This is a genomic window from Sphingomonas phyllosphaerae 5.2 (assembly GCF_000419605.1).
GTDB classification, from domain to species: domain Bacteria; phylum Pseudomonadota; class Alphaproteobacteria; order Sphingomonadales; family Sphingomonadaceae; genus Sphingomonas; species Sphingomonas phyllosphaerae_B.
Genome location: NZ_ATTI01000001.1, coordinates 1580172 through 2032864 on the forward strand (window position 1 = coordinate 1580172; position 452693 = coordinate 2032864).

The window sequence follows — 452693 nt, forward strand, 5'->3', positions numbered from 1 at the left end:
CGAGGTGGAGGCGGAAATCCTGCCGACCACGCGTGCGCTCGGCATCGGCTTCGTCGCCTACAGCCCGCTCGGGCGCGGCTTCCTTGCCGGCGCGGGTCCGACCGAGGAGAACGACCGCAGGCGCATCCACCCGCGCTTCGAAGCCGAGGCCGTAGCCGCGAACAGCCGCCGACGTCGAACGATCGAGGATGTGGCGGAACGGCTGCATGTATCGCCCGCGCAGGTCAGCCTCGCCTGGGTACTCGCCAAGGGTGTCGTGCCGATCCCGGGCACGCGGACGGTCCGACATCTCGAGGAAAATTGGGCGGCGAACCGTATCGAGTTGGACGCGGCGACGATCGAGGAACTGGAAACCGCGTTTCCGCACGGCACCACGACCGGCGATCGCTACCCGGCGGAGCAGATGAAGGTCGTGCCGGCAGCGCCTGCGGCTGCGCTGGCCTGATGCCTGGCGTCGCCTCCCGCTGGCCCAGGGGCTCGCTTGGGCTGGCGAGCATCGTGGCCGTGTCGCTTGCGCTGCTGGTGCTGTTTGCGCCGGCGCGCCGCGCGACGGCCGGCAGGGAAGGACTGGCGCTGAGCGCGCCGTTACCGGATCGCGTGCCGCCGGGTGTCGTGTTGCGGGTCGGCGATCCCGTCACCCGCTGGGTGTTCGAACGCAACGGCTGGGACAAGCAATTGCCCTTCCGGATCGAATGGGCGGAGATCACCGGTGGACCCGACGTGACGGAGGCGTTCCATGCGGGCGTGCTCGACGTCGGCTTCGGCGCCAGCGTGCCGCCGATCCATGCCGTGTGGATGGGCATTCCGGCGCGCATCATCGCCTTCCGCGAATATGCGGATCGCGATCGTCGGCAGGCTTGGGTGTTCGGCATCGCGCCCAAGTCTAAGATTCGCGTCTTGAGCGACCTGCGCGGCAAGCGGATCGCTTTCAGCCCCAGCCAGGTGCAGGGGCAGGTGGTGATCGAAACGCTGAATGCGATCGGCATCGGGCGCGACGAAGTGACGCTGGTCGAACTGCCATCCAGCATCGGCGGCGACGTCTATACCAACGCGCTGGCGTCCGGCGCGATCGACGCCGCGCCGATCCGCAACGACCTGGTGGCGCAGCGCTACCTGCGCGATTACGGCCCGGACGGCGCGCACACTCTTCCGCATCCGCCGTTTCGCGACGACGGCACGAACGTCTATGTTCCCGAGGCGACGCTGACGGATCGCGGCAAGGCGGCAGCGCTGCGGGTCTTCGTGCGCTACTGGGGCCTCGCGCAGGCGTGGGCCAATGCGCATCCCGACGAACTGGCGCGCGGTTACTTCGCCGCGAAGCGTGGCCTGCCCGCCGCCGACGCGCTCGTTTCGGCACGCTACATCACCAACGTCTCGGTACCGCGCGATTGGACGGGGGCGACCGCCTACGAACAGGCGACGATCGACACGCTCGCTCCCGAAACGAAACGGCCGCACCTCGACGCAGCAACGCTGTTCGATCGCCGGTTCGAGAGGATCGCCGGCGACGCCGCCGCCCCACCAGGAGGAACGCGCTCATGAACGCTTACCCCGAGGACCTTCACGTGCGGCTGCGCCCCGCCGGCGTGGTGCGTGTCCGAACCGTGTCGACGCCAGCGGCGCAACCGGGCCTCGGCCCGGGCAAGCCGCTGCGCTACGGTACGTTGCTCGGGCCTGTGCTGCTGCTCGTCTACTGGACGGTGCTGTCGGCGACCGGTTGGCTTGATCCGCGGATGCTGCCCGCGCCCTGGACGGCGTTGACGACGGCGGCCGAATTGATCCGCGACGGGCGCTTGCAGGAAAATCTCGCGGTCTCGACTTGGCGGGCGATGGCAGGGCTGGGGCTCGGCGTCGCGATCGGCGCGACGCTCGCCATATTGTCCGGGCTGTCGCTGCTGGGTGGCTACGTGATCGACGGATTGGTGCAGATCAAGCGCGGTATCCCGACGCTGGCGCTGATCCCGTTCATGATCCTGTGGCTGGGCATCGGCGAGACGATGAAGGTGACGCTGATCGCCACGGCGGTGTTCTTCCCGGTCTACATCAACACGCACAATGCGCTGCGGGCGATCGACATCCGTCATGTCGAGCTTGCCGAGACGGTGCGGCTCAGCCGCTGGCAGTTTCTGCGGCACGTCGTCGTGCCCGGCTCGCTGCCGGGCTTCCTCACCGGACTGCGCTTCGGCGTCACGTCATCGTGGCTGGCGCTCGTGGTCGTGGAGCAACTGAACGCAACGAGCGGGATCGGCTACATGGTCATGCTTGCGCGCAATTACGCGCAAAGTGACGTGATGCTGGTCGGCCTCGTCGTCTATGCGCTGCTGGGCTTCGGGTCGGATGCGCTGGTGCGCCAGATCGAAAGGCGCGCGCTCGGCTGGCGCCGGACGCTCGGTCGATGAGCGCTTTGGCAGAAGCGCCCGCGGTGCGGGTTCGCAATCTCGTCCGTACCTTCACGACCAAGGGCGTGCTGGACGGTCTGGATCTCGATATCGCGCCGGGCGAGTTCGTCGCGCTGCTGGGCCGCAGCGGCTCGGGAAAGAGCACGTTGCTGCGCGCGCTCGCCGGGATCGACCACGAGGCGGAGGGCAGCGGCGAGATCATCCTGCCGGAGCGCCTGTCCGTCATTTTCCAGGATGCGCGACTGCTGCCGTGGATGCGGGTGCTCGACAACGTGCTGCTCGGCATGCCGGGCCGGTACGAACGCGGTCGCGAGGCACTGGCGGAGGTCGGGCTGGCGGGGCGGGAACAGGCGTGGCCGCATGAGCTTTCGGGCGGAGAGCAGCAACGCGTTGCGCTTGCCCGCGCGCTGGTGCGTGAACCGGAATTGCTGCTGGCGGACGAACCGTTCGGTGCGCTGGACGCGCTCACCCGCATCCAGATGCACGCACTGCTGCGTCGGCTCTCGGAACTTCATGATCCCGCAGTGCTGCTGGTGACGCACGACATCGACGAGGCGATCCTGCTCGCCGACCGCATCGTCCTGCTCGGCGAGGGCCGGCTGCTCGCCGACCTTGCCGTGGCACTGCCGTCCGGTGCCGCTGCCCGTCGCGAGCGGATCGCGGAGTTGCGGGCACTGCTTCGCAAGCTCCTCGGAGTTGAGGATCCGCCCGTCGATCTGGATGAGCGAGCGGTGCCCGTCGCAGCAGTCGGCGGCCGTCATGCGTGATGCGCGTCCCGCCCCCGTGCCCGACGTGGCGGCTGGCGAGGTGCGCTTCCAGGACCGCTACCGCGATGCGCTCGACCAACCCTCCGAGTGGAACGAGACCCTCGACACGCTGCTGTCGCACCGGTCGGTACGCGCGTATCTGCCCGATCCAGTGCCGGCGGGGACGGTCGAACTGCTCGTCGCCGCGGCGCAGTCGGCGGCGAGCTCGTCCAATCTTCAGCCGTGGAGCGTTATCGCCGTCGAGGACCCCGCGCGCAAGGCGCGGCTGGCGACGCTCGCGGGTGGGCAGCGTCAAATCCTTCAGGCGCCCTTGCTTCTCCTGTGGATCGTCGATCATCACCGGCTCGCCCGCAACGGAGAGCGGCTGGATACACCGGCTAGTGGGTTGCACTTTCTGGAGAGCTTCCTGCTCGGCGCGGTGGATACCTCGCTCGCGGCACAGAATGCGGTGGTCGCGCTGGAATCAATCGGGCTGGGCAGCTGTTACATCGGCGGCATCCGCAATCGACCGGCCGAAGTGGCCGCCGAACTCGGACTGCCGCGACGCACCTTCGCCTTGTTCGGGCTGACAGTGGGCTATCCCGATCCGGCGACGCCGGCAGCGGTGAAGCCCAGGCTGCCGCAAGAAGCGGTGCTGTTCCGCGAGCGCTATGACACGGACGACAGCGCCGCGGCGGTCGCCGCCTACGATCGGCGGCTGCGCAGCTTTCAACGCGAACAGCGCATGGTCGAGCGCGACTGGAGCGAGCAGGCCAGCCAGCGCGTGCGCGGCGCCGAGGCACTCGCCGGCCGCGACCGGCTGCGCGCGACGCTCAACCACCTCGGTTTCCGGCTCGATTAGCCATCCTTCCCGACCCCACCAGCACGGAGTTCCCATGTCGAACGCATCCGAATATCTCTGGTATATCCCCAACCAGCTCGAGGGCGGCCATCGCGGCGACGTCTCCGAAGGCGACCCCGCCAGCCTGGACACGCTGACCCGACATGCGCTGTCGCTGGAGCGACACGGCTGGGACGGGGCGCTGATCGGAACGAGCTGGGGTCGGCCCGACACGTTCACCGTGGCGACTGCGCTCGCGGCGCGGACGAGCAGCTTCGAGCCGCTGATCGCGATCCGTCCGGGTTACTGGCGACCGGCGAATTTCGCCTCTGCCGCTGCGACGCTCGACCAGTTGAGCGGCGGGCGCGTGCGCATCAACATCGTGTCCGGGCAGGACAATCTTGCCGCTTATGGTGACAGCGAGGGTGACCAGGCGCATCGCTACGGCCGGACGAAGGAGTTCATGCGGCTGGTGCGCCGGCTCTGGACCGAGACGGACGTGACGTTCGACGGCGAACACTTCCAGGTCGCAGGATCGACGGTGACGCCGCGGATCACGCCGCGGCAGACGGCGCAGGGCACAAGGCTTCATCCGCGCCTGTACTTCGGCGGCGCCTCGCCAGCTGCGGAGCGTGTAGCGGCGACGGAGGCGGACGTGCAGCTGTTCTGGGGCGAACCGCTCGACGGTGTCGCGGAGCGGATCGCGCGGCTCAAGCGGCTTAGCCGCGATCTCGACCGCGATCTGCCGCCGCTCGAATTCGGCCTGCGGATTACCACGCTGGTTCGCGACACCAACGAGCAAGCGTGGGCCGATGCCGAGGCGAAAGTGGATGCGATGGCCGCCGCACAGGGCGTCGTCGACGAGCATCGCCGTGCCAAGGCGGTCGGGCAGCAACGCCTGCTGGACCTGCACAGCCGCGGCGAGGTACTCGACGACAATCTCTACACCGCCCCGGGTCGCTACGGCGGAGGCGGCGCGGGGACGACCTGGCTGGTGGGGTCGGCCGAGGATGTCGCACGTTCGCTGCGCAAGTACCGCGAGCTCGGGGTCACCACCTTCGTGCTTTCCGACACTCCTTACCTTGCCGAGATCGGGCGGCAGGGCGATCAGTTGCTCCCGCTGCTGCGGGATCGTCCCGTCAAAACCGGTCAGCCGCACGAAACCCTGTCGGTGGCGTGATCCCGGCATAGGAGACCGCGGCGACGGAGCCTCCGGATCGAACGAGCTCGCCGCGCGTCGGGACGCCGGGCCGTGGCGGGTTCGTGGGCCTCGAGCGCGGACGCTCAAAGCCCTATGGAGCGCGTCGTACTGCAAAGATCCAAGGAGACTGACTATGAAGACCGCGATTGTCACCGGCGCCACCTCCGGGATCGGCCAGGCGACCACGAAGGCGCTGGTGGATGCGGGCTGGCAAGTGATCGCCACCGGCCGACGTGCCGACAGGCTCACCGCGTTGGTAGAGGAATATGGCGATCGCGTGCACGCCGCCGTCTTCGACATCCGCGACGATGCGGCACGCGACGCCGCGCTCGACGTGTTGCCGACGTCGTTTCGCGGCATCGACCTGCTGGTCAACAACGCCGGTCTCGCGCTGGGCACCAGCGCGGCGCAGAGCGCTGATCTCGACCAATGGCGCACGATGATCGACACCAACGTCACCGCCCTCGTCTCGATCACGCACCGGCTGCTGCCCGGGCTTATCGAGCGCAAGGGTGGGATCGTGAACATCGCGTCGGTTGCGGGCACCTACCCCTATCCGGGCGGCAACGTATATGGCGGCACCAAAGCCTTTGTGCAGCAGTTCACGCTGAACCTGCGCTCGGACCTCCACGGCACGGGCGTCCGTGTCAGCGCGATCGATCCGGGAATGGTGGAGACCGAGTTCACGCTTGTACGTACCAGCGGCGACGAGAGCGCTTCCGACACGCTCTACGCCGGTGCGGAGCCGATGACCGCCGAGGACATCGCGGCGACCGTGCTGTGGATCGCGACGCTGCCGCCGCACCTTAATATCAATCGCCTCGAGCTGATGCCGGTTACGCAGTCGTTCTCCGGATTCCAGGTCGCGAGGAAGAGCTGAACGTTGCTGGGCCGCCATCGCCACCGGCGGCCCACTGCGCTTAGTGACAAGATGCCGGCGCGCGTCAGCATTGACGGCCGGTGACGAGATCGAACCTGCGATCCGAAGGATTGCCACCCGTCGCAAGCGGAGTTGTTAAGGAACACCCTCTCGGGAGCCAAGCATGTCGAGCGTGATGACCCATCGTGGCCTTGACGTCGGACATTTTCGATGTGCCTTATAAGTACAGGGCAGTCAGCCTTCCATTCGATACGTGCAAATATTGCGTCAGCCCGTCAGCCCTGACAAGAGCCGCGGGCACCACCGCCGCTGGACGAAGATCATGTCCAGGCGGATCGTGAACTGATTGCACGTCGTCGTCCCGATCTGGCCAGTGCCGATCGCCTTTCGCGCGGTCCGTTTCCTCTGCTGCGCCAGTCATATTCGCGAGGTAGCAAATAAACCCTGAGTGACACCGCCCCGTCATTGGAGTCTTTCTATAATATTCCGGCGCATGAGCGATTTTCAGGGGTCAGGGCATGAAGAACCTACGTATTGGTAAAAAGCTGGCATTGTGCTTTGCGCTTTTATTTGCGGGGGTTCTGGCGATTGGCGGGGTCGCTCTGTATAATCAGGCCCGTCTGAGCAGCGTCGCCACCGACCTCGGTGTCGATCGTCGTGCCAAGCTGGAGGCCCTCGCTGCCATCAGCACGGCTATGTCTGACTATCGAATAGCCGAGGCAAGCAGCATTCTCGCCATCGATCCGGCGAAGCTGCGGCAAGCCGAAGTATCGTTAACGGCACAGCGCGCGGTGATCGCCAAAAAGCTAACCTTCCTCGATACGCGCATCAACAAGCCCGCGACGCGCGCCATCGTCGTTAAGTTCAAGTCGGAGTGGGCCGACTACCAGCGGAAGTCCGACGCGATGTTGGTCGATGCGCAACAGAACCGAAAAGCTCCTGCCGCGGCGCTTTATCAAGCCAACGAGGCCGCGTACGAGCATACCAACGCACTTGCAGTCAAGGCACGGCAGGTACAGTCGGATACCATGGCTGGCATCGCCGGCGATGCAGCGGTGCTCGATCGCTGGAGTCGCCTGCTGATGATCGCCGTCGTCTTCATCGTCGCTGCCTTGTTGCTGGCCGTGCTGAACGCGCTGGTTCGGGGCATTGCCCGGCCGCTGACCGAAATGACGGGCGCGCTCGGGCAGCTGGCGGCGGGCCGCATGGACGTGCAGGTGCCCGTCGAGGAACGCGACGACGAAGTAGGCGATCTTGCGGCGGCGATGACGGGGCTGCGCAATCAGTTGGTCGCTGCCGAGCGGTCGAAGCAGGAACAGGCCGCGCTGATCGTCGACAGCATCGGCAGCGGGTTGGATGCACTATCCCATGGTGACCTGACTGCGCGCGTCGATGCCGATCTTGCCGGGCCGTTCGCCAAGCTGAAGCACGACTTTAACGACGCGATGGCAGCGGTATCGACTGCGATGGGCGCGGTATCGGTCAGCGCGTTGGGCATTACGAACGGGGCTGGCGATATTCGTCAGGCCTCGGATGACCTGTCGCATCGCACCGAGCAGCAGGCCGCCTCGCTCGAAGAGACCGCCGCTGCGATGGAAGAGATCACCTCCAATGTGAAGCAGAGTGCCGAAAGCGCCGCGCGGACCAACGTCATGGTCGTGGAAACCCGCCGCGATGCGGAGCAATCGGGTGAGGTGGTGCAGAAGGCAATGGACGCGATGAGCGGCATCGAGCGCTCATCCAACGAGATCAGCGAAATCATCGCGGTGATCGACGGAATCGCCTTTCAGACGAACCTGCTCGCACTCAACGCCGGCGTCGAAGCGGCGCGGGCCGGCGATGCCGGCAGAGGCTTCGCCGTCGTCGCCTCCGAAGTCCGCGCCCTGGCGCAGCGCTCCGCCGACGCCGCCAAGGACGTGAAGACCCGCATCAACGCATCCTCCGAGCAGGTGCGGCTGGGCGTTTCACTCGTCGGCGAAACGGGCAAGTCGCTGACCCGCATCATCGGCCGGATCGGTGAGATCGACGGTTTGATATCGGAGATCGCAGGCGCTGCGGAGCAGCAGGCGACCGGCCTGCAACAGGTAAACACCGCCGTCTCGGAAATGGACGGCGTGACCCAGCAGAACGCCGCGATGGTAGAACAGGCGACCGCCGCCGCGCGCAGTCTGGCAGACGAGGCGAACACCCTCGCCAGCGAAGTGGCGCGCTTCACGCTCGACGCGGGTGTCGCACAAACAGTCGCCGCGTCGCCGGTCCACAAGTTACAGGCCAGGGCCGCAGAAGCCGGTCGCATCGGGTTCCGTCCCGCCCGCCGTTTCGTGAAAGCGATGCCGCCGATCACGCAAGGCAATCTCGCCATCGCTACCGATGATTGGTCGGCGCTTTGACGCACGATCCGGGAGCGCGCGAGAGACATGGCCGCGCGTCAAGTCATCGCCTTCCGGTTTGGCGCTCGTTGCCCGGGGTTTATAGCATCGCCGTTCACGAGCTCGCGCATGGACCTTCGGCACTCGGCTTCCCAGCGTCCCGGCGTCTATGAAAGGCGTGGTCAATCTGCGCGGGATCGTGCTGCCGTTTCCGGACCTGCGCCACCGCCCGACCGGGGAAGCCCGACCGCCCCGCATGACATGTCATCATCGTCGTTCAGGTGACGCAGCAGCAGGGCCTGACCGTCGAGGCGGTCAACGACATCGTCACAATCGGTCTGGAAATGTACAGTCGCTACCTGAAGACACCGGCGAGCGGCCGAAGTTCCTGACGGGCCTTGCAAGCCACGGCGGCGTGATGGTGCTGATGCCGTCGCTCCAAGCCGCGGCGGCCGGTCGTCGGATTGCGAAAATCGGCGTGAAGCGGTTGCGACTGGCTGTGCGTGAATCCATGGCGACGACGGAAACGGGGCAAGCCGGCGCTTCTCGGTGCTCGTCGCGGCGTTGAGCCAGCCGCGGTGACATCAGCTTGGCCGTGCGTCACGGCCGAGCTGATTGCTCGCAAAGGAGTACCCGGCGGGCCGAGGCACTCCGTAGGATCAGGCCGTTTCCGAATGACGCACGATCGCTTCGCAAATCTCGTGCGTTGCCAGGATCGATGCGGCGTCCACGGGTCTGCGCTGGCCTGCCGCATGCAAGAAGTCGTCGCACATCGCCTCGAAGCCACGTTGCCGTCCAACCGGGATCCAGTCGCCACGGCGGTGGACGTTTTTCATCGCGCGCGCTTCGATGCGGTCGGCGAGGTTCAGGACGGTGTGGCGAGCGCCTCCGCCAATTACATCCAGACGTTCCTCGCCAAGCCCGCTATCACGATGCATCGTGCCGATCGCGCTGAACCCGTCGCCCGCCAGCATCAGAGTGATCGCGTGAAGCAGGCCGTCCACGACATGCGTTTCGATCACGCGTCGGCGGATTGGGGCCGGGGCCAGGAACAGCAACGTATCCACCACGTGAATGAAGTCGTCATAGACCACCCGCCGCGCCACGTCGGGCTGGCGATCGCGATGCTTTTCCATGACGATGAGGCTGGCATCCACGCCGCGCAGGGCGACATAGTCCGGTGCGAAACGACGGTTGAAGCCGACCGCCAGCGGCGTTCCGCGGTCCATCGCCAGTTCAACCAGCGCTTCGGCGTCGCCGAGATTGTCCGCGAGCGGCTTGTCGACGAAGGTCGGGACATTCTGTTCTAATAGGAGCCTGACGAGTTCGGCATGCGCCGTCGTTGCGGCGTGCACAAAAGCGGCGTCGAAGGTCGTGGTGGCAAGCGCCTGCGTGGCGCTGTTGTATCGATGTGCGACACGAAAGCGACTGCCGACTTCGTCGAGCACCGCCTGATCTCGCGTCGCCAAGTGGATTTCCAAATCAGGCCGCGTGTACAAAACCGGGAGGTAGGCCTTGCGGGCGATGTCACCCAACCCGATCAGGAGGACGCGCATTCTATATCCCTTCGTCAGGCGTACGCGCCCGTCATTTTCGAGCAGAGGTGCCTTGCGGCCGACGTGCCCAGATCAAGGTGCCCGCCATCTGGTCGACGCCGAAGACGCCTTGGTGCGGGGGAGAGCGATGGCGCCCTGAGGTCAACGCCAGCTGGTCGCTCGCCGGATAGCTCCGTCGACGGGCACGTCGTGCAATTGCCGGTAGCGCGCCTCGACGAGGCTGAACAAGCCGAACGCCAGCAATCCCATGCCGACGATCAGGTCGAACGGGCTGGTCAGCCACGAAAGCACGCGTTGCATGCCGCCCGCCTCGGCCGCTTGTTCTTCGATGCCGGCCCTTGCGAGAAGGTAGCCGCTGATGAGGAACACCAGGCCGCGTGCCGCATATCCTGCACGCCCGCTCCACTGCACCCACGGCTGCTTCGCTACAGCGGGTTCGAGGTAGCGCAGGAACGAGCCTTTCGCGGCCTTGGCGAGCTGAACCGCGCCAAGCGCGGCCAGCACCAGTGCACCGAGGAGGACCAACGCCCAGCCGCCCGGTAACTGCATGGCCGTCCGCGCTCCCTCCTGGGTTCCGTCGCCGGAGGAAGCCACGCCGCGCATCAACTGGACCGCCTGCCACGCGAGCAACAGGTGGATAGCGCCACTTACGCCCGCGCCTGCCCGTTCCATCGCGCCTTTGCGATCGGAGCCGTGACGCTCGATGTCGAGGGTGGCGTCGGCGAGTCGCCATATGCCGTACGCGGTCAGTCCGGTGGCGATCACACCCAGCAGCACTTGGCCGCCGCCCTGGCCGAGATATTCGATCGCGCCACTGGGATCTTCCGCTCTGCCGGTCCGGAGGATGAGCAAGGCAATGACGAGGTAGAGCAAGCCCCGCGTGGCGAAGCCGATCCGCGTAAGGGCCGTCAGGCGCGAGCTGGCGTTCATGCAATCTCCTTTAGCCGACCAAAACAAGAGCTAAGCGATCTCGTTCCAGCATTGGAACGGCATGCTTGATCTGCGACGGCCGCAAGCCTGTGTGAGCGGGCGTGCTCCACCTGCGCTGGCTGCAATCCTGGATGCTAACCGCAGGCGTCCACCGCATGTCGGACGAGGCAACAGAACAATGGCCGGGGCTGCCGTTGGCGGCCCCGACCATCGTCTAGCTCAGCGCGCCGTCAGAACGACGAGACGCGGGAACGCCGCGAATTGTGGCCGCCGTTGCGGTACAGGATGTCGGCCACTGTCTGCGACGAGAGTTCGTCGGTGTTGGAGTTCACCGTGACGAGCACGCCGCCCTGGCCGAGACGATCACCATAATAATCGGCATCCTCCCGATCGACGCCGTGCTTGCCCAGCGTCTCGTTCAACGTGCCTGCCGCGGCCCCGGCAGCGGCGCCGATCGCCATCGCCCCGGGTACGGCCGACGCCGCGATCGCGCCTGCCGCGATCAGCGGGCCGACGCCCGGGATCGCCAGCGCCGCCACGCCGAGCCCCGCACCCAACGCGCCCCCGCCAAGGATACCGCGGGCGATGCTGCCATGTTCTTCGTCGGTGACCTCACCGTCTGCGTCCGCTGTGGTCGTCACGCTTCCGCGCTGGGTGACGACGGACAGCGCATGATCGGGAACGCCTGCGTTGCGGAGATCGGCGACGGCGCGCTGCGCCTCTGCCTGGGTATCGAAGATGGCCGAAGCCGTTTGCGTGTTCATGCTCGTCACTCCCTGGCTTAACGAACCGCACCGCGGCGAAACAGGTTGATGATGGCGAGCAACACGATCGCGCCGAGCAGTGATACGACGACCGACTGGATGCTGATTTCACCGCTGGTGATCGGCGCGCCACCGATCAACGGGGTGACGATGAAGCCGGCGAGCAGCGCGCCGACGATACCGACGACGATGTTGAGCAGGATGCCCTGCTGGCCGTCCGTGCGCATGATCATACTGGCTACCCAGCCGATCAGCCCGCCGACGATAAGGAGAATGATGAAGCCCATGATCGGTCTTTCCGTCTGTTGAATGATGCGGCTTAAACGAGGCGGGGAGGGCGCGCGTTCAATATGCCCAATCCGTCCGGGGCGACGCGCTAGTGTCACAGCACTATCACGAGTGGTGCAGACCAAGGGAACGGCGGTGCCCTGTGCCGGGTTGAGCAGCGATGAAATCGCCCCCGACCTCGCCCGACCGGCAGCCCAATCTGCGCCATCTGGAACAGTTGATGGCGCAATTGCTGGACGGCGTGATCCTGCTGGATCCTACCGGCGTCATCCTCAGCGCCAACGCTGCTGCCCTTGCCATGCATGGTGTCGACGCGGTCGAGGCGCTCGGCGCTACCGCAGAGGATTATGCTGCGCGTTTCACCTTGTGGACGGCAGATCATCGGCAATTGCCGCACCGCGACTATCCGATCTTCAAGGTCCTTGCCGGCCAGAGCATCCCGGACATGGTCGTGGAAGTCGCCCCGGCCGGAGAGGACGAGGCGCGCTGGGTCCATCAGGCGCGCGACGTGACGATGGACGTGGACGGCGGCGAGCCGGACTATCTGGCGGTCGTGCTGAGCGATGTGTCGAGCCGGTACGATGCGGAGGCACGGTTCAATGCGATGTTTCGCGCGAATCCCGCGCCGGCGATCATCGTCCGGCAGCGGGATATGAAGCTCATCGCCGCCAATCCCGGCTTCCTGGCGCTCACCGGCTTTCAAAAAGACAATCTGGTCGGCCGATCGCTGTTTGGCCTGGACCTGATCGGTGGCTTGCCGGATCGCACCGCCGTGCAGCGGCAGATCGAAGCCGGCGACGTCGTGTCGCAAATGGAGGCCAGGTTGCTGGCAGCGGACGGCTCACGAAGATTGGTGCTCTTCGCCGGCCAGCCGATCGACGTCACGGAAGAGGATGCATTGCTTTTCACCTTCGCCGATCTCCAGCCACGGCACGAAGCCGAGCAGTCGCTCGCTGCCAGCGAGCGGCACCTGCAGGCCGTCTTCGAGATGGCTCCGGTGGCAATGGCGATCACCCGTGCCTCCGACCGCTGCATGACGAGCGTCAACACTGCGTTCTGCGCGCTCACCGGACATGAGGCGAGGTCGATGGTGGGGCGTACGGGAGAGGAGATCGGCCTGTGGAGCAATGCGGAGCAACAGCGAGAAGCCGAGCTGGACCTGTCGAGCGACGGAGCAATACGTGATCGGGAGATACGAATCTTATCGCACTCGGGAATGCCGGCAGACTGCCTCGTGTCCGCAGAAACGATCCATGTCCATGGCGACGCGTGCGTGCTGTGGGTGCTTCAGGACGTAACCGAACGCCGCCGGAGCGATGCCGAACTCGGCGCAGCGATCGACGAGGCGCTGAAGGACGCGAGCTGGCTAAGTCGCTCCATCCTGGACCGGCTGGCCACACTCCGCAGGCCGGCCCCGCATGTGGCACCCGTTGAACTCAGCCCGCGCGAGCGCGAGATACTGGACCTTGTCTGCGACGATCTGAACGACCTGGCCATCGCCGATCGTTTGGCGATCTCGCGCAACACCGTGCGTAACCATGTGGCCAGCATCTATGCAAAGATCGGGACGAACCGGCGGAGTGGCGCAGTGGTCTGGGGGCGCGAGCGTGGCATGGGTTCTAAGCGGGACTGATGTCTCGCGGCCACGGCGGGGTCGCCTGGTGGGTGCCGCGGCCGTCAGGAAAGGACTAAGTGGAGGCGCTGACCGCCTAGGGCTGGAGCGCGCGAGCGGGCATCTACCATCAGCTTCGGGCGTTGGTGCCCGGATGCACCAAAGCTGCTTCGTCGCCCGGCGAGCTCGAACGTGATGGCGAGCGGGTGCTGAGTTGGACGGCGTGTGATCAACTGCGTAAGGAAGTTGCGGATGGGACTGTTGCGAACGTTTTGTCTGATTTCGGTTGTGGTGTCGTTGATCATCGGTGCGGTAGCCTATGTGGATGGCACGCCGATCGGTGCGCTTGTTCCACTGTGTTTCGGCGCAGTGGCATTGGTCGTCGTCCTGCCGTTGCCGGCATATGAGCGCGCCAGAAGGGGCAGAGTGATGGCCGCGTGCCTGTTCTATACCGCCGCTGCCGCGCTTTCCTTCATCATTGCGAATGTTCTGGATACGAGTACCGTCAATCTGTTGCTGTCGGTTCCGCCGTTGAGTGGCGCCGTCCTGTCGGCTTGGGCGCTGAAGACCCGACACCGCAGGAGAGTGGCCGGGTTCTCCAATTATTACGATGCCTAGGAAGCTTGCTATCGATCCCCGGCGCTACCATTGACGGCGAAGCGCGCGCAACGCAGCGACGCTTTCCCGGCGCGCCCGTGCCAGGCGATCATCTTCGCCAGCGATTATCGGGGCCGGAGATACGTCGGGCACTTCGAGGGCAGCCGGTCTCACCCGCGGGAGCGCAAGTGGCACAGCATTTTGGGCCAGATTCGTGGCCTGCACGGCTTCCGGCTTCCGGGCGTTCTGCAGCGCGACCGGATCGATGACCTCGCCGTCCGTCGCCGCAGAAGCAAGTGAGGTGCCGGCTCGCCATGTATCCGGTCGTGACCGCAACCTGAGCGACGCTCGCTTGCTGCCATTCCTTGCACCGACACTGCGCCGGGACGAGGGTGCGGCGATGGCTGATGCCTTGTCAGGTTCAGCATCAACGTTGGCCGCCGGAACGCGATCGGCGAGCGCGTCCCTGCTTGCCAAAACCGGCGATAGCGCAGTAGCCGGCGGCGTTTTTTCGATTGCTCGTTCTGTCTGGGAAGGGAGCAGCAGGAAGGCGGTGGTGCCCAGCATGGCAAGAACGAAGGCCGCACCGATCGTGACGGATGCCTGGGGTGAGCGCAGAACTTTGGTGAACGCAGAACGGCGTCGATCGAGCCGGCTCTCGATCAGGGGTGGCTGCGCATCGTCGCGCAGGCCGAGGATGATCGCGAAATCTGCGTTCAACTGCTCGTCGTCGAAGGCGCGTGGAGGGTTCATCATTGTCTGCCCGTAGGGTGATGGTCCCGCGTCGCGACACCTGATCGCGGCTGTGGTGCGAGGGCGTGGTCGCCTCCGCACGTGTCCACGAACCAGAAATCGTCGCGCTCGATGCCGATCGCGGTGAGTCGGTCGGTGCGGAACGCACCGGTATCGATGCCGATACGGTTCGATCGCACGTCCGGGCCGCCTTCGATGATCGTGTGCCCGTGCACGACCGTCAGGCCATGATCCAGCTCCGATTCAAGGAAGTCGTCGGTGATCCACAACATGTCGCTGGGATCTTGTTGCCTGAGCGGTATCGCGGGCCTGATACCGGCGTGCACGAACACGAAGCTGTCGTGCTGATAGTAGAGCGGCAGCTGGTCGAGCCATGCCAGCGCCTCCGGGCCGACCACCTTGGCGGCGTTGCGCAGGTCGAGCTTGGTGGCGTCGGCGGTGAGCAAAGCCGAATCGACACCCCAGCCGAGCAGCGTTTCACGACCGCCAAATTCGAGCCACGCCCGGTAGGCCTTCAGGTCGCCGCGCAGCGCCTGCACCATCATTTCCTCGTGGTTCCCCTTCAACACCACAAAGCGGTCGCTGGCGGCAGTCAGCTTCATGCATCCTTGCACCATGCTGGCGCCGTCGCCGCCGCGATCGATGATGTCACCCAGCAGAATGATCTTCGTCGCGCGCGGCGGCCGGCTAGCCTGATCACGCCTAATGCAGGAGATGACCATGGTGAACAGATCCATGCGGCCGTGGACGTCACCGATTGCGTAGATCCGCTCGATCGCTTCATCCGTGCCGTCGCGTTCCATATCGGTCAGACGCTCTCATCCTTATCCAGCAGGCGTTACATGCCGCCGCGCGGCCCCAGACCGACCGAAAGTGCCGCCCCGGCCGATAGCGCAGCGGCCCCGCGCGACAGGCCCGTGGTGACAAAGCCCGTCAGGCGCATTTGCGTTCCCGCGATCCTTTGCGAGGCACCCGCGAACAATTCGTGAGCCGCCGATACCTGTCGGGTCGCGGCGCTCGAATAATGGTACGACGCTACGAGGAAGGCTTCGTGTCCGAGCGAGAACGATGCTCCCGTCGAGGCCGCGGGTCCGTCGCGCAGCGCGAAGGCGTTCGTATCGCCCAGGAACCGGTACGTGAACGAGGCGAAGGGCGTGACCGACCCGAGAGGCACGGACACGTCGGCGCCCACCGCGTAATCGTTCGCACCGCTGGAAAGGCCGCTGCTGGCGCTCGCCGTATTGATCTTGGCGCGTCCCGATAGCTCGACCTCGACCGGCGAGCCCGCCGGCGCGATCGTATAGGCAGCCCCGAGCGTCAGGTCGCCAAACCCCTCAACCGTCCTCTTCGCGGCCGAGGTATTTGGCGCGATAAGCACCGGGGTGGCATCGATGCCGGTGAACACCGTCGACCGGCTGCGAATCTGCATCCACGGCAACGAGGCGGAGAGCGTCAGGTTGTCGACGTGAACGCGGGCGCTGAGCGCGGAACTCCAGATCGTTGTGGTGGAGTTGGTGCCGAACTTGCCCGCCGCGTACAAAGTGCCGAGCGACAGGTCGACGTTCGTGCCGTCGCCGCCAAGTCGCTCCATGGCCTGCGGCACGCTGCTCGCCGATACGGTCGCCGTGGCACTGGACGGAGAAATCGCGCTACCGGCGTCGAGGCTGACCTTCTGCCACGCAGGGCGATCATTGGACGGTCGGTCCTGCGCGAACGCCGGAACGGCAATGACCGCCGCTAGCGAGGCCGCCCCATGCAACACGTTGATCTTCATGCCATCTCCTCGTCGCGGTGTTAGCGCCACAATCGCGATCGCATGGCTGCTTCCGCTTCATCGTGACGTCGAGAGCGCGCCGGGCGCGTCTGCATGGAAGTGGGACTCGTTGGACCTGCCGAAGTTCCAGGCCGATCATTGCCCCGCCGACGGACTGGAACGGCTTCCGCCCGATTCATCCAAGCCGCTGCGCCCCGATATCGTGGGAACTTCGGAATCCGCCCTCGCTTTTGAGAGAACGGAAGTTAGGCGAGGGCGGGCGTGGGCCGTGCCGTTCCACTCGCGAGGAGTGCGTACCGACCGTCTGGCGAACGAATGTTGAATGCTTATGCCCTTGTCGTGGCGAGATGGTGCAGCACGATACCCGATGTCGTCGCGACGTTAAGCGAGTCGAAGGCCGCCGCCATGGCGATCCGCAGGCTGAGTGTCCGTCGGAGAAGGTCAGGGGCAAGGCCGGGGCCCTCCGCGCCCAGCAGCATCGCATTGCGTCGTGTCGGACGCCAGTTCGCCAACAGCGTCGTACCCGCAGGACTGAGCGCGACCGGCGCGAACGCGTGGCGCTCCAGCAAGGCGAGCACATCCTCGCCGCGGCTCAGCCGGGCAGTGGGAACCAGCAGCGAGGCGCCGACCGACACGCGGATCGCCTTCCGGTATAGCGGATCGCAGCAGTCCGCGTCGAGCAGCACGGCCGCCATCCCGAATGCAGCGGCATTGCGGAAGATGCCTCCCATGTTGTCGTGGTTGGCGATGCCGGACAGCACTAAGACGTCGCCATCGCCTTGCACGTTGGAAAGAAGCACGTCCGCGTTCGGCACGTCCAACCGTGATCCGACCGCCAGAATACCGCGATGCATTGCAAACCCGGCGATCGTATCGAGCACCTCTTGTGCAGCCACGAAGACGGGCACGTCCTCCGGCAGCATCATCAGGAGCGATTGAAGCCCATCCAGGCGCTTCGCGGCGATCAGCATTGAAAGCGGGCGGTGCAGCGAACTGCCGACCATTTTCTCGACGACCACCTTGCCTTCGGCGATGAACAGCCCAGCCCGCCCGACGAGATCGCGCTCGCGGATGTCGCGATAGCGCTCGATCCTGGGGTCGTCCGGATCGTGTATCTCGATGAGCATCGGCATAATATCGTGGCTCAGGCGAAGGAGAGAGGGGCGCGCCGTGCCTCGTGGAGGGTGACATCTCGCATCACCCGCGGTCCGATCGACAGCATGCTATCCTCGAACCGGGATCGACGGGTTTATTGCTGCGGCGGCGCTTCCTTCTGTGGCGCAGGTGCTGCGCCTTGCGCACGGTTCATGTTTTCGACCTCGGCACTGGTCTTGAAGTCGAGCAGTTCCACCTGGAAGACGAGATCGGAGTTGGCTGGGATGGGTCCCGATGCCTGCGCCCCATATCCCATCGCGGCGGGGATGCAGAAACGTGCGACGCCGGAGCGCGCCATCGTCTGCAATCCCTGCGAAAAGCCCGGAATGACGCCGTCGACCGGCAAAGGCGATCGCATGCCCTGATCGAATACCGCCCCCGTCGCCGCGAGATAGCCGATGTAGTTCACCAGCACGACATCGCCGGTGCCCGGCTTGGCACCGGTGCCGGCCCTCAGCATCGTCGATCCCAAGCCGGACGGCGCCGTTGTGGAACACAGACGCTGGCCGACGGGCACAACCGGGTTCAGCGGCAATGCGATGATCGTATTGTCCGTCTTGACGGGGGCGGGCGCGACGACACGCGGCTTCTGCCGCCGGGGCGGCGCCGCATCGGCCGGCAGAGGCGCGGCGAGCATCGGCACGATCGCGGCGAGGAAGAGGCGGGATGAGCGGTGCGAAAGGATAGGCATGGCCGGGCTATATGAAAGCCTTGCGGCCCGCGCCACTTCGATTGACGCCACCACGCGCTGTGAAATGCGAAGATCGCCGGCGTGGCGGCTGGCCGGGTCGGCGCAACCTATGTGGATTTATGGCTTAACGTATGCATATGGAGAATATCATCGGTACTAAAATTGTCCACACGATCGCCGGAGTGGGTGACGCAGATGACGGTCTTTGTTGTAGACAGTTGATACAATATCATTTGTAGCATCAGAATGTTGGCTGGATCGAGACCTGAGGACGGCTCGTCGAGCAGCAGGATTGGCGTATCCTTCAGAATGGCCCGCGTCAGGCCGATCCGCTGGCGCTCTCCGCCGGACAGCGCCGTGCCGCCTTCCCCGACCATCGTGTCGTAACCGGCCGGTAAGGCGGCAATGAAATCATGCGTGCCCGATGCGCGTGCCGCCTGCTGAACATCTGCGAACGTGGCGTCGCGGCGGCCCAGTGCGATATTGTCCGTAATCGTGCCGGCGAAGAGGTGCACGTCCTGAAAAACGAAGCTGACGAGAGCGTCAAGATCGTCCTCGCGCAGGTCACGAACATCGACACCGCCGATCTCGATCCGCCCGGCGTCCACGTCCCGAAAGCGTGCCATCAGCGCCAGCATGGTGCTCTTGCCGCAACCGGACGGCCCGACGATCCGCACATATTGTCGTTCCGCGATGGTGAAGGACACATTGCGCAGCACCGGGTGCGCCGGATCGTAGGCGAAGCTCACGTCCACGAAGCGGATGTCGAAACCGTCGCCAAGATGTGGACTTCAGAGCCAAATCGGTTCATCGTCCACCCGATCCACCAGATGCCGGGACTAAACACCTCGTGGGCGAGGACCGCGACAAGCGGACCTTCGTTCAGCCAATAGAGCGGCATAAGAACGCTGCTGGTGACGTGCTCCCCGTTTTCAGGCCGCTGATAACTTAGCTTCGGTGTCCATATGCCCCTGGCGGGGGCGTTTCGTAAACTCGGCGGGTGCCATTCCGCCAAGACTGCTGTGCGGACGCACGGTGTTGTAGTCCGTCCGCCATGCCTCGATGATCCGTCTCGCCGCAGCCAGCGAGGGGAACAGGTGTTCGTTCAGACACTCGTCGCGCAAGCGACCATTGAACGATTCCACAAAGCCATTCTGCTGCGGCTTCCCCGGGGCGATGTAGTGCCACTCGACCCCGGTGTCCTGACACCAGGCGAGGACGGGATGACTGGTCAACTCGGTGCCGTTGTCGCTGACCACCACGCACGGCAGCCCGCGACGCTCGGCGATGGCGCTCAACTTGCGAACAACCCGCCGACCCGACAGCGAGGTATCGACGATGCATCTCAGGCATTCCCGGCTGTAGTCGTCGATGACGTTGAGCATACGGAACCGCCGGCCGCAGGCCAACGAGTCTGACACGAAGTCGAGAGACCAGCGCTGATTGGGTTCCTGCGGGATCGCCATCGGCGCCCGCTTTCCCAGCGCGCGCTTGCGGCCACCACGCTTGCCCACCGTCAGTCGCTCCTCGCGATACAGCCGATACACCTTCTTCAGGTTCATGCCTTTCCCCTCGCGCCTGAGCAGGATCGCCAGCCGCCGTTAGCCGAACCGGCGGCGCTCGTTGGCGATCTCACGCATCGGCTCACGGACAGCATCGTCCTTCCCGCGAAGCGGCTCATATTGCCATGCCGACCGGTTGACCCCGATCAGCCTGCAGACGCGACGCTCGGAGAAGCCGTGGTCGGCCATCAGCTTCTCCACCGCAGCGTAGCGATCTCCAGACCGGGTCAGTTTTTTCCCAGCAAATCCTTCAGCGCCGACACGTCCAGCATCGGCTCCGCCAGCAGCTTCTTCAGCCGGCGGTTCTCGTCCTCGAGCGCCCGCAACCGCGCCGCTTCCGACACGGTCATCCCGCCGTACTTCGCCTTCCAGTTGTAGAACGTCGCGTCACTGATCCCGTGCTTCCGGCACAACTCGGCAGTCTTCACGCCGGCCTCATGCTCGCGCAGCACGCCGATGATCTGATCCTCGGTAAATCGGCCTCGCCGCATCACTCGTCTCCATCTGACGAGCTAACTTACCAATGGCATGAATTCTGGGGAGCACGTCACTGGATGGCCGCTGACGTTGTCAGGCGGCCGCCAAAGAGAGCGGACGTGCGTCCACGCGTTCGAGGTGCCAACATTTTTTCACCGATGGTGGTAACCTCCGTGCGTTTGGGGAAATGCACTCGAATATGCTCAAATTTCTTAAGCATGCACAGCTAACCTGACCCGAGCCGCTGTTTGAGCGCAGACGAGGGCTCAGCTTCTTGAACGGAACCGTGTCTAGGTTTCATCCGGGATAATCTTGCCAGAAATTGTTCTGGCGCTTCGCGCCGCTACATCGTGTACTGCGCAGCGCTGTGGCCTAGGGTTTTTCAGATGATTCACGAAATTACAAGGCGGGAAAGCCTGGCGGGCGCACTGGCCGTCCCGATCGCGCCTTATGCGACCGTCTCGTCGGACGAGGCGGGGCTTGATGCTGCGGGGCGACGTAGCGGTTTGCGTTTCGGGTCGGCGTTGTCGGCGTGGGCGCATGGTGCTTCAATGGACAATCCGGCTTATGCCGCGCTGCTGCAGGTCGATTGCGGGCTGCTCGTTGCCGAAAACGAGATGAAGTGGCAGCATCTTAGGCCTGCGCCGGGGCAGTTCGACTTTGCCGCGTTCGATCGCATCATGGCATGGGCGGCACAGCATCGCATGGCGGTGCGTGGCCATAATCTGCTTTGGCAGCGCCGCAAATGGATGCCGACATGGCTGGAAAGATACGACTTCGGTGCGCGTCCGGCAAAGTCTGCGGGCGAAATCCTCGTCAATCATATCACCACGGTCACGCGGCGTTACGGCAAGCGGATCGCCAGTTACGACGTGGTGAACGAAGCGGTAACGCCCGAAACGGGAGCGCTTGAGGAAACTGCGCTGAGCCACGCGCTTGGAGGCACGGAAGCGACGCTCGACCTCGCCTTTCGGACCGCGCACGAACAGGCGCCGCACGCCGAACTCGTCTATAACGATTACATGAGTTGGGAACCGGGCAACGCGGCGCATCGAGCCGGGGTGCTACGGCTGCTGGAAGGATTTCGGCGCCGCGGGGTGCCGGTTCATGGGCTGGGCGTTCAATCGCATATCGTGACCGCCGGGCTCGATACGGGCGGCAGCGCCCGTTCTTATGAGCGCGATTGGCGGCACTTCCTCGATGCTGTGACCGGCATGGGATATCGGCTGCTCATCACCGAGCTGGACGTGCGCGACAACGGTTTGCCGGCCGACATCGTCGTACGTGATCGCGGCGTGGCGGAGTATGCGCGGCGCTATCTCGACGTCATGTTGTCCTATCCTCAGCTTCGGGACGTGGTCGCCTGGGGATTGTGTGATCGTTTCAGCTGGATCGGCCCGGTCGAGCGGCGTGCCGACAAAGCTGCGCGTCGTCCGTGCCCCTATGACGCCGACTATCGGGCCAAGCCGCTACGCGCGGCGATCGCGCAGGCGCTGGCGGCAGCGCCGCCGCGGCCGGCATAAAAAAGGGAGGCAGCGCCGCGACGCTACCTCCCCCCCCCGGAGCGCTGGATCAGTAATTAGCGCGCAGGATGACCGAGAAGCGGCGGTCGTTGGTGAAATACGATCGTGGCGCCAAATCGTCGGAGCCGCTCTTGTACGCTTGCAGCAGCTTCGTCGTCGTATTGGTCAGGTTCACGCCCTGCACACCCAATTTGACGTAGCGGTTGATGTTGATGAAGGCCGACGCGTCGAGCTGCCCGGTCTGGTCGTTGAAGATCGACGTGTACGGGAAGATTACGTCGGCTGCGGTCAGCAGGAAGCGCGAGCGCCAGTTGTACGCGGCGCGTAGCGAGATCGGCCCCTTTTCGTAAAAGGCCGTCGCGTTGAAGTTATGCTTCGACAATCCCTCGAGCGGCAGGTTCCCCTTCGCGATCGTCGAGCCCGACGACGGGGTGCCGCCGTTCAGGAACGAGTTGGGCAGGCCCGAACTGTCGATGAAGGTATAGTTGCCGTTGAAGCCGAGCCCATTGAGGAAGCCCGGCAGAAAATCGAAGGTCTGCTGGTATGCAACCTCGAAGCCCTTGATCTTGCCCTTGCCGCTGAAGTTGGCGGGACCACGCGCCTGGATGTTCTGCGTGATACCGTTGTTGGTGATCGAGCGGTTGACCAGCGATTGGTAAAAGAAGCCGTCGACCGTCTTGTAGAAGGCGTCGATTGACAATTGCCCGACGCGCGCGAAATACCATTCGACGGTTGCGTCGAACTGCCAGGCGGTGGCGGGTTTCAGGTACGGATTGCCGGCGTTGATCGTGACCGTACCCGACCCAGGCTCCAGCGCGTAGGTCACATAAGGACGAATGTTCGCAAAGTCAGGGCGAGTCAGTACCTTCGACCCCGCAAGGCGGACGATGACGTCGCGGGTCACCCCCAGCTTCAGGTTAGCGCTGGGCAAGAAATAACCATAGCTATTGGTGAAGAACGCCGGCTGGGACGCATAACCGTCGGTCGCGAACGTACGGAGCCGCTCATATTCGGTCGCACCCAGATTGCAGACGCCTCCGGGCTGGGTGACCTGCGTCGTTCCGTCCGGCAGCTGCCGCGATGTGGCCACGCAACGAGTGGCGAAGGGATCGACGACGCCCAGTTCGGTGCGATTGGGTACGGCGGTTTCGGTCCGCGAGTTGACGGTGGTGCGGACATAACGCAGCCCGACGTTGCCGGAGACGCGGATGTCCCCGAACAGCGGTTCGCTGCTGCCGAATTGCAGCATCGCATACGCCGCCGTGTCCATCTGGCGCACGTTGGACACTTCGGAGGGCAGGAACGCCGAACCCGGTATTGCGCCGGCGCGCTGCCCGGCCGCCAGGAAGCGGTTGGTTGCGGTGGCACCATTGGTGTTGCGCCAGATATCGTTCTGTGTCTGGAAGAAGCTCGTGGCGGAATTGTAGCCGTTGATGAGGTCGCCGTTGTAATAATAAGCGCTGGGCGGGGCGTTCGTCTGCCCGCGATAGAAGTTGTCGAAGGAGTAGAGCGACGATTTGCTGGTGTCGCCCTGGTTGAAGGTGACCGGTGCGCCGGACCAGATCTCGCTGATTGCGCCCCAGTTATAGGCGGTGTAGCGCACGTCCTGCGAGCGTTCGGCGTACCGGGCGCCGAACTTGACGCGCTGCAGGAAGTCGCCGTCATCGAACTTGTAGGCGAAGTCGCCCTTGACCTGATATTCCTCACCGACGCTGTGCTCGATGTGGTCCATCGCGGCGCGCCAGAACTGGAAGTCCCGGCCTCCGAAATACTGGCTGTCGGTGGCTACCGCCATCGCCGGGTTCGGCGTCGCCCAGTTCGCGGCCAGCGTCAGCGGCTTGTGCGGGATGACGACCGGCAGGTTGCCGGTCAGGTCGAGCTCGGTGTCCGCGAAGGTCGACCCGAACACGCTGAGATCGGTGACGTCGTGCTTGGCATAGGTGTAATCGACGTCGAGGCCGATCGACCAGTGATCGTCCGGGTTGATCTTCAGGTTGAAGCCGGCGTCCTTCACCAGATTCTCGTCATAGACCTGCCGCCGCGACAGCGATTGCTGTGCGCCGCCCGACGGGACCGTCGTCGTCGCCGAACCGCTCGACGCGGTGCGCCAGCCCGCACCAGGCAGCGTGATGAACCCGCTCTGGAACAGCCCGTTGCTGTCGTAGACGTAATTGGGATAGGCCCCGCCGGCCGGATTGTAGGCGTTGCCGCGCTGGTTGTCGCCGAAGGCGAACTGGCCCGACCCGTTCAGCTGGCATTCCGCCCGCGTGGTGGTGTTGCCCGCGCCGTTGAGCGGGCCGTTGCCGTTCTGTTGGCAGCCGGCCGGGTAGGTGCTGTATTCCGACAGGTCAGGCGCGGTTTCGAACGTGTGTTCGCCCCACGCATTGCTGGAATGCGTGCGCAGGAACTGCGCCGTGAAGGTCGTGCGCTCGTCCGTGCTCTGCCATTGTACCGCCAGCGCCTGGCCATCACGCTTGCGGTTGTAGTCCTGGCTGCGGAACTGGCCGCCGATCGGGGCATAAGCGACACCGGTCGGATCCGCGAACCCGTCCGCGCCGGGCACGCCGGCGCTGCCGCAAACGTTGGCGGGATTGGGGAAGGAGGCGTCGCCGACGCCGGTGATGGTGCCGGGTAGCAGGGAGTTCGCATCGGTGCTGCCGGGCAACTGGTTACGGCAGGTGACGGTGGTGTTGGTGCCGGTGCCGGTCGCCGCCTGGACGCCGTCGCGGGTCTGGAAATTGGTGACCTGGATGCCGTCGGCGCGGCTCTTGAGCTGCGAATAGGAGGCGTTGGCGAGGATGCCGAAGCGCCCGATCGGCGTTTCCCATGTATCGGACACGAGCAGCGAGCCGGTCGGCGCCCACTTCTTTGCGAAGTCGCCGTAATTCGCCTCGACACCGCCGCCGATGTGAAAGCCCTTGTTGTCGAACGGCTTGCGCGTGTTGAGATTGACGGTGCCGGCCAGTCCCCCTTCGACCAGGTCGGCGGTGGCGTTCTTGTACACCTCGACCGAGCCGAGCAATTCGGACGGTACGTCGGCAAAGTTGATCGCCTGCCCGCCGATGCCGGCCGAGAAGGTGTCGCGACCGTTGAATTCGGATCGTACGAAGTTCAGGCCGCGTACGTTGACGCCCGACCCCTCGACCGAGAAGTGATCCGGGTCGTTGTTGCCGGCGAAGCGGTTGATCGACACGCCCGGCACGCGTTGCAGCGCCTCGGTGACGGATCGGTCGGGAAGCGCGCCGATATCCTGTGCGGTAATCGCGTCGACGACGGTGTCGGAGTTGCGCTTGATCGTCTGCGCATTGGCGAGGCTCTGCCGGATGCCGGTCACCACAACATCGTCGGAGCCGCCGGCAGCACTGGCGGGGGCGTCGCCGCTCTGCTGCGCGGCCGGATCGGCACCGGGCGTGTTGACGGAGGAGGCGGCGCCCGCGGTGTTCTGCCCCGAAGCGGCGCCGGTCTGCGCATAGGCGGGCATGCTCAGCGCGGACACGCACATCGCGGTGGCGGAAACACCAGCGAGAATGGCCTTGTTGCGAATCCGGGTATGCACCCCACGCGCCACCGGCATCTCGTCAATCATCATGACATCCCCCCTGAATTCAACCTGTAACGATGTCTCATCGCTGATCGCGCGGCATCTTCCATTTCTGGGTACGACCGTCGCGGACCTGACGCAAGATGGTTTGTTTGCGCTACCACAAACTTTTACCGGTTACGGGAATGACGCTTCCCGGCGGCCGGAACTGCGGTATTACGAGCGTCGTCGGAGCACGTACGAGCGTGTCGGCACGGGGGTGGAGCGGATGGAGAAAGCAGCGCGACAGCGCGTGGTGGTCGTCGGTGGGGGCACGTCCGGCTGGATGACCGCGGCCGCGCTCGCCAAGCTGCTGCCGACGCGCTGCTCGGTCGAACTGGTCGAATCGGAAGCCATCGGGATCATCGGTGTCGGCGAGGCGACGCTGCCGCACATCCGCGCCTTCAACGACCGGCTGGGTATCGTCGAGGCCGAATTCATGGCGGCGACTCGCGCCACCTTCAAACTGGGCATTGAGTTCCGCGACTGGGGTCGGATCGGCGACAGCTACATCCACCCTTTCGGCACTTTCGGTCGCGGCAGCGGTGAGGTGCAATTCCACCATTATTACATGCGTATGCTGCATGCCGGTGCATCGTTGCCGCCTATCGAAGCCTTTTCGATGGCCTGCGCGCTGGCCCGGGCGAACCGCTTCGGCACGCCGTCGCGTAATGCGCAGCAGATCGCCTCCACCTTCGGCTACGCCTATCAGTTCGATGCGGTCGCCTTCGCGCCGTACCTGCGCCTGTTCGCCGAGCGACTGGGCGCGCGCCGCACCGAGGGGCGGATCGTCGCAGCGGAACGCGATCTGGAGAGCCGCGACGTAACCGCGATCCTGCTGGACGACGGACGGCGCGTGGAGGGCGACCTGTTCATCGATTGCTCGGGGTTCGCGGCGCTGCTGATCGGCAAGGAGCTGGACGAGCCATTCGAGGATTGGTCGCGCTGGCTGCCGGCCGATCGCGCCGTGGCGATGCCTTGCCGGACCGCGACGTCGGTCACGCCGTTCACCAGCGCGGTGGCGATGCCGTCGGGGTGGCGCTGGCGCATCCCGCTCCAGCATCGCACCGGAAACGGTTACGTCTTCGCCAGCGATTTCCTTTCGGAAACCGCCGCCGCCGATGCGCTGACCGCCGCTGTCGAGGGGACGCCGCTGGTCGCGCCGCGCACCTTGCGATTCAAGGCCGGGCGGCGCACCCGCAGCTGGGTGGGAAACGTCGTCGCGATCGGCCTCGCTTCCGGCTTTCTGGAACCCCTCGAATCGACCAGCCTCTATCTGGTGCAGCAGGCCATCACAGCGCTGGTCGAACTTTTTCCGGAGCGCGCGATCGCGTCCATCGATCGGGACGAGTTCAATGGCCTCGTCAACATGGAATACGACCGCGTCCGCGACTTCCTGATCCTGCATTATCACGCGACCGAGCGCGATGATTCGCCGTTCTGGCACTACGTCCGGACCATGCCGATCCCCGACAGCCTGGCCGAGAAGATGGAGCTGTTCCGCCGTCGCGGGCGCGTGGTGAAGTATCGCGAAGGCGCGTTCCTCGATGCGAGCTGGGTATCGGTCTATCTCGGGCAGCGCGTCCTGCCCCTTGGTGCGGATCCGCGCGCGGAGGGGCCGTCGCTCGACAGCCTCGTCGCCGGGCTGGAGCGGCTGCGCGGCGAGATCGCCGGCGCGGTCGGGGCGATGCCCGATCACGCCGCATTCCTCGCGGATTATTGTCCGATGCCGGCGGCGGCGTGACCACACCGGACGCCCCGATCCGCCGCGTCGCGATCGTCGGCGGCGGGATCGTCGGCTGGTCAGCGGCCGCGGCGCTGCGCCGGCGCGTGCCGGGGCTGGCCGTCGCCATCGTCGCAACGCCCCCCGCGGCGGATGCGCTGGCCGACCGAATGACGCACACCTTGCCGTCGACGATTGGTTTCCACGACGATCTGGGCCTGCGCGAGGAGGATGCAGTGCTGCGCGCCGGCGGCGGGTGGCGGCTGGGCACGCTGTTCGATGACTGGGCGGGGGACCTGCCGTCCTATGTCCATACCTATGGTCCGTGCGGGCAGCCGTTCGGCACCGCCTCCTTCCACCATCACTGGGTGCGCGCCGCGCGCGCCGGCACCGCCGCGCCGTTCGACGCGCATGCTCCGGCGGCGGCGCTGGCGCGCGCCGGACGCATGCCGGTGCCGTCTGCGGCGATCTTCGCGGGTACGCAGCCCGCGCTGGTGCTGGACGTGGCGAGGTATCGCGCGATGCTGGAGGCGTTCGCGCGGCATTTAGGTGTCGAGGTGATCGACGGCGCGATCGCCACGGTGCGGCTGCGCGCGGCGGACGGATTCGTCGAACGATTGTCGCTGGCCGACGGCCGCACGGTGGAGGCCGATCTGTTCGTCGACGCCAGCGGCCCGAGTGCGGTGGTTCGTGGCGCGATCGACGGCGAGCGCGAGGACTGGAGCCGGTGGTTTCGCTGCGACCGGCTGATGACCGCGGAGGGTGCGGCCGAACCGCTATCGCCGCTGGACCGCGTCACCGCCTTGCCGGTCGGATGGCGGTGGCGCAGCGCGGCGGCCGGGCGGACGCTGCACGGGCTGTGTTATGCCGGCGACCTGTTGTCGGATGACGAGGCTTGCCGCGAACTGGCCGTGGCCGGCGGCACGGCGGCGAGCGCCGCGATCTCGTTCCGGCAAGGGACGCGGCGGGCGCCATGGGCGCGCAACTGCGTTGCGATCGGTGATGCCGCGACGGTCATCGAGCCGCTGGACTTCACCAACCTGCATCTGGCGCAGAGCGCGATCGACCGGATCGTGTCGATGCTGCCGGGGCGGTCCTGCCACCCGCTCGAAGTGGCCGATTACAACCGTCAGGCGCAGGCCGAGGTTGAGCGGGTCCGGGACTTCGTGCTCTGTCATTATGCCACCGCGCGGCGGGCCGGGCCGTTCTGGCAGCCACCGGATGGGCTGCCCGACGGTCTGTCGCGGACGCTGGCGCTGTTCGCAGAGCGTGGGCGCCTGCCATTCTTCGAGGAGGAGACGTTCGCGCGCGACGACTGGCTGGCGGTGTTGCTGGGGCAGGGCGTGCTGCCGCGCCGCGTCGATCCGCTGATCGATACGACTGCGGCTGGCGACAGCGATCGTGCGATGGCGGCGTACCGGGCGGCGATCGTGCAGGCGGTGCTGCAATGTCCCAAGATGGACGATTATCACAACCTGCAGCGGGAACGGCTGATCCAATGAACGAGCATACGATCCGGAGCGTCGTCATCCTTGGCGGCGGGACCGCAGGCTGGATGGCGGCCGCGGCGCTGTCGCGGTTCCTGAACAACGGCGTCGCGCGCGTGACGCTGATCGAATCCGAGGACATCGGCACGGTCGGAGTGGGAGAGGCGACGATCCCGCCCTTGCGCACCTTCAACCAGATGCTGGGGATCGACGAACACGATTTCATCCGCGAAACCGGCGGAACGTACAAGCTGGGCATCGAATTCGTCAACTGGGGCGATGTCGGCGAGCGGTACTTTCACCCGTTCGGCGCACATGGGCACGATCTGGGCGGGGTGCATTTCCATCAGTTGTACCTGCGCGAGCGGCAGCGGCGCGTGCTGCCAGACATCTCCGCGTGGTCGATGAGCGCGGTCGCGGCGCAGGCCGGCCGGTTCGCGCCGCCCGCCCCGCATGCGCAGTCGGCGGTGAAGGACCTGTTCTACGCCTATCATTTCGACGCTGCGCGCTACGCCGGCTTCCTGCGTCGCTTTGCCGAGCGCGGCGGCGTCCAGCGCGTCGAGGGCGAGGTCGTCGCCGTCGCGCAGCGTCCAGAGGACGGCCACGTCACCGCGTTGAAGCTCGACGACGGCCGGATCGTCGGCGGTGACCTGTTCATCGATTGCTCGGGTTTTCGCGGCGTGCTCATCGAAGAGGCGCTGGAGACCGGCTACGAGGACTGGCGTCACTGGCTGCCGTGCGACCGTGCCGTCGCCGTGCCGAGTGTCAATCCCGGCGATCCCGACCCGTTCACGCGCGCCACGGCGCGCGGGGCGGGGTGGCAATGGCGAATCCCATTGCAGGAGCGGATGGGCAACGGCCTCGTTTATTGCAGCGAGTTCCAGCAGCAGGGCGCGGCGGAGCGCGAGTTGCTCGCGAACCTGGAGGGCGCACCGCTCGCCGATCCGCGCCACCTGGCCTTCACCACCGGGCGCCGGAAGCTGGCATGGAACCGTAACGTCGTCGCGCTCGGACTGGCATCGGGGTTCATCGAGCCGCTGGAGTCGACGTCGATTCACCTCGTCCAGTCGGGGATCGCCCGGTTGATAGCGCTGTTTCCGGATCGCCGCTTCGACCCTGTGGAGCGCGACGAATATAATGCGCAGATGCACGAGCTTTACGCCGACGTGCGCGATTTCGTGATCCTTCACTACAAGGCCACGCGGCGCACCGACACGCCGTTTTGGGACCGTTGCCGCACGATGGCCATCCCCGACAGTCTGTCACGCAAGATCGACCTGTTCCGCGGCAAGGGGCGCCTGTTCCGCGAGGGCCGCGAGCTGTTCGCGACGACCAGCTGGGTCAGCGTGTGCATAGGGCAGCATATCGTCCCGGAGGACTACGAGCCGGCCGTCGATGCGCTGGACGAGGAGAAAGTAGCGGCCGCGCTCGAACAGATGCGGCGCGACTATCTTGACGTTGCCGCGCAACTGCCCCTGCACGGCGCCTTCCTGCGCCATGTCGCCGGCGCGCCAGCCGTGGCGACACCCGCGCCACCAGCGACCCCCGCGCCGACCTTCTCGTTCGCCTCGGAAAAGCCGTTCGATTTTTCGGCGGACCCACTGTGAGGGCGGACGCGCTTCGCCGGGTCGTGATCGTCGGCGGCGGCACCGCCGGGTGGATGGCGGCGGCGGCGATCGCTCGCGTGCTGGGCGAGATACCGGGGCTGACGATCGAGCTGGTCGAGTCAGAGGCGATCGGCACGGTGGGCGTCGGCGAGGCGACGATCCCGCAGATCGTGCTGTTCAACAAGATGCTCGGCATCGACGAGGCCGAGTTCATGCGCGAGACCCGCGCGACCTACAAGCTGGGGATCGAGTTCGTCGACTGGCTCCACCCCGGGCACCGCTACGTCCATCCGTTCGGTTCCTATGGGCTGGACATGAAGGGGATCGAGTTCCACCACTTCTGGCTGAAAGGGCGGGCGCTTGGCGACGCCACGCCGCTCGATGCCTATTCGCTGGCGATCGTCGCCGGCGTGCAGGGGCGCTTCGCGCATCCCCGCCCGGATCAGCCCGGCTCGCCGCTGTCGAAGCTGGGCTACGCCTTCCAGTTCGATGCGGGGCTTTACGCGCGTTTCCTGCGACGGCTGGCGGAGGCGAACGGGGTCCGGCGTACCGAGGGGCGGATCGTCACGGCCGAGCGCGACGCCGAGAACGGCCATGTCGCCGCCGTGGTGCTCGACAGCGGCACGCGGATCGCGGGCGACCTGTTCATCGACTGCTCGGGCTTTCGCGCGCTGCTGATCGAGGGGGAGATGCAAGCCGGATTCGAAGACTGGAGCGACTGGCTGCCGTGCGACCGCGCGGTGGCGGTGCCCTGTGCGAACGGCGGTGACCGGCAGCCGTTGACCCGCTCCACGGCGCGTGCGGCGGGCTGGCAATGGCGGATCCCGCTCCAGCATCGCATCGGCAATGGTTATGTCTATGCCTCGGCGCACCTGTCCGACGACGAAGCCGCCGCCACGCTGCTCGCTAATCTCGATGGCACGCCGCTCGGCAATCCGCGCTTCCTGCGCTTCGTCGCCGGGCATCGTCGCCGCGCGTGGGTAGGTAACGTCGTCGCGCTGGGGCTGGCGGGCGGCTTTCTCGAACCGCTGGAGTCGACCAGCATCCACCTCGTCCAGACGGCGATTGCGCGGTTGCTCACCTATTGGCCGACACGACGGTTCGACCAGCGCGAAATCGATCGCTTTAACGCCGCGCATGTCGCCGACTATCTCGATATCCGCGATTTCCTGGTGCTCCACTACAAGGCGACGCAACGCCGCGACACTGCGTTCTGGGATTATTGTCGCACGCTCGCGCCGCCGCCGGGACTGGCCGACAAGCTGGCGATCTTCGCCGCGAATGGCCGTGTGTTTCGCGACGGGGAGGAATTGTTCACGGAGACGAGCTGGCTGTCGGTGATGGTCGGGCAGGGGGCCGTGGCGAGCGGCTATCACCCGGCCGCCGACCTGCTGTCGGATGCCGACACGCTGGCGCGGCTCGCGCACATCCGTCACGTGGTCGCGGAAACCGCGGCGCTGCTCCCTGCGCAGGACGATGTGCTGCGCCGGATCGGATGTCACCTACAGGACGCTGCGGCATGATCCCTGCGCCGTTGCCCGAGATCGAGCACGTCGATCGGCGTACCTTCGAAGGGGAAATCCGCCACGCCGCGCGCCCGGTGGTGCTACGTGGCATTGCGCGCGACTGGCCGGCGGTGGCGGCGGCGCGCCGGTCGGCAGAAGAGTGCGTCGCCTATCTCAAGCGGTTCAGCCGCCCTGACGCGGTGCCGGCGATCCTTGGCGAGCCATCGATCGGTGGGCGGTTCTTCTACGGGCCCGATCTAAGCGGGATGAACTTCGTGCGCGGGCAGACGCCGCTCGACCCGTTTCTCGAGCGGCTGCTGCGCGACCGCGACCATGCGCAGCCTTATGCAATGGCGATCCAGTCGGTGCCGCTGCCCGAGTTGTTGCCGGGGTTTGCCGCCGAGAACGCCATCGCGCTGGTGTCGGGCGACGTCGTGCCGCGCATGTGGCTGGGCAATTCGATCCGGGTCGCGACGCACTACGACCTGATGGAGAATATCGGGATCGTGGTGATGGGGCGGCGGCGCTTCACCTTGTTTCCGCCCGAGCAGGTGGCGAATCTTTACATGGGACCGCTGGAGCTGACCCCCGCCGGGACGCCAGTCAGCCTGGTCGATCCCGACGATCCAGATCTCGCGCGGTACCCGCGCTTCGCCGAGGCCGCGCGCTTCGCGCAGGCGGCGACGCTGGAGCCGGGCGACGGCATCTATATCCCGTTTCACTGGTGGCACGCGGTCAACTCGCTCGACCCGGTCAATGCCTTGGTCAATTACTGGTGGAACCCTGCACCCGCCGGGCTGGGCAATCCCTATGATGCCTTGCTGCACGCGCTGATGACGATCGCGCCGCTTCCCGTCGACCAGCGCGACGCCTATCGTGCCGTCTTCGAGCACTTGGTGTTCCGCGGCAACGGCGATCCGTCGGCGCATCTTCCGGACGCGGCGAAGGGGGTGTTGGGACTGATCGACGCGGCGACCGCGGCGCGCATCCGCGAGACGCTGCGGGATAGTCTCTCGCGGTCCTAAGTGCGTCCGCCAAGCAACCGGATCAGGAAGCCGCGTAGTCGCTCGGTCCGCGCGGGGCTGGCCGGGCCGAGGATGCCGCGTGCCGCTTCCGGCAGATGCGCGCCGGCCTGTGCGGCGTCGGCATCGAAGACATAATGGTCGAACCATGTGCGCCACGCCGCGCGCGGCGCCGGTGGCAGGTCACGGATCGCCATCAGCGCATGGACCAGCGCGCCAAAAGGGGACGCCGTTTCCTCATGCGTCCACCAGTAGTTTACCAGCACGTTCAGCCGGTCGAGCGCGGCGACATGGTGCCACCAGATTGCCGGGATGAAGATCGCGTCTCCTGCCTCCAGTTCCGCAACCTGCGCATCGGCAAGCGCAGCGGCGAAGCGCGGGTATCGCGCGAGATCGGGCGCATCGGGATCGACCATGCTCGACGGCGGTCCGGCCAGCGTGTTGTCCAGCGGGCCGATATAGAGGTTGGCGATCTGGTTGGGAGGGAATAGCGTGAAGCGGCGGCGTCCGTGTACGACGCAGGCGATGTTGTTCGACTGGTCGTAATGCGTTGCGACGCGGGTCGCATTGCCGATCCACAGCCGCGCGGGGGCCTTGCCGGTTGGCAGGCCCAGCGCGTTGCTGGCCTCCCAGCCGGGCAGATGGTCGGGCGCGGTCGCGGCATTGGCGTAGAGTGCGTGTGGCGCGGCCGCTTCGTCCTCGGCATAACGAAGCAACTGCCCGAGCAGTTGACCCAGCGCGACCTTTTGTCGGTGGAAGTTGAAGCCGGTGAGATCGTCATTGTAGAAGAAACGGCCGCGGATCTCCGGCGCGCCGATCATCACGTCGAGGGGCTGCCCGCCCCCGAAGCCGGACAGGTAGCCGGCGATCGCACGGTCGCCGTCGCGGCCGGCGCGCACCGCCGCCCAGTCGCGCACCTGCCCGCGCAGGACGACCGGCACATAGCCGCTCGCAACTTCTTCGGCGAAGGTGGCAGGATCGACCGCCGCGCGTTCCGCGACGCGGCCGGGGCGGGACAGCGCGGTCACCGTTCACCTGCCTCGGGTATCAGCGCGGCGCGGATCGGTTCGACCCACCGGTCACGATCGATGTCGTAGACGATGAAGTCGCTGTCGAATTGCCAGTAAGCCCAGGGAAAGCCGTGCGCTTCCGCCTCGCGCCGCACCGTAGCGGTGTAGCCCGCGCGGGCGGCGACCGGGGTGCCGCTTTTCTCATACGCGCCGAATTCGCCCATCAGCACCGGACGGTCATTCGCCTTCGACCAGGCGGCGACCTTGTCGTAGTCGCTGCGGATGCGCGCCTCGTCGGCGACGGTGAAGGGGAAGTTCTTCAAAGCGGCCGCCTCGCCGGCCCATGACGCGCCCTGATGCGTGAAGCGGAACGGTTCGTAGGAGTGGAAGGTGACAAGAATGTTCCGGTCGTTCTTCGGCAGTTGCAGCGTCGGTAGCTCTTCCAGATTGTTCCAGCGCGTCGGGCCGATCACCAGAGTCCGCCGCGGGTTGGTGGCGCGAACTATCGGGATCAGTCGGGCGAGCATCGCGTTCCAGCGGGCAGCGTCGAGTGGCCCATGCGGTTCGTTCAGCAGCTCGAACAGCAGAGTGTCCGGGGCCTCGCGGTAGCGGTCGCCGATCTGACTCCAGAAGGCCAGCAGCTTCGGCTCGCAGGCGTCGGGCGCCTTGGAGCAGACGTCGAAATCATGTTCGTCGAGGATTACGCTCAGTCCGGCCTTCGACGCTTCGCTGACGACCCAGTCGAGCGTTGCTAGCCACTTGGGATCGAGCCGGTTCTCCGCATTCATGTGCCGGAACGATTGCAGCACGACTCGAACGAAATCGAAGCCGCCTTGCCGGATGATCTTGAAGTGGCGAGATTGGAAACGTGCCTTGGATCGATCTTGCCAGATTGGGTCGTAGCCGATGATGTTGACGCCCCGTTTCAGCCGTAAGGCGCTGACCCACGCCGGACCGACCTTGGCGGCGGCAGGCTTATCCGCTGGGAGGGCGAGGGACGCGGCGGCGCTTAGCAGGAGAAAACCTAGGGGCATCAAGCCGATCCTTCACGATCAGAGACCATGAAGGACTGTTACTATCCCCCGGCGCCCTTGTCCTTTATCGTGATTGCGCGGCGTGACGGCGTGCCATCCTGTCCTGCGCCACTCGCCCCTGCCACTGAACGAATGTCCTTTGCCGGGCAGCGCGGCTGGCGTCGTGAATGGCGGGAAGTGGGTCATACTCACCTCGTGCTGCGCGGCTCCTGCTCCTCATCCCGTACCGTTGACGTCAGCACGTGCTCGATCCGATGACCGATATCGACCGCCCCCCTTCGATTCACCGGAGAGCGGACTCTGATTGTGATCTGGATGCCATGCTGCGTGACAACGGGATGCTCCCTCGACCTCGGCCTTCTCCTGAACGGCGGCCTGATGATGCCGCGCCAATGACGATGAACCTACGAGCGAGCGTCGAGGTCGAGACGCAACAGTTGGCTGGATGACGGCGTCCGGCCCGTTCAAACAGTCAGAAGATGGCCGAAGGGCATCAGCCAATTGCGAACCGATGTTCGAGAATGACGTCAAGAAGGTAGAAGGCGCGCCGCGGGTCACCCGCGGAGCCATGATGATCGGCCGAACGGCGCCTGTGTCGGTTGCGCAGGAAGGTCCGGGACGCCTCGATGGCCTTCCAGGGGTTATAACGAATTGTTGTTGCCATCGGCCAGCACGGCGCCGCCGTAAAAGGCAAGGAGTTCAACCTGTCGCGCGACGGACAAGCGGCCCAACTTCGCGCGGCGATAGGTGGGCAGCGACCGCAGGATCGTCATCGCGGGCGGTGCCTTCCCGGCGATCACCGCATCGATCATGGCTGGTAACTGATGCTCGGCCTGGATCAGGCGGCGGATGGCGACGCTCATGGCCGCCAATCGCGGTAAGCCGTACCAATCGGTGGCATAAGCCTTGGCGTCGACATTGCCGGTCCGCGGCGTTGCCATGCGGATTAGGAAGGGATCGGCGCGAAGCTGCGCCGCGATCCGCTGCATTATGGCGGTGCAGCGCTGTATTCGGTCCGAGAGGAAGCGCTGGAGGACGGGGAACGCGGCTGGTGGTCGAACATCGCCGCCGACCGCAACGAGCTGGTCGCGCATTACCGCGCGTCGGAAGCGTTGGAGAAGCGCGACCGTGCCAATGCCAACGTCTACATCGTCGAGGTCATCGCGTTGCCCGCCGAACTGAGCGCCGAACAGCGGCGGCAGGCAGCCAGGCGCCTTTGCCGCGGCCTGCAAAAACGGGGGCTTGCCTATACGGCCAGCATCCACCTGCCCGATGTGGCGGGCTATCAGCGCAATTATCACCTGCACCTGATCTACTCGATGCGCGCGTGTCGGCGGCTGGCAGCCTATGAATGGGACTTCGCCACCGCCAAGCACACAGAGATCAACACGTTCGCCGGGATCATGCAGCGTCGCTGTGGCGTCGTGGTCGCGATCAATGAGACGCTGCGCGACGCCGGGATCGCCAAGCGCTACACGCCGCTCTCCAACCGCGAGCGCGGCATGGCGCCACCCGCACGCGGCAAGGTCGGTCAGGTGGATACCGCGATCGCGCGGCGGCTGGCGGCGCTAGAGGCTCGCGAGGCGCAGCTGGCGGCCCTGCGCGAACATGCCCGGTGGATACGGCGAACGCTGCTCGATGCCGCCGACCGGTTGAGGGCGGCACGGCAGAGGATGATCCGGCGCCTGGCGCAGGCAGCCATCGGCCTTGCCCAGGATGAAGCCGAGCGCATCCAGCCCGCCGAATTACGTGCCGGCGGGGTCAGGGCGGCGCTCGAACACGCCTGTGACGTCGTGGATCGCACCACCGCTACCGCGGATGACCAGTTGGTCGAAGCGCATCGGGCGGTGCGCAGTCGTGTTCGCCTGGTGGCGAGTCAGATGCCGATGCCGCTGGCTGGTGCGGCGCTCGAGGATCGTCGAAACGTCGTGATCCATCGGCTGAAGGCCGCCGCGATGGACGCGAGCGGGACCAGCAGGCGGGTTCAAGCCGATCTCGATCTGGGTCGCAACCGCCTGGCAGCGATCGAGGATGAGGCGGCAAGCGTCGACATCGCGCCCGTTCCTACCAGCACGGTCGAAGAGGAAGCCGCTCTTCGCCCCGGTCATGAAATCACGGTGGCGGAACGGCAAAGGGCCGACGATGCCGCGCGCGAGACCACCGCAAGCCTCGCCAGGAGAGCGATGACTGCTCGAAAGCATGCAACCGGGGCGGTTGCGGAGAGCAACACCCGCTCGCAAACCGCTGATCCGACGCCGGAGAGCCGCGACCCGTCCTTTTCTTCAACCCAAGCGATGCCGTCCGATCGCGAGCGCCCCCTTCATGATCAACGCAGCAACAAGGAAAACCATGATGGATCAGTCCGGACTGCTGGAAATCAAGACCTTCCTCAACCGAAGGCGTTCTGCAAGGCGTTCGGGGCAGTGACGTTTGGGGAGGACCAGCGGCTCATCTCCCGGTGCGAGAAGCATCAGCCGGTCAAGTGAGCGGCGCGCCGAGGGCCGCGACCATGTCGCCGTCGGGCGAGGTCTCGGACGTACCGTCAGCAAAGCGCGGTATTGCAGGCCAAGCCACCGGGATTACGCGATCGGCGGCGTGCAGGAGGTAAAACCCAAGGGCAGGAACACCGACCATGCCAATCCCGCCGTTCCGCGCGGTGAGGACGGGAACGAGCGTGAGCAATACCGCTTTTGTGGGCGATCGCGAGGATGGCCCAGTCGACGGGCTGCAACGACGGAAGGGCGGAAATCCGCTGCAGCGTTTCGAGCCAGGGCAGGGGCTGAAGTCCGGGATCGCCTCGAGCATGGCTTTGCGGTCGCCGAAGTTCTGCAGGTCGGTCCGTTCCGGCGGATTGCCGAAGTCATAGCGGGCACCGGGGTCATGGTCCGTCAGGCCATGGACATGCCGAAATGCGTCCAGTTCGAGCGACGCCAGCTTCTGAGCCATGCCCTGCAGTTGTTGTTCGCTGACGCCGTCGAGATAGGCGTCGACCATGGTCCGAGCCGAGCGGAGCTGCTCGCTGGCAAGGCTGCGACGCGCGGGCGTAAGCTTCTGCTCATAGACGATGGCATGCGGATGATAGCGCTGGCGGGCTTCCTCAGGATCGCGGGTGTCGAGAGTGCGCTTATATTCGCTCGCGCCACCGTCGAAGAACGGGCGGAGTGCGAGCGGAATGACCCGGCGGAAGTGGAAAATGCCGGTGAGGATCTTTGAACGGAGCAGCCATACGGATCACTTTGTACACAAGGATGGGTGAAGCGTCCGTGAAAGCCTCTGGAAACCGCGCTTCTCCGCCACTTGGGCAGATGCTGGTGACCCCTACGGGAATCGAACCCGTGCTTCAGCCGTGAAAGGGCCGCGTCCTAACCGCTAGACGAAGGGGCCGTGCTGCGGTGCCGAGCCGACTAGGCGGATCGATGCGCGGGGTCAAGCGTCTGGCGCGATCAATTTGCCCAGGCGGCATCGTCCAGGTGCAACTCCGCCACGTCGCGCCCGCTCCAGTCGTCACGCTTGGCACGTCCCGCCAGCCACAGGCGCCGTGACGGACCCGCCGCCAGCAATGCCTGGCCGAGCGCGGTGTCGGCTGCGCGGAACGCCATCGCCTTCAGGCTCCGACCGTCGTCGCCCGCCACGATCGCGCGCACGTGGCCGTTGCCGACGATGTCGACCTTGACCGCGCGGACCGGCCCGACCGCGACGCGCGGTGCCGGCCAGCCGGTGCCGTACGGCCCGCCAGCCTCCAGCGCGTCGACCAGCGACGGCGTAACGCCGCCCGGCGCCACGACCGAATCGAACAGCAAGGCACGCGCCGCCATCGCCGCCGCGACCGGCGCGGCCAGTCGCGCGTCGAGCCAGTCGGCGAACGCCGCCACGCGATCCGCCGCGATCGTCAGCCCTGCGGCCATCGCGTGCCCGCCGCCGGCGACCAGCAGGCCCTGTTCGCGGGCCGCCAGCACCGCCGCCCCCAGATCGACCCCGGTGATCGACCGCCCCGAACCCTTGCCGAAGCCGTCCTCGCCCAGCGCGACGACGATCGCGGGTCGTCCGAGCTTTTCCTTCAGCCGTCCCGCGACGATCCCGATCACGCCGGGGTGCCAGCCGGCGCCCGCCACCACGCACACCGCGCGATCGTGGCAGAGCAGCGCCTCGGCGCCCTCCTGCACCATCGCCTCGATCGCGCGACGTTCCTCGTTCAGCCGGTCGAGCTCGGTGGCGATCGCGCGCGCCTCCCCGGGATCCTCGGTGGTCAGGAGCCGCACGCCGAGGTCGGCGCGTCCGACGCGCCCGCCGGCGTTGATGCGCGGCCCGAGCGCGAAGCCGAGGTCGCTGGCGGTCGGGGCGCGGGTCAGCCGCGCCGCTTCGGCCAGCGCGGTCAGCCCGACGTTCCGGCGCTGCGCCATCACCTTCAGGCCCTGCGCGACGAACGCGCGGTTGAGCCCGCGCAACTGCGCGACATCGGCGACCGTGCCCAACGCAACGAGATCGAGCAGATCGAGCAGTCGCGGTTCGGTGCGCGTCGTGAAATAGCCGCGCCCGCGCAACTCGCGCACCAGTGCGGCGCCCAGCAGGAAGCAAACGCCGACCGCGGCGAGATGCCCGTGCGCCGCGCCCTCGGTCTCGTCGCATCGGTTGGGGTTCACCACGGCGACGGCGTGCGGCAATTGCGTCGCGCATTGATGATGGTCGGCGACGATCACGTCGCAGCGCGCCGCCGCCAGCGCCTCGAACGCCTGCGCCCCGCAATCGACGGTGACGATCAGCGTCGCGCCTTCGGCCGCAAGCCGCTCCATGGCCGGCGCGTTGGGACCATAGCCTTCAGCCATCCGGTCGGGGATATAGACGCGCGCGTCATGCCCCAGCGCGCGCAGCAGCAGCACCAGCAGTGCCGACGAGGTCGCGCCGTCGACGTCATAGTCGCCGAAGATCGCGATCGACTCGGCGCGCTCGACCGCGTCCGCCAGCCGCGCGGCGGCTGTGTCCATGTCACGGAAGATCGACGGGTCGGGCATGAAGGCGCGGATCGACGGCAGCTTGTGCGCGTCGAGCGTCTCGCGCGAGGCGCCGCGTGCGAGCAGCAACTGGGTGAGCAGATCGTCCGGCACGAACCCCTCGCGCTGGTCGGCGGCCAGCGCACGCCAGCGCCAGGGCTGGCCGAGGATCGAGCGCTCGACATCGAGGACATGGCGCATCCCGTGCCTCCTAGTCGACGCGGTGCCGCCCGTCACGTGGCAAGGGTCGCCGGTGCGAAATGAGACGTTGTAACATGGGGGCAACTGCCTTATTTGCAGCGACGTGATGACGCGCGACCTCCTTGATGACCGGAAGACCAGTCGGCTGGATCGCTGGGCGATGTGGTTGTCCGCGGCATGCGTGGTGCATTGCCTGGCGACGACGGTGCTGGTCGCGGCGCTGTCGACTGCGGGCGGCATGCTGGGCAGCCCGCTGGTTCATGAAGGCGGACTGTTGGTGGCGATCGTGCTCGGTTGCGTCGCTTTCGGACGCGGCATCGTGGCGCATCGCCGCGTGCTGCCGATCGTGCTCGGTGCGACCGGACTGCTGTTGATGGCGGCGGCGCTGTTCGTTTCGCACGCGGGCGGGCACTTCGTGGAAGCGGCGCTCACCATCCTCGGGGTGGCGGTGCTGGCCGCCGGACATGCGCTCAACCGGCATCGTCATCCGTGAAACTTGCCGTGCGCGTCACGGCTGCCTAAATCCCCCGAATGGCGCGACATCGACATCATGAGCCGCACGGCGACGACCTGCTCGCCGCTGCGCAGGCGACGCTGGAGCGATCCGGCGAACAATGGACGACGATGCGCGCCAGCGTATTCGCCGTGCTATCCGAGTTTGCGAAGCCCGCCTCCGCCTACGACATCGCCGAAGCTGTCTCGCGCAGCGAAGGGCGGCGAATCGCGGCCAACAGCATCTATCGCATCCTCGACCTGTTCGTTGCCGCGAACCTGGCGCTGCGGGTCGAAAGTGCGAACGCCTATGTCGCCAATGCCCATCCCGGATGCCGGCACGACTGCATCTTCCTCGTGTGCGACGGTTGCGGGAACACCACCCATTTCGATGACGATTCGCTGACCGGCGGCCTGCGCGCGGCGGCGGGTGCCGCAGGCTTCGTCGTTGAGCGCCCCGTGGTCGAGGTGCGTGGACGCTGCGCCGCCTGCGCAGCAGCGGGACAGACGCAAAGCGGGTAATCGACACACTGATCCTGCTCAGCTATTCCGGCTGGATGGCCGAAGCCCCGAACACACCCCCGACTACGCCGTTGCTCGACACAGTCGCTACGCCCGCCGACCTCCGCCGCCTCAAGGCGGAGCAGTTACGACAGCTTGCCGACGAGCTGCGGCAGGAGACGATTTCAGCGGTCGGCGTGACCGGCGGCCACCTCGGCTCGGGGCTGGGCGTGGTCGAGCTGACCGTCGCGATCCACTACGTCTTCGACACGCCGCGCGATCGCCTGATCTGGGACGTCGGCCACCAATGCTACCCGCACAAGATCCTGACCGGTCGGCGCGACCGCATCCGCACCTTGCGGCAGGGCGGGGGCCTGTCCGGCTTCACCAAGCGTAGCGAGAGCGAGTACGATCCGTTCGGCGCCGCGCACAGCTCGACCTCGATCAGCGCCGCGCTCGGCTTCGCGACCGCCAGCAAGCTCGCGGGCAAGCCCGGCAAGGGTATTGCGGTGATCGGCGACGGCGCGATGTCGGCGGGCATGGCGTATGAGGCGATGAACAACGCCGAGGCGGCGGGCAACCGGCTGGTCGTGATCCTGAACGACAACGACATGTCGATCGCCCCGCCGGTCGGCGGGTTGTCCGCCTATCTGTCGCGCATGGTGTCGAGCCGCGAGTTCCTGGGCGTGCGCGACGTGATGAAGCGCATCGCCAAGCGCCTGCCGCGCCCGTTCCAGTCCGCAGCGCGCAAGACCGACGAATATGCCCGCGGGATGACGATGGGCGGCACGTTGTTCGAGGAGCTGGGCTTCTACTACGTCGGCCCGATCGATGGTCACAACCTCGATCATCTGATCCCCGTGCTGGAGAACGTCCGCGACGCCGAGGAAGGCCCGATCCTGGTCCATGTCGTGACCAAGAAGGGGAAGGGCTACGCCCCCGCCGAGAAGGCTGCCGACAAATATCACGGCGTGCAGAAGTTCGACGTCATCACCGGCACGCAGGCGAAGGCGCCGCCGGGGCCGCCCGCCTACCAGAACGTCTTCGGCGAGGCGCTGGCCAGTGCCGCGGACACTGACGACCGCATTTGCGCGATCACCGCGGCGATGCCGTCGGGCACCGGGCTGGACAGGTTCGCCGCCGCGCATCCCGATCGCTTCTTCGACGTCGGCATCGCCGAGCAGCATGCGGTCACCTTCGCAGCTGGTCTGGCGGCGCAGGGGATGCGGCCGTTCTGCGCGATCTATTCCACCTTCCTGCAACGCGCTTACGATCAGGTCGTCCACGACGTGGCGATTCAGAATCTGCCGGTGCGGTTCGCGATCGATCGCGCCGGGCTGGTCGGTGCCGACGGCGCGACCCATGCCGGTAGCTTCGACGTCACCTATCTGGCGACGCTCCCCAATTTCGTCGTGATGGCCGCGGCGGACGAGGCCGAGCTGGTCCACATGGTGCAGACCTGTATCGAGCATGACAGCGGGCCGATCGCGGTTCGCTATCCGCGCGGCAACGGCACGGGCGTCGCGCTGCCCGCTGTCGCGAAGGCGCTGGAGATCGGCAAGGGCCGCATCGTGCGCGACGGCAAGAAGGTGGCGATCTTGTCGCTCGGCACGCGCCTTGCCGAGGCGCTGCGCGCTGCCGATACGCTGGATGCCAAGGGTCTGAGCACCACCGTCGCTGACCTGCGCTTCGCCAAGCCGCTGGACGAGGCGCTGATCCGCCGCCTGCTCACCACGCACGAGGTCGCGATCACGATCGAGGAGAATGCGATCGGCGGGCTCGGCGCGCATGTGTTGACGATGGCTTCGGACGAAGGGCTGACGGACGCCGGGCTGCGCATCCGCACGATGCGGCTGCCGGACGTGTTCCAGGATCAGGACAAGCCGGAGGTGCAATATGCCGATGCGCGGCTCGATGCCGATGCGATCGTCGACACCGTCCTGAAGGCGCTGCGCTACAACGAAGCGGGCGTCATCGCGCGCGCGTGACCGGCTGGCAAAAGGTCGCCGCGCTGACGGCGTTGTACGTCGTCGGCATGTTGTGGGTGAACTGGACCATGGTGCGCCGGGTCCGCGGCGCTGTTGCGGAGCGCGCAGCATGGACCGCGGCCGACTTCGACGCGGTGTTCGCCGACGCCGATCCGCGTGTCGCGCCCGCGGTGCGCGCCGCGCTCGCGCAATGGTATGGGGAGGGCGTCGTCCCGCACCCCGAGGACACGTTCAAGCGCTTCTTGAAGATGGACCGCAGCGAGATCGACGATCTGGTCGCCGATGGCGCAGCGCGTCTGGAATTGCCGCCACCCGGCCCGGCTTTGCCCGACCTGCCCGATGTCGCGGCATTGGTGCGCTATCTTGACGATGTTGCCGATCGACCGACCCGACAATAATCTTACGAAAGCGTGCTTGCCTTCGGTCGATACACCGCCTACGTTGAACGTGTTAAACGGAGGGGCAGGTGCTCGGCGTCAGGCTCGATACGGAACTGGAAGAACGGCTCGCCAATGTCGCGCGCACGCAAGGTCGCAGCAAGAGCGACATCGCGCGCGAGGCGGTGCGTCGTTATGTCGAGCTGCACGACGAGGCGTTTCGCCGCGAGGCGCGGCGCCAGTCGCAACGCGCCTCACGCCGCGACACGCATCAGGATTACGCCTTCTGGGAACGCGCCGAGCAGGAGGATTCCGCATGGCGCTGAGCGAACCATCGGCCATCGATACGGTCGAGATCCGCCACGGCGCGATCGTGTTGGTCGCCGCGCCCGATGAGGCGAGCGGCGGACCGCGCCCCTGCGTCGTGGTGCAGGCCGACCTGTTCAACGACAGCCACGCGACCGTCACGCTCTGCCCGCTGACCCCGGTGGTCGGCGGCGAAGTGCTGTTCCGGGTCGCCATCTCGCCACAGGAGCATACCGGGCTCACCGTCGAGTGCGAAGTGCAGGTCGACCGCATCACCAGCGTGCGGCGTCATCGCATCGTCAAGCTCGTAGGCCATGCCTCCGCCACCCGCATGGAGCAGGTCGATCAGGCGCTCCGTCGCTGGCTCGCTTTGTAGAATCACAGGACAGGAAGATATCATGACGCCGATCGTCACATCGATTCTGGAAAAGTACGAAGCCACCAGCCCGGCGGTGAAGGCCAATCTCGCGCGTATCCTGATGCAGGGGAAGCTGGGCGGCACCGGCAAGCTGATCATCCTGCCGGTCGATCAGGGCTTCGAGCATGGCCCGGCGCGCAGCTTCGCGATCAACCCGCCGGCCTACGACCCGCACTACCATTATCAGCTCGCGGTCGATGCCGGCCTGTCGGCATTCGCCGCGCCGCTCGGGATGCTGGAGGCGGGGGCCGACACGTTCGCCGGGCAGATCCCGACGATCCTGAAGCTCAACAGCTCGAACAGCTGGGCGACGGAGATCGCGCAGGCGCAGACCGGCAGCGTCGAGGACGCGCTGCGCCTGGGCTGCGCGGCGATCGGCTTCACGATCTATCCCGGCGCGGACGACATCTTCCTGGCGATGGAGCAGATCCGCGAGCTGCGCGAGGAAGCCGCCGCGGCCGGCCTCGCCACCGTCATCTGGAGCTACCCGCGCGGCGGCAAGCTCAGCAAGGATGGCGAACTGGCGCTCGACGTCGGCGCCTATGCCGCGCACATGGCGGCGCTGCTCGGCGCACACATCATCAAGGTGAAGCTGCCCAGCGCGCATATCGAGCAGGCAGAAGCCAAGAAGAGCTACGAGGGCAGCGACTGGTCGAACCAGGCCGATCGCGTCCGCCATGTCGTGCAGTCGAGCTTCGCCGGTCGCCGCATCGTCGTCTTCTCGGGCGGCGCATCGAAGGGCGTCGATGCGGTCTACCAGGACGCACGCGACATCCTCGCGGGTGGCGGCAACGGCTCGATCATCGGTCGCAACACCTTCCAGCGCGAGCGCGGCGAGGCGCTGGCGATGCTCGACAAGCTGGTGTCGATCTACAAGGGTCAGGAATGAGGGTGGCGGGCGGCTTCGACGGCCGCCCACCGCTGCGCGTGAACAGAACTTTCGCGCACGCGCCGAACCGGCTACGCGGGCCGGATGACTGAAGACCCGCTCGGCCCGCTCGACCCCGATTTCGGTGCCAATTTCAGGCGTGACGACCGCCGCCCGCCCTGCCAGCTGTATCTGGTGTCGCCGCTCGACGTGACCGGCACCTTCCCCGACCGGCTCGCGCGCGCGCTGGATGCCGGTGCGGTCGCCGCGTTCCAGTTCCGCGTGAAGGACGTCGATCAGCATACCGCCGCGCGGCTCGCCGAGCCGCTGCAGCGCATCTGTGCCGATCGCGAGGTGGCGTTCATCGTCAACGATTCCACCAGCTTGGCCAAGCGGCTCGGCGCGGATGGCGTGCATCTGGGGCAGGAGGACGGCGACCCGCGCGAGGCGCGCGCCGCGCTCGGCCCGACCGCTCAGATCGGCGTCACCTGCCACGACAGCCGCCACCTGGCGATGGAGGCCGGCGAAGCGGGGGCGGACTATGTAGCGTTCGGCAGTTTCTACCCCACCACCACCAAGCAGGTGGAGCATCACCCCGATCCGGTGATCCTGTCGTGGTGGCATGCGCTGTTCGAACTGCCGTCGGTCGCGATTGGCGGCATCACACCCGACAATGCCGCGCCGCTGATCGCCGCCGGCGCGGACTTCATCGCCGCGAGCCATGCGGTGTGGGGCGGCGACGAGGCCGCGGCGATCCGCGCCTTCGATGCGGTGCTGAAGGGCTGACGGACCCACGCGGCGCCAACGGCGTTGTTACGGTACCGAAAATACGAGAGGTGCCGTCCTGTGAAGCGTATCGCTGCCGCCATCCTGATCGCCGCAACGGCCCCCGCGCTGGCGCAGGCCCCTGCGCGCCCGACGCTCGACCCGGCCGTGATGCGGATGCAGGTCGTGCTCGACAAGCTTGGCTTCGGCCCCGGCATCATCGACGGGCGCACCGGCCAGTCGCTCACCAACGCGCTCAAGGGCTTTCAGGAAAGTCGCGGGCTACGCGTCACCGGGACGCCCGATGCCGCCACGATCGACGCGCTGCGTCGCTATGGCAACGTCCGCGCGACGATGGCAGTGACGCTCGACGCCGCGGCGATGAGCGGGCCGTATGTCGCGCACATGCCCAAGGATTATGCCGAGCAGGCCAAGCTGCCGTCGATGGCGTACAGTCGCCCGCTCGAAAAGCTCGCCGAGCGCTTCCACACGACGCCTGCGGTACTGGCTGAACTGAACCCCGGCGTGACGACGATCGGCGTCGGTTCGAAGATCAACGTCCCCAATACCTTCCCGACGTCGAGGGCCTATCCCGCCGATGCGACGCCGGCGTGGCGCGCGACGCTCTCCTCGCTCAACGTCGAGGCGGCGGTGCCGAAGGCTGCCCGGATCGTCGTCGACAAATCGGATGGCATCCTGCGCGTGTTGGACGGCAACGGCCGGGTGGTGGCGCAATATACCGCCACGATCGGGTCGTCGCGTGACCCGCTGCCGCTGGGTAACTGGAAGGTGCTGCACGTCTCGCCCAATCCGGACTGGAAGATGAACCCCAAGATCCTGAAAGGGGTCAGCGACGACAAGCAGGCGCAGATCGTCCCGCCGGGACCGAACAACCCGGTCGGCGTGGTCTGGATCGACCTCAGCAAGGAGCATTACGGCATCCACGGGACCAGCGAGCCACAGCAGATCGGCCGTGCGCAATCGAACGGGTGCGTGCGGCTGACCAACTGGGACGCAGCGCGGGTGGCGTTGATGGTGAAGGGCGGAACCCCGGTGCTGTTCCAGGCCTGACATGACGCGGCTCGGCTGGTCGATCCTGGCGGTGATCCTGCTGCTCGGGGCCGGATTCGCATCGGTCGTGTCGATCGGCTCGTCGCCGGTCGTGACGCCGCCGCAAGCCGTCGCACCGACGGCGCAGCCGGACCCACGCGGCGGACGCCTTCCGGTGCCGGTCGCCGGTGTGGCGCGCGACGCGCTGGTCGACACATGGGGGCAGGCGCGGGCCGGTGGCGCGCGCCATCATGATGCGATCGATATCATGGCGCCGCAAGGCACGCCGGTGATCGCGGTGGCGGATGGCCGCGTCGAGAAGCTGTTCGACAGCGTCGACGGCGGACGCACCGTCTATCTGCGCGCATCGGACGGCGGCACCGTCTATTATTACGCGCATCTGGCCGATTATCGCCCTGGTCTGATAGAGGGACAGGCGGTGCGGCGCGGGGAGATGCTGGCCACCGTCGGCGCGACCGGCAATGCCGATGCGTCGGCGCCGCACCTCCATTTTTCGGTGCTGCGCATGGCGCCGGGTGAGGGCTGGTCGGGCGGGCAGGCGGTCGATCCCTATCCGCTTCTTGCCCAAACGCGCGGCAATCGCTAAGCCGCCGCCATCGGCGCCCGCGGATCACCGCCGGCGCCGCGGCTCTTTTTAATCAGGCGAAGCCCCATGAAGATCAGCGGCGTGGACATCCGTCCCGGCAACATCATCGAGTACGAAGGCGGCATCTGGCGCGCGGTCAAGATCCAGCACACGCAGCCCGGGAAGGGCGGCGCGTACATGCAGGTCGAGCTCAAGAACCTGCGCGACGGCCGCAAGAACAACGTCCGCTTCCGCTCCGCCGAAACTGTCGAGCGCGTCCGCCTCGACACCAAGGATTTCCAGTTCCTGTTTGCGGAGGGCGACGGGCTGGTCTTCATGGACAAGGAAACCTACGATCAGGTGACGCTGCCGCGCGACCTGCTCGGCGACGCCGCCGCCTTCCTGCAGGATGGCATGGACGTCGTCATGGAGCTTCATGACGAGGAGCCGATCAGCGTGCAGCTCCCCGACACGATCGAGGCGACGATCGTCGAGGCCGATGCAGTGGTGAAGGGACAGACCGCCTCGTCGAGCTACAAGCCGGCGATCCTCGACAATGGCGTCCGCGTGATGGTGCCGCCGCATATCGCCAGTGGCGTGCGGATCGTCGTCGACGTGTACGAGCAGACCTACGTCCGTCGCGCCGACTGACACGAACAGCGTCCGCTATTCGCGCGGTCGGCCGCCCGGCCGGCGCGTATGGCGCGTCCGACGACGCGGGTTTTGCCCGCGGCGGTTGAGCATCAAAATCCCTCGACCCGGCGGGAAGAGGGGGAGACCCAAAAATGCCATCCCATTCCGGCCTCTTCACGGTCATCGAACGCGCCGCCCGCAAGGCTGCGCCGCGGCTGCGTCGCGACTTCAACGAGGTCCAGCACCTGCAGGTCAGCCGCAAGGGGCCGGCCGATTTCGTCAGCCAGGCCGACCAGCGCTGCGAGCGCACGCTCTACGACGAACTGTCGAAGGCGCGGCCCGACTGGGGCTTCGTGATGGAGGAAGGCGGCACGATCGAGGGCGATCCGAACAAGCCGCGCTTCATCATCGATCCGCTCGACGGCACCTCGAACTTCCTCCACGGCATGCCGCACTTCTGCATTTCGATCGCGGTCGAGGAGCCGATGCCGAACGGCAAGCGCGAGATCACGACCGCGCTCGTCTACCAGCCGCTCACCGACGAGAGCTTCTGGGCCGAGCGGGGCCGCGGCGCGTGGTTGCAGGATCAGCGCTTGCGTGTGTCGTCGCGTCGCGATCCGTCGGAGGCACTGATCGCGACCGGCATCCCGTTCATGGGCCATGGCGACTTCGTGCAATGGACGCGCATCTTCGGCGCGGTCGCGCCGCAGGTCGCGGGCATCCGTCGGCTCGGCGCGGCGGCGCTCGATCTCGCGTGGGTCGCGGCGGGCCGCTTCGACGGCTACTGGGAAAGCGACCTGAAGCTGTGGGATGTCGCGGCGGGGATGCTGCTGGTCAAGGAAGCCGGCGGCTACGTCACCGATTTCCGTGGCGGCGACCGCCCGATCGAGCGCAACGAGTTCCTCGCGGCGAACGACGGCCTGCATAACAAGCTGCACAAGATGGTTGCGCAGGCGCTGCGCTGACCCGCATCGTCATCGCGGGCGTCGCATCGCGGCGCTCGCGATGACCACTATCCGCGCGGCAAGGTGATCCGCGCCACCAGCCCGCCGCCGTCGCGCGCGGTGAGCGCGATCGTCCCGCCCGCCTCCTCGACGATCGCGCGCGCCAGCGCCAGTCCGAGCCCGATCCCGCCCGTATGACGATTGCGCGAGCTTTCGAGGCGAAAGAACGGGTCGAACACCTGATCCAGCCGGTCCGCCGGAATCCCCGGCCCGCGATCCTCCACCACGATCGACGCGCGCCGGTCGTCTGACGCCAGCGACACTTCCGCAGCACCGGCATATTTCACGGCGTTTTCGATCAGGTTGCGCACTGCGCGCCGGATCAGCGACGGGCGCAGCCGCATCCGCAGCCGGTCCGTCTCCTCGAACGTCACCGGCTCGCCCAGATCGCGGAAATCCTCCACGACGGCGTCGACCAGCGCGGCGAGATCGACTTCGGTCTCCGGCTCGCTCGGCCGCCCCAGCCGCGCCAGCGACAGGATGTCGTCCAGCGTGCGGTTCATTTCCGCGATCGTGTCCGCCATCCGCGCGCGGTCCTGCTCGTCCTCGACCGACTCGATACGCACGCGCAGCGCAGCGAGCGGCGTGCGCAGGTCGTGCCCGATCGCGCCGAGCATCCGGTCCTTCTCGTCGAGCATCGCCGTCACGCGCAGCCGCAACGCGTTGAAGGCGGCGGTCACCGCGCGCACGTCGGGCGGGCCGCTTTCCTCCAGCGCCACCGGCGGCACCGCCGGCGAGTAGCCGCGCGCCGCGGCCGCCAATTCGCGCAACGGTCGCGAAATACGGCGTGCCACCCACAACACAGGCAGCAACATAATCGCATACAAGATCAGTGTCTGCGCCAACAACCGCCAGAACAACCGCAGGTCATCGCGTGGCAGGCCGCTGGCCAGCGCCATCCATCGTCCATCGGTGCGCTTCACCGCGACCACGATCGTCTCGCGCGGTCCGTCCTCGCGCGCGCCGCGCGCCGCCATCCGCCGTTCGAAGCGGCTGAGCGGTACGCGATATTCCCCCGGGCGCGCGATCGCGACCTCGACGGTTGCGACGCGCACGTCCATGTCGTTCAATTGGTTGGCCAGTTCGCGCGCTACGGCCGGCTGCGGCACCATCGTGCGCGTGATCGGGTCGCGCGGCACCAACCGCACCCGTCCGCGATCGGCGACCACCGGGCGGCCGGCCGCTTCCTGGTCCAGTGCGTCGGCGATCCGGTATGCCGCGGGACGCGTGATCTGCGCCATCCGTACCGCGCCGCGTTCGCGCAGCAGCAGCGCCAGGTTGATCGCTTGCGCCATGAACAGCGCCAGCGCGACCAGCAACGCCATCTGCCCCGCAAGGCTGCGCGGCCAGGGAAAGCGCCGCCTCACAGCCGCGTGACGTCCGTCGACAGCGCATAGCCGCCGCCCCACACCGTCTTGATGATCTCCGGGTTCTTCGGATCGGGCTCGATCTTGCGGCGCAACCGGCTGACCTGATTGTCGATCGCCCGGTCAAAGGCGGCCGCCTCGCGCCCCTGTGTCAGGTCGAGCAACTGGTCGCGCGTCAGCACCTGGCGCGGCCGCTGCACCAGCGCCAGCAGCAGGTTATACTCGCCGGTCGACAGCGGCACGGACACGCCCTCACGGTCGATCAGCGCGCGTTCGCCGGTTTTCAGCACCCAGCCGGCGAAGGCGTAGGAGCCGCTTTCCGGCGCATGGTGGCGCACCCCGCCACCGGCGGTGCGGCGCAGCACCGTCTTGATGCGCGCTGCCAGCTCGCGGGGGGAAAAGGGCTTCACGACGTAATCGTCTGCGCCCATCTCCAGCCCGACGATCCGGTCGGTCTCCTCGCTCTTCGCGGTCAGCAGGATCACCGGGGTCTCGCCGGTTGCGCGGACATGGCGGCACAGCGACAGTCCGTCCTCGCCCGGCATCATGATGTCGAGCACGATCAGGTCGATCGCATATGCGGCGAGCCGCATCCGCGCCGCCTCCGCATCACCCGCCTGGGTGACGCGAAAGCCCTGCTTAGTCAGATAGATAGCGAGGGGCTCGCGGATCGAGCGCTCGTCATCGACCAACAGGAGGTGTGGGGTTTCGCCCATGGTGATGGCACCTGACACAATCGGCGTGCGGGTTGAAGGGGTCAGCGTGGCTGGCCCGTGCCGCCGTCATCCGTCGGCGGGGGTGGCATGTCACCGCTCCGCGGCGGCCGTGCGTCCCCGCCGGCGCGGCGCGCGCGCATCATGAGCATCATCGCATCGCGCTCGCGCTGGTCGATGCGCCCGTCGCGGTTGGTGTCGATGCGATCGAAGCGGTGCAACTCGCGCGCGCGGAAGTCGGCCTGCGACAGCTCGGCATCGGGTTTGCGCTGATGCCGTTCCGCGCCACCATCGCGTACTTCACCCGGCGGCGGGCCACCGCGCTGCGGCGCGCGGCGCTGCTCGCGCCACGCCCGGCGTTCGTCGCGCGTCAGCTTGCCGTCGTGGTTGGCGTCCATCGCCGCGAAGCGTCGGTCGGCAGCGGCGGCGGCTTCGTCGCGGCTGACCACCCGGTCGCCGTCATTGTCGGCAGCTAGGGGTTGCGCAGGCCGTGACGAAGCCTGTGCCTGCGCGCCGGCACCCGCCAGGCCGCCCAGCGCGGCGGCCCCCAACGCAGCGGCGGTGATCCACGTCCTCATGATATTTTCCTTGCGATCCTGACCCCGGGGCGGAAGACCGCTCCGGCAGCCTGCTTGTGCCGCTCGCTCGTCGCCGGATGGTGTCCGGAAAAGCACGAAAGTGTCGCGACTTGTATCAGCCGAAGATCGCCGCCGCCTGCATATGCTCCGCTACCTTGCACCCGGCCTTGTTCCAGATCGCCATCGCCTGTGACGTCGCGCCGTCGCGGGCGTGGTCGGTACGCGTTTCGACCAGCCACCAGCCATCGTCGGTGGTCGGCGCGGGGTCGAGCAGGTTGATCATCCAGGTCAGCGAGCTGAGCGGCGCCGGCTGTCTCATCAGGCGCATCGCCGCCGGGGGCAGCGCGTCGCCGATCGCGAGCAGCTCGACTGCCGGCACTAACGCGCCGCGCTCCGCCAGCCGTACCCAGCGCCGCCATCCCGTCCCTTCTTCCAGCGGCCGATCGACGGTCTCGAAGCGCTCGGTGAACGCGATCGCCGGCACGCCGCGCAGCACCGCGTCGCCGGCGTGCGGGGCCGGACAGGGTGCCGGCGCGGTGCGATCGTGATCGACTGCGCTCTCCAGCGCGCGCATGAAGACGAAGGTGCAGCGCAGCCCAAGCCCGGCAGCGCCGGCCACGTCTGCCTGCACGAACGCGGCATTGCGTCCACGCCGCAGCACCTGCGCCGTGACGCGCACCGTGCCCGACAGCGGACCGACGAACGCAACCTGTGCAGATCGCAGCGGCGGCAGGTCGGCCACGCCGCGCAGCGTGCAGTCCAGCGCCAGCGCCGTGGTAAGCCCGCCGTAGCCGGTGCGCCCCTGCAACCAGCCGTCGGGGATCGTGGCGCTCCATGCGCCGGCGTCGTCCGCGGGCTGCGCCGCCGCCAGGATCGCGTGAAGCGCGGTCACGCGCGCTCCGCCACCGCCTTGCCGCGCGCCAGCGCACGTATAACCGCCGGCCGTGCCGCGATGTCGGCATGCCAGCGCGCAAGGTTGGGGAATTGCGCAATATCCTGTCCCTGCGCCTCCGGCAGTATCCACGGGAAGCACGCCATGTCGGCGACGGTATAATCCTCTCCGGTCACGAATGAGCGCCCGGCGAGTTGTCGGTCGAGTACACCGTAGAGTCGGGCGGTCTCGCTAAGGTAGCGGTCGATCGCGTAGGGCACCTTCTCGGGTGCGTAGCGTGTGAAATGGTGGTTTTGACCCAACATCGGGCCCAGCCCGCCGACCTGCCACATCAGCCATTGCAGCACGTCGATATGCGCGCGCGGGTCGCGCCCGCCAAACTCACCCGTCTTGTGCGCAAGATAGAGCAGGATCGCGCCGCTTTCGAACACGCTGATCGGTGCGCCTTCATCACGCGGCGCATGGTCGACGATCGCCGGCATGCGGTTGTTGGGCGAGATTGCGAGGAACTCGGGCCTGAACTGCTCGCCGTTCCCTATGTTTACCGGGTGGATTGTGTGCTCCAAGCCTGCCTCTTCAAGGAAGATTAGGACTTTATGGCCGTTGGGGGTCGGCCAGTAATGGAGGTCGATCATCGTATGTGGCTCCTTGGCAGCGGATCACCGCCATGAAATTGTGGCAGAAGCTATAATATACGTTCCGTGATTTCGCCCGGAATGGTTGTGGACGCCCACATCTGCTTGCGGCGACGCAACAAAAGATTATGAAAGAATTGAAGCGGGGTTGCTGGGGGGCGACGTGGGAAACAAGGATCATGGGTCGGGCGGGGTCGACGTCCGCTACGTCCCGGCAGGAGAGCGACTGGCGCGGTATGTCACCGGTTATCATCGCTTCGGTGCGCCCGTTTGCGTCGGGCGCGACATGCACGATGCGTTCTTCCCCAGCGTGGCGACGATCCGCGTCGCGCTGCGCAATACGCCACCTTGGTCGCTGAAGATCGGCAGCCGCCTGTTCGATCCCGTCCCGCCAATCGCGTTGATGGGGCCGAGCAGCTATGCCGGCTACGTTACCTGCGCAGGCGGCGAACTGGTCGGGGTGGGGCTGCGGCCGTTCGGCTGGGCGCAGATCTTCGGCGGCGACGTATCGCGTTTTTCCAATCGCGTCATCGCGCTGCACGATATCGATCCGGGCGCTGAGATGCTGCGCGAGGCGCTGGAGAAGGCGGATTCGTTCGAGGCCGCTTTCGAGACGTGGCTGGAGGCGCGCTTGCAACGCCGTCCGCCTGCCGACCCCCGGATCGAGATCCTGTGCGGGATGCTGCGCGATCCCGAAACCACGCGGATCGAGGCGGTGGCCGAGACGCTCGACATGTCGCCGCGCGCACTGGCGGCGATGACGCGCTACAATTTCGGCTTCACGCCCAAGCTGCTGCTGCGTCGGACGCGCTTTCTCCGCGCCGTCACGGTCGTGCTGACCGATCCCAATGCCGGCCCCGCCGCGCTGGAGAAGGCGGGCTATTGGGATCGCTCGCATTTTCTTCGCGACAGCCACCTGTTCCTCGGCTGTTCGGTGCGCGATTTCACGCGGCGGCGCGGGCCGCACAATCAGGTCGCGATCGAGGCGCGCGTCCAGGCGTTCGGCAGCCCCGTCTGACGTCGCCGCGCGCGTCATCGTTCCAGCGCGCGGTCGTCGAACATTCCGAACATCAACGTCGAGGCATAATGGCGCACCGCGCGGTCGCGTTCCATGGTCCACGCCCATTTGCGCATGTCGAACGCCGCGTTCAGCAACGCCATCATCGCCTGCGCAGCGACCAGACTGTCGACGGTGCGCACCGTGCCTTCCGCGATCCCGTCCATCATCGTACCCGCGAAGCGTCGTGCGATCCGGGTCGATCGGTCGATCATCTGCTGTCGTTCGCCCGCCGGCAGACCGCTTAGCGCGGTGGTGCGGAGCAGCGACTCGCGTTCGGAGAATTGCACGCCGACCAAGGTCGCGACGGTATCGCAAAGCCGTTGCCAGTGCGTGCCGCCGCGCTCGTCGGCGATCCGTTGTGTCGCGGCGATCGTGTCGAAGCTGCGGCGATAGCAGGCGACGACCAGATCGTCCTTGGCGTCGAGATGGTGATAGAAGCTGCCCTTGGTGACGTTCAGTTCCGACGCGATCCGCTGCACCGAGGCGCCGCGATAGCCGAGTTCGTTGATCAGGCGCGTCGCAGCCAGGAGGAACGCCTCGCGACCCGGCACCGCATCGTCGTGCAGCAACGGTACCGCGCCGGGCGCCCAGCGTGCGCCGTCCACGGCGAGTCCGTCGAGGAACAGCGCCATCAGCCGCTCGGCAACGCGCGGATATTGGTCGGCGTCATAGCGCGGCAGCCACACCGGCAGCCAGAAGATGTTCTCCAGCAGCACATGCGCGCGCGCCCCGGCCAGGTCGGTCGCCTCGCGTGACCGGCTCTCGCCCCACAAAGCGCGCGTGCGCCGGAAAACCTCGCGCCAGCGATTCATCAGCGTCGCGCGCATCGGCTCGTCCATGGCCCGCAGGTCCGACAGCACCGCCAGCGCACGCTCCTCGCCGCGCTCGATCCGCGCCAGCCGCTCCACGTTGAGCGTCACCATCCGCTCGACCCGTGCGCGCGGCGTCGCGGCTTGCGACGCGTCGTCCAGCATCGCCATCAGGCTGTCGAGCGTCTGCTCGAAGGCAGCGGCGGCCAGTTCTTCCTTGCGCTTGAAGTAATAGGTCACGCTGGTGGTGTTCAGCCCGACGCGGCGTGCGACGTCGGCGAAGGTCATGCCCTTCGCGCTCTGCTCGTTGATCGCATCGGCCGCGGCGGCCAGGATCGCCTGGCGCTTTTCGCGAAAACGGCGCGTGCTGCCGGCGTCGTCGGTCGTGATATCCCCCATGAACGCAGCGTTAGCATGACGTCGTTCGAAGATGCAGTCCCTTTCTTCGCGGAGTGACGCGCATCGATTCCACGCCTTTACCGAACATACGGTATGGCTTAGGTCTTTTACCGGGGAACGCCGGAGAGGAAGTGCCGTGGATTTCACGTTGAGCGAGCGCGAAACGCATTTCCGGGATCGGGTACGCGATTTCGTCGCCACGGAGATCGCGCCGCGCCGCGGCGAACACGACCGTCAGCATCATGACGGCGATCCGTGGAAGGTGCTGCCCGTGATCGAGGACGTCAAGGCGCGCGCCAGAGCTGCGGGATTGTGGAATTTCTTCATGCCGCCGCATTCCGGGCAGACGCACGTCGACGACACGTTCGCGTTCGAGGGCACGCAACTCAGCAATCTCGAATACGCGCTGTGTGCGGAGGAGATGGGGCGCATCGACTGGGCCAGCGAATGCTTCAACTGTTCCGCGCCGGACACCGGCAACATGGAAGTGCTGCACCGCTACGGCACGCTGGCACAAAAGGAAGAATGGCTTCGTCCGTTGATGGACGGCGAAATCCGTTCCGTCTTCCTGATGACCGAGCCGGCGGTCGCCTCGTCGGACGCCACCAATATCGAGACCCGCATCGTGCGTGATGGCGACGATTACGTCATCAACGGCCGCAAATGGTGGTCGTCGGGAGTGGGCGATCCGCGCTGCCGCATCGGCATTCTGATGGGCAAGACGAATGTGGAGGGCGCGCGCCATCAGCAGCAGAGCATGGTGCTCGTGCCGCTCGACACGCCCGGCGTCCGCGTGGAAAGGATGCTGTCCGTCTACGGCTACGACCACGCGCCGCACGGGCATGGTGAGGTCAGCTTCACCGATGTGCGTGTGCCGGTCGCCAACGTGCTGCTTGGCGAGGGCCGCGGATTCGAGATCGCGCAGGGGCGCCTCGGGCCGGGGCGCATTCATCATTGCATGCGCACGATCGGCGTTGCGGAGGTCGCGATCGCCGCGATGGCGCGGCGGCTCGTCAGCCGCGTCGCCTTCGGGAAGCGCATCGCCGACCACAGCGTCTGGGAAGAACGCATCGCCCGCGCGCGTATCGACATCGAGATGACGCGGCTGCTGTGCCTCAAGGCCGCCGACATGATGGACAAGGCCGGCAACAAGGCCGCGCAGCAGGAGATCGCGATGATCAAGGTGCAGGCGCCCAACATGGCGCTGCGCATTCTGGACGACGCGATCCAGGCGCATGGCGGGGCGGGCGTATCGGGCGACTTCGATCTGGCGCATGCCTGGGCGGCGATGCGCACGCTGCGCTTCGCCGATGGTCCGGATGAAGTCCACGCACGCGCGATCGCCCGCCACGAGTTCGGCAAGCACGCATGAGCGATCTCGATACGGCGCGGCTCGGCGCGTGGTTGACCGCGCAGGTGCCGGAAGCGGGGATGATCACCGGGCAGTTGCGGTTCGAGGGTGGTCAGTCTAACCCGACATATCGTATCGACACGACCAGCGGCAGCTACGTACTGCGCCGCAAGCCGGTCGGCGTCCTGTTGCCATCGGCGCACCAGGTTGATCGCGAGTATCGCGTCATCGCCGCGCTCCATCCGACAGGGTTTCCGGTTCCGCGCCCTTACGGACTGTGCATGGACGACGCGGTGATCGGCTCGGCCTTCTACGTCATGGAGATGGTGGAGGGCCGCACGATCTGGGACGGCACCATGCCCGATCTCGCCCCCGCGCAGCGCCGCGCGCATTATCTGGCGATGATCGACACGCTCGCCGACCTGCACAATACCGATCATGTCGCGATCGGGCTGGAGGATTACGGTCGGCCGGGCAATTACTTCGAACGGCAGGTGGCGCGCTGGACCAGGCAATATCGCGGTGCTGAAACCGAACCGATGCCCGCGATGGAGCGACTGATCGAGTTCCTGCCGCGCACCGTTCCCGCGCAGGATCGCACCAGCATCGTCCATGGCGACTACCGCGTCGACAATCTCCGCTTCGCGTTGGGCACGGAGCCGCGGGTGGCGGCGGTGCTCGACTGGGAATTGTCGACGCTGGGCGATCCGGTCGCTGATCTGACCTATTATCTGATGAGCTGGGTCACGGAGCCCGAGGGGCGCTCCGGCGTGCTCGGTTGCGCCGGCGATGTCACCGGCATCCCGGAATTGTCGGAGATGCTGGAGCGTTATTGCGCGCGCACCGGCCGCGCCGCGCCGATCGCACTCGACTGGTACTTCGCCTTCAATCTCTTCCGTCTCGCCAGCATCGTGCAGGGCATCAAGAAGCGCGTCGCGATCGGCACCGCCGCCAACGCCCGCGCGCATGAAACCGCCGCGCGCGTCCCGATGCTCGCCGACGCTGCGTGGCATTTCGCGCAGCAGGCGGGCGCATGAGGTTCGCGGGCAAGTCGATCGTGGTCACCGGCGCGGGGTCCGGGATCGGGCGCGCCGCCGCGTTGCTCTTCGCGGCCGAGGGCGGGCAGGTGATCGTCGCCGATCGCACCGCGCAGGCCGAGGAAACCGCGCACGCGATCGCCGACGCGGGCGGCGTGGCCACCCCGATCCGCATGGACGCGGGCGACGAGGGCGATGTCGTGCGTGCCGTCGCACTGGCGATCGACCGTTTCGGCGGTCTGGACGTGATGTTTGCGAACGCCGGCATCTCGGGCGGGCTTGCCAACATTTTCGACACCGACGTCGCATTGTTTGGCGAGGTGCTGCGCGTCAACCTGATCGGCCCATGGCTGGCGGTGAAGCATGCCGCGCCGCGGATCGCCGAGCGTGGTGGCGGCGCGATCGTGCTGACCGCCAGCGTCGCCGGCCTGCGCTCAGGTGCCGGCTCACCCGCTTACTCCGCCTCGAAAGCCGGGGTCATCAATCTCGCGATGACCGCCGCGCAGCAACTGTCTGGCGCGAACGTCCGCGTCAATGCGCTATGCCCCGGCCTGACCGAGACCGGCATGACGCAGCCGGTGTTCGATCACGCGCGTGAGGTCGGCAAGCTCGATCGGGTGGGGCGCCTCAACCCGCTGCGGCGCGGCGCACGCCCCGAGGAACTCGCGCGGGTTGCGCTTTTCCTCGCCAGCGACGATGCCAGTTACGTGAACGGGCAGGCGCTCGCTGCCGATGGCGGGTTGTCGTCCAGCCATCCGGTCATGCGCCAGGAATATGGCAAGACCGCGGTGTGAGTACGGGTGGGGGGCTAAGCCGCTGCCAAGCCATCGCATACGGAACGTCCGCCGCTAACCTGGGTTGACCCTGCGATCCCGCAGGAGAGTTGCCCGATGTCCGCTATCGCCCTCGACACGCCCGTTCGCTACACGCCCGCCGTCGAGGAGGTCCAGCCGGACGAAGCCGCCACCATCGCGCAACTCAACGAAACGTTCGACGTCGTCCTCGACACGACCGCCAGGGATTATGGCCATGCCGTTCGCGCGGTGCACGCCAAGGCGCATGCGATCATCGAAGGCACGCTGACCATCGACGCAGACCTGCCACCCGAACTCGCACAAGGGCTGTTCTCCAGCCCCGGCGAACACAAGGTGCTGATGCGCATCTCCACCAACCCGGGTGACATCCTCGACGATGCGATCTCCTTGCCGCGCGGCATGGCGATCAAGGTGTTCGACGTAGATGGCGAGCGACTGCCCGGTGCGGAGGGCCGCACGCAGGATTTCATCATGGTCAACGGCAACGTCTTCCAGGCGAAGAGCGCTGACAAGTTCCTCGGCAACCTGAAGCTGCTCGCAAGCACCACCGACAAGGCTGAGGGCGGCAAGAAGGTGCTTTCCGCGGCGCTGCGGGGCGTCACCAGCGCGCTTGGCGCAGTAGGGGTCGAAAGCGCGACCCTAAACACGCTGGGGGGCGCGCCGAACGTCGATCCCCTTGGCGAGACCTATTACAGCGCCACGCCGTTTCGCTATGGCGATCATATCGCCAAGTTCAGCCTCGTGCCGGTCGCGCCGGGTCTGAAGGAGCGAACGGGCGCGATCATCGACACCGCGGGCGATCGTGACGCGATCCGGCACACCGTCCGCGACGAACTCCGCTCGATCGCCGGGGAGTGGGAATTTCGCGTCCAGCTGGCGCGCGACCTCGAACGGCAGCCGGTCGAGGACGCCACGGTCGAATGGGACGAGGAGGAAGCGCCGTTCATCCGTGTGGCCACGATCCGCGCCGCGCCGCAGGACAGCTGGGACGATGCGCGTGTCGGAGAGGTCAACGAGCATCTGCGCTTCAGCATCTGGACGGGATTGGCGGCACACCAGCCGCTCGGCAACATCAACCGTGCTCGACGTGACACCTATCGTCACTCCGCGGATTATCGTGCCCGCGTGAACGGATGCCCGATCCACGAACCTGCCTGAAACGCGCTTAACCGCCGCGTAAGGGTTTGTCGGCGAAGGAGCTTTCTTGCGGTAGAGAAGGCGTGACGTGCTGCGGGAAGGACCATTGTGGGAAGCGATCAACCGGTCGCAACTGGTGATCGCGTTCGATCCGACCGGCGTGGTCACCTGGGCCAACGAGGCCTTCCTGCGCGCCATGGGCTATGCCGAGCGACAGGTGGTGGCGCGCCACCACCGCATGTTCTGCGACCCCGCCTATGTCGCGAGTGCCGAGTATTCGACCTTCTGGGAGCAACTGGTGCGCGGCGAGCATGAGGGCGGGCGCTTCCGCCGGCTGACGCGCGATCGGCGCGACGTGTGGCTGCGCGCCACCTACACGCCGATCACGGACCACGATGGTCGCGTCACCAGCATCGTGAAGATAGCGAACGACGTCAGCGATGAGGTGCGGCTGGCGCAGGAGGCGGAGCGTCGGCTGGAGGAGAGCCTGAAGCATCGCGCCGATGCCGACGGCTATCGCCGCCGCATGGAGGAACTGGTCTCGCAGCTGGGCGGCGTCGTCGACGCCATCGCCGGTATCGCGGCGCAGACCAACCTGCTCGCACTCAACGCCTCGATCGAAGCCGCCCGCGCCGGGGCTGCGGGTCGCGGCTTCGCGGTGGTCGCGGGCGAGGTGAAGAAGCTGGCCGGCGAAACGCAGGTCGCCACGGTGCGTGCACGGGAGCTGATGGGCGAGTAACGCTAAAGCTGATAACGCCGCGTCCCAAGCGCTCGGGAATGGTACGCCGCTCAGTCCCGCAGCCGCACCAGCCCCTCCTGCGCGACGCTTGCTACCAATCGCCCATCCGCCGCGAATATCCGCCCGCGATTCATGCCGCGACCGTGACCGGCCCAAGGGCTGTCCATCGAGTACAGCAACCACTCGTCGGTGCGCGCCGGTTCGTGCAGCCACAATGCATGATCGAGGCTCGCGGTCTGCATCCCTGGCGTGATCCACGTCACGCCATGCGGCAACATGCAGGTGCCCAGCAGCAGCATGTCGCTGGCGTAGGCCAGCACCGCGCGGTGCATCGCCGGATCGTCGCCGACCGGCGCGACCGCCCGGAACCAGCAATGCTGTATGGGCGGCGCGGGCGACGGCCGGGTCCAGTGACGCGGGGTCACCGGGCGATATTCGATCGGCCGCGGGCGGAGCAACTGGTCGCGGAAGCGCTCCGGGATCTGCTCCGAAACCGCCATCCGCAACGCCTGTTCGCTTTGCAGCGCGTCGGGCGGCGGGACGTCGGGCATGTCGTCCTGGTGCGACAGCCCGTCTTCCGCCCGCTGGAACGAGGCGGCCATGTTCAGGATCGGCGTTCCGCGCTGCATCGCGATCACGCGCCGGGTCGCGAAGCTGCGTCCTTCGAAATCGCGCACCACGCGGTAAATAATCGGGTGCTCCTCGGCACCGGCGCGCATAAAATAGGCGTGAAGTGAGTGCGCGACCTTGTCGGTCTCACCCGCCGAGCGCTGCGCGGCCTGCAATGCCTGTGCGATCACCTGTCCGCCGAAGACGCGCCCGACTCCGCCCGTCGAGCGCCGACCGCGATATAGATCGGTGTCGATCTCCTCGACGTCGAGCAGGTCGACAAGGTCGGCGACGAGCGCGGCGGGGGAGGGCGCGTCGCTCAATAGCCGCGCCCGCGTGCCAGCCGGTCGGCATGGAAGTTCGCGTCGCCGAACATTTCGGCGAGCACGCGCGCGCGCTTCATGAAGAGCCCGATGTCATATTCGTCGGTCATGCCGATTCCACCATGCATCTGAACGCCTTCCTGCACCGAGAGCGTCGTGGCAAGCCCGGACATCGCCTTGGCAAGCGATACCGCCCCGTCGGCCTGGTCGGCACCGGCGTCCAGCAGTTGCTGCGCCTTCAGTACGGCGGCACGCGCCACTTCCATCTCGGCATAAAGATGCGCGGCGCGGTGTTGAAGCGCCTGGAAGGTGCCGATCGCAACCCCGAACTGCTTGCGCTGCCGCAGGTAATCGGTCGTCATGTCCATCGCGCCGCCGCCGACGCCCAGCAGTTCCGCGGACGCCCCGACGCGTCCGGCGTGCAACAATCGCTCGAGCGGCGCGCGCCCGCCATCGACCTCACCAAGCACCGCATCGCCATCCAGCTCGACCCCCTCGAAGGTCAGCCGCGCCGCGATGCTCGTGTCCGCCAGCCGCTCCGGCGTCGAGGTCAGTCCCGCGGCGTCGGCTGGCACCACGAACAACGTCACGCCCTCGGCATCTTCGGTGCTGCCGGCGGTGCGGACAGCAACGATCAGCAGGTCCGCGACATGCCCGTGCGTCACGAATTGCTTGGCGCCGGTCAGGCGAAAGCCGTTACCGGCGCGCTCGGCACGCATCGCCACGCCGCTGCGGTGTTTGGCACCTTCGTCGATCGCCAGCGCCGCGACCGTCTCGCCCGCAAGGATGCCGGGATACCAGCGTTCCGCCTGCGGGCTGCCTTCCAGCGCCGCGACTGCCGCGACCGCCGTGGTCAGGAATGGCGACGGTGAAAGGTTGCGCCCGATCTCCTCCAGTACCACGCCTGCCTCGACATGGCCGAGGCCCAGCCCCCCGGATTCCTCGCCGATCAGGATGCCGGTGAAGCCCAGTTCGGCGAATTGTCTCCACAGACCGCGATCGAAGCCGGTCCCGTCGTGCGTGTCGCGCAAGCGCCGAAGATGCGCGATCGGCGCGTTTTCGCTCACGAAATCGCGTGCGGTTTCGCGTAACATCGTCTGTTCGTCGTTCAGAAAAAGCGGCATCGATCGAACCCCGTCACCCCGGCGATGTCGGGGCCTTGCGCCGCATGGACGCGGTTTGTGAAAGGAGACCCCGGCGCGCACCGGGCTGATGCGGAGATCACCCCGGAAGTTCGAGGATCCGTTTCGCAACGATGTTGAGCTGGATCTCGCTCGTTCCCCCCTCGATCGAGTTCGCCTTCGTGCGCAGCCACGCCCGCGCCGCGCGCCCGCCGCTGGATCGCTCGCTTTCCCACTCTATTGCGTCCGAGCCGCCCGCCGCCATCGCCAGCTCGTGACGCGCCTTGTTAAGCTCGGTACCGTAATATTTCATCATGCTCGGCTGCGCGGGATGCGCACGTCCTGCCTTCAACTCGTCGATGAAGCGCTCGCTTTGCGCTGCGAAGGCGGTGGCGCGTACCTCGTAGAGCGCGATCTGCGCGCGCAGCAGCGGGTCGGCCAGCCGCCCGTCGGCATCCACCCCGACCGTCGCCAGCGCACCTTCGATCAGCGCGTTGCCGCCGCCCGAGAGCCCCATGCCGGAGATCATCTCGCGCTCGTGCCCGAGCAGGTATTTGGCCACGTCCCAGCCCTTGTTCAATTCGCCGACGAGGTTCGCCTTCGGCACCTTAACGTCGTCGAAGAACGTCTCGCAAAACGGCGAATAGCCGCTGATCAGCAGGATCGGCTTTGTCGATACGCCCGGCGAGGCCATGTCGAACAGCACGAAGCTGATCCCGCCCTGCTTGGTCGCTCTGTCGGTGCGCACCAGGCAGAAGATCCAGTCGGCCTGATCGGCATAGCTGGTCCAAACCTTTTGCCCGTTGACCAAGAAGTGATCACCCGCATCCTCCGCGCTGGTGGCGAGGCTGGCGAGATCGGACCCGGCGTTCGGTTCCGAATAGCCCTGGCACCAACGGATATCGCCGCGCGCGATCTTGGGCAGATGCTCAAGCTTCTGCGCTTCGTTGCCGTATTTCAGCAACGCCGGCCCAAGCATCGAAATGCCGAAGCTGTTGAGTGGATTGCGCGCACCGATCCGCGTCATCTCCTCGCGCAACACCTTGGTTTCGGCCGGCGATAACCCGCCGCCGCCATAATCCTCCGGCCAGTCCGGCACGGTCCAGCCGCGTGCCGCCATCCGATCGAGCCAGGTCTTCTGGGGGGGCGTCATCCGGCTCTGGTCGCGTCCGCCCCAAACGACATCCTTCTCGGAGACGACGGGCTTGCGCATCTCGGCCGGGCAATTCTCCTCCAGCCAGGCCCGCGTTTCGGCGCGGAACGTGTCGAGATCGCTCATTTCAGCGCCTCCCCGTTGCGCAACGTCTTCGCGACCGGAAAGCCGTAGCGCTCCAGCCCCGCGACCACCTTGTCCACGCCCTCGGTCTTCGCCCAGAACATCGGCCCGCCGCGGTATACCGGCCAACCATAGCCATAGATCCAGACGACATCGATGTCGGACGCGCGCTGCGCCATGCCTTCCTCAAGGATCAGCGCGCCTTCGTTGACCATGGTATAAAGCGTGCGCGCGACGATCTCCTCATCGCTGATCTCACGCGGGCTCGCGCCTTCCCTCGCGCGGAAGTCGTCGATGATTTCGGCGACGCGCGGCGAAGGAGCGGGCGTTCGGTTCTCATCGTAATCGTAGAAGCCGGCGCCCTTCTTCTGCCCCCAGCGACCTTCGGCGGCCAGCGCGTCGCGGATGTTTTCGATGCGGGTCGGGTCGCGGTGCCACCCTATGTCGACGCCGGCGAGGTCGGCCATCTGGAACGGCCCCATCGGCATCCCGAACGCGACGTGCACTCGGTCGATCTGCTCCGGCGTGGCGCCTTCTATCAGCAGCTTGTTGGCCTCGACCTGGCGCGGCATCAGCATCCGGTTGCCGATGAAGCCGTGGCAGACGCCCGCGACCACCGCCACCTTCCTGATCTTCTTCGCCAGCGCCATGACCGTCGCCAGCACGTCCGGCGACGTCTGTGCGCCGCGAACCACCTCCAGCAATTTCATGACGTTGGCGGGCGAGAAGAAATGCATACCCAGCACGTCGCCGGGGCGCTTCGTCGCCGCGGCGATCTCGTCGATATTCAGGTAGCTCGTATTGCTCGCCAGGATCGCGCCCGGCCGGACGATCGCGTCGAGCTTGCCGAACAGCTCCTTCTTGACGCTCATTTCCTCGTACACCGCCTCGATGACGAGATCGCAGCCGGCGAGCGCGTCAAGCGACAGCGACGGCGTGAGCAGTCCCATCGCCTTATCTGGCGCGTCCGCGGGAATACGGCCCTTCGCCGCGCTCGCTTCGTAATTGCGCCGCATCACGCCAATGCCGCGGTTCAGCGCGTCCTGCTGCATCTCCACGATCGTCACCGCGATACCCGCCGACAGGAAGTTCATGGCGATTCCACCCCCCATCGTGCCCGCGCCGATCACGCCGACGTGGCGAACCGGGCGCAGCGGGGTGGCCGGGTCGACGCCGTCGATCTTCGCCGCCTGCCGTTCGGCAAAGAAGATGTGCCGCTGCGCTGCCGATTGCGTGCCGTTCATCAACGCCATGAACTGCTCGCGCTCGAACGCGACGCCCTCCTCGAAGGGCTTCTCACCCGCCGCCACGACGCAGGCGATGCATGCTCCGGGGGCATCGAAGCCGCGCAGCTTGCGGCCATGCGCCTCGCGGAAGGCATCGACTGCTGCGGGATCGGGTTCAATGTGCCGATCACGCACGCGCGGGATCGGGCGCTTGCCCGCGACTTCGCGGGCGAAGGCGATCGCATCGCCCTCCAGTGTCCCTTCACCGACGACGCGATCGAGCAGCCCGGCCGCCGCCGCTGCCTTCGCTGACACCGGATTGCCCAGTACGATCATCTCCAGCGCAGCTGCGATACCGATGACGCGCGGCAATCGTTGCGTGCCGCCGGCGCCCGGCAGCAGCCCCAGCTTGACCTCCGGCGTGCCCAGTTTCGCCGACGGGACGGCGACCCGGTAATGGCACCCCAGCGCCACTTCGCACCCGCCGCCCAGCGCAGTGCCGTGGATCGCCGCCACCACCGGCGTCGGGCTTGCCTCGATCATGTCGATCAGCGTCGGCAGCGGCACGCCCGTCAATGGCTTGCCGAATTCACCGATATCGGCACCCGCAAAGAACGTGCGCCCGTCGCATCGCAGCACCATCGCGGCGATGCTGGCGTCGGCAGCCCCTTCCTTGATCGCAGCTTCCAACCCGTCGCGCACGGCCGCGCTCAGCGCGTTAACTGGCGGCGAGTCCGATACGATCACCAGGATGTCGCCATGCCGCTCGGTGCGGACGGGCGCGCGATGGTCGGTTGTCTGCGACGTCATGGGCGGCCACTCTCCTCGATGCCAGCCTTCGCGCCGGCATACCGTTGTTTCGAACACGTTTGACATCTATCGCGACCGGGGAGGGTCGCGCAACCGCCGTCGTACGAACCGAAGCAACTATGTCGCGAGCCGCTGGCCCCCCGAGCGGCAGCCGGAGCATCTGGCGCTGCCGACAATTTTTCGGCGAGCACCGACAGCCACATCGCTGCGGCGCGCCGCGCGCGTGCCGCGTCGGGCAGACGATCGGTGGCTTGTTGCGCTCGCGTACAAACCCTAAGCATCGATCAGGGACGTAGTATTTCTGGGGGGCAGGCCATCCGATGCGGGTGACGAAGGACTTTTTGCGTGGGCGCGGCCGGCACGCGATGACCGAGGCCGAGAAGGACGTGCTGGAGCGCGCCGTCGAGCGCGTCGAGCGATTGCCCGCGCGCACCATCGTCACGCGGCGGGGGGAACCGGTGATGTACAGCACCTTGCTGCTCGATGGCGTCATGTGCCGCTATATGGATGCACGCGACGGCTTCCGGCAGTTGGTGGCATTGCAGATCACCGGCGATTTCGTCGACCTGCACGGCTATCCGCTGCGCCGGCTGGACCACGATGTCGGCACGCTTGCCGATTCGACCATCGCGCTGATCCCGCATGCGCGGATCGACCTCATTCTGGCGGAACATCCGCAGCTTGCGCGCCTCATGTGGCGTTCGACGCTGCTCGACGCCGCGCTCCACCGTGAATGGATATTCCGCATCGGGCGCCTCGATGCCGCTGGGCGGCTCGCGCACTTTCTGCTGGAGACCTATCACCGGATGCGCGTCGTGGGCGCGGCGGATGGCGGCACCTTCGCCTTTGCGCTGACGCAGCAGGATCTCGGCGAGGCGCTGGGGCTGACCAGCGTGCACGTCAACCGCATGCTGCGGCGGCTGCGCGAGGCCGGGCTCCTCGACTTCGCGCGTGGCACGGTGCGCATCCTCGACCATGATCGGCTGGCGCGGCTCGGGGAGTTCGACCCCGACTATCTCTACCTCGAGGAAGGTAAGTGGCAGACCGCGCCTTGATCCGGCGCCGCATCGCGGCATGAAGTCGCTTGGCCGCAGCGCGTAAATAGCCTTAGGTGCTGGTCATGTCCGATCAGCTCCCGCCCGCCGAACCGTTCATTCCGGCGCCCACTGCGGCGGGGATCGACCCACCGCTACGCCGTGATCGCCTGCTGGCGGGGCTGACGCTGACCGCCGGGATCGGGCTGATGCTTGGCCTGCCGTTCGCGTTGCAGGCGGGGGCCGAGTTCTTCATGCCGACCTCGATTGCGCTGGTCGTCTCGCTGGCGCTGATCCCGTTGCTCGAGTGGCTCGAGCGACGGCGGCTGCCCTCGGCGATCGCGGCGTTACTCTGCGTCGTGCTGTTCCTGGTGATCGCCAACGTCGCACTGGCCGCGATCGTGGTGCCGGCGACCGAATTCTTCCGGCTGCTGCCGCGTCGCATCCACCGCATCCAGGCGAACCTCGCCCCGATCCTCGATCTTTATTCCAGTCTGGAGCGTTACGCGAACCGGACCTTGCGCCAGATCGCGACCACTCCGGTGCGGCCGTCGCCGGCCACCACGGTCGCGCCGCCGAGTTCGATCGTCGAGCTGGCCGCCACCTCGGCACCCGCGGTCATCATCCAGACCTTCTACGCGATTCTGGTGGCCTTCTTCTTCCTGTCCGGTTGGACTCGGATGCGCGAGAAGATGATCACCGGACGCGCCAGCTTCGGCGGTGCGATGACGACCGCGCGCGTGTTGCAGGAAATGGTCGATGCGGTGTCCTCGTACCTGGGCACCATCACCGCGATCAACATCGCACTGGGCGCGATCGTGGCGGGTGCGCTGCACCTGCTGGGGATGCCGTTCCCCTTGATGTGGGGCGGGATCGTCACCCTGCTCAACTACGTGCCGTATTTCGGGCCGGTGGTCGCGGCGCTGCTGCTGGCGATCGGTGGGCTGATGACCTTTTCCGACGTGTGGACCGCCTTGTCGGCGCCCGCGATCATGTATGGCGCGCACCTGATCGAGGCCAATGTGGTGACGCCGTTGATCGTCGGGCATCGCCTGACGATCAACCCGGTGATGATCCTCATCTCGATCAGCTTCTGGGGCTGGGTATGGGGCACGGTGGGCGCGTTGCTGGCGGTGCCGATCCTCATCATCGTCCAGACGATCCTGTCCGCCGCCGGGCGTCCCGACATCGCCGGCTTCCTGTTCGAGGACGGTACGCTGATGCGCGGGCAGGAGGAGCAGGCGACGGTAATTGAAAAAGTACCCGACAGCCGTTGACAGGGTTCGGCACGCCGCCTAGTTGGCGCGCCTCACGCTTCTCCAAGCGGGTGTAGCTCAGTTGGTTAGAGCGCCGGCCTGTCACGCCGGAGGTCGCGGGTTCGAGCCCCGTCACTCGCGCCACCCTTCGGGATGGTTTTTGGTAGCGGCGTTTTCCGGCAGGAAATGCGCGTGTTAGCGGACGTGATGTCCGTGCAGACGCGCATCCCGCCGATGGAATGCGGGTGTAGCTCAGTTGGTTAGAGCGCCGGCCTGTCACGCCGGAGGTCGCGGGTTCGAGCCCCGTCACTCGCGCCATTCTTCAATGGCTTGTCGTCAGCATCAGCGCCAGCGCCCGGTTTCCATCCAGCGCAGCAGCGGCTTGAGCGGCGTGATCCACACGATCCCGGTGACGAGGTAGAAGGCGAGCTGAACCGCGCCGTGCCAGTGCCCGATGGTGCCGGATAATGATGCGATTCCGACGCACCAGATGAGGATCAGGAGCAGGATAAGCAGCATTCCGACCGGTTTGCGCCACGACGGTGTCATTCGGTGATCCAATCCTGCTCGGTGGCGATTGCATGAAGCGGCATGTCCCATGGATCGGCCGGTATCGCCTCCAGCCGTTGCACGCTCCACGCCACGCCGATCCGCTTCGCGTGCGGGAACGCCTCGAAGGCGCGGTCGTAATGACCCGCACCTTGCCCGATGCGGTTCAGGTGGCGATCGAACGCGACCAGCGGCGTCAGTACGATGTCGGGCGCTACCGCCACGTCTTCGCCCGCTGGCTGTCGCAACCCGAACGGCCCTGCCGTCAGCGCCGTGTCTGGTGCCCAGCGAAGGAACCGCAACGGCGTCGCCCGGTCCACGACGTGCGGGAGCGCCAACGAACACCCCGCGGCCGCCGCAGCCTGCGCCAGCGGCGCCGGATCCGCCTCGCTGCCGATCGGTACATAGCTCGCGACCACCAGCCCGGGGGACAGCAGTGCCATGAACCGGCGGTCAGCGCGGATCGGCGCATGCGCGGACACGACAAACGCGTCGCGCGCGGCTCTGGCTGCGGCGCGCAGGACTCGTTTGTCCGTCATGGCGTCCGATGGAAGAGGCGGGTGGCGGGACCGCCGTGGCCGTGTGCCGGGGTATCCACTGACGCTCGGTACGTCAGGTGGGAATCATGTGCGTCGGACCAGGATCCGGGCAGGGACAACCCCCATGGAAGATGAATAGCCTCAGGGATAGTTCTAGGCTCGTACCGGGCAGAACCCGCCGACACCAACTTAGGCGCTCGGCAGCGTTTGCTCAAGGGCTGCGGCGATCGATTCGAGTCGTTCCGACAATCGGTCGAGCGCCACGCCTTCCGGCGTCTCGGGCGGCGGGGCGTTGCGCGCGTCGATCAGCGCATCGGCCACCATCAGCGCGGCCAGGAGCATCGCGCGGTTCGCGCCCCCCGCACCCGCGGCGCGGCGTGCCACGTCCCAGCGCTCGTCGATCAGCGCCGCCGCCTGCTCCAGCCGCGCTTCGCCACCGTCGCGGCACGCGAGATCGTAGGTCGTATCGCCGATGCGCAGGTTCACGAGCGCCATCAGTCGGCTCCTTGCGCGTCGGCTTCGTTGGCGATGATCGCGTCCAGCGCCGCGATGGCCTGCGCCATCGTCGCCTTCAAGGTGGCGTGCCGGCGTTCGAGCAGGGTGTCGGCGGCGTGCCGCGCGGCGATCGCCTGTTCGACGCGTCCGATGGCGGCGTCGAGCCGGGCGATCGCGGGATTTTCCATAATCCGATCGCGATAGGATCGTGCGCGCCCGCCGACAAGTAGCTTGCGCGGCGGAACGATGCAGCGCGGCGGTTGACGGTTGCGCATCCACCTGCGCAAAAGCCGCCGCATCTGGACGGAACTTGGCGGAGAGTGACGATGACGAAGGTGGCGATCAACGGCTTCGGGCGCATCGGCCGGCTGGTGGCGCGCGCGCTGCTGGAGCGCGGCAGCGAGCTGGAACTGGTGGCGATCAACGATCTGGCCGATACCAAGTCCAATGCCTGGCTGTTCAGCCGCGACAGCGTGCACGGCAAGTACGCCGGGACCGTCGAAGCCGATGGGCAGGACATGGTAATCGACGGCAAGCGCATTCGCGTCACCGCCGAGCGTGATCCCGCCAACCTGCCGCATGCCGAACTGGGCGTCGACATCGTGCTGGAATGCACCGGCTTCTTCACCGACCGCGCCAGCGCGCAGAAGCACATCGATGCCGGCGCGAAAAAGGTGTTGATCTCGGCCCCGGCCAAGGGCGTCGACATCACCGTCGTCTACGGCGTGAACCACGACAAGCTCGAAGCCGGCCACACGATCGTGTCGAACGCGTCGTGCACCACCAACTGCCTGGCGCCGGTCGCCAAGGTGCTGAACGACGCGATCGGGATCGAGCGCGGATTGATGACCACGATCCACGCATACACCAACGACCAGAAAATCCTCGATCAGATCCACCCGGACCTGCGCCGCGCGCGCGCCGCGGCGATGAACATCATCCCGACCACGACCGGCGCGGCACGCGCGGTGGGCGAGGTGCTGCCTGAACTGAAGGGCAAGCTGGACGGCTCGGCAGTACGCGTCCCGGTTCCGGACGGCAGCCTCGTCGACCTGACCTTCACGCCGGCGCGCGACACGACGAAGGAAGAGGTCAACGCGCTGCTGAAGGCGGCTGCGGAAGGCCCGATGAAGGGCGTGCTGGAATTCTCGGACGAACCCTTGGTGTCGATCGACATCGTCCACACGCCGTTCTCCTCGACGGTCGACAGTCTTGAGACTGCGGTGATCGACGGCAAGCTGGTGCGCGTCGTCAGCTGGTACGACAACGAATGGGGGTTTTCGAACCGCATGGTCGACACCGCTTCGGCGATGGCCAAGCTGGGGTGAGCAACCCGCCGTCATGCCGGCAGAAGCCGGCATCTCCCTGTAATGGAGAGACCCCGGCCGCCGTCGGGGTGACGGGCGCGGGGGCGGGTGCATGACCGGCACCTTGCTGGGCATCGCGCGCCACGCGCGCTCGCGCGCGCCGATGCAGTTGGTGGACCGTGTCGAGGTCAGCGTGGATGGCGGCATCCATGGTGACTTCCGCGGCGCGATGCGTGGCAAGCCCTACAAGCGGCAAGTGACGCTGATGGAGCGCGGCGACTGGGTGGCGGCAATGGCCGAGGTCGGCCACACGATCGGCTGGCAGGAGCGCCGTGCGAACCTGCTGGTCGACGGCTTCGACCTGCCGCAAGCGCCGGGCGTGCGGCTGCGGATCGGCGGCGACGTGGTGCTGGAAGTCACGCGTGAATGCGACCCGTGCGACCGCATGGAGGCGCTGGCCGCCGGTTTGCGCGCGGCGCTGACGCCTGACTGGCGCGGCGGTGCGTGCGCGATGGTGGTGGAGGGCGGCTGGATCGCCGCCGGTGATGAAATCAGGATCGAGGAATCATGACCAAGTCCTTCCGAACACTCGACGATATCGGTGACGTCCGCGGCAAGCGCGTGCTGGTGCGCGAAGATTTGAACGTGCCGTTGCACGACGGGCGGGTCAGCGACGACACCCGGCTGCGCGCAACCGTGCCGACGGTGGCCGAACTCGCCGACAAGGGCGCGATCGTGCTGGTGCTGGCGCATTTCGGGCGTCCGAAGGGCGTGCCGTCGCCGGAGACCTCGCTGGCGCAGATCGTAAGGCCGTATGAAACGGTGTTGGGTCGCCCGGTCCGCTACATCGATTGGGAAGGCGCCGCAGCGGCGATCGCGACGATGCAGCCCGGCGACATCGGCGTGCTGGAGAATACGCGCTTCTTCGGCGGCGAGGAAAAGAACGATCCGGCGGTGGTAGAGCGCTTCGCCGCGTTCGGCGACCTCTACGTCAACGACGCCTTCTCGGCGGCGCATCGCGCGCATGCCTCGACGGAGGGTTTGGCGCATCGCCTGCCGTCGTTCGCCGGCCGTGCGATGGAAGCCGAACTCGACGCGTTGGAGAAGGCGCTCGGCAAGCCCGAGCATCCCGTCGCCGCAGTGGTAGGCGGTGCGAAGGTGTCGACCAAGCTGGCAGTACTCAAGCACCTGGTCACGCGCGTCGACCATCTCATCATCGGCGGCGGGATGGCGAACACCTTCCTCGCCGCGCGCGGCGTCGATGTCGGCAAAAGCCTGTGCGAGCACGAGCTGACCGGGACCGCCGAGGAGATTTTCGATGCTGCCGAGCAGGCCGGCTGCACGATCCATCTGCCCTATGACGTGGTGGTCGCCACCGAGTTCAGGCCGAACCCACCGACCCGCACCGTCAACGTCCATGAGGTCGCCGCCGACGAGATGATCCTCGACGTCGGCCCGGCCGCGACCGAATCGCTGGGCGACGTGCTCAAGAACTGCCGGACGCTGGTGTGGAACGGCCCGCTCGGCGCGTTCGAGACGCCGCCGTTCGACACCGCCACGGTCGCTCTGGCGCGTACTGCCGCGGCACTGACCAAGGAAGGCAGCCTCGTCTCGGTCGCGGGCGGCGGTGACACGGTCGCCGCGCTGAACCAGGCTGGCGCGGGCGACTCGTTCACCTTCGTCTCCACCGCCGGCGGCGCCTTCCTGGAGTGGATGGAAGGTCGCGAATTGCCGGGGGTCGCGGCGCTCCAGCGCTGACGCGTGTCAGGCGTGCAGGCGGCGATCGTCGCCGGCACGCTGCGACAGGATCGCACGGGCGTCGCCCGGCGTACGCACCTCGCCATGCGGGCCACCGGCCGCCGTCAACACGCGCTCGAGCAGTTCCAGTCCCTCGGGCCATTGCCCAAGCCCGCTGGCGGCGTTGATGTGACCGTGCGCGCCGTAATCGACGAAATGGCTGCCCCAGTCGACCGCCATGCTGTGCGCGCGCTCGACCGTCACCCACGGGTCGTCGTTCGATGCGACGAGGATCGAGGGGAAGGGCAGCGCCAGCTTCGGCGCGGGCCCGAACGGCGCCAGTTCGCTGGCGATCCCGGCGCGATCGACGTCCGCCGGTGCGACCAGCAGCGCACCCGCCACCGGCCATCCATAAGGCTGCGGGCTCATCGACGCCCACCACGCGATCGCGATGCAGCCAAGGCTATGACCGACGAGGATTACCGGCGCCCGTGCCGAGGACACCGCCTGGTCGATTTTCGTCACCCAGCTGTTGCGATGCGGACGGTCCCACATTCCGAGATCGATGCGCGACGTATCGGGGCGGCTGCGCTCCCACAAAGTTTGCCAGTGCGCCGGACCCGAACCACCCAGGCCGGGGACGGTCAGCACGGTCGGCTGAACCGACAGATCGTAGTTGGCATGTCCCATGACGTACCTCCTGTTCCCGTGTGCAGGCGAGGCCGCGGTTCAGTGTGGGGTCGGGCATACCGCGGCCTCTGATCCGACATGTAATCCCGAGTAGATTGATCGGCAATCGTGCAGCGCAGCAAGTCGTGCAAACGGTGCCCCTGCTGCGACGAGGCGTTGCGCGGCTTGCCGCGACCGGCGCGGCGCGCGATAGCGCCGCAATGTCCGCTAACCCCAAACAGCGTGCCGACCAATTGCTCGTCGATCGCGGCCTTGCCGAGTCGCGCACGCGCGCGCAGTCGCTGATCATGGCCGGGCTCGTCTTTGCCGGTGACCGCAAGATCGAGAAGCCCGGGCAGTCGCTGCCGGGCGATACGCTCCTCGACGTACGCGGGCGCGATCACCCCTGGGTCTCGCGCGGCGGCATCAAGCTGGCGCATGGCCTCGATCATTTCGGCTGGGACGTGGCCGGGGCCGTGGCGATCGACGTCGGCTCCTCGACCGGCGGCTTCACCGACGTGCTGCTCAGTCGCGGCGCGGCGCGCGTGTACGCGGTCGATAGCGGCACGAACCAGCTGGCATGGAAACTGCGGCAGGACGATCGCGTCATCGTCCATGAACAGACCAGCGCACGCATCCTGACCACGGCGCATATCCCCGAGCCGATCGACCTGGTGGTGTGCGACGCCAGCTTCATCGGATTGGCGAAGGTGCTGGAGGTGCCGCTCGGCTTCGTGCGCGCCGGCGGCCGCGCGATGGCGCTGGTTAAGCCGCAGTTCGAGGCCGGGCGCGGCGAGGTGGGGAAGGGCGGAGTGGTGCGCGACCCGGCGATCCACGCGCGCGTCTGCACGGAGGTGGCGGACTGGTTCACCGCCGGTGGCTGGCAGGTGGAAGGCGTGGTCGAAAGCCCGATCACCGGGCCGGAGGGGAACGTGGAATTCCTGCTCGCGGCGCATCGTGGTTGAACCGCGTCACGCGCCGCGCGCTATGCATGATGTCGGCGTAACGATCTGGCGCGCAAGGGGATGAGCATGGGCGAAGTGGCATCGAAGGAGCAGTTGCGGATGTCCTTCGTTCGCTGGGCGGCGGTGGCGGTGCCTGCGGTGCTGTTGCTCGGCTTCCTCTCCGGCCGCACCGTGCCGTCGGGGGAGCAGAATGGCTGGTACGCCGCGCTGACCAAGCCCGACTTCACGCCGCCGGGCTGGGCGTTTCCGGTCGTCTGGTCGTTGCTCTACGTCATGATAGGGGTGGCGCTGGCGCTGGTGTTGAGCGCGCGTGGCGCGCGATTGCGGGGGCTCGGCATCGCGCTGTTCGTCGCCCAGCTCGCCGGCAATCTCGCCTGGACGCCCTTGTTCTTCGGCGCGCACCACGTCGGCGCGGCATTCCTGTTGATCGTCGCGATCCTCGGCCTGTCGATCCTCACCACGATCGTCTTCGCGCAGGTTCGGCGCGTCGCGGCGTGGCTGATGGTGCCGTACATGGCGTGGCTGTGCCTCGCCGGCGCGCTCAATTGGGAGATCGGGCGGCTGAATCCGGACGCGGAACGGGTTGTGAAAGCCGCCGCGGCATCCCAAGTGATCCGCTGACCTTTGCTCTCGCAGGACGAATCGCCATGCAATCCGAAAACCAACTGTTCGGTGACGTCGCCAAATTGTTCAACGGTGCGGCCGGCACGATCGCGGGCATGGGCCGCGAGGCCGAGGCGAACGCCCGCGCGCGTGCGCGTGAGTGGATCGGCGGGCTCGACTTCGTGGCGCGTGACGAGTTCGAGGTCGTGAAGGCGATGGCGATCGCAGCGCGTGACGAGAATGACGCGCTGCGCGCGCGGCTCGAAAAGCTGGAAGCGGCGCTGGCCGACCGCCCGACCACCTGACGTGCTGGCCGCGCGTGTATCCCCGCGGGGATGACGCGCGGCATGGGCCATGCGATAAGATGCCGATGCTCGACGAAGCCGACCAATTTTCCGAACCCGAAGCACCACTCGACATGCTCGAATCCTACTTCCTCGCGCACGGCTGGCCGTGCGAGCGGAACGAGGACGAAATCACCGCGACCGTCAAAGGCAGCTGGACCGAATATGAACTCCGCGCGCTGTGGCGCGAAGAGGACGGAGTGGTGCAATTGCTCGCCTTCCCCGACGTGAAGGTGGCCGAGGGGCGGCGCGGCAAGATCTACGAGACCCTGGGGCTGATCAACGAGCAGCTGTGGCTGGGCCATTTCGAGATGTGGTCGTCCAGCGGCATCCTGCTCTATCGTTGCGCCACCGCGATCGAGACGCGCGAGGGCGAGGCGACGATGTCGCTCCCGACCGCCGAGCTGCTGATCGACTCGGCGATCGACGAGTGCGAGCGTTTCTACCCGGTCTTCCAGTTCGTGCTGTGGGGCGGAAAATCGCCGAGCGAGGCGATCGCTGCTGCGATGGTCGAGACGCAGGGCGAGGCCTGACCAAGATGCGGCTGTGGATGATCGGTTGCGGCAACATGGCCTCGGCGATGCTGCGGCGGTGGCTGGACAGCGGCGTGGTGGCGGCCGACGACGTCGACGTGGTCAACCGGACCGCCCGTGTGCTGCCCGGCGACGTGCGGCAGGCGCGCGCTCTTCCCGACGGTCCGCCCCCCGACGTCGTAGTGCTGGGGATCAAGCCGCAACAACTGGACGAGGTGGCCGCGATCCACCGTGAGCGCGTGCGCGCCGCGCCCTTGCTGGTGTCGATGCTCGCCGGCGCCGACCCCGAACGACTGGCGGCGGCGTTCCCCGGCCCGGTGGCGGTACAGACGATGCCCAACCTGCCGGTCGAGCTAGGCCGCGGTGTCCTCGCCGTTCACGCGCCGGCCGCGCCGGCCGCCGCGCGCGCGACGGTCGATCGCCTGATGGCCCCGCTCGGGCTGGTCGAGTGGTTCGACGATCCCGCGCGCTTCGCCGCTGCGGGTGCGTTGTCCGGCTGCGGGCCGGCGTTCCTCTTCCGCTTCGTCGATGCGCTCGCCGCTGGCGGGATCTCGATCGGGCTCGACCCGGAGCGTGCCGCAGCGGTGGCGCTGGCGACGGTCGAAGGCGCGGCAGCGATGGTGGCTGCCAGCGATCGTACGCCTGCCGCGCTTGCCGACGCGGTCGCCAGCCCCGGCGGCATGACGCGGGCAGGGCTGAATATGCTTGACGAGCCTCACGGGCTTACCCCGCTTCTGCAACGCACGCTGCGCGCGGCGGCGGCGCGGGGTGCGGAGATGGCGAAGGGCTGACTGGCGGGCGGCGCTACCCGCGCAGGCCTTCTACCCGCGCGATCTCGTCATCGGGGATCAAGCCCTCCAGCACCGCCCAGAAACCCGTCACCGCGCCTTGCCCGGCGCGCGAATAGGCTGCCGACAATTTTTCGCGCAGTGCCTCGTACAGGCTCGTCTCCAGTTCGACCCCGGCCGGCGTCAGCCGCAGCAATCGCTGCCGCCGGTCGCGGTCCCCGGCGCGCGTCTCGACCAGTTCACGCTCCATCAGCTCGTTCAGCACCCGGCCGAGCGACTGTTTGGTGATCGCCAGCAGCGCGAGCAGGTCGCTGACCGGCATGTCTGGCTTGCGGGCGATGAAGTATAGCGCGCGGTGGTGCGCGCGCCCCAACCCCTGCCTCGACAATCCCTGGTCGATCGAGCGCGTGATATGCGCGTTGCCGAAATACAGGAGCTCCAGCCCGCGACGAATCTCGGTTTCGCGCAGGAAAAGCGGCGAGGCGGAGTGGGTTGGGGCAGCCATGTTGACCGGCTTTGCCATCCGCCCTAGGCCACCGCAACCCCGGCGCACCGACTTGCCGTCGTACGCCGCTCACGATCCTTGGAGGCCACGCCCCGTGAACTTCGCGTTCGAACCGCATCCGTCCCCCGTTTCCGCCAACGATCGCGCGGCGCGGCTGGTCGATCCCGGGTTCGGGCGCGTCTTCACCGATCACATGGCGGTGCTGCACTATTCCGAAGGCCGCGGCTGGCACGACGGCAGCATCGGGCAGCGCGTGCCGCTGACCATGGACCCGGCGTCGTCGGTGCTCCACTATGCGCAGGAGATTTTCGAGGGGCTCAAGGCGTACAGGCTGGAGGACGGGGGCTTCGCGCTGTTCCGTCCGGAAGCGAATGCACGGCGCTTCAACGCCTCGGCGCGGCGAATGGCGATGCCCGATCTGCCGGAAGAACTCTTCATCGAATCGGTCGAGCAACTGGTGCTGACCGAGCGCGACTGGATGCCGACGGTCGAGGGCGGCTCGCTTTACCTGCGACCGTTCATGATCGCGTCCGAGGCGTTTCTCGGCGTCAAGCCGTCCGCCGAATATCTGTACATCGTGCTCGCTTCGTCGGTCGGCGCCTATTGGAAGGGTGGCGCGCGCGCGATTTCGCTGTGGGTCAGTCATGATTATACGCGTGCCGCGCCCGGCGGAACGGGCGCCGCCAAGTGCGGCGGCAATTACGCCACCAGCCTGATCGCCCAGCAGGAAGCGATCCGCCGCGGTTATGATCAGGTGGTGTTCCTCGACGCGGTCGAGCGCCGCTGGATCGAGGAGCTCGGCGGAATGAACATTTTCTTCGTGTTCGAGGACGGCTCGCTGCGCACGCCGCCGCTGACCGGCACGATCCTGCCCGGCATCACGCGGGACTCGATCCTGCGCATCGCCCGCGACCAGGGTCTGACCGTCAACGAGGAGCCCTATGCACTGGAAGACTGGCGTGCCGACGCCGCCAGCGGCCGGCTGGTCGAGAGCTTCGCATGCGGTACCGCCGCCGTCGTCACGCCGATCGGCCGCGTCGCCGGCCCGGATTACGAATTCACGATCGGCAGCGGCGGCACCGGCCAGCTGACGGCGCACTTCCTCGACCGGCTGACCGCGATCCAGCGTGGCCGCGCGGAAGATTCGCACGGCTGGTTGCATCGTATCGGTTGAGCTTTCCCGCGCGCCCGGTTAAGGCGCGCGGCTCGTTGGGGCGTCGCCAAGCGGTAAGGCACCGGTTTTTGGTACCGGCATTCGCAGGTTCGAATCCTGCCGCCCCAGCCAGTTTTAAAAAAACCAGACTTCGCAGTAACTTGCGGCCCAATTTAGCGGAAGTGTGGGGCAGGTCTGTGGGGCATATGTGCGGGGCGGTCTCAGATTGCTTCATTCGCTAGAGCCCGTCTGCATCTTTCGCTTGGACTTCCCGCCTACACCGCTAGGTTTTTCCCAAAGGGGTGGGGTAAGTCGTGGCAGAGGCGAAGGCGAAGACGCGCAATATCGAAACTTGGGAAGTTGCACTGATTAAGGCGCTCTTGAGGCGGCAGCAGCACACCAAGGACCAGATCATCTCCCTGTTCAGTCGGCCGGATCGCACGGTCAATCCCTACCGGCTGGCCGAGATCGCCAAGGGAGAAGCTTTCGCTGAGGTCGAGGAGGCGGAAGAGCTTCAGGTCACCACGTACCTGAAGGGATTCGGTAGAACTGAAGACCCTCGCCGGGCTTTCCAAGACGCAAGCCCGCTCCATCCAGTTAATCTGCGGCTTTTGCTCACCCTTCGAGCTGGCACGGACGAGTTGATAATCGAGGAAACGGACCGATTCGAATGTAAAGAAAGCCTGAACTTCTCCGGCAAGGCAGCCTACGCCCGCGCGATTGTCGCCTTCGCTAACGCACGGGGAGGCATGCTGCTGTTCGGAGTGCGCGATGCCGACAAGAAGATCGTGGGTATCAATCCGGGAAGGTTGAAGGGGTACGACCCTGCCAAGCTTAATCAGTACCTCATGTCGGCGTTTACCCCTGTGCCCCTATGGCAGAAGGGAGAAGTCGAAATAGCTGGCAAGACAGTGGGTGTCATTTTTGTGCCACAGGCGACCGAAAGGCCGCTAATTTGCACGAAGGATGACGGAGACGACCTCCGAGAGGGCGATATCTACTTCCGCTATCCGGGGGAGAACCGGCGTGTTAAATATGCCGAACTTGCTTCTATCATCAACCAGAAAAGGCAGGAAGCTGGCCGGGCGTGGGGTTCGATCCTGCGTCGTATAGACCGCGCAGGGATAGAGAATGTGGCTCTTCTCAATGTAGAGAGCGGATTAGTTGAGGGTCCCTCTGGTCGCTTCCTCATAGATGAGACGCTCATTCCAAAACTCCAATTCATTTCGCGCGGTCATTTCTCAGAAGAGGAGGGCGCGCCAGCGTTGCGGCTCCTTGGGGACGTCGAGACTATCCAAGGAGCAACCGTAGATGTTGCGGCGGAGGTGGTCGATCACGTTCACGTCAATGACGACCTCCTTATTGAAGCGTTCGTTTCGAGAGCTTCCGTGAGCCATCCTAGGCTCTTCATCGAGCATCTGGCATACACAACCAAGCTCTGGCTGCCTGTGTTTGCCTTTGTCCGAATGGCAGGGATGACCGATGAAGAGGCGGCAGCGCTAGTGGCGGAGCAGCAAGGTGCGAAGCCCAAGATGGTCGAACGTCAGGGAGTGCGGATTGTCTCTCGCGACGTTCCCGTTGGAGCGGCGAAGCCCACATCAGCAGAACCCGCAAGGTCCGCCATTATCGCACAGACGCTGCCAACGCCCGCCACCGAAAAGGATTGCCGCGCCTTTGTGAAGGCCGTGCGAACATTAGAGGCGGGAGAGGTGAAGGCCGACTACCTCCTGCCTCTTCTCGAAAGTTGTTGGCGCACCTTCGATAAACCCGGCGTCCGCGCTTCGACACAGTATGCCATCGCGCATGTTGACGTCATGCTGCACAAGCAGGGAGCAAAGTGAAGGCGACAGGTGGTAGCTCATATCTTTGAGAAAGAAAAAAGCAGGGCCTCCTGTCCCCTCCCTCACACCTACGCCGCCCGTTTTTCCGCGCGCTGGTTAGCCGCACGGCTTACCCCGTACTCCCGCGCCAGCACCACTAATGAAATCCCAGCGGCCCGCCGTGCCTTCATGGCGTCCTGCTGATCCCTGTACAGAGCCGAGGGACGCCCCAGAGCCTTGCCCGCGGCCTTGGCACGGGTCAGGCCTGCTTGGGGCCGCTCGATCAATAGGTCACGCTCGAACTCCGCCACCGCCGATCGGACGCCCATGGTCATCTTCCCGCCGCGCTGGTCAGGTCGACGCTCCCAAGGCGAGGCAGTGAACGCGGACCCCGTCCGCTGCCAGCCGCTCGACAGTGGCGCGCACGTTCATCGCGTTGCGCCCTAGGCGGTCCAGCTTCGTGACAATGTGGACGTATCCCACCTCCAGGCGGTCGACAAGGCGGGCGAACCCGGCCCGCTCCATGGCTGCCACGGACCCAGAGACGGTCTCTTCCACCACGCGCTTGGGCTCAACGGCGACACCGGCGGCGGCAATCTCCCGGAGGGCAGCAGTCCGGCGAACCCGACTGGATCTTCGCGCTTCGAGACCCTGCGATCAGGCGCACTGGACATCGTCGACGATGACGTGAGGCTTGAGGGACATGATTTTGCGGACGTGTTCGGGATCGGCGAGCGACCGCGACGGTTTGCCGATCAAATAGCCCTGGATGGCTGAGCATCCCTCCCTTACGACGATCGCCAGCTGAGCGGCTTCCTCGACCCCTTCCGCGAGCACCGACATGTTTAGCGTGGCGCCAAGCATCGCGACCGACCGCAGGATCGAGACCGCCTGATCGTCATGCTCGATCTCGGCGACGAACGATGCGTCGAGCTTGATGCGGTCGAAGGGGAATGATCGCAGCACATCGAGCGACGAATAGCCGACGCCGAAATCGTCAAGTGCGATCCCGATCCCCATCGCCTTCAGGGCCCGCAACTGTTCGAGTGCGAAACGCCGATCATGAATGATCGCGCTTTCCGTCAACTCGAGCGACAAGCGTTCGGGTGCCAGTCCGCTATCAGCCAGTGCAGAGCGCACGGTTTCGATCAGCAATGGATCGGCCAGGTGGATCGGGGAAAGGTTGACGGCGACGGGGTAGCGGTTCGGCCACGCGGCTGCTTCGAAGCACGCCTGGCGAAGAACCCAGATGCTGAGGGGAACGATGTCACCGCTTTTTTCGGCCAATGGAACAAACATCGCTGGTGGAACCATGCCCCTGGTCGGGTGCCGCCAGCGGATGAGTGCTTCGTAGCCTGTGATCTCGCCAGACGGGACGATCGCCTGTACTTGATAATGAAGCTCGAACGCCGCCGCATCCAGCGCCGTTCGCAGGTCGGCAATCAACTCACGCCGCTCCCGAACCGCATCATCCATCTGCGCGTCATAGTAGCAAGGTTCGGTCGAGTGCGCGGACTTTGCCCGGTACATCGCGAGATCCGCCTTGGCGAGCAGCGCGTCGGCGTCAAACCCGTCATGGTTCGCCAGAGCGACACCGATGTTGGTCCCCACCGACGCCGTGAATCGCTCGAACACGAATGGTGCTTCGAATACAGCGCGGAGCCTGGCGAGAAAATGACGTAGTTCGTCGGGATCGTCGTAGGAGACCACCGCCGCAAATTCATCGCCGCCGAGTCGCGCGATGAACTCTCCGGTCTCCAGTATCGCCGTCAGCCGCGCAGCCAGAGCGACAAGAAGCTGGTCGCCGGCCTGATGCCCATAGGTGTCGTTGACCACCTTGAACCGTGAGAGATCCAGCACGATAACCGCCATGCACGAATAACCGCCATTGATCAGAAAGCGTTGTTCGAGCTCTCCCATGAAGCTGGTTCGGTTCGATAAGTCCGTGAGGCCATCGTGCATTGCCATTCGACTAAGGCGTCGGTACGATTCACTTTGTGTATGTCCGTCGATAAGCGCGCTGATCGCTGCACATCCGACGATGATGCCGGTGGCGACCGTCGTCGTGACGACCAGGGCATCTATCGTTAGATCGGATAGTCCGTTGCCTAGCTTCAGCACCGTGATCTGCATCGCAGCCATGCCGGTGAAGTGCAGCGCTGCCACTGCGAGGCTCAGCAGCCCGACCGCCCGTATGCTAGCAGCGCGGCCTTGCGTTTTCAGGTCCTGAAAGGCGGCGGCCGTCAGGCCGCATGAAAGTGCCACCGATGCTGCAACGTAACGCCAGTCCCATGTGACGATACCGTCTACCCGATATGCCGCCATCCCGATGTAGTGCATCACTGCGATGCCGGCGCCGATGAGACTGCCGCCAGCAACGCCCGCCCATGATTGTTGCCGCGCTGCGATCGCAAGCCCCGGGGCGGCCAGAAGCATGGCAGCAAGCAGCGAACCGAGGGTCAGCATCGGATCAAGTACGACCGGCGTGGCTGCGCGGAAGGCCATCATCGCAACGAAGTGGGTTGCCCAGACCATCGTGCCGGCACTGACGGCCGCCAGGATCACCCAGCCCAGACGGCTGTGACCGGACGAGGCGCGAACGCGGTTAAACAACTGCACCGACGCCGCAGAGCCGATGACGCAGACCAGCAGCGCCAGAGCGACCAGACGCAGGTCGTGCTCGCGGGCGATACAAAGGGCGACGCGCATCATCGCGCGCCGCCCCGGCTAAGCAGCTCCATGCGCCCTTCGAGCGCCTTCGAAACCTGCCGGGCCAAGCTTGAGAGATAAGCCTTCTGATCGGCCGAGGCAGCCTTTCTAACCTTCGTATCCGCGACGCAGAGCGCACCGACGTGGATACCGTCGGTGCGCTGCAAGCTGGCGCCGATGTAGTAGCGCACGTAAGGCTCCCCGGTGACGCCGGGGAGGCGTGAGAATCTGGGATCCGAGAGTGGGTCCACCACCTCGAGCACGTCGGGGCAGTCGAGCGCGAAACCGCAGAACCCGCTCGCGCGCGGGATGCAGTCGATCACCAGGCCATGGCTGGCCTTGAACCACTGCTGATCACCATGGATCAGCGACAACATCGCAAGTGGCGCATCGAAAGCCTGCGCTGCCGCGGCCACAAAGCGATCGAACGTCGGCTCCGGCGCTGATCCGACGACGTTCAAGCCCCTGACTGCGCGGGATCGTTTCCGCTCTTGTAACAGGCTTTTCAGCATCGGCTTCTCGTGCTCGAATATCGGTAAGTTTATCCTCATCGCCTGAACCGCTTAAAGAATCATGCTCGGACTGTCTGCCGAACGTTTCCGGACGTGACGCACCGCGCCTTCACCGAGCCACTCGCCCGGCGAGGATGTCCATTTCGTCGGTCGCAATTCTTGCCTGAGCGACTGACCAAAGTGGGAATGTCGAAGCGTTGGTCGAGCGCTCGCAACCGGCGCCCGCCGTGGCAGACAGCCTGCGCAAGCAGGGTTACGCATCGCCGTCGAGATGATAGAGAACGGCATGCGCAAGCTCGTGCCCCTTCTGGCGTGCCTGATGCTGGTCTTCACCGTCTGGGCCGGGATGGCGCATGCCGCGGAAGTCGGCGGCGGCGAGATGAGCAGGACCGAAATGGCCGCGCATGCGCCAGGTGACGGTGACGAGGTTTCCGCGGACGCCGACAAGAATTATCCGCATCATCATGCGAGCTGCCACGAACACCACGTGGATACGCCTTCTATCCGTTCGACTGCCGCTCCGATCGCCCTCGCATCCGCGAGGCCGCTGCCGCCGCGCAGCCGCGCGTTGAGCGGGCACGACACGGAAGCGGACCTTCGCCCCCCGCAGGCCTGACCCGCCCCGTCGGGCGCGCGACCGTGCGTCCGGGTGACCCCGTCAGGAGCATTTCATGAACCGCATCATCGCGGCCGGGCTGGGCGCAGTCGCCTGCGCATCGTCGCTGCAGGCCCAGACCGACCGGACCGCCGTCCCGGCATCGGTCCTCACGCTTGCCGAGGCTATCGAGAGAGCAGGCGCGTCGTCTCCGTTCCGGGATGCGGGGTCGGCCGGCCTCCGTGCCGCGGAGGCGCAACGTCGCGTCGCCGCGCTTCGCCCCAATCCGTCGATCGTCGGCGAGGCGGAGAACGTCGCCGGCACCGGCATCTATCAGGGGCTGCGATCGTCGGAGACGACGCTCGGCCTCGCGCTGCCGCTGGAACTCGGCGGCAAGCGCGGCGCCCGCATCGCCGTAGCGGAGGCGCAACTCGGCCGCGCCGGTCTCCAGGCCGAGATCGCGCGCGCCGACCTGCGACTGCGGGTGACACAGTCCTACAATGCGGCCGCCGCCGCCCAGCGCTGCGTCGCCATTGCACAGGATCAGGCCGGCATTGCAGCCGAGGTACTTCGCGCCGCCCGCGTGCGGGTACAGGCCGGTCGCGCATCGCCGCTCGAGGAGCAGCGTGCCGCCGTCGCACGCATCCTCGCCGAAGGTGCGCTGGATCGGGCACGCCGGTCGACAGAGGTGGCGTCCGGCAATCTCGCCCGGCTGCTCGGCATGCCGGTCGATCGGCTCGATCTCGCCTGGTTCGATGCAGTGCCCCCAGGCGGCACGCACCGCACATCGTCGGCAGCGGGAACGCTGACGGCCGCCAGCGCTCGTGCCGATCTCGACACGGCGACCGCGCAGGTCCGTCTGGCCCGCAGTCAGCGGGTGCCGGACCTCACCGTCAGCGCCAGCGCGAGGCGGCTGGAGCAGACCAACGACGTCGCCGCGGTGTTCGGGATCTCTATCCCGCTGAACGTCTTCAACAACGGTCGGGCCAGCATCGCCGTTGCCGAGGCGCAGCGGGAACAGTCCGACGCCCGGCGACGGGTCGCGCTGCTTGATGCCGAGCAGGCGGTGGCGACGGTACAGGCCGAGGCAGAGAACGCTGCGACCACGGCGCGCAACGCCAGCGGGCCGGCGCTCGCCGCGGCGGCCGAGGCAGCCCGGATCGCCCGCATCGGCTACCGCGAAGGCAAGTTCGGGCAGCTCGATCTCCTCGATGCCGAACGCACGCTGCTCGAAACCCGCACGACCGCGATCGACGCGCTGGCCGCCCATCACGATGCGCAGGCGCGCCTGGAACGGCTGACCGCCGCCGCGCCGCTCCCCGAGGACGATCGACCATGAACCGCATCATGAAGGCCGCCATGCCCGCCGTCCTGTCGCTCGCCGTCTCCGGCTGCGGCCGGTCGGCAGAGCTTGCGGAAAACCCCGGCGAGGTCGTGGAGACCAGGGAGGCCGCCACCGGCGATCCGATGACCGCGCCGCTCTCTGCGCAGCAGATCGCCGACGCAGGCATCGAGGTCACCCGCCCGACCGTTGGCGGCGTCGCGGGCGCGATCGAGCTTCCTGCGACAATCGAGGGCGACCCGCAGGGCGTGCAGGTGGTCTCGGCCGCCATCGGCGGCCGCCTCGTCTCTCTGACGCGCAATCTAGGCCAGCCGGTCCGGCGCGGCGAGACGTTGGCCGTCATCGAGAGCCGGGAGGCCGCAAGCCTCAACGCCGAGGTGGAAGCCGCGCGCGCGCGCTCCGCGCTGGCCCGGTCGAACCTGCGACGCGAGCAGCGCCTGTTCGCCGAGCGGGTGTCGCCCGAGCAGGACCTCATCGCCGCGCGCACCGCCGCGATCGAGGCCGACATTGCGCTGCGCCTTGCGCGTCAACAGCTGTCGGCCACCGGCGGCGGCGGCGGCGGCGCGCTCAACCGCATCACGGTGCGCTCGCCGATCTCCGGACAGGTGATCGCCCGCTCGGCGACGCTCGGCCAGCAGATCGCCGCCGACGCCGAGATCTTCCGTGTCGCGAACCTCGCCAAGGTGTCGGTGACGATGTCGCTGGTGCCGGCGGATGCCGGTCGGGTCGCCCCGGGCGCACGCGTCGAGGTCACGTCGTCGGGACGGCATCAGGAAGGCCGCGTCACCTTCGTCTCGCCGATCCTCGACGAGACCACCCGGCTCGTGCCGGTGATCGCGACCATCGACAATGCCGGCGGCACATGGCGCGTCGGCGAGAATGTCAGCGTGTCGGTGCTGTTGCCCGCCACCGGTGATCGCAGCGTCGCCGTGCCGTCCGCCGCGGTGCAGATGATCGGCGACAAGCCGCATGTCTTCGTGCGGACCCCCTCGGGCTTCAAGGCGATTGCGGTGACGCTCGGCCGCGCCAACGGCGGCTCGGTCACCGTCACCGCCGGCCTGACCGGTGAGGAGCGCATCGCCTCCACCAACTCGTTCACGCTCAAGGCCGAACTCGGCAAGGGTGAAGCGAAGGATGAGGATTAGGCCATGCTCGCCCGTATCGTGACCCTCGCGGTCGAGAAGCGCTGGCTCGTCCTGCTGCTGACCGTCGCCGCGGCACTCGCCGGAGTGTTCGCCATCCAGCGGCTGCCGATCGACGCCGTGCCCGACATCACCAACAATCAGGTGCAGATCAACGTCGTCGCGCCTGCACTATCGCCCGACCAGATCGAGAAGCAGGTCGCCTTCACCGTCGAAACCGCGCTCGCGGGCATTCCCGGCCTCGAACATACCCGGTCGCTCAGCCGCAACGGTTTCGCCCAGATCACCGCGGTCTTCGATGAGAAGACCGACATCTATTTCGCGAGGTCGCAGGTCGCCGAACGGCTGCGCACCGCCGAGGAGAGCCTGCCCGACGGCGTGAACCCCGAGATGGGACCGATCGCGACGGGCCTGGGCGACATTTTCATGTGGACGGTCGAATATCGTGAGCTCGACCAGGTCAAGCACCGGAACGGCGAACCCGGGCTCCAGAAGGACGGCAGTTACATCACGCCGGAGGGCGACCACCTCTTCGAAGCTGCCGCCAAGGCGACCTACCTGCGCACCGTACAGGACTGGATCGTCACGCCGCAGCTGAAGGGCAGTGCGGGCTTGGCCGGAGTCGACAGCCTCGGCGGCTATACCAAACAATATCTCGTCGTCCCCGACATCCAGCGCATGGCAGCGATGAAGATCACGCTGCAGGATCTCGCCACCGCGCTCGAGCGCAACAACACCAGCGCCGGCGCGGGCGTGGTCAACCGCAACGGCGAGGGGCTGGCCGTCCGTGCGGACGGCCGCGTGCGCAATGCCGACGAACTGGCGCGGACCGTGATCGCCACGCGCGAGGGCGTGCCGATCCTGCTCAGCCAGATCGCCACCGTCCGTGCCGGGCAGGCGCTGCGCATGGGCTCCGCCTCGGAGGACGGTCATGAGGTCGTCGTCGGCACCGCGGTGATGCGGATCGGGGAGAACAGCCGCACCGTTTCCACCGCGGTTGGCGCGCGGCTGCACGATATCGGTCGCGCGTTGCCTGTCGACGTTGTGGTAAAGCCGGTGCTCGATCGCACCGAACTGGTCAACTCGACCATCGCGACCGTCGCCGGCAACCTGGCGGAAGGAGCGCTGCTCGTCATCGTCGTATTGTTCGCGCTGCTCGGCAATCTCCGCGCGGCGTTGATCGCGGCGCTCGTCATCCCGATCACGATGCTCCTGACCAGCATCGGGATGCTGAAAGTGGGCGTTTCGGCCAATCTGATGAGTCTGGGCGCGCTCGATTTCGGCCTGATCGTCGACGGCGCCGTCATCATCGTCGAGAACGCGTTGCGACGGCTCGGCCACGCCCAACATGGCCGCAACGAGCCGCTGCCGCTCCGCCAACGCCTCGATCTGGTTGCGGCGTCGGCGCGCGAGATGATCCGTCCGTCCGTCTACGGTCAGGCGATCATCATCCTCGTCTACGCGCCGTTGCTCACCTTCACCGGCGTGGAGGGCAAGATGTTCGAGCCGATGGCGCTGACCGTCATCATCGCGCTCGTCTTCGCCTTCATCCTGTCGATGACCTTCGTGCCCGCCGCGATCGCCATCTGGCTCAGCCGACCGGTCGACGAGAAAGAAAGCCGGATCGTCGGCTGGCTGCGTCGCCGCTACGAGCCCGGCCTCGGCAAGGCGATGAGGCGGCCGGGCGTCACGCTCGGCGTCGCCGTCGGCGCACTGGCACTCGCCGGCATTGCCTTCACCACCCTGGGACAGGAGTTCCTGCCGCAACTCGACGAGGGCAACATCCTCGTCCAGGCGGTGCGCATTCCCGGAACCTCGGTTGACCAGAGCCAGGCGATGCAATTTCAGGTCGAGAAGATGCTCGCCCGCCAGCCCGAGGTGCGCTTTGCCTTCTCGCGCACCGGCACGTCGGAGATCGCCTCGGACCCGATGCCGCCGAACGCGACCGACACCTTCGTCATCCTGAAGCCGCGCGCCGAGTGGCCCGATCCTGATCTGGGCAAGAAGGAACTGGTGGAGCGGATGGAAAAGAGGCTCTCTACGCTGCCCGGCAACGCCTACGAGATCACCCAGCCGATCCAGATGCGCTTCAACGAACTGATCGCAGGCGTCCGCGGCGACATCGCGGTCAAGGTGTTCGGCGACGACTTCGGCGGCATGAACGACGCGGCCGGCCGCATTGCCGCCATCCTGCGCAAGACACGCGGTGCCGACGACGTGCGGGTCGAGCAGACGGAGGGGCTGCCGATGTTCGACATCCGCCCCAATCGCATGGCGATGTCGCGGATCGGTGTCACCGCCGGCGACGTGCAGGACACCGTCGCTGCCGCGATCGGCGGACGCGAGGCCGGCGTGATCTTCGAGGGCGATCGCCGCTTCCCTGTCGTCATCCGCCTGTCGGAAGCATCGCGTTCGGACCTGACCGAGGTGGCGCAGGTGCCGGTGCCGACCTCCGCCGGCGGTTTCGTGCCGCTGTCGACGGTGGCCGACATCGCCGTCGTCGACGGCCCCAACCAGATCAGCCGTGAAAACGGCAAGCGCCGCGTCGTCGTGCAGGCGAATGTCCGTAATCGCGACGTCGCCGGCGTGGTGGCGGACGCGCGTGCCGCGATCGATGCGCAGGTCAGGATGCCGCCCGGAAGCTACGTCGAATGGGGCGGACAGTTCGAGAATCTGGCATCGGCGCGCGACAGGCTGCTGCTGGTCGTTCCCGTGTGCTTCGCGGTCATCATGCTGCTGCTCTACGGGGCGCTCGGGTCGGTGCGCGACGCCGTCATCGTCTTCACGGGCGTGCCGCTGGCGCTGGTAGGTGGCGTGCTGGCGCTGGCGTTGCGTGGTATGCCGTTTTCGGTTTCGGCGGCCGTGGGCTTCATCGCGCTGTCCGGCATTGCCGTGCTCAACGGCCTCGTCATGGTGGCGTCGATTCACGACTTCATGGCACGCGGCATGGAGCGGGTGAGGGCGGCTCATGACGGGGCGTTGGCGCGACTTCGGCCGGTCGCGATGACGGCGCTGGTGGCATCGCTCGGCTTCGTGCCGATGGCGGTCGGGCACGGGGCCGGCGCCGAGGTGCAGAAACCGCTCGCCACCGTCGTCATCGGCGGTCTGATCTCGGCCACGCTGCTGACCTTGTTCGTCCTGCCGACGCTGTACGCGCGCTTCGGCGGATGGCGAGCGCCTGCCGTGATCGATCCGTCTCCCCAACCTTGAACGCAGGATCTGCATAGGCGGGCACCACGACCGGTAACCATCGCTGCTCCGGATTGTAGCGCGGCGACGTCGACCGCGGCGAATTCAGCAACAATCTGAAACTGATATTGATAGTGACTCGCAGCGGCGCAATCTCTATCGGGGTTCCCGGTTGAAGGGGAAACTCGTGATCTATTTCAGTGCACTACTACTCGGAACGGTATCGATGGGCGGCGCGGCGCCCGGTGCGGATGCGCTCACGGCACCGGTTCCCAACGACGTCGATGGCAATGAGCAAGTTCGCGAGGGCGACATCCTCGTCGTCGGCAAAAGCTACGGGCGGGAGGTCGGGAAAACCGTTACGCCGCTGAAGGACACGCCGAACACCGTCACCGTTATCGATCGCGAACAGATCGAGGGGCAGAACCTGTTCACGCTGGAAGACGCGCTGACCGCCACGACGGGCATCACCGTCAACGGGGTGGGCAGCGAAGACCCGTCGTTCCTCTCGCGCGGGTTCGCGATCAACAATTATCTGATCGACGGTGTGCCCACGTTGTCGGTAAACTTCCCTTCCGCGGTTCCGGACCTGTTCTTCTACGACAGGTTGGAGGTGCTGCGCGGCCCTGCCGGACTGTTCAGCGGATCGGGCAACCCCGCGGGCAGCATCAACCTGGTCCGCAAGCGGCCGCTGGAGAGTGCGCGTTTGCAGGCCAGCGCCGGCTACGGAAGCTATGAGAACGTCCGTCTCGAACTCGATGCCTCGGCGCCGATCGGCAGCACGGCCGGGTTGCGCGCCGGCGTGATGGCGCAGGATCAGGACCAGTTCTTCGATACCGCGCATCGCAACCGGCTGGACGCGTTCGTCGTCGGATCGCTGGAGATCGGCGCGCGGACGACACTCACCGCGGGGGCGAATTACGACCGGTTCCGACCTGCCGTCCAGTCGGGCCTGCCCGGTTACGCCGGCGGCGCCGATGGCAGCGACGGCCGCCTGCTCGACGTGCGCCGCTCCACCTATCTGGGTGCGGACTGGAACCGCTTCGACGCGACAACGTGGTCGGGCTTCGTCGAGGTGGCGCACCGTGTCTCCGATCGCTGGACGCTGCGTGCCACGGGTCTGTACACCGATGTCGATCGCGTCGACGTGTACAGCTACATCGGCGCGCAGCCGGTGACCGCCGCCAATCGCGGCTTGACGAACCAGATCGCCTACCGCGGCGATAGCAGGCAGCAGACGCGCTCGGTCGATTTCAACGGCATCGGTAGCTTCCCGCTGTTCGGACGCGATCAGACGCTGATCCTCGGGGCGGACTATCAGGCGAGTTCCGGCACCTCCTATTTCACACGATTGTCGAACTACGCCCGCATCGACGTGTTCAACCCGGTGTCGCCGGCCGAACCGCCGCTTGATCCCTACGGTCGTTTGCCTCCGTATCCGGTGCAGGGCACGCCCGGCATCTGCACGCCGGTGCAGACGCCCGCGCAATGCGTGACGCAGGTATATGGCGGCTCGACCACGGAGGTGGAGCAATACGGCATCTATGGCCAGATGCGGCTCAGCCCGCTCGCCGGCCTGACGCTGATCGGTGGCGGTCGGCTGACGTGGTACGACACCGGCAGCCAGACCTTGCTGCCAGCGGTGGGGATGCGGTCCGGCTATACGATCGAGAACCGCTTCACCCCCTATGCCGGGATCGTGTGGGACGTGACGCGCGACCTGAACCTGTACGCCAGCTATGCCGACAGCTTCACGCCACAGGCGCAGCCGGTTGGACGGCAGCGCGCCGACGGCGACGGCATCGAACCGATGATCGGCGAGCAGTTCGAGGCTGGCAGCAAGCTGTCGTTGATGAACGACCGGCTGCTGCTGTCGGCCGCCGCCTATCAGATCACGCAGACCAACCGCCTGTTCAACGATCCGGTCGACACGACGCTTTACTATCAGCTCGGCAAGGTGCGCTCGCGCGGGATCGAGGCGGAGCTGAGCGGCGAGATCGTGTCCGGCTGGCGCATCAACGGCGGCTATAGCTACACGCGGACCAAGTTGCTGGCCGACATCAACCCCGCCGTCGAGGGAACGTCGCTGGTGCCGGTCATCCCGCGGCACATGGCCAAGCTGTTCACCAACTATGCGCCGGCCGGCGGCGCGCTGGCGGGGGCGAGCATCGGCGGCGGTCTGACGTTCTTCGGTGAGACGTCTGGCGGCACGCCCTCGTCGGTGGCGGCAAACGGAACGCGGACCGTCTCGACCGTCGTGCGACAGGGCAGCTACGCGGTGCTCGACCTGCGCGCCGGGTACAAGCTGACCGAGCAACTCGGCCTGTCGATCAACGTCAACAACCTCCTCGACCGTAGTTATTACGCACGCATCTTCTCTACGGCACGCGGCAATTACTACGGCAGCCCGCGGACCGTCTTCGCCACCCTCCGCTACACGATCGGCTGACACAATCATTTCGTTCAAAAAGGGAAATACACCATGCGCCTTTCATTGTTCGCTGCCACCCTGCTGATGATACCGTCCACTGCGTATGCGCACGAAATCTGGATCGAGCGTGACGGCACCGGCGCAGCGCGGATCTATCTGGGCGAGCCCGGCGAGGCACCGCCTCCCGGCGGCGATCCCGAATTCGCCAAGCTGCAGAAGCCCAAGTTGCTGGGTGCCGATACCAGTCCGGTCATTCGCCGCGCCGGGTTCCTCGAAGTCGCGGTTCCCCCGGGCGACGTCCGCCTCTCGGATGACGCAGTCTTCGGGCCGTGGGGGCCGAAGGACAAGCGGGAGGGAGTCATCTATTACGCGCGCGCCGGACGTCAGGAAGCGACGGCGGCGCTTCCGTTCGAGCTGGCACCGGTTGCGACGGGCGCGTCGCGCTTCGTTCTGACGCGCGATCGCCAGCCGCTTCCGAATACGGCCGTCGCGATGTTCGCGCCGGATCGGACGAAGACGGAACTGCGGACGGACGCATCCGGTGTCGTCGAAGTGCCGGCCACGCGGGCCGGTCGGTATCTGCTGGTGGCGGCGGCGCGCGACGACCGCTCGGCTACGCTGCCGGGCGGGAAGGTTGACGTGGTGCACCACATCACGACCACGTCGTTCGTCTTGCCCTGACGAGGGCGCCGGCGGTGACCGGCCCTGCCCGCGTCGAGAAGCGGGCAGGGCATGTGTGCAGCAGCGCGCTTTAACGGACGCGGGCTGCCAGGCGGAATACGAAGGCGAGCAGCCCCGAAGCTCGACAGGGCCTACTTACCCGTCGCTTTCTCGATCAGTTCGATGACCCAATCTCCGTCGAGCAGGCGCTCGGCATCGGTTTGTGCGACCTCGATCGCCTGTTCGCCGCGGTAGATCCGCACGATCTGGCTGCCCGCGATATCGCGCGGCAACCTGCCGACCTCCTCTGCTTTCACGGCACGTTCCCGCAGCTCGATCCGGCCACCCCGCGTGACGAGGTCGGTGACATAGTCGGCAACATGCGGACCGGTGGTGCACTGGGCCAGCAGCTGCCCGCCGAAGCTGACCGGATTGACGATGATGCTGGCACCCGCGTCGCGGGCGAGAAGTTCGTTTTCGATGGCGGCGATCGACACCGCGATGCCGGCGTGGGGTGCGAGCCGGCGGCAGGTAAGGATGATCAACACTGCGGTATCGTCACGACCGGGGCAGACGATCACGTTGCTGGCGCTCTCGACCTTCGCGATCTCCAGCACCTTGTTGTGGGTTGCATCGCCTTCGACCGTGGTGACGCCCCATTCCTCGGCCAGCCGCAGACGGCTGCTATCCTCATCGACGACGACGATCCGTCCGGGAGAATGGCCGCGTTCGAGCAGTTCGCTGACTGCGGCGGACCCCGAGCGACCATAGCCGCAGACGATGACATGATCCTTCAACCCGTGTCTGGCGAGGCCCATGCGCCACCGCTCCCATCCTTGCCTCAGCATGAAGCTGTAGGCGCTACCCAGAAAGATCAGGAACACGAAGATCCGGATCGGCGTGACGACGAAGGTATCGAACATGCGCGCCGAGTCGCTGACCGGCACGATGTCGCCATACCCCACCGTCGTCACGGTGATGACGGTGAAATAGACGATGTCGAGGAAGCTTACCGCGCCATCCGTATTGTCCCGCAGCCCGGCGCGATCGATCCAGTGTCCGCCCAGCGCGATACCGACGAGCACCAGCACCGCCACGCCGCGGATCGCCAGCGTCGTCAGCGGGCTGAGCCGTCCCGGACGGTAGAAGCGCGGGCGCATCGCGGCCACGGCCGATCGCGCGGCCAGCCGCCCGGGCGTCAATGCGGGCTGGACCGGTCGACGGTGTCTCACGGACAGGTGACGGGGGCGAAGCGATCCACGCGCGCATCCTTCTGTTAGAGCTGCGCGATCGGCAAGGCCCGGCAGATCGAGCCGCCCGATCTACTTCAGATCCTCGGCAACACATACCGGGACCAGGCAGCCGAGTTCCGCGGTCGGTCTCCGGTCCATGAGCCGGCATCCAGATCATTGAACTAGATCGCATTCCGCTCGTTACGCCGGGCATCCAATATCGTTCGGTTCGTCTCGGCTTCAGCCCGGCGCCCGCGAGGAGCTGACATGGCGGAGCTGATACTTCACGGGCTATCGATTGCGAGGTCGGCTTTCGTCAAGCCGTTGGCGTCATTGGTCGAGGACAACCTGCATGGAATGAGCGACGGTGACCGTTATCGCACCGTCGAGATCGTCATGCCTGGCGTCGTCGTTACTGAAGTCGATCCGAAATCCAACGCATGCCGGCGCGGCAGCGACGCACCCAGGCTACGCGCTTGAGTGCCGACGCGGGAGCATTCCGTTCAGCCGTCGCTATCGCCATCTGTGTTCCCGCCCGCGACGAGGCAGCCCGCCTGCCGCGGCTGTTCGAGGCCGTTGACCGGCTCCAAGTGCCGGCGGGCGCTTCAGTTTCGCTCTGCTTGCTGCTCGACGGCTGTATCGATGGCAGCGCCGCCATCGCTGCCGCTTATGCTCGACGGGCGCGACACGGCGTCCATGTCGGGGCGGTCGAGCATTCGGCGGCGAACGCCGGCGTGGCGCGGCATCGCGCGATGCTGCTGGGTGCGGAAACGCTGAGTGCGCCAGGTGACGTCCTCATGACGACCGACGCCGACAGCTGGCCCAACCCTGCGTGGCTCCACGCGACGGTGGCGGCGCTCGATCGTGCCGATCTCGTCGCCGGCGACGTGATCCGCAGCGGCGCGGGCGCTCACCCCGATCAGGATCGCATCGAGGCGTATTACGCGCGATTATTCTCGCTACGGCGCCTCATCGATCCGGTCGAGTGGGAGGCACCGTTTACGCATCACCACACCAGCGGTGCGAACATGGCGATGCGCGCCGACACGTATGCGGCGCTCGGCGGCTTTCCCGCGCTGGTGAGTGGTGAGGATGCGCGCCTCGTCGACGAAGCCTCGCGGGCGGGTCTGCGCGTCCGGCGCGACGCGGCGAGCGTGGTCCATACGTCGGGCCGCCGCCGCGGGCGGGCGCTGGGCGGACTTGCGGCGACGCTGCACGCACTCGATCACGATGGCGTCGGCAGCGTTCGCGTCGCGCACCCGGCCGATCAACTGTGGCAGTATCGCGCGCACGCGCTGGCCCGCCGCGTCTTCCTTCAACGGGATCTGTCATCGCTCTCCGAAGCGATAGGGCTCGACGCGGATCATCTCGTCGGCGTCGCACGTGATTGTCCGAATGCCGAGGCGTTTGCGATGCGCGTCGTTCCCATCCCGCCGGGTGGCATGCGGCAGGTATCGCTTGCCGCGGCAGAGACCGTGCTCGCGACGCTGACTGCTTCGCTATCGTCGGCGCAGGCGGCATGACCGAACTGCGAAGGCAGCTCGTCGCGCTTGGCGGCGAGTTGAAGAACCTCGGCGATCCTGTCGACGCCGACGCGCTGCTGGAGCTATTGCGGCTGCTCTATCGTGCCGGCCGACAAGACCTCCCGCTCGGCCGCTTGTTCGAGGGACATGTCGATGCCGCGCAGATCGTGGCGCGTTATGGCACAGCGATGCGACGCGCGTGGCTGCGCGACGCGGCGATCGGCGGCGCACTGCTCGGAGTGTGGAACGCCGACTTGCCGGGCGACCCGCTGCGGCTCGTGGATGGGCGGCTGAGCGGCGGGAAGAGCTTCGCGTCGGGCGCCGGGCTGCTCAGCCACGCGCTCGTCACGGTGGACATGCCGGCGGGTCGCCAGCTCCTGTTGCTCGATCTCTCCGCAATGCCGCCCGTCATCGATCGCGGCGTCTGGCGCGTGATGGGGATGCAACGATCGGAAACCCACTCGGTCCGCTGGCACGATGCGATGGTCTCCTCCGACGCTTCGGTGGGGCAGCCCGGTGATTATGTAAGAGAACCCTGGTTCAGCGGCGGCGCCTTACGTTTCGCGGGCGTTCAGGCCGGCGGCATCGCCCGGCTGGTCGACGGCGTTCGCGACCATCTCGTCGCGGCGGGACGATCGGCCGATCCGCATCAGGCGGGCCGGTTGGCGCAGCTGTACGCGCTGGCGCAATCGGCCGCCGGCGCGGTACGACGCGCCTCCGTGGGCTGGTTTACCGACGAGGAAGCGCGCCTGCCGCTCGTCGCCGCAGCACGCGCCGCCGTCTACGCCGCGGGCGGTGACGCGATCATGCTCGCGCAGGAAGCGGTCGGCGTGCAGTCGCTGTTCCTGGATCATCCGCTGGCCGCGGCGATCACCGACCTCTCGATGTACCTGCGTCAGCCCGGGCCGGACGCGCAGCGCATGCAGGTGGGCGCGGCGGTGGCGGCGGGAACGTTGCGGGTGGCGCTGTGATCGTGCCGCCCGGACGCTTGCGCTCGCTGCTGGTCGTCGCGCCGCACCCCGACGACGAGACGATCGCCGCACATGCGCTCATGTCGCGGCTGCGGCGGCGCGGCGTCATCGTGCGTGTGCTGGTCGTGAGCGATGGCGCAGCGTCTCATCCGAACAGCGCGCGTTGGCCGCGCCGCCGGCTCACGCGTGAGCGCCAGCACGAGACGCGACGGGCGATGCGCCGGATCGGAGTGAATGCCGACGCGATCACCTTCCTCGGCCTTCCCGACGGTCGGTTGGCGGATCATGCGTCCAGCGTGTCCCGTCTGGTTGCGCGGGCAGCACGCGCGCTTCCGGTTCCATCGCTGGTGCTCGCCCCATCAGCCGACGACGCCCACCCCGACCATCGTGTCGTGTCCGCCGCGGTGCGGCAACAGGCGGGCGTGCGCTGGTGGAGCTATCCGGTGTGGCCGGCGGGACAACGCCTGCGTGGCGCCAAACCGCTCGCGCTGACCGCACAGGAACGTCTCGCGAAGCGACATGCGCTTCGTGGTTACCGTACGCAGGCCGGCTGCATCACGGACGATCCGAACGGGTTCGCGCTGACAGCGCGCCAGATCCCAGCCTTCTGCGGCCCGCGTGAGCTGTTCGCCGCGGCTGGCGGACGGTGAGGGCGATCACCCTCGACGGGTTCGAGCGGACCTTCGCCGCCGATCCCGATCCGTGGCGGACGTTCGCGAACCGCGACGAAGCGACAAAGCGAACCGCGATTCTCCATGCGATCGGCGCCGGGCCGCACGGTCGTATCCTCGAACTCGCGGCGGGCAATGGTTCGAACAGTCGTGCATTCGCCGCGCGGACGCTCCGGCTCGACGCCACGGAGGCGACCGCGGCGGGCACGCGACTGGTGGCGGCAGCGCTTCCGCCGGGGTCACGGCGCGCGCGGGCGCTGCGGCTGGCGGTGCCGGCGCGCCTGCCGCGATCACGCTATGACGCGATCGTGGTTGCGGAGCTCCTCTATTATCTCTCCCCACGCGCGATGAAGCGGACTGCCCGCGACCTCGCCCGCGCGTTGCGACCGGGCGGCACGCTGGTGCTCGCGCATCATCGCATCGACTTCCACGATTTCGCCCAACATGCCGCGGGCTTGCAGCGCTACTTTCTCGCCCGGACGGGACAGGCCTGGTCCGTCAGGACGGTCAGGCGCACGGGCCGCTGGGTGGTGCTCGCCTGTGTCCCCCGCCGCTCGCCGAGATCGTCGTAGTCGGCGAAGGCGAGGTGGCGACCGTTGTCCGGGTTTATGAAACCGGCACGCCGCCGGTTACCGCGACGACATTGCCGGACATGTAGCTGCCCTCCGCCGATGCGAGCAGCACATAGGCGGGGGCAAGCTCACCCGGCTGTCCCGCACGCCCGATCGGCGTATCCTGCCCCAATGTTTCGAGTTCGTGCGGCGACTTGGCGATCGGCTGGATAGGCGTCCAGATCGGGCCGGGCGCGACGGCGTTCACGCGAATGCCGTCACTCGACAGAAGGTTGGACAACCCTATTGTAAGGCTCGAAATCGCACCCTTGGTGGCGGCATAGACAATCATGTTCTTCCCGGCGACCTTGGCCTGCTCGCTCGTGGTGTTGATGATCGCCGATCCGGGCTTCATGTGCGGCGCCGCCGCCTTGGCCAGACGGATCATGGCGAAGACGTTGGCGGCGAAGGCATCCTGCATCTCGTCGTCGTCGATGCTGTCCAGCCCTTCGTTCATCGTCTGCGCCGCGGCATTGTTGACGAGGACATCCAGCCTGCCGAATTCCGCGACCGTGCGATCGACGATGGCCGCACAATGATCGCGGTCGCGAAGATCGCCTGGCAGCAGAAGGCAGCGCTGTCCCGCCTTCTCTACCCAGTCCTGTGTTTCCTCGGCATCGGCCTGCTCGTCGGCAAGATAGGATATGGCGACGCTCGCCCCTTCACGGGCGTAGGCGATCGCCACCGCGCGGCCGATGCCGGAGTCTCCGCCGGTGATCAGCGCCACCTTTCCGTCGAGCACGCCCTTGCCGACGTAGCTTCCCTCGCCGTGATCGGGCTTGGTTCGCATGTTCGTCGTCAGCCCGGGTCGCGGCTGCTGCGGCTCGTCGGGAAAGCTCGTCGGCTGGCTGGTGCGTGGATCGTCGGTCATGTCGCTTCCTGTCGCTGGATCGAGCAGCAAACGGCCCACAAGCGATAACGTGCCCACCCCCGCCGCCACCGCAAGCACGTATGGCAATGGTCCGCTCGCAGAGAAGAATGAGCGCGGCGGGCGGCGGGAGGGGCAGGCGTTTCCCGTCGGGTCGACCCTGTCCACGCGTTACTGCACGCCGCCTTGAGGACAGGCGGGCGAGAACGTTGACGCTGTCCGGAACAGCCTGCACAGCGGGTAGGGGCAAGCGGAAAAGGGGGCAGCTTCGTGCATGCGGCGGCGAACTTCGAGCTGATCATCGGCATGTTCCTGGTGGTGCTGGGGCTCCACTACCTCGCCCGTCGGCTGGCGTTGCCGCCCGCCGCGGCACTGATCGTCGGCGGTTGCGCCGTGGCCTTTGTGCCGGGCGTGCAGGGGATCGTGATCGACCCCGAGCTGGTCCTCGTCCTGTTTCTGCCACCCCTGTTGATGGATGGCGCATGGTTCACCGCCGTCGCGTCGTTCCGGCGCCACATGGCCGGCATCCTGTCGCTGGCGGTCGGCGCGGTGTTCTTCACCACCGCCGCCGTGGCGATCGTCACGAAACTGCTCATGCCCGGGCTTCCCTGGGCGGCGTGCGTCGCGCTGGGCGCGATCGTGTCTCCTCCGGACGCAGTATCCGCCCGCGCTGTGTTGCAGCGGGTCAAGCTGCCGCGCCGGCTGACGACGCTGCTGGAGGGCGAGAGCCTTTTGAATGATGCCGCCGGTCTGGTCCTGTTCCGGTTCGCCGTCGCGGCGGTACTGACCGGCAGCTTCGATCTGGGCGCCGCGACCGGAACCTTCGTCCTGCTGGTCGTCGGCGGCATCGCCGTCGGCGCGGCGATCGGCGGATTGTGGGTGCTGCTCCTTCGCCGTCTCGGCGACGATACGTTGATGATCGCCGCGACGGTGCTCGTCTGCTGGAGCGCCTATATCGCCGGCGAACTGCTGCACGTCTCGGGCGTCATCGCCGTCGTCACCGCGGGCCTGACCTGCGGCTGGTACCAGCACGTCGTCTTCAACGCGAGCGTGCGCATCCGCGCCATGGCCTTCTGGCAGGTGCTGGTGTTCCTTCTCGAAGCCGCCGTCTTCCTGCTCATCGGCTTGTCGCTACGCGGTTTGCTGGACCGGGTCGGCGGGATCGGCGTGGTGGTGGACACGATGGCGCAGCCTGTCCTGCTGATCGCCGTGGCCGTGATCGTGGCGCGCTTCATCTGGGTCTTCGGGGTGGATGCAACGGTGCGCGCCGCACGCGCGGTCGGATGGGCCCGGCAGCAGCCGCTCGGTGCACGTGCTGCGGTGGTGATCAGCTGGGCGGGGATGCGCGGCGTGGTCACGCTGGCGGTCGCGCTCTCGCTTCCGGAAACGATGCCGGCGCGGGATCTGATGCTCGTCGCCGCCTTTGTCGTGATCCTCGTCACGGTGCTGGTGCAGGGCACGTCGCTCGGGGCCGTCATCCGCTGGGCAAAGCCGCCGGAAGATGCCGGCGCGGGACCGCCGCTCGATCTTCAAGCTGCTGAGACGATGATGTTCCAGGCGCAATTGGTCGCCGTGGAGCGCGCGGCTGTCGATGCCCATGGCAACGTCATCCATCCGCAACTGCTCCGCCGCTATACGACCCGTGCCACCGCGGCAGATGCCTTCGACGGCACAAATGAGGAGCGCAACGCCGCGATCGCCAGCCATTTCGACGTGATCATCGCGGCCGTCACGGCCGGTCGGGCGGAATTGGTCCGGCTGCACCGCGCCGGGCGTATCGATGATGAGACCCTACACGACCTCGAACATGATCTGGACCTGGAGGAGCTTGCTGCCGAGGCAGCGAAGGGTTGAACCCTAGGCCGCTTGCTCGAGCCGTCCCAGTAACCGCTGCAACGCTGCCGCCGGCACCGCTTCCGAGAACAGGAACCCCTGCAATTCGTTGCACCCGGCGTTTTCCAGGAACGCGCGTTGCAGCCCGGTTTCGACACCCTCGGCGGTTACCAGCAATCCCATGGCGTGCCCCAGCCGCACCACCGCATGGATGATCGCTGCCGCATCGTCCGCCTCGCCCAGCCTCTGGATGAAGCTGCGGTCGATCTTGATCTTGTCGACTTCGAACTTGCTGAGATAGCTGAGGCTTGAATAGCCGGTACCGAAGTCGTCGAGCGCGATGCGGAAACCCGCGCGGCGCAGCGCACCCAGTGTCGCGCGCACCACTTCGTCATTGTCGAGCAGGACGCTTTCAGTCACCTCCAGCTCGATCTGCTGCGCGCGTGCGCCGGTTTCGCGCACGATCGCGATCAACTCGGCGGCCAGCGTGCGCGATCGGAACTGGACCGGCGAGATGTTGACCGCCACGGACAGACCCGGCCACGCCACGGCCACCCCGCACGCATCGCGCAGCACGCGGCGGGTAAGCGCCCCGATCAGCCCGCTTTCCTCCGCGACGTTGATGAAGGCGGCGGGTGCCAGCCAGCCGCGGCGCGGATGCTGCCACCGCAACAGCGCCTCGACCCCGATCACGCGGCTGCCGCTGCCATCCATTTGCGGTTGATAGTGGACGAACAGCTCGCTCTCGCGCGCGATCGCCTCGCGCAGATCGTCCTCGATCTCGCGTCGCAGCTTCACGCTCTCGTCCATGTCGGCGATGAAGAAACGATAGCCGTTCCGTCCTTCCGCCTTGGCGCGATACATCGCGATATCGGCGGTCCGCATCAACTCGGTGCGGTCGCCCTGCGCGTCGCGGAAGCAGGCAATCCCGATACTCGCGCCGATATGCACGTTCGCGCCCAGCACGACGAACGGCTCCTGGATCGCGGCCACCATAGCGCCCGCCACCGTTCCGATCGCGGCTTCGTCGGCGCGCGTGCCCAGCAGTACCGCAAACTCGTCGCCGCCCAGCCGCGCCACCAGATCACCCGGCAGCACCAGCGCCTCCAGCCGCATCCCTACTTGCCGGATCAAGTGATCGCCGGCGAGATGTCCCAGCGTGTCGTTCACCTGCTTGAAGCGGTCGAGGTCGATCAGCAGCACCGCGCTCACACCTTCCGGGGCGCCGAGGCCGAGCATGTCGTCGAGCATCGTGAGCAGCCGCGCGCGATTGGCCAGCCCGGTCAGCGTGTCGTGATAGGCGAGACGATGCGCCTGCGCCTCTTTCGCCTGCAATTCGAGATGCGCGACCCGCAACTGGCCGAGCGTGGCGGCGTCCTTGCGCATCAGCCGCCCGACGCCGGCGAGCAGCGCCGCGACCGTGGCCAACAGCCCGGCAAGGACGGCTGCGGCCGTTGGAACCATCGCCTTCCATACCGCCTGCCCGGGCTGGTCCGGTCGCCAGGCGAGCATGCCGATCCGCTTGCCGTCCTCGGCGGTCAGCGCAACGCCGCGCTCCGCCTGGAACGTCCGCCCCACGGTGGCCCGCGCGCCGGCCAGGAGCTGGACCGACGCCAATTGTTGCACGAACGAACGGTCGAGATAGCGGACGCTCAGCAGCAGCGGTGCTGGTCCCGGCGGCGCGTCGCCGTCGCTGCCATCGGGAACGATCCGCATCACGCTGACCGCGGCGAGGCGATCGCCCACCGCCACGGTGCTGGTGGCATGGATTGCGCTCGGTGAGGTACGCACGCTCGCATGGTTGGCGAGCGGCTGGCCGGGCAATCGCTCATGCGGGTTCGCCGCGCGGTGCGTCCGTTCGCGGACGGCGTCGATCAACGGTGCAGCGGCGCGGGTATAAATTCTCGCCGGGCGCCCTGGCGATGCCAGCCGCTCGCCATCCTGCATCATGTAGACCGGCGCGTCGTGCGGCGAGAGGATGATGTCCACATCATGCGCGAAGACGTAGTTCAGCCACGTGCCCGCATTGATGTCGATCCAGCCCCAATTCGGCTGCGATTTGTAGAGTTCGCGTAGTAGCGGGCTCCAGATCGCCACGCCGCTCTGGCTTTGCGCGAGCTCGTCGAGCGCGTCGTCCACGGCGAGTTGGGCTTCATGGCCCTGCCGCTCCGCCGAGACCAGGTCCGCCTGCCTCGCCGCGGTGTGGAGCGCATAGAAGACCGTGGCAGTCAGGCCGAGTGCCAGCAACGCGATCGGCAACGCCACTGCGCTCACGAACCGCCAGCGCCCGTGCGTGGCCGTTTGATACCGAGATATACGCAAGCCGCTGAACTCCCCGCACCATATTGCGGGAAAATCCTCAACGGCCGGTTAATGATCGAGCCTGGCGTCCGACATAGCGATGAACATGAGGGGCAGCTGAAGGCCAAGGCTTCGAAAAGCGCTTGTGGGTCGTTCAGGGGAGCGATCCGACGCGCCGCTACTCGGCGGCCGCATGGGCGACGGCTTCGGACCGTGCATCGCGGATCATCAACCAGCCCGTCAGGATCAACGTCACGCCCGACGCCAGGAAGACATAGTCCCAGATCGAACGTCCGAGACGCTCGTAGACGTGGTGAAGGTTGAGAATGTGGTGATCGATGATCCCCTCGACCAGATTGAACAGGCCGAAGCCAAGCAGGGTCGATCCGAACAACGCCTTGCCGGAGAGGAGCACGCCGGGGCGCTTCACTGCCTTCCACAGCAACACGATGCCCGCGGCTGTCGCGATCCATACCAGCGCGTGGAACAGGCCATCCCAGACCATGTTGGTCTTCGCGCCGACGAGCGTGTCGGTGGGGATACGCGACGACAGCATGTTGTGGAACTGAAGTATCTGGTGAAATACGATGCCGTCCACGAAGCCTCCCATTCCGATCCCGAGCACCATGCCCGCGGAAGTGAGCGGTTTCGTCGTCAATAGGCGCTCCGACATCGTTGCTCCTTCACAGAAGATACTTGCGGGCCGCGCAGGCCACGACGAGCAGCACCGGCGCCGGTGCCGCCAGGGCGGCACAGTTGCTCAGGAAATCCGGACCGAAGATTGCCATGCGGACCTCTTCGGCGGTTCGGCTGTGGCAGAGCGTGCACGCCCATGCCGGCGTGCCGGCGAACAGCAGCGGTAACGGGGAGAGGCGAAGGGCCAGCTTCATGTGACACCCGGACGCAGGGGGCGCCCGCCCGGACGATGCCGGGCGGGCGGAAAGGCTCAGGCGTCTTCGGCCTGCAGATTGACCGACGTTTCCGCCAACTGGGTCATATACTCGTCGCCACCGTAGATTTCCTTGGTGGCCGCGCCGAGCTTCTTCGCGTCGTCCTTCAGCCCGAGCGCCTTGGCGTAGGCGGCCGCCGTGCCGAAACCGGCGATGCCGTAATGCGTCATGCGCTGATATTGCGCGATGATCAGTACGTCGAGGAGCGGCCCCTTTTTCGGTCCTTCCTCCAGGACGTGCTTGGTCGCCTCCGCTACCAGGCCTTCCATGCCCTTGCAGTGCTCCTTGGAAACCTTCTCGTCGTGGCTGGCGATCAGCTCCTTGAGCACATCCGTATGCTTCGTGACGCCCTCGTGCGAGGCGGTCAGCATATCCTTCAGCTTGGCGTCGCTGGCCTTCGTGGTGATCTTCTTCAGCACCTTGAGCATCTGGTCGTTGGCGGACCAAAGATCCTTCATCTCGTCGATGTAAATGTCCTTCAGGTCCTCGGGGGTCGACATGCTCAGGCTCCTTGGCTTGCCGAAGCGCAATGCTCCGATCCGCTGCGAGCGCTTCACTAAGCCGATGAGTTCCCTGGCGATTGTGCGCAGCACGCTATGTAATCGATAACGAACGGCGCGCGGCCACGGGTGGCGATGGGAGGCCAAACCGGGCATCCGTGAACGGGCGTTTGCTTCCGAAGCAAGCGAGCAGGCCGCTGGACGATCCGTTCCACTTGTCCGCCGACCGGCCCGGCCGCTGCGCCGCGAACGGACTGGCGGTGGCGCGACGACGCAAGGCCTTTAACGTTGCTGGAGAAGCGTTAGAAGGTGGGCGGGCTGATAGGTGGAAGGGCGGTCCTTGAAAGAGCACGAGAGGGATATCGCTGCGGTCGCCAGCATCGATGTCGTGCCGACGATCCTTGCCGCCGTCTGCCGCGCGACCGGGATGGGTTTCGCTGCGGTCGCTCGCGTCACCGATGAACGCTGGATCGCGTGCAGCGTCCGCGACGAGATCGACTTCGGCCTGCTGGTTGGCGACGAGCTCAAGCTCGAGACGACGATCTGTCACGAGATCCGCAAAAGCGAGCAACTGGTCGTGATCAGCAACGTGTCGTCGGATCCGACGTATCGCGATCATCACACGCCGGCCCTGTACGGGTTCGAGAGCTACATCTCGGTGCCGATCGTTCTGGCGGATGGCCGGTTCTACGGCACCCTGTGTGCCGTCGATCCTCATCCCCGACCGATCGAGGCGCCTGAGATCATCGCCATGTTCAAGATGTTCGCGAAGATCATCGGGCAGCAACTCGACACTTCCGACCAGCTGACGGCCGCGAACACCACCATCTCCTGGCATGAGAACGAACGCGACCTTCTGTGGGAGAGTTCGCCGGACCTGCTGGTCGAGCTCGATTTTGCCGGAAACATCCTCCGCATCAACCCGGCCTGGACCGCGATCCTGGGCTTCGAGCGCGAAGAGTTGCTCGGACGACAGGTCGACACGCTCGTCGTTCCGGAGGACGTGGAGGTCACGAAGCAAGCGCTTGCCGACGCCGTAGCAGGATCACCGCCGACGATCGAAAACCGGTACCTGCACAAGGACGGCTCCACCCGCTGGTTTTCCTGGGTGGCCGCGCCTACCGAGCGATCCGTTCTGGCGACCGGGCGGCACATCACGGCGCAACGAAGGGCGGAGGCGGCACTCAGGGACGAACAGGATTTCGTGCGCCTGGCGCTGTCCGCGATCGGAGGGGTAGGGGTCTGGACGTACGACATCCCGGCCGATCGTTTCTCCTGCGACACCTCGATCGCCGAGCTGTACGGCCTCGATCCGGCACGCATATCGGCGGGCTTCACGCGTGACGAATTCTTCGCCAACGTCCATCCGGACGATCGCAGGGCGCTGGACAAGGTCCTTGCGAGCGGCCTGAAACGCTGCGGCGAACTCGAACTCGAATACCGGCTCCTGCATCCCGGTGGCGCGGTGCGTTGGGTCCTTTCCCGTGGCCACACGTACATGGACCTTCAGGGCCGCGCCGTCCGTCGCACCGGCATCGGCGTCGACATGACCAGCCAGCGACAGATCGAAGATCAATTGCGGCAGTCGCAGAAGATGGAAGCGCTCGGCCAGCTGACCGGCGGCATCGCGCACGACTTCAACAACCTGCTCACGGTGATCCGCGGTTCTGCCGATCTCCTGCGCCGGGCGAACGTCGACGAAGAGCGGCGTCAGCGCTATCTCGATGCCATCGCCGACACGGCTGATCGTGCCACGAGGCTGACCAGCCAGCTGTTGTCGTTCGCACGACGGCAGGCGCTTACGCCCGAGGTCTTCGACGTCGGCGAAAGCCTGGAGAACGTCGCGAAGATCGTCGAAACGCTCGTCGGGTCGCGCATCGTCCTCGACATCGACGTGAGTCACTGTCCTTGCCTGATCAACGCCGACCGGACGCAGTTCGACACGGCGATCGTCAACATCGCCGCGAACGCGCGCGATGCCATGAACGGCGCGGGCCGACTGACGATCTCGGCGACGCCGGTCGACGGTATCCCTGCCGTACGCGCTCATTCACCCGTCGCGGGCCGGTTCATCGCCGTCACGCTGACCGACACCGGCCCGGGCATTCCGGCGGACCGGCTCGACCACGTGTTCGAGCCTTTTTTCACCACCAAGGGCGTCGGACAGGGTACCGGGCTCGGCCTCTCGCAGGTGTTCGGCTTCGCAAAGCAGTCCGGCGGCGAGGTCATCGCCCGGAACGAAGCCCATGGCGGAGCCAGCTTGACGCTCTATCTTCCGCTGTCGAACCACGTGGCGGCGGTGCCGGGTGAGTCCGTTAATCACGAGATCGCCTTGTCGGGCGAGGGGCTGTGCATCCTCGTGGTGGAAGACAACGAAGAGGTCGGCTCGTTCGCTACCGGCGCCCTCGATGAACTCGGCTACCAGACGAAATGGGTCCTCTCGGCCGCCGCGGCACTGGAAGCGCTCGAGGCGCGCCGCGATTTCGACCTCGTATTTTCCGACGTGGTGATGCCGGGTATGTCGGGCATCGAGCTCGGCCGCGAGATCCAGCGGCTCTACCCGCATCTCCCGGTGATCCTCACCAGCGGTTATAGCGAAGCTATCGTCCAGTCAGGGGCAAGCGGCTTTACGCTGCTGTCCAAGCCCTACACGATCGCCAGCCTGTCGCGCGTGATCCAGCGGGCAAGGCGACGCTCGGGGCGCTGGCGGAGCTGACGCCGGGCGAGGCACTTGCGCTCTCGCCCGGCGATTGAAGGTTCGGGCAGGTGAGGGGGCTCGGCGCCGTCGCCGGTTCGGCGAGGGCGTGTCCGCGCGCTCCGACGATGTGCAAACCCTCTCTCCTGTCAGGCTGGAATGCCGTATCGCGCGCGCCGCTTGCCGCTGCCCCGCCGCCGGCTCAGCGCCCGATCGCGTCAAGCTCGGCCACCGCCTCCTCGGGCAGCGTCAGCGATGCCGCGGCGAGGTTCTCATGAAGATGCGGAAGCGACGAGGTGCCGGGGATCGGCAGGATGTTGGGCGCGCGCTGGAGCAGCCATGCGAGCGCCACCTGCATCGGCGTCGCGCCCAGCCGCGCCGCCACGGCGGATAACGCCGCCGATTGCAGCGGGCTGAAGCCGCCAAGCGGGAAGAAGGGGACATAGGCGACACCTTCCGCCGCCAGCGCGTCGATGAAAGCGTCGTCGCCGCGATACGCCAGATTATACTGGTTCTGGACGCAGGCGATCTCGGCGATGCCGCGTGCTTCCTCGAATTGCGTCGGCGTCACGTTGCTGAGGCCGATATGGCGCACCAGCCCCTGTCGTTGCAGATCCGCCAGCACCTTCAACGGCTCGGCCAGCGATCCTTCGGCGGGGCCGTGGACGTCGAACATCAGGCGGAGATTGACGACGTCCAGCGCGTCCAGGCCGAGGTTCGTCAGATTGTCGTCGATGGCACGCGCCAGTTCGTCCGCCGCGAAGGCCGGCAACCACGACGCATCGTCGCCGCGCCGCGCACCGATCTTGGTCACGATCAGCAGTTCGTCGGGGTAGGGCGACAGCGCCTCGCGGATCAACCGGTTGGTGATGTGCGGGCCGTAGAAGTCGCTGGTATCGATGTGGTTGACGCCCGCCGAGATCGCGGCGCGCAGTACGGCGAGCGCCTCGTCGCGGTCACGCGGCGGGCCGAACACGCCGGGTCCGGCAAGCTGCATCGCGCCATAACCGAGCCGCTTCACGTTGCGTCCGGCGAAAGAATAAGTGCCTGCGTGGTCGATCATTGGCTGTCTCCTGTGCTGGCGGTGAGATACGGCTTGCGCATTCACGGGATAAGCGGGACGTATCCGCACGGGCTGTGCGGAAAATCGAACGATGAAGGCCGACCTTGCCGATCTGAACGCCTTCCTCGCGGTTGCGCAGGCGCGCGGCTTCCGCGACGCGGCCCGCGCCGTGGGCGCGAGCGCCTCGACGTTGAGCGAAGCGGTGCGGCGGCTGGAGGCGCGGCTTGGCGTGCGCTTGCTCCACCGCACCACGCGCAGTGTGACGCCGACCGAGGCGGGGGCGCGGCTGATCGAGCGGCTGGGGCCGGCGCTCGGCGAGGTGGAGGCGGCGCTCGATGTCGTGAACCTGTTCCGCGATCGGCCGGCGGGCACGCTGCGGCTCAACGTGCCGGTCAGCGCGGCGCGGCTGGTGCTGCCGTCGATCCTGCCCGGCTTTCTCGCCGCCTACCCCGACATCCAGGTGGAGATCGTCGCCGAGGACGGCTTCGTCGATATGGTCGCGTCGGGCTGCGATGCCGGCATCCGCTATGACGAGCGGCTGGAGCAGGATATGATCGCGGTTCCGATCGGTCCGCGGGTCCAGCGCTTCGCGACCGCCGCGGCACCGGCCTATCTCGACGCGCGTGGCCGGCCGAGCCATCCGCGCGACTTGCTCGAGCACGCCTGCCTGCGGGGCCGCTTCACCAGCGGTGCGCTCACCAGCCCGTGGGAGTTCGAGCGCGACGGCGAGATCGTGCGGATCGAGCCGCAAGGGCCATTGATCGCGAGCGTTTCCGGCGCCGCGGACCTGCTGGTCGACGTGGCGCTGGCGGGCGGCGGGATTCTTTCGCTGTTCGAGGATTGGCTGCGGCCCGCGCTCGACAGCGGTGCGCTGGAGCCTGTGCTGCCGGATTGGTGGCAATCCTTCTCGGGACCGTTCCTCTACTATTCCGGCCGTCGCCTCGTGCCGCCGCCGCTGCGCGCCTTCGTCGACTTCATCCGCGGCTAGGCGCGATCGACATTCAGCGCTTTCGCGGGTGCCGAACTGCTCGCGAATGAAGATGATGAGCTGTCGGGCGAACCGCGCTGCCACGATCGGGCAGATTTGCTTCCTCCGCTCGCGATGACGGCGCTTCCGGGGAATTCGCCTGAATCTCGATCGGTCCTGAAGCGTCGCGAGCGGCCCGGGCCTGCGTGGTGACGCAGCTTCGCCCTGCCGCGGGTCGGCCTCATCGATGCGGGTACTGGCGTCAACGCCGGAAAGGACGGCGAGCCACCGGAACCCTGCTCTGATCGAATTCGTGGCGGGAACGGTCACGCCGCTCCCGCCACGACAATTCAGGAACGACGATCAGAATGTGACGCCGACACCCCCGGTGACGGTCTCGCCATTGTCCTTGCCGGTGAAGGCACCGGCGCGGTTGTCGGTGTTCCAGTGGATCACGTTGAACTGCAACCGGATCACGCTGTCGAGATACCAGTTCATTCCCGCGGTGACCGCCGAGCCCTTGCCGCCCGTCGCGATCCCGGAGAAATCGAGGTTCTCGTAGCGCGTCAGCACTTCGATGGCGCCCGAACCGCCATCGAACACCGGCTTCAACACGCGCGGTTGCGCGAACGTGCCGAGGCGCGGATTGTACGGCGGCAACTCGCCGGTGACGAACCAGCCACCGGACAGGCTCCATGCCTTGGTGACGAGATCGTCACGCCCGGCGTTGAGCCGCGCATGGCGCTCGCCGGCCTCGCCCATCACCCAGATCGGCCCTGCATAGCCGCCGACCTCGGCACCGTAGCCGGTCGTTCCGGTGCCGCCGACCACCGGGCCGGTCGAAACGCGCAGCAGGCTGTTGAAGCGTCCGCCGATCACCGTGTTGCGGGTCAGCGTGCCCGGGCCGACCGCGAGCTTCTCGTCGAAGCCCCACAGACCCAGGTGAACGATCGAACGATCGGTCTTGAACGGGTTCCAGTGCGTGCGCGCCAATACCGTCCGGCTGTCCGACACGCTCTGGCTGGCATCGACGTTGTCGCCGCTGAGTGTGATCGATGCGTGGCCGGATTTCCAGAACAGCCGCGGCATCAGCGCGATACCGTAGAAGCCGCGTTGCGGGATGATCGAGGTCGCGACGACGTTGCGTTCTAGGAACGGCGGTGCGTCCGATCCGCTCGACCCTTCGAAGCTGCGGTCGTTGAACATGTTGCCGAAGCGGACGTCGTAGGAGATCTGCCCGACATCGTTGCGCCAGCCGACGAACATCGTGCCCACGTCCGACACGTTGTCTGCGAAATCGTTCTCGAACTGGTAGAAGAAGTGCGTGCCGATCGCGCCTTCGATGCCGATGCGCAGCGCGCGGGCACCGGTCGTCGTGATGTTGCGCGCGTCGTACTTCGACCCGAACGTCGAACTCGCGTGGTTGATGATGCGGCCGCGCATCTTGAACGTGTACTTGCCGTCGGCCGAGTGGAAGATCGGCAGGCCGCCCCGCCATTCGGTGGTGACGCCCGACGGGTTCATCGCCGCGGCGCGTGCCTGCGTCACGGTCTGTTCGGCCGGGCTCGCCGCGAGGATCTGCGGCGCGAACGACACGGTTTCGCTGTCGTTGCCGACCGTCGACGACGCGGTCGCGACCTGCCGCGGTGCGCCCGGTACGCTCGGTGCGGTAGAAGCCGCCGCGACCGGCGTTCCATTTGTCTGCGGCTTGCCCTCGACCGCTTCGAGACGCGCCCTCAAGGCGGCGATCTCGCTGGCCTGTGCACGCAGCAGCGCGAGGATCTCGGCCTGATCGGCGGTGTTCTGGGCCTGCACTGGCGTGGCCAGCAAGAGAGCGGACAAGGACACGCCCACATGGAAGAGATGTTTCATGCATCAAGCCAATCAAGGCGAGCACAGGCGTATTATCGCTTGGGATCTATCGCGTCGGCACATCGAAGATGGCAGGTCCCGGCCAGAACCCGCGCACTCCGAAACAACCTGCGACTTGGACCCGCGATATTACGAGGCTTCACCGGGTTTCTGGAGCACTTCGAATAAGTTGGGAGCAGTTAATTAGTCGCTAATCGGAAAGGATCAGCAACAAACGGGAATTAGCGTGCAGGCGCTGCCTACCGGATTGCGCTCGCCCGAGCGCGGTTCGCACGGAAAGCGCGCGAAAGGCTGTGCGCTGGCGAACGGGTCAGGCGTGATTCGGCCCGGGATCGGCGGACACGCGAGCGGGCTGTCGCGATACCCGTGGGGCGTGCTGCGCTATCGTGGATTTCGGACGATGCCGTTGACGATGCACGATGATGCCGAAGCTACGTGCCTTCGCTGCGACGGCGACGGCGACATCACCTCGCTATGTCGGCATTACTCGGCCGAGCGTGTCTGCCGGTAGTGCCTAACGGTCGACTGTTCGTCAGGCGCCGGCAGCGTCCAGCGGCCGCGCTTGTGGTCGCGCGCCGCCGTGGACGTGGATCATCGGCTCGGCGTCCTCGCAAACCCCGGATTGGCAAAGTCGTTGCCCGCACGTGTCGGCGAGGGCCGCTCCGCGTCCCGCGCGCGCGGGGGCGATGCCGCTGACTTGCTTCAGCGCCCGCCGGCTTATGGGTGCGTGCTGAACAGGCTGCGCAACACGCGCTTACCTGCGGTCCGTCGCCATTGGCGCCGCAGCGCTATGCCCGCCCCGCTGCGACCGCGGCATCGCTCGCCAGTCGGTCGGCACGCTCGTTCTCGGGATGGCCGGCATGGCCCTTCACCCATTTCCAGTCGACGCGGTGCGGGCGGGCGGCCTCCAGCAGCGCCTGCCACAGTTCCGCGTTCTTCACCGGCTTCTTGTCGGCGGTCTTCCAGCCGTTCTTCTGCCAGCCGTGGATCCACTTCGTCAGCCCGTCCATGACGTAGCGGCTGTCGGTCGACAGCGTGACCCGACACGGCCGTGTCAGCGCGTTCAGCCCGCGGATCGCCGCCATCAACTCCATGCGGTTGTTGGTGGTCAGTGGCTCGCCGCCGGAGAGTTCCTTCTCGTGCTTGCCGGCCCGGATCACCGCGCCCCAGCCGCCCGGGCCGGGATTGCCCTTGCACGCGCCGTCGGTGAACAGCTCGACCTGCGTCAACTCGGTCATGCGAATGCCCGCGGATTGGCTTCGTACCAGTCGAGCCGCCGCAGGTACGCCAGCGGATCCTTGCGCATCACCAGCGCGTCGGCCGGGGTGTGCAGCCAGTCCCACGCCCGGCTCAGCAGGAAGCGGACGCACGCGCCCTGCGCGAGCAGCGGCAGCGCCGCGCGTTCGGCCGCCGACAATGCGAACGACGTGCCATAACCGTCCAGCAATGCGGCTCCGATTGCCGCATCCGGATCGCGGCCATGCGCGTCGAACGTCCACGCCGAGTGCATCACCGCGACATCGAGCGCGCGCACGTCGGTGCAGGCGAAATAGAAGTCGATCAGCCCCGTAACCTCGTCGCCGCGCATCAGCACGTTGTCCGGGAACAGGTCCGCATGGATCGCGCTGACCGGCAGGCCGAGCGGCCACGCCGCCTCGACGCGCGCCAGTGCGGTGTCGACGCGATCGAACAGGCCGGGCTGGATCGCGTCGAGGTCGCGTCCGCAGCGCTCCAGCAACGGTCGCCACGTCGCGATGCCCATCGAATTGACACGCGTCTGCGCGAAGTCGGCGAGCGCGGCATGCATCTCCCCCATCGCGCGCGCGGCGGCATGCGCCTGGGCGGGCGTGGGATGCGACACCGACACACCCGTCAGAAAACGGATCAGGCACGCTGGCCGGCCCTCCAGCTCCTGGATCACGCCGCCAGCGCGGTCGGCGATCGCCGGCGGCACCGCCAGCCCGCGCGCGGCGAGATGGTCGAGCAACGCCATGAAGAACGGCAGGTCGTCCGCCGCGACGCGCTTCTCATAAAGCGTCAGGATGAAACGCGCGCCGGTGGTGTCGACGAGGTAGTTGGAGTTCTCCACCCCCTCGGCGATCCCCTTCACGGAGACGAGTTCGCCGACATCGTAGCGGCGCAGGAAAGCGCCCAGCGCTTCCGCGGAGACGTGCGTGTAGACGGCCATGCCAGCTTACGCAGCGGCCTCTAGCCCGCGCGGCAGCTTGAACGCGATCGTCTCGCGGGTCGTTTCCTCCTCCCGCTCGGTCACGTCGAAGCGCGTCGACAGCCGGTCGACCAGTTCGCGCACCAGCAACTCGGGGGCGGAAGCGCCCGCGGTGACGCCCAGCGTGCCGACCCCGTCGAGGAACGCCCAGTCGAGATCGGCGGCACGCTGGATCAGCGCGGCGCGGATGCCCTGTCGTTCCGCGACCTCGACCAGCCGCAGCGAGTTGGACGAATTGGGCGCGCCGATCACCAGCACCGCGTCGCATGCACTTGCGATCGCCTTCACCGCCGCCTGCCGGTTGGAGGTGGCGTAGCAGATGTCCTCGCCGTGCGGCGCCTGGATCGTGGGGAAGCGACGGTGCAGCCCGGCGACCATCGCGGCGGTGTCGTCGACCGACAGCGTCGTCTGCGTGAGGAACGCAAGGTTCGCGGGATCGGCGGGCGTCAGCGCCTCGACGTCGGCGACCGTCTCGACCAGCGTCATCGCGCCCTCGGGGACCTGGCCGAACGTGCCGATCACTTCCGGGTGACCGACGTGGCCGATGAACACGATGTGGCGCCCGGCAGCGACCAGCCGTTCGGCCTGCCGATGCACCTTGGAGACGAGCGGGCAGGTGGCATCGAGATAGTCGAGTCCACGGTTCTGCGCCTCGGCCGGCACCGACTTGGGCACACCGTGGGCGGAGAAGACGACGGGCGCGCCATCGGGCACCTCGGTCAATTCCTCGACGAACACCGCGCCCTTCGCCTTCAGCGAATCGACCACGAACTTGTTGTGGACGATTTCGTGCCGGACATAGACCGGTGCGCCGTGCTTCTCGATCGCGAGCTCGACGATCCGGATCGCCCGGTCGACCCCGGCGCAGAAGCCGCGCGGAGCGGCAATCAGCAGTTCCAGCGGGCGGCGCCGCACCGGCCCGGTCCCGGGCATCGTCCCGGGCGCGGCTTCGGGCACGGGCGCGGCAGGGTGGTCGGCGGCGGCGGTCACGTTCGGGATATCGGCCATGCGCCGGCTCTACGCGAATGCTTGCTCCGGCGATAGACGGTTCCTATGCTGGCGACGACCCGGGGCCGTCATGCGGCGCCGTATCGCCTCTTGCCCATTACCCCGGGATTGTGTTCGTGAACGCTCGCTATATCGCTGCTCCGCTGGTCCTCTTGCTCGTGGCCGGTTGCGCGCGCAGCGGGGAGATCGATACCTCCGGGGGGGTCGGCATCACCGCCGTCCGCTCGGCCTGTCCCACGGTCGGTGTGCCCGCCGGCACCGGCGACATTACGATGTTCGATCCGCCCGCCAGCCGCGCCGCCGCCGCGATCGACGTCGTCGCGACGATCAGCAACGTGCGATCCACCTGCGACGATCAGGGTGCCGAGGTGTCGACGCGCGTCACGTTCGACGTGCGCGCGCGCCGTACCCGCACCGACGGTCCACGCGATGTGACCCTGCCGTATTTCATCGTCGTCACGCGCGGCGGCAACGCCGTGGTCGCCAAGCGCGTGTCGCAGGTCGGGCTGCACTTCGACGCCGGGCAGGGGCTGGCCACCACCAGCGCCGAGGCGAGCAGTTCGATCGCGCGCACTGCCGCCACATTGCCACAGGAAGTGCGCGACCGCCTGACCCGCCGTCGCAAGGCCGGCGACGAGGATGCCGCGGTCGATCCGCTCGCCGATCCGAAGATTCGCCAGGCGGTGGCGTCGGCGTCGTTCGAGGCGCTGGTCGGCTTCCAGCTGACGCAGGACCAGTTGCGCTACAACGCCACGCGCTGATCCGTTCGGAGCGAACGGATAGTTTTTTCGGCGGTCACCTTTGCGCAATGTTTGGCGGCGTAGAACGCCCGCTGCCGGTGTCTCGACGATGCGGCCTAAGGATTGATGACGTGACAAGCCTGTCCCCGATTGCCAGCTCGATGTCGGTCGCCAGGCCGGTCGCGCCCGCTGGCGCCACCGTGGTACAGGCACCGACCACGCCGGTCGCCGCCACTGCCAAGGTCGCCGCCCCCGCGCAGGACGCCAGCACGCGCTCGACCGGCAGCCTGATGCGCACCGCCAGCGAGCAGCTCGATCAATTCGACCGCGTCATGGAAAAGCTGCGCTCCAGCATGGCGGCAGGCGCGGTGACTTACGGTGGCGGGCCGTCGATGGGGCAGGGCCAGATCATCGATCGGCTGGCGTAACGCCCACGTCGTCGCGGTGCTCGTCGCAGCACGGGACTTGCCCCGGTGGCGCGCATCGCTACGGAACGAAGCGTGACCGATGAGGACCGCCTGATCTCGCCCGCGCGCCGCGTCGAGGATGTCGACGCCGCGCTGCGCCCGAAGACGCTCGACGATTTCGTCGGGCAGAAGGCCGCGCGCGAGAATCTGCGGGTGTTCATCCAGGCGGCGAAGAGCCGCGGTGAGGCGCTCGATCACGTGCTCTTTTTCGGACCGCCCGGGCTCGGCAAGACCACATTGGCGCAGATCGTCGCGCGCGAGATGGGCGTGGGCTTCCGCGCGACGTCGGGTCCGGTCATCGCCAAGTCGGGCGATCTCGCCGCCTTGCTGACCAATCTCGAGGATGGCGACGTCCTCTTCATCGACGAGATCCATCGCCTGCAACCCGCCGTCGAGGAGGTGCTCTACCCCGCGATGGAGGATCGCGCGCTCGACCTGATGATCGGCGAGGGGCCGTCGGCGCGCAGCGTGCGGATCGACCTGCCACGCTTCACCTTGGTCGGAGCGACGACACGGCAGGGATTGTTGACGACGCCGCTGCGCGACCGTTTCGGCATCCCGGTGCGGCTGCAATTCTACACCGTCGACGAACTGGAACGCGTCGTATTGCGTGCGGCACAGTTGCTCGAACTCGGCATCGCGCGCGACGGCGCGGTCGAGATCGCACGCCGCGCGCGCGGCACGCCGCGCATCGCCGGCCGGCTGCTGCGGCGGGTGCGCGATTTCGCGAACGTCGCGAACGTGGCCGTCGTCGACGCGACCGTCGCGGACCGTGCGCTGGATCGGCTGGAGGTCGACCGGCTCGGGCTTGATGCGATGGACCGTCGCTATCTCATGATGATCGCCGACATCTATCGTGGTGGCCCGGTCGGCGTCGAAACGCTGGCGGCTGGCCTGAGCGAGCCGCGTGACACCGTCGAGGAAGTGATCGAGCCGTATCTGATCCAGCTCGGGCTGGTCGCGCGCACTGCGCGTGGCCGCGTGCTCAACGCGGGCGGGTGGAAGCACCTCGGGCTCAACCCGCCGGCCGGTTCTCAGGACGGGCTGTTCGACCAGTAGGAAGCGGCGGCGTCGTGCCGCTATCCCGGCGGCGGTGATTGTGGGAGAGGTGCGCTCTCGATGACGATACGGGACGAAACGATGCGATCGATGACGGCATTTCGTAGCGCGCTGGTCGCGGCGGCGCTGATGGCGTGCGGGCTCTCCGCGCCTCTGCTGGCGCAGACGCATTTCGAAGGCGCCGGGCAGGAATCGAGCATCGACTGCGACGATGGCGAGGCGCATATCACCGGCGCCAGCAACCGGATCACCGTCGATGGCCCGTGCCGGTTGCTGTCGGTGGAGGGTGCCGGCAATATCGTCAGCGTCGATCTGGCCGAGAAGGCGGCGATCCGCGTTGTCGGCAGCAGCAACCACATCACGTGGCGCGCACCCGGCCAGGCCCGACCGCGCGTCAGCAGCACCGGCGCCGGCAACAGCATCCGCCGCGCGCAATGATCGTGGACGGAGGGGGCTGCGGCGAGGGTGGGGGCGAACCGCTCCCGCCGCGCGATCAGTCCCCGCGCCGGTAACGCGCGTCGAACTCGGCGTCCGACATCACGAGATAGCGGATCGTGTCGATCAGCGCCCATAATCCGGTGAAGAGCAGGCCGACGACCGTGATCGTCAGCACCAGCATCACGATCCCCGATTTGGTCCGGCCGAGATAGAAGCGGTGCACGCCCAGCGTGCCGAGCACGAACGCCAGTGCGGCGGCGACATATTTGTTGCGGTCGTTGCCGTGCCGCACCTGCGGGCCGACCGTGGCCGGCGCGAGTGTCGGCGGCGCGACGAGCGGGAAGATGTTGAGCGCGCGTGCGCCCGAGGTCTCGAAATCGACCGATTGGCCGATCACCGGCTCGCCGCGCTGCGTCCAGTCCTCGGGCAGGAACGTGTAGCGCTGACCATCGTCGCCGGCGACCAGGCCGTGCCCGCTCCGCGCATCCACGCCCAATACCTGACCTCGCATCGTGCCGTTCCTTCGAATTCCTGCGACATGCCTGAACATCGCGGCGGCGATTCTGGCAAGGATCGGTGCGCGAATACACCCGACAAAAATATATTGCTGCGTGGCACCCAGGCCACAGGTCTGATAGCCACGCCGGCATGCCCGTGTCCGCCGCCCGCTCCGCCCGCGATATCCTGGTCAACCTTCACGATGTGATGGCGGCGCGCTCGAACGCGCAGGCCAAGCTGAATTCGGTCGTGGAGATCATCGGCGAGGCGCTCGATAGCGAGGTCTGCTCGATCTACCTGCTGCGCGAGGGCGTGCTGGAGCTGTTCGCGACCCGCGGGCTGGACCCCGCCGCGGTCCACGTCACGAAGCTGGCGCTCGGCGAGGGGCTGGTCGGTATGATCGCGCAGCATAGTGAGGTGCTGAACCTCGACGAAGCCGCCAGCCATCCCGATTTCGCCTACAAGCCGGAGACCGGCGAGGATCGCTATCACAGCTTCGCCGGCGTGCCGATCATCCGTCGCGAACGCGCGGTCGGCGTGCTCGCGGTGCAGCATGCCGATCCGCGCCGCTACGAGGATGTCGAGATCGAGGCGTTGCAGACCGTCGCGATGGTGCTGAGCGAATTGATCGCCAACGCCGGGCTGATCGATCAGGGCGGCCCGCGCGATCGTCCGCAATCGACCGCGCCGACGCGCATCGCCGGGCAGAAGCTGGTGGACGGCATGGCGGCGGGCTGCGCCGTCTTCCACCAGCCGCGGATCCATATCGAGCACACCGTGGCCGAGGATACCGAGGCGGAGCGCCACCGTGTCTACGCGGCGTTCGACAAGATGCGCGAGCAGATCGACCGCATCGCGCGCGAGGCCGAGTTCGGGGTGGGTGACGAGCATCAGGAGGTGATCGCCACCTACAAGATGTTCGCCTATGACGAGGGCTGGGCACGGCGCATCAACGAGGCGATCGACAGCGGGCTGACGGCCGAGGCGGCGATCGAGCGCGTCCAGCAGCGCACGCGGCAGCGGATGCGGCAGATCGACGATCCCTTGCTGGCGGACCGGATGCACGATCTGGAGGATCTATCGAACCGGCTGTTGCGGATCGTCTCCGGTCAGATGGGCACCGCGGCGCAGATGGGCCTCCGGCAGGACACGATCCTGATCGCACGCAACCTCGGTCCGGCGGAGTTGCTGGAATATGACCGCCGCCGCCTGAAGGGGGTGGTGCTGGAGGAGGGCTCCCTGACCGCGCACGTCACGATCGTGGCGCGTGCGATGGGCGTGCCGGTGCTCGGCCGTGTCCGCGACGTCCGCCGGTTGATCGCGGAGGGCGACCTGCTGCTGCTCGACGTGACCGAGGGCACGCTGACGGTGCGCCCGACGACCGGGATGGAAGAGGCGTTCGACGCCAAGCTCGAGACGCGGCAGAAGCGCAAGGCCGCCTATGCCGCACTGCGAGACGTGGCACCGGAGACGAAAGACGGTCATCGCGTCACCGTGATGGTAAATGCGGGTCTGCGCGACGATGTCGCGGCACTGGACGTCACCGGTGCGGACGGAATCGGTCTTTTCCGCACCGAATTCCAGTTTTTGGTTTCTGCCACGCTGCCTCAGCGCGAGCGGCAGCAGCGCCTCTACCGCGAGGTGCTCGACGCGGCTGGCGCACGCCCGGTGATCTTCCGCACGGTCGACATCGGCGGCGATAAGGCATTGCCGTACCTGATTAATGCCGAGGATGAGGAAAATCCGGCGATGGGCTGGCGCGCGCTGCGGCTCGCGCTGGAGCGCGATGGCTTGATGAAGGCGCAGGCGCGCGCGCTGCTGGAGGCGGCGGCTGGCCGCACGCTCAACGTCATGTTCCCCATGGTATCAGAGGCTTGGGAGTTTGACGAAGCGCGCGCGCTGGTTGAGAAGCAGCGTGATTTTCTCGCCGGGCGTGGCAAGCGGCTGCCGCTGGAGGTTCGCTACGGCGCGATGCTGGAGGTGCCGGCGCTCGCCTTCCAGCTCGACCTGCTGCTGCCGAACGTCGACTTTCTTTCCATTGGCACCAACGACTTGACCCAGTTCCTCTTCGCCGCGGACCGCGCCAACCCGAAGCTGGCCGAGCGCTACGACTGGCTGTCGGCGTCGATCCTGCGTTTCTTGCGTCTTGTCGCGATACCCGCTGCGCAGGCCGGGGTGCCACTGGGCGTCTGTGGCGAGATGGGTGGGCGCCCGCTTGAGGCTATGGCGTTGATCGGGATCGGAATCGACCGGCTGTCGATCACCCCGGCGGCGGTCGGACCGGTCAAGGCGATGATCCGCTCGCTCGATCGCGCTGCGATCACCGCGTTCATGGAGCCGTTGCTGGCGAACCCGCCGCGCGACATTCGCGGCGTACTGACGCGCTGGGCCGCGGAGCACGGCGTCGAACTGGCGTAACGATCGGACGGCCCGAAACGGCGGACGCGAGCGGGATCGGTTGACACTCCGGTGCCGCTTTGAAAGACGATGCGAACGAAAAGCGGAAACACGCCCGGGTCGGAGACAGGAATGAGCGAAGGCGAGCAACCCGCACGGGAAACGACCACGGCCGGTGCCGCGATGCCCGGTACGGTGGGCGGTCGACTGCGTGCCGCCCGCGAGGCGCAGGGATTATCGGTGGCGGAAGTCGCCGCGCGCACCCGTGTGACACAGCGCTTCCTCGAGGCGCTGGAGGACGACCGGCTCGATCTGCTGCCGTCGCCGACCTATGCTTCAGGTTTTGCGCGCGCTTATGCCCGCGCGGTCGGGCTCGACCAGGCCGAGATCGGGCGCGGGATCCGCAGCGAACTGGCACGCGGCGCGATGCCGATGCGTCAGCACCATATCGAAGAGATTGCCGATCCTTCCCGAGGGCCGTCGCGCGGGTTGGTCATCGTCGCGGCGGGGATCGCGCTCGCCGTGCTGGTGCTCGGCGTGTTGTGGCTGTCGACCGGCATGTTCCGGGGGACGCAGGAAGCGCCGGAGGCGGCGGGTGCCAGCCCTTCGGTCGTCGCACGCAGCGCGCCAGTCCCGCCGCCAACGCCGACGCCGCAGCTCGGCAAGGTGGTGCTGACCGCGAAGAACGAAGTCTGGATGCGTGTCTATGACGGTGCGAACGCCACATTGTTCACCGGCACGCTTCAGCCCGGCCAGACCTTCGAGGTGCCCGCCGGCGCGGATCGCCCGATGCTCAACATCGGCCGCCCCGACCAGCTGTCGATCACCGTCGACGGCCGCGCACTCCCGCCGCTTGGTGACGGCAAGCGGGCGATGAAGGACGTTGGCGTCAGCGCGCCGGCGCTCGCGACGCGCTTCTCCGCGACCCCGGCGCCCGGCGCGGCGCCGGCCGGCACCTTGACGCCGCCTGCCTCCCAGCCGGCGGCGACCGCCGCACAGTGACGGGCTGCTTCATGCTGGCGACAGCGATGTTCGACGAAGGTAGGTCCGGTGCCGCGACGCATCGGGGAGTGAGATGATGACGAGATATCTGCTGGGCGCCGCCGTCGCCTTGACGCTTGCCAGCCCCGCGCTGGCGCAACGCGATGCGCCGGTCGGAGCACGCGTCGACAAGCTTGAAAGCGAAATGCGCGCGGTGCAGCGTAAGGTGTTTCCGGGCGGCGCAGGGATGATGGTCGAGCCGCAGATCGCACCAAGCGCACCGAACCCGGTAGAGGCGGCAGGCGTTCCCGCCAGCGGTGCGATCACGGATCTTTCGGCGCGGGTCACGTCGCTTGAGCAGCAACTGGCATCGATGACCGGGCAGATCGAGCAGGGCCAGTATCGCTTGCGCCAGCTCGAGGACCAGTTTGCCGAATACCGCAAGGCGACCGACGCGAAGCTCGCTGCGCCACCCGCCGCTACCCCGGTGCAGCCAGTCGGTGGTCCGGACGTGACCGTGCCGGAGGCACCCGAGCCCGCCGGCGACAAGTCGGCGGCGAACTCCGCGAACGTCACCAGGCCAAGCACCGGCGATGGCGCGGAAGACGGCTACCTCTACGGCTTCCGGCTTTGGGAAGCGAAACGCTACGGGGATGCCGTGACTGCGCTGAAAAAGGTCGTTGCCGATTATCCCAAAAGTCGTCGCGCCAGCTATGCGCAGAACCTGATCGGCCGCGCCTATCTCGATGATGGCAAGCCGAGCCTCGCCTCGATTGCTTTCTACGACAATTACAAGAAGTTCCCGGACGGTGAGCGCGCGCCCGACAGCCTGTATTATCTCGGAAGCGCCCTGGTGAAACTCGATAAGGCTGCCGACGCCTGCAAGGTTTATGGCGAGCTGGTCGATGTCTATGGTGCAACAATCTCGGCGAAGATGAAGGCGGACGTGGCCAAGGCGCGCGTCGCCGCCAAGTGCAAGTGAGGTGACGTTGCGCCCGCTGCCGACGTCGGCGGTGGCGCGGTTCCGGACCGACGTCGATCGACTGCTCGCGCGTGCGCTAGGCGAGGGCGAGCTAACGCAGGATGTGCGGCTCGCGCTCGCGGTGTCGGGTGGAGCCGACAGCATGGCCATGCTCCGGCTCGCCGCGGCGGCGTTCCCCGGCGGGGTGATCGCGGCTACGGTCGATCATCAACTTCGCGCAGCTGCCGCCGCAGAGGCCGCCTCGGTCGCACGGACCTGCGCCGAGCTCGGCATCGCGCATCAAACTCTTCGTCCTCTCGCGCCGATAACGGGCAACAGCGTCCAGAGGCGCGCACGCGAGGCGCGCTACGCCGCGCTCGCCGAATGGGCGAGGCGTGAGGGCGTGGCTATCCTGCTCACCGCCCACCACGCCGACGATCAGGCTGAAACGTTGCTGATGCGGTTGCAACGCGCTTCCGGGCTCGCGGGTCTATCGGCAATCCGCGCGATCCGCTTCGATGCGTGTGGCGCCGTCATCCGCCCGCTGCTCGGCTGGCAAAGGAGCGAACTGCGTACATTGGTAAAGGACAGTGAGACGCCGTTCGTCGACGATCCCTCCAACGCCGATCCGCGCCATGATCGTACGAAGGTTCGCGCTTTGCTCGCCGATACCCCCGCGCTGAAGCCGGCGGCGCTTGCCGCCTCGGCTGCGTTTCTCGCCGAGGCGGAGGAAGTGGTGGCGCAGGCCGCCGATACGTTATGGTCCCATTGTTGGCACGGCCACGACCGGCCGTTCGCGGTCGCGACAGCGCCGCGCGAACTGCGCCGCCGCTTGTTGCGGCGGGCGCTCACCGAATCGCGCGCGCAACTCGGCGTGGCATCACCGCTTTTTGACGACTCGACCAATGTCGAGGCGCTGCTCGATGCGCTGGCGGCCGGGCGGGGCGCCACGCAAGCCGGTATCCTGGTGCGCCCGACCCGCACCGGCTGGTTATTTCTTGCAGCGCCGCCGCGTCGATCACTCTGACCGGCGTTGTTCCATTGCCATTAACCCGTCTGCGCCTACATTGCAGCGGACGGAAAGGTGGCCGATGAACGACAACGACAGGCAGCCCGGAAACGGCGGCAACGACAATGGTGGTTCGGGCGGTCCTAGCCCATGGATGAAGAGCCTGCTGATCTGGGTCGGCGTGCTGCTATCGCTTGCGGTGGTGGTCACGCTGTTCGACGGCCGCAGCGGCACTGCGCAAGGAAACACGATTGCTTACTCCACCTTCCTCGACAAGGTCGATGAGGGTACGGTCAAGAATGTGAACGTCAGCCGGGACATGATCTCCGGCGCATTCTCGAGCGGCGACAAGTTCCGAACGTATCCGGTGCAGGATTCGGGCCTGATGGACCGCCTTCGCAAGGCTGGCGTCGAGGTTGCGGGCAAGCCTGAGGAAGGGCCATCGGTCTGGATGGTCCTGCTTTACCAATCGTTGCCGTTCCTGCTGTTTCTGGGCATCGCGTTCTTCGTGCTGCGTCAAATGCAGAAGGGCGGCGGCGCCGGCGGCGCGATGGGCTTCGGCAAGAGCCGCGCCAAGGTGCTGACGCAGAAGGAAGGCAAGGTCACCTTTAACGACGTAGCCGGTATCGACGAGGCCCGTGAGGAACTGGTCGAAATCGTCGATTTCCTGAAGGATCCCACGAAGTTCGCACGGTTGGGCGGCAAGATCCCCAAGGGCGCGCTGCTGGTCGGCTCGCCGGGCACCGGCAAGACGCTGCTGGCACGTGCGATTGCCGGAGAAGCCGGCGTGCCGTTCTTCACCATATCGGGCTCGGATTTCGTCGAGATGTTCGTCGGCGTCGGTGCGAGCCGCGTGCGTGACATGTTCGAACAGGCCAAGAAGAGTGCGCCGTGCATCGTCTTCATCGACGAGATCGACGCTGTTGGCCGGCATCGTGGCGCGGGTCTCGGTAACGGCAACGACGAGCGCGAGCAGACGCTCAACCAGTTGCTGGTCGAGATGGACGGCTTCGAGGCCAACGAAGGCATCATCATCGTCGCGGCCACCAACCGCCCCGACGTGCTCGATCCCGCGCTGCTGCGCCCCGGCCGCTTCGACCGGCAGGTGGTTGTGCCGCGCCCGGACATCGACGGTCGCGTGAAGATCCTCGAAGTCCACATGAAGAAGGTGCCGCTGGCTCCCGACGTCGATGCACGCACGATCGCGCGCGGGACGCCCGGATTCTCTGGCGCCGATCTCGCCAATCTGGTCAACGAAGCGGCACTGACGGCGGCCCGCAAGGGCAAGCGTCTGGTGGCTAACGCCGAGTTCGAAGAGGCCAAGGACAAGGTCATGATGGGTGCCGAGCGCCGCAGCATGGTCATGACCGAGGACGAGAAGCGCATGACCGCCTATCATGAGGCCGGCCACGCCATCGTTGCCCTTCACGAGTCAGCGTCCGACCCGATCCACAAGGCGACGATCATACCCCGTGGTCGTGCGCTGGGCATGGTGATGCGCCTGCCGGAACGCGACAGCTACAGCTATCATCGCGACAAGATGTACGCGAACCTTGCGGTAGCGATGGGCGGCCGCGTAGCCGAGGAAGTCATCTTCGGGTACGACAAGGTCTCGAGCGGGGCCTCGGGCGATATTCAGTACGCAACCGGTCTGGCGCGCGACATGGTTACGAAATGGGGTATGTCGGATCGCGTTGGCCCGGTCGAATACGCACAGCCGGAGGGTGAAAGCTTTTTGGGCTATTCGTCGAGCCAGCCGGTCCGCATGTCGAATGCCACGGCGCAGCTGATCGACGACGAGATCAAGGCGATCGTTGAAGGCGGGCTGCACCGCGCCAAGCACGTGCTGACCGAGCACCTCGATCAGCTTCACTCGCTCGCCGGCGCGCTGCTCGAATATGAGACGCTGAGTGGCGACGAGATCAAGCGATTGATCGCGGGTGAGGAAATCGGCCGGATCGACCAAGGGCCAAAGACATCGTCGATGCCGGCGGTCGGCACGTCGATCCCGAAAACCAAGCGTCCATCTGGGCCGTTCGGAAATCCGTCGCCCGCTGGCGCGTGATCCGGTGATGCACGGCTAAACAAAAGACGAGAAGGGCGGCCGGAAGGTCGCCCTTTTTTTACGGGATGCGCGCAGAGCGAGCGCCTTAGATACTAGGGGCGACATTTAGCGCTTCGCGGGCGCCGGACTGCTCGCCGAGTAAGATAATCCATCCATTCGGGCGAACCGCGCCGCCGCGATCGAACGGATTGCTCGCCCCGCTCGTCATTGCGAACATCGCAAAGCAATCCAGCGTTTCGCACGACCCCCAAACTTGCTTCGCTACGCTCGCGATGATGGCGCGCGCAGGAAACCGGCTGAATGTTGGTCGGCTCTAAGATAGAACGAAATATGGGGTAGACATGGCTATAGTGGCCAACCAGCGTGACCGCGCTCGTCACTCATATAATCCTTTGTCATCCTGAATGACGGCGCACAGGCGTGCCCGCGCGATGACGTGATGGAAGCGTTATTTGCTTCCATCGCCGCTGCTCAGCCGGCTGCAGCCACGATCGCGACCCATCCCGCTTCGTCGACGATGCGGATGCCTAGTTCGGCGGCTTTCTTCGCCTTGGATCCTGCTCCCGGCCCGGCGACCAGCAACTCGGTCTTCTTCGACACCGTGCCCGCGACATGCGCTCCCAACGCCTCGGCCTGCGCCTTCGCCTCGTCACGGCTCAGCGTCTCCAGCGTGCCGGTGAAGACCACCGTCTTTCCTGACACTTCCGAGGCCCGTGTCTCGACCACGAACGGCGGCGGCGTCACTTCGGCGAGCAGGTCGTCCCAGACGGTTCGATTATGCGACTCGTGGAAAAAGTCAGCCAGAGCATGCCCCACCGCCGCGCCGACATTCTCGACCCCAATCAGCTCGGCGATTGCCTTGTCGACGCGCGCGCGACGCTTGTCGTCGCTCTCGCCGATCACCGCGATCATGTCCTCACGGAGTGCGATCACCGCCCCCGCCATGGCGGCGATGGCGGGCAACGTGACATAGCGTTTCAGCAGGTCGCGCGCGGTGACGATCCCGATGTGGCGGATGCCGAGCCCAAACAGCAACCGCGCCGCATCGGGCGAACGTCGCGCCTCGATTGCCTCCAACAGCGCGTCGACCGATCTTGCCTGCCATCCCTCGCGCCCCACCAGTGCCTCGCGGTGCGCGGCCAGCCGGAAGATATCCGCGGGCTCGGCGATCCAGCCGAGCGCGACGAACTCCGTCAGCGTCTTTTCGCCCAGCCCGTCGATGTCCAGCGCGCCCCGACTGACGAAATGCTTCAGCCGCTCAAGCCGTTGTGCCGGGCACACCAGCCCGCCGGTGCAGCGCACGTCGACCTCGCCGTCCGCTGCGATTGCCTCGCTGTGGCAGATCGGGCAATGGTCGGGGAAGGAGAATGGCGGCAGTTCACGATCGCGGGGTAACACCTCGACGATCTGTGGGATCACGTCGCCGGCGCGTTGCAGGATCACGCGGTCACCCTCGCGAACGTCGAGCCGCGCGATCTCGTCGCGATTGTGGAGCGTCGCGTTGGTCACCACCACGCCGCCCACCGTTACGGGGGTCAGGCGCGCGACCGGGGTCAGCTTGCCCGTGCGTCCGACCTGGATGTCGATCCGCTCCAGCGTGGTCTGCGCGCGCTCGGCAGGAAATTTGTGCGCGATCGCCCAGCGCGGCGCGCGCCCGATGCTGCCCAGCCGCGCCTGCCAGTCGAGCCGATCGAGCTTGTAGACGACGCCGTCGATATCGAACGGCAGATCGGCTCGCCGCGTTTCGATCGCGCGGTATACTGCCAACGCTCCCGCCGCATCGTCGCACCGCGCGAAAGCATCGGCGATCGGGAAAGCCCAGTCGCGCAGCGCTGCGACCACTGCCGCCTGCGTCCCGCCCGGCACGGCGCTCGCCTCGCCCCACCCATGTGCGAGGAAGCGCAGCGGCCGCGCATTCGTAACGGAAGCATCCTTCTGGCGCAGCGAACCCGCCGCCGCGTTGCGCGGATTGGCGAATTGTCGCGCGTCCTTGCCCGCCATCGCCGCCTCGTCCGCCAGCCGCCGGTTCAGCGCCGCAAACGCTTCCTTTTCCATATAGACCTCGCCACGCACCTCGAACACGTCGGGCGCGGTAGCGGGCAGCATCTCCGGGATGTCGGCGATCGTCCGCACGTTGGCGGTCACGTCTTCACCCACCGCCCCGTCGCCGCGCGTCAGCGCCTGCATCAATCGGCGGCCTTCGTAGCGCAGCGAGCACGACAGTCCGTCGATCTTGGGTTCCGCGGTCAGTGCCACCGGCTCCTCCGCGGAGAGCTTCAGAAACCGCCGCACCCGCGCGACGAACTCCGCAACGTCCTCGTCGGAGAACGCGTTATCGAGGCTCATCATCGGTCGGGCATGCGCGACCTTGGCAAGGTGTCCGGCAGGCGCAGCGCCGACCTGTCGGCTGGGCGAATCAACTCGGACCAGCGTCGGATAGGCGTGCTCGACCGCGGTGTTGCGGCGGACCAGCGCATCATAGTCGGCGTCACTGATCTCGGGCGCGTCGTCGGTATGATACAATCGGTTATGGCGCGCGATCACGGCGGCCAGCCGCTCGAGCTCGGCAGCGGCTTCGATCTCGTTCTCGGGCAGCGGCGTGTCGGTCATCGCGCCGGGTTAGGCAAGCCGCGCGCGACCGTCCAGAGCGTCAGGCGGCAGCCAGGCTTTCGGCGGTCGCATCGGCGAGGCTGGTGCCGTCGAGGATCCGCGCAGTCTCGTCACGGACGCGCATCATCGCCAGCCGGATCGCGCAATCAGCCTCCGACTTGCAATCCTTGCAGGGACGATACGCGGTTCGGCTGACACACGGAACCAGCGCCAGCGGCCCTTCGATCACGCGGATCACTTCGCCAAGCGAGATCAGGTGCGCCGGCCGTGACAGCACGTAGCCGCCCATCTTGCCACGATAGCTGTGCAGCAGTCCGGCATCGCGCAGGTCAGCGAGGATCAGCTCCAGGAATTTGCGCGGTACGTTCGCCTCCGCGGCGATCCGCGTCATCGGGATCGGTGCCGAACCGGCCGGCGCGCTGGCCAGGAACAGCATCGAGCGAAGTGCATAACGGGAACGCTGGGTAAGCATAGCCGACTATATACAGGGATATTGTGGCACGCAAATGGCGCGATGCCCTTTCCCAGCCGACGCATATGGCCTATATGACGTTCGTCGGGTTCTACCCGGCTATGGCGATAAACTGCGGCGTAGACTAGACGCAGCGGACCCGGGGGCGGTACCCGGCGGCTCCACCACCGCAGCTGCGCTGAGAGGCGAAGCTACGCTGACGGGGCCGAACTAGGATCGACGTGTGTTGAAAGGCGCTGTTTTCGCTCGGAATGGGACCACCGCAACGGCCCATTACACAAGTGCCAACGATAACGAAGCACTCGCGATTGCGGCGTAACTGAGGGCCTAACGGCCTGACGTTACACCAAAATAGCGCGGTTGGACCCCACCGGGCAACAGAAGGGACTCCAGCGGTTCGGGGAGCACCGGGCAACAGAAGCTCCCCACTCACCCTCGTCTGTTCACCAGAACGCGCTGTGCGCCAATAGCATGGCGCGGGCTGTGGTAGGCTGCGGATCGCGGCAGGCGATGTCGATCGCTCGGCGCGTTGCAACCAGCGTCCCGTCGTGGACGGTAATAGCGAGCCAATCGATTCGGTCGTGAGCGAGCCAAGGCTGGCGGGACATGACGCCCGCGCGCCGAAAACCCATCACATTTGATCGGCTTGCTGGCCTTGGCGCAAGAGTCGCATCAGCGTCGCTGGAAAGCCGGTAAGCTGTACCATCGCGATGGCAGCGGCGTGCTCTGCGATCGATCGATCTCGCCGACGTTCGTTACGCCGGTTGGCGCTTGTAGCGAGTAAGTCGAAGCGCGGCGGATGGCCGTTCGGCGGCAACCCGTCTCCATCTGCGCTCTCGTCGTTTACGTCCCATGGGCCCGATTAGATTGTATCTAGGCGACCTTCAGAACTTGCGCGCATCAACCGCGTCGGTCGTCGCGCAGACCCGTGGCACATGGGCCGGACAAGCGGATGTGGTGCAGCGTCACGGCATAGCGCAGCTTGAAAAAAGTCGGCGGCTCGTGGAAGCAGTAGAAGGTTGATCTCCGACGGCTCAGCACACTGCGCCCGTCACCATCGCAAACCGGCAAATTCGCGCGCCCGTGTGGCTGACGGCCGCAAAATAGGGGCGCGCCGATCAACCGGCGCGCCGCCCCATATCAGTCGTCGCCGAGCAGCGAGGATTTGCGTGGGATCGTTTCCTCGCTCGGCTGCCCCTTGTCGAGCGTATCCGATGGGCGGCGTGCGTCGCCGTCACGCTGGTGCTCCGTCGAAAGGTTCGGCCGCTCGGTCTCGGTGGTCGGGCGAATATCGTCCTTGTCCATGCATCGTCTCCTTCGATGTCCCGAACGGATCGAATCGAGACGACGTTCCCGATGCGTCCGGCAGGCCGTGATCGTGCACGAACGAACCGTTCCGAATGGGCGTGACGAGCATTGCCGCTTACCCGTCGATGCTTACCCCCAGCGAAGCGTTGACCAGCCCGCCGTCCACCGCGATCGTCTCGCCGATCACGTAATCGCCCGCGCGGCTCGCCAGATAGATGGCGGTGCCGGCCATATCCTCGTCGAGGCCGATCCGCTTCGCCGGGATCGACTTGGCGACTGCATCGCCGTGATCGCGTGCCGCACGGTTCATCTCGCTGGCGAACGCGCCGGGCGCGATCGAGGTGACGTTGATGCCGTCGCGCACCAGCCGTGCGGCCAGCCGTTTGGTCAGATAGATCAGCGCCGATTTCGACGCGTGATAGCTGTACGTCTCCCACGGGTTCAGCCGCAACCCGTCAACCGAGGTGATATTGATGACCTTGGCGGGCGCGCCGTGCGATGCTCCGGCCTTCAACAGTCCATGCAGCGCCTGCGTCAGAAAGAACGGCGACTTGACGTTCAGGTCCATCACCTTGTCCCAGCCCGCCTCCGGGAACTCCTCGAACGCCACGCCCCATGCCGCGCCGGCATTGTTGACGAGGATGTCCAGCCGCTCCTCACGTTCCGCCACCGCCGCCGCCAGTGCGCGGCACCCATCGACGGTCGCCACGTCCTGCGGCAGCGCGATGCAGTTCGGCCCCAGCGCCGCGGCGGTTTCCTCACACGCCGCGGCCTTGCGGCTGGAGACGTAGACGCGCGCGCCCTGGGCTACGAAGCCCGCCGCGATCATGCGGCCGATCCCGCGGCTGCCGCCGGTGACCAGGGCGACTCGGCCGTCCAGCCGGAACAGGTTGGTCGTATCCATCAGTCTCTCCCTTATCCGCCGCGCTTCAGCGTCTCACGTGCGATGATCAGTTGCTGGATCTGGCTGGTGCCTTCGTAGATGCGGAACAGCCGCACGTCGCGGTACAGCCGCTCGACCCCGTAGTCGGCGATATAGCCGGCACCGCCCAGGATCTGCACCGCGCGATCCGCAACGCGGCCGACCATCTCGCTGGCGAAATATTTGGCGGCGGCGCTTTCCAGTATGACGTCGTCTCCCGCATCCTTCTTCACGGCGGTATCGAGCACCAGCGCGCGCGCGGCGAGTGCCTCCGTCTTCGAATCGGCGATCATCGCCTGGATCAATTGGTGCTCGGCGATCGGCTTGCCGAATTGTCGTCGCTCGGCGGCATAGGCGACCGCGTCGGCGATCAGCCGCTCGGCGACGCCGACGCACACCGCCGCGATGTGCAGTCGCCCGCGATCGAGCACACGCATCGCGATCCGGAAACCTTCACCCTCCGCGCCCAGCCGGTTGGCGGCGGGAACGGGCACGCCGTCGAACACGACGTCGGCGACCTTCGCGCCTTTCTGCCCCATCTTCTTCTCGGGCGGGCCGACCGACACGCCGGGCAGATCGCGCGGCACCAGGAACGCGGAGACGCCGCGCGCGCCGCTCTCCTCGCCGGTGCGCGCCATCACGGTGAACAGGTCCGCGCGGTCGGCATTGGTGATGTAGCGCTTGGTGCCTGACAGCCGATAAACGTCGCCGTCGCGCACTGCGCGGGTGGTGACGCTGCCCGAATCGCTTCCGACATCGGGTTCGGTCAGCGCGAAGCTGGTGATGATCTCGCCGCTGGCGATCCGCGGCAGCCACGCCGCCTTCTGCTCGGGCGTGCCGGCCATCACCAGTCCCTGGCTGCCGATCCCGACATTGGTGCCGAAGGCGGAGCGGAACGCCGGGGTAGTGCGCCCCAGTTCGATCGCGACCCGCGCCTCCTCGTCCATCGTCAGCCCAAGCCCGCCATGCTCCGGGTCGATCGACAGGCCGAACAGCCCCAGTTCCCGCATCTCGGCGACGATCGCGTCGGGCACCGCATCGTCGGCCTCGACCTGCGCTTCCATCGGCCGCAGCCGCTCGGCAACGAAGCGGCGAACGGTGGAGAGCAGGGCATCGAACGTGTCGGGATCGAGGGCCATGGACGACGATGCTTTCGCTGTGAGGGCACGGCAGGGGTTTAGGCGGTGGCAAGCGCGCCTACAACTGGCAAACGATACCCGACGTTCGAACTGCTGTCACACGAGTGAACGGCTCCACATACTGAAGCTCCTAAAACAGCGTGCGCAACCGTGCCGACTCGTGATCGCAACGCGCGTGAGCGCAATATTTACGGGTCGGTAAGACTCCAGGGCAGCATCGCTGCCGAGTTTTGCCGCAATCGTTCGGTTCGTCGTCAGTCATGTGCGGTTCATCTGAAAAGGTTCCCGCGGCGTTTGTTGTTTTAAAACTTCGCGGCTAGCCGAGGGTCATCAATTCTGTTGTTTGACCGGGGGGTCGCCCGTGAACGTCAAGGTGTTGGCAGCGCGTTTTGCGCTGGTGGTTTCGTGCGTCCTGATGACGACTGCGCCGGCGCAGGCGCGCTACCTGCAGTGTGCGCCCTTCGCGCGCGAGGTCTCTGGCATCGACATTCGCGGCAACGCCAACACCTGGTGGGGTCAGGCGGCGGGCCGCTACGATCGCGGCAGCGCGCCGCAGGTCGGCGCCGTGATGGCTTTCAAGTCGACCCGGGCGATGCCGGTCGGGCACGTCGCGATGGTCAGCCACATCGTCAGCGACCGTGAAGTCCTCCTCACCCACGCGAACTGGTCGCATCGCGGCGGGATCGAGCGCGACGTGCGTGCCGTGGATGTCTCCGCTGCCGGCGACTGGAGCGAAGTGCGCGTGTGGTTCGCGGGTGTCGCCGATCTCGGCACCCGCAGCTACCCGCTTGCCGGTTTCATCTATTCGGGCAAGGCGCCGGCAACCGTCGAGCCAGCCGCGCCGCTCGCCCCTCTGACCATCGCCACCACCGCGACCGCACCTATCGCGGGCGTGCTGCCGATCGCAGCCGACTGAAGCGCGATCAGGCCGGGCGGAACGTCATCGCGACGCCGTTCATACAATAACGCTTCCCGGTCGGCTTCGGACCATCGTCGAAGACATGGCCGAGATGTCCGCCGCAGCGGCTGCAATGCGCCTCGGTGCGCACCATCCCCAACGTGGAATCCTGCCGATAGCCGATCGCGCGTGGCAGCGCGGCGTAGAAACTCGGCCAGCCGGTGCCGCTCTCGAACTTTGTCCGCGACGAGAACGCCGGTTGCGCGCAACCCTTGCACGCGAAGGTGCCGGCGCGATGCTCGTCGTTAAGCGGGCTGCTGAACGGCCGTTCGGTCCCTTCATGGCGCAGCACGTCATAGGCGTTCGAGCCAAGCTGCGCCTTCCACTGCGCGTCGCTCTTTGCGACGGGGAAATGTTCCGCGGCCTCCGCCTGCCGCGACCCGCAGGCCAGCAGGGTCGAGGTCAGCAACCCGCCGCCCGCGACGGCGAGGAAGCGGCGGCGATCGAAGGATGGCGTGCTCATGGGGCTCATATAAGAAGCCTTTCGCGGCCCGCCAGGCGGGGGGCAGGGCGCTGTGCGCGGCCGCGCGACCATGCTACGGCGCCGCCATGTCCAATCAAGGCTCGCCCGAAGAAGTGATCCGGCTGATGGCGCAGCGCGCCCGTGCCGCTGCGCGCACGCTTGCCTCGGCCAGCGATGCGGCGAAGGCCGCCGCGCTGCACCGTGCCGCCGGATCGCTGCGCGACGCCGCCCCGCAAATCCTCGCCGCGAATGCCGCCGACCTGACGCGCGGCCGTGACAATGGCCTTTCCGGCGCGATGCTCGATCGGCTCCGCCTAGACGATACGCGATTGGCCGGCATGGCGGACGCGATCGCCGCTGTCGCGGACCTCGCCGACCCGGTGGGGCAAGTCATCGACGCCAGCACGCGTCCCAACGGTCTTGCGCTCACCCGGGTGCGCGTGCCGATCGGCGTGATCGGCATCATCTACGAAAGTCGGCCCAACGTCACCGCCGACGCTGCGGCGCTGTGCGTCCGGTCCGGTAACGCCGTGATCCTGCGTGGTGGATCGGAGGCGGTGGAGAGCAACCGCGCCATCCACGCCGCGCTGGTGGCAGGGCTCGTCGCAGGCGGGCTGCCCGCCGACGCGGTGCAACTGGTGCCGACGACCGACCGGGCTGCGGTCGGCGCGATGCTGGCGGCGGCGGGCGCGATCGACCTCATCATCCCGCGCGGCGGCCGGAGCCTGGTCGAGCGCGTGCAGGCCGACGCGCGCGTTTCGGTGCTCGCACATCTCGACGGCATTAACCACGTCTATGTCGATCGTTCCGCCGTACCCGACATGGCGACCGCGATTGTCGTCGACGCCAAACTGCGCCGCACCGGTGTCTGCGGCGCGATGGAGACGCTGCTGATCGATCGCGACTGGCCGCATGCCGCGACGTTGATCGCGGCGCTGATCGACGCCGGCTGCTCCGTCCGCGGCGACCACGCCGCACTTGCCCTCGCGCCGGGGATCGCCGCAGCCGACGACGCGGATTGGGACACCGAATATCTCGACGCGATCGCCGCCGTCGCCGTGGTCGACGGCGTCGACGGTGCGCTGGCGCATATCGCCGCGCACGCATCGCATCATACCGACGCGATCGTCGCCTCCGATACTGTCGTCGCCGAGCGGTTCTTGCGCGAGGTCGACTCGGCGATCGTACTGTGGAACGCCTCCACGCAATTCGCCGATGGTGGCGAGTTCGGACTGGGCGCGGAGATCGGCATCGCCACGGGCCGACTTCACGCGCGCGGGCCGGTCGCGTTGGAGGGGCTGACGACCTACAAATGGCTGGGGCGTGGCAGCGGTCAGGTTCGCGGTTGAGGACGCGCCGCATCGGCTTGATGGGCGGGTCGTTCAATCCCGCGCATCGTGGCCACCGCCATGTCACGCTGGAGGCGATCCGCGCGCTGGCGCTGGACGAGATGTGGTGGCTGGTGTCGCCCGGCAATCCGTTGAAGCCCCGCGCCGGCATGGCGCCGTTCGCCGCGCGGCTCGCGTCCGCACGCGCGATGGCGAGGCGCGCGCCGATCCGCGTCACCGATCTGGAGGCGCGCTGGCGCACCCGCTACACGATTGACACCGTGCGCGAGGTGGTGCGCCGGTATCCGCGCCACCGCTTCGTCTGGATCATGGGCGCGGACAATCTCGCGCAATTTCATGAATGGGATCAATGGCGTGCCATCGCCCGTACGATCCCGATTGCGGTGTTGACCCGGCCGGGCTATGACGACGATGCTCTCGCGGCTCCCGCGATGGGCTGGCTGCGGCGCTATCGGCGGCCCGCGCGCCAGGCGACGAACTGGGCCGAATGGAGTGTGCCAGCCCTGGTGCTGCTGCGTTTCCGCCCCGACCGGACATCCGCGACGCAATTGCGCGCCGTCGATCCCGACTGGCACGTTCGTTTTGCCAACCCCTTCGCCTTGCCGTCAACCCCCGCCGCGCCCGTGCGGCAACCCCAGGAGTAACCTTGCCCGCCACCGAACCCGCCCGCCGCTCGTCCGATCCGACGGATGTAGAGGCGCTGCATCGTCTGGTCCTGCAATCGCTGGACGACGATCAGGCAGTGGACACGATCTCGATCCCGCTTGCCGGCAAGTCGTCGATCGCAGATTACATGGTAATCGCGAGTGGTCGATCGACGCGGCAGGTCGCGTCGATGGCGCAGAAGCTGGCCGAGCGGATCAAGGCCGAAACCGGCCGCCCGTCGCGGATCGAGGGCTTGCCCAGCGCCGACTGGGTGCTGATCGACGGCGGCGACGTGATCGTGCACCTGTTCCGTCCCGAGGTCCGCAGCTTCTACAATCTGGAGCGGATGTGGTCATTCGGCGATGCACCGGCGGCACCCACCCCGCCGAACTGACCGGATCAACCGATCGCGCGGCTGTTGAGCTGGCGCGCAGCGACGCGAGTGGCCCGATCGCCGCCGGGTTGCCGCGCATGATACATCGACATGACGATATGTCACGTTAGGGTGGCGCCATGTTGCTCCACATCGTCGCGCGTGGCCGGATCGGGCGCTCTCCCGAGGCGGAGCTGGTCGAGCGCTACCTGAAGCGGATCGCCTGGCCGACCCGCGTCAGCGAATTGCCCGACCGCGGCGGTCGCGAGCCCGAGCGCCCGGCACAGGGGCGACGCATCCTGCTCGACGAGAAGGGCGAGATACTGGGTTCCGCGACCTTCGCCGAACGGCTCGGGCGCTGGCGCGACGATGGCGTGCGCGAGGCGCGGTTCCTGATCGGCGCGGCGGATGGTTTTTCAGACCCCGACCGGGCGGAAGCCGACCTGCTGCTGTCGTTCGGCCGCGCGACCTGGCCGCACCTGCTGGCGCGAGCGTTGCTTGCGGAGCAACTGTTCCGTGCGACCAGCATTCTCGCCAACCACCCCTATCATCGCGAGGGGTGATGCGGCGCACGTCGCTCACTGCAATGGGCGCGGCGCTGGCGCTCGGCGGCAGCGCGCTGGCAGCGCCCGCCACGCCCGACACCGTTGCCGCGACGCAGGCGAATCGGCACGCCGCGCAGCTTGAGCGGCGCGCCGACAGCACTGCCGACCCGGCGAGGCGCGCGCGGCTCCGCGAGGCGGCGGTCGCCGCCCGGGTCACCGCTGCCGAGGCCGACATCGCGGTCCTGCGCGCACGCGCCGCCATCATCGGCGAGCGTCTTGCCGCGCAACGACGCGCGTTGGCCGCGCGCGAGGTGCCGGTCGCACGCTTGCTTGCGGCGCTGACCGCGCTTGCGCGTCGCCCGACCGTCGTGGCGATCGCACAGCCCGGCAGCGTCGCCGATCTGGTCCACGTTCGCGCGGTGCTCGACGCCACGCTCCCGACGTTGCGTGCGCGCTCCGCCGACCTGCGTCGGGAGGTCATGCGTGGCCGGATGATGCAGGCCGGGGCGGCGGCGGCCGAGCAACGGCTCCGCGCCGGCCGGGCGCGGCTGGTCGAGGCGCGCGAGCAACTTGCGGCGGTCACCGACGGCGACGACGATCGCGCGCTGGCGATGGAGGAGGCGGTGCGCGACACCGCCGAGCGGCTGGCGACGATCGGCAGCGAGCAGGCGGTGCTCGCCGACGTCCTCGCGCTCCCGCTCTCCACTGCGCGCGCCGTCGCACCGCCCCCGGCGGCCACGGCGTACCGTTTGCCGGTGCCGGGCCGGCTTGTCACCGGCATGGGCGAGGTCTCGGGCAACGGCGTCCGCGCGCGCGGGTTGACGCTCGCGACCACCGCCGCCGCGCCGGTCGCCGCCCCCGCCGCCGGGCGGATCCGCTACGCTGGCCCGTTCCGCAGCTTTGGACGGATCGTGATCATCGATCACGGGGCGGGTTGGACGACGCTCGTCACCGGACTCGGCGTCGTCACCGCGCGTGCTGGTATGTTCGTGACTGCCGGCGCCCCGCTGGGTACCGCACCGGCAATAGAGGGCGCGCGCGTCACCGTGGAGCTGCGCCGTCGCGGTCGCCCGGTCGATATCGCGCAACTCGCTGGATAACCGCGAGCATCGCTCAGCCACCGTTCAGCCGCACGGGCGCTTTGATCGGCCCGGCGTTTCCGCTACACCGCGGGATCGACCCTACGCAGGAGCAGTTTCGCCCGTCATGAAGTCAAAGCTGCTCCCGGCCGTCGCGCTGGTCACCGCCGTCGCCACCGTGCCGGTCGCCACCGGGGCGATGGCCGCATCGGACACCGCCACCTATCGCCAGCTCGACCAGTTCCTGGACGTCTACAATCGCGTAAAGGCCGATTACGTCGACAAGGTTACCGACGACCAGCTCATCAAGGGTGCCATCGACGGGATGCTGGCGGCACTGGATCCGCACAGCAGCTATGTCGACGCTTCGGACTTCGATAACCTGCGCATCCAGACCGAGGGCAATTACGGCGGCCTCGGCCTGACGGTCTCGATGGAAGACGGCGCGGTCAAGGTCATCGCGCCACAGGAGGATACGCCCGCCGGGCGCGCCGGGATCAAGTCCGGCGACTTCATCACCCATATCGATGGCAAGCTGATCTACGGCGGCACGCTGGACGAGGCGACCGCGCAGATGCGCGGCAAGCCCGGCACCAAGGTGACGCTGACGCTGATCCGCCCCGGTCGGGACAAGCCGATCATCGTCACCTTGCAACGCGAGGTGATCGTCCAGCGCCCGGTGAAGTGGGAAGTGAAGGGCGATGTCGGCTACATCAACATCAACACCTTCTCCGAACAGACCGGCGCCGACACGCGCGCGGCGATCATGGCCATCGACAAGTCGCTCGGGCATCGTCCGCTCGGCTATGTCGTCGACCTGCGTGAGAACGGCGGCGGGCTACTGACGCAGGCGATCGAAGTGTCGGACGCCTTCCTCGACCGCGGCGAGATCGTCAGCCAGCGCGGGCGCGAGAAGGACGATATCGAACGCTACTTCGCGCGTCCGGGTGACGATGCGCACGGCCTGCCGGTGATCGTACTTACCGATTCGGGCACCGCTTCGGCCAGCGAGATCGTCGCTGGCGCCTTGCAGGATCATCACCGCGCTCTCGTCATGGGCGAGCGGTCGTTCGGCAAGGGATCGGTGCAGACACTCCTGCAACTCGGGCCGCGCACGGCACTCCGGCTCACCACCGCGCGCTACTTCACGCCGTCGGGGCGCAGCGTACAAGAGGGCGGGATCGAGCCCGACATCAAGGTGCCGCAGCTCTCCGATCCTGACTACAAATCGCGACCGGTGTTCCGGGAAGCCGATCTGCGCCGCCACCTGATCAACGAGATCAAGTCGCCGGACAACGCGGTTCTGGAAGAGGATGTGAAGGACGATCCGCGCTTCGCCACCACGCCGGAATCGTTGAAGAAGCAGGGGATCGAGGATTTCCAGCTCTGGTACGCGCTGAAGACGATTGCACGGATCGGTGGCGCGCAGCAGGTCGCGGCGGTCACGCAGGCGATGACGATCAAGCCGACCGCGGCAGTCGCGCCGACCACGCCGAAGCCGGCCGGGAAGTGACCGCATGACCGCCCGCCTTCCCGCCGGCTTGCGCAACGCGCGCCTGCTCGCGTTGCTGATCCCGGCCGCGCTGCTCGGTGGCGCCTGGGCATTTCAGCTGATCGGCGGGCTCTATCCGTGCGAGATGTGCCATTGGCAGCGCTGGCCGCATTACGGCGCGCTGGCGTTCGCCGTGCTGGCTTTCGTGACCAGCGGGCCGCGCGGCAAGGCGACGCTGATCGCCGGCGGCGCGGCGCTGATCGCGGTGTCGGGGCTGATCGGGATCTTCCACGCCGGCGTCGAATACCACTGGTGGCAGGGCATCACCGCCTGCACGCAGACGACGAACCTGCACGGCCTGTCGACGGACCAGGCCTTGAAGGACCTGCTCGCTGCCCCCATCGTCCGGTGCGACGCGCCGCAATGGTCGCTGCTCGGCGTTTCGCTGGCAGGCTGGAACGCGCTGGTTTCGCTGGTCGGCGCGGTGCTGATCGCGATGCAATTGAGGAAGCGTGGATGACCTGGAAGCCCGGAGACCGGCCCGCCGCGGCGCGATCGATGATCCGCGTGGATCAGGCCGGCGAGTTCGGCGCGACCCGCATCTACGAAGGTCAGCTGGCGATCATGGGGCAACGCTCCGCGATGGCGCGTAAAATCTCCGCGATGGCATTGCAGGAAGAGCGACACCGCGCCTTTTTCGACCGGATGATCGTCGAGCGCGGCGTCCGCCCGACCTTGTTCCAGCCGTTCTGGGACGTCGCCGGCTTTGCGCTGGGCGCGGTCACCGCCGCGATCGGTCCGGAGGCAGCGATGGCGTGCACTGCGGCGGTCGAGACCGAGATCGACAAGCATTACGAGGAGCAGCTCGTCGCGCTTGGGGATAGCGATCCAGAACTGTCGGAGGCGATCCGCGAGTTCCAGGCCGAAGAGCTCGAGCATCGCGACACGGCGCTCGCCAACGGCGCGGAGGATGCGCCGGCCTATCCGTTGATGTCGGCGGTGATCCGGCTCGGCTGCCGCGTCGCAATCGCGACCGCAAAGCGTATCTGAATCAAGAAGGTCAGCCCGATGCGTCGTCTTCCCCTCGTCCTGCTGACACTGTGCGCCGCCCCCGCGCTGGCGCAGAGCGGCCCGCCTGCCAGCACGACGCGCGTACCCAGGACGACCGCGGCCGAGGGCGTTTCGCGCAGCGCGCCCGTCAACGGCGTACTCGTGCTCTACGGCAACGAACGCTGCCCCACCAATACCGATGGGGCGGAGGTCGTGGTGTGCACGCGCCGTCCCGCCGAGGAGCAGTTCCGCATCCCCAAGGAGTTGCGCAATTTCGAGGTGACGCCTGAGAACCAGGCGTGGGCCGCGCGCGCGCAGGCCAACAACGATGTCGGCGCCGTCGGGGTCGGCAGCTGCTCGACGGTCGGCGCAGCCAGCGCGACCGGTTGCATCACCCAGAACGCCAACCGGTGGAAGCAGGAGCGCCGTGCCGCCGCCAAGCGCGACACGCCGGAGCTGCCGTAGCGCTCGGAACCGAGCGCCACGGACCGTTGCTGACCCGATCCTTACGAGATGCCGCAGAGGTTGCCCGCGGATAAGATCGGCGGCAACGGCGGGTAGGGGACTAGGCCTTCGCCTTCATCCCCTTGACGCGGTGCCAGATATAGAAGGCGATCGCTGCGACCAGCACCACCCCGATGACCGCATCGGCGCGGTGGAAGAACGCCTTAAGCCGCGGATCGCTGTTCCATTTGTCGCCCAGCGTCATGCCGACCCACGTGAGCAGCAGGCAGAACGGCCACGATCCGATGAACGTATATACGTGAAACGGGATCAGCTTCATCCGCGCCACGCCCGCCGGAAAGGCGATGAAGGTCCGGATCACCGGCAGCATCCGCCCGATCAGGATCGCCCACGTGCCCCAGCGATTGAAGAAGCGATCGGCCAGATCCAGCTCGCCCGGCCCGATCAGCACGTAGCGGCCAAACTTCTCTGCCATCGGCCGCCCGCCGCGCCGCCCGATCTCATAGGCGACGATCGAGCCGAGATTGCACCCCAATGCACCCGCGGTCGCCGCCCACCACAGGTTCAGCTCGCCGGTCGACACCAGATAGCCCGCGAACGGCATGATGATCTCGGACGGCAGCGGGATGCACGCGCTCTCGATCGCCATCAATAGCGCGATACCCCAGTAACCGCCGGCGGAGATGACGGCGATGGCGAAGCCCGCGAGGGCGGCAAGGATCTTTTCGACCATGCTCCGCGCTTGCGGCACTGCGGCACGAAAGGAAAGCGCGAAAGCGGGAACCGTTGTCGTACAGCAACGGTTCGTCGCACATGACAGACCTGACCCTGAACGATGGACGCCGGATGCCGCAACTCGGCCTCGGCACCTATCAGATCCCCGACGCGCATGTTCCTTCCGTCGTTCGCGCCGGGCTCGACCTCGGCTTTCGGCTGGTCGACACCGCCGCGCTCTATCATAACGAGCGCGGTGTCGGGGAAGGTCTGGGCAGCGACGAGGTGTGGGTGACGACCAAGCTGTGGCACGATCAGCACGGCGACGCCGCCGCGGCTCTCGACGCCAGCCTTGCGCTGCTCGGGCGCGAACACGTTGATCTGTACCTGATCCACTGGCCGCATCCGTCGGGTGGAAAGTATGTCGATGCGTGGCGTTCGCTGGTGGAATTGCGCGAGCAGGGACTGGCGCGCTCGATCGGCGTATCGAACTTCCTGCCCGAGCATCTCGACGTGATCGTCGATACCACGGGTGTCACGCCCGCGGTCAACCAGATCGAGCTGCACCCGACCTTCCAGCAGCGCGACGTGCAGGCCGCCAATGCCGCCCGCGGCATCGTCACGCAGAGCTGGAGCCCACTGGGGCAGGGCGCCACGCTGAAGGACGAGCGCATCGTCGCCATCGCCGCCGCGGCCGGTGCAACTCCGGCGCAGGTGATCATCGCCTGGCATCTGGCGAAAGGCTTTTCGGTAATCCCGAAAGCCGGCGACCTCGATCACCTCGCAAGCAATTGGCAGGCGCAGGACGTGCGGCTTACCGCGGAGCAGATCGCGCAGATCGACGCGATGGACGATCCTGATGGCCGTATGGGTCCCGATCCGCTGGAGGTGTGACGAAGCGCGGGTTCGCGGCAACGCAGGGCGGCGACCGGCGACGGTTGTAAAAGCCGCCGCCCTCCACATGACGGGGCGCCCGTCGGGGGTATCCGCACTTGTAAATCCGGTAGTCTTCATTGCCGCGTAGACTACAATCATGCCGCTGCGTCGGGTCTGGTCGGCAGGCGCACCACGCAGCGACCTCGTCAACACGCTGCTACGACTTCACCCCCGGCTCAGCATCAACTCTGGTCGCGCTTCATTCCGCGCAAGCCAGCAGCGGGTAACCGGGTCAAGGCGCGGGCGGCTCTCGAAGAGCCACGCCGATTACCCCAGCGCCGCATGCGCGAGCCGCAAGTCCTCCACGAACCGCCCGAACTCCGCTTCGCGCGCGCTTTCATCCGGCAATCGCAACAGATGGCTTGGATGCACCGTGATCCAGGCCGCGCCGCCGTCGGGCAGCCGCTGCTCGCGCCCGCGTTCGCGCCCGATCGTCATGACCTTGCCGAACAGACTGCGCGCCGCTGTCGCGCCCAGCGCGACCGTCACTTTCGGCTGCAACAGCATCTGCTCCTGCTCGATCCACCACCGGCACGCTTCGATCTCGCCGGCATCGGGCTTGGCATGAATGCGACGCTTGCCGCGCGGTTCGAATTTGAAGTGCTTCACCGCGTTCGTGACGTAAGTCTCCGCGCGCGTGATCCCCGCCGCGGCCAGTGCGCGATCGAACATCTGCCCCGCCGGTCCGACGAACGGATGCCCCGCCAGATCCTCCTGGTCCCCGGGCTGCTCGCCGACGAACATCATCGGCGCCGACACCGGACCCTCGCCGAACACCGTCTGCGTCGCGTGCTTGTGCAGGTGGCAGCGCGTGCATGCGAGCGCCTCCTCGCGCAGCGCCTCCCACGCACCCTGCACGTTACTGCCGATCTCGGTGCGGTCGCGCGCGCGTTCGATCATCCCACTCTCCCGTGCCTGCGCGCTGGCGAGCAACTGCGGCACCAGCGCCGTCTCCGGCATGTTCTTCCAATACTTTCGCGGCATCTCTTTCAGCATCGCCTTAACCTTGACGCGTGCCGGGTTGAAAATGCTCGAATAGTAGGTCTTCCACACCTCTTCGATCGGGTCGCCTCCCGGCGCATCGCCGCGCGCTGCGCCCGGCCCCTCGTGCAGCGCCGCTCCATCCCAATGCACCGACACCTCCGGGGTCAGGATCGACCAGCGCATGCTCGCGAAGCGGTTGACGAAGAATGCAGCATTGGCGCGCACGATATGATGTTCGGGCTCGAACCACGCGACGTAGCGCTCGCCCGCGCCCACTCCATCGGCAACGCTGCGAAAGCGCAGGAACGCGCGCATCTTGTGGATGTCGCGACGTACCGCCTTCGCCAACCCCTCCAGCCGCCGGACGAGGGGATCGGCATGATCTTCGACCAGCCGCGGTGTTTCTCGCAGTCGCCACAGCAACGCGTAGAGCAAGGCAAAGCGCTCCGGATCCTGATGCAGCACCGCATCACCGGCAAGCGCGATGAACCCGCGCGAGACCCGCAGCGGCGAGGCGGCAGCCGGCGGGGCCGACACCGCCTCCGCCGTCGCCGCGAACAGATCCGACGCCGCCGCGCCGACTTGCCACACGACGCGGTCGGGCGGCACGTCATCGGCGATCAGCGCTCGCGCCGCCTCACGCCACGCATCCATGTCGTCGGGGGCGGGAAGGGTGACGGCGCGCATCTGGACGGGTTACTCGCGCTCGTCGCCACCCGGCGGATTGTCGCGCGCCAGCTCCAGCTCGGCGGGCTTGCGCTCTTCATAGGTCGCGGCAAGCCGCTCCTCGGTCGCGTCGTCGAGCTTCTCCTCGGCGGCAGGGAACATCTCTTCCTCCTCCTCGTCGATGTGGTGCTCGTAGCGATGGCGCATGTGCTGGAACTTCGCCTCCCACGCGTCCGTCCCGAACTCCATGTCGAGCAGTTCGCCGAGCAGGTCGTCGACTTCCTTGTGCTCCGCTACCGAATGCCGCGCCTCGTCACGCAGGTCGGGCTTGCCGAGCATGGTGGCGTAGAGCGACTCTTCCTCGGCCGCGGCGTGGCTCTGCACCTCCAGCCGGAACGCGTCGAACAGCTCGCGGCGTGCGTCGACGGCACCGTCCAGCTCACCCAGCTGCTTGAGCATCCCGCGCTGCTTGTCGTGATCGCGCTTCAGATCGGCGTAGATGTCCGCATGTGCCATGATCGTCTCCTTCGTGGCGCCAGCGCACGAAGCGGTCCGCTCGTTTCACCCGCGATTCATTCTCACGCGCCGAACAATTCCAGCTGCTGGCGCGCAGGCCGCGGCGCGACCAGCGGTTTCAGCTCGGCCTGGTCTGCCAGTACCACCGGTCGCCAGTCCTCCGCGATGATGAACGGCCGGATGCGCGCGATCGACACCGTCAACCGCGCGACATCGTCGAGCCGCAACCGCCGCCAGCGCCGCGCCGCTAGGATGCTCTTGACCGCCTTGGTGCCCAGTCCCGGCACACGCCACAGCATCTCTCGCGACGCCCGGTTTACGTCGACCGGGAAGTGCTCACGAAACTTCAACGCCCACGCCAGCTTGGGATCGATATCCAGCGGCAGCATTCCCGTTGCCGTATCGGTCGCCGCCACCACTTCGCCTGGTTGAAAGCCGTAGAAACGCATCAGCCAGTCCGACTGATACAGTCGATGCTCGCGCATCAACGGCGGACGTTGCAGCGGCAGGACGCTCGATGCATCGGGGATCGGGCTGAACGCCGAGTAATAGACGCGCCGCAAACCGAAGCGATCGTAGAGCGTCGACGCCTTGGTCACGATGTCGCCGTCGGTCGCGGCATCCGCGCCGACGATCATCTGCGTCGATTGCTCCGCGGGTGCGAAGCGTGGCGCGGACTTGTAGCGGGTGCGTGCATCGGCCGTATCGTCGATAGCAGTGCGCATCTCGCCCATCGCGCCCTCGATCCGCGCTTCGCTCTTCTCGGGCGCCAGCCGCTTCAACCCGCCGACCGTCGGCAGCTCGACGTTGATCGAGACGCGGTCGGCATAAAGCCCGGCCTGGTGCACCAGCTCCGGATCGGCATCGGGAATGGTCTTGAGATGGATATAGCCACGGAAGTTGTGATCCTCGCGCAACGATCGCGCGACCTCGACCAGCTGCTCCATCGTGTAATTGGAGGATTTGATGATCCCCGACGACAGGAACAGCCCCTCGATATAATTGCGCCGATAGAAAGCGATCGTGAGGTTTACGACCTCCTGTGCCGTGAAGCGCGCGCGCCGCACGTTCGAGCTCTTGCGGTTGATGCAATAATGGCAGTCGAAGATGCAGCTGTTCGTCAACAGGATCTTCAACAACGAAATGCAGCGGCCATCGGGCGCATAGGCGTGGCAAATGCCCATCCCTTCCGTCGATCCCAGCCCCTTGCCGTCCGCCGAGTTACGCTTCGTGGTGCCCGACGACGCGCAGGACGCATCGTATTTCGCGGCGTCGGCGAGGATCTCCAGCTTCTGTTGTACATCGAGCTGGGCCATCTGTTCCATCTATGTTCGAACTGGCGGCTTGTCGAGAGCGTATCGCTTTGCCAAAGATCAACACCGTGCAAAGGACCATCGATCGGCTTGGCCCCAGCGGCCCGTATCTCGCGCTTGCACTAACGTGCCTGATCGGCTGGGGGTTCAAGGCGCATTGCGGTGCGGGCTGGACGGGCGCCGAACAATATACCACGGGCTGCTACAGCGACGCCGTGCCGTTCTGGGGATTGCGTGGGCTGGCGGCAGGGCAGGTGCCGTACTTCCAGGCGCGGATGGAATATCCGGTGCTGACCGGCGCGCTGATCTGGTTCGAGGCGCTGGTCGCACGCGTGATCGGTGGGCGCGGCGCGGATGCCGCGGACTTCCTGAACGCCGTGACGCTGGGCAACGCAATCCTCGCCTTCGTCGTGCTGGAGTTTTTTCGCAACGCCGGTATCGGCCTGCGTCGTCAATATGGCTGGGCACTCGCGCCGCCTCTGGTGCTGTATCTCGGGCACAATTGGGATCTGCTGGCGGTGACGTTCGCGATTGCCGCGCTGCTCGCGGCGTGGCGCGCAGAGTCGGTAAAGGCGACTGGGCTGGCGGCGCTCGGCGGCGCGGCGAAGCTGTTCCCGATACTGATGCTTCCGCTGCTCGGGCTCGGTGCGTTAACGCACGCGGGGCGCTCGTGGCCGAAACGCATCGCCGGCGCGGCGCTGCTGGTTGCAGTCGCGGTCGGAGCGTGGGGCGCGGTGAACCTGCCGGTCGCCGCGCTCGCCTTCGAGAACTGGCGCGAGTTCTACGCCTTCTCCGGCGAGCGCGCCGGCACCGCCGCCAGCATCTGGGAATTGCTGGCGCAGTTCGGCTGGTGGGCGACCGATATACCGACCCGCAACTTCTGGTCGTTCGTGCTCTTCGCGGGCGGCGCGGCGACGATCGTCGCGGTCGGCTGGCGGCGGCACGGTGCGCGGCCGTGGTTGCTGTTCATGCCGGTGCTCGCGTGGTTCCTGCTGACGAACAAGGTGTATTCTCCGCAGTTCGATCTGTGGCTGTGGCCGATGATCGTGCTGACGGGCACGCGCGTGCGTGCGATGGCGCTGTTCCTGCTCGGTGACATCGCCGCCTATTTCGCCGAATTCTGGATGTTCGCCGGAATGGAGAATGCATGGCCCTCTGCGACGCAGCCCGACATCCTTGCCGCTGCGATCGTGCGCGGTGCCGCGATGCTGTGGCTGATCCACGGCGCGGTGCGCGATCCAGCCCCGGCGTGGGTCACTCGGCCGCGAGCAGCTCCGCAGCCTGAAGATCGACCGATACCAGACGGCTGACGCCTTTCTCGACCATCGTCACCCCGAACAGGCGGTGCATGCGGCTCATCGTCACCGCATTGTGCGTGACGATCAGGTAGCGCGTGTCGGTCTCGCGGGTCATCCGGTCGAGCAGGTCGCAGAACCGCTCGATATTGGCATCGTCCAGCGGCGCGTCGACTTCGTCCAACACGCAGATCGGCGCGGGATTGGTCAGGAATAGCCCGAAGATCAACGCGATCGCGGTCAACGCCTGCTCGCCGCCGGACAAAAGGGTCAGCGATTGCAGCCGCTTGCCCGGTGGCTGCGCCATGATCTCCAGCCCGGCCTCCAGCGGATCATCCGAATCGATCAGCGCCAGGTGCGCCTGTCCGCCGTCGAACAGCGTCGTGAACAGCCGCCGGAAATGTCCGTCGACCGCCTCGAACGCCGCCAGCAGGCGTTGCCGCCCCTCGCGATTGAGCGTCCCGATCGATCCGCGCAGCCGGTTTACGGCCTGGCCCAGCTCGTCGCGCTCGGCCGCGGTCGCAGTGCCGGCGCTCTCCAGCTCGGCCAATTCGCGCTCGGCGACCAAATTGACCGGACCCAGCCGCTCGCGGTCCATCATCAGCCGCTCATGCGCTGCCGATTCGTCGGCCGGCGTCGCGACGGCCGCGCTCTCGAACCCGACCTTCGCCGGCAGCAGCGGGGCCGGACATTCGAACCTCTCCCCGGACACGCGCCCCATCTCGACCCGCCGCAGTTCGTGACCTTCGGCGCGCGCCGCCGCCCCGGCACGCGCCTCGCGCGCGCTCGCCAGCGCCTCGCCGGCGCGCGCCAGCGCTGCGTCGGCGGCACGCAGCGCGAGGTCCGCCTCGCGCTCCGCCGCTTGCGTCGCTTCGGCCGCCGCGCCTGCCGCGTGGTGCCGCGCTGCCAGCGCATCGATCTCCGCCGTCAGCGCCGCCGGCCGCTCGCCCAGTGTCGCGAGTTCGCCGTCGAGCGTCGCGGCTCGCGCGTCCATGTCCGCGATCCGCCGTGCCGCCTCGCCCGCGCGGGTCCGCCAGCCGTCCGCCTCCGCCGCAGCACCAAGCCGGCGTGCGCGCGCGTCGGACAGCGTCCGCTCCTGCGTGCTGCGGTCGGCGCGCGCCAGCGCGACATGCGCGCGCGCCGCCTCCGCTTCGCCGCGCAGCCGCGCCGTCGCGCCCGCCGCCGTCGCTCCGTCGGGCAGCGCCGTCAGCGCGTCCGCCGCGCGTTCCTGCTCGGCCAGCGCGGCCGCAGCCTCGCCCGTCACCCGTGCCGCACGCGCCGCGAGGTCGGTGCGCTGCCCGGCAAGCCGCTCGATCAGCGCCACGGCGCGATCCTCATCGCGCTGGGCATCGCGCGCGTCGCGCTCCGCCTGCGTCAGCAGCGCCCGCGCCGATTGGGCCGCCGCCCGTGCCCGCGCGATCCGCTCGTCCAGCCTTGCGCGCCGCGCCACGGCGGCATCGACTGTTGCCAGCGCCGCCGGCCGCTCCGCCTCCAGCGCCGCCAGCCGGTTGAGCCGCTGCAAGCGCTCCGCCGCCGCGACCCCGCCGGTGTCGCTGAAATAACCGTCCCAGCGCCGCACCCGGCCGTCGCGGGTCACCAGCCGCTGCCCGGCCTGCAGCACCTGTCCGGCATCCGCCTCCACCACGAACACCTGCGACAGCCGCCGCCCCAACGCCGGCGGCGCCGTAACCCGTGCGGCAAGCGGCAGGGTGCCAACCGGGGGAGCCGGGTCCGCTGGATCGACGTCGGCGCCGGTCCACTCGGCCAGCGCCGTTTCCAGCTCGTCGCCCATTGCCGCCGCCAACGCGCGCTCGAACCCCGGCTCGGCGCGCACCGCATCCAGCAAGCGGTCGCCCTCGCGCGCCGTCGCGAGCGTCAACGCGGTGACCTCGCCGTCCAGTGCGGCCAGCGCAGCCAACGCCGCCGCACGCGCCGCCTCGGCGGGGTCACGCTCCTCGCGCGCCTCCGCCTCGCTCGTCTCGCCCCAGTTCAGCGCCGCCTGCGCCTTGCCAGCCTGCGCCTGTGCCGCGGCGATCGCCGTTTGCGCCAGGCCGCGCTGCGCCTCCAGCACCGCCGGGTCGTCGAGCGCCTCGATCGCCGTCGCCAACTGGATCGCCTCATGCCGCGCGCGTTCGTGCCGCGCCGCCGCCGCAGCGTGCGCGGCCGTCGCGACGCGCCGCTCTGCCGCTTCCGCCGCCTCGGCAGACATCGCCTGCGCCAGCGCGACCTCGACATCGCGCGCGCGCCGCTCCGCTTCCGCCAGCGTTGTATCCAGAGCCGGCAGCGCCGCCGTGCCTTCCGCGACGCGCCGGTCGAGTTCCTCGGCCTCCGCCGCCAGTCGCGCCAGCGCCGCCGCCGCGTCATGCGCCAGCGCATCCTCACGCGCGCGATCCTCGTCGATCCGCGCACGCGCCTCCTGCATCTCGCCGAGCCGCCGCTCGACCCCGTGGCGCTGCTCGTGCGCACGCGTCAACCGGTGCGCGACCTCACCCGCCGCATCGCGTGCCGCCAGCGCCGCATCGCGCGCCGCGACATGCCGGGCGGCCTCCGCATGCTGCGCCTCCTGCGCCGCCGCGCTCGCCGCTGTCGCGAGCGCGGCCGCCGCCTCCGCCGCTTCGGCCTCGCCCTTCGCCGCGGTTGCCGCCGCCGCCGCATCGCGCCACCGCGCGAAGATCATTCGCCCCTCGGCGACCCGGATCTGCTCGGAAAACAGGCGATAACGCTCCGCCGCGCGCGCCTGCCGCCGCAGCGCCGCGACCCGCGTCGATTGATCCGCCAGCAGCTCGTCAAGCCGCGCCAGATTGGCTTCGGTCGCCCGCAGCCGCGTCTCGGCATCCTTGCGCCGTACGTGCAGCCCGGCGATCCCTGCCGCTTCCTCCAGCATCGCCCGGCGCTCGGCAGGGCGCGCGGCGATCACCGCACCGATCCGGTTCTGGCTGACCAGGGCGGGGGAATGCGCGCCGGTCGCGGCATCGGCGAACAGGAGCTGCACGTCCTTGGCGCGCACATCGCGGCCATCGATGCGATACGCCGAGCCCGCGCCGCGCTCGATCCGCCGTACGACCTCGCTCTCCTCGGGGCCGTCCGGCCCGTCGCGCTCGGCGAGCAGCGCCACCTCGGCGAAGTCGCGCGGCGGACGTGTCGCGGTGCCCGCGAAGATCACGTCCTCCATCCCGGCGCCGCGCATCGACCGCGCGCTGTTCTCGCCCATCGTCCAGCGCAGCGCTTCGAGGAGGTTCGATTTGCCGCAGCCGTTGGGGCCGACGACGCCGGTCAGTCCGGGTTCGATCCGCAGGTCGGCGGGATCGACGAAGCTCTTGAACCCGGACAGGCGCAGGCGTTTTATCCGCATGGCGTCGTCCGGCTCACGACGGCAGCGCCATCGCACGCAGGCGGTGGGGGCAGGCGCGCATCGCCCCGCCCCCGCTCAGGCGTCCGTGGCGAGGGACGCCCGCCCGCATCACGCGCCCGCGTTCTTCAGCGCACCCTCGACCTGCGCCCACGTCACGCCGTCCACTTTCGCGCCGTTCAGGATGAAGGTCGGCGTGCCGGTGACGCCATTCTTGTCGCTGCCGTCCTGCATCAACTTGGTCAACGCATCGATCGCCTTGGCATCCGTCAGGCACGCGCGCGCCTGCGCCTCGGGGACGCCGCGCTGCTGGATGAACTCGAGGAAGCCCATCTTCTCGGCCCATGCGGTCGCGACCTGGGCCGGCGCGGCATTCTGGGTCTGCTGCAGGAACGCCTGATCCTGCGCAATCTTCATCTGCGTATCCAGGAACTTGGGCTGGTCGATATACATCTGCTCCAGGATCGGGAAGAACGGCTGCGGCCCCGCGCAACGCCCCAGCAACGCCGCGGCGAGATCGGGCGGGCCGTGGACCAGGAAGTCGCGGAACTCGTACGACACCTTGCCGCTCTTGACGTAATTCTCCTCCAGCGGACGCATGCCGGTCTGGCCGAACGCGCCGCATGTCGGGCACGTCCGAGATCCGTATTCGACCAGCTTCAGCGTCGCGTCGGGATTGCCCATCACGTAGCCGCCGGCCGGCGTGACCGACACCACCTGCGTCCAGTCCTGCCCGGCCGGTGCCGCCACCGCCTTCACCGATCCGGCCGGCGCGGTCGGCGTGCTGCTGTTGCCGTCGCCCGCACCGCTGCCGCAGCCGGCGAGCAGCGCCAGCGTCGCGGCGAGGGGGATTGCCATACGCTTCATCCGTGTCACTCCGTCGCTCATTTCGCACCGGCCGCGCGCAATTGCGGCTGCAACTCCGCCCAGCCGACATTCTGGATCAGCCGCCCGTTGATCTCGAAGGCGGGCGTGCCCTGTACCTTGCTGGTCGCTTCCGACACCGCGATCGTCCGCTTCACGGCGGCATCGTTGGCGAAGCACGCTGCGATCGCGGCGGCCGGAGCCCCGGCCTCGCGCGCGATCGCCGGCAACCCGGCGCCCTCGGCGACCGCGGAAAGCTGTGCCAGCTGCGGCCAACTCTTCACGCGCTCGCGATTGCCCTCGGCCCATGCGGCGGCGCGCTCATACCATTGTTCCTGCCGCGCGAAGAACGCGGCATGCACCTTGGGGAAGGCCGCGGCGCCGGCGCAGCGCGCCAGCGTCGCCGCCGCCAGGTCGATCCCGTCATGCACCTGATTGCGGATCTCGACGCTGGTCGATCCCGAACGGACCATCGCGTCCAGCGTCGCGTCTGCTTCCTTCTCGAAATGCGCGCAATGCGGGCACGTGTAGCTGACGTACTCCACCAGCTTCACCCGCGCCTTGGGATTGCCGATCAGGTAGCTGCCGGAGGCGACGGGCGTGGCGACCGCGGTCCACGGACGCGGTGCGGTCGCCGCGACCAGCGCGACGGCGGAGAGCAGGGGGAGCAGGAAGCGCGTCATCGGACCTTCGGCAGCACGGGGCGGGGGGCGGCGACGCCGGAGGCGAGCGCCTCCAGCACGGCCTTCAACTCGGGATCGGCGATGGTGCGCAGGCTCTGCCCCATCTCCGCAGGGGCGGGCACCAGCGACGGCGGCGCGCGGCGCTCCGGCCGTCGCGTCACCTCGCCCTGCCGGATCGCGACGCGCACCACCGCGGCGTAGCCGAAGAAGCGGTTCACGCGCTCGATGATCTCGGCGCTCAGGTGGCTCATCATCGGGGCATGTGCACCGCGCACGGTCAGCGTCAGGACGCCGTCCTGTTTCTTGCCCATCGGAAAACGGATCGATTCGGGGGTGCTGGCCGATGCGAGTCGCTCGCCGACGATCTCCGGCCAGCGCGTCACGATTGCCGATTGTACGAAGCCGAAACGGCGGAACGCCGCGCCGCCGACGCTCGGCAGCAGTTCGGCGACCTGCCGCGAACGGTTGTGGCGCGGGGATTCGGAAGGTGGATCGCCGGCGCGCTTGCTCATTCCACTGCCCATGCCATAGCCGGGGCATGGACGCCAAGCACCGGATCGACATCGCGACGCCGTTGCTGGACTGGTATGACCATCATCGCCGCGACTTGCCGTGGCGCGCGCCGCCCGGCGAGCTGCCCGATCCGTACCGCGTCTGGCTCAGCGAAGTGATGCTCCAGCAGACGACCGTCGCCACCGTCCGCCCGCGTTTTACGGAATGGACGCGCCGCTGGCCGACATTCGCGGATCTCGCCGCCGCCGACGAGGGCGATGTGATGGCCGCCTGGGCGGGCCTCGGTTATTATGCCCGGGCGCGCAATCTGCTCGCCGCCGCACGCACGATCGCCGTGGATCATGCCGGGGAGTTGCCCGATACCGAGTCGGCGCTTCGGGCGCTGCCCGGCTTTGGTGATTATACCGCCGCCGCCGTGGCCGCGATCGCCTTCGGGCGCCGCGCGGTGGTGGTGGATGCCAATGTCGAGCGTGTCGTCGCGCGGCTGTTCGCGATCGGCGTGTCGCTCCCCGCCGCACGCAAGCCGATCCGCGCCGCCGCCGCTTCGATCACGCCCGATGCGCGCGCCGGCGATTTCGCGCAGGCGGTGATGGACCTCGGCTCGGCGATCTGCACGCCGCGCCGTCCGCGCTGTCTGCTGTGCCCGCTGCAGCATGCCTGCGCCGCGCAGGCCGCCGGCCTGGCAGAGGCGTTTCCGGTCAAGAAGCCGAAGGCCGCCCGGCCGCACCGCCACGGCACGATCTTCTGGTTGCAACGCGGCGACGCGGTGCTGCTGGTTCGCCGTCCGGACAAGGGGCTGCTCGGTGGGATGCGGGCGTTCCCGACCGGGGCGTGGACCGACACGCCGCCACTGCTCGCGGATGCGCCCGCCATTGCCGATTGGCGTATGCTGGACGAGCAGGTTGTGCACGGCTTCACGCATTTCACGATCGACCTGGCCGTCGCGGTGGCGCACACAGCGGCCGCGAGCAACGCGGGCGAATGGTGGCCGGTGGCGCGGCTGGACGAGGCCGGTTTGCCGACGGTGTTCGCGAAGGCGGCGGATGTGGTGAGGAGATGCGCATGACGACGAAGCGATGGACGACGGCGACGCTGACGGTCGCGCTGCTGGCGACCGCGGGTGCCCCGGCGCAGCAAGCCGCTCCGCGACCGCAACCCGCCCCCGCGCGCAGCGCCGACGCCGCCCCCACGCGCAGCCCCGACGCCGCCTCTGCCGCGGCGCTGCTGCCGCAGACGCAGGCGCTTTATGACGGGTATGTCCGTGCGAAGAAGATGCCGGGCATCGTCGGCGCGTTCGGGCTGGGCGAGCTGCCGACGGTCTTCGTCGCCGCGGGCGACATCTCGCTTGATCCGGGCGCTGCTGCGGCCGGCCCCGATTCGCTGTGGCGCGTCTACTCGATGACCAAGCCGGTCACCGGGATGGCGGCGATGCTGCTGGTCGAGGACGGCAAGCTCTCGCTCGACGATCCGCTCTCGAAATTCTTTCCGGCGTTCGCGAAGATGCGCGTGCTGACCAGCCCGGACACCTCGCTGGACACGCGCCCCGCGACGAAGCCGATCACGATCCGTGAGCTGATGACCCATACGTCCGGGCTCGGCTACCAGATCAACGCCAAAGGGCCGCTGCTCAAGGAATATGAGCGGCTCGGCCTCGTTCCGTTCACTGCCAACGCGCAGACCGAGGCGCAGGCGCGGCGAACCCGCCCGGCCTCGCTCATCGCCTTCGCCGAACGTGCCGCGCAGGCGCCGCTGGTCGCCGAGCCGGGGACGACCTGGCACTACTCGATGGGCCTCGACGTGCTCGCCGCGGTGGTCGAGAAAGTGAGCGGGATGCTGTTCGAGCGCTTCGTGCAGACGCGGCTGTTCGCGCCGCTCCGGATGACGTCGTCGTTCTGGCAGGTCCCGCGCGCAAACATCGGGCGCTTTGCGAGCAACTATGTCTTCGTGGAGGACACACTTTCGCCGCTCGATCCCGCCGCTCGGTCGCCGTGGCTGGAGGCGCCCAGCTTCCCGTATGGCGGCGCCGGGCTGGTCAGCAGCGCGCGCGATTACGACCGCTTTCTCCACATGCTCCAGAACTACGGCACGCTCGACGGTGTCCGGGTGATGAAGGACGCGACGGCCCGACTGGCGATGTCGAATTTGATGCCGTCCGGCGTCACCTTCGACAACGACGGGCAGCAACGCGGCTTCGGCGCTGGCGGCGTCGTCTACCTGACCGACGATCCCGCCGGCGCCAGCAAGGGCAGCTATGGCTGGGCCGGCGCGGCGGGAACGCTCGCGATCGTCGACCCGGCGAAGCGGTTCCGCAGCACGATCATGGTGAACTACTTCCCGGCCGAGAAGTGGCCGCTTGGCAAGGAAACTTTCGGCGCAATCCGGCGTGATGCGGCGCGGCTGCACGGCGGGCGCTGGTGAGGCACAGGGCGAGAGCAAGCGTGAGGGCAGGGAAGTGATCGAGACCGGCTTCACGGGCGGCACGCTCGACCGCGCCGACGCGCTGCGCCACGATGCACCCGCCGTCGCGGCGCTGCTCGCCGATCCCACATCGCGGCTGTTGCTGCTGCGCGATTTCGAGCCGGTCGTCACCGATGACGGCCGGCTCGCCTGGGGTTCGGTCGCCGACGCGCCCGCCGGCGCCACCTTCGTGCTGCTCGGGTTGGGTGAGGGCCGCGCACATTTCGCCGCGATCGTACCCGGCGAAGCTCCGCCACCGCCGTACCGCTCGCCCTCGCTCTTCGCGCTCCTCGATCGCTTGCGCGGCGGAGAGGCCGCCACCTTCGCGGCGGCGCGCGCGTTGATCGATTGGCACGCGCGCCATCCGTTCTGCGCGCGCTGCGGCCACGGCACAACGCCGTTCCGCGCCGGCTGGGGCCGCGCCTGCCCGAACTGCAAGGCCGAGCACTTCCCGCGGGTCGATCCGGTCGTCATCATGATCGCCGAGCATGACGGCCGCGCACTGGTCGGGCGGCAGCCGTCGTGGCCGGCGGGCCGCTATTCTGCGCTGGCCGGGTTCCTCGAACCCGGCGAGTCGATCGAGGAAGCCGTCGCGCGCGAGATCGGCGAGGAGGCTGGCGTGCCGGTGACGGACGTGCGCTACGTCGCCAGCCAGCCGTGGCCGTTTCCGTCGCAACTGATGATCGCGTGTATCGCGCGCGCCGAGCACGACACGATCACGCTCGACACCAATGAGCTGGAACATGCGATGTGGGTCACCCGCGACGAAGCCCGCGCGGCGCTGGCGGGCGAGCCGGGCGCGTTCGGCGCCCCACCGCCCTACGCGATCGCGCACGCCTTGCTGAAGGCATGGGTGGAGGGCGGGGCGTAGGTCGGTCTGCGTTGTGCCAGCCGGTTGGGTTGGTCCTGCACGTCCTGTATGGGTCGGGGGTGCGCCCGACCTATTCCTGCGACCGGGCTGCAGGAAACCGGTGCTGCACGACTGGATTCACGCAGGGCGCTGTCACCGATATCAACACCCTTGCGAAGGCTACGGGCCAGCTGGAAAAGCGATCGGGACGACGCACTCGCTCAGCCCGCTCGACCCGCTGAATACGAATCGCGATGACCTAGTGCGAGCCTGCTTTGCCTCCGGGCAAGCTTGGCACGAACGGTAATCGACAACGGAACAGGCGGGCGTCCGACCATCCGCCTCTCACACCATCGTCAATCCGGCAAAAACCACCCCGGTCGCCAAAATCACTGTGACGAACCGCTCGCTTGCCTGAACCGGCCCGCCATGGACCCCGATACCGCCTGGATGGCAGGTAGGGCGTGTGGCCGGGAGAACGTCGCGACATTTTTTAGTATCGGCACGCCACGGACGCCCGCCTAAACCCAGGGCGAAGCATCCTCAGATGCTTCGCCCTGAAGCGCCAAGCTCCCGCCGGCCTGACGCCCCGGTCAAACGTCCAGGTTCGCCACGCTTAGCGCATTCTCCTGAATGAACTCGCGCCGCGGCTCCACGACGTCGCCCATCAGTCGCGTGAAGATCTCGTCCGCTACGTCCGCCTGCTCGATTGCGACCCGCAGCATTGTTCGATTGGACGGGTCCAGCGTGGTCTCCCACAATTGATCGGCGTTCATCTCGCCCAGCCCCTTGTAGCGCTGGATCGACAGCCCCTTGCGCCCCGCGGCGAGGATAGCGTCCAGCAACTGCGACGGCCGTGCTACCAATGATTGGCCGCGTCCGACCGTCACCGTCTCCTCACCCTCTTCGTCGGTGGCGATCGCATCGACCGGTGCTTCCACCGCAGAGCCCTTCACCGGCACCAGCTTGGCGGCATGCGCGAACGTGTCGGCCTGTTCGCCGGCCAGCGTGTGGAGCTTGCGCGCCTCGGCCGAGGCGAGGAACGCTGCCTCCACGATGTGATGATCGGTCACCCCGCGCCACAGCCGTTCGAAATGGATGCCGCCCTCCTCGGTGACGCTGGCGCTCCACGTTGCTTCGTTGTCGCCCTGGTCCAGCCGTCGCACCACCTCGGTGACTGCGGCAGCGCGGGCCTCGCGCGTAGCCTCGGGATCGAGCGCTCCGCCCAGCGCCAGACCCTCGATAATCACCGGATCATAACGCCTCGGAACGTAGCGCATCAGTGTACGCATCCGCCGCGCATGTTCCACCAGCGGGCGGAGATGTGCCCCCGTCAAAGCCTCGGCGCCGCGCTCCAGCGCCATCCCGGCGAGCCCAGCGTCGACCAGGTAATTGTCGAGTGCATGATCATCCTTCAGGTACACCTCGGACCGGCCCTTCGTCGCCTTGTAGAGCGGCGGCTGGGCGATGTAGAGGTGTCCGTTCTCGATGATCTCAGGCATCTGTCGATAGAAGAACGTCAGCAACAGCGTGCGGATATGCGCACCGTCGACGTCCGCGTCGGTCATGATGACGATTTTGTGGTAGCGGAGCTTCTCCAGCTTGAAGTCGTCGCGCCCGATCCCTGTCCCCATTGCCTGGATCAGCGTGCCGATTTCCTTGGATCCCAGCATCCGGTCGAAGCGCGCACGCTCCACGTTCAGGATCTTGCCGCGCAGTGGCAGGATCGCCTGGAAGTGCCGGTCGCGGCCCTGCTTGGCCGAACCGCCGGCCGAGTCACCCTCGACCAGGAACAGCTCGGACTTCGACGGGTCGCGCTCCTGGCAGTCGGCGAGCTTGCCGGGCAGGCTGGCGATGTCCATCACGCCCTTGCGCCGCGTCAGTTCGCGCGCGCGCTTGGCCGCCTCGCGCGCCGCGGCGGCGTCGATGATCTTGCCGACGATCGAGCGCGCGTGCTGGGGATTTTCCTCCAGCCATTCCGCCATCTTGTCGGCCATCAGGCTTTCGAGCGGCTGGCGCACCTCGGAACTGACCAGCTTGTCTTTGGTCTGCGAGCTGAACTTCGGATCGGGCAGCTTGACCGAAACGATCGCGGTCAGTCCCTCGCGCATGTCGTCGCCGGTGAGGGAGACCTTCTCCTTCTTGAGCAGCCCGGACTTTTCCGCATAGTTATTGAGCGTGCGGGTCAGCGCGGCGCGAAAAGCGGCGATGTGGGTGCCGCCGTCGCGCTGTGGGATGTTGTTCGTGAACGCCAGCACGTTCTCGTAATAGCTGTCGTTCCATTCCAGCGCGACTTCGATGCCGATCTGGTCGCGCATCCCGCTGACCGAGATCGGATCGGGAAACAGCGGCTGCTTGTTACGATCCAGCCACTTCACGAATGCGGCAATGCCGCCCTCGTAGAACAGTTCGACCGACTTCTGCTCCTCATGCCGTGCATCCGTCAGGAACAGGCGCACGCCCGAATTGAGGAACGCCAGCTCGCGATAGCGATGCTCCAGCTTCTCGAAATCGAACTCGACGATCTTGAACGTTGCAGGAGAGGGGAGGAAGGTGACGCGCGTCCCCTTCTTGCCTTCTACCTTGCCGACCACCTTCAACGGCGCCACCGCGTCCCCGAACGCGAAGCGCATGTAATGCTCCTCGCCATCGCGCCAGATCGTGAGGTCCAGGAACTCAGACAGCGCGTTGACCACCGACACGCCAACGCCGTGCAGCCCGCCCGATACCTTGTAGGCGTTATCGTCGCTGGTGTTCTCGAATTTGCCGCCCGCGTGCAGCTGGGTCATGATGACCTCGGCTGCCGACACGCCTTCCTCGGGATGGATGCCCGTCGGGATGCCGCGGCCGTTGTCGGTAACGCTCACCGATCCGTCGGCGTTCAGCACGATGTCGATGCGGTCGCAATGACCGGCCAGCGCCTCGTCGATTGCGTTGTCGCTCACCTCGAACACCATGTGGTGCAGGCCAGACCCGTCGTCGGTGTCACCGATGTACATGCCGGGACGCTTGCGCACCGCGTCCAGCCCTTTGAGCACCTTGATCGAGGAGGCGCCGTATTCGCTGTTATTCTGCTGTTCTGCCATGCCCATCATATAGGCAGCGCGGACCTGCAACGAAAGTAAAACCTATGCCTCTGCCCGGTCGCGTAACCCGGCGTAGAGCACGGCCGCCACCGTCAGCGCGATGGCCGCGAGCGCCAGTGCGGTGCCGTCGCCGCCGGTCGCATCGTGCAGCGCACCGAAGCCTATGATCCCCGCGCCGCTACCCACCAGCGCGACAACGATCAGCGTGCCGTAGATCTCGCCATACTCGCGCAGGCCGAACAGTCGCGCGGCAAAGAACGGGAACAGGTCGTTTTCCGCGCCATTCATCAGCCCCGCCAGAAACACTCCCGCCGCGAGTGCGGCCAGCCCCAGCCCCGGTACCTGCAGGAACGCGAACCCGCCTGCCGAGACGAGCGCCACCACGGTTGCGATCCGCTGCGGGCTGATCCGGTCGATCAGCGCGCCGAACGCGACCCGCGCCGCGATCTGCGAGGCACCGAACGCGGTCAGCAGCAGCGCCGCCTCCGGCACCGAAAGCCCCCGCGCGATCCCGAACGGCACCAGTTGCGTGACCAGACCGATCGTGCCCAGATTGATGAAGAACCCGGTCAGCCCCAACCGCCAGAAGCGCGGGTCGCGCCGCGCCGTCGCGGCACTTACGCCGGCGGCCGGCGCCGATGCCAGCGGCGCGGCCGCGGTCGCGCCGCGAATTGCCAGCAACGCCACCGGCATCGCGATCAGCGTCGAATAGACCGCCAGCACCACGAATCCGCCGCGCCATCCTCCGTGCGCGATCACGGCGCCCAGGACGATTGGCAGCGTCAATGTCGCGAGCGGCAATCCCGAGGTCGCGATCCCCAACGCGAGCCCGCGATGCAGCACGAACCGCGCCGCGATCAACTTCCCGTACGCCAGTGCGCTCGTCCCCGGAACCGTCATGGCGAGGCACAGCACCAGCAGGTGATATTGCCACAGTGCGCCCGTCATCCCCGCCATCGCGAGATAGGCCGCGCCCAGCAACGTCATGCACGAGACGATCGTCGAGCGCACCCCGACGCGATCGACGATGCGCCCCAGCCACGGCACCGCGAGACTTCCCGCGAAGCCGAGTCCGCTCGCCAGTGAGATCTGCCCGCGGCTCCAGCCGAACTCCGCGATCAAGCCAGGAACGAACAGGCTCGACATGTTCTGGAACAACGCCGGCCCCGCACCGCTGCCCACCACCGCGCCCAGCACGATGGGCCAGCCCCGCCGCCATTCGCTGTGGTTCGTTGAGGGCGCGGTAGCGTGCATGATGCGGGCGCTAGCGAGCGGAAGCGTCGGCGTCATCCGGCGCGCGATCGGGCAGGATCAGAAAGCACGTCGCGGCCAGCAACAAGGCGCCGCACCCCAGCGTCAACGCGGCGCCATATCCGCCGGTCATGTCGTGGAGCCGCCCGAACCCGATAATACCCACCGCAGTGCCCGACAGCGCGATCGGGATAGCGGTGCCGTAGATCTCGGCATAGGCGCGCAGGCCGAACAGCCGGGCGGCGAAGAACGGCAGCAGGTCGTTTTCCGCACCGTTCATCAATCCGGCGAGGAACACCAGCGCCATGATCGTCGCCAGCCCGCTCGGCGCGAACGTCAGGGCGACGAATGCCGCGGCGGAAACGATCGCGAACGTCGCCGCGACGGGTTGCGGCCGCATCCGATCGATCAGCCAGCCGACCACCAGCCGCCCGGCGATCGCGCTGCTGGCAAACCCGGTCAGCAGCAGCGCCGCCTGCGCCGAACTCAGCTTCAGTTCCAGCCCGATCGGCACCAGTTGCGTGACGAACCCCGTCGTTGCCGCGTTGATCAGCCATGCCGACGCGACCATGATCCAGAACCGCCGGTCGCGCCGAGCCGCCGCGGCGCTCGTCCCCGGCAGCGCCGCCGCCGCTGCCGCGCTTGCGGGCAGCGCCGGTGCCGAGCGCAGGCTCAGCACGATCAACGGCAGCGCCAGCACCACGGATCCGCCCGCCAGCGTCGCGAACCCGGCACGCCATCCGTAATGCCCGATGACCGCTCCGAGCACCGGCGCCGCGACGATCGTCGCCACTGCCAATCCGGAGGTGCCCAGCGCCAGCGCCAGCCCGCGATGCGCAACGAATCGCGCCGCGATCAACTTGCCGTAGACAAGGCTGCTGGTCCCCGGCAGCGCCAGCACGAGCATCACGACCCCAAGCTGATAGCGCCAGATCGCGCGTCCGCCGTTGGTCCCCATCGCCGTCAGCCAGAGGTACGCGACCCCGAGCAGCAGCATCGACGCGACGATCACCGGGCGCACCCCGATCCGGTCGGCGGCACGGCCGACCAGCGGCGCCATCACCGCTCCGCCGAGCGCCAGCCCCGCGGCGGTCGCGATGTCGCCGCGCGACCAGCCGAACGTCGCCTCCAGACCCGGCGTGAACAGGCTCGACAGGTTCTGGTAAAGCCCCGGTCCCAGGCCCGCGCCGAGCATTGCCGCCGCCACCACCGGCCAGCCGCCGCGCCATTCGGCAATCGCCTGGTGGCGATGGGGTAGGGGCACATGCTCGGTCAGGCGCGATGGTCCTTGGATCGGGGGAATGTCGTCACAACGCCGTAACGTCGGAAATGGTGTCCGCGAAACGATATCGCTACAATCCGATCCAGGTCGCGGTATCGATCGCCGCGAATAGCGCACGCTCGGTCCCGGTCATCCAAACCTGACCCAGAGGCGACAGTCGTGCGAACAGCGCCGTCCGCCGCGCCGGGTCGAGATGCGCCGCCACCTCATCCAGCAGCAGCACCGGCGCCCGCCCTGCGATTGCCGCCACCAACTCGGCATGTGCCAGCACGATCGCGAGCAGCAGCGCCTTCTGCTCGCCCGTCGAGGCGGTCGCGGCGGGCCGCGCCTTGTCGACATGCGTCACGATCAGGTCGCCGCGATGCGGCCCGCTCAGCGTCCGCCCGGCGGCGGCGTCGCGCGCCCGACCCTGTCGCAGCGCCTCCGCCAGTGTCCCGGCGTCCCCGCTCCATCCTTCCAGCGCGATCCGCGCCCGCGCGATATCGCCCGGCGGCTGTGCCGCGAGCGCGGCGTCCAGCGCCGCAACGGTGCGGCGTCGTGCCGCATCCAGCGCCGCGCCATGCTGCGCCATTTGCGCCTCCAGCGCTGCCAGCCAGTCCGGATCGAGCGCGCCGCGCGCCAGCAACCGGTTGCGGTCGCGCATCGCCGCTTCGTAGCGTGCGCCGTCGCGGGCATGCCCCGGTTCCAGCGCAAGCGTCAGCCGGTCAAGGAATCGTCGCCGTCCGCCCGCCGCCTCGGTGAACAGTCGGTCCATCGCCGGTGTGAGCCACAGTACCGCCAGCCGCTCGGCCAGGGCGGTCGCGGGGGTTGCGGCGCCGTTGACTCGAACCACCCGCCGCTCGGGCGCCGCTGCCAGCGTGCCGGTGCCCAGCGTGACACCATCCTCCAGCGTGGCGGCGATCCCGAACCCGCCCGGACCGTCGCTGCGCGCCACCTCGGTCAGCGCCGAGCGGCGCAGACCGCGACCGGGCGCGAGCAACGACACCGCCTCCAGCACATTGGTCTTCCCTGCGCCGTTCGCCCCGGTCAGCACGACAAAGCCCGCGCCCGGCGCAAGGCTGAGCGCGGCGTGGTTGCGGACATCGGTGAGGACGAGGCGGGACAGCATGACGCGCGACGCTGGTAGGGGCAAAGCGCGGGGGTGGCGACCGTTTCCTGACGGCGCCGACCGGGGTCGGTCTTCGAAGGACCGACCGAAGCCGCTTTCGCAATCCGGGAAGCCGCCCGCAGGATCCCGGTGGTCGGCCGCGCCATCAGCCGCCGGCCACTTCGTTGGCGGCACCTCACCCGTCCCATGTCTGGCGCTCGCCACCCTTGCATCTGTTGCTGCCACCCGCGACAGCGCGCGGCATGACGACCCCCGCGACCCGCAACGGCCTGATCCTCGGAATTGGTGCCTACACCCTTTGGGGCCTGCTTCCGATCTACCTGCATCTGCTGCACGGCGTGCCGGCGCTTCAGGTGCTTGCCCATCGCGTCCTCTGGTCGCTGCTCCTGCTCGCGCTCGTCATCGTCGTGCTCCGCCGCGCGGCCGCGATTCGCGCCGCCGCGCGTGGGCGCACGTTGCTGCTGCTGTGCGCGTCGGCCGCGCTGATCGCGGTCAACTGGATGGTCTACATCTGGTCGGTCCAGAATGGCCACGTGTTGGAGGCGAGCCTCGGCTATTTCATCAATCCGCTCGTCAACGTTGCGCTCGGCACGATCGTGCTCGGCGAACGCATCGGCCGTATGCAGAAGGCGGCGGTAGCGGTCGCGGCGATCGGCGTCATGGTGATGGCCAGCGCGGGCGCCGGCGCGCTGTGGATCCCGCTCACCCTTGCGTTCAGCTTCGGACTGTATGGGCTGATCCGTAAGGTCGCCGCGATCGACGCGCTCGGCGGGCTCACCGTGGAGACCGCGCTTCTCGCTGCGCCCGCATTGGCGGTACTGCTGCTGGGGTCTGAGCCTGTGTTCGGGCGCGGCACGCAGACCGACATGCTGCTCGTGCTGGCTGGTGCGGTCACCGCCGCACCACTGCTGATGTTCGCTGCCGCCGCGCGCCGGCTGCGCTACGCCACGATGGGGCTGTTGCAATATATCGCGCCGACGCTGCAGTTCCTGGAGGCTGTGATCCTCTTTCGGGAGCCGCTGCGCACGATGCACATCGTCACCTTCGCGCTGATCTGGATAGGTTGTGCGCTTTACGCGCTCGGCAGCCGGCCGAAGCGTCTCATTCCCTAGGTTCACGCCGCCCGAGCCATGCGGTGGTCGCGAGGTCCATCGTCACGTTTCCGACGGTGCGAACGATGTCCGGGATCGTCTCGACCGCGACCAGCAATCCCAGCGGCGCCACCGGTGCGCCGATCGTCCCCGCGATCGGCGCGATCGCGCTGACGTAGCTGACCGTCCCTGGCAGGCTGACCGATCCCAACGAAGTAAGCGTCGCCACCACCACGCCGATCGCGAGCGTTGCCGGCGACAGCGCCACGCCGAACCACGTCGCGACATAGATCGCTACCGCCAGGTTCATCGCCGGCCCGGTTGCTCGAAAGATCGCGACCGCCAGCGGTAGCGTGACGCCCGCCGTGCCGACCGGCACCCCCAGTTCGCGTGCGCCTTCCAGCATCGCCGGCACGGAGGCGAGCGAGGACTGCGTGCTGATCGCCACCGCCTGCGACGGCAGCGCGGCGCGCGCGAACCTCGCCAGCGGCACGCCCGCGCCGATCCGTGCGACCGGATAGGCCAGCAGCGTGACGATCACCCCGACGCTGGAGACGACCAGGATGTAATGTACCAACGCTCCGAATGCGCCGGTACCCGCGCGCGCGCCGACGACCAGTGCCAGCGCAAAGACGCCGGCCGGCGCGATCCACAGCACCCAGTCGATCACCACCAGCATCGCGTCGCGCAGCGCAGTGAAGAACCGCACCAGCAGCGCGCGTCCGTCCGCATCGATGCGCGCGATCGCGAACGCGAAAACGAGCGTGAAGATAATGAGCGACAGAAACGAGTCGCTGGCCGCGGCATGGACGATGTTGGTCGGTACGATCCCGGCGAAGAACTCGCCCAGCGGCGGCACCGCCGGCACCTTGCCCGCTCCTACCAGCGCCGCGCGCAGCGCTGCCGCGGATGTAGCCGGCAGCGGCACCAACGCAAGGATCAGCGGCGTGACCAACGCAGCGATCGTCGCGGATAGGAAGAGGAAACCGACGTACAGCGCGATCGCCCGCCCGGCGAGGCGTCCCGCCTTCGCCGCCTCCGCGGTCGCAGCGACGCCGGTGACCAGCAGCGAGACGACGAGCGGCACGATCGTCATCTGCAACCCGTGCAGCCAGGCGGTGCCGACCGGCTCGGCGACCGCGATCGTGCCCGGCACCGTGGCCGGCGCGAACGCCGCCAGCGCAACGCCCGCCGACAGACCGATCAGCAGCGACAGGAGGATGCGGGTGGCTTGCGACATACGGGGATTTCGCCCTTCGGCAGCTTGTGGCTATGGACGTGTCAGGCCAAGCGAACGGAAGGCACGATGGCAAGAAAATATTTCGGCACCGACGGGATTCGCGGGCTGACCAACGCTGGCGCGATGACCGCGGAAATGGCGATGAAGGTCGGGATGGCGGCCGGTCGCCACTTTTTGCGCGGTGACCACCGCCACCGGGTGGTGATCGGAAAGGACACGCGGCTGTCGGGCTATATGCTCGAAAGCGCGTTGCAGGCCGGGTTCACCAGCGTCGGGATGGACGTCACGCTCGTTGGTCCGATGCCGACGCCGGCGGTGGCGATGCTGACCAAGTCGATGCGCGCCGACATGGGGGTGATGATCTCCGCCAGCCACAATCCGTTCTACGACAACGGCATCAAGCTGTTTGGCCCGGACGGTTATAAGTTGTCCGATGAGGACGAACTCGCGATCGAGGCGGCGATCGACGGTGACGTGACGCTTGCGCCCGCCGGCGAGATCGGCCGTGCCAAGCGCATCGACGACGCGCGCGGCCGCTACATCCACTTCGCCAAATCGACCTTCCCCAACGACCTGCGGCTCGACGGGATGAAGGTAGTGGTCGATTGCGCCAACGGTGCCGCTTACCAGGTTGCGCCGGAAGCGCTTTGGGAACTCGGGGCCGACCTTGTCCAGATCGGCGTGCATCCCAACGGCCTCAACATCAACGACCGGATCGGCTCGACTCACCCCGCGGCATTGTCCGCGGCGGTGATCGAGCACGGCGCCGACATCGGCATCGCGCTGGACGGCGACGCCGATCGGCTGATCGTCGTGGACGAGAAGGGCCGCGTGGTCGATGGCGATCAATTGATGGCCACGATCGCTGCCGGCTGGGCGCGCGCCGGGCGGCTGGCCGGGGGTGGGCTGGTCGCCACCGTCATGTCCAACCTCGGGCTGGAGCGACACCTCGCGGCGCAGGGGCTGGGTTTGATCCGCACCGCGGTCGGCGATCGTCACGTGCTGGAGGCGATGCGGCGACGTGGCTACAACGTCGGCGGAGAGCAATCCGGCCACATCATCCTCAGCGATTACGCGACGACGGGCGACGGGCTGGTGGCCGCCTTGCAGGTGCTCGCCGAGGTTTGCCGCGCCGGTGCGCCGGCCAGCGAGGTGCTGCACCGGTTCGAGCCGCTGCCGCAACTTCTCAAGAACGTTCGCTTCGCGGGCGGCAAGCCGCTGGAGACCGACGACGTCAAGGCGGTGATCGCCGCCGCGGAGACCGAACTGGCCGGCAGGGGCCGGCTGGTCATCCGTCCCTCGGGCACCGAGCCGGTGATCCGGGTCATGGCCGAGGGTGACGATCTCGCCCACGTCGAACAGGTCGTGGATCGCATCTGCGACGCGGTTCGCGCCGCCGTGTGAGGGGGGGGGGCTTCCGCCCAGTTGCCGGTCCGCGCGTCGCCCGCCGGTCAGCGCCTTCGGGAAACCCGGCATTGACCGGGCTGTAGTTGCGAAATTTCCGCGGCGACGCTCAGCACACCGTCACGATGTACTGCCCGGGTAGCCCCGACCCGTGCCCGGGCGGCGGGTCGGGGCAAGGCGTCACCGCTCGTTGAGATAATAACGATCCGTTGCGTTCAGCGCCGCGTCGAGTTCGTAGACGATCGGCTGCCCGGTGGGGATCTCCAGCCCGGTGATCTCATCGTCCGAAATCCCCGACAAGTGCTTCACCAGCGCGCGCAGCGAATTGCCGTGCGCGGAGATCAAGACCCGCTGCCCATCCTTCAGCGCGGGCGCGATCCGCCCTTCCCAATACGGCAGCACGCGCGCGATCGTGTCCTTGAGGCTTTCGGTAGTCGGCACGTCGATCCCGGCGTAGCGACGGTCGCCCGACAGGTCGAACTCGCTGCCCGGTTCGATCGGCGGCGGCGGCACGTCGAAGCTGCGCCGCCAGACGTGCACCTGCTCCTCGCCGTGCTTGGCCGCGGTCTCGGCCTTGTCGAGGCCGGTCAGTCCCCCGTAATGCCGCTCGTTCAGCCGCCAGTCCTTTTCGACGGGCAGCCAGAGCCGCCCCATCGCCTCCAGCGCCAGGTTCAGCGTCTTGATGGCGCGCGTCTGAAGCGAGGTGAACGTCTGATCGAAGTCCAGCCCCTTTGCGGCCATCAATTCGCCTGCGGCGCGCGCCTCTGCCGCGCCTTTCTGGGTCACGTCGACGTCCCACCAGCCGGTGAAACGGTTCTCGAGGTTCCAGGCCGACTGGCCATGGCGGATCAGGACGAGCGTGGGCATCAATGTCTCCCTTGAAGGTCGAGCGTCAGGAACTGGTTGTGCGGGCTGGCCGCATAATCACCGAACGGCGCGCAGGTGACGAACCCGGCGCGGGTATAAAGCGATAGCGCAGGCGCATAGGCGGGCGTCACGCCGGTCTCGAGATATAGTCGCGCATAGCCGCGCGCACGTGCTGCGGCCACGATCGCGGCCAGCATCGCGGCGCCGACGCCGCGCCCGCGCCATGCATCGGCGGTGCGCATCGACTTCACTTCTCCACTTTCGGCGTCAAGCGCACGCAGTGCGCCCATGCCGATCGGCGTCTCGCCATTCCAGGCGGTCCAGAAAGTGACGTCGGGCCTGCGCAGTCCGCTCGCGTCGAGTGCAAACGAGAAGCCGGCCGGTGTGTTGGCGCGCTGCTCCGCGACATGCGCCGCGAGCAGCGTCGCGATCGCCGGATTGGCGGGATCGTCGATCCTGATCTCCATTGCGACCCCCTGCTTGCCCGGTGCTAAGCTCCGCTCTAGCGAACGGGACAAGCGACACAACAGGAACAGCGCCATGACGATCCGCCGCCGCACCCTCGTCCACGACGGTCCCGGAGGTCCGTTCGAAGGCGTGTTCGCCTGGGATGACGGCACCGATGTGGCGCGACCCGCGGTGCTGGTCATCCCCAACGTGCTCGGCCAGAAGGAGGCCGACAACCGGAAAGCGGAGGATCTTGCCGCACTCGGCTATGCTGCCTTCGCTTGCGATCTGTTTGGACAGGGGAAGCGAACGCAGCGTGGAGAGGGTTCCAGCCGCTACATGGACGAGCTGAATGCCGACCGTACCCTGCTGCGCGAGCGGTTGCGCGCCACGCTTGCCGCCTGCGCCGCCCAGCCTGAGGTCGACGCGGGCCGGATCGCCGCAATCGGTTTCTGCTTCGGCGGCAAATGCGTGCTCGACATGGCACGCGCCGGGTTGCCGATCCGCGGCGGCGTCAGCCTCCACGGCGTCTACGATCGCCCGGACTACGACAGCGTAGCGCCGATCACCGTGCCGTTGCTGGTCTGCCACGGCTGGGACGATCCGCTCGCCCCGCCCGACGCGCTGGTAGCGTTGGGCCAGGAACTGACCGCAGCGGACGCCGACTGGCAAATCCACGCTTACGGTCACGCTGGCCACGGCTTCACTGATCGCGCGCTCACCGCCGCTGGATCCGGGTTCGGCTACGACGAAGGGGCGGATCGCCGTAGCTGGGCGGCTTTGTGCGCTTTTGTACAAGAAGTCTTTGAGAAATGATCGAAAATACATTCGGATATTTAAGGAAACTGGCCTAATGTAACCCAGATTGGCGCGGGATGTTGATGATTTCGTCCGACGGTCGCGGTAATCCGTGTGAAAAGGTCGGGGGCACTGCGCGATGGGAGTTACTGTATACGCGCCTGCGCCAATGCCGAACGACGAAGCGGCGCGCGAGCGCGCGGTGCTTGCCTCCGGTGTGCTCGACGCGCGCGCCGATCCGGTTCTGGTCGATTTGGTCGATCAGGCGCGGCGTAAGTTCGGTACAGGCATGGCGGCGGTCTCGGTACTGTCCCGCGACTGGGAATATCTGATCGCGGCTGCAGGGGTCACCTCGCGCACCTACAGTCGCCGCATGTCGCTGTGCGGGCACGCGATCATGACTCCTCGCGCGGTCTTCTGCGTGGAGGACGCACGCGCCGACCCACGCTTTGCGGATAACCCGGTGTTGATCGACGGCGGGCAGGTGCGCTTCTACGCCGGTGCGCCGCTCGTCGACGCCGACACGCTGCCGCTCGGCACCTTTTGCGTCTTCGACCGCATCCCGAGAAACGACTTCGGCGCATACGAGCGAATGCAGCTGCAGCAGATGTCCGAAGCGGTGATGATCCGGCTCGCCGAACGACGGCAGGCGTTGTCCTAATCGTTCCCGCACATGATGGCTTCAGTTACTTGCGGTTGAATGAGGGGCAACGTCAGGTGCCCCGATCGGGAACTTTCATTGCCATCCTCTGGTCGCCGCAACTCGAGCCGGGACCCTGCTTTTCCGAGCGGCAACTCTGGCGACGCACAAATTGCCGTTCGATGGGGCTGCCCCGCTCCCGTCGACGCGCTCAGCGGGGCAATTCAGAGCGTTCAGCTACGGCGCCGGAGCATGTGCCGGTACCAGTGCTGCTTGGATTGACGCTCCGCACCCGAACGAATCATACCGCGGCGGCGGCGCGATGGTGGCGGATTACCTCGTCGATGATGAAGCGCAGGAACTTTTCCGAGAATTCCGGGTCCAGCTCGGCGTTCTCGCTCAATTGCCGCAGACGGGCGATCTGAGCCTCCTCGCGCCCCGGGTCGGCGGCCGGAAGCCCGGTGGTCGCCTTGTGCGCGCCGACCGCCTGCGTAATCTTGAACCGCTCCGCCAGCAGGCAGACCAGCGCCGCGTCGATGTTGTCGATGCTCTTGCGATAGCCCTTCAGAACGTCGTCGGTCATCACGCCTTCCCCCGGCCTTAACGGTAGTTTCTCATGCTTGCCCGCAACCCGCAGGACAAGCCTGCGCTTGCGTTGCGCGCACGCCACCCCGTAAGGGCAGGATCAGATGAGCGCTACCTTGCACCGACTTCCCGGCCACACGCCCTCGCTCGATCCGATGATCGCGCGGGTCGCGGGCGACATGGATCACGTCAACGCCGTGATCGTGGCGCGTATGCGATCCGATATCCCGTTGATCCCCGAACTTGCCGGGCATCTGATCGCCGGGGGCGGAAAGCGGATGCGCCCGATGCTGACGCTCGCGGGCGCGCAGCTCGTAGGGTATGCGGGCGATCGTCACCACCTGCTGGCTGCGGCGGTCGAGTTCATCCACACCGCCACGTTGCTGCACGACGACGTGGTTGATGGCTCCGACCTGCGCCGCGGCAAGCGCACTGCCAATATCATCTGGGGAAATCCCGCCAGCGTGCTTGTTGGCGATTTCCTCTTCTCGCGTTCGTTCGAGCTGATGGTGGCCGGTGGCAACATGCGCGCCCTGGAGATTCTCTCGAACGCCTCCGCGGTGATTGCGGAGGGCGAGGTGAACCAATTGACCGCGGCGCGTCGCGTCGACCTCCCGGAGGAGCGTTACCTCGACATCATCCACGCCAAGACGGCGGCGTTGTTCGCCGCCGCCTGCCGGATCGCGGGCGTCGTGGCGGAGCGTCCCGCCGCCGAGGAGCAGGCGCTCGATTCGTACGGCCGCAACCTCGGTATCGCCTTCCAGCTCGTCGACGATGCGATCGACTACACCAGCGATGCGGGCACGATGGGCAAGGACGCCGGCGACGACTTCCGCGAGGGCAAGATGACGCTACCGGTCATCCTCGCCTATGCCCGCGGCGCGGTGGAGGATCGCACCTTCTGGCGCGACGCGGTCGAGGGACGTCGTGCCAGCGACGCCGACTTCGCGCACGCCATCGACCTCGTTCGTCGCACTCGCGCTGTCGATGATACGCTCGCTCGCGCGCGCCACTACGGGCAGCGCGCGATCGAGTCGCTGTCGATCTTCCCCGACAGCGCGATCAAGGATGCGATGGTCGAGGCGGTCGAGTTCGCGGTGGCACGCGCCTACTGACCCGGGTCGACCGCGAACAGGTCCTTGTACTGTCGCGGTTGCGAGCGAAGATACTGGTCCGGCGCCTTCACGCGTCCGCCCAGTGCCGCCGCGGCATGCCATGGCCAGCGCGGATCGTAGAGGATCGTGCGGGCCAGCGCGATCATGTCGGCATCGCCGGTCGCGACGATCGCCTCGGCTTGCTCATAGTCGGTGATGAGCCCAACCGCCACGACCGGGATCGCCACCGCCTGCTTCACCGCACGCGCCAGTGGCACCTGATAGCTTGGCCCGACAGGGATCTGCTGCCGCGGGTCCAGCCCGCCACTCGACACATGGATCGACGCACATCCCCTCGACTCCAGCGCTTTTGCGAAGGCGACGGTCTGCGTGGCATCCCAGCCGCCCGCGACCCAGTCGCTCCCCGACACCCGCACCGTCACCGGCCGGTCCGCGGGAAAGGCCGCGCGCACGGCGTCGAACACTTCCAGCGGGAACCGCATGCGATTTTCGAGCGATCCGCCGTAATCGTCGTCACGATGGTTGGAGAGCGGCGACAGGAATTGGTGAAGCAGATAGCCGTGCGCCGCATGGATCTGCACCGCGTCGATCCCCAGTCGGGCGGCACGGACCGTAGCTGCGGCAAAACCGTCGCGAACCCGTCTCATACCCTCCTGGTCCAGCGCGATCGGGGCGTGATCCGCTGCATCGAATGGCTCAGGGGAGGGGGCAACCGTCCGCCAGCCATTCGGATGATCCGGTGCAAGCTGTGCGCCGCCCGCCCATGGAAGATCTGTCGATGCCTTGCGACCGGCGTGCGCCAGCTGCAAGGCGATCGGCATGTCCGAGTATCTACGGATTGATCCGAGCGTCTGCGCCATCGCAGCCTCGGTCTTGTCGTCCCACAGGCCGACGTCGGCATAACTGATGCGACCCGCGGGCTCCACCGCAGTCGCTTCAATCGTCAGGATGGCGGCGCCGGAAAGCGCGAGTTGACCCAAATGGATCGTGTGCCAATCGGTCATGCACCCATCGACTGCCGAATATTGGCACATCGGCGCGACGACGATTCGGTTGGCGAGCGACAGCCCGGCCAAATCGAGGGGTTCGAACAATTTGGGTCCGCTCATCGGTGACTGGCTCCGGTGTGTGAGCCGTCCCTACGCATCAGCAGAACGTTGGTGCCGCCGGGTGCGGCAAAAGTGAAGTGGTCGGGGAAAGAGGATTCGAACCTCCGGCCCCTGCCTCCCGAAGACAGTGCTCTACCAGGCTGAGCTATTCCCCGACCAGGGTTGTCGACCGGATGTGCCGGCGACAGGGCGCGGCTTATATCAGCGGAAATTCGTAGCGCAAGCGGGTAATCGCGGCTGTTATTCCGCCCCTGCGTCGCTACGCTCATCCGCCATGTCGCCCGTCGAATGGATCGCCACCGCCCTCGGCATCGCCTGCGTCTTGCTCGCTGCACGGCGTAGCATCTGGACGTTCCCGGTCGCGATCGTCTCGGTCATTCTCCTCGGCGTGGTCGTGTTCGAGGCGCGGCTCTATTCCGACGCGTTGCTGCAACTCTTTTTCGTCGCCGCCAACCTTTACGGCTGGCTGACGTGGCGTCGCACGCAGGCGCGCACGGGTGACGTGCCGGTCGGCATGCTGGACGCGGCCGGACGCACGCGCTGGAGTGTTGCGATCCTGTCCGGCTGGCTTGTCTGCGGCGCTGCAATGCACCGCTGGACGGACGCTGCGCTGCCGTGGTTGGATGCCGGGATCGCTGCGGCCAGCATCGCTGCGCAGCTGCTGATGGCGCAGCGGCGGCTCGAGAATTGGTGGCTGTGGGTCGCGGTCGATCTCGCGTCGGTGCCGCTGTACCTCGCCAAGGGCCTGTATCTGTTCGCAGGATTGTACGCCGTTTATCTCGGGCTCGCACTGTGGGGACTGGCGAGCTGGTCGCGGTCCGCGCGTGGAGAGTGGCGGGTCGTGGCGGCATGAGCCTGCGTACCGTTTGTCTCCATGGGCCGGAGAGCACCGGCAAGTCCACGATGGCACCGCGGCTCGCGAGCGCGTTCGACTCGATTTGCGTTGCCGAATTCGGCCGCGCCTATTGCGAGGCGCATGGCACTGACCTTAGCATGTCCGACCTCGTCGCGATCGCGGAGACGCAGGACGCCAACGCGCAGCAGGCGCTCGCCAGCGGCGCTCGCCCCGTCATTCTCGATACGGACCCGCTGATGAGCGCGGTCTGGGCCGACATGATGTTCGGCCGCCGCGATCCGTGGTTCGATCGCTGGACCGCCACCGCCGACCTCTACCTCCTCTTCGACATCGATCTGCCGTGGGTGGACGACGGTACGCGCATGTTCGGCTCCACCGGCGAGCGGCAGCGCTTCTTCGACCTCTCGAGGCGCGAGTTGGAACGACGCGGCGTGCCATGGGTGCTGGTCGATGGCACCGGCCCGCGCCGCTACCGCAACGCGCTCGCCGCCATCCGTGCCGCAATGGGAGCGGCTGGCGTTTGAGGTGGGGCTGGTCTAACGCGGCCCGCTAACGCCTCTTTCTTCGTCCGGACGCCTTTGTGACCACCCCGATCAACACGATCCGTAATTTCTCGATCATCGCGCACATCGATCATGGCAAGTCGACGCTTGCCGACCGCCTGATCCAGGCGACCGGCGGCTTGTCCGACCGTGAGATGAGCGAACAAGTACTCGACAACATGGACATCGAGAAAGAGCGCGGGATCACGATCAAGGCGCAGACCGTGCGCCTGTCGTACAAAGCGCATGACGGCGTTACGTACACGCTGAACCTGATGGACACGCCGGGCCACGTTGATTTCGCCTATGAGGTGTCGCGCTCGCTGGCCGCGTGTGAGGGCGCGCTGCTGGTCGTCGATGCCGCGCAGGGTGTCGAGGCGCAGACGCTGGCGAACGTTTATCAGTCGATCGAGCACGATCACGAGATTGTGCCCGTTATCAATAAGATCGACCTCCCTGCTGCCGAACCGGAGAAGGTTCGAGCGGAGATTGAGGACGTCATCGGGCTCGACGCTTCGGAGGCGGTGCTGGCGAGCGCCAAGTCCGGGATCGGCATTGCCGACATCCTAGAGGCCATCGTGAAGAAGATCCCGGCGCCGAAGGGCGACCCTGATGCACCGTTGAAGGCGATGCTGGTCGACTCTTGGTACGATCCGTACCTGGGCGTGGTGATCCTGATCCGTGTGATCGACGGCACCCTTAAGAAGGGGCAGCAGGTCACCTTCATGCAGGCCGGCACCAACCATCTGGTCGACCGCGTCGGATGTTTCCGTCCGAAGATCGAGCAGTTGACCGATCTCGGGCCGGGCGAGATCGGCTTCATCACCGCGCAGATCAAGGACGTCGCACAGGCGCGTGTCGGGGACACGCTTACCGATACCAAGCGTCCGACCACAAAGGCGCTGCCGGGCTTCAAGGAAGTCCAGCCGGTGGTGTTCTGCGGGCTTTTTCCTATCGATGCCAACGACTTCGAGAAGCTTCGTGAGAGCATTTCGAAGCTGCGGCTGAACGACGCCTCGTTCAGTTTCGAGATGGAGACGTCGGCGGCGCTCGGCTTCGGCTTCCGCTGCGGCTTCCTCGGCCTCCTGCACCTGGAAATCATCCAGGAGCGTCTGACGCGCGAGTACGATCTCGATCTGATCACCACTGCGCCGAGCGTCGTCTACCAGATCGAGCTCAGCCATGGTGCCGGGCACATGGACCTGCACAATCCGGCCGACATGCCGGACCCCAACAAGATCGAGACGATTTCCGAGCCGTGGATCGAAGCCGTGATCTACGTTCCCGACGAATATCTCGGCAGCATCCTGAAACTCTGTCAGGACCGTCGCGGTATCCAGAAGAACCTGACCTACGTCGGCGGGCGCGCGCAGGCGACCTACGAGCTACCGCTCAACGAAGTCGTATTCGACTTCTACGATCGGCTGAAGTCGCTGTCGAAGGGCTATGCCAGCTTCGACTATCGTCAGATCGGGTATCGCGAAGGTGATCTGGTGAAGATGAGCATTCTCGTCAACGAGGAGCCTGTCGACGCGCTGAGCATGATCGTCCACCGCGGCACTGCCGAGACCCGCGGGCGCGGTATGTGCGAGCGATTGAAGGAATTGATCCCGCGCCACCTGTTCAAGATTCCGATTCAAGCAGCGATCGGCGGTAAGGTTATCGCACGTGAGACGATCAGCGCGATGCGCAAGGACGTGACCGCCAAATGCTATGGTGGCGACGCAACACGTAAGCGCAAGCTGCTGGATAAGCAGAAAAAAGGTAAGGCAAAGATGCGCGAGTACGGCTCGGTCAGCATCCCGCAGGAGGCGTTCATCGCCGCCCTGCGGATGGGCGACGAGAGCTGAGGTCACCGCGCGTAGCGCGGTTGTACGCGGGCGCAGACGATGCGATGACCGCCATCATGCGCTTCCTGCTCCCGCTGCTCGCCCTCTTCGCAATCGCTCCGACGGCGGCCGCGCAAGACAAGGCACCGCTCGTCCTCGCGGCGGCCAGCATGCAGGAGGCTCTGACCGACGCTGCCGATGCGTGGACCAGGACTGGGCACGAGCGCCCGCGCATCTCGTTCGCGGCCTCATCGGCACTGGCGCGGCAGATCGCGGCTGGCGGGCGCGCCGACCTGTTCGTCTCGGCCGACAGCGACTGGATGGACGATCTCGCGAAGCGCGGCCTGATCGTACCTGGCACCCGCGCGATACTGGTGCGCAATCAGTTGGTAGTTGTCGCGCGTCCCGGACTGCCGCGGGTCGCCGCGACGAAGGGCGCGGCGTTGGCGAAAATCCTTGGCGCGGCCCCGCTGGCGATGGCGGATCCCGATAGCGTGCCCGCCGGCAAATACGGCCGGGAAGCGTTGATGCGGCTCCGCGCCTGGGCCGCGGTCGCGGCGCATGTCGTGCGAGCCGAGAACGTTCGCGCCGCGCTGGCATTGGTCGAGCGGGGCGCCGCACCATACGGTATCGTCTACGCCACCGATGCACGCGCTGCCACCGGGATACAGGTCGCTGGCGTCTTCCCGCCGCGCAGCCATGCGCCGATCGTCTACCCGATCGCGCGGTTGACCGCCGGCACCGCGAACGAAGCCGAGGGCTTCCGGCGCTTCCTGTTGTCGCGTGCGGGGCAGGCGATCTTGGCGCGGCGCGGCTTCGCTACCCATTGAGCGACTTGCTGCCGATTGTCCGGCTGACGTTGCTGGTCGGCGGCACCGCGACGCTTGGGGCATTACCGATTGCCTTTCTGCTCGCCTGGGTGCTGGCGCGTTGGCGATTTCCCGGCAAGGTGTTGGTCGACGCTCTGGTCCACCTGCCGCTGGTGGTGCCGCCGGTGGTTACGGGCTGGCTCCTGCTGCTCGCCTTTGCACCTGCCGGTCCGCTCGGCGGCGCGCTGGAGCGATGGTTCGGTGTTTCGGTGCTGTTCCGCTGGACTGGCGCGGCGATCGCCGCTGCGGTCATGGCATTGCCGCTGATGGTGCGCGCGATGCGGCTGTCGATCGAGGCGGTCGATCGACGCCTGGAGCAGGCGGCGCGCACGCTCGGTGCATCGCGCTGGCGGGCATATGCCACGATCACGCTGCCGCTCGCCGCGCCGGGCATCGCCGCGGCGTTCGTGCTCGGGCTGGCGCGCGCGATCGGCGAGTTCGGCGCGACGATTACCTTCGTCTCCAACGTGCCCGGCGAGACGCAGACGCTGCCGCTTGCCATTTACGCCGCGCTGCAACGGCCGGGCGGCGAGGCGGAGGTGTGGCGCCTCGCGGCGGTATCGGTCGCGCTGTCGCTGGTCGCGTTGATCGTGTCTGAGGCGCTGGTGCGGCGCGCGGGGCGGGGCGTGCATGTCCTTTGATGTGGACGTCCACCTGCGACGCGGCGATGTGGCGGTCGGCGCGTGCTTCGTGGCGGACGACGGCCTGACAGTGCTGGTCGGACCATCCGGGGTGGGCAAGACCAGCCTGCTCGACATCATCGCCGGGCTATTGCGTCCGGTGCACGGCCATGTCCGGGTCGCTGGGCGCACGCTGTTCGACGCGCACGCGGGTATCGATCTGCCGCCAGAGCAGCGCCGCGCCGGCTACGTCTTTCAGGATGCGCGGCTGTTCCCGCACCGCCGGGTGCAGGCGAACCTGCTTTACGGCGCGCGCGACGCAACGCGGTTGGCGGAAGTCGTCACAACGCTGGATATCGCGCACCTGCTGCGCCGCTGGCCACGCACCCTGTCCGGCGGCGAGGCGCGTCGCGTCGCGATCGGCCGCGCCCTGCTCAGCGATCCCGCGTTCCTGCTGCTCGATGAGCCACTGTCGTCGCTCGACCCGGCGCGCCGTGAGGAAGCGATGCGCGCGATCGAACGCGTACGTGATGCGCGTGTGGTGCCGATCCTGATGGTCACGCATGACGTGCGGGAGGCCAAACGGCTCGGCGATCGCGTGATCACGATCGGCTGAAAGCGCTCAAGCCGATGTAAGTCGCTCGAGAGGATCGACGTTTTTGCTATGGCTTTGAGCCGGGGTTCGCTTCTGACGTCGTCAAGAGCCGCTCGCGGTCCAGCTCTGGAGCCTGCGAGCGACTTACGCGGCTTAGCGAAGACACGCGTCCAGGCCGCCACGTCGAACGATCCCGACGTAGCGCGCAATCTGGTTGCCGCGTCGCCGCACGAACCCGCCCGGTGCCACCGCCTCCCGCTTTTTAGGCAACGGCAACACCGCGGCGATCCGCGCCGCCTCGACGGGGCTGAGTGTCGCTGCGGAATGGCCGAAATAGCGCTCCGCACCGGCTTCGACTCCGTAGGTCCCGATCCCGGTTTCGGCGACGTTGAGGTAGACTTCCATGATGCGCTTCTTGCCCCAGATCGTCTCGATCAGGACGGTGAACCACGCCTCCAGTGCCTTGCGCAGGTAGCCACCACCCTGAAAGAGGAACGCGTTCTTTGCGGTCTGCTGGCTTATGGTCGATCCGCCGCGGATGCGTCCGCCCTTCGCGTTGCTCGCCACCGCGCCGGCGAGTGCGTTCCAGTCAAACCCGTGATGGCTGCAGAAGTGACTGTCCTCGCCCGCGATCGCGGCGCGCGCCATGTCCGGGTCGATCCGTGACAAGGGCGTCCAGTCCTTCGTAACCGAATGGCCGCTCAGCAGATCGCCGGCCATCGTCATCGTGAACGGCACCGGCACGAAGGCGTAGATGCCGACCCACAACAGCGATACGACGACGAATCCGCCGACGATCTTGAACAGCAGGCGCAGCGCAGTGAACATGCGACTTGCCCTACCGGGCGTGGGGGCGATTGCTCAAGCCCCGTCGAGGTTTCGGGGGAGCGCCGACGATCGCCTCGTCGGCGCGCTCCGTCTTCAGGCCGTCAGCAGGCGTTTGTCGCCGGCCAGTCGCATCATCGCGCGCTGCAACTTCTCGAACGCGCGCACCTCGATCTGGCGGACGCGCTCGCGGCTTACGCCGTACACCTGACTCAGTTCCTCGAGTGTTTTGGGATCGTCCGTCAGCCGGCGCTCGGTCAGAATGTGCTTCTCGCGATCGTTCAGGTCGCCCATCGCGTTCAACAGCATGTCGTGGCGAACGTCGGCCTCCTGCTGGTCGGCGACAACCGAATCCTGCAAGGGCGAGTCATCGGCCAGCCAATCCTGCCACTGACCTTCGCCGTCCTCGCGCATCGAGACGTTGAGCGACGTGTCGCCGCCCATCGCCATGCGCCGGTTCATGCTGACGACATCCGCCTCGGTCACGCCGAGATCCGTTGCGATCTTCTGCACGTTCTCGGGCGTGAGATCGCCGTCCTCGAACGCGTCGAGTCGCGCCTTCATGCGCCGCAGATTGAAGAACAACTTCTTCTGCGCAGCCGTGGTGCCCATCTTTACGAGGCTCCACGAACGCAGGATGAATTCCTGGATCGAGGCGCGGATCCACCACATCGCATAGGTGGCGAGCCGGAAGCCACGATCGGGCTCGAACTTCTTCACGCCCTGCATCAGGCCGATATTGCCCTCGGAGATCAGCTCGCTGACCGGCAAGCCGTAGCCGCGATAGCCCATCGCGATCTTCGCCACGAGCCGCAGATGGCTGGTCACCAATTGTGCCGCCGCGTCGGTATCACCGTGCTCCTGAAAGCGCTTCGCGAGCATATATTCCTGCTCGGGCGCCAGGATCGGGAATTTCTTGATTTCCGACAGATAGCGATTGAGGCTCTGCTCCCCGCCGAGCGCAGGAATCGTCGCGGGGACGTTGCTGCGGGTTGCCATGGTCGTTGATCTCCCTTCCTTGCGGAAAACGCGTGGCACCCACATGGACGGCACCCCGATCGCGTGTCCCAACCTATACGACAAGCTGCGTGAACAGTTCCTGCATGTCCGGCGGCATCGCACTATCGAACGCCAGCGTGGCGCCCGTAATCGGGTGGATGAACCCGAGATGCGCGGCATGCAACGCCTGACGCCGGAAATTCAGCGTTTCCAGAACGCCTTTGTGAGCATGTTTTGTTCTACCATAAACGGGGTCGCCCAACAAGGCATGGCCGATCGATGCCATGTGGACGCGCACCTGGTGCGTGCGCCCCGTCTCGAGGCGGCATTCGACGAGCGTCGCCTCTCGCAGCGGCTCGATCGTGCGATAGTGGGTAATCGCGCGCTTGCCGCCCTGTACGATCGCCACCTTCTTGCGATTGTTGGGCGACCGGGCGAGCGGCGCGTCGACGCTGCCAGCAACCGGCATCGGGCGCCCTCCGACGATGGCGCGGTAACGGCGGTCGATGCTGTGGGCCGCGAATTGCTTCGCCAGGCCTTCGTGCGTGCGATCGGTCTTGGCGGCGATCATCAGCCCGGACGTGTCCTTGTCGATGCGATGGACGATGCCGGGACGCGCGACCCCGCCGATCCCGGACAGCGATCCGCGGCAATGGTGCAGCAGCGCGTTGACCAACGTACCGTCGAGATTGCCGGCTGCGGGGTGAACGACCAATCCGGCGGGCTTGTCGATGACGATCAGATGCTCGTCCTCCCACGCGATCACCAACGGAATGTCCTGCGCCTCGTTATGGGCGGGGGTGGGGGCGGGCACGGCGACCTGGAACGCCTCGCCTCCGCGCGCCTTGCGGGAGGGATCGCGCATCGCGGTGCCGGCCTGCGTCACTTGCCCGGCGTTGATGAGCACCTTCAGCCGTTCGCGTGAAAGCGTCGGCACCGCATCGGCCAGCGCACGGTCCACCCGCCACCCGTCGGTGGTTGCGGCGATCGTCGCTTCGATGATGATGACCCCCCGGTCCATTGCTAAGGTAGATGGCGATGAGGGTGGAAATTACAATTGCCATGCGCGACGAACTGGTTCGCCGCGCGGCGGCATCGCGCGACGAGATCTGCGGGTTGTTGCTCGGCCAGGGGGGCATCGTCGCACAGCTGCTGCCGACCGGCAACGTTGCCGCCGAGCCGGCGATCCGCTTCGAGATCGACCCTGTCGCGCTGATCGCGGCACACCGTGCGGCGCGGGGCGGCGGCCCCGCCGTCATCGGCCATTTTCACTCCCATCCGTCCGGCGTGGCGCATCCGTCGCTCCGCGATGCCGCCGATGCCGCACCCGACGGCGCGATCTGGCTGATCGTCGCCGGTGCGGAGGTGAGCGCTTGGCAAGCGTCGCCGAACGGCGCGCTGCATGGGCGGTTCGATCCGCTCGCGCTGCTCGTATCCGGTTGCGCCGGCCCCGGCGACTCGCCACAAGGTGAGATCGCCACTCCCCCTAGGTAGTTACCCACCGATGACCATCAGCCCGGTCGATTTCGCTTCGCTGCTTTGTTCGCGGCTGTGCCACGATCTCCTCTCGCCCGTCGGCGCACTGAACAACGGGCTGGAGCTGCTAAACGACGAAACCGATCCGGATATGCGCGCGCGGTGTCTCGAACTGCTCAACGAGAGTGCGCGGACCTCGGCGAACAAGCTCAAGTTCTTCCGGCTGGCGTTCGGCGCCGCGGGCGGGTTTGGCGAGCGCGTCGACGTGCGCGAGGCGCGGCAGGCAATCGAAGGGCTGCTCGGCGACAACAAGCGCTTGCAATTGCAATGGATGGTCGAGGACGCCGAACTGCCCAAGGCGGCGGTGAAGGTGCTGCTCAACCTTGCGCTGATCGCGGGCGATACCTTGGTGCGTGGCGGCACGGTGACGATCGGTACGGAGGTCAGCCCCAATGCGACCGAGATCGTGCTGCGTGCCGAAGGACCGCGTATCGTTCTCGATCCGGAACTGCGCGCGACCCTGACCGGGGCGGCACCCGACGAATCGGTGACCCCGCGCGCGGCTGCCGCGTTCCTGGTCCACGCGATCGCGGCCGAGGTCGGCGGATCGGTGATGGTCAGCGAGCCGCTCGACAACACACTGCTGTTCGGCGCCGCGCTGCCGCACCGCTAAGCGCGGGGTAAACACCCTTTTAACGCCTGCCGTGCGATGTCGCCCTGACAGTCGGGGCTACGGGACCGCATGGACGATCTGCTGCAGGAATTCATTGCGGAAACGCGCGAAACGCTCGAGGCGATCTCGGGCGAGATCGTCGGTTGGGAAGCCGATCCGGACGACCGGGGACGGCTGGATGCGATTTTCCGTTTCGTCCACACCATCAAGGGTAGCTGCGGCTTCCTCGATCTGCCGCGGCTCGCGCGGCTGAGTCACGGCGCGGAGGATGCGCTGGCGGCGGTGCGGGCCGGCGAGCGCACGCCAGATCCCGCATTGGTCAACGCGATCCTGGCGATTATCGATCGCATCAGCGAGTTGGTCGAGGCGATCGACGCGGGCGAGTCGCTGCCGGAGGATGGCGAGGCATTGCTGATCGCCGCCCTGGACGGTGCGATCGCGCGGGAAGGCACAGCGCCGGAGGCGGCGCAGGCGATCGACGCAACCTCCGCCGCGGCTACGTCACGTGCGACACCCAAGCGATCGGTGCGGTTGTCCGTCGATCTGCTCGATCGGATGATGAGCGGCGTTTCCGACATGGTGCTCGCCCGCAACCAGCTGGCTCGTCACTTGCGGATGATGGACGATCCGCGGCTGGAATCGATGCTGGAGCGGCTCAGCAGCTCTGTGGACGAGCTGCGCGACACGGTGACGCGGACGCGGATGCAGCGGGTCGAATCGCTCTTCTCGGCGTTGCCGCGCCTCGCGCGTGATGCCGCAGCGGCACTCGACAAGTCGGTGGCGTTGACGATCGAGGGCGGTGACGTCGAGCTCGATCGGGAGATGATAGAGCTGCTGCGCGATCCGCTCGTTCATCTGGTCCGGAACGCGGTCGACCACGGGATCGAGGATCGGGCCGAACGGACGCGCGTCGGCAAGTCAGCGACCGGGCAATTGCGGATCGTCGCGCGGCAGGCCGGAAACCTCATCATCATCGAGATCGCCGACGACGGGCGCGGGATCGATAGCGACCGACTGCGCGCCAAGGCATTGCGTGAACAGCCGCAGCGCGCCGCCGAACTGGCTGGGCTGGACGAGGAAGGGCGGCTGCGGCTGATCTTCGAGCCTGGCCTGTCGTCGCGCGACGAGGTCACCGCGCTGTCAGGGCGCGGCGTCGGCATGGACGTGGTGAAAGCCAATGTGGAGCAGGCCGGCGGCCGCATCTCGCTGGCGAGCCGTCCGGGGCAGGGACTGACGATCGGGCTGGAGGTGCCGCTGACGCTGGCGATCCTGAATGCGGTGCTGGTCGACGCGGCGGGCACGCGCTTCGCGATCCCGCGCCAGTCGGTGGACGAGATCGTCGCGGTCGATGGTGGCGCGGTGCGCGTCGATCGGCTGGCGAGTGGCGCGATGGTGCTGCTGCGCGGGCAGCGGCTCCCGATGGTGGCGTTACCGGCGCTGCTCGGCCGCGACATCGCCGAAGCCGCGCCGCGGTATCTCGCGATCGTGTCGCTGCGCGAGGGGCGGTTCGCGCTCGCACTGGACGGCGTACGCGACACGCAGGAGCTGGTGGTGAAGCCCGCCGCCCCCGCGGTGATGTGCGCGGGCATCTACGCCGGGCAGATGTTGCCCGATGATGGCGCGCCGATCCTGCTGCTCGATTGCGCGGCGATCGCTGCGCGGGCGGCGCTGACCTTTGAACGGGCAGTGGAAACCGCTGCCGAGACCGAGACGACGGAGGCGGTCCGGGCGCTGCTGTTCGACGATATCGATGGCGCGCGCCGCATGATCGTCTCCGACGCAGTCGATAGGATCGAGGGTGTGGCTCCGGGCGCGATCCGTGCGTTGGCCGGCGGGCTGTGGCTGACGATCGGCGACCGCTCGATCCCGGTTTGGGCGGGAACCGGCGCGATCGCCGGAGAGGTACGCAAGGTGTTGCGCCTGCAGATCGACGGGCAGGAGCTGGCCTATCCCATTGCCGATCCGATCGAGATCGTACCGTTGCCACCGGAGATCGCGCCGGCCGCCGATCCTGACGGCGTGATCGCCGGGCTGGCGGTCATCGATGGTGAGCCGATCGAACTGGTCGATCCGCTGGCGCTGTTCGCGTTCGCGCCGGTCGCGGCGGAGCGGCCGTTGTGCTTGCTGCATGGCGCAGAGAGCGGCTGGATGGAGGCCTTCCTGAAGCCGGCGATCGAACAGGCGGGATACCGGGTGGTTCGCGCGGTTCCGCCGGGTGCGTCCGCCACGCTGGCGCTGGCGATGGAGGACGACCCGGAGACGCCGGCGGTCCCGGCGCTGCGGCTCAGTCGCGAGCGCGGCCGGCCGCTTTATCGATACGACCGCGCCGCGTTGATCGCCGCGCTGAGGGGATATGCCGCATGACCGATCGCCTGCATCTGTTGGCGCGCGTCGGGACATGCGGGTTGCTGTTCGATGCCGGCCGCGTCGACTCGGTCGTCGAGGTCGCCAGCACAGTGCCCGCGCCGGGGGCGGCGCCAGCGATCGTCGGCCTGGCCGCGATGCGCAGCCGCGTCGCGACGGTGATCGACGTACGCGCGCTGTTCGGGCTGGCACCGATGGCTCGCGACGGCACGGGCGGCCGCGCGGTCGCGACGATCGTTGACGGGCATCTGTACGCAATCGCCGTCGATGCACTGGAGGACGTATCGTCCTTCACGATCTCCACTGCACCGATCGGGAACGGAGCTGCCAGTGAGTGGGATTTCGTTACCGGCGTCGCGGATGGTGTCGGCGAAACGCTGATGGCCGTCGACGTCGACCGCCTGGTCGAGCGTGCCAGCACGCTGGGCTGAAAAGCACCATTAACTCGATCGTTACTGCGCCTGGCGCAGGATAGTTCGTCGCCAGAAAATCGGACATAGCATGAAGACCTGCCTGATCGTCGATGATTCCAAGGTGATTCGCAAGGTCGCGCGTCACATCCTCGAGGCGCTCGACTTCGCGGTGTCGGAAGCGTGCGACGGGCGCGAGGCGCTGACCCATTGCCGGCAATCGTGCCCGGACGTTATCCTGCTCGACTGGAACATGCCGGTGATGAGCGGCATGGAGTTCCTGCGCGCGCTGGGTTCCGAAACGCTTCCGCATCGCCCGAAGGTGGTGTTCTGCACGACCGAAAACGGCATGGCGCACATCCGGGCCGCTATCGAGGCCGGCGCCGACGAATATGTGATGAAGCCGTTCGACCGGGAGACGCTGCACAGCAAGCTCCAGATCGTCGGCGTCGCCTGAACGCCTCGCGCGGGTTTCGGGACGGTCATGAATCAGCGCATCGGCTTCGGCTCGTCAGGGCGGCGGGACGCACGCGTCCTGATCGTCGACGACTCGGCGGTCGCGCGCGCTGCGCTGTCGCGCTTCATCACCGGTAGCGGCCGCTTCCAGCTCGCCGGTGCGGTGCCCGATGCGCAGCGTGCGATGGCGTTCCTTCGCGTCGAGCGGGTCGACCTTATCCTGCTCGATCTCGTCATGCCGCATCAGAACGGCATCGACGCACTCCCCGAATTGCTGAAGGCCGGTGGCGGCGCGCGCGTGCTGGTCGTCTCCAGTGCCGCCGCGACCGGGGCCGAAGTGACGATGCGCGCGCTGGCGCTGGGGGCGGCGGATACGTTGGTGAAGCCAAGCATCGGCGCATTCGCCACCCGCTTCGGCGAGACGTTGCTCGCCCGGTTAGACCTGCTTGCCGCATCCGGCGAGTCGGGCACGGCCCCGCGTCGCACCACGGTGATGACGCCCCCGCCGTTCGATGCGATCGCCATCGGTGCGTCGACCGGCGGCATCCACGCGCTCGCCTCGCTGCTCGCGCAGGTTCCGAAGCACATGACGCAGCCGATCGCGATCACCCAGCACTTGCCACCCTCCTTCTCGCCGTTCTTTGCCGCGCAGGTGGGCACCTCTGCGCAACGCCCGTGCCGGGTCGGTGAGGAACGTGGGCGGCTCTGCGCCGGCGAGGTTCTGATCGCGCCGGGCGACGCCCATCTGCTGCTCGCGAAGCTGCCGGACGGCAGCATCGGTACGCAGCTGTCGCAGGCGCCGTCGCCGACCGGCAACCGCCCCTCGGTCGATCCGATGTTCACCAGCATGGCTACCGTCTACGGCCCGCGCCTGCTTGCGATTGTCTTGACCGGTATGGGGCGCGACGGGCTGGAGGGAGCGCGTGCCGTACGCGCCGCCGGCGGAACCATCGTGGTGCAGGATCGCGAATCGTCGGTCGTGTGGGGAATGCCGGGGGCGGTGGCCGGTGCCGGGCTCGCCGACGCGGTGCTCGCCCCGCACGAGATCGGCGCGATGATCGCGGCCCAGCGCGTCGGCGTACGCGCATGATCGGCGATATCGATTCGGGTTCCGCACGAGTCTTTGCCGCGCTGCTGGAGGCGCGCACCGGGCAACGGATCGCGGCAGGACGAAGCTGGCGGTTCGAGGCGGCGCTCGGCCCGTTGCTCCAGGCATTGTCGCTCGATCGGGTCGAGCAACTCGCCGCCCGCCTGATCGAGGGCAAGGACAAGTCGCTCGCCGATCGAATCATCGACGCGTTGCTGAACCAGGAGACCTCGTTCTTCCGCGATGCCGGGGTGATCGAAGGCGCGGTCGCTGCGGTGGCTGGCACGCCTACCCCGCTGCGCATCTGGAGCGCGGCGTGCGCGACCGGGCAGGAGCCGCTGTCAGTCGCGATGCTGTGCGCGGAAGCGGGCGGCGCGATGCCGGAAATCGTCGCCACCGACGTCTCGGCCGCGGCGACTGCGCGCGCGCGCGATGGCAGCTACACGCAATTCGAGATCCAGCGCGGATTGCCTGTTCGCCGCATGGTGAAGTGGTTCGAGCCCACCACGGACAACAATTGGCGCGCCTCCCCGGAACTGCTGCGAGCGATCCAGTATCGGCGTCACAACCTGGTCGTCGATGCGCCCCCGGCGGGCGAGTTCGACCTGATCCTGTGCCGCAACGTGCTGTTCTACCTCGCGCCGCAATTGCGCGAGCAGGTACTGGCGCGGTTGGCGGGCGCGCTGCGTCCGGACGGGCTGCTGCTGCTCGGCGCCGGCGAAACGGTGATCGGGCAGTCCGAACGATTGCGGCCCAGCCCGCGCGTTCGCGGCCTGTACGAGCGCGTACCCGGCGATGCCGACGGGAAGAAGGTTTACACCGGCCGCTGATTTCGCGACGGACGATGCCACAGGGGCAACGGTGGCGAGGTCGATGGTGAAAATCGAGGCGATCGGGTGGCGTGAAACCGGTGGGGTGTTGCGATGAGATGCCATGAGGCGCCATCGCCCAACTTCAACGAGCGCGCATTGCCGATCTCGATGATCGTGCTGCATTACACCGGCATGCAAACCGCGCAGCACGCGCTCGACCGGCTCCGCGATCCGGCCGCCGAGGTGTCGTGTCATTACTTCGTCGACGAGGATGGCGCCGTCACGCGGCTGGTGCCCGACGACAAGCGCGCCTGGCATGCCGGGGCCTCGCACTGGCGCGGCGTCACCGACATCAACTCGGCATCGATCGGGATCGAGATCGTGAACCCCGGGCATGACCATGGGTATCGCCCGTTCCCGGAGCCGCAGGTCGATGCGGTGGTGCGGCTGGTGGCGCATGTGAAGGACGCGTACGAGATCACGCGCGGGAACGTCGTCGGCCATTCCGACATCGCGCCGCAACGCAAGCGCGATCCCGGCGAGCTGTTCCCGTGGCACCGTCTGGCGCGGCTCCGGCTGGCGCTGCCGCGACCCACGAAGAACCTGGTCGATCCGATGTGGGGCGAGGCGGCGTTCTGCCTCGCGCTGGAGCGGTTCGGCTATGACGTCGGAAACCGCATGGCCGCGATCATGGCCTTCCAGCGTCGCTTCCGCCCCGAGTTGATCGATGGCGAGATGGATGCCGAGTGCCGGATGATCCTGCTCGCACTGCTGCTTCCCAAACCGCAAGGGGATGAGTAGGGAGGGCGCGCCAGAGGGCCGGGCGGCCGCGTCACGCATCTGCGTGCCGAGGAAAGTCCGGGCTCCACGGAACAACGGTGGCGGGTAACGCCCGCCGGCTTCTGCCTCGCGGCGGAAGTCAGGGACAGTGCAACAGAGAGCAGACGGCCTGGGCCTCGGCCCGGTCATGGTGAAAGGGTGCGGTAAGAGCGCACCGCGCGGCCGGTAACGGTCGTGGCACGGTAAACCCCACCGGGAGCAAGACCGAATAGGGGCGGCATGGCGGCGCTTGCGTCGTCGGGGTGTGTTCCCACCCGCTGCCCGGGTTGGTTGCTGGAGCGCGTCGGCAACGGCGCGCCAAGAGGAATGGTCGCCTATCTCCCGCAAGGGGGTGGACAGAACCCGGCTTACAGGCCCTCTGGCAAATTGCGGTACGATCGGGTGGCCGGCGGTTGGCGCGGGCAGCCCGCAACCTTATGTGGCGGGCGAATGGTACGAACTCCGACCCGATCGAACGACTGGGGCTTTCCCCGCTGGCGTGGCTATGGCGCCAACCGTGAGGCCACGACCGTGAAGCTGTGCGACCGTCACGGGTGCACGGAACCGGGGACGTGCCCGGCGCCCAAGTCCCCGAACAGCCCTGAGCGCTGGTATTTCTGCCAGGCGCATGCCGCGGAATACAATCGGGGCTGGAACTACTTCGAGGGACTGTCGGCCGAGGAAGCTGCACAGCGCGAGGCGGACGAGCGACGCGATGCCGGCGGCTTCTCGCAATCGAAGCACCAGGCATGGGCAGGGCCGGGCGACGGCACGCGCTCACGCGACGAGATGCGCGCGCTGGAGGTGCTTGAACTGGAGGTTGACGCGACCTTCGACGACGTGCGGCTGGCGTGGCGGCGGCTCGCGAAGTCGAACCATCCCGACGTGCGTCCGGGCGACAAGGAAGCGGCGTCGCGCTTCCAGGCGATCCAGGCGGCCTATGACGTGCTGCGCGTCGCAGAGGATGCGCGGACGTGGAAGCCGGAGATGGGCGCGTGAAGGATCACGTCCGCGCCGGATGGACCGGCGCGGTGCTGGTCTGCGGCAAATGCTCGAAGAAGCTGGAGGGCGGGTTCGGCGCGAAAGGCAAGGCCTCGCTCGCCAAGGCGCTGCGTGGCGAACCGGCATTCGGCAAGGGCCGCAAGGCCGCGATTGGCGTGGTCGAGACACGTTGCCTCGGCATCTGCCCCAAGGGCGCGGTGACGATTGTCGACAGCCGCACGCCGGGGCGGTGGCGGATCGTGCCGCTCGGGGCGGACGTCGAAGCGCTGGCCGACGAGTTGCGGTAGCTTTTCGAGAACGAATCGCCTCCGGTCGGGATGGCGAAATCACGGTCTCACGATGTGAGCACACGTCGCCCGCCTCGAGCCGATCGCGCTTATACCCTCTTCCGTAAATCGTGTGCCGCAGAACCAGGTTCGGCGCTGAAGATCGGTGGGTGTCGGGACGACCTTCACCGACACCGAACGAATCTTCACGCCTGCCACGCCGTCATCCATCTTCATCATCGCGAGCATAGCGAACCAATCCCGCGCCGGACTCAGGCGACGCCGATGTCTTCGCTGCGCTCGCAATGATCAACTTCGATCGCCGGACGACGGCGATCACGCCATCGGCAAGTCCTTCAGCACCTTGTCGAGCGTCAGCGGATAGTCACGGATTCGCACGCCGCACGCGTTGTAGACCGCGTTCGCGACCGCTGCCGCCGCGCCGCACAGCCCGAGTTCGCCGACACCCTTTGCCTTCATCGGCGACGTCTTGTCGTCGAGCGTGTCGAGGAAGACGACCTCCTGATGCGGCACGTCGAGGTGGACCGGGACGTGATATTCCGCGAGGTCGTGGTTTACGAAATAGCCGAAACGCGGATCGACTACGGCATCTTCCATCAACGCGGCGCCGATCCCCATCGTCATGCCGCCGATCACCTGGCTGCGCGCCGACTTGGGGTTGAGGATGCGGCCGGCGTCATAAACGCCCGACATTCGGCGCACGCGGATCTCGCCGGTATAGGCGTTCACCGCCGCTTCGACGAAATGCGCGCCGAAGGTCGCCTGCGCATAGTCCTTCTCCAGCGTGCCATATTCCATCGCATCCTCTCCGCTGATCCCGTCGTCGCCCGCCGCCTTGGCGAGCTCGACGGAGCGGTTGCCGCTGGTCACCTTGCCGTCGGCGAAGGTCACGTCGTCCGAGTTGAAGCCAAGCTTCTGCGCGATCCGGCGGCGGAGGTCGACGCACGCGGCATAGACGCCCGCCGTCGAGCTGTTGCCGCCCCATTGTCCACCCGATCCCGAGGACACCGGGAAACTGCTGTCACCCAGCAGCACGACGACCTTGTCGAGCGGCACGCCCAGCATCTCCGCGGCGGTCTGCGCGATGATCGTGTAGCTGCCGGTGCCGATGTCGGTCATGTCGGTAGCGACCGTCACCACCCCCTCGCGATCGACGCCGACGCGCGCCGCCGACTTCATGTTCATGTTGTTGCGGAACGCCGCCGCCATGCCCATGCCGACCAGCCAGTCGCCGTCACGGACCTGACCGGGCTTCGCGCTGCGGCGTTCCCATCCGAACGCGTTGGCGCCTTGCTCCAGGCAACGCACGAGATTGCGATCGGAGAATTTACGTTCCGGCTGCTCGGGGTCGACCATCGTGTCGTTGACGACGCGGAAGCGCACCGGGTCCATGCCCAGCTTCTCCGCCATCTCGTCCATCGCGACTTCCAGTGCCATCATGCCCGGCGCCTCGCCGGGCGCGCGCATCGCATTCGCCTCTGGCAGGTCTAGCACCGCCAGATGCGTTTCGGTCAGGCGGTTCGCGCCCGCGTAAAGCAATTGGGTCTGGTTGGCCGCAGTCTCTGGTCCGCCCCCGGGCAGGTCACCCGACCATGTCTGGTGCGCGATCGCGGTGATCTTGCCCGATTTCTCGGCACCGATGCGGATCCGCTGGATCGTCGCCGGCCGGTGGGTGGTGTTGTTCATCAGCTGCGGACGCGCCAGCGCGACCTTTACCGGCCGCCCCGCTGCCTTCGCGGCCAGCGCGGCCATCACTGCGTCGGAGCGCACCCACAATTTGCCGCCGAAGCCGCCGCCGACGTAAGGGGAGATGAGCCGTATCTTGTCCTTGGGAACCAGCAACGTCTCGCTCATGTCGCGCACGCCCCATGCGATCATCTGATTGCTGGTCCACAAGGTCAGCTGATCGCCGTTCCACGCCGCAATGGTCGCGTGCGGCTCCATCATCATGTGGCTCTGGTCGGGGGTGGTGTAGGTCGCGTCGAGCTTGACGGGCGCGCCGGCGAACGCGCCCGCGAAGTCGCCGCGTGCAGTCTTCATCTTGTCGCCCTTGGCGATCGGCGCACCGTCCTTGGCGGCCGCCAGCTCGTACTTGCCGCCGGCGCGGGCATAGTCGACGCGCACGCGCTTCGCGCCATCGCGTGCCTGCTCGAAGGTTTCGGCGACCACCACGGCGACCGCCTGATCGTAATGCTCGACCGTCGGACCGGCGAGCATCGTGGCGGTATGCGCCTTCGCCTTGCCGAGCTTGCCGGCATTCTCATACGTCACCACCGCCAGCACGCCCGGCGCGCGCAACGCGTCGCTGCTGTCGATGCGGGTAATCCGGCCCTTCGCCACGGCTGCGCCCACGATCACGCCATAGGCATGATTGGGTGCGACGTCGTTGCGCTCGAACGCGTAGGGGGCGGTGCCGCTGACCTTCAGCGGACCGTCGATGCGGTCTGTCGGCTTGCCGATGACCTTCAACTGGTCGATCGGGTTCTTGCCGGCGGGAATATCGAACTTCATGCCGCGCGTCCTTCGGCGAGCACCGCGGCGAGCGTACGCTCGACCAGCGGCAGTTTATAGGCGTTCTGCGAGGTGGGGGTGGAGCCGGCCAGCGCGGCGGCGGCGATCGCCTTCGCGCCACCGTCCATACGCGTCTCCGCGGCCGCGACCCGCCACGGCTTGTGCGCAAGGCCGCCGAACGCGAAGCGCGGCGTACCGCTCTCCGGCAGGATCGCGGCGACCGATATCGTGGCGAAGGCGTAGGAGGCGCGGTCGCGCACCTTGCGGTAGATGTGCGTGCCGCGCACCGGCGCTGGCAGGGTGACGGCGGTGATCATCTCGCCCGGATTCAGCACGGTCTCGATCCACGGCGTGTTGCCGGGCAGGCGATGGAAGTCGGCGATGGCGATCGCGCGCACCCGTCCTCCGGCGTCGACCGTCTCCACCGTCGCATCGAGGGCGCGCATCGCCACTGCCATGTCGCTGGGATGGGTTGCGATGCAATCCTTGCTCGTCCCGATCACCGCCAGTGCACGGCTGTAGCCGCCCAGGGCCGCACAGCCGGAGCCCGGCTTGCGCTTGTTGCACGCCTGGTTGGTGTCGTAGAAATACGGGCAGCGCGTCCGCTGGAGCAGGTTGCCGGCGGTGGTCGCCTTGTTGCGCAATTGCCCCGATGCGCCCGACAGCAGCGCGCGGCTGAGCACGCCGTAGTCACTTCGCACGCGCGGATCGGCGGCCAGCGCCGTGTTGCGGACCAGTGCGCCCACACGCAGACCGCCCTCCGGCGTCGCCGCGATCGTATCGAGGCCAAGGCGGTTGACGTCGACGAGGTGCGTCGGCGTCTCGACCTGCAGCTTCATCAGGTCGAGCAGGTTGGTGCCGCCTGCCACGAACTTCGCGCCGGGTTTCGCCGCGACCGCTGCTGCCGCAGCGGCGGGGCTGGTCGCGCGCTCGTAGGTGAAAGGCTTCATGCAACATTCTCCGCGCCGGCGACGTCGGCGATGGCCGCGACGATGTTCGAATATGCGGCACAGCGGCAGATGTTGCCGCTCATCCGCTCGCGCACCTCCTGCGCGTCGAGGCGCGATCCGGCGGTGAGATCGGACGAGACGTAGCTCGGCACCCCGTCCTTGATCTCCTGCAACATCGCGACTGCCGCCATGATCTGCCCGGGTGTGCAGTAACCGCACTGATAGCCGTCGTGCTTCACGAACGCGGCCTGCATCGGATGCAGGTCGCCCGGCTTACCCAGGCCCTCGATGGTGGTGATGTCGTCGCCGTCGTGCATCACCGCCAGCGTCAGGCAGGAATTGATCCGCTTGCCCTCCACCATCACCGTGCACGCGCCGCATTGGCCATGGTCGCACCCCTTCTTGCTGCCGGTCAGGTGCAGATGCTCGCGCAAGGCATCCAGCAGTGTCACGCGCGGGTCGAGGTCCAGCGTGCGCTTCTTCCCGTTGACGGTGAAGGCGACGGGCATCGTCGCGGCGGGCGCCTCGGCGGGCAGCGGCAGCGCATCGACGGGGAGCGCCGCAGAGGAAGCCGCGGCCGCGCCGCTGACGAGCGCCCCCCGGCGCGTGAGGGAAATTCCGGTGCTGTCGGTCATGTCGATCCTGCTGTGGAGAGGCGGCAAGGCGACCGCGTCCGTCGATGAAACGCGCTCGATCCATGTTATATCCGGCTGTAAGACAACGATACCCCACCCGCTGGCGGAGGGCCACTGCCTGTATTAACATCCGTGTCAGATAGCGGAGAGGACGGGCATGGCATCGATTGCGACGATGGAGCCGACGGCGATGGCGCCGGGCGAGTGGGAAGCGCGCGTCGATCTGGCCGCGGCATATCGGCTGGTGGCGCTATACGGCTGGGACGATCTGATCTTCACGCACCTCTCGGCGCGTGTGCCGGGGCCCGAGCATCATTTCCTCATCAACCCGTATGACATGATGTTCGAGGAGATAACCGCCTCCTCGCTGGTAAAGATCGATGTCGAAGGTCAGCCGGTCGGCCCGAGCAGCCATCCGGTCAACCCGGCCGGCTTCACGATCCATTCCGCGATCCACATGGCGCGGGACGATGCGCACGCGGTGATGCACCTCCACACCCCGTACGGGCAGGCGGTGTCGGCGATGGCGTGCGGGCTGCTGCCGCACACGCAGACCGCGATGATCTCCGGCCATGACATCGCCTATCACGACTATGAGGGGATCGCGACCGACCTGGAGGAGCGCGATCGGCTGGTAACCGATCTCGGCGACCGACATGCGATGATCCTGCGCAATCACGGCACGCTGACGGTCGGCGACTCGGTCGCATCGTGCTTTCTGCGGCTCTATTTCCTCGAACGGGCGTGTGAGGCGCAGGTGCTGATGCTGGTGGCGGGGCGCGACGGGCTGAACACGCCACCGCATGGCGTGGAGGGCAAGGTGGCGCGTCAAACCCCGCCCGCCGGCGTCGGCATGCTGGCGCGCGGGCTGGCGTGGCCGGCCTTGCTGCGCAAGCTCGATCGCATCGATCCTGGCTATCGCGACTGAGTGGCGCAGCCGCGGCAGCTGCGATAAGGGAGCGCTAACAAGAATGTAGGGGATGATGGCGATGTGGCGCGCAGTCGTGGCGGTTTCACTGGTGGCGCTGGCTGCGCCCGTCTTTGCGCAGGCGCCCGCGCCACGCTTCGCCAATATCTTTGCCGAACATGCGGTCCTGCAACGTGATCGTCCGATCACGGTGTGGGGGCAAGCGCCGCGTGGTACGAAGGTGAGCATCCGGCTTGGCGAGCACCGTATATCGGCGTCGGCCGACGCCCGCGGCAAATGGCGGACGACCTTGCCGGCGATGGCGGCGGGCGGTCCCTATACGCTGTCGGTCGACGCGGGCGGGGCAGGGCAGTCGCTTTCCGACATCATGGTCGGGGATGTCTTTTTGTGCGGCGGGCAGTCGAACATGGAGTTCATGGTCAAGGCGTCGACCAACGCGTGGGGCGCGTTGCAGACGCCGGCCGACCCCGATCTGCGCTACGCCACGATCCCGGATACCACGCGGGCGGTCCCGCTCGACGATCTGGAGGCGCCCGCCAGGTGGCAGCGCGTGGCCCCGGACACGGCCGGCGATGCTTCGGCGGTCTGCTACTATATGGCGCGTGCGCTGCGGCAGACCGAGAAGGTGCCGATCGGCTTCATCAACTCCGAATGGGGCGGCACGCGGATCGAGAGCTGGATCAGCCCGACGGCGCTGGCGAACATCCCGCGATTGCGCGGCGGCGTGGCGGCTGTCGCCGCTTACGGGCGCGACCGTGACCGGGCGGTGGCGCAGGACGGCGCGCGGCGCGACGCCTGGTGGACCGCGCACGACCCGGACGCCGCTGCGCAAGCCGGCTATCGTAATGCCGAGGTCGACGATGCGGCATGGCCGACGATTGCGACTGGACCCTGGAAGCAGGCCGGCGTGCCCGCACTCGCCGCTTTCGAGGGCGCGCTGTGGCTGCGCGGAACGATCGAGCTTACCGCGGCGCAGGTCGCCAATGCCCGAACGCTGCAACTCGGGCCGATCGATCAATATGAGGACACGTGGGTCAACGGGCGCTTCGTCGGTGGCGGCAGCGTCAATTGGGCGTGGCGACATTACGAGCTACCTGCGGGTGCGCTTCACGAGGGGCGCAATACGGTGGCGATCCGCGTGTTGGGGGGGGCGAATGGCGGCGGGCTGACCGGCGCGGCACCGCGCGGTGTCGAATTGGCCGACGGGACGTTGGTCCCGTTCGCGGGGCCGTGGCGCTATTTTAAGGGACGCGCGCTGACCGACGCGAAGATCCCGCCCGCGCCGTGGGACGTGCCGAACAGCCTGGCGACACTCCACAATGGCATGATCGCGCCGCTGGCCGGCTACGGGCTGAAGCTGGCGGCATGGTATCAGGGCGAGTCGAATGCCGGCGAGGCGTCGACCTATCGCGAGCTGATGTCGCTGTTGATGGCGGACTGGCGGCGGACGTTCGCGGCGCCCACGCTGCCGTTCTTCGTCGTCCAGCTGACCTCCTACGGCAAGCCGTCGACCACGCCGGGAGCTTCGGACTGGGCGGCGCTGCGCGAGGCGCAGGCGCAGGCGGTGGCACAGGACAGGCACGCCGGGCTGGCGGTGACGCTCGACGTCGGCGATCGGTTCGACATTCATCCCACGCAAAAGACCGTCGTCGGCGAGCGGCTGGCGCGGCTGGCGCGCGTGATCGCCTATGGCCAGCCCGGGCTCCGCAGCGGACCGGAGGTGGCGGGCGTCACGCGAAGCGGCGCGGACCTGGTCGTGCGCTATCGTAACGTCACCGGTGGGCTGCATAGCTACAGCGCCGGGCAGGCGATCGGGTTCGAGGCGTGTGCCCGCGAGGAATGCCGCTACGTGCCCGCGGAGGCGCGCGGGGATAGTGTGGTGCTGCCGGGCGCGAACCGCGCGGGCGTGACGCGGGTGCGCTATGCATGGGCGGACGCGCCGTTCACCAACCTGTTCGACGGCGCAGACCTGCCGGCCGCGCCATTCGAACGCCCGGTGGAATAGGGTCGGAATCACGCCGATGCGGTGCGCCTTCGCGAGCCGCGCCGGCCGCCGCACCAGCGTCCGCACTGGTGTGGACCGGAGGCCGATACGCTGCATCCGTCATTGCGAGTGCAGCGAAGCAATCCAGCGCCCTACCGGGACGCCCTGGGTTACTTCGCTACCTTCGCGATCACGAAGGCATTACTAGGGTCCGGGCGCCCGACGGTTCGGACGGGCCTTCCACAGCACCCGACACCTTTAAGCCATGATTACTCGCGCGTATCGACCGTCCGCACGGACGCTACGCTGCGAAACACGGGCCACTCCGATCATCACGAATGAGAAGGGCTCCGGCATCGCTGCCGGAGCCCCTTTCACGTCGGCGAAGACGCGATCAATCGCGATCGTTGGTCAGAAAGGCAGGCGCGAACGCGGGCGCATCGCCCTCGTCCTTGCCGCCTTCGCGACGCGGGCCGCGGCCTTCGCGGCGCGGGCCACGATCGCCACCACGGTCGCCGCCGCGATCACCCCCACGGTCGCCACCGCGTTCACCACCACGGCCACCGCCGTCGCGGCCACCACCGTCACGACGCGGGCCACGCGGGCCGCGGTCGCCACCCTCGCGCGGCTCGCGCGCCGGGCGGGTGTCTTCCAGCTCGGCGCCGGTTTCCTGGTCGACCACGCGCATCGACAGGCGGACCTTGCCGCGCGGATCGATCTCGAGGACCTTGACCTTCACGGCCTGCCCTTCGGACACGACGTCGCCCGGCTTCTCGACACGCTCGTTCTTCATTTCGCTGACATGGACGAGACCGTCCTTGCCACCCATGAAGTTCACGAACGCACCGAAGTCGACGATGTTGACGACCTTGCCGTCATAGACCTTGCCGACCTCGGCCTCTTCGACCAGCCCCTTGATCCACTTGATCGCGGCTTCGATCTGCGCGTGATCCGACGACGACACCTTGATGACGCCCTCGTCGTCGATATCGACCTTGGCGCCGGTGGTGGCGACGATCTCACGGATCACCTTGCCGCCGGTCCCGATGACTTCGCGGATCTTCGACTTGTCGATCGTGAAGGTCTCGATCCGCGGCGCGTGCGCCGACAATTCGTTGCGGGTCTCGCCCAATGCCTTTGCCATTTCGGCCAGGATGTGCGCGCGGCCCTCATGCGCCTGCGCCAGCGCGACCTTCATGATCTCCTCGGTGATGCCGGAAATCTTGATGTCCATCTGCAGCGCGGTGATACCCTCGCTGGTGCCGGCCACCTTGAAGTCCATGTCGCCGAGGTGATCCTCGTCGCCCAGGATGTCGGACAGGACGGCGAAGTCCTTGCCTTCCAGGATCAGGCCCATCGCGATGCCCGAGACCGGGCGCTTCAGCGGCACGCCGGCATCCATCATCGACAACGAACCGCCGCACACCGTCGCCATCGACGACGAGCCGTTGCTCTCCGTGATGTCGCTGGTCACGCGGATCGTGTAAGGGAACTCTTCCTTCGTCGGCAGCACCGGGTGCAGCGCGCGCCATGCCAGCTTGCCGTGGCCGACTTCGCGACGACCCGGCGCGCCGAAGCGGCCCACTTCGCCGACCGAATAGGGCGGGAAGTTATAGTGGAGCATGAAGTGCTGGTACGACAGGCCGTTCAGGCCGTCGATCATCTGTTCCGCGTCGCGCGTGCCCAGCGTGGTGGTGGCGATGGTCTGCGTCTCGCCGCGGGTGAACAGCGCCGAGCCGTGCGCACGCGGCAGGAAGTGCACTTCCGACGCGATCGGGCGCACCGTCTTGGTGTCGCGCCCGTCGATGCGGCGACCGGTCTTCAGGATCGCACCGCGGACGATGTCCGCTTCCAGCTTCTTCACCAGCTTCAGGCTGGCGAGATACGCCTGCGGATCGCTGTCCTTCAGGTCGGCCATGCCGTCGCGCGCCTTGGCACGCGCGTCGTTGATCGCGGTCTGGCGCGCCTGCTTGTCGGTCAGCTTGTAGGCCGCCTCCAGGTCCTTGCCGATAAGCTTCTTCAGCTTGGCCTTCACGTCCGCCTTGTCGGCCTGGACCTTCAGCTCCCACGGCTCCTTGGCGGCCTGCTCGGCCAGGTCGATGATCGCGTTGATGATGTCCTGCGACGCCTTGTGCGCGAACATCACCGCGCCCAGCATCACGTCCTCGGACAGCTCCTTCGCTTCCGACTCGACCATCATCACCGCGTCGTGGGTAGCGGCGACCATCAGGTCCAGTTCGCCCTCGGCGACCTGCGTGTCGGACGGGTTCAGGATATATTCGCCATCCTGGTAGCCGACGCGCGCCGCGCCGATCGGGCCCATGAACGGCACGCCCGACAGCGTCATCGCCGCCGACGCCGCGATCATCGCCAGCAGATCCGGCTCGTTTTCGCCGTCATACGACATCACCTGCGCGATGCAGTTGATCTCGTTGTAGAAACCCTCGGGGAACAGCGGGCGGATCGGACGATCGATCAGGCGGCTGACCAGCGTCTCACGCTCGGTCGCGCCACGCTCGCGCTTGAAGAAGCCGCCGGGGATGCGGCCGCTGGCGGAGAACTTCTCCTGATAGTGAACGGTGAGCGGGAAGAAATCCTGCCCTTCCTTCACGTTCTTGGCAGCGGTCACCGCGCACAGCACCACCGTTTCGCCGAGCGTGGCGAGCACTGCGCCGTCGGCCTGGCGGGCGACGCGGCCCGTCTCCAGGGTCAGCGTCTTGCCGCCCCACTGGATTTCTACCTTCTTGGTATCGAACATATGTTTTCCTTCACTCCCCGCACCCGATGCGCGGGGGGCCTGCGTACGGGCCGATGGTGGCCCGGGAAGATCAGGCCGTATTGCCTTCTCTTCCATCCCGGCTCCAGCGGGCCGGGGCGGGCGCGGTCGCGCCCTTGATCGCTGGAATCCGAACCGGGGTTCGGAATGCAATAAAGGCGCCTTGCGGCGCCTTTATGTCACTTGCGGAGGCCGAGCTTCGCGATGAGCGCCACGTAGCGGTCACCGTCCTTCTTGCGGAGATAGTCCAGCAGCGAACGCCGCTTGTTGACCATCATCAGCAGACCGCGGCGGGAGTGGTTGTCCTTGGCGTGGCCCTTGAAGTGCTCGGTCAGGTTCTTGATCCGCTCCGTCAGGATCGCGACCTGGACCTCGGGCGAACCCGTGTCGCCTTCGGCGCGTGCATGGTCCTTGATGACTTCCTGGCGGCGTTCTGCGGTGATCGTCATGTATCTTCCTTCGACATCCGTATGTTACAGGTTGAAGCCGCGGACGACCCGAACGAAACCGTCTTCCACCTCCACCAGCGCGACGGGCGTCCCGTCCAGCATGGCAAAGGCCTGACCGTCGTCGGCGGCGATCCCGGCCAGCACACGCCCCTGTCGGAGCGCCCCTGCCTGGTCGGGAACGAGCGCGAGAGCCGGGATGTCGTCCAGCCCTGCGCCCAAGGGCAGGAGAAAGTGTTCAAGGCTGCGCGCCTTAGCGACTTCGTCCAGTTTGTCCAGCGTAATCGCCTGCGCAAGGTCGAACGGACCCGCCTTAGTGCGGCGCAGGTAGGTGACGTGGCCGACCGTGCCGAGCGCCAGCGCGATGTCGCGCGCGAGGCTGCGGATATAGGTGCCCTTGCTAACGTGCGTGCTCAGCATGGCCTCCTCCAGCGCACCGTTATCTGGTTTCCCTGCCATGTCGAGCGCGTGCACCGTCACGTCGCGGGTCGCCAGCACCACGTCCTCGCCGGCACGTGCGAGATCGTAGGCGCGTTGCCCGTCGACCTTCAACGCCGAATAGGCCGGAGGCACCTGCGCGATCGGGCCGGTGAAGCGCGCGAGCACCGCCGCCAGCGCGGCGGCGGTCGGGCGTATGTCGCTGGTCGCGATCACCGCGCCTTCGCGATCGAGCGTGTCGGTCTGTTCGCCGAAACGGATCGTGAAATCATAGACCTTGTCGCTGTCGAGCATCCGCCCGGCCAGCTTCGTCGCCTCGCCGATCGCAATCGGCAGCACCCCGGTCGCGAGCGGATCAAGCGTGCCGCCGTGCCCGACCTTCGCCTTGCCGTAGCCGCCGTTCCGCAGCGCGCGCTTCACTGCGGAAACACCCTGCGTCGAGCCGAGCCCGAGCGGCTTGTCGAGGATCAGCCATCCGTGCACGCTCACCCTCCGATCGCACCGGCGAGCGACAGATACCATTGCGCCACCGCCTGCGCCGGCGGGGCGACCAGCCGCTGGACGATGTTCGCGCCGGGCACCAGCGATGGCAGGACCAGCAGCAGCACGATCAACAGCGGAAATCCGAACCGCGCCAACCCGTCCCAACGCTGCGCCAGCCGCTCGGGCAGCAACCCGGCGACGACATGCCCGCCGTCGAACGGTGGCAGCGGGATGAGGTTGAAGATCGCGAGGAAGACGTTGATGATCACGAAGTTGAGCAGGTTGGCGCCGACGAAGGCCGACACGCTGCCCGGCGCGACGCCGTAGATGTCGCGCGTGAACAGCCCCAGCAGCACCGCCCCGATTGCAGCAAGAACGAGGTTCGAGCCCGGCCCGGCGAGCGCCACCAGCATCATGTCGCGGCGCGGGTGGGGCAGGCGGCGCGCGTCCACCGGCACCGGTTTGGCCCAGCCGAACACCGGCGCCTTGGCGATCGCGAGCAGCAGCGGGAGGATCACGGTGCCGACCGGATCGACGTGGCGTAGAGGGTTCAGCGACAGCCGCCGCTGCTCCTGCGCAGTCGGATCACCCAGCGCGCGCGCCGCGAGGCCATGCGCGACCTCGTGAAAGACGATCGCGACGACGAGCGGGATGATCCAGATCGCCGCTGACCAGATGATGCCGTCAGGGTTCATACCGTCGCAGATAGGGCGGGGGCGGGGGCGTGGCTAGGTGGCTTGGCGACGCCCGTCGGTGATCTGGCGAACGCGGAACCGCTCCGCGCAGTGCGCGCCGCAATCGACATCACGCAAGTGCATGAAACGCCTCGCCGAAGTGCCGTCGGCACAGCGCGACATAGCGATCATTCCCGCCGATCTCGGTCTGCCGCCCCTCCGCCACCGGGCGGCCCGCGCCATCCACGCGCAGGTTCATCGTCGCCTTGCGCCCGCACGCACAAACCGACTTGATCTCTACCAGCGAGTCCGCGAGCGCCAGCAACCGTGCCGAGCCCTCGAACAACGCCCCGCGAAAATCGGTGCGCAAGCCATAGGCAAGCACGGGAATGCCCGCCTCGTCGGCAAGCGATGCAAGCTGGTCGACCTGGACAGCCGTCAGGAATTGCGCCTCGTCCACCAGCACGCAGGCAAGCGGCGTGCGTGCATGGCGCTCGCGCGCTAACGCCCACAGGTCGGTCGCGGAATCGAATATCGTCGCGGGTGCGGAGAGCCCGATCCGCGACGCGATCGTCCCCGCGGCAAAACGATCGTCGACCGCGGCGGTGAACAGCATCGTCGCCATGCCGCGCTCGCGATAGTTGAAGTCGGCCTGGAGCAGGTTGGTCGATTTGCCGGCGTTCATGCTGGCGTAGTAGAAATAGAGCTTGGCCATCAGGCGAATGTCTCGATGACGGGCGGGCTGCCTATCCCCGCCACGGCTACGATGCCGCCCTCGAAAGTGGCGAAGCCGGCCGCCGGCTCTGCGGCTGCGAGATGCAGGTCCGCGATGTCGCCGGCCATCCGATCGCGTCCCGACGCCCGGCGGACGCGTGCCCCAGGCAGCACCGGCAGCGTAGGACGATCGCCCAGCGCTTCGAACGGATCGACGATCCCGCGATGATTGAAACCGTCGCGCGACCGGAGGGCGCAGGCGCAGTCGCGCGAGCCGCGACCGGTGGCAACCAGTTCACGGACGCGCGCCGTGCGCTGCTTCGCCAACCGCCCGCCTTTCACGCTCGCGGAACGAAGGATCACGCATGCCGAGAGGGTTGTACGCGCGCCCATGCCGGCACGATGCATTTTACCGGTGCGACGGTCAATCTTCGCTCGTGGTCTCGCCCAGATCGCGTGCGACTTCGGGGCGCCGCAGCAGCGCGTCGATGTGACTGCCCACGTCGAAGCTTTGGTCCGGCAAAAACTTCAGTCGCGCTGCATATTTCATCTTCACGCGGGCGGCGACTTCACGCTGAAGATACGCGGTGTTGGTGCGCAATGCCTTGAGCACCGCCTCCTCGTCCTTGCCGAGCAACGGCTTCACGAATGCGGTCGCGTGGCGCAGGTCGGGAGACATGCGCACCTCCGTGATGCTCACCATGTGGTTGGCGAGCGTCTCGTCGTGGACGTCGCCGCGCTGAAGTATCTCCGACAGGATGTGCCGCACCTGTTCGCCGACGCGCAGCGTGCGCACCGACCGTTCGCCATGCTGCTCACTCATCGTCCGCACCATCGATAGGGATGAAGAAGGTCGCCCAACTGCGAAACGGGGAAGGCGGCGCGCTCCGGCGCGTGGCCGGCGGAAGCAGGAACCGCCGGACGCATGTGCCTGTGCCGCTCCGCGCGTATCGCCGCTACATGGTCAGGTGCGTCGGCGCATATGATGCGTACCGACGCGCCGAGGTGTGAAATGAAATGAAATGAGCGAACGTTCGCACCCCCCTTCATCTCCAACTGGACCCGGCGTCCGAACACCGGGCCACGGCCGCAAACGTTTGAGGCGGACGTTCCGGTCGCGCGCGCTTCGTCGAAGCTGCGCACGACCGGCAATCCCGTAACTGGCCCCGTCATCCCTTATTACAGCGTACGTTCGCGCAGCTCGACCTCGAACGTTTCGAGATAGTCACCGGCACGAATGTCGGTGAAGTTCTGCGTGAAGGTGACGCCGCACTCAAGACCGGCGCGCACTTCGGGCACGTCGTCCTTGAAGCGCCGCAGCGAGGCGATCTCGCCGCTGTAGATGATAACGTCGTTGCGCGTGATACGTGCCTTGAGTGCCTTGCGGATGACACCCTCGGTGACCAGCAGACCGGCAGCCTTGCCGTGCTTGCCCGCCGAGAAGACCTCGCGGATTTCCGCACGCCCGACCACCGTCTCGAACGCCTCCGGTCCGAGCTCGCCCGCCATGCCGGCGCGGATCTCGTCGATCAGGTCATAGATGACATCGTAATATTTCAACGCCACCTTCTGCCGCTCGGCAATCTCGCGTGCCTTGGCGTTCGCACGGACGTGGAAGCCGATGATCGGCGCGCCGCTGGCACCCGCCAGCGTCACGTCGCTCTCGGTAATCCCGCCGACGCCCGAGTGCAGCACCCGCGCCTTGATGAGATCCGTCGAGATCTTGTTGATCGATGCCACGATCGCCTCGACCGTACCTTGCGTATCGGCCTTCACCACCAGCGGATATTCGATCGCCGCATTGGCCCGCAACGCCGAGAACATGTTCTCGAGGCTGGTCGGCGCAGTCGTCGTGCGCTTGGCGAGCACCACGCTCTGGCGATATTCCGCCACCTCACGGGCGCGCTGCTCGTTCTCGACGACCTGCAACTGGTCGCCCGCCGATGGCGTACCCGACAGACCCAGCACCTCGACCGGCACCGACGGACCCGCCTGCTTCAGCTGACGTCCCTTGTCGTCGACCAGCGCACGGACCTTGCCGCTCTCCGCACCGACGACGAACACGTCGCCGACCTTCAGCGTGCCGCGCGTGACCAGCACCGTGGCAACGGGCCCGCGGCCCTTGTCCAGCTTCGCCTCGATCACGCTGCCTTCGGCAGGGCGATCCGGGTTGGCGGTCAGGTCGAGCAGCTCGGCTTGCAGCTGGATCTTCTCGATCAGCTCGTCCAGACCGGTCTTCTTCAGCGCGGATACCTCGACGTCCTGCGTCTCGCCGCCCATCATCTCGACCTGGATGTTGTGCTCGAGCAGGCGCTCGCGCACCCGCTGCGGGTTCGCATCGTGCTTGTCGATCTTGTTGATCGCCACGATCATCGGCTTGCCTGCCGCCTTGGTGTGGTTGATCGCCTCGATCGTCTGCGGCATCAGTCCGTCGTCGGCCGCGACCACCAGCACCACGATATCCGTGACGTCGGCACCGCGGGCACGCATGGCGGTGAACGCCTCGTGGCCCGGCGTGTCGAGGAAGGTGATCTTCGACTTGTCCTTCAACGTCACCTGATAGGCGCCGATGTGCTGCGTAATGCCGCCGGCTTCGCCGCGCACCACGTCGGTGCCGCGCAACGCGTCCAGCAGGCTGGTCTTGCCGTGGTCGACATGGCCCATGATCGTCACGACCGGCGGACGCGACTGGAGCGTGTCCTCCGCATCCTCGGTCGTGTCCATCACCAGATCGATGTCGGAATCGGACACGCGAACGATGTTGTGGCCGAATTCGGTCACCAGCAACTCGGCGGTGTCCTGGTCGATCGTCTGCGTCATCGTGACGGGCATACCCATCTTGAACAGCGTCTTGACCAGGTCGGCGCCACGCTCCGCCATGCGGTTCGCGAGTTCCTGCACGGTGATCGCTTCCGGCACCTGCACGTCGCGGACCTGTTTGGCCTGCGGCTCGCGCGGACCACCGAAGCCACGCTTCTCCTTCTCGCGGGCACGCTTCAGCGCCGCGAGGCTGCGCGCGCGGGCGCCATCTTCGTTCAGCGCGCGATTGACCGTCAGCTTGCCGCCACGACGCTCGTCACCCTTGCGGTCGCGCTGCTGCGGACGCGCCGGGGTGTTGTTGCGCGGGGTCGCCTGACCGCTCGGCAAACCGCGCGTCGCGTTGCTGCCACCCGCGGCCGACGGCGACGCCGTCGCAGCCGTTGTAGGGGCAGGAGCTGCCTTCGGCTCGGGCTTGGGCTGCGGCTTCGGGATCTCGGGCCGCGCAACCGGTGAGAAGCGGCGAGGGGCCGGCATCGAAGGATCGCGGCCCAGCTCGACCGGTGCCGGCGGCGGGGTCGGTGCGGCAGCGATCGGGCGCGGCGTCAACGCCGGCTTCGGCGTCGGTGCCTTCGCAACCGGCGCAGGCGTCGGCGCAGGTGCTGGCTCTACCGCCGGTGCCGGGGCCGGGGTCGGCGCAGGCGTGGGTGCCGCGACGACCGGCGTCGGCGCAGGTTGTTCGGCGACCGGGTCCGGTGCGACCGGAGCAGGGGCGGGCGTCGGCGCCGGCTCGGACGGTTTGGACGCTTCGGCCTCGGCGCGCGCACGGTCCTCGACGCGGCGACGCTCTTCGTCGGCCGCGCGCTGACGCTCGGCGTCCTCGCGGCGACGCGATTCCTCCAGCGTGTGCATCCGCTGGTCCTCGGCTTCGCGCAGCATTCGCGCCTGGCGCTCCTGCGCGGACTCGTTGGAGACCGGCGGGCGCGGCGCGGGGCGCGCCGGCGCTACGGCGACGGGTGCCGCAGGCTCGGGCGTCGGGGCGGGGGCGGCTTCCGGTGCGCCCCCCTGCGGACCGAGTACGCGGCGACGCTTCACCTCGACCACCACCGTATTGCTACGGCCGTGGCTGAAGCTCTGCTTCACCTTGCCGGTCTCGACCGTGCGCTTCAGCCCCAATGGCTGACGCATTCCGAGTTTCGGCTTGTCGTTGTCGGTCTCGCTCACTCAAATTCCTCGTGCAGTCTCACGGCCGGTGCGGTCGTCCCGGCGATGCCGGGCGCCGATGCGCCTTGCGCGGCCGTAGCGCAAGGTGCGGTGTTCAGATCAGGGCCGATAAAGTGCAGCCAACGATCGAGCGCTTCGCTGAGTCGTTTGGCCGCCGCGCGGTCGATGACGCCGACATGTACCACATTCTCGCGGCCCAGCGCTAACGACAATATGGGACGCGCCACCGGCAGTGCCAAGCCCCTGAGGTCAGATCCTTCGCGATCGGTGCCGACGCGCCATGCCTGGGCCAGCTTGCGCCGGCCGTCGTCGGACGCGTCCGCGGCGTGATACAGCGCGTGAAGCTTGCCCGAACGCGCGGCGGTCTCGATCCGCTCCGAGCCGGTCAGCACCGACCCGCCGCGCGATTCCAGCCCGAGCCGGTCGAGCGCGTTGCGCTCCAGCGCCGCCTCGATCAGCGCCGGCAGCTCGTCCGAGACGGTGAACTCGCCGGTCTTGAATGCGCGCGCAAGTGCGCCGCGCAGCTTGCCCTTGGCGAGTGCCTGTTCGAGGCTCGCGCGATCGACGCCGATCCATGCTCCACGCCCCGGCGCTTTCGCCCGCACGTCCGGCAGCACGCGCCCGTCCGGCGCCAGCGCCAGCCGCACGAGTGCGGCGGGCGATGCGCGCTCGCGGGTTAGGATGCAGGAACGCTCGGGGGTAGCGGTCAGCGTCTCATCGCTGGGGGTCCGCATGTGCGTCTCCCCGTGTGCTGGCCGCATCGCGGTCGGCGATCAATTGACCGCCGGCCCCGTAATTCTCGGTCGAAACTTCCTCGATCACGATCTGCACCGCGGCCGGGTTCTTGCCCAGCCGCGCGACGAGCGAGGACGTGACGTCGGCCACGATCCCCGCCTTCTGCTCGCGCGTCGCCGCGCCCGCCAGTCGGATCGATACGAACGGCATCAGGCCTGCTCCGCCTTTTCGTCATCGGCCGCGGCGTCGGCCGGTGCGTCCTCCGTGGATGCGTCTCCATCGGTTGGCTCCGTGTCGGTCGCTTCCTCGGCGACGTCCTCCACGACAGCCGGCGAGACCGCGGTGGGCTCGTCGTCGAACCAGTGCGCGCGCGCGGCCATGATGATCTCGTTGCCCTGATCGTCGGTCAGGCCATACTCGCCCAGCACGCCGCCCTTGTTCTCGGGGCGATCGTTGCGGCGTGGCGCGTCGTCGTTGCGGCGGCGCGGCTCGGGGCGCTTCTTCTCGACCAGCTCGTCGGTCGCCAGATCGGCGAGGTCGTCGAGCGTCTTGATGCCCTTCTTGCCCAGCGTCACCAGCATCGCCTCGGTCAGGTACGGCAGCTCGGCCAACGCGTCCTCGACGCCCAGCGCGCGACGCTCCTCGCGGTTGGCCTGCTCGCGGCGATCCAGCGCTTCCTGCGCACGGCTTTGCAGCTCCTGCGCGAGATCCTCGTCGAAGCCCTCGATCCCGGCCAGTTCGTCCAGCTCGACATAGGCGACCTCTTCCAGCGCGCCGAAGCCTTCGGCCACCAGCAGCTGCGCCAGCGTCTCGTCGACGTCCAGTTCGTTCTGGAAGGTATCGGAATTCTTGACGAACTCCTGCTGACGCTTCTCGCTGGCGTCGGTCTCGGTCAGGATGTCGATCGCCTTGGCGGTCAACTGACTGGCGAGGCGGACGTTCTGGCCACGGCGACCGATCGCCAGCGACAGCTGGTCGTCAGGCACCACCACCTCGATGCGGTCCTCTTCCTCGTCGATCACCACGCGTGCGACATTGGCCGGCTGGAGCGCGTTGACGACGAAGGTCGCGGTGTCCGGCGACCAGGGGATGATATCGATCTTCTCGCCCTGCATCTCCTGCACGACGGCCTGCACGCGGCTGCCCTTCATGCCGACGCATGCGCCGACCGGGTCGATCGAGCTGTCGTGGCTGATGACGCCGATCTTGGCGCGGCTGCCCGGATCGCGCGCGGCGGCCTTGATCTCGATGATGCCGTCGTAGATCTCCGGCACTTCCTGCGCGAACAGCTTCTTCATGAAGTCGGGGTGCGCGCGGCTGAGGAAGATCTGCGGCCCGCGGTTCTCGCGCACCACCTTCAGGATCAGCGAACGGATGCGATCGTTGACACGCACCACTTCGCGCGGGATCTGCGCGTCGCGGCGGATCACGCCTTCGGCGCGACCGAGGTCGACGACGATGTGTCCGAACTCGACCCGCTTGACCACGCCGGTGATGATCTCGCCGGCGCGCTCCTTGAATTCCTCATACTGGCGCTCGCGCTCGGCGTCGCGGACCTTCTGGAAGATCGTCTGCTTGGCGGCCTGCGCCTGGATGCGCCCGAACTCGATCGGGGGCAGCGGATCGACCAGATAGTCGCCGACGGTCGCGCCCGGCTGCAGCTTCTGCGCGCCATCGACGTCGACCTGCTTGTAGATGTCGTCGACCTGCTCGACCACCTCGACCACACGCCACAGGCGCAGGTCGCCGTTGTTGGCGTCCAGCTTGGCGCGGATGTCCATTTCCTGGCCATAGCGGGTCCGCGCGGCGCGCTGGATCGCATCCTCCATCGCCTCGATGACGATCGCCTTGTCGATCATCTTCTCCGAAGCGACCGAATTGGCGATCGCGATCAGCTCCGCACGATTTGCGGTGACGCCGGTGGCCATCAGTGGAGTTCCTCTTCTTCGCCTTCCGCATCCGCGGAGGTGTCGTTAATCTCTTCTTCCGCGCCCTCCATCGAGAGCGGGACGGTGGCGTCGATCAATCGATCGGTCAGCACCAGCTTGGCATCGGCGATCAGCGCGAACGGCACCTGCGCCAGCACGCCCGTGCGCGGGTGGCGGATCGCGATAAGCCCGTCGGCATCGATGCCCTCAAGGTCGCCCTTGAACTGCTTCTGCCCGTCGACCTGCTCGGTCAGGACGATGCGCGCCTCATGCCCGGCCCAATCGGTGAAATCCTCATGACGCGTCAGCGGACGGTCGATGCCCGGCGACGAAACCTCGAGCCGGTAGGCGCCCTCGATCGGGTCCTGGCCGGCTTCCTCCAGCGCGTCGAGCTTCTCCGACACGCGGCGCGACAACGCGGCGCAGTCGTCGATCGTCAGCTGGCGGGTGTCGGGGCGCTCGGCCATGATCTGCAGCGTGCGCTCGTCATCCCCCTTGCCGGACCTGGCGCCGAACAGGCGGACGCGCACCAGCGCGAAGCCGAGCGCGTCGGCTTCTGGCTCGATCAAGCGGACGAGGGGAGTGATGTCGTTCAAATGCACTTTCCGCACATGCGTTTCTTGCCGCCGCGGAGCAAGCCCCGCAGCCCCTTGCACCTCGCGATGTAAGAGAAAGCACCGTCCATATAGCGCCACCCCCGCCAACTCGCAAGCGCGTTGCCGGGCGGAGCGGAACAATGCGCGCGACTGCGGGATTTGAGTGGAAATCGCACGAAGCCAGGAGAGTCCGCGTGTTCCATCGTCTTGCCTTCGCGGCCATCGCCCTGACTGCCGCCGCTGCGTGCAACGGCGAGGACTCGGCGGCGACCCAGCCGGTGGCCGAAGCGCCCGTCGCCCCTGCGCCCGCCATCACCCCGACGCCGGCGCCTTCGCCGCTGCCGGCCGGTACGCCGGTCGCCGGCACGCCGTTCGCCAGCGCGGCGATCGCGGATTTCGACGCGCCGTGGGCGATGACGTTCCTGCCCGATCGGCGGATGCTGGTGACGGAGAAGGCCGGGCAGATGCTGCTGGTCGCCGCCGATGGCGCCGCACGGCGGACGATCGCGACCGTCGCGGTCGACTCGGCCGGACAGGGCGGGTTGATGGACGTGGTGCTCGCGCCGGATTTCGCGACCAGCAAGCGTGTCTACTTCAGCTATTCGGCGGCCGGGCAAGGCGGCAAGGGCGTCGTGCTCGCACGCGGCACATTGTCGGGCGTGACCGGTGACGAGCAACTGACCGGGATCGAGACGCTCTACCGTGCGACGCCGCTCGTGACCGGCGACGGCCATTATTCGGGGCGCATCGCCTTCTCGCCGGACGGTCAGTATCTGTTTTTCACCAATGGCGAGCGGCAGAAGTTCACGCCCGCACAGGATAAGTCCGGCTCGCTGGGCAAGGTGCTGCGCCTGACGCCGGACGGCAAGCCGGCGGCGAACAACCCGCTGGCGGCGCAGGGCTTCCTGCCGGAGGTGTGGAGTTACGGCCACCGCAACCTGCTAGGCATCGCGTTCGACCCGGCCGGCAACCTGTGGGAGCAGGAGATGGGGCCGAAGGGCGGGGACGAGGTCAACCTGATCCTCCCTAGCCGCAATTATGGTTGGCCGAACGTGTCGAACGGCTCCAACTACGACGGCACCGACATCCCCGATCATGCGCCGGGCGACGGCTATGAAGCGCCGAAGGTGTGGTGGAATCCTGTGATCTCGCCCGGCGGGCTTATGATCTATTCGGGTGACCTGTTCCCGCAGTTCAAGGGTGATGCGTTCATCGGCGGGCTGTCGTCGCAGTCGCTGGTGCGCGTCGACCTGAACGGCACGAACGCGAGCAAGGGCGATCAATGGCCACTCGACGCGCGCATCCGCGAGGTGGAGCAGGGACCGGACGGCGCGATCTATGTGCTGGAGGACGGCGGAAGCTCGCGAGGACGGTTGTTGCGCCTGACGCCGATGGCGTGACCGAACCAAGCGAAGTCCCGCATGTCGGGTTCTGACCTCCCCCGGATGAGGCGAAGCGGCGATCCAGCGAGGCTGTCGTGGAGTCAGGACCGGGAGGTCTGGACACCCGGTCTCCCTCCCGAACATGGTCCGCAGCCCGGCTGCCCGCAAGCGCTGAGACAGGCGCGATCGGCACTTCAGGAATGGGAACCCGTTCACGACGCCCGCGGATGCGGTTCGCGTCGCCGACGTCCTCAAGCCCCGATAAACCCTTGACGCTGCACCGCAGCATCGCCAGCTAGGCCGCTCGCACGAGCAAGCATAAAATCGGGGACAAGCGCATGGCCACCGCCACTGCCGACGTGCGGACCGCGCCCGTCGGCCTCATCCATTTGTCGCTCGCCGTCGGCGGGTTCGCGATCGGAACCACCGAATTCGCGACGATGAGCCTGCTCCCCGACATGGCGCGCGACCTCCACGTCGACGCGCCGACCGCCGGTCACGTCATCAGCGCCTATGCGCTGGGTGTGGTCGTTGGTGCGCCGACATTGGCGGTGCTCGGCGCGCGGATGGCGCGGCGGCATCTGTTGATCGCGCTGATGACGCTGTTCGCGCTCGGTAACGGGCTGTCGGCGCTGGCGCCCAGCTACGGCTGGATGATGCTCTTCCGCTTCGTCGCCGGTCTGCCGCATGGTGCATATTTCGGGATCGCGATGCTCGTCGCCGCCGCACTGGTGGATCAGGGCCGGCGCACGCAGGCGGTCGCGCGCGTGATGCTCGGTCTGACGGTGGCGACGATCGTCGGGGTGCCGCTCGCCAACTTCATGGGGCAGCTGCTCGGCTGGCGGTCGTGTTTCGTGGTCGTTGCCGGGCTCGCCGCGCTCACCGCCGCATTGGTCGCTTATTTCGTGCCGCGCGACCGCGGCGATCCACAGGCGAGCCCCTTGTCGGAATTGCGCGCGCTGCGCCGTCCGCAGGTGTGGCTGACGCTCGGCGTCGGCGCGATCGGGTTCGGTGGGCTGTTCGCGGTCTACACCTACCTCGCCGATACGATGGCGACGGTAACGCAGGTCGGCCCGCGGATGGTGCCGTTCGCACTCGCCGCGTTCGGTGTCGGGATGACGGCGGGCAATCTGATCGTCCCGCGCTTCGCCGATCGTGCGCTGATGGCGACTGCCGCAGCGGTGCTGGTCTGGAGCATCGTCGCGCTGCTGCTATGGCCGCTCGCCGCGCAGCATCTCGCGACGGTGATGGTGGCGATGGTCGCGATCGGCATCGGCGGATCGCTCGGTACTGTTCTCCAGACCCGCCTGATGGATGTGGCGGGGGATGCGCAGTCGCTGGCGGCGGCGCTGAACCATTCGGCCTTCAATACCGCCAACGCGCTTGGCCCATGGCTCGGCGGCATGGCGATCGCCGCCGGCTGGGGGTGGACCTCCACCGGCCCGGTCGGCGCCGTGCTCGGGGTCGGCGGGCTCGCCGTGCTGGCGGCATCGTGGCTGCTCCAGCGCCGCACCGACGCCCGTTAACGGTCGACATTCAGCGCCTTGAATGCCGGCAGATCCACGCGAATGAAGACTGCCGATCTGTTTCGGCGAACCGCGCTCCCACGATCCGGGAGCTTCACTCCCTCCACCAGTCATAGCGAAGCGATCCACGGCGTCGTGCGGAACGCTGGATCGCTTCGCTAGGTTCGCAATGGGCGCCGAGTCCGGCGAAACGCCGGTCGGCCCCAGGTCGCTACATCACGATTCCGGGTTTCGCTTCGGCGAGCGCCGCCAGCACCATGCGCTCCCAAACCGCGACGTCGCCCGCCGCGGCCATCGCCGGCGTGGGCGCGCGCATCGTATGCAGCACCGCGATCGCATCGTCGCGGTGATCCTTCCATTGCGCATCCACCTCGGCGCTTGCCGACTCGGTGCTGCCGTGCCCGTTGGCGCTCAGATGCTGTGCGGCGAGCACCCGCGCGATCCGTTCGACGAGCGGCGAGGTGGCGGTGTCCATGACGATCTCCTTTTCCTGTTCCGATCCAACGTGCGGCGCGTGCGGCGGCTCCGCCGGTCAGACCTTCCGGTCGAACCGGGTGAACAGCTCCTCGCTCGGGAACGCCAGCAGGCTTTCGTAGGTGCGCGGTTCGGGTTCGGTCACCCGTCGCAATTCCGGCCAGCCCCCACGGCGGATCGCCCACATCGCCTTCGCAACGTAGCCGGCCCGCGCCGGCGCGAAGGTCGGTTCGGTGATGATGTAACCCGGCAGCGCCGCGGAGATCGCCTGGAAGTCGCTCCGCGGTTGCTGATGCCCGTGATATTCGAAGGCGATGATCGGGCGATGGCGCGCGATCGTTTCGGTCAGACCACGAAAGACCGAGGCTTCCCAGCCTTCCACATCCACTTTGACGAAATCGACGCGCGGCAGATCGAGCGACGTCACATAATCGTCGGCTCTTCGAATCGGCAGCTCGATCACTTCGTTGCGGTCATCTCCGGTCCCTTCCGCGGTGTCGTCGCCGCGCAGGAACCCGCTGGCGCCCAGGTTGCCCGACACGTTCGATGCGAAGCGAAACATTCCCTCGGCGTCGCCCAATCCGACGTGGTGCAGCATCACGCGATCCTGCAACCGGTTGCGCTCCACGTTGTGCTTCAATCGCTGGAATGTGACCGGGTTTGGTTCGAAGGCATGGATCGCGGAAAGGTGCGACGCAAGATACAGCGCATGATTTCCGATGTTTGCGCCGATATCGAGTGCGATCCCTTGCGCCGGAAGAACCTTCAGGAGGAAGTCGAGATACTGTCGCTCGTAGATCCCGTGTTCGTAAATGAATGCATCGACATATTCGTGCGGATAAAGCCGGAATGTCAGCCCTTCCGGGCTGCGGTAATCGAACGGCTCGCGGGCTGCGGCCCAGCGTCGGCGCTGTCGCGGTGCTATCAGCAATCGGTGCATGGCCTTCTGCGAAGCGAGCGCCAGTCCGGTTAACGCGTTCGACATTTCCACTTTGATCCCCCCAAAGTTCGTTTAACCCAGGCTATAGTGTCCGATCTGGCCTTCGCGGGCCAGAGCAGCCGGCCACTTCGTGATTGACTCGCCTTCCGGCTGGCGTAGAGGTCGGGTGTCGATGCCGGGCAACGGGCATGGGCAGGCGCGGGAGAGCGCGGCCGGCCTTGCAGGCCATCAGCCGCCGCCGAAGGAGCAACCACCCCGGAATCTCTCAGGCAGCAGGGACCGCGCCGGCCGATCGACACTCTGGAAAGCGGCTCGCGGCCTCGGCTCGCGCGCCCACCGAAGGGGTAACTCGGGCATTCCGAGGAAAGCTCTCAGGTTCCGTGACAGAGGGGGACAGCGGATCGCGGCCGGGCATCTTGCCCGTGCGACCGGCCTCTTGCGACGGAAGACCTAGACGATGAGTGATGCCCCGGCCTCTCATGACCACGCCAGCCACGACGATGACGGTTTCGAGCCGCTCGAAATCCTGACGCTGCCGCTCGACGCGTGGCACCGCGCGAAGGGCGGCCGGATGGTCGAGTTCGCCGGCTATCACATGCCCGTCCAGTACGAAGGCATCATGGCCGAGCATCTGTGGACGCGCGAGCACGCCGGGCTGTTCGACGTCAGCCACATGGGTCAGCTGTCGATCACCGGCGAGAACGTCGCGACCGCGCTGGAGGCGCTGATGCCCGCCGCGATCCACGATGCGCCGCTGAACAAGGCGCGCTATTCGCTGCTCCTGAGCGACACCGGCGGTGTTCTGGACGACCTGATGCTGACACCACAGGCGCCCGATCGCGTCTATATGGTCGTCAACGGTGCCACCAAGTACGACGATGTGGCGCATATGGTCGAGCATCTGCCCGACGATGTGACGCTCAACTTGATGGAAGATCACGCATTGCTCGCGGTCCAGGGTCCCGAGGCGGTCGAGGCCGTCGAGCGGCTGGTGCCTGGGGTCAAGTCATTGACTTTCATGCAGGCCGGCGCCTTCGCGTGGAACGGTCATGCGCTGTGGATCAGCCGCTCCGGCTACACGGGCGAGGACGGCGTCGAGATATCCGTACCCGCCGAAGCCGCCGAGGCGTTCGCCGACGCGCTGGTCGCGCAGCCTGAAATCAAGCCCATCGGCCTCGGCGCCCGCGACTCGCTGCGCCTCGAGGCGGGCCTGCCGCTTTACGGTCACGATCTCGATCCCGACACCACTCCGGTCCAGGCCGACCTCGGCTTCGCGCTGTTCAAGCGCCGCCGCGAGGCCGCCGACTTCCCGGGCGCGGCACGCATCCTCGCCGAGCGCGAGCACGGCCCCGCCACCAAGCGCGTCGGGCTGCTGGTCGACGGACGCCAACCGGTTCGCGAGGGTGCCGATGTCGTTGACGCATCCGGTGCGGCGGTCGGGCGCGTCACAAGCGGCGGCTTCGCACCCACGGTCGGCGCGCCGATCGCGATGGCATACGTGCCGCTCGCCGCTTCAGTGCCCGGCACCGTCGTCACCCTTTCCCAGCGTGGCAAGGCGCATCGCGCCACCGTTACCGCCATGCCATTCGTTCCCCACCGGTACTTCCGAGGAGTGAAGTAAAGATGAGCCGTTATTTCACCGAGGATCATGAGTGGATCGACGTCGATGGCGACATCGGCACGGTCGGCATCAGCGAATATGCGCAGAGCCAGCTGGGCGATATCGTTTTCGTCGAAGTGCCTGATGCCGGGCGTGCACTCGGCAAGGGTGACGAGGCGGCCGTCGTAGAGAGCGTGAAGGCCGCGTCGGACGTCTATTCGCCCGCGTCGGGCAACGTGCTGGAAGGCAATCCGGCGCTGACCGACGAGCCGGCGCTGGTGAACAGCGATCCGGAAGGCGAGGGCTGGTTCTTCAAGATCACGCTGGCGGATACGTCCGAGCTCGACACGCTGATGGACGAAGCCGGCTACGCCGCCTTCGTCGCCAAGCTTTAACACCCTTTGCCGTCATGCCAGCAAATGCTGGCATCTCGTGCCGCAGGGGCGACCGCGCGATCGTCGCTCCGACGGCCTGAGGCTCCGGTTTCCGCCGGAGTGACGGTCTTTCGAAAGACCGGCATGCGTTACCTGCCCCTGACCCCCACCGACCGTCACGACATGCTGTCCGTGATCGGCGCTGCGTCCATCGACGATCTTTTCGCCGACGTTCCCGACGCCGCACGGCTCGATGGCCCGATCCACGACCTGCCGATGCACGCCAGCGAGCTGGCGGTCGAGCGCCACATGGCGGCACTCGCGCGCAAGAACACGGTGGCGGGCGAGGTGCCGTTCTTCCTCGGCGCCGGCGCATATCGGCACCACGTTCCGGCGAGCGTCGATCACCTGATCCAGCGTGGCGAGTTCCTGACCGCCTATACGCCGTACCAACCGGAGATCGCGCAGGGCACACTCCAGATGCTGTTCGAGTTCCAGACGCAAGTGGCTGCGCTGCTCGGCACAGATGTCGCGAACGCCAGCATGTACGATGGGTCGACCGCCTGCTGGGAAGCCATCGGCATGGCACGGCGGATCACGCGCCGTGGCAAGGCGATCCTGTCCGGCGGGCTGCACCCGCATTACGTTTCGGTCGCCAAGACGATGGCGAAATATACCGGCGACGCACTCGATGTCGCGGTGCCGACGCTGTCCGCCGAGACCGACCTCGGCGCGCTGATCGCGAAGATCGATGACGAAACGTCGTGCGTCGTCGTCCAGTATCCCGACATTCTCGGCCGCATCGCCGACCTCACTCCGTTGGCGGATGCCTGCCACGCGAAGAAGGTGCTGCTGATCGCGGTGGTGACCGAGCCGGTCGCGATGGGTGCGCTTCGTTCGCCGGGCGAGATGAACGCGGACATCGTCGTAGGCGAGGGGCAGTCGCTCGGCGTCGGGCTGCAATTCGGCGGCCCGTACGTCGGATTGTTCGGTTGCAAGGAGAAGTACGTCCGCCAGATGCCGGGCCGCCTATGCGGGCAGACCGTCGACGCTGACGGACGGCGCGGTTTCGTGCTGACGCTGTCCACGCGTGAGCAGCATATCCGGCGCGAGAAGGCGACCAGCAACATCTGCACGAATTCAGGGCTTTGCGCGCTGGCCTTCTCGATCCACATGACGTTGCTGGGCGAGGCCGGACTGCGACGGCTGGCGGCGCTCAACCACGCCGGTGCGTGTCGCGCGGCCGACCGGCTGGGCAAGCTGCCGGGGGTCCGGGTCGTCAACGACACGTTCTTCAACGAATTTACGCTCGATATCGGGCAGGAGGCACGTCCGATCGTTCGCGCGCTGGCAGACCACGGTGTGCTGGCGGGCGTATCGCTCGGGCGACTGTATCCGGGCGAGGACGCGCTCGCCAACGGACTGATCGTCGCAGTCACTGAAACCACCACCGACGCGGATATCGAGGCGCTCGCCACGGCGCTTCAGGAGGCACTGGCATGAGCAGCATCAACGCAAGCGGTTGGAAGCCCACGTCGCCGGCCGGCGGCGGCAACGCCGCGCCGACCTTCACCGGCAACAAGGCGTTGATGCTGGAAGAGGCGCTGATCTTCGAGATAGGCTCAACCGAGACGACCGGCGTCGATTTTGCCGACGGCGACGTCGCGGGTTCGCGGCTCGGCGATCTGACCCGCACGGCGCCGATCGGGCTGCCCGGGCTGTCGGAGCAGGAGACGGTGCGCCATTACACGCGGTTAAGCCGCCAGAATTACGCGATCGATCTCGGGCTCTTCCCGCTCGGCTCGTGCACAATGAAGCACAACCCGCGCCTGAACGAGAAGGTCGCGCGGATGCCCGGGTTCGCCGACGTCCACCCGCTCCAGCCGGTCGATACCGTGCAGGGCGCCTTGGCGGTGATCAACGAACTGGCGACGTGGCTTATCAAGCTGACCGGCATGTACGGCGTCGCGATGTCGCCGAAGGCCGGCGCACACGGCGAATTATGTGGCATGCTCGCCATCAAGGCGGCGCTGGAGAAGCGTGGAGAGGGCCATCGCAAGGTCGTGCTGGTGCCGGAGAGCGCGCACGGCACCAACCCGGCGACCGCGGCCTTCGCAGGCTTTACAGTCGAGGACATCCCCGCCGCGGCCGACGGCCGCATCGATACGGCGGCGCTGGAAGCGCGGCTGGGACCCGACGTCGCGGCGGTGATGATCACCAATCCGAACACGTGCGGGCTTTTCGAGCGCGACCTGAAGCGCATTTCCGACGCGGTCCACGCGGTTGGCGGTTACGTTTATTGCGACGGCGCGAACTTCAATGCGATCGTCGGACGCGTTCGGCCGGGCGATCTCGGCGTCGATGCGATGCACATCAACCTGCACAAGACCTTCTCGACCCCGCACGGCGGCGGCGGGCCGGGCTCGGGACCGGTGGTGCTGTCGGAGGCGCTTGCGCCGTTCGGCCCGCTGCCGTTCACTGCTCGGATGGCGGACGGCCACATCCAGCTGATCGAGGAAGAAACCGCAGGCGACGACCACCCCGACACCTTCGGTCGCATGACCGCGTTCCACGGGCAGATGGGCATGTTCACCCGCGCCTTGACCTATATCCTCAGCCACGGGGCCGACGGGCTGCGCCAAGTCGCCGAGGATGCGGTGCTCAACGCCAATTACGTGCTGCGCTCGCTCGAAGACGTGCTCGACGCGCCGTTCGCGGGCGCGGGGCCGTGCATGCACGAGGCGATCTTCTCGGATAAGGGCTTCGCGGCGGGATTCTCGACGATCGATGCGGCCAAGGCGCTGATCGACGAGGGCTTCCACCCGATGACCATGTACTTTCCGCTGGTGGTGCACGGCGCGATGCTGGTCGAACCGACCGAGACCGAAAGCCGCGCCGCGCTCGACCAGTTCATCGGTGCGCTGCGGTCGGTGGCGGAGCGTGCGAAGGCCGGTGACCCGTCGCTCAAGACGGCCCCGCACTTTGCGCCGCGTGCGCGCCTTGACGAGACGCTGGCAGCGCGCAAACCGGTGCTGACCTGGAAGCCGCCGGTGCCGCACGCCGAGGCGGCAGAGTAACCCAAGAAACTGTCAGGGCGGGCGCAGGTTTTCCTGCGCTCGCCGCGACTGGCCTCAATCCTCCGGGGCAGCCGTGACGGTCTGCTGCTTGCCCAGCCGCTGCTCGCGCCATACGATGAACAGGCCGCTTGCGATGATGACCGGCGCGCCCACCCAGGTCATCGTGCTTGGCAGCACGCCGAACAGCAGCCAGCCGTACACGGTCGCCCATAGCAGGCCGGAATAATCCATCGGCACCACGCTCGATACCGGCGCCAGCTTCGCCGCGCCGGTCAGCGCGAGTTGTCCGCACCCGCCGACGACGCCGATCGCCGCCAGATTCACCCATGTCGTCCAGTCGTGCGACTTGAGGTGAAACGCATAGGGCACCGCGATCAGCGGCAGCGTCAGTACCGAGAACCAGAACACCGTCGTTCCCGATGGTTCGTCGCGCAACTGCCGCAGCAGGATCGCCACCAGCGCAACGAACAGCGCCGCCAGCAACCCGACGATCGCGCCGAGCAGCGGCACATGCTCGCCGTCACCCGGCCGGGCGACGATCAGCACCCCAACGAACCCGACCAGCACCGCGCCCCAGCGTTGCAGCCCGGTACGCTCTCCCAGCACCAGCGCACCCAGAACCGTGGCGAAGATCGGCACCGTGAACTGGAACGTCGTCGCCTCGGCGAGCGGCAGCAGCAGTACCGCGCCGAACGTGAATACCATGCCGACCACACCGACCAGCGAGCGCGCCAGATGCCCCTTGATCCGCGTCGTCCGCAGCGATCCCAGCCCGCGCGTTCCGGCCACGAATGCCAGGACCACCGGCAGCGCGCACGCCTGTCGCCAGAACATCGTCTCCGGCAGCGATGCACCGCGCGACTCCGCCAGCTTTACCAATGCCGACATCGTCGACAGGAAGAAAATCGCCACCAGACGCAGGGCGATACCCTTGAGAACGCGATCACCCGACATGCCGTCGTCCCTAACCGCCGCACCCGGACGTGGGAACCCCGCGTGTTGCGGCTTGGCGAGCGGCCCTTTTTGCCGCTATCGCCGCGGCCATGAAGCATGCTCTCCCCGTCACCCGCGAGGCCGATTTCGCCGCCTGGTATCAATCCGTCATCGCCGAGGCCGACATGGCCGAGGAATCCGGCGTACGCGGCTGCATGGTCATCCGTCCGTGGGGCTATGGCATCTGGGAACGTTTCCAGCGACTTCTCGATGACCGTATCAAGGCGACCGGGCACGAGAATTGCTATTTCCCGGTCTTCATTCCGCTCTCCTATTTCGAGCAGGAAGCGAGCCATGTGGAGGGCTTCGCCAAAGAGATGGCGGTCGTCACGCACCACCGGCTGATCTCGGACGGGAAGGGCGGGCTGGTACCCGATCCCGCCGCAAAGCTGGAAGAGCCGTTGGTGGTGCGACCGACCAGTGAAACCGTGATCGGTCATGCATTTGCGCGTTGGGTGCAATCGTGGCGCGATCTGCCGGTGCTGATCAACCAATGGGCGAACGTCGTGCGGTGGGAGATGCGGACGCGGATGTTCCTGCGTACCGCCGAATTCCTTTGGCAGGAGGGCCACACCGCGCACGCCACGGCGCAGGAAGCACGCGAAGAAACGCTGAAAATGCTCGACGTGTACCGCGACTTCGCGGAAAATTGCGTGGCGGTGCCGGTTATCGCCGGCGAAAAACCCGAAAACGAACGCTTCCCCGGCGCGGTCGGCACCTGGTCGATCGAAGCGATGATGCAGGACGGAAAGGCGCTGCAGGCGGGCACGTCGCACTTCCTCGGCACCAATTTCGCGCAGGCGCAGAACATCCGCTTCCAGAATGCCGAGGGGCAGCTGGAACATGCGAACACGACCAGCTGGGGCGTGTCGACGCGGATGATCGGCGCGCTCATCATGGTGCACGGCGACGACGACGGGCTGCGCGTGCCGCCGCGGGTCGCGCCGTGGCAGGTGGTGATCGTGCCGATGCTCCGCGACGCGCCGGAGGACGAAGCGCTGGTCGCTTATTGCCGCGAGTTGCAGGCGGCGCTGGCGGCACAGAGCGCGTTCGGCGAGCCGGTGCGCGCGCTCCTCGACCTGAAGCCGGTCAAGTCGACCACCAAGCGCTGGGGCTGGGTGAAGAAGGGCGCGCCGCTCGTGATCGAGGTCGGCGGGCGCGACATGGCGGCCGGCAACGTCTCGGTAATCCGCCGCGACCGCCTCTATCGCGAAGATGGCAAGCTCGACAGCGCGAGTGCGGCGCGCGACGGGTTCGCCGCGGGCGCTCCGGCGTTGCTGGCAGAGATCCAGCAGGCGCTGTTCGATCAGGCGAAGGCCCGGCTCGATGCGAACATCACGCCTGTCGGTGACTGGGCGGCAGTCGAGATGCATTTCGCCGACGGCGCCAAGAATCCCGGCTGGCTGGAAGTGCAATGGTCGCGCCCGACCGGCGCGCGGCTGGACGCAGTGGTGGAGCGGCTGAAGGCGCTGAAGCTGACGCTGCGCAACGCACCGATGGGGCAGGCGGCCGCGCACGGCACGTGCGTCTTTACCGGCGATGCAGCGGTGGAGCGCGTGCTGGTCGGGCGCGCCTACTAAGGGCTTCGTCACCTCGCAGCGACACAGGGCAGGGTAGCGGGCGGAGCCCTGGATTGCTTCGCTGCGCCCGCAACGACGATCCGGGAGCGGGGTGCCCAGCCGGGCATTCGTTGTGGCCTGGACTCCGGGGTCGCTGCAGGAAGGTCGCGCTGGGAGCGCGGAGCTCAGGACCGGGCACGGCGACACGAACTTCAATCGGCAGCGGCACGACGTGGTCGGACTTTGAGCCAGCCAGACTCCCGGGATCGCTCGCCGGCCCCGGCACCATGGCCGGGGCGGCGGGCATCGATCAGAAGCGCGTCCGCAAGGTCAGGCCATAGGTCCGCGGCTCGGCGAGAAACGCCGCGAACAGCTGGTTGCCGACGCCGCCGAACGCCTGCACCTGCTGCTGGCTGCCTGCGCCCTGGAACGGCGCATTGAAGGCGACCTGCTCGTAGTCGGTGTTGAGCAGGTTCTGCGCCCACACCTCCACCGCCCAGCGATCCTGGTTGCCACGCAGGCCGATACGCGCGTTGATCAGCGTGAAGCCGTCCTGCTCCTTCTCGATGAACAGGTCCGAGCCGGTGTTGTAGTCCGAGGTGGTGCGCTGATCGATGTAGAACAGCGCCGACATCCCCGAACTGCCGATCGGCGGCGACCAGCTGACCGAGGTTGTGATGACGTTGCGCGGGGCGTTCGACATCTGCGATCCCGACAGCAGGAACAGTGCCGGATCGAGCGCCGCGCCCGCGTCCGATCCGACGAGGTTGCGGCGGTACTTCGTATCGGCGAACGTGTAGCCGAGATTGAAGGCGAGGTGCTCGACCGGGTAGATGCCCGCTTCCGCCTCGACGCCCTGGCTGACCACGCCGTATTTCACGTCGCCGCTGCAGGCGCCGGTCGCCAGCGAATTGTCGCGGTCGCCGCCGTTCAGCCCGGACGAGCACGAGCCGATATTCTCGACGACGTAGTTGGTGCCGTTGAAGGTGTTGAGCTGGAAATTCTTGAACTCCGAACGGAAGCCGGCGAGGTTGAAGGTGAACTTGCGGCCGGAATATTTGACGCCGACCTCGTAGGCGTTGACGGTCTCCGGATCGAAACGCAGCCGCCCGGCATCGATGTTCGCGATCGTGGCGGACGTGTACGCGTCGCCGAGGTCGGAACGGTCGAGATTATACCCGCCCGCCTTGTAGCCGCGCGAGTAGCTGGCGTAGGTCATGATGCGGTCGCTGGGTTTCCAGCTCAGCACGGCAGTGCCGGTCAGCTGGTTCTCACGCAGCTTGTCGCTGATCGTCCGGCCGTTGAGCGCAGCCGACGAGTTGCCGGTGCAGGCCAGCGTCGCGATCCCGCGCGTCAGCGCGGCAAGTTGCGCATTGTTGAACAGGTTGCCGCCCGGCCCGGCACCCAGCAACGCCTGCACCTGCGGACAGACGGTGTTGTTGTTGCCGAACGTCGCGTCGAAATCCTTTTGCTCGCGCGTCCAGCGCAGACCGGCGGTCAACGACAGCGTGTCGGTGAGCCGCAGGATGTTGTGCGTGAAGACCGCGAAGCTCTTGCTGTGCTGGTTGTAGACGTCGCGGGTGGTGCCGAGGTCGTTGAGCGTCGACAGCAGCCGGATGCTGCCGAGCACGATCGGAGTCGCGGCCCCGAACGCCGCTGTCGTTCCCGGCACCTGACCTTGCAGGATCGCGGACCCGGCCGCACTCAGGCAGCCGGGGTTGGCGGGATTGCGCAAGGCGGCATTGGGGTTGATCGTGGCGACGATCCGACATGCCGCGAACGCCCCGTAATCACGACCGAACTTGAGATTATCGACGACCTGCAGATTCTCGTTGCTGAAGAATCCGCCCACCAGCCAGTTCAGCCGATCCCCGAACGCCTCGCCGTTCAGACGCAGTTCCTGCGTGAAGGTGTGGAACTGCCGATAGTTGTTGCCGTCGTTCGGACGGTAGCCGATGTCGAGCACGTTGGCGTCGATATCGTTGGCGCCGTCCGACTTGTACTCGCGATAGGCGGTGATCGAGGTGAGCGCCGCACTGCCGAAGTTCCAGTCGATTTGCCCGGAGCCGCCGTAGTCCTTCGTCACGTTGGAATAGGCGCGGCCGGGCGTGAAGGCGATGCGGCGGCTGAACGGATCGCCGCCCGAGGGAAAGACGCTGCCAGCCGGATAGCCGCGTAGCGCGCCGATCTGGTTCATGACGCTGACGATGCGATTGCCGGCCGGGTTGATCGCGTAATCGCCCGGGGCCCCCGGTGTCGGATCGGTCTTCTCGCGCGTGTCGACATAAACCGCGCCGCAGCATTTCTCGTTGCGCCAGGTGTAATCGCCGATCAGCCGCAGCGAGAAGTCGGGCGATGGCTCCAGCAGCAACTGCCCGCGCACGAACCAGCGGTTGCGGTCGTTATAGTCGGTGTCGTTGACGACGTCCTGGTAGAAGCCGTCGCGCTTCGACGCGACGCCGTCGATGCGGAACGCCAGCAGATCCTTTACCAGCGGGCCGGTCACCGCGCCCGCGACGCGGTAGAAATCGTAATTGCCGTACGATCCTTCCGCATAGCCGCCGAAATCGAACGACGGCGCCTTTGTGTAGATGTTGAGCGCACCTGCCGAGGAATTGCGCCCCGACAGCGTGCCCTGCGGGCCACGCAGCACCTCGACCCGGTCGATTTCGCCGAGGTCGTTCAGCCCGGAGCCGGTGCGGCTGCGGTAGACGCCGTCGATGAACACCGTCACCGAGCTTTCGAGGCCGGGATTGTCGCCGACCGTGCCGATGCCGCGGACGCGCGCCGAGGCGTTCGCCTCCGAGCCCGTCGACGACACGTTGAGGGAGGGTGCAAGCTGGGTCAGCTGGCGGATGTCGGTGGCGCCGGAATTCTGAAGCGACGCCTGACTGACGGCGGTGATCGAGATCGGCACGTCGGCGAGGCGTTCCGCACGGCGGGTGGCGGTGACGACGATGTCGCCGGCGTTCATCATCCCGGTATCGCCGGACTGTGCGTTGGCGGTGTCACCTTGCCCGGCGACCGCGGCGTTGGTGGTGACGGGACTGGTCTGGTCCTGCGCCAGCGCAGGCATAGCGAGCACCGCAGCGACGGTGGACAGAAGGGTGGCGGTCAGACGCATGGCGCTATCTCTCTCCCAATGTATCCGAACTCTTTGAAGGTTCGGTATTGGGAGAGGGTAACGCGAATAGCCTTGCCGTCCATAGGCTTTCGCAAGGCGTGCCGCATTTTTCGAAGATTGTGTTGGCCGAATACAACGCCGCCGCGCGGGTGAGGCGCGGCGGACGTTACGGCATGGGGCCGTTTGCGGGACGGGTCGGCGCTTACTTGGGCGCGAGCACCATCAACATCTGGCGGCCTTCCATGCGCGGATAGGCCTCCACCTTGGCGATGTCCTGCACCTGCTCCGCGACTCGCTGGAGCACCGCCATGCCAAGCTGGCCGTGGCTGAGCTCGCGTCCGCGGAAGCGCATCGTGACCTTCACCTTGTCGCCCTCCTCGATGAACTCGGCGACCTTCTTCATCTTGGTGTCGTAATCGTGGTCGTCGATGTTCGGACGCATCTTGATCTCCTTGATCTCCTGCGTCTTCTGCGACTTCCGGGCGAGGTTCGCCTTCTTTTGCGCCTCGTACTTGAATTTGCCGACGTCGAGGAACTTGGCGACGGGCGGATCGGCGTTGGGGGACACTTCGACGAGGTCCAGCCCGAGTTCGCGCGCCTGCTCCATCGCCTCACGCGTGTACATCACGCCAAGGTTCTCGCCCTCGTGATCGATCACGCGGACCTTCTGGCTCTGGATCCACTCGTTGAAGCGGGGGCCGTTCATCGGCGGCGCCTGATTGGGTCGGCGCATCATGGGAGGACGTATGGGTAAGGCTCCTTTATCGGTCGTCTTTCACATAGGGCATCGGGGGACGTTTTGGAAGATGCCGCGCTAGCGCTTCGGTCCCGATCGTGCCGGTGCGTCGAGGATGCTGCGCTGCGCGGCAGTGCGGTTGTCGATCTCGGCACGCTCGTCTTCGCTCAGCCGGCCATCGCCGGCGTAGCGTTCGGCGAGTTCGCCGGTCTTCGCATCCTCCGCCTGCGCCCGCCGTGCATCGCGACGCGAAAGCCGGTCGGCGGCGCGCTCGCGGTCGATGCGCGTGCGATTGTCGCGCAGATCGGTGCCGATGCCGCCGTTGATCCCGGTCTGCGCGGCGGCGGGAAGGGCCGTCAGCAGCGCCGTCGCCGCGAGGAAGTGTCGCATCGTTCCGCTCCCATGATCTGCCGTGCTTCTACGATCGCGGGTCGGCGACGTCGAGCCGCCATCCCTCTCCCCGCCGGGGAGAGGGCGGCACGTCGCGATCAGCGCAGGTCCGGCGCACGCGCCTCGTCGCGCAGCATCGCCACTACCTCGTCCAGCGTCAGGAACGTCTGCGCCTGGCTCCCGAGCCGGCGAAGGGCGACCTTGCCCTCCTCGGCCTCACGCTTGCCGACCACCAGCAGGTTCGGGACCTTCGCCACCGAATGTTCGCGCACCTTGTAGTTGATCTTCTCGTTGCGCAGGTCGGTCTCGACGCGGATGCCGGCCTTGCGCAGCGTGTCGGCGACGTGGTGCGCGTAATCGTCGGCGTCCGACACGATCGTCGCCACCACCGCCTGCACCGGGCTAAGCCACAGCGGGAAACGCCCGGCGTGATGCTCGATCAGGATGCCGATAAAGCGTTCGAACGTCCCGAGGATCGCGCGGTGCAGCATCACCGGGCGGTGGCGGTTGCCGTCCTCGCCGACATAGCTCGCATCGAGCCGGTCGGGCAGCACGCGGTCGGACTGGATCGTCCCGACCTGCCACGTCCGCCCGATCGCGTCGGTCAGGTGGAATTCCAGCTTCGGCGCGTAGAAGGCCCCTTCGCCGGGCAATTCTTCGAACTTGGCCTTGATCTCCTCCGGCAGGTTGGACGCCTGCACCGCGTCACGCAATTCCTGCTCGGACTTGTCCCACATCTCGTCCGATCCGAAGCGCGCGTCGGGGCGCAGCGCCAGCTTCACCGCGTAATCGGTAAAGCCGAGATCCTCGTAGACGGAATGCAACAGCTCGCAGAACTTGCGGACCTCCTCGACCAGCTGGTCCTCGCGCACGAAGATATGGGCGTCGTCCTGCGTGAACTGCCGCACACGCATGATGCCATGCAGCGCGCCGTGCGGCTCGTTGCGGTGGCAGCAGCCGAACTCGGCCATGCGGATCGGCAGGTCGCGGTAGCTCTTGATCCCCTGTTTGAAGATCAGGACGTGCGCCGGGCAGTTCATCGGCTTCAACGCCATCATGTCGGCATCGGCGGAGATGACCGCGCCCTCGTCCTCGGTATTCGGGATCTCGTCGGGCACCACGAACATGTTCTCGCGATACTTGCCCCAATGGCCGGACTGTTCCCATTGCCGCGCGTCCATCAGCTGCGGGGTCTTCACCTCGGCATAATCGGCGGCGTCGAGGCGGCGACGCATGTACGCTTCCATCTGCCGCCAGAGGATATAGCCCTTGGGGTGCCAGAACACGGAGCCCTGCGCCTCCGACTGGAGGTGGAACAGGTCCATCTCCGCGCCGATCTTGCGGTGATCGCGCTTGGCGGCTTCCTCCAGCATCGTGAGGTGCGCGTCGAGTTGCTTCTTGCTGAGCCAGCCGGTGCCGTAGACGCGGCTGAGCATCGCGTTCTTCTGGTCGCCGCGCCAATAGGCACCCGACACGCGCGTCAGCTTGAACGCCTGAGGATCCAGGCGTCCGGTCGAGGGCATATGCGGGCCGCGGCACATGTCGAGCCATTGGCCCTGACGATAGATGGTCAGCTCCTCGCCGCCGGGCAGCTCGGCAGCCCATTCGGCCTTGAACGTCTCGCCCTGCTTCTGCCACGTCGCGATCAGTTGATCGCGCGACCAGACCTCGCGCGTGAACGGCTCGTTCCGTGCGATGATGCGCCGCATCTCGGCCTCGATCGCGGGCAGGTCCTCATCCGTGAACGGCCGGTCCTTCGGCGCGAAGTCGTAGTAGAAGCCATCGTCGGTGGCCGGGCCGAACGTGATCTGCGTGCCGGGGAACAGATGCTGCACCGCCTCCGCCATGACGTGCGCGAAGTCGTGCCGCGCCAGTTCCAGCGCGTCCGCCTCGTCCTTCTGCGTCACCAGCGCCAGCCGCGCGTCGTTCGTCAGCGGCCGCGACAGGTCGCGCAGCTCGCCATCGACGCGCGCCGCGATCGCCGCCTTGGCCAGCCCCGGGCCGATCGCCGCGGCGATGTCGGCGGGGGTGGTGCCGGACGCGACCTCGCGGACCGAACCGTCGGGCAGCGTGATCGAGAGCATTTCCATCGAAGGGTCTTCCTGCGCAAAGTCGATCCCGCGGCCTAGCGGCGACGGCGTCGGACGAAAAGAGTGGCGTGGGGCATATCGGGTCGAAAGTCGCCGCTGGCCTTCCCACCCGCTCCGGGCGGGCGGCGGCGCGCGTCAGACGACGGCGCTGACGACGGCCCCCGGACGCAGCCGGCTGGTGGTGGTAATGAGCGTCGCCATGGTGCCAGCGATATAACGTGCGCCGCGCCGCGGCGCCAGCCATTCTCCCCCAGGCCTGCGCTTCCTATATCGACTTCATGCCCGCCGACGTCGTGTCCAACCCGCAATTCTACATCCTGCTCGGGGCGCTGTTCCTGGCGGCGATGGCAGCGCGGCGGATCCCGGTGTTGCGGACGGTCGTCAGCATCGCCTTGTGGGTTGGCGCCGGGCTGCTGCTGTATACCGCAATCGCCGAGCGTGGCCGTTTCGACCCATGGCTGGGCCGTGCCGCTACCGCGCTGGATATGGACGACCAGAAGGTCGCGGGGGAGGAAACGCGCGTCCGCATGAGCCGTGACGGCCATTTCTATGTCCGCGCAATGATCGGCGGGGTAGAGCGCCGACTGCTGGTCGACAGCGGGGCGACGATTACCGCGCTGTCCCCGACGACCGCGTCGGCGGCCGGAGTGGAGATGAAGCCTGCGGTGTTCCCGGTCCTGCTCAAGACCGCGAACGGCACGATCCGCGCCGACACCGGCGAAGTCGCGGAACTCCGCTTCGGCAACGTGGTCGCACGCGACCTTGCCGTCGTGGTCTCACCCGCGTTCGGCGACGTCGACGTGCTGGGCATGAACTTTCTCTCGCGCCTGAAGAGCTGGCGCGTCGAAGGCCGTACGCTCATCCTGACGCCGCATCATCCGCAGGACGCCAAGGCCTAGCCTAGTCTCCGGCGCTATCGTGCCGCGGCGGACGCAAGCGAGGCAGCCGGCAACGTTACTGCCCGCCGGCGTACAGTCCGATCGAGCCGAACAGCGTCACCAGCCCCGCGCGCTCGGCGGCCGTGAGTTCCGGGCGCCAAACTTCGAACAACAACACCACGCGCGGTTCGTCGCTGTCGTTCCATGCTTCGTGTTCGATCGAATCATCGAAGATCATCAATTCGCCGGCACGAACCGAGCGCACCTCGTTGCCGACGCGCAACCGGCAACCGTCGGGTACGATCAGCGGCAGATGGACGATCAGCCGGGTGTTCAGCATGCCGTTATGCGCAGGGATGTGCGTATGCGGTCGCAGGACCGAGAACAGCGCCATCGGCGATCGGCCGGGAATGTGCGGCAACGGAGCCGCGGATAGCGCTGCCAGCGTTTCCGGGCAGCGCGGCGCGTTCAGCGCGTGCGGCGTGCCATTCTCGATCAGGTGAAAGGCGCTCCACCGCGCGTCGTTCAACAGCGCATGGCCGCGATTGGCACGGTCGGCGGCTGCTTGCACGTACGGCGCCGATCCTGTGCCTCCGGCGATGAGCGCGTCCAGCTCGGCACGGATCGCCGGTGCAGCGGCCGCTAGCGCTGGTGCCCACTCGAATTCCACCGGATCGAAAAATTGCCGATGCGGAAGGCCGGGGAAGAAGAAGCTGGTCGGTTGTTGCAGGAACAATTGCTTCTCGCCGGTGACCAGTGCGACCGCTTCATCGAAACGCTCCCCGGCAGCGGCATCGGCGACGCATGCGCGCAGGTGCGAGGTGAAGCGACCGGCCGCCGCCTGCAGTTTCGCCTGCGCTGCGGCAAGCGGCGGCTGGCCTCGCGCCGCCTCGGACGCGCCGGACAGCGCCAGCGCGTAGAACGAGCAGGCGGCGCGATCATCCTCGGCATGGTCGCCGCGCAACACCAGCGCCGCGACGTTGCGCGGATCGGCAGCCAGCACCTGGTCCAGCGCCGCACGTACGCTGCCCTCGTCCGCGCCTGTCGCGATGCGCGCATGTGCCAGCAACAGCCATAGCGACGGTGCGGCGGCGCCAGCCTGTGCCACTTCCTCGAACGCCGCGCGGGCCGCGACCGCGTCGCCGCGCTGCCACGCCGCCCAGCCCGCTTGCGCGCGTGCTTCCTGTTCCTGCCTGTCCGCCATGCGCGCATAGTAGGTGTTGGCGATGCAACTGCAACCGCCCGTCGTCTTGCGCGGCCAGCCCTGGCCGCGTCGGCATGCAACGACCGTAGGCGCCGGCTGCTGCCGCGAAATTTACCTCTTGGCCGACTATTTTACCGCAGGTGGAAGGAACGGGCCTCCGGTTCGAGGAGAGGTGATGGGGTTGGGAGGGCCGGGTTACCGAATGAGGCGTGTCGCTGTACCGATCTACGGCCGTTCGGAATTTAGCCGCCGTGCCTTTAAGCGCCCTCGTTGGGGGCGTGGGGAGGCAATCCGTAATGTTCCGCAGACGGCCGGATTGCTCCGCCATGCTCGCGATGGCGGGTAGAAGGAGCGAAGCTGATCGATTGTGGGAGTGGGTTTCGCCCGAACAGCTGAATAATCTTCACTCGCGATTAGTCCGGCACCCGCGAAGCGATGGATGTCGATCCCGCCCACGTGTCGGCCTGTTCCCGAAGATCACGCCACCCCGAACGGCACCACGCGATTCGCCTGCGTATGTCCGATCTCGGCGCGCCCGAGGTAGGGTACGCCCAGATCGCCGCACCAGCGGGTCATCATCGCGTCCAGCGGCTCGCCCCAGTCGGGCTCGTTGTCCTTCACCGCCGTCACTGCACCCAGCCGCACGCCGGCGATGCTGCGTAGCTGCGTCGCGTTGCCTAGCGTGAACAGCATCCGGTCGATCGCGTACATCGCCTCCGACACTTCCTCGACGATCAGGACATGGTCGGCGAGGTCGGGGAGGTACGGGGTCCCGACCAGCGCGGCGAGGATCGACAGGTTGAACGCCGCCGCCGGTCGCCCGTCGAGCCCCGGCTCCAGCGCGCCACGATCGCCGCGCGCCAGCCATCCCAGCGCGCGCGCCACCGTCGCGTCGCCACGCTGGCGGCGGATGTCGCTCGCCATCGGGCCGTGCACCGGCCGTCCGATCCGCCGTGCGTACAGCGCGCCCAGCAGGAACCCGACGTCCGAATAGCCCAGATAGGTTTTCGTCCGCGCCGCTGCGCCCAGTTGCGGCATGATCGTCGCCAGCAGCCGGTTCGATCCATATCCGCCGCGCAGGAACCAGATCGCGTCGAACGCCGGATCGTTGGCATATTCGAGGAACGCCGCCGCGCGTACCGCATCCGACCCGGCGAAATGCCCGTCCTGGGCATAGCATTGCGGGTGGAAGACCAGATCGATCTCGGGATAGGCGACTGCTGCGAAGGCGGACACCGGCGCGATCACGTCCGGGTTGGCGACGCTGCTCGCCGCCAGCACGCCGATCCGCATCACACCGCTTCCCACTGCAACGCCTCCCGCTTGCCACTGCCCGGCAAAGCGCCGATAGCGCGTCGCCATGCATGACGGCAACGTGTCGGGCCAGCGCTTCTTTCTGGTCGGTATCGGCGGATCGGGAATGATGCCGCTGGCGATGATCCTCCGTGGACGCGGCGCGTCCGTGTCCGGCAGCGACCGCGGGCTCGACCAGGGCCGCGTCCCTGCGAAGTTCGACGGCCTGCGCGCGCTCGGCGTCGAGCTGTTCGCACAGGACGGCAGCGGGGTGACCTCGCCCGACCAGATCGTCGTCGCTTCCGCCGCGGTCGAGGAGCAGGTCGCCGACATGGTCGCGGCGACGGCGCTGGGTTGCCGAAGGATGTCGCGCGCCGAGCTCAACGCGACGCTGTTCAACGCCGCCGTGCAGCCGATCGGCATCGCGGGCACCAGCGGCAAGTCGACCGTCACCGGCATGATCGCGACGATCCTGCATGCCGCCGGGCGCGACCCGACGGTGATGAACGGTGCGGTGATGAAGGATTTCGCCAGCGTCGACCGCCCGTTCGCCAGCGCATTGGTCGGGCAGGGTGCGCCGTACGTCAGCGAGGTGGACGAGAGCGACGGCTCGATCGCGCTGTACCGCCCGCAAATCGCGGTGCTCAACAACGTCAGCCTCGACCACAAATCGCTCGACGAACTCAACCGGCTGTTCGGCGACTTCATCGGCCATGCGCGGCGCGCAGTCGTCAACGCCGATAATATGGACGCCGCGCGGCTCGCGATGGCGCTGCCGCCCGGCCGCGTGACGCGCTTCTCGATGCGCGACGACAGCGCGGAGCTGTTCGCGACCGACCTGACGCCCGCGCCGTTCGCGATCCGCTTTACGCTGGTTCATGACGGTGGGCGCAGCGCGGTCGCGCTCCAGGTGCCGGGGCGCCACAACGTCGCCAACGCGCTCGCCGCGATCGGCGCTACGCTCGCCGCCGGTCTCCCGCTTGCGCAGGCGATCAGCGGAGTCGAGCGCTTTACCGGGCTGCGTCGCCGCTTCGACCTGGTCGGCGCGGCGAACGACGTGGCGGTGATCGACGACTTCGGGCACAACCCCGACAAGATCGCCGCGACGCTCGACACGCTCCACGCCTTTCCCGGCCGCGTGATCGCGCTGTTCCAGCCGCATGGCTATGGTCCGCTCAAGGTGATGCGCGCCGAACTGGCGGCGATGTTCGCCAGCCACCTCGGCGCGGACGACCTGCTGGTCCTGCCCGATCCCGTCTATCAGGGCGGCACCGTCACCCGCGAGGTGACCAGCGCCGACATCGTCCGCGACGTGCAGCTCGCCGGACGTGACGCGACCCACATCCCGGACCGCACCGCCGCCGCTGCGCATTGCGTGGCACAAGCGGCGCCGGGCGATCGCATCGTGGTGATGGGCGCGCGCGACGACACGCTCTCGCTGCTCGCGGCGGAGATGGTGCGCATGCTCGATGTAAAGCTCGCTTGACGTAAAGCTTGCTTGACCCGTAAAGCTCCCTTTACGTTCTTGAGGGAGAGTCGTGGTGCATATCCAGCCTGAGATCAGACGCTACAGCTATCGACTGGCGGCAACGATGGCGCTCTACGTCGTGATCCTCATCGCGGTGAACCTCTGGTTTCGCCGGGCGCCGCCGCATGGACTGCTCGCCTATGTCGCGGCGGTTCTGCCGGCGTTCCCGATCGCCGGCATATTCGTCGTCATCGGTCGGCTGATCGTCGAACTGCGCGACGAATACATCCGGATGCAGTTCGTCCGCCACTTGCTGGTCGCGACCGCGATCACGCTGTCGCTCACCACGGCGTGGGGATTTCTGGAAGGCTTCGGTCTGGCGCCGCATGTCGCCGGTTATTACGCGGCGACGATCTGGTTCTCGACTTTCGGCATCATCGCTTGGGTCGCTGCCATCGCGGCGTGGCGTTCCTGCCGCGCGGCACGATGACCAATCACCTGCGCGCGTTGCGTGCCGAGCGCGGATGGAGCCAGCAGGAACTCGCAACGCGCCTGGATGTCAGCCGCCAAAGCGTGATCGCGATCGAGACCGGCCGCTACGATCCCTCGCTCCCGCTCGCCTTCCGTATCGCCGAGACCTTCGAGCTACGCATCGAGGAAGTGTTCGTCAGCCCGTCCGCGGCCTGACGCGCTTTCCTGTCTGGCTGCGGCCCCCTATGTTCGCGGCATGAGCATCGTCACATCGCAGCCGCCGCGTCCACGCCTCGCCTATCACGACACGCCCGGGCGCGGGCCGACGATTATCTTCCTGCCCGGCTATGCCTCCGACATGACCGGCAGCAAGGTCGTCGCGCTGGAGGCCTGGGCAAAGGCGCAGGGCCGCGCCTTCCTGCGCTTCGACTATGCCGGCTGCGGCGCGTCGGAGGGCAAATTCGAGGAGCAGGCGCTGGCCGACTGGCGCGACGATGCGCTGGCGATGATCGACCATGTCGAGGGGCCGGTCGTGCTGGTCGGCTCCTCGATGGGGGGCTGGATCGCGCTGCTTGCGGCGCTTGCCCGGCCGGAGCGGGTTGCGGCGCTGGTCGGCGTGGCGCCGGCGCCGGATTTCACCGACTGGGGCTTCTCGCAGGACGAGAAGATGTATCTGCTCCAGCACGGTCGCCTCGAGCGCCCCAATCCTTATGGCCCGGAGCCGACCGTCTATACCCGTCGCTTCTGGCAATCGGGCGAGGCGAACCGGCTGATGGGCGGGACGATCGCCTTCGACGGGCCGGTGCGGCTGCTGCAGGGACAGCTCGATCCGGACGTGCCGTGGCATCGGACGTGCCGGCTGGCCGAACTGATCCGCTCCCCGCACGTTCAGACGTGGTTGGTCAAGGACGGCGACCACCGGCTCTCCCGCGAGGACGATATCGCGCTGCTGATCCGTGCCGTCGAAGACGTGGTGCCCTGATACGGGAGTGAGATGTTGAAGTACCTGCATACGATGATCCGGGTAAGCGACCCCGAGAAGACGATCGCCTTCTTCGAGGTGCTGGGCCTGAAGGAAGTGCGACGGATGGAGAACGAGAAGGGGCGCTTCACGCTGATCTTCCTCGCAACCCCCGACGACATGAACGCCCCCGGCGAGCGCGCCGAGGCGGAAGTCGAGCTGACCTACAATTGGGACGCGGAGGAATATGCGGGTGGCCGCAACTTCGGCCATCTCGCCTACCGCGTCGAGAATATCTACGAGACGTGCCAGCGGATGCTCGACCACGGCTATGTCGTCCATCGCCCGCCGCGTGACGGCCATATGGCGTTCGTGAAGACGCCCGACGGCATCTCGATCGAGTTGTTGCAGGATGGCACGCTCGCGCCGGCCGAGCCATGGGCGTCGATGCCGAATACCGGGAGCTGGTAGGATGCTCGAGGTCGTTCGCGTCCCGGTGCTGCGCGACAATTACGCGTGGCTGCTTCACGACGACGTGAGCGGACGGACCGCTGCGCTGGACCCCGGCGAGGCGCAGCCGCTACTGGATGCGGCGGCGGCGCGTGGCTGGACGATCGATGCGGTGTGGCTGACGCACTGGCATGGCGACCACATCGACGGCGCCGCGGCGATCAAGGCCGCCACCGGCGCGCGCGTGATCGGCCCGGAGGCGGAGCGCGCGAAGATCCCCGCACTGGACGACGGCGTTGGGGAGGGCGATGTCACCAACCTCGGCGCGGCGCGGGCGGCGGTCTGGCATGTCCCGGGCCACACCGCCGGGCACATCGCGTTCCACTTCGCCGACGATCAGATCGTCTTCACGGGCGACACGTTGTTTGCGCTTGGTTGCGGGCGGCTGTTCGAAGGGACAGCGGCAGAGATGTTCGCCAACATGCAGCGATACGCCGCGCTCGACGATGCGACGCGGGTCTGCTGCGGCCATGAATATACGCAGTCTAACGGCCGCTTCGCCATGTCGGTCGACCCCGGCAATGCCGCACTGGCGGCGCGGATGGCGGAGGTCGACCGGCTGCGCGGCGCTGGCGAGCCGACCGTTCCGACGTCGATCGGCCTGGAGCGTGCCACCAACCCGTTCTTCCGCGCCACCGACGTCGCAACCTTCGCGGCGCTGCGCGTGCAGAAAGATAATTACTGACGGATTGATTTCATTCGTTACTATGTCGGAGAGAAGGAGCGTTCCGTGATGCGATATCTGTTGACCTTCGCCGCTGCAGCGGCGCTCGGCGCGGCGGCCGTGGTAGCCGCACCGGCGCAGAAGCCGGCCAAGCCCGACCGCAATCAGATCGCTTATGAAAAGCTGCTCGCCGGCAAGACGCCCGGCCCGCCCCAGAATTGCATCGATACGCGCTGGGCCCGCCCGCAACTGACTGCGTACAAGGGCAAGCTGCTTTACCGCGTGAGCAACAAGCTGGTCTACGTGACAGACACCGGTGGCGGGTGCGAAGCGGTGACGCGCGGCGACACGATCGTCACCCGCCAGTTCCAGACGCAATTGTGCCGCGGCGACATCGCGCAGACCGTGAACCTGCCGGCGCGCATCCCCAGCGGCAGCTGCGCGATGGGCGAGTTCGTGCCCTACCGTTCCCAATAGGTGAGGAAGCCATGACCGAACCGACCGAAGACGACCTGACCGGCGTCGAGACTCGCCGCTCCCCCAAGGCCGAGATCGACTCGATCGGCGGACGCAAGCTGAAACCGGCGACGCTGATGATGGGTCATGGCTACGACCCCGCGCTGTCCGAGGGGGCGCTGAAGCCGCCGGTGTTCCTCACCTCCACCTTCGTCTTCCCGAATGCCGCGGCGGGCAAGCGTCACTTCGAGGGCGTAACCGGCAAACGACCCGGCGGTGCCGCGGGGCTCGTCTACTCGCGCTTCAATGGACCGAACCAGGAAATCCTCGAGGATCGGCTCGGTATCTGGGAAGGCGCGGAAGACGCGTTGACCTTCTCCAGCGGCATGTCGGCGATCGCTACGTTGTTCCTCTCGCTGGTCCGCCCCGGCGACACCATTGTCCACTCCGGCCCGCTTTATGCCGCGACCGAGACGTTGATCGCGCGCGTCCTCGGCCGCTTCGGGGTAAACTGGCTCGACTTCCCGGCCGGCGCGACCCGCGAGGAACTCGACGCGGTGATGCACAAGGCCAACGATGCCGGCCGCGTCGCGTTGATCTATCTCGAAAGCCCCGCCAACCCGACCAATGCACTGGTCGACGTGCAGGCGGTACGCGCCAGCCGCGACGCGATCTTTGCGGATGCCGAGGAACTGCCGCCGATCGCGATCGACAACACCTTCCTCGGGCCGCTCTGGTCGCAACCGTTGCAGCACGGCGCGGATGCGGTCGTGTACAGCCTGACGAAATATGCCGGCGGGCATTCCGATCTGGTCGCGGGCGCGGTGCTGGGCGCCAAGCCGCTGATCAACACGATCCGTGCGATGCGCAACACGATCGGCACGATCTGCGACCCCAATACGGCGTGGATGCTGATGCGCAGCCTTGAGACCCTGGAGCTGCGGATGAGCCGTGCCGGCGAGAATGCCGACAAGGTCTGCACCTACCTGCGCGATCATCCGAAGGTGGAGCGCGTCGGCTATCTCGGCTTTCTCGCCGAGGCGGAAGGGCGGCAGGCCGATATCTACCGTCGCCACTGCACCGGCGGCGGCTCGACGTTCTCGCTCTATCTGAAGGGCGGCGAGCCCGAGGCGTTCCGCTTCCTCGACGCGCTGAAGATCGCCAAGCTCGCCGTCAGCCTCGGCGGCACCGAGACGCTCGCCAGCCATCCGGCGGGCATGACGCACCTGTCGGTCGCCGACGATCGCAAGCAGGCGCTCGGCATCACCGACAATCTCGTCCGAATTTCGATCGGCGTCGAGGATGCCGACGATCTGGTCGCCGACATGGAACAGGCGCTGGCAGCCGTCTGAAGGAGCGCAGCGCGGCTGCGCCGGGAGAATGACCCCGTAATAGCGATCGCGCGCCGGAAGCAGGAGCTTCCGCGCGCGATCGCTGCGACTTCAGAGCAACGGAATGGCGCGCAAGGTCGCCAGTCCCGCCACCTCTCCGGCGGCTTCCTCCGCCTCAGCGATCTCTGCGGCCAGCAACGGCTCCAGTGCCGCTCGCCGCTCCAGTCGCGCCACATTGTCGAAGGCGACACCGGGGTCTTTCGAATAGGTCGCGAACAGCGGTCCGGCAGCGGTCGCGTCGAGCATCTCGTCTGTAATCCCAAGGCCGAGATGCCGCGCGACGGCGCGCAATGTGGCGGCCGGTGCGGCGAAGAAGTGTTCCGCCTCCAGCGCTCGTGCGCCGGGCAGCGCATGCGCGGTTGCCGCGAAACGCTCCACCTGCGCACGCCACAGGCTCGCCGCGCGATACGCGTCCGATCGCCCCGATGTCACCCCGATATGATGCGCGAGATCGTCGGTGACTCGTCGCAGCCATGCGCGATGATTGTCGCTACGCAGGATCGCCAACACGTAATCGCGCAGTGACGCATAAAGCAGGATCGCGCGTGCACCGGGATCGAACCGCACCAACGCGTCCAGTGCGAAGTTCACTGGCACGTTCGCCTTGACGAGTGTCGGCGCATCGCCCTGGTACCGCCGTCCCGCAATCGCGGCCGCCAGGCGCAGCCGTTCGGCATCGCGCGCCAGCGCCGCCTGTCGAAGCGCTTGCGGCTCGCGCAGCACCAGTCCACCCGCCGGATCGTCCAGTGCGCGCGCCAGCAGCGTCGATCCGCAATGTGCGACGTGAAATATCCACGCCGTCACGGGCGGGGGTGGGGCATCGCGCAGCATCGTGATCGGCACCCGCATTTCCTGCGGCGCGTTGGGGCTGATGCGGCCGTCGAGGAAGATCGAGCGGTGATAGGCGGCACGATCCATCGGCACGAACACCGCCTGATCGCCGTCGAACCGATGCAGATAATGGTCGGGTGAGGCGAGAAGGCCTTCGATCGTCAGTGACATGCGCCACCTATAGCGTAGCCATCGCGGCCCGGCTATTCCGGGGCATCATGCCGCATGTCATCCTGCCCGCTCCCGGTCGTCCGCACGCGCTGATCGCGCCGGCCGACGGCGAAACGCTCGCCACGCTCGATCGCGAGCTGCTCGTGGAATTCTACAAGGCGCATGGCGCAATGCTATTCCGCGGCTTCGATGCCGATGTCGCGGCGTTCCGCGGGTTCGCAGCGCGCTTCTGCAAAACGTCGGTCGTCAACGAGAGCCCGGGACGCCGACCGATCGACGCGGCGGCGAACATCCATACCGTCGATGGCGGCACCGGCGCGTTCGCGCTTCACCCGGAACTATCACGCGAACCGTGGAAGCCCGACGTTGCGTTCTTCGCATGCCTGTCGGCCCCGTCGCGCGGCGGCCAAACGACGATCTGCGATGGCGTGGCGCTGGTCGAGGCATTGCCGGGAGAGATTCGGAAGGGACTGGAGCGACGTCGATTGCTGTACATCGCCCCGGCATGGCCGTCGCTGCTGCGTTACTGGCTGGGTACCGAGACACCCGATGACGCACAACTTGCCACACCATCGCCGGACTGCCCGTATTTCTTCCGGCGCCTTCCCGATGGCATGATCGTCCGTGCCTTCACCCGTCCGGCGTTGCATAACCCGATGTTCGGGGAGGGGCCCGCGTTCGGCAATTTCCTGCTCTTCGCGCGCTTCAACAACAACCAGCCGAATCATCCCGTCCTCGACGACGGCCGGCCGGTGCCGGAGGCATGGTTGCAGGGCATCAAGGCGACCGGGGACAAGCTTGCCGTGCCGATCGAGTGGCAGCGCGGCGATGTGCTGATGCTCGACAACACGCGCTTCATGCATGGCCGCACGGCCATCGTCGACCCGGGCGAGCGCCTGATCGCCACGTATTTCGGCTATGTCGACTTTGCGATTGCGGATCCCGAAGAGCCGGTCGGCGCAATCTGGCGACGCGAGGATTTCGCGCCGCCCCTTGCCCCGGATCACCCCCGTTACGCCGAACGCACCGAGTGATCATGCGGCCATGGACGCGGCCGATCGTTGTGGATCGTTGGACCGGTTGGTTCGGCAGCATCAAGAGGATATGCGATGAGTGACGTGACCGGCCTGGAACTGCGCTCGACGGTAGATGGCGAGGGCGTGCTGACGCTGAACCTCGAACCGGTGACGCTGTCGCCACCTGCCGACGACGAGGTGATCGTCCGCGTAGAGGCGGCCCCGATCAATCCGTCGGATCTGGGATTGCTGCTCGGCGCCGCCGATGTGACGACGCTGGAGGAGGCGGGCGACGCGGACCGGCCCGTACTTCGCTTCCGTCTGCCACGCGAGCGGATCGGCGGCGTCAAGGCGCGCATCGGTCAATCGCTCGCCGTCGGCAACGAAGGCGCGGGAACCGTCGTCGCCGCGGGCGCGTCGGCCGAGGGACTGCACGGCCGCAAGGTCGGGATGATCGGCGGGGGCATGTTCGCCGAATATCGCAAGCTTAAGGCGCGGGACGTCGTGCCTTTGCCGGCCGGCGCGAGTGCTGCCGATGGCGCGGCGATGTTCGTCAATCCGCTGACCGCGCTCGCATTCGCCGAGACGGCAAAAGCTGGCGGGCACCGCGCGATCGTCCACACCGCCGCCGCGTCCAATCTCGGACAGATGCTTCAGAAGATCTGCCTCGCGGACGGCTTGGCGTTGGTCAACATCGTGCGGAGCGACGCGCAAGAGGCGATCCTGCGCGAAATCGGCGCGACGATCGTGGTGAACAGCAAAGCCGAGGATTTCCGCGCCAGGTTGACCGATGCGATCGCGGAAAGCGGCGCGACGATCGGCTTCGACGCGATCGGTGGCGGCACGCTGGCCAGCGATATCGTGCAGTCGATGGAACAGGCGGCGAACCGGACAGCGACGGAATATAGTCGCTATGGTTCGAACACGTTCAAGGAGCTCTACATCTACGGCGCGCTGGACACCGGCCCCACGACGCTCAACCGCATGGCTTTCGGCTTCCAGTGGAGCATATCGGGGTTCCTGCTGTTTCCGTGGCTACAGAAAGCCGGTCCCGAAGTGGCGGCGCGGATGCGCCAGCGGATCCTGGCTGAACTGACCACCACCTTCGCCAGCCGCTATACCGCCACAATCGGGTTGCGCGAGGCGCTGAAGCCAGAGGTGCTGCGCGCGTACGAGCGCAAGACCACGGGTGAGAAGTATCTGATCGATCCGACACGCTAGACTGGTTTCCGACCACGTGGGTCACCTTACAACCCTGCGGGCGCCCGCTTCGCCGGGGGTAATGGCGCTACATGAGCGAAACCGCTCTACTCGCCGATTTGCAAACGCTCTGTCGGTGCGTCCGTCGCATCGGCGGAAGCCGCGTAAAACGTGCGCAGCATGTCTCGCTCGTCCGGCGCAATATGCGGATTCCAGACATCGAGGATCAGGATCGCGCGCAGCTCTTCCGACCGGTTCCATGCCTCGTGTTCGATCGTGTCGTCGAACACCCACGCCTTGCCCTCTTGCCAGCTGCGCGTCTCCCCACCGACGCGAAAGCCGCATCCCGGCGGGATGATCAGCGGCAGGTGAACGATCGCCCGCACGTTGCTGACTCCGGTGTGCGGGGGCAGGTGCGTGCCGGGTCGTAGGATCGAGAAGAATACCGTCGGCGTCTGTCCGGGAAGATCCGAAAGCGGCAGTGCCTCGACGACTTCGGTCGTGTGCGGAACCCGCGCACAAACGGTTTCATCACGGCGACCGTCCTTCCACAGGTGCATCGCGCTCCACGCCAGCGATCCATCAAGCGGCGACCATTTGTTCTGCGGCGTTCCCGGCTTCATCGCGACATATGGGCGAATCACGCCCGCGTCCTCGGCCATTACGCGCAGGAATTCATCACGAATCGTATCCGTCTGCGCCTCGAAATCTTCGATCCACGGGAAGTGCCGACGTTCGAAGAATTCGTCCGCAGGCAGGAACGGGAAATGCATCCCTGCGCACTGGTTGGCATAGATCTGGCGACGGCCAAGTACATGATCGATGCAGGCGTCGACGCGTCGACGATCGGCGGCGTGCAGACCATCGTGCACCGTGGCGAGCGCGGCGTCGATCCGCGCAGCGAACGCGGCATGGTGTTGCGCGACCGCGCTGCGCGCGTGTTCGAGCATCGCTTCGATGGCGGCGGTTCGCTCGGACAATCCCGGCGCCACGGCGAGCACATGGCCCCATCGCTCCGCTGCGGAAGTGTTCTCGTCGTGCCGCTCGTGCCATTCCGCCAGCCGGACCAGCGCCATGAAATGCCGCTGGTCTATAGCGAGCGCAGCATCGAGCGCGGCGCGCTCGGCTTCCTCGTCGCCTCGGCCGCGGTGCGCTCTGGCGAGGTTCATCCGCAATTCCGGTGCGGTGGGATCGACGGCGATCGCGCGCGCGAACAGGTCGGCTGCCGTAGCGAAGTCGTGGCGAGCCAGCGTCCCTATTCCCAGCGCGTTCAGTGCCAGCGGATGTTCGATCCCGCTGCTAAGGATCAGGTGGAACAGCCGCGTCGCCTCGTCTTGGCGTCCAGCGCGACGCGCGCCTAACGCCGCAGACAGGGTTTCTCGAAGCTGATCGTCGTTCACGATAAGCATGATAGGCGAGACTTCCGGGATGGACAATGCGGCCGGGCCGTGCACACAGCTTTGCCATGACGATCGATGCACTTCAGCAGCGACTGGGGGCCGAGTGGCTCGCGCACCGCTACGATCCAGGTCACGACGCCTACCATATGCTACCGGTGCCGCGCCAAACGCATCGGGAAAGCATCTTCCTGACCGACGAATACCTGCCTGCGGGTACCAAGCCGCTAATCGTCGGGCGCGCCGAGGCGATCGCGCGATCCACCCCGGCGGCACCCTTACACTGGATCTTTCACTCCGCCTTTTGCTGCTCGACGCTGCTCGCACGGGCTTTCGACCTGCCGGGCTCAGCGATGGGGCTAAAAGAGCCCGTGGTGCTTAACGACCTGATCGGCTGGCGGCGACGGCACGAACCGGGGCCGGATATGGCGACGGTGCTGAGCGACACGCTCGCACTGTTGGCGCGCCCTTTCGCGGACAGAGAAGCGGTGGTCGTCAAGCCGTCGACCGCCGCCAACGCGCTAGGGCCCGCGTTGCTGGCGCTGCGGCCGGCGAGTGCCGCCGTGCTGTTGTACGCGCCACTGCCCACGTTCCTCGCGTCAATCGCGAAAAAGGAGCTGGAAGGACGATTGTGGGTGCGGACCTTGTTGGCCGGCATGCTCGACGACGGACTGGCACCGTTCGGTTATTCCGCGCGCGAGCACTTCGCGCATACCGACCTGCAAGTCGCCGCGCTGGCATGGTTGGGGCAGCAGATGTTGTTTGCGGATCTCGTCGCACGCTACGGCGCCGATCGGATACGAACGCTGGACAGTGCGACGCTGACGGCGCAGCCACGCGCCGCGATGGCTGCCGCGGCGCGGCTGTTCGCGATATCGATGTCCGATCGATTACTCGACGATCTCGTCGCGGGGCCGGCTTTCAAGCGCCACTCCAAGTTCGGCAACGCCTTCGATGCCGGCGCGCGCGCCATGGAACATCGTGCCGCGGCTGACACGCACGCGCGCGAGATCGAGGTGGTCGTACGCTGGGCGGAGCGGGTAGCGGAGAGCTTCGGCATCGCTCTGACACCACCTGCGGCATTGCTGGAAACCTACTGATTCAGCAGCCGCCCACCGTGCCCGACAGGCGGCAGCTGTTGGCGACGGATCCGCTACGGACATTGTCGCGCTCGCGTTGCCACTCGGCCTTGGTCTTGCACGTCTTGTAGGTGCGAACCAGCGAGCCGGTCTCGTTGAAGCGCTTGCACACCATCTTGCTGCCCGCGTCGGCGGATCGCTCCGGTGCATCGACGCCGGACCTTGATGCGGCCGGTTGCGCCTGCGGGCCGGCAGCGGCGAACATAAGAGCCAGAGCAGCGATATTGTGCATGGTCGATCCCGTAGCGTAGGCGGTTGATGAAAGAAGCTAGGGGGCTGCGTCGGGCGATGTCAAACAAAGTCGTAAAACGCCGGATAGGCGCGACATCCATCGCCACCGCACGAGCCGCGGTCCAAAGCGCGTTGGCCGCAGGTGACATCGGCCGGGCGGCCGGGTTGGCGGAAGCAGCGATCGGGCGGGGACATATCGAACCGCTTTTTTTGAATCTCGCGGCGTGGCAGCGTGAGGAGGCAGGCGACTATCGCGGTGCCTACGACCTGCTGCGTCAGGCATTGACGCTGGCGCCGGGCGATGCGTTCGTCGGCGGATCGCTCGGCGCGGTGCTGCGCAAGGAGGGGCGACTGCTGGAAGCGCTGGCGGTGCTCGACCAGGTAGTCGTCGCCGAACCACGACACGGCGCGGCTTGGCTGGAGCGCGGCTACACGCTGGATGCGCTGCGGCTGGAAGAGCCCGCCGTCGAAAGCTATCGACGCGCGTTGGCGCTCGACCCTGCCCTGGCGCCTGCGCTGGGCCGACTGGCCGATACCGCAGCAAGACGGGGTCAAGGCGAGGAAGCGCGCACCCTGGCAGCGCGCGCATTGGCGATCGATCCGTTGGAGCCGGTCGCCACCGCAGCGCTGGCCACGGTGGCACTGGAAGCGCGCGATGGTGCCACGGCCGAGCGACTGCTGCGCCCTTTGCTCGACCGGGTAGCCGGCGACGATCGGACACGCACGCTAACGCTCTTGGGCGACGCGCTCGACCGTCAAGACGACACTGTCGCCGCGTTCGATCATTATCGCGCGGCGCAGGCGAATTTCCGCGATACCTACCGTGATGCGCTTCAACCCGGTCCCGATCGTCCTTCTCATCGTGCCTTCATCGAACGCATTGCGGCGCAACTGCGCGCGCCGTCGGCACCGGCCGTGTCGACGCCGGTGCCCGGTGCGGCCCGGACGCACGTGTTCCTGCTCGGCTATCCGCGATCGGGCACAACGCTGGTGGAGAATGTGCTGGCGAGCGCCCCGGGCGTTGCCGCGCTTGAGGAGCGCGACACGCTGGCCGGCACCGATGGCGTCTTGGTGCAGAACGACGGAGCGATGCCCGATCTCGACCTGCTCGACGCCGGGTTGGCAGACCGGCTCCGCGAGGATTACTGGCGCCGCGTGGCAGAGATGGGCGCCACGACCGACGGCACGTTCGTCGACATGAACCCGCTGAACGGCATCAAGCTGCCGATCATCGCACGGTTGTTTCCCGATGCGCGTATCCTAGTCATGCGGCGCGACCCGCGCGACGTCGTGCTCAGCTGCTTCCGGATCAACTTCACGCCCAGCCCGGCGGCCTGGTGCTTCAGCGACGTCGAGGAGGCCGCGCGGCATTATGACGCGCTGATGCGCCTGACCGAGCAAGCACGCGCCGTGCTGCCCCTGGCCTTTCACGAGGTCCGTTACGATCGTTTGGTGACAGATTTCTCTGGCACGGTACGCGCGATGGCAGAATTCGTCGGATTGCCGTGGACGAACGACTTCCTGCGCTTCGATCGCACAGCGCAAACCCGCGGCGTGCGGACGGCCAGCGCGACACAGGTGCGGCGCGGCCTCTTCGATGGTCGCGGCCAGTGGCGTCGTTACGGCGATCAGCTCGCCCCTGCGCTACCGATCCTCGCGCCGTGGGTGGAACGCTTCGGCTTCGAGCACTGACGCACCGATGAAAAAGGGGGCGGGCCGAAGCCCACCCCCTTCCATTCCGTATTCGGTGACCGCGATCAGAACTTGATGCGCGCACCGACAACGAAGCGCCGGCCAAGCGTGTCATAGGTCGACGGATACGTGTTGCCGCTGTTGAACGACGTCGAACCAATAGTTCCGCCCACGATTGGCGGCTGGCGATCGAACAGGTTCGTCACGGTCACCGTCATATCAAAGTTGTCGCTCACCCCGAAGCGGGTCGCAAGATCGAAGTAGTTGTAGGCATTGATCTTGCCGAAGTTGTACGACTGCCCCGCCAGCGAGCCGCTCTCAAGCGTTCCGTTGAAAGTGGTGACGCCGTCCTCGACTTCCATCGCGCCAACATGGCGCCAGAGCAGCGACAGATCGACCGCTTGTACAGTGACCGTCGTGCGCTGGGTCCAAGTGAATGCCGGCTGCAAAGAACCTGCCGAGGAGCTCGGGCCCGCCGAACCCGGCGAACCGCAGTTCTGCCCATACAGGCCTACGCAGGACAGGATGCCGGAACCGGGTGCCGCCTCGAACTTGGAGCGGTTGGTCCAGTTGCCGTTGAAGCTTAGATTCAGCTTAGCCACGCCTAGGTCGCGACGATAGTTGACGTTGAGGTCGATGCCGTCGGTTAGGATGCGGCCGCTATTGCTCGGGGTGATGATCAGGCCCTGCGTGGTAGCGGGGTCGCCATCGAGAGCACCGGTGTCCGGATTACGACGAATATTCTGGCAGGCAACGCTTGCGGCGCTCGTCGCAGTCACGCCTGTGCCCGCGCGATCGCCGAAGCAAAGATTGTAGGCGCTGCCGGCCGTCAGCTGCGAAATCGCGTCTTCGATGCTGATGTTGTAGTAATCGACGCTAATGGTGAAGCCCGGAACGAAGTCCGGCTGCAGTACAACACCGATCGTGTACGAGTCTGACTTTTCGGGGCGGAGCCCCAAATTGCCGCCAGCCGTGAAGTTTGCCTGACCGGCAGTTGGAACTTCAATGCTGCCGATGGACGCTGCCGGTGCGCCCTGCGCAAGACAAACCGATCGCAGGTTGGCGTTTGTCGTGGGGGCTGCGCCGGCGCAGGCATCGTAGGACAGGTTGGTCAAAGCGGTGCTCACCGGCGTGAACAGCTCACCGATATTGGGTGCCCGAACCGCGCGCTGATAGTTGCCGCGTACCTTTACGCCCGCGGCCGGTTCCCAGCTGCCGCCCGCCTTGTACGTCCACGTGTCATAGCTGGGCTTTCCTGGTGCATCGACCTTGTACGAGGAGTAGCGCAGCCCGCCTTCCGCTGTCAGGCTTCGGAAGAATGGCTTGTCGCTGACGAGCGGCAAGATCACTTCGCCGTAACCTTCCACCACGTTATATCCACCGGTGAAGGTCGGGGCAGCGCCACCCGCGCCGCCAAGTTCGCCAGCCTGCTGGGCGAGGATGTCCGAATCCTGGCCGGCGGTGTACTTACGATATTCAGTACCGAGCGCGAAGCCGATCGGCTCGTCGGCGAACGGTGACGAGAAGCCCAGATCGCCCGAAAGCAGAGCGCGGGCCTGCGCCAGCGTGGTGCGATTGGACGAGGTGCTGTTCGCCGTCAGATAGCCGATCTGGTTGCCGTTGATCGATCCTTCCGGACCGAAGATATTGATCGGAATGCATCCCGTCCCCGCATCTACGGCAGCGCCGCCCGGAGCGCCGCCGAGACAGCTGGTCGTGTTCGTCGCGAACACCGCCGACCGGACGCGCGAGGTCAGCACATAATTTCGGATCGTCTGAGTGTTCTCCGATTCACCATAGGAACCGTTGACATCCAGGTTCATGTGATCGCTGATTCCAACCTTCACGCCTGCGCGATAGTCAAACAGCGTCGTCACATAGTCCGAAACACGCGCGCCGACTTCGGTCGTGCGACGGTTCGTCACCGCCGTAAAGTAACGGAAGTTTGGATCGTTCGGATCGGTAGCTGCAGCTGCAGCCGCGCATTCCGCGGCGCTCAGTTGCCCGACGCGGACCCCTGCGGCGGTGAACGTCGGATTGTTCGCGCAGAATTGGCCACGCGCCGCTGCCGGTAGATACGGATTGGAGAACGGGATCGCGAGGCTTGTGCCGAAGACGCCCGACGGAGCAATGATCGTGCTTACAGTGTTCTTGGAGAACATGCCGCGCGTGTAGACCTGCACGCTGTCCGAGACATCGTAATGGCCCGCGCCGTAAATGTTGAACCGCTCGAACGGCGTTTGGAAGACGTTGTAAGGATTGAAGTTAAACGGAACGACCGGCGTTTGCAGCGCGCCCGTCGTAGGATTGATCTGGACGTTGCCGGACTGGAAACCCGGGTTGCCGGTGCCTGCGAGTCCGGCCAGCGTGAAGCGCGTCGGGACGGTCGTGCCCGAACCGCCGACGCCACCCGAGGTGGACGTGTAGTTGTTGCGCGAGAAGTCACGCGCTCCCTGATACACCGGATCAGCGTTCTGGTAGCCGAGCGACAGCACCGCGTTACCGCGACCGTCGTCGAAGTTCGCGCCGACCGTGAGATCGACGCGCGTCTGCTCGCCGTCACCACGCTCGGTGATGCCCTCGGAAACGTTGAGTTCCATGCCCGAGAAATCGGAGCGCGTGATGAAGTTCATCACGCCCGACACCGCGTCGGCACCATAGGTGGTCGCGGCGCCGCCGGTCAGGACATCGACGCGTTCGACCAGCGCGAGCGGGATGTTGTTGAGGTCGACCCGGCCGACGACGCTGGATGGTGCAATGCGATTGCCGTCGATCAGCACCACGTTGCGAAAATTGCCGAGCCCGCGAAGATCGGCGAACGACGAGCCGCCGTTGCCGTTATTCACCTGCGCGCCGATCGAAGGCACCGCGCCCGGCAGGTCGCGCAGCAGTTCTTCGGCGGTGTTGCGCTGACGCAACTGGATTTCTTCCTGGCCGATCACCGCGACCGGGCTGGACGCGATGAGGTTCGGGTTGCGGATCAGGGTGCCGGTGACGACGACATCGCCCGTGCTGGTTTCACCAGCGGGCGGAGCGGCTTCCTGGCTGGAGACGCCGGCTGCCGGTGCAGCCGGATCGGTGCTCTGCACGCCCGTCTTGGGCTGGCTGGCTGGATCGGCGGTCTGGGCAAGCGCAGGCGCGGCGATCGTCGCGGCTGCGACGAGCAGCGTCGAAGTGAGCAGGCGCGAACGATAGGCGTTCAGCATGTAGAGGTCCCCTTTTGTGTCGCCGTTCTTGTGGCGTTTTCACATCCGTCCCCAGCCGCGCGAACGGCGGGGAATGAGCAATGGCTACGTGGTGTTGCGCGATGCAGCAACATCGACGGCGCGGACGCACAGGATTTTGCGGGAGTGTCACAAGATAGACACACCGTTGCGCTTGCCGCCCGCCTCCGACCGGTCGTAACAGCGGTGATGGAAGGGGCGCGGTGATGAAGCGTTGCAACGGGGTTTGGATCATGGCGGTCGTCGCTGCGGCAGTTCCGGCCGCGGCGCAGGAGCGCGACGCGGCAGGGCGCGTGCTCAGCGGGTTCGCCGAATGCCGGCAGATCGAAGCGGCGCCACCACGGCTCGCCTGTCTTGAAGCAGCTGCCGTTGCGCTGGAGCAAGCAGTTAAGGCCAAGGATATCCGGATCGTCGACCGCGCGGATGTCCGGAAGGCACGTCGGTCGTTGTTCGGGCTGAACCTCGCAGGCGTGGGGGTGCTAGGGGCGGAAGACGAAAAAAGTGAGACCGCGGCCTTCGTCGCGATCGAAAGCACCGTCCGGTCATCACGTCCCGGTCCGAACGGGCGCGTGGAGATCACGCTCACCGACGAGAGCGGGGCGGTGTGGCAGACCACTGAAGCGATGAGCTTTCCACCCAAGGCCGGCGAGAAGGTGCGGATCCGCAAGGGAGCGATGGGCGGCTATTTCATGAACGTCGGCGGTCGCAGCTATCGCGCGCTGCGGCTGCGCTGAGCGTCACAGGGCCTGCGCCGCTGCCCACCCGCTCGACCACGCCCATTGGAAATTGTAGCCGCCCAGCCAGCCGGTGACGTCGACCGCCTCACCGATCGCGTACAGGCCCGGCACCGCGCGCGCCTCCATGGTCTTCGACGACAAGGCGGCAGTGGCGATGCCGCCGACGGTCACCTCCGCCTTGGCATAGCCCTCGGTGCCGTCGGGGTGGAACGGCCACGCCGCCAGCCGCCGCTCCGCCTCCGCCAGTGCGCGGTCGGTCGCCGCGGCCAGTACGTCAATCCCGAGCCGCTCCGCCAGCACGCCGGCCAGCCGGGTGGGCAGCTCCAGTGCGGTGGCCAGCGTCGCGCGTGATCGCGTGCGCTTGGCCGCGGCCAACCAGCCGGGCTGCGCGTCGGGGCGGAAGTCGATCGTGACCGGCTCGCCGTGCCGCCAGTAGCTCGACACCTGCAGGATCGCCGGACCGGAAAGCCCGCGGTGCGTGAACAGCGCCGCCTCCGCGAACGACGTCGCACCGGCGCGTGCGACCACCGGCGTCGCGACGCCGGACAGGGCGCGAAACAGCGCTTCGTCACCCGGCAACGTCAAAGGCACCAGCGCCGGGCGCGGCTCGACGATCTTCAGCCCGAAACGGCGGGCAATGTCATAGGCGATGCCCGTCGCGCCCATCTTCGGGATCGAGGGGCCGCCGGTAGCGATCACGAGCGCAGGCGCGGCGTAGGTGCGTTCGCCATGGCGGACGGTGAAGCGCGCATCGGCATGGCCGATCTCGCCAAGCGGGGCGCCGAGCCGGATATCGACCCCGCCCAACTCGCACTCGCCGAGCAGCATCGCGACGATCTCGCGCGCCGAACGATCGCAGAACAACTGCCCCAGCGTCTTTTCATGCCAGGCGATGCCGTGGCGTTCGACCAGCGCGACGAAGTCGCGGGCGGTGTAACGGCCAAGTGCCGACTTCGCGAAATGCGGGTTCGCCGAGAGATAGCGGTCGGGCGCGACATCCAGATTGGTGAAGTTGCAGCGTCCGCCGCCGGAGATGAGTATCTTCTTGCCCGCAGCCTCGGCATGATCGAGCACCACCACACGCCGGCCGCGTTGCCCGGCAACGCCGGCCGCCATCAGCCCGGCTCCACCGGCGCCGAGGATGATCGCGTCATAGGGTCCCATGCGGAGGCCGTGTCACAGGCGAACGAGGATGTCGACGCCTGGCGCGGGAAAAGGCGTTTTCGCGCACGACGATCCGGGCTACCGGACGGCGATGTTCGACCTCGACGCCTATCTCGCCCGCATCGATCTGCCCGCCCGCCCGACCCGCGACGCTGCCGGGCTCGGGCGTGTCCAGCACGCGCACCGGCTCGCGATCCCGTTCGAGAATCTCGACGTGCGGCTCGGCCGGCGGATCGCGATCGATGGCGCGGCGGTCGCTGCCAAGCTGGTGACCGCGCGGCGCGGCGGCTATTGCTTCGAGCAGAACCGCCTGCTTCTCGATGCGCTGGCCGCGCTCGGCTTCACCGCTCGCCCGCTGTTGGCGCGGGTGTGGCTGGCGGCGAGCGACGTGCCCCCGCTCACCCACACGCTGTCGCTGGTCACGATCGACGGCCAGCCATGGATCGCCGACGCCGGCTTCGGCGGCAGCTATGCGCCGGTCATGCCGTTGGTCGAGGGCGCGGCGGGGGAGGCGCCGGACGGCGCGCGCTTCCGGCTGACGCAGGACGATCCACGCGCGGGCCAGGGCGGCTGGCTGCTGCTGCGCGACGGTGACCCCGCCACCACCGATGGGCGCGGCACGGGCGCAGGGTGGCAACCGCAGTACAGCTTCACCACCGCGCAGGTGCACGACAGCGACCTTGCGATGGGCAATCATTGGTCGATGAGCGCGCCGACCAGCCGCTTTACGACGGTTGCGGTCACCAGCATCATCCTGCCGCGCGGCTTCGCGACGCTCACCGATCGCCAGTACCGCCGCCGCGCCGCCGAGACGACGGCCGAAGCCGAAATCACCGATCCGCGCGTCTACCGGATGCGGCTAAGCATGATGTTCGGGATCGACCTGAGCGCGGCGGAGGTGGAAGCGTTGGGGTTGTTCGGGGCAGGTCGGTAGAACGATCGAATTCCTGTCGATCGTTCCACGGCAGGTTTCCGCCCACGTGGTCACCGCAAAAGGCGCCACGGCGCGAAACCGCGGGTAATTGCTGCCGAATTCCGAACCCGACCGTTCCGGAAGCTCGACCTTGTCCGACGCGGCGGTGTCGGCCAGCTCGCGCGGCGGATCGGGCGCCGCGCTTCCCGATGCCCGTGGCGCTTGTGCTGCTCGGCCCGGCGGGTACCTGTTGGCTGGCCAGCGTCGGCCGCCCCGGGCAGGTAGCCAGCGCGCCAGGTGGCAAAGCGGCCGTCGACCCACGCCCGCCATGTCGCAGTAACGGGTGGCAAATGACGGAGTAATAGCTATGCTGCCAGTCAAGGTGCCGGGTTTCGCGGCCCAGTAGATCCAGGAGAGTTTCGTGGCCGACGCTTGCTGTTCCGACCCGTCCCGCCGCCGCTTCATGGGCGGCGTTGCCGGCACCGCGCTGGTCGCCGGGGCGGTTTCGCCAGCGCTGGCGCAGGCTGCTGTGCCCGCCTCGGCCGCCGCTTCGCTTGAGCCGTTCGACATGGCCGACGTCGACCTGCTCGACGGACCCTTCCTGCATGCACAGCGCCAGACGGAGGCGTACCTGCTGCGGCTCCAGCCCGATCGAATGCTCCACAATTTCCGCGTGAATGCCGGGCTGAAGCCGAAGGCGCCGGTATACGGCGGGTGGGAATCAGAACCGTTGTGGGACGAGATCAACTGCCACGGTCACACTTTGGGTCACTATCTCTCGGCCTGCGCGCTCGCGTACCGCGCGACCCGCGACAAGAGCTATCGTCAGCGCGTCGATTATATCGCGGGCGAGCTGGCGGCGTGCCAGAAGGCGTCGGGGAGCGGCCTGGTCTGTGCGTTTCCCAAGGGGCCTGCGCTTGTCGCGGCGCACCTGCGCGGGGAGCCGATCACCGGCGTGCCGTGGTACACGCTGCACAAGGTTTATGCCGGATTGCGCGATGCGACATTGCTGGCCGACAGTGCGGCGTCGCGCGCGGTGCTGCTCCGGCTGGCGGACTGGGGCGTGGTCGCGACCAAGCCGCTGTCCGACGCGCAATTCGAGGAAATGCTCAAGACCGAATATGGCGGCATGAACGAGGTGTATGCCGACCTGTGGTTCATGACCGGCAACGCCGACTACAAGGTGCTGGCGCAGCGTTTTTCGCAGAAAGCGGTGCTCGATCCGCTGGTGAAGGGGCGGGACCAGCTGGACGGGATGCACGCCAACACGCAAATTCCGAAGATCATCGGCTTTCAGCGCGTGGCCGAAGCTGGCGGAGACGCCAGCTATCACGACGCCGCGGCATTCTTCTGGAAGACGGTCGCGCTGACCCGCGCGTTCGCGACCGGCGGGCATGGCGACAACGAACATTTCTTCGCGATGGCCGACTTCGACAAGCACGTGTTTTCGGCGAAGGGTTCCGAAACATGCTGCCAGCACAACATGTTGAAGCTGACGCGGCAGCTGTTTCTGCAGGACCCGAGCGCGCATTACGCAGACTATTACGAACGCACGCTCTACAACGGCATCCTCGCTTCCCAGGATCCGGACAGCGGGATGGCGACGTATTTTCAGGGCGCCCAGCCCGGATATATGAAGCTCTATCACACGCCTGAAGATTCATTCTGGTGCTGCACCGGCACCGGCATGGAGAACCACGTCAAGTATCGCGATTCGATCTACTTTCACGACGATCGCCAGCTTTACGTCAATCTGTTCATCCCGTCGGCGCTGCGTTGGACGCGGCACGGCGTCGTCCTGAAGCAAATGACGTCGTTCCCGGAGCATGCCGACACCAGGCTCAGCTGGTCGGTCGAGCGGCCCGTCGCGATCGCGCTCAAGCTGCGCCACCCGCGCTGGAGCCGAACCGCGACGGTGCTGGTCAACGGGCAGGAAGCCGCGACGTCCACTGAACCGGGCAGCTATGTCACGATCGACCGGACGTGGAGGAACGGCGACGAGGTGGAGTTGCGGCTGGCGATGGAGCCGCTCGCCGAGCACGCCCCGGCCGCGCCGGAGATCGTCGCGTTCACGTACGGTCCGCTTGTGCTGGCGGGTGCGCTCGGACGCCACGGGCTGGCGCCGGGCGCGGACATCATCGTCAACGAGCGCAAATACGGTGAGTATAACAACGCGCCGGTCGCGGTGCCGACGCTGGCGGGCGATCCCGAAGCCTTGGCGCGGAGTATCCGGCCCGCCGGCAAGCCGCTGGAATTCACGATCGCCGCGCACGACGGGACGTCGGTCAAGCTGGTGCCATACCATCGTATCGCGCACGAGCGATACGCCACCTATTGGAAATTGGTATAACGCGCGGGGGGCGAACCGACGCGGGTGGCCGTCCTGGGTCCGCCGCCCGCGGCACCGCTCAGTTCATCGCGCGGTAGAGATCGAGAAAGGGCGGGCCGCGCGCGACGTGCCCCACGTCCTGTTCGGCGTGTCCGCCATCGCGAAGCGCAACTCGCCACCGGCGCGGATCTCGGCATCGCGCAGGTAGCTGCGATCGAGTGGCTTGCCGTTCAACGTGACCGCGCGGACGTAGCGGTTCGTGCCGGACAGACCGTCGGCAACGATCGTGAATGCTTTCCCCTGGGGCAGGCGCAATTGCGCGCGCGAGACGAACGGGCGGCCGATCACATATTCGTTGCTGCCGGGCGCGACCGGATAGAAACCGAGCGCGGTGAACACCAGCCACGCGGACATCTGCCCGAGATCGTCATTGCCGCTGAGCCCGTCCGGAGACGCCTTGTACTGGCTGGCGACGATCTGCGCCAAGCGCTCCTGCGTGCGCCACGGTGCGCCAGCGTAATTGTAGAGGTAGGCGACATGGTGGCTGGGTTCGTTGCCGTGGATATATTGCCCGATCAGCCCGGCGATATCCTCGGCATGGCTGTAGTCCAGCTTCGACGTGTCATAGTCGAACATCGCGTCGAGCTTGGCGATCGCCTTGGCGTCGCCGCCGAGCAGCCGGAACAAGCCCGCCTGATCCTGTGGCATGAACCAGCTATATTGCCAGGCATTGCCCTCGGTATAATCCGAGCCATAGTTGATCGCGGTCGGATCGAACGGGATGCGATACGTGCCGTCACTGCGCCGCGCGCGCAACCAGCCGCTTCTGCCGTCGAAGCTGTTGCGCCAATAGCCGGCGCGCTTGTCGAAACGCGCCGCAACCTCGACGCGTCCGAGCGCACGCGCCATGCGGGCGATCGTCCAATCGTCAAAGGCATATTCGACCGTCTTGGAGGCGGCTTCGGGTTCGCGGTCGATCGGCACGTAACCGCGCTGCATGTAGTCGCCGAGCCCGCCATAAGGCGCATAGTCGGCACTGGCCACCATCGCATCGAGCGCCGCGTCGGCGTCAAAGCCCCGAATGCCCTTCATATAGGCGTCGGCGATGACGGGTACCGCGTGATATCCGATCATCGTCCATGTCTCGCGCCCGGCGAACTGCCACACCGGTAGAATGCCATGCGGGCTGTAGCGCTGGCTAGCGATCAGCGAGTTGACGACGTCGCTGGTGGTCCGCTCCGGCTGGACCAGCGTCAGCAATGGATGTTCGGCGCGGAACGTGTCCCACAGCGAAAAAGTCGAGCGTTGCGTATAGCCTTGCGCGAGATGGACCTGATCGTCCGGCCCGCGCCAGCGCCCGTCGGCGTCGCTCCACACGCCGGGCGCGATCAGGCTGTGGTAGAGCGCGGTGGCGACGATCGTCTTCATCGGCGCAGGGGCTTCGAGCGTGACGGCGCCAAGCGCGTCACGCCACGCCGCGGTGGCGCGCGCGCGTACTGCCTCGAAGTCGCCGGGTTCGGCGTCGAGGTTGGCGACCGCGCCTGCTTCGTCGACGCCCGACAGCGCCACCTTCACCTCGAGCGGACGATCGAGCCGGCCGAAATCGAGCCGCGCCTCCAGCGCGCGGCCGAGCTTTTCGGGAAGTGCATCGCTGCCGCGGCCCGGCGGCGCGAAGCCTTTGTAGGTGATGTCGGGGTCGCGATCGAGGAGGGCGTGGTCGGTCAGGGGCGCGGAGAAGCGCATTGCGAAGAACAATTTGCGCCCCGGCGCCCAGCCGCGCGTCTCGCGAAAGCCCGTCAGCGTACCATCCGGGCGCAGATGGAGCCCCGACCAGAGGGTTTTCCCGGGATAATTGTACAGCGAGGAACGCAAATCGACGACAAGATGCGCCGTTTTGCCAACGGGGAATGCGTAGCGATGGACGCCGACGCGCGTGCCCGCGGTCAACTCGGCACGCACCTGCGGTCCGTCGAGCGTCACGGCGTAATAACCGGGCGTCGCCTGCTCCGCCGCATGCGAGAAGCGCGATCGGTAACCCGGCGCCGCGGCGGTGCCGGGGTCCATCGGAACCTCGTCACCGGAAACGGGCATGACCAGCAGATCGCCGAGATCGGAATGGCCCGCACCGGAAAAATGCGTGTGGCTGAAGCCCTGGATGGTCGGATCGTCGTAGCGGTAACCCGCGGCGTGCGCGTAACAGGCGCGGATCACGCACGATGTGTCGGTGTCCGGCGACAATTGCACCATCCCGAAGGGAGCGACCGCGCCGGGGAAGGTATGCCCTTCGCCGCCGGTGCCGATGAACGGATCGACGGCGGCGATCGTCTCGCGCGCCGTTTCCGCAACCTGTGCGGCGACGGGGGCTGCGGCGAGCGCGATCGTCGCGGCGGCGGCGGTGATGCGAACCCCGCCGCGTCGCGCCGGTCCCTTGTCGAGCCTGTTCATCGCGCGCCTCCCGTTTATCGCCGTGCCGTGCACTTCGCGCTTGCCAAGCCATTGTCTTTAAAACATCAATTTGCCTAATTCAAACGCAACGGGGAGGCGTTCGGTGATGCCGAGCCAGATCAATATCCTGCGATCATCGGCATTCGGGCGTGGCCTCAAGCGCGATCCAGCGTCCTGCGATCCGACGATCGTGGGACGCCAGCTACGGCGCGCGTCGCGATCACGGACCGGCGCCAGCACGTGTCCGATGCCTGCAAGTCGATCCGCTTCCGCGACCACCACGGCACGGGGCTTGGCTCGCAGCGGAATGCGGGCATGACCCGCGACCGGCCGCGCCTGTCCGGCACCAACCTGGAGCGTGCCGCCGATCATAACCAGCGCGTGACGCTGCATGCGATCCGCGTCGGCAGCGCGCTGACGCGGGTCGAACTGGCGCATATCACCGGGCTGACCGCGCCGGCGATCGCCAACATCACCAAGCGCCTGTTGCAGGATGGCCTGATCGAGGAGGCCGGGCAGCGGCGTGGCGGGCGCGGGCAGCCACCGACGCGGCTCGTCGTGCGGCGCGACGCCTGTTACGCGATCGGGATCAACGTCGACCGTGACCACGTGACGCTGGTGCTGGTCGATTTCGCGGGGCAGACGCTGTCGCGCAAGTCGGAGGAGATCGACTTCGCGCTGCCCGGCGACGTGCAGGCCTTCTACCGCCGCTCGGTGCGCGCGATGTTGAAGAGCGCCGAGGTCGAGGCCTCACAGCTTGTCGGTGTGGGGGTGGCGGTGCCAGACGACCTGGGATCGGTCGAATTGCCGGGGCGACCGGCCGCCTATGCGGAATGGGAAAGTGCCGATTTCGCCGCGCTCTTCGCGCAGCCGTTTGCGTTGCCGGTATTCGTCGAGAATGACGCAGCGGCGGCCGCATCGGGCGAGATGCAGCTGGGGCTGGGGCAGCGTTACGGCAATTTCTTCTACATCCTGCTGTCGTCGGGCCTGGGGGGCGGGTTCGTCAGCGACGGCGTGTACGCGCGCGGCGCGCACGGGCGCAGCGGCGAACTGGGCTTCATGCTGGCGCCGGACGAGAACGGGCAGCGCGAGCAAGTGCAGCGACTGGTATCGCTGTCGGGACTTGCGGAGCATCTGGGCGGCGACGGATTGAAGCTGGATGCGGTGCTGCGGCGTGGCGAGCTGGCGCCTGAAGCGCGTGCGAGCGTCGAGCGGTGGATCGAGCGCGCGGCACGGCGGCTGTGTACCCCGCTGGATGCGATCAATTGCCTGATCGATCCGGCAGTGGTGTTGATCGGCGGGCGCTTGCCAAGCGGGTTGCTGGAGTTGCTGGCGTCGCGCGCCAACGCGCTGATCGGCGCTGCGACCAACGCGCCGAGCGTGGCCCGCGTCGAGCGCGCCGCGCTTTCCGAGGATGCGCCGGCAGTGGGGGCCGCGATCCTGCCGTTCAGCCACTTCCTGCTGCCCAAGCCCGGCGCGCTGTGGAAGGCGCCGGCGGCGGCCGACGGAGCGGTGCGGGTGGGCGCCTGACGCAGAGCCGCGAAGACCACAACAAGACCGCTACCGCCACCATGATGTAAGTTAAAGCGCTGGTTTCGCAATCTTTTCCGCTCATTTTAATTGACAAGTTGCTTTCGATATTGCGACAAAGGTCCTGTCGACACGATCGCACGACCATACCAATATGATCGTGAACCGACGCCGGAACATCGGCGCGGGATAGTGGGCGACGGCACAGGGAGCCGGCAGGGAGACATCGACCCGGCCGGCAGCGGGAGAGGTTCTATGTCCGTTCGTCATCGTCGGGCCGCGCCGTGCGCGCGCCGCTTCATGCCGTTGTTGCTCGCCACCGCCGGGCTGAGCATCGCAGTGGCTGCGCAGGCACAGGAGACCTCGCCCGCGACCGCGCCGGCCGTTGCGCCGGATGCCGCCACACCGCAGAGCACGGTGCCCGAGAGCAACGTCGGCACCGCGCAGGACGCGGGCGTCGCGCCGGCCGGCGATGCGGCGGCGGGCGACATCGTCGTCACCGGATACCGCCGCTCGATCGAGGAAAGCCTGAGCCGCAAGCGCGAGGCCAACGCCTTCGTCGACGTCATCACCGCCGAGGATATCGGCAAATTCCCCGACAAGAACGTCGCGGACTCGTTGCAGCGCGTGCCGGGCATCATCATCGACCGCGACGGCGGCGAAGGATCGCGCGTCAGCATCCGTGGCCTGCAGTCGGACCTGACGCTGACGCAGCTTAACGGCAATTTCATCGCGTCGGCGGACGACAACGAGCCGTCGCGGTCGTTCAACTACCTGTTGCTGCCGTCGAACATGATCGGCAGCGTCGACGTGTTCAAATCGCCCGAGGCGCGGCTGGACGAAGGCGGCGTCGGTGGCACGATCATCCTGCACACGCGTCGTCCGCTCGACCTGAAATCGCTGAGCGGTTTCGTGTCGGTCGAGGGCACCTATGCCGATGTGACCGACAAGGTGCAGCCGCAGATCGGCGGGCAGCTGTCGTGGAAGAACCCGGACGAGACGCTCGGCTTCCTGGTCGGCGCGACCTATCAGGAGCGCACGGTGCGCGATCACCGCGCGGCGGCGTCGAGCTGGAACTGGTGGACGTACGACCGGAACAAGAAGCCCGCGGTCGATGTGAACGGCAATACGTTCGAGAACGACGATGCGGTTTCCTACTGGCCGGAGAACACGGGTGCGACGACCCAGTCGAACCAGGTCTTCGACGGCTATTGGGCGCCGCAGCAGGTCAGCCAGACGATCACCGAGCAGAACCGCAAGCGGCTCGGCATCCAGGCGACCGCGCAGATGAAGCCGTTCGACGATTTCACCGTTACCGCGAACTACTTCCGCTTCCAGGTCGACGACGATTTCGTCAGCAACGGCATCCAGATCCCGGAATGGGGGTATGGCAATTTCTTCTCGGGCGCGACGCTCGACAAGAGTGGTACGATCTTCCAGTCGGCGCAGTTCCAGGTGCCGCCCGACGGCACCGGCTGTCGCGTGCAGGTCGGCAACCAGCCGCCGTGCACGATGGAGACGCCGCAGATCTACGGCACCTACAGCCGCGAGAAGTCGGTCTCGAACACGTTCGACGTCGAGGGTGCGTTCAAGCGCGACCGGTTCGAGGCGGTGTTCAAGCTGGGCAAGACCCGCGCGACCGGCGGCCCCTCGGCGCGGTTCAGCGTGGCGGCCAAGCCGCGCGTCGTGAACGGCATCGTCGGGATCAACGGCAACCAGTTCAGCGCCTGGAACTTCACCGATCAGTCGGCGAACTTCGAATTCTCGCCCGACCTTCAGGACAATATCAACAATGGCCTGACGCAGATCGACCTGGGTTCGACGAATTCGTCGTTCAACCGCAGCTCGATCGCGCAACGCTATGCGCAACTGGACCTGACGCGGCGCTTCGACACGTTCCTCGATTCGCTGCAGGTCGGTGCGAAGTGGCGGGACGGACAGGTGAACCGCTCGACCGGGCGCAACGAATGGTATGCCGATCCGGCCACGCAGCTGCGTTATCAGGATACGCCGGGCGCCGCGACGACGCGGCCGGGCTTCTTCTTCGACAAGCCATTGGGCAACATCGCCGGCGGCTTCACCGGCAATGCGTTTCCGGCGATCAATTTCGGCAATTACCTGAGCTATCTGAACGACAGCTATGGCGAGGCGGTACGCGTCGACGAGACCGGCTTCGTCTATGGCATCGGCGAGCGGATCTGGGCGGGCTACGCACAGGCGAACTTCAAGGCGGAGCGGTTCCGCGGCAATCTGGGCCTGCGCTACGTCAACACGCAGCAGACCGGCGTCACGTCGGACCGGTTGCAGCTGCTCAACGATTATTGCGTCAACGCACCGGGCGGCCCGTTCGTGACGCCGCCCGCCGGCCCGGACGGCAATTGCAACACGCTGCCGCTGGCGCAGCGCGAGACGATCGTGAACACGCGGCTGGACCAAACGCGCACCTACAGCGACTGGTTGCCGAGCGTGAACGCGTCGTTCGACGTCACCGATAACCTGCTGCTGCGCGGCGCGGTGGCGCGGGTGATCGCGCGCCCGGCGTTCACCAACCTCGGCTCGCAGCGCAACCTGACCTATCGCTCGGCGGAATATGCGTTCGACCGCCGCCAGTTCGGCGAGCGCGAAGGCTGGTCCGGGTCGGGCGGCAACGGCGCGCTGAACCCGTTCAAGGCGTGGCAGTACGACATCGGGCTGGAATGGTATTTCAAGCGCGGGTCGGTGCTGGGTGCGACGGCGTTCCGCAAGGACGTGTCGGACTTCATCGTGCCGCTGGTGCTGGACGTCACGCAGGTGGTCAACGGTTCGCCGCAGCTGATCCAGCCGTACAGCACCGTCGCCAACGGATCGAACGCGCGGTCGCAGGGCGTCGAGCTGTACGCGCAGCACACGCTGCCGTTCGGGCTCGGTGCGCAGGTGAACTTCACCTACAACGACACGTCGGTGGCGCAGATCACGCTGGAGGGACAGAACGTCGGCAGCTCGCCGCTGGTCGGCAGCGCCAAGACGCAGATCAACGGATCCTTGTTCTACGAGAACGACCGCATGTTGCTGCGCGCGTCGTACAATCGCCGCGGCGAAGTGGTGCGCGGGCTGCAATCGGGGCTGAACGTCTATGACGATCCCTATGAGCAGATCGACCTGAACGCATCGTACAATCTGTTCGAGAATTTCGTGCTGAGCGCCTCGGTCATCAACCTGACCAAGTCCGAACAGCGCCAGCATCTGGGCAACGACACCGACGCGCGGTTCATCTCGAACGTGTATTCCGGTCGTCGCGCCTATGTCGGCGTGTCATACAAGTTCTGACGCACGACCGAAATCCTTCCCCCCCCTGACGGGTGGTCGCCACGGCGGCCACCCGCTTTTTTCGACACGGGGCGGATCATCAGGAGACTTGCGGTGAACAGATGGGGCTTTGCGACCTTGGTCGCCGGTACGGCCATGCTCGCGACCGCCGCGGTGCACGCCGCCAACCCGATCGTGCCCGGCTGGTACGCCGACCCGGAGATCCGCATCTTCGCGGGTGAATACTGGATCTACCCGACCTATTCCGACGATCCCGCCACCCCCGCGACGGCGTCGCGCTTCTCGGCGCGGCAGATCGAGGATCGCAAGCGGCGGATGGTGCGGCCATCCTATGCCAAGCAGACCTTCTTCGACGCTTTCTCCTCGCCCGACCTGGTGCACTGGACGAAACATCGCCGCGTGCTGGATGTCGAGAACATCGCCTGGGCGTCCTATGCGATCTGGGCCCCGACGGCGATCGAGGCGGGCGGGCGCTACTACATCTTCTTCAGCGCCAACGACATCCAGAGCGACAAGGAATATGGCGGCATCGGGCTGGCGGTGAGCGACACGCCCGGCGGCCCGTTCAGGGATGCGCTGGGCAAGCCGTTGATCGGCGCCTTCCACAACGGCGCGCAGCCAATCGACCCGTTCGTGTTCCGCGACGACGACGGACAGGTGTATCTCTATTACGGCGGCTGGAAGCATTGTAACGTCGTGCGGCTGTCGGCGGACCTGAAGACGGTCGGCAAGCACGCCGACGGTTCGACGTTCAAGGAGATCACGCCGCCCGGCTATGTCGAGGGATCGTTCGTCATCAAGCGGAAGGGCGTCTATTACCTGATGTGGTCGGAAGGCGGATGGACCGGCCCCGACTATCGCGTCGCCTATGCCACGGGCACGTCCCCGGTCGGGCCGTTCACGAAACGCGGCACGATCATGGCGCAGGACATGAAGGTCGCGCGCGGGGCAGGGCACCATTCCGTGGTCAACGTGCCGGGCACCGACGAATGGTACATCGTCTATCACCGCCGCCCGCTGGGCGACGACAAGGGCGAACATCGGCAGGTCGCGATCGAGCGGATGCGTTTCGCCGCCGATGGATCGATCGAGCCGGTTACGCTGACCGACACCGGCGTCACCACGCCCCGCCCGCTACGCTGAGAGGAACGATCGTTGAGCAAGAAGCCGATGCGCGGATGGATCGCGGCACTGTGCGCGGGGACGATGATCGCGACCCCGGGGCTGACCCTGGCGCAGGAGACGCCGGTTGCGGCGATCGACCTGGTCAACCCGCTGATGGGCACCGATTCCAGCTACGAGCTGTCCTATGGCAACACCTATCCGGCGATCGCGGTGCCGTTCGGCATGAACGCCTGGACGCCGGTGACCGGCAAGATGGGTGACGGCTGGGGCTACACGTACAGCGCGCACAAGATCAACGGCATCAAGCAGACGCACCAGCCCAGCCCGTGGATGAACGATTACGCCGCCTTCGCGCTGTTGCCGATGACCGGCGCGCTGAAGGTGAAGGAAGCGGACCGCGCGTCGTGGTTCAGCCACAAGGCGGAGGTCAGCACCGCTTACGGCTACAAGGTCTATCTCGCCGATTACGACGTGACCGCCGAGGTGGCGCCGACCGAACGCGCGGCGCATTTCCGCTTCACTTTCCCCAAGAGCGATCAGGCGCACGTGCTGCTCGACGGATACGCCGGAGGGTCGATGGTGTCGGTGGACGCCAGGCGCCGGCGGATCACCGGCTATGTCCGCAACAATCACGGCGGGGTGCCGGGCAATTTCCGCAACTGGTTCGTCGCCGAGTTCGACCGCGACTTCACGGTGTCGCGCACCTTCGACGGCGCGGGCGCGGTGACGACGGGGACGCGCGCCGAGGGTGACCATGTCGGTGCGGTGGTGTCGTTCCGGACCCGCGCGGGGGAGCAGGTGGGCGTGCGAGTCGCGTCGTCGTTCATCAGCGCGGAGCAGGCACAACGCAATCTCGACCGCGAGATCGGGCGTGACGGCTTTGCGCAGACCCAGGCCAAGGCCAAGGCGGCGTGGACGCGCGAGCTGGACCGGATCGCGGTCGACGACCCCGACATCGACAATCGCCGCACCTTCTATTCGGCGCTGTGGCGGATGCTGCAATTCCCGCGGCAGTTCCACGAAGTCGATGCGAAGGGCCAGACCGTCCATTACAGCCCGTATGACGGGAAGGTGCACGCCGGGCCGCTGTATACCGACAATGGCTTCTGGGACACGTGGCGCGCGGTGTTCCCGTTCTTCGCGCTGATGTATCCCGAGCGTGACGGCGAGATCATGCAGGGGCTGGTCAACACGTACAAGGAATCCGGCTGGCTCCCCGAATGGGCGAGCCCCGGCCATCGCAGCGTGATGATCGGATCGAACTCGGCCAATCTGATCGCCGACGCGTATCTGAACGGTGTGCGCGGGTTCGACGTGAACACGCTGTACGAAGCGATGGTGAAGAACGCGACGACCTCGCAAGGGCGACCACGCGATGCCAAGGGCAAGGTGGTGTCGGCGGTCGGGCGCGAGGGCGTCGAGCTGTACAACCAGCTCGGCTATGTCCCGTACGATGTCGGCATCAACGAGAATGCGGCGCGCACGCTGGAATATGCCACCGCCGACTTCTCGCTGTCGCGGCTGGCCGCCGCACTCGGCAAGCCCGACGACGCGCGCAAATATGCCGCGCAGGCGCAGAATTACCGCAAGCTGTTCGACGCGCAGAGCGGCTGGATGCGCGGGCGCAACCGCGACGGTTCTTGGTCGACGCCGTTCAGTCCGTACAAATGGGGCGACGCCTTCACCGAGGGCAATTCGATCCATTACAGCTGGTCGGTGATGCAGGACGTGCAGGGGCTGATCGACCTGATGGGCGGGCGCGAGAAGTTCGTCGCGCGGCTGGACTCGGTGTTCTCGACCCCGCCGGTGTTCGACGACAGTTATTACGGGCAGGTGATCCACGAGATCCGCGAGATGCAGATCGTCGACATGGGTCAGTATGCGCATGGCAACCAGCCGATCCAGCACATGATCTACCTCTATGACTGGGCTGGCGCACCGTGGAAGGCGCAATTCCATGCGCGGGAGGTGATGCGCAAACTCTATTCCTCCGCGCCGGACGGCTATCCCGGCGACGAGGACAATGGCCAGACGTCGGCGTGGTACGTCTTCTCCGCGCTGGGCTTCTACCCGGTGACGCCGACGGTCGGGCAATATGCGATCGGCAGCCCGCTGTTCCGCACCGTGCGCGTGACGATGCCGGGCGGCAAGGTGCTGACGATCGACGCCGAGAACAACGGGCGCGACAATGTCTATATCCAGTCGGCGACGTTGAACGGCGTTCCGCACGACAAGCCCTGGCTCTCGCGCGAGGCGTTGCAGGCGGGCGGAAGCCTGCGTTTCGTGATGGGGCCGACGCCGAACAAGGCGTGGGGAGCGCGACCGGCGGACGCGCCGTTCTCGATGGGCAAGCCGAAGTGACGACCACGCGTCGCGAGGCGATGATGGCGGCGGCGGGCGTCGGGCTGGCGGGCGTCGGGCTGGCCGGCGCCGGGCTGCCGGGAGCGGCGCACGCGCAGCGGCCGGTCGCGGGGCGGCCCGACCTGTTCGTCGGCACCGGCGGGCACGGCCACACCTTCCCCGGCGCGACGATGCCGTTCGGCATGGTGCAATTGTCGCCGGATACCGACAACACGCGCTGGGACGCATGCTCGGGCTACCACCGCAGCGACGGCTCGATCATGGGGTTCAGCCACACGCATCTGTCGGGCACCGGGATCGGGGACATGCTCGACGTGCTGGTGGTGCCGACGCGCGGGGCGCTGCAGCTGGTGCCCGGACCGCTGTCCGATCCCGACAAGGGCTATCGTCAGCGCTTCTCCGACGAACAGGCCGAGCCCGGCTATTACCGCGTGCGGCTGGAGTCCGGCGTGCTCGCGGAGCTGACCGCGACCGAGCGGACCGGATGGCATCGCTACACATTCCCGAAGGGCGAGGGGCATGTGCTGGTCGATTTCGCGCACATGATCCTGGACGTGTGGGACAAGGGCGTGCTGCTCGACGAGGCGTCGCTGCATCTCGACGAGGACGGACTGCTGACCGGCAGCCGGCGTGTGCATCGCTGGGCGAAGGGGCGGCGCATTCACTTCGCGATGCGGCTGTCGCGCACGCCCGACCGGGTGCAGTTCTTCAGCGACGACCGCCCGGCCACGAACGGCGTCCAGGGCGAGCGGCTGAAGGTGGCCTTCTTCTTCGACGATGCCGGCGAGGCGCCGCTGCTGATCAAGACCGGCATCTCCGCAGTCGACGTGGCAGGTGCGAAGGCGGCGCTGGCGGCAGAGGCACCCGGCTGGAACTTCGACGCGACCGCCACCGCCGCGCGGCGCGTGTGGGCGAAGGAGCTGGACGCGGTGCAGGTGGCGGGCGGCAGCGATGCGCAGCGCACGATCATGGCCAGCGCCTTCTATCATTGCAGCATGGGGCCGACGTCGTTCACCGACCGCGACGGGCGCTACATCGGCCTCGACCGGCAGGTGCACACGCTGCCCGCGGGCGAGAAGGCGTTCAGCGCCTATTCGTTGTGGGATACGTATCGCGCGTTCCACCCGCTGATGACGCTGGTCAGGCCCGGTCACGCGGCGCTGCTGACGCGCGACCTCGTGCGCCAGACCGCGGAGAGCCCCTATGGTCCGCCGTCCTGGCCGTTGCAGGGCGTCGAGACCGGCACGATGATCGGGTGGCACGCCGTCCCGGTACTCGCCGAGGCGTGCCGCAAGGGGATCAAGGCGGATTACGCTGCGGCGTGGCCGAACATCCGCCGGCGGGCATTCGACCGCGACTTCAAGGACCAGGATAATTCGCTTGGCCGGGGCTGGTACATGGACCTCGGCTACGTCCCGGCCGACAAGGTATTCGAATCGGTCAGCCGCACGCAGGAATATGCCTATGACGATTGGGCGGCGGCGGTGATCGCCGAGGCTGCCGGCGCGTCCGCCGACGCCGCGGCATTGCGTGCGCGCTCTCGCAACTGGCGCCACGTCATCGACGCGTCGATCGGTTTCGCACGGCCGCGCTTCGCCGATCGTACTTGGTGGAAGGATTACGACCCCATCGAGCTGGGCCACATGCCCAAACCGTGGTGGCGCGACTATACCGAGGCGAACGGCTGGCAGGCGACGTTCCTGAATCAGCACGACAGCTACGGCCTGATCGCGCATATGGGCGGTGACGCGAAGTTCGTTGCAAAGCTGGATGCGCTGTTCGCCGCGCCGTCGACGCTGCCGAAGAACGCGCCGCCGGACATCAGCGGGCTGGTCGGCCAATATGCGCACGGGAACGAGCCCGACCAGCACGCCGCCTATCTCTACGCCTTCGCCGGCGCGCCGTGGAAGACGCAGGCGATGGTGCGGCGGCTGTGCACCGAGATGTACAAGGACGATCCCGACGGCGTGATCGGCAACGACGATTGCGGACAGACGAGCGCGTGGTTCGTGCTGTCGTCGCTGGGCTTCTACCCGGTCGATCCGGTCAGCGCCGTCTATGTGTTCGGATCGCCGCTGTTCGACGCCGCGAAACTGACGCTGGGCGGCGGGCGACGGCTGCGCGTGCGCGCGATCGGCAATGCGCCGGACCGGCCCTACGTACAGTCGGTGCGCTGGAACGGGCGGCCGTGGACGCGCAACTGGATCGCGCACGCCGACCTCGTCCAAGGGGGCGAGCTGGAGTTCACGATGGGCGCGGCACCGTCACGTTTCGGGGTCGATCCGCGTGACCGGCCGCCGTCGTTCGGGCGTGCGGCGGCGTAGCGTCGTTCGCTGCCCCGGTCTCCCGACCTGGCGGGTCGTCGGGAATGCGGAGCTGGTATAAAAAGCGACAACTTTCCGCTGTCCTCCCCGGGCGATCTTTGCCACGACCGGCAGCGTGAGGGAGGCTCTCGATGCACAAGTGGTTTATCGCCGCCGCGCTGGCGACGACGGGGTTTGCGGCCGTGGGTGAGGCGCAAACGCCGCCGCTGTCGCTGGAGCGGGTGTTCGCCGCGCCCGACCTTGCCGGGCCGCAGCCGCGCGCGCTGAAGCTGTCGCCGGACGGCGCCCTGCTTACCTTCCTGCGGGCGCGCGCCGACGACAAGGACCGGCTCGACCTGTGGGCCCGCGACACGCGGACCGGTGCGGAACGGATGCTGGTCGACAGCCTGAAGATCGGCACCGGCGCCGCGCTGTCGGAGGCGGAGAAGATGCAGCGCGAGCGGGCGCGGATCGGCGCGCTGAAGGGCATCGTCGCCTATGATTGGGCCGCGGACGGGCGCAGCCTGCTCGTGCCGCTCGACGGCGACCTTTATCTGGCGACGATCGACGGGCAGGCGCGCCGGATCACCGACGTGCCCGGCGGCGTGCTCAACGCCAATGTCTCCCCGCGCGGCGGCTTCGTCAGCTATGTGCGCGACCAGAACGTCTGGGTGCAGCCGCTGGCCGGCGGCGCAGCGCGCGCGCTGACCGGCGAGGGGCGCGACACCGTGCACTTCGGCGAGGCGGAATTCGTCGCGCAGGAGGAGATGCACCGCACCGACGGTTACTGGTGGAGCCCCGACGATCGCTACCTCGCGGTCGAGCGGTTCGACGAAGCGCCGGTGAAGGTCTTCACCCGCGCCGCGATCGGCGCGACGGGCACGAACATCTACGAGCAACGCTATCCCGCGGCCGGCACGCCGAACGTGCTGGTCGACCTGTACGTGATGCGCGCCGACGGATCGGGCAAGGTGAAGGTGGATCTCGGCGGTGATCCCGACATCTATCTGGCGCGGGTCGACTGGCTGCCCGATGGGTCGGCGTTGCTGGTGCAGCGCGAGAACCGCGCGCAGACAAAGATCGACGTGCTGCGCGTCGACCCCGCGACCGGCAAGTCGACGATCCTCTTCACCGAGAATGCGCGCGCGAAGAGCTGGATCAACCTTTCCGACAGCTATCGCCTGATGGAGGATGGCAGCCTGTTGTGGCGATCGGAGCGCGATGGCTTCGCGCATCTGTGGCGGCTGAAGGACGGGCGCTGGACGCAGCTGACCAAGGGCGCTTGGGTCGTGACCGGGCTGGTCGCGGTCGACGAGCCGAAGGGGCGCGTCTATTTCCTCGCCAACAAGGACGACGTGCTGGAGCAGCACCTCTACGCGCTGGACCTGAAACGCGGGGCGATCACGCGCCTGACCGAGCGCGGCTGGTACAACAGCGTCACTGCGGACGGCACGGCGCAGCACTTCCTGGTGACGCGATCGAACCCGGCGCAGCCGCCGCAGACCTATCTGGCCGATGCGGACGGCAAGCGCGTGGCGTGGATCAACGAAAATCGCGTCGAGGGGGCACACCCCTATGCGCCGTACCTGTCCGCGCACCGGCCGATGCAATACGGCACGATCAAGGCCGCCGACGGCAGCACCGACCTATATTGGCAGATGGTCACGCCGAAGCTGGAGCCGGGCAAGCGTTATCCGGTGTTCTTCCAGCATTATGGCGGACCGGGATCGCAGGGCGTCGCGCGCAACTGGAAGAACCCGCTGATCCAGCATCTGGTCGGGAAAGGCTGGATCTATTTCGAGCTCGACAATCGCGGCTCGCCGAACCGCGGCGTCGATTTCGAAAGCGCGATCTGGCACGCGATGGGAACGGTGGAAGTCGCCGACCAGCGCAAGGGCGCGGACTACCTCAAGACGCTGGCGTTCGTCGATCCGGCGCGCGTCGCGACCTTCGGCTGGTCGTACGGCGGCTACATGTCGCTCAAGATGATCGAGGCCGACCAGCGCGTCTATGCCGCGGCGGTGTCGGGCGCGCCGGTCAGCGACTGGCACCTGTACGACACGCATTACACCGAGCGCTACATGGGCGATCCGCGGGTCGACGGTGTCGCCTATGACGCATCGCGCGCGGTGATCGATCCGAAGAAGATCGTCATGCCGCTGCTGCTGATGCACGGCATGGCCGACGATAACGTGTTCCTCGACAATTCCACGAAGGTCGCTGCCGAACTGCAGGCCGCGAACATGCCGTTCGACATGATGCTGTATCCCGGCAAGACCCATTCGGCGTCGCGCGACATCCACGTGTGGACGACGATCGAGCGCTTCCTGGAACAGCATGTCGGCAGCGGCGCGAAGTAGAGCTTGCTGGCTTTTCGAAAATTGCGGCGCTACGGCGCGGTCGCGACATGAAACGATAGCGCCGCGGTGGCGGCGCGTGGAAGGACGGATATGGGTTACCGGGTAGTGGTGGCGGGGGCCACGGGCAACGTCGGACGCGAGATGGTCAACATCCTGGCCGAGCGGCAATTCCCGGCCGACGAGATCGCGGTGCTGGCCTCGTCGCGGTCCGTGGGTGACCAGATTGAATATGGCGACACCGGCCGGATGCTCAAGATCCAGAACATCGAGCATTTCGACCCCGCCGGCTGGGACATCGCGCTGTTCGCGATCGGCAGCGAGGCGACCGCTATCTATGCGCCCAGGTTCGCCGCGGCCGGCTGCACCGTGATCGACAATTCGTCGCTCTACCGCATGGACCCGGATGTGCCGCTGGTCGTGCCGGAGGTGAATCCGGAGGCGATCGACGGCTATCGGGCCAGGAACATCATCGCCAACCCGAATTGCTCGACGGCGCAGATGGTGGTCGCGCTCAAGCCGCTGCACGACGCCGCGACGATCAAGCGCGTGGTGGTCGCGACGTACCAGTCGGTGTCGGGCGCTGGCAAGATCGGCATGGACGAACTGTTCGAGCAGAGCCGCAACATCTTCGTCGGCGATCCGGCCGAACCGAAGAAGTTCACCAAGCAGATCGCGTTCAACGTGATCCCGCATATCGACAGCTTCCTGGACGACGGCTCGACCAAGGAAGAGTGGAAGATGGTGGTCGAGACCAAGAAGATCCTCGGTACGAAGATCAAGGTGACCGCGACCTGCGTGCGCGTGCCCGTCTTCGTGGGCCATTCCGAGGCGTTGAACGTCGAGTTCGAGAACGAGATCTCCGCGGAACAGGCGCAGCATATCCTGCGCGAGGCGCCGGGGGTGATGCTGATCGACAAGCGCGAGGACGGGGGATACATCACCCCGATCGAGAGCGCCGGCGACGACGCCACGTACGTCAGCCGCGTGCGTGAGGATCCCACCGTCGAGAACGGGCTGGCGCTGTGGTGCGTCAGCGACAACCTTCGCAAGGGCGCGGCGCTGAACGCAGTGCAGATCGCCGAATTGCTCGGGCGGCGACACCTGAAGAAGGCCGACGATATCGGCGACGACGACCTGCGCGCGGTGTTGACCGCCGATTGATCGTCGATGCGGGTGTTGCGGGGCGATCCACCGGATCGCCCCGCGACCCCGCGGCGAGCGTCGCGCTCAATAGCCCCGGTAGCGCCCCGGCCTATGCCACGCGATCAGGATGCCGCTGACCGCCGCCGACGACACCGCCGACCAGCCGACCCGCTCGGGGGGGAGGAACGCGAGCGCGGCCAGCAGGATCAGCGCGTCGATCGCCAGTTGCGTCCGCCCCGCATTCCAGCCGCGCCTTTTCTGCAGCCACAACGTCACCACACCGGTCCCGCCGATGCCGGCGTGGTGCCGCGCGAGCGCCAGCGCGCCGAACCCGATCACCGATCCGCCCGCCAGCGCTGCGAACGCGGGATCGATATGCGCGATCGTCAGCCCCAGCCGGGTCCACGTACCCAGCCCGGCGACGCCCAGCCCGACGGCGACGGTGCGCAGCGTGAAGCGCCGCCCCATCGCCTTCCACGCCAGCCACATGAAGGGCAGGTTGATGAGCGTGAAGAGCACGCCGGTCGGTAACGGCACGGCATAGGAGATCAGCAGCGCGATTCCCGCGGTGCCGCCGGTCACCAGCCCTGCGGCGTGGAGCAGCGCAAGGCCGAGCACGACCAGAATGCAGCCGAGCGTCAGGGCGTACGCATCCTCGACCGCCGAATGCGGGATGACTTGATCGTGGTTCACGGCCGCTCCCCTATCGACAGGACGATCTTGCTGCAATGCAGCAGCGGTGGACGCCGCTGTGTCTGCACGGTAACCCGGCGCGCATGGCCCGCATGATGACCGGAGGCTGCCAATGCGGCAGCGTGCGCTACAGCGTCGAGGTCTCCGACGACGACGCGTATCTCTGCCACTGCCGGATGTGCCAGCGCGCGACCGGCGGCGTCTTCGCCGCGCTGAAGCAGGTGCCGCGCGCCGCAGTGGCGTGGACGACGCGCGAACCCGACCGCCGCGCATCGTCGGAGATCGCGGTGCGCGGCTTCTGCGCCGTGTGCGGTACGCCGCTTACCTACGAAGGGCACGGCTCCGACCAGCTCGACCTGACGGTCGGCAGTTTCGACGACGCCGGTCGCCTGCGCCCGGTCGGACATTTCGGCGTCGAGAGCCGGCACGAGGGCTGGCGCGACACGCGCGACCTGCCGGACAAGCGCACCGACGAACTCCCCAATATCGTCAGCAAATGGATAAACCTGCGTGGCAAGCTCCCCGACTGAAACGCGCTTTTTCGACAGCTTCGATGGCCAGCGGATCGCGTGGCGCGAGCTGGGCGAAGGGCGGCCGGTGGTGCTGATCCACGGCTTCTTCTCCAATGCGCAGACCAACTGGATCAAATACGGCCATGCCGCCGCGATCGCCGCGGCCGGCTTCCGCGTCATCATGCCAGACCTGCGCGCGCACGGCGAAAGTGCGCGGCCGCATGACGCCGCCGCCTATCCGCCCGACGCGCTCGCCCGTGACGGGCACGCACTGGTCGCGCACCTGGGGCTTACGGACTATGATCTTGGCGGCTACTCGCTGGGTGCGCGCACCACGGTGCGGATGCTGGCGACCGGCGCGGCGCCGCGGCGCGTGGTAATCGCGGGCATGGGGCTGGACGGGATCACGCGCGTCGATCGCCGCGCCGGGCATTTTCGCAACATCCTGACCAATCTAGGCCGGCACGAGCGCGGGAGCCCGGAATGGATGGCAGAGGCGTTCCTGAAGACCACTGGCGGTGATCCGGTCGCACTGCTGGGAATCATCGACACGTTCGTGGGCACGCCCGGGGCGGTGCTCGATACGATCGTGCAGCCGGTATTGGTGGCGAGTGGCAAGGACGACGACGACAACGGCTCGGCACCGGCGCTGGCCGATGCTTTGCCGCAGGCGCGCTACGTCGAGGTGCCCGGCAACCACATGAGCGCCGTGACGAAGCCGGAGCTCGGCCACGCGATTGCGGGGTTCCTCGCGGGATAAGCGGCCCGGCGAGTGGAGAAGGAAGTGACGGGTGGGACCAGGTGACAATGCCTGACCCCAAATCGTTGCCGGCTAGTCGCGCACGGACCGGCGTTCGCTCGTCGTGCCCGGCGTAATCCGGGACGCCGCCACAGGTCGGATAACGTGAGGTCGGACGAGGTGACCGGCATTTCGAGCAAGGCGAAGCAATCCGGGGCGTCCTGATCCGGCTCTGGATTGTTTCGCCACGCTCATATCGATGGCCTGGGTCGGACCCGTGTCACCCGACCCACGCATGTCACCCGCGATTCCGAAGCGATCACGCCTTGTCGGGGATCGTGTTCTCGTCGGCGATGCCTGCCTCGAACGACTTGGACGAATCCTTGCCGTCGGGCTGGTGCGCCCTGGCGTCCTTGGGAGCGGGCAGGCGCGGCGACTTCGGGGTCGAGCTGCGCAACGTCAGCAGTGCCGCAGTCGCCGCCGCTCCAATCGCTGCGACGCCGCCCGCGATTGCCGCCGCGCCCCACTTGCCACCGACCTTATCGATCGCCGTATCGCCACGCGAGGCCGGCTTGCGGGTAGCAGGCGTGCGCGATTTCGCTGGCGTGGACCGCGTGCGCTTCGCCGCCGGCTTCTTGGCCGGCGCCGCGCTGGGCTCCGCCGCCTTGGTCGCCTTCGTCTTGATCGCGCGCGGGGTTGCGGCCTTCGGAGCGGCGGCCTTGCGCGGCGCGCGGCGGCGCGGCGTGGCGGGCTTGGACGCTGCGGGCGTGGGCGTTTCGCTGGAATCGTCGGCCATGATCTGCTCCCGTATCGATGATTTCGGAAGCGCAACGCACGGACGGCGTGGTGTTTCCAAATCGGTCAGCGAAACGGCGGCTCGTTGAAGGCGCGCAGCTTGCGGCTGTGCAGCTTTGCGCCCTCGCGACGCAGCTCTTCACACGTCTCGATTCCGATCCGCATATGCTCGCTGATCGCGCGTTCGTAGAAGCGATTGGCCTGGCCCGGCAGCTTCAATTCGCCGTGCAGCGGCTTGTCCGAGACGCACAGCAACGTCCCATAGGGTACGCGAAAGCGGTAGCCTTGCGCCGCGATCGTCGCCGATTCCATGTCGATCGCGACGGCGCGGCTCAACGAAAAGCGCAACGCCGAGCGCGCATAACGCAGCTCCCAATTGCGATCGTCGGTGGTCACGATCGTGCCGGTCCGCAGCCGCCGCTTCAATTCGTCGCCGGTTTGCCCGGATACCGTCTCGGCGGCACGCGCCAGCGCCTGCTGGACCTCGGCGATCGCCGGAACCGGGATCTCGGGGGGCAGCATGTCGTCGAGCACATGATCGTCGCGCAGATAAGCGTGTGCGAGGACATAGTCGCCGATCCGCTGCGACGGACGCAAACCGCCGCAATGGCCGATCATCACCCACGCCTCGGGCCGCATCACCGCGAGATGGTCGCAGATCGTCTTGGCGTTCGAGGGACCGACGCCGATGTTGACGAGCGTGATGCCGGTGCGGTCGTCGGCCATCAGGTGATAGGCCGGCATCTGCAACCGCCGCCACGCGCTGTCGTCCAGTATCGCGGGATCGTCCCCGGCCGTGAAAAGCACGCCACCCGGGCCAGAGAGCGCGGTAAAGCGCCCGCCATCCGTCACCTGCTGCGCGCCCCAGCGGACGAATTCGTCGACGTAGCGATGATAGTTGGTGAACAGCACGTAACGCTGGACATGCTCGGGCGGGGTGCCGGTATAGTGCCGCAGCCGCGCCAGGCTGAAGTCGGTGCGCAACCCGTCGAACAGCGCCAGCGGGCGCGTGCCGTCGATCGACGCCCACAACCCGTCGGCGATCTCGTCGCCAATGAAGGCGAGCTCGGTCGTCGGAAAGAAGCGGGCCAGCTCCGCCGCCGATGTCGCGTCGAGGCTCAGCGCGTGGCCGGCGTCGATGACATAGGGGTAGGGAATTTCCTGCGTACCCGGTACAGCGGATACGTCGACATCGTAATCCTCGATCAGCAGCGTGAGCTGCTCCACGAGATAGTCCGCGAAGACCGCCGGCTTGGTGACGCTGATGCGATATTCGCCGGGGCTGACCAGCCGTCCGAACGACCGCATCGGCGTGGGTCGGCCATCATCGCCCGCAAAGCGCAGGCGGATCTCGGGATAGGCGAAGGCGCCGTCGTTTCGCGCCGCGCGGTCGGGAACGCTACCGTCGGCGATATAGGCGGTGATGGCTGCCTTCAGTCGATCGACGGAGGCGGTGTAGAGCCGGTCGAGTTCCCGGACGAGGTCGTTGGCTGTCATGTCAGACGGTTACATAGTTGGTGTGACCGCGGCAAGTCGCCCCGCCACGCAGGCGGGGCGAGCGCTCGATCACAGCGTGTCGAGCATGTGGTCGGCGGAACTGACCCGGAATTCGCCGGGTTCCTCGACGAACAGCGACTCGACGGTGCCGTCGTTGACGACCATCGCGTAACGCTGGCTGCGGCGGCCCATGCCGAACTTGCTGCCGTCCATGTCGAGCCCGAGCGCGGTGGCGAAATCGCCATTGCCGTCCGCAAGCATCGTCACGCCCTGCGCGTCGCTGGCCTTCGCCCAAGCCTCGAGCACGAAAGGATCGTTGACGGCGGTGCACGCGATCTCGTCGATCCCCCTGGCCTTCAGCGCCTCGGCCTTCTCGACGAATCCCGGCAGGTGCTTGGCGGAGCAAGTGGGCGTGTAGGCGCCCGGCACCGCGAACAGCGCGACGCGGCGACCCTTGAAATAGCTGGCGGTGTCGACCGGCTCGCGCCCGTCGGAGGTGAGCCGGGTGAGGGTTACGGAGGGTAGGGTATCGCCGACGCTGATGGTCATTCTTGTGTCTCCGGTTGAGCCGTGGCGCCTGCGATGACGCGTGCGGCGGAGCATTTCAAGCTTTGGCAAGAGGCGCGCGAACGCCTAGATCACGGGAATGGAGCAAGCGACTTTCATGACGGGGCAATTCCTGCTCGCGATGCCGGGGATCGGCGACGCGCGGTTCGACCATTCGGTGATCGCGATGTGCAGCCACGACGAGCAGGGTGCGCTGGGCGTCGGCGTCGGCGCGATCGTCAACGGGCTGGGGCTGCATGAGGTGCTGGAGCAGCTGGAGATCGCGCCGGGCGCGGCGCCCGACGCGCCGGTGCATTTCGGCGGACCGGTGGAGCCTCGGCGCGGATTCGTGCTGCATACCGGCGACTGGGGCGGGCAGGACACGATCGACGTTGCGGGGCGCTGGCGCCTTTCGGGCACCCTCGACGTGCTGCGCGCGATCGCATCCGGCAAGGGGCCGTCGCGCTGGCTGGTGGCGCTCGGCTATGTCGGCTGGGGGCCGGGGCAGCTGGAGGGCGAACTGACGCGGCACGGCTGGCTGAACGTGCCCGACACGCCCGACATGCTGTTCGACACGCCGGTGGAGGAACGCTGGACGCGCGGTTTCGTCGCCGCGGGGGTCGATCCGCGGCTGCTGTCGACGCAGAGCGGACACAGCTGAGCCAGGCAGCGTCGCAAATCACATATAAAGATACCTTTATATTTGATCCCGGCGGTCATCGCGGCTAAGGCTCGCGAATGCCGATCGGTGCCGCGCGCCTTGGTCGGCCTCATTGACTGGAGACATCGCCGTGGCAACCGCCCCCGTGATCGAGAAGAACGACTACGTCATCAAGGATATCGGCCTGGCCGCTTTCGGCCGCGCGGAAATCGCGATCGCCGAGACCGAAATGCCGGGCCTGATGGCGCTGCGCGACGAATTCGGTGCAGCGCAGCCGTTGAAGGGCGCGCGCATTACCGGCTCGCTGCACATGACCATCCAGACCGCGGTGCTGATCGAGACGCTGACCGCGCTGGGCGCCGACGTGCGCTGGGCGACCTGCAACATCTTCTCGACGCAGGATCACGCTGCGGCGGCGATCGCGGCGGCGGGTATCCCGGTGTTCGCGGTGAAGGGCGAGACGCTCGCCGATTACTGGGACTATGTCGGCGACATCTTCAACTGGGGTGCCGACACGGACGGCCAGACCGCCAACATCATTCTCGACGACGGCGGCGACGCGACGATGTTCGCGCTGTGGGGCGCCAAGCTTGAGGCAGGCGCGACCTTCGGTGAGCCGGAGAACGAGGAAGAGGTCGAGTTCCAGCGTTCGGTCAAGGCGTTCATCGCGAGGTATCCGGGTTACCTGACCGAGACGGTCAAGAACCTGAAGGGCGTGTCGGAAGAGACCACCACCGGCGTCCACCGCCTGTACGAGATCGCGAAGAAGGGCGAGCTGCCGTTCCCCGCGATCAACGTCAACGATTCGGTCACCAAGTCGAAGTTCGACAATCTGTACGGCTGCAAGGAGTCGCTGGTCGACGCGATCCGTCGCGCCACCGACGTGATGCTGGCCGGCAAGGTCGCCTGCGTCGCGGGCTTCGGTGACGTCGGCAAGGGTTCGGCACAGTCGCTCCGCAACGGCGGCGCGCGCGTGCTGGTCACCGAGATCGACCCGATCTGCGCATTGCAGGCGGCGATGGAGGGCTTCGAGGTCGTGACGATGGACGAGGCGGTGAAGCGCGCGGACATCTTCTGCACCGCGACCGGCAACGCCGACGTCATCACCGCCGATCACATGAAGGCGATGAAGCCGATGGCGATCGTCTGCAACATCGGCCACTTCGACAGCGAGATCCAGATCGCGGCGCTCAGCAACTACGAGTGGTCGGAAGTGAAGCCGGGCACGGACCTGGTGAAGTTCCCGGACGGCAAGCAGATCATCATCCTGGCCAAGGGCCGGCTGGTGAACCTGGGCTGCGCGACCGGCCACCCGTCGTTCGTGATGTCGGCATCGTTCACCAACCAGACGCTGGCGCAGATCGAACTGTGGACCAAGGCCGAGAACTACAAGAACGAGGTCTACGTCCTGCCCAAGCACCTCGACGAGAAGGTCGCGGCGCTGCACCTCGACAAGCTGGGTGTCCAGCTGTCGAAGCTTTCGGACAAGCAGGCCAAGTACATCGGCGTGCCGGTCGAGGGCCCGTTCAAGCCGGATCACTATCGCTACTGATCGCCGACGATCGGTTCGACGAGCAAGGAGGGCGGGGCCGCAGGCCTCGCCCTTTTTCGTGGGCGGCCGCGGCATGGCTTGCCGGTGCGGGGCGCCGACCCTAGACAGGCAGTCATGCCGCGGATTCGCCTAATTAGATGACCTCGATCGCTCCCGGCATCGCGGTGGCGGTCGGCGCGGTCGTGCTGCTGCTCCTGCTCGCCGGGGTGGTCCTGATCGCACTCGGCTTGCGCGCGCGCGCCGCGGCCGGCGATGCGGTGCGCGAGCGCGCGATGATGGAAACGCTGTTCGCTGCCGCGCCGATGCAGCCGATGGTGGTGCTACCGAACGGCCGGATCGAGATGGCGCGACGCGTGGCCGACTGGCTCGGGTTCAGCGAGATCCCGGCCTACCTCCAGGAGGTAGAGGCTGCGGGTTGGGGGCTCGATTCCGGCGAGGCCCAGGTGTTGTCGGGCGGGCTGGCCGCCTGCCAGCGTTCGGCGCGCAACTTCACCCATACCATCCACGCGCGCGACGGCGGGCGTACGCTGACCGTGCAGGGCGACCGGCGTGGCGATGCAGTGATCCTGTGGTTCTACGATTCGACCGCCAGCGAGGGCGAGATGCGGCGGCTGCGCACCGAATGCCTCGACCTGTCCGACGCGTTCGAGGCGCTGACCGGGCTGGTCGAGGCGGCGCCGCTGCCGATGTGGTACCGCGACACCGACCTGCAACTGGCGATGGTCAACTCGGCCTATGTCACCGCGGTGGAGGGCACCGACGCTGGCGAAGTGGTCGGGCGTGGGCTGGAACTGGTCGACGGGTCGGGGCAGGGCAGCCCGACGGCGGGCGCGGCGATGGCGCGTGACGAGGGGCGCCCGCAGACGCGCGTGCTGCCGGCCACGATCGGCGGCGCGCGCCGCTCGCTCCGCATTCACGATGTGCCGCTGCCGGTCGGCGGAGTGGCGGGCTATGCGATCGATATCGAGGAGCTGGAGCAGAGCCACGCGCGGGAGCGGCGGTTCGCCGAGGCGCAGCGCGCGATGCTCGACCGGCTGTCGGCCGGCGTGGCGCAGTTCGCGCGCGACCGCAGCCTGATCTTCTGCAACCAGCCGTTCCGGCGGATGTTCGCGATGCGGCTGGAATGGCTTGCCGATCGTCCCGAGTTCGACCGCGTGCTGGAACGGATGCGCGAGGCCAATCGCGTGCCCGAAGTGCGCGACTTCCCCGGGTGGAAGGCGGAGCGGCGCGGCTGGTTCGTCGGCGCCGACACCGCGGTCGAGGAAAATTGGCACCTGCCCGGCGGCACGCACCTGCGCGTCGTGGCGCAGCCTATTCCCGACGGCGGGCTGATGGTGTTCTTCGAGGATCGCACGGAGCAGGTGCAACTCGCCAGCGCGCGCGACACGCTGCTGCGCGTCCGCACGGCGACCTTCGACAATCTGTTCGAGGCGCTGGGCGTGTTCTCCGCCGACGGGCGCCTGCAATTGTGGAACAACCGCTTCCGCGCGTTGTGGGACCTCGACGAGGAGTTCCTGACCGGGCATCCGCGCGTCGACGTGATCGCCGAGAAGGTCGCGCCCAAGTTGTCCAATCCTCGCCGCGCCCGCTCGATCGCCGAGCTGGTGCGCGTCGCGACGATGGAGCGCCAGCAGCGCGCGGGGCATATCGCGCTGGCGGACGGGCGGCAGTTCGAGTTTGCGGCGGTGCCGCTGCCCGACGGCAACGCGCTGTTCACGATGCTCGACATCAGCGACAGCCGCGCGATGGAGCAGGCGCTGCGCGACCGAAACGACGCGCTGGAGGCAGCCGACCAGGTGAAGACCGCGTTCGTCGCGAACATGAGCTACGAGTTGCGCACCCCGCTGACGTCGATCAGCGGCTTCGCGGAAATGCTGCACGGCGGCTATGCCGGCGAACTGTCGCCGGACGCGATCGCCTATCTCGATGCGATCCTCGACTCGGTCGACCGGCTGGGGCTGCTCATCGACGACGTGCTCGATCTCACCTCCACCGACAGCGGCGCTCGGCCGCTGGAGCGCGCCGATATCGATGTCGCCGCGGTGGCGCGCGCCGCGTCCGACGCCCTGCGGGCCACCGCCAAGCGTCACCACGTCGACCTCACCATCGAGATCCAGCGCTCCGCCGGGCGACTGACCGGCGACGCACGGCGGATACGCGAAGTGGTCGAGCACCTGCTGCGTCGCGCGATCGGCACCGTGCCCGAAAAGGGCAGCGTGCAGTTGCTGGTCGACGGTAATGCGAAGGGTGCCCGGATCGTGGTGTCGGACAACGGCCCCGGCATGACTCCCGACCAGGGCGCGCGCGCGTTCGACCGGTTCGCGAGCGACGGCATTTCCTCGGCTGGCGAGCGGGCGCTGGGGCTCGGCCTGCCGCTCGCCAAGCAATTCGTCGAGGCGCATGGCGGCACGATCGCGCTGACCAGCACGCCGGAGACGGGCACGATCGTCACGGTGGACCTGCCGCGGCGATGAGGCACGGCGAGGAACGGCTGGCCGACGAAGCGACAACAGCGGCGCTTGGTGCGCGGCTCGCCGCCGTGCTGCGTGCCGGCGACGTGGTGACGCTGACCGGCGGGTTGGGCGCGGGCAAGACCAGCCTGGCGCGCGGTGTGCTGGCGGCGCTGGGCCTGGCGGAGGAGGCACCAAGCCCGACGTTCGCGATCGTCCAGCCCTACGACCTGCCCGAGGTGTCGTTGCCGGTGCTGCACGTCGATCTATACCGGCTCGACGATCCGCGCGACGTCGACGAGCTCGGGCTGGACGAGGCGCGGCGCGATGCCGCCTTGCTGGTCGAATGGCCGGAGCGCGCGGGCGCGGGGCGCTGGCCCGATGCGCTGGCATTCGACCTGGCGATCGCAGCGGACGGCGCGCGTCGCTTGACTTGGCGCGCGCCCGACGCTTGGGACGGGCGATGGCCACGATGACCCCGCCGGCGGATGCGCCCGCCTTTCTCGATGCACATGGATGGCGCGACGCGCGGATCGAGCCGTTGGCGGGGGACGCCTCGTTCCGGCGCTATTTCCGCGTCCATGCCGGCACGCGCCGCGCGATTCTGATGGATGCACCGCCGCCACACGAAGATCCGCGTCCGTTCCTCGCGGTCGCCGGGTGGCTGGTGGAGCGCGACTTCGCGGCGCCGACGGTGCATGCGATCGATCTGGCGCGCGGACTGGTGCTGCTGGAGGATTTCGGCGACGTGCGGCTGCGCGAGACGGTCGACGCCGATCCCGACGCGGCGGTGGCGCTGTACGGCGCGGCGATCGACCTGCTGGTGCGGTTGCGTGCGCAGCCGGCCGGACCGTGGCGCCCCTACGATCGCACCGAATTGCTGCGCGAGGTCGGGCTGCTGACCGAATGGTATGCGCCCGCGATCGGCATCGACGTGGATGCGGCGGGATATCGCGCGGCATGGGACGAGGTGCTGCACCATGCCGAGCCGGCGATCCCGGTGACGGTGCTGCGCGATTACCATGCCGAGAACCTGATGCTGGTCGGTGAGGAACGGGCGCTGGGGCTGCTCGACTTTCAGGACGCGCTGGCCGGGCATCCGGCCTACGACCTCGTCTCGCTTCTGCAGGATGCGCGGCGCGACGTCGATCCTGCGATCGAGGCGATGATGCTGGCACGCTACCGCGACGCCACCGGCGAGGGCGACGACTTCGTACGCGCCTATCACGTGCTGGGCGCGCAGCGGAACGCCAAGATCGTCGGCATCTTCGCCCGGCTGTGGAAGCGCGACGGCAAGCCGCGCTACGCCGCTTTGTGCCCGCGCGTCTGGGCATATCTGGAGCGCGACCTGAGCGAGCCGGCGCTGGCACCGGTCGCGCGCTGGTTCGACGACAACCTGCCGCCGGAATGGCGCGGCGATCCGTTGCGTATCGCCGACGCGCGGCGACAGGCATGACCCGCCTGCGCTACATTCGACCCGATCCGGGCACGCGCGTGCCGCGCACCGCGATGGTGATGGCAGCCGGTATCGGCAAGCGGATGCGCCCGCTGACCGCGACGCGGCCGAAACCGCTGGTCGAGGTGAATGGTCGCACGCTGATCGATCATACGTTCGACCGCCTGCGGGCGGCCGGTGTCGAGCGCGCGGTGGTGAACGTTCATTATCTCGCCGACGCGCTGGAGGCGCATCTCCGCCACCGCGTCCACGGGATCGAGGTGGTCGTTTCCGACGAACGCGCGCAGTTGATGGAGACGGGCGGCGGGCTGGCGCAGGCGCTGCCGCTGCTCGGCGACGAGCCGTTCCTGGTGGTCAACAGCGACAATCTCTGGCTCGACGGCCCGACCGACGCGATCCGCCAGCTCGCCGATCGCTGGGACGATGCTGTCATGGACGCCTTGCTGCTGATGGTGCCCTATGCCCGCGCGCACAATCATAGCGGGCAGGGCGATTTCCATCTCGGCGCGGATGGACGGATCACCGGGCGGCGCAAGCCGGGCCGGGTCGCGCCGTTCGTCTTCACCGGCGTGCAGATCGTGTCGCCGCGGCTGATCCGCGAGTGGCCAGCGGGACCGTTTTCGACCAATCTGTTCTGGAACCGTGCGATCGCGGCCGGGCGCGCGTTCGGGCTGGTGCATCAGGGCCTGTGGTCGGAAGTGAACGTGCCGGCGGCGGTCGCCAAGACCGAGGTGCTGTTCGCCGATGGCTGACGCGTCCGCGGCGCCCGCCGGGCGGGGCTTGCGGCTCTACACGATCCCGGCGCATCGCGCCTTTGCCGACGCGCTGGTCGCCGGGTTGTTGCGGCGGTTTGGCGGTGACCGGCTGGCGCTGGCGCGCGGGCTGGTGCTGGTGCCGAACAATCGCGGCGGGCTCGCGGTGCGCGAGGCGTTCGTGCGCGCGAGCGGCGGCGCGCTGCTGTTGCCGCGGATCGTGGCGCTGGGCGGCGAGGAACTGGATGCGAGTGTCGGCGCGGCGCTGGACCCGGCCGATGCAGTGCCGCCGCTGCCGCCGGCGGTCGACCCGTTGCAGCGGCGGATGATCCTGGCACGACTGGTCGAGGAAGAGCGCGCCGCCGCCGGGCGCCCGGTCGATGCCGCAGAGGCCGTGCGGCTGGCGGGAGAACTGGCGCGCACGCTCGACCAGCTGATCGTGGAGGAAGTGCCGCCCGCACGGCTCGCCGCGATCGATCCGGGCGAAGGATTGTCGGACCATTGGGAAACCGCGCTACGGCTGTTCCGGCTGCTGCTCGATCGCTGGCCGGCTGAGCGCGAGCGGCTCGGCTGCATCGACGCCGCGGAGCGGCGCATCCGGTTGATCGACCGGCAGGCGGCGCGGTGGCGCGATGCGCCGCCGGGCGGGTTCGTGTGCGCGGCGGGGATCACCGATCCGGCGCCGGCGGTGGCGCGGTTGCTGCGGACCGTCGCCGGGCTGCCGCGCGGCATGGTGGTGTTCGCCAATCTCGACCTCACGCTGCCGGGCGAGGAATGGGACGCGCTGGGGCCGCACGACCCCGATCCGGTGACGGGCCTGCGGCGCCGCGCGATCGAGGTGCATCCACAATTCCACCTGAAGCTGCTGCTCGAACGGATCGGCGCGGGCCGTGACGAGGTGTCGCGCTGGACCGCGGCGAGCGAGCATGACGCCACCGCGGCGCGTGGCCGCGCGATCGCCAATGCGCTGGCGCCGGCGCGCTTCACCGCCAAATGGACCGCGCTGGACGCGGCCGACCGGCGGCTGACCGGGGTCAGCGCCGTCGAGCTTGCGACCCCTGCGGAGGAGGCGCAGGCGGTGGCGCTGAAATTGCGCGAGGCGGTGGAGACGCCGGGTCTGACCGCGGCACTGGTCACGCCCGACCGGATGCTGGCGCGGCGCGTGGCGGCGCATTGCCGACGCTGGGGGATCGAGGTCGACGACAGCGCCGGGCGCGCGCTCGCGATCCTGCCGCCGGGGACGTTGCTGACCGCGATCGTCGAGGCGGCGGCGCAGGATTTCGCGCCGATGGCGCTGTTGACCTTGCTGAAGCATCCGTTGGTGCGGGCCGGCGAGGGACGGGGCGAATGGCTGGACGGCGTCCGTCGTCTCGACCGCGCGCTGCGCGGGCCACGGCCGGCGCCGGGGCTGGCGGGGATCGATCGGCATCTCGCCGCAGTGCCCGCCTTTGCGGGGGCTGCCGAATGGTGGCGGGGCGCGCGTACGCTGCTGGAGCCGGTGGCCCGCGGGTTCGGTGCGGAAACTGCGACGCTGACCGGATTGGTGGCGTGCCTGCGCGAGGCGGCGGACCTGCTGGCGGGCGAGGAGGCGTGGCGCGGCCCCGCCGGGCGCGCGGCGGCGGACCTGCTCACCGGGCTGGAGGCGCAGGCGCCGTCGGGACCGCAGGCGATCGCGCCCGGCGGGTTCGCGCCGCTGCTGCGCATGCTGATGGACGAGATCGCCGTCCGGCTGCTGCCGCGTGAACGCCACGCGCGGCTCGCGATCTACGGCCTGATGGAGGCGCGGCTGCAATCGGCCGACCTGATGATCCTGTCCGGGCTGAACGAGGGGACATGGCCGGGGCTGCCCGCACCCGATCCGTGGCTGGCGCCGCGCGTCCGCGCCGAACTGGGATTGCCGGGGCTGGAGCGCGGAATCGGCGTGGCCGCGCACGATTTCGGGCAGGCGCTTGGCGCGCGTGAGGTCGTGTTGACCCGCGCGCGGCGCGATGCGCGCTCGCCGGCGCTCGCCTCGCGTTTCTGGTTGCGGCTGGAGGCGATGACCGGCGAACGCTTTCCGCGCGATGCGACACTGGCGGAATGGGCGCGCGCGCTGGACGGGGCGGCGGTCCCGACACCGGTCGATCGCCCCGCGCCGCTGCCGCGCAAGAGCCTGCGCCCGCGGCAGATCTCGGTGACGGAGGTCGACCGGCTGAAAGCCGATCCGTTCGCCTTCTACGCGCGGCGTATCCTGAAGCTGTCCCCGCTCGATGCGGTCGATGCCGATCCCAGCGCGGCGTGGCGCGGCACCGCGGTGCACGGCGTGCTGGAGGCGTGGGCGCGCGAGGATGCGTGCGATCCCGAGCGGCTGCTGCCGCGTGCGCTGACGCTGCTCGCCGATCCCGCGACCCATCCGCTGCTGCGCGCCTTGTGGCAGCCGCGGCTGATCGCGGCGTTCGAATGGGTCGCGGCACGCACGATCGCCGATCGGGCCGGCGGTCGCGCGGTGCTGGCGGTGGAAGGGCGCGGGACGACCGAGCTTTCGGGAATCGAGCTGACCGGCCGCTTCGATCGCATCGACCGGATGCCCGATGGCGGCCTGGGCATCGTCGATTACAAGACCGGCAAGGCGCCGTCCGTCGCCGCGGTGCGCGGTGGGTTCAACCTGCAACTGGGGCTGCTCGGCGCGATCGCGGAGGCGGGTGGCTTTGCCGGCGTTGCGGGTGCGGCGACCGCTTTCGAATATTGGTCGCTCGCCAAGAAGGGCGATGCGTTCGGCTCAGTCTCCACCCCTGCCGATCCCGGGGGAAAGGGCGGGCGGATCCTGACCGACGACTTCGTTCGCGCCGCGCGCGACAGCTTCGCGGAAGCGGCGGCGCGGTGGCTGACCGGGGAGGAGCCGTTCACCGCCAAGCTGCACCCGGAATTCGCACCCTACGCGGAGTATGACCAGTTGACGCGGCGCGACGAATGGTATGGCCGCGATGCCTGATACCACCCACCTCCGGCATTCCCTTGCAACGCGTCACGCCCGCGCGGGCGGCACTCCGGAACGCATGCCGTGGCGGCTCCGGGGCGGACGACGACGCGTCTGTGTTCGTGCGACCGTCGAACCCACGTGGGACCGCGCATCGTGACTCCGCGTGCGGTCGCCCCGTTGCCGCAGCTCAAGGATGCGCAGCTGCGCGCCAGTCGTCCGGAGGCGCATGTCTGGCTCTCCGCGTCGGCAGGCACCGGCAAGACGCAGGTGCTCGCGGCGCGCGTGTTCCGACTGTTGCTGCGCGATGTAGAACCGGGCGCGATCCTGTGCCTGACCTTCACCAAGGCCGGTGCGGCGGAGATGGCGGCGCGCGTCAATCGTCAGCTCGCGGCGTGGGTGCGGATGCCCGACACCGCGCTCGCCGCCGATCTGGACGCGTTGGGCGAGCGCCCGACACCGGCGTTGATCGCGCGGGCCCGGACCTTGTTCGCGCGCGTCCTCGACGCGCCGGGCGGGGGACTGCGCATCCAGACGATCCACGGCTTCTGCCAGGGCTTGCTCGCCGCCTTTCCGATCGAGGCCGGGCTGGTGCCGGGCTTCCGCCCGATCGAGCCACGCGAGGAAGCGCTGCTGCGACGACAGGCGCTGTCCGACCTGCTGGTGCACGCCGAGCGCGAGGGGCGTGCGCGCCCGGTCGAGACGATCGGCGCGCTCAGCGTCCGGCTGGGCGAGCAGGGCGCAGAGCAGTTTCTTGCCGAATGCGCGCGGGCGCATGACGCGCTGGAGGCGCTGCCCGCCGGCATCGCGCCGTTCGTCCGCACGCAGCTCGGGCTGCCGCTCGGGGACGTTGCCGCGCACATCCATGCCGCGTGCGGCGACGATGCGATCGACCGCGCGACGCTGAACACGATCGCCGCGCTGAACCGCGGCTGGGGCACGAAGAGCGGCATCGAACGCGCCGAGGCGATCGGCGCGTGGCTCGCGGCCGATGTGGAGACGCGCGCAGCGACGCTCGACCGGCTGCACGGCGTCTGGGCGAAGAAGGACGGCGATCCGCTGTCGTTCGCGAAAGGGCGGGCGCCGGTCGATCCGGACTATGCCGACCACGCGATGGCGCTGCACGGCTGGTGCGGCGAGTTGCTGTCGTTGCGCGTGCGCGCCGCCTATGCCGACCGGCTCGGCGCCGCACTGGAAGTCGGTCGCGAATATGCACGCGGCTATGCGGCGGCCAAGCGGCGTGGCGGCGCGGTCGATTTCAACGACCTGATCGATGCGGCGGTGGCGCTGCTGCGGCAGGAGGGGATCGGTGAGTGGATCCGCTACAAGCTCGACCAGATCACCGAACATGTGCTCGTCGACGAGGCGCAGGACACCAACGTCGCGCAATGGACGATCATCCGCGCGCTGGTCGACGAATATTTCGTCGGCCGCGGCGTCTATGCGCCGTCGGTGCGCACCCTGTTCACGGTCGGCGACCTGAAGCAGGCGATCTTCGGGTTCCAGGGCACCGATCCGATCAACTTCCTCGCTGCCGAAAATTATTTCGCCGCGCGCGCCGGCGACGTATCGGGCGACGACATGATGCCGGACGAGGAGCGCGGCCTGCCGTTCGACCGTCTGTCACTGACCGACTCGTTCCGCTCGACCGCGCCGGTGCTGGAGTTCGTCGACCAGGCGATCGCAACGGTCGGGGCGGCCGGGCTGGGCGCGGCGGAGGACATCCCGCCGCACGCCAGCCGCGTCGCCGGCCCGGGAGCAGTCGTGCTGTGGCCGCCGGTTGCTGCGGGCGCCAGCGAAGCGGAGGACGGCGGCGAGGAAGGCTGGATCGACGACGCCGTCCGCGCCAACGCCTCGCGCATCGCGCAGGCGGTGAGGCGCTGGCTGGGGCCGGTCGAGCATGGCGGGCTGATGCTGGAGAGCAAGGGTCGCCGCCTTCGTCCCGAGGACGTCATGATCCTCGTCAAGCGGCGTGGCGAACTGGCGCAACTGCTGGTCGCCCGGCTCTATGCCGAGGGAGTGCCGGTCGCGGGCGTCGACCGGCTGCGGCTGTCCGCGCCGCTGGCGGTGCAGGATCTGCTCGCGGCGGTGCGTTTCGTGTTGCAGCCGGACGACGACCTCAGCCTCGCCAGCCTCCTCGTCTCGCCGTTGATCGGGTGGACGCAGGACGAGTTGATGGAGCGCGCCGTCGAGCGGCAGGGTTCGCTGTGGCGCCACCTTGCGCGCCATCATGCCGCGCATGTCGGTGCCCTGGCCGGACTGCTCGCCAGTGCCGACTTCGACACGCCGTATCGCTTCCTCGAGATGCTCCTGTCCGGCCCGCTCGACGGGCGGCGCAAGCTGCTCGCCCGGCTCGGCGAGGAAGCACGCGACCCGATCGAGGAACTGCTCAACGCCGCACTCGACTTCGAGACCGGCGCGACGCCATCGCTGCAACGCTTCCTCGACTGGTTCGAGCGGGACGAGGTGGAGATCGTCCGTGACGCCGCCGCGCCGCTCGATGCGGTGCGGGTGATGACCGCGCACGGTGCGAAGGGCTTGCAGGCGCCGCTGGTGATCCTCGCGGACGCGACCGCCGACCCCGATGCCTCGCCGCGGTCGACCTTGATGTGGACGCCCGACGGTCTCGACCGCCCCGTGCCCGTGTTCCGCCCCCGCGCCGCCGAGCGTGCCGGCGCGATCGATGCGGCGCTGGCGCAGGTCGAGGAGCGCGAGCGGCAGGAGCATTGGCGGCTGTTCTACGTCGCCGCGACCCGCGCCGAGGAGCGGCTGGTGATCGCCGGTTCGCTGAGCGCCAAATGGCAGGGCGTGCCGCCGGAGGCGAGCTGGTATGCCGCTGCGGCGCGCACCCTCGACGCGCTGGGCGTCGAGGGTGACGACGAACGCGTCTTCATGGGCAAGACCCCGGCCCGGCCGGTCGCGGCGAGGGGCGGGGCGGGCGACGCCGACGACGCGCTGGTCGCGCTCCCCGATTGGGCGCGCCGCCCGGCACCCGAGGATGCGAAGCCGCCGCGCCCGCTCACCCCGTCCTCGGTCGGCGACGATGTGGTCAGCGACGCGCCGCCGGTGCCGGCTGCCCGCGACGCGGCGGAGCGGGGCCGGTTGATGCACGCCTTGTTCGAGCGCCTTCCGCCGCTGTCGCCGGACGCGCGCGTGCCGGCGGCGCGGCGCTGGCTGGGCGCGCGCGGCGTCGCCGATCCCGATGCGGTGATCTGGCCGGTGATGGCGGTGCTGGAGGACCCCGCCTATGCGGCGTTGTTCGGTGCCGATGCGCTGGCGGAGGCGCCGATCGCGGCGACGTTGCCATCGGGGCGCGTCATCTCCGGCACGATCGACCGGCTGCTGGTCGGCGACGGCGTCGTCCGCGCGATCGATTACAAGACCGGCCGCAGCGTGCCGGACGACGTGGCCGGCGTGCCGGACTATCATCTGCGCCAGATGGCCGCTTATCACGCCGCGCTGGAGGTGATCTTCCCCGGCGCGCGCATCGAGGTGGCGTTGCTCTACACGGCCGGGCCGCGGCTGATCGACCTGCCGGGCGCGCTGCTCGACCCGGTCAAGCGCCGCTTCTCCGGCCCGGAGCAAAGCTTGCCCGCCGGTGGTTGAGCGCGCGCACCCGGCACCCTAGTTTCATCTCATCCAAGGAGAATGACATGGCCACCAAGACGATCACCGACGCCAGCTTCCAGAACGACGTGCTGTCTGCCGACAAGCCGGTGCTGGTCGATTTCTGGGCGGAATGGTGCGGCCCGTGCAAGATGATCGGCCCGTCGCTGGAGGAGATCAGCGAGGAACTGGGTGAGCAGGTGACGATCGCCAAGCTCAACATCGACGAAAATCCCGACGCCCCCGGTCAGTATGGCGTGCGCGGCATCCCGACGATGATCCTCTTCAAGGGCGGCGTGCCGGCGGCGACCAAGATCGGCGCGGAGCCGAAAGGGCGGATCAAGGCGTGGCTCGAAGGCGAACTGGGCTGAGCATGTCGGCGGCGCTGCTGATGACACAGCGCGCCGCCACTTTCGTCTGCAATGATCCCGTGAGCGGTGGAGGAAGCACGTAGTCGATCGGAGAGTTCCGAGAGCCGCTATGGCCGGGAACATACTGCCGAGGCGATCCGACCCACACGGCGGGCGCCCGCCAGCATCAAGTCAGCGGGATCATCACAGTGTCGGCATAGCCCGGCCGCGCCTGCAAACGCGCGTACCAATCGGCGAGATGCGGAAGCGGCACGCGGTCCAGCCCCAGCGCGAAGAACGTATGCGCATAAACCCCCATCGGCACGTCTGCCACGCCGAACGCGGCACCTGACAGCCACGGTGCCTCGCCGAGTTGCCGGTCGAGCACGCTCATCAAGCGCCCGCACGCCACGATCGATTGCGCCACGGCCTCGTCGTCGCGCTGCCCGGCCGCGCGCCGCACGAGGTTGAAGAACGCCCCGCGCTGCGCATCGGCGTAGCTGAACTGCCAGTCCATCCAGCGGTCCGCCAACGCACGTCGCGCCGGATCGGCCGGCCACATCGTATCGTCGCCATATCGCGCCGCCAGATAGCGCAGGATCGCGTTCGATTCCCACAGCACCAGCCCGTCGTCCTCGATCGTCGGGATCAGCGCATTCGGATTCTTCGCCAGATAGGCGTCGTCCATTCCGAACGCGCCGCCGACATCGTGACGCCGGTACGTCAGCCCGAGTTCCTCGGCGAGCCAGACCACCTTCTTGACGTTATGTGAGTTCAGCCGCCCCCAGATCGTCAGCATGGCCGCCTCAGCTCCGATAATCGGCGTTGATCGAGATGTAGCCGTGCGTCAGGTCGCAGGTCCAGACGGTCGCGCGGCCGTCGCCGAGCCCCAGATCGACGCCGATCTCGACTTCCTCTCCCTTCAGATGCGCCGCGACCGGCGCTTCGTCATAGCCGGTCACCGCCACGCCGCGTTCGGCGACAGGGGTGGCGCCGAACCGGATCGCCAGCTTGTCGCGCTCGGCGGGTTCGCCAGCCTTGCCGACCGCCATGACGACGCGCCCCCAATTGGCATCCTCGCCGGCGATCGCCGTCTTCACCAGCGGCGAATTGGCGATCGACATTGCGATGCGGTGTGCCGAGCGGTCGCTTTCCGCGCCCTCCACCGTCACTTCGATCAGCTTCGTCGCACCCTCGCCGTCGCGCACCACCAGCAACGCCAGCTGCCGGCAGACATCGGACAGCGCGGCGCGGAACGCATCCGCCCCGTCGCTGTCGTCATCGGAGAGTGGCGCATTGCCCGCCACGCCGGTCGCGAACGCCAGCACGGTGTCGCTGGTCGAGGTGTCGCCGTCGACCGTGATGCACGAAAAGCTGCGCACGTTCGCCGCGGACAGCGCGGCTTGCAGGAATGGCGCTTCGACCGCGGCATCGGTGAAGATGAAGCCGAGCATCGTCGCCATGTCCGGCGCGATCATGCCCGAGCCCTTAATGATCGCGGCGATCGTCACCGTCCGTCCGTCGACCACCGCGGTCGCTTCGACGCCCTTCGGATAGGTGTCGGTGGTGCCGATCGTCTCCGCGGCGGCGCGCCAGTCCGCGGCCGGCGCGACGAAGGCGGCGGCAAGCCCGGCCTGCGCCTTGTCGATCGGCAGCGGCACGCCGATCACGCCGGTCGAAGCGACGAACACGTCGGATGGCCGGCAGCCGAGCGACTGCGCGGTCTGCGCGGCGATCGCCTCCACGGCATCGCGCCCGCGGTCGCCGGTGAAGGCGTTGGAATTGCCGGCGTTGACGACCAGGGCCCGCGCCTCGCCCAGCACCAGCGCCTTGCGGCACCATTCCACCTCCGGCGACGGGCATTTCGACTGCGTCAGCACGCCCGCCACGGTCGTGCCCAGCGTGAACTCCGCCAATGTCAGGTCGGTGCGGTCCCACGTCTTGTACTGCGCACGCGCCACGCGCAGGCGGACACCGGCGACCGGCGCCATATCGGGGAAGGGCGTGGCGAGTGGGGAGATCGACGTCGACATGCCGCTGCCTTAGCTTCGCCGTCCCCGTGCGCAAAGGGGCTCTGCATGGCGCCGGCGACGTGGGCGTCGGACTGGCGGTTCCGCCGCCGTGATCGTCGCAGGCTGCGGGTGCGACGCATCGCACCTGCTTCCAGGCAGGCCCTCGTTCCGCTTCGGTCGCCAAATTGATGGTTTACCGGCATGCGGGCGGTGGACGTCCACGCGCGTGCATCCTATGTCCGCTCGCGTGAATCTGCTGCTGCTCCTCTCCGCGCTGCTTTCCGCGCTGACCGGCGTCACCGGCAGCGTGCGTCAGCCGCAGGTCGCCCAGGCGGTTGCGCAGCAGGTGAAGGCGGCGGCAATCGCCTCCGCCGCGCTGCGCATCGCCGCGCGTCCGGTGCAGGCGCTTGCGTCGCTTCACGACAGCAGCACCGCGCCGCATGCACGCGCCGTCGCGATATTCGCGATCGAGCCGATTTTTGCGAGTCGCCGACGCGAATAAGCGCGCACTCGCTTTTCACGCCTTTTCCCTTGCGCGGCCGCCGGACGGGCGGAGCCGCGCCGCTTCCAGATACAGGAACACGCCCATGTTCGGCGGCATTGCCAAATCGCTCTTCGGTTCGTCCAACGACCGCTACGTCAAGTCGCTCAACCCGATCCTCGCCAAGATCGCATCGTTCGAGCCGACGCTGCAGGCAATGGACGACGCCTCGCTCGCCAACCAGACGGTGCTGTTCCGCGAGCGGATGGCGAACGGCGAGACGCTCGACCAGTTGCTGCCCGAGGCGTTCGCCACGGTCCGCGAGGCAGCGAGCCGCGTGCTGGGTCAGCGTCACTACGACGTACAGATGATCGGCGGCATCGTCCTCCACCGCGGTGAGATCGCGGAGATGCGCACCGGCGAGGGCAAGACGCTGGTCGCCACGCTCGCCACCTATCTCAACGCGCTGCCGGGCGAGGGCGTCCACGTCATCACCGTCAACGATTACCTCGCCAGCCGCGACGCCGACTGGATGGGTCGCGTCTATCGCTTCCTGGGGCTGACCACCGGCGTGATCGTCCCCAATCTGTCCGACGAGCAGCGCCGCGATGCCTATGCTGCCGACATCACCTACGGCACGAACAACGAATTCGGCTTCGACTATCTGCGTGACAACATGAAGTACGATCGTGCTTCGATGGTGCAGCGCCCGTTCGCGATGGCGATCGTCGATGAGGTCGATTCGGTGCTGATCGACGAGGCGCGCACGCCGCTCATCATCTCCGGGCCGACCGACGACAAGTCGGAGCTGTACATCGGTGTCGATGCGATCGTGAAGCAGCTGAACGAGGAAGATTACGAGAAGGACGAGAAGCAGAAGTCGATCGTCCTGACCGAGGATGGCACCGAGCGCGCCGAGCGGTTGCTGGAAGCCGCCGGGCTGCTGGAAGGCGCAAACCTCTACGATTTCGAGAATACGCAGGTGGTGCACCATCTCAACCAGGCGTTGCGCGCGAACGCGATGTTCAAGCGCGACACGGATTACATCGTCAAGGACGACAAGGTCGTCATCATCGACGAATTCACCGGGCGCATGATGGACGGCCGTCGCTGGTCGGACGGCCTGCACCAGGCCGTCGAGGCGAAGGAGGGCGTGCAGATCGAGCCCGAGAACCAGACCATGGCTTCGATCACGTTCCAGAATTATTTCCGTATGTATCCCAAGCTGGCCGGAATGACCGGCACCGCCGCGACCGAGGCGGCGGAATTCTACGACATCTACAAGATGAACGTCGTCACGATCCCGACCAACAAGCCGGTGCACCGCGTCGATGAAGAAGACGAATTCTACAAGGACACGCAGGACAAGTTCCGCGCGATCGCCAAGAAGATCCGCGAACATGCCGAAACCGGGCAGCCGGTGCTGGTCGGCACCGTCTCGATCGAGAAATCGGAGCTGCTCAGCGAGTTCCTGCGCCAGGAAGGTGTCGACCATTCGGTGCTGAACGCCCGCTATCACGAGCGTGAGGCGCATATCGTGGCGCAGGCCGGGCGGCTGGGCGCGGTGACGATCGCCACCAACATGGCGGGCCGTGGCACCGACATCCAGCTGGGCGGCAATCTGGAGATGCGCGTCGAGGACGAGCTGGCCGGAATGCCGGAAGGGCCGCAGCGCGACGCCGCCGTCGAGCAGATCCGTGCCGAGATCGGTGCCGAGAAGCAGAAGGTGCTCGAAGCCGGTGGGTTGTTCGTGCTCGCGACCGAGCGTCACGAGAGCCGCCGCATCGACAACCAGTTGCGTGGCCGGTCGGGGCGGCAGGGCGATCCGGGGCTCAGCCGCTTCTACCTGTCGCTCGATGACGACCTGCTGCGCATCTTCGGCCCGGACACGCTGTTCGCCAAGATGATGCGCAACAACATCAACGATGGCGAGGCGATCGGCAGCAAGTGGCTGACCAAGGCGATCGAGACCGCGCAGAAGAAGGTCGAGGCGCGCAACTACGACATCCGCAAGCAGGTCGTCGAATATGACGACGTGATGAACGACCAGCGCAAGGTGATCTACGAGCAGCGCGCCGACATCATGGACGCCGATACGGTCGGCGACGTGGTGACCGACATGCGCGCCGAGACGGTCAACGCGATCGTCGGCGAAGCCTGCCCGCCGAATTCCTATCCCGAGCAATGGGATGTCGAGGGGATGAAGACGCGGCTCGCCGAGGTGCTCAATCTGGCACCGCCCGTCGACGAGTGGCTGACGGAAGACGCGATCGATCCCGAGATCGTGACCGAGCGCGTGCTGGCCGAGGCCGACGCGCTGGTCGCTGGCAAGGCTGCCGACCTGGAGCCGGACACGTGGACGCAGATCGAGAAGTCGATCCTGCTCCAGAACCTCGACCATCACTGGAAGGAGCATCTCGCGATGCTCGACGCGTTGCGGCAGGTCGTTCACCTGCGCGCCTACGCTCAGAAGACGCCGATCAACGAATACAAGCAGGAGGCTTTCAACCTCTTCCAGCGCATGCTGGAGGCAATTCGCGAGGACGTGACGCGCACGATCGCGTTTGCGCAGTTCCAGATGCAGGCACCGCCGCCGCTGCCCGACCTGCCGGACTTCATCACCACCCATTTCGACCCGTTCACCGGCGAGGATAATTCGAACGACATCGACGCCGGCACGCGCGGGCTGGTAACGACGCAACTCCCGCCGCTCCAGATCCCGCAACCCAGCGGCGCGGACCTCGGGGACGATCCCGCCAACTGGGAAGGGCAGGTCAGCCGCAACGCGCCATGCCCGTGCGGATCGGGGCGCAAGTACAAGCATTGCCACGGCGCCGCCTGACGGGCGCAGGGCGGGGGAACGGTCGGGAACGCCTCCCCCTGCCGTACACCCCGCCGTCCTTGCGGGGATAGCAAAGCGATCCAGAGCCGGGCCAGCGCGCCGTTGAACGCTTCGCCACGCCCGTGCTGACGAACGGGCGGCTGAAGCGCCACTAGATCGGTGACGAAAAACAGGAGTCCTGTTCGACGCTCCTTCGGTCAAGGGAGCGTGACGGCCACGCCTCGCTTGGTATCGTCTTCACCAGTCGTGCGGTTTGGCCTCCCGTCGTTTCATATCGTCGCGCTACTCCGACCGTGATCGGCAGCGGGCGCTTCATGCCGGCGCGAAACATGCGTGACGCGAGCATAAGGCCGGGAGAGCGCAGATACGCCGGGCCGCAGCGTGGCCTGGAATCTGTCACCTGCAGCGCCGACGCACCTTGCCGCGAACCGACGCGCTTGCTTTCGACTGCCGGTGTCGCGTAAGGGCGCGCATCCGCATGGACCCGGTGCAAATCCGGGTGGCTATCCCGGCCGCCGATCCGCCGGGCAACCTCCACGTGTCTTCCCTTCGTCGCGTCATCGTACGCGCGTGGACACGTGTTGCGTTCACGACAGGCACATGACCTCTTTCACTTCCCACTTCCGATCCGCGTGGTGCGCGGATGCGGGCGAGGCACGCCGCGAGATCCTCGCCGGCGTCGTCGTCGCCCTCGCGCTCATCCCCGAAGCGATCGGCTTCTCGATCATCGCCGGCGTCGATCCGCGTGTCGGCCTCTATGCCTCGATCGCCATCGCTATCGTGGCCTCGCTGCTCGGCGGACGACCGGCGATGATCTCCGCCGCGACCGCCGCGGTCGCGGTGCTGGTGACCCCGCTGGTCCGCGATCACGGCGTCGATTACCTTTTCGCCGCCACGATCCTGATGGGCGTCGTCCAGATCGTCGCCGGGCTGCTGCGGCTCGACCTGCTGATGCAGTTCGTCTCGCGCTCGGTCATCACCGGGTTCGTGAACGCTTTGGCGATCCTGATCTTCATGGCGCAATTGCCACAGCTGACCGGCGTGACGTGGCACACCTATGCGATGGTCGCTGCGGCTCTGGCGATCATCTATCTGTTGCCGCGCGTTACGAAGGCGGTGCCGTCGCCACTGGTCGCGATCGTCGTGGTGACGATCGGCGCGATATGGACCGGCGTGCCGGTTCGCACCGTCGGCGACATGGGACGACTGCCGGAGGGTTTGCCGTCGCTGGCGCTGCCGCAGGTGCCGCTCACCTGGGAGACGTTGCGGATCATCCTGCCGTTCTCGCTTACGATGGCGGCGGTCGGGCTGCTCGAATCGATGCTGACGGCGCAGATCGTCGACGACGTGACCGACACCGAGAGCGACAAGCGCCGCGAGTGCATGGGGCAGGGGGGCGCCAACATTGCTGCCGCGCTGGTCGGCGGGATGGGCGGCTGCGCGATGATCGGCCAGTCGGTGATCAACGTCACCTCGGGCGGGCGCAAGCGGCTGTCGACCTTCATCGCCGGCGCGTTCCTGCTGTTCCTGCTGGCGGTGCTCGGCCCGATCGTCGGGCGCATCCCGATGCCGGCGCTCGTCGCGGTGATGGTGATGGTGTCGATCGGCACGTTCAGCTGGAACTCGATCGCCAACCTGCGCCGTCATCCACCCACCTCGTCGGTGGTGATGCTGGTGACGGTCGCGGTGGTGGTCGCCACGCGCGATCTGGCGCAGGGCGTTGCGGCGGGCGTGCTGCTGTCGGGCATCTTCTTCGCGGGCAAGGTGCGACGGATGTTCGCGGTCGAACGCGAAGAAGGCATGCCGGTTCGCTATCGCGTACGCGGCGAGATATTCTTCGCATCGGTCGATCGCTTCACGCGCTCGTTCGCCGGCGAAGCGGCGCACCCGGTCGTGATCGACGTCTCTGCAGCGCATTTCTGGGACATTTCGGGCGTTGCTGCGCTCGACAAGATCGTCGCCCGATTGCGGCGGGATGGGTGCACCGTCGAGGTGATCGGTTATAACGACGCGAGCGCCGATTTCGTCGATCGCTTCGCACTCCACGACAAGACCGGGGTGGAGTTAGGGCTTGCGCCGCACTGAGCCTGCAAAAAGGGGCACCGGTCGTCGCCCGGTGCCCCATTCGCCGTCCGGCGAACCTCGTGCTGCTACGATGCCTTGGGCAGGCGGATGGTCGGCCCGATCGAGTCGACGACATTGCGGGCGTTGAAGGCGCGCACGTTGCCTCGCTCGGGCGTGCCCTTGAACATCACGATCTCGGCCGAGGCTTCGTAGCGGTCGACCGTGCGGATGTCCTGGCCACCGCCCCAGCCACCCCAGCCGCCGCCCCAGAACGGATCCCAGGCACGATAGCCGAAGCCGCGACCGTAGAAGCCCCAGCGCGGGCCCCACAGCCCACCGCCGAATGCCCCGAAGCCGGGGCCCCAGCCGCCCCCGCCGAAGCCCGGGGTGGAATAGGTACGCGCCTGGCGATCGGTGTCCCGGTCAGCCATCACGAAATAGTCGAAGCCGTTCTGCAGCGTCAGTTCGGCGGCGCGGAACAGCAGGTAGCGCTCCACGACGTCGCGGTCGGTGACGGTATTGCCGGCGAAGGTGACGCGGTAGCGGTTCGGCTCGATGCGAACATCGCTGTAGCCGGTGCGGTAGAAACCCGATCCGGTTGCGGGTCGGTAAGCGGTTTCGGTGGCGCACGCCGCCACCAGGGTCGTACTGGCCGCCAGCGCCAGGACCAATGCCGGGCGGCCGAACTTCTTCATCATGGCACTCTCCAACGCACCAAAGCGGCGCGACGAATCGTCGCATAGCCGAGATGACTGGAACGTGCGATGAACGTAAACGCTCCCCGAGGAGCGGAGGCATTTGCCTCGACCGACCACACCAATCACAAGCCGGTGAATGGTGGCTCCCTGAGTAGGATTCGAACCTACGGCCGCTCGATTAACAGTCGAGAGCTCTACCGCTGAGCTATCAGGGAACGTCGTGGAGGGGGTCTATAAAGCGGGAATTGCGCGGCGCAAGACCCTTATTTCATCATCGCGACCTTACGCGACGAACTGCTCCATGGTGATCCGGTCGTCCAACGCGTGTTCGGGATCGAACAGCAGCGTCAACTCGCGGGCACGGTCCATTTCGATGTCCACCTGCGCCACGTCGCGAACCTCGCGATGATCGGCGACGGCGGAGACCGGACGCTTGCCGCCGTCAAGTACGCGGAGCGACACGCGGGTCTTGTCCGGCAGGATCGCGCCGCGCCACCGCCGCGGACGGAAGGCGCTGATCGGGGTCAACGCCAGCATTTGCGATCCGAGTGGCAGGATCGGTCCGTGCGCGGAGAGATTGTATGCGGTCGATCCCGCCGGCGTGGCGACGAGGATACCGTCGCACGACAGCTCTTCGAGCACGATGCGGTCGTTGATCCGGACCTCCAGCTTGGCGGTCTGCCGCGTCTCGCGCAGTAACGAGACCTCGTTGATTGCGGGTAGCGTGTGGGTGCGCCCGTCGGTTGCGGTGGCGGTTGCGGTGAGCGGCGTGACCTTGAAGGCACGCGCGCGCTCGATCCGGCCGTCGAGATCGTGGCGCCGCCACTCGTTCATCAGGAAGCCGACCGTCCCCAGGTTCATGCCGAACACGGGCACGACCGCACGCCGCCGCTCCAGCAGCAGGTGCAGGGTTTGCAGCATGAAGCCGTCGCCGCCCAGCGCGACGACCAGATCCGCCTCGTCGACGGTGCACCAGTCCCATGCGTCGGCCAGTTCGGCCCGCGCGGTCTGCGCGGTAGCGGTGGGCGAGGCGACCAACGCCCGCCGGGGATATTGCGTCATCCGCCGGTGACGCTCATGTGCCGCGCGACCGCTGGAGCATCGCCGCGCCCGATCCGGAAATCATGCCGGCGCGGCTTGGTGACCAGCGCCTCCTCGATAGCGGCATCCAGTGCCGTCACGCCGCCTTCGCGCAACGCGCCGCGCAGGTCGCGGTGATCGTCGTGCCCGAGGCAGGTATAAAGCCGGCCCTCGGTCGTCAGCCGCACCCGGTTGCAGCCATCGCAGAAGTTCTGCGTCAACGGCGAGATCAACCCGAGCCGCGTCGTCCCGCCGTCGACTTGCCAATAGCGCGCCGGTCCGCCGGTCTGCGCGGCGTCACGGGTCAGCGCGAAGCACGCGTCGAGCCGCTCCTTCACGACGGTCAGCGGCAGGAAACGGTCGGTACGATCCTCGTCGACCGCGCCGAGCGGCATCGTCTCGATCAGGGTCAGGTCGTGGCCCTCCGCCACGCACCATTCGAGCATCGCAGCGATCTCATCCTCGTTGACGCCTTTCAGCGCCACCATGTTGATCTTGATCGCCAAACCGGCGTCACGCGCCGCGGCAATCCCGTCCAGCACCTGCGCAACGTCCCCGTGCCGGGTGATGTGCCGGAAACGACCGGGGTCGAGGCTGTCCAGGCTGACGTTCACGCGTCGCATTCCGGCATCGCGAAGCGCCGACGCATGCTCACGCAAACGCGTCCCGTTGGTGGTCATCGTCAATTCGTCGAGCGCAGTGCCGAAATGCCGGCCGAGCCGCTCGACCAGCTGCATCACGTCACGCCGTACCAGTGGCTCGCCGCCAGACAGGCGCACCTTCCGCACGCCGCGCGCCACGAACCGCTCGGCGATGATCGCGAGTTCTTCCAGCGTCGCGATCTTGGCCCGCGGCAGGAAGGTCATGTGCTCGGCCATGCAGTAGCGACAGCGCAGGTCGCAGCGATCCGTCACCGATACGCGCAGGTAGCGGATGGTGCGGCCGAAGCCGTCGATAAGCGGCGCGGCCGTGCTGTCGTTATGAGTCATCAGCGTCACAACGCCGGAAGCTATTGAGTCGTTCATCGCGCGGCAAGATCGGATTGCCGCCGCGCGCTACGCACCCTACGATTGCCCGATGGAGCGTCACTCCCGAACAATGCAGCGCGCAGCCGGCCGCCGGCGCGGCGAACGCACGCCCAGCGAAGAGCAGCAGGATCTCGTCGCCGCCTCGGCCGACGGGGTGACCGCCATCACGGTCGCGCCGACCAGTTTCGAGATCGTCAACGCCGCTTATGGCCGCACAACCGGTGACCAACTGGTGGATGCGATCGATCAGCGGCTGAGCGGCGCGCTTGCGGAATACCGCAGCGCCGCCGTGCGCAGCGGCGCGACGTTCACGATCCTGGTCGGTGGCGAAGCGCAGATAGGCGATGCAGCGGTCGACGCGACCGAGCGCGCGCTGGAGCATCCGTTCCAGATCGATGGCGAGACGATCCAGCTCGGCGCGCGGATCGGCGTTGCCCGCATGAGCGAGGAGGAACCGCTCGACCAGCTGCTGCGTCGTGCCGCCGAAGCATTGGCCTATGCGCGTGCCAGCGAGGGCGCGACCCGGCGAATCGCCGCGGACGGACGCGGCGTCTCGCTGGCGGCGCTGGCGGCCGACCTGCACCGCGCGATGGAGCGACAGGAGATCGACGTCCGCTTTCAGCCGCAGGTGCATCTGATCGATGGACAGATCACCGGGGTGGAGGCACTCGCGCGGTGGCAGCATCCGCGACTGGGCGTGCTGGGCGCCGACACCTTGCTGGCCGCGGCCGATCGCGCGGGCCTGGGCGTTGCGTTGTCTGACCATGTCCAGGCGCTCGCGTTGCGACGCGCGGCCGACTGGCCGGACGCGCTTTCAGGGTTGCGCGTCGCTGTAAACGTGACGGCGACCGATCTGTCGCGGACACCGTTCGTCAGCCGCTTCCTGGCGCGGGTGCATGAGGCGGGGATCGCGCCCGGACGCGTCACCGCCGAGGTGACCGAAGGCGCGATGATCGACAATCTCCACGCCGCCGGCACCGCGCTGGCAGCGCTGCGTGCGGCGGGATGCCGGGTGGCGCTCGACGATTTCGGCACCGGCTATTCAAGCCTGTCCTATGTCGCGCGGCTGCCGCTCGACTACCTCAAGATCGATCGCAGCCTGACGCAGGCCGCCGTCAGCGATGCGCGCGACCGCGTGGTGATGCAGGGCGTGCTGGCGATCGCCAAGGGGCTGGGGCTGGAGACGATCGCGGAGGGTGTCGAGACCGAGGCGCAGCGCCTGTTGCTCGCTGCGCGCGGCTGTACTTTGTACCAGGGATTTCTCTGTGCCGAGCCGCTGGACGACGCGGCCCTGATCGAACTTGTGTCGAAGGATCGTGAGCGGGAGCTGCCGAGATGAGCATCGCGCTGGTGTTGGCCGTTGCCGCTGCGGCGACACCGCAGGCGGCGATCTCGGCGGCGATGGCGGACAGCGCGGCGGGATGGAATGCCGGCGACCTGGCGCGCTTCACCGCCATCTATGCGCCCGATGCGGTCTACGTCGCGGGCGACAAGGTGGTGCAGGGAAAGCCCGCCATCGCCGAGCGATATGCCAAAAGCTTCACCGATGGTGGCAATAGCCGCGGAAAGCTGGCGTTCCAGCCGCTTGCATGGCGTCCGCTGAGCGCGGTGCATGTTCTGTACATCGCGCGCTGGACGTTAACGCCGGCGAGCGGCGCCTCGCAAACCGGGTTGACGACGCTGCTTTTCGAACGGCGCAAGGACGGCTGGCGGATCATTTCCGACCACAGCAGCTGAGCGGCAGCGGTCACCCCGCCGCCTTCGCCAACCCCTTCGACAATTGCAGCGCGCCGTGCAGCCGCGCCTTCGGATCGGCCCAGACGCGGGTGAGCGCCAGCTTGCTGTCGGGACGCAGCTTCGCGATCCCGCCCAGCTTGTCGACATAGGCGAGCAAGCCGGCGATGTTAGGTGGCGTGTCGTCGTGGAACGCGACGAGCGCCCCCTTCGGCCCGACGTCGAGCTTGGCGACGCACGCCTTCTTGGCGTTCAGCTTGATTTCCATGATCTTGACGAGATTGTCAGTCGCTTCGGGCAACGGGCCGAAGCGGTCGATCATCTCCGCGGCGAACGCCTCCAGCCCCTGGACCTCGTCGACGTCGTTGAGGCGGCGATAGAGCCCCATGCGCAGGTCGAGGTCGGGAACATATTCCTCAGGAATCAGGATCGGCGCATCGACGCTGATCTGTGGACTGAAGTCGCGCTGGCGTTCGCGGAAACCACCGGCCTTTGCCTCCATGATCGCGTCTTCGAGCATCGACTGGTACAGTTCGTAGCCCACCTCCTTGATGTGGCCCGATTGTTCGTCGCCGAGCAGATTGCCCGCGCCGCGGATGTCGAGGTCGTGACTGGCAAGCTGGAAGCCGGCGCCGAGCGAGTCGAGATCGCTCAGGACTTTCAACCGCTTCTCCGCCGCCTCCGTCATCTGCCGCTCCGGCGGGGCGACCATATAGGCGTAGGCGCGCGTCTTCGACCGGCCGACGCGGCCGCGCAGCTGGTAGAGTTGGGCGAGGCCGAAGCGGTCGGCGCGGTTGACGATCATCGTGTTGGCGGACGGGATGTCGATCCCGCTCTCGATGATCGTGGTCGACACCAGCACCTCGAATTTCTTGTCGTAGAACGCGGACATACGCTCCTCGACCTCGGTCGGTGAAAGCTGGCCGTGCGCGACGACATAGCGGATCTCGGGAACCTCGCGTCGCAGATAATCCTCGATATCGGGCAGATCGGCGACGCGCGGTGTCACCAAAAAGCTCTGTCCGCCGCGATAATGTTCACGCAGTAACGCTTCGCGCAACACAACGGGGTCCCACGGCATGACGTAGGTGCGGACCGCCAGACGATCGACCGGCGGGGTCTGGATCACCGACAATTCCCGCAGGCCGCCCATCGCCATCTGGAGCGTGCGCGGGATCGGCGTCGCGGTCAGCGTCAGCATATGGACGTCGGCGCGCAGCGTCTTCAGCCGCTCCTTGTGCGTCACCCCGAAGCGCTGTTCCTCATCGACGATCACGAGCCCGAGGCGCTTGAAGTCGACCGACTTGGCGAGCAACGCATGCGTGCCGATCACGATGTCGATCGTGCCGTTCGCAACGCCTTCCCGGACCTTCCTGGCCTCGGCCGCGGTCACCAGCCGCGAGAGGCGGCCGATCTCGAGCGGGAAGCCGTCGAAGCGCGCGCAGAAATTCTGGTAATGCTGACGCGCGAGCAACGTCGTCGGGCAGACGACCGCGACCTGCATCCCGGCCATCGCGGCGACGAACGCGGCGCGCAGCGCGACCTCGGTCTTGCCGAAGCCGACATCGCCGACGATCAGCCGGTCCATCGGCTTGCCCGCGGCCAGATCGTCGAGCACGTCGGAGATCGCGCGGTCCTGATCGTCGGTTTCCTCGTACGGGAAGCGATCGACGAACGCCGGATAGCCGCTGGCGTCGGGTTCGGCGATCTCGCCCGGACGCAGCGCGCGTTCGGCGGCGACCGCGATCAGCGTGCCGGCGATCTCGCGGATCCGCTCCTTCATCCGGCTCTTGCGGCGCTGCCACGCCTCGCCGCCGAGCCGGTCGAGGCTCGCGCCCTCCTCCGACGATCCGTAGCGTGAGAGGACCTCGAGATTTTCGACGGGTATGTAGAGCTTGTCGCCGCCGGCATATTCGAGCTGGACGCAATCGTGCGGCGCCTTGGCGACCGGCACCTGCGTCAACCCGACATAGCGGCCGATGCCGTGGTCGGTGTGGACGACCAGATCGCCCGGCGAGAGCGTGGCGAGCTCGGCCAGGAACGCGTCGGCGGACTTGCGACGCTTGGCGCGACGGATCAGCCGGTCGCCGAGCATGTCCTGCTCGGTCAGCACCGCGACACCGGGCGCGGTGAAGCCGTGGTCGAGCCCGACGACAGTCAGCGCAACCCCGCCCGAGCTCTTCACATCGGCGGCGCCGAGCGCGGACTGCCATGTGTCGGCGAGCCGCGCACCGACGAGCCCATGATCGTCGAGCAGGCTCTTCAATCGATCGCGGGCGCCGATCGAATAACTGGCGAGCACCGCCTTGCGCCCGTCCTTGCGCAGTCGATCGACGTGCGCGACGACCGCTTCGTAGACGTTGGCCTGATTGGCGCGTTCCGGCGCGAAGTCGCGCGGACCATCGACCTGGAAGTCGAGCACGGTCGAGGATTCGGGTTCGTGGAACGGGGTGATGAAATGCGCCGGCATTCCGGCGACCTCGGCACGCCATTCCGCCTCGTCGAGGTAGAGCGTCCTGGCGGGGAGGGCGCGATAGCTACCCGGCTCGGCCGCCTCCGCGCGCTTCCGGTTTTCGTAATAGTCGGCGACCGACTCAAGCCGGCTGTCGATCGCGGCCGGGGTGCCGGCGTCGCGCACCACGACGGCGTCGTCGCCGAGATGATCCCACAGCGTCGCCAGCTTCTCCTCGAAAAGCGGCAGCCAATGTTCCATCCCGGCGAGACGTCGGCCTTCGCTGACCGCCTGGTAGAGCGGGTCGCCGGTCGCGGTCGCGCCGAACTTCTCGCGGTAATGCGTGCGGAAGCGCTTGATGCTGTCGTCGTCGAGCAGCGCCTCCGACGCGGGCAGCAACACGAAGCCGTCGAGCCGCCCGGTGGTGCGCTGGTCGGCGGGGTCGAAGGTGCGGACGCTCTCGATCTCGTCGCCGAAGAAGTCGAGACGCAGCGCCTGCTCCTCGCCGCTGGGGAAGAGATCGACGATCCCGCCGCGGACTGCATATTCGCCCTGATCGTGGACGGTATCGGTGCGGACATAACCGTTCGCCTGCAACAACGCGCCGAGCCGGTCGCGGTCGATCCGCGCCCCGGGCTTCAGTTCGGCGACCAGTTGCCGGATGCGAAACGGCGTCAGCGTGCGCTGCGTCAGCGCGTTGACGGTGGTGAGGACGAGTTGCGCGCCCTTCGGCTTCTGCTGCAAGCGGTACAGCGCGCCGATCCGTTCCGCCATGACGCGCAGCGTCGGCGACGCGCGATCGTAGGGCAGGCAATCCCACGCCGGCAGCTGCACCACCTCCAGCTCGGGTGCGAAATAGGGCGCGGTCGCGGCGACGCTGCGCATCTGCGCCTCGTCCGCGGCGACGAACACCGCCCGGCGCGGCGCGGCGCGCGCCAGATCGGCGAGCAGGGAAGGCAGGAAGCCGCCGGGAACCCCGGAGAGGGTCAGCGGCACCGTGGCCTTCAGGATCTTGGAAAGGTCGGGCATTATTGTTCTAGTTCCGCTTTTGGCTCGTCATTGCGAGCGCAGCGAAGCAATCCAGGGCGTCCTGGTCCAACTCTGGATTGCTTCGCTCCGCTCGCAATGACGGCGAGGCACTTTCCGCCTTCGCCGTGTTCCGTCCAGTCACATACCCGTGTCGAGCACCGTCACGAAATCGACTCGCCGCATCGTGTCCATCATCGCGCCGTCCCATTCGGGCGGACAGGCGATCGAGCCGATCGCCCAGCCCATGATGTCGACGTCCTGTTCCTCCAGCAGCCGCTCGAACCAGTCGAGCTGCTCCGCGTCCCACGTCGCGCCGTGGGCGTCGAAGAAGCCCCCGATCATCAGATCGGCCTCGCGCGTGCCGCGGTGCCACGCGCGGAAGCGCAGGCGTTTCAGGCGGATATCGTGGTCCATGACATTCCAATGCAAAACGACCGGCGGACGCTGGCGGCGACCGTCGGGGCAGGGTATCGGGCACCAGATAGTCATGCGACCCGATATCCTCAATCCGCTGTTCGCCGAAGTCGAGGCGTTGAAGGGCGTCGGCCCCGGTCTTGCCAAGCCGCTCGAGCGGCTCGGGATCGCGCGCGTGCTCGATCTGCTGTTCCACGTGCCGTCGGGATGGGTCGACCGCTGGCCGCGCGACGAGCTGTTGCAGAGCGATGTCGGTCGCACGATCGCGATCACACTGACCCCGACCGACTATCGTACCAGTAGCAGCCCGCGCGCACCGACCCGCGTGCTGGCGACCGATGCGCAGGGCAATGCGGTGGCGCTGGTCTTTTTCGGCGGCGGATCGGGACGGGTGCGCAAGCTGCTGCCGCTGGGCGAGTCGCGACGGGTGTCGGGCCGGCTCGACCAATACGGGCAGGACCTGCAGATCATCCATCCGGAAGTCGGGGGTGAGGACGGCGACTTCCGCGAGCGCGAGGCGATCTACCCGTTGACCGAGGGCATGACGTCACGGCGACTGGGCGCGCTGGTCGAGCAGGCGCTGGCCCGCGCGCCCGAGCTGCCGGAGTGGATCGAGCCGAGCCTGAAGGCGCAGCGCGAGTGGCCGGGGTGGCGCGAGGCGATTTTGCGGCTCCATGCCGATCCCGCGGATGCAGTGGCGCGGGCGCGGCTGGCGTATGACGAGGTGTTCGCCAACCAGCTGGCGCTGTCGATCGTGCGGGCCGACACGCGCAAGCGCCGGGGGCGGGCGTTGCAGGGCGACGGCCATTTGCGCGACATGCTGCGGTTGCCGTATCAATTGACCGGTGCGCAGGCGCGCAGCGTCCGCGAGATCGAGGGCGATCTGGCGCAGTCGGCACCGATGCTGCGGCTGCTGCAAGGCGACGTCGGTTCGGGCAAGACGCTGGTCGCCGCGATGGCGCTCCTCATCGCGGTCGAGGCGGGTGCGCAGGGGGCGATGCTCGCGCCGACCGAGATCCTCGCGCGCCAGCATTACGAGACGCTGCGGCGGACGCTGGCCGGGCTGCCGGTGGAAGTCGCGGTGCTGACCGGGCGCGACAAGGGCCGCGCGCGTGAGGCGACGCTGATGGGGCTGGCGGACGGTTCGATCCACCTTCTGGTCGGCACGCACGCGATCTTCCAGGAGGCGGTCAGCTATCGTGACCTGGGGTTGGTGGTGGTCGACGAACAGCATCGCTTCGGCGTGGCGGAGCGGATGCTGCTGCAGGCCAAGGGGCGCACCCCGCCGCATGTGCTGGCCATGACCGCGACCCCGATCCCGCGCACGCTGACGCTCGCGCTGCACGGCGAGATGGACCAGAGCCGGCTGGACGAGATGCCGCCCGGACGCGAGCCGATCGAGACGCGCGTCCTTTCCGAGGAACGTGTCGAGGAAGTCGTCAACGCGCTCGGCCGGCACCTGTCGGAAGGCAAGCAGGCCTATTGGGTCTGCCCGTTGGTAGAGGAGAGCGAAACCAGCGACCTGCAAGCCGCGGAGGCGCGCGCCGCCACGCTGGCGAGCCGCTTCGGCGGCGGAGAGCAGGGGCGCGTCGGGCTGGTGCACGGGCGGATGAAGGGCGTGGAGAAGGATGCGGTGATGGCGCGCTTCTCGGCCGGGGCGACCGGCGTGCTCGTCGCGACGACCGTGATCGAGGTCGGCGTCGACGTACCGAATGCGACGCTGATCGTGATCGAGCATGCCGACCGCTTCGGGCTGGCGCAGCTTCACCAGTTGCGCGGTCGCGTCGGGCGCGGCGGGGGGCGATCGGTGTGCCTGTTGCTGCGCGGTGGCTCGTTGAGCGAGACGGCGCGCGCGCGGCTGGCGCTGATGCGTGAGACCAACGACGGGTTCCGGATCGCCGAGGAGGACTTGCGGCTGCGCGGGGCGGGGGAGTTGCTGGGTACGCGGCAATCGGGTGAGGCGATGTTCCGGCTGGCGACGCCGGATTTGCTGAGCGAGTTGCTGCCGGCCGCGACCGACGATGCACGGCTGTTGATCGATCGCGACGGCGGGCTGAGCGGCGTGCGCGGGCAGGCGGCACGTACCGCATTGTATCTGTTCGAACGGGACGCCGGCGTCACCTTGTTGCGGTCGGGCTGAGGGAGACGGGCGTGGGCGGATTGTTGCCGATCGTGATCGTGATCGTCGCGGGGCTGGGGCTGGCGATCCAGCCGCCGACCAACGCGGCGCTCGCGCGTGTGTCGGGATCGGTGTGGCTGGCCGCGCTCGTGTCGTTCACGATCGGCACCACGGCGTTGCTGGTGGTGTGGGCGTTCGACCGGACGCCGCTGTCGGCGCTGCGCGGGGCGCCGTGGTGGGCCTGGCTGGGTGGCCTGTACGGCGCGGCGTTCGTGGCCGCGCTGGCGTTCGCGGCGCCGCGGCTGGGGATCGCGGCCGCGCTGAGCATCGCGGTGGCCAGTCAGCTGGCGGCGGCGCTGACGCTCGATCATCTCGGGTTGCTGCAATTGCCGCAGCAGCCGGTGACGCTCACCAAGCTGGCGGGAATCGCGCTGGTGCTGATCGGGGTCGTGGTGTTCCGGCGCGGTTAGCGCATCGCGGCGATCACGAACTGATAGAGCGACGGCGGCACTTCCTGCGCCAGCTTGCAGCCGATCCGCCCGCCGAGCGCCCAACGCACTTCGGCGACGAAGCTGCCGGCGACCGGCAGCGTCACGGTGAGGGTTTCGCCGACCGTGATCGCCTCATCGCAGCGCGCCATGAAGCCGTTCGGCGAAAGGTTTACGATCGTGGCGAGTCGCGCCGCGCCGTCCGCGCGGCACAGCATCGCGCGGTGCAGCGTTTCGTCGCGCGGTTCGACGCGGTCCTCATACGCCATCATCGCCATTCGTGCGGGCATGTCATTCTCCAACGCTACGCGTCGGTTATCATGCCGAACGGGTTAACGTGGCGTGAGCGGAGCCGTTAAGCCGGGTTCACGATCCCGTGATGCTTCTTGCCGGCGGAGATGCGGACCGGCGCGTCGCCGACCGTCACCACCGCGGCTTCGTCGGCGACCTTCTCGCCGTCGATTCGCGCGCCGCCACCCTTGATCAGCCGTCGCGCCTCGCCCTTCGACGCGGCGAAGCCCAGCGCGACCAGCACGTCCACCAGCGGCGTGGTGCCGCCCGCGACGATCGACGGCAGCGAGCCGCCGCTCGCCCCCTCCTCGAAGGTACGGCGGGCGGTCTCCGCGGCTTCGTCGGCCGCGGCGCGTCCGCGGCACATCGCGGTGGCTTCGTTGGCGAGTATCTTCTTCGCCTCGTTGATCTCGGCGCCTTCCAGTGCCTCCAGTCGCGCGATCTCGTCCAGCGGCAGGTCGGTGAACAGCCGCAGGAAGCGTCCGACATCGCGATCGTCGGTGTTGCGCCAGAACTGCCAATAATCGAAATGCGGCAGCTGATCCTCGTGCAGCCACACCGCGCCTGCGACCGTCTTCCCCATCTTCTCGCCCGAGGCGGTGGTGAGCAGCGGGGTGGTGACGCCGAACACCTCGGCCCCGTCCATCCGCCGCGCCAGCTCGACGCCGTTGACGATGTTGCCCCATTGGTCGCTGCCGCCCATCTGGAGCCGCACGCCCTGTCGCCGCGCGAGCTCGCGGAAATCGTAGCCCTGCAGGATCATATAGTTGAACTCGAGGAAGCTGAGCGACTGCTCGCGATCGAGCCGCAGCTTGACCGAGTCGAAGCTGAGCATCCGGTTGACGCTGAAATGCTGGCCGACCTCCCGCAGGAACGGGATGTATTCCAGCTTGTCGAGCCATTCGGCGTTGTCGAGCATGATCGCGTCGCCGGGGCCGTCGCCGAAGGTCAGGAAGCGATCGAAGATGCGGCGGATGCCGGCGGCGTTGGCGGCGATCACCGCGTCGCTGTTCAGCTTGCGCGCCTCGTCCTTGAAGCTGGGATCGCCGATCTTGCCGGTCCCGCCGCCCATCAGCACGACCGGCTTGTGCCCGGCCTGTTGCAGGCGGCGCAGCAGCATGATCTGCACCAGGCTGCCGACGTGCAGCGAAGGTGCGGTCGGATCGAAACCGATATAGCCCGGCACGATCTGCCGGCCGGCCAGCGCATCGAGCGCGGCGGCGTCGGTCATCTGGTGGATGTAGCCGCGCGCGGTGAGCGTACGGAGCAGATCGGACTGATATTCGGTCATGGTGCCGCGTTCGTTACACGCGCGTCAGCGGCGCGGCAATTGCGTGACCGGATCGACCGGCGTGCGGCCGCGGCGCAGCTCGAAATGAAGTTCCGGTCGATCGGCGAACCCGGTCTGACCGCTGATCGCGATCACCTGTCCGCGCGTCACCGCCTGACCGCGGCGCACCAGCAGCTTGCCGGCATGGCCGTAGATCGAGGTCCAGTTGCCGCCGTGCTTGACGATCACCAGCCCGCCGAGCGCGGCGATACCGTCACCGGCGTAGGCGATCGTGCCCGCGGCCGCCGCCTTCACTTCGGTGCCGCCGGGCACCGCGATCTCGATCCCGTCGAAGCGTTCGCCACTCGCGCCCGCGCCGAAGCGGCGCACGATTCGCCCGCTGAGCGGCCAGACGAAGCGTCCGGGCGCGGCGCTGGGACCGGCGACCGCCACATAGGCGGCCGGGACGCGGGTGGCGCCGGCCACCGGACGGACCGGCGCGCGGCCACTTGCCACCGCCGGCTCCCCGCCGGTCAGGATCGTGTCGACGTCGAGCGTGAAGGCGGCGGCGCGCTGCGCGGCGGAGCCCGGAACCGCGGGGATCAACACGCGCTGCCCGGTCATCAGCAGGAACGGCTCGCGCAGGTCGTTGGCGGCGATCACCTGCGACCATGGCACGCCATAGGCGCGCGCGATGGCGATGCCGGTCTGGCCGGGATCGACCCGGTGATAGCGCCCGCCCGGAATCGCCAGCCGTTGCCCGATCCGCACCTCGTACGGCGGAGAAAGCGCGTTGCGGCGTGCGATAGCCTGCGCCGAGGCGCCGGTACGCTCGGCGATCGCGCTCAGCGTGTCGCCGCGGCGCACGACGACGTCCTGCGCGATGACCAGCCGTGCGTCGGGCGCGACCGGGCGCGCTTCCCATGCCGGGCGCGCGGCGGCAAGTTGCTGGACCGGTGCGCGCTCCTCCGCCTCGTGAGGGAGCGGCGGTGGGTGCGGTGCCTCGGCGGGCGCCGGGAGGGCCCGGGGTGGCGGTGGCGGTGCCGGCGCCGACGGTGCGGGCGGCGTTGCGGCGGGAATACAGGCCGTCAGCAGCAGCGCTGCACCGGTGACCGCCGCCGCCCGCATCGTGGCGTTACATTCCGGCGTAGGCGTCGGTGAGCGCCGGGATCGATCCGTGCAGCGTCAGGTCCAGCTGGAGCGGGGTGATCGTGATCCAGCCCTGCGTCACCGTCGACAGGTCGGTCGCGTCGTTGGCGGGCGGGGTGGCGCGGCCCATCGACAGCCAGTGATATTCGAAACCCCGCGGGTCGGTGCGCGTGTCGAAACGGACTCGACCATAATCGCGCAAGCCCTGCGGCACGACGCGCACGCCCTTGACGGCGCCCGCTTCCGGCTCCGGAAAATTGATATTGACCACCGATCGCGGCGCCCATTCGTGATCGAGCAGCGGGCGCAGCACGCGCGCGCCCCATTCCTCCGCCGCCGCGAACGACACGTCGGCACCCGGCTCGCGCCGGCCGTAGCGCTGGCTGAGCGCGACCGAGCGAACCCCGGCCAACGCGCCCTCCATCGCCGCGGATACGGTGCCCGAATACATCACGTCCTCGGCGATGTTGCCGCCGCGGTTGACGCCCGACAGGATCAGGTCGGGCGGTGTCTCGCGCATCAGCTCGGACAAGGCATACATCACGGCGTCGGTCGGCGTGCCCGACACTGCGAAGCGCCTCTCCGCATATTGGCGAACGCGGAGCGGGCGCGTCAGCGTCAGCGACCGCCCGGTCCCGGATTGCTCGGAAGCCGGGGCACAGACCCAGACATCGTCGGAAAGCTGCGCGGCGATCCGCTCCAGCACTTCCAGCCCGGGTGCGTGATAGCCGTCGTCGTTGGAGAGCAGGATCCGCATCAGCGTGGCTCCAGCGCGTCGAGGCCGCCAAGGTACGGGCGCAGCACCTCCGGCACGGTCACCGACCCGTCCTTGCGCTGGTAATTCTCCAGCACCGCCACCAGCGTCCGCCCGACGGCGAGCCCGGAGCCGTTCAGCGTGTGGACGAAGCGCGTCGCCTTCTCGCCTTCGGGCCGATAGCGCGCGTTCATGCGGCGTGCCTGAAAATCGGTGCAGGTCGAACAGCTGGAGATCTCGCGATAGCGCTGCTGCCCCGGCAACCACACCTCGAGATCATAGGTGCGTGCGGCGGTGAACCCCATGTCACCGGTGCACAATTTCATCCGACGATAGGCGAGGCCGAGCGCATCGAGCGCGCCCTCGGCGCACGCCGTCATCCGCTCATGCTCGTCCTCGCTCGCCTCGGGTGCGACGACCGACACCATCTCGACCTTGTCGAACTGGTGCTGGCGGATGTAGCCGCGCGTGTCGCGGCCGGCCGCACCCGCCTCCGAACGGAAGCACGGCGTCAGCGCGGCGAAGCGCAGCGGCAGGATATCGGCGCTCAGGATCTTTTCGCGGACGATGTTGGTCAGCGAGACCTCGGCAGTGGGGATCAGCCAGCGGCCGTCGGTGGTACGGAACAGATCCTCGGCGAACTTCGGGAGCTGCCCGGTGCCGAACACCGCCTCGTCACGGACCATCAGCGGCGGTGCGACTTCCTCGTAGCCGTGCTCACGCGTCAGCCGGTCGAGCATGAACTGCCCGAGCGCACGTTGCAGCTTCGCCGCGGCACCGCGCACCAAAGTGAAGCGTGCCCCGGCGATCGCCGCCCCGGTCTCGAAATCGAGCCCCAGCGGCGGCCCGATCGCGTCGTGCTCGCGCGGCGCAAAGGTGAATGCCGGCTGCCGCCCGCGTTCATGGACAAGCGCGTTGTCGTCCTCATCCGCGCCGTCCGGCACGTCGGCGGCGGGCAGGTTCGGCAAGGCGGCGAGTGCGGCATCAAGGGCGGTGCCGGCTTCCGCCTCTTCGGCTTCAAGCTGTGGCAGGCGTTCCTTGAGCGTCGCGACCTCGGCCATCAGCGTCGTGGCGGTCGCTTCGTCCTTCTTCGCCTTGGCGGCGCCGATCGCTTTCGACGCCTCGTTGCGGCGCGCCTGCGCGGCCTGCGCCTCCGTCGCGGCCTCGCGGCGACGGCGGTCGAGCGATACCAGCGTTTCGGCGCTGGCGGGCAGGCCGCGCCGCGCCATGGCGGCGTCGAAGGCGGCAGGATCGTCGCGGATCAGGCGGATGTCGTGCATCGCCGCGCTATGACCGCCGCGCAGGCGCGAGGCAACCCGCGCGGCGCGGCCGGCGTTCATGGGGTCGACGCACAACCACAAGAGGAGAAGTGTCCATGCAGGTCCCCCACAATTCGGTCGTGTTGGTAGCCGACGGGCGCAAGCTGCTGTTTCTGCGTAACGAAGGGGACGCGACCTATCCGAACCTGGTCGTCGAACATGCCGAGGAACGGCCCAACCCCGCCAATCGCGACCAGAAGACGGATGCAGCGGGCGGTGCGTCGTCCACCCAGACCGGCGCAGGTGCACCACATGTCGCGCAGGGCGGGTCGAACCACGCGCAAGGCGGTGGCGCGCAATTCGCACCGTCGCGCGGCAGCATGGCAGAGACCGATTTCCACCAACTGGAAGAGGATCGGTTCGCCGCCGACGCCGCCGACCTGCTGAAGCGCCGCGCGCTGTCGAACGATTTCGAATCGTTGATCGTGGTCGCGCCGCCGCGAACGCTGGGCGAGCTGCGCAAGCATTACCACAAGGAAGTCAGCTCTCGGTTGAGCGGCGAGCTGGACAAGGACCTGACCGGCCATCCGATCGCCGACATCGAGAAGGCGTTGCAGGCGGCATGATCGTGCACGCGCCGGTAGCGGAAGACCGTTGCCGGCGCGCGCTGTCCAGCCGTGCTACACTCGCTCTTCGAGAGCCTGCGTGTTCGCTTGTCGATGATCGGTCGTACGATTATAGGCGCGCCCAAAGGGGCGTGCAGTGATGCTGACGACATCCTGGACGCGGGCGGGAGTAGGTCGATGGCGACGGTAGTGACTCGTATCGAAGACGCACTGGATGAACCGATGGTGCCGCGCGGGCCGGCGCCCGATGGGTATCGGCCCAGCAACGACGAACCGTTCATGAACCCGCGCCAGCAGGCGTACTTTCGTCGCAAGCTGCTGGACTGGAAGGAAGCGATCCGGCGCGAATCGCAGGGTACGCTTTCGCACCTGCAGGTGGACTCGCTCCGCGAGGCTGACCTGAACGATCGCGCTTCGAGCGAGGCGGACTGGTCGCTGGAACTGCGCACCCGTGACCGGCAGCGCAAGCTGATCTCCAAGATCGACGCGGCGCTGCGGCGCATCGATGAAGGCGAATATGGCTATTGCGAGGTGACCGGCGAGCCGATCAGCCTCGGCCGGCTGGAGGCACGGCCGATCGCGACGATGACGGTCGAGGCGCAGGAACGGCACGAACGCGCCGAGAAGGTCTCCAGGGACGACTAAGCGATAGATATTAACCCTCGATTTACTTTTGTGGCGCTACCGTTCGTATAAGATAATGGACGGATGTTATGGGGCGGTTGAGATACAGCTTGGTGGACGAGCATAACGCCTCTGGTCAGCCCGACAATCGCGGTCGTGGCGAACTCCATATGTCGGCGCGCATGCGCGTCAGCGATGAGGACGCCGGGTTCCTCGTGCGCGTTCGCAACGTATCGGCTGGCGGACTGATGGCGGAACTGCCGCATCCGCTGCGGCCGGACAGCGTGGTTCAGGTGAAGTTGAACGGCATTGGCTGGGTGGTCGGGCGTGTCGTCTGGCAGACCGAGGGGCGTACCGGGGTCGCCTTCGATCAGCCGATCGACGTCGCACGCGTCAAGGAAGCGAGCGGCACGCCGGATTGAGCGACGGCGTCGCGTCGTGGCGCGAGGCCCGGAATGCGAGGTCAGCGGGTGAGGGAGGGTATCGCCCGGCCGTCAGCGGCCCCCGGCCTCCAGCAGGCGGGGCGGGGCGGTGAGTTCCCAGCTACGCACAATACGATCCTCGACCAGCGCCCAGTCGGTGTCGTCGCCCAGCGTCAGGCTTGTCCATGCCGCTGCCTCGGCATCGCTCGTGCGGACACGTATCGCCGCCGCGTCACAGGTGACGAACGGGTGGCCATCGACCACGAACGTCGTCTGTGCGCCGTCGGCGCGTTCTTCCACCTCGGGCATCAACGACGCGACGGCGCGGATCCTGTCGATAGCGGTCATGCGCGAACGAACTCCTTCAGCACCGCGGGATAGAGGCGGTGTTCCTCGGCCAGCACGCGCGCGGCCAGCGTATCGGCGTCGTCGTCGGCACGGATCGGCACTTCGGCGCGGCCCAGCACTTCGCCGCCGTCCAGTTCCTCGGTCACCACATGCACCGAGCAACCGCCCGCCGCATCCCCGGCGGCGATCGCCCGCGCGTGCGTGTCCAGCCCCTTGTACCTGGGCAGTAACGACGGATGGATGTTGACGATCCGCCCGCGCCAGCGCGCCACGAACGTGTCGGACAACAGCCGCATATAGCCCGCCAGCGCGATGTAATCGGCCCCGGCCGCACGCAAGGCAGCATCAAGCGCATCCTCATAGGCGATCTTGCCGATCCCCCTGGGCGACAGCGCGAACGTCGCGAGCCCCTCCGTCCGCGCCCAGGCCAGCCCTGCCGCGTCGGGACGATCGGAAGCGACCAGCACGACCTGGTATTCCGGTCCCTGTGCGGCGGCGAGCGCCTGCATGTTCGAGCCACGTCCGGAGATCAGGACCGCGACCTTGGCGGGATCGCTGCTGCTCATTGGTGGTGAGTCGCGGTCCAGTCGGCGCGCGCGCTCCACGTCTCGGTGCTGCCGGAGACGGTGCAACCACGCTGCCCGGCCGCGATGCGACCGATCGCGAACACGGTTTCGCCAGACCGGGTCAGCGCCTCCGCGACGCCTTCCGCCTGATCCGCCGCGACGACCACCGCCATGCCGATCCCGCAATTGAAGGTGCGCGCCATCTCCTCGGGCTCGATCGCGCCCTGCGCCTGGAGGAAGGACATCAGCCGCGGCTGTTCCCACGCGTCGGCGTCGACGTGCGCATGCATGTCGCGCGGCAGCACGCGCGGAATGTTCTCCAGCAGCCCGCCGCCGGTGATGTGCGCCAGTCCCTTGATCCGGTGCTCACGCAGCAGCGGGAGCAGACTGGCGACATAGATCCGGGTCGGCGCCATCAATATATCGATCAGCAGCCGGTCAGGGTCGAACAGCGCCGGACGGTCGAGCTTCCAGCCTTTGTCGGCCGCGAGCCGGCGGACGAGCGAGAAGCCGTTCGAGTGGACGCCGGACGATGCGAGGCCGAGGATCACGTCGTCGGCGGCGATCGTCGCACCCGTCAGCACGTCGCCGCGCTCGACCGCGCCGACGCAGAAGCCGGCCAGATCATAGTCCCCGGGCGCGTACATGCCCGGCATCTCGGCGGTTTCGCCGCCGATCAACGCGCAACCCGCGATCCGGCACCCTTCCGCGATCGAGGCGACGACGCTTTCCGCCACCGCATTGTCGAGTTGCCCGGTCGCGTAATAGTCTAGGAAGAACAACGGCTCGGCGCCCTGGACGACGAGATCGTTGGCGCACATCGCAACCAGATCGATCCCGACGCCGGCGTGCCGATCCCATTCGATCGCCAGCTTCAGCTTGGTACCGACGCCGTCGTTCGCGGCGACCAGCAGCGGATCGGTGAACCCGGCCGCCTTCAGGTCGAAGAACCCGCCGAAGCCGCCGAGATCGGCGTCGGCGCCGGGCCGGCGGGTGGCGCGCGCCAGCGGCGCGATCGCGCGGACCAGTGCGTTTCCGGCCGCGATCGACACGCCGGCGCTCTCGTAGGTATAGCCTTCATTGCTCATGCGGACTGCGACTAGCCATATCGCGCTTGGATTTCCACGCCTGCTTCGCCAAAAGACGTGACGATGCGCCACCGCCTTCCCGTCGCCCTTGTCCTGACCGCCACGATTGCCGCGCTCGCCGCCGGCGGGGTGGTCGCGCAGATCGACGGCGGCGACCGCGGCGTGGCGGCAGTCGACAGTTCCAACGACTTCGAGGTTTCGGGCATCCGCGTCGACGTGTCCGGTCCGAACGCCGAAGCGGCGCGGCTGACCGGCTGGCGCGAGGCGCAGCGCAAGGCGTATGTGCAATTGTCACAGCGGATGGGCGCGGGCGGCGGGCTGGTGGCCGACGGCACGCTCGACTCGATCGTATCGAGCATCGTCGTCGAGAACGAGCAGATCGGGCCGAACCGCTATGTCGCGCGGCTGGGCGTCTTGTTCGACCGCGGGCGCACCGCCGGACTGCTGGGCGTCTCCGCGGCGGTGGCGCGCTCGTCGCCGTTCCTGGTCGTGCCGGTGCAATGGTCGACCGGGGTGGGCACGGTCTTCGAGCAGCGGACCCTGTGGCAGGAGGCGTGGGCGCGGTTCCGCACCGGCGCCAGTGCGATCGACTATGTTCGACCCGCCGGCACCGGGCCGGATCCACTGCTGTTGAACGTCGGCCAGACGCAGCGCCCGGACCGGGCGTGGTGGCGCGCGCTGGTCGACCAATATGGCGCCAGCGACGTATTGATGCCGACGGTCCGGCTGTATCGGCAATGGCCCGGCGGCCCGGTGATCGGCGCGTTCGAGGCGCGGTACGGCCCCGATCACCGGATGTTGCAGCGCTTCACCTTGCGGGTCGGCAGTACGGCTGGGATACCGGCGCTGCTGGATGCCGGCGTGAAGCGGCTGGACGAATTATATCAGCGGGCGTTGCGGGAGGGTTATCTCGGGCTCGATCCGGGCTTGAACCCGATCATGCCGGTCGCCGATATCATCCCCGAGGAAGTCTCCGACCTGATCACGGACGATACGGCACTGGTGCCGACCGCGACGGCGCTGACGCTCCAGTTCGATACCCCGGACGCCGGCGCGGTGACCGGCACCGAAGCGATCGTGCGCGGGGTGCCCGGCGTGACGAGCGCGGTGACCACCAGCCTGGCACTGGGTGGGGTGTCGTTGATGAACGTCAGCTATGCGGGCACCGCGGACACGCTTCGCGCGGCACTGGAGGCGCGGGGCTGGCAGGTCGTCGGCAATGGACCAACGCTGCGGATTCGCCGCGCCGCCGCACCGGCCGCCGCCCCGTCGCCCACGCCGCGCGCCGGAGCGACGGGATGAACCAGATCGCGCTGCCGCTGGCATGGCCCGCGGACGAGCAGGGCGATTTCCTCGTCGTCGAATCGAACGCACGCGCGGTGCGCATGCTCGAACATTGGGCGACATGGCCGGTGCGCACCGCCGTGCTCGCGGGGCCGCCGCAGTCCGGGCGGTCGCTGCTGGGGCGGATCTTCGCCGCTCGCTCCGGCGCGACGGTGATCGACGATGCCGATCGCACCGAGGAAGACGCATTGTTCCACGCCTGGAACCGCGCGCAGGAGGAGCGGCGACCATTGCTGCTGATCGCGGCCGCCCTGCCGCCGACGTGGAACGTGGCGCTGCCGGATCTGCGCTCGCGCTTGTCGGCGAGCCCGTCGGCGGAGATCGGTGCACCCGAGGACGTGCTGGTCGCAGCGCTGTACGAGCGTGGCTTCGCACGACGGCACCTCGATGCGCGCGCGGATCTGATCACCTGGCTGACCGCGCGAACCGAGCGGAGTCACGCCGCCGTCATGGAGACGATCGATAGGCTGGATCGTGCCGCACTTGCCGGGCGTCGTCGGCTGACGATCCCATTGGCGCGCGAGACGCTGGAAGGCGCAAGGACGGCGAGCAATCGGAGCGAAGCCCCATCATGACACGACCCGCCAGTATCGCGCGCAAGGATGCGGAGATGCCGCTGGACGATCCGTTCGTCGAACGCGACGGCCGACGCTATTTCAACCGCGAACTGTCATGGCTGGCCTTCAACCGCCGGGTGCTGGAGGAAGCCTGCAATGCCGCGCACCCGTTGCTGGAAAGGCTAAGGTTTCTAGCCATTTCAGGCGCGAACCTCGATGAGTTTTTCATGGTCCGCGTTGCCGGGTTGAAGGGCCAGCAGCTTCAGGATGTCGAGGCTCGCTCGGCCGACGGGCTGACGCCTGGGCAGCAACTCGCCGCGATCGTGGAGCAGGCCGATGCGTTGATGGCGACCCAGCAGGCGGTGTGGCGCGACATCCGCCGTGACCTGAGCGAGGCGGGCATTTCCGTGCTGGGCAGCCATTCGCTGGACGCGCTGAATGCCGAGCAGCGGGCGTGGCTGGACACCTATTTCCAGGAGCAACTGTTCCCGGTCATCACCCCGCAGGCGCTCGATCCGGCCCATCCGTTCCCGTTCATGCCCAACCGCGGCATGGCGGTGATGTTCGACCTGATGCGTCGTTCGGACAAGGAGCCGATCCGCGAACTGGTGATGTTGCCCGCGGCGATGCCGCGCTTCGTGCGGTTGCCCGGCGGCGAACATGCTTTGTACGTGGCGATCGAATCGATCCTCAAGCGCTTCGCACCGATGCTTTTCCCGGGATATGAAGTGCTGGGCGCCGCGGAGTTCCGCGTGCTGCGCGACAGCGACATCGAGATCGAGGAAGAGGCCGAGGACCTCGTCCGCTACTTTGCGAACGCGATCAAGCGGCGCCGCCGCGGACGCGTCATCCGGCTCGAGCTGGAAACCAACATGCCCGACGTGCTGGGTGCGTCACTGCGCGAGGAACTCGGCAGCGCCGACGCGATCGTTACGGAAACCGGGTCGTTCCTCGGCATCGGCGACCTGTCGCTGATCGCGGACGAGGATCGTCCCGACCTGAAGTTCGTGCCGTTCACGCCACGCTTTCCGGAACGAATTCGCGAGTTTGGGGGCGATTGCTTCGCAGCGATCCGAAGCAAGGACATCGTCGTTCACCACCCGTACGAGACATTCGACGTGGTGCTGGCGTTTCTCAAGCAGGCAGCGAACGACCCCGACGTCGTTGCCATCAAGCAGACCTTGTATCGCGCCGGCAAACAATCGGCCGTCATCAGCGCGTTGATCGCGGCGGCAGAGGCCGGCAAGTCCGTCACCGCCGTCGTCGAACTGAAGGCGCGGTTCGACGAGGAGCAGAACCTGCACTGGGCGAGCGCGCTGGAGCGCGCCGGGGTGCAGGTCGTATATGGCTTCATCGACTGGAAGACGCACGCCAAGGTGGCGATGGTCGTGCGGCGCGAGAACGGAAAGTTCCGGACATATTGCCACTTCGGCACTGGCAATTATCATCCGGTCACGGCTAAAATATATACTGATCTCAGCTTCTTCACGGCCGATCCTCGCATCGGACGTGATGCGGCGCGAATGTTCAACTACATCACCGGCTATGTCGAGCCGGCGGGTCTGGAGAAGGTCGTGCTGAGCCCGCGTGCGCTTCGCGAGCGGTTGATGGCCTGCATCGATGCCGAGATCGAACATGCGCGCGCCGGCCGGTCCGGATCGATCTGGGCGAAGATGAATTCGCTGGTCGACCCGACGATCATCGAGAAATTGTACGAGGCGAGTTGCGCGGGGGTGGAGATCGATCTGATCGTGCGGGGAATCTGCTGCTTGCGGCCGAAGGTGCCCGGCATGTCCGAGAATATTCGCGTAAAGTCGGTCGTGGGTCGCTTCCTCGAGCATAGCCGGATCGCGGCCTTCGGGAACGGTGCCGCGCTGCCGAATGACGGCGCGGTCGTCTACATCTCGTCTGCAGACTGGATGCCGCGAAACTTCGACCGGCGCGTGGAATATCTACTGCCGCTGGAGAATGAGACGGTGCACGATCAGGTGCTTGACCAGGTGATGGTCGCGAACCTGATCGACAACGAGCAAAGCTGGGAGCTGGAGGCGGATGGCAGCTACGTTCGCGACACACCGGGAGAGAAGCCGTTCAATCTCCACCGTTATTTCATGGTCAATCCGTCATTGTCCGGGCGCGGCGCAGCGCTGGACGGTGACGAGGTGCCGGTGCTGTCGCTGAGGCGCAAGCGTTGAGGTGGCCCACGCGCGGCAGCGAGCCGCCCGTCGAGGAGCCGCGCGCCGCGATCATCGACATCGGATCGAACTCGATCCGGCTGGTCGTCTACCAGGGGCCGCCGCGGTTGCCCGCGATCCTCTTCAACGAGAAGGTGCTGGCGGGGCTGGGACGTAGCCTGGCGCAGTCCGGCACGATCGATGAGCAGGCGATGGCACTGGCCGCCACGGCGCTGAGGCGGTTCGCGGCACTGGCGCGCGAGATGGAGGTGACGACGTTGCGCACGGTCGCAACCGCGGCGGTGCGCGATGCCAGCAATGGCGCCGCATTGATCGCCGTGGCGGAGGCGGCCGGGCTGAAAGTCGAGATACTGCCAGGCGAGAAAGAAGCCGAGGCAGCCGGTTATGGCGTGCTGTCAGGCATCCCCGACGCGGACGGGATCGTCGGCGATCTGGGCGGCGGTAGCCTTGAACTGGTGCGAGTTAAGCGCGGTAAGTTGTTGAATCGGGCTTCCTTCCCGCTAGGGGTGCTGCGGATTGCGGCGTTGCGCGAGAAGGGGCGGCTGGATCGGCAAGTGCGGCTGCTGCTGGCTGAAAGCGACTGGTTGGGGGCGGGGAAAGGCGTGCCGTTCTATTTGGTTGGGGGATCGTGGCGGGCGCTGGCGCGGCTCGACATGGAAGCGACCCGCTATCCACTGCCGGTAATCCATCAATATGCGATGTCGCCGGAAACGGTCGTGCGATTGCGGCGGACGCTGGCGCAGGTCGGGCGCGCGCGATTGAAGGGCGTTCCAGGTCTATCGTCTGGTCGCATCCCGACGCTGTCGGATGCGACTGCATTATTATCCGCGCTGCTCAAGCATTTGCGTAGCAGCGGGACGATCGTCTCCGCATATGGGCTACGTGAGGGATTGCTGTACGAGCAGCTGAATGCCGAGCAGCGTGCGGCGGACCCGCTGATCGTCGCGACCCGCGACGAGGGGCGGCGGAGCGGGCGCTTTCCCGAACATGGCGACTTGCTCGACCATTGGATCGCGCCGCTGTTCGCGGACGATCGTGCGGCGGACGCACGCTTGCGGATTGCTGCCTGTCAGCTGGCGGATGTCGGCTGGCGCGCGAACCCGGACTTTCGCGCGGAGCGTGGCGTGGAAATCGCCTTGCATGGCAATTGGGTAGCAATCGATGCGCGCGGGCGAGCGATGCTGGCGCAAGCATTGTGGACCGCGCTGGGCGGAGCGACGACAAGCCCCGAGCCGCTGTCCGCACTGGCGAACGAGGCGGCGTTGCGGCGGGCGGTGCAATGGGGGCTGGCGATGCGGCTGGGGCAGCGGCTGAGCGGCGGACTCGCGGCACCGCTGACGCGGTCGTCGGTGGCGGTCGAGAACGGGGCGGTGCGGATGGCGCTAAAGCCCAAGGATACCCCGCTTTATGGCGAGGCGGTGCAGAAGCGGCACCGGGCGCTGGCGGTGGCGATGGGGCTGCAGGCGGTCGTCGCCTAGGAGCTTACCCGGTATCGCGCGGGAACGGCGCAGCGCATGATGGTGCACGAAACATGACCGAATGCTCATGTCGTGGACACGCGGTGGCGACCCGGTGCCGGGCAGAAGCGCGATATGAGCCCGCCGGTGCCACGTATTGCGACAAACGACCACGATACGGAGCGCACGCGGCGGCGTAGCGCGCTGGACGAGCGCATCTGCCGGCTGATCTGCCCGATCGCGGCGGCGATGGTAGGGGTGTGCCTGACCGGGATCGGATTGCTGCGCGTGGGGATCGCGTGGGGGCGACGCGCCAGTTTCGCCGACGACCTGCTGGCAATCGACTCGCTGCTGTTCCTGATCGCGATGCTGGCGTCATACCTCGCGGTCCGAACGCCGGACACGCGCCGCAGCGCCTATCTGCACCGGCTGGAGCAGGTGGCGGATGCGACCTTCATCCTGGCCATGCTGCTGCTGACCGCCGCCTGTTTCGTCATCACCTATGTCGTGAGTGCGTGACCATGTCGGACCTTCACCACGCGCACACGCCGCGCAACCCGCTCGCGATCGTGCTCGGCATCGCCGCGGCGCTGGCGTTGATCGTCATCGGCTTCGTCGGTTTTCTCGGCTATTTCGGAGGACCGGTCTACCGGGACTATCCGGTTGCGGGCCCGGCGACGAGGGTGGTGTACCTGTCCGGCGACTTCGGGACCAACGCCGGGATGGCGCCCGCGCTGATCGCCGACCTCAACGCGCACGGTTTCCCGGTGCTGGCCGTCAATTCGCTGGCGGCGTTCGGGACGCGGCGCGCGCCGGAACGCGTCGACGCGATGATCGCCGACACCGTACGCCGCGGCGTGCGAATGGCAGGCGGGCGCGCGATCGTGCTGATCGGGCAATCGTTCGGCGCCGACATGCTGCAATATGGCATCGCGCACCTGCCCGCGGCGTTGCAGCCGAAGGTGGCGGGCGTGGTGCTGCTGGTGCCGGGCAGTACCTTGCTGTTCAAGGCGAGCCCGGGCGGGGTGCTGGACGGCGCGCCCGACGCGCCGGCCGCACCGAGCGCGCGGCGGATCGACTGGGTACCGCTGACCTGTATTCAGGGAGCGGGCGAGACGCACAGCCTGTGCCCCCTGCTTTCGGGTGCGAACGTACGACGCGTGGCGCTGCCGGGCGGGCATTTTCTCGAGTATGACGTGCCGACGATCGCACGGACGCTGCGCAGCGCGATCGCGCGCCGTCGCTGAGCCGTCATCTTCATTACGGATAGTTCAGCCGGCGTCGAGCTGCCGGCAACCCGTCGGCGGTCATGGTTGCCGGATCACAGGGGAGCGATGATGTTCAGATTACGCGTTGCCGCGATCGCCGCGGCCTGGATGCTGGCCGCGGCGACCGCGCCCGCCGCAGCGCAACCGGAGGCCCCGGCCCAGCCGCAGGCGACGCCCACCAACCCGATCTACGGCATGTGGATCAACCCGTACCGCAGCGTGGCGGTGCGCACCGGCCCGTGCGGTGAGCGGCTGTGCGGATGGATCGTGTGGGCGAACCAGGAGGCGCAGAACGATGCGCGCGACGGGGGCACGCCGAAGCTGATCGGCACCGCGTTGCTGGAGAATTATCGCAACGACAAGCCCCGGAGCTGGTCGGGCACGGTGTTCGTGCCCGACATGAACCGACGCTTCTATTCGATCATCCAGCAAGTCGCGCCCGACCAGATGAAGGTGAAGGGCTGCATCCTCGGCGGACTGCTGTGCAAGTCGCAGGTGTGGCACAAGATTGCGGAACTGCCCCATGCGTGAGTGGCACGCGCGGCTGACGCGGCATCGCACTGCGTTGTCGCTGGCCGCGATGCTGGTGCTGATCGCGATCGGTTTTGCGGCAATGCAACAACTGACGCGCGAGATGCACTTCGCGGAGGTTCGCGGCGCGCTGCACGCATTATCGGCGTGGCAGGTCGTGCTGTCGATCGGGTTCACGGCGCTGAGCTATCTTACGCTGACGGGTTATGACGTGTTGGCGTTGCGCATCATCGGGCGTCCGCTGCCGTGGCGGATCGCGGCGCTGGGTTCGTTCACCAGCTATACGCTAAGTCACAATCTCGGGCTGTCGCTGCTGACCGGCGGATCGGCGCGCTATCGCATCTATACCGCCGCCGGGCTGGACGGGCCGGACGTCGCGCGCGTGATCGGGATCGCCAGCGCGACCTTCTGGAGCGGCGTGGTGACCGTCGCGTCGGTGGCGCTGCTGGCGCGTAGCGGGCCGATCGACCTTGCCGGGGTCACGATCCCGGCCGGGATTGCGCATGGCGTGGCGGCGGCGGTGCTGGTCGGCGTCGCGGCGATCGTCATGCTATGCGGCAACGCCGATGGTCCGATGCGCGTGTGGCGGATGAGCGTGCCGTTGCCGAGCGCCGGTCAGGCGCTGGCGCAGATCGGGCTGGCGGTGCTGGACACCGGCGCGGCGGCCGCGGCGCTGTTCGTGCTGGTGCAGGGCGCCGATCCGGCGCTGCTGCCGGCGTTCGTGCTCGCCTATGCGCTGGGGATCGTCGCGGCGGTGCTGGCGCACGTGCCAGGCGGGATCGGAGTGTTCGAGGCGGTGGTGCTGGCAGTGCTGCCCGGCGACCGCTCCGTCGCGTTCGCCGCACTGATCGCGTATCGCGTCATCTATTACCTGCTGCCGCTGGCGGTAGCGGTGGCGATCCTGGCGTGGCGCGAGGGGGTGCGGCGGCGGCACCTGCCGGGACACCCGCTACCGTCGCGGCTGCTGCGCGACGGGCGGGCGGTCGCCAACGGGATCGCGCCGCTGGCGTTGACCGCGGCGACGTTCATGGGCGGCGCGATGCTGCTGCTGTCGGGATCGCTGCCGTCGCTGCACGCGCGGATGGGCGTGCTGGCATCGATCGTGCCGCTGCCGTTCATCGAGGCAAGCCATGTCGCGGCGAGCCTGGTCGGCACCGGGCTGCTGCTGCTTGCACCGGCGCTCTACCGTCGGCTGGACGGCGCGTTCGTCGCGACGCGCGCGCTGTTGCTGGCCGGGGCGGCCTTCTCACTCGCCAAGGGCATCGACTACGAAGAGGCGATCGCGTGCCTGACGCTGGCGGCGATGCTGCAATGGACGCGCGGCGCCTTCTACCGCCGCACCGCGTTGACGCAGGTACGCTGGTCGGTGGGATGGCTCTCCGCGGTGCTGGTGGTGCTGGCGGCGGCGGTGTGGATCGGGTTGTTCGCCTACCGCCACGTCCCGTACCAGGACGATCTGTGGTGGCATTTCGCGCTGAAGGGCGATGCGCCACGCTTCCTGCGTGGGACATTGGCGGCGACCGCTGCGCTGATCGCCGCGATAGTGTGGCGGTGGATGTCGCCGCCGCGCAGCCTGCCGGAGATGGCAAGCGCCGATCCGGCCGCAGTCGCGCGCGTGCTCGAATTGGCCGACCGGACCGACGCGATGCTGGCGCGGACCGGCGACAAGCGCTTCCTGTTCGCCGCGTCGGGCGACGCGATGTTGATGTATCAGGTGCGCGGCGCGAGCTGGGTAGTGATGGGCGATCCGGTCGGCGAGCGCGACGAGTGGCCGGAGCTGCTGTGGCGGATCCGCGACCTGGCGGATCAGGCGCAGGGTCGGTTGCTGCTGTATCAAGTGACGGGACCGGTGCTGGAACTGGCGATCGGCATGGGGCTGCACGTCATCAAATATGGCGAGGAAGCGGTTATCGACCTGCCTGGGTTCACGCTGGACACGCCGCGATTGCGATCCGTGCGCAAGGCCGAGCGGGCGGCGGCGCGGCGCGGACTGTCGTTCCGGATCGTGCCCGCCGCGGCGGTGCCGGTGGTGCTGGACGAGTTGCAGGCGATCTCCGATGCGTGGATGGCGGCGAAGGGGCATGCCGAAAAGGGCTTCAGCCTCGGCCATTTCGGCCGCGATTACATGCAGCAGTCGGACGTCGCGCTGGTGATGGAGGGCGAGCGGATCGTCGCTTTCGCGAACCTGTGGCTGACCGCTAACCACGCGGAAGCGTCGGTCGATCTGATGCGGCATCACGACGACGCGCCGCACGGCACGATGGACTATCTGTTCGTCAACATCCTGCAATGGGCAAAGGAGCGCGGGTATCGGCGCTTCACGCTCGGTATCGCGCCATTATCGGGAATTTCGGGGCGGCGGCTGGCGCCGGCCTGGGCACGGGCGGCGGCGCTGGTCTTCAACCATGGCGAGCGACTGTACGGGTTTCGCGGGTTGCGCAGCTACAAGGAGAAGTTCGCGCCACGATGGGAGCCGCGCTACATCGCGGGGCCGAAAGGGATCGCGCTGATCAGTGCGTTGCGCGACCTGTCGCGGCTGATCGGGCACGCACCCGCCACGTCGTAGCCGACGCGGCGGGTGCGCGACCCGTAAGGCTCAATCCTTCGGCTTGCTGAGGTGCGCGCTGAGGAACTTGTTCATCTCGAACATGCTGGCCGACTTCTTGCCGAAAATCTTCTCCAGCTTGTCGTCGGCATTGATCTGACGCCGGTCCTTGGCGTCCTGCAGATCATGCTTCTTGATGTATTCCCACACCTTGCTGACGACCTCGCTGCGCGGCAGATCGTCCTTGCCGACGATCTCGGCCAGATCGGCGGACGGCGTGACCGGGGCGGTGATGCCGCCGCGTGCGCCGCTGGCGGGCTTGCCGGTCGCCTTGACCTTCTTCTCCGCAGCCTTGGTTTCGTCCTTGCCGCGCTTTTCCGCCGACTTTGCCATTTATATGCTCCTGTCCTGAACAATGGTCGAATGGCGCAACACGTGGGTGAAGCGCAAGTTCATCTTGCCTGTTATCGCGGGTTCTGCCCGCGCGCAGCCGGTAGCACAAGGCGGAACGTCGTCGACATGTCGCCTACATGCGTCGGCGTGTCGCCGTGCATGGCGTTGAAAGTCCACGCGCTGTGGTGCGTGCCGCTCATTGCGGCGCGAGCTCGGCCCAGATCGGGAGGTGATCGGAGGCGACGCGCGACGCCGGCGAATGGTGCACCCCGCAGGCGGTGATGCGCAGCTCCGGAGAGACCATGATCCGGTCGAGCCGCGCGATCGGACGGCGCGCGTGGAAGCTGGGCCCGGTTTCCGCGAGGCGGAACGCGGCACCGAAATCGCGCAGGCAGCCGGCGGCGCGCGTCCATTCGTTCAGATCGCCCATCATCACGGTCGGCAGTCGCTCGGCGTTGCCGGCGACATGTGCGAGGATCGCCGCGGCCTGTCGGCGACGCCACAGCCCGGACAGATCGAGGTGCATGCCGACGATCCGCACCGTCACACCGTTGATCGCGACGTCGGCCATGACGGCGCCGCGCGGTTCGAGCGCGGGCAGGTGGAGTTGTTCGCACGCGACGACGCGCGCCGACTTGCGGACGAGGATCGCGTTGCCGTGCCACCCCATGCTGCTGGCGCGCATGCCGAGGCCGACCGACTGCCAGTCGCCGTGTTCCTCCAGCAGATGCGGGGTGAGAACCGCGACGCGTTGGCCGAAGCGGCGGTCGGCCTCCTGAAGGCAGACGATGTCGGCATCGACCTCGCGCAGCACCTGGAGCACGCGTTCGGGGCTGCGGCGGCGATCGGTGCCGATCGCCTTGCGCATGTTGTAACTGGCGACTTTCAAGTTCATTGCCGGTGCGCAACGGACGATGGCGGCTCCCCGTTCCGGCCGCCGCGACGAGGAGCGTGGACGCAAGCCACCGCAGCGGCTAGCAGGGCCGCGGCCCCTGGCCGACCGTACGTTCGGTGCGGCGCGTTGGCTTGCCCCTGCTCAGCAAGGATTGAAGATGATCGGATCGGTCGCTCGCTCGTTTCTGGCGTGGATAATCAATGGCGTTGCCGGCAATCTGCCGGACGATGCCTATTCGTCGCGATTGCGCGCCTATGTCTACAGGCCGTTGCGCTTCCGCTTCGGCGCGGCGCCGACGATCAAGGGCGGATGCCGCATCAACGGCTTCGGCCTGCGTATCGGCGCGCGCGTCTTCATCAACCGCAGCTGCTATTTCGACCTGTCCGCGCCGATCGAGATCGGCGACGAGGTGGTGGTCGGCCACCATGTGATCTTCGTTACCGCAGACCACGAGATCGGCGATGCGCGGCGGCGCGCGGGCAAGGTGGTGCCGAAGCCGATCGTCGTCGAGGACGGCGCCTGGATCGGGGCGCGGAGCTTCATCATGCCGGGGGTGCGGATCGGACGCGGCGCCGTCGTAGGCGCGGGTTCGCTCGTGAGGCAGGACGTGCCCGCCAACTGTATCGTCGCGGGCGTGCCGGCCAAGTTGCTGCGGCAGATCGAGGATTGAACAAGAGCCTCGACACCTGCCTCCTCAGGCCTCGATTTCATCCAGTTGCATCCAGCGGTAGATGGCGAAGCTGAGCGCCCACGCCGCCGCGAAGACGCCGATGATGAAGAAGCCGAGCATGTTGAAATGCGCTCCCAGCTGCCGCGCAACGTCCCACAGGCCCCCGGACAGGTCGAGCTTGTCGGCGAGCAGCGCGGCGGTCTCGATGCCGCCGATAGTGACCGCCAGAAGCGCGGAGACCGCGGTGATCGTGACGTTGTAGTAGAGCTTGCGGATCGGGCGGATGAACGCCCATTCGTACGCACCGAGCATCAGGACACCGTCGGCGGTATCGACCAAGGCCATGCCGACCGCGAACAACGCCGGGAACACCAGCACTGCGGCGAGCGAGAAGCCATCGACCGCCTGCGCGGCGGACAGGCCGAGGATCGCTACCTCGGTGGCGGTGTCGAAGCCCAGGCCGAAGAGAAAGCCGAGCGGCGCCATGTGCCACGGGCGGGTTATCAGCTTGAACAACGGGCGTAACAGGCGGGAGAGCGGTCCACGCCCGGCGAGCAGGACGTCGAGGTCGTCGTCGCTGTAGCGGCCGCCGGCACGGACGTGGCGGAACGTCCGCCAGACGGAGCGCAGGATGATCAGGTTGATCGCCGCGATCGCGAAGAGGAAGCCGGCGGAGAACAGGGTCGCGATCACGCTGCCGACCGCCTTCGCCGTTTCGAAGCGGGCGAGCGCATTCGTGGTCGCGGCGATCGCGACGGAGGCGATCAGGATGACGGCGCTGTGCCCGATCGCGAACCACAGGCCGACGCTGATCGGCCGCGTCCCGTCCTGCATGAGCTTGCGGGTCACGTTGTCGATCGCGGCGATATGGTCGGCGTCGACGGCGTGTCGCAACCCCAGCGTCCAGGCCAGCAACGCCGTCCCGAGCATCGCCGGGGCGGCGTGGAACAGGCTGCCGGCCCAAATCCACGCACCGACGTTCGCCGCCAGCAGCAGCGCGAACAGCGCGATGAGACGGGGGCGCAGCCGAGCGGCGGGTGAGGCTTGCATGAGGTGGATCGCTTTCGGAAGGGAGCGGATCATCGTTCGAACAGGCGCTCGGCAAGCGGCTCGCGTGCCTGCCAGTCGCGGCGTTCGAGTTCCGGGACAGCGTCGGGCGCAAGCGGGGTGCCGAGGCACAGCACGGCGACGAACGACCAATGCGACGGTACGTCTAGCATCGCCGTCACGACGTCGGGATCGAGGATCGATACCCAGCCGAGTCCGTAGCCGCGCGCGCGTGCGGCGAGCCAGAGCGTGTGAACCGCGATGACGGTGGAATAGCGCAGCGTTTCCGCCATCGTCGCGCGGCCGAGGCCGTAGCCGGCGGTCGGCGCATCGTCGTTGAAGACCGCGATGACCTCCGGAGCTTCGCGCAGACCGTGCAGTTTCAGCGCGGCGTAGCGATCACGACGGGCCGGATCGGTCAGTTGCCCGGCGGCGGCTTGGCTGGCGGCATCGACATGCCGGGCAAGCCGTTCGCGCAACATCGCCGAACGGACGCGGACGAAGCGCCACGGCTGGGCGTTCCCGACGGAGGGCGAGCGTGCGGCGGTGGCGAGCAGCGCGTGCAGGTCGGCTTCGAGGATCGCATCGCGACGGAAGTGCCGGACGTCGCGGCGCCAGCGAAACAGCTCGTCCAGCTGCGCGGCGAACGCGGTATCGAAGACGGGCGGCGTCATGCCGGTTCGACCGCGCGGCGAAGGAGATAAGTGTCCATGATCCAGCCGTGTTCGGCACGCAGCGCGGCGCGCGCGGCCACGATCTCCGCCGCGACTGCGGGGAGCGCGCCCGCGATCAGCGCCTGCTGGGCCATGCCGAGATAGGCACCCCACCAGATCGCAATACCGGCGGCCGGCAGGGTGGCGAAGGCGCAGTCACCGTCGAGCATCACCGCGACACTGTCCGCGCTGGCGGGCCAGCCAGCGTCGCGCAGCCGGCGACCGGTGGTGATGACCACGGGCGCGGCCAGCGTGTTGAGCGTGATCGCATGAGCGGCGGTGAGCGCCTGCAGGCTGGTGATGCCGGGCACGACATGGATGCGCAGCGCGATGCCGCCGGCCCGAAGCCGGTCGGCGATGCGCAGCGTGCTGTCGTAGAGCGACGGATCACCCCAGACGAGCAGTGCGAGCCGGCCGCCATGCGGCAAGTGCCGGTCGGTCAGCGCCGCCCACGTCGCGGCGATCGCGTCGTGCCAGTCGTTGACGGCGGCGAGATAATCGCCGCCGGACGCGCGCACGGGCAGATCGAACTCGACGATGCGGACCGGCCGCGTCAGCGCGGCGGCGCAGATCGCCCGGCGCAGGTCGATGAGGTCGGACGTGGCATCGCCCTTTCGCGGGAGCAGGATGAGATCGGCGGCGTTCATCGCCTCCTCCGCCTGCCGGGTCAGGTGCGCAGGATTACCGGTGCCGATCCCGATCAGATGCAGGTCGATCACGCGTCTTCGTCCATCAGCGAGCCGTACAGGATCAAGGCGGGCGCGGTGCCGACGTCGGTCGACAGACGCGCCGCAAGTGCGGCAATCGTCGCGCGGGTCAGGCGCTGCTCGGGATGCCCGACGTGCTCGGCAAGCAGCGCGGGGGTGTCGGGCGACAGGCCATGTTCGATCAGGCGGGCGGCCAGCGCGGGAAACGTGCGCTTCGGCATGAAGATCACCGTCGTAGCCTCCGCATCGGCGAGCGCGGGCATGTTGAGCGCGCCGGGCAGCCCGCCGGTAACGTCATGGCCGGTCACGAACTGGACGCGCCGCGCGCTGAGGCGCCGGGTGAGCGGGATGGCGGCCGCGGCGGCGGCGGCGGAAGCCGACGTGACGCCGGGAACGATCTCGAACGCGATGCCCGCGGCACGCAGCGCGAGGATCTCTTCCTCCAGCCGCCCGAAGATCGCCGGATCACCCGACTTCAGCCGCACGACGCGCGCGCCGAACGCGGCATGATCGACGAGCAATTGCGAGACGTGCGCCTGCGTCGGGGAGGCCCGGCCCGCGCGCTTGCCGACCGCCACCAGTGCCGCACCGGGACGGATATGGTCGAGCAGCGGGCCGGACGACAAGTCGTCGAACAGCACCACGTCGGCAGCCTCGAGCCGCGAGACCGCCTTCAGCGTGAGCAATTCCGGATCGCCCGGCCCGGAGCCGACGAAGGAGACGAAGCCGGTCATCGCACGCCCCCGCCATCCGGTGCGATCAGGTGGAAGAAGGTGCCCGACACGCGGTCACGATACGATCCGGTTTCCGTGACCGGATTGCCCTCCGCATCGACGACGTGCGCGAGCGCGGCGTCGGGCTGCTCCAGGATCGTCGAATAGTGGAATTCGTGACCGCGCAGCGTCGTGGCGGCGGGCAACCCGGCCATCCCCGACAGCAGGGTCGCGTGACGATAGCCGAGGTGCATCCGGCGCTGCGCATAGCTGGTGACGAGCCCGAGCAGCCCGGCCATCCGGTGCCGGTTACCCTCCGCGTCGATCAGCGCCGCGCCGAGTGCCATGTAGCCACCGCACTCGCCATGTACGGGACGGGTGCGCGCGTGTTCGCGCAGCGCGGCGTGGAAAGTGGCAGCGGCGGCGAGCCGTCCGGCGTGGAGTTCTGGATAGCCGCCGGGAAGCCAGACGAGATCGGCGGACGCGGCAGGAGCCTCGTCGGCGAGCGGCGAGAAGGGCAGGAGCTCAGCGCCCGCGCGTCGCCAGGCATCGAGCATATGTGGATAGGCGAAGGAGAAGGCGGCATCCTGCGCCAGCGCGATCCGTTGTGCCGGCGGTGCGAAGCGACATGGTTCCGCAGGCGCGTGCGATGCGGCGCCGGCGACATCGCGCAACGCGGCCAGATCGACGTGCGCGCGCAGGAACGTCGCGTAGGCGGCAATGCGCGCCTCCAGATCGGGGTGTTCGGCGGCCTGAACGAGGCCGAGGTGTCGCTCCGGCAGCGTCAGGTCGCCGCGGCGCGGCAAGGCACCGAACACAGGCAGCCCGACGGCCGCCATGCCGCCGCGCGCCAGACGCTCGTGCCGCGGGCTTGCCACCCGGTTGAGGATGACACCCGCGACGCGCACTGCCGGATCGTAGCGCGCGAAGCCGAGCGCGGTCGCGGCCGCCGATTGCGCCTGACCGGAGACGTCGATGACCAGGACGACCGGCCAGCCCATGCGGCGCGCGATCTCGGCGCTGGCACCGTTGCCGGACGCCCCCGGTGCCGCGACACCGTCGAACAATCCCATCGATCCTTCGGCAATGGTGAGATCGGCACCGTTCGCCTGCGCCGACAGGCTGTGCAGCATGTCGGCCGGCATGGCCCAACTGTCGAGGTTGAACGAGCGGCGGCCGCTGGCGGCGTGGTGAAAGGCGGGATCGATATAGTCGGGACCGCTCTTGAACGGCTGCACCGTCAGGCCGTCGTCGCGAAGCGCGCGCAGCAGACCGAGCATCACCGTCGTCTTGCCCGTGCCCGACGCCGGGGCGGCGATCATGAGGCCGGGCGTCATGCCATGGGCTCCGCGAAGCGGGAACCGCTGCCTTGCGGGCGAAAGCGGCGATCATAATCGGGGGCGTAGAGGCTGCTTTCGACGAACTCGCTCGCCCCCAGCACCGGCCCGACGAGGATCAGCGCGGTGCGCCCCGGCCCGTCCTTCGCCGCGACCGTCACATCGGCGAGCGTGGCGCGCACGATGCGCTCGTCGGGCCAACTCGCCCGCCACACGACGGCGACCGGGCAATCGCCGCCGTAGATCGGGATCAGGTCGGCCGCGACGCGTTCGAGGGCGTGGATCGACAGGTGGATCGCCAGCGTCGCGCCCGTCGCCGCGAAGGTCGTCAACCGTTCGGCAGGCGGCATGGTGCTGGCGCGACCCGGCGTGCGCGTCAGCACCACCGACTGCGTAAGGCCGGGCAGGGTGAGTTCCGCCTCCAGCGCCGCGGCGGCGGCGGCGAAGGCGGGAACGCCGGGTGTGATCGTGAACGGGATATGGAGCGCACGCAGCCGGCGCAGCTGCTCGCCCATCGCCGACCAGATCGACAGGTCGCCCGAATGGAGCCGCGCGACGTCCAGCCCCTGCGCATGTGCCGCTTCGATCTCGGCAACGATCGCGTCGAGCGACAAGGGCGCGGTGTTCACGATCCGCGCGCCCGGCGGGCAATGGTCGAGCAGCGCCGCCGGGACGAGCGATCCGGCATAGAGGCAAACCGGAGAGCCGGCGATCCGGTCACGCCCGCGCAGCGTCAGCAGGTCAGGTGCGCCGGGGCCGGCGCCGACAAAGTGGACGGTCATCGGTCTGGTCCTTCGGCGATGGCGCAGGTCGCCATCCGGTCTGGAGAGATGTGGCGGACTGCGAGCAGGCGTGCGCCGGCGCCCGCCGCAGCCAGCGCCGCCGCCTCTGCGACACTGCCGGTGCCGCGGGCGGCAAGGCTGGCCGGAGACTGCGTCGAGGTGGTCGTTGCGCCGAGCGCCGATAGCGGAACGGCGAATAACGGAAGGCCAAGCGTCTCCGCGACGCGGGCGAGCAACGCAATCTTGTCGCCGGGCGCGGCCAGAGCGGTGACCTGCGCATGTCCTGCCTGCGCCAGCGCCAAAGCGGCGTGGAGCGAGCTGGCGCTGGCGCCGCGCCGATACCCGAAGCCAGCCACGATCACAGCGTCACGCTCCACTGGACGATCGGGTAATGCGCGCGCCAGCCACGGCGCGTGCCGAGCGGCGCGGCCTCCGCCATCTCGACGCGCAGCAGATCGCCACCCTTTGCGGCATGCCATTGCGCCAGCAGCGCCTCGGATTCCAGCGTCACCGCATTGGCGACCAGCCGCGCGCCGCTGCGCAATCGGCCGCACAAATCTTCGAGCAGGTCGGCAGACAATCCGCCGCCGACGAAGACGGCGTCGGGCAGCGGCTGGTTGGCCAGCACGGCGGGGGCATGCCCTTCGATCACCTGCAACCGCTCCACACCAAGCGCCTCGGCATTGCTGCGCGCCCGCGCTGCGCGGGTCGGGTCCGCCTCGAAGGCGAGTGCGTGATTGGCAGGATCGGCCAGCAGCCATTCGATGCCGATCGAACCCGATCCCGCGCCGATGTCCCACAACAGCTCGCCGCGACGTGGCGCGAGCGCCGAGAGCGTCAGCACACGAACCGGGCGTTTGGTGAGCTGTCCGTCATGCGCGAACCAGTGATCGGGGCGCCCGCTGGCGGCGGGCAGGACCGCGCCCGCACCTTCCACCGTGATGGCAACGGCGACGGGATGGCGTGTATCGGCGACGTCGCAGGTCGCTGCGCGCGCACGCCGCAGGCGCTCGGATGGGCCGCCGAGCGCTTCGCAGATCCACAGATCGCTGTCGCCGAAGCCGGCGGCATCCAGATAGCGCGCGAGCGACGCCACCGCTGCGCCGTCGCGCACCGTCGCCACGATGCGGCGACCGGGCGTGAGATCCGGCCGCAGACGCGCGAACGGCGCGGCGTGCAGGCCGAGGCAGCGCGTGTCCTCGATCGGCCAGCCAAGCCGCGCGGCGACCAGCGCGAAGGTGGACGGGGCAGGGTGCGCGATCCATTCGTCGGACGGGATGTGGCGCGCCACGACGGACCCCGCGCCGAACCAGAACGGATCGCCCGACACCAGCATCACCACGCGGCGGCCGCGACGTGCGAGCAGCGGCGCGATGCCGTCCGCGAACGGCACCGGCCACGCGGCGGTGTCGCAGCGGACGTCGGGGAGCAGCGCGAGATGCCGCGCGGCGCCGGTCAGCCAATCGGCGCCGGCGATTGCCGCGAGACTTGCGGCGGAGAGGCCCGCCGGTCCATCCTCGCCGATCCCGACGATCGTCAGCCACGGATTGCCCGATTCCTCAACCATGACCCACGTCCTGATCCTTGGCGGCACGACCGAAGCCAGCGCGCTTGCCGCGGCGCTTGCGCATGCCGGCATCGCCGCGACGCTGAGCTATGCCGGACGGGTCGCCAATCCGCGCGCGCAACCGGTGGCGGTACGTGTCGGCGGGTTCGGGGGCGTCGCGGGGCTGGTCGAATGGTTGCAGGTGAAGCGCGTCAGCCATCTGGTCGATGCGACCCACCCGTTCGCGGCGCAAATGAGCGCGCACGCGGTCGCCGCCGCTGCGCAGGCCGGCGTGCCGCATCTCGCACTGACGCGACCCGCCTGGGCCGCGGAGACGGCGGATCGCTGGACACGTGTCGCCGATATCCCGGCGGCGGTGGCGGCGCTTGCCGGCGGGCCGCGCCGGGTGATGCTCGCGCTCGGCCGGATGCATGTCGACGCGTTCGCCGCCATGCCGCAGCATCGCTACCTCCTGCGCTTCGTCGATCCGCCGCGCACCGCCATCGCCTTGCCCGGGCACCGGTTGGTGGTGGACCGCGGGCCCTTTACGGTCGAGGGCGACCTCGCGCTGCTGCGCAGGGAGGCGATCGAGCTGCTGGTCTGCAAGAATGCGGGCGGCAGCGGCGCGCAGGCCAAGCTGATCGCGGCGCGGACGCTGGGTCTGCCGGTCGTGATGATCGACCGCCCGCCGCTGCCCGACCGCGTCGAGGTGCACGACGTCGCGGCGGTGCTGCACTGGATCGGTCATGCCGCCGACCGCGGCGTGTAGAGAAAGCGCGTGCCCGGCACCATACGCGTGCGGCTGGATCCGACGATCACGACGGTTCGCATGTCGGCCAGTTCGGCGCGCGCGTCCGGCAGCGCGACGACGTGCAGATGTTCCTGCGCGGTGGAGACGGCGCGCGCGAACAGGATCGGGCGACGATCCGCGCAGGTGTCGCGCAGGATCGCGAGCGCGGTCGCCAGCCCGTCCGGCCGTGCCCGCGAGCGCGGATTGTAGAAGGCGATCGCGAAATCCGCCTCGGCCGCCAATCGTACGCGCCGGTCGATGATCGCCTGCGGCTTCAGGTTATCCGACAGGTTGATGGCGCAGAAGTCGTGGCCCAGCGGTGCGCCGGCGCGCGCGGCGGCGGCCAGCATCGCGGTGATGCCGGGCAGCACACGGATATCGAGAAGCGCCCAGGCGGGATCGCCGTGTTCGACCGCTTCGAAGATCGCCGCCGCCATCGCGAACACGCCGGGGTCGCCGGACGACACCACCACCACCCGGTGCCCGGCGCGCGCCAGTTCGAGTGCATGCCGCGCGCGGTCCAGCTCCACGCGGTTGTCGGACGGGTGCAGCGTCAACCCGTCGCGCGGCGCGACGCGGGCGACATAGGGGATGTAGCCGATCACATCGGTCGCCTCGGCCAGCGCATCGCTGACCTCGGGTGTCACCATTGCATCGTCGCCGGGGCCGAGGCCGGCGATGGCGAGCCAGCCGTTCATGGCCGACGCCCCTGTCCGTGGATCAGCAGGATCGAGAAATAAGGCGCGACCGCATCCGCATCGACCAGCCTGGTGACGCGTTGCCCGGGCATCGCAGCATGCTCGACGAGCCACGCGCAATCCTCGCGCCCGGCGGTGGCGATGGCGCGACGCAGCTTGGCGAGATGACGTCCGATCTTCATCACGACGAGCGCATCGGTGTCGCAGATCCGCCGCGCGAGGTCGGCCTCCGGCAACGTTGCCGTCAGGATGGTCAGCACATCGTCGCCCCAGGTGATCGGGAGCGCGCTGGCGGTCCAGGCACCCGACATGCCGGTAATCCCGGGCACGACGGCGACCGGCACGACCCCGTTGAGGCGGCTGTGCAGGTGCATGAACGAGCCGTAGAAAAAGGGATCGCCCTCGCACAGCACGACGACGTCCTCTCCGCTGCCGACGAGAGCGCCCAGGTGGCGGGCGCAATCGGCGTAGAAGGCGCCAAGCTGCGCGTTGTAGCGCGGATCGGTGACCGGTATCTCCGTCGTGACCGGATATTCCATCGCGAACTCGATCGCGTCGGGGCGCAACATGCCATCGACGATGCGGCGGGCGTGGCCGGCGCGCCCCGCTTTCCGGAAGAAAGCGACATGGCGAGCGCCGCGTACCAGCCGGTCGGCGCGGACGCTCATCAGGTCTTGCGCGCCGGGGCCGAGGCCGACGCCGTGGAGCATCGCCGACGTCATTCCGTGCGGCTCGCCAGCGCGTTGATCGCAGCAACGGTGATGGCGCTGCCGCCCAGCCGTCCTTCTATGACGGTGCATGGAACCGGCTGTTCCGCCCATAGCGCCGCCTTGGATTCCACCGCACCGACGAAGCCGACCGGGCAGCCGATGATCGCTGCCGGGCGCGGGCAGTCCGGGTCTTCAAGCATGTTGAGCAGGTGGAAAAGCGCGGTCGGCGCATTGCCGATCGCGACCAGCGCGCCGGCCAGATGGGGACGCCATAGCTCAAGCGCGGCCGCCGACCGGGTGTTGCCGATCGTGCGCGCACGCTCCGGGATATCGGGGTGGTGCAGCGTGCAGATCACGGGATTGTCGGCCGGCAGGCGCGCGCGGGTGATCCCCTCCGTCACCATCCGAGCATCGCACAGGATCGGTGCGCCGGCCGCCAGCGCGGTGCGGGCAGTCGTCACGAAGCGCGGCGAAAAGCGGATGTGGGCGGCCAGTTCGACCAGTCCGGCGGCGTGGATCATTCGCACCGCGACCGGTTCCTCATCGCGGTCGAAGCGCGCCAGCGCCGCCTCGGCGCGGATGGTGGCGAACGACTGGCGATAGATGGCGGCGCCGTCCGTCTCGTAGACGTGGGGCATCAGTTGACTCCGAACAATTGGAGGACGTGCCGCGCGTCGAGCCCGCAGCGGGCCGGTGGAGCGTCGGCGCGGGCGTCGCGGGCGAGATCGTACCGGCCGTCGCGGCCGGTAAGGACGACCGCGGCCGGTGCGGCGCGTGCGCAGCCTTTCGCGCAACCCGATACGTGCAATGTGCCGACGATGGCCGGCGCGAGGCGGGTGGCGAGCGCGCGTGTTTCGATGGTCGCCTGCGGACAAGCGGGGGCACCCACACAGGCATCGACGGCAGCGAGCGCATCCGGCGCCGGTACGCGATCGTCGCCCTCGATCAGCAGGCACCGCCATGGCGTGGTGCGCACGGCGGTCGCGCCGGCGGACAGCGATGCGGCGAACGACGGGACGTCAATCCGTCCGAAGGCAAGCGGATGCACAGCGCCGAGTGGATGGCCGCCCGCAGCCACGGGACGGGATGGCGGCGCCGGGCGTGCTTCGCCGTTCGCCCAGCCGGGTAGCGGCGCCACGTGGCGCGCCATCCTGCCGACGTCGCGGCCACCGGTGGCGACGAACCAGTCCGCAATGGCGATCAGCGCATCGACCTCGGCGCCCGGCGCGACGATCGTGCCGGTGGCACGCCCCTCCGCACGCAGCATCAACGCGCCGCCGGTCGTACGTTCGATACGGACGTCGGCTGGCGATGCGGTCAGCAGCGGGGCGTGGCCGGCGTCGATCGCGAAGCCGAACTTGCCCGGCAGCGGCGGCAACATGGCGATGCGCCGTTCCAGTTCGTCCGCGATGCGGTGCGTATCGTCGCCATGCGTCCAGTCGGGCGCGAGCAGGATCGTACGCCGCGCTTCACGCTGGGGATCGGGATCGACCAGCCGGAGCGCCACCAGCTCGGCGAGCAGCAGTCGCCAGCTTGCCTCCGTCGCGCCGCGGATTTGCAGGTTCGCGCGGTTGGTGACGTCGATCTGGCCGTTACCGTGGACGAGCGCCGCTGCGCACAATCCGAGCATCTGGTCGCGCGTCAATCGCCCAAGCGCGGGGCGGACGCGGACCAGCAGGCCGTCGCCCGCGGCCATCGGCCGCCACGCGGTGGGGCACCAGCCGCGCGTCGCGCTCATGCCGCGCCCTCCAATCGCGCGAGGATCGAGTTCCGGCGCGTCCGCCACAGCCCCGCCGCGCGAAGCGCCGCGAAGCGGGCATCCATCGCAGCCAGTGCGGCGGGATTGGCCTGCGCCATGAACGCGCGGACATCGTCGCGGGCGAGCGTCGCGTCGAAGTAGAGGTCGAATGACTCGGTCGTGACCGCGCCGGCGAGGTGCGCGAAGGTGCCGAGATGGTCGAGCGTGGCTGCGATCTCTGCGGCCCCGCGGAAGCCGTGTCGCATCATGCCGGCGATCCAACCGGGATGCGCGGCACGGCCGCGCACGACGCGCGCGATTTCTTCCGCCAGCGTTCGTGCGCGGGGCCGATCCGGATCGGTCGCGTCGAGATGGTAGGGGCGGGCGTTACCGCCGGTGATCGCCTGCGCAGCGGCGAAGGCGGCTTCATGCGCGGCATAATCGGCGGCGAGCAGCAGGTCGGTCTCGGGCAGGTCCTGAACGTGGACGAACAGCTCGGCCGCGGCGACGCGGGCACGCAGCGCAACGGGATCGGCACGGTCTTCCCCGCCGTCGATCGCATGCGACGATGCGGTGAGCCACGCCTCGCCCGCGGCGCGGCGCGCGTCGGGCGTGTAGGTGTCGGCGGCGTCGCCCAGCCCGACGCCGTAGCGGCCGGGCGCGGGACCGAAGACGCGCGGCGTGGCGGGCACGCCGACGAACGGGTTCCGGTCGGCCGGTTCGTCGCGCAGCGCGATCGCGCGCACTGCCTGTCCGAACATCGCGCACAGCGTCGGGAAAGCGTCACGGAACAGCCCGGACACGCGCAGCGTCACGTCGATGCGCGGACGGTCGAGCACGAGGAGCGGGAGGACCTCCACGCCGGTGACGCGCTCCGAGCCCATGTCCCACACCGGCGCGGCGCCGAGCAGGTGCAGCGCCATCGCGAACTCTTCGCCGGCGGTGCGCATCGTCGCCGATCCCCAGAGGTCTACGATCATCGTCCGCGGATAATCGCCGTGATCCTGCAGGTGGCGGCGGATCAGCTCGTCGGCGAGCCGCACGCCCTGCGCCTGCGCGGAACGTGACGGCACCGCGCGCGGATCGGTGGTGTAGAGGTTGCGGCCGGTCGGCAGTACGTCGCGCCGCCCGCGCCACGGCGATCCCGACGGACCGGCGGCGACCCGCCGCCCGTCGAGCGCAATCAAAAGCCCGTCGCGCTCCGCCGCGCCGTGTTCGCCGCGCCCGAAGACATGCAGCCCGTCCCCGAACTGGCTGTCCTTCACATCGCACACGAACGTATCGATCCGGGTGATCGCCTCGGCATCGGACGCCGCCGCGCCGAGCCCGAGCACCCCGTCCAGCCCCAGCGCCCGCGCTTCGTCACGGATATCGCCGCGCAACCGCGCCCGGCGCGGCGGGTCCAGCCCATCGGCGTTCGAGAATTCGTCGAGCAGCGTTTCCAGTCGGCCCAGACCCGCTGCAGTGCCGGTGCGAGCGAGCGGCGGCGGGACGTGGCCCAGCGTCACCGCCCCGATCCGCCGCTTGGCCTGCGCGGCCTCGCCGGGATCATTGACGATGAAGGGATAGACGATCGGCAGCGCGCCGGTCAGCGCCTCTGGCCAGCACGCATCCGATAGGGCCACTGCCTTGCCGGGCAGCCATTCGAGCGTGCCATGCGCCCCGATATGGACCAGCGCCTGCATCCCGCGCGCACGCAGCCACAGGTAGAAGGCGATATAGGCATGGCGCGGGCAGCGCGATAGATCGTGATATTCCCCGATGCGGCCATCCGGCTGGCCGCGCTCGGGCTGCAATGCGACAATGATCTCGCCGCAGCTGATCGCACCGAACCGGAACCGCCCGTCGACGAGCGCGGGGTCGTCTTCCGGCGCCCCCCATGCGGCGGCCACCTCGGCTTGCAAGCTGGCGGGAAGGCAGCGCAGCGCAGTGCGATAGTCCGCGATCGTCCATTCAAGCGTCTCGGTGGCGAGCAGCCGCGGCAGATCGGCCGGGCAGGGCGTGGCCCCGTAGCCCGCCGCAGCGAGATCGTGGAGAATCGCCGCGACACTCGCGAGCGCATCTAGCCCGACCGCATGCGCCATCTGCTGCGCCTTGCCGGGGTAGGTCGAGACGACGAGGCAGAGCCGGCGCTGCGCCGCGGGTGCGTGCGCCAGGGTGATCCAGCCGTGGATGCGCGCGACGATCGCGGCGATCCGCGCCGGCTCGGCACGATGCGCGCGGCGCTTGAACTGCAGGTCGGGATCGTGCGGCGCATCGTCCTTGAAGCTGGCGACACCCGCAAACACGCGCCCGTCGACCTCCGGCAGCACCACGTGCATCGCCAGATCGGCCGGCGACAGCCCGCGCTGCGCCTTCGTCCAGGCCGCGCGATCGGACGTGGCGAGCGCGACCTGGAACACCGGCACCGCTGCGCCGTCCAGCGGGGTGGCGCCGGTTTCGTCCGTGGCGGAGAAGGCAGTGGCGTTGACGATCGCGGCCGGTAACAGCGCGGAGACCCACCGCCGCAGCCATGGCGACGCTTCCGCATCTTTCAACGACGGAGCGAACAGCGCGAGGACGTCATAGCCGCACGCCTCGAACCCGGCCTGCAACGCCGCGACCGGATCGAGATCCGCGGCGGTCAGATATGAGCGGTAGAAGACGATCAGGATGCGCGGCCGCGTTGCGGTAAACGCAAAGGCGGCGGGGCAGGTGACCCCGCTTGCCTGCTGCCAACCGCCGACCGGCGCGATGGCTGGCGCGCTCGGCGCCGGCCTGACGTAACAGCCCGCGGCGAGGGCGAATTGCGCCAGCGCTTCCTGCGCCGCCGCAGCGCCGCCAATGTCGCATAACTGCGTCAAGCGTCGCAGCGTCGAGACCGGGACGGTGGAGATCGTATCGAGCCGGTCGTCGACACGCCCGTCGGCAGGGATGACTGCCAACGCAATCCCGCGCTGCCGTGCCAGCGTTTCCACCTGCCGAAGCCCGTACGACCAATAGGCCGCGCCGCCGATCAGCCGGATCAGGATGCCCCTGGCCCCATCGAGCGTGCGCTCGACATAGGTGTCGACCGACAGCGGGTGCGTCAGTTCGGCGAGGCTGGCGAGCCGCAGGCGGGGCAGCGCGGCGTCGCCGGCGGCGGCCGCGGCGGCCACGGCGGCGTGCCACCCGGCCGCGAACGCGCCGAGATCGCTGTCCGAGAAGGACAAGACCACGAGATCGGCGGCGTCCTGCCCCAGATCGCGCGGCGACGCGCTCTCCTCCAGGCCGTGCGCTTCGCGGAAGACGACGTGCATGGCGGGTCAGCCGTGCAGCGCAGCCCGGATGAGGGCGGGATCGAGCCGGTCCCGCTCGGCGATGACCACGAGGCGGGTATCGCGTGGCTCGTCGCCCCGCCACGGCTGGTCGTAATGGGTGCGGACCCGGGCACCCACTGCCTGTACCAGCAGCCGCATCGGCTTGCCCGCGACCGCCGCATAGCCCTTCACGCGCAGCACGTCGCCACCGTGGCCGAGCGCCTCTACCCGCGCGGCGAGATCGTCCGCAGTCGCGATTTCTCCAAGTTCGACGACGATGCTGTCGAAATCGTCGTGCTCGTGATCGTCCTCGCCATCATGATGCGAGGGGCGGGCGGCGAGATCGTCTTCGGCGGCGGCACCGATGCCCAGCACGATCCTCGGATCGACCACGCCGTCGGTCAGTTCGAGGATGGGCAGCGATCGCGGCGTCTCCGCGGCGATGACGGCGCGGGCGGCGGCGATACCGCCCGCACCGGCGAGGTCGCACTTGCTCAGCAACACCATGTCGGCGCACGCAAGCTGGTCCTCGAACACCTCCGACAGCGGCGTTTCATGATCGATGCTGGGATCGGCGGCGCGTTGCGCATCCAGCGCGGCGACATCCGGTGCGAAGCGCCCGCTCGCCACCGCCTCCGCATCCGCCACCGCGACGACGCCGTCGACGGTGATCCGCGACCGGATGGCAGGCCAGTCGAACGCCTTCAGCAGCGGCTTGGGCAGCGCGAGCCCGGAGGTTTCGATGAGGATGTGGTCGGGGCGCGGATCGAGCGCGAGCAGCGTCTCGACGGTGGGGATGAAATCGTCGGCTACGGTGCAGCAGATGCAGCCGTTCGAAAGCTCGACGATGTTCTCGGCGGGGCAATCGGGGATCGCACACCCCTTCAGAATGTCACCGTCGACGCCGAGGGTGCCGAACTCGTTGACGACGACCGCCAGCCGGCGGCCACCCGCGTTGCGGATCAGGTGGCTGATAAGCGTCGTCTTCCCCGCGCCCAGAAAACCGGTGACGATGGTGACGGGGACTTTCGACAGGTTCGCGACAGGTGAGAATGCTGACATGGTGTTTTCCGCGGCACTGGCAACGACCGGCGGGGGCCGACACGTCGGCCGGCGCACGACCACGGCGGGGCGCCGAATGCCCTCCGCAACGCACACCGATGCAGCCCCAGCCACACAGGTTCGTCGCTCAGACGGAGAACCGTGCCGCGACCATCCCCTGGATCGAAGCAAGAGCGACCATATCGCCGGCAGGTCTCCTGGCTTGCGGGTCAAAGCTCGGGCATCGCCTTCCCAGGTGTGCATCCGTGGATGCCGCATCCCAGTGGCCGCTCCGGTCAGGGAGCATGACGCCTTCGCTCACCGCTCACAGTTGCAGGGACAGCCGCGGATTTGGGGGGAGGCCCCCCGCACCGCATTCCCATTCAAGCCCCTTTCGGGGCACCGGCGCGATCATCGAGCGCCGAAAAGGCCCTCGCCGTGGTCTTAGCTTCGTGGCGGCGCGTTGCCAATTCCTCAAATGCGCTGCCGCCCGGTCGGCCCGGCATCCGCGAGGACGGCGCGGGTTTTCATCGAGGCGCGAGCGACATGCGGGCAGGCGGAATGCCAGGCCAGGCGCCGGTTCGCGCGACAGAATAAGCGCCGGGCTGATTCAGGAGAGCTTGCCTGATCGAGCGCGCACGCTCGACGACCTGGAGGAGTTCGGGCCGATCGATCGTCGCTCCCATGACGTGCATCGGCTCGGCCGGCCGACCCGCGTCTCTCTCCCTCCGACTCGTGGACCCATGTCGTCCCGGCGCTTGCATCCGGGCCTCAGAACGGCAGGATGACATCGAGCAACTGCTGTCCGAGGCGCGGCTGTTGCATGTCGGTCAATTGGCCGCGTCCACCGTAGCCGATGCGGGCCTCGGCGATCTGGTTGCTGCGGATGCTGTTGTCGCGCGCGATATCCTGCGGGCGGACGATGCCCTGGACCACGACTTCGCGCAGTTCGAAGTTGACGCGGACTTCCTGATGCCCCGCGATCGAGAGGTTGCCGTTCGGCAGCACGTCGACCACCACCGCGGCGATCGCGGTGTTGATCTGTTCGCTGCGCGAGGTGTTGCCGGCGCCGCCCGATGCGGAATTGCTGTCGGTGGCGATAAGGCTGGATGGATTGGGGTTGCCGGGCAGCACCTTGCCGATCTTCGATTCAAGTCCGAGCAGGCCGGGCAACCCGAGGTTCTCCTTGCCGCGCCGCGAGCGGGTAGAGCTGTTATCCAGCGCCGCATTGTCAGCGATGTTGATCCGGACGGTCAGGATGTCACCGACGCTGGAGGCGCGCTGATCGTGGAAGAAGGCACCCGCGCCGGTGCGGAACAGCGATGCGCCGCCACCCGCCTGTTGTGTCGTCACGCCGCCGGTATAGCGACCGGCGATCGCCTGACCGCCCAGCGAAGGTTGAACATCGGGTGCCGGGCGCGAAATGGCGGGCCCCATCCGCGGCGCTTTGCCGATCGCGGAGAGACGGTCGACCGTGCCGCAGCCGGACAACGCGAAGGCCGACATCGCGAGCGCGACGGGGGCGTAGGGTAGCTTCGGCGACATGCGGCTATTCCTGTTCGTTGACGATGCGGACGCGGCGGGGGCCGTCGACGATGGCGTCGAGGCTCCGGCGGGTCGCAAGCGCGAGCACACGGATCGGCTGGCCGTTTGCGGCTCCCGACAGCGCCTGTCCCGGCGTGGTGATCGAGAGACCGCCGGCACGATAGAAGATGGCGACGGCGTCGCCGCGGCTGATCTGCTGCGGCGCGCGCATGTCGCTGCGCCGCACCACGCGCCCGGCCGCCAGGTTATGCGTCGCCTGGAACCCGGCGGCATCGGCGGGCCGCACGGACCCGGTCATCGAGGGGGGATCGCCGGCCTAGCGAAGGCGGAAGTCGGCGATCGTCAGCGTCGTACCGGCCGTTACCGGATGGGAAAGGACGAAGACCTCCGGCGTCGCAGCGGCGGGGCGGGCGCTGCCGACGGGGATGATCCCCGCCAGCAGCGCCGCGACGGCGGCGTTGGCCAGCAACATCGCGCTCAACGCAACTGCGAGGTGGTGGCGAGCATCTCGTCGGCGGTCTTCACCGTCCGGCTGTTCATCTCATAGGCGCGCTGCGCGCTGATCAGCGCGGTGATCTCCTGCACCGGGTTGACGTTCGATGCCTCCAGCGAGCGTTGCTCAAGCATGCCGTAGCCGGGCTGGCCGGGGTTCGCGACGTTGGGCTGGCCCGATGCGTCGGTCTCCAGGAACAGGTTCGAGCCGACCGCCTCAAGCCCCGCCTCGTTGACGAACAGCGCGAGATCGAGCTGGCCGACATCCTGCATTTCGGTCTGGCCGGCCAGCTTCACCTGGACCATGCCCGTCTTCGATACCTGCACCGCGATCACGTCACGCGGGATCGTGATCTCGGGCTGGACCGGGTACCCGTCCGTGGTCACCAGCATGCCTTCGGGCGACAGCCGGAACGAGCCGGCGCGGGTATAGGCGAGATCGCCACCCGGCATCGTGACGCGGAAGAACCCCTTGCCGTCGATCGCCATATCGTAATCGTTGCCGGTCCTGGTGATCGGGCCCTGCTCTCCGATGCGAGCGATGTCGGCGGTCCGCACGCCGGAGCCGATCTGGATGCCGGAGGGCACGCGTGTGTTGTCGGCGCTGGTGGTGGCGCCCGGCCGCGAATCCTTCTGGTACAGCAGGTCCTGGAACTCGGCACGCTGCCGCTTGAAGGCGGTGGTGTTCATGTTGGCGATGTTGTTCGCGATCACGTCGACGTTGGTTTGCTGCGCCAACATGCCGGGCAAGCAGATGGCGATCGACGCCGATCTGTCCGCCGGGCTCCTCACCGAACAGGAGGCGCGCGACCGACGCGCCGAACTGGAGGCCGAAAGCGGCTTCTACGGTGCGATGGACGGTGCGTCCAAGTTCGTTAAGGGCGACGCGATCGCCGCTCTGGTCATCACCGGGATCAACATCGTCGTCGGGCTGACCATCGGTGTGTTGATCCACGGCGTACCGTTCGGTGACGCCTTCCGCACCTACACGATACTGACCGCGGGCGAGGGGCTGGTCAGCCAGATCCCCGCGCTGATCGTCTCGATCGCTGCCGGCCTGCTCGTTTCCAAGGGTGGCGTGACGGGAAAAACGGGCGCTGCGCTGGGCGAGCAGCTCGGCCGCTATCCGAAGGCGTTCGGCATGGTCGCGGCGCTGCTGACCGCGCTCGCCTTCATCCCCGGCCTGCCGTTCGTCCCGTTTGCCTTGCTGGCGACGTGTTGCGGTGTGGCGGCGTGGCAGATGTCGCAGCGCGCCTGGCGCGACAAGGCGGCCGAAACGGCGCGCGCCGCACTGGCGGAACAGGCCGAGGCGGATGTCGACGAGCCCATCAGCCGGACGATCGCGATCGACGCGATCCGGGTCGAACTTGGCTATGCGCTGCTGCCGCTGATCAACGATGCCGTCGCAGAGCCGCGGCTGGACGATCAGGTTCGCGCGTTACGGCGCCAATTGGCGGGGGACTATGGCTTCGTCCTGCCCGCGGTCCGCATTCTCGACAGCATGAGCCTTCAAGCGAACGAATATGTCGTTCACGTCAAAGACACCGAGGTCGCCCGCGGCGAGCTGCGGATCGACAAGTTGATGGTCATCGCGCCTGGCGGGGGCGACATCGGCATGAGCGGGGAAGCGACGCTGGAGCCCGTGTTCAAGTTGCCCGCATTGTGGATTGACCGCAGCCTACGCGAGGAGGCCGGATTACGTGGGCTTACGGTCGTCACCTGCGGCACGGTCGTCACCACTCATCTGACGGAGGTGGTCAAGGCGAACCTGCCGGATCTCCTGTCCTATACCGAAACGCAGAAGCTGCTGACCGATGTGCACAAGGAAGACGCCAAACTGGTCGCGGAGATCATCCCGGCAAAGCTTTCGATGTCGGGATTGCAGCGGCTGCTACAGATGCTGCTGGCCGAAGAAGTGTCGATCCGCGACATGACGACGATCCTCGAAGGCGTAGCAGAGGCGACCGGCTTTACGCAGAACATCCGGACGATGGTCGAGCATGTGCGCTCACGCCTGTCGCGGCAGATCTCCGCGCAGCATACTCGCGACGGCACGATCCCGATCGTCACACTTGGTCCCAGCTGGGATGCGTGCTTCGAGGAGAGCATAGTCGGACAGGGTGACGATCGACAGCTGGCGATGTCCCCGACGCAGATGCATCGCTTCGCCAGCGACGTGCGCGACGCTTTTGAACGGTTCGCACAGGCGGGCGAAGTGCCGTGCCTGTTGGTAAGCCCGAGCGTGCGGGCGTTCGTCAGGTCGGTGGTCGAACGGATCCGCCCTGCCACCGTGGTGCTGTCGCAGAGCGAAATCCATGTCCGTGCGCGCATTCGCACGATCGGTTCGCTCGAAGCGGCAGCGCCCGCTGTGACGAAAGCGCTGCGGAACGCCGCATGACGCGGCTGTCCTCCTATAATTACCGTGTAGTATTTGGGGGGCTTCGATGATGGCGGATACGATCACCTCGTTCGCGACTGCGATAACGTCGGCGGGTAACGCGGGCGGGATCGGCCCAGCGGGGACAACGGCAACCGTGGGCTTCGCTGCGTTGATCGATGCGGGCACGGTCCTCGCGGCAGCAGCGCCATCGCCGGCATGCGCGGACATTCAGCTGTCCGCTATATCTTCGCAGCCGATCGCCGCGTTCGAGGATGCCGCGACCACCGGGGTGGCGACGGGATCGCCCACTGAGCAGCATCCGTCCGTCATAACGGCCGCAGCCGGCGCAGGACCGATGATCAAGCCAGCGACAAGCGCTGTGCCAGTGGGCGGGTCGGTCGCGGTCATCTCGGCACCAACGCCGATGGCGGCAGATCCGGCGGTAGGGGCGGAGCTTGTTCCGGCGGAAGCCAGTTCGCAGGCCGCGGTTGCGGCCAGTTCCGACAAGCCTGGTACGGACGTCGACGACGAAGAGCCGCGATCGCCGCTTGGCGACGCTGTCCCGTCCGCCGTCCCGACACCTGCACCTGCACCTGCACCTGCACCTGCACCGGTGATGCCAACAACGACGTCGCAGGCGGTGGTGCCGCAGAACATGACCGTGCGAGGGTCTCCATCTACGAAGGCGGCCGCCGCATCGGACGGAGCGGAACCCATCGAGGCGGGCGCCGGAGTGATCGCGACGTCGGTGCTCGAGCAGGCGCCGGATGTGCTGGCCACGCGCGCTTTCAATACGGGCGCGCTCGACAAGTCATCCGCCAGGAAAGCGCTCGAAGTCATGCCTGACACCAGCGCCGGGATCCGACATGTCGGCGTGGATCTGCCGGCAACGCCGCCACCCGGCGTTTCGGCAGCGACACCGTTGCCGGCATCGATCACCGACGCGACGCTGCGTCTTGCGTATCCCGCGTTGCCTGCCACGCCGGCGGCGACCGGCACATTGCCACAGGCGAATGCATTGAGCGGGCACTTTGGGTCAGAAATCGGCGCGATCGTGCGTCGCCAGATCGCCGCGGGACGCGAGGAAGTGACGGTTCGGCTCGACCCGGCCGAGATGGGGCGGGTCCACATCCGCTTCTCGTTCGATCAAGGCGGCGAGCTGCGCGCCGTCGTTGCGACGGAATCACCGGCCGCGCGGGAATTGCTCCGCCGCGATGTCGGGCAACTCGACCGTGCGCTCGCGCAAGCCGGTGTTCGGACCGACGCCGGGTCGTTCCGTTTCGACGAGGGGCAGAGCGGCGGTGGCTTCGCGCAACCGCATCCCGGTCGCGCCGATCGTCGCTTCGCCATGACCGGGGACGGGGACCCTCCGGTCTCGCTGCACGAACCAATCATTCACCGCGCCGCCCTGCCGGGCCGCGTCGACATGCTTGCCTGAGGAGCACCCGATGACTGCCATATCGTCCAGCACCACTGCCGTCGCCGCGCCAGCGACCGGTGCCGCCAAGACCATCGGCGCCGACTTCAACATGTTCCTCAAGATGTTGACGACGCAGATGAAGAATCAAGATCCGCTCGATCCGATGGACACCGCCCAATTCACCCAGCAGCTGGCGCAATTTTCACAGGTCGAGCAGACGATGCAGCAGAGCGGCACGTTGCGCGACGTGCTCGCCAAGCTGAACTCCCAGGACTTGATGATGGGGGCCGGGTTCATCGGGCGTGACGTCGCGATCGCCAGCCCGGTGGCGGGACTGATCGGGCAAACGCCCGCGCATTGGTCCTACGCGGTCAAAGGCGAGGCGACCTCGGTGACGGCGACGATCTTCGACGCCGCAAAGCAGCCGGTTCGGACGATCGCGCTGTCGCGGGACCATGCCGGAGATATCCGCTGGGATGGCGTCCGTTCCGATGGTCAGCGCGCCCCGGACGGAAGCTACACCCTGACGCTTACCGCTCAGGACGCGAAGGGACTGCCGCTCGATGCGACGATCCTGTCGCGCGGGAAGGTCTCGGGCATCGTCTCGGGCGGCGAGGGCACGATGGTCGCCGTCAACGGTGCGGAGTTCAAGATGTCGCTGGTGAAGAACGTGCTGGGTGCTGCCGCTGAGTGAGACTTGCGATCAACGCACAGCGACGTGCAAAGGTCGTTTTGCCCCAATCCATCGACGAACGAAATCCGTTGATGAATACATCATGAAATTGACCGCGATGTCGCACTATTGAGGGTCCCGTGAGGTTGTATGCTTAAGTTGATCGAGTCGTGCAATGTCGAGATGGGGATGTACGTCCACGACATAAAAGCAACGTGGATCGCGCATCCATTCTGGCGATCACGCTTCGTCGTGGATGATGTCAATGTGCTGGAAAAAGTTCGGAGTTCGGACCTGATGGTCATGATCGACACGAATCGCGGGTGCGATGTGTCGGTGAGGAAGCGGCGGATCCGTGCAGGCGAGGGCGATACGGATCGTCGCGGCGCGCAAGTAGTGCCGCGACAGATGGCTCACCGCATACACTTCAAGCGGCATTGGCCGTCGTTATGCCACGGTCCGGTCGGCACGCGCGTCATTGCGCCGACCGCGTTCGGCCGCGCGGATCGCGAACGCGCCCTCGGTGTGGCCCAACGTTCGACCAGTGCGGTCAAGGCATTGTTCGAAGGTTGCCTGCAGGGTCGCGCCATCTCCACCCCTGTCGTGCTGACGGTGGTCGACGACATCGCCGAGGCATTGCGCCAAAACATCCACGCGTTCATCAGCGTCATCCGGCTGCGGGCGAAAGACGACGAGACCTACGTCCACTCGGTCGCGGTATGTGCCTTGATGATTTGCCTGGCGCAAGAGGCCGGGCTGTCCGACGATGCGGCGCGGTCGATGGGCACCGCCGGCCTGCTCCACGATATCGGAAAGATGTCGATCGACAGCGCGATCCTGAGAAAGGAAGGCGCGCTGACCGACGCCGAAGTCAAGGAGATCCGTCGCCATCCCGAACTCGGACACGCGCTGCTGCAGCAGGTGATTGGCCTGCCGGCGGTCGCCTGGGAAGTATGCCTTCACCATCACGAACGGCTGGATGGGTCAGGCTACCCGTTCGGCCTCGCTGGCGACGACGTAAGCCATGCTGCGCGCCTCGCAGCAGTTTGCGACGTCTACGATGCAATGACGTCCGACAGGCCGTATCGCAGAGGCATCGCGCCAGCGATGGCTCTCGGAAAGATGGAACAAGCGCACGGCGAGTTCGACAGGGATCTCGTCTTCTGCCTGATGCGCAAGATCGGCGTGTTTCCGCCGGGCAAACTGGTGCGGTTGCGATCCAAGCGCCTTGCGGTGGTACTGCCCTCGAAGGTCGAGAACCGCTACCCGCTCGCGCGCGTCTTCTATTCGACGGTCGATGCCTGCATTCTGCCCTATGAAGACGTCGTCCTGCATGACCGTAACGCTGAACATGCTGTCGCCGCGGAAGAGGCGGCGCGCTGGTTCACTGCGGACTGGAGCGCGATGTCGACCCGGATCATGGCAGGCGAGCCGGCGCTTCTGCCGGACTAACAGGCGGCGCGCTGCGGGGCGCCTTCCTGCTTTCGTTGGGGCTTATGCCCGGGTTCAGATTGACAGTCTGTAGCGGCATTGTCGTCAGCGTCACGTCATGCACTGGCGCGGCTTCGCCGTGCCCGATACCGCATCGACGAAGCGCGCGGCCGGCAGCCCGATGCAGGTACATTATTAATACATGTTGCTGTATGTTGCTGGGAGTTGGCAAGGGCTTCCACGCGTGAAAAACCTCAAGATTAGTGCAAAACTGATCGTCGTCTTTTGTATCCTGCTGGGGTCTCTCCTGGCTATGGCGACGACCTCGATCGTCAGTCAGCGTACGCTGAACGATGTCGCAGAAATGCTTGGCCATGATCGCAGGGACAAGCTTGTCGCCGTAGCGGCACTGGATACGGAAACGTCGGATTACCGGAATGCCGAGGCCACCAGCATCTTGTCGCAGGCGCCTGACGAAATTTCGGCGGCGGAGCATGAGGCGGTCACGCAGGCCGCAGGGATCACAAAAGACGTGGCGTTCCTTGAACACTCGTTGAAGAACCCGCAAGCACGGGCCGCATTCGGCGCATTCAGGTCGGATTGGAAAGCTTATCTGGTCGACTCCGAACAGACGCTGCAGTTTTCCCATGTGAACCGCAATGCCGACGCACTTGCCAGCTTCCGACGCAGTAAAACGGCCTTCGATCAAGCGAGCAACGATGCGGGTAAGCTCAAATCGATCCAGATCGGTCTGATGGATACCGACATGGCCGACGCAAATGCAACCTATACGACGTCACGGGACTTGTCGGTCGGGCTGTCCATCGCGGTAATCGCTCTGGCGATCGGACTGTTGATATCACTCATCCGCGGAATCGCGCGGCCACTTTCGTCGATGACGCAGGCGTTGGGCAAGCTTGCGGCCGGGGACCTGAACGTCGTGGTGCCTGTCGGCGATCGGCGCGACGAGGTTGGTGAACTCGCGGGCGCGATGGTCACGTTCCGCGATCAACTGGCAAGCGCAGAGCGTGCAAAGCAGGAGCAGACCGCGCTGATCGTCGACAGCGTCGGCAGCGGACTCGACGCGCTGGCGAACGGCGATCTTACCGCGCGGATCGAAGCCGACCTGACCGGCCCCTTCGCCAAGCTGAAAGACGATTTCAACAACGCGATGACGTCCGTCTCGGCAACGCTGGTGGCGATGAATGAAAGCGCCGCGGGCATAACGAATGGCGCCAGCGATATTCGCCAGGCTTCGGACGATCTCTCCCAACGCACCGAGCAACAAGCGGCGAGCCTCGAGGAAACCGCGGCCGCCATGCATGAGATCACGACAACCGTCCGGGAGACCGCCGCGAACGCCAACCGCTGTAACGCCGTCGTGCTGGGTGCGCGAACCGACGCGGAACAATCGGGCGAGGTCGTACGGCGTGCGGTAGAGGCGATGAACGGGATCGAGCGTTCATCCAACGAGATCAGCGAGATCATCGCGGTGATCGATGGCATCGCCTTCCAGACCAATCTGCTTGCGCTCAATGCGGGCGTCGAGGCCGCGCGGGCAGGGGATGCCGGCAAGGGTTTCGCAGTCGTCGCGTCGGAAGTTCGCGCACTCGCGCAGCGCTCGGCGGATGCGGCAAAGGACGTGAAAAGCAAGATCGGCGCCTCCGCGCAGCAGGTCGACGCCGGCGTGACGCTCGTGGGACAGGCTGGTGAAGCGTTGACGCGGATCACCGGGCGGATCGGAGAGATCAGCGGGCTCGTGTCCGACATCGCCGCGGCCGCCGAACAGCAAGCGATCGGACTCCAGCAGGTCAACACGGCGGTGGGCGAGATGGACGGCGTCACACAGCAGAACGCCGCGATGGTCGAGGAGGCAACTGCCGCCGCACGCAGCCTGGCGGATGAAACCGAGAACATGTCGCGGCAGGTCAGCCGCTTCCGACTGGATAAGCGTTCCGCCGTGCCGCGCCCGGTGTCTTCGGTGCACCAGCTTCAGGCACGGGCGGCGCAGGCCGGGGCGCGTATCGCCGCTGGTGCGCGGTCCGGGCGGAGCGCGGCAGCCGTGCAGCAGGATTGGTCCTCGTTCTAAGCGCGCCGCGAAGCGACGGATCGATGGTGCAAGGACGCGGGCGGGATCGAACGAGCGCGATACCCGCCGGGCATCCGCGATGCCACAGATCGCGGATGCCGTTTGATCGTCAGAAGCGTGTTGCCAACGCGACTTCGAAAGATCGCGGCGCGCCGATATAGACGTTGGTGGTGGGATAGCCGGAATACTCGCCGTAGAAGGCGTCGGTAAGATTGCGGCCGCGCAATGTAAGCGTTGCGTGTTGGCTTACCGGCACCGACAGGCTGGCATCCAGCACGTCATGCCCCGCCACGCGAATCGTGTTCGCGGTGTCGGTGTAAAACGCACCGACGTGGCGGAAAAAGCCGCCGATCGTCACCTTGGCGGCAAGCGTATAAAGCGCCGAGAGGTTCACCGTCGTCGAAGGTATGTTGATCGGTCGATTGCCGCTCCGCTCTACCCGTGCACCGTTCACCAGCTCGGAAAGTTCATCATATCGCGCGTCGGTGTAGGAGACCCCGCCCGACAGGCGTAGCGCTTTCACCGGAGATACGATCGCGGACAACTCGACCCCCTGCGAGGACTGGCGACCGCCCTGCACCGCGAGCGCCGGGTTGGTGGGATCGCGGGTCAGGATGTCACGCTGCTCGATGCGGTAGGCGGCGCCGGTGAGGCTTGCCCGGCCACCCCACGTGCTTGCCTTGAACCCGGCCTCGTAGGCGCGACCCGTGGTCAGCCGAAACCGGCTGTTGGCGATCGAGGCAAGCAGGATCGAGGAAACCGGCGATACCGCCGTCGTATATTGGGCGTAAAGCGTCAGCGCCGGTGTGGCCTCCCATGTCGTGCCCGCTCGCCACGATACGGGGTCGAACGTCGGGTTGTTGCGATCGACGGTGCCTGAGACGTTCTGGATCGTCCGACGGTCCAGCGCGATATGGTCCCAGCGGACACCGCCGACGAGCAGCCATCGGGGTGTCAGGTTTAGCGCATTCTCCGCAAACACGGCCGTCTGCTTGAGTCTCGAATCAAAGGTTATGTTGCCGGCAGTAAAGATCGCTGCCGTGGAAGGTAGCGGGATGACGGCTGGGTCGCGAATGTCCACCGTCGGCAAGGCCGAGGGAGGCGCCGTCTGGCGCAGGCTGACGAAGTCGGTGTCATTGTGCTCAATCCCGACGCTGAGCCGATTGCGCATGCCGGCGACGCGGCTGTCGTTGCCGACGACCGCGCGCGCGTTCCAGAACTGATGATCGTGGCGGAAGTCCTGGTAGCTTTGTCGAAAGGCACCGTTGGGGAACGCCGCACTCGGGCCGACGAAAGTCTGGGTATCCGCCAGCAGGAACGCGCGCTTCGCGGTGTAACCGGTAAGGTCGAGTGCGACTGTCCAGCCGTTGCCGGACATCCAGCCGAGTCGTGCGCGGGCCGTCGTCTCATCCGCCCCCGAATAGGCTCCCTGTGGATTGTAGTTGCGGCGGCGGAGTGCGCGGTCGGCAACGAGCCCTGTTGACGACGTCACCGCATCGGTCGGTCGCAACGCATATCGGCCCGGAATAAGGGGCAGACCCTGGTAGGTCGCATCGTAGCGATCCTCGAAGTGATCGACCGCGACCAGTAATGACAGGCGGTCACTGGCCTTCCACAATGCGCTTGCGGTCAATCCGGCCGAGAAGGTGTCGTTGTTGTCGACATCATAGAGGCTGTCCGATCGCTGGTAGCTGGCGTCGGCGCGCACCGCGAGCGTCGACGACAACGGCAGGTTGACCCCGCCGGCCGCGAGCGTCGTGTCGAAGCTGCCGACCGTCAGCAATGTATCCAGATGGCGCTCGTTCAACACCGGCTTGCGCGTCACCTTGTTGATGACACCTGCCAATGCGCCCTCGCCGTAGAGGACCGAAGCCGGTCCCTTCAGCACCTCGACCCGATCGTAGTGCCAGTTGTTGCTATCGCGCTGCACGACCGTCGATCCCGATACGCGGACCCCGTCCTGTAAAATCGAGACGGTATTGCCGGCGAAGCCGCGCAGGCTGACCACGGCCGGGTTGCCCGGCACGTTGCCGGCGATCGCACCCACCACGTCGTTGAAGGTTTCGCGCGCGGTGCGCAGGCCGCGCAACTGTAGCTCTTGCTGGGTCAGCACCTCGACACTCGCCGGCGTCTCGCGGATCGACAAGCCCAGGCGGCTGGCCGCCTGGGCTTGATCGTCGAGCTTGAGCGGATCGCGCAGGGCGGTGACGACGATCGTCATATCGCTGCGGTCGCCTGTGGTGTCGCCCGACTGAGCGAAAGCCGGCGCGGCGAGCAGCAGGCAGGACGCAAGTGCGCCCGACGGAAGGTAGTAACGGAACATGGGAATACCTTCGACCGGCCCGCCGTCGATAATGACCGGGGCCGCGGTTCATGAACGCAGCCGTTTGAAGCAGCGCGGGATGAGGTGTCAGAGGTAGGCGGGTGGGCCGCGTAACGGGGGGCGCAGAAAAGCCGGGCGTGATGGCACCGGCACCGTCGCGACCACCAGGCCAATAGCCATTACGAAGGCGATGAGTGCAGCGAGCTGAACGGGATCGATCGCCGTCGTCATGGCCGCGGAGAAACCGGAGAAGGCGCAGGGCATGTCAGCCTTGCCATGGTCCTTCGACTTGCCGTGATCGGCCACCCCGTCGTGCATTTCCATCGACGTGGCGGGCGCGATGCCGGAGCAGACGACCACCGCAAGGCGGCCGTGATCGCTCTCGATCATGTAGCCAGTCGGAACGAGCAGCTTCAGCAGCAGCGCCGCCGCGCAGAGCAGCACGGCGAGATGGCGTTGCGCGAAAAGGTGCCTGACGGTCTGCACGGATGTCGGTTATCGCCGTCTTTGTGAGGTGTCACTTGGACAATTCGTCTCGCTCGTTCTCACTGACCCGAACGGATGTGCCGCGCGGCTCATTGGCAGACTGGGGACGTCCGCGAGGTGTCTCGCAGACCGGCGCAACGTCGATCAATTGTTCTGCTTAATAGAGGCATTTACGAACGGCATGAGGCACGCGATCTACGGCGAGCCGACCGCACGGTTTTCTGTCATGTCGAAACGGGGCTGCAAGGCACAAACATGAAACGTCTCAACTCCCTTCTTGCAGGCATGTTGCTGCTCTCGGCCGTGCCTGGTGCTACGCAACCGAACGCCACCGCCCTGCCACATCTGGAAACGAGGGGTGGTCGCCATGCGCTGTTCGTCGACGGTGCGCCTTTCCTTATCCTTGCCGGCCAGGTCAACAATTCGAGCAATTATGCGTCAGCCCTCCCGCAGGTCTGGCCGATCCTCGATCGGATGAATGCGAACACCGTCGAGATCCCGGTGGCGTGGCAGCAGATCGAGCCGAGTGAAGGCAAGTTCGACTTCACGTTCGTGCAGACCCTTCTCGATCAGGCGCGCGCCCACGACAAACGGATCGTGCTGCTGTGGTTCGGGACGTGGAAGAACACGTCGCCCAGCTACACCCCGGACTGGGTCAAGCTGGACAACCGCCGCTTCCCACGCATGAAGGACAAGGCGGGAAAGGATCATTACGTCCTGTCGCCCATGGCGCGCAGCACGCTGGAGGCAGACAAGCGCGCGTTCGTAGCGTTGATGACCTATCTGCGGGATCACGACCAGCAGCACACCGTCATCCTGGTCCAGCCGGAGAACGAAGTCGGAAGCTACCGCAACCCGCGCGACTATAGCGCGTCGGCGAACCGCCTGTTCGCCCAGCCGGTGCCAGCGCCGCTGGCGCGCAGGGTCGGCAAGGCCGGCACATGGACGCAAGTGTTCGCCGGGCAGGCGGATCGTGCTTTCAATACCTGGTACACGGCCAGGTACATCGACGAGATCGTCGCGGCGGGCAAGGCGGTCAAGCCGCTGCCGATGTACGTCAACGCGGCGCTCGCGGGACCGTCCAACGTTCCGGACCCGACCGGCGTCGCCAGCGGCGGGCCGCAGCAGGACGTCCTCGACATCTGGAAGGCGGCAGCGCCTTCGATCGATTTTGCGGCCCCGGACATCTACGACAAGGTCAGTAAGAACGTCGGTCTGTACCTCGATGCGTATAACCGGGCGGACAATGCGCTTATGGTGCCCGAGATCGGCAACGCCCGAGCGTTCGCGCGTTATTTCTATGACGCCGTCGGGCGTGGCGCGATCGGCTTTTCTCCGTTCGGTATGGATGACACCGGGTTCTTCAACTACCCGCTGGGTGCGAAGGCCCTGGATGCCGAAGCGCTCGACGCTTTCGCCAGGCCCTATGCCGTCTTCCGCGGGATGAACCGGGAATGGGCGCGGATCGCGTTCGAGCATCCGACCTGGGGGGCAGGCAAGCCCGACGACGGTGCTGCGGCATCGACGACGATGGGCGACTGGAAGATCACTGCCAGTTGGGGCGAATGGCAGTTCGGCATGAAAGAGTGGACCTGGCTGAAATCGGAACCCGTGCCATGGGGTAGCGAGCCGGTCGGCGGCGTCGCGGTCGCGCAATTGTCCGCCGACCAGTTCCTTTTCACCGGCGATCACGTGCGTCTCACTTTCGCCCCGCGCGAGGGCGGGCCGGCGACGGGCATGGTCGTGAAGGTGGAGGAGGGCCGCTTCGTCGCGGGCCGGTGGATCACCGATCGGGTCTGGAACGGCGATCAGACGGATTACGGCATCAATCTCGTCGACCGTCCGGTGCTGCTCAAGGTGACGATGGGGCGCTATCGCTGACCGTCCGCGGGCAAGCGGCAGGAGCGGGCGTTGCACTCGCTCCTGCCGCTTGCCCGCGAGGACGTTCCAGGGGCAACGTGGAAAGCGCCCCTGCAACGTCGCCGCTCACCGGGCGCCGATCACCTGAACCAGCGCCGTCGCGTCCTGACCGGTCGGCAGCTTGCCCTCGGCGCGCAGCCGACCCGTCTTGTCGTCCCAGCGTAGCAGCGCAGTGGTGCCGTTCTTGCCGGCCTTGTACGCGTTGGTCACGCCGTCGTCGTCGTAGACAGCAAAGCTGGTGTCCGCGCCGGGATAGACCCGAATGCTGTCCAGCGCCTGCTTCGTCGCCGTGCTCGGGACCTGCACTCCCATCGGCACAATGGATCCCGCGCGGACGAACAGAGGGATACGGTCGATCGGGGTCGGCACGGTGACGGTTCGACCACCGCCATGGCGCTCGTTCGTCCAGTAATCGTACCAGTCGGTGCCCGCGGGCAGATAGACCTCGCGGCTGGTCTGACCCTGTTCGGTCACGGGTGCGATAAGGAAGGCGGGACCGAACATATATTCGTCGCCCATGTTCGCGACCTTGGGATCGTTCGGGAAATCCATGAACAACGCCCGCATGAAGGGCGCGCCCGTCTCGTAAGTTTGGCGACCCAGCGAATAGATGTACGGCATCAGCGTATATCGCAGCTTGAGGAAGCTCGCGAGCACGGGCTCGGCGGCTTTGCCGTACTCCCACAATGCGGTGCCGGGCCGTTGACCATGGATGCGCAACGTCGGCGTGAAAACGCTATAGGCGAACCAGCGGGTGAACAATTCCGGATAGTCCGCGTAACTGGGTGCCATCGCCGTTGCGCCGGCCGGATCAAGCAGCGGCGGTTTCTCCGCCTTCGGCCCGTTCGGCCACTGCCAGCCGCCGATGTCGCTTCCCCAATAAGCCATGCCGGTCGCGGTGAAGCCGAGGCCGGTCGGGATCTGGCGGCGATAAACCTCCCAGGTCGATTGGATGTCCGACGACCAGAACAGCGCGCCGTTGCGCTGCACGCCCAGATAGGCGGCGCGCGACAGGATCAGGTTGCGCATCGTGGGCCGATCCCGTGCCGAGCCTTCCGCAACGCCGCTGGTGTGAAGCAACGGGAAGATGTTGTGGAGGCGATCGCCGGACCCGATCGAATAGAAGCTGCCGTCCGGCACCAGGTCCGGCTCGGTTTCGTCCAGCCAGAACCAGTCGAAGCCTTCGCTGGCGATATTGTCGCGGATGCGATCCCAGAACCAGCGGCGCGCGTCCGGATTGGTCGTGTCGATCAGCGCTCCGGCCCGATCGGATCGGAACGGCAGGCCATCGACGACGTTGCCGTCCTTGTCTTTCAGGAACCAGCCCTTGCTCGCGAGCGTGTTGAAGTAGCGCGACTCCTTCTCGAAGCGCGGCCAGACGCTGATGATCGAGCGCATCCCCATGCCATGCAGCTTGTCGTTCATGGCTTTTGGGTTGGGGAAGAACGTCCGGTCGATATCGAGTTGGCCCATTCGCGACCAGTGGAACCAGTCGAGCACCATCACGTCCAGCGGCAGTTGACGGCTGCGGTAGCCCTCGGCGATGTCGAGCAGTTCCTTCTCGGTCTCATAGCGCGCCTTGCTCTGGATGAGGCCGAATGCCGCCTTGGGCGGCAACGGCGTCTGGCCCGTCAGGCGCGCATAACCGGCGTAGAGTTCGTCCGTGCTCTTGCCTGTAATGACGAAGAAGGACACGCGCTCCCCGACGTCGGAATGCCAGCGTGTGGCGTTGTTCAGTCCGGGCGAGACCGTCGTGCTCGAGGGATTGTCCCAGACGATTCCATAGCCCTTGTTGGTGACCATGAAGGGGACGCATACCGTCTCGCCGGCGGGTGCGTCGTAATTGTGGCGGCATTCGATCGTCCGCCCTTTCAGGTCCAGAATGCCTTCCTGGTTCTGGCCGAGTCCGTAATAATGCTCTCCGGGCGCGACGGAGAAGCTGGCGCCGACGCGGAACGTCTTCTCGCCGTTCACCACATGGGGCGCCATCTCCCAGCCGGTCATCTCCGTCAGCGTCTTGCCCGCGCCATCGGCGATACGCAGCCCGACCGGCGGGAGCGATGGGGCGAAATACCGCGCCATCTGCGTCGGCGCGCTTGGCCATGGCTGGGCATTCACGGTCAGCGTCAGCGCGGAAGAAGCGAAGACATCGCCGGCCGCTTCGGTGCGATGGGTCCAGCCGGCCGGGTCGCTCTTCGCGTTCGGCCCATCGCCGGGCGGCGCGTCGGCCTGATCGCGGTCGACGGCGATCGTCACGCGCACGATGTTGGGTGCATAGGGCTCGACCGAGACGAGGCTGCCGTTCCGGTCGATCGTGGCCATGGGCGTGGCAGCGGCGGCAAAGGGCATCGTTGCGAGCGCGGTGCAGGCCAGCAAGGCACGCGGCAGAGGCTTGAGCATGGGCTGAAGGGCGAGGACCGGCACAGGATTTCCTTGCAGAAAGCGACGCACCGCAGGCACGCCGGGGACAAACACGTGAACGAGGCTCGGCCTCTCGATGCAGGCGCGCCGCGCACGTGCCGGGTCATGCTGCGTTGGCGGTAGACGATCCCAGCGCCCAACCGCCGCGCAGCAGCACCGGTGCGGCGTAGCGCTACACGCTTGCTATAGCTCTTGATTTTTCGGCGACAAGAAGAGCCGCGCCATCGATCGATAATGCGACGATGCCGATCGGTGCACGGCCGGTCCTTCTCGAAGCGTACAACAATCTGGATAAACCATGGTCCTGCCAGTGTGCCCCGCCAATTCGCGGCATGGGCCACCACTGCGCCGCCCGGACGGGACGTGTACGCTCGGTGTTCGTAAGCATAGAGTGCCCGTGTTGCCGCAGACAAAGGCGCGACACGCATGCGCACTACGGTGTCAACTATCTTTGCCGGGTTCCCGGAACGTGGGCACCTTCGTGAAGTCGGCCCTGGTGAACGGCCGATCGGTGAAAAGATAGTCGTAGAAGAACTCGCGCACGTGCCGGTGATACACGCGAATACGATCGTGATAGGCGAGCTGCGCGCCAAGATCGGTCCCGGCGAGGCGGGTCAGCAATGCCTGAACGCCGACCGAAGGCAGCACCCAGCCGAGCGCGCGACCGGCCGCGTCGCGTCGCTGTAGGCCAGCGCGATAGGCGCGTGCGCTTGCCGCGACGCTTTCGTCACCATTCTGGTGAAACGCCAGATACCATTTGTAATGGAACGCGTCGCCAAGCGGCGCAGACCCCGACCATTGCGGATGACGAGCATAGAACAGCCGCATCGTGTCTTCGCGCGGGGTGTCCCACGCGGCGTTGACCCGCTCGCGTTGCGCCAGCGCGATCTCCGACCCTTGGGCGACCGGCACTGCGTTGTTGATTGCGACATGTGCCAGCGTCGGCGCGACGAGCACCAGTATCAGCCACATTCCCGCAAGCGTCGCAGCATTCGCGACCGAACTCCAGTTCAACCGGCCCACGAACACGGTCAACGCAACCCAGAAAAGCAGATAGGACACGATCACGAACGCGACGAGCAGTATATTCGCCATGCTCACCCCGGCGAAAACCGCCGCGCTACAGAACGGTAGCGTGAGCGTGAGCCACAATAAACCCGTGCGGAGGATGGTGCGGCGCCGGAGCAGCGCGCGGCCGCCGCGTGGCAGCGCCTCCAACGTGCGAAGCCGACCGGCCTCGCGCTCCCCGGATACGAGATCGTGGCACAGCGCGATGACGAATAACGGCGCCAGGAAGACCAGCACGAACGCGAAGTCGAAGCGGCCGGGCAGCGCGAGTTCGGGGTTGAACACGTCACCGTCGTAGATCTGCGCCTCTAGTCCGAGCGCCCGCACGCGGAGGATGTAAGGCGCGACGTCGCGCATGCCGAGTGCGGCGAAGGCGAGCGGGGAGGGGGCGTCCCACGTCGGGAGGAAGCTGTAATAGGCCGCGCTTCCGGCATCCTTGCTGCGGTCTACATAGTTGGCGACCGCCCTGATGTCCTCTGCCTGAGCGGCCGGGATTGCGGCGATCGCGGCACGCTGGCGTGACACTTCGGCGCTTCCGGCAGCAAGCGCTGCTATCGTCAGAGCGGCGAGCAGCGCCAGCCCAACCACGGCCAAACGTGCTCGCAGCAGCAGCCGGGCTTCATGCGTCCACACGCTCATCGGCGAGCCCCCAATCGGCGGGTCGCGTACACGAGCAGCATCAAGGCCAGTGCCACCCAGGCCGACAGGATCAACAACTCCGGCACCGCTGCTGCGGCGAGCGCTTCTCCTTCAGGCACACGATACGCGAAGTCGGGCATTTCTCCCCAGTTTCGTCCTGAGATCCGCTTGCGGCGATCCGCATCCGCGCCCTGTGCGACATCGGCGGCATAAGTGACATTTTCAGCCTGCATGCGATTGAGACGCTGCACGAGCGCATAGCGATAGGCCTCTGCCTGTTCGAGAAAGCGACGATGCCCCGCATAGTCGGTGCCCGCAGCGGCCATCGATAGCGAGCGCAGCGCGATTGCGGGGCTGAGCACTCCGACCGCCCGCACCAACGCGTTTTGTCGACCCTGCGCAGCGAAGCTCTCCGCGGCGTAGCGATCGAACAGCTCGGACGTCAGTCGCTCGCCCTCGACCGCGAGCACGCCCTTGTAGTTGACGGGCAACTCCTCGACCCGCGCTACGCCGTAGCGGCGCAGCGTCGCCTGCTTGAACGCGGCGTAGTACGGGTCGTCCGGATTGTGCGTGTCACCGAGCGTGCGCAGGTCCCGCGCGATCGCGACCTCCGTCTGTAGCTTGTTGCGGAGCGGCACCGCCGCCGACGCGACGTCTGGCGCGACGCGCGGGAGCAACACGATTGCCACGGCCCACAGCGCGACCAGCGCAAGCAGCGCATCACGGCTATGCCGCACCAGCGCCGAGACGAGCACGATCAGCACTGCCCAGAGCGCCAGATACGTGGAATAGCCGAGCACGATGACCAGCATCGGCAGCACGAGCGCTCCATGTTGTGCAGCGATCAACGCCAATCCGAGTGTCGCGGGCAGCCCTGCGACGACCGCTACGACGCCCATTGCCAGCAGCTTGCCACCTACCACTTGCCAACGCGTCGCCCCGTGCAGCAGAAGCAGGCGCAGCGTGCCGCGCTCGGTCTCTCGCGACAGCGCGCCGAAGCCCAGGAAGATCAGTAGCAGCGGCGCCACCACCTGCAGCACGAAGGCGGGCGTAAGTTGCCCGAACCGGACGAGCAGCGAGCTTTGCTGCACGTCGCCAAAATTGGCGGTGTTCTGGCGATGTCCCTCCAGGAACATGCTGTTCCCGGTGAACGCGTCGATTCCCGGATCGAAGGCCGCAAGCGGCGCAGGTGGGCGATAGATGAACGTGCCGTAGTGCACCATGCGGTGCGGATGCCGATCGGGTTGGGCGTCGAAGGCGGCTTCGGCCGTATGCTGCTGGCGAGCGCGCAATTGCGTGACCGCGCGATGATGCGACCATGAGCTGGCAACCGCCGCCAGCGTAAGCAGGACGAGCAGCGCAAACGCGATGACGGCCACGCGATTGCGGCCCATCAGGCGCAGTTCATCGCGAGCGATCAAGCCGACCAGGCTCACGCTGCACGCCCGCCGTCATTCACCTGAAGCCTGGCACGCAGCGCGCGGACGTCGAAGCGCTCTGGTCCCCGTGCCGCGACATGCTCCGCGATGCGACCGCCCTCAAGGAAGCCGATGTGATCGGCAACGTCGACGGCGGAGAGGAGATCGTGCGTGACCATCAGCACTGCGGTGCCGCGTGCGCGCACCTGCGTGAGCAGAACGTTGAAGTCGGCGGTGGCGCGCGGATCGAGGCCGGAGGTCGGCTCGTCGAGCAGCAGCACCGGCACCTGACGAAGGAGGGCTACCGCGATTGCTACCTTCTGTCGCATGCCCTTGGAAAGCCCGCCGATCCGCTGCTGCCACGCACGCTCGTGCAAGCCGGCGGCCGCAAATGCATCGGTAACGTCGCTGCGGGTCTTGCGCTCGCCGGACAGCGCAACGAGGTATTCGGCATTCTCGACCGCACTAAGGTGCTCATAAAGTGCGACGTTTTCCGGGAGGTAGGCGATGTGCCGTCGCGCGCCTTCCGGATCGATGCCGGGATCGATGCCACACACCGCAACGCGCCCGCCATCCGCTCGAACGAAGCCCAGTAAAGCCGACAGGGTCGTCGACTTGCCCGCGCCGTTGCCACCGAGCAACGCGGTGATGCTGGCGGCGGCAATGGATAGCGTGAGCCCGTCCAGCACGCGATGTTGCCCGTAAGCGAGCGTCAGGGCGTCGATGAAGATCGGCGGGTATGGATCGGTCATGCAGGCTCCCGGCTTTCGCGGCGATGTGACGGGCAGCAGCGGGTTGGTCAAGTGTAATGATGCACCATATCATTCTCGTTCGGAGGGCCGCCCGCGCAAGGGAGTTCCGGGCAACCGTGGCAGTGGCTATCGAAGCCTCTCCAGTCGCTCCTGCCACACGTCCGGCACCGGCACGGGGCGCCGTGTCGCTCGGTCGACAAGAACGTGTGTGAACAGCGCCTCGGCGGCCACATCCGGTATCCCGGCGACGAAGGCACCGAGCCGGTAGGTGATGCTGGAGGTGCCGATCCGATCGAGCGCCAAACCGACCTCGACCGTTTGCGGATACGTGATGGAGCGTGCGTAACGACACTGCGTTCCCACGACCACGCCGATCGGGTCGCCGTGCGCGACGTCCAGCAGTGCGGACTCGATCAGCCAGGCGTTCACTGTCGTATCGAACCAGTGATAGTAGATCGCGTTGTTGACGTGGCCGTACACGTCGTTGTCGCTCCAGCGCGTGGTTACCGGTTGCCACCAGCGATACCCGGTCCTCGGTCGCAGTGCTTCGCGTTTCAAATGCTCGCTCCTTCGATCCCAGCCTTCGGATGGTTCCGCAGATGAAGCGACGGCGTCAATATCGCGCAAGCCTATGTGGCGGGTCGCTCACACTCGCACCGTTCATCATCACCTCGGCTGTTCTGCTTTCGCAAGCCACCCGGTCGTCTCGCGCCGTTCCTTGGTGAAGATCGATGCGGATCTGCGGCCACAAGAGTTGGCGCTGCTCGAATGCGCCGTGTTGATGGGGCTCAATGCCGTCGGTAACACGGCTGGATCGAAAGCCGGTCAGATAGCGGCAGTCGTCGCGCTCGGTGGAGGCGGACTGATGGCGGTCTGAGATGTCCTTCCTGACGGATGCGCGGCATGGCGTTTCCACTTACACCCCAGTCGGCTGCGAGGGGCGCGTAGGGCCGAGGCGCGGCCGTCTCGTGAAGAGAATATACGCCGTCGGGAGTTGGCGGCATCGCTCCGCCAGCGCTCGGTTTTCCCGCGCTGTGCGGTTGCAGAAGGCGGTCAGCGAACCTCGTCTACCAGAGCGGGGGAACCAGGACCGAAGGACTGTCACCTAAAAGCCTCTTTGCAAAACTCGTTTGTTTTGCCTGACCTTCGACGCCGTTTCCTGCCTTGACAGAGAAGCTCGCCGCTGAATAATTCAATCATCAATAAGAAACCTTCATCGCGGAAGGTAAGAGGGGATATTCCAATGCTTCAGTGGCAAAAGCTCTCGCGTCGCACGATGCTCGCCGCGAGTTCGCCCGTCGTGTTGATGGTTGCGCTGACCGGTCCCGCGGCGGCGCAGGTCGCCACGCCCGATGCGATCGCGACCTCGCAGGATCCCGTTGCCGCCCCGACGCAATCCGATGAAGGCACCGATATCGTCGTCACCGGGATCCGCGCGTCGCAGGCGCGCGCGATCGAGGTGAAGCGAAACGCCGACAGCGTGGTCGAGGCGATCAGCGCGCAGGACATCGGCAAGCTTCCCGATGTCACGATCTCCGACTCCCTTCAGCGCATCGCCGGCGTACAGATCCGCCGCGACGCAGGCGAGGGTGCGGCCATCAACATCCGCGGCCTCCCGCAGGTAACGACGCTGCTGAATGGCGAGCAGTTCCTGGGTGCCAATTCGGTCACCACGGTGCAGCCGAACTTTACCGACATCCCTTCGCAACTGTTCTCTGGCGCCACGGTGTTCAAGTCGCCCACCGCCTCTCTCCAGCAGGCGGGTCTGTCGGGCACGGTCGACCTGTTGACGCGGCGGCCGTTCGACCTGAAGCGCGGCGTGACCTTCTCCGCTGCGGCCGAAGGGCAGTACGGCGACAAGACCAAGGATTGGAGTCCGTCGGCCAACGGCCTGATCGCTTACCACGGTGAGCGGATCGGCTTGCTCGTGTCGGCGGCGTATAGCGACCTGTCGCTCGCCAACAGCTTCCGCGGGGTGCAGGATTATGGTGTCTCGTTGCGCAACGAATATGGGCGTGATCCGGCGCTGAACGGCGATGGCACGATCTCGCCGGCCGTCGCCGGGGATTTCGCGGTCGGCAACAACGGCGTCAGCCGTGGGCGGCCGATCCGCAACGCGGCTGGCGCGCTGCTGGGTTATGACGTGAACGGTGATGGCGATGCCAACGACACCTTCATCACGCCGCAATCGCACACCGCCTGGAACCGCATCACCGATCGCCAGCGCTTCGGTGCCAACGCGTCGTTGCAGTTCGAGATCAGCGACGCGCTGCGCCTGACCGCGGACGGGTTCTACACGCGGCAGACTCAATATGACCGCACCGCCGGCTTTCAGTTCCAGAACGTCGACTGGCTGTCTTCGCCGTACCTGCCGACGGGTTCGCGCGACACGGGCGTCGCCTACGGCCAGGGCGTGAACATCGGCGACGTTTCGGACGGCGCCGGCGGCCGCAACGCCATTACGCAGAACCGCCCCTACAATATCAACACTGTGCAGCAATATACCTATAGCCTGCCGAGCTTCGACAGCTATTCGGAGACTTTCCGAACGAAGAGTGAGTCGCAGAACTACAACCTGCAACTCGATTGGAAGCCCAGCGAGACGTTCAAGGCAACGGTGCGTGGCATCTATGGCAAGGCGTCGCGCAAGCGTGATCAGTCCTATACGCAGTTCAGCCTGACGAACGGGCGGCAGTGGGCGTATAACGGCGTCGGCAACTACCCGACCGGTGACGTCACCTTCAACCCGACCGGCTACCAGATTTACGGCCAGACCGCGACCGTCGACTATACGAGCGGCGCACCGGTGTTCGGCTTCTCCCCGGCGTTCCTGGCACAAGCGAGCGATCCGTCGCGCTATGGCCTGAAGACCATCTCTTCGGAGGGCAATCAGTACCAGGACGGTGATATCTGGGCGCTGCGCGCCGACGCGGAATGGCAGGCGAACGACGACCTGAAGGTCGCATTTGGTGCGCGTTATGGTCAGCGCAGCGTCGATCAGTTCACCTTCGATCGCGTGTCGCCGTTCTACGCCGGCAACACCGATAACCCGGGTAACCCGGCGGCGGGGTGCCTGGTCAAGTGGAAGGCATTCGACGTCAACCTCAACGACAGCAAATGCTCGATCCGCGATGCGCAGGGCGTCGCCTACACGGCCGGCCTGACGCGACAGGCGAGTGACCCGATCTTCGCTGGCCTGATCAAGCAATATGCCTTGCCCGCGGCGGGTGCGCCGAACCTGTACGCACTCGACCCGAAAGCGATGGACGACAGCGAGGCGTGGCAGAACAAATTCTATCCCGGCAGCCAGAATCTGGTGAACCCGGCCCTGTCGTTCGATGTGCAGACAAAGCAGATCTCCGGCTACGCGCAGGTGTCCGGCGAGGGTGAGTTGCTCGGTATGCCGTTCCGCGCAAACGGCGGGTTGCAGATCGTCAACACGCGGCTGGACGTGCGTCAGAACATCGTCGGCGCACCGCAGCCCTATGGTGTATCGGGTGTCGATGCCGGCGACGTACGGACAAAGCGGCAGTTCACCGACTTCCTGCCGTCGATCAACATCGCGTTCGACGTCACCGACAAGTTGCGCGCGCGCGCGGCTTTCTCGAAGACGATGACGCTGCTCGACTTCCAGCAATGGGGCGGCGGGTTGAACGTAAACTATGCGATCAACACCACGATCAACCCCGCACGGTTCGAGGCGCAGAGCGCGGACTCGCTCGGCAACCCGAACCTCAACCCGTGGCGTGCAACCAACGTCGAGGCGAGCTTCGAATATTACACCGGCCGTTCGAGCCTGTTCGCGGTGGGGGCGTTCTATATCGCGGTGGACAGCTTCATCGATCGCACCACCGAAGTCCGCAACGACATACCCGACAACGACGGCGTGGTGCGCCGCCCGGTGATCACCAATACCTTCCGACAGGGGCAGGGCGGGACGCTGAAGGGCGTCGAGGCGTCGGCTCGTCAATCGCTCGCCGATTACGGGGTCAACGGCCTGTTCGGCGGGTTCGGTGTCGATGCCAACTATACCCTGTCACTGGGTGACGCCGGACTAGTCGATCTAGCCGGTAACAATCAGCCTTTCCAGGACAATTCGAAGCACCAGGCGAATGCCGCATTGTGGTTCGAGAAATACGGATTTCAGGCACGTGTCGCTTATAATTATCGTTCCAAGCGGCTGGTATCGTCCAATTACAACGGCATCCAGCAGGACGGTCGCGGACTGGCGCAATATCAGATGCCGACCAACTATCTGGATGCATCGATCAGCTACGATATCCTGCCGTACGTGACGCTTTACGGGCAGGCATCGAACCTGACCGGTGAGACCGAGCGTTATTACCTGACCTGGACCGATCAGGTGTTCAACGAGAACATCTACGAGCGTCGCTTCATTGCCGGGGTGCGCGTGCGCTTCTAACGTCGTATCGATCCTCATCGTCGCCGCGCCCGCCGATCTGGCGGGAGCGGCGGCACGGCTGAAGGATGAATGTGACGAGCGCTCCGATACGCAAGATCGTCATCGTCGGCGGGGGGACCGCCGGGTGGATGGCCGCGACCTACCTCGCACGTCGGCTTGCACATCTGCGGCTGTCGATCACGGTGGTCGACAGCGCCGCAATCGGAACCGTCGGCGTCGGCGAGGCGACCGTCCCGGCGATCCGCGACTTCCTGACGGCGATCGAGTTGAGCGAGGTCGAGGTACTGCGGGCGACCGAGGGCACCATCAAATACGGCATCCGCTTTGCCGATTGGCAGCGGCCGGGACATGCCTTCTTCCATCCATTTGGTCTGTACGGCGTGGCGGCTCACGGCGTTGCATTCCATCACTATTGGCTGAAACAACGCGGCGCGGGGGACAATACCCCGCTCGCCGCCTACTGTCTCGCGACACAATTGGCGGACCGCGACCTTTTCCTGCCACCGGCCGATCGGCCTGCCAACGATCTCGGCGTGTTCAACTTCGCGTTACATTTTGACGCCTCGCGTTTCGCGACACTGCTGCGGCGGCTGGCCCTGGCGAACGGCGTGCAGCATGTCGACGGGCGGATCGTCGAGGTCGAGCGCGACGGTGAAAGCGGGCACGTCTCCCATCTGCTGCTGGAAAGCGGCGAGCGGCTGGACGGTGAGTTGTGGATTGATTGCTCCGGTTTCCGCAGCCTGTTGCTGGGCGAAGCGCTGGGCGTGCCGTATGTCGACTGGCGGCGTTGGTTGCCATGCGATCGCGCGATCGCAATCCCATGCCGCGGGGCGTCGCCGCACAAGCCGCTGACCACCGCGACAGCGCGTCCGGCCGGATGGCAATGGCATATACCGCTTCGGCACCGCGTCGGCAACGGGTACGTCTATTCCTCGGACTTCGTGTCAGACAACGATGCCGAGGCGTTGCTGACGTCGCACTTGGAGGGGGAGGCACTCGCCGCGCCGAACCGGCTGCGCTTCACCGCCGGGCACCGTGCGCGCTTCTGGGAGAAGAACGTCGTGGCGCTGGGTCTGGCGTCAGGATTTCTGGAACCGCTGGAATCAACCAGCATCACGCTGATTCAGTCCGGGCTGGAGCGCCTGTTGCCGCTGTTTCCGGACACGGCATGTGATCCGCGGCTGGCGGCGACCTATAACCGGCAGTCGGTTCTGGAGTTCGAGCGGATCAGGGACTTTCTGCTGCTTCATTATCTGCCCAACCAGCGGCGTGGCGAGCCATTCTGGGATTTCATGCGCGCCGTCCCGCCGACCGAGGGCTTGCAGATAAAGATGGATGCGTGGCGATCGGCCGGCGAGTTCGTGCGTAACGAGTGGGACACCTTTCAGGACCCGAGCTGGCTCAGCATGTACGCCGGCTTCGACGACCTGCCGGCGCGTCACTCGCCGCTGGCCGACCGCTTCGATCACGCCACGCTGACCGACAGCCTGGCGCGAATGCGGGCGGCGATCGACACGACCCTAAAGCTGGCCGAGCCGCATCACGCGTTCCTGTCACGAGTTGCGGATGGACGGACGGAGAATGCGCGTGGCCACTGATATGGCGCCACAGCGCCGATCGGGGCGGTTGGCCGGAGCCAACATCGAACACGCCGGGCAGCACAACCAACGGGTGGTGCTGCACGCAATCCGGGTCGCCGGCGCATCGACCCGCGCCGAGATCGCGGACGTCACCGGGCTGACCTCCGCGACGATCTCGAACATCACCAACCGCTTGCTCGACGACGGCCTGCTGCAACGGGCCGGCCAGCGGCGCGGTGGCCGTGGGCAGCCCGCTACCCGTCTGGTCGTGAACCCCGAGGGAGCCTTTGCGATCGGGGTCAACATCGACCGCGATCACCTGACGATGGTGGCGGTCGATTTCGATGGCGCGGTGCGGGCGCGGATCAGCCGCGAGTTGCGCTACCCGATGCCCGAGGACGTCCGGTGTTTCTTCCGCTCGCATGTCGACGATCTGCTGCGCGAAGCCGGCGTGGCATCGAGACGCATCATCGGGTTGGGTGTGGCGGTTCCCGACGACCTTGGACGCGTCGATCTACCGGGACTTCCGGCCGACTATCATCAATGGTCGGGCTATGACGTGGCGGCGCTGTTCGACGATGCCGGAGACTGGCCGGTGCTGGTCGAGAATGACGCTGCGGCCGCTGCGATCGGCGAGATGCAATTCGGCCTGGGGCAGCATCATGGCAGCTTCTTCTACCTGCTCGTCGCGTTCGGCCTGGGCGGCGGGGTGGTCGTCAACTCGCTCTACGATCGTGGCGCGACGGGGCGCAGCGGAGAGATCGGCTTTCTGGAGGTGGACGACGGCGCCGGACGGCGCGCCCCCTTACAAAGCATCGTTTCGTTGGCCGGCTTCGCGGACGCATTGGCCGGCGCTGGACTGCCCGAGGCGAGCGTGCGTGAGCCCGATCTGGAGGATGCGCGTGTCGCGGCGGTCGCGCATGCATGGGTCGAGCGCGCGGCGCAGGCGCTGGTTCAGCCATTGCTGGCAGTCAGTTGCCTGCTCAACCCGGGCGCAGTGCTGATCGGTGGCCGGTTGCCGGTCGTGCTGGTCGAGCGGCTGGCGCAACGCGCCAATGTGTTGCTCAGCCGACACGGCGCGCATGCCCCGGCGCTGGCGCCCGTCATGGCGGCGGCGATGGCCGAGGATTCGCCTGCCATCGGTGCCGCGCTACTGGCCTTCGGGCATCTGCTGCTGCCCGCCGACGGCGTAGCCCGGCATCGCGGGCCGACCAACGAACAGGAGCGCGCGGCACGATCCGCACGCACGAAAAGGGTAGACGCATGACGGGCAAGATGGCGATCCTGCTGACCGCATCAGCACTGGCTGGTCCGGCGCGCGCCGACGTACCGGTGAACGGCGGACCGTATAACGCGCGTCTGCTGTCGGGTGGAATCGGCATCGAGCGCCCGCTGGAACGCGCCGATGCGCTGCTGGCGGCGGGTGCGCCATACACCCTGTCGACATGGGTGCGCGCGGTGGTACGCCAATCGGGTGAGGTGGTGCTGATCCAACTCGGCGTGCCGGGTACGGCACGTGCCCTGACGCTTGCCGACGGTCACCTGGCGCTGCGCGACGGCGCGACAATCGTCCGGGGGGGTGTCGTTGTCCCCGGCATATGGCACCATGTCGCCGCATCGTCTGACGGACGTCGCGCGACCTTGTATATCGACGGGAAGCGTGTCGCGGTTGGCACGGCGTCGTCGGTCGCGGTCGCAGCCCGCGTCGCCATCGCGCCGGCGGTTGCGGGAAGGCCGCATTTCGGCGGCGACCTGATCGACGCGCGCGTCGACGACCGTTCCGGCGACCCCGCGGCGATCGCCACCGCGGCACGGACGCGGCCGGACTTCACGGTGGTGCAGATGACCGACGTCGGTGCTGGCTGGCCGTTTCAGAAGACCGCCAATATCGGCCTGACTACCCAGCAGGATGCATGGACGCTGCCGCAATCGCGTGGTGACGCGCATACCGCGCCACGCGCCAAGCCACTACCGACGGTGCCGGTGATGCAACCGCTTGCAGCCAATCACTGGCAGGTGAATGGCTGGACGCTGGCCGCTGCACCCGACGTGGTGGGGGAGGGTGCAGAACTGTCGCGCCCGAACGCGGCGGGCGGACCGGCGTGGCGCGTTGCGACGGTGCCGGGCACGGTGCTTCAGACGCTGGTCGATCGCGGGGTCTATCCCGACCCCTATTACGGCCTGAACAACCTGCGCATACCCGAAAGCCTGGCGCGGCAGGATTATTGGTATCGCACCCGCTTCACCGTTCCGCCTGCAGCGGCGGGCAAGCGCCTGACGCTGGTCTTCGGCGGGATCAATTATGCGGCGGAGGTTTGGGCCAATGGCGCACACATCGGCGGCACGCGGGGCGCATTCGTGCGTGGGCAGTTCGCCTATACGCCGGTCGCGGGCGAAAACGTCATTGCGGTGAAAGTATCGCCGCCGCCGCATCCCGGTATCCCGCACGAACAATCGGTGGCTGCGGGCGTGGGTGAGAATGGCGGGCAGTTGGCGATCGACGGGCCTACCTTCGTCGCGACCGAGGGCTGGGACTGGATCCCCGGCATCCGCGACCGCAACACCGGGCTGTGGCGACCGGTCGAACTGGTCGCGACCGGCGCGATCAGCATCGGTGATCCGCATGTCGTCACCGACCTGCCGCTTCCACGCACCGACCGTGCCGATGTGCACATCACCGTACCGATCGAGAACGCCGGCGCGGCGACGCAGGTGACGGTGAAGGTCGCCTTTGAAGGCGTGAAGGTGGAGAAGAGCGTTACGGCGCCAACCGGCAAGAGCGCTGTCGTCTTCACCCCGTCCGAGTTCCGCCAACTGGCCGTTGCCAATCCAAAACTGTGGTGGCCGAACGGTTATGGCGATCCACACCTGTACGACGTCAGCTACGAGGTGCGGGATGCGAGCGGCGTGTCGGACCGGCGTCTGGACCGGTTCGGCATCCGCGAGGTCAGCTACGATCTGTCGCTGTTCGATGCGGCCGGTGCGTTGCGGCGGGTCAACGTCCAGACCACTGACGGCGGACTGGCGGGTACGCCGCTGATCGACGTGCGTCACGCCGCGATCAAGCAGTCACCGACGGGCTGGGCTGAATCGCTGACTGCCGCTGGCGAACGCTCGTCAGCGGTTACGCCGATCACCGAGACGCTGCCCGAACCGCACATGACCATCCGCGTCAACGGCGTCAGGATCGCAGCGCGCGGCGGGAACTGGGGGATGGACGATGCGATGAAGCGCGTCAGTTACGACTGGCTGAAACCCTTCTTCCGGCTACAGCGCGAAGCGCACATGAACGTCATTCGGAACTGGATGGGCAACAACAACGAGGACGAATTCTTCGACCTCGCCGATGAAAACGGCATGATGGTGCTCAACGATTTCTGGCAGTCGACCCAGAACTTCCAGGTCGAACCCGACGACGCCTCGTTGTTCCTGACCAACGCGCGCGATACGATTGCCCGCTATCGCAACCATCCCTCGATTATCCTGTGGTTCGGCCGCAACGAAGGCGTGCCATATCCGACCCTGAACGAGGGACTGGAACGCGCGGTCTTCGAACTGGACGGCACGCGCTGGTTTACCGGCAGCTCGAACGTCGTGAACCTGCAAGGATCGGGACCGTACAATTACCGTCCGCCGGTCGGCTATTTCACCGATCTCGCGACGGGCTTTTCGGTCGAGACGGGCACACCGTCCTTCTCCACAGCGGAGTCGATCGCCAGTTACGCGCCGGCCGCGGATCGTTGGCCATTGGGCGACGTGCTGGCCTACCACGACTGGCATTTCGGCGGGAACGGCGACACCAAGACGTTCATGTCGTCGCTGGACCGGATGTTCGGAGCGGGCACCGACTTCGACGATTTCGAGCGCAAGGCGCAAATGATGAACCTCGAGACGCACAAGGCAATGTACGAAGGCTTTCTCGGGCATCTCTGGACGAAGAACTCCGGCCGATTGCTGTGGATGACGCATCCGGCCTGGCCATCGAACGCGTGGCAGATCTATTCGTGGGACTATGACACCCATGCTGCTTATTATGGGGCGAAGAAGGCGGTGGAGCCGATCCACGTTCAGCTGAACTTGCCTGGTAACGAGCTCGTTGTCCTGAATACAACCCGGGAAGATCGACGTGGCCTGCGCGCACACGTACGCGTCGTCGGGCTCGATAATCGCACCTTGTTCTCGCGCGATCTGCCAGTCGACGCGCTTTCCAATCGTGCGACGCCGCTAGCGGCAGTGCCTCTGGACGGCCTCTTCGCGAGCAATCCGATGCTGCTGGTCAGCCTCTCGCTCGTCGATGGGCAGGGTGCGACAGTCTCAAGTAATTTCTACTGGCGCGGGCGCGATGAGAACGCATATCGCGCGCTCAACGATCTCGCACCCGCGACACTCATGGCGACCGTCGAACCCCCGATTACCGACGGCGAGGACCGCGTTTTGCGGGTGGCGCTAAGGAACGAGACCGAAATCCCCGCGCTCAACGCCAAGCTGACTCTGGTGGACGAGCAGGGGAAGCGAATCCTGCCGGCCTATTACGATGACAATTACGTCTCGCTGTTGCCCGGGGACCGGCGCGAAATTGCGATCCGCTATCCCGCTTCGATCACAACGGAAGCCAGGGTAACGTTGCGTGGCTGGAACATACCGGCAGCAGTGGTGGATGGGCGATAGGGAACGACGCCAGCGCCGATATTCCGCATGTCGGGCGGCACGATCTCGGCTTAACCGTCCTCATTCTGATGCAGGGCGGCGACCGGCCGGCTACGCACTTGAACAAGGCGCGTCACGGTGCGTCTGGTTTCGGCGAAGCGGTTGCTGGGAGCGGGTTGCGATGTCGATCAAGGACATGACGGTGGTGAGCGCCATGATTACGGTGCTGCTGACCGTGCCGATCTCCGTAGCGTCCGCGCCCCGCATCGGCGGCACAATCGCTGTGACGGCGGCGGGTGGAAGCGACCGCACCGATCCATTGAAGCAAATCTCGATCGAGGCGGTGACAGTCACGCTCGGTAACAAGGGCTTCACGATCCTGGATGACCCGGATCATGCCGCCTTTATTGCGGAGGTGGTGACGACGAGGACCGAGGTTGGCACCTCCCTCATAAAAGGGCGGACCTCGCCGACCGTTGTGACAGGCATGGCAGTGACGATACCGACCTCTCGCGGCAAGTCCGTCGTCGTTCCGCTGGAACGCACTGAGCTCGAAATCCGCGTGCGGCGACGTGGCGAGCGACTGCCATTCTGGCATGGCGCGGCCGTGACCGTCCGCTCGGCAGGCGTGCGCGGCGCCACAGCCGAGCAGCTCGCGACGACGCTCAGCCAAGCTGCGCTCGGGCCGTATCCGGTCACAGCGGCGGCAGCGATCAGCATTCCATGATGGTAGGGTTGGCACGGCACGACCTGCGCTGCTGCCCCTGTCTCGACTCTTTCAACCAGCAACTTCAAGGGGCACATCGCCCTGGATTCAAGGCGCGGATCCCCGCATAGCCAAGCGGAAATGTAAGCTTTATCTCGGTAGTGGCCGGTCACTCGCGAGAACGCTATTGCACCGCCAGCGTTATGACCGCTGTCGCCCCGCGACGTGTCGCGCGCCCGTTGCCCGCGCAACGCTTCACCGTCGCGAGCTGCGTCGACCAGCCCAGCTCTACATCCATTCGCACGCACTCGGCCTCAGGTCGATCTGTCGTATCGCCTCGTTGAGCGTGCCACGGGTCAGGTTGGGGGCCGTGGGCACCGGCACAAGCGAGTAGGCGTCCACTATCTCCTAGACCGGATTGCCAAAGGCGTTGGTCTTGGTCAGGTGCACAGCGCCGTGTTGATGACCGTTCAGCTTCATGAAGACTTGATCGTTGTCCCGGCTCAGTTTGTGCCGCAACATCTTGCGTCGGCGGCCGTGCTACCGACCTGATTTGCACCGCACAGCGGTTGCGCTGAGGATCCGCGCTGCGCAGCCGCCAGCTCAAGAAAACGGCACAGTCAGGCGCGCACGCGATCGGCGGATCGCGTCGTCTACTGCCTTCAGGAGGGCTGCGCTTCGGAACGGCTTCCGCAGCAGATCGAGATCGGAAGGCAACCCACTGTCGTCGTCTACGTGACCGGTTACCATCAGCACTGCGACACGGGGCCAAGCGACACGCAGCGCCTCGACGAGTTCGGCGCCGGATCGGCCAGGCATGATGAAGTCAGTGACGACCAGGTCGATGTCGACAGCATCGACCAGCACCGCGAGTGCGAGGTCCACGTCGGCGGCCTCGACCACCGTGTGCCCTGCCTCCGTCAGGACCTCGGCGCTCGCTCGCCGAACACGATCATCATCGTCGACAAGCAATATCCGAAGCTGTTCAGCGCCGACATCCGTCCGCGCGGCTGGCGGTGTCGGCGGTCGAGCGCTGCTACATGGCAGGATGATGCTGGCACGCGTGCCTTTCGCATATTCGCTGTCCAGCACGAACGCACCGCCCGACTGCGATGCAAAGCCGTCAACCATCGACAGCCCCAGACCGGTACCTTTGCCGACCGGCTTGGTAGTGAAGAATGGCTCGACTGCATTGGCGATCGTCGACCCATCCATACCCATCCCGGTGTCCGAGATCGTAATCGCAACGAAGTCGCCCGGCCCGGCGCGCGGTTTGTCGCTTTCGGCTACAGGCCGGGCCGTTATCTCCAGCCGACCGCCACTCGGCATCGCGTCGCGCGCGTTGATGACGAGGTTCAGGATCGCAAGCTCCAGCTGGCCGCGATCCGCTTCAGCGGCGCAGAGGCCCGGCTCCACCTCGACGGCGACCTTGATCGCGGGTGTCAGTGACTTTTCGATCAGGTCCATCAGCCCATCGATCAGCGCGCGCAACTCGACCGCTTCCGGAGATAATTGCTGCTGGCGCGAAAAGGACAGCAATCGGCTCACCAGCATGCGCGCGCGCTCCACACCGGCGGTTGCTGCGTCGAGATGCCGCACCAGACCAACGTCCACATTGCGGTGTCCGATCAGATCGAGACTGATCATGATCGGTGTCAGCAAGTTGTTGAAGTCGTGCGCCACCCCGCCGGTCAACCTTCCGAGTGCCTCCATCCGTTGGCGTTGAAGCTCGGACGCCTCGCGGTTCCGTTCCTGCCGTAGTTCCAGCGCCAGCATTCGCGCAAGCAGCATCAGCAGCAGGATGCACAGCGTCGCCGCGCTGAGTAGCAGCAGCGCGGCGTGCCTGACAGGGGCTAGGAATGCCTGTGCTGGCGCGGTGATCCTGACCGACCATTTTGTTCCGGCGACCGGCATCCACATCTCGACAGGGCGCGGATCGATAGAGACCGCGTTCCTGCCGTCCGCAGGCACGATCACCGCGACGCCGGCGCGCGTGACGATTGACGCGGTCCAGCCGGATGCCAATGGTTCTACGCGCAGCAACCCCTCGATCCGTGTCACCGGTATGAGTGCCGAGACGACCAAACGCACCTTTCCAGCCGGGCCGACGGGCGCGAGGACGGTCATGAACCGCTCCCCCGAAGGCGCGGTCGTGATGGCACCTACCTGCGGCTGCCCGGTCGCGCGTAGCCGTCGCAGCGCAGCAGCGTCGAGGCCGCCGAGGACCGACGGTCGTTCGGCGGGCGGGAGTGTGCTGAAGAGCAATCGACCATCAGCCTGTGCCAGCGCGACCGCACGCCAGTCGCGTTGGTTCGCCAGGATGCGTCGTGCGAGAGTCGTGAACCGCGCGATATCCGGCTCTGCGCCATCGAGCGTCGGCGATTGCGCGACCATCTTGACCGCTTCGACATTGCTGCGAACCGTCAGCGACAGGAGGGTGGAGGCGAGATTGGCGGCGGTACGACCGCGCGCGATGATCGCCTCCCGCTCGTTGCGCAGCGTCACCGCACCGAACGTACCGCCCAGCGCGACAATCGGGATGATCCCCGCGAGGATGAGGAGGGCAAGGGAGCGTCTCACACGTTGATCCTGCTCACAGCCCGGCAAACCTCCCAATGTTCGCGACCGATGCCCTGTGGAGGTATCGGCTCGCAGTCAGGTACCCACTTGCAGCAAGAAGCGCCAGCGGGGCAGCGTCGGACGACGAGCAGGTGACGTGATTGTGTCACGCGTCAGGGTCGGACGGCAGTCATTGGCGAGCCAGCGTCCGCCCGAAGTTTGCGTAATTTGCGCGTGCGAGCGTGACATGCTCAGCACGGACGACATCCTGTACCTTCCGCCTACAAGACGAAACTCGATAATCAACATTATGTAAAGCGAGCGCACATCGCCCTTATGCAGTCATCTCCAGGCCATCGAAACCTGGCTCCGCGTCGTGCGGCAGTTCTGCACGCAAGCCGGCGTAATCCATCGATTGATCCATGTGCACCAGCGCAGTTCGTCGCGGACGTAGTTCGGAATGCCACTGCATCGCCGTGGCAAGATCGGGATGCGTCGGGTGCGGCCGACGTCGGAGCGCATCGACAATCCAGACGTCGAGCCCTTCATAAAGGCTGCGCATATCCTCGGTCATGCCGCTGAGGTCCGTCGCATAACCAATCGCCGCGCCGCGAGCCTCGAACCGCAGTCCGGCCGATGTTATGCCACCATGTGGCTGATCGACGGCGCGGACATCAATCGATCCGATCCGCAGGCGATCAGGAAGCTCTTCAAGCGTGGCAGTCGGCGGATAGCCACCGTTGCCCTCGAATACGTAGCCGAACTGTCGGCGCAGTGCCTGCGCGGTCCGCGGACGGGCATAGCCCTGCACCGGTCGCCCAAGCGCATGATATACTTGCCGAAGATCGTCTATTCCAAAAACATGATCGGCGTGTTCGTGGGTCCAGATCACCGCGTCGACGGTTACGATCTGCGCGTCGAGCAACTGCTGTCGCATGTCCGGACTCGTATCGACAAGGATCCGCGTGTCGTCATGCTCGACCAGGATCGATGACCGAGTACGGCGGTTGCGCGGCTCGTCCGGATCGCAGTCGCCCCAGTCGTTGCCGATCCGCGGTACTCCCGACGACGTGCCGGAGCCGAGAATACGAACCTTCATGCGTTGCAGGTCTTATTGAACAACGTATGAAAGTTTTCGGCAGTATAACGCTGTAACTCCTCGGGATCCTCGTTTCGCAACTTGGCCAGAAACACCGCGGTGTCGGCCACGAAGCCCGGTTCGCCGGTTTTGCCGCGATGGGGAACCGGCGCGAGGAACGGTGCGTCGGTTTCGATCAGCAGCCGTTCGCGCGGCAGGCGTGCCGCGGTCGCCTGAAGCTCGACGGCGTTCCGGAAGGTCACGATACCGGAAATGGAGATAAAGAGGCCCAATTCCAGTGCCTGGTCGGCAAACGCATCGCTGGCGGTGAAACAGTGGATGACGCCGGCATAGGCCCCCTGCTCCATCTCCTCCCGCAGGATCGTCGCGGTGTCGTCCTCCGCGTCGCGGGTGTGAACGATGATCGGCACGCGTGCTTCGCGCGCCGCGGCGATGTGCGCGCGGAAGCTGGTGCGCTGACGCTCGCGATCGGAATGATCGTAATGATAGTCGAGGCCGCTTTCGCCGATACCCACGATGCGGGCATGGCGCGCGCGTTCCACGAGCTTGGCGGTGTCGACATGCGGATGCTGGTCCGCTTCATGCGGGTGGATGCCCACCGTCGCCCAGACGTCCGGTTCGCGCTCCGCCGTCGCCAGCACCGCGTCCCACTCACTTTCACGCGTAGCGATGTTCAGCATCGCAGTCACTCCGCGAGCGCGAGCACGTTCGAGTACTTCCTGCTGTTGCTCCTGCATTCCCTTGTAATTCAGGTGACAGTGGCTGTCTGCCAGCATCAGGCGACCTCCACCGCGGCGGGCATGTCGAGCCTGGGGAACGCCGGGGCCGGCGATGCCAGCACGAAGCCGGCATCGACGCGGCGCTGGTACCAGCCGTCATCGTCGATCGCAGCGTGATCGCGCGCGTCCGCGCCGAGAAGGTCGAGTATGGTGCCGGCGCCGTCCGGAACGACCGGCAGGATAGTGATCGCAAGCATGCGGATCGCACGGACCAACGTGCGCAGCACGGCATGCATCCGCTCTGGATCGGTCTTGCGCAGCGCCCACGGTGCTTGCGCATCAATGTACTGATTGCAGGCAAAAACGCCGCGCATCCACGCCTCGATCCCCTGGCTGAGCATCAGGTCGGCGAACGCGGTCTTGAAGCCGGCGCAGGCGACGACGACCTCCTCGATCAACTGTCCGTCGGCTGGCTCGGCACGGCCGGTCTCGGGAAGAACACCGCCCAAGTTCTTGGCGATGAACGACAGGGTTCGCTGCGCGAGGTTACCGAAGGAGTTGGAGAGCTCGGCATTGACGCGCGTGACGATCGCATCGGCGGCATAGCTGCCATCCTGCCCGAAACTCACCTCCCGCAGCAGGAAATAACGCAAGCCATCAACGCCGAAAGCCGCCGCGAGATCAAGAGGATCGACAACGTTTCCAAGGCTTTTCGACATCTTCTCGCCACGGTGAAGCAGGAAGCCGTGGCCGAATACCGTCTTGGGCAAGGCGATCTTCGCGGACATCAGGAACGCCGGCCAATAAACGGCGTGGAAGCGGACGATGTCCTTGCCGATCAGGTGGAGGTCGGCGGGCCAGTGCGGCATCGGCCCATCGGGATAACCCGCGCCGGTCAGATAGTTGGTGAGCGCATCTACCCACACGTACATGACGTGTCCGGGGCTGCCGGGCACCGCGACGCCCCAGTCGAAACTGGTGCGCGACACGGACAGGTCCGAAAGGCCCCCCTCCACGAACCGCATGATCTCGTTCCGTCGCGCTTCGGGCCGGATAAAATCGGGATTCGCCGCGAAATGATCCAGCAGGGGCCGCTGATAACGCGAAAGACGAAAGAACCACGTCTCCTCGGCGGTCCAGGTGACCGGGGTACCCTGCGGCGAGAGCTTCGCCCCCCCCTCCCCGTCGATCAGTTCCTTCTCGTCGTAGAAGGCCTCGTCCCGCACCGAGTACCAGCCCTCGTAGCGATCGAGGTAGAGGTCACCCGCGTCGGCCATCGCTTGCCAGATCGCCTGGCTGGCGCGGTGATGATCGGCGTCGGTGGTGCGGATGAAGCGATCGTAGCTGATGTTCAGTGCGTCGCACATCGCCTGAAAATGACCGGACATCTCGTCGGCAAGCGCGCGAACCTCGACGCCCTTCTCGCGCGCGGTCTGCACCATTTTCAGCCCGTGCTCGTCGGTGCCGGTCTGGAAGCGCACGTCGCGCCCGGCCTGCCGCTGGAAGCGCGCGATCGCGTCGGCAGCGATCGCCTCATAGGCATGGCCGATATGCGGACGGCCGTTGGGATAGCTGATCGCGGTGGTGATATAGAAGGGGTCGCCCATGGCGTCCTCCTAACGTCCTCCATCCCGCGACGCCAGCCGTGCGACGATCCCGGTCAGCTCATACACGGTGCCCTGCGCATCGAGCGACAGGCTGCGCGCTGCCGCGGCGATCCCGCGCGCCTCGTCATAGGCGTCGAGCGCTGCGCGCAGGTCGGCGCCGACGCGCAGCGCGGTCATCCGCGCGATCACCGTCGGCACCCGGTCGAGGAATGCCTCGTAGCGCGGCTGGGCGGCCTTGAGCGACAAGGCGCGCGCCAGCGCCATGCGCCGCGTCAACTCCGGGTCGCCGTCACGCCCGATCGCCTCCACCGCGCCATCGATCGCGCCGAGATCGAGCCCGGCATAGCCGATCGCGCGGCCCGGCGCCCCCTCCCCGATCTGCACCAGCGTGGCGCGCTCGTTAGCGTCCGTATCCGGCAGCGCGCGCGCGAGCACCGCGGCCATGTCGTCGTCGCCAAGCGGTTCGAAGCGCAGCAGGCGACAGCGCGAGCGGATCGTCGGCAGCAGCCGGCCGGGCGCATGGCTGACCAGCAGGAACACGGTGCCGGCGGGCGGCTCCTCCAGGCTCTTGAGCAAGGCATTCGACGCGCCGGGACGCTCGAGATCATCGGCGGCGTCGATCACGATCACGCGGCGTGGCGACAGCGACGGCATCGTGCCGAGGAACGGCCCGAGGCTACGAACCTGGTCGACGGTGATCGACCGCGCCAGTTCGTCCTCCTTGTCCTTCTTCGCCAGGCGGCGCAGCACGCGCAGATCGGGATGCGAGCCGGCCGCCGCCAGCCGCGCGGCGGGATGCCCATCGGGTACGTCGAGCCCCGCGGGCAACGTGCCCGGGGCCATCGCGTCGGCGAGCAGCCGCAGCGCGGCGGCCTGCGCGAAGGTGGCCTTGCCGATCCCCTGCGGTCCCGCCAGCAGCCACGCATGATGGAGCGCGCCGCCGGTACTGGCGGCAAGGAAAGCGTCGATCGCCGCGCGGTGACCGCGCACGACGGTCACGGCAACCAGTCCGCCAATGCGTCCAGCATCGCCTGTGTCACCGCCTCGGGCGGCAGCGTCGCGTCGATGCGGTGGAAGCGCTGCGGCTCGGCAGCGGCGAAGCGCGAGAAGGCATCGGCGACGGCGGCGTGAAAATCACGACCGCGGCGCGCGAAGCGATCGGCGGCGACCCCGTCGCGCGTCGCAGCACGGGTCGCGCCGAGTTCCTCGGGCAGCGCCAGCCAGAAGGTGCGATCGGGAAGCAATCCGCCGGAGCCGAAGGCGTGAAGTGCGAGGATCGCCGCATCGTCCACGCCGCCGGCAACGCCCTGATAGGCCCGTGTCGAATCGATGTAGCGGTCACACAGCACCCACTGCCCGGCAGCGAGCGCGGGACGGATGACCTTCTCGACGTGATCGGCGCGCGCAGCGGCAAAGAGCAACGCCTCGCTTTGCGCGCTCCAGCGCGTCGCCTCGCCCTGCATCAGCAAGGCGCGGATCGCCTCCGCGCCTTCGCTGCCGCCCGGTTCGCGCGTGACGACGGCATCGATGCCGCGCGCGGCGAGCGCCGCGGCGAGCGCGCGTGCCTGTGTCGACTTGCCCGCACCTTCGCCGCCTTCGAGACTGAGGAAGCGCGCGTCACGCACCCGCGTCGTCCCGATCAGCCGAACAGCCCGGTCAGCCCGCGCCACGCGCGCCCGAAGAACCCGGCCTCCGCGACGTCGGCACCCGCCACCAACGGCATCCGCTGCTCCGGCAGGCCGGGCGACGAAACGACGAGGTCGGCGACGTGAGCGCCCTGCTTGATCGGCGCCTTGATCGGACCGTCGTAGACGATCCTGCCGGCGAGTTGCGGCCGGCTGCCCGACGGGATGGTGATATTCAGGTCCTTGGGTGCGACGAGCTTCACTTCGCTGGCGCTGCCCATCTGGACCGCCGCGGTGCCGACCTCGCGCCCGGCCTTGACGACCGGCTTCGCCTGCCACGCGCGAAAGCCCCATTCCATGAAGCGTACCGATTCCTGCGCGCGCTGGTTGAAGCTGCTCAGCCCGGCGAGCACCATCACCAGCCGCCGGCCGTTCTGCTCGGCCGAGCCGGTGAAGCCATAGCCCGCCTCGTCGGTGTGCCCGGTCTTCAGGCCATCGGCACCCGCGACGCGGCCGAGCAAGGGATCGCGGTTGGCCTGCGTGATCGCCTGCCCGCCGCCCATCGTCTTGCCCCACGTGAAATCGCGACGCGAATAGAATTGCTTGTAAAGCTTGGGGTGCTGCTGGATCGTCGCCGCGGCCAGCGTCGCGAGATCGCGCGCGGTGACATAGGTCACGCCGCCATCGGGCCAGCCGTTCGCGGTGCCGAAGTGGCTGTTCTTCAGCCCCAGCTTCGCGGCATCCTCGTTCATCCGTTCCACGAACGCCTGCTCGGTGCCCGAAATTCCTTCCGCCAGCACGATGCACGCGTCGTTGCCGGACAGGGTGACGATCCCGTAGAGAAGGTTGGCGACCGACACCCGCTCCCCCGAGGACAGGAACATCGTCGAGCCGGCCTGCGGCCCGTGCCACTTCGCCCAGGTCTCCGGCCGAACCTCGAATTCGGTGTTCAGCTTCAGGTCGCCGCGCTGGATCATCTGGAACGCGGTGTAGACCGTCATCATCTTGGCCATCGACGCCGGGGGCATCCGACGATCGGCGTCGCGCGCGAACAGCACCGCGCCGGTCGACACATCCTCCATGAACGCCACCGGCGCCGGCGTGTCGAACTGCGGCGCGGCGGCGACGGCGGGCACCGCCAGCGCCACGACGGCGGCGGGAAGCGCGAGGACGGTCAGCAGCTTGGTCATCAATGATTCCGTGTCGAAGCGAGGTGGGATGGTCGAACCGTTGCCATAGCGGGGCGGCAGCCGCGCGTCACCCGCCGCTATGACGCGATCGCATCGGCCAGCAACCCGACGGAGAGCGCGTAGAAGTTGGAGCAATTATAGTCGAGGATCACGCGGTAGTTGCCGGTGAGCAGATAGGCCGTCTGCCCGGGGCCATCCGGCTCGATCAGGGTCGCCTGCACATCGTCGGTGAGTGTGCGGCCCTGCGCCGACACCCCGAGCGCGCGCCATTCGGCCATCGATCGCCAGCCGCTATGGCGCTCGAACACGCGCGGGCAGCGTGGCGAGACGAGGCGGTTGCGGATCTGGCCGCGGTCGAACGACGCGGGCACGTTCACCGCGACCCCCCACGGCTGGCCGCGCCGCCAGCCGGCCTGGACGAAGTAATTGCCGATCGACGCCAGCGTATCGGCCGACGAATTCCAGATGTCCGCACGCCCGTCGCCATCGCCGTCGCGCGCGAGCCGCAGGTAGACCGACGGCAGGAACTGCGGATTGCCCATCGCGCCCGCCCAGCTGCCGGTAAGCTGCGTGCGCGAGACGCCGCGGTCGATCATCTTGAGCGCGGCGATCAACTCGCCTTCGAACAGCGGGCGGCGACGGCCTTCATAGGCGAGGCTCGCCAGGCTGCGCACGATGTCGAAATCGCCGGTATAGGAGCCGTAGTTGGTTTCGTGGCCCCAGATCGCGACCATGATCTGCTCGGGTACGCCGGTCTCGGCCTCGACGCGGGCGAGCCGGGCGCGCTGCGCGGTATAGGTGGTGCGGCCGCGCCCGATCCGCGCCGCGTCGACGTGCGTGGTGCGATAGGGGGCGAAGCGCGGGACGGGCGCATTCGGACGCGCTTCCGGTTGCTGCTGGTCGAGCGCGACGACGCGCGGGTTGAAGCTGAGCGCGGGCAGCACGCCGTCGACGGTCGCCGGGCGGACCCCGGCGGCGAGTGCGCGCGCGCGGACCTGCGCCAAATAGGTGCGAAACCCGGCGCCGTCCTGCGCGGCGGCGAGCGTAGGCGCGGTGAGGCACGCAAGTGCGGCCAGCGTGCGCGTGAGAATGGATGCCCCTGTCATGATGCGGCGGTTCTCGCACAGCGCGCGTCGCCGCGGAACCGCAAACCGTCGCCGTGCGCGCACGGATCGCCGCACCGCCACAGAGGGTCTTGAAAAGGGCGGAGCGTTGCTGCCATAGCCGCCGCGCCGGTGTGGCGTCATGCCCGACGAGGAAGAGTGTCCGAGTGGTTTAAGGAACCGGTCTTGAAAACCGGCGAGCGGGCAACCGTTCCGTGGGTTCGAATCCCACCTCTTCCGCCAACCCGCCGTGCCGGCCCGCGTGGAGGGCGGCGATCCGCCGCCCTCGCCTGCGCTTACCAGTTCACGCCGACCCGCGCGTAGACGTAACGGCCGTTGAAGCCGAACGGCGAGTAATAGGGGAAGCCGAGCACGCCCGTCGAGTTGTTCGCCGGGATCGTGCGGTCGGGGTACACGTCGAACAGGTTGCTGACCCCCAGACCGATCTGCGCGCCCTTCGCCGCCGCGTAGCGAAGTTCGAGATCGGTGATCGCGTGACGGCCGGTGAAGACGTCCGCGGCGGGGGTGGTGCCCGGCTGGTTGACGTTGCCGTAATAGGTCACGCGCGCGAGCGCGCCGAGCTTGTCGAGCGACCAGTCGATCGTGCCGGTCACCTTCTCCTGCGGCGTGCCATCCTCCAGCGTGAGGATACGGCTGCGCGCGAACAGCGTCGGTGCGGGGTTCAGCGTCGCGGTGCTGGTCGGCACGCGCGTGACCTTCACGTCGTTGATGTTGCCGGCCACCGTCAGGTCGAAGGCGCCCGCCGCCGCGGTGCGCAGCCGATAGTGCGCGACGACGTCGATCCCCTTGGTCGTCGATGCCAGTCCGTTGACGAAAAAGCGTGCCGCCGAGACATTGAACGGAGTCAGCAACCCGGCGACCTGCGGGCTGAACGACGCGCCGATGTTTTCGGAGAGCCCGATCTGGTCGCGGATGTGGATGCGGTACGCGTCGACGGTCAGGTCGAACCCGCCCGCGCGGATCACCGTGCCGACCGACAGGTTGGTGGACTTCTCCGGTTCGAGCGGACGCCCGCCGAGTGCGCGGCCGATGTCGCTGGTCGAGGGCACGGTACCGGTAAGCACCGGCACGCCGTTGGTGACGACCGAGGCGACCTGCGTGAAATATTGCTGCTGGAGCGACGGCGCGCGGAAGCCGGTGGAAGCAGTGCCGCGCAGCGCGATCCAGTCGGCGAAATCGTAGCGTGCGGAAACCTTGCCGGTCGCCGTGGTGCCGAAGTCCGAATAATCCTCGGCGCGCCCGGCGATCCCGAACAGCAGCTTGTCGGTGACCTGTGCCTCCAGGTCGAGGTAGATGCTGCCGTTGCGGCGGCTTCGCTCCGTCGCGTTGCGCGGCGCGAAGCCGCCGAACCCTTGCGCGCCGGGAGGGACCAGCGCCAGCGCGGTGCCGGCGGGGATGCCGGTGACGGTGCCGGCGGGCGGGTTGTCGTAGGATGCCTGCTCGCCCGCGGTGATCTTGTAGCCCTCGCGCCGGCCCTCGATCCCGAAGGCGACGTTCAGGGACTGGAACACGTCGAACTTGCGGGTGACGTCGAGCCCGGCGACATATTGATCGTAGGAAAGCGCACCGTCGTAGAAGTTGCGCGGCGTCGCGGCGCCATAAGCGTAGTTGGCGGAATCGAGCGTGCGGAAGTCGATCGTGTTGCGGCCATAGCTGAGCGACAGATCGATATCGAAGCCGGCCAGATCACCGCGGATGCCGACCGCCGAATTGATGTCCTTCGACTTGGTATTGATGATCGGCAGGAACCCGTCCGCCAGGCCGGCGCGGGTGAGCGCCGGCAACGCCGCAGCGGTCGGGATGCGCGGGAAGGCAGCGCCGCGGCTGTCGCGATCCTGATAGCCGCCGAACGCATAGATGCTGAGATTGTCGGTCAGCGACGTGCCGGCGTTGACGAAGCCGGTATATTGCTCAACCGCCGGATCGCCGTAGCGGCCGGTGACGCGCCGCGGCGAGACGCGCGTATCCACGTCGGCGCGGTTGGTCGGCTGGCGATTGGTATATTCGCCCGAGACCGTCAGATAGCCGTCGTCGCCGAAGCCGAGGCCCTGCCAGACGGACGCGGTTACCGCATTCTCGCCGGTCACGTGGCGGCGGTCGTTGGCGGTCTGCACGTCGGTGTCGTAGAAGCCGTAGGTCACTTGCGCGCCGCCGCCGGCCCGTGCCTGGCGCAGCCGCAGGTTGACGACGCCCGCGATCGCATCCGACCCATATTGCGCCGACGCGCCGTCGCGCAACACCTCGATCCGATCGAGCGCGACCGTCGGGATCGTGTTGAGATCGACCGCCGCCGAGCCGCGTCCGACCGTGCCGTTGGTGTTGAGCAGCGCCGACGTATGCCCGCGGATGCCATTGACCAGCACCAGCGTCTGGTCGGGCGAGAGACCGCGCAGCGTCGCGGGGCGGATCGCGTCGGTGCCATCGTTGGCGGCTGGACGCGGGAAGTCGATCGACGGTGCGATCGACGACAGCGCGGTAGCGAGTTCGGTCGTACCCTGCCGCTGGAGGCTGGCGCCGCTGAGCACATCGACCGGCGACGCGCTGTCCAAGCGGCTGCGGCCCTCTACGCGGGTACCGGTGACGATGATGTCGGCACCCTCGTCCGCTGGCGTGGCGGCACCGGCGACGGGCGCGCCCTGCCCTTCCTCGGCCTGGGTCGGTGCGGGCTGTGCGGCGGGAGACGCCTGTCCGGCGGCCGTCGCGATCGCGGCGGCGGTGAGCAGAAGCTCGGTGACGATCATTGTAACTATTCCCCGGCGGTTTGTCGTACCCGGCCGCACCTGGCGGCGCGGGTTTATGGCGCCGTTTTAGACAGTGTCGCTGTCGCGCACCGGCTAGAAAAACTTCACGCCACAGCGGTTTGCGCTTGCTGCGATGCAGCAGTCGCGTGCCATTCGCCTGGCCTGGAAGAGGTAGTCGGGCCTTGAGCCCGCGACGGGTTGGGTGGCCAGCCCAAGCCGTGTCGTCCTTCAACGATAGGCGCGGCCGGACTGGATCAGACGCTGCCGCGCGGTGTTGCCCGGGACCGCGATGTGCGTGGCCGGATCATATTCCTTGCCGATGCCGGGCGCGCCGTCCGGCACCCAGATTTCGACGACCGTGTTCGTATAGCCGCTCGGCAGATACCGGATCCAATAGCCGTCCGGGTGGTGGCTCCAGCGGCCGTTCGGCACCTCGACGCTGCCGGCGCCGAGCGGCGCCATCCCGGCGAGCACGGCGACCTGCTCAAGCTCGGCATAGCTGGTGCCCGGGGTGCCGAGCATCCGCCGCAGATCGGCTTCGGCCTGAAGGACCGAGCGCACCTCGCGCGGAAGATTGTCGGCGATCGGGCCTGCCGACAGCATATCGACGACGCTGCGGTTGAGTCCGGCGAGTTGCTTGGGCGTCATCAACTGCGCGGCGGCGACCCGCTGTTCGTTCGACAGGTTCTCGATCCTGGCGCGCGCCAGGATCGCCCAGAGCAACGCCTGGATCGTGTGCTGATCGATTTCCGGGTGCCGTACCGAGTTCTGAACGATCGTGATAACCGCATCGCGCGCGGCGCCTAGTGGCGGGGCATAGAGATAGCCGTCGCCGCCACCGGGGCCGTGGGTGCCCGCGTGGAGGCAATAGCTCTGGTCGTGGAAGCCGAAATAGCCGGCTTGCAGGAGGAACCCACCGTTCGGCGTCCGCTGCAATTGGGCGAGGTCGCGCCTGGGCGTGGGCGGCGTGAAGCCGTCCTGGCCGGGATCGGCCCAACGCGCGTCGGCGATGCTGGTGGAGATCGGCTCCTTACGGAAGCTCGGCAAGGTGACGCCGGCCCGCTTGACCAGCCCGCCGACCAGCCCGCCAAACTGCGCATCCGCGGTGCCTGCGCTGGCCACAAGCGCCGCCGAAGCCATTGCCATCGCTACCCATTTGCGCATCGTCATGCCGATCCCCCGATTGTTTACGGGCGGGTCGTAACGCTGTCGCATCGATGTGGGAAGTGATGATATCGGGCTGTCGAAGGCGTCGGTGGGGTGGCATTGCCGACCGTCAGTCGGGCGACGCGGTGCCGATCCGATAGGGCCCGCTGCGCGTCGCGAGCGGCTTGCCTTTCCAGCTCAACCGTATGATGCCTTCGTCGCGCAGGCGATCGACTGCGGCATGCACCACTGGCATCGCCGCGCGCCAGTTCGCGCCCGGCGCCAACGCCCGGGCAACTTCGCTGGGGCAGATCGTGGCCTCGCGCGCGCGTCGTGCAAGCAACATGAGTGTCATGGCGCGCGCGTCCGCGGTCACGGCCTGGAGCGGCGTGAACGTGTCGAACCACCAGACGTCATCGGGTCCGGCCGCGGCGGCGGTTTCCAGCCGGCAGGTGGGGTCACCTGCTGTTGGCTGGTGCCAAGCCCCATCGCGCCGGGTTGCTGGCGTTTGAGCCCGGCGAACTCGGCGCGTCCGGCTTCCTCGGCAGTGGCGCCGCCGCGGATCATGCCGATCATGTCGCGCAGGCGCCGGGCCTCCTCGAAATCCAGCGCGCTCGCGGCGGCTTCCATCTTCTCGCGCAGGCTTTCGATCGACTCGGTCATGATGCGTCAACGCACGATCAGCACTTCGGGAGGCGTCGCGCCGGGTCCGGCCCGCCGCTTTTCAGAAATGCGCGTTGAGCGAGGCGCGGATCGTTCTCGGTGCACCGGGATAGATCCAGAGCGAATTATACGAACTCTGCGCATAGCGTTCGTCCAAGAGGTTATCGACCTCGGCCCGGAACGTCAGCGCCGCGAGCAGCGGGATCTCCGCGGCGGCCTTCACCTTCACATAGGCGGGCAGGATGAGCCCGCTGGCATCGGTCGCGCCGGAGCGCCGGCCGACATAGGCGACGCCACCGCTGAGCAGCCAGTCTCCACCGGCGCCGGCATCGAAGCGGTGCACGACGAACGCGGTCCCGGAATGATCAGGCACGTTGAGCGCGAGCGGCGTGGCGAACGTGCGGTCGTCGTTGCGCGCCCTCGTCCAGGCGTAGTTGACGACCGCCTGCCAGCGGCGCGCCAGCCGCAGCGAGGCGTCGAACTCGATTCCGCGACTGGTCAGCGAGCCGACCGGGGCAAGGAAGTTGACGTCTCCGGGATCGGTGGTGAGCACGTTGCGCTTGCGGATGTCGAACCAGGTGAGCCCGACATCGACGCCGCGCCACCGCCCCGCCGCTCCGATCTCGTAGCCTTGCCCCTGTTCGGGCGCGAAGGCGACGCCCCCTGCCCCGCTGCCTGAATTGAGCTGGAAGGATTCACCCCAATTCGCATGAACCGCGACAGCGTCGCTCACCGCATAGCGCGCGCCGAGCCGAAACTTGACGGGCCGTCCCGTGGCGACGGTGGTCGCCTCGACCAGGTTGCGCGTAAGTTGCTGGCGATAGGCGTCGAAACGAACCCCGCCGACCACCTCCAGGCGCTCGTTCAACGCCCAGCTGTCCTGCGCGTAGATCGACAGGGCACGGCGTGTCTCGCGTTGGTCGAGATTGGGGAGCAGCGGCAAGGCCTGCGCGATGCCATAAACGGGCGCGAGCACGTCGATCGCATAGGGGTTCGCCGCGGTCGGGTTCCGGCGGTTGAGCAGCTCGAGATAGTCGAGCGTATAACCCTTGATGCCGATGCTGGGGCGATGGGTGCCGAGTGCCTGGACCTCGCCGCGCAGTTCGAGGCGCGCCGAAAGGTCTTCCACCTCATAGCCGCGCTCGCGGCGCTGCCGCCACAGCGTGCGCCCGTCGACGAGCCGCGACTGGTCGGCCGAGAAGCCGCGCAAGGTGCCGGAGCGATAGGCGACACCGCCGACGAGCGACCAGATCCCGCCGAGCGTCGCCTCCCCCGTGAGTTGGTGCAGCGTGTCGCGCGCGCGCGTCGCACCGTTCGAGGGCTCGCCGAGATAGCGTGACCCCGGGAGCGCGAGCGGATCGCCGGCGATCGCCGCAACCCCGCGGTCGAACGGCGCATCATAGGCGATGTGCTGCGCGAGGTAGGTGACCTGCACCGCATCGGACGGGCGAAAGGTGAGCGAGGGCGAGAAGACGCGGCGCTTGAGCGTCACGAAGTCGCGATAGCCGTCACTGTCCTCAGCCGCGACCACGACCCGTGCGGCGACGCGATCGGTGAGTGGCCCGGTGGCGTCGAGTTCGATGCGGCGCGTGTCGAACGAGCCATAGAGCAGCGACGCCGAGGCCTGAGCGTCGAAGCGCGGCGTCTTGCTGACCATGTTGACGCGCCCCGCGGGATCGATGTCGCCGAACACGGCGCCGGCCGGGCCTTTCAGTATCTCGATCCGCTCGATGGTGGCGGGGTCACGCGCGGGCGCGCTGCCGCGGTTGGCGACGAAGCCGTCGACGTAATATTCGCCGCCGCCGTCGGCGGTGCTCAGGAAACCGCGGATCGCGAAATTGTCCGCGAAGCCGCCGCGGTTGTTCTGCTGGCTGCTCCCGCTCACCAGGTCGAGCGCGTCGCTGAGGCGATAGGTGCCGGCGGCGCGCAGGATATCCTGCTCCAGCGAGCGGCTGGATTGCGACATGACGTCGGTGGCGCGATCCGACGAACGCGTCGCATCGCGCGTCGTGCGCGTGCCGAGCACGACGATATCGCTACGCCCCGCAGGCTCTTCCGCCTCCTGCGCCGCGGCGGGCGGGACGATGATGCCGAGCGCTCCCACAAGACAGAGGGACACCTTGCCCACCGGCAACCTCAACGCAGCGCGCAACGACGAAAGCGACAACATACTTCCTTACGATCAGACGTGATGATATGTTGTCACCTACCGTCGCGAGACCAGTACCGCAAGCTGCTGAACGCGGTAGCACAAATACGATGCGCGACCGTACAGACTGCGCCGCAGCCGGCCGCCGCCCGCCGACGAACGAGGACGCGGCGATGCTTCGGGCACGTCGCGCGCGGGCTCGGCGGCGGCCGATCCGCGCGCCGAAATCGCTGCGTTGCGGCCAGGCGACGGTCTCGCATCGGCCGTTTCGCAGCGGAGCGACGTCGTCGTGCGTTAGAGATTCAGGAGAAGGAGAGGTCGGATGAACTCTATCGACAAGCAAAAGCGTCTGCACTTCGACGTCGTGAACGTCGGACTGCGTGCACAGGCGACCGCCGTCGGGCTGGTACGCCTGTGCGTCGAATTGCGGGACGCCGGCGTGCTGCACGAGACGGCGCTCACCCGGATCAAGGATGCGATCGCCGACGAGGTGTCGGTCGCCGGACCGCGGCGCAATGCGCAAGAATATCGGCTTGAGGTGCGGGAGCGGCTCGATCAACTCTTCGCGGGCGAGAAGAAGGTCGGATCGGCGGAGGCGCTTTCGTTCGGCGACAAGCCCGAGCCATAAGCTACGGCGTCATTTGACCTCATGCGGTGCGGGGGTCATCTAAGGCGGATGACCATGCTCGTCTCCCGCCGCAACACCCTGGCCGGCGCCGTTGCGCTCGCCGCCACGCCTGCTGCACGCGCAGCGGCACCCGCCAGTGACGCGAAGGCGCTGCTGGACAGCATTGCGTGGCGACTACTCCCGCTCATCCCCGAGCGTGCGACCACGCTGGGTGTGGATGACGGCGTACATGCCGGGTTGCGGCGAACGCTGGAGGACCGCTCGCCGGCGGGCATCGCAGGGCGGCAGCGCTTTCTTGCCGAGGCGCTCGCGGAACTCAGGCGGCTTCCCCGCGGCGGGCTCGACGCCTCGACAGCAACCAGCGTCGCCGTGGTGGAGACCGCCTTCCAGACTGCGCTCGATGGCATGGCACTCCCATACGGCGTCGCGACGATCGGCGACTGGCGCAACACGCCCTATGCGGTCGTTCAGAACGTCGGGTCGTGGCTCGACGTGCCGCAATTGCTCGACGGCGACCAGCCGGTCCGCGACGTGGCCGACGCCGAAGCCTATCTCGCCCGCCTCGCCGCGATGCCGGCGCAGCTCGATGGCGAGACGGTCCGCGTCCGGCAGGCGCGCGAACAGGGGCTCGTCCCGCCATCCTTCCTGCTCGACAAGACCATCGCCGGGATGACACGCACGCTGGCGGAGGCCGCCAGCCAGGATGGCCCGCTGCTCGGTCCGCTCGCGCGGAAGGCGACCGCGGTTCCTGGCGACTGGACCGCACGTGCGGCCGGCATCGTCCGGTCGGCAATCGTCCCGGCGCTGACGCGACAGCTCGCCGAACTGCGCGCCGGACGCGCCGTGGCGACCCAGGCCGCCGGCCTCGGTACGCGTCCGCGCGGAGCGGAATGGTATGCGTGGGGACTGCGGGCGGGCACCACGACGCGCCGCAGCGCCGCCGACCTGCACGCCATGGGTCGCGCGCGGCTTGCCGACCTGCAGGCGCAGATGGACACGATCCTCCGCAAGGAAGGGCTGACGCAAGGCAGCGTCGCGGAACGCACGATCGCCTACCAGCGTCGCACGGGCATCGGCTTCCCGGACGGGGACGAAGGCCGGCGGCAGATCGTCGCCTATATGCAGGGCCGCATCGATGCGATCCGGCCGCGGCTGCCGCAGGCGTTCCGGCGCCTTGCGCGCGGCAATCTCGAGATCCGGCGAATGCCACTGGCGCAGGAGCCGGGGGCGCCGGCCGCATATGGCGGTCCGGGCACGATCGACGGGCGCGTGCCGGGCAAGGTGTGGGTCAACCTCGGCGATCCCTCGATCCACAATCGCGTGACGATCCCCGATCTGGTCTACCACGAGGGTATACCCGGTCACGTGTGGCAGGGCGAATATGCGCAGCAACTGCCGCTGATCCGCTCGATCCTGGCGTTCAATGCCTATTCCGAGGGATGGGCGCTGTACGCGGAGCAGCTGGCCGACGAGCTCGGCATGTACGAGGGCGATGCCGCAGGGCGGCTGGGCTATCTGATGGGGCTGGCATGGCGCGCGGTGCGGCTGATCGTCGACACCGGCATCCACGCGATCGGCTGGTCGCGTGACAAGGCGCTCGCGGAATTCGTCGCCGCCACCGGCCTGCCGCGCAGCAACGCCGAGAGCGAGGTCGATCGCTATTGCGCATGGCCCGGCCAGGCGTGCGGCTACGAGGTCGGCCGTGCCGAGATCGTAGCACAGCGACGCCGGGCGCAGGCGGCGCTGGGCGCACGCTACGACCTGCGCGATTTCGATCAGGCGGTGGTCGACGGCGGAAACGTGCCGTTGAACGTGCTGGCGGAGAAGGTGTCGCGGTACATCGACGGCAGCCATGGAGGGGCTGTCATCCCGGCGTCGTAAAAGCATCGCCGAATCGAAACGGACCGCTCCTAAGCGAGCCCCGGCACAACGACACATAACGTCCGCCGGGGAAATACATCAGATGTTTAGCCGTAACCGCCTGTTTCGGGCGACGATGACGCTCATGCTTTCGACTGCCGGCGCCGCCGTGGCGCAGGCGCAAACGACCGTCGCTCCGCCGGCCACCGATGCTGCGACGTCGCCCGGCGACGAGGGCGAGGAGGTGGTCGTCAACGGCACCTACGCGCGCAGCCTGGCGGCGGGGATCGAGACCAAGCGCCGGGCGAGCTACGGCGTCGATTCGATCAGTTCGACGGACATCGGCAAGTTCCCGACCCAGAACGTCGCCGAGGCGTTGCAGCTCGTGCCCGGCGTGGCGATCACCCGGCCGCGCGGCGAAGGACTATATGTCAGCGTGCGTGGTTTGGGGCCGCAGTTCCAGAGCACGCTGATGAACGGCCGCACCGTCGCGCTCAACGACCTGATCGAGAATGGTGGCGCCGCCGGCCGGCAGTTCCGCTTCGAGATGCTGCCCGCGGAGTTCACCTCCAGCATCGACGTGGTCAAGACGCCGACCGCCGACATGACCGAAGGCGCGCTGGGCGGCAATATCGACGTCAAGACGTTTCACCCGCTTGAAGTGGGCAACAAGACGACGGTCAACCTGCGAGGGACCTACACGTCGCAGACGAAGGACGTGCGCCCGAACGTCACCGTGCTGACCAGCTCGAAGAACGCCGATGACACGTTCGGCATCCTCGCCGGTGCGCAATATTGGGGCAAGACGGTCCGCAACGATCGCTTCATGAACTTCGGCTGGTTGCTCGATCGCTATACCGCCGCGGACAAGGGCGGTGTTCCGACAGGCCTCTACTCGCCGACCCGCACGCGTCCGACGGTCGAGACCGAGGATCGCAAGCGCGTTTCCGGCATCGTCTCGGCACAATGGCAGCCGACGCCGGACCTCCTGACCACACTCGACGTCGTCGCGACGCGGCTCGACGTCGCCTACGACGAGTTCGGGCTCGACATCTATCCCGACGACGGTGGCGTGAACGGCGGTCCGGCGGCGCAGATCCAGCCGGGCTATACCGTCACCGGTGACACGATCACGCGTGCGACGATCAACAACGTCCGCTTCATGGCGTCGCGCGAATACAGCCTCAACCGCCATGACCTGCTCACCGTCGGGTTGAAGCAGACGTGGGATCCGGATCGCTGGCATCTCGCCGCCAACGTCAACTGGTCGGCCGCGCACAGTTATCACCCCGATTACCAGACCGGGACGGTACGTAGCCGCGCCTATTTCGTGGCGCCGCTTACGTATGACGCGCGTGGCGGCTACAAGACGCTGCCGACGCTGACCACGCCGGTCGACGCCTCCAATCCGGCGAATTACAAGCTGTTCCAGTTCAACATCGCGCCCAAGGACAGCAAGGACTGGGACTTCTACTCGCGCCTCGACCTCGGCTACGACGTGGGCGGCTTCCTGTCGAAGCTGGCGGCAGGCGGCGAATACCACTGGCGCAAGCGCGACTATTTCCGCCGCGACTTCATCGTCAATCCCGCCGCCACTGCGACGCTGACCGGACTGGGAGCAGGCGCGTACCAGCAGCTGCCATACGACGACTTTCTTGCGGGGGTGGACGGTGACGTGTTCCGCAACTGGCTGGTGCCGACAACGCCCGCCTATGTCGGCAATTTCTTCACGCCCGCGGTTGCCGCAGCGCCGCTGACTGCCGCCGACCTGCGTTCGTCGTTCATCGTTTCGGAGAAGATCGCCGGCGGCTACGTTCGCGCCGATTACCGGTTCGATGCCGGCACCGTTGCGGTCAACGGCAATATCGGCGTGCGTTACGTCCATACCGATCAGGTGGCGAGCGGCACGCTGACCACCGGCAACGCCGCGACCCCGGTCAGCTATCCCAAGACGTTCGACAATGTCCTGCCCAGCTTCAACCTGCGCGCCGACCTGACGCCGAAGCTGGTCGGCCGGCTCGCGGCCAGCCGCGTGCTGACCCGCCCGAATGTCACCGATACCGCGCCGCGGATCACGGTCTCGACCGATGCGCCGACCGCCGGCGGCGGCAATCCGCAGCTGGTGCCGTTCCTCGCCACCCAGTTCGACGGGTCGCTCGAATGGTATTTCGCGCCGTCCGGCATGTTGTCGGGCGCCCTCTTCTACAAGGCGATGGACGATTACATCACGCAGTCGAATACCGAGATCAACATCCCCGGCCGCGGAATCGTGCGGCTGTCCAGCTCCGTCAACGGCGGCAATGCCAAGGTGTATGGCGCCGAGGCGGCCTACAGCCAGGTCTTCACCTTCCTGCCGGCGCCGTTCGACGGCTTCGGAGTGCAGGGTAGCTACACCCATACGGAGGTGCAGGCGGATTACACCGCCGGCTCGCGCGAGATCAGGGACCAACTGATCGGGCTGTCTAAGAACAGCTTCAATCTGGTCGGCTTCTACGACAAGGGCCCGCTGTCGGCGCGTTTGTCATACGTCTGGCGCGACAAATACCTGTCCGGCACTGGCAGCACGGTGCAGGCCCCGACCTATGTCGCGGCGTTCGGCTCGCTCGACGGGCAGCTCTCGGTGCGCGCCACCGACAATCTGACGCTCAGCCTTGAAGGCATCAACATCGCGGGCGCGCGCCAGAACACATATAACGACAACGACATCCGCTTCGGCGAGATCAACTATTACGGCCGGACGATCCTGTTCGGCGTCCGGGCGGAGTTCTGATGCACGCGGTCATGATCCTGCTGGCGGCATTGGGGGTCGGCGCTGCCGCGCTCCCCTCGCCCCCCGCCCCATTGCGGATGAACGACATCCAGGTGCTCGGCTCGCACAATAGCTTCAAGTCGCGCATCCCGACGGCTGTCATGGCCGAGTTGCGGCGCCGCGATGCCCGCCTCGCCGAGGCGCTCGACTATTATCACCTGCCGCTTCGCGCGCAGCTGGATCGCGGTGTCCGGCAATTGGAGATCGACATCTTCGCCGACCCGGAGGGCGGCCGCTATGCCGATCCCAGGGGCGAACGACTGGCCAAGGCGGCCGGCGAGTCCACCGGCTTCGATGCCGCGGCGATGCGGAAGCCGGGTTACAAGGTGTTCCATATCCCCGACGTCGACTACCTCTCCGGCTGCGTCACCCTGTTGCGCTGCCTGGGCGAGGTGAACGAGTGGTCGCGCGCTCATCCCGGTCACCTCCCGATCATGGTGACGATCAACGCCGCCGACACACCGGGCAGCCGCGAGGTGACGGCGCCACTGCCGCTCGACGACGCGAAGCTGCTCGACGCGCTCGACGCCGAGATCCGGCGCGCAATCCCCGGCCGGCGGCTCATCACCCCGGACGAGGTTCGCGGCGCGGCACCGACGCTGGCGGCCGCGCTGCGGACGCGCGGCTGGCCGTCGCTCGATGCGGCACGCGGCCGCGTCTACGTCCTGCTCGATGTACGACGCGTCGTTTCCGAGGCTTATCGCGCCGGGCACCCCGGATTGCGCGGACGCGCGATGTTCGGATGGTATGACGATGCCGACCCTGATGCGGCGGTACAGATCGTCCAGGACCCGCTCGTGGACGCGGCCCGCATCCGCGGACTTGTCACCGCCGGCGTGATCGTCCGCACGCGCACCGACGCCAATACCGTCGAGGCACGCGCGCACGATCTGACCAAGGCGCAGGCGGCATTCGCGAGTGGCGCGCAGGCGGTCAGCACCGACTATTACCCCGCTGCGCCCGATCCACTGGGGCTGCATTACGCGATCACGCTGCCAGGTGGCGTCAGCGCGCGGTGCAACCCGCTCCGCGTCAGGGGGGCGTGCGCCGTAAAACCCTGATGCCCGACGTGATATACGACCGGCGCGCGTCGCGCCGGTCGTGCAATACGATCGATCAGTCTTGCGCAGGCGTGGCCAGCATGGCGGGCCAGTCCGAATAACCGATGGCGCCGCCGCCGTACCAATATTGCTTCGGCGCTTCGGCCAGCGGCGCGCCGGTCCGAAGGCGCGCGACCAGGTCGGGGTTTGCGATGAACGGGCGCCCCATGCTGAACAGATCGGCATCGCCCCTTTCCAGCACCTCCTCGGCCAGGTCGAGCGTGTACTGGTTATTCGCGATATAGGCCCCGGCGAAGCGCTTGCGCAGCGCGACGAAATCCACGTCGTCGGGGGCGTCGCGGGTCATCTGCGTCACGCCCTCGATATCGTGGATGTAGAGGAGCCCACGCGCCGACAGCGCATCGACATACGCGCCGAAGGTCTGCATCACCGTGCTGTCGAGCGGCGTCTCGCCCGGCATCGTCGTCGCCGGGGAAAGCCTGATCCCGACGCGACCGGCGCCCCACACGCCGACTACGGCATCCACCACCTCGAGCGGAAAGCGCAACCGGTTCTCGATCGAGCCGCCGTAGCGGTCGGTCCGCTTGTTGGTGCTGTCGCGTACGAATTGTTCGAGCAGGTAGTTGTTCGCGGAATGAACCTCGACGCCGTCGAACCCCGCCGCCTTCGCGTTGGCAGCCGCGCGGCGATAATCCTCGACGATCGCCGGGATCTCATCGGTCTCCAGCGCTCGCGGCGTGACATGGTCCTTCATGCCGGACTTGGTGAACGCCTGCCCCTCCGGCTTGATCGCCGATGGAGCGACCGGCAGCTCGCCGCCTTGCAGGTCCGGGTGCGAAATGCGTCCGGTATGCCAGAGTTGCAGGAATATCCGCCCGCCGCGAGCATGGACCGCCTCGACGATCGGCCGCCACGCCGCGACCTGACCGTCGGTCCAGATCCCCGGGGTGAGCGCATAGCCGATGGCTTGCGGCGACACGTTGGTGGCTTCGCTGATGATGAGCCCGGCATCGGCGCGTTGCGCATAGTAATCGGCGGCGAACTCGGGGGGGATGCCGTCGTCGTCGGAGCGGCTGCGTGTGAGCGGCGCCATGACGATGCGGTTCTTCAAGGCCAGGTCGCCGATCCTCACCGGCTGCAGGATGGGGGATGATGAGCGGTCGGGCATGATCGGGTTTCCGTGCGACAGATGGTGGAGTCCGCGGCTGAACGGACAAGCCATCGCAACGGTCCCTTCGAAAAACGAAGCGGGCGGCGTTCCCGTCATTATCGAAGCCGCGCTTCATCGCGGCGGCGTCGTCAGTCCTCCGCCGCGGCCGGCGTCGGGCAGCGGCATGCCGGGCGTGCCGCCTTACGCTTCGGCGCAGTGGTCGCGAATTCTGCGGCATCCATTGCGACGGACCGGTCGCGGTCGGCCGCGGCAAAGCGCGCGGTCGTCTTGATCGCCCATTCGTCGAAGCTCAGCCGGCCATCGCCGTTCGTATCGAGTTTCGCGAACGCCTTTCGACGCGGCACCAGATATTCGTCGCGCGTGACCCGGCCGTCGCGATCCTTGTCGTAGCGGTCGAAGCGCTTCTGCTCGCGGTCGCGGGCGGGCGCTTCGGGGAGCGCGGCGTCGGCGGTCGTCGCCGTCGTGGCGGCCGCGGACCCCTGCCGCGTCGCGACCGGCAGCGACGGATCGGAATGCGCCTCGCCGTTGAAGATCAACCAGCCCGCCGCCATCATCAGCAACGCGGCGACGCCGCCGACCAGATACCGCCACATCGCCCAGCCCCCCGACCCTGAAGTGGTCGCAGCATAGACTGGATCACAGCGGGTCGAAAAGCCCGGTCCGACCCGTAAGCATGAATCCGGCGGTGCGGACCGCCGGTCCGACCCCGCGCCTGTCGTGCAGCGCCGCGTGCGCGCTGACCAGAAATGGTCGCGCCGTACGCGGCCATGAAGCAGCGACGGCGTCGCCCCATCGCGTCCGTGCCGCTTCACGCCACGCCGCTCTGTGGGCGGATGTCGCGCTGCTCCATTGCGCGGCATCCGCCAGAGACCAGCACGCTCCCGCCGCCGCGACGCCGGGGCCGGTGCTCCCGCTGATGGACGCCACCGCGCCGAAAAGAGCGCTTCCACGCCGATCCAGCATCGCGATCCGCTCCGCGTCGGTCGCAGCAGGATCCAGCAACGTTTCCCATGGGTCGGCCCATGTAGCGAGCATCGCCCCCGTCACGCCCCGTGGAAGAACGTCGCGCTGCAGGTCCTGTAAAATCGGGACCGCGGGGGCGGGGCTGTCGTCGAGGGCGGAGAGCGCCTGGCTCCACCAGAGCAATCGCATCTGCGCGATCACAGGCTCGGTCGTGGTGGACCAGATCGACTCAAACTGCCGATCCAGCGCCACGAGCGCGTGCGTCCCCACTCCCATCGAACCGGTGAGCAGTACGAGCGGATCGCCCTCAGGCTCCGGAGGCATCATCGCGGTGTTCTTAAACTACTTTTAAGCGGAACAGGATAGCAGATCGGGTGAACGGATCGCTTTTCCTATGCCCACTTAGCCGCCTATCACGTCACCGCCCGACCCGCCCCTGCTCGTCGCACGGCATCGCCGCGACGTGACCGCGATCAAATTCCCGCCGGCAGTCCTCCCGTTGATGGCCATGCTGATCGCCGTTCTCGAGGTCACCACGACGTTTTTTGCGCAGCAGGTTTTTGAAACCGCTGCCGAACGCGGATCCCGCCTCTTGATGACCGGCGCCGCGCAGAAAACCAACATGACCTCCGCCGCCTTCAAGAGCAAGATGTGCACCTACCTGCCAGGCTTTCTGAAGTGCTCGCGACTGGTCATTGACGTCGACATCGCGACCGACTTCAGCATGGCCGATACGACCGCACCGGCCGTGACGCTCGACGGCAACGGCAATCCGACCGGTACGCGATCGTTCCGGCTCGGCAATCCCGGCGACATCGTCATCATGAAGACGATGTACGTCTGGGACGTGCAGGCGGGACCGCTCGGCTTCGACCTGTCTACTCTCTCCCGCGGCAAGCGTTTGCTGATAACGACATCCGTGTTCAAGACGGAGAATTACTGATGCGGCGCCCCCGTCTCCTGTATGACATTGCCGGCACGTCGGTGATCGAATTCGGGCCTAGTCTGCCGTTGCTCATCCCGTTGTTCGTCGGCGGCTTTCAGCTCAACGATGCGATCGCTGCGTACCGTAAACTAACGGTTACCACCCGAACGATCGTCGATCTCACCTCGCAATTCACGATCGTGGACAACACAAGATTAAATTCGATCATGAACGCATCCAAACAGGTGATGGCTCCATATTCCACGACAGACACGACGATGATTATCAATCAGGTCAAGATCGATGCTAATCGGGTTGCCCCGATAGACTGGAGTATCGCCAGAAATACCGCGACCTTGAGGCCTCGCAGCGAGTATAATCTGGCGATCAACGTCCGGCAGCCTGAGACCTACATTCTGGTGGCGCGTATGACGTACCTCTACAAACCTTTGTTCGCCAGCAAACTACTGGGTAGCATTCCGATGACGGAGACCATCATCATGTCGCCGCGCGCGTCCGACCGGGTTACGAAGCCATGGAAATTCGTGCCGACCGCCTCGGTTCACTGGCGCGGCGCCTCAAGCGCGACGAACGCGGCGCCACGCTGATCCTGGTCGCCATCGCGATCCTGCCGCTGACGATCGCCGTCGGCGTTTCGATCGACTATGCGCGCGCCGCCCGTCTGCAGACCAAGATCAACGCGATCGCCGATGCCGCGTCGCTGGCGGCCGTGACGACACCGATGATGGCGCAGCGCAGCAGCGAAGCCTGCGACGCCGCCCGCCGCCTCTTCGTCTCGCAGTCGGCGGGGCTCCCGGACCTGACGCTGAACGATACCGGCAGCGATCTGGCGGTGTCGGTAACCGACAACGCCAGCACCGTTCCGTGCGCCACGACCCGCTCGACGATCACCGCCGCATACCAACGTACCTCCAGCGTGACGTGGAACGGCCGCGTGAAGAACATGTTCGCCGGCCTCCTTGGTATCCCGTCACTGGCGATCGGCGGCACTTCGCGTGCCAATGCCGCGGTCGCGCCGACGATGGACTTCTACCTGCTGCTCGATACGTCCGGGTCGATGTCCTTTCCGTCGACCTCGGCGGGGATCACCAAGATGCGCCAGGTAGCCAACGGCTGTGCGTTTGCCTGCCACTCGGTCGCTGACGCCACCGCCCAGACGAAAAGCGGCGCCATGGCCAGCTACTACGATGTCGCGGTGTCTTACGGCATTCCGCTGCGCATCGACGATGCGAAAGTCGCGATCGGCAAATTGATGACGATGGTCGATGACGTCGCGGACAAGAACGACACGACATACCGCGCGGCGCTGGCGACCTTCGCGGCCAAGGATCAGCGCGCCAACAACTTCTTTAAAATGCGCCAACCGCTGACAAGCACCCTGCCGGATGTCGCGACCGCGGCGCGGAGCGCATCGACGTCGCTCTACTACAAGAACCAGTGGCCGACGAAGGACTTCAGCAATAACGATACCGATACGGCGACGGATGACGCTTTCAGTCGCATGAACGACAACATGACGACCCCAGGTAACGGATCCAAGAGCAGCACGGATCGGCCACAGGCAGTCCTGTTTCTTATTACCGATGGCATGCGGGACGAATTTCGAGCGAACGGCAAGCCGGAAATCGCGATCAACACCGCGTGGTGCACCACAATCAAGAATCGTGGAATCAGGATCGGCATTCTCTACACCGAATACCTCAAAAGCTCGCTGGACGGAGACACCTGGTCGCAGCAGAACGTCGTGCCTAACCTCTGGACGATCGAGCCAGCCTTGAAGAGCTGCGCGTCGGACAGCCTCTTTTACAAGGTGACCACCGACGACGACATCTCGGTGGGACTTGAGAAGTTGTTTCGTCAGGCGGTGACGACGGCCCGCATCATCCAGTGATGCGAGCCGCCGTCGGCGGTGTCAGATGATCTTTCTCACCGTCGCGACGATCTTGTCCGTGGAGATCAGCGCCAGTTTCTCCAGGTTCGCCGCGTAGGGAAGCGGCACGTCCTCGTTGGTGACGCGCAGCACCGGCGCGTCGAGGTCATCGAAGCCCTCCTCCATCGCGATCGCGGCGATCTCGGTGGCGATCGAGCAGGTCGGCCAGCCTTCCTCGACCACCACGAGGCGGTTGGTCTTGGCGAGCGACTTGAGCACCGTCGCCTTGTCGAGCGGGCGCAGCGTGCGCAGGTCGACGACCTCCGCCTCGACGCCCTGGCTTGCCAGCGTCTCGGCGGCTTCGAGCGCGAGCCCGACCCCGATCGAATAGCTGACGATCGTCACGTCCTTCCCCTCGCGCATGATCCGCGCCTTGCCGATCGGCAGCACCCAGTCATCGAGCTTGGGCACCTCGAACGAACGACCGTAGAGCAGCTCGTTTTCGAGGAAGACCACCGGATCCTGGCTACGGATCGCGGCCTTCAGCAGGCCCTTGGCATCGGCCGCATCGTAAGGCGCAATCACGATCAGGCCGGGCACCGAGGCGTACCACGGGGCATAGTTCTGCGAGTGCTGCGCGCCGACGCGGCTCGCCGCCCCGTTCGGACCGCGGAACACGATCGGGCAGCGCATCTGGCCGCCGGACATGTAGTTAGTCTTCGCAGCCGAATTGATGATGTGATCGATTGCCTGCATCGCGAAGTTGAACGTCATGAACTCGACGATCGGCTTCAGCCCGCCCATTGCCGCGCCCGTGCCCACGCCGGCAAAGCCATATTCGGTGATCGGCGTATCGATGACGCGCTTGTCACCGAACTCGTCGAGCAGGCCCTGCGTGACCTTGTACGCGCCCTGATATTGCGCGACTTCCTCACCCATCACGAACACGCGCTCGTCAGCACGCATTTCCTCGGCCATCGCGTCGCGGAGCGCTTCGCGGACGGTGACCTTCACCATCTCGGTGCCGGCCGGAATGGCGGGATCGGTCACTTCGGCCTTGTGGCTCGCCGCCTCGAACAGCTGGCGCGCGCCGGTGTCGACCTTCTCCTGCGCGGGGTGCGCGGAATCCTCGACCTGATCGGGCTTCTTGGCGTCGGCCTGCGCATCGGGCTTGGCCGAATCGTCCTTGGTCGCCGGCGCGGCGATATCGCCGGCCTCCTCATCCTCGCCGGTCAATTGCATGATGACCGTGCCGACCTTCACGCCATCGGTACCTTCGGTAATCAGGATTCGCGCGACGGTGCCTTCATCGACCGCTTCGAACTCCATCGTCGCCTTGTCGGTCTCGATCTCGGCCATGATGTCGCCGGACTTCACCGTGTCGCCTTCCTTGACGAGCCACTTGGCGAGCGTGCCCTCCTCCATGGTGGGCGAGAGCGCCGGCATCTTGATGTCGATCGCCATCTCAGTACTTCTCCACCAGAACGTCGGTATACAGTTCGGCCGGATCCGGCTCCGGCGTGCTTTCGGCGAAATCGGCGGACTCGGCCACCTGCTTGCGGATGCGCTGCTCGACGGCCTTGAAGTCCTCTTCCTTGACGCCGTGGCCTTCGGTCAGCAGCTTCTTGACGTGCTCGATCGGGTCGGACTTGTCGCGCACCGCCTGCACCTCGTCACGCGAGCGATACTTGGCGGGGTCCGACATCGAGTGGCCGCGATAGCGATAGGTCTTCATCTCGAGGATGATCGGCCCCTTGCCGGCGCGCACCCAGGCGAGCGCTTCCTCGGCCGCACCGCGCGCCGCCAGCACGTCCATGCCGTCGATCTGCAGCCCCGGGATGCGGAAGCTTTCGCCGCGACGATACAGCTGGTCCTCGGACGACGCGCGATTGACGCTGGTGCCCATCGCATATTGATTGTTCTCGATCACGAAAATGATCGGGAGCTTCCAAAGCTCGGCCATGTTGAAGCTCTCGTACACCTGGCCCTGGTTGGCCGCGCCGTCGCCGAAATAGGCGAGGCACACGCCCCCGTCGTTGTTGTACTTGTGGCTGAAGGCCAGACCGGCGCCGAGCGACACCTGCGCGCCGACGATGCCGTGCCCGCCGTAGAACTTATGCTCGACGCTGAACATGTGCATCGAGCCGCCCTTGCCCTTGGAGATGCCGGCCTGACGCCCGGTCAGCTCCGCCATGACGTCCTTGGGCGGGATGCCGCACAACAGCATGTGGCCGTGGTCGCGGTAACCGGTGATGACCGAGTCCTTCTCGGTCAACGCCGACTGGAGCCCGACCGCCACTGCTTCCTGCCCGATATACAGGTGGCAGAAGCCGCCGATCAGGCCAAGGCCGTACAGCTGCCCGGCCTTCTCCTCGAAGCGACGGATCAGCAGCATGTCCTCGTAAAATTTGAGGAGTTCGTCCTTGCTCGCTTCATAGGGGCGCGGGTCGGCAGGCCGCTCGCGATTCGTTTTCTGCGGGTCGGCAGCCGGTGCTTCGCTGCGTGCTGGGGCTTTTGCCACGATGGACACTACCTCGTTTCTTGGAAGACGTAGCGGCCTATAGCCACGCCATGGCACAGACTGCAAACCCCACCGGCTTGCAAGGGATTGGGGGCGGGGGTAGGCCGATGCCAATGCCCTCCCCGATCGACCACCCGCCCCCCGTGCATCCGCTCAAGATCGCGAATTTTCGAGCGTATTGGCTATCGCGGTTCGCCGGCACGATCGCGATCAGCGCGCAGGCGATCATCATCGGCTGGCAAGTCTACGGTATCGCACGCGAGACCATGGATATTCGCGAGTCCGCCTTCATGCTGGGCATGATCGGGCTGGTGCAGTTCGTGCCGTTGTTCCTGCTGACGCCCGTGGTCGGGCTGGTCGCGGACAGCGTCGATCGGCGCTGGATCGTGCGCGGCACCACGAGCCTGCTGGTGGTCAATGCCGCGTTCCTGGGCATCCTGACGTGGTCGGGTAATCTTTCATTGCCGTTCCTTTTCGGGGCCGCGGTGCTGATCGGCATCGCTCGCGCCTTCTCCGGGCCGGCCTATTCTGCGCTCGCCCCCAATCTGGTGCCCAAGGAAAGCCTGCCGACGGCGATCGCGATCTCCTCGATCGCATGGCAGTTCGGCACCGTGGCCGGGCCGAGCATCGGCGGTCTGCTGTACGCGATCCATCCGGACGTCGCGTACGGGGTGATCTCCGCGCTGCTCGCGCTGGCGCTCGGCACGATGTTCCTGATCGGCAAGGTGCCGCAGCCCGCCGCGCAAAGAGACCGCCATCCGCTTCAACGCATCCTCGACGGCTTCTCCTATGTGCGGCGTAACCGATTGGTTTTGGCGACGATTACGCTCGATCTCTTCGCGGTGTTGCTGGCCGGCGCCACCGCGCTGTTGCCGATCTACGCGCGCGACATCCTGCACGTCGGCGCCAGCGGGCTCGGCTTCCTGGCGGCCGGCATGGGGATCGGTGCGGGCACGACCGCGATCTGGTTCTCGTTTCGTCCGATGACGTCGAACGTCGGGGTCAAGATGCTGGCGGCGGTCGTCATCTTCGGTCTTGGTATCCTGACGTTCGGAGTCGCCACGCGCGTGACCGACCTGCTCGGCATAACCAGGCTCGCGGTGGGTGGCGGCGTGATCCAGCTCGATTTCGTCATCAGCCTGATTGCGCTGATCGTCGCCGGCGGAGCGGATATGGTGTCGGTCTATGTCCGCACCTCGCTGATCCAGCTCCATACCCCCGACACGATGCGCGGGCGCGTGAGCGCGGTGTCGCAGCTGACGATCTCGGCCTCCAACGAATTGGGCGAGGCGGAGAGCGGGTTGATGGCGTCGCTGCTCGGCCCGGTCGGCGCGGTGATGTTCGGCGGCATTGGCGCGATCGCGATCACGCTGCTCTGGGCGCGACTGTTTCCGGAACTCCGGCGCGCGCGAACCTTTGATCCGCCCGAGACGATCGATATCGCACCACAACACGGAGTAGCGCAGCCATGAAGGCCCAGAACGTCCTGGAGACGATCGGCAATACGCCCCACATCCGCATCCAGAAGCTGTTTCCCGGATCCGAGGTGTGGATCAAGTCCGAGCGGGCCAACCCCGGTGGTTCGATCAAGGATCGGATCGCGCTGGCGATGGTCGAGGCGGCGGAGGCATCGGGCGACCTGACACCCGGCGGAACGATCGTCGAACCGACCAGCGGCAACACCGGCATCGGCCTTGCGATGGTCGCTGCCGTGAAGGGTTACAAGCTCGTGCTGGTCATGCCCGAGAGCATGAGCCTGGAGCGCCGACGTTTGATGCTGGCATATGGTGCCGAATTCGATCTTACGCCGCGCGAGAAGGGCATGAAGGGCGCGATCGAGCGGGCGCTCGAACTTGTCGAGCGGACGCCGGGTGCGTGGATGCCGCAGCAGTTTGAGAATCCTGCGAACATCGACGTGCATGTTCGCACCACCGCACAGGAAATTCTCAACGACTTCCGCGACACCCCGATCGACGTCATCATCACCGGTGTCGGAACCGGCGGGCACATCACCGGCGTGGCACAGGTTTTGAAGAAGGAATGGCCGGGCCTGAAGGTGTTCGCAGTCGAACCGAAGGCGTCGCCGGTCATTTCCGGCGGGCAAGCCGGTCCGCACCCGATCCAGGGGATCGGCGCGGGCTTCGTCCCCGCCAATCTGCACACGCAGGCGCTGGACGGTGTGATCGAGGTCGATGCCGCGGTCGCGAAGGACATGGCCCGGCGCTCGGCGTCTGAAGAGGGGCTGCTGGTCGGCATCTCGTCGGGTGCGACGCTGGCGGCGATCCTCCAGAAGCTGCCCGATCTGCCCGACGACGTGCGCGTGCTGGGCTTCAACTACGATACCGGCGAGCGTTACCTGTCGGTGCCGGACTTCCTGCCGGAGAATTGAGCTGACCGGACCAAGCCAGACGGTGCGCGCGATCCTGGGCGGGGTCGCGGCGCTCGCGATCGTGGTGCCCGCGGTGGTGGTCAGCCGCGCACCGGCGGTGCCGCTTGCGATCGCCGCCAAGGTCGCGCGCCCGCAGCGTGTCGTCGCAGCGACCGAAATCCCGGAGGTCGAACCGGTCGAACTCCAGGACCTGACCCCGCAAGATGCGCGGACCTACAATGCCGGTATCCCGTTCGTGCACGGCCCGCGTCCCGCGGCGCAGGCGTTTCGCTTCGCCGGTGACGACGCCCAGCGCGCGCGCGCGACGGACTGTCTTGCGGCGGCGGCATGGTACGAGGCGGGCGACGATCCGGTCGGTCAGCGCGCCGTGGTGCAGGTCGTGCTGAATCGATTGCGGCATCCGGCTTTCCCGAAGACGGTGTGCGGCGTGGTGTTTCAGGGGCAGGAGCGGGCGACGGGTTGCCAGTTCACCTTTACGTGCGACGGTGCGCTTGCGCGCCATCCGTCCGAGCCGGCGTGGGATCGCGCGCGCAAGGTTGCCGTCGCGGCGCTGGACGGAACGGTCTTCGGGAAGGTCGGCTATGCCACGCACTACCATACCGACTGGGTGGTGCCCTATTGGAGCGCGAGCCTCGACAAGCTGGCGGAAGTGAACACGCATCTGTTCTTCCGCTGGACGGGTTGGTGGGGGACTCCGGCGGCGTTCCGACGGTCGGTGTCGAGCGACGAGCCGGTGATCGGCAAGCTCGGCGACATTTCGCCTGCGCACCGCCTTGGCGGAGCACTCGATGAAGCCGCGCTGGCGCTGGCCGCCGCGGCGCCCCTGACCGGCGCCACGCCGGTGGCCAGCGCGCCGGTGCCGGGCGAGCCGGACAGCTTCGCCGCCGTCCTGAACGACGGCGCGCCGGAGAGTTATCCCGACATCGCCAAGGTGGCGTGCGGTGCGCGAGCGAAGTGCAAGTTTCTCGGCTGGACCGATCGTGCGATGCTGCCCGCCGGCAGCGCGATGACCCCGCCGCAGATGGCGGCGATGTCGTTCAGCTATCTGCGTGACAAGGACGCCGGGCTGGAACGCGAATTGTGGAACTGCCGTGAATTTCCGCGCACCGGTCCGGGGCTGTGCATGCGGCGGCAAGTGGTGCCGGTGACGCCGCCGGGTGGACCGGGGACATTGCGTGGACCGGACACGCTCGGCGGGGTGCGGAAGCGCGAGGTGCCGACGGCTTCGCCCACACCTTCGGTGCCGTTGCCGTGATGGCAACCGGCGTGGATTGAGATGAAGGCGGCTGCATCGTGACCCCGCGCCATCACCTGCTTACCTAATCAGCGATGCACAGACGTGCGGGGCGCCGGCCGCCTAACGTGCGGCGGCCGGTTAGCGTGAATGGCGGATCGCCCTGAAGAAGGCGGTGCTTCAAGACAGCGCCATCGGCGAGCGGCGGTAGCGCGGGAATGCCGCACAGGGCTTTGCTCGACCCGCTGCACTATCCCAGCATGCAGACCGCGGAGTCCGGCGGCCGATCGACACTCCGCGGGTCCCCGCAGGCCCCTTCAGCGCAAGGGTCGCAAAGCAAGCCAGGACGTCATGCGGAACGCTGGATTGCTCCGCCCGCAATGACAGGTGGTGCGTGCAAATTGCCCGACCGCGAGAGAGCGGTTAGCCCGAACAGATGGACAATCGCCGTTGGCGAGCGGTCCGGCACCCGCGAAGCGCTGAAAGTCGACCCCGCCCGGATGGCTCCGCATCCTGCTCCGAGCGGCGCCACGGAGGGAGCCCTCTCTCACCCCCCGCGCCCGACAAAGAAAAGGGCGACCCGCAGGCCGCCCATTCACTCGATCCGAAATACTTCCGCGCGATCAACGTCCGCCGGGCACCCCGTCCGGACCAGCCGGACCACCAGGTCCACCGGCACCGGGCATCCCACCCGGACCACCAGGCATGCCACCCGGTGCACCACCGCCATTCATGCCACCCATGAGGTTCTGCTGCATCTGGAGCTGGCGCAGCGTCGTCTCCGGGATGAAGTCCTGCAGTTCCACGTCGAACACCAGCGTGGAGTTCGGCGGGATCGGGCCGGCAGCGCGCTCGCCATAGCCAAGCTCAGGCTTGATCCACAAACGGTACTTGGCGCCCTTGTGCATCAGCTTCAGCCCTTCGGAGAAGCCCGGCACGACCCCGCCGACCGGCAATGGAGTCGGCTGTTGCGACTTGTCGAACACCGTGCCATCGACCAGCCGTCCCTCGTAGTTCACGAGCGTCACGTCGGAGTTCGTCGGCGTCGTGCCCTTCAGATCGCCGGCCTTCAGCACCTGATACCGCAAGCCGGACGGCGTCGTGACGATGCCGGTATCACCCGCGCGCGCCAACGCCAGTCCCGCCACCAGCGCAATCAGCAACCCTGCAATCAACCACAGCACGTAGGCGCGCTTGACCGGCAGGATCGGAACGGCGGTGACAGTCGACATAGCGAGGCAACCTTGCTTGCGCGAGCCGGCAGCAGTCGCTGATCGGCGCAATGACGAAGACGTTAGTGCAACGGGGGCGTCGTGCCGCGGCGTCGCCAGTCGACGCGCCGCGGATGACGCAACGTCTTACCGTGCGCCGTCACGCTCCGCGCGCTTGCGATCAAGCTTGCGCGCACGCCGCACCGCCGCCGCCCGCTCGCGCGCACGCTTCTCCGAGGGCTTCTCGTAGTGGCGGCGCAGCTTCATCTCGCGATACACCCCCTCCCGCTGCAGCTTCTTCTTGAGCGCGCGGAGAGCCTGGTCAACATTGTTGTCGCGAACGATGATCTGCATTGGAACCTTCAACTCCGGATCAAACAGCTAATGCGGCGGCGAGCGAAGGCTCGCGCCGAACGAAATGGCCCTAGCAGCAACCACCCGGTGCCGCAAGCACTCACGCGATCACGATCGGGGCGTTGACGACGCGGCGATGCTGAAGCGCCGGGACGCGGCCACGCACCGCGCGCAGCTTCTCTGGCTCGACCTCGGCATAGCCGATGCCGGGCGCCTCGCCCATGTCGAGCAGGATCTCGCCCCACGGATCGACGACCAGCGAATGGCCATAGGTGGCGCGCCCGTCCTCATGCACGCCGGTCTGTGCCGCGGCGACGAGATGGACACCGGCCTCGATCGCGCGCGCGCGTAGTAAGATGTGCCAATGCGCCGCACCCGTCGGCCGCGTGAAGCTGGCGGGTACCGACAACACCTGTGCCCCGGCATCGGTCAGCGCGCGGTAGAGGTCGGGGAAGCGCATGTCGTAACAGATCGACAGCCCGAGCGGCCCGAGCGGGCTGCCGACCACGACCGGGCGCTCACCCGCGGCATAAGTCGCCGATTCGCGCCAGCTTTCGCCATTCGGCAGGTCGACGTCGAACAGATGCATCTTGTCGTAGCGCGCGCGGATGTTGCCGATCGAGTCGATCACGAAGCTGCGATTGGCGAGCCGCCCGTCCGGACGGCGCAGCGCCAGCGATCCCAGGTGCACCCACACCCCGACCCGCGCCGCCGCCTCGCGCACCGCGACCAGCACGCGGTCGTCACCTTCCTTGGCCAGGACCGCGGCAGCGCGCGCCTGGTCGCGATCGAGCACGCCCGACATTTCGGGCGTGAACACCATCGTCGCGCCACCGGCCCCCGCTTCCTCGATCGCCGCCACCAACGCCGCGGCATTCGCCAGCGGATCGATCCCGGTCGTGGTCTGGACGACGGCAATCTTCGTCACGCATTACTCCTTGGCTGTCGGGTTCCTGGAACAGCAAGCGCATCAATGACGCAAGTGTTGCGCCGCCGTCGCACGCGCGAACGGTTGGCGTGCCGCGCCAAGCCGATTAAGACCCGCGCCATGACCGGCACCCCCCTCACCTTCTACAACAGCCTGACCCGCCGACCGGAGCCGTTCGTGCCGCTCGATCCCGGCAACGTCCGCATCTATTCGTGCGGGCCGACGGTCTATCATTATGCGCATCTCGGCAATCTGCGCGCCTACGTCTTCACCGACACGCTGACCCGCACGATCGCGTGGAAGGGCTGGCCGCTGACGCATGTCATCAACATCACCGATGTCGGCCATCTGACGTCGGACACCGATGCCGGCGATGACAAGATGGAAGCTGCCGCGCGGGCGTCGGGGCGTGATATCTGGTCGATCGCAAGGCATTACACCGATGCCTTCAAGCAGAACCTGACCGACCTGAACATTCGCACCCCGACGCACATGCCGCTGGCGACGGATCATGTCGCAGAGATGATCGCGTGGGGCGAGCAGATCGCCGGGCGGCATTGCTACCGACTGGCGGACGGCCTCTACTTCGACACCACCACCGTTCCCGATTACGGCCGCCTGGCGGGCGTCGCGGACGACGCCGCGCACGGGCGGATCGAAACCGTCGCCGGCAAGCGCCACCCGCAAGACTTCGCGATCTGGCGCACCACTCCGCCCGGCGAGACGCGACAGATGGAATGGGACTCGCCTTGGGGTCGCGGGGCGCCGGGCTGGCACCTGGAATGCTCGGTGATGGCCGCGAAATATCTCGGCCCGGCGTTCGATATCCACACCGGCGGCATCGATCATCGCGAGATCCACCATCCCAACGAGATCGCGCAGAACCAGGCGCATTGCGAATGCGGCGACACCGGCGCCAACTTCTGGATGCATAACAACTTTCTTGTCGATCGCACGGGAAAGATGAGCAAATCCTCGGGTGATTTCCTGACGCTCACGCGCTTGATCGAGCGCGGCTTCCACCCTTTGTCGTACCGGCTGATGTGCCTGCAGGCGCATTATCGCAGCGAGCTGGAATTCTCATGGGAGAACCTCGCCGCGGCACAGGTGCGGCTGAAGCGCTGGGTGCATGCCGTCGAGGGGCTGCGTGCACGGACGGCGGGCGAGAGCGGAGCGACGTCCGCGGCGTATCTGACGCAGCTCGACGCCGCGGTCAGCGACGATCTGGCGACCCCGCGCGCGCTGCCGGTGCTGGACGCGATGCTTTCCGACAAGAAGCTGTCGCCGGCCGACCGGCTGGCGACGCTCGACGCCTTCGACGCGGTGCTCGGCCTTGCGCTCGGCGAGGCGACGCGTGCGGCATTGCGGGTGCGTCCGGCCGATGCCACGATCGACGATGCGACGATCGAGGCGCGGCTCGCCGAGCGGCGCGCGGCGCGTGCCGCCAAGGACTTCCCGCGCTCGGACGCGATCCGCGACGAGCTGGCCGCCAATGGGGTCGAGGTGATGGACGGCGATCCGCTCGGCTGGGACTGGAAGCTGCCGGCATGATGGAGGATGGAGCGACATGGACCTTGGCCTGAACGGACGTACCGCGATCGTCTGCGCCTCCAGCCACGGGCTCGGACGCGCCTGCGCGACGGCGCTGGCGGAGGCGGGCTGCACCGTGATCCTCAACGGCCGCGATGAAGCGGCGCTGGAGGGAACGGCCGCGTCGTTGCGCGCGACCGGCGCTATCGTCCACGCCGTCGCTGGCGACATCGCCGACGAGCACGTGCAGCAGGCATTGCTCGACGCCGCTGGCGGGGTCGTCGACATCCTCGTCAACAACAATGGCGGGCCGCCGCTGCGCGACTTCCGCGAGCTGGACGGCACCGCGATCCACGCGGGGATCGAAGCGAACATGGTCGCCCCGATCCGGCTGGTGCAGAAGGTGGTCGATGGGATGATCGAGCGCCGCTTCGGACGGATCGTCTGCATCACCTCCGGGTCGGTAAAGGCGCCGGTCGGCGGGCTCGACCTGTCGAGCGGCGCGCGGCTGGGGCTGACCGGTTTCCTCGCCGGCGTCGCACGGCAGGTCGCGCATGCCAACGTCACGATCAACTTCCTGCTGCCCGGCCTGTTCGCGACCCGGCGGCTGGCGGGGGTCCACGCCTACAATGCGCAGACGAAGGGCATATCGGTCGACGACGCCGAAGCGGCGGCGCGCGAGCGCATACCGGCGCGTCGGTTCGGCGAACCCGATGAGTTCGGTGCAGCCTGCGCCTTCCTGTGCGCGGCCTCCTCGGGCTTCATCACGGGACAAAGCCTGCTGATCGACGGCGGCGGTTATCCGGGCGTCCTGTAAAGAGGAAGTTGATTGCGAGCCGCGCACGATTGGTTCAAGGCGACGGCTGTTTTTGGAAGGATGAATGCCATGGCCACCTGGGCCCCGCACAGCTGGACCGCCGCGGAAGCGCGCCAGCTCCCCATCTACCCGGACGCCGCGGCGCTGGACGATGCGACGCGCCGGCTGGCCTCCTTTCCCCCGCTCGTCTTCGCCGGTGAGGCGCGTAACCTGACGGCCGATCTGGCGAAGGTAGCGGAAGGCAAGGCGTTCCTGCTTCAGGGCGGTGATTGCGCGGAGAGCTTCGCCGAGCACAGCGCGAACAACATCCGCGATACGTTCCGCGTCATCTTGCAGATGGCCGTCGTGCTGACCTTCGCCTCGAAGTTACCGGTGGTGAAGGTCGGGCGGATGGCGGGGCAGTTCGCCAAGCCACGTTCTGCCAATACCGAAACGATCGACGGCGTCGAATTGCCCAGCTACCGCGGCGACAACGTCAACGATATCGCCTTCACGCCGGAATCGCGCATTCCCGATCCGGAGCGGATGATCCGTTCCTATGCGCAGTCGGCGGCGACGCTGAACCTGTTGCGCGCGTTCGCGCAAGGCGGCTATGCGAACCTGCACCAGGTCCATCGCTGGACGCACGACTTCATGGGCCGCAGCCCGTGGGCGAAGAAATACGCGGAAACGGCCGACCGCATCGGCGAGGCGCTCGACTTCATGGAGGCGTGCGGGATCAGCCCCGATACCGTCCCGCAACTTTCGCAGACCACCTTCTACACCAGCCACGAAGCGCTGCTGCTGCCCTTCGAGGAGGCGCTGACCCGGCAGGATTCGCTGACCGGCGACTGGTACGACACGTCGGCGCACTTCCTGTGGATCGGCGACCGCACCCGTTTCGAAGGGTCGGCGCACGTCGAGTTCCTGCGCGGGATCGGCAACCCGATCGGCGTGAAGTGCGGACCGTCACTCGACCCGGATGCGCTGTTGCGGATGCTCGACACCCTCAATCCGGATCGGGTGCCGGGGCGGGTGACGCTCATCACCCGCTATGGCTACGATCAGATCGAGGCGCACCTGCCCCGGCTGGTGCGCGCCGTGACGCGTGCCGGGCACCCGGTGATCTGGAGCTGCGATCCGATGCACGGCAACACCGTCAAGGCGGCGACCGGTTACAAGACGCGGCCGTTCGAGCGCATCCTGTCGGAAGTACGCGGCTTCTTCGCGGTGCACCGTGCCGAGGGGACGCATGCGGGTGGCATCCACGCCGAAATGACCGGGCAGAACGTCACCGAATGCACCGGCGGCGCGATCGACGTTACCGAGCAGAGCCTCGCCGATCGCTACCACACGCATTGCGATCCGCGCCTGAACGCCGGACAGAGCCTGGAGCTCGCATTCCTGCTCGCCGAAATGCTCAACACCGAGATGGCGGAGCGCCGCAAGGCGGCGTGACGGGCGCGCCGGCGCGCCGTCCATGGAGGACGGCGCGCCGAAAGCGACGATCGCGCGCGAAAGTCGCTTGACGATTCTTCCACCGCCTCCTAACAGCGCGCCTCACACCGCGCACGGCCCCTTCGTCTAGCGGTTAGGACGTCGCCCTCTCACGGCGAAAACACGAGTTCGATTCTCGTAGGGGTCACCAGCGTTGCCGCGGATAGCGGCCCCCGGCCGTTGTGGACCACATAGCTTCGCTTAGCATCCGGTTCGCGCCACGCGGTGAGCCGATACTTGCTCCGACATGATCGTACGACAGCTTTCGCGTGCGCCATCGCAGGGTTTGTCAGCGCGCCATCGATCGGAGAAGCAATCCTGTGACGATCACCTCGCTTCCTGAAGTGGCCGCGCTGTCGGACTGCTCCTCCGCTGCCTTGGCCCGATCGTGGGCCGGCCATGTGCGCGCTCTTACGATGACCGCCGACACCACCCGCGACCGGCAAGCTGCCGCAAGCATGACCTGCTCCGACAGCCGACGCACGGGGTGCAAGTACGGCCTGATCACGCACGGCTGGTCCTCTCGCCCCCCACGGATGCCGCTGGAAGCCGCCGCCAGGCTGCACCCCGGATGGCTCGGCACCGTCAGGGCAGCAACACGAACAGGGCTCGTCACGATCGGCCGAAAACGTGGCGGAAACGCAACGGTCGTCGCACGTAGTGCCGAACTGATGGCGCATTTCCGGAACGTTACGGTTGTATTAACCATACGTTCAGGCGCCAAGCTGCTGTCAGGACAGGCGCGTTCGCGCTGTCTGTCAATAATGATAGTCTGAGAGGTAAGCAGATGCGTTCCAATCTTCCCCGCTACACCGCCTTGGCCATGATCGCGATCGGTGGCGTCAGCCTCGGCGGTTGTGCCAGCAAGGGTTTCGTCCGTGAGCAGATCGCCACGGTCAACACGCGTATCGACGGCCTCGACGGTCGCCTGCGCACGGTCGAGGGTACGTCCGGCCAGGCGCTGACGCAGGCGCAGGCGGCTTCCGCCCAGGCGCAGCAGAATTCGCAGCGGATCGACCAGATCAACGGCCGCGTCGATGGCCTCGATCAGCAAATGAAGCAGCAGATGCAGCAGCGCCAGCGTCGGCCGCGCGGCTGATTCCGCTGACGTGATGCGACGATGGCGCGAGGATCGGCTCGGCCGAAAAGGACTGAGATGATACCGGGATCGCTCCACGTCGCGTCGCGATCGATGCTTTGTGCGGCGCTGCTGCTGGCGATCACGCCGGCAGCCGCCGCACCCGGCGACAAGACGCGCACCGCTCCGGCCGCCGCCCGCAAGCAGGCGTCTGCCAAACCTGCGAAGGCGTCACTGAAGAAGCCGAAGCCGGTGGCGAACGTCGCGCCGGTCGTCCTGCCGCAGCTGCCACGCTCCGATATGGCGAACCGGCTGATCGCCTGGGTTGCGGCGGCGCACGACAATGGCGCGCGCCCCTATGCCGTCATCGATAAGCCGGCAGCGAAACTCTATCTTTTTTCCGGCAACGGTACGTTCCTCGGCGAAACGCCGGTGCTGCTAGGTATCGGCGTCGGCGATGATTCCTCGCCCGGTATCGGGGCGAAGAAGCTCGAGGAGATCGGCCCGGCCGAGCGGACCACCCCCGCGGGTCGCTTCGTCACCCGGTTCGGGCGTGCCTTCGGTCGCCAGCAGGTGCTCTGGGTCGATTATGCCAATGCGGTGGCGATCCACGCGGTCATCACGACGCACAAGAAGGAGCGTCGGGTCGAGCGGCTGCTGTCGCCCGCCGTCGACGACAATCGCATATCGTTCGGGTGCATCAACGTCGGCACGCGCTTCTACAGCGGCAAGCTGAAGCCGCTGTTCGAGAAGAAGGGCGGCATCGTCTACATCTTGCCGGACATGAAGACGCTCGACGAGGTTTTCCCGCGGGTCCGGCTGCTGCCCTATCTCGGCACGGGTACGGAGATCAGATCATGAGCATGGTCCTGCTCGCCCTTCTCGCCGCCGCGGCAGATCGCCCGGTGGTGGTCAGCTCGATCACGACGCCGCAGCTCGTCGAGCTGTGCCGCGGCAAGGACGACGATCCGACCGCCAACTTCTGTACCGGCTACATCCTCGCGGCGTTCGACGCATTGTCGCTGGCGCGGCAGATCTGTCCGTCGCCCGCGCGCGCATCGAACATGATGGTCGCGTCGACGACCCGCAAATATCTCCGCAAGCGCGCGAAGAAGTCGACGGTCGCCCCCGCCTTCGCCGTCCGCACCGCGCTGCGCGAAGCCTTTCCCTGCAAGCGTCGCTAGGCCGTCACCGGCGGGATCATCCCGCCTTTGCCGGTGTCGCGCGCGCCTCGGCGGTCAGCACCAGTTCCGCGGCCAGCAAGGCACCGTCCTGGTCCTGCGCGACCGAGGTATGCTCGACCAGGTCGTTGACGAACTGCGGCCCGAACGGCAGCGGCACCTTCGAACAATCGAGATAGCGCGCACCCTTGCGGTCGGCGATGAACAGGTGGTTGCCGCCCGGCCGCCCCGCGATGTCGACGTATTTGCGGAGTTCGATATAACCCTCGGTGCCGAGGATGAAGAGCCGCCCGTCGCCCCAGGTCGGCAGCCCGTCGGGCGTGAACCAGTCGACGCGCACGTAGCCGGCGCCGCCATCGCCGTTCAGCACCATGTCGCCGAAATCCTCGAACTCGGGATGCTCGGGATGCGCGAAATTGCCGGTCTGCGACGCGACGACATGCGCGCGCTTGCTGCCGGTCAGATAGACGAACTGGTCGGCCTGGTGGCTGCCGACGTCGGTCAGGATGCCGCCGTTGCGCGCCGGATCCCAGAACCAGTCGGGCCGGTTCGGCGCCGACAGGCGGTGCGGCGCGAGGTTGATCGTCTGGATCACGCGCCCGATCGCGCCGTCATGCACCAATTGCCCGGCCATCACCGCCGCGGGCACCTCCAGCCTTTCGGAATACATGATCCCGTATTTGCGCCCGGTCTCCTTGATCGTGCGCCGCACCGCGGCCAGTTGCTCCAGCGTGGTGACCGCGGCCTTGTCGCTCAAATAGTCTTTCCCCGCCTTCATGACGCGCATGCCGAGCGGCGCACGCAGGCTGGGGATGGCGGCGCTGCACACCAGCTTGATCGTGCGATCGGCCAGGATCTCGTCCTCGCTGCGCGCCAGCTTTGCGCCCGGATAGCGCTTCCGGAACATCGCGACCTGTGCCGGGTCGGCGGAGAAGAAGCTGGTCAGCACCCCGCCGCCGCGGATCACGGCGTCGGTGATGCCATAGATGTGGTTGTGGTCCATGCCGATCACCGCGAACGGCAGCCGGTATTTCGCCTCCGGGGCGGGCTTGGCCATCGCGGTTTCGGTGGGCGCGTCGCCGCGCGTCGCGGACTGCGCCAGTGCGTCGCCCGCCACCCCCACCAGTCCGGCGGTCAGTCCCATTCCCAGCAGTGCGCGACGATCCGTCTCGGTCATGGTCGGTATCCCCTCAGATCTTCACGAGCGACGTCGGCCACGTCATGGCCGCGCCGCGATCCATCGCCTGTTCGCCCAGCAGCGATGCGACGCTGGCATTATATGCCTGTTCCAATAGCCCCGGCAGCGGCTTGCCCGATCGTACCGCCTCGCCGAACCCCTCGAACTGCAGCATCGTCTCGTCATATTCTCCCCAGCCGAGCGACTCGCCTGGCGTCGTCACCGGCAACTCCGGGAACCACGTCGCGCCGCCGATCGGGATCGTGCGCTTGTGGCCGCGCTTCACGTCGGCCTGCATCCGTTGCAGCGCCAGCGATCGCGGCGAGACCTCCTGGTAGATGCGGCCCAGTTCCGGCTCGATCGTGCCGGTACTGCCCTGGATCTGCTCCTCGCAGCCATAGCGCGCGTTGTTGAGCAGCGAGGTGTAGATCACCTTCCGCCCACCGGCATATTCGTAGATAAGCGCGACGTGGTCGTACACCTCGCGGCCATCCTTCCAGAAGCAGATGCTGCCCGATCCGATCACGCGCGTCGGCACCGCGTCGAGGAACCAGTTGCCGACCTGCAACTGGTGTGTCGCCAGCTCCGTCATCAACCCGGCCGAACTGTCGCGGTACAGCCGCCAGTTGACCTGCCGGTCGGTGCGATCGGCGGGCACCTTGCGGCGCCAGCTGTTGTTGCGGTGCCAGCTCGCGCGGATTTGGGTGATCGTACCGATCTCACCGGCCTTCACGCGGCGCAGCGCGTTCAGGTAGGTCGGGTGGAACATCCGCTGGTGCCCGATCTGGAGAACCTTGCCGCTGTCCTGCGACTTCTTCACCATCGCGCCGCAATCGTCGATCGTACGCGCCATCGCCTTCTCGCACCAGACGTGCAGCCCGGCGTCGAATGCATCGAGGCTGTGACGCGCGTGCATGTTCAGCGGCGTCGCGATCACCACGGCGTCGATCCCGCGCGCATCCAGCATCGCGCGGTGATCGGCAAAGGTCGGCGTGCCCGGGGCCACCCATTGCTGCGCCTTGGCGATGTTGGGCGCGTACGTGTCGCACAGCGCCGCGACGGTGCAGTTGCGCGTCTTCGCGATGTTTTGGATCAGCGCCCGGCCACGGTCGCCGGTGCCGATCACGCCCAGCCGCACCTTGCCCGTGCCCGCGGTCTGCGCGCCCGCCGCGATCGCCGCCCAAGGCGTGGCCACCGACATCGCCGTGCCCGCCGTGGCTGCCAGCACGCGGTCGAGGAACGACCGCCGCGTCAGGTCGAATTCCTTTTCGTTCATTCCAATATCCTGCGTGGCGCATGTGGCGCGAGGTCGAACAACATCCGCCGGCGCGGATCCTGAAGGTGCTGAAGCGCGTCGTCGCTCGCGACGATCAACGCGGTGCTGAGCATTTCCGCACGCGACCCGTTGCGATCGATCACGACCGCGCAGCGCGGCGCGTCGATCGCGCCTGCGCCCGTGTCCCCGCCCGCGCCCGTGGCCGGCCGGATCAGCGCCGCACGTTCCGGCGCGGTGGTGCCCGTGCCGATCGTGGCCGATACCGACAGCGCCTCGTCGAACAATTCGACCTCCACCAGCGCGGCGTCGGGGTGGCGCGGATCGGGGATCGCGAATGGCCAGGCCCCGCCCAGCGGATGCGCGCCGACCACCGCGATCGAGCTTTCGCCAGCGGAGAGCAACGCGCATTCCACGCCGGCGCCACGCAGCGCCGCCACCGCATAATCCAGCGCCAGCCCTTTGCCGATGCCGCCGAAATCGAGCGCGACGGGTACGTCGCACGCCAGACGGGCGGCGTCGTGATCGAGGTGCAGCTGTCGCCAGCCCGCCGCATGGCGCGCGTCCGCGACCGGATCGAACAGCCCCAGCGTCAGCGCATAGGCGGCGTCGATCTGCAACAACGCATCAAGCAGGATCGGATCGTCGATCGCCGCCGGCTGGCCGGCGCGCAGCGCGTCGTTCATCGCCGTCGCCGCCGACGGTCGGTGGATGGTCAACGCATCGTCCACCGCCACGATCGCGGCGCGCGCACGCCATAGCGCGTCCGCGTCGCCCGCCCCGAAACGGTGCAGCTCGATGCGCGTCCCCATCGCCGGGAAGCATTCCACCCCCGTCGCCGCCTTGGGGATCGGCGCTGCGCGCGTCATGGCCGCGGCGTGGGTCAGGCCTTGACCTCCCAGCCGGGCTGATAGTCGACCGACCACAATTTCATCGCCTCGGCGCTGCCCGGCTTACCCGTCGTCGGGTCGACGGTCAGCACGCTGTTGGTGCGATAGGCCATGTTGCCGAGGTGGCAGAGCGTCGTGCTGATGTGTCCCTCCGCGATCGGGGAGGCGAGCGCGGTCGCCCGGCCGCGGATCACGTCGACGAAGTTGGCGGCATGATAGACGTCCAGCGCCCCCTCCCCGACCGTGCCCGTCGTCTCCGACGTCGCCGGTGCCTTTACCTCGCGCAGCATCTTGCCGGCCAGATCGTACAGCTCGAACCCGTTGCGATCGACCACCGCCGAACCCTTCGTGCCGAGCAGCAGCACGCCGCGCCCGCGCCCGCGCGTCAGCTGGCCGTTGCAGCTCTGCCCGTTCCAGCGGATCGCGCGATCGTTGTCGTAGAGCAGGTCGAGCGCGAGCGTGTCGTACATCTCCCAATCGTCGCCCTTGTAGAAATGCCGGGCGCCACGTGCCGCGACCGTCTTGGGGTAGCTCAGCCCCATCAGCCACCGCGCCACGTCAAGTTCGTGCATCGCGTTGTTGCAGATCTCGCCGGTGCCGTACTTCCAGAACCAGTGCCAATTGTAGGGGACGAGGTTGGAACGGTACGGTCCACGCGGACGCGGCCCCTGCCACATGTCCCAGTTCAGGTTCGCAGGCGGCGCGACCTCGGTGCCCGTGCCGATCGAGGTGCGATTGTTGGCGTACCACGCCTGCGCTTCATAGACGTCGCCCAGCTCGCCGGCGCCGATCAACGCCGCCAGCTGTTGCGTTTCGCGGCTCGATCGCTGTTGGTTGCCGACCTGCAATTGCCGCCCGGTGCGGCGCTGCACGGCGATCAGCGCCTCGCCCTCCGCGGGGGCGATGCCGATCGGCTTCTCGACGTAGCAATGCCGGCCAGCATCCATGGCGTCGATCGCCACCTTGGCGTGCCAGTGATCGGGGGTGGCGACGGTGACGATGTCGACCGCCTTCTTGTCGAGCAGCCGACGATAATCGCCCTCCGTCTTCACGCCCGCATTGCCCTTCGCGGCGAACGCCGCGGCACGCTTGGCCAGCACGTCGGAATCGACGTCGACCAGATGGGTGATCGTGACGTTCGGCTGCTTGGTAAACGCGCTCATATGCGCCTGCCCGCGGCCATTGACCCCGACCACGGCGACGCGCAGCCGATCGTTCGCGCCCTTGATCTGCGCATAGCTGCGCGCGCTCACCGCGACGCCGAGCGCCGCGCCCGCGCCGGTCATCATCGTGCGACGGTCCATCATCGACCTGCCCCCTTCTGCAATTCACGGATCTTGATCGAGCGGAAATCGACGCGGTTGCCGTGATCCTGCAGCAGGATCGGCCCGGTCGGGCGCTCGCCGAAGTCGTTAAACCTGGCATATTTGCTCTGCGCCACCAGCGCGCGGAACGCCGGCGATCCGCGCTCGTACTCGACCACCTTGAAACCGTTCAGCCAATGCTCGACATGCCGGCCGCGGCTGACGATCACCGCGCGGTTCCACTCGCCGGGCGGATTGATGCGCTTGCCCGGGCTGTCGGGGTCGGACAGGTTGCGCGCCGGGATCAGGTCGTAAAGCGAGCCGAGCGTGCGGTTGCCGTCGCGACCCATCTTAGCATCGGGGTGCCGCGCGTCGTCGAGCAACTGATACTCCAGCCCGATCGCCGAGCCCGCCCCTTTCGAAAGCGCGGGATCGACGAAATACTTGACCCCGCTGTTGGCGCCTTCGGTCAACCGGAAGTCGACGGACAGTTCGAAATCACCATAGTCGCGGGTGGTCACGATGTCGCCGCCGTTGGTCGATTCGGCGCCGTCCGCACCCTCGACCGTGAACACGCCGTTCGCCATCGACCAGCCCTTGGCGGGAAAGCCGCCACCCTTCGCGCCGGTCCAGCCTGCCGCCGTTTTGCCATCCCACAGCAGCTTCCATCCGGTACGCTGCTCGGCGGGTGACAGGCGGTTCGACAACCAGCCCTGCTGCGCCAGCCCGGTAGCCGGCATCGCGTAGCGCGCGGCGCGGTCGGTGATCATCCGCACCTTGCGGAACCGCACTTCGGGATGGCGCGCGGCATCCGCATCGGGGATGGCGTGGACCTGGAACGCGATGAACCCGCGCGCGTCGGTATCGTCGACGGTGTCGGTTGCGGGTACGCCGTTCACCCACGTCCGCAGGCGGTTGCCGATCGCCTCGACCCGGTAGTGGTTCCAGTCGCCGGGGCGGAAGGCGCGTCGTGCCGCCTCGTTGCGGCCGAGCGTGTAGAGCCATTGCCGACGCTGCTCGTCGTACATGCCCCCGCTCCACCCCCGCTTCGACGGATCGATCTCCGCCTGATAGCCGAAGACGACGCCGTTGCGATATTCCGGCCGGCTTTGCCCACGGATCATCACGCCCGAATTCAGGACCGGGTCGGTCTTGGCGTCGAACTCGATGATGAAGTCGCCGAACTGCGCATCCGATACCAGCCAGCTATTGGCCTTGCCCTGCTCGGCACGCCCGACCAGCTCGTCACCGACCACCGTATAGGTCGCATTGCCGCCGGTCCGGTGCCACCCCGCCAGCCCCTCGCGCGGGGTCACGTCGCGCCACGGCGCCGCCGCCTCGCGCGCCGCCGCCGGTTCCGCCCCGGCCCCTGCCGCGACCGCTGCGGACGCCAGTGCCAACGCCGCCCATCTCCGCACCTTCATGAAGCGCCCTCTCCGCGACTCGGTGCCGCGCCAGCGGCCCGTCGCCTGTGATTGTCGTTTTCCGGGTGCCATTGCACCTCTCCTGCCGTCCAGCCTAAGTTGCGGTCCGACCACATGCAACAGACATGTCAGACATTCTTGGCGATGGCCGTCCATTCCGCTACGGTCGCACCGCGCCACGACCGGCGTCGATGGTGACTTCTAGGGTTCCGGATGCGCAAGACAGAGAGTGGCGGCAAGCTGTACCGCGGGATCGTCGACGCGATCGCGGCCGATATCGCCGCGGGGATATACCCGGTGGGATCGCGACTGCCCGCCGAGCGTGACCTGACCGAACGCTTCAAGGTCAGCCGCCCCACGGTGCGCGAGGCGATGATCGCGCTGGAGATGCAGGGCATGGTCGAGGCCCGCAAGGGCTCCGGCGTCTTCGTCCTGACGACGGGGGTGGCCGATGCCGACCGCGAACTTGATATCGGCGCGTTCGAGATCACCGAGGCGCGGCGATTGCTGGAGGGCGAGGTCGCCGCGGTTGCCGCGACCGAGATCGATGCAGCCCAACTCGCTGAATTGCATACATTGCTGGCGCAGATGGAGCAGAGCGACGTGGTCGCCGCGGAGGATGCCGACCGCCGCTTCCACATCGCGATCGCCGAGGCGACGGGCAATGCGGTGATCATCGCCGCGGTCGCCGATTTCTGGGACATGCGCTTCCGCTCGCCGCTCGCACGGGCGGTATTGCTGAAAGCGGGCAGCCTGGGCGTCGAAAGCCGCATGGCCGAGCATGGCCGCATCCTGGCCGCCCTCGAGGCGCGCTCACCCGTCGATGCGCGCAACGCGATGCGCGATCATCTCTCGCGCGTCATCGACCACCTGCTCGACGTCACCGAAACCGAAGCCGTCGAGCGCGCGCGTGCCGAGGCCACGCAGCGCCGCCACGCGCTGGCGCGACGCTCGGTCTGAACTCGACGAACAAGCGGGGCGATGATCCTTCTGCGTGGCGGCGTTGCCACGTCTGACTGACAATGCTATCTGACAATCGCGATCGGACGTGCTCGTGCCTGACATCAAAAATGATGACGGTACGACGGCATAACGCGGCATGCCGGTCGTCAGGGAGAGGGTCATGACCAGTCAGCACCGCTATAAGCGTCACCTTCACGTCTCGATCAGCCTGTTGAGCCTCGTCGCGGCCGCTCCGTCGTTCGCGCAGGCCGCCGCGCAGCCGACCGCCCCTTCCACGACACCGGACCAGGCCGCGACCTCGCAGGAAAGCGACGGCGGGCAGGTCGCCGACATCGTCGTCACCGGCTTCCGTGCCGCGCTGAACAATGCCCTCAACCAGAAGCGCGCCGAAACTGCCGCGATCGACAGCATCGTCGCCGAGGATATCGGCAAGTTCCCTGATTCCAACCTCGCCGAATCGATGCAGCGCATCCCCGGCGTTGCGCTGTCGCGCGGCGATGGCGGCGAAGGGCGCAACATCTCGGTCCGCGGGCTCGGCGCGCAGTTCACGCGCGTGCGCATCAACGGCATGGAGGGCGTGTCGCAGGTCAGCGGCAGCGACATTCGCGGCGGCGTCGCGACCGGGCGCTCGTTCGATTTCGTGACCTTCCCGACCGAGATCTTCTCGGCGCTGTCGGTACGCAAGACGATGTCGGCGGACGTCGAGGAAGGGTCGCTGGGCGCGACCGTCGACCTGCGCGCGCCGCGCCCGTTCGACCAGAAGAAGGACTTCGTCTTCTCCGGCACCGCACGCGGAATCTACAACGACATCAAGAAAGACGTCGATCCCCGCCTCTCCGCACTGGTGTCGAAGCAGTTCGGCGACACGTTCGGCATTCTCGGCAGCATCGCCTATTCCCGGCGTCACATCGACGAATATGCCTATTCCGCGGTCGATGTCGTCCCGACCTATGTCTACGGCCAGGAAGCGTCCTCGGGCGTGCCGCGCGTCGCGACCGATCCGTTGATCGGCGCCGGCCCCAACCGCTCGCTGATCCTGCCGTTCTGCACGCCCGTCGGCTACAGCTATCGCGGCGTGCCGGTGAACAGCCCGTCGAGCGGCTTCAACCAGCCGAACGGCACCGCGATCGGCGCGGACGCCAACAATTGCAGCGCCGGCAACCCGCGCACCGGGAACGCCGCCGCCTATGATTACATCATGAGCCGGCCGGGCGCGAACGGGCGCCCCGGCGGCGGCGTCTTCCTGCCGCGCCTGCCGCGCCCGGTGAAGAGCAGCCAGGATCAGCAGCGGCTCGCCGGATCGCTGACGCTGCAATGGAAGCCGTCCGACCGCACCGACATCTCGCTCGACGGCCTCTATTCGCGTTTCAAGGTCGATCGCCTCGACACGATGTTCGATGCGCGCTCGTTCGGACGCGCGATCTCGAACAACGGCCAGCCGCTCACCTCGGTGCGCGAGATCGAGGTCGACGACAACGGCTCGCTGATCCACGGCCTGTTCGACGGCGTCGACCTGCGTTCGGAGATGCAGGACGAGCGGTTCACCTCGGACTATCGGCAGGTCAATCTCAATATCGACCATCGCTTCTCCGACACGTTGCGCGTGTTCGGCCTGGCCGGGATCAACCAGTCGCGGCTCGACGTGAACCGCTTGCAGGTGGCGGTCGACTCCAACGACACGCGCGACTGGTCGATCGACTTCCGCGACAATCCCGATATCCCGAAGATCGGCTACGGCATCGACACGACCAATGCCGCGCTGTTCAGCTACGGTCCGCCACTGTCGAACGGCAACCAGCAGGGGCAGCTCTCGAACTTCATCCGGCGTAACACGATCACCAGCAAGACGTTCGAGCTGAACGGCGAATGGGAGGCGGCGCCGCACTTCACCGTCCAGGTCGGCGGGCAATATCGCACCAACAGCTATACCGCGCGCGAGCGGCAATTGGCGACCAACACCCCGCTGGCGCTGCCCGCCGGCGTGTCGCTTTCCAGCCTCACCTTCGTGACGCAGGGCGTGGGCAAGAACCTGGGCGGGCAGTTGCAGGATTTCGCCGCCGTCGATCCGGACAAGTTCCGCTCCGCCGTCGGGCTCGACAGCTATGCCTATTGCAGCGTCGAGTGCGCCAAGGGCACGTACGGCGGCGTCGACGAGAAATACGGCTCCGGCTATTTCATGGTGAAGTTCGACACGCGCGACATCCTGCCTTTCGCGCTGCGCGGCGATGCCGGCGTCCGCTACGTCCACACCGATCTCGAAGCCTACGGCCCGATCACCACCGCCGCGCCCGCAGGCTCGACCTATCCGTCGCGCTTCGTGATCTCGAACGTCCAGCGCTCATATGACGACTGGTTGCCGTCGATGAACCTCGCGCTCGACGTTACGCCGGACCTGATCGCGCGCGTCAGCGCATCGCGCGTGATGTCGCGCCCGTCCTATGGACAGCTGATCCCGGCCGGCTCGGCCAATCTGGTCATCCAGACCGCGTCGTTCAGCAACCCGTTCCTCGAACCGATCCGCGCCAACACCTTCGATGCGTCGCTCGAATGGTATTTCGCGCCGGGCTCGCTGATCTCGCTGGCGTATTTCTACAAGAACATCGAGACCTACATCCAGACGACCAGCACCAGCGTCGCCTTCCAGGACATCGGCCTGCCGCTCAGCCTGCTCAACGGGACGCAGGTCAGCCCGACCGACCTGTTCACGGTTCAGCGCAGCAACAACACGCCGGGCGGTCCGCTGCGCGGGTTCGAGGTAAACGTACAGCTGCCGTTCCGCTTCCTGCCGGGCGCGCTCAGCAATTTCGGTGCGCTCGCCAACTTCACGCGCGTGCGGTCGAACATCAACTACATCATCTCGCCGACGCTTTCGCGAACTGCGCCGCTCGTCGGACTCTCGCCGGAAACCGCCAGCGGCACGCTTTATTACGAAGACAACAAGTTCAGCATCCGCTCGACGGTCAATTACCGTTCCGGCTTCCTCACCGCCGTGCCGAGCGGGTCGGTGGATGCGGATTCGACCTCCAACGCCAGTTCGATCTTCGTCGATGCCTCGGCGTCCTACAATCTCACCGAGAACATCAAGCTGATCGCCGAGGTGACGAACATCACGAACGAGACCAACCGGCTGACCGTCGATACCCTGCGACAGGATCCGCTCTACACCGCCTACTTCGGGCGCACCTACGCGCTTGCCGTGAACTTCCAGCTCTGATCCGCGGATTTCGATGACCGATTCACCACCCGCGCCGCCACGCAAGGCCGGCGGCAATGTCCGCTGGGTGATCTGCGCGCTGCTCTTCTTCGCGACGACGATCAACTATATCGATCGGCAGGTGATCGGCATCCTGAAGCCGACGTTGCAGGGCGAACTCGGCTGGTCGGAGATCGACTATGGCATGATCGTCTTCTGGTTCCAGGCGGCCTATGCGATCGGCTTGCTGGCGTGTGGGCCGATCATCGACAAGGTCGGGTCGCGGCTCGGCTACGCCGCGGCGATCACCTTGTGGAGCCTCGCGGCGGTCGCCCATGCGCTGGTGCGCAGTCCCGGCGGGTTCGCCATGGCGCGCTTTGCGCTCGGGCTGGGCGAGGCGGCGAACTTCCCCGCCGCGATCAAGTCGGTCGCAGAATGGTTTCCCAAGAAGGAGCGCGCACTCGCGGCGGGCATCCTCAACGCCGGCGCCAACGTCGGCGCGATCGCAACCCCGATCGTCGTGCCGCTGATCGCGCTCAGTTATGGCTGGCAGGCCGCCTTCATCATCACCGGGTTGCTGGGGTTCGTCTGGCTCGCCGCATGGCTGGCCTTCTACCGCGCGCCCGAACGGCATCCCCGGCTCGGCGCGCAGGAACTGGCCTATATCACCGCCGACCAGGACAATGATGCCGGCACCGCGCCGATCGCGTGGCGGGCGCTGTTCCGCCGCCGCGCGACCTGGGCGTTCGTGGTCGCCAAGTTCCTGACCGATCCGGTCTGGTATCTGTTCCTGTTCTGGCTGCCGGATTTCTTCGCCAAGCGCCACGGGCTGGACCTGAAGACGTTCGGCCCGCCGTTGATCGCGGTCTACCTGCTCGCCGACGTCGGCAGCATCGGCGGCGGCTGGCTGTCCTCGGCGCTCATCAAGCGCGGCTTCAGCGTCAACGCCGGGCGCAAGCTGGCGCTGCTCGCCTCCGCGATCCTCGTCACCCCGATCGTCTTCGCCAGCAGCGTGTCGAGCCTTGCCGCAGCAGTCGCGATCATCGGGCTCGCCGCCGCGGCGCATCAGGGGTGGTCGTCGAACCTCTACACGATGGTGTCGGACACGTTCCCGCGCACCTCGATCGCCTCGGTCATGGGCATCGGCGGCGCGGCCGGCGCGATCGGCGGGATGATCATGGCGCGCTACGTCGGCCAGGTGCTGGAGACGGTCGGCAGCTACGTGCCCGTGTTCCTGTGGGCAGGCAGCGCCTATCTGGTCGCACTGCTGCTGGTCCACGTGCTCGTCCCGCGGCTCGAAGTGAAAGCGAAGGGTTGAGACCAGGCCCGGACCAGAACGCCTCGGATCACGTCGCTGAGCTAGCAATGGCCGATGTGTCGTTCGCCCTCTGCTTACCCGACGGTCGAGGCAACCCCCGCCCCGTGCCGCTTGCGCCGTCCCAGCATAACCCACGCCTCCGTGTCCGCGACAAGCAGACAACGGGCGTGATCGACCCGCTTGAAAGTGGAACCGAACGCCAACACCGAACCACGCCGTCATTGCGAGCGTAGCGAGGCGATCCAGTGTCGGACCCGAACGCCTCTGCTCGCAATCACCGGTGCGTCGTTCGCCGTCAGCCGCGCCGACCTTGGAGCCGATCGACACCCCAGCCCCCGCGGCGCTTGCGGCGTCCCTGCTAAACCGATGCCCGCTTGTCCCGCGGCAAGCAGACAACGGGCCTGATCCGACCCGCGCTTGGAAGTGAAACCGAACGCCAAGACCGAACCACGCCGTCATTGCGAGCGTAGCGAAGCAATCCAGTCCCGGACCAGAACACCGTGGATGACGTCGCTACGGCTCGCAAAGGCCGGCTCGTCGCTCGCCTCTGCTTATCCGGCCTTCGAGCCGATCGACACCCCAGCCTCCGTGCCCCTTGCGTCGCCTCGGCCCAGCCGATGCCCCGCTTGTTCCGCGGCAAACAGACGGCGAGGTCTGATCAACCCGTGACGGCGATCACGACCGATGGCCGAGCGCTCTCGGCCCCGTCGAAGCACAACCGACCGCCCTGTGGAAACATCGCGCGATCCCGAATTCTCAACCGCCACGCCTTGATCCCCGACGTTGCCTGAGCCGGGTCTCCGCTGCTGGCACGGCAAGTAAATAACGGGTGCTCGCCGCCCCCGCTACGGTGACAAGCATCGCTCTTGAATAACCGTCGCGCCGCTCATTTCCGGACCGTCAGCGTCTTGCCGAGCGCGTCGTGCCAGCCGGCTGCCAGCGTCGCGCGTGCTTCGGCTGCCATCTTCGGCTCGAAACATTCGCCCCGCACCCACGTGGCCGCCAGCGCGTCGAGGTCCTTCCACACTCCGGTCGCCAGCCCGGCATGGAACGCCGCGCCCAGCGCGGTGGTCTCCAGGTGTCGTGGTCGTTCCACCGGCACCTGCAACATGTCGGCGAGGAACTGGCACAGCCAGTCGTTGGCCGCCATGCCGCCGTCGACGCGGATCATCTCCGGCGGATCGCCGCCATCGGCCACCATCGCATCGGCGAGGTCGATCGTCTGATAGCCGACCGCCTCCAGCGCCGCACGCGCCAGATGCGCCTGCGTCGAACCCAGCGTCAGCCCGAAGATCGCGCCGCGCGCATCGGGGTCCCAGTGCGGCGCACCCAGCCCGACGAACGCCGGCACCATATAGACGCCGTGGCTGTCGGGCACCTGCGTCGCCATGCCGTCGGTATCGCGCGCATGGGTGATGACGCCGATCCCGTCGCGCAGCCACTTCACCGCCGCGCCCGCGATGAAGATCGAGCCCTCCAGCGCATAGGTGACCTTGCCGTCCAGGCGGTATGCCGGCGTCGTCAGCAGGCGGTGTTCGGACGTCACCGCCTCCTCGCCGGTGTTCAGCAGCATGAAGCAGCCGGTGCCATAGGTCGACTTCGCCATGCCGGCCGCGAAACACGCCTGCCCGAACAACGCCGCCTGCTGGTCGCCGGCCACGCCGGCGATCGGGATCGCGGCGTCGAACAGCCCCTCGGCGGTGTGGCCGAACAGGTGGCTGTTGTCGTGCACCTCCGGCAACATCGCCATCGGCACGTCGAACAGCGCACACAGCGCTTCGTCCCAGCGCTGTGCGTGGATGTCGTACAACAGCGTGCGGCTGGCATTGGTGATGTCGGTGGCGTGCACCGCGCCACCGGTCAGCCGCCACAGCAGGAAGCTGTCGATCGTCCCGAACGCCAGTTCGCCCTTTTCCGCCCGCGCCCGCGCGCCATCGACGTGGTCGAGGACCCACGCCAGCTTGGTCGCCGAAAAATAGGGATCGAGCAACAACCCGGTCTTGGCGCGGACGGTCGGCTCATGCCCTTCCTCCTTCAGTCGCGCGCACAGCTCGGCGGTGCGGCGGTCCTGCCAGACGATGGCGTGGTGGATCGCGGCGCCGCTCGCGCGGTCCCAGACGACCACCGTCTCGCGCTGGTTGGTGATGCCGATCCCGGCGATGCCGTCCGCGCCGACGCCGCTTTCGGCCAACGCTTCGCGTGCGGTTGCCAGCGTGTCGCGCCAGATGTCCTCCGGGTCGTGCTCGACCCAGCCGGGACGCGGGTAATGCTGCGCGAATTCGCGCTGCGCGGTGGCGACGGCGTGCGTGTCGCTGCCGAAGACGATCGCGCGGGTCGAGGTGGTACCCTGGTCGATTGCCAGGATGTGCGAGGGGCCGGCCACTTCTGTCTCCTTGGCTGTCGTATCGCCGCCGCTACGCGCGCGAACGGGGCGGCAGATAGGGCCGCACGAGATATTGATAGATCGCAGCGCCGGTCACGCCGCCGACCAACGGTCCGGCGATCGGCACCCACCAGTAATTGCCGGGCCCGGGCAGCGCGGAGTCTCCCCATCCCATCAACCAGCAGAACAGCCGCGGTCCGAAGTCGCGCGCCGGGTTGATCGGCCAGCCCTCCAGGTACCCTGCCGACGCACCGATGCACGCGACGAGCAAACCGACGATCGGCGCGCTGGCGTTGGCCATCGGCGCCTGGGTGTTGAACTCGTCGGTGATCGCGAAGATTCCGAGCAACAGGATCGCGGTCAGCACCACCTCGTCCCAGAACGCGTGAATCGGCGTGATATGCGGCCCCGGCGCGGTAAAAAACACGCCCGCCGCGCCCCCTGCGGCACGGGTCAGCCCGTGTGTGGCGTTATACGCTTCGATCACCGGACCGAACAATTGATAGACCAACGCCGCGCCGATCATGGCGCCGACGATCTGCGCTACGACATAGGGCAGCACCTTGTGCCGCGGAAAGTCGCGGAACAGCATCAGCGCCAGCGTCACCGCCGGGTTGGCGTGCGTGCCCGACACCGCCCCGGTGACGTAGATCGCCAGCGTCACCGCCAAGCCCCAGGCGATGCAAACGCCCCAATAAGCAGTGGCATACGGGCTGGGATCGTACAGGATCAGCATCGCGGCGGCCGAATTGCCCAGGGTGATGATGATCGTCACGGCCAGCGCCTCCGCGATCAATTCGCCCCTGAAGCTATGTTGCGCCGTCATTTGCCCGCCTCTCCCCGCCGGCGTTTTCCGGTCGTGGCGCAATACTGTCACTCGTTTTACGCAAGCGTCAATGCGCCGGTTTGAAACTTGCCGGCCAACCACGCATATCGATACGCAACGGACAGCCGGGCGATCGCCCGATATGAGGTGTTTAGTGGCGCAACAGACGGCATCCGCGACCTTCGACGCCGACCTGCTGGTGATCGGCGGCGGCATCAACGGCGTCGGGATCGCACGCGATGCGGCGGGGCGCGGGCTGTCGGTGGTGCTGGTCGAGCAGGACGACCTCGCCAGCCACACGTCATCGGCATCGACCAAGTTGATCCACGGCGGCCTGCGTTACCTCGAATATCGTGAGTTCCGGCTGGTGCGAGAGGCGCTTATCGAGCGCGAGCGGTTGTGGCGGATGGCGCCGCACATCATCTGGCCGCTGGAATTCGTGCTGCCGCAAAGCAACTCGCCGCGCCCTGCATGGCTCGTGCGGCTGGGACTGTTCCTCTACGACCATCTCGGTGGCCGCAAGGACCTGCCCGCGACGCGGACGGTGGCGCTCGATCGCGACCCCGTCGGCAACGGCTTGCGGCCCGGCCATCCGAAGGCCTTCGTCTATTCCGATTGCTGGGTGGAGGACAGTCGGCTGGTCGTGCTCAACGCGCGCGACGCCGCCGCGCGCGGCGCGACGATCCTTACGCGCACCCGATTGGTGGCCGCGCAGCGCGACGATGACGGCGGTGGGTGGATCGCGACGGTCGAGGACGGCGATGGCCGGCGCGACCTGCGGACGCGCGCGCTGGTCAACGCCGCCGGCCCATGGGTTGCCGAAGTGCTGGGCATGGTTCCGGACGCACGGGGCGACAAGGGCGTGCGGCTGATCAAGGGAAGCCACATCGTCGTGCCGCGCCTCTACGAGGGCGCGCATGCGTTCCTGCTCCAGAACCCTGATCGGCGCGTCGTCTTCGCCATCCCCTACGAACAGCATTTCACGCTGATCGGCACCACCGACGAAGCATGGCAGGGCGCCCCCGGCCGCGCCGCGATCGACCAGCAAGAAATCGACTACCTGCTCGGCACCGTCGCGCGCTATTTCGAGCGGCCGGTGGTGCAGGACGACATCGCCTGGAGCTATTCCGGCATCCGCCCGCTCTACGACGATCATGCCGCCAACGCCGCTGCCGTCACGCGCGATTATGTGCTGCACCTGGAGGGCGACACCGCGCGCGCGCCGCTGCTGTCGATCTTCGGTGGAAAGATCACCACGTATCGCAAGCTTGCCGAGCATGCCTTGCAGGAACTTGCCCCGTTCTTCCCGGCTGCCGGCAATGCATGGACAGCCGGTGCCACCTTGCCCGGAGGCGATATGCCGGACGCCGATTTCGACCGCTATCTCGCGCAGATCGTTGTTCGATATCCTAGCCAGCCCGCATCGCTGCTGCGACGCCTCGCCCGCGCCTACGGCACCGACACGGCGGAGCTGCTTGGTGAGGCTGCGACGCCGGGCGATCTCGGCGAGGACTTTGGCGCCGGTCTCCACGCGCGCGAGATCGACTTCCTCTGCGAGCGGGAATGGGCGAGAACCGGCGACGACATCCTGTTCCGGCGCAGCAAGCTGGGTCTTCATGTGACGGCCGGGACGATCGAGCGGATCGACGCCTATCTCGCGCAGCGGAGGGGTGCAGCAAACTAGATCTCATCAACCTTTCGCGGGGTTTGCACGCCCTCCAAATGAACCCGGCCGTCCCGGGTACGTTAGGGCCGGACGCGATAGCGGAAGACGGGACGACCTGCTGTCCCGAACCGAGGCGCGTTCGAGGAGAATGGCGTGGCCGAACTGACACTCGCGGATCTGTCGAAGAAGATGGCGAAGCTCGACTTTGCCATGCTGGCGACGCAATCGGCAGACGGCGGGACGACCGCGCGCCCGATGAGCAACAACGGCGACGTCGAATATCAGGGCGACAGTTACTTCTTCTCCTATGCGGACTCCCGCAAAGTTGCGGAGATCAAGGCCAATCCTCGCGTCACGCTCAGCTACACCGGTGCCGCCGGAATGCTCGGCGGGCCGCCGTTGTTCGTGGCCGTCGATGGCGCGGCGTCGCTCATCACGGATCGACAAGCCTTCGAGGAACATTGGACCAAGGATCTCGATCGCTACTTTCCGGAAGGGGTCGACACCCCCGGTGTCGTCATGATCAAGATTCACGCCGCGACGATTCGCTATTGGGACGGCGGGGACGAGGGAGAGTTGCGCGCCTGACGCTGGCGGGTGCGATCTGCGTGGCAGGGCGGAACCGCGGGTGCGGAAGCATCGTCGGCCCAGCGTGTTAAAAAGCGTGCCGCTCCGTTCACGCGCGGCTGCGCCCGCGCTATGCGGCAAGCCCATGCGTACGTTCCTGCTCTCGCTCGCCGCCGCGTTGCTTTCGGCCACCCCGGCACATGCCGAGACGATCCTGTTCGTCGGCAACAGCTTCACCTTCGGTGCCAACGCGCCGGTAAGGGTGCTCAACGCCGATCGGGTGACCGACCTCAATAACGAACGGATCGGCGGGGTACCGGGATTGTTCAAGCGCTTCAGCGAGGAAGCCGGCCTCGACTGGCAGGTTTCGCTCGAAACGTCGCCGGGCAAGACGCTCGGATGGCACTTGGCGGAGCGGCGCACGCTGCTCGATCGCCGCTGGGACCATGTCGTCCTGCAGGAATACAGCACGCTCTCGCCGGTCGCGCCGGGTGACGGCGCCGCGACGATCGCGGACGCGCGCCGGATCGCTGACCTAGTTCGATCTCGCAACGACAAGGTTGCGATCACATTAACGTCGACATGGACGCGCCCGGATCTGGTGTTCCTGCCCGACAAACGCTGGTCGGGAACGCCGGTCCAGCAAATGGCGAACGACCTCCGCCGCGTCATGGACCGCGCCGCAAAGGACGCGCGTGCTGACGTCGCCCCCGTCGGTCAGGCGTTCACCTGCGCGATCCGCAGCGGGGCGGCGGACGCCAATCCCTATGATGGGATCGACTTCACCCGCGTGCCTTTGTGGTCGTACGATCATTACCACGCGAGCAGCTACGGTTATTACCTCGAGGCGCTGGTCGTCTTCGGGCGCGTCACCGGGGTCGATCCGCTGACGCTGGGGCCGGGCGAGAGCGCCGCCGCCGACCTCGGCTTTTCGAGCGCGGAAACCGGTGCGCTACAGCAGGCCGCGCACGATGTGATCGCGACCGACGGCGGATGCGGGCGTTAGGCGCTGCTTCATCGCGGGGCAATGCGAACACGGTATGGGGTCGTGATCGACGGCCATCAGAAAAGACGCCCCCATCAGCAATCGTTACCTTCGTCGTCGGCGCCGGCATCGCCAGTCCAGGGTGCTCGCGTTCACGCTGTTCCTTGCGTTCGCCGCCGTGGCGACCGCGGTACTTTGCGTCGTCGCGCTGACATCTCGCTAGCCGGAGTGGGCTACACGCCGGCGTCGCGGATCGTCTCCATAGCGACGAATGTCGAAGTGCTGGCGACATGCGGGAGCGACGAAATCCGCTCGCCCAGGACCTCGCGATAGCGACGAATATCCGCCGTACGCACCTTCAGCAGATAATCGAAGCTGCTGGCGATCATGTGGCATTCCTCGACCTCCGGGATGCGCAGCACCGCCCGGCGGAACTCATCGAGCGCCGCCTCGCGCGTGTCGGACAGCTTCACCTCGGTGAAGGCGACGTGATCCAGCCCGAGCCGGGCCGGATCAACGATGGCGCGGAAGCCGAGGATGTAGCCGGCGTCGATCAGCCGCCGCAGCCGCACCTGGCACGGTGTTTTCGACAATCCCACGCGGCGCGCCAGTTCGGTGACCGATAGCCGGCCCTCCGCACGCAAGGCGTCGATGATCCGCCGATCGAACGCGTCGATCGGCGCGCTTGCGGCGATTTTGGCGTCCGTTCGGTTTGTCATGCGTCCTCGAATAGTATCGAATGGCGCGATATTGCCGCAAATACGGACGGATCGCCAGTGACGCGTCGGCTATGGTGCGCAAACGAGAGAGGACCCGACCGCGATGACTGCCACCCTTCCGCCTTTTGCCCGCTTCGCGCCGCCGATCCGCCCGCAAAGCGTACTACGCCAGGCGATCACCGCTGCGTATCGTCGCAGCGAGCCTGAGTGCCTCGCGCCGCTGCTCGACGCCGCCTCGCTTACCGATCCGATCCGCACTGCCACGGCGGCGACCGCGACGGCGCTGGTCACGGCATTGCGCGCCAAGCACAAGGGCACCGGGGTGGAAGGGCTGGTGCAGGAATATGCGCTGTCTAGCCAGGAAGGCGTGGCGCTGATGTGCCTTGCCGAGGCGCTGCTGCGGATCCCGGATACCGCGACGCGCGACGCGTTGATCCGCGACAAGATAGCGGGCGGCGACTGGCGCAGCCATGTCGGCGATGGGCGCTCGTTGTTCGTCAATGCCGCGAGCTGGGGGCTGGTCGTCACCGGCAAGCTGACCGGCAGCGTCAACGACAGCGGCCTCAGCGCCGCGCTGACACGGCTGATCGCGCGGGCGGGCGAGCCGGTGATCCGCCGCGGCGTCGACATGGCCATGCGGATGATGGGCGAGCAGTTCGTCACCGGCGAGACGATCGCCGAAGCGCTGAAGCGCGCTCGCCCACTCGAGGCGCGCGGGTTCCGCTACAGCTATGACATGCTGGGTGAGGCGGCGACCACCGCCGCCGACGCCGAACGCTATTACCGCGACTACGTCGACGCCGTGGAGGCGATCGGCGTCGCATCGGCCCGGCGGGGGATCTACGAAGGCCCGGGCATTTCGATCAAGCTGTCGGCGCTGCACCCGCGGTATGTGCGTGCGCAGTCCGGACGCGTGATGGCGGAGCTGCTGCCGAAGGTGAAGGCGCTGGCGCTGCTCGCCCGGCGTCACGACATCGGGCTGAACATCGATGCAGAGGAAGCCGACCGGCTGGAATTGTCGCTCGACCTGCTCGAAAGCCTCGCGACCGACCCCGAGCTTGCCGGCTGGGACGGGCTGGGCTTCGTCGTGCAGGCTTATGGAAAGCGCTGCCCGTTCGTGATCGACTGGATCGTCGACCTCGCACGCCGTGCCGGGCGGCGCATCATGGTGCGGCTGGTCAAGGGCGCCTACTGGGACGCCGAGATCAAGCGTGCGCAGGTCGACGGCCTCTCCGATTTTCCGGTCTATACCCGCAAGATCCACACCGACGTCGCGTACATCGCCTGTGCGCGCAAGCTGCTGGCGTCGCGCGACGCGGTATTCCCGCAGTTCGCGACCCACAATGCGCAAACCCTCTCGGCGATCTACCATCTCGCCGGCGAGCGCTTCACGGTCGGGGATTATGAGTTCCAGTGCCTGCACGGCATGGGCGAACCGCTGTACGACGAAGTCGTCGGCGCGGACAAACTCAACCGGCCGTGCCGCATCTACGCGCCGGTTGGCACGCATGAAACGCTGCTCGCCTATCTGGTTCGACGGTTGCTAGAGAACGGAGCGAACTCGTCATTCGTCAACCGTATCGCCGATCCGGAAGTCTCGATCGCCGACCTCGTCGCCGACCCGGCCGAAGCGGTGCGACGCATGGCGGTGCCGGGGCAGAAGAACCCGCAGATAGCGCTGCCTGCTGAACTCTACGGCGCGCGCGTCAACTCCACCGGGCTCGACCTGAGCGACGAGAACGTGCTCGCTGCACTCGCCGAGACGATGGCGGCGCAGGGGCCATGGCGTGCCGGTGCAAACGGCACCGCGCGTGCGGTGCTGAACCCCGCCGATTACCGCGATGAAGTGGGCGTCGTCTTCGAGATGGACGCCGAGGGTGCGCGCGCTGCCGCCCGTGCCGCACAAGCCGCCGCCCCCGGCTGGGCGCAGGTCAGCCCCGCCGAGCGCGCTGCGATGCTCGATCGGGCCGCCGACGCGATGCAGGCGCAAATGCCGAACTTGCTGGCGCTGATCGTCCGCGAGGCGGGCAAGTCGCTCCCCAACGCCATTGCCGAGGTGCGCGAGGCGATCGACTTCCTGCGCTACTATGCCGAACAGGCCCGCTCGACGTTGGGCGCCGCGCACCGCGCTCTGGGTGTGGTCACGTGCATCAGTCCCTGGAACTTCCCGCTGGCGATCTTCACCGGGCAGGTCGCCGCTGCGCTGGTCGCGGGCAATGCGGTGCTCGCCAAGCCGGCCGAGGAGACCCCGCTGATCGCAGCGCAGGGCATCGCGATCCTGCACGAGGCCGGCATCCCCGCGGACATCCTGCACCTCGTCGCCGGCGACGGCGCGATCGGCGCGGCCCTGGTTGCCGCGCCCGAGACCAGCGCGGTGATGTTCACCGGCTCGACAGAGGTCGCGCGGCTGATCCAGAAGGAATTGTCCAAACGGCTGCTGCCCGACGGCGCGCCGATCCCGTTCATCGCCGAGACCGGCGGACAGAATGCGATGATCGTCGACTCGTCGGCGCTCGCCGAGCAGGTGGTGGCGGACGTGATCGCCTCCGCCTTCGACAGCGCGGGGCAGCGCTGTTCGGCATTACGCATCCTGTGCCTTCAGGACGAGATCGCCGACCGCACACTCGCGATGATCCGCGGCGCGCTCCACGAACTCTCGATTGGACGCACCGACACGCTCGCCACCGACATCGGCCCGGTCATCACCGGCGATGCGCGCGCCACGATCGATCAGCACATCACCAGGATGCGCGCCGCCGGTCACCGCGTCGAGCAGGTCGAGCCGGTCGGCGACACCGCGCACGGCACGTTCGTCCCGCCGACGATCGTAGAGTTGCGCGACATCGCCGAACTGGAGCGCGAGGTGTTCGGCCCGGTGTTGCACGTCGTTCGCTTCCGCCGCGCCGAGCTCGACCGGCTGATCGATCGCATCAACGCCACCGGTTATGGTCTCACCTTCGGGCTGCACACCCGGCTTGACGAAACGATCGCGCATGTCACCAGCCGGGTGAAGGCGGGCAATCTCTACATCAACCGCAACGTCATCGGTGCGGTCGTCGGCGTCCAGCCGTTCGGTGGGCGCGGCTTGTCGGGCACCGGACCGAAGGCGGGCGGCCCATTGTATCTCGGGCGTCTCGTCACGGGCGCGGACCTGCCGCCGCCGATCGTGTCGGACCGCGCCGACCCGGCGGCACGCGACCTGGCGGTGCTGCTGGAGGAACGCGGCGAAGCCGCCGCCGCGGCGCGCGTGCGCACGGCGATCGGCCGTTCGATGCTGGGCGCGGAAGCGGAACTGGCCGGACCGGTCGGGGAGCGCAACCTCTACGCACTCCATCCACGCGGCCGAATCCTGCTGCTTCCGCAAACGCGCGACGGGCTGTTGGAGCAATTGGGGGTCGCGCTGGCGGCGGGTAACGACGTGGTCGTCGCCGACGTCGGTGAGTTGCGCGAGACGCTGACCACGCTGCCTCCGGCGATCGCGGCGCGCGTCCATGTCGCGACCGACTGGCGTCGCGAGCACGACTATGCCGGCGCGTTGATCGAGGGCGACGGGCCGCGCGTGGCCTCGGCGCTGGCCGCGCTTGCCGAACTCCCGGGGCCGATCGTGCTGCCGCAGGCGGCATCGGCGGGCTATCGGCTTGAGTGGTTGGTCGAGGAGGTCTCGACCTCGATCAATACGACCGCCGCTGGTGGCAACGCGAGCCTGATGAGCCTGAGTGCTTGATATGAAAGATGAAGGTTGAGGTACGACATAACGTCTCATAAGTAGCGCACTCGAATGTCCGTGGAGCAGGCGACGTCTTGCGCCACGGACGCCCTCCTCGTGCGAGATCGACTACCATGGCCCCTCTCCTTCGCCGCGCTTCTGCGCTGGCGCTGTCGACCGCCCTCCCCGCGGCGGCACAATCACCGATCGACTTGCCGCCTGAATTGCCCTGGAGCGGGGCAAGCGAGCGATTGATCGCAGCGGCCGACGATCCGTGGATCACCCCGGCCGAGGCGGCGGGCTTCCGCACCACGCCGCGCTATGCCGAAGTCCGCGCATGGCTGGAGCGGCTCGCCGCCGCCTCCCCGATGATCTCGATGGAAACGTTCGGGCATACCGGCGAAGGCCGCGACATGCTGCTGGTCCGCGCGCACAAAGGCGCCGCCCGGAAGCCGGTGGTGCTGGTGCAGGCCGGGATCCACGCCGGTGAGATCGACGGCAAGGACGCCGGGCTCATGCTGCTGCGCGATATCGCCCTGCGCGGTCGGGACGACCTGCTCGACAAGGTCGATCTGGTCTTCGTGCCGATCTACAACATCGACGGTCACGAACGGATGAGCGCCTGGAATTTCGTCCACCTGCGCGGGCCGGCGCTGAAGGGCCACGACGCCAACGCTCGCGACATCGATCTCAATCGCGACTACGCCAAGGCCGACGCGCCGGAGACGCGCGCGATGATCGCGCTGCTGCGCCGGCTCGATCCGATCCTCTACGTCGACTGCCACGTCAGCGAAGGCTTCGATATGCAGTATGACGTCACCTTCACCTATGCCGGATGGGGCAGATATGCACGGCACCGCGCGACGGCGGACTGGCTGGAGCGGCGGTTCGGGCCGGCTGCACAGGCCGCGCTGACCGCGGCGGGACACCTGCCGATCATCTATCCCTCGCCGATCGATGCGCGCACGCCGGCCAAGGGCATCCGCTATGGCCCGGAAGGGCCGCGCTATTCGACCGGCTATGGTGACTTCATCGGTGTGCCGACCGTACTGGTCGAGAACCATATGCTCAAACCCTACCGGCAGCGCGTGCTCGGCACCTATGTCCTCCTAGACGCCGCCCTGAAGATCGCCGGCGACGATGCCAGGCAGATCGCCGCGGCCAAGGCGGCCGACCGGGCCAGTCGGCCACGTGAGTTGCTGACGCGCTGGACGCCGATGGAACAGCCCGTCGGCTGGATCGAGCGCTTCAAGGGCGTGGCGTTCGACACCTATATGTCGCCCGCTTCAGGTCGACGGGAGCAGCGCTGGACCGGAAGGAAGGTGACGTTCCGGATGCCGGTCATCGGCCAGCGCGCGACCGAAACAGTGGCGTTGCCCGCCGCGTGGTGGGTGCCCGCGGCGCACACCGAAGTGCTCGATCGCCTGCGTCTCCATGGCATCGACTTCGCGGCGATCGATCGCGGGCGCACGCTGGAGCTGGACGAGGCGCGTCTGGTCAACCCGAAGATCACCGGCGCCAGCGAGGGCCGATACCTCATCGCCACCGCCTTGACCCACCGCACGATTCCGCAGGTACTGCCGGCAGGCACCGTGCGCGTGCCGTCCGATCAGCCGAACGGCCTGCTCGCCGCTGCCCTTCTGGAGCCGGAGAGCCAGGACTCGTTTCTGGCGTGGGGCTTCTTTCCGGAGATGTTGGCCCCACCGCCGAGCACCGACGCCTTCATCCTCGCGGCGCTCGGCGACAAGTTGCTGGCCACCGATCCCGCGGTTCGCGCCGCGTTCGAGAAGCGGCTCCTTGAGGATCGAGGCTTCGCTGCCGATCCCGATGCGCGGCTGGCGTGGCTTTACGCGCGCGCGGGGCCGGGCCATCCGCATCACCTCATCTATCCGATCCTCCGCGAGCCGGCGCGCTAGCCACGCTGCCGAAAACCGAGGTGGCACGCTCCGTCACGGGATCGCGCTCGTCCGATTGCGCGCTTCTACGGACCGCATCGTCCGAGGTACGATAGCGGGAGAGGCTGGCTTGCGCGGATTTGAGTGGGGCGATCGGTCAGGCGCTTCACGCGACCACTGACGGGGAACGGCATTCCACTTCAGCCGTATATCCCATTCTCGAGAAAAGGATTTCCATGGCGCTCACCCCGCGTCTGTCGGGGCAGGTCGCTGCCCGCGCCCATCATTCGCGCGCTGCCGGCGTGCTCCAGAGGATCGCGCCGTTCTTCGCGATCGGCGAGGTCTCCGGCGGGCCGCTGCTGATCGCCTCGATCGTGGCACTGTCTGTCGTCAACTCGCCGCTGGGGCACGATTACGAACGGCTGTGGGATACAGCACTTCGCTTCAGCTACGGCAACCTCGCGATCGCACGTCCGCTTGCGGAATGGGTCAACGATGCGCTGATGCCGTTGTTTTTCCTCATCATCGGCACTGAGGTGAAGCGCGAGTTCAGCAAGGGATCGCTCGCGACACTGCGCACTGCGATCCTGCCCGTCGCCGGCGCGGTGGGAGGGCTGGTCATCCCGATCGGCATCTATCTAGCCTTTAACTACGGCACGCCGACGCAGCACGGCTGGGGCGTGGTCGCGGCGATGGACACCGCATTCAGCCTCGCGATCGTCGCAATGTTCACCACCCGCCTCCCCGCCGCGGTGCGCGCGGTGCTGCTGGCGTTCGCGGCGATCGACGACGTGTTCGGGCTGCTGGTCATCGCGTTCGCCTATACCGCCACGCTGGAATGGATGTATCTCCTCGGCGCCGCCGCCGCTTATGCCGCGATCCTGCTCCTGTTACGGGCCGGCTGGGTCGCGTCGGTCGCCTACATCCTGTTGGGTGCCGCGGTGTGGGTCTGCATTCTCGGGTCGGGCATTCACCCGACGATCGCGGGCGTCGCGATCGGGCTGCTGCTTCCCACGACCTCACGGCTGTCGGAGCAACGCTTCGCCGAGCGCGTCCAGCGACCGGTCGATCGCCTGCGCAAGGCACAGCATGCCGTCGCCAACTCCGACGACGAAGCCACCGTCGTGCGCGAGCGCGAGCAGGCGCAGAGCGAGTTGGGCTACATCCACGAGATGGCCGCCGCCACGGATGAGCCCGCCGAGCGGCTGGTGCGCATCCTGACGCCGTGGGTATCCTACCTTGTGCTGCCGTTGTTCGCGCTGTCCAACGTGCGAATCCATCTGTCCGGCGGGCTGATCGGCGATGCGCTGCAGTCGCCGCTCGCGCTGGGGATCGTCGCAGGTCTCGTGATCGGCAAGCCGCTTGGTTTTTTCGCTGCCGCCTGGGCCGCGGCTGCCCTTGCCGGGGCGCGATTGCCCGAGGGCGTGACATGGCGGATGATCGTCGGCATCGGCGGCGTCGCGGGGATCGGTTTCACGATCTCACTGTTCATCGCCGAACTGGCATTCGCCGGGTCGGAGGGCACCGAGATGGCGGCGCTCGCGATCCTTGCGGCGTCGCTCATCTCCGGCATGTTCGGTTACGCGGTGCTATGGAGCGCCGCCGCACCCGCACCCGCACCGGCACCCGCGGACGAATCTACTCGCCAATAAAGGCCACTCCCGGCACCGCGACGGCGGGACCGGCCGCACCAAGCGTCCCGTCACGTTGTAGCGGCAGGCGCGTGATTGTTCCGGCACGCTGGTTCGCGACCAGCATGTTTCCCTGCCGCTCCAGCAACCGGAAGAAGCGCGGCCAATGCCCTCCGCATCCGACGTGCTGGAGCAAGCGCAGCCCGCCATCGCGTGCCACATCGTACACCGCGATGCTATCGTGCCCGCGGTTCGAGACGTAGAGCCGCGAACCGGCCGCGTTCAGCGCGATGTGCGCGGCGGCAGATGAACCACGGAAGTCGGTCGGTAGCGTCGATACGACTGCCTGCTTGGCAAAGGTGCCGTCCGTCGATGCGCGCAGCACCGTCACCGTATTGGCGAGTTCCGCCACAAGATAGGCGATCGGCATGCGTGGGTGCCGGACGAGATGACGCGGCCCGGAGCCGGCTTCGGCAGTGTAGGCGATGCTCGTGTCCGCGATATGTCCGGACGTGCGCTCGAAGCGGTGCGCGAACACCGCATCCGCACCCAGGTCGACCGAGTGCAGCGTTGCGCCGTCGGCGGTAAAGCCGACCCAATGCGCATGTGCCGCGGCCTGCCGCTCCTTGTCGGGCCCACTTCCTTCGTGCCGCACGAGCTGCGCTTCGCCGCGCAGCAGCCCGGTAGCTCGATCGAGCGTCCAGATCGCGACGCTCCCACTCGAGTAATTGGCGACCGCCAGCATGTCGCCGGTTCGGTTGAGCGTGACATAGCAGGGGTCCGCGCCCTTGGTCGAAGCGCCGGCCACCTTGCGGAACGTCGCATCGTAGATCCCGATAGCGCCCTGTTGCTGCTCGTCGAGCAGGTAGCGCAGACGGTGCCGCGCGCCATTCGCGCCGAACGACAGGTTGCGGATGGCGGCCATCGCGGTGCCCGCTCGCCAGCCATTCCCAGCTGCGACCAGCGGCACCAGCCCTGCCCCGCCCTCGTTGGCATAGGTACCGGCATAGAGGCCGGGACGGCTCGCGGCGAAGCTTTGCGCCGGCAGTGCGCCAAGCGCGAGCAAGCCGCCCGTAACGGCACGACGGGTCGGAAGTGATGATGATCGATCGGGCATAAGCAATCCAACCCGCCCGGCGCGCCCGCGTCAAGCGCCCGCTGCGCGGTTCCGCACCCCCGACCTCAAGCGCCATTGACGGGCGTGCAATGACGTTTAATACTCTGACAGATAAAAGAGATTTTAGGGAGAAGGCTGGTGATCGACCGGAGAGCGGCACTCGCCGGCATGGTGGGTGTGTTCGGCGCGAGCCTGTTCGCGCCTTTGGCACGCGCCGTTGCCTATCAGCCTAACCCCGTCATCAACACAGGCGCACCCGCAATGGTGTTCACGCCGGCGCAACGCGCGTTGGTGGCGGCGCTGAGCGAGCGCGTGTTGCCGACCACCGACACGCCCGGCGCGATCGCCGCCGGTGTTCCCGAGTATATCGAGCATATGCTGGGTGACTGGGCGGTCGATGACGACCGCGCGACGATCCTCGGCGGGCTCGCCGCGATCGAGGCGCGCAGCATGGCCGACTACGGCAAACCGGCCATCAAGGCATCGCCGGCGCAACAGGATGCCTTGCTGACGCTCGCCATGAACGGGCAACTGGCGGACGCCGCATCGTTCTTCCAGCCCTTCCGACAGCTCGTGCTCACCGGCTATTACACGTCCGAGATCGGGATCACGCAGGAACGTCACTATTTGCCGGTCCCGGGCGATTATGACGGCGCCTATCCCTATGCGAAGGTCAAGCGGATCTTCTCGTCCTAGCCGTTCGCGACCACGGCCTTTTCTCTTACAGACCCCTTCGATCCGGCGGACCTTCATCATGGCAGCAACAGATCGCTTCGACGCAATCGTCATCGGCTCCGGCATCAGCGGCGGATGGGCCGCCAAGGAGCTCACCGAAAAGGGGCTGCGCGTCCTGATGGTCGATCGCGGCCGCATGGTCGAACATGGCGAGGACTATCCCTACGACGGCAAGTCCGCGTTCGAGATTCCGGCGCGTGACAAGATGCCGGCCGCGCTCGCCAAGCGCGACTATTTCGCGCTGAATGGGTGGGTATCGCCCAGCACCCAGCCGTTCTTCGTCAACGACCGGCTCACGCCCTACGATTACGACGCGCCCAACAAGTTCAATTGGGTGCGCCCGTCGGTCGTCGGCGGCAAGTCGCTGACCTGGGGTCGCTGGAGCTTCCGCTGGAGTCCGGCGGACTTCGAGGCCAACAAGCGCGAAGGTGTCGGCACCGACTGGCCGATCCGCTACGATGACATCGCGCCCTGGTACAGCTACGTCGAGAAGTACATCGGCGTGTCCGGCGGTCGCGAGGATCTGCCGTATCTCCCGGACAGCGAGTTCATGCCGCCGATGCCGATGAACATCGCGGAGAAGTGGCTTAAGGAGCGCCTCGAGAACAAGTTTCCCGGCCGCAAGTTGATCAATGCGCGGCTGAGCAACATCACCGAGGACAAGCCGGAGCAGAACCGCTCGCGCTGTCAGAAGCGCGCGCAATGCCATCGCGGGTGCAGCTTCGGCGCCTATTTCTCGACGCAGGCCGTCACGCTTCCGGCCGCGCGCGCGACCGGCCGGCTGACGCTTCGGTCGGACACGTGGGTCACCAACCTCGAATATGATCCGGCGCGGAAGCGGGTCACCGGCGTCCGGCTGGTCGACGCCAACACCGGCAAGGCGGAGGTGGTGCAGGCGCGCATGGTATTCCTGTGCGCCTCGGCGATGAGTTCGCTGCACATCCTGCTCAATTCGCGCGCCGAGGGCAGCGAGCGCAGCTATTTCCATTCCAACGGCGCCCTGGGCAGCGCGGTAATGGATCATATCTTCCGCGTCGGCGTGTCGGGCGACATTCCCGGCATGACCGATTACGTCGAATATGGCCGCCGCCCGGGCGGCGTCTACGTTCCCCGCTTCCGCAATCTCGCCGATGAGGATGTGCCGTTCAAGCGCGGCTATGGCTATCAGGGCTCGGCATTCCGACAGGCCGCCACGCCCGAAGGCTTCGGCGCCGCGATGAAGCACGCGATGCGCGAATACGGGCCGTGGCGCTTCTCGATGGGAGCGTTCGGCGAGTGCCTGCCGTACGAAGACAACCGGGTCATGCTGAACTTCGACAAGAAGGATCGCTTCGGCACGCCGTTGCTGCGCTTCGACGTCCGCTTCCGCGACAACGAGATCAAGATGATGGACGACGCGCAGGAACAGGGCATGATCATGCTGCGGCAGGCCGGTCTCACCAACGTCACCAGCAGCCGTGGCAAGCACGTCCCCGGCGAGGCGATCCATGAGATGGGCGGCGCACGCATGGGCCGCGATCCGCGCACGTCGGTCCTCAACGGCTGGAACCAGGCGCACGACGCGCCGAACCTGTTCGTCACCGACGGCGCGCAAATGGCGTCGGTGTCGTGCGTGAATCCGTCGCTTACCTTCATGACGATGACCGCACGCGCCGCCGATTACGCCGTCAAGCAGATGCAGGCCGGCATGATCTGACGGTGCCCCGGCGACGTTGGCGTACCATCGTCGCCGGCTATCGGCCCGGTCCCGGTCCCGGGCCCGGTCCCGGACATGCTCACGTGCTCTCGCGATGGAAGACTGTCGTCCGGGACTGCTCCGGCGACACAATGGATAACCCGGTGGAGAGGTCGACGTGCTCGTCACGTCGGAGGGGCGGGACTTGTCAGTGGTGCTCGGGGCGGACCGACCTAAACGGCGATCGTTTTGAGTCGCCGAGGACTTGATCCGACGCCTCGCTGTTAAGGTCACAAAAGAAGAGGCGGCTGGTCTGGGGTTCGCGCACCTTAAGTTAAATGGCTCGTTCCAAGCGCAGGCTTTTCGGCCGCCAGGACCTGGCTCTTGCTCAATGTAAGATCGGCGGCGTCGCGAGTACGTTCGCAGTGGCCCGACGACACTCCCTTCGTCACCTTCCCCGCATCATCGATACAAAACAGCCAAGGCTGCGCCATTTCATTATGCGGACGCCTGACGCCACGCGGTGACCGGCTCCAGGTCGGTGGCATGCGGGTGGTCGGCGTGACGCACGCTGCGACGACCGGTACGGTCTTAGGCCGCGTTGATGGTCGCAAGTTATGAGTGAACCGCTTGCGCGTCTCGCGCGGTGATGCAGGCGCGAAGCTGATAGACGGTCGACATCTGACCTACTGCGCGGTCACCGCTAACGCGCTCGAACCAGAGCCGGCGCCGTACGTCCGGATGAACCCGATCGGCTTACCGTCGCCGGTAGCTTCCCTCAGTGAATAAGCCCATGTCGGCTCACCAGCGCGTTGAACGCATCGACCGACAACGGTGCGTGGAACACGCAGCCGGCGACCAGATCATCCGCCCAAACCACCATCGCGGCGATCATGCCCAGACCGGGAAGGTTCAGCCAGATCGGCTGGTTACGATCGATATTGGAAAAGGTTAGCAGCCGGCAGCCGTGAACCGACAGGTCCACGACCTTGCACAATGTCCGCGCCATTCCGCTTTGCTCCGCGGGGGTCTCGAGCTCGAGACGCGCACGTTTGCTGCGGCGGAACGGGCGGGCGGCGGGTGCGTATTCTGCTGCAAACATGACGGCGATGTTACGCCGCCATGCCTAACGTAGCGTTAAGTACGACCACGCTTACTTGCGCAGCGTCAACCCGCCGCCGAAGCGCTTGTTGAAGCGCGCGACCTGGCCGCCCGCATCAAGCACCTGACCACGACCGCCGGTCCATGCCGGGTGCGCCAGCGGGTCGATTTCCAGCGTCATCGTGTCGCCTTCCTTGCCCCAGGTGGAGCGGGTCTCGTACACGGTGCCGTCGGTCATCTGGACCTTGATCATGTGATAGGCGGGGTGCGTGTCTTTCTTCATGCGTCGTGCTCCGGATGCGGCTGGTTCCGACCAGCCTGAAAGGAAGGCGCGCGCCTACGGCAAACGCGCGTACAAGTCAAAGGCTGGGTTCGCTCACTTCGCCTTTGGTGGATCGGCGATCATCGCAGTGAAGTTCGCCTCCGCCGCGACCTGCCCGTTGACCTTGGCGACACCGGCGAACTTGCAGACGGACGAACGCTTCTGCACGAACTCGACCTCAAGCGACAACAGTACGCCAGGCTCGACCGGCTTGCGGAACTTCGCCCCCTCGATCGCCATGAAGTAGACGAGCTTGCCAGACCCCGCGAGACCGAGGCTTTCGACCGCCAGCACGCCGGCGGCCTGCGCCAGCGCCTCGACGATCAGCACGCCTGGCATGATCGGGCGCCCAGGGAAATGCCCCTGGAAGAAGCCTTCGTTGATCGTCACGGCCTTGATCGCGCGGATCGAGCGATCGCGAACGATCTCCTCGACCCGATCGACCAGCAGCATCGGATACCGATGCGGCAGCGCCCCCATCACCGCCGCGATGTCGAGCGGACCCGTGGATCCGCTCATCGCGTCAGCAGCCGCGTCGCTCACCGGCCGGTGGGGGCGCGGTTCGTGGCGGCTGGCGTGGCGGCCGGCGCGACGGCGCCGTCAGCCTGCTGACCCTGCTGGCCCGGCTGCCAGTTGGCAGGCGGCGTAATCCCGGCGGTCGGCACCAGACGATCGAGCTCGGTGGTGATTGCCGACGTGATGTCAGTGGTCGGCTGCGCGAACAATGCGGCATTGGGGCGCAGCAGCAGGCTGACGTTCTTGGTGCGAACGGCAGCGCTCACCGCGTCGGGCAGCTTGGCCGAGATCTGCTCCAGCGCATAGGCCTGCGCGCGGCTTGCCGGCGCGGTCAGGCGCTGCAATTCGGCATTGGCGGTTTGCTCGCGGGTCTGGATCGCCTGCGCCTGCGTGCGCAGCGACGCCTCGGTGGCACCGGGTGCCGCGGCGGCCTTCTGATAGGCGGCAACCAGCGGCTGCAACTCGGTGGTGATCGCCTGGCGACGCGTGTTCGCCTGGTCGATCTGCGCCTTGTAGGTCGTCTGGATCTGCGTACGCGCCGTCGCCCATGCCTTGGAATTGGCGACCGCCGCCTCCGGATCGGCAACTGCGATGCCGGCGACCTGCGCGGTCGCGGTCGCGGCAACGAGCGTGCCGGGCGCGATCAGCGCCGCGGCGAGCAGGAGATGCTTGAAGTTGGTCATCAGAACTGAGTCCCTACGTTGAAGGTGATAAGCTTGCGATCGTCGCCGGGCTGCGAAACCAGCGCCTTGGCGAGGTCGATGCGCAGCGGCCCGAACGGTGAATTCCAGTTTACGCCGACGCCGACCGACACGCGCGGACGAGCGGAATTGCCGAGGAACTGCTCGTCGAACGGCTGCGATGCGATCTGCGGTGAGTTCGGCACGATGCCGTTACACCCGCCGTTGCCGTTCGGGATACCGGCCGCGCAGGTCGTCGATACCGCAAGCCCGGCGGCGTTGACGTACGAATACAGCGGGTTCTCGGCGGTGTCCCTGACCGGCAGCGGCAGCACGATCGTGTTGCCGGCGGCATCGGTGGTGGTCGGGAAGACCGCGGTCGGCAACGGACGGGTGATGTTGAACAGGCTGCCGAACTGCGCGTAGATCGACGGCCGCAGGCCCAGTTCGCGCGCGCCTGAGCCGAGCGGAATCTCGACCTCGAACCGGCCGAGGTAATAAGCGGTGCCGCCCAATGCGTCGTCGACCAGCTGGTCGCGATCGGTGATCAGGATCTGCTTACCCGTGGTGCCGTCGGTCGTGTAATAACGACGCTGCACGCGCGGGCCGACGCCGCGGATATCGAAGCCGCGGAACTGCGGCTCGCCCAGATAGAAGCGGTCGTTGATGCGGACCTTGTCGATCCCTTCGCCGCGCGACTTCTCGAGCGACTTGATGTACCCGCCCTCGCCGACGAACGAGCCGATGAACCCGCTGCCGAGGTTCACGAACTTCGAGAAGTCGAGCTTGCTGCGGATGTACTTCACGTCACCGCCCAGCCCGGCGAAATCCTGGCTGAACACGAAGCGCTGGCCCGCAGTCGGGCGCAGGCGGCTGTTGAGGCTGTCGAAGATCAGCGAATAGCCGACCGCCGACGTCAGGCGATTGCCCAGCGAATCGCAGAGATAGCGCCCGGCCTTGAGCGGATCGCATCGCCCATTGGTGTAGAAGCTGTTCTCGTCCAGCCCGACTTCGTCGTACGAAAACTGGTATCGTCCGGCGAGCTGCCAATATTCGGTCAGCGGCACGCCGGTGCGCAGCTGGAACCCGGTGGACACCTGGCTATAGGTGGTGTTGCGGTTCGTACCGATGAAGTTGAACGCGTTATAGTCACGACGGAACACGTCTAGGCCGACCGCGATGTTCTTGTCGAAGATGTAGGGTTCGGTGAAACCAAGGTTGATCGACTTGGAGTAGGTGGAATAATTAACGCCGGCGCTCAGCGTCTGGCCCTTGCCGCGGAAGTTGTTCTGCGTGATGTTGGCCTGGATGATGAAGCGCTCCAGGCTCGAGAAGCCCGCCGACAGCTGCAGCTGACCGGTCGACCGCTCCTCGACGTTCGCCTCAAGCAGCACGCGGTCTGGCGACGAGCCCGGCGTCTGCTTGATCTCGAACTTATCCTGGAAGAAGCCGAGCGAGTTGATGCGATCCTGCGAGCGCTTGACCTGGAAGCTGTTGAACGCGTCGCCCTCGGCCAGTCGCACTTCGCGGCGAACCACCTTGTCCTGCGTCTGCGTGTTGCCGGTGATATCGACGCGCTCGACGTACGTACGCTGCGCCTGCCCGATGTGGAAGTTGATCGACATCGTCAGCGATTCGCGCTCACGCTGGAATTCCGGCGCGACGTCGCTGAATGCGTAGCCGAACAGTCCGGCGGTCTCGCTCAGATTGTCGACGGTGTCCTCGACCATCTTGGCGTTGTACCAGTCGCCCTTCTTGATCGGCAGCCCGGCGGCCAGCTTCTTGCCGTCGAAATCGCGGATGTCGCTGTCGACCGTGACGTCGCCGAATTTGTAGCGCGGGCCTTCCTCCACCACGTAGGTGATGATGAAGTCCTTGCGATCCGGCGTCAGCTCCGCGACCGCCGACGTCACGCGGAAATCCGCATAGCCCTCGGTCAGGTAGAATTGCCGCAGCTTCTGCTGGTCGTAGGCGAGCCGATCCTGATCATAGGACGTGCCCGACGACAGCAAGCGGTAGAAGCGCGCTTCCTTGGTCGCCATCTGCGCCCGCAGCTTGCCCGCGTCGAACACCTTGTTGCCGATGATGTTGATCTGGCGGACCTTGGACTTCGGTCCTTCGCTCACCTCGAAGATCACGTCGACGCGATTCTGGTCGAGGCTGACCATCTTCGGCTGCACGGTCGCGGCGAAGCGGCCCTGCCGGCGATACAGCTCGACGATCCGCGTCACGTCGGCACGCACTGCGGAGCGCGTGAAGATCTGACGCGGCTTCAGCCGGACCTCCTTGCCGATCTTGTCTTCCTTCAGGCGCTTGTTGCCCTCGAAGATGACGCGGTTGATGATCGGGTTCTCGCGCACGCGGATCACGATGTTGCCGGTCGCGGCACCATCGATCTGCACGTCGGCGAACAGGTCGCTCGCGTACAGGTCCTTGATCGCCTGATCGAGCGTTTCGTTGGTGTAGCTGTCGCCCTGCCGCAACTTGGTATAGCTGAGCGCGGTTTCCGGCTCGATGCGCTGCGTGCCCTCGACGCGCAGCGACGTGATGGCGCGCGCCGCCGGCGACACGATCGCCGGCCCCTGCGCGGCGGCAGGCGCCGCGGTGGTGCCGGGGGCTGCGGTGGTGGCAGCTGGCTGCGCCGCCGGCCGCGTCTGGGCGGTCGCGGCCAGCGGGACACCGGCCAGCATGGTGCAGCCCAGCAAGGTCGCCGAGGCACGCGCCCGCGAAGTCGAAGTGTTCAACACCGTCACTGCAATCCCACCCGAGAGTAAACGCCGTCCGTACGGGTCCGGTCGACGACGTCCGCGTCGCCCTGCCCCAGCTTGCTCACCCGATCAACCCGGCCAGATGCCGCCAGAGGCCGAAGTTGCCGAGATCGTTGAACGTCACGAGCAACATCAGCGCAAGTACCGCCACCAGCCCGCCGCGATAGGCCCATTCCACCGCTTCCGGCGCGACCGGGCGTCGCCGCACCGCCTCGATCGCATAGAACAGCAGGTGACCGCCATCCAGCATCGGCACTGGCAGCAGGTTGATGAACCCCAGATTGATCGAAACCAGCGCGATCAGGAAAACGAACGCGTCGGTGCCAAGCGAGATCTGCTCGCCCGAGACCTTGGCGATCGACAGCGGCCCACCGAGCTCCTTGACCGAGCGGCGCCCGGAGATGATCTGCCCGATCGTCTCGACCATCATGCCGACGATCTGGCCGGTGCGGTTCACGGCGACGATCGGTGCCTCCAGCACGCCCACCGGCTCGATCACCGGCGCGCCCGGCGCGATCCCCAGCAGCCCGACCCTGTAGCTGTTGCCGAATCGATCTTCCTGCACCTGTGTGCCGATGACCGCCTCGACGCTTTGCGGCACATCGCCGCGCACGTAATCCACCCGCACGCGCTCGCCGGCACGGATCTTCACGAACCGCACCATGTCCTCGAACGTCTCGACCTCGCGACCGCCCAGCGCGGTCACGCGGTCGCCGACGCGCAGCCCGGCTGCGGCCGCGGCGGTGCCGGGGATCGCCTGGCCGACGACGCTCGGCGTGCGCGCATCGCCGTAAGCGAGTGCGAAGCCGGCGAGGATCAGGATCGCGAGTACGAAATTCACGAACGGTCCGGCGGCGACGATGATCGCGCGCTGCCAGACCGGCTTGGCCTGGAACGTCGCCTGCCGTTCCGCCGCTGGCAGCGAAAGCCACTCGGTGGTCGGCTGACTGGCCGGATTCATGTCGCCGGCGAACTTCACGTATCCGCCCAGCGGCAGCAGCGCCAACTTCCAGCGCGTGCCGCGCCTGTCAGTCCAGCCCGCGAGTTCGCGGCCAAACCCGATCGAGAACGCCTCGGCCTTAACCCCGAACCAGCGCCCTGCGAGGTAGTGGCCCATTTCATGGATGAAGACGAGCGGACCGATCACCAGGAAAAAGGCGAGGACGGTCAGCAACAGTCCGGGAGTTTGGATCAAGCCACGCAGTCCTTCACGCGCTCACCGGCCATTCTCCGCGCCTCGCCGTCGACGTGGAGCACCGCGTCGAGGGTTTCCGGCGCGGCCGGGTCGTAGCGCTGCAGGGTATCGTCGACGATTGCGGCGATTTCAAGAAAGCCGATCGCGCCAGCCAGGAACGCCGCGACCGCGACCTCGTTGGAAGCATTGAGGATCGCCGGGCGCGCACCGCCGGCATCGACCGCCGATCGCGCCAGCGACAGAGCGGAAAAACGCTCGCTATCAGGCTCTTCGAAGTCAAGCCTGCCAAGCTTGACGAGGTCCAGCGGCGCCATGGGCGTAGCCATCCGGTCCGGCCATGCAAGACAATGGGCGATCGGCACCCGCATGTCGGATGGCCCGAGCTGGGCCAGCATCGATCCGTCGACATAATCGACCATGCTGTGGATCACCGACTGGCGATGGATCACGATCTCGATCTGGTCGGGGCGGACCGGGAACAACGCCGCCGCCTCGATTAGCTCCAGCCCCTTGTTCATCATCGTCGCACTGTCGACCGAAATCTTCGCGCCCATCGACCAGTTTGGATGCGCGACGGCCTGAGCGGGCGTGACGGCCGCCATCGCCTCCAGCGACCAGTCGCGGAACGGTCCGCCGCTCGCCGTCAGGATGATCCGCCTCACCCGCGCGATCTGCGCCGGATCGAGACATTGAAAGATCGCATTATGCTCGCTGTCGGCAGGCAACAACGTCGCGCCATGCTGCGTCGCCGCCGCGGTGATGATGGCGCCGGCCGACACCAGCGGCTCCTTGTTGGCGAGCACCACCGTGCCACCCTGCTCGATCGCCGCCAGTGTCGGGCGCAAACCGGCGCAGCCGACGATCGCACCCATCGTCCAGTCGGCGCCGTTCGCCGCGGCCTCGCAGACGGCAGCGGCGCCGCCCGTCGCGGCGATGCCGGTCCCGGCAAGCGCGGCGCGCAGCTCGCCGAGACAACGCTCGTCTGCGACCACCGCCAGTTCGGCGTTGGTCCGGATCGCGGCCGCGGCCAAACGGGTCACGTCGCAATTGGCGGTCAGCGCGCGCACCCGGAACGCTTCCGGCGCACGCTCCACCAGGTCGAGCGTCGACGTACCCACCGACCCGGTGGCGCCAAGGATGTTGACGGTTCTCACGCCGGCAGGCTCGGCAGGATCAGTACCAGCAAGGCGGCGACCGGCGCGACCGGCACCAGTCCGTCGAGGCGGTCGAGCACCCCGCCATGTCCCGGCAGGATGTTGCCCGAATCCTTGACGCCCGCCCGCCGCTTCAGCCAGCTCTCGTAGAGATCGCCCATCTGCGACAACACCGCCAGCAACGGCGAGCACGCAGCGAGGGCGAGCGGGAGCCCCGCCACCGCATGCAGCGCGCCGCCCAGCATTGCCGCGGCGATCGTCCCGCCGATCAGCCCCGCCCAGGTCTTGTTGGGCGAAAGGCGTGGTGCCAGCTTCGGTCCGCCGATCGAACGTCCGGCGAAGAACGCACCGATGTCGCACGCCCAAACCAGCGCCATCGTCCAGAAGGAATAGAGCAGACCCATGTCGCCGTGCCGGCGCAGGACGATCAGCGCCAGCACCGGTACGCCGCAATAAACCACGCCCAGCGCCAGCTGCGGCAGCTTGGTAACGATCACGACGAAGAACGCCGCACCGCCGATCAGCCCCAGCGTGAAGAAATCATGCGGTTCGATGATCAGCCACGCCGGCGCCATCGTCGCCAGCGGCACGCTGAGCGCCATCTGCGCCAGCCGCTTCGTCTTGGCGGACACGTG

Annotated in this window: 395 protein-coding genes, 8 tRNA genes, 2 other RNA genes, 3 pseudogenes, 2 riboswitches and 1 other annotated feature (2 of these 411 cut by a window edge); of the genes and pseudogenes, 214 read left to right on the forward strand and 194 right to left on the reverse strand. The window is 67.1% G+C overall.

The features are described from left to right. From SPHPHY_RS19655 to SPHPHY_RS0107395, 8 genes are all read left to right on the forward strand, one after another. Positions 1–445, forward strand: partial view of an aldo/keto reductase gene (locus SPHPHY_RS19655; protein ID WP_231370463.1) — the 3' end only. 464 nt of this gene lie to the left of the window's left edge; the window shows 445 of its 909 coding nt (coding positions 465–909); the start codon falls outside the window, past its left edge; the stop codon is at positions 443–445. 53 nt (positions 446–498) lie between these two features. Beyond that, positions 499–1542: an ABC transporter substrate-binding protein gene (locus SPHPHY_RS0107365; protein ID WP_231370379.1), complete on the forward strand. Its 1044-nt coding sequence runs from the start codon at positions 499–501 to the stop codon at positions 1540–1542. Continuing rightward, on the forward strand, positions 1539–2399 hold the full coding sequence (locus tag SPHPHY_RS0107370) for an ABC transporter permease (RefSeq protein ID WP_022686043.1): 861 nt from the start codon (positions 1539–1541) through the stop codon (positions 2397–2399). The genes SPHPHY_RS0107365 and SPHPHY_RS0107370 overlap by 4 nt, the downstream gene beginning before the upstream one ends. Then, positions 2396–3166 carry an ABC transporter ATP-binding protein gene (locus tag SPHPHY_RS19660; protein WP_051148287.1) on the forward strand — a complete coding sequence of 257 codons (771 nt, stop codon included), beginning with the start codon at positions 2396–2398 and terminating at the stop codon, positions 3164–3166. The genes SPHPHY_RS0107370 and SPHPHY_RS19660 overlap by 4 nt, the downstream gene beginning before the upstream one ends. Next, a complete protein-coding gene (locus SPHPHY_RS0107380; protein ID WP_051148396.1) occupies positions 3159–4007 on the forward strand; it encodes an NADPH-dependent oxidoreductase in 849 nt (282 codons plus the stop codon). The genes SPHPHY_RS19660 and SPHPHY_RS0107380 overlap by 8 nt, the downstream gene beginning before the upstream one ends. Before the next feature lie 34 nt (positions 4008–4041). Continuing rightward, complete coding sequence (locus SPHPHY_RS19665) at positions 4042–5166, forward strand: LLM class flavin-dependent oxidoreductase (RefSeq protein ID WP_022686046.1); 1125 nt, start codon at positions 4042–4044, stop codon at positions 5164–5166. Between the two features lie 154 nt (positions 5167–5320). Further along, on the forward strand, positions 5321–6067 hold the full coding sequence (locus SPHPHY_RS0107390; RefSeq protein WP_022686047.1) for an SDR family NAD(P)-dependent oxidoreductase: 747 nt from the start codon (positions 5321–5323) through the stop codon (positions 6065–6067). Between the two features lie 518 nt (positions 6068–6585). Then, positions 6586–8457 carry a methyl-accepting chemotaxis protein gene (locus SPHPHY_RS0107395; RefSeq protein ID WP_022686048.1) on the forward strand — a complete coding sequence of 624 codons (1872 nt, stop codon included), beginning with the start codon at positions 6586–6588 and terminating at the stop codon, positions 8455–8457. A 638-nt stretch (positions 8458–9095) separates the two neighbouring features. Here the strand turns inward: SPHPHY_RS0107395 and SPHPHY_RS0107405 are convergent. From SPHPHY_RS0107405 to SPHPHY_RS0107420, 4 genes are all read right to left on the reverse strand, one after another. Further along, positions 9096–9992: a Gfo/Idh/MocA family protein gene (locus tag SPHPHY_RS0107405; RefSeq protein ID WP_022686050.1), complete on the reverse strand. Its 897-nt coding sequence runs from the start codon at positions 9990–9992 to the stop codon at positions 9096–9098. Between the two features lie 141 nt (positions 9993–10133). After that, entirely contained in the window at positions 10134–10922 is a 789-nt protein-coding gene (locus SPHPHY_RS0107410; protein ID WP_022686051.1) for a DUF1206 domain-containing protein, read from the reverse strand. A gap of 230 nt (positions 10923–11152) precedes the next feature. After that, positions 11153–11686, reverse strand: a complete 534-nt coding sequence (locus tag SPHPHY_RS19670; RefSeq protein ID WP_022686052.1) for a hypothetical protein — start codon at positions 11684–11686, stop codon at positions 11153–11155. 17 nt (positions 11687–11703) lie between these two features. Then, a complete protein-coding gene (locus SPHPHY_RS0107420; RefSeq protein ID WP_022686053.1) occupies positions 11704–11973 on the reverse strand; it encodes a GlsB/YeaQ/YmgE family stress response membrane protein in 270 nt (89 codons plus the stop codon). Between the two features lie 161 nt (positions 11974–12134). Between SPHPHY_RS0107420 and SPHPHY_RS0107425 the strand changes: the two genes are divergently transcribed. Continuing rightward, positions 12135–13607: a PAS domain S-box protein gene (locus tag SPHPHY_RS0107425; RefSeq protein ID WP_022686054.1), complete on the forward strand. Its 1473-nt coding sequence runs from the start codon at positions 12135–12137 to the stop codon at positions 13605–13607. A 231-nt stretch (positions 13608–13838) separates the two neighbouring features. After that, positions 13839–14204: a hypothetical protein gene (locus SPHPHY_RS0107430; protein WP_022686055.1), complete on the forward strand. Its 366-nt coding sequence runs from the start codon at positions 13839–13841 to the stop codon at positions 14202–14204. A 24-nt stretch (positions 14205–14228) separates the two neighbouring features. Here SPHPHY_RS0107430 and SPHPHY_RS21935 read toward each other — a convergent pair whose 3' ends face one another. The 7 genes and pseudogenes from SPHPHY_RS21935 to SPHPHY_RS19690 form a co-directional block, all read right to left on the reverse strand. Then, positions 14229–14939, reverse strand: a complete 711-nt coding sequence (locus SPHPHY_RS21935) for a hypothetical protein (protein WP_043129972.1) — start codon at positions 14937–14939, stop codon at positions 14229–14231. Then, a complete protein-coding gene (locus SPHPHY_RS19680) occupies positions 14936–15739 on the reverse strand; it encodes a metallophosphoesterase (protein ID WP_022686057.1) in 804 nt (267 codons plus the stop codon). The genes SPHPHY_RS21935 and SPHPHY_RS19680 overlap by 4 nt, the downstream gene beginning before the upstream one ends. 35 nt (positions 15740–15774) lie before the next feature. Then, complete coding sequence (locus SPHPHY_RS0107445; RefSeq protein WP_022686058.1) at positions 15775–16710, reverse strand: hypothetical protein; 936 nt, start codon at positions 16708–16710, stop codon at positions 15775–15777. Between the two features lie 326 nt (positions 16711–17036). Then, complete coding sequence (locus tag SPHPHY_RS0107450; protein WP_231370380.1) at positions 17037–17837, reverse strand: TrmH family RNA methyltransferase; 801 nt, start codon at positions 17835–17837, stop codon at positions 17037–17039. A gap of 122 nt (positions 17838–17959) precedes the next feature. Next, positions 17960–18607 carry an FKBP-type peptidyl-prolyl cis-trans isomerase gene (locus tag SPHPHY_RS20935; RefSeq protein WP_231370381.1) on the reverse strand — a complete coding sequence of 216 codons (648 nt, stop codon included), beginning with the start codon at positions 18605–18607 and terminating at the stop codon, positions 17960–17962. A 56-nt stretch (positions 18608–18663) separates the two neighbouring features. Further along, positions 18664–19305: an ATP-binding cassette domain-containing protein gene (locus SPHPHY_RS0107460; RefSeq protein WP_196802142.1), complete on the reverse strand. Its 642-nt coding sequence runs from the start codon at positions 19303–19305 to the stop codon at positions 18664–18666. Between the two features lie 183 nt (positions 19306–19488). After that, positions 19489–20609, reverse strand: a pseudogene (locus SPHPHY_RS19690) (IS3 family transposase). 372 nt (positions 20610–20981) lie between these two features. Between SPHPHY_RS19690 and SPHPHY_RS0107475 the strand changes: the two are divergent. Further along, the gene (locus tag SPHPHY_RS0107475; RefSeq protein ID WP_022686062.1) at positions 20982–22118 is read left to right on the forward strand and encodes an endo-1,4-beta-xylanase; all 1137 of its coding nucleotides are present in this window, start codon (positions 20982–20984) and stop codon (positions 22116–22118) included. A 49-nt stretch (positions 22119–22167) separates the two neighbouring features. On the opposite strand, the gene SPHPHY_RS0107480 is transcribed toward SPHPHY_RS0107475, so the two are convergent. Next, the gene (locus tag SPHPHY_RS0107480; RefSeq protein WP_022686063.1) at positions 22168–25707 is read right to left on the reverse strand and encodes a TonB-dependent receptor; all 3540 of its coding nucleotides are present in this window, start codon (positions 25705–25707) and stop codon (positions 22168–22170) included. 220 nt (positions 25708–25927) lie between these two features. On the opposite strand from SPHPHY_RS0107480, the gene SPHPHY_RS0107485 reads away from it, so the two are divergent. Genes SPHPHY_RS0107485 through SPHPHY_RS0107505 form a run of 5 tightly spaced genes read left to right on the forward strand, consistent with a single transcriptional unit; the run spans position 25928 to position 33045 of the window. Continuing rightward, on the forward strand, positions 25928–27442 hold the full coding sequence (locus SPHPHY_RS0107485; protein ID WP_043129975.1) for a tryptophan halogenase family protein: 1515 nt from the start codon (positions 25928–25930) through the stop codon (positions 27440–27442). Continuing rightward, positions 27439–28923 carry a tryptophan halogenase family protein gene (locus tag SPHPHY_RS19695; protein WP_196802143.1) on the forward strand — a complete coding sequence of 495 codons (1485 nt, stop codon included), beginning with the start codon at positions 27439–27441 and terminating at the stop codon, positions 28921–28923. The genes SPHPHY_RS0107485 and SPHPHY_RS19695 overlap by 4 nt, the downstream gene beginning before the upstream one ends. Beyond that, a complete protein-coding gene (locus SPHPHY_RS0107495; RefSeq protein ID WP_022686066.1) occupies positions 28920–30515 on the forward strand; it encodes a tryptophan halogenase family protein in 1596 nt (531 codons plus the stop codon). Before SPHPHY_RS19695 ends, SPHPHY_RS0107495 begins: the two co-directional genes overlap by 4 nt. Next, entirely contained in the window at positions 30512–32038 is a 1527-nt protein-coding gene (locus SPHPHY_RS0107500; RefSeq protein ID WP_022686067.1) for a tryptophan halogenase family protein, read from the forward strand. Before SPHPHY_RS0107495 ends, SPHPHY_RS0107500 begins: the two co-directional genes overlap by 4 nt. Continuing rightward, entirely contained in the window at positions 32035–33045 is a 1011-nt protein-coding gene (locus SPHPHY_RS0107505) for a cupin-like domain-containing protein (RefSeq protein ID WP_022686068.1), read from the forward strand. Before SPHPHY_RS0107500 ends, SPHPHY_RS0107505 begins: the two co-directional genes overlap by 4 nt. Here SPHPHY_RS0107505 and SPHPHY_RS0107510 read toward each other — a convergent pair. The 3 genes from SPHPHY_RS0107510 to SPHPHY_RS22255 form a co-directional block, all read right to left on the reverse strand. Beyond that, the gene (locus SPHPHY_RS0107510) at positions 33042–34070 is read right to left on the reverse strand and encodes a cupin-like domain-containing protein (RefSeq protein ID WP_022686069.1); all 1029 of its coding nucleotides are present in this window, start codon (positions 34068–34070) and stop codon (positions 33042–33044) included. The genes SPHPHY_RS0107505 and SPHPHY_RS0107510 overlap by 4 nt on opposite strands. Continuing rightward, complete coding sequence (locus SPHPHY_RS0107515) at positions 34067–35086, reverse strand: glycoside hydrolase family 5 protein (protein ID WP_022686070.1); 1020 nt, start codon at positions 35084–35086, stop codon at positions 34067–34069. Before SPHPHY_RS0107515 ends, SPHPHY_RS0107510 begins: the two co-directional genes overlap by 4 nt. Positions 35087–35727: 641 nt before the next feature. Then, positions 35728–36180, reverse strand: coding sequence for a hypothetical protein (locus SPHPHY_RS22255; protein WP_196802144.1), 453 nt, complete (start codon positions 36178–36180; stop codon positions 35728–35730). A gap of 18 nt (positions 36181–36198) precedes the next feature. On the opposite strand from SPHPHY_RS22255, the gene SPHPHY_RS0107525 reads away from it, so the two are divergent. Continuing rightward, positions 36199–37572 carry a MobA/MobL family protein gene (locus tag SPHPHY_RS0107525; RefSeq protein WP_022686072.1) on the forward strand — a complete coding sequence of 458 codons (1374 nt, stop codon included), beginning with the start codon at positions 36199–36201 and terminating at the stop codon, positions 37570–37572. On the opposite strand, the gene SPHPHY_RS21945 is transcribed toward SPHPHY_RS0107525, so the two are convergent. The 4 genes and pseudogenes from SPHPHY_RS21945 to recJ form a co-directional block, all read right to left on the reverse strand. Continuing rightward, the gene (locus SPHPHY_RS21945; RefSeq protein WP_156025062.1) at positions 37565–38080 is read right to left on the reverse strand and encodes a hypothetical protein; all 516 of its coding nucleotides are present in this window, start codon (positions 38078–38080) and stop codon (positions 37565–37567) included. The genes SPHPHY_RS0107525 and SPHPHY_RS21945 overlap by 8 nt on opposite strands. Before the next feature lie 99 nt (positions 38081–38179). Next, positions 38180–38308 (reverse strand): annotated as a pseudogene (locus SPHPHY_RS22785) (DUF6538 domain-containing protein); the annotation flags it as partial. A gap of 87 nt (positions 38309–38395) precedes the next feature. Continuing rightward, positions 38396–38470, reverse strand: a tRNA-Glu gene (locus SPHPHY_RS0107540). A 59-nt stretch (positions 38471–38529) separates the two neighbouring features. Beyond that, positions 38530–40275 (reverse strand): single-stranded-DNA-specific exonuclease RecJ, encoded by a 1746-nt coding sequence (recJ, locus tag SPHPHY_RS0107545; protein ID WP_022686075.1) that lies wholly within the window; start codon positions 40273–40275, stop codon positions 38530–38532. A 106-nt stretch (positions 40276–40381) separates the two neighbouring features. On the opposite strand from recJ, the gene SPHPHY_RS0107550 reads away from it, so the two are divergent. From SPHPHY_RS0107550 to SPHPHY_RS0107605, 12 genes are all read left to right on the forward strand, one after another. Continuing rightward, complete coding sequence (locus SPHPHY_RS0107550; RefSeq protein WP_022686076.1) at positions 40382–40768, forward strand: MerC domain-containing protein; 387 nt, start codon at positions 40382–40384, stop codon at positions 40766–40768. A 38-nt stretch (positions 40769–40806) separates the two neighbouring features. After that, positions 40807–41289, forward strand: a complete 483-nt coding sequence (locus SPHPHY_RS0107555; protein WP_022686077.1) for a Fur family transcriptional regulator — start codon at positions 40807–40809, stop codon at positions 41287–41289. A gap of 35 nt (positions 41290–41324) precedes the next feature. Then, complete coding sequence (dxs, locus tag SPHPHY_RS0107560; protein ID WP_022686078.1) at positions 41325–43256, forward strand: 1-deoxy-D-xylulose-5-phosphate synthase; 1932 nt, start codon at positions 41325–41327, stop codon at positions 43254–43256. Continuing rightward, entirely contained in the window at positions 43253–43654 is a 402-nt protein-coding gene (locus SPHPHY_RS0107565) for a hypothetical protein (protein ID WP_022686079.1), read from the forward strand. Before dxs ends, SPHPHY_RS0107565 begins: the two co-directional genes overlap by 4 nt. A gap of 68 nt (positions 43655–43722) precedes the next feature. Then, a complete protein-coding gene (locus tag SPHPHY_RS0107570; protein WP_022686080.1) occupies positions 43723–43959 on the forward strand; it encodes a ribbon-helix-helix protein, CopG family in 237 nt (78 codons plus the stop codon). Then, positions 43950–44315 (forward strand): type II toxin-antitoxin system PemK/MazF family toxin, encoded by a 366-nt coding sequence (locus SPHPHY_RS0107575; protein WP_022686081.1) that lies wholly within the window; start codon positions 43950–43952, stop codon positions 44313–44315. The genes SPHPHY_RS0107570 and SPHPHY_RS0107575 overlap by 10 nt, the downstream gene beginning before the upstream one ends. 22 nt (positions 44316–44337) lie before the next feature. After that, complete coding sequence (locus SPHPHY_RS0107580) at positions 44338–45246, forward strand: class I fructose-bisphosphate aldolase (RefSeq protein WP_022686082.1); 909 nt, start codon at positions 44338–44340, stop codon at positions 45244–45246. A gap of 84 nt (positions 45247–45330) precedes the next feature. Next, positions 45331–46011 carry a thiamine phosphate synthase gene (gene thiE / locus SPHPHY_RS0107585; RefSeq protein WP_022686083.1) on the forward strand — a complete coding sequence of 227 codons (681 nt, stop codon included), beginning with the start codon at positions 45331–45333 and terminating at the stop codon, positions 46009–46011. A 60-nt stretch (positions 46012–46071) separates the two neighbouring features. Continuing rightward, a complete protein-coding gene (locus tag SPHPHY_RS0107590) occupies positions 46072–47061 on the forward strand; it encodes a L,D-transpeptidase family protein (RefSeq protein ID WP_022686084.1) in 990 nt (329 codons plus the stop codon). A 1-nt stretch (position 47062) separates the two neighbouring features. Beyond that, positions 47063–47647: a M23 family metallopeptidase gene (locus SPHPHY_RS0107595; RefSeq protein ID WP_022686085.1), complete on the forward strand. Its 585-nt coding sequence runs from the start codon at positions 47063–47065 to the stop codon at positions 47645–47647. Between the two features lie 66 nt (positions 47648–47713). Continuing rightward, positions 47714–48277, forward strand: a complete 564-nt coding sequence (gene efp / locus SPHPHY_RS0107600) for an elongation factor P (RefSeq protein WP_022686086.1) — start codon at positions 47714–47716, stop codon at positions 48275–48277. 134 nt (positions 48278–48411) lie between these two features. Then, a complete protein-coding gene (locus SPHPHY_RS0107605; RefSeq protein ID WP_022686087.1) occupies positions 48412–49224 on the forward strand; it encodes an inositol monophosphatase family protein in 813 nt (270 codons plus the stop codon). 47 nt (positions 49225–49271) lie between these two features. Here the strand turns inward: SPHPHY_RS0107605 and SPHPHY_RS0107610 are convergent, their stop codons facing one another. From SPHPHY_RS0107610 to SPHPHY_RS19700, 5 genes are all read right to left on the reverse strand, one after another. Next, complete coding sequence (locus tag SPHPHY_RS0107610; RefSeq protein ID WP_022686088.1) at positions 49272–50588, reverse strand: HAMP domain-containing histidine kinase; 1317 nt, start codon at positions 50586–50588, stop codon at positions 49272–49274. Between the two features lie 38 nt (positions 50589–50626). After that, positions 50627–51346, reverse strand: coding sequence for a response regulator (locus SPHPHY_RS0107615; protein ID WP_022686089.1), 720 nt, complete (start codon positions 51344–51346; stop codon positions 50627–50629). Positions 51347–51387: 41 nt separating this feature from the next. Further along, positions 51388–51921, reverse strand: a complete 534-nt coding sequence (locus SPHPHY_RS0107620; RefSeq protein WP_022686090.1) for a hypothetical protein — start codon at positions 51919–51921, stop codon at positions 51388–51390. 115 nt (positions 51922–52036) lie between these two features. After that, positions 52037–52813, reverse strand: coding sequence for a thioesterase family protein (locus tag SPHPHY_RS0107625; RefSeq protein ID WP_022686091.1), 777 nt, complete (start codon positions 52811–52813; stop codon positions 52037–52039). Next, positions 52810–53448, reverse strand: coding sequence for a glutathione S-transferase N-terminal domain-containing protein (locus SPHPHY_RS19700; protein ID WP_022686092.1), 639 nt, complete (start codon positions 53446–53448; stop codon positions 52810–52812). Before SPHPHY_RS19700 ends, SPHPHY_RS0107625 begins: the two co-directional genes overlap by 4 nt. Positions 53449–53611: 163 nt before the next feature. On the opposite strand from SPHPHY_RS19700, the gene SPHPHY_RS0107635 reads away from it, so the two are divergent. Next, entirely contained in the window at positions 53612–54466 is an 855-nt protein-coding gene (locus SPHPHY_RS0107635) for a helix-turn-helix domain-containing protein (RefSeq protein ID WP_022686093.1), read from the forward strand. A 14-nt stretch (positions 54467–54480) separates the two neighbouring features. Here SPHPHY_RS0107635 and SPHPHY_RS0107640 read toward each other — a convergent pair whose 3' ends face one another. Then, positions 54481–55716 carry a TetR/AcrR family transcriptional regulator gene (locus SPHPHY_RS0107640; RefSeq protein WP_022686094.1) on the reverse strand — a complete coding sequence of 412 codons (1236 nt, stop codon included), beginning with the start codon at positions 55714–55716 and terminating at the stop codon, positions 54481–54483. 136 nt (positions 55717–55852) lie between these two features. Between SPHPHY_RS0107640 and SPHPHY_RS0107645 the strand changes: the two genes are divergently transcribed. The 5 genes from SPHPHY_RS0107645 (at position 55853) to SPHPHY_RS22635 (ending at position 60795) form a co-directional block, all read left to right on the forward strand. After that, complete coding sequence (locus tag SPHPHY_RS0107645; protein WP_022686095.1) at positions 55853–57088, forward strand: acyl-CoA dehydrogenase family protein; 1236 nt, start codon at positions 55853–55855, stop codon at positions 57086–57088. After that, positions 57085–58104, forward strand: coding sequence for a phosphotransferase family protein (locus SPHPHY_RS0107650; protein ID WP_022686096.1), 1020 nt, complete (start codon positions 57085–57087; stop codon positions 58102–58104). The genes SPHPHY_RS0107645 and SPHPHY_RS0107650 overlap by 4 nt, the downstream gene beginning before the upstream one ends. After that, positions 58101–58898 (forward strand): SDR family NAD(P)-dependent oxidoreductase, encoded by a 798-nt coding sequence (locus SPHPHY_RS0107655; protein WP_022686097.1) that lies wholly within the window; start codon positions 58101–58103, stop codon positions 58896–58898. Before SPHPHY_RS0107650 ends, SPHPHY_RS0107655 begins: the two co-directional genes overlap by 4 nt. A gap of 96 nt (positions 58899–58994) precedes the next feature. Beyond that, positions 58995–60077: a catalase family protein gene (locus tag SPHPHY_RS0107660; RefSeq protein ID WP_022686098.1), complete on the forward strand. Its 1083-nt coding sequence runs from the start codon at positions 58995–58997 to the stop codon at positions 60075–60077. Between the two features lie 67 nt (positions 60078–60144). After that, positions 60145–60795, forward strand: coding sequence for a methyl-accepting chemotaxis protein (locus tag SPHPHY_RS22635; protein WP_028056622.1), 651 nt, complete (start codon positions 60145–60147; stop codon positions 60793–60795). Between the two features lie 50 nt (positions 60796–60845). On the opposite strand, the gene SPHPHY_RS0107670 is transcribed toward SPHPHY_RS22635, so the two are convergent. The 4 genes from SPHPHY_RS0107670 to SPHPHY_RS0107685 all read right to left on the reverse strand — a co-directional run bounded on the left by SPHPHY_RS0107670 (position 60846) and on the right by SPHPHY_RS0107685 (position 66160). Continuing rightward, complete coding sequence (locus tag SPHPHY_RS0107670; protein ID WP_022686100.1) at positions 60846–61727, reverse strand: acyl-CoA thioesterase; 882 nt, start codon at positions 61725–61727, stop codon at positions 60846–60848. Continuing rightward, the gene (locus SPHPHY_RS0107675) at positions 61724–62851 is read right to left on the reverse strand and encodes an acyl-CoA dehydrogenase family protein (protein ID WP_022686101.1); all 1128 of its coding nucleotides are present in this window, start codon (positions 62849–62851) and stop codon (positions 61724–61726) included. Before SPHPHY_RS0107675 ends, SPHPHY_RS0107670 begins: the two co-directional genes overlap by 4 nt. 97 nt (positions 62852–62948) lie before the next feature. Beyond that, positions 62949–64127, reverse strand: a complete 1179-nt coding sequence (locus SPHPHY_RS0107680; protein ID WP_022686102.1) for an acyl-CoA dehydrogenase family protein — start codon at positions 64125–64127, stop codon at positions 62949–62951. Beyond that, on the reverse strand, positions 64124–66160 hold the full coding sequence (locus tag SPHPHY_RS0107685) for a 3-hydroxyacyl-CoA dehydrogenase NAD-binding domain-containing protein (protein WP_022686103.1): 2037 nt from the start codon (positions 66158–66160) through the stop codon (positions 64124–64126). The genes SPHPHY_RS0107680 and SPHPHY_RS0107685 overlap by 4 nt, the downstream gene beginning before the upstream one ends. Before the next feature lie 320 nt (positions 66161–66480). Here SPHPHY_RS0107685 and SPHPHY_RS0107690 point away from each other — a divergent pair, with 320 nt between their 5' ends. From SPHPHY_RS0107690 to SPHPHY_RS0107705, 4 genes are all read left to right on the forward strand, one after another. Further along, entirely contained in the window at positions 66481–67215 is a 735-nt protein-coding gene (locus SPHPHY_RS0107690; RefSeq protein ID WP_022686104.1) for a Crp/Fnr family transcriptional regulator, read from the forward strand. A gap of 65 nt (positions 67216–67280) precedes the next feature. Beyond that, positions 67281–68471, forward strand: coding sequence for an AI-2E family transporter (locus SPHPHY_RS19705; RefSeq protein WP_022686105.1), 1191 nt, complete (start codon positions 67281–67283; stop codon positions 68469–68471). 46 nt (positions 68472–68517) lie between these two features. Then, positions 68518–68594 (forward strand) — tRNA-Asp (locus SPHPHY_RS0107700). 97 nt (positions 68595–68691) lie between these two features. Then, positions 68692–68768, forward strand: a tRNA-Asp gene (locus tag SPHPHY_RS0107705). 24 nt (positions 68769–68792) lie between these two features. Here SPHPHY_RS0107705 and SPHPHY_RS0107710 read toward each other — a convergent pair. The 4 genes from SPHPHY_RS0107710 to SPHPHY_RS0107725 all read right to left on the reverse strand — a co-directional run bounded on the left by SPHPHY_RS0107710 (position 68793) and on the right by SPHPHY_RS0107725 (position 70221). After that, entirely contained in the window at positions 68793–68999 is a 207-nt protein-coding gene (locus SPHPHY_RS0107710) for a DUF2842 domain-containing protein (protein WP_022686106.1), read from the reverse strand. Then, positions 68996–69538, reverse strand: coding sequence for a 5-formyltetrahydrofolate cyclo-ligase (locus tag SPHPHY_RS0107715; RefSeq protein WP_022686107.1), 543 nt, complete (start codon positions 69536–69538; stop codon positions 68996–68998). The genes SPHPHY_RS0107710 and SPHPHY_RS0107715 overlap by 4 nt, the downstream gene beginning before the upstream one ends. A 189-nt stretch (positions 69539–69727) precedes the next feature. Continuing rightward, the gene (locus tag SPHPHY_RS0107720; RefSeq protein WP_022686108.1) at positions 69728–70033 is read right to left on the reverse strand and encodes a cell division protein ZapA; all 306 of its coding nucleotides are present in this window, start codon (positions 70031–70033) and stop codon (positions 69728–69730) included. Next, positions 70033–70221, reverse strand: coding sequence for a hypothetical protein (locus SPHPHY_RS0107725; RefSeq protein ID WP_028056624.1), 189 nt, complete (start codon positions 70219–70221; stop codon positions 70033–70035). Before SPHPHY_RS0107725 ends, SPHPHY_RS0107720 begins: the two co-directional genes overlap by 1 nt. A gap of 138 nt (positions 70222–70359) precedes the next feature. On the opposite strand from SPHPHY_RS0107725, the gene gap reads away from it, so the two are divergent. The 3 genes from gap to SPHPHY_RS0107740 all read left to right on the forward strand — a co-directional run bounded on the left by gap (position 70360) and on the right by SPHPHY_RS0107740 (position 73098). Beyond that, the gene (gene gap / locus SPHPHY_RS0107730; protein WP_022686110.1) at positions 70360–71361 is read left to right on the forward strand and encodes a type I glyceraldehyde-3-phosphate dehydrogenase; all 1002 of its coding nucleotides are present in this window, start codon (positions 70360–70362) and stop codon (positions 71359–71361) included. A 91-nt stretch (positions 71362–71452) separates the two neighbouring features. Then, entirely contained in the window at positions 71453–71911 is a 459-nt protein-coding gene (locus SPHPHY_RS0107735; protein WP_022686111.1) for an MOSC domain-containing protein, read from the forward strand. Continuing rightward, on the forward strand, positions 71908–73098 hold the full coding sequence (locus SPHPHY_RS0107740; RefSeq protein ID WP_022686112.1) for a phosphoglycerate kinase: 1191 nt from the start codon (positions 71908–71910) through the stop codon (positions 73096–73098). Before SPHPHY_RS0107735 ends, SPHPHY_RS0107740 begins: the two co-directional genes overlap by 4 nt. Before the next feature lie 6 nt (positions 73099–73104). On the opposite strand, the gene SPHPHY_RS0107745 is transcribed toward SPHPHY_RS0107740, so the two are convergent. Beyond that, positions 73105–73767, reverse strand: a complete 663-nt coding sequence (locus SPHPHY_RS0107745) for an RBBP9/YdeN family alpha/beta hydrolase (protein WP_022686113.1) — start codon at positions 73765–73767, stop codon at positions 73105–73107. A 200-nt stretch (positions 73768–73967) separates the two neighbouring features. Between SPHPHY_RS0107745 and SPHPHY_RS0107750 the strand changes: the two genes are divergently transcribed. The 5 genes from SPHPHY_RS0107750 (at position 73968) to SPHPHY_RS0107770 (ending at position 76982) form a co-directional block, all read left to right on the forward strand. Continuing rightward, positions 73968–74711, forward strand: coding sequence for a TlyA family RNA methyltransferase (locus SPHPHY_RS0107750; RefSeq protein WP_043130800.1), 744 nt, complete (start codon positions 73968–73970; stop codon positions 74709–74711). 66 nt (positions 74712–74777) lie between these two features. Beyond that, positions 74778–75332 carry a TspO/MBR family protein gene (locus SPHPHY_RS0107755; RefSeq protein ID WP_028056626.1) on the forward strand — a complete coding sequence of 185 codons (555 nt, stop codon included), beginning with the start codon at positions 74778–74780 and terminating at the stop codon, positions 75330–75332. A 26-nt stretch (positions 75333–75358) separates the two neighbouring features. Then, positions 75359–75619, forward strand: coding sequence for an accessory factor UbiK family protein (locus tag SPHPHY_RS0107760; RefSeq protein WP_022686116.1), 261 nt, complete (start codon positions 75359–75361; stop codon positions 75617–75619). A 65-nt stretch (positions 75620–75684) separates the two neighbouring features. Further along, complete coding sequence (locus SPHPHY_RS0107765) at positions 75685–76191, forward strand: YbjN domain-containing protein (protein WP_196802145.1); 507 nt, start codon at positions 75685–75687, stop codon at positions 76189–76191. Between the two features lie 5 nt (positions 76192–76196). Then, on the forward strand, positions 76197–76982 hold the full coding sequence (locus SPHPHY_RS0107770) for a pyrroline-5-carboxylate reductase family protein (protein WP_022686118.1): 786 nt from the start codon (positions 76197–76199) through the stop codon (positions 76980–76982). A gap of 13 nt (positions 76983–76995) precedes the next feature. On the opposite strand, the gene SPHPHY_RS0107775 is transcribed toward SPHPHY_RS0107770, so the two are convergent. Further along, a complete protein-coding gene (locus tag SPHPHY_RS0107775; RefSeq protein WP_028056628.1) occupies positions 76996–77484 on the reverse strand; it encodes a MarR family transcriptional regulator in 489 nt (162 codons plus the stop codon). Positions 77485–77578: 94 nt separating this feature from the next. Here SPHPHY_RS0107775 and SPHPHY_RS0107780 point away from each other — a divergent pair, with 94 nt between their 5' ends. From SPHPHY_RS0107780 to SPHPHY_RS0107790, 3 genes are all read left to right on the forward strand, one after another. Then, the gene (locus tag SPHPHY_RS0107780) at positions 77579–78658 is read left to right on the forward strand and encodes a branched-chain amino acid aminotransferase (RefSeq protein ID WP_022686120.1); all 1080 of its coding nucleotides are present in this window, start codon (positions 77579–77581) and stop codon (positions 78656–78658) included. Positions 78659–78694: 36 nt separating this feature from the next. Continuing rightward, positions 78695–78769: transfer RNA gene (locus SPHPHY_RS0107785), tRNA-Gln, on the forward strand. 182 nt (positions 78770–78951) lie between these two features. Next, on the forward strand, positions 78952–80478 hold the full coding sequence (locus SPHPHY_RS0107790) for an ATP-binding protein (protein ID WP_022686121.1): 1527 nt from the start codon (positions 78952–78954) through the stop codon (positions 80476–80478). A 68-nt stretch (positions 80479–80546) separates the two neighbouring features. Here SPHPHY_RS0107790 and SPHPHY_RS22640 read toward each other — a convergent pair whose 3' ends face one another. From SPHPHY_RS22640 to SPHPHY_RS21955, 5 genes are all read right to left on the reverse strand, one after another. Next, entirely contained in the window at positions 80547–80792 is a 246-nt protein-coding gene (locus tag SPHPHY_RS22640) for a helix-turn-helix domain-containing protein (protein WP_269213757.1), read from the reverse strand. Between the two features lie 16 nt (positions 80793–80808). After that, positions 80809–81018, reverse strand: a complete 210-nt coding sequence (locus SPHPHY_RS22500) for a recombinase family protein (RefSeq protein ID WP_269213758.1) — start codon at positions 81016–81018, stop codon at positions 80809–80811. A 96-nt stretch (positions 81019–81114) separates the two neighbouring features. Further along, entirely contained in the window at positions 81115–83169 is a 2055-nt protein-coding gene (locus SPHPHY_RS0107800) for a putative bifunctional diguanylate cyclase/phosphodiesterase (protein ID WP_022686122.1), read from the reverse strand. Further along, positions 83166–83678, reverse strand: coding sequence for a GAF domain-containing protein (locus tag SPHPHY_RS0107805; RefSeq protein WP_028056629.1), 513 nt, complete (start codon positions 83676–83678; stop codon positions 83166–83168). Before SPHPHY_RS0107805 ends, SPHPHY_RS0107800 begins: the two co-directional genes overlap by 4 nt. 253 nt (positions 83679–83931) lie before the next feature. After that, positions 83932–84165, reverse strand: a complete 234-nt coding sequence (locus SPHPHY_RS21955) for a hypothetical protein (RefSeq protein WP_156025064.1) — start codon at positions 84163–84165, stop codon at positions 83932–83934. Positions 84166–84349: 184 nt separating this feature from the next. Here SPHPHY_RS21955 and SPHPHY_RS0107815 point away from each other — a divergent pair, with 184 nt between their 5' ends. The 5 genes from SPHPHY_RS0107815 (at position 84350) to SPHPHY_RS0107835 (ending at position 93058) form a co-directional block, all read left to right on the forward strand. Beyond that, positions 84350–85612 carry a TolC family protein gene (locus tag SPHPHY_RS0107815; RefSeq protein WP_022686125.1) on the forward strand — a complete coding sequence of 421 codons (1263 nt, stop codon included), beginning with the start codon at positions 84350–84352 and terminating at the stop codon, positions 85610–85612. After that, positions 85609–86760, forward strand: coding sequence for an efflux RND transporter periplasmic adaptor subunit (locus tag SPHPHY_RS0107820; protein ID WP_022686126.1), 1152 nt, complete (start codon positions 85609–85611; stop codon positions 86758–86760). Before SPHPHY_RS0107815 ends, SPHPHY_RS0107820 begins: the two co-directional genes overlap by 4 nt. A gap of 3 nt (positions 86761–86763) precedes the next feature. Continuing rightward, the gene (locus SPHPHY_RS0107825; RefSeq protein WP_022686127.1) at positions 86764–89967 is read left to right on the forward strand and encodes an efflux RND transporter permease subunit; all 3204 of its coding nucleotides are present in this window, start codon (positions 86764–86766) and stop codon (positions 89965–89967) included. Between the two features lie 166 nt (positions 89968–90133). After that, complete coding sequence (locus tag SPHPHY_RS19720; protein WP_231370382.1) at positions 90134–92395, forward strand: TonB-dependent siderophore receptor; 2262 nt, start codon at positions 90134–90136, stop codon at positions 92393–92395. A gap of 33 nt (positions 92396–92428) precedes the next feature. Further along, entirely contained in the window at positions 92429–93058 is a 630-nt protein-coding gene (locus tag SPHPHY_RS0107835) for a nickel uptake transporter family protein (protein ID WP_022686129.1), read from the forward strand. Positions 93059–93189: 131 nt separating this feature from the next. Here the strand turns inward: SPHPHY_RS0107835 and SPHPHY_RS0107840 are convergent, their stop codons facing one another. Then, on the reverse strand, positions 93190–94197 hold the full coding sequence (locus SPHPHY_RS0107840; RefSeq protein WP_051148401.1) for a potassium channel family protein: 1008 nt from the start codon (positions 94195–94197) through the stop codon (positions 93190–93192). A 548-nt stretch (positions 94198–94745) separates the two neighbouring features. Here SPHPHY_RS0107840 and SPHPHY_RS21365 point away from each other — a divergent pair. From SPHPHY_RS21365 to SPHPHY_RS0107865, 4 genes are read left to right on the forward strand one after another with little or no spacing between them, the layout of a single operon-like run. Beyond that, a complete protein-coding gene (locus tag SPHPHY_RS21365) occupies positions 94746–95792 on the forward strand; it encodes a glycosyltransferase (protein ID WP_231370383.1) in 1047 nt (348 codons plus the stop codon). After that, positions 95789–96763 (forward strand): acyl-CoA dehydrogenase, encoded by a 975-nt coding sequence (locus tag SPHPHY_RS0107855; protein ID WP_022686133.1) that lies wholly within the window; start codon positions 95789–95791, stop codon positions 96761–96763. Before SPHPHY_RS21365 ends, SPHPHY_RS0107855 begins: the two co-directional genes overlap by 4 nt. A 2-nt stretch (positions 96764–96765) precedes the next feature. Beyond that, the gene (locus SPHPHY_RS0107860; protein ID WP_231370384.1) at positions 96766–97413 is read left to right on the forward strand and encodes a PIG-L deacetylase family protein; all 648 of its coding nucleotides are present in this window, start codon (positions 96766–96768) and stop codon (positions 97411–97413) included. Further along, positions 97410–98006 (forward strand): class I SAM-dependent methyltransferase, encoded by a 597-nt coding sequence (locus SPHPHY_RS0107865; protein ID WP_022686135.1) that lies wholly within the window; start codon positions 97410–97412, stop codon positions 98004–98006. Before SPHPHY_RS0107860 ends, SPHPHY_RS0107865 begins: the two co-directional genes overlap by 4 nt. A 34-nt stretch (positions 98007–98040) precedes the next feature. Here SPHPHY_RS0107865 and SPHPHY_RS0107870 read toward each other — a convergent pair whose 3' ends face one another. Continuing rightward, positions 98041–98916 carry an SDR family oxidoreductase gene (locus SPHPHY_RS0107870; RefSeq protein ID WP_028056632.1) on the reverse strand — a complete coding sequence of 292 codons (876 nt, stop codon included), beginning with the start codon at positions 98914–98916 and terminating at the stop codon, positions 98041–98043. A gap of 267 nt (positions 98917–99183) precedes the next feature. Here SPHPHY_RS0107870 and SPHPHY_RS0107875 point away from each other — a divergent pair, with 267 nt between their 5' ends. Beyond that, positions 99184–100767, forward strand: coding sequence for a Na+/H+ antiporter (locus SPHPHY_RS0107875; protein ID WP_022686137.1), 1584 nt, complete (start codon positions 99184–99186; stop codon positions 100765–100767). Positions 100768–100770: 3 nt separating this feature from the next. On the opposite strand, the gene SPHPHY_RS19725 is transcribed toward SPHPHY_RS0107875, so the two are convergent. From SPHPHY_RS19725 to SPHPHY_RS0107895, 4 genes are all read right to left on the reverse strand, one after another. Further along, on the reverse strand, positions 100771–103020 hold the full coding sequence (locus SPHPHY_RS19725) for a putative bifunctional diguanylate cyclase/phosphodiesterase (RefSeq protein WP_156025065.1): 2250 nt from the start codon (positions 103018–103020) through the stop codon (positions 100771–100773). A gap of 205 nt (positions 103021–103225) precedes the next feature. Next, positions 103226–103720, reverse strand: coding sequence for a DUF2243 domain-containing protein (locus SPHPHY_RS0107885; protein ID WP_022686139.1), 495 nt, complete (start codon positions 103718–103720; stop codon positions 103226–103228). 10 nt (positions 103721–103730) lie between these two features. Beyond that, entirely contained in the window at positions 103731–103937 is a 207-nt protein-coding gene (locus SPHPHY_RS0107890; RefSeq protein ID WP_022686140.1) for a hypothetical protein, read from the reverse strand. A 56-nt stretch (positions 103938–103993) separates the two neighbouring features. Then, entirely contained in the window at positions 103994–104653 is a 660-nt protein-coding gene (locus SPHPHY_RS0107895; RefSeq protein WP_231370385.1) for a ferritin-like domain-containing protein, read from the reverse strand. Positions 104654–104837: 184 nt separating this feature from the next. On the opposite strand from SPHPHY_RS0107895, the gene SPHPHY_RS0107900 reads away from it, so the two are divergent. Beyond that, positions 104838–107213, forward strand: coding sequence for a PAS domain-containing protein (locus SPHPHY_RS0107900; protein ID WP_156025066.1), 2376 nt, complete (start codon positions 104838–104840; stop codon positions 107211–107213). Positions 107214–107394: 181 nt separating this feature from the next. Here SPHPHY_RS0107900 and SPHPHY_RS0107905 read toward each other — a convergent pair whose 3' ends face one another. Next, entirely contained in the window at positions 107395–108255 is an 861-nt protein-coding gene (locus SPHPHY_RS0107905; RefSeq protein WP_022686143.1) for an aldo/keto reductase family oxidoreductase, read from the reverse strand. Positions 108256–108346: 91 nt separating this feature from the next. Between SPHPHY_RS0107905 and SPHPHY_RS0107910 the strand changes: the two genes are divergently transcribed. After that, complete coding sequence (locus SPHPHY_RS0107910) at positions 108347–109243, forward strand: LysR family transcriptional regulator (protein WP_022686144.1); 897 nt, start codon at positions 108347–108349, stop codon at positions 109241–109243. Positions 109244–109585: 342 nt separating this feature from the next. On the opposite strand, the gene SPHPHY_RS0107915 is transcribed toward SPHPHY_RS0107910, so the two are convergent. From SPHPHY_RS0107915 to ispH, 4 genes are all read right to left on the reverse strand, one after another. Further along, on the reverse strand, positions 109586–111094 hold the full coding sequence (locus SPHPHY_RS0107915; RefSeq protein WP_022686145.1) for an OprO/OprP family phosphate-selective porin: 1509 nt from the start codon (positions 111092–111094) through the stop codon (positions 109586–109588). 788 nt (positions 111095–111882) lie between these two features. Beyond that, a complete protein-coding gene (gene rnhA, locus SPHPHY_RS0107925) occupies positions 111883–112332 on the reverse strand; it encodes a ribonuclease HI (protein ID WP_022686147.1) in 450 nt (149 codons plus the stop codon). Next, on the reverse strand, positions 112329–113282 hold the full coding sequence (gene thrB / locus SPHPHY_RS0107930; RefSeq protein ID WP_022686148.1) for a homoserine kinase: 954 nt from the start codon (positions 113280–113282) through the stop codon (positions 112329–112331). The genes rnhA and thrB overlap by 4 nt, the downstream gene beginning before the upstream one ends. A 6-nt stretch (positions 113283–113288) precedes the next feature. Then, positions 113289–114254: a 4-hydroxy-3-methylbut-2-enyl diphosphate reductase gene (gene ispH / locus SPHPHY_RS0107935; RefSeq protein WP_028056634.1), complete on the reverse strand. Its 966-nt coding sequence runs from the start codon at positions 114252–114254 to the stop codon at positions 113289–113291. A 182-nt stretch (positions 114255–114436) separates the two neighbouring features. On the opposite strand from ispH, the gene SPHPHY_RS0107940 reads away from it, so the two are divergent. The 4 genes from SPHPHY_RS0107940 to SPHPHY_RS19730 all read left to right on the forward strand — a co-directional run bounded on the left by SPHPHY_RS0107940 (position 114437) and on the right by SPHPHY_RS19730 (position 117033). Next, complete coding sequence (locus SPHPHY_RS0107940; protein WP_419554970.1) at positions 114437–115090, forward strand: hypothetical protein; 654 nt, start codon at positions 114437–114439, stop codon at positions 115088–115090. 110 nt (positions 115091–115200) lie between these two features. After that, the gene (locus tag SPHPHY_RS0107945) at positions 115201–115497 is read left to right on the forward strand and encodes a hypothetical protein (protein ID WP_156025067.1); all 297 of its coding nucleotides are present in this window, start codon (positions 115201–115203) and stop codon (positions 115495–115497) included. A gap of 72 nt (positions 115498–115569) precedes the next feature. Next, positions 115570–116595, forward strand: a complete 1026-nt coding sequence (ruvB, locus tag SPHPHY_RS0107950; protein ID WP_022686152.1) for a Holliday junction branch migration DNA helicase RuvB — start codon at positions 115570–115572, stop codon at positions 116593–116595. A gap of 90 nt (positions 116596–116685) precedes the next feature. Next, the gene (locus SPHPHY_RS19730) at positions 116686–117033 is read left to right on the forward strand and encodes a DUF3060 domain-containing protein (protein WP_196802146.1); all 348 of its coding nucleotides are present in this window, start codon (positions 116686–116688) and stop codon (positions 117031–117033) included. Positions 117034–117088: 55 nt separating this feature from the next. On the opposite strand, the gene SPHPHY_RS0107960 is transcribed toward SPHPHY_RS19730, so the two are convergent. After that, a complete protein-coding gene (locus SPHPHY_RS0107960; protein WP_028056636.1) occupies positions 117089–117544 on the reverse strand; it encodes a TM2 domain-containing protein in 456 nt (151 codons plus the stop codon). A 137-nt stretch (positions 117545–117681) separates the two neighbouring features. On the opposite strand from SPHPHY_RS0107960, the gene ptsP reads away from it, so the two are divergent. From ptsP to ftsH, 5 genes are all read left to right on the forward strand, one after another. Next, positions 117682–119949 (forward strand): phosphoenolpyruvate--protein phosphotransferase, encoded by a 2268-nt coding sequence (ptsP, locus tag SPHPHY_RS0107965; RefSeq protein ID WP_022686155.1) that lies wholly within the window; start codon positions 117682–117684, stop codon positions 119947–119949. Positions 119950–120060: 111 nt separating this feature from the next. Then, positions 120061–120930, forward strand: a complete 870-nt coding sequence (locus tag SPHPHY_RS0107970) for a helix-turn-helix domain-containing protein (protein ID WP_022686156.1) — start codon at positions 120061–120063, stop codon at positions 120928–120930. A gap of 76 nt (positions 120931–121006) precedes the next feature. Then, positions 121007–121891 carry a tetratricopeptide repeat protein gene (locus SPHPHY_RS0107975; RefSeq protein ID WP_156025068.1) on the forward strand — a complete coding sequence of 295 codons (885 nt, stop codon included), beginning with the start codon at positions 121007–121009 and terminating at the stop codon, positions 121889–121891. Position 121892: 1 nt separating this feature from the next. Beyond that, positions 121893–122897 (forward strand): tRNA lysidine(34) synthetase TilS, encoded by a 1005-nt coding sequence (tilS, locus tag SPHPHY_RS0107980; protein ID WP_022686158.1) that lies wholly within the window; start codon positions 121893–121895, stop codon positions 122895–122897. A gap of 64 nt (positions 122898–122961) precedes the next feature. Then, complete coding sequence (ftsH, locus tag SPHPHY_RS0107985) at positions 122962–124944, forward strand: ATP-dependent zinc metalloprotease FtsH (protein ID WP_022686159.1); 1983 nt, start codon at positions 122962–122964, stop codon at positions 124942–124944. Between the two features lie 471 nt (positions 124945–125415). On the opposite strand, the gene ligA is transcribed toward ftsH, so the two are convergent. Further along, the gene (gene ligA, locus SPHPHY_RS0107990; protein WP_022686160.1) at positions 125416–127554 is read right to left on the reverse strand and encodes an NAD-dependent DNA ligase LigA; all 2139 of its coding nucleotides are present in this window, start codon (positions 127552–127554) and stop codon (positions 125416–125418) included. 40 nt (positions 127555–127594) lie between these two features. Further along, entirely contained in the window at positions 127595–128026 is a 432-nt protein-coding gene (locus SPHPHY_RS0107995) for an RrF2 family transcriptional regulator (RefSeq protein WP_022686161.1), read from the reverse strand. Positions 128027–128070: 44 nt separating this feature from the next. Between SPHPHY_RS0107995 and ssrA the strand changes: the two genes are divergently transcribed. Beyond that, positions 128071–128456, forward strand: a transfer-messenger RNA (tmRNA) gene (ssrA, locus tag SPHPHY_RS21370). A gap of 710 nt (positions 128457–129166) precedes the next feature. On the opposite strand, the gene SPHPHY_RS22260 is transcribed toward ssrA, so the two are convergent. From SPHPHY_RS22260 to SPHPHY_RS0108020, 3 genes are all read right to left on the reverse strand, one after another. Beyond that, positions 129167–129331, reverse strand: a complete 165-nt coding sequence (locus SPHPHY_RS22260) for a hypothetical protein (protein WP_022686164.1) — start codon at positions 129329–129331, stop codon at positions 129167–129169. 118 nt (positions 129332–129449) lie between these two features. Then, positions 129450–130238 (reverse strand): SDR family oxidoreductase, encoded by a 789-nt coding sequence (locus SPHPHY_RS0108015; RefSeq protein WP_022686165.1) that lies wholly within the window; start codon positions 130236–130238, stop codon positions 129450–129452. Between the two features lie 11 nt (positions 130239–130249). Next, positions 130250–131395, reverse strand: a complete 1146-nt coding sequence (locus tag SPHPHY_RS0108020) for an acyl-CoA dehydrogenase family protein (protein WP_022686166.1) — start codon at positions 131393–131395, stop codon at positions 130250–130252. A 361-nt stretch (positions 131396–131756) separates the two neighbouring features. On the opposite strand from SPHPHY_RS0108020, the gene SPHPHY_RS0108025 reads away from it, so the two are divergent. Continuing rightward, positions 131757–132311, forward strand: coding sequence for a CHAP domain-containing protein (locus SPHPHY_RS0108025; RefSeq protein WP_022686167.1), 555 nt, complete (start codon positions 131757–131759; stop codon positions 132309–132311). Between the two features lie 7 nt (positions 132312–132318). Here the strand turns inward: SPHPHY_RS0108025 and msrB are convergent, their stop codons facing one another. Beyond that, positions 132319–132816, reverse strand: coding sequence for a peptide-methionine (R)-S-oxide reductase MsrB (gene msrB, locus SPHPHY_RS0108030; RefSeq protein WP_022686168.1), 498 nt, complete (start codon positions 132814–132816; stop codon positions 132319–132321). Positions 132817–132902: 86 nt separating this feature from the next. Here msrB and SPHPHY_RS0108035 point away from each other — a divergent pair, with 86 nt between their 5' ends. The 9 genes from SPHPHY_RS0108035 to SPHPHY_RS0108080 all read left to right on the forward strand — a co-directional run bounded on the left by SPHPHY_RS0108035 (position 132903) and on the right by SPHPHY_RS0108080 (position 139814). Further along, positions 132903–134165, forward strand: a complete 1263-nt coding sequence (locus tag SPHPHY_RS0108035; protein ID WP_022686169.1) for a glutamate-5-semialdehyde dehydrogenase — start codon at positions 132903–132905, stop codon at positions 134163–134165. Continuing rightward, positions 134129–134809: a nicotinate-nucleotide adenylyltransferase gene (locus SPHPHY_RS0108040; protein ID WP_051148290.1), complete on the forward strand. Its 681-nt coding sequence runs from the start codon at positions 134129–134131 to the stop codon at positions 134807–134809. Before SPHPHY_RS0108035 ends, SPHPHY_RS0108040 begins: the two co-directional genes overlap by 37 nt. Before the next feature lie 2 nt (positions 134810–134811). After that, on the forward strand, positions 134812–135204 hold the full coding sequence (gene rsfS, locus SPHPHY_RS0108045; RefSeq protein ID WP_022686171.1) for a ribosome silencing factor: 393 nt from the start codon (positions 134812–134814) through the stop codon (positions 135202–135204). 119 nt (positions 135205–135323) lie between these two features. Continuing rightward, positions 135324–135746, forward strand: coding sequence for a 23S rRNA (pseudouridine(1915)-N(3))-methyltransferase RlmH (locus tag SPHPHY_RS0108055; RefSeq protein WP_022686172.1), 423 nt, complete (start codon positions 135324–135326; stop codon positions 135744–135746). Next, positions 135746–136828, forward strand: coding sequence for a murein hydrolase activator EnvC family protein (locus SPHPHY_RS0108060; RefSeq protein WP_028056638.1), 1083 nt, complete (start codon positions 135746–135748; stop codon positions 136826–136828). The genes SPHPHY_RS0108055 and SPHPHY_RS0108060 overlap by 1 nt, the downstream gene beginning before the upstream one ends. 106 nt (positions 136829–136934) lie before the next feature. After that, positions 136935–138320: a S41 family peptidase gene (locus SPHPHY_RS19735; RefSeq protein ID WP_022686174.1), complete on the forward strand. Its 1386-nt coding sequence runs from the start codon at positions 136935–136937 to the stop codon at positions 138318–138320. A gap of 4 nt (positions 138321–138324) precedes the next feature. Next, positions 138325–138819 (forward strand): disulfide bond formation protein B, encoded by a 495-nt coding sequence (locus SPHPHY_RS0108070; protein ID WP_028056639.1) that lies wholly within the window; start codon positions 138325–138327, stop codon positions 138817–138819. After that, entirely contained in the window at positions 138816–139349 is a 534-nt protein-coding gene (locus SPHPHY_RS0108075) for a demethoxyubiquinone hydroxylase family protein (RefSeq protein ID WP_022686176.1), read from the forward strand. The genes SPHPHY_RS0108070 and SPHPHY_RS0108075 overlap by 4 nt, the downstream gene beginning before the upstream one ends. 18 nt (positions 139350–139367) lie before the next feature. Next, positions 139368–139814, forward strand: coding sequence for a hypothetical protein (locus SPHPHY_RS0108080; protein ID WP_022686177.1), 447 nt, complete (start codon positions 139368–139370; stop codon positions 139812–139814). Between the two features lie 100 nt (positions 139815–139914). Here the strand turns inward: SPHPHY_RS0108080 and SPHPHY_RS0108085 are convergent, their stop codons facing one another. After that, positions 139915–140547, reverse strand: coding sequence for a DedA family protein (locus SPHPHY_RS0108085; RefSeq protein ID WP_022686178.1), 633 nt, complete (start codon positions 140545–140547; stop codon positions 139915–139917). Between the two features lie 80 nt (positions 140548–140627). Between SPHPHY_RS0108085 and SPHPHY_RS0108090 the strand changes: the two genes are divergently transcribed. After that, positions 140628–141422, forward strand: coding sequence for an aldo/keto reductase (locus SPHPHY_RS0108090; protein WP_022686179.1), 795 nt, complete (start codon positions 140628–140630; stop codon positions 141420–141422). Positions 141423–141731: 309 nt separating this feature from the next. Here the strand turns inward: SPHPHY_RS0108090 and SPHPHY_RS0108095 are convergent, their stop codons facing one another. The 3 genes from SPHPHY_RS0108095 to SPHPHY_RS0108105 form a co-directional block, all read right to left on the reverse strand. Beyond that, positions 141732–143135 carry a UdgX family uracil-DNA binding protein gene (locus tag SPHPHY_RS0108095; RefSeq protein ID WP_022686180.1) on the reverse strand — a complete coding sequence of 468 codons (1404 nt, stop codon included), beginning with the start codon at positions 143133–143135 and terminating at the stop codon, positions 141732–141734. Between the two features lie 9 nt (positions 143136–143144). Beyond that, positions 143145–143630 carry a hemerythrin domain-containing protein gene (locus SPHPHY_RS0108100; RefSeq protein ID WP_022686181.1) on the reverse strand — a complete coding sequence of 162 codons (486 nt, stop codon included), beginning with the start codon at positions 143628–143630 and terminating at the stop codon, positions 143145–143147. Positions 143631–143692: 62 nt separating this feature from the next. Next, complete coding sequence (locus tag SPHPHY_RS0108105) at positions 143693–144946, reverse strand: putative DNA modification/repair radical SAM protein (protein WP_028056640.1); 1254 nt, start codon at positions 144944–144946, stop codon at positions 143693–143695. 65 nt (positions 144947–145011) lie between these two features. On the opposite strand from SPHPHY_RS0108105, the gene SPHPHY_RS0108110 reads away from it, so the two are divergent. Continuing rightward, positions 145012–146253, forward strand: coding sequence for a hypothetical protein (locus tag SPHPHY_RS0108110; protein WP_028056641.1), 1242 nt, complete (start codon positions 145012–145014; stop codon positions 146251–146253). Here the strand turns inward: SPHPHY_RS0108110 and SPHPHY_RS0108115 are convergent. The 4 genes from SPHPHY_RS0108115 to SPHPHY_RS0108130 form a co-directional block, all read right to left on the reverse strand. Next, positions 146198–149590: a chromosome segregation SMC family protein gene (locus SPHPHY_RS0108115; protein ID WP_022686184.1), complete on the reverse strand. Its 3393-nt coding sequence runs from the start codon at positions 149588–149590 to the stop codon at positions 146198–146200. The genes SPHPHY_RS0108110 and SPHPHY_RS0108115 overlap by 56 nt on opposite strands. Before the next feature lie 108 nt (positions 149591–149698). Beyond that, entirely contained in the window at positions 149699–150454 is a 756-nt protein-coding gene (locus SPHPHY_RS0108120) for a thioredoxin domain-containing protein (protein ID WP_028056642.1), read from the reverse strand. Positions 150455–150471: 17 nt separating this feature from the next. Beyond that, complete coding sequence (locus SPHPHY_RS0108125) at positions 150472–151134, reverse strand: thioredoxin domain-containing protein (RefSeq protein WP_022686186.1); 663 nt, start codon at positions 151132–151134, stop codon at positions 150472–150474. Next, the gene (locus SPHPHY_RS0108130; RefSeq protein WP_022686187.1) at positions 151131–151646 is read right to left on the reverse strand and encodes a DUF721 domain-containing protein; all 516 of its coding nucleotides are present in this window, start codon (positions 151644–151646) and stop codon (positions 151131–151133) included. The genes SPHPHY_RS0108125 and SPHPHY_RS0108130 overlap by 4 nt, the downstream gene beginning before the upstream one ends. 26 nt (positions 151647–151672) lie before the next feature. Here SPHPHY_RS0108130 and SPHPHY_RS0108135 point away from each other — a divergent pair, with 26 nt between their 5' ends. Genes SPHPHY_RS0108135 through nudC form a run of 3 tightly spaced genes read left to right on the forward strand, consistent with a single transcriptional unit; the run spans position 151673 to position 154975 of the window. Continuing rightward, entirely contained in the window at positions 151673–152713 is a 1041-nt protein-coding gene (locus SPHPHY_RS0108135) for an A/G-specific adenine glycosylase (RefSeq protein ID WP_022686188.1), read from the forward strand. Continuing rightward, positions 152710–154065: a serine hydrolase domain-containing protein gene (locus SPHPHY_RS0108140; protein WP_043130823.1), complete on the forward strand. Its 1356-nt coding sequence runs from the start codon at positions 152710–152712 to the stop codon at positions 154063–154065. The genes SPHPHY_RS0108135 and SPHPHY_RS0108140 overlap by 4 nt, the downstream gene beginning before the upstream one ends. 34 nt (positions 154066–154099) lie before the next feature. Continuing rightward, positions 154100–154975: an NAD(+) diphosphatase gene (nudC, locus tag SPHPHY_RS0108145; protein ID WP_028056645.1), complete on the forward strand. Its 876-nt coding sequence runs from the start codon at positions 154100–154102 to the stop codon at positions 154973–154975. Positions 154976–155547: 572 nt separating this feature from the next. Here the strand turns inward: nudC and gyrB are convergent. From gyrB to recF, 4 genes are all read right to left on the reverse strand, one after another. Continuing rightward, positions 155548–158040 carry a DNA topoisomerase (ATP-hydrolyzing) subunit B gene (gyrB, locus tag SPHPHY_RS0108150; RefSeq protein WP_028056646.1) on the reverse strand — a complete coding sequence of 831 codons (2493 nt, stop codon included), beginning with the start codon at positions 158038–158040 and terminating at the stop codon, positions 155548–155550. Positions 158041–158082: 42 nt separating this feature from the next. Further along, on the reverse strand, positions 158083–159294 hold the full coding sequence (locus SPHPHY_RS0108155) for an MFS transporter (RefSeq protein ID WP_196802147.1): 1212 nt from the start codon (positions 159292–159294) through the stop codon (positions 158083–158085). A gap of 10 nt (positions 159295–159304) precedes the next feature. Beyond that, positions 159305–160555: an MFS transporter gene (locus tag SPHPHY_RS0108160; RefSeq protein WP_022686193.1), complete on the reverse strand. Its 1251-nt coding sequence runs from the start codon at positions 160553–160555 to the stop codon at positions 159305–159307. A gap of 88 nt (positions 160556–160643) precedes the next feature. After that, a complete protein-coding gene (recF, locus tag SPHPHY_RS0108165) occupies positions 160644–161681 on the reverse strand; it encodes a DNA replication/repair protein RecF (RefSeq protein WP_022686194.1) in 1038 nt (345 codons plus the stop codon). A gap of 242 nt (positions 161682–161923) precedes the next feature. Between recF and rarD the strand changes: the two genes are divergently transcribed. Beyond that, complete coding sequence (gene rarD / locus SPHPHY_RS0108170; protein ID WP_028056647.1) at positions 161924–162793, forward strand: EamA family transporter RarD; 870 nt, start codon at positions 161924–161926, stop codon at positions 162791–162793. Here the strand turns inward: rarD and SPHPHY_RS0108175 are convergent. Further along, on the reverse strand, positions 162783–164012 hold the full coding sequence (locus tag SPHPHY_RS0108175) for a dicarboxylate/amino acid:cation symporter (RefSeq protein WP_022686195.1): 1230 nt from the start codon (positions 164010–164012) through the stop codon (positions 162783–162785). The genes rarD and SPHPHY_RS0108175 overlap by 11 nt on opposite strands. Before the next feature lie 66 nt (positions 164013–164078). On the opposite strand from SPHPHY_RS0108175, the gene glmM reads away from it, so the two are divergent. Beyond that, on the forward strand, positions 164079–165416 hold the full coding sequence (gene glmM / locus SPHPHY_RS0108180; RefSeq protein WP_022686196.1) for a phosphoglucosamine mutase: 1338 nt from the start codon (positions 164079–164081) through the stop codon (positions 165414–165416). Between the two features lie 180 nt (positions 165417–165596). Here the strand turns inward: glmM and gpmA are convergent, their stop codons facing one another. Then, the gene (gpmA, locus tag SPHPHY_RS0108185; RefSeq protein ID WP_022686197.1) at positions 165597–166283 is read right to left on the reverse strand and encodes a 2,3-diphosphoglycerate-dependent phosphoglycerate mutase; all 687 of its coding nucleotides are present in this window, start codon (positions 166281–166283) and stop codon (positions 165597–165599) included. Then, positions 166283–166750 (reverse strand): GNAT family N-acetyltransferase, encoded by a 468-nt coding sequence (locus tag SPHPHY_RS0108190; protein WP_022686198.1) that lies wholly within the window; start codon positions 166748–166750, stop codon positions 166283–166285. The genes gpmA and SPHPHY_RS0108190 overlap by 1 nt, the downstream gene beginning before the upstream one ends. A 73-nt stretch (positions 166751–166823) precedes the next feature. Between SPHPHY_RS0108190 and SPHPHY_RS0108195 the strand changes: the two genes are divergently transcribed. Further along, entirely contained in the window at positions 166824–167546 is a 723-nt protein-coding gene (locus SPHPHY_RS0108195) for a dienelactone hydrolase family protein (RefSeq protein ID WP_022686199.1), read from the forward strand. A 199-nt stretch (positions 167547–167745) separates the two neighbouring features. Further along, positions 167746–168189, forward strand: a complete 444-nt coding sequence (locus SPHPHY_RS19740) for a GAF domain-containing protein (RefSeq protein WP_231370387.1) — start codon at positions 167746–167748, stop codon at positions 168187–168189. A gap of 280 nt (positions 168190–168469) precedes the next feature. On the opposite strand, the gene SPHPHY_RS0108205 is transcribed toward SPHPHY_RS19740, so the two are convergent. Further along, positions 168470–168751, reverse strand: coding sequence for a chorismate mutase (locus SPHPHY_RS0108205; protein WP_022686201.1), 282 nt, complete (start codon positions 168749–168751; stop codon positions 168470–168472). A 106-nt stretch (positions 168752–168857) separates the two neighbouring features. Between SPHPHY_RS0108205 and SPHPHY_RS0108210 the strand changes: the two genes are divergently transcribed. Beyond that, on the forward strand, positions 168858–169868 hold the full coding sequence (locus SPHPHY_RS0108210) for a polyprenyl synthetase family protein (RefSeq protein ID WP_022686202.1): 1011 nt from the start codon (positions 168858–168860) through the stop codon (positions 169866–169868). Here SPHPHY_RS0108210 and SPHPHY_RS0108215 read toward each other — a convergent pair. Together SPHPHY_RS0108215 and SPHPHY_RS0108220 are read right to left on the reverse strand one after the other, a co-directional pair. Then, positions 169862–170977, reverse strand: coding sequence for an NADH:flavin oxidoreductase/NADH oxidase (locus SPHPHY_RS0108215; RefSeq protein ID WP_022686203.1), 1116 nt, complete (start codon positions 170975–170977; stop codon positions 169862–169864). The genes SPHPHY_RS0108210 and SPHPHY_RS0108215 overlap by 7 nt on opposite strands. Before the next feature lie 78 nt (positions 170978–171055). Next, a tRNA-Pro gene (locus tag SPHPHY_RS0108220) sits at positions 171056–171132 on the reverse strand. Between the two features lie 119 nt (positions 171133–171251). On the opposite strand from SPHPHY_RS0108220, the gene pnuC reads away from it, so the two are divergent. The 6 genes from pnuC to SPHPHY_RS0108250 are packed head-to-tail and all read left to right on the forward strand — an operon-like array spanning position 171252 to position 176309. Continuing rightward, a complete protein-coding gene (gene pnuC, locus SPHPHY_RS0108225; RefSeq protein ID WP_022686204.1) occupies positions 171252–171830 on the forward strand; it encodes a nicotinamide riboside transporter PnuC in 579 nt (192 codons plus the stop codon). Continuing rightward, on the forward strand, positions 171827–172357 hold the full coding sequence (locus SPHPHY_RS0108230; RefSeq protein ID WP_022686205.1) for an AAA family ATPase: 531 nt from the start codon (positions 171827–171829) through the stop codon (positions 172355–172357). The genes pnuC and SPHPHY_RS0108230 overlap by 4 nt, the downstream gene beginning before the upstream one ends. A gap of 56 nt (positions 172358–172413) precedes the next feature. Beyond that, a complete protein-coding gene (gene lepA / locus SPHPHY_RS0108235) occupies positions 172414–174225 on the forward strand; it encodes a translation elongation factor 4 (RefSeq protein ID WP_022686206.1) in 1812 nt (603 codons plus the stop codon). Between the two features lie 44 nt (positions 174226–174269). Further along, the gene (modA, locus tag SPHPHY_RS0108240; protein ID WP_043130828.1) at positions 174270–175034 is read left to right on the forward strand and encodes a molybdate ABC transporter substrate-binding protein; all 765 of its coding nucleotides are present in this window, start codon (positions 174270–174272) and stop codon (positions 175032–175034) included. After that, complete coding sequence (gene modB, locus SPHPHY_RS0108245) at positions 175031–175714, forward strand: molybdate ABC transporter permease subunit (RefSeq protein WP_022686208.1); 684 nt, start codon at positions 175031–175033, stop codon at positions 175712–175714. Before modA ends, modB begins: the two co-directional genes overlap by 4 nt. Further along, positions 175704–176309: an ATP-binding cassette domain-containing protein gene (locus tag SPHPHY_RS0108250; protein ID WP_022686209.1), complete on the forward strand. Its 606-nt coding sequence runs from the start codon at positions 175704–175706 to the stop codon at positions 176307–176309. The genes modB and SPHPHY_RS0108250 overlap by 11 nt, the downstream gene beginning before the upstream one ends. 132 nt (positions 176310–176441) lie before the next feature. Here SPHPHY_RS0108250 and mtgA read toward each other — a convergent pair whose 3' ends face one another. The 3 genes from mtgA to SPHPHY_RS0108265 all read right to left on the reverse strand — a co-directional run bounded on the left by mtgA (position 176442) and on the right by SPHPHY_RS0108265 (position 179133). Further along, complete coding sequence (gene mtgA, locus SPHPHY_RS0108255) at positions 176442–177116, reverse strand: monofunctional biosynthetic peptidoglycan transglycosylase (protein WP_022686210.1); 675 nt, start codon at positions 177114–177116, stop codon at positions 176442–176444. Between the two features lie 93 nt (positions 177117–177209). After that, a complete protein-coding gene (rpoH, locus tag SPHPHY_RS0108260; RefSeq protein WP_022686211.1) occupies positions 177210–178112 on the reverse strand; it encodes an RNA polymerase sigma factor RpoH in 903 nt (300 codons plus the stop codon). Between the two features lie 73 nt (positions 178113–178185). Further along, positions 178186–179133, reverse strand: coding sequence for an RluA family pseudouridine synthase (locus tag SPHPHY_RS0108265; RefSeq protein WP_022686212.1), 948 nt, complete (start codon positions 179131–179133; stop codon positions 178186–178188). A gap of 17 nt (positions 179134–179150) precedes the next feature. On the opposite strand from SPHPHY_RS0108265, the gene SPHPHY_RS19745 reads away from it, so the two are divergent. From SPHPHY_RS19745 to SPHPHY_RS0108315, 11 genes are all read left to right on the forward strand, one after another. Next, complete coding sequence (locus tag SPHPHY_RS19745) at positions 179151–179606, forward strand: M67 family metallopeptidase (RefSeq protein ID WP_051148404.1); 456 nt, start codon at positions 179151–179153, stop codon at positions 179604–179606. Between the two features lie 10 nt (positions 179607–179616). Continuing rightward, positions 179617–180261 carry a histidine phosphotransferase family protein gene (locus SPHPHY_RS0108275; RefSeq protein WP_022686214.1) on the forward strand — a complete coding sequence of 215 codons (645 nt, stop codon included), beginning with the start codon at positions 179617–179619 and terminating at the stop codon, positions 180259–180261. A 69-nt stretch (positions 180262–180330) separates the two neighbouring features. Beyond that, positions 180331–182625, forward strand: coding sequence for a chemotaxis protein CheA (locus tag SPHPHY_RS0108280; RefSeq protein WP_022686215.1), 2295 nt, complete (start codon positions 180331–180333; stop codon positions 182623–182625). Next, complete coding sequence (locus SPHPHY_RS0108285) at positions 182622–183056, forward strand: chemotaxis protein CheW (protein ID WP_022686216.1); 435 nt, start codon at positions 182622–182624, stop codon at positions 183054–183056. Before SPHPHY_RS0108280 ends, SPHPHY_RS0108285 begins: the two co-directional genes overlap by 4 nt. A gap of 70 nt (positions 183057–183126) precedes the next feature. Continuing rightward, positions 183127–183492: a response regulator gene (locus tag SPHPHY_RS0108290; RefSeq protein ID WP_022686217.1), complete on the forward strand. Its 366-nt coding sequence runs from the start codon at positions 183127–183129 to the stop codon at positions 183490–183492. 27 nt (positions 183493–183519) lie between these two features. Beyond that, a complete protein-coding gene (locus SPHPHY_RS0108295) occupies positions 183520–184581 on the forward strand; it encodes a chemotaxis protein CheB (protein ID WP_022686218.1) in 1062 nt (353 codons plus the stop codon). Next, complete coding sequence (locus tag SPHPHY_RS0108300) at positions 184578–185408, forward strand: CheR family methyltransferase (RefSeq protein ID WP_022686219.1); 831 nt, start codon at positions 184578–184580, stop codon at positions 185406–185408. The genes SPHPHY_RS0108295 and SPHPHY_RS0108300 overlap by 4 nt, the downstream gene beginning before the upstream one ends. 93 nt (positions 185409–185501) lie before the next feature. Continuing rightward, the gene (locus SPHPHY_RS0108305; protein ID WP_022686220.1) at positions 185502–186191 is read left to right on the forward strand and encodes an N-acetylmuramoyl-L-alanine amidase; all 690 of its coding nucleotides are present in this window, start codon (positions 185502–185504) and stop codon (positions 186189–186191) included. 10 nt (positions 186192–186201) lie between these two features. Then, an RNA gene (gene rnpB, locus SPHPHY_RS21075) (RNase P RNA component class A) lies at positions 186202–186596 on the forward strand. 63 nt (positions 186597–186659) lie between these two features. Next, positions 186660–187208 carry a J domain-containing protein gene (locus SPHPHY_RS0108310; protein WP_022686221.1) on the forward strand — a complete coding sequence of 183 codons (549 nt, stop codon included), beginning with the start codon at positions 186660–186662 and terminating at the stop codon, positions 187206–187208. Then, positions 187205–187498, forward strand: coding sequence for a hypothetical protein (locus SPHPHY_RS0108315; RefSeq protein ID WP_022686222.1), 294 nt, complete (start codon positions 187205–187207; stop codon positions 187496–187498). The genes SPHPHY_RS0108310 and SPHPHY_RS0108315 overlap by 4 nt, the downstream gene beginning before the upstream one ends. A gap of 315 nt (positions 187499–187813) precedes the next feature. On the opposite strand, the gene paoC is transcribed toward SPHPHY_RS0108315, so the two are convergent. The 3 genes from paoC to paoA are packed head-to-tail and all read right to left on the reverse strand — an operon-like array spanning position 187814 to position 191594. Continuing rightward, positions 187814–190009, reverse strand: coding sequence for an aldehyde oxidoreductase molybdenum-binding subunit PaoC (gene paoC, locus SPHPHY_RS0108325; RefSeq protein ID WP_022686224.1), 2196 nt, complete (start codon positions 190007–190009; stop codon positions 187814–187816). Next, positions 190006–190959, reverse strand: a complete 954-nt coding sequence (locus SPHPHY_RS0108330) for an FAD binding domain-containing protein (RefSeq protein WP_022686225.1) — start codon at positions 190957–190959, stop codon at positions 190006–190008. The genes paoC and SPHPHY_RS0108330 overlap by 4 nt, the downstream gene beginning before the upstream one ends. Beyond that, complete coding sequence (paoA, locus tag SPHPHY_RS0108335; RefSeq protein ID WP_022686226.1) at positions 190956–191594, reverse strand: aldehyde dehydrogenase iron-sulfur subunit PaoA; 639 nt, start codon at positions 191592–191594, stop codon at positions 190956–190958. The genes SPHPHY_RS0108330 and paoA overlap by 4 nt, the downstream gene beginning before the upstream one ends. A 157-nt stretch (positions 191595–191751) precedes the next feature. Between paoA and SPHPHY_RS0108340 the strand changes: the two genes are divergently transcribed. Further along, positions 191752–192522, forward strand: a complete 771-nt coding sequence (locus tag SPHPHY_RS0108340; RefSeq protein ID WP_022686227.1) for a class II aldolase/adducin family protein — start codon at positions 191752–191754, stop codon at positions 192520–192522. 55 nt (positions 192523–192577) lie between these two features. Continuing rightward, complete coding sequence (locus tag SPHPHY_RS0108345) at positions 192578–194527, forward strand: sialate O-acetylesterase (RefSeq protein ID WP_196802148.1); 1950 nt, start codon at positions 192578–192580, stop codon at positions 194525–194527. 373 nt (positions 194528–194900) lie between these two features. On the opposite strand, the gene pnp is transcribed toward SPHPHY_RS0108345, so the two are convergent. The 12 genes from pnp to rimP form a co-directional block, all read right to left on the reverse strand. Then, the gene (gene pnp, locus SPHPHY_RS0108350; RefSeq protein WP_022686229.1) at positions 194901–197264 is read right to left on the reverse strand and encodes a polyribonucleotide nucleotidyltransferase; all 2364 of its coding nucleotides are present in this window, start codon (positions 197262–197264) and stop codon (positions 194901–194903) included. 197 nt (positions 197265–197461) lie between these two features. Continuing rightward, positions 197462–197731, reverse strand: a complete 270-nt coding sequence (rpsO, locus tag SPHPHY_RS0108355) for a 30S ribosomal protein S15 (RefSeq protein WP_022686230.1) — start codon at positions 197729–197731, stop codon at positions 197462–197464. Positions 197732–197755: 24 nt separating this feature from the next. Continuing rightward, positions 197756–198688: a tRNA pseudouridine(55) synthase TruB gene (truB, locus tag SPHPHY_RS0108360; RefSeq protein ID WP_051148291.1), complete on the reverse strand. Its 933-nt coding sequence runs from the start codon at positions 198686–198688 to the stop codon at positions 197756–197758. Beyond that, complete coding sequence (locus SPHPHY_RS0108365; RefSeq protein WP_022686232.1) at positions 198652–199344, reverse strand: site-2 protease family protein; 693 nt, start codon at positions 199342–199344, stop codon at positions 198652–198654. The genes truB and SPHPHY_RS0108365 overlap by 37 nt, the downstream gene beginning before the upstream one ends. 109 nt (positions 199345–199453) lie before the next feature. Continuing rightward, positions 199454–200038: a thymidine kinase gene (locus tag SPHPHY_RS0108370; protein WP_022686233.1), complete on the reverse strand. Its 585-nt coding sequence runs from the start codon at positions 200036–200038 to the stop codon at positions 199454–199456. Next, positions 200038–200364 carry a hypothetical protein gene (locus SPHPHY_RS0108375; protein WP_156025069.1) on the reverse strand — a complete coding sequence of 109 codons (327 nt, stop codon included), beginning with the start codon at positions 200362–200364 and terminating at the stop codon, positions 200038–200040. The genes SPHPHY_RS0108370 and SPHPHY_RS0108375 overlap by 1 nt, the downstream gene beginning before the upstream one ends. 97 nt (positions 200365–200461) lie before the next feature. Further along, positions 200462–200860: a 30S ribosome-binding factor RbfA gene (rbfA, locus tag SPHPHY_RS0108380; protein ID WP_028056651.1), complete on the reverse strand. Its 399-nt coding sequence runs from the start codon at positions 200858–200860 to the stop codon at positions 200462–200464. Between the two features lie 356 nt (positions 200861–201216). Next, positions 201217–204018 carry a translation initiation factor IF-2 gene (infB, locus tag SPHPHY_RS0108390; protein WP_022686237.1) on the reverse strand — a complete coding sequence of 934 codons (2802 nt, stop codon included), beginning with the start codon at positions 204016–204018 and terminating at the stop codon, positions 201217–201219. Further along, positions 204015–204752, reverse strand: a complete 738-nt coding sequence (locus tag SPHPHY_RS0108395; protein ID WP_022686238.1) for a DUF448 domain-containing protein — start codon at positions 204750–204752, stop codon at positions 204015–204017. The genes infB and SPHPHY_RS0108395 overlap by 4 nt, the downstream gene beginning before the upstream one ends. Next, a complete protein-coding gene (locus tag SPHPHY_RS0108400; protein WP_022686239.1) occupies positions 204733–204963 on the reverse strand; it encodes a tautomerase family protein in 231 nt (76 codons plus the stop codon). The genes SPHPHY_RS0108395 and SPHPHY_RS0108400 overlap by 20 nt, the downstream gene beginning before the upstream one ends. After that, the gene (nusA, locus tag SPHPHY_RS0108405; RefSeq protein ID WP_022686240.1) at positions 204963–206681 is read right to left on the reverse strand and encodes a transcription termination factor NusA; all 1719 of its coding nucleotides are present in this window, start codon (positions 206679–206681) and stop codon (positions 204963–204965) included. The genes SPHPHY_RS0108400 and nusA overlap by 1 nt, the downstream gene beginning before the upstream one ends. Then, positions 206681–207277, reverse strand: a complete 597-nt coding sequence (gene rimP / locus SPHPHY_RS0108410; protein ID WP_028056653.1) for a ribosome maturation protein RimP — start codon at positions 207275–207277, stop codon at positions 206681–206683. The genes nusA and rimP overlap by 1 nt, the downstream gene beginning before the upstream one ends. Positions 207278–207471: 194 nt before the next feature. On the opposite strand from rimP, the gene SPHPHY_RS0108415 reads away from it, so the two are divergent. Together SPHPHY_RS0108415 and SPHPHY_RS0108420 are read left to right on the forward strand one after the other, a co-directional pair. Next, positions 207472–208677: a PQQ-dependent sugar dehydrogenase gene (locus SPHPHY_RS0108415; protein ID WP_022686242.1), complete on the forward strand. Its 1206-nt coding sequence runs from the start codon at positions 207472–207474 to the stop codon at positions 208675–208677. 320 nt (positions 208678–208997) lie between these two features. Further along, positions 208998–210185 (forward strand): MFS transporter, encoded by a 1188-nt coding sequence (locus tag SPHPHY_RS0108420; protein WP_022686243.1) that lies wholly within the window; start codon positions 208998–209000, stop codon positions 210183–210185. Between the two features lie 211 nt (positions 210186–210396). Here the strand turns inward: SPHPHY_RS0108420 and SPHPHY_RS0108425 are convergent, their stop codons facing one another. Continuing rightward, positions 210397–210660: a hypothetical protein gene (locus SPHPHY_RS0108425; protein ID WP_022686244.1), complete on the reverse strand. Its 264-nt coding sequence runs from the start codon at positions 210658–210660 to the stop codon at positions 210397–210399. Between the two features lie 57 nt (positions 210661–210717). Next, positions 210718–211644: an FkbM family methyltransferase gene (locus SPHPHY_RS0108430; protein WP_022686245.1), complete on the reverse strand. Its 927-nt coding sequence runs from the start codon at positions 211642–211644 to the stop codon at positions 210718–210720. Positions 211645–211788: 144 nt separating this feature from the next. Beyond that, positions 211789–211891, forward strand: a riboswitch (glycine riboswitch). A 165-nt stretch (positions 211892–212056) separates the two neighbouring features. Between SPHPHY_RS0108430 and gcvT the strand changes: the two genes are divergently transcribed. The 4 genes from gcvT to gcvPB all read left to right on the forward strand — a co-directional run bounded on the left by gcvT (position 212057) and on the right by gcvPB (position 216650). Then, complete coding sequence (gene gcvT, locus SPHPHY_RS0108435; protein ID WP_022686246.1) at positions 212057–213220, forward strand: glycine cleavage system aminomethyltransferase GcvT; 1164 nt, start codon at positions 212057–212059, stop codon at positions 213218–213220. Positions 213221–213222: 2 nt separating this feature from the next. Next, entirely contained in the window at positions 213223–213594 is a 372-nt protein-coding gene (gene gcvH / locus SPHPHY_RS0108440) for a glycine cleavage system protein GcvH (protein WP_022686247.1), read from the forward strand. Positions 213595–213717: 123 nt separating this feature from the next. Next, positions 213718–215076 (forward strand): aminomethyl-transferring glycine dehydrogenase subunit GcvPA, encoded by a 1359-nt coding sequence (gene gcvPA, locus SPHPHY_RS0108445; protein ID WP_022686248.1) that lies wholly within the window; start codon positions 213718–213720, stop codon positions 215074–215076. Continuing rightward, a complete protein-coding gene (gene gcvPB, locus SPHPHY_RS0108450; protein ID WP_022686249.1) occupies positions 215073–216650 on the forward strand; it encodes an aminomethyl-transferring glycine dehydrogenase subunit GcvPB in 1578 nt (525 codons plus the stop codon). The genes gcvPA and gcvPB overlap by 4 nt, the downstream gene beginning before the upstream one ends. 54 nt (positions 216651–216704) lie before the next feature. Here the strand turns inward: gcvPB and SPHPHY_RS0108455 are convergent, their stop codons facing one another. After that, positions 216705–217604 carry a DMT family transporter gene (locus SPHPHY_RS0108455; RefSeq protein WP_022686250.1) on the reverse strand — a complete coding sequence of 300 codons (900 nt, stop codon included), beginning with the start codon at positions 217602–217604 and terminating at the stop codon, positions 216705–216707. A gap of 89 nt (positions 217605–217693) precedes the next feature. Here SPHPHY_RS0108455 and proS point away from each other — a divergent pair, with 89 nt between their 5' ends. Continuing rightward, a complete protein-coding gene (gene proS, locus SPHPHY_RS0108460; RefSeq protein ID WP_022686251.1) occupies positions 217694–219223 on the forward strand; it encodes a proline--tRNA ligase in 1530 nt (509 codons plus the stop codon). A gap of 289 nt (positions 219224–219512) precedes the next feature. On the opposite strand, the gene SPHPHY_RS0108465 is transcribed toward proS, so the two are convergent. The 4 genes from SPHPHY_RS0108465 to thrS all read right to left on the reverse strand — a co-directional run bounded on the left by SPHPHY_RS0108465 (position 219513) and on the right by thrS (position 225536). Beyond that, positions 219513–222326 (reverse strand): TonB-dependent receptor, encoded by a 2814-nt coding sequence (locus SPHPHY_RS0108465; protein ID WP_022686252.1) that lies wholly within the window; start codon positions 222324–222326, stop codon positions 219513–219515. 202 nt (positions 222327–222528) lie between these two features. Further along, positions 222529–223062, reverse strand: a complete 534-nt coding sequence (infC, locus tag SPHPHY_RS0108470; protein ID WP_022686253.1) for a translation initiation factor IF-3 — start codon at positions 223060–223062, stop codon at positions 222529–222531. 78 nt (positions 223063–223140) lie between these two features. Beyond that, positions 223141–223452: a hypothetical protein gene (locus tag SPHPHY_RS0108475; protein ID WP_022686254.1), complete on the reverse strand. Its 312-nt coding sequence runs from the start codon at positions 223450–223452 to the stop codon at positions 223141–223143. A 98-nt stretch (positions 223453–223550) separates the two neighbouring features. After that, positions 223551–225536 carry a threonine--tRNA ligase gene (gene thrS, locus SPHPHY_RS0108480; protein WP_028056657.1) on the reverse strand — a complete coding sequence of 662 codons (1986 nt, stop codon included), beginning with the start codon at positions 225534–225536 and terminating at the stop codon, positions 223551–223553. A 284-nt stretch (positions 225537–225820) separates the two neighbouring features. Between thrS and SPHPHY_RS0108485 the strand changes: the two genes are divergently transcribed. Beyond that, on the forward strand, positions 225821–226441 hold the full coding sequence (locus SPHPHY_RS0108485) for a retropepsin-like aspartic protease family protein (RefSeq protein ID WP_028056658.1): 621 nt from the start codon (positions 225821–225823) through the stop codon (positions 226439–226441). Between the two features lie 55 nt (positions 226442–226496). On the opposite strand, the gene SPHPHY_RS0108490 is transcribed toward SPHPHY_RS0108485, so the two are convergent. Beyond that, positions 226497–227624, reverse strand: a complete 1128-nt coding sequence (locus tag SPHPHY_RS0108490; protein ID WP_022686256.1) for an aspartyl/asparaginyl beta-hydroxylase domain-containing protein — start codon at positions 227622–227624, stop codon at positions 226497–226499. Positions 227625–228101: 477 nt separating this feature from the next. Continuing rightward, complete coding sequence (locus SPHPHY_RS0108495; protein WP_028056659.1) at positions 228102–228917, reverse strand: LD-carboxypeptidase; 816 nt, start codon at positions 228915–228917, stop codon at positions 228102–228104. Between the two features lie 67 nt (positions 228918–228984). Here SPHPHY_RS0108495 and SPHPHY_RS0108500 point away from each other — a divergent pair, with 67 nt between their 5' ends. The 8 genes from SPHPHY_RS0108500 to SPHPHY_RS0108535 are packed head-to-tail and all read left to right on the forward strand — an operon-like array spanning position 228985 to position 234799. After that, positions 228985–230403, forward strand: coding sequence for a UDP-N-acetylmuramate--L-alanine ligase (locus tag SPHPHY_RS0108500; RefSeq protein ID WP_022686258.1), 1419 nt, complete (start codon positions 228985–228987; stop codon positions 230401–230403). Positions 230404–230458: 55 nt separating this feature from the next. Further along, positions 230459–230875 carry a hypothetical protein gene (locus SPHPHY_RS19750; protein ID WP_043130844.1) on the forward strand — a complete coding sequence of 139 codons (417 nt, stop codon included), beginning with the start codon at positions 230459–230461 and terminating at the stop codon, positions 230873–230875. Continuing rightward, entirely contained in the window at positions 230872–231072 is a 201-nt protein-coding gene (locus SPHPHY_RS0108510) for a helix-turn-helix transcriptional regulator (RefSeq protein WP_028056660.1), read from the forward strand. Before SPHPHY_RS19750 ends, SPHPHY_RS0108510 begins: the two co-directional genes overlap by 4 nt. A gap of 40 nt (positions 231073–231112) precedes the next feature. Further along, positions 231113–231838, forward strand: coding sequence for an alpha/beta hydrolase (locus SPHPHY_RS0108515; RefSeq protein ID WP_022686260.1), 726 nt, complete (start codon positions 231113–231115; stop codon positions 231836–231838). A 15-nt stretch (positions 231839–231853) separates the two neighbouring features. Beyond that, positions 231854–232288 carry a VOC family protein gene (locus tag SPHPHY_RS0108520; protein ID WP_028056661.1) on the forward strand — a complete coding sequence of 145 codons (435 nt, stop codon included), beginning with the start codon at positions 231854–231856 and terminating at the stop codon, positions 232286–232288. Position 232289: 1 nt separating this feature from the next. Further along, on the forward strand, positions 232290–233012 hold the full coding sequence (gloB, locus tag SPHPHY_RS0108525) for a hydroxyacylglutathione hydrolase (RefSeq protein ID WP_022686262.1): 723 nt from the start codon (positions 232290–232292) through the stop codon (positions 233010–233012). A gap of 45 nt (positions 233013–233057) precedes the next feature. Continuing rightward, entirely contained in the window at positions 233058–233468 is a 411-nt protein-coding gene (locus SPHPHY_RS0108530) for a hypothetical protein (RefSeq protein WP_022686263.1), read from the forward strand. An 11-nt stretch (positions 233469–233479) separates the two neighbouring features. Then, entirely contained in the window at positions 233480–234799 is a 1320-nt protein-coding gene (locus SPHPHY_RS0108535; RefSeq protein ID WP_022686264.1) for a cystathionine gamma-synthase family protein, read from the forward strand. Between the two features lie 90 nt (positions 234800–234889). Here SPHPHY_RS0108535 and SPHPHY_RS0108540 read toward each other — a convergent pair whose 3' ends face one another. Then, positions 234890–235840, reverse strand: coding sequence for a hypothetical protein (locus tag SPHPHY_RS0108540; RefSeq protein WP_022686265.1), 951 nt, complete (start codon positions 235838–235840; stop codon positions 234890–234892). A 47-nt stretch (positions 235841–235887) separates the two neighbouring features. Here SPHPHY_RS0108540 and SPHPHY_RS0108545 point away from each other — a divergent pair, with 47 nt between their 5' ends. Next, positions 235888–236874, forward strand: coding sequence for a TauD/TfdA family dioxygenase (locus tag SPHPHY_RS0108545; RefSeq protein WP_022686266.1), 987 nt, complete (start codon positions 235888–235890; stop codon positions 236872–236874). Between the two features lie 75 nt (positions 236875–236949). Next, the gene (locus SPHPHY_RS0108550; RefSeq protein ID WP_022686267.1) at positions 236950–238077 is read left to right on the forward strand and encodes an alcohol dehydrogenase catalytic domain-containing protein; all 1128 of its coding nucleotides are present in this window, start codon (positions 236950–236952) and stop codon (positions 238075–238077) included. Positions 238078–238163: 86 nt separating this feature from the next. Here SPHPHY_RS0108550 and SPHPHY_RS0108555 read toward each other — a convergent pair whose 3' ends face one another. Continuing rightward, a complete protein-coding gene (locus tag SPHPHY_RS0108555; RefSeq protein WP_331271017.1) occupies positions 238164–239780 on the reverse strand; it encodes an aspartyl/asparaginyl beta-hydroxylase domain-containing protein in 1617 nt (538 codons plus the stop codon). Positions 239781–239827: 47 nt separating this feature from the next. Between SPHPHY_RS0108555 and SPHPHY_RS0108560 the strand changes: the two genes are divergently transcribed. Continuing rightward, positions 239828–240553, forward strand: a complete 726-nt coding sequence (locus tag SPHPHY_RS0108560) for a hypothetical protein (protein WP_331271018.1) — start codon at positions 239828–239830, stop codon at positions 240551–240553. Position 240554: 1 nt separating this feature from the next. Here SPHPHY_RS0108560 and SPHPHY_RS0108565 read toward each other — a convergent pair whose 3' ends face one another. Continuing rightward, positions 240555–240824 (reverse strand): hypothetical protein, encoded by a 270-nt coding sequence (locus SPHPHY_RS0108565; protein ID WP_156025070.1) that lies wholly within the window; start codon positions 240822–240824, stop codon positions 240555–240557. A 209-nt stretch (positions 240825–241033) separates the two neighbouring features. On the opposite strand from SPHPHY_RS0108565, the gene SPHPHY_RS0108570 reads away from it, so the two are divergent. Continuing rightward, positions 241034–242515, forward strand: coding sequence for a tetratricopeptide repeat-containing sulfotransferase family protein (locus SPHPHY_RS0108570; protein ID WP_196802149.1), 1482 nt, complete (start codon positions 241034–241036; stop codon positions 242513–242515). Between the two features lie 65 nt (positions 242516–242580). On the opposite strand, the gene SPHPHY_RS0108575 is transcribed toward SPHPHY_RS0108570, so the two are convergent. Further along, complete coding sequence (locus tag SPHPHY_RS0108575) at positions 242581–245721, reverse strand: TonB-dependent receptor domain-containing protein (protein WP_022686272.1); 3141 nt, start codon at positions 245719–245721, stop codon at positions 242581–242583. Positions 245722–245945: 224 nt separating this feature from the next. Between SPHPHY_RS0108575 and SPHPHY_RS20945 the strand changes: the two genes are divergently transcribed. Continuing rightward, positions 245946–246473: a hypothetical protein gene (locus SPHPHY_RS20945; RefSeq protein ID WP_022686273.1), complete on the forward strand. Its 528-nt coding sequence runs from the start codon at positions 245946–245948 to the stop codon at positions 246471–246473. A gap of 3 nt (positions 246474–246476) precedes the next feature. On the opposite strand, the gene SPHPHY_RS0108585 is transcribed toward SPHPHY_RS20945, so the two are convergent. Then, positions 246477–247640, reverse strand: a complete 1164-nt coding sequence (locus SPHPHY_RS0108585; protein ID WP_022686274.1) for an NAD(P)/FAD-dependent oxidoreductase — start codon at positions 247638–247640, stop codon at positions 246477–246479. 91 nt (positions 247641–247731) lie between these two features. Here SPHPHY_RS0108585 and SPHPHY_RS0108590 point away from each other — a divergent pair, with 91 nt between their 5' ends. After that, on the forward strand, positions 247732–248574 hold the full coding sequence (locus SPHPHY_RS0108590; protein WP_028056664.1) for an arylamine N-acetyltransferase family protein: 843 nt from the start codon (positions 247732–247734) through the stop codon (positions 248572–248574). A gap of 442 nt (positions 248575–249016) precedes the next feature. After that, complete coding sequence (locus SPHPHY_RS0108595; protein WP_022686276.1) at positions 249017–250903, forward strand: beta-L-arabinofuranosidase domain-containing protein; 1887 nt, start codon at positions 249017–249019, stop codon at positions 250901–250903. A gap of 63 nt (positions 250904–250966) precedes the next feature. On the opposite strand, the gene SPHPHY_RS0108600 is transcribed toward SPHPHY_RS0108595, so the two are convergent. Next, positions 250967–253327 carry a GH92 family glycosyl hydrolase gene (locus SPHPHY_RS0108600; RefSeq protein WP_022686277.1) on the reverse strand — a complete coding sequence of 787 codons (2361 nt, stop codon included), beginning with the start codon at positions 253325–253327 and terminating at the stop codon, positions 250967–250969. 315 nt (positions 253328–253642) lie between these two features. Between SPHPHY_RS0108600 and SPHPHY_RS19760 the strand changes: the two genes are divergently transcribed. The 7 genes from SPHPHY_RS19760 to SPHPHY_RS19765 all read left to right on the forward strand — a co-directional run bounded on the left by SPHPHY_RS19760 (position 253643) and on the right by SPHPHY_RS19765 (position 267473). Then, positions 253643–254857, forward strand: a complete 1215-nt coding sequence (locus tag SPHPHY_RS19760; protein ID WP_043130854.1) for an ROK family transcriptional regulator — start codon at positions 253643–253645, stop codon at positions 254855–254857. Between the two features lie 255 nt (positions 254858–255112). After that, positions 255113–258163, forward strand: coding sequence for a TonB-dependent receptor (locus SPHPHY_RS0108615; RefSeq protein WP_028056667.1), 3051 nt, complete (start codon positions 255113–255115; stop codon positions 258161–258163). 93 nt (positions 258164–258256) lie between these two features. Beyond that, complete coding sequence (locus SPHPHY_RS0108620) at positions 258257–259306, forward strand: glycoside hydrolase family 43 protein (protein ID WP_022686281.1); 1050 nt, start codon at positions 258257–258259, stop codon at positions 259304–259306. Between the two features lie 63 nt (positions 259307–259369). Then, positions 259370–261649: a GH92 family glycosyl hydrolase gene (locus SPHPHY_RS0108625; protein WP_231370467.1), complete on the forward strand. Its 2280-nt coding sequence runs from the start codon at positions 259370–259372 to the stop codon at positions 261647–261649. A 20-nt stretch (positions 261650–261669) separates the two neighbouring features. Next, on the forward strand, positions 261670–263973 hold the full coding sequence (locus SPHPHY_RS0108630; protein WP_043130859.1) for a GH92 family glycosyl hydrolase: 2304 nt from the start codon (positions 261670–261672) through the stop codon (positions 263971–263973). 131 nt (positions 263974–264104) lie between these two features. Beyond that, positions 264105–266312 (forward strand): S9 family peptidase, encoded by a 2208-nt coding sequence (locus SPHPHY_RS0108635; protein WP_022686284.1) that lies wholly within the window; start codon positions 264105–264107, stop codon positions 266310–266312. A 90-nt stretch (positions 266313–266402) separates the two neighbouring features. Beyond that, positions 266403–267473: an aspartate-semialdehyde dehydrogenase gene (locus tag SPHPHY_RS19765; protein WP_022686285.1), complete on the forward strand. Its 1071-nt coding sequence runs from the start codon at positions 266403–266405 to the stop codon at positions 267471–267473. Between the two features lie 66 nt (positions 267474–267539). On the opposite strand, the gene SPHPHY_RS0108645 is transcribed toward SPHPHY_RS19765, so the two are convergent. After that, positions 267540–268148, reverse strand: coding sequence for a YitT family protein (locus SPHPHY_RS0108645; RefSeq protein WP_022686286.1), 609 nt, complete (start codon positions 268146–268148; stop codon positions 267540–267542). A gap of 83 nt (positions 268149–268231) precedes the next feature. Here SPHPHY_RS0108645 and SPHPHY_RS0108650 point away from each other — a divergent pair, with 83 nt between their 5' ends. Beyond that, the gene (locus SPHPHY_RS0108650) at positions 268232–268678 is read left to right on the forward strand and encodes a GFA family protein (RefSeq protein WP_028056670.1); all 447 of its coding nucleotides are present in this window, start codon (positions 268232–268234) and stop codon (positions 268676–268678) included. Further along, the gene (locus SPHPHY_RS0108655; protein ID WP_022686288.1) at positions 268659–269420 is read left to right on the forward strand and encodes an alpha/beta fold hydrolase; all 762 of its coding nucleotides are present in this window, start codon (positions 268659–268661) and stop codon (positions 269418–269420) included. The genes SPHPHY_RS0108650 and SPHPHY_RS0108655 overlap by 20 nt, the downstream gene beginning before the upstream one ends. Positions 269421–269718: 298 nt before the next feature. On the opposite strand, the gene SPHPHY_RS0108660 is transcribed toward SPHPHY_RS0108655, so the two are convergent. From SPHPHY_RS0108660 to SPHPHY_RS0108670, 3 genes are all read right to left on the reverse strand, one after another. Continuing rightward, the gene (locus SPHPHY_RS0108660; RefSeq protein WP_022686289.1) at positions 269719–270195 is read right to left on the reverse strand and encodes a hypothetical protein; all 477 of its coding nucleotides are present in this window, start codon (positions 270193–270195) and stop codon (positions 269719–269721) included. A 65-nt stretch (positions 270196–270260) separates the two neighbouring features. After that, positions 270261–271691 carry an AMP nucleosidase gene (locus SPHPHY_RS0108665; protein WP_022686290.1) on the reverse strand — a complete coding sequence of 477 codons (1431 nt, stop codon included), beginning with the start codon at positions 271689–271691 and terminating at the stop codon, positions 270261–270263. A gap of 69 nt (positions 271692–271760) precedes the next feature. Continuing rightward, complete coding sequence (locus SPHPHY_RS0108670; RefSeq protein WP_022686291.1) at positions 271761–272240, reverse strand: peroxiredoxin; 480 nt, start codon at positions 272238–272240, stop codon at positions 271761–271763. A 97-nt stretch (positions 272241–272337) separates the two neighbouring features. On the opposite strand from SPHPHY_RS0108670, the gene SPHPHY_RS0108675 reads away from it, so the two are divergent. The 9 genes from SPHPHY_RS0108675 to trxA all read left to right on the forward strand — a co-directional run bounded on the left by SPHPHY_RS0108675 (position 272338) and on the right by trxA (position 286041). Then, on the forward strand, positions 272338–272898 hold the full coding sequence (locus SPHPHY_RS0108675) for a YqgE/AlgH family protein (RefSeq protein ID WP_022686292.1): 561 nt from the start codon (positions 272338–272340) through the stop codon (positions 272896–272898). Positions 272899–273022: 124 nt separating this feature from the next. After that, positions 273023–274450, forward strand: coding sequence for an adenosylhomocysteinase (ahcY, locus tag SPHPHY_RS0108680; protein ID WP_419554971.1), 1428 nt, complete (start codon positions 273023–273025; stop codon positions 274448–274450). Between the two features lie 137 nt (positions 274451–274587). Further along, positions 274588–276924 (forward strand): sensor histidine kinase, encoded by a 2337-nt coding sequence (locus tag SPHPHY_RS0108685; protein WP_022686294.1) that lies wholly within the window; start codon positions 274588–274590, stop codon positions 276922–276924. After that, the gene (gene tsaE, locus SPHPHY_RS0108690) at positions 276921–277376 is read left to right on the forward strand and encodes a tRNA (adenosine(37)-N6)-threonylcarbamoyltransferase complex ATPase subunit type 1 TsaE (RefSeq protein WP_022686295.1); all 456 of its coding nucleotides are present in this window, start codon (positions 276921–276923) and stop codon (positions 277374–277376) included. The genes SPHPHY_RS0108685 and tsaE overlap by 4 nt, the downstream gene beginning before the upstream one ends. Beyond that, the gene (locus tag SPHPHY_RS0108695; RefSeq protein ID WP_028056672.1) at positions 277373–278356 is read left to right on the forward strand and encodes an aminoglycoside phosphotransferase family protein; all 984 of its coding nucleotides are present in this window, start codon (positions 277373–277375) and stop codon (positions 278354–278356) included. Before tsaE ends, SPHPHY_RS0108695 begins: the two co-directional genes overlap by 4 nt. Further along, positions 278353–279108 (forward strand): nucleotidyltransferase family protein, encoded by a 756-nt coding sequence (locus tag SPHPHY_RS0108700; RefSeq protein ID WP_022686297.1) that lies wholly within the window; start codon positions 278353–278355, stop codon positions 279106–279108. Before SPHPHY_RS0108695 ends, SPHPHY_RS0108700 begins: the two co-directional genes overlap by 4 nt. Then, a complete protein-coding gene (addB, locus tag SPHPHY_RS0108705) occupies positions 279101–282079 on the forward strand; it encodes a double-strand break repair protein AddB (RefSeq protein WP_022686298.1) in 2979 nt (992 codons plus the stop codon). Before SPHPHY_RS0108700 ends, addB begins: the two co-directional genes overlap by 8 nt. A 126-nt stretch (positions 282080–282205) precedes the next feature. Next, complete coding sequence (gene addA / locus SPHPHY_RS0108710; RefSeq protein WP_022686299.1) at positions 282206–285670, forward strand: double-strand break repair helicase AddA; 3465 nt, start codon at positions 282206–282208, stop codon at positions 285668–285670. Positions 285671–285717: 47 nt separating this feature from the next. Then, positions 285718–286041, forward strand: a complete 324-nt coding sequence (gene trxA / locus SPHPHY_RS0108715; protein ID WP_022686300.1) for a thioredoxin — start codon at positions 285718–285720, stop codon at positions 286039–286041. Between the two features lie 166 nt (positions 286042–286207). Here the strand turns inward: trxA and SPHPHY_RS0108720 are convergent, their stop codons facing one another. Beyond that, the gene (locus tag SPHPHY_RS0108720; protein WP_022686301.1) at positions 286208–286819 is read right to left on the reverse strand and encodes a glutathione S-transferase family protein; all 612 of its coding nucleotides are present in this window, start codon (positions 286817–286819) and stop codon (positions 286208–286210) included. Between the two features lie 7 nt (positions 286820–286826). After that, entirely contained in the window at positions 286827–288053 is a 1227-nt protein-coding gene (gene argJ / locus SPHPHY_RS0108725; protein WP_022686302.1) for a bifunctional glutamate N-acetyltransferase/amino-acid acetyltransferase ArgJ, read from the reverse strand. 214 nt (positions 288054–288267) lie between these two features. Between argJ and SPHPHY_RS0108730 the strand changes: the two genes are divergently transcribed. The 3 genes from SPHPHY_RS0108730 (at position 288268) to SPHPHY_RS0108740 (ending at position 293440) form a co-directional block, all read left to right on the forward strand. Next, positions 288268–288534, forward strand: coding sequence for a hypothetical protein (locus tag SPHPHY_RS0108730; protein WP_022686303.1), 267 nt, complete (start codon positions 288268–288270; stop codon positions 288532–288534). A gap of 85 nt (positions 288535–288619) precedes the next feature. Then, entirely contained in the window at positions 288620–291355 is a 2736-nt protein-coding gene (gene secA / locus SPHPHY_RS0108735; RefSeq protein ID WP_022686304.1) for a preprotein translocase subunit SecA, read from the forward strand. A gap of 477 nt (positions 291356–291832) precedes the next feature. Next, positions 291833–291888 (forward strand) — a sequence feature (sul1 is cis-regulatory element that is thought to sense ions involved in sulfur or methionine metabolism; They are found in Alphaproteobacteria). Between the two features lie 67 nt (positions 291889–291955). Next, positions 291956–293440, forward strand: coding sequence for a SulP family inorganic anion transporter (locus SPHPHY_RS0108740; RefSeq protein ID WP_022686305.1), 1485 nt, complete (start codon positions 291956–291958; stop codon positions 293438–293440). Positions 293441–293505: 65 nt separating this feature from the next. On the opposite strand, the gene SPHPHY_RS0108745 is transcribed toward SPHPHY_RS0108740, so the two are convergent. From SPHPHY_RS0108745 to moaA, 4 genes are all read right to left on the reverse strand, one after another. Continuing rightward, complete coding sequence (locus SPHPHY_RS0108745; protein WP_028056675.1) at positions 293506–294114, reverse strand: CC0125/CC1285 family lipoprotein; 609 nt, start codon at positions 294112–294114, stop codon at positions 293506–293508. Positions 294115–294257: 143 nt separating this feature from the next. Next, positions 294258–294332 (reverse strand) — tRNA-Asn (locus tag SPHPHY_RS0108750). A gap of 67 nt (positions 294333–294399) precedes the next feature. Further along, a complete protein-coding gene (locus SPHPHY_RS0108755) occupies positions 294400–295179 on the reverse strand; it encodes an NAD kinase (RefSeq protein WP_022686307.1) in 780 nt (259 codons plus the stop codon). After that, the gene (moaA, locus tag SPHPHY_RS0108760) at positions 295176–296186 is read right to left on the reverse strand and encodes a GTP 3',8-cyclase MoaA (protein ID WP_028056676.1); all 1011 of its coding nucleotides are present in this window, start codon (positions 296184–296186) and stop codon (positions 295176–295178) included. Before moaA ends, SPHPHY_RS0108755 begins: the two co-directional genes overlap by 4 nt. 88 nt (positions 296187–296274) lie before the next feature. On the opposite strand from moaA, the gene SPHPHY_RS19770 reads away from it, so the two are divergent. Continuing rightward, a complete protein-coding gene (locus SPHPHY_RS19770; RefSeq protein WP_081645281.1) occupies positions 296275–297564 on the forward strand; it encodes a bifunctional diguanylate cyclase/phosphodiesterase in 1290 nt (429 codons plus the stop codon). Next, positions 297561–297962 carry a YybH family protein gene (locus SPHPHY_RS0108770; protein ID WP_022686310.1) on the forward strand — a complete coding sequence of 134 codons (402 nt, stop codon included), beginning with the start codon at positions 297561–297563 and terminating at the stop codon, positions 297960–297962. Before SPHPHY_RS19770 ends, SPHPHY_RS0108770 begins: the two co-directional genes overlap by 4 nt. A 10-nt stretch (positions 297963–297972) precedes the next feature. On the opposite strand, the gene mfd is transcribed toward SPHPHY_RS0108770, so the two are convergent. Continuing rightward, complete coding sequence (gene mfd, locus SPHPHY_RS0108775) at positions 297973–301440, reverse strand: transcription-repair coupling factor (protein ID WP_022686311.1); 3468 nt, start codon at positions 301438–301440, stop codon at positions 297973–297975. Positions 301441–301578: 138 nt separating this feature from the next. Continuing rightward, positions 301579–301854, reverse strand: coding sequence for a succinate dehydrogenase assembly factor 2 (locus SPHPHY_RS0108780; RefSeq protein ID WP_022686312.1), 276 nt, complete (start codon positions 301852–301854; stop codon positions 301579–301581). Positions 301855–301927: 73 nt separating this feature from the next. On the opposite strand from SPHPHY_RS0108780, the gene recG reads away from it, so the two are divergent. Then, complete coding sequence (gene recG, locus SPHPHY_RS0108785) at positions 301928–303994, forward strand: ATP-dependent DNA helicase RecG (protein ID WP_022686313.1); 2067 nt, start codon at positions 301928–301930, stop codon at positions 303992–303994. 11 nt (positions 303995–304005) lie between these two features. Then, a complete protein-coding gene (locus SPHPHY_RS0108790) occupies positions 304006–304443 on the forward strand; it encodes a DMT family transporter (RefSeq protein WP_022686314.1) in 438 nt (145 codons plus the stop codon). Here the strand turns inward: SPHPHY_RS0108790 and SPHPHY_RS0108795 are convergent. From SPHPHY_RS0108795 to serS, 5 genes are all read right to left on the reverse strand, one after another. Beyond that, positions 304440–304751, reverse strand: a complete 312-nt coding sequence (locus SPHPHY_RS0108795) for a PilZ domain-containing protein (protein WP_022686315.1) — start codon at positions 304749–304751, stop codon at positions 304440–304442. The genes SPHPHY_RS0108790 and SPHPHY_RS0108795 overlap by 4 nt on opposite strands. A gap of 65 nt (positions 304752–304816) precedes the next feature. Beyond that, positions 304817–306043, reverse strand: a complete 1227-nt coding sequence (gene tyrS, locus SPHPHY_RS0108800) for a tyrosine--tRNA ligase (RefSeq protein WP_022686316.1) — start codon at positions 306041–306043, stop codon at positions 304817–304819. 24 nt (positions 306044–306067) lie between these two features. Beyond that, a complete protein-coding gene (locus SPHPHY_RS0108805; protein WP_022686317.1) occupies positions 306068–307150 on the reverse strand; it encodes a M23 family metallopeptidase in 1083 nt (360 codons plus the stop codon). Between the two features lie 7 nt (positions 307151–307157). Further along, a complete protein-coding gene (surE, locus tag SPHPHY_RS0108810) occupies positions 307158–307928 on the reverse strand; it encodes a 5'/3'-nucleotidase SurE (RefSeq protein ID WP_022686318.1) in 771 nt (256 codons plus the stop codon). Next, on the reverse strand, positions 307928–309205 hold the full coding sequence (gene serS, locus SPHPHY_RS0108815) for a serine--tRNA ligase (protein WP_028056678.1): 1278 nt from the start codon (positions 309203–309205) through the stop codon (positions 307928–307930). The genes surE and serS overlap by 1 nt, the downstream gene beginning before the upstream one ends. Before the next feature lie 95 nt (positions 309206–309300). Here serS and SPHPHY_RS0108820 point away from each other — a divergent pair, with 95 nt between their 5' ends. From SPHPHY_RS0108820 to SPHPHY_RS19775, 3 genes are all read left to right on the forward strand, one after another. Next, positions 309301–309810, forward strand: coding sequence for a host attachment family protein (locus tag SPHPHY_RS0108820; protein ID WP_022686320.1), 510 nt, complete (start codon positions 309301–309303; stop codon positions 309808–309810). Positions 309811–310032: 222 nt separating this feature from the next. After that, the gene (dksA, locus tag SPHPHY_RS0108825; RefSeq protein WP_022686321.1) at positions 310033–310455 is read left to right on the forward strand and encodes an RNA polymerase-binding protein DksA; all 423 of its coding nucleotides are present in this window, start codon (positions 310033–310035) and stop codon (positions 310453–310455) included. Positions 310456–310604: 149 nt separating this feature from the next. Further along, a complete protein-coding gene (locus tag SPHPHY_RS19775) occupies positions 310605–310856 on the forward strand; it encodes a PilZ domain-containing protein (RefSeq protein ID WP_051148295.1) in 252 nt (83 codons plus the stop codon). 72 nt (positions 310857–310928) lie between these two features. Here the strand turns inward: SPHPHY_RS19775 and SPHPHY_RS0108835 are convergent, their stop codons facing one another. The 3 genes from SPHPHY_RS0108835 to purM are packed head-to-tail and all read right to left on the reverse strand — an operon-like array spanning position 310929 to position 312858. Then, a complete protein-coding gene (locus tag SPHPHY_RS0108835) occupies positions 310929–311204 on the reverse strand; it encodes a hypothetical protein (protein WP_022686323.1) in 276 nt (91 codons plus the stop codon). After that, entirely contained in the window at positions 311201–311770 is a 570-nt protein-coding gene (gene purN, locus SPHPHY_RS0108840) for a phosphoribosylglycinamide formyltransferase (RefSeq protein WP_022686324.1), read from the reverse strand. The genes SPHPHY_RS0108835 and purN overlap by 4 nt, the downstream gene beginning before the upstream one ends. Beyond that, on the reverse strand, positions 311767–312858 hold the full coding sequence (gene purM / locus SPHPHY_RS0108845; RefSeq protein WP_022686325.1) for a phosphoribosylformylglycinamidine cyclo-ligase: 1092 nt from the start codon (positions 312856–312858) through the stop codon (positions 311767–311769). Before purM ends, purN begins: the two co-directional genes overlap by 4 nt. Positions 312859–312921: 63 nt before the next feature. Here purM and SPHPHY_RS0108850 point away from each other — a divergent pair, with 63 nt between their 5' ends. The 8 genes from SPHPHY_RS0108850 to mprF all read left to right on the forward strand — a co-directional run bounded on the left by SPHPHY_RS0108850 (position 312922) and on the right by mprF (position 322776). Then, positions 312922–314160 (forward strand): hypothetical protein, encoded by a 1239-nt coding sequence (locus SPHPHY_RS0108850; RefSeq protein ID WP_043130874.1) that lies wholly within the window; start codon positions 312922–312924, stop codon positions 314158–314160. After that, the gene (locus tag SPHPHY_RS0108855) at positions 314157–314777 is read left to right on the forward strand and encodes an HdaA/DnaA family protein (protein ID WP_022686327.1); all 621 of its coding nucleotides are present in this window, start codon (positions 314157–314159) and stop codon (positions 314775–314777) included. Before SPHPHY_RS0108850 ends, SPHPHY_RS0108855 begins: the two co-directional genes overlap by 4 nt. After that, on the forward strand, positions 314774–316954 hold the full coding sequence (locus tag SPHPHY_RS0108860) for an RNA degradosome polyphosphate kinase (RefSeq protein ID WP_028056680.1): 2181 nt from the start codon (positions 314774–314776) through the stop codon (positions 316952–316954). Before SPHPHY_RS0108855 ends, SPHPHY_RS0108860 begins: the two co-directional genes overlap by 4 nt. Next, positions 316951–318432: a Ppx/GppA family phosphatase gene (locus SPHPHY_RS0108865; RefSeq protein ID WP_022686329.1), complete on the forward strand. Its 1482-nt coding sequence runs from the start codon at positions 316951–316953 to the stop codon at positions 318430–318432. Before SPHPHY_RS0108860 ends, SPHPHY_RS0108865 begins: the two co-directional genes overlap by 4 nt. Positions 318433–318558: 126 nt before the next feature. Next, entirely contained in the window at positions 318559–318930 is a 372-nt protein-coding gene (locus SPHPHY_RS0108870; protein ID WP_231370389.1) for a hypothetical protein, read from the forward strand. 2 nt (positions 318931–318932) lie between these two features. Beyond that, the gene (locus tag SPHPHY_RS0108875; protein ID WP_051148296.1) at positions 318933–319658 is read left to right on the forward strand and encodes an AcvB/VirJ family lysyl-phosphatidylglycerol hydrolase; all 726 of its coding nucleotides are present in this window, start codon (positions 318933–318935) and stop codon (positions 319656–319658) included. Positions 319659–319748: 90 nt separating this feature from the next. After that, on the forward strand, positions 319749–320210 hold the full coding sequence (locus tag SPHPHY_RS0108880; RefSeq protein WP_196802151.1) for a DUF2147 domain-containing protein: 462 nt from the start codon (positions 319749–319751) through the stop codon (positions 320208–320210). Then, complete coding sequence (gene mprF / locus SPHPHY_RS0108885) at positions 320203–322776, forward strand: bifunctional lysylphosphatidylglycerol flippase/synthetase MprF (RefSeq protein WP_022686333.1); 2574 nt, start codon at positions 320203–320205, stop codon at positions 322774–322776. The genes SPHPHY_RS0108880 and mprF overlap by 8 nt, the downstream gene beginning before the upstream one ends. A 30-nt stretch (positions 322777–322806) precedes the next feature. Here the strand turns inward: mprF and SPHPHY_RS0108890 are convergent, their stop codons facing one another. Then, positions 322807–323148: an SWIB/MDM2 domain-containing protein gene (locus SPHPHY_RS0108890; protein ID WP_022686334.1), complete on the reverse strand. Its 342-nt coding sequence runs from the start codon at positions 323146–323148 to the stop codon at positions 322807–322809. 196 nt (positions 323149–323344) lie between these two features. Beyond that, on the reverse strand, positions 323345–324043 hold the full coding sequence (locus SPHPHY_RS0108900; protein WP_022686336.1) for an endonuclease/exonuclease/phosphatase family protein: 699 nt from the start codon (positions 324041–324043) through the stop codon (positions 323345–323347). 157 nt (positions 324044–324200) lie between these two features. Here SPHPHY_RS0108900 and SPHPHY_RS22645 point away from each other — a divergent pair, with 157 nt between their 5' ends. Further along, positions 324201–324713 (forward strand): acyltransferase, encoded by a 513-nt coding sequence (locus SPHPHY_RS22645; protein ID WP_022686337.1) that lies wholly within the window; start codon positions 324201–324203, stop codon positions 324711–324713. A gap of 24 nt (positions 324714–324737) precedes the next feature. On the opposite strand, the gene SPHPHY_RS0108910 is transcribed toward SPHPHY_RS22645, so the two are convergent. The 8 genes from SPHPHY_RS0108910 to SPHPHY_RS0108945 are packed head-to-tail and all read right to left on the reverse strand — an operon-like array spanning position 324738 to position 331579. Further along, positions 324738–325763 (reverse strand): HoxN/HupN/NixA family nickel/cobalt transporter, encoded by a 1026-nt coding sequence (locus SPHPHY_RS0108910; protein WP_043130886.1) that lies wholly within the window; start codon positions 325761–325763, stop codon positions 324738–324740. 29 nt (positions 325764–325792) lie between these two features. Then, entirely contained in the window at positions 325793–326434 is a 642-nt protein-coding gene (bluB, locus tag SPHPHY_RS0108915) for a 5,6-dimethylbenzimidazole synthase (RefSeq protein WP_022686339.1), read from the reverse strand. After that, positions 326431–327192 (reverse strand): precorrin-6A synthase (deacetylating), encoded by a 762-nt coding sequence (cobF, locus tag SPHPHY_RS0108920; RefSeq protein WP_022686340.1) that lies wholly within the window; start codon positions 327190–327192, stop codon positions 326431–326433. The genes bluB and cobF overlap by 4 nt, the downstream gene beginning before the upstream one ends. Then, positions 327189–327914 carry a uroporphyrinogen-III C-methyltransferase gene (cobA, locus tag SPHPHY_RS0108925; RefSeq protein WP_022686341.1) on the reverse strand — a complete coding sequence of 242 codons (726 nt, stop codon included), beginning with the start codon at positions 327912–327914 and terminating at the stop codon, positions 327189–327191. The genes cobF and cobA overlap by 4 nt, the downstream gene beginning before the upstream one ends. Next, a complete protein-coding gene (locus SPHPHY_RS0108930) occupies positions 327911–329230 on the reverse strand; it encodes a cobyrinate a,c-diamide synthase (RefSeq protein ID WP_022686342.1) in 1320 nt (439 codons plus the stop codon). Before SPHPHY_RS0108930 ends, cobA begins: the two co-directional genes overlap by 4 nt. After that, positions 329227–330012, reverse strand: coding sequence for a precorrin-4 C(11)-methyltransferase (gene cobM / locus SPHPHY_RS0108935; protein WP_022686343.1), 786 nt, complete (start codon positions 330010–330012; stop codon positions 329227–329229). Before cobM ends, SPHPHY_RS0108930 begins: the two co-directional genes overlap by 4 nt. Further along, entirely contained in the window at positions 330009–330389 is a 381-nt protein-coding gene (locus SPHPHY_RS0108940; protein WP_028056686.1) for a cobalamin biosynthesis protein, read from the reverse strand. The genes cobM and SPHPHY_RS0108940 overlap by 4 nt, the downstream gene beginning before the upstream one ends. Continuing rightward, a complete protein-coding gene (locus tag SPHPHY_RS0108945) occupies positions 330371–331579 on the reverse strand; it encodes a bifunctional cobalt-precorrin-7 (C(5))-methyltransferase/cobalt-precorrin-6B (C(15))-methyltransferase (RefSeq protein ID WP_022686345.1) in 1209 nt (402 codons plus the stop codon). The genes SPHPHY_RS0108940 and SPHPHY_RS0108945 overlap by 19 nt, the downstream gene beginning before the upstream one ends. Here SPHPHY_RS0108945 and SPHPHY_RS0108950 point away from each other — a divergent pair. Beyond that, complete coding sequence (locus tag SPHPHY_RS0108950; protein ID WP_022686346.1) at positions 331578–332327, forward strand: cobalt-precorrin-6A reductase; 750 nt, start codon at positions 331578–331580, stop codon at positions 332325–332327. The genes SPHPHY_RS0108945 and SPHPHY_RS0108950 overlap by 2 nt on opposite strands. Here the strand turns inward: SPHPHY_RS0108950 and cobJ are convergent. From cobJ to flgG, 10 genes are all read right to left on the reverse strand, one after another. Continuing rightward, positions 332303–333046, reverse strand: coding sequence for a precorrin-3B C(17)-methyltransferase (gene cobJ / locus SPHPHY_RS0108955; protein ID WP_022686347.1), 744 nt, complete (start codon positions 333044–333046; stop codon positions 332303–332305). The genes SPHPHY_RS0108950 and cobJ overlap by 25 nt on opposite strands. After that, positions 333043–333768 (reverse strand): precorrin-2 C(20)-methyltransferase, encoded by a 726-nt coding sequence (gene cobI, locus SPHPHY_RS0108960; protein WP_022686348.1) that lies wholly within the window; start codon positions 333766–333768, stop codon positions 333043–333045. Before cobI ends, cobJ begins: the two co-directional genes overlap by 4 nt. Then, positions 333765–334394, reverse strand: a complete 630-nt coding sequence (locus SPHPHY_RS0108965; protein WP_022686349.1) for a precorrin-8X methylmutase — start codon at positions 334392–334394, stop codon at positions 333765–333767. The genes cobI and SPHPHY_RS0108965 overlap by 4 nt, the downstream gene beginning before the upstream one ends. Next, complete coding sequence (locus SPHPHY_RS0108970) at positions 334394–335494, reverse strand: cobalamin biosynthesis protein CobG (RefSeq protein WP_028056687.1); 1101 nt, start codon at positions 335492–335494, stop codon at positions 334394–334396. The genes SPHPHY_RS0108965 and SPHPHY_RS0108970 overlap by 1 nt, the downstream gene beginning before the upstream one ends. After that, a complete protein-coding gene (cobN, locus tag SPHPHY_RS0108975; RefSeq protein WP_022686351.1) occupies positions 335491–338772 on the reverse strand; it encodes a cobaltochelatase subunit CobN in 3282 nt (1093 codons plus the stop codon). Before cobN ends, SPHPHY_RS0108970 begins: the two co-directional genes overlap by 4 nt. A gap of 6 nt (positions 338773–338778) precedes the next feature. Further along, entirely contained in the window at positions 338779–339834 is a 1056-nt protein-coding gene (gene cobW / locus SPHPHY_RS0108980; protein WP_022686352.1) for a cobalamin biosynthesis protein CobW, read from the reverse strand. Positions 339835–340003: 169 nt separating this feature from the next. Next, a riboswitch (cobalamin riboswitch) is annotated at positions 340004–340235 on the reverse strand. A 349-nt stretch (positions 340236–340584) separates the two neighbouring features. Then, on the reverse strand, positions 340585–341358 hold the full coding sequence (flgH, locus tag SPHPHY_RS0108985) for a flagellar basal body L-ring protein FlgH (RefSeq protein ID WP_022686353.1): 774 nt from the start codon (positions 341356–341358) through the stop codon (positions 340585–340587). Positions 341359–341362: 4 nt separating this feature from the next. After that, positions 341363–341656: a flagellar basal body P-ring formation chaperone FlgA gene (gene flgA, locus SPHPHY_RS20950; protein ID WP_051148297.1), complete on the reverse strand. Its 294-nt coding sequence runs from the start codon at positions 341654–341656 to the stop codon at positions 341363–341365. Positions 341657–341674: 18 nt separating this feature from the next. Then, positions 341675–341839, reverse strand: a complete 165-nt coding sequence (locus tag SPHPHY_RS21960; RefSeq protein WP_156025071.1) for a hypothetical protein — start codon at positions 341837–341839, stop codon at positions 341675–341677. Beyond that, on the reverse strand, positions 341836–342591 hold the full coding sequence (flgG, locus tag SPHPHY_RS0108995; protein WP_043129993.1) for a flagellar basal-body rod protein FlgG: 756 nt from the start codon (positions 342589–342591) through the stop codon (positions 341836–341838). The genes SPHPHY_RS21960 and flgG overlap by 4 nt, the downstream gene beginning before the upstream one ends. Here flgG and SPHPHY_RS19790 point away from each other — a divergent pair. The 5 genes from SPHPHY_RS19790 (at position 342539) to SPHPHY_RS0109025 (ending at position 349843) form a co-directional block, all read left to right on the forward strand. Next, positions 342539–344248: a flagellar biosynthesis protein FlhA gene (locus SPHPHY_RS19790; protein WP_081645283.1), complete on the forward strand. Its 1710-nt coding sequence runs from the start codon at positions 342539–342541 to the stop codon at positions 344246–344248. The genes flgG and SPHPHY_RS19790 overlap by 53 nt on opposite strands. A gap of 136 nt (positions 344249–344384) precedes the next feature. Next, positions 344385–345668 (forward strand): flagellar hook-length control protein FliK, encoded by a 1284-nt coding sequence (locus SPHPHY_RS0109005; RefSeq protein ID WP_196802152.1) that lies wholly within the window; start codon positions 344385–344387, stop codon positions 345666–345668. 10 nt (positions 345669–345678) lie between these two features. After that, positions 345679–346344 (forward strand): flagellar hook assembly protein FlgD, encoded by a 666-nt coding sequence (locus tag SPHPHY_RS0109010; RefSeq protein ID WP_022686357.1) that lies wholly within the window; start codon positions 345679–345681, stop codon positions 346342–346344. 129 nt (positions 346345–346473) lie between these two features. After that, positions 346474–347775, forward strand: a complete 1302-nt coding sequence (locus SPHPHY_RS19795; RefSeq protein WP_022686358.1) for an HD-GYP domain-containing protein — start codon at positions 346474–346476, stop codon at positions 347773–347775. 223 nt (positions 347776–347998) lie between these two features. Beyond that, positions 347999–349843 (forward strand): methyl-accepting chemotaxis protein, encoded by a 1845-nt coding sequence (locus SPHPHY_RS0109025; protein WP_028056688.1) that lies wholly within the window; start codon positions 347999–348001, stop codon positions 349841–349843. Between the two features lie 109 nt (positions 349844–349952). On the opposite strand, the gene SPHPHY_RS0109030 is transcribed toward SPHPHY_RS0109025, so the two are convergent. Then, positions 349953–352166 (reverse strand): TonB-dependent receptor, encoded by a 2214-nt coding sequence (locus SPHPHY_RS0109030; RefSeq protein ID WP_022686360.1) that lies wholly within the window; start codon positions 352164–352166, stop codon positions 349953–349955. An 87-nt stretch (positions 352167–352253) separates the two neighbouring features. Further along, positions 352254–352652 (reverse strand): DUF2946 family protein, encoded by a 399-nt coding sequence (locus tag SPHPHY_RS0109035; protein WP_022686361.1) that lies wholly within the window; start codon positions 352650–352652, stop codon positions 352254–352256. A 255-nt stretch (positions 352653–352907) separates the two neighbouring features. Between SPHPHY_RS0109035 and SPHPHY_RS0109040 the strand changes: the two genes are divergently transcribed. Beyond that, entirely contained in the window at positions 352908–354533 is a 1626-nt protein-coding gene (locus tag SPHPHY_RS0109040) for a DUF5597 domain-containing protein (protein ID WP_028056690.1), read from the forward strand. Between the two features lie 105 nt (positions 354534–354638). Here SPHPHY_RS0109040 and SPHPHY_RS0109045 read toward each other — a convergent pair whose 3' ends face one another. The 5 genes from SPHPHY_RS0109045 to SPHPHY_RS0109065 form a co-directional block, all read right to left on the reverse strand. Then, positions 354639–356921: a TIM-barrel domain-containing protein gene (locus SPHPHY_RS0109045; RefSeq protein ID WP_231370468.1), complete on the reverse strand. Its 2283-nt coding sequence runs from the start codon at positions 356919–356921 to the stop codon at positions 354639–354641. 513 nt (positions 356922–357434) lie between these two features. Next, the gene (locus tag SPHPHY_RS0109050) at positions 357435–358700 is read right to left on the reverse strand and encodes a DUF3526 domain-containing protein (protein ID WP_022686364.1); all 1266 of its coding nucleotides are present in this window, start codon (positions 358698–358700) and stop codon (positions 357435–357437) included. Beyond that, on the reverse strand, positions 358697–360136 hold the full coding sequence (locus tag SPHPHY_RS0109055; protein ID WP_022686365.1) for an ABC transporter permease: 1440 nt from the start codon (positions 360134–360136) through the stop codon (positions 358697–358699). Before SPHPHY_RS0109055 ends, SPHPHY_RS0109050 begins: the two co-directional genes overlap by 4 nt. Continuing rightward, positions 360133–360870 (reverse strand): ABC transporter ATP-binding protein, encoded by a 738-nt coding sequence (locus tag SPHPHY_RS0109060; RefSeq protein ID WP_022686366.1) that lies wholly within the window; start codon positions 360868–360870, stop codon positions 360133–360135. The genes SPHPHY_RS0109055 and SPHPHY_RS0109060 overlap by 4 nt, the downstream gene beginning before the upstream one ends. Before the next feature lie 126 nt (positions 360871–360996). After that, positions 360997–361497, reverse strand: coding sequence for an acyl-CoA thioesterase (locus SPHPHY_RS0109065; protein ID WP_231370390.1), 501 nt, complete (start codon positions 361495–361497; stop codon positions 360997–360999). A gap of 91 nt (positions 361498–361588) precedes the next feature. Between SPHPHY_RS0109065 and SPHPHY_RS21965 the strand changes: the two genes are divergently transcribed. From SPHPHY_RS21965 to SPHPHY_RS0109095, 6 genes are all read left to right on the forward strand, one after another. Then, a complete protein-coding gene (locus SPHPHY_RS21965) occupies positions 361589–361747 on the forward strand; it encodes a hypothetical protein (protein ID WP_156025073.1) in 159 nt (52 codons plus the stop codon). 366 nt (positions 361748–362113) lie between these two features. Next, positions 362114–365293 (forward strand): TonB-dependent receptor, encoded by a 3180-nt coding sequence (locus SPHPHY_RS0109075; protein ID WP_022686369.1) that lies wholly within the window; start codon positions 362114–362116, stop codon positions 365291–365293. Positions 365294–365358: 65 nt separating this feature from the next. Continuing rightward, positions 365359–366891, forward strand: a complete 1533-nt coding sequence (locus tag SPHPHY_RS19800) for a tryptophan halogenase family protein (protein ID WP_022686370.1) — start codon at positions 365359–365361, stop codon at positions 366889–366891. After that, positions 366875–368140 carry an ROK family protein gene (locus SPHPHY_RS19805; RefSeq protein WP_022686371.1) on the forward strand — a complete coding sequence of 422 codons (1266 nt, stop codon included), beginning with the start codon at positions 366875–366877 and terminating at the stop codon, positions 368138–368140. Before SPHPHY_RS19800 ends, SPHPHY_RS19805 begins: the two co-directional genes overlap by 17 nt. Further along, complete coding sequence (locus SPHPHY_RS0109090; RefSeq protein ID WP_022686372.1) at positions 368137–371541, forward strand: glycoside hydrolase family 2; 3405 nt, start codon at positions 368137–368139, stop codon at positions 371539–371541. Before SPHPHY_RS19805 ends, SPHPHY_RS0109090 begins: the two co-directional genes overlap by 4 nt. 160 nt (positions 371542–371701) lie before the next feature. Beyond that, entirely contained in the window at positions 371702–372247 is a 546-nt protein-coding gene (locus SPHPHY_RS0109095; protein WP_022686373.1) for a hypothetical protein, read from the forward strand. A gap of 582 nt (positions 372248–372829) precedes the next feature. Here the strand turns inward: SPHPHY_RS0109095 and SPHPHY_RS20955 are convergent. The 8 genes from SPHPHY_RS20955 to SPHPHY_RS0109145 all read right to left on the reverse strand — a co-directional run bounded on the left by SPHPHY_RS20955 (position 372830) and on the right by SPHPHY_RS0109145 (position 382131). Next, complete coding sequence (locus tag SPHPHY_RS20955) at positions 372830–374842, reverse strand: ATP-binding protein (protein WP_156025074.1); 2013 nt, start codon at positions 374840–374842, stop codon at positions 372830–372832. 277 nt (positions 374843–375119) lie between these two features. Then, positions 375120–375884 (reverse strand): MBL fold metallo-hydrolase, encoded by a 765-nt coding sequence (locus SPHPHY_RS0109115; RefSeq protein WP_022686377.1) that lies wholly within the window; start codon positions 375882–375884, stop codon positions 375120–375122. Then, on the reverse strand, positions 375881–376660 hold the full coding sequence (locus SPHPHY_RS0109120; protein ID WP_022686378.1) for a TatD family hydrolase: 780 nt from the start codon (positions 376658–376660) through the stop codon (positions 375881–375883). The genes SPHPHY_RS0109115 and SPHPHY_RS0109120 overlap by 4 nt, the downstream gene beginning before the upstream one ends. Beyond that, on the reverse strand, positions 376660–378210 hold the full coding sequence (gene metG / locus SPHPHY_RS0109125; RefSeq protein ID WP_022686379.1) for a methionine--tRNA ligase: 1551 nt from the start codon (positions 378208–378210) through the stop codon (positions 376660–376662). The genes SPHPHY_RS0109120 and metG overlap by 1 nt, the downstream gene beginning before the upstream one ends. A gap of 9 nt (positions 378211–378219) precedes the next feature. Next, the gene (locus tag SPHPHY_RS0109130) at positions 378220–379209 is read right to left on the reverse strand and encodes a DNA-directed DNA polymerase (protein WP_022686380.1); all 990 of its coding nucleotides are present in this window, start codon (positions 379207–379209) and stop codon (positions 378220–378222) included. Further along, positions 379206–379835 (reverse strand): dTMP kinase, encoded by a 630-nt coding sequence (tmk, locus tag SPHPHY_RS22265; protein ID WP_028056692.1) that lies wholly within the window; start codon positions 379833–379835, stop codon positions 379206–379208. Before tmk ends, SPHPHY_RS0109130 begins: the two co-directional genes overlap by 4 nt. 14 nt (positions 379836–379849) lie before the next feature. Beyond that, positions 379850–381025 (reverse strand): D-alanyl-D-alanine carboxypeptidase family protein, encoded by a 1176-nt coding sequence (locus tag SPHPHY_RS0109140; protein WP_022686382.1) that lies wholly within the window; start codon positions 381023–381025, stop codon positions 379850–379852. Positions 381026–381102: 77 nt separating this feature from the next. After that, the gene (locus tag SPHPHY_RS0109145; protein ID WP_028056693.1) at positions 381103–382131 is read right to left on the reverse strand and encodes a lytic murein transglycosylase; all 1029 of its coding nucleotides are present in this window, start codon (positions 382129–382131) and stop codon (positions 381103–381105) included. 150 nt (positions 382132–382281) lie between these two features. Between SPHPHY_RS0109145 and SPHPHY_RS0109150 the strand changes: the two genes are divergently transcribed. After that, positions 382282–382371: transfer RNA gene (locus SPHPHY_RS0109150), tRNA-Ser, on the forward strand. 53 nt (positions 382372–382424) lie between these two features. On the opposite strand, the gene SPHPHY_RS0109155 is transcribed toward SPHPHY_RS0109150, so the two are convergent. The 5 genes from SPHPHY_RS0109155 to SPHPHY_RS0109175 all read right to left on the reverse strand — a co-directional run bounded on the left by SPHPHY_RS0109155 (position 382425) and on the right by SPHPHY_RS0109175 (position 388818). Further along, entirely contained in the window at positions 382425–384890 is a 2466-nt protein-coding gene (locus SPHPHY_RS0109155; protein ID WP_022686384.1) for a TonB-dependent receptor plug domain-containing protein, read from the reverse strand. Positions 384891–385118: 228 nt separating this feature from the next. After that, entirely contained in the window at positions 385119–386060 is a 942-nt protein-coding gene (locus SPHPHY_RS0109160; protein ID WP_156025076.1) for a hypothetical protein, read from the reverse strand. 106 nt (positions 386061–386166) lie between these two features. Beyond that, entirely contained in the window at positions 386167–386412 is a 246-nt protein-coding gene (locus SPHPHY_RS0109165) for a DUF3253 domain-containing protein (protein WP_022686386.1), read from the reverse strand. Next, the gene (locus SPHPHY_RS0109170) at positions 386409–386699 is read right to left on the reverse strand and encodes a UvrB/UvrC motif-containing protein (RefSeq protein ID WP_022686387.1); all 291 of its coding nucleotides are present in this window, start codon (positions 386697–386699) and stop codon (positions 386409–386411) included. The genes SPHPHY_RS0109165 and SPHPHY_RS0109170 overlap by 4 nt, the downstream gene beginning before the upstream one ends. 61 nt (positions 386700–386760) lie before the next feature. Next, positions 386761–388818 carry a TonB-dependent siderophore receptor gene (locus SPHPHY_RS0109175; RefSeq protein WP_231370393.1) on the reverse strand — a complete coding sequence of 686 codons (2058 nt, stop codon included), beginning with the start codon at positions 388816–388818 and terminating at the stop codon, positions 386761–386763. 352 nt (positions 388819–389170) lie between these two features. Here SPHPHY_RS0109175 and SPHPHY_RS0109180 point away from each other — a divergent pair, with 352 nt between their 5' ends. The 4 genes from SPHPHY_RS0109180 to SPHPHY_RS0109195 all read left to right on the forward strand — a co-directional run bounded on the left by SPHPHY_RS0109180 (position 389171) and on the right by SPHPHY_RS0109195 (position 395206). Further along, positions 389171–389476, forward strand: coding sequence for a hypothetical protein (locus SPHPHY_RS0109180; RefSeq protein WP_022686389.1), 306 nt, complete (start codon positions 389171–389173; stop codon positions 389474–389476). A gap of 48 nt (positions 389477–389524) precedes the next feature. Then, positions 389525–391357, forward strand: a complete 1833-nt coding sequence (locus SPHPHY_RS0109185) for a DUF885 domain-containing protein (RefSeq protein ID WP_022686390.1) — start codon at positions 389525–389527, stop codon at positions 391355–391357. A gap of 115 nt (positions 391358–391472) precedes the next feature. After that, positions 391473–394106 (forward strand): TonB-dependent receptor, encoded by a 2634-nt coding sequence (locus SPHPHY_RS0109190; RefSeq protein ID WP_022686391.1) that lies wholly within the window; start codon positions 391473–391475, stop codon positions 394104–394106. After that, positions 394106–395206, forward strand: coding sequence for a Ca2+-dependent phosphoinositide-specific phospholipase C (locus tag SPHPHY_RS0109195; protein ID WP_022686392.1), 1101 nt, complete (start codon positions 394106–394108; stop codon positions 395204–395206). Before SPHPHY_RS0109190 ends, SPHPHY_RS0109195 begins: the two co-directional genes overlap by 1 nt. Positions 395207–395261: 55 nt before the next feature. Here SPHPHY_RS0109195 and SPHPHY_RS0109200 read toward each other — a convergent pair whose 3' ends face one another. From SPHPHY_RS0109200 to SPHPHY_RS20960, 3 genes are all read right to left on the reverse strand, one after another. Beyond that, positions 395262–396374 carry an alkene reductase gene (locus SPHPHY_RS0109200; protein ID WP_028056698.1) on the reverse strand — a complete coding sequence of 371 codons (1113 nt, stop codon included), beginning with the start codon at positions 396372–396374 and terminating at the stop codon, positions 395262–395264. Between the two features lie 131 nt (positions 396375–396505). Then, complete coding sequence (locus SPHPHY_RS0109205) at positions 396506–396970, reverse strand: EF-hand domain-containing protein (protein ID WP_022686394.1); 465 nt, start codon at positions 396968–396970, stop codon at positions 396506–396508. A gap of 43 nt (positions 396971–397013) precedes the next feature. After that, a complete protein-coding gene (locus SPHPHY_RS20960) occupies positions 397014–397667 on the reverse strand; it encodes a hypothetical protein (protein ID WP_022686395.1) in 654 nt (217 codons plus the stop codon). Between the two features lie 136 nt (positions 397668–397803). Between SPHPHY_RS20960 and SPHPHY_RS0109215 the strand changes: the two genes are divergently transcribed. The 3 genes from SPHPHY_RS0109215 to SPHPHY_RS0109225 are packed head-to-tail and all read left to right on the forward strand — an operon-like array spanning position 397804 to position 400177. Further along, positions 397804–398283, forward strand: a complete 480-nt coding sequence (locus SPHPHY_RS0109215; RefSeq protein ID WP_022686396.1) for a hypothetical protein — start codon at positions 397804–397806, stop codon at positions 398281–398283. Beyond that, positions 398283–398873 carry a TadE/TadG family type IV pilus assembly protein gene (locus tag SPHPHY_RS19820; protein ID WP_022686397.1) on the forward strand — a complete coding sequence of 197 codons (591 nt, stop codon included), beginning with the start codon at positions 398283–398285 and terminating at the stop codon, positions 398871–398873. Before SPHPHY_RS0109215 ends, SPHPHY_RS19820 begins: the two co-directional genes overlap by 1 nt. Then, the gene (locus SPHPHY_RS0109225) at positions 398801–400177 is read left to right on the forward strand and encodes a TadE/TadG family type IV pilus assembly protein (RefSeq protein ID WP_022686398.1); all 1377 of its coding nucleotides are present in this window, start codon (positions 398801–398803) and stop codon (positions 400175–400177) included. The genes SPHPHY_RS19820 and SPHPHY_RS0109225 overlap by 73 nt, the downstream gene beginning before the upstream one ends. A 21-nt stretch (positions 400178–400198) precedes the next feature. Here the strand turns inward: SPHPHY_RS0109225 and SPHPHY_RS0109230 are convergent, their stop codons facing one another. Continuing rightward, the gene (locus tag SPHPHY_RS0109230) at positions 400199–401620 is read right to left on the reverse strand and encodes a pyruvate dehydrogenase complex E1 component subunit beta (protein ID WP_022686399.1); all 1422 of its coding nucleotides are present in this window, start codon (positions 401618–401620) and stop codon (positions 400199–400201) included. Position 401621: 1 nt separating this feature from the next. After that, entirely contained in the window at positions 401622–402677 is a 1056-nt protein-coding gene (pdhA, locus tag SPHPHY_RS0109235) for a pyruvate dehydrogenase (acetyl-transferring) E1 component subunit alpha (protein ID WP_028056700.1), read from the reverse strand. A gap of 113 nt (positions 402678–402790) precedes the next feature. Here pdhA and SPHPHY_RS0109240 point away from each other — a divergent pair, with 113 nt between their 5' ends. From SPHPHY_RS0109240 to SPHPHY_RS0109250, 3 genes are read left to right on the forward strand one after another with little or no spacing between them, the layout of a single operon-like run. Next, positions 402791–404149, forward strand: coding sequence for an MFS transporter (locus tag SPHPHY_RS0109240; protein WP_022686401.1), 1359 nt, complete (start codon positions 402791–402793; stop codon positions 404147–404149). After that, entirely contained in the window at positions 404146–405066 is a 921-nt protein-coding gene (cysK, locus tag SPHPHY_RS0109245; protein ID WP_022686402.1) for a cysteine synthase A, read from the forward strand. Before SPHPHY_RS0109240 ends, cysK begins: the two co-directional genes overlap by 4 nt. A gap of 22 nt (positions 405067–405088) precedes the next feature. Beyond that, complete coding sequence (locus tag SPHPHY_RS0109250; protein ID WP_022686403.1) at positions 405089–406321, forward strand: cell wall hydrolase; 1233 nt, start codon at positions 405089–405091, stop codon at positions 406319–406321. Positions 406322–406923: 602 nt separating this feature from the next. Here SPHPHY_RS0109250 and SPHPHY_RS0109255 read toward each other — a convergent pair. The 3 genes from SPHPHY_RS0109255 to SPHPHY_RS0109265 all read right to left on the reverse strand — a co-directional run bounded on the left by SPHPHY_RS0109255 (position 406924) and on the right by SPHPHY_RS0109265 (position 408793). Further along, entirely contained in the window at positions 406924–407532 is a 609-nt protein-coding gene (locus SPHPHY_RS0109255; RefSeq protein ID WP_022686404.1) for an FKBP-type peptidyl-prolyl cis-trans isomerase, read from the reverse strand. Between the two features lie 126 nt (positions 407533–407658). Then, complete coding sequence (gene rpsU, locus SPHPHY_RS0109260) at positions 407659–407865, reverse strand: 30S ribosomal protein S21 (protein WP_022686405.1); 207 nt, start codon at positions 407863–407865, stop codon at positions 407659–407661. A gap of 100 nt (positions 407866–407965) precedes the next feature. Then, complete coding sequence (locus tag SPHPHY_RS0109265; RefSeq protein ID WP_022686406.1) at positions 407966–408793, reverse strand: carbon-nitrogen hydrolase family protein; 828 nt, start codon at positions 408791–408793, stop codon at positions 407966–407968. Between the two features lie 120 nt (positions 408794–408913). Here SPHPHY_RS0109265 and cysS point away from each other — a divergent pair, with 120 nt between their 5' ends. The 8 genes from cysS (at position 408914) to SPHPHY_RS19825 (ending at position 414878) form a co-directional block, all read left to right on the forward strand. Further along, a complete protein-coding gene (gene cysS, locus SPHPHY_RS0109270; RefSeq protein ID WP_028056702.1) occupies positions 408914–410344 on the forward strand; it encodes a cysteine--tRNA ligase in 1431 nt (476 codons plus the stop codon). 16 nt (positions 410345–410360) lie between these two features. Further along, a complete protein-coding gene (locus SPHPHY_RS0109275; RefSeq protein ID WP_022686408.1) occupies positions 410361–411140 on the forward strand; it encodes an SDR family oxidoreductase in 780 nt (259 codons plus the stop codon). Positions 411141–411200: 60 nt separating this feature from the next. Beyond that, on the forward strand, positions 411201–412577 hold the full coding sequence (locus SPHPHY_RS0109280) for a class II 3-deoxy-7-phosphoheptulonate synthase (protein ID WP_331271019.1): 1377 nt from the start codon (positions 411201–411203) through the stop codon (positions 412575–412577). A 115-nt stretch (positions 412578–412692) separates the two neighbouring features. Then, positions 412693–412767: transfer RNA gene (locus SPHPHY_RS0109285), tRNA-Glu, on the forward strand. A 169-nt stretch (positions 412768–412936) separates the two neighbouring features. After that, positions 412937–413392 carry a hypothetical protein gene (locus SPHPHY_RS21975; protein ID WP_156025077.1) on the forward strand — a complete coding sequence of 152 codons (456 nt, stop codon included), beginning with the start codon at positions 412937–412939 and terminating at the stop codon, positions 413390–413392. An 11-nt stretch (positions 413393–413403) separates the two neighbouring features. Beyond that, positions 413404–413715, forward strand: a complete 312-nt coding sequence (locus SPHPHY_RS0109295; RefSeq protein WP_022686411.1) for a hypothetical protein — start codon at positions 413404–413406, stop codon at positions 413713–413715. A 57-nt stretch (positions 413716–413772) separates the two neighbouring features. Then, a complete protein-coding gene (locus SPHPHY_RS0109300; protein WP_022686412.1) occupies positions 413773–414555 on the forward strand; it encodes a hypothetical protein in 783 nt (260 codons plus the stop codon). Beyond that, a complete protein-coding gene (locus SPHPHY_RS19825) occupies positions 414552–414878 on the forward strand; it encodes a Rap1a/Tai family immunity protein (RefSeq protein WP_156025078.1) in 327 nt (108 codons plus the stop codon). The genes SPHPHY_RS0109300 and SPHPHY_RS19825 overlap by 4 nt, the downstream gene beginning before the upstream one ends. A gap of 16 nt (positions 414879–414894) precedes the next feature. Here the strand turns inward: SPHPHY_RS19825 and SPHPHY_RS0109310 are convergent, their stop codons facing one another. Genes SPHPHY_RS0109310 through SPHPHY_RS0109330 form a run of 5 tightly spaced genes read right to left on the reverse strand, consistent with a single transcriptional unit; the run spans position 414895 to position 420943 of the window. After that, complete coding sequence (locus tag SPHPHY_RS0109310; protein ID WP_022686413.1) at positions 414895–416052, reverse strand: Gfo/Idh/MocA family protein; 1158 nt, start codon at positions 416050–416052, stop codon at positions 414895–414897. A 13-nt stretch (positions 416053–416065) separates the two neighbouring features. After that, a complete protein-coding gene (locus SPHPHY_RS0109315) occupies positions 416066–417328 on the reverse strand; it encodes a Gfo/Idh/MocA family protein (RefSeq protein WP_022686414.1) in 1263 nt (420 codons plus the stop codon). After that, the gene (locus SPHPHY_RS19830; RefSeq protein ID WP_022686415.1) at positions 417325–418194 is read right to left on the reverse strand and encodes an FAD:protein FMN transferase; all 870 of its coding nucleotides are present in this window, start codon (positions 418192–418194) and stop codon (positions 417325–417327) included. Before SPHPHY_RS19830 ends, SPHPHY_RS0109315 begins: the two co-directional genes overlap by 4 nt. Positions 418195–418208: 14 nt before the next feature. Beyond that, a complete protein-coding gene (locus tag SPHPHY_RS0109325) occupies positions 418209–419522 on the reverse strand; it encodes a Gfo/Idh/MocA family protein (protein ID WP_022686416.1) in 1314 nt (437 codons plus the stop codon). Beyond that, a complete protein-coding gene (locus tag SPHPHY_RS0109330) occupies positions 419519–420943 on the reverse strand; it encodes a 3-keto-disaccharide hydrolase (protein WP_081645285.1) in 1425 nt (474 codons plus the stop codon). Before SPHPHY_RS0109330 ends, SPHPHY_RS0109325 begins: the two co-directional genes overlap by 4 nt. A 213-nt stretch (positions 420944–421156) precedes the next feature. Between SPHPHY_RS0109330 and SPHPHY_RS0109335 the strand changes: the two genes are divergently transcribed. From SPHPHY_RS0109335 to SPHPHY_RS0109345, 3 genes are all read left to right on the forward strand, one after another. Next, the gene (locus SPHPHY_RS0109335; RefSeq protein WP_022686418.1) at positions 421157–421903 is read left to right on the forward strand and encodes a FadR/GntR family transcriptional regulator; all 747 of its coding nucleotides are present in this window, start codon (positions 421157–421159) and stop codon (positions 421901–421903) included. Positions 421904–422066: 163 nt separating this feature from the next. Next, on the forward strand, positions 422067–425120 hold the full coding sequence (locus tag SPHPHY_RS0109340; RefSeq protein ID WP_022686419.1) for a TonB-dependent receptor: 3054 nt from the start codon (positions 422067–422069) through the stop codon (positions 425118–425120). 13 nt (positions 425121–425133) lie between these two features. Further along, positions 425134–426417 (forward strand): MFS transporter, encoded by a 1284-nt coding sequence (locus tag SPHPHY_RS0109345; RefSeq protein WP_022686420.1) that lies wholly within the window; start codon positions 425134–425136, stop codon positions 426415–426417. A gap of 886 nt (positions 426418–427303) precedes the next feature. Here the strand turns inward: SPHPHY_RS0109345 and glpK are convergent. Together glpK and SPHPHY_RS19835 are read right to left on the reverse strand one after the other, a co-directional pair. Continuing rightward, a complete protein-coding gene (glpK, locus tag SPHPHY_RS0109355; protein ID WP_022686422.1) occupies positions 427304–428800 on the reverse strand; it encodes a glycerol kinase GlpK in 1497 nt (498 codons plus the stop codon). A gap of 31 nt (positions 428801–428831) precedes the next feature. Continuing rightward, a complete protein-coding gene (locus SPHPHY_RS19835; RefSeq protein WP_022686423.1) occupies positions 428832–429626 on the reverse strand; it encodes an MIP/aquaporin family protein in 795 nt (264 codons plus the stop codon). 142 nt (positions 429627–429768) lie between these two features. Between SPHPHY_RS19835 and SPHPHY_RS0109365 the strand changes: the two genes are divergently transcribed. The 3 genes from SPHPHY_RS0109365 (at position 429769) to SPHPHY_RS0109375 (ending at position 432865) form a co-directional block, all read left to right on the forward strand. Next, on the forward strand, positions 429769–431310 hold the full coding sequence (locus tag SPHPHY_RS0109365; protein WP_051148299.1) for a glycerol-3-phosphate dehydrogenase: 1542 nt from the start codon (positions 429769–429771) through the stop codon (positions 431308–431310). 135 nt (positions 431311–431445) lie between these two features. Continuing rightward, the gene (locus SPHPHY_RS0109370) at positions 431446–431880 is read left to right on the forward strand and encodes a pyridoxamine 5'-phosphate oxidase family protein (protein WP_022686425.1); all 435 of its coding nucleotides are present in this window, start codon (positions 431446–431448) and stop codon (positions 431878–431880) included. Between the two features lie 124 nt (positions 431881–432004). Continuing rightward, on the forward strand, positions 432005–432865 hold the full coding sequence (locus tag SPHPHY_RS0109375; protein WP_022686426.1) for a glycosyl transferase family 1: 861 nt from the start codon (positions 432005–432007) through the stop codon (positions 432863–432865). A gap of 212 nt (positions 432866–433077) precedes the next feature. Here the strand turns inward: SPHPHY_RS0109375 and SPHPHY_RS0109385 are convergent, their stop codons facing one another. Continuing rightward, entirely contained in the window at positions 433078–433563 is a 486-nt protein-coding gene (locus SPHPHY_RS0109385) for an Lrp/AsnC family transcriptional regulator (RefSeq protein ID WP_022686427.1), read from the reverse strand. 97 nt (positions 433564–433660) lie between these two features. Between SPHPHY_RS0109385 and putA the strand changes: the two are divergent. From putA to nhaA, 3 genes and pseudogenes are all read left to right on the forward strand, one after another. Then, a pseudogene (putA, locus tag SPHPHY_RS0109390) lies at positions 433661–437287 on the forward strand (trifunctional transcriptional regulator/proline dehydrogenase/L-glutamate gamma-semialdehyde dehydrogenase); the annotation flags it as partial. A 116-nt stretch (positions 437288–437403) separates the two neighbouring features. Further along, positions 437404–439185 (forward strand): M14 family metallopeptidase, encoded by a 1782-nt coding sequence (locus tag SPHPHY_RS0109395; RefSeq protein WP_022686429.1) that lies wholly within the window; start codon positions 437404–437406, stop codon positions 439183–439185. A gap of 215 nt (positions 439186–439400) precedes the next feature. After that, the gene (nhaA, locus tag SPHPHY_RS0109400; RefSeq protein ID WP_022686430.1) at positions 439401–440816 is read left to right on the forward strand and encodes a Na+/H+ antiporter NhaA; all 1416 of its coding nucleotides are present in this window, start codon (positions 439401–439403) and stop codon (positions 440814–440816) included. On the opposite strand, the gene SPHPHY_RS0109405 is transcribed toward nhaA, so the two are convergent. Further along, positions 440803–441861 carry a lactonase family protein gene (locus SPHPHY_RS0109405; RefSeq protein WP_022686431.1) on the reverse strand — a complete coding sequence of 353 codons (1059 nt, stop codon included), beginning with the start codon at positions 441859–441861 and terminating at the stop codon, positions 440803–440805. The two genes, nhaA and SPHPHY_RS0109405, sit on opposite strands and share 14 nt — an antisense overlap. Positions 441862–442050: 189 nt before the next feature. On the opposite strand from SPHPHY_RS0109405, the gene SPHPHY_RS0109410 reads away from it, so the two are divergent. Together SPHPHY_RS0109410 and SPHPHY_RS0109415 are read left to right on the forward strand one after the other, a co-directional pair. Continuing rightward, a complete protein-coding gene (locus SPHPHY_RS0109410) occupies positions 442051–442608 on the forward strand; it encodes a gluconate 2-dehydrogenase subunit 3 family protein (RefSeq protein WP_022686432.1) in 558 nt (185 codons plus the stop codon). Between the two features lie 58 nt (positions 442609–442666). Next, the gene (locus SPHPHY_RS0109415) at positions 442667–444343 is read left to right on the forward strand and encodes a GMC oxidoreductase (protein ID WP_022686433.1); all 1677 of its coding nucleotides are present in this window, start codon (positions 442667–442669) and stop codon (positions 444341–444343) included. A gap of 757 nt (positions 444344–445100) precedes the next feature. Here SPHPHY_RS0109415 and SPHPHY_RS0109420 read toward each other — a convergent pair. The 8 genes from SPHPHY_RS0109420 to SPHPHY_RS0109460 form a co-directional block, all read right to left on the reverse strand. Further along, positions 445101–445424 (reverse strand): PilZ domain-containing protein, encoded by a 324-nt coding sequence (locus SPHPHY_RS0109420; protein WP_022686434.1) that lies wholly within the window; start codon positions 445422–445424, stop codon positions 445101–445103. A gap of 51 nt (positions 445425–445475) precedes the next feature. Next, complete coding sequence (rpmE, locus tag SPHPHY_RS0109425; RefSeq protein WP_022686435.1) at positions 445476–445706, reverse strand: 50S ribosomal protein L31; 231 nt, start codon at positions 445704–445706, stop codon at positions 445476–445478. A 93-nt stretch (positions 445707–445799) separates the two neighbouring features. After that, complete coding sequence (gene fabZ, locus SPHPHY_RS0109430; RefSeq protein WP_022686436.1) at positions 445800–446264, reverse strand: 3-hydroxyacyl-ACP dehydratase FabZ; 465 nt, start codon at positions 446262–446264, stop codon at positions 445800–445802. Positions 446265–446284: 20 nt separating this feature from the next. Continuing rightward, a complete protein-coding gene (locus tag SPHPHY_RS0109435) occupies positions 446285–446944 on the reverse strand; it encodes an OmpH family outer membrane protein (protein ID WP_022686437.1) in 660 nt (219 codons plus the stop codon). Beyond that, positions 446944–449631 (reverse strand): outer membrane protein assembly factor BamA, encoded by a 2688-nt coding sequence (gene bamA, locus SPHPHY_RS0109440; RefSeq protein WP_081645413.1) that lies wholly within the window; start codon positions 449629–449631, stop codon positions 446944–446946. The genes SPHPHY_RS0109435 and bamA overlap by 1 nt, the downstream gene beginning before the upstream one ends. Before the next feature lie 139 nt (positions 449632–449770). After that, positions 449771–450904, reverse strand: a complete 1134-nt coding sequence (locus tag SPHPHY_RS0109450) for a M50 family metallopeptidase (protein ID WP_028056709.1) — start codon at positions 450902–450904, stop codon at positions 449771–449773. Beyond that, on the reverse strand, positions 450901–452058 hold the full coding sequence (dxr, locus tag SPHPHY_RS0109455; RefSeq protein WP_022686440.1) for a 1-deoxy-D-xylulose-5-phosphate reductoisomerase: 1158 nt from the start codon (positions 452056–452058) through the stop codon (positions 450901–450903). Before dxr ends, SPHPHY_RS0109450 begins: the two co-directional genes overlap by 4 nt. Beyond that, positions 452055–452693, reverse strand: the 3' portion of a protein-coding gene (locus SPHPHY_RS0109460; protein ID WP_051148409.1) for a phosphatidate cytidylyltransferase. It continues 195 nt past the right edge of the window; 639 of the gene's 834 nt are visible here — the last part of the coding sequence; the start codon falls outside the window, past its right edge — the gene reads right to left on this strand; the stop codon is at positions 452055–452057. Before SPHPHY_RS0109460 ends, dxr begins: the two co-directional genes overlap by 4 nt.

What these genes read in the sequence shown, in the direction of transcription:
- ftsH (WP_022686159.1), top strand. Translation starts at nt 122,962, where the DNA reads ATGAACGACAACGACAGGCAGCCCGGAAACGGCGGCAACGACAATGGT.
- SPHPHY_RS0109275 (WP_022686408.1), top strand. Translation starts at nt 410,361, where the DNA reads ATGGACCTTGGCCTGAACGGACGTACCGCGATCGTCTGCGCCTCCAGC.
- metG (WP_022686379.1), bottom strand. Translation starts at nt 378,210, where the DNA reads ATGGGCGACCCCTTCTATATCACCACCGCGATCAGCTATCCCAACGGC.
- SPHPHY_RS0108745 (WP_028056675.1), bottom strand. Translation starts at nt 294,114, where the DNA reads ATGAAGAAGTTCGGCCGCCCGGCATTGGTCCTGGCGCTGGCGGCCAGT.
- SPHPHY_RS0108035 (WP_022686169.1), top strand. Translation starts at nt 132,903, where the DNA reads ATGTCCAATCAAGGCTCGCCCGAAGAAGTGATCCGGCTGATGGCGCAG.
- SPHPHY_RS0107895 (WP_231370385.1), bottom strand. Translation starts at nt 104,653, where the DNA reads ATGCCCGGTTTGGCCTCCCATCGCCACCCGTGGCCGCGCGCCGTTCGT.
- SPHPHY_RS0108880 (WP_196802151.1), top strand. Translation starts at nt 319,749, where the DNA reads ATGTTCAGATTACGCGTTGCCGCGATCGCCGCGGCCTGGATGCTGGCC.
- SPHPHY_RS19730 (WP_196802146.1), top strand. Translation starts at nt 116,686, where the DNA reads ATGACGGCATTTCGTAGCGCGCTGGTCGCGGCGGCGCTGATGGCGTGC.
- gpmA (WP_022686197.1), bottom strand. Translation starts at nt 166,283, where the DNA reads ATGCCCACGCTCGTCCTGATCCGCCATGGCCAGTCGGCCTGGAACCTC.
- bluB (WP_022686339.1), bottom strand. Translation starts at nt 326,434, where the DNA reads ATGACGCCGCCCGTCTTCGATACCGCGTTCGCCGCGCAGCTGGACGAG.
- purN (WP_022686324.1), bottom strand. Translation starts at nt 311,770, where the DNA reads ATGAGCAGCAGCGATCCCGCCAAGGTCGCGGTCCTGATCTCCGGACGT.
- SPHPHY_RS0109295 (WP_022686411.1), top strand. Translation starts at nt 413,404, where the DNA reads ATGCGTTCCAATCTTCCCCGCTACACCGCCTTGGCCATGATCGCGATC.
- thrB (WP_022686148.1), bottom strand. Translation starts at nt 113,282, where the DNA reads ATGGCCGTCTACACGCACGTCTCCGCGGAAGCGCTGGGCGCTTTCCTG.
- SPHPHY_RS0108455 (WP_022686250.1), bottom strand. Translation starts at nt 217,604, where the DNA reads ATGTCGGGTGATCGCGTTCTCAAGGGTATCGCCCTGCGTCTGGTGGCG.
- SPHPHY_RS0109340 (WP_022686419.1), top strand. Translation starts at nt 422,067, where the DNA reads ATGACCAGTCAGCACCGCTATAAGCGTCACCTTCACGTCTCGATCAGC.
- SPHPHY_RS0107995 (WP_022686161.1), bottom strand. Translation starts at nt 128,026, where the DNA reads ATGCTTACCCAGCGTTCCCGTTATGCACTTCGCTCGATGCTGTTCCTG.
- mfd (WP_022686311.1), bottom strand. Translation starts at nt 301,440, where the DNA reads ATGCCCGACCTTTCCAAGATCCTGAAGGCCACGGTGCCGCTGACCCTC.
- pnp (WP_022686229.1), bottom strand. Translation starts at nt 197,264, where the DNA reads ATGTTCGATACCAAGAAGGTAGAAATCCAGTGGGGCGGCAAGACGCTG.
- SPHPHY_RS0109115 (WP_022686377.1), bottom strand. Translation starts at nt 375,884, where the DNA reads ATGAAGGTTCGTATTCTCGGCTCCGGCACGTCGTCGGGAGTACCGCGG.
- SPHPHY_RS0109310 (WP_022686413.1), bottom strand. Translation starts at nt 416,052, where the DNA reads ATGACCGAGACGGATCGTCGCGCACTGCTGGGAATGGGACTGACCGCC.
- SPHPHY_RS0107405 (WP_022686050.1), bottom strand. Translation starts at nt 9,992, where the DNA reads ATGCGCGTCCTCCTGATCGGGTTGGGTGACATCGCCCGCAAGGCCTAC.
- SPHPHY_RS21935 (WP_043129972.1), bottom strand. Translation starts at nt 14,939, where the DNA reads ATGATGAACCCTCCACGCGCCTTCGACGACGAGCAGTTGAACGCAGAT.
- ligA (WP_022686160.1), bottom strand. Translation starts at nt 127,554, where the DNA reads ATGACCGACACGCCGCTGCCCGAGAACGAGATCGAAGCCGCTGCCGAG.
- SPHPHY_RS0107855 (WP_022686133.1), top strand. Translation starts at nt 95,789, where the DNA reads ATGACCGAACTGCGAAGGCAGCTCGTCGCGCTTGGCGGCGAGTTGAAG.
- SPHPHY_RS0108305 (WP_022686220.1), top strand. Translation starts at nt 185,502, where the DNA reads ATGAGATGCCATGAGGCGCCATCGCCCAACTTCAACGAGCGCGCATTG.
- SPHPHY_RS22260 (WP_022686164.1), bottom strand. Translation starts at nt 129,331, where the DNA reads ATGGACAAGGACGATATTCGCCCGACCACCGAGACCGAGCGGCCGAAC.
- SPHPHY_RS0108625 (WP_231370467.1), top strand. Translation starts at nt 259,370, where the DNA reads ATGATCGCGACCCCGGGGCTGACCCTGGCGCAGGAGACGCCGGTTGCG.
- cobA (WP_022686341.1), bottom strand. Translation starts at nt 327,914, where the DNA reads ATGACCGGCTTCGTCTCCTTCGTCGGCTCCGGGCCGGGCGATCCGGAA.
- SPHPHY_RS0108285 (WP_022686216.1), top strand. Translation starts at nt 182,622, where the DNA reads ATGACCGATCGCCTGCATCTGTTGGCGCGCGTCGGGACATGCGGGTTG.
- SPHPHY_RS19745 (WP_051148404.1), top strand. Translation starts at nt 179,151, where the DNA reads ATGAGGGTGGAAATTACAATTGCCATGCGCGACGAACTGGTTCGCCGC.
- SPHPHY_RS0107425 (WP_022686054.1), top strand. Translation starts at nt 12,135, where the DNA reads ATGAAATCGCCCCCGACCTCGCCCGACCGGCAGCCCAATCTGCGCCAT.
- SPHPHY_RS0109300 (WP_022686412.1), top strand. Translation starts at nt 413,773, where the DNA reads ATGATACCGGGATCGCTCCACGTCGCGTCGCGATCGATGCTTTGTGCG.
- SPHPHY_RS0108805 (WP_022686317.1), bottom strand. Translation starts at nt 307,150, where the DNA reads ATGCGGGCGGCGGCGGTCACCGGTGCAGCGCTGCTGCTGACGGCCTGT.
- flgG (WP_043129993.1), bottom strand. Translation starts at nt 342,591, where the DNA reads ATGTTGGCGCAGCAAACCAACGTCGACGTGATCGCGAACAACATCGCC.
- SPHPHY_RS0108670 (WP_022686291.1), bottom strand. Translation starts at nt 272,240, where the DNA reads ATGACCATCAGCGTCGGCGATACCCTACCCTCCGTAACCCTCACCCGG.
- SPHPHY_RS0108950 (WP_022686346.1), top strand. Translation starts at nt 331,578, where the DNA reads ATGACCCACGTCCTGATCCTTGGCGGCACGACCGAAGCCAGCGCGCTT.
- SPHPHY_RS0109170 (WP_022686387.1), bottom strand. Translation starts at nt 386,699, where the DNA reads ATGACCGAGTCGATCGAAAGCCTGCGCGAGAAGATGGAAGCCGCCGCG.
- recF (WP_022686194.1), bottom strand. Translation starts at nt 161,681, where the DNA reads ATGCTGTCCCGCCTCGTCCTCACCGATGTCCGCAACCACGCCGCGCTC.
- mprF (WP_022686333.1), top strand. Translation starts at nt 320,203, where the DNA reads ATGCGTGAGTGGCACGCGCGGCTGACGCGGCATCGCACTGCGTTGTCG.
- SPHPHY_RS0107975 (WP_156025068.1), top strand. Translation starts at nt 121,007, where the DNA reads ATGACGAGATATCTGCTGGGCGCCGCCGTCGCCTTGACGCTTGCCAGC.
- SPHPHY_RS0108835 (WP_022686323.1), bottom strand. Translation starts at nt 311,204, where the DNA reads ATGACCGCTATCGACAGGATCCGCGCCGTCGCGTCGTTGATGCCCGAG.
- SPHPHY_RS0109040 (WP_028056690.1), top strand. Translation starts at nt 352,908, where the DNA reads ATGAAACGTCTCAACTCCCTTCTTGCAGGCATGTTGCTGCTCTCGGCC.
- SPHPHY_RS0108485 (WP_028056658.1), top strand. Translation starts at nt 225,821, where the DNA reads ATGCCCGCCGACGTCGTGTCCAACCCGCAATTCTACATCCTGCTCGGG.
- SPHPHY_RS0107480 (WP_022686063.1), bottom strand. Translation starts at nt 25,707, where the DNA reads ATGATGATTGACGAGATGCCGGTGGCGCGTGGGGTGCATACCCGGATT.
- SPHPHY_RS0108295 (WP_022686218.1), top strand. Translation starts at nt 183,520, where the DNA reads ATGAATCAGCGCATCGGCTTCGGCTCGTCAGGGCGGCGGGACGCACGC.
- SPHPHY_RS0109330 (WP_081645285.1), bottom strand. Translation starts at nt 420,943, where the DNA reads ATGAAGGTGCGGAGATGGGCGGCGTTGGCACTGGCGTCCGCAGCGGTC.
- tsaE (WP_022686295.1), top strand. Translation starts at nt 276,921, where the DNA reads ATGAGGCACGGCGAGGAACGGCTGGCCGACGAAGCGACAACAGCGGCG.
- gyrB (WP_028056646.1), bottom strand. Translation starts at nt 158,040, where the DNA reads ATGGCAGAACAGCAGAATAACAGCGAATACGGCGCCTCCTCGATCAAG.
- tyrS (WP_022686316.1), bottom strand. Translation starts at nt 306,043, where the DNA reads ATGACCGAATATCAGTCCGATCTGCTCCGTACGCTCACCGCGCGCGGC.
- rpsO (WP_022686230.1), bottom strand. Translation starts at nt 197,731, where the DNA reads ATGACGATCACCGCAGAACGCCGCCAGGAAGTCATCAAGGACCATGCA.
- moaA (WP_028056676.1), bottom strand. Translation starts at nt 296,186, where the DNA reads ATGACTCATAACGACAGCACGGCCGCGCCGCTTATCGACGGCTTCGGC.
- SPHPHY_RS0109145 (WP_028056693.1), bottom strand. Translation starts at nt 382,131, where the DNA reads ATGACAGGGGCATCCATTCTCACGCGCACGCTGGCCGCACTTGCGTGC.
- SPHPHY_RS0108265 (WP_022686212.1), bottom strand. Translation starts at nt 179,133, where the DNA reads ATGGACCGGGGGGTCATCATCATCGAAGCGACGATCGCCGCAACCACC.
- SPHPHY_RS0108515 (WP_022686260.1), top strand. Translation starts at nt 231,113, where the DNA reads ATGAGCATCGTCACATCGCAGCCGCCGCGTCCACGCCTCGCCTATCAC.
- SPHPHY_RS20960 (WP_022686395.1), bottom strand. Translation starts at nt 397,667, where the DNA reads ATGATGCCTCCGGAGCCTGAGGGCGATCCGCTCGTACTGCTCACCGGT.
- SPHPHY_RS0108550 (WP_022686267.1), top strand. Translation starts at nt 236,950, where the DNA reads ATGAGTGACGTGACCGGCCTGGAACTGCGCTCGACGGTAGATGGCGAG.
- SPHPHY_RS0107690 (WP_022686104.1), top strand. Translation starts at nt 66,481, where the DNA reads ATGCGGGTGACGAAGGACTTTTTGCGTGGGCGCGGCCGGCACGCGATG.
- efp (WP_022686086.1), top strand. Translation starts at nt 47,714, where the DNA reads ATGAAGATCAGCGGCGTGGACATCCGTCCCGGCAACATCATCGAGTAC.
- SPHPHY_RS0107740 (WP_022686112.1), top strand. Translation starts at nt 71,908, where the DNA reads ATGACCAAGTCCTTCCGAACACTCGACGATATCGGTGACGTCCGCGGC.
- SPHPHY_RS0109280 (WP_331271019.1), top strand. Translation starts at nt 411,201, where the DNA reads ATGAATGCCATGGCCACCTGGGCCCCGCACAGCTGGACCGCCGCGGAA.
- SPHPHY_RS0108115 (WP_022686184.1), bottom strand. Translation starts at nt 149,590, where the DNA reads ATGCGGATAAAACGCCTGCGCCTGTCCGGGTTCAAGAGCTTCGTCGAT.
- SPHPHY_RS0108565 (WP_156025070.1), bottom strand. Translation starts at nt 240,824, where the DNA reads ATGCACAATATCGCTGCTCTGGCTCTTATGTTCGCCGCTGCCGGCCCG.
- addB (WP_022686298.1), top strand. Translation starts at nt 279,101, where the DNA reads ATGGCTGACGCGTCCGCGGCGCCCGCCGGGCGGGGCTTGCGGCTCTAC.
- cobI (WP_022686348.1), bottom strand. Translation starts at nt 333,768, where the DNA reads ATGACGTCGGCGATGCTCCACGGCGTCGGCCTCGGCCCCGGCGCGCAA.
- SPHPHY_RS19805 (WP_022686371.1), top strand. Translation starts at nt 366,875, where the DNA reads ATGCGCGTGGCCACTGATATGGCGCCACAGCGCCGATCGGGGCGGTTG.
- SPHPHY_RS0108420 (WP_022686243.1), top strand. Translation starts at nt 208,998, where the DNA reads ATGGCCACCGCCACTGCCGACGTGCGGACCGCGCCCGTCGGCCTCATC.
- SPHPHY_RS0107580 (WP_022686082.1), top strand. Translation starts at nt 44,338, where the DNA reads ATGACGCCGATCGTCACATCGATTCTGGAAAAGTACGAAGCCACCAGC.
- SPHPHY_RS0108675 (WP_022686292.1), top strand. Translation starts at nt 272,338, where the DNA reads ATGGAGCAAGCGACTTTCATGACGGGGCAATTCCTGCTCGCGATGCCG.
- ispH (WP_028056634.1), bottom strand. Translation starts at nt 114,254, where the DNA reads ATGCCCGGGACCGGGCCGGTGCGGCGCCGCCCGCTGGAACTGCTGATT.
- SPHPHY_RS0107640 (WP_022686094.1), bottom strand. Translation starts at nt 55,716, where the DNA reads ATGGGGGATATCACGACCGACGACGCCGGCAGCACGCGCCGTTTTCGC.
- SPHPHY_RS19680 (WP_022686057.1), bottom strand. Translation starts at nt 15,739, where the DNA reads ATGGAACGCGACGGCACGGATGAAGCGATCGAGCGGATCTACGCAATC.
- SPHPHY_RS0109090 (WP_022686372.1), top strand. Translation starts at nt 368,137, where the DNA reads ATGACGGGCAAGATGGCGATCCTGCTGACCGCATCAGCACTGGCTGGT.
- trxA (WP_022686300.1), top strand. Translation starts at nt 285,718, where the DNA reads ATGGCCACCAAGACGATCACCGACGCCAGCTTCCAGAACGACGTGCTG.
- SPHPHY_RS0107515 (WP_022686070.1), bottom strand. Translation starts at nt 35,086, where the DNA reads ATGCCCCTAGGTTTTCTCCTGCTAAGCGCCGCCGCGTCCCTCGCCCTC.
- SPHPHY_RS0107575 (WP_022686081.1), top strand. Translation starts at nt 43,950, where the DNA reads ATGGCGCTGAGCGAACCATCGGCCATCGATACGGTCGAGATCCGCCAC.
- thiE (WP_022686083.1), top strand. Translation starts at nt 45,331, where the DNA reads ATGACTGAAGACCCGCTCGGCCCGCTCGACCCCGATTTCGGTGCCAAT.
- SPHPHY_RS0108430 (WP_022686245.1), bottom strand. Translation starts at nt 211,644, where the DNA reads ATGTCGAACGCGTTAACCGGACTGGCGCTCGCTTCGCAGAAGGCCATG.
- SPHPHY_RS0108600 (WP_022686277.1), bottom strand. Translation starts at nt 253,327, where the DNA reads ATGAACAGGCTCGACAAGGGACCGGCGCGACGCGGCGGGGTTCGCATC.
- SPHPHY_RS0107615 (WP_022686089.1), bottom strand. Translation starts at nt 51,346, where the DNA reads ATGGGCGAAACCCCACACCTCCTGTTGGTCGATGACGAGCGCTCGATC.
- gcvT (WP_022686246.1), top strand. Translation starts at nt 212,057, where the DNA reads ATGAGTGATGCCCCGGCCTCTCATGACCACGCCAGCCACGACGATGAC.
- SPHPHY_RS0109230 (WP_022686399.1), bottom strand. Translation starts at nt 401,620, where the DNA reads ATGGCGATCGACATCAAGATGCCGGCGCTCTCGCCCACCATGGAGGAG.
- paoC (WP_022686224.1), bottom strand. Translation starts at nt 190,009, where the DNA reads ATGAAGTTCGATATTCCCGCCGGCAAGAACCCGATCGACCAGTTGAAG.
- SPHPHY_RS0108070 (WP_028056639.1), top strand. Translation starts at nt 138,325, where the DNA reads ATGACCGCCCGCCTTCCCGCCGGCTTGCGCAACGCGCGCCTGCTCGCG.
- SPHPHY_RS0109200 (WP_028056698.1), bottom strand. Translation starts at nt 396,374, where the DNA reads ATGCCCGACCGCTCATCATCCCCCATCCTGCAGCCGGTGAGGATCGGC.
- SPHPHY_RS0107745 (WP_022686113.1), bottom strand. Translation starts at nt 73,767, where the DNA reads ATGGGACATGCCAACTACGATCTGTCGGTTCAGCCGACCGTGCTGACC.
- SPHPHY_RS19830 (WP_022686415.1), bottom strand. Translation starts at nt 418,194, where the DNA reads ATGACGCGCGCAGCGCCGATCCCCAAGGCGGCGACGGGGGTGGAATGC.
- SPHPHY_RS0108720 (WP_022686301.1), bottom strand. Translation starts at nt 286,819, where the DNA reads ATGCTGACGATCTGGGGGCGGCTGAACTCACATAACGTCAAGAAGGTG.
- gap (WP_022686110.1), top strand. Translation starts at nt 70,360, where the DNA reads ATGACGAAGGTGGCGATCAACGGCTTCGGGCGCATCGGCCGGCTGGTG.
- SPHPHY_RS0107475 (WP_022686062.1), top strand. Translation starts at nt 20,982, where the DNA reads ATGATTCACGAAATTACAAGGCGGGAAAGCCTGGCGGGCGCACTGGCC.
- SPHPHY_RS0109435 (WP_022686437.1), bottom strand. Translation starts at nt 446,944, where the DNA reads ATGACCAACTTCAAGCATCTCCTGCTCGCCGCGGCGCTGATCGCGCCC.
- purM (WP_022686325.1), bottom strand. Translation starts at nt 312,858, where the DNA reads ATGAGCAATGAAGGCTATACCTACGAGAGCGCCGGCGTGTCGATCGCG.
- SPHPHY_RS0107770 (WP_022686118.1), top strand. Translation starts at nt 76,197, where the DNA reads ATGCGGCTGTGGATGATCGGTTGCGGCAACATGGCCTCGGCGATGCTG.
- SPHPHY_RS0108910 (WP_043130886.1), bottom strand. Translation starts at nt 325,763, where the DNA reads ATGCAAGCCTCACCCGCCGCTCGGCTGCGCCCCCGTCTCATCGCGCTG.
- SPHPHY_RS0108190 (WP_022686198.1), bottom strand. Translation starts at nt 166,750, where the DNA reads ATGGAGATCAGGATCGACGATCCCGCCAATCCGGCGATCGCGACGCTG.
- dxs (WP_022686078.1), top strand. Translation starts at nt 41,325, where the DNA reads ATGGCCGAAGCCCCGAACACACCCCCGACTACGCCGTTGCTCGACACA.
- SPHPHY_RS0108820 (WP_022686320.1), top strand. Translation starts at nt 309,301, where the DNA reads ATGCAGGTCCCCCACAATTCGGTCGTGTTGGTAGCCGACGGGCGCAAG.
- SPHPHY_RS0108215 (WP_022686203.1), bottom strand. Translation starts at nt 170,977, where the DNA reads ATGAGCGGACCCAAATTGTTCGAACCCCTCGATTTGGCCGGGCTGTCG.
- ptsP (WP_022686155.1), top strand. Translation starts at nt 117,682, where the DNA reads ATGCCCGTGTCCGCCGCCCGCTCCGCCCGCGATATCCTGGTCAACCTT.
- SPHPHY_RS0107720 (WP_022686108.1), bottom strand. Translation starts at nt 70,033, where the DNA reads ATGGCGCTCGTGAACCTGCGCATCGGCGATACGACCTACGATCTCGCG.
- SPHPHY_RS0108875 (WP_051148296.1), top strand. Translation starts at nt 318,933, where the DNA reads ATGTCGGACCTTCACCACGCGCACACGCCGCGCAACCCGCTCGCGATC.
- SPHPHY_RS22255 (WP_196802144.1), bottom strand. Translation starts at nt 36,180, where the DNA reads ATGCGCGACCAGCTCGTTGCGGTCGGCGGCGATGTTCGACCACCAGCC.
- SPHPHY_RS19835 (WP_022686423.1), bottom strand. Translation starts at nt 429,626, where the DNA reads ATGACGGCGCAACATAGCTTCAGGGGCGAATTGATCGCGGAGGCGCTG.
- SPHPHY_RS0109050 (WP_022686364.1), bottom strand. Translation starts at nt 358,700, where the DNA reads ATGAGCGTGTGGACGCATGAAGCCCGGCTGCTGCTGCGAGCACGTTTG.
- flgA (WP_051148297.1), bottom strand. Translation starts at nt 341,656, where the DNA reads ATGACCGGGTCCGTGCGGCCCGCCGATGCCGCCGGGTTCCAGGCGACG.
- SPHPHY_RS0107890 (WP_022686140.1), bottom strand. Translation starts at nt 103,937, where the DNA reads ATGAAGCTGGCCCTTCGCCTCTCCCCGTTACCGCTGCTGTTCGCCGGC.
- SPHPHY_RS21945 (WP_156025062.1), bottom strand. Translation starts at nt 38,080, where the DNA reads ATGGTCGACGCCTATCTCGACGGCGTCAGCGAACAACAACTGCAGGGC.
- SPHPHY_RS0108095 (WP_022686180.1), bottom strand. Translation starts at nt 143,135, where the DNA reads ATGCGCGCCGTCACCCTTCCCGCCCCCGACGACATGGATGCGTGGCGT.
- SPHPHY_RS0108850 (WP_043130874.1), top strand. Translation starts at nt 312,922, where the DNA reads ATGCGCCACCGCCTTCCCGTCGCCCTTGTCCTGACCGCCACGATTGCC.
- SPHPHY_RS19670 (WP_022686052.1), bottom strand. Translation starts at nt 11,686, where the DNA reads ATGAACACGCAAACGGCTTCGGCCATCTTCGATACCCAGGCAGAGGCG.
- SPHPHY_RS0109420 (WP_022686434.1), bottom strand. Translation starts at nt 445,424, where the DNA reads ATGTTTGCAGCAGAATACGCACCCGCCGCCCGCCCGTTCCGCCGCAGC.
- SPHPHY_RS0108630 (WP_043130859.1), top strand. Translation starts at nt 261,670, where the DNA reads ATGATGGCGGCGGCGGGCGTCGGGCTGGCGGGCGTCGGGCTGGCCGGC.
- SPHPHY_RS0109415 (WP_022686433.1), top strand. Translation starts at nt 442,667, where the DNA reads ATGGCAGCAACAGATCGCTTCGACGCAATCGTCATCGGCTCCGGCATC.
- SPHPHY_RS0107680 (WP_022686102.1), bottom strand. Translation starts at nt 64,127, where the DNA reads ATGAGCGATCTCGACACGTTCCGCGCCGAAACGCGGGCCTGGCTGGAG.
- proS (WP_022686251.1), top strand. Translation starts at nt 217,694, where the DNA reads ATGAAGCATGCTCTCCCCGTCACCCGCGAGGCCGATTTCGCCGCCTGG.
- SPHPHY_RS0109155 (WP_022686384.1), bottom strand. Translation starts at nt 384,890, where the DNA reads ATGATCGTCACCGAGCTTCTGCTCACCGCCGCCGCGATCGCGACGGCC.
- SPHPHY_RS0107675 (WP_022686101.1), bottom strand. Translation starts at nt 62,851, where the DNA reads ATGCCGCTTTTTCTGAACGACGAACAGACGATGTTACGCGAAACCGCA.
- SPHPHY_RS0109195 (WP_022686392.1), top strand. Translation starts at nt 394,106, where the DNA reads ATGCACGCGGTCATGATCCTGCTGGCGGCATTGGGGGTCGGCGCTGCC.
- SPHPHY_RS0108650 (WP_028056670.1), top strand. Translation starts at nt 268,232, where the DNA reads ATGGCCCGCATGATGACCGGAGGCTGCCAATGCGGCAGCGTGCGCTAC.
- SPHPHY_RS0108400 (WP_022686239.1), bottom strand. Translation starts at nt 204,963, where the DNA reads ATGCCGTTCGTATCGATCCGACTGGCGGGCGCGGCGACGCGCGAGCAG.
- SPHPHY_RS0108135 (WP_022686188.1), top strand. Translation starts at nt 151,673, where the DNA reads ATGGACGCCAAGCACCGGATCGACATCGCGACGCCGTTGCTGGACTGG.
- rarD (WP_028056647.1), top strand. Translation starts at nt 161,924, where the DNA reads ATGACGACCCCCGCGACCCGCAACGGCCTGATCCTCGGAATTGGTGCC.
- SPHPHY_RS0108365 (WP_022686232.1), bottom strand. Translation starts at nt 199,344, where the DNA reads ATGAACCCTGACGGCATCATCTGGTCAGCGGCGATCTGGATCATCCCG.
- SPHPHY_RS0109060 (WP_022686366.1), bottom strand. Translation starts at nt 360,870, where the DNA reads ATGACCGATCCATACCCGCCGATCTTCATCGACGCCCTGACGCTCGCT.
- SPHPHY_RS0108795 (WP_022686315.1), bottom strand. Translation starts at nt 304,751, where the DNA reads ATGCCCGCACGAATGGCGATGATGGCGTATGAGGACCGCGTCGAACCG.
- SPHPHY_RS0108090 (WP_022686179.1), top strand. Translation starts at nt 140,628, where the DNA reads ATGACAGACCTGACCCTGAACGATGGACGCCGGATGCCGCAACTCGGC.
- cobW (WP_022686352.1), bottom strand. Translation starts at nt 339,834, where the DNA reads ATGTCAGCATTCTCACCTGTCGCGAACCTGTCGAAAGTCCCCGTCACC.
- argJ (WP_022686302.1), bottom strand. Translation starts at nt 288,053, where the DNA reads ATGTCGACGTCGATCTCCCCACTCGCCACGCCCTTCCCCGATATGGCG.
- SPHPHY_RS0108130 (WP_022686187.1), bottom strand. Translation starts at nt 151,646, where the DNA reads ATGAGCAAGCGCGCCGGCGATCCACCTTCCGAATCCCCGCGCCACAAC.
- SPHPHY_RS0109345 (WP_022686420.1), top strand. Translation starts at nt 425,134, where the DNA reads ATGACCGATTCACCACCCGCGCCGCCACGCAAGGCCGGCGGCAATGTC.
- SPHPHY_RS0108770 (WP_022686310.1), top strand. Translation starts at nt 297,561, where the DNA reads ATGAGCATCGCGCTGGTGTTGGCCGTTGCCGCTGCGGCGACACCGCAG.
- bamA (WP_081645413.1), bottom strand. Translation starts at nt 449,631, where the DNA reads ATGCTGGCCGGTGTCCCGCTGGCCGCGACCGCCCAGACGCGGCCGGCG.
- SPHPHY_RS0108510 (WP_028056660.1), top strand. Translation starts at nt 230,872, where the DNA reads ATGACCAATCACCTGCGCGCGTTGCGTGCCGAGCGCGGATGGAGCCAG.
- SPHPHY_RS19800 (WP_022686370.1), top strand. Translation starts at nt 365,359, where the DNA reads ATGAATGTGACGAGCGCTCCGATACGCAAGATCGTCATCGTCGGCGGG.
- SPHPHY_RS0107840 (WP_051148401.1), bottom strand. Translation starts at nt 94,197, where the DNA reads ATGCGCCCGCGCTTCTACCGTCCGGGACGGCTCAGCCCGCTGACGACG.
- SPHPHY_RS0107380 (WP_051148396.1), top strand. Translation starts at nt 3,159, where the DNA reads ATGCGTGATGCGCGTCCCGCCCCCGTGCCCGACGTGGCGGCTGGCGAG.
- SPHPHY_RS0108020 (WP_022686166.1), bottom strand. Translation starts at nt 131,395, where the DNA reads ATGGCCCTCGATCCCGACACGTTCGATGCCCTGCTCTCCACCGTTCGC.
- SPHPHY_RS0107685 (WP_022686103.1), bottom strand. Translation starts at nt 66,160, where the DNA reads ATGACGTCGCAGACAACCGACCATCGCGCGCCCGTCCGCACCGAGCGG.
- paoA (WP_022686226.1), bottom strand. Translation starts at nt 191,594, where the DNA reads ATGACCGACAGCACCGGAATTTCCCTCACGCGCCGGGGGGCGCTCGTC.
- truB (WP_051148291.1), bottom strand. Translation starts at nt 198,688, where the DNA reads ATGGTATCTGTCGCTCGCCGGTGCGATCGGAGGGTGAGCGTGCACGGA.
- modA (WP_043130828.1), top strand. Translation starts at nt 174,270, where the DNA reads ATGACCGCCATCATGCGCTTCCTGCTCCCGCTGCTCGCCCTCTTCGCA.
- surE (WP_022686318.1), bottom strand. Translation starts at nt 307,928, where the DNA reads ATGCGGATCCTGCTCTCCAACGACGACGGCTATCACGCACCCGGGCTG.
- SPHPHY_RS0107760 (WP_022686116.1), top strand. Translation starts at nt 75,359, where the DNA reads ATGCAATCCGAAAACCAACTGTTCGGTGACGTCGCCAAATTGTTCAAC.
- SPHPHY_RS0107655 (WP_022686097.1), top strand. Translation starts at nt 58,101, where the DNA reads ATGAGGTTCGCGGGCAAGTCGATCGTGGTCACCGGCGCGGGGTCCGGG.
- SPHPHY_RS0108040 (WP_051148290.1), top strand. Translation starts at nt 134,129, where the DNA reads ATGGCTGGGGCGTGGCAGCGGTCAGGTTCGCGGTTGAGGACGCGCCGC.
- SPHPHY_RS19660 (WP_051148287.1), top strand. Translation starts at nt 2,396, where the DNA reads ATGAGCGCTTTGGCAGAAGCGCCCGCGGTGCGGGTTCGCAATCTCGTC.
- SPHPHY_RS0107495 (WP_022686066.1), top strand. Translation starts at nt 28,920, where the DNA reads ATGAACGAGCATACGATCCGGAGCGTCGTCATCCTTGGCGGCGGGACC.
- SPHPHY_RS0107805 (WP_028056629.1), bottom strand. Translation starts at nt 83,678, where the DNA reads ATGCTGAAAAGCCTGTTACAAGAGCGGAAACGATCCCGCGCAGTCAGG.
- SPHPHY_RS0107395 (WP_022686048.1), top strand. Translation starts at nt 6,586, where the DNA reads ATGAAGAACCTACGTATTGGTAAAAAGCTGGCATTGTGCTTTGCGCTT.
- SPHPHY_RS0108695 (WP_028056672.1), top strand. Translation starts at nt 277,373, where the DNA reads ATGACCCCGCCGGCGGATGCGCCCGCCTTTCTCGATGCACATGGATGG.
- SPHPHY_RS0107550 (WP_022686076.1), top strand. Translation starts at nt 40,382, where the DNA reads ATGACGCGCGACCTCCTTGATGACCGGAAGACCAGTCGGCTGGATCGC.
- SPHPHY_RS0109180 (WP_022686389.1), top strand. Translation starts at nt 389,171, where the DNA reads ATGAACTCTATCGACAAGCAAAAGCGTCTGCACTTCGACGTCGTGAAC.
- SPHPHY_RS19770 (WP_081645281.1), top strand. Translation starts at nt 296,275, where the DNA reads ATGGAGCGTCACTCCCGAACAATGCAGCGCGCAGCCGGCCGCCGGCGC.
- SPHPHY_RS0107620 (WP_022686090.1), bottom strand. Translation starts at nt 51,921, where the DNA reads ATGAGGACGTGGATCACCGCCGCTGCGTTGGGGGCCGCCGCGCTGGGC.
- SPHPHY_RS0108175 (WP_022686195.1), bottom strand. Translation starts at nt 164,012, where the DNA reads ATGTCGCAAGCCACCCGCATCCTCCTGTCGCTGCTGATCGGTCTGTCG.
- SPHPHY_RS0107660 (WP_022686098.1), top strand. Translation starts at nt 58,995, where the DNA reads ATGTCCGCTATCGCCCTCGACACGCCCGTTCGCTACACGCCCGCCGTC.
- cobM (WP_022686343.1), bottom strand. Translation starts at nt 330,012, where the DNA reads ATGACCGTCCACTTTGTCGGCGCCGGCCCCGGCGCACCTGACCTGCTG.
- SPHPHY_RS0108970 (WP_028056687.1), bottom strand. Translation starts at nt 335,494, where the DNA reads ATGAGCGCGACGCGCGGCTGGTGCCCCACCGCGTGGCGGCCGATGGCC.
- SPHPHY_RS0108490 (WP_022686256.1), bottom strand. Translation starts at nt 227,624, where the DNA reads ATGGCGGACAGGCAGGAACAGGAAGCACGCGCGCAAGCGGGCTGGGCG.
- SPHPHY_RS0108615 (WP_028056667.1), top strand. Translation starts at nt 255,113, where the DNA reads ATGTCCGTTCGTCATCGTCGGGCCGCGCCGTGCGCGCGCCGCTTCATG.
- pnuC (WP_022686204.1), top strand. Translation starts at nt 171,252, where the DNA reads ATGTCGCCCGTCGAATGGATCGCCACCGCCCTCGGCATCGCCTGCGTC.
- SPHPHY_RS0108345 (WP_196802148.1), top strand. Translation starts at nt 192,578, where the DNA reads ATGGCGATGTGGCGCGCAGTCGTGGCGGTTTCACTGGTGGCGCTGGCT.
- glmM (WP_022686196.1), top strand. Translation starts at nt 164,079, where the DNA reads ATGGCAAGAAAATATTTCGGCACCGACGGGATTCGCGGGCTGACCAAC.
- SPHPHY_RS0109335 (WP_022686418.1), top strand. Translation starts at nt 421,157, where the DNA reads ATGCGCAAGACAGAGAGTGGCGGCAAGCTGTACCGCGGGATCGTCGAC.
- SPHPHY_RS0109045 (WP_231370468.1), bottom strand. Translation starts at nt 356,921, where the DNA reads ATGCCCTTTGCCGCCGCTGCCACGCCCATGGCCACGATCGACCGGAAC.
- SPHPHY_RS0108395 (WP_022686238.1), bottom strand. Translation starts at nt 204,752, where the DNA reads ATGCGGACCCCCAGCGATGAGACGCTGACCGCTACCCCCGAGCGTTCC.
- SPHPHY_RS0107650 (WP_022686096.1), top strand. Translation starts at nt 57,085, where the DNA reads ATGAGCGATCTCGATACGGCGCGGCTCGGCGCGTGGTTGACCGCGCAG.
- SPHPHY_RS0107820 (WP_022686126.1), top strand. Translation starts at nt 85,609, where the DNA reads ATGAACCGCATCATGAAGGCCGCCATGCCCGCCGTCCTGTCGCTCGCC.
- SPHPHY_RS0108540 (WP_022686265.1), bottom strand. Translation starts at nt 235,840, where the DNA reads ATGTCACTGACGATCGAAGGCCTTCTCGCCTCACCCGACCATTATCTG.
- SPHPHY_RS22640 (WP_269213757.1), bottom strand. Translation starts at nt 80,792, where the DNA reads ATGACCATGGGCGTCCGATCGGCGGTGGCGGAGTTCGAGCGTGACCTA.
- fabZ (WP_022686436.1), bottom strand. Translation starts at nt 446,264, where the DNA reads ATGAGCGGATCCACGGGTCCGCTCGACATCGCGGCGGTGATGGGGGCG.
- SPHPHY_RS0108700 (WP_022686297.1), top strand. Translation starts at nt 278,353, where the DNA reads ATGACCCGCCTGCGCTACATTCGACCCGATCCGGGCACGCGCGTGCCG.
- SPHPHY_RS0108015 (WP_022686165.1), bottom strand. Translation starts at nt 130,238, where the DNA reads ATGGATACGACCAACCTGTTCCGGCTGGACGGCCGAGTCGCCCTGGTC.
- SPHPHY_RS19765 (WP_022686285.1), top strand. Translation starts at nt 266,403, where the DNA reads ATGGGTTACCGGGTAGTGGTGGCGGGGGCCACGGGCAACGTCGGACGC.
- SPHPHY_RS0108370 (WP_022686233.1), bottom strand. Translation starts at nt 200,038, where the DNA reads ATGGCCAAGCTCTATTTCTACTACGCCAGCATGAACGCCGGCAAATCG.
- SPHPHY_RS0109315 (WP_022686414.1), bottom strand. Translation starts at nt 417,328, where the DNA reads ATGAACGAAAAGGAATTCGACCTGACGCGGCGGTCGTTCCTCGACCGC.
- SPHPHY_RS0107710 (WP_022686106.1), bottom strand. Translation starts at nt 68,999, where the DNA reads ATGACACCGTCGTGGCGCAAACCGGTCGGAATGCTGCTTATCCTGCTC.
- SPHPHY_RS0107755 (WP_028056626.1), top strand. Translation starts at nt 74,778, where the DNA reads ATGGGCGAAGTGGCATCGAAGGAGCAGTTGCGGATGTCCTTCGTTCGC.
- gloB (WP_022686262.1), top strand. Translation starts at nt 232,290, where the DNA reads ATGCTCGAGGTCGTTCGCGTCCCGGTGCTGCGCGACAATTACGCGTGG.
- SPHPHY_RS0108930 (WP_022686342.1), bottom strand. Translation starts at nt 329,230, where the DNA reads ATGACGCCCGGCCTCATGATCGCCGCCCCGGCGTCGGGCACGGGCAAG.
- SPHPHY_RS19795 (WP_022686358.1), top strand. Translation starts at nt 346,474, where the DNA reads ATGCTTAAGTTGATCGAGTCGTGCAATGTCGAGATGGGGATGTACGTC.
- SPHPHY_RS0108780 (WP_022686312.1), bottom strand. Translation starts at nt 301,854, where the DNA reads ATGGACCACGATATCCGCCTGAAACGCCTGCGCTTCCGCGCGTGGCAC.
- SPHPHY_RS0107970 (WP_022686156.1), top strand. Translation starts at nt 120,061, where the DNA reads ATGAGCGAAGGCGAGCAACCCGCACGGGAAACGACCACGGCCGGTGCC.
- cysS (WP_028056702.1), top strand. Translation starts at nt 408,914, where the DNA reads ATGACCGGCACCCCCCTCACCTTCTACAACAGCCTGACCCGCCGACCG.
- SPHPHY_RS0107960 (WP_028056636.1), bottom strand. Translation starts at nt 117,544, where the DNA reads ATGCGAGGTCAGGTATTGGGCGTGGATGCGCGGAGCGGGCACGGCCTG.
- SPHPHY_RS0109160 (WP_156025076.1), bottom strand. Translation starts at nt 386,060, where the DNA reads ATGACGATGCGCAAATGGGTAGCGATGGCAATGGCTTCGGCGGCGCTT.
- SPHPHY_RS0108055 (WP_022686172.1), top strand. Translation starts at nt 135,324, where the DNA reads ATGTTGCTCCACATCGTCGCGCGTGGCCGGATCGGGCGCTCTCCCGAG.
- SPHPHY_RS0108310 (WP_022686221.1), top strand. Translation starts at nt 186,660, where the DNA reads ATGGTACGAACTCCGACCCGATCGAACGACTGGGGCTTTCCCCGCTGG.
- dksA (WP_022686321.1), top strand. Translation starts at nt 310,033, where the DNA reads ATGGTGCCGCGCGGGCCGGCGCCCGATGGGTATCGGCCCAGCAACGAC.
- gcvH (WP_022686247.1), top strand. Translation starts at nt 213,223, where the DNA reads ATGAGCCGTTATTTCACCGAGGATCATGAGTGGATCGACGTCGATGGC.
- SPHPHY_RS0108075 (WP_022686176.1), top strand. Translation starts at nt 138,816, where the DNA reads ATGACCTGGAAGCCCGGAGACCGGCCCGCCGCGGCGCGATCGATGATC.
- SPHPHY_RS0108100 (WP_022686181.1), bottom strand. Translation starts at nt 143,630, where the DNA reads ATGGCACATGCGGACATCTACGCCGATCTGAAGCGCGATCACGACAAG.
- SPHPHY_RS0108665 (WP_022686290.1), bottom strand. Translation starts at nt 271,691, where the DNA reads ATGACAGCCAACGACCTCGTCCGGGAACTCGACCGGCTCTACACCGCC.
- SPHPHY_RS0107420 (WP_022686053.1), bottom strand. Translation starts at nt 11,973, where the DNA reads ATGGGCTTCATCATTCTCCTTATCGTCGGCGGGCTGATCGGCTGGGTA.
- SPHPHY_RS0107715 (WP_022686107.1), bottom strand. Translation starts at nt 69,538, where the DNA reads ATGACGGACAAACGAGTCCTGCGCGCCGCAGCCAGAGCCGCGCGCGAC.
- SPHPHY_RS0109385 (WP_022686427.1), bottom strand. Translation starts at nt 433,563, where the DNA reads ATGACAAACCGAACGGACGCCAAAATCGCCGCAAGCGCGCCGATCGAC.
- SPHPHY_RS0109120 (WP_022686378.1), bottom strand. Translation starts at nt 376,660, where the DNA reads ATGCTGGCAGACAGCCACTGTCACCTGAATTACAAGGGAATGCAGGAG.
- SPHPHY_RS0108080 (WP_022686177.1), top strand. Translation starts at nt 139,368, where the DNA reads ATGCGTCGTCTTCCCCTCGTCCTGCTGACACTGTGCGCCGCCCCCGCG.
- SPHPHY_RS19735 (WP_022686174.1), top strand. Translation starts at nt 136,935, where the DNA reads ATGAAGTCAAAGCTGCTCCCGGCCGTCGCGCTGGTCACCGCCGTCGCC.
- SPHPHY_RS19820 (WP_022686397.1), top strand. Translation starts at nt 398,283, where the DNA reads ATGCGGCGCCCCCGTCTCCTGTATGACATTGCCGGCACGTCGGTGATC.
- SPHPHY_RS0108595 (WP_022686276.1), top strand. Translation starts at nt 249,017, where the DNA reads ATGGGCGGCGTTGCCGGCACCGCGCTGGTCGCCGGGGCGGTTTCGCCA.
- SPHPHY_RS0107445 (WP_022686058.1), bottom strand. Translation starts at nt 16,710, where the DNA reads ATGAAGATCAACGTGTTGCATGGGGCGGCCTCGCTAGCGGCGGTCATT.
- thrS (WP_028056657.1), bottom strand. Translation starts at nt 225,536, where the DNA reads ATGCTCTCGATCACGCTGCCCGACGGTTCGGTCCGCGAGGTCGCGTCC.
- SPHPHY_RS0108290 (WP_022686217.1), top strand. Translation starts at nt 183,127, where the DNA reads ATGAAGACCTGCCTGATCGTCGATGATTCCAAGGTGATTCGCAAGGTC.
- SPHPHY_RS0108230 (WP_022686205.1), top strand. Translation starts at nt 171,827, where the DNA reads ATGAGCCTGCGTACCGTTTGTCTCCATGGGCCGGAGAGCACCGGCAAG.
- SPHPHY_RS20945 (WP_022686273.1), top strand. Translation starts at nt 245,946, where the DNA reads ATGAAGCGTTGCAACGGGGTTTGGATCATGGCGGTCGTCGCTGCGGCA.
- rnhA (WP_022686147.1), bottom strand. Translation starts at nt 112,332, where the DNA reads ATGACCGAGTTGACGCAGGTCGAGCTGTTCACCGACGGCGCGTGCAAG.
- SPHPHY_RS0108545 (WP_022686266.1), top strand. Translation starts at nt 235,888, where the DNA reads ATGCCGCATGTCATCCTGCCCGCTCCCGGTCGTCCGCACGCGCTGATC.
- SPHPHY_RS0108495 (WP_028056659.1), bottom strand. Translation starts at nt 228,917, where the DNA reads ATGCGGATCGGCGTGCTGGCGGCGAGCAGCGTCGCCAACCCGGACGTG.
- SPHPHY_RS0109375 (WP_022686426.1), top strand. Translation starts at nt 432,005, where the DNA reads ATGCGTACGTTCCTGCTCTCGCTCGCCGCCGCGTTGCTTTCGGCCACC.
- SPHPHY_RS0108425 (WP_022686244.1), bottom strand. Translation starts at nt 210,660, where the DNA reads ATGGACACCGCCACCTCGCCGCTCGTCGAACGGATCGCGCGGGTGCTC.
- flgH (WP_022686353.1), bottom strand. Translation starts at nt 341,358, where the DNA reads ATGTCGCCGAAGCTACCCTACGCCCCCGTCGCGCTCGCGATGTCGGCC.
- nusA (WP_022686240.1), bottom strand. Translation starts at nt 206,681, where the DNA reads ATGGCCACCGGCGTCACCGCAAATCGTGCGGAGCTGATCGCGATCGCC.
- SPHPHY_RS0107800 (WP_022686122.1), bottom strand. Translation starts at nt 83,169, where the DNA reads ATGATGCGCGTCGCCCTTTGTATCGCCCGCGAGCACGACCTGCGTCTG.
- SPHPHY_RS0108945 (WP_022686345.1), bottom strand. Translation starts at nt 331,579, where the DNA reads ATGGTTGAGGAATCGGGCAATCCGTGGCTGACGATCGTCGGGATCGGC.
- SPHPHY_RS0107390 (WP_022686047.1), top strand. Translation starts at nt 5,321, where the DNA reads ATGAAGACCGCGATTGTCACCGGCGCCACCTCCGGGATCGGCCAGGCG.
- SPHPHY_RS0109365 (WP_051148299.1), top strand. Translation starts at nt 429,769, where the DNA reads ATGAGGTGTTTAGTGGCGCAACAGACGGCATCCGCGACCTTCGACGCC.
- SPHPHY_RS0108125 (WP_022686186.1), bottom strand. Translation starts at nt 151,134, where the DNA reads ATGACGCGCTTCCTGCTCCCCCTGCTCTCCGCCGTCGCGCTGGTCGCG.
- SPHPHY_RS0108300 (WP_022686219.1), top strand. Translation starts at nt 184,578, where the DNA reads ATGATCGGCGATATCGATTCGGGTTCCGCACGAGTCTTTGCCGCGCTG.
- SPHPHY_RS0108210 (WP_022686202.1), top strand. Translation starts at nt 168,858, where the DNA reads ATGAGCGCTACCTTGCACCGACTTCCCGGCCACACGCCCTCGCTCGAT.
- SPHPHY_RS0108855 (WP_022686327.1), top strand. Translation starts at nt 314,157, where the DNA reads ATGAACCAGATCGCGCTGCCGCTGGCATGGCCCGCGGACGAGCAGGGC.
- nhaA (WP_022686430.1), top strand. Translation starts at nt 439,401, where the DNA reads ATGGCGCTCACCCCGCGTCTGTCGGGGCAGGTCGCTGCCCGCGCCCAT.
- SPHPHY_RS0107750 (WP_043130800.1), top strand. Translation starts at nt 73,968, where the DNA reads ATGTCCGCTAACCCCAAACAGCGTGCCGACCAATTGCTCGTCGATCGC.
- SPHPHY_RS0107905 (WP_022686143.1), bottom strand. Translation starts at nt 108,255, where the DNA reads ATGATCGACCACGCAGGCACTTATTCTTTCGCCGGACGCAACGTGAAG.
- SPHPHY_RS0109030 (WP_022686360.1), bottom strand. Translation starts at nt 352,166, where the DNA reads ATGTTCCGTTACTACCTTCCGTCGGGCGCACTTGCGTCCTGCCTGCTG.
- SPHPHY_RS0107505 (WP_022686068.1), top strand. Translation starts at nt 32,035, where the DNA reads ATGATCCCTGCGCCGTTGCCCGAGATCGAGCACGTCGATCGGCGTACC.
- secA (WP_022686304.1), top strand. Translation starts at nt 288,620, where the DNA reads ATGTTCGGCGGCATTGCCAAATCGCTCTTCGGTTCGTCCAACGACCGC.
- rbfA (WP_028056651.1), bottom strand. Translation starts at nt 200,860, where the DNA reads ATGAGTGAGCAGCATGGCGAACGGTCGGTGCGCACGCTGCGCGTCGGC.
- recG (WP_022686313.1), top strand. Translation starts at nt 301,928, where the DNA reads ATGCGACCCGATATCCTCAATCCGCTGTTCGCCGAAGTCGAGGCGTTG.
- SPHPHY_RS19665 (WP_022686046.1), top strand. Translation starts at nt 4,042, where the DNA reads ATGTCGAACGCATCCGAATATCTCTGGTATATCCCCAACCAGCTCGAG.
- SPHPHY_RS0107450 (WP_231370380.1), bottom strand. Translation starts at nt 17,837, where the DNA reads ATGCTCATCGAGATACACGATCCGGACGACCCCAGGATCGAGCGCTAT.
- infC (WP_022686253.1), bottom strand. Translation starts at nt 223,062, where the DNA reads ATGATGCGCCGACCCAATCAGGCGCCGCCGATGAACGGCCCCCGCTTC.
- msrB (WP_022686168.1), bottom strand. Translation starts at nt 132,816, where the DNA reads ATGAGCACGCCATCCTTCGATCGCCGCCGCTTCCTCGCCGTCGCGGGC.
- recJ (WP_022686075.1), bottom strand. Translation starts at nt 40,275, where the DNA reads ATGCGCCATGTCCTCGATGTCGAGCGCTCGATCCTCGGCCAGCCCTGG.
- SPHPHY_RS19775 (WP_051148295.1), top strand. Translation starts at nt 310,605, where the DNA reads ATGTCGGCGCGCATGCGCGTCAGCGATGAGGACGCCGGGTTCCTCGTG.
- SPHPHY_RS0108140 (WP_043130823.1), top strand. Translation starts at nt 152,710, where the DNA reads ATGACGACGAAGCGATGGACGACGGCGACGCTGACGGTCGCGCTGCTG.
- SPHPHY_RS0108575 (WP_022686272.1), bottom strand. Translation starts at nt 245,721, where the DNA reads ATGCTGAACGCCTATCGTTCGCGCCTGCTCACTTCGACGCTGCTCGTC.
- SPHPHY_RS0108120 (WP_028056642.1), bottom strand. Translation starts at nt 150,454, where the DNA reads ATGAAGCGTATGGCAATCCCCCTCGCCGCGACGCTGGCGCTGCTCGCC.
- cobJ (WP_022686347.1), bottom strand. Translation starts at nt 333,046, where the DNA reads ATGAACGGCTGGCTCGCCATCGCCGGCCTCGGCCCCGGCGACGATGCA.
- SPHPHY_RS19705 (WP_022686105.1), top strand. Translation starts at nt 67,281, where the DNA reads ATGTCCGATCAGCTCCCGCCCGCCGAACCGTTCATTCCGGCGCCCACT.
- SPHPHY_RS0107595 (WP_022686085.1), top strand. Translation starts at nt 47,063, where the DNA reads ATGACGCGGCTCGGCTGGTCGATCCTGGCGGTGATCCTGCTGCTCGGG.
- SPHPHY_RS19760 (WP_043130854.1), top strand. Translation starts at nt 253,643, where the DNA reads ATGACCCGCGACCGGCCGCGCCTGTCCGGCACCAACCTGGAGCGTGCC.
- gcvPB (WP_022686249.1), top strand. Translation starts at nt 215,073, where the DNA reads ATGAGCAGCATCAACGCAAGCGGTTGGAAGCCCACGTCGCCGGCCGGC.
- SPHPHY_RS0107735 (WP_022686111.1), top strand. Translation starts at nt 71,453, where the DNA reads ATGACCGGCACCTTGCTGGGCATCGCGCGCCACGCGCGCTCGCGCGCG.
- SPHPHY_RS0108475 (WP_022686254.1), bottom strand. Translation starts at nt 223,452, where the DNA reads ATGCGACACTTCCTCGCGGCGACGGCGCTGCTGACGGCCCTTCCCGCC.
- SPHPHY_RS0107765 (WP_196802145.1), top strand. Translation starts at nt 75,685, where the DNA reads ATGCTCGACGAAGCCGACCAATTTTCCGAACCCGAAGCACCACTCGAC.
- SPHPHY_RS0107605 (WP_022686087.1), top strand. Translation starts at nt 48,412, where the DNA reads ATGCCATCCCATTCCGGCCTCTTCACGGTCATCGAACGCGCCGCCCGC.
- SPHPHY_RS19825 (WP_156025078.1), top strand. Translation starts at nt 414,552, where the DNA reads ATGAGCATGGTCCTGCTCGCCCTTCTCGCCGCCGCGGCAGATCGCCCG.
- SPHPHY_RS0108590 (WP_028056664.1), top strand. Translation starts at nt 247,732, where the DNA reads ATGTTCGACCTCGACGCCTATCTCGCCCGCATCGATCTGCCCGCCCGC.
- SPHPHY_RS0108085 (WP_022686178.1), bottom strand. Translation starts at nt 140,547, where the DNA reads ATGGTCGAAAAGATCCTTGCCGCCCTCGCGGGCTTCGCCATCGCCGTC.
- SPHPHY_RS0107410 (WP_022686051.1), bottom strand. Translation starts at nt 10,922, where the DNA reads ATGAACGCCAGCTCGCGCCTGACGGCCCTTACGCGGATCGGCTTCGCC.
- SPHPHY_RS0108105 (WP_028056640.1), bottom strand. Translation starts at nt 144,946, where the DNA reads ATGGCCCAGCTCGATGTACAACAGAAGCTGGAGATCCTCGCCGACGCC.
- SPHPHY_RS0107610 (WP_022686088.1), bottom strand. Translation starts at nt 50,588, where the DNA reads ATGGCGTTGCTGGTCGCGCTGGCGCTGTTCATGGCGCAAGCGATCAAC.
- SPHPHY_RS0109240 (WP_022686401.1), top strand. Translation starts at nt 402,791, where the DNA reads ATGCCCTCCCCGATCGACCACCCGCCCCCCGTGCATCCGCTCAAGATC.
- SPHPHY_RS19790 (WP_081645283.1), top strand. Translation starts at nt 342,539, where the DNA reads ATGTTGGCGATGTTGTTCGCGATCACGTCGACGTTGGTTTGCTGCGCC.
- SPHPHY_RS0107815 (WP_022686125.1), top strand. Translation starts at nt 84,350, where the DNA reads ATGAACCGCATCATCGCGGCCGGGCTGGGCGCAGTCGCCTGCGCATCG.
- SPHPHY_RS0109185 (WP_022686390.1), top strand. Translation starts at nt 389,525, where the DNA reads ATGACCATGCTCGTCTCCCGCCGCAACACCCTGGCCGGCGCCGTTGCG.
- SPHPHY_RS0107870 (WP_028056632.1), bottom strand. Translation starts at nt 98,916, where the DNA reads ATGACCGACGATCCACGCACCAGCCAGCCGACGAGCTTTCCCGACGAG.
- SPHPHY_RS0107775 (WP_028056628.1), bottom strand. Translation starts at nt 77,484, where the DNA reads ATGGCTGCCCCAACCCACTCCGCCTCGCCGCTTTTCCTGCGCGAAACC.
- SPHPHY_RS19700 (WP_022686092.1), bottom strand. Translation starts at nt 53,448, where the DNA reads ATGATCGACCTCCATTACTGGCCGACCCCCAACGGCCATAAAGTCCTA.
- SPHPHY_RS0108465 (WP_022686252.1), bottom strand. Translation starts at nt 222,326, where the DNA reads ATGCGTCTGACCGCCACCCTTCTGTCCACCGTCGCTGCGGTGCTCGCT.
- SPHPHY_RS0109395 (WP_022686429.1), top strand. Translation starts at nt 437,404, where the DNA reads ATGGCCCCTCTCCTTCGCCGCGCTTCTGCGCTGGCGCTGTCGACCGCC.
- SPHPHY_RS0107370 (WP_022686043.1), top strand. Translation starts at nt 1,539, where the DNA reads ATGAACGCTTACCCCGAGGACCTTCACGTGCGGCTGCGCCCCGCCGGC.
- SPHPHY_RS0108900 (WP_022686336.1), bottom strand. Translation starts at nt 324,043, where the DNA reads ATGAACTTGAAAGTCGCCAGTTACAACATGCGCAAGGCGATCGGCACC.
- SPHPHY_RS0108890 (WP_022686334.1), bottom strand. Translation starts at nt 323,148, where the DNA reads ATGGCAAAGTCGGCGGAAAAGCGCGGCAAGGACGAAACCAAGGCTGCG.
- SPHPHY_RS0107825 (WP_022686127.1), top strand. Translation starts at nt 86,764, where the DNA reads ATGCTCGCCCGTATCGTGACCCTCGCGGTCGAGAAGCGCTGGCTCGTC.
- SPHPHY_RS0109255 (WP_022686404.1), bottom strand. Translation starts at nt 407,532, where the DNA reads ATGTCGACTGTCACCGCCGTTCCGATCCTGCCGGTCAAGCGCGCCTAC.
- SPHPHY_RS0108635 (WP_022686284.1), top strand. Translation starts at nt 264,105, where the DNA reads ATGCACAAGTGGTTTATCGCCGCCGCGCTGGCGACGACGGGGTTTGCG.
- SPHPHY_RS0108755 (WP_022686307.1), bottom strand. Translation starts at nt 295,179, where the DNA reads ATGACGCAATATCCCCGGCGGGCGTTGGTCGCCTCGCCCACCGCTACC.
- SPHPHY_RS0108740 (WP_022686305.1), top strand. Translation starts at nt 291,956, where the DNA reads ATGACCTCTTTCACTTCCCACTTCCGATCCGCGTGGTGCGCGGATGCG.
- SPHPHY_RS0108535 (WP_022686264.1), top strand. Translation starts at nt 233,480, where the DNA reads ATGACCGAACCGACCGAAGACGACCTGACCGGCGTCGAGACTCGCCGC.
- SPHPHY_RS0109095 (WP_022686373.1), top strand. Translation starts at nt 371,702, where the DNA reads ATGTCGATCAAGGACATGACGGTGGTGAGCGCCATGATTACGGTGCTG.
- SPHPHY_RS0108965 (WP_022686349.1), bottom strand. Translation starts at nt 334,394, where the DNA reads ATGCCCCACGTCTACGAGACGGACGGCGCCGCCATCTATCGCCAGTCG.
- SPHPHY_RS0108155 (WP_196802147.1), bottom strand. Translation starts at nt 159,294, where the DNA reads ATGCACGCTACCGCGCCCTCAACGAACCACAGCGAATGGCGGCGGGGC.
- SPHPHY_RS0107835 (WP_022686129.1), top strand. Translation starts at nt 92,429, where the DNA reads ATGCGCCTTTCATTGTTCGCTGCCACCCTGCTGATGATACCGTCCACT.
- SPHPHY_RS0107555 (WP_022686077.1), top strand. Translation starts at nt 40,807, where the DNA reads ATGGCGCGACATCGACATCATGAGCCGCACGGCGACGACCTGCTCGCC.
- SPHPHY_RS0107725 (WP_028056624.1), bottom strand. Translation starts at nt 70,221, where the DNA reads ATGGAAAATCCCGCGATCGCCCGGCTCGACGCCGCCATCGGACGCGTC.
- SPHPHY_RS0108250 (WP_022686209.1), top strand. Translation starts at nt 175,704, where the DNA reads ATGTCCTTTGATGTGGACGTCCACCTGCGACGCGGCGATGTGGCGGTC.
- SPHPHY_RS0109010 (WP_022686357.1), top strand. Translation starts at nt 345,679, where the DNA reads ATGACTGCCATATCGTCCAGCACCACTGCCGTCGCCGCGCCAGCGACC.
- rpsU (WP_022686405.1), bottom strand. Translation starts at nt 407,865, where the DNA reads ATGCAGATCATCGTTCGCGACAACAATGTTGACCAGGCTCTCCGCGCG.
- SPHPHY_RS0107885 (WP_022686139.1), bottom strand. Translation starts at nt 103,720, where the DNA reads ATGTCGGAGCGCCTATTGACGACGAAACCGCTCACTTCCGCGGGCATG.
- SPHPHY_RS0108060 (WP_028056638.1), top strand. Translation starts at nt 135,746, where the DNA reads ATGCGGCGCACGTCGCTCACTGCAATGGGCGCGGCGCTGGCGCTCGGC.
- SPHPHY_RS0109225 (WP_022686398.1), top strand. Translation starts at nt 398,801, where the DNA reads ATGGAAATTCGTGCCGACCGCCTCGGTTCACTGGCGCGGCGCCTCAAG.
- SPHPHY_RS0107485 (WP_043129975.1), top strand. Translation starts at nt 25,928, where the DNA reads ATGGAGAAAGCAGCGCGACAGCGCGTGGTGGTCGTCGGTGGGGGCACG.
- SPHPHY_RS0109075 (WP_022686369.1), top strand. Translation starts at nt 362,114, where the DNA reads ATGCTTCAGTGGCAAAAGCTCTCGCGTCGCACGATGCTCGCCGCGAGT.
- cobN (WP_022686351.1), bottom strand. Translation starts at nt 338,772, where the DNA reads ATGCACGTCGTCTTCCGCGAAGCGCACGGCCTGGAGGAGAGCGCGTCG.
- SPHPHY_RS0108500 (WP_022686258.1), top strand. Translation starts at nt 228,985, where the DNA reads ATGCATGACGGCAACGTGTCGGGCCAGCGCTTCTTTCTGGTCGGTATC.
- SPHPHY_RS0109140 (WP_022686382.1), bottom strand. Translation starts at nt 381,025, where the DNA reads ATGACCAAGCTGCTGACCGTCCTCGCGCTTCCCGCCGCCGTCGTGGCG.
- SPHPHY_RS0107910 (WP_022686144.1), top strand. Translation starts at nt 108,347, where the DNA reads ATGAAGGCCGACCTTGCCGATCTGAACGCCTTCCTCGCGGTTGCGCAG.
- rpmE (WP_022686435.1), bottom strand. Translation starts at nt 445,706, where the DNA reads ATGAAGAAAGACACGCACCCCGCCTATCACATGATCAAGGTCCAGATG.
- rpoH (WP_022686211.1), bottom strand. Translation starts at nt 178,112, where the DNA reads ATGGCAACCCGCAGCAACGTCCCCGCGACGATTCCTGCGCTCGGCGGG.
- SPHPHY_RS0108685 (WP_022686294.1), top strand. Translation starts at nt 274,588, where the DNA reads ATGACCTCGATCGCTCCCGGCATCGCGGTGGCGGTCGGCGCGGTCGTG.
- SPHPHY_RS0108860 (WP_028056680.1), top strand. Translation starts at nt 314,774, where the DNA reads ATGACACGACCCGCCAGTATCGCGCGCAAGGATGCGGAGATGCCGCTG.
- SPHPHY_RS0109325 (WP_022686416.1), bottom strand. Translation starts at nt 419,522, where the DNA reads ATGATGGACCGTCGCACGATGATGACCGGCGCGGGCGCGGCGCTCGGC.
- SPHPHY_RS0108660 (WP_022686289.1), bottom strand. Translation starts at nt 270,195, where the DNA reads ATGGCCGACGATTCCAGCGAAACGCCCACGCCCGCAGCGTCCAAGCCC.
- SPHPHY_RS0107915 (WP_022686145.1), bottom strand. Translation starts at nt 111,094, where the DNA reads ATGAAACATCTCTTCCATGTGGGCGTGTCCTTGTCCGCTCTCTTGCTG.
- SPHPHY_RS0109205 (WP_022686394.1), bottom strand. Translation starts at nt 396,970, where the DNA reads ATGTGGCGGTATCTGGTCGGCGGCGTCGCCGCGTTGCTGATGATGGCG.
- SPHPHY_RS0108730 (WP_022686303.1), top strand. Translation starts at nt 288,268, where the DNA reads ATGTCCGCTCGCGTGAATCTGCTGCTGCTCCTCTCCGCGCTGCTTTCC.
- SPHPHY_RS0108340 (WP_022686227.1), top strand. Translation starts at nt 191,752, where the DNA reads ATGGCATCGATTGCGACGATGGAGCCGACGGCGATGGCGCCGGGCGAG.
- cysK (WP_022686402.1), top strand. Translation starts at nt 404,146, where the DNA reads ATGAAGGCCCAGAACGTCCTGGAGACGATCGGCAATACGCCCCACATC.
- SPHPHY_RS0107430 (WP_022686055.1), top strand. Translation starts at nt 13,839, where the DNA reads ATGGGACTGTTGCGAACGTTTTGTCTGATTTCGGTTGTGGTGTCGTTG.
- SPHPHY_RS0108280 (WP_022686215.1), top strand. Translation starts at nt 180,331, where the DNA reads ATGGACGATCTGCTGCAGGAATTCATTGCGGAAACGCGCGAAACGCTC.
- serS (WP_028056678.1), bottom strand. Translation starts at nt 309,205, where the DNA reads ATGCACGACATCCGCCTGATCCGCGACGATCCTGCCGCCTTCGACGCC.
- mtgA (WP_022686210.1), bottom strand. Translation starts at nt 177,116, where the DNA reads ATGTTCACTGCGCTGCGCCTGCTGTTCAAGATCGTCGGCGGATTCGTC.
- gcvPA (WP_022686248.1), top strand. Translation starts at nt 213,718, where the DNA reads ATGCGTTACCTGCCCCTGACCCCCACCGACCGTCACGACATGCTGTCC.
- SPHPHY_RS0108205 (WP_022686201.1), bottom strand. Translation starts at nt 168,751, where the DNA reads ATGACCGACGACGTTCTGAAGGGCTATCGCAAGAGCATCGACAACATC.
- SPHPHY_RS0109190 (WP_022686391.1), top strand. Translation starts at nt 391,473, where the DNA reads ATGACGCTCATGCTTTCGACTGCCGGCGCCGCCGTGGCGCAGGCGCAA.
- SPHPHY_RS0108195 (WP_022686199.1), top strand. Translation starts at nt 166,824, where the DNA reads ATGACGATCCGCCGCCGCACCCTCGTCCACGACGGTCCCGGAGGTCCG.
- SPHPHY_RS0108330 (WP_022686225.1), bottom strand. Translation starts at nt 190,959, where the DNA reads ATGAAGCCTTTCACCTACGAGCGCGCGACCAGCCCCGCCGCTGCGGCA.
- SPHPHY_RS0108585 (WP_022686274.1), bottom strand. Translation starts at nt 247,640, where the DNA reads ATGGGACCCTATGACGCGATCATCCTCGGCGCCGGTGGAGCCGGGCTG.
- SPHPHY_RS0108275 (WP_022686214.1), top strand. Translation starts at nt 179,617, where the DNA reads ATGACCATCAGCCCGGTCGATTTCGCTTCGCTGCTTTGTTCGCGGCTG.
- SPHPHY_RS22645 (WP_022686337.1), top strand. Translation starts at nt 324,201, where the DNA reads ATGATCGGATCGGTCGCTCGCTCGTTTCTGGCGTGGATAATCAATGGC.